This is a genomic window from Sphingobium sp. KCTC 72723 (genome assembly GCF_014280435.1).
Lineage (GTDB): Bacteria > Pseudomonadota > Alphaproteobacteria > Sphingomonadales > Sphingomonadaceae > Sphingobium.
The window spans coordinates 3,189,106-3,650,478 of sequence record NZ_CP060388.1; the positions used below are offsets into that span (position 1 = coordinate 3,189,106).

Below are 461,373 nucleotides of genomic sequence, written 5' to 3' on the forward strand. Positions count from 1 at the left end.
GGTGATGCTCTATATCCATGGCGGCGCCTATTCCAATGGCAGCGTGGTCGATCCGCTGAACGATGGACGGCATCTGGCGGCGGCGGGCGATGTGGTCGTCGTCACGGTCAACCATCGGCTCAATGCGCTGGGCTATCTCTATCTCGCCCGGCTCGACTCGCGCTTTGCCGATAGCGGCAATGCGGGGCAACTGGACCTGATATTGGCGCTCCGCTGGGTGCGGGACAATATCGCGGCGTTCGGGGGTGATCCGGGCAATATATTGGTGTTCGGCCAGTCGGGCGGCGGGGCGAAGATTGCCACGATGATGGCGATGCCCGCCGCGCGCGGCCTGTTCCATCGCGCCATCACCATGAGCGGGCAGCAAGTGACGGCCAGCGGCCCGATCAATGCGTCGCGCCGGACGGCGGCCTATCTCGACAGGCTGGGGGTGACGCCGGACGCGCTGCCGACCATGCCGGTCGAACGGCTGATCGAGGGGCTGGCCGCGACCGACCCGATATTGGGCGGCGGCGTCTATATGGGGCCAGTGCTGGACATGCGGTCGCTGGAACGGCATCCCTTCTGGCCCGACGCGCCAGGCCAGAGCAACGCGATCCCGATGGTGCTGGGCAATACATTGGACGAAACGCGCGCCTTCATCGACCCGGACGGGCCGCTGATCCGCGATCTGGACTGGGGCAATCTGGCGGCACGGATGGCGGGCGAGTTGCGCATCGACCTGTCGCCCGAATGGATCGTCGCGCAATATCGCGCGCGCTTTCCCGACTGGTCGGCGGAACGGATTTTCTATGCCGCGACCACGGCGGGGCGCAGCTGGCCGGGGCAGGTGATAGAGGCCGAAGCGCGGGCGCGGGCCGATGCGCCGACCTGGGCCTATCAGGTCGATTTCCAGTCGCCGACCCAGCCAAGGCGCGGCGCGCCCCACACGATGGACATTGCGCTGGCGTTCGGCACGCTGGATGCGGCGGGTTCCTATACCGGCACGGGCGCGGGCGCGCGGGCGGCGAGCGCGGCGATGATGGCGCGTTTCATTGCCTTTGCGCGCGCCGGAACCCCTGATCCGGCAGGAATGGAAGCCTGGCCGCAATATCGGATGGACCGGCGGGCGACGATGATTTTCGACGCGCGCAGCCATGTGCAGGACGACCCAAGAAGCTGGGAACGCACGCTTTTTGCGCGCGCGCCCTATATCCAGCCGGGCAGCTGAGGCAGGGTCGCCGGCAGCGGAACTTTACGAAGTTCGTCCATATCGCCCATGGAAAGTTTATGCGCCTGTTTTCGCCGACGCCAGCGCAGGGCTGGGTCGGGGGCAAGGAGGCTGACGATGGGAAGGGACCGGAGCCGAATGTCGCAGCGGTTGAGGGGGTAGGACAGGGCGCGCAGGCCGGAGCGCAGGTTGATCAATGCCGATCATTTATCCGATGGTTCGTCGCGCGCTCAATCGGATGTTGTTGGAGTGTAGCTGATTGTCGTAAATTGGCCGATTTCGGAATGTCGCCTTACCGTCGGGTAAGAGGGGATAGCCGCCGGTCCTCTTTAAGGCAGGCGACACGAGCGTGAGCGGAAATAGCTGCCTGTCGCCCACCGACCATTTTTGGACGGTGGCAATTCACTTTCACGCTCCCTAAACCTGCCGTTTGCGACGATCACTCTGGAGTAGCGACAGTGGACGATGGGCAGTGGGCTGAGTTGTGTGGCGGCTATCGAATACCTTATGATCCGCGAGGCGCAATCAGCAGATTAAACAGCGACGATACCGAGGCAGCATGGGCTGAACTTTGGCAAGAACTGTATCATCAAGGCGATGTGGGAGAGGCATCATATGCTGCTGTGCCGATGCTCGCGGAGATGCACGAAGTGCGGGGCGTTGCCGATTGGAATACATACGCCATAGCCGCGACTATCGAGGAAGCACGCCAGATGTCGCACAATCCTATCGTGCCTGACTGGCTGTTTGATGATTACAACGGCGCTTGGAAGAAGTTGCAAACGCTGGCTTCAACCGATTTACCAAGGGCGACCGATAGCGAGTTGGTAGACAGCATCCTTGCCGTGCTGGCCTTTGGGAAAGGCCGCATCACCCTCGGCCGCATGGCAATGTTGGCAGATGACGAACGCACGGAACTATTGGATGGAAGCGGTTTCGGCTAATGTCCGCTAAACGCGTATTCTCGCCATAACCTGCCGTTCCGCAAACCACCCGTCAGCGTCGTTCTCGCGTTCGATTTCATGCGGATAAAGACCGGACCGGCAGCAACGGCGCGAATCGCTACGTATTTGACCCGGCCAAATCGCCAGGAGGGTGGATTGGGGACTGTCTGCTTCGGAGGACGTGCGGTCCAATAGCTGTCATAATGAGGTGACGGAAACCCCTGTATTTGGGGTTTTCGCGCATTCGTCCAATCCGACAGTGTTTATCGGGCATCAAGTCGTCATGGAAGGAGCGGCTTTCAAGCGTGGAAAAACGTGTGCGACAATTATGTGATTGCCGTCTATTGCTAAATGTTGGACATCTGAATGAAATAATCCTTGTCAACATTTTCGAAAATTGGTTTCCCACGATAAAGATCAAGTGCTTTCGATTCTTCACCTTCGTACCTAAATTTTCTTATGTATGGCGGTTTTGGTAACCTCTTTTCGATCCCGGTCGTCACGGCGACATCGGTGATTTCGACTGATATCCGTTTCAATTTTACGCCTGGGCCGAAGGTCACGGCAAGGTTTACAGGATCGACGCGTTCCACAGATGTGGCGTCCTTAATGTCGCGAAATGCGACTAGCAGCGGGTAGAATTTGGGAGGCAGGTCCAACCGCACGCGCGCACGCTTGGCTTTCTCGCGCACTGTCATCAAGTCGCGGCCCTCAACGACTATATTTGCGTTCGCCACCGCTCCCGCACGTAACGCGTCCGGAATCAGGTGCACCTGGTAGGCTGCGGCATCGCCCGCTGCGCCATCCGCGCCTCGCAACAGTGCAAAGAGTGTCCTACCATCCGGCAAGTCCACCGCCACAGCCTCACCCCCTAGTTTGTATTGAATCCCTGACACATCGCCCCAACTCTTACCCTTATGCACTTCGGTTTCCACAACCGAACTGCCTGTGCCTAGGCCAGAGGGCGTTTCCACCTCCACCGTGATCTTCTGCCGGAGCCTATCAGACGGAAAGATCGAGCCGCATCCGGCAAGCAACGTTGCTGTTCCGTTCGCGAACAGGCCAAGCAATGTCCGCCGTGCCATCTTGTCGCTATCCCAATCGTTCATCCAATTCCGCCTACAAATTCAATGCCAGTCATGTAGCCGGATTTTCTTAAGAAACGGGCGATATGGCGACAAACAGGTGTTTTCCGTCATCGTCCGCTTTCGAGCGTCACGAATTTGCGCATGACTATCTGCTATTGGTCGGCGGCCGACCGTCTGCTTTTCTAACGCCTGAACCTGAACGAATGACCGCTTCCAAGAAGCAGAAATCGCCCTCTGAACGGCGACAAGTGGCGCAAAGTTGCCCTTTGGAAATCACATATTTGCCGTGCAGCGTTTGCAACGCTGAAAAATGCCGCTGCCATTCCCATGCCCATGTCCGAGAAACATCGTCGCATTGCTACAATGCGCGAAAACCGCATGGTCGGGGTTTTCCGTCACCATGATGACACCGCGCTGTCACAGGTTGCCAGTCATCTGCCCACGCCAACGCCGCATGGCTTTGCTGCGCGCGTAATGACGGGGATGAATGATGCTAAAGGTTTAGCCAGACCCTTTCCCATCCTGTCCTTCATCCCCAACCGCCGCCCAGCGCACGAAACAGATCGACCTGCGCGAAGCCCACGGCGCGGTCGGCGCTGGCCAGGTCGGCGTCGGCCGCCGCCTGCGTCCGCAGCGCGTCGAGCAGCGTGAGGAAGTCGATCCGCCCTTCGCGCTGACGGGCCATGCCGATGCGCGCGGCGCGGGCGGCAGAATCGCGGGCGGAACGCAGCGTCTGGCGGCGGTCGAGCGCATGGGCGTAGGTCGACAGCGCAGTTTCGGTTTCCTCCAGCGCGACCAGTACGGTGCCGTCGAAACTGGCGAGCGAGGCCGCACTGTCCGCCCGTGCCACGGCGATGCGCGCGCGGTTAGCTTCCTGGTTGGGGAAGGCCCAATTGATGAGCGGACCCAGCAGGAAGTTGAGCGGCCCGCCGCCCAATATGTCGCCGCCGCCGATCGCCGTGGTGCCGATCGACCCGCCCAGCGTGATGCGGGGATAAAGGTCCGCCGTGGCGACGCCGATGCGGGCCGTGTCCGCCGCCAGCCGCCGTTCGGCCGCGCGCACGTCTGGCCGCCGGGCGAGCAGCGCCTGCCCGTCGCCGACCGGGATGGGTTGGGTCAGGTCGGGGACTTTGCCCTGCGTCGTCACGGCATCGGGCAATTGTTGCGGCGTGCGTCCGGTCAGCGTGGCGATACGGAACAGGGCAGCATTGCGATCCGCCATCAGCGTGGGGATCAGCGCCTTTTGCTGGTCGCGCAATGTCGTGACGCGGATCACGTCCAGCCGGTCGGACCGGCCCGCGTCGAAACGGGCAGTGGTAATGCGAGTTGTCTTGTCGAGCAGATCGACAGTTTCCTGCGCCACGGCAATGCGCCGGGCCGAAGCGGTCGCATCCACATAGGCGCGCACCGTGTCGGCGACGACGGCGACGCTCACGGCGTCGGCATCCGCAGCGGCGGCATCCGCGTCGCCGCGCGCCGCTTCCACGCCGCGCTTCACCCGGCCGAACAGGTCGAGTTCATAGGCGACGTCAAGGCCCGCATCGACGCTCCAGTTTTCCCGGTCCATGCCGGGCAGCGTCTGGCTTTCCGACACGCGGCCATAGCCGGGCGACGCGGTCATGCTGGTGCGGGGCAGGCGGTCGGCGCGCGCGCCGCGCAGGGATGCCCGCGCCCGTTCCAGCCGGGCGACCGCGACGCGGATGTCGGTATTGGCGGCCAGTGCATCGCGCACCAGCCCGTCGAGCAGCGGATCGTCATAGAGCCGCCACCAGTGGTCGTCGGCAGGCGCAGTGCTGACGACCGGGGTCGCCGCGCCGATGAACGCGCCGGTGGCAGTCGTCGGCGTGGCGGGTGCGCGATAGTCCGGCCCGGCGGCGCAGGCGGTCAGCGCCGATCCGGCAAGGAGGAGAGCAAGGAAATTGCGTGTCATCTTATCTGTCCTATTGCGCCGGTTGCAGCGTGGCGGGCGCTTCGCCTGCCGGGCGACGGCGGGAGAAGCGGTCGCCCAATGCGCGGCACACGACGTAGAAAGTGGGAGTGAACAGCAGGCCGAAAGCGGTCACGCCAGCCATGCCGAAGAATACGGCGGTGCCGAGCGCCTGCCGCAATTCCGCGCCTGCCCCTTGCGCGATCACCAGAGGCACTGCGCCCAGAATGAAGGCGAGGCTGGTCATCAAGATGGGACGCAGGCGGGTTTGCGCGGCTTCCACGGCGGCTTCGATAGCCGAAAGTCCGCGTTCCTCCTCCGCCTGCTTGGCAAATTCCACCACCAGAATGGCATTCTTCGCCGCCAATGCGATCAGCACGACCAGCCCGATCTGCGTCAGGATATTATTATCCATGCCGCGCAGGTTGACGCCCAGCATGGCCGCGAACAGGCACATCGGCACGATCAGGATGATCGATAGCGGCAGCGTGAGGCTTTCATATTGCGCCGCCAAGACGAGGAACACGAAGAACACGGCCATGGCGAACACGATGCCAGCGGTGTTGCCCGCCATCACCTGCTGATAGGCGACGCCGGTCCATTCGCTGCCATAACCAGATGGCAAATTGTCGGTGGCGAGCTTTTCCATGGTCGCAAGCGACTGGCCCGACGAATAGCCCGGCGCGGTGTCGCCGTCGATTTCCACGGCAGGCAGCAGGTTGTAGCGCACGACGCGATACGGCCCGGTCTTGTCCTGAAAAGTCGATACTGCGCCCAGCGGCACCATCTGCCCGCTGTTGGAACGGGTTTTTAGGTTGGCGATGTCGGCCACCGACCCGCGATGGTTGGCGTCCGCCTGCGCCGTCACGCGATAGGTGCGGCCCAACAGGTTGAAGTCGTTGACGAAAGCGGAACCGAGATAGACCTGCATCGCTTCGAACACGCGCTCTGGCGGCACGCCGAGCAGGTCGGCCTTGCGCCGGTCCACATCGGCGAACACGCGCGGGGTGGCGACGTCGAACAATGTGTAGATCTGCGCCAGGCCGGGTGTCTGGTTGGCCTTGGCAATCAAATCCTGACCGACCGTGTTGAGCGCGGCGTAACCGCGATCTTCCCGGTCCTGCACCATCAGGCGATATCCGCCCGCCGAACCGATACCCTGAATGAGCGGCGGCGGCACCAGCAGGATGCGCGCCTTGTCATAGCCCGCGACCGCCTTGTTCGCCTGTTCCATGATCCCGGCATAGGTGACACCTTCCTTCTTGCGTTCGGCAAAGGTGTTGAAGGGAAAGTAGATCGCGGCACTGTTGGGCGCCTGCGTCTGCGACGGGCCATGGAAGCCGGCGAACATCACCGCGCCGCGCAAGCCCTTGATCGGCAGGATCTTCTCCGCCACTTCGCGCGTCACCTTGTCCGTGCGTTCGAGCGACGCACCCGACGGCAATTGCACCACGGCCAGGAAATAGCCCTGATCCTGCGACGGGATGAAACCGCCGGGCGTGACCCAGAACAGGGCGATGGTCGCCATGATCAGGCCCGCATAGGTCAGCAGCATCTTTTTGGGCCGGGCGACGAGGAAGCGGGTGAGGCGGCCATAGCCGTTGCTCAGCCGATCGAAGCCATGGTTGAAGCCATCGACCAGCACGCCCGCCTTCTGCCGCCAGAGCGGATCGCCGCTGCGGTCGCGCGGGCCATGCTTGGCCCGAAGCAACAGGGCGGCGGCGGCGGGCGACAGCGTGAGCGAGAGGATAAGCGAAATCACCGTCGCCGTAGAGATGGTAACTGCGAACTGCTGGTAGAAAGCGCCCGAAATGCCCGTGATGAACAGGGTCGGCACGAACACCGCGCACAGCACCAGCACGATGGCGACCAGCGCGGTCGACACTTCGTCCATTGACACGCGCGCCGCCTCCAGCGGGGTCATGCCATGCTCGATATTGCGCTCGACATTTTCGACCACGACGATGGCGTCATCGACCACGATGCCGATCGCCAGCACCAGCCCGAACAGCGACAGGTTGTTGAGGCTGTAACCCAGCCCCGCCAATATGGCCGCCGTGCCGATCAGGGACACGGGAATGGCAATGATCGGGATGACCGCCGCACGCCAGTTTTGCAAAAAGACGAGGATGACGAGGACGACCAGCAGCACCGCTTCGATCAAGGTCTGGTAAACCGCGTCGATCGACTGGCTGATAAATTCGGTCGGGTTGTAGATGACGCTATATTCCAGCCCCTTGGGGAAGCGGGCGGACATCTGGTCCATCTGCGCCTTCACCTTTTCCGCCGCGTCCAGCGCGTTGGAGCCGGGGCGCTGCATCACCGCGATGACTACGGTGGGGTTGCCCGACAGGTAGGTGTTGACGCCATAATCCTGCGCGCCCAGCTCGACACGGGCGACGTCGCTGACGCGGACCTGATGGCCGTCGGCGTCGGTGCGGATGACGATATTGGCGAACTGCGCGGGTTCGTTCAACCGACCCTGCATCTCGATGCCAAGCTGGAAGGCTTCACCGCGATCATAGGGGGGCTGGCCAATCGACCCGGCCGATACCTGGACGTTCTGCGCGCGCAGGGCAGCGACGATTTCACCCGCCGTCAGGTCACGCGCGGCGGCACGATCCGGGTCGATCCAGATGCGCATGGCATAGTCGCGCGCGCCAAACAGCTGCACATCGCCCACGCCGTCCAGCCGCGCCAGCCGGTCGCGCACCTGCGTCAACGCATAGTTGGACAGGTAATCGCGGTCGAACGTGCCGTCGGGCGACTGGAGGTTGACGACCATCAGAAATTCGGGCGTCGTCTTGCGCGTGATGACGCCCAGACGCTGCACTTCCTCCGGCAGTCGCGGGGTGGCCACGGCGACGCGGTTCTGCACCAGCACCTGCGCGGCGTCCAGATCAGTGCCGACCTTGAACGTGACGGTGATCGTCACGCGCCCGTCGCCAGTGGACTGGCTACTCTGATACAGCATGTCGTCCACGCCGTTGATTTCCTGCTCGATCGGCGCGGCGACGGTGGAGGCGACGGTTTCGGCGGACGCGCCGGGATATTGGGCAGACACCGTGACCGTGGGCGGCACGATGTCGGGATATTGCGACACGGGCAGCCCGAAAAAGGCAATCGCGCCGACGACGGTGATGATCACCGCGATGACGGCGGCAAAGATCGGCCGGTCGATGAAGAAGCGGGATAGGCGCATCGGACATGTCCTAGATGGCGTGAAAAGGGGCGCGCGATCCGGCAGGGATCACGAGAATTGACTTAGCCCCTCTCCTTCAGGGGAGGGGTTGGGGTGAGGGCTTGCGACAGACGCAATGCTATCTGGCCGGCCCCGACCCAATGAGGGGGTTACCGCGCGAAGGTGGCCTGTGCAGCCGCTGGCGCTGCGCCGTCCACCGGCGTTACCGGCGGGGGTGTCGGCGTGATGCGGGCAGGGCGGGTGGCAACCTTTGCGCCCGGCATCGCGGCCTGCGCATTGGTCACGACCACCCGGTCCTGCGGCGACAGGCCGGACCGAATGATGCGCAGGCCATCGACCAGCGGACCCAGTTCGACTGGCTTGGCCGACACGCTGTCATCCTTGCCCACCACCAGCACCGTCTTGCGCGCCTGATCGGACTGGATCGCGTCGTCGGGGACCAGCAGGGCATTGACCTTGCCGCCATTGGCCAGTCGCATATTGCCGAACAGGCCGGGGGCCAGGAATTTCGCGGGATTGGCGAAGACGGCGCGCACGCGAATGGTGCCGGATCGGGGGTCCAGACCATTGTCGGTAAAGTCCAGCTTACCCTTCCAGCGATAGTCGCTTTCATCCTGCAACCGCACTTCGACTGCGCCGTCCGTCCCGCCATCGCGCTGCGATTTCAGGTAAAGCGCTTCGGACGCATCGAAGTTGAAATAAATGGGGTCGAGCCGGTTCACGGTGGTCAGCAATGTCGCGCCAGCGCCTTCCGCAGCGGAAACGAGATTGCCCACATCCACGCGCCGGTCGGACACGCGGCCCGCAATCGGCGCGCGCACCTGCGTAAACTCCACATCCAGCGCGCGTTGCCTCTCGCGCGCCTGCGCCCCTGCCAGTGCGGCCTGCGCAGCTTGCAGGCGGGATCGCAGCGCATCGACTTCGCTGGCGGACACCGCTTCGTCGCCGGTCAGGCGCTGGACCCGGCCATAGTCGTTCTGCGCCAGCAGCATGGCACTGCGTGCGCTGGCGACATTGGCGTGCGCTTCGGCCAGCGCCGCGCGGAACGGGCGGCTGTCGATGGTGAATAGCAACTGGCCGCGCCCCACCGTGTCGCCATCGCGGAAATGAATGGCCGTCACCGCACCCGACACGCGCGGGCGGATTTCCACGCTCTGGCTGGGGGCGAAGCGGCCGACATAATCGTCCCACTGCGTGACGGCGCGTTGCAGCGGGGCGGACACACCGACCGATGCGATGGTGGCGGCGGCGGCCTGCGCGTGCGGGCGATCGACCAGTTTCCACACCACCCCGCCTGCAACGACAAGGGCAATGAGCGCCAGCGCGCCATGCCGCCTGCGCCGGCGCGTGATGGGGGTGGCGTTGCGGCTATCGGTATCGATGGGGGCGAGCATGTTCATGCAAAACTCCGGGTCTTGGGCGCGCCGCGCACGGCGCCGATGAAGGCAAGCAGCCGTTCGAGATGGGATTCGGTAAAGCCTGCGGCGTGGAAGGCGGCGATGCGCGCGGGGTGCAGCGCATGGCCACGATGCCACCCTTCGACTGCGATATGGCGCAACGCTTCGAGCCGCGCGCTGGCCAGCACCGGGCTGGGCCGGTCGCCGAAGATCAGCCGGTGCAGCCGCGTCCAGCGCCCCGGCGGGCGCAGCGATGCCATAGTGTCGCGCCGCGCAAGATGCACCACCTGCCATTCCAGCAGCGAGAAATCGGCCACGGTGGCGGCGGGGGCGGGGGCCAACACCGGCGCGAAACCGGCCGATCCGCCCTCTGCAATGGCATTGAATGAAAGATAGGCCATGACATAAGTCCCCTGTTGCATGGCGCAGCCGAACGCGGGCGGCGCGTGGGCACACGCCGCGCGGACGCTGTCCGGCTGCCAATGATGAAATCTGGACGAGACGGCGCGACCGCAGCGCGCATAGGCGTTACGGGGCATCGGCCCTGTCGGGTGATGATGAAGTCGATGCTGAAGCCAGAGCCGCGCCCGCTTATATGCGGGCTACTGCGCCTTGGTGGTCAGCCACGATCCCTGTTGATGTGACGCTGCATTCGACCTCCATGGGGGAAGCCCCCGCCGAATTAACTACTATGCGGTATATAAAGCGATGCTGCGCCGCGTCAACCGCTATTTCATACCGATCGGTATTTTAACGGAAGGAAAGCGAAAATCGCGTTCTAACGGCTCGGCCACATGGCCAATGTCGTGTCGATCAGCTGCTCCAGCCGCTCGACCGGAACCCCTGCGCCTGCCTGAACGGCCATGCCCTGGACCACGGTGGACAGGTAACAGGCCAGCGCCTGTGGCTCGACCCCTGCGGGCAGGTCGCCTTCCTTCTGCGCGCGCTCGAACCGTTCGACCATCGCCCGGTCCGACGATGCGCGGCGGGCCAGCACTTCGTCGCGGATACATTCAGCATGAGTCGTGCCGCCGACGGACGCAACGACGCCCATGCAGCCGCGCGGATCGTCGCCCCCGGTCTGGATCGCCAGCGCCCCGCGCAGCAGCCGGTCGGCCACGCCCTTGGCGGTAGGGGCGTCAAGCGCCGTCTGGACATAGCAAAGCTTGTCGCGCTCATACAGGTCGAGCGCTTTGCGGAAAAGGGCTTCCTTATTACCGAAACAGGCATAGAGGCTGGGTTTTGTGATGCCCATCGCATCGGTCAGTTCAGCGAGCGACGCACCCTCATAGCCGCGCCGCCAGAACACTTCCAGCGCAGCGGCCAGTGCCGTTTCCGGGTCGAACTCGCGCGGGCGACCTCTGGCAGGGGCGGAACAGATTTTCATACCGATCAGTATATAGGCACGTTGTCCCCCAAGTCCATAGCCTGTGCCGGGGGCTTGAGCGTCAGGGGCAAGCCGGCGGCTATGAACACGACGCGGTCGGCAAAGCGTGCCACGCCCTGATTGATGTCGCCCGCCATGTCGCGGAACCGGCGGGTCAGCGCATTGTCGGGGACGATGCCAAGGCCCACTTCGTTCGACACGAAGATCACCGGCCCCGCCGCATCCGCCACCGCCTGCGCCAGCGCGCCTAGCGCAGCGGTGGCATCGCGATCGGCAAACAGCAGGTTGGATGTCCAGAGCGTCAGGCAATCGACCAGCAGCACCGCGTCCGCCCGGCTTTCCGCCACGATGGCATCGGGCAGGTCCAGCGGCGCTTCGACCGTGCGCCAGCGCGGCCCCCGGTCGTCGCGATGCCGCGCGATACGCTGTGTCATTTCCGGGTCGAGCGCCTGCGCAGTGGCGATATAGACCAGATCGCCCGGCAACGCTTGCGCCCATGCCTGCGCAAAGCGGCTCTTGCCCGAACGCGCACCGCCCAGCACCAGCAGCGATTTTTCCCCGCGCATCACAAGCATCTCCCGTTTCCGTCATATTTCGATTGTCCTCTAGCAAGAAATTGGCAATCGGCATCCCCGGATCGACAAGCATGGGGCAATGATGTGACGGAATGGACCCTGCATGGCGGCAACCTGTCGCACGCGATGCGCGCCTTCCCCAACGCGCCCGGCCCGTGGCTGGACCTGTCCACGGGCATCAACGCCGATCCATGGCCGATTCCCGCCGATTTGGCGATCGACTGGCATCGCCTGCCTGACGCGGCGGCGCTGACGGAACTGGAACGGGCGGCGGCAACCTGTTTCGGGACGGACCCGGCGCGCGTGCTGGCGCTGCCCGGCACCGAAATGGGCCTGCGCGCGCTCGCCACACTCGGCCTGCCTGCGCCGCTGCGCCATGTCGCGCCGGGATACCGCACCCATGCGCACGCTCTTGGCGACAGCACGCCAATCGCCTTTGCCGATGTGGGGCGGACGGCCGCGCGGGGCGGCACGATCCTGCTGGCGAACCCGGCCAATCCCGACGGGCGGCTTACGACGCGCGCGGACCTGATGGCGCTGACGGAGATACTGGCCGCGCGCGCCGGGTGGCTAGTCGTGGACGAAGCCTTTGTCGACGCGCAGGATGACGCCAGCATCGTGCCGCTGCTTGGTCCCGACGCTCCAGTGATCGTCATGCGCTCCTTCGGCAAGTTTTTCGGACTGGCCGGCGTCAGGCTGGGCTTTGCGATCGGGCCAGTCGCGCTGATCGCGCGGTGGCGCGCGATGCTGGGCAGTTGGCCGCTGTCCGCCGCCGCAATCGCCATCGGCACGGCGGCCTATCGCGATACCGACTGGATCGCAGCAACCCGCCTGCGACTGGTCGATCGCGCCGCCGCGCTGGACACGATGCTGGCGCGCCACGGCCTTGCCGCGACAGGCGCCTCGCCCTTATTCAGGCTCATCGACGGTGAAGCTGCGGCGCTGTTCGCCCATCTCGCGCGGCAGGGCATATTGACTCGCCCGTTCGATTATGACCCGCGCTGGCTGCGATTGGGTGTGCCAGCCACGGCGCAGGATCTGAACCGGCTCGACCGGGCGCTGGCCAATGGCTGATCCGGTCGCGCTCGCCGCGCTGATGCTCGACGCGGCGGTCGGTTGGCCCGGCCCGCTCTATCGGCGGATCGGCCATCCGGTCGGGCTGTTTGCCGCGCTGATCGAACGGGGCGCGGCATGGGGCAACCGGGCAGACCAGTCCTTTGCATCGCGGCGCGCTGTGGGCATCGTCACGATCCTCGCGCTGCTGACTGTCACCGCCACCCTGTGCTGGCAGGCGCAGGCGGCGCTGGTCAACCTGCTCGGCGGTTGGGCGTGGATCGCGCTGGCCTTGCTGGCATGGCCCGCACTGGCGCAGCGCAGCCTGCACGATCATGTCCGCCCCGTCGCCGACGCGCTGGACCGGGGAGACCTGCCCGGCGCGCGGAAGGCGGTCGGCATGATCGTCGGGCGCGACACGGCGGCGCTGGACGAAGCGGGCGTGGCGCGCGCGGCGATAGAGAGCCTGGCCGAAAGCTTCTGCGACGGCGTGGCCGCGCCCTTGTTCTGGCTGCTGACCTTCGGCCTGCCGGGTGTCTGGTGTTACAAGGCGATCAACACCGCCGACAGCCTGATCGGCCACCGCGAACCGCAATGGCGCGCCTTTGGCTGGGCAGCGGCGCGCATCGACGACATTGCCAACCTGCTGCCTGCGCGTCTGGGTAGCGGGATTTTGTGCCTCGCCGGGATGGGCGGATGGCGGGTGATGGCGCGCGACCATGGCAGGCACGCCTCGCCCAATGCAGGCTGGACGGAAGCGGCAATGGCGGGCGCGCTGAACCTGCGGCTCGCCGGGCCGATCGCCTATGATGGCGTGGTGGCGGACAAGCCGTGGATCGGGTCCGGCCGGGTCGAGGCCAATGCTGCCGACATTCGCCGCGCCCTGCGCCTCTATCGCCGCGCCTGCCTGATCCTGTGGGGCGTGGCGGCGGCGGTCTGGCTTATCTGACCGCCGCAAGCGCCAGCAGCGCGACTTCGACCAGTTCGATCCCCGCGCCATGGCCATCGCCCGATATGCCGCCGATCCGTTGCCTGATCCAAAGCGCCCACAGCGCGATCAGGACCGGCGTGGCCAGCAACATGGGCATGGTCCAGCTACAGCCCAGCAGAACCGCACCCCAAAGCAGGATGTGCCGCACGCCAATCGCAGCGCTGAACCGCGCCCCCAGCCCCTCATGCAATGGCGGCAGCCAGCGCGCCCAAGCGAGCGGCCCGATCCGCGCGGCAAAGGGGATGAGCAGCAGCGGCAGGATCATGCCACGCTCCAGCAGCGCATGAAGCAACACCAGCTTGGCGATCAAAAGCAGCATGATCGCCACCACGCCAAAGCTGCCCACATGCGGATCAGCCAGCACCGCGCGCAATCGGGCGGGATCGCGATGCCCCGCGCCGACAGCATCGGCCAGGTCCGCCAGCCCGTCGATATGCAGCGCGCCGGTTATCCCGACCCATGCCACCAGCACCGCAAGCGCCGCCATCCACGGATCACCGATCAGCGCCGCCACTCCTGCCAGCAACGCGCCGATGATGAAGCCGACAGCGGGAAACCAGCGCATCGACCGGGCAAATGCGCCATCATCCACCCACACCGCTGGCAACGGCAGGCGCGTCAAAAACTGCGCGGCGATGATCAGCCCCTTCATGCCCGCAACCCGACAATCTGCGCCGTCAAATTCTCGCCGCGCCACAGCCGCAGCGACAGCAGCGCCGCATAGGGCAGGTCGAAAGCGAAGGCCTGCCTATGATCGAACCCGCACAAAGCCGCCAGCGCCGCGCGCATCGCTCCGCCATGGGTCACGACCAGCGTAGCGCCATGGGGCAGCGCGTCGCACGCCGCCCCGACCCGCGCGACCAGCTCCGACCAGCGTTCGCCGCCGGGCGGGGCGTGGCCATCGGGATCGGCCCAGAACCGCCCCAGTGCCTCTGCGTCAATCTCCACCGGGGCAAGGCCGTCCCACGCCCCGAAATCCAGCTCGCGCCAGCGCGGATCGACGGTCACGCCCTTGCCGCTGGCCTGCGCGATCGCTGCCCCCGCCGCCTGCGCCCGGCACAGGTCGGACGTGACGATCCGGTCCACCGGCAACCCCTGCGCCCGCGCCACGCAGGCGGCGATCCCCGCCGCGCTCGATGGCACATCGGTCCGCCCGATCATCCGCCCCGGCACGTCCGGCGCGCCATGACGCAACAGGTGCAGCACCGCGCCGGTCACGCCGTGCGCCCCGCCACTCCGGCCTGCGCAAAGGTCGCCATCCCCTCATGCGCGGCCAGCGCGGCGCGGATCACGCCGACCGCCACCGCCGCGCCGCTCCCTTCGCCCAGCCGCATGTCGAGCGAGAGGATGGGCGTCAGGCCCAGCCGGTCGAGCAACCGCCGATGCCCCGGTTCGGCGGACACATGCCCGGCCAGACAATGATCGGTAATGGCAGGCGCGAACGCCGCCAGCGGCGCAATGGCGGCGCAGGATATGAACCCATCCAGCACCACCGGGATGCCGAGGGCGCGCGCCTGCACCACAGCACCCGCAATCGCCGCAATCTCTCGCCCGCCCAGCCGCGCCAGCATCGCGAACGGCGTGGCTGAACCATGATGCAGCGCCAGCGCATGGCTGACGACATCAACCTTGCGCGCAATGCCTGCCGCATCCACGCCCGTCCCCGGCCCGACCCATGACGCTGCATCCCCGCCAAAGGCCTGCGCGCACAGCGCCGCCGCCGCCGTCGAATTGCCGATCCCCATTTCGCCCACCACCAGCAGGTCGAGCCCCGGATCGACCGCCGCCGCGCCGATCGCCAGCGCCGCCAGACATGCGCCCTCGTCCATCGCCGGACCGGCAGTGAAGTCGGCGGTGGGCGTATCGAGGGCGATGGGATGGATCACCACCTCCATGTCCGCCGCCCGCGCCAGCGCATTGATCGCGCCGCCCCCGGCCCGGAAATTATCGACCATCGCGGCAGTCACGCTGGCGGGATAGGCGCTCACGCCATGGATGACGACACCATGATTGCCCGCAAAGATCGCCGCCCGCGCACAGGCGATCTGGGGCAGGGGCGTCCCTTGCCACCCGGCGAAGAAAATCGCGATCTCCTCCAGCAGGCCCAGCGATCCGGCGGGCTTGGTCAGTTCCGCCTGACGCGCGCGCGCCGCCGCGATGCTGCCAGCTTCCGCCACGGACAGATCGCGCAGCGCCGCATGGAACGCAGCGGGGGAGGCAAAGCCGCTCATTCCGCGACGAAGCCCGGCGGCGGGGTGCGCGTGATGAAATGCCCCTTCACCCCCTGCGGCCATTGGCCAAACGGCACCCGGCCATGTTCGCTGGCGGCATAATGGACGGCATAGTCGAGGATCGCGGTCGCCGCCTCCGTTTCCGGCGCGAACCGGCCCAGCACATAGCCGACCCGACCGGGGCCACGCAGATGCACCGTGCAATGGTCGGCGCACGCGAACAGGCACGCCATTTCCTGCACGGCGATACCGGCATAGCGCGGGTCGCTCGCCTGCACGTCCCGCAATATCTCCACCATTGCCGCACCGCCGCGCCGCCCCTGCGCATCTTCCCGCGCGTCCTTGCTGTGGCGGCATGTGTTGCAGGCGACGATGGCCGGGCCATCCTCCACGGGTTTCAGCATGATTTTCGTCCTTGTTTGCGGGTCATCGCACGACTCTATTGTCGCGCCAGTTCTGGCGATCCTGCCATCCGCGCCGTTCCAGTTCGGGCGTGGCGCTGTCCTGCGCGGGATAGCCAATGCACAGCAAAGCGATCAGCGACCAGCCGGACGGCACGTCCAGCATGGCGGTGACGGCCACGGGGTCGAGGATCGACACCCACCCCACGCCAATGCCCCGCACCCGCGCCGCCAGCCACAAAGTATGCACCGCCATCACCACCGAATAATGCAGCATTTCCGGCATGGTCGCGACGCCCAGCCCATGGCCCGCAACGGGTGCTTCATCGCAAAATACCGCCACGATTTCCGGCGCATGATCGATGCCGTGCAATTTGAGCGCCAGATAATCGGCATGGCGCGCCGTGCCGTCATGCCGCGCGCCTGCCAGCAATATCTGCGCATCGACATGGGCGGCCAGCGCCTGCCGCAATGCCGCGTCCTCCACCTGCACGAACCGCCATGGCTGCGCATTGCCGACCGACGGCGCGCAGGCCGCCGCATCGAACAGCGCGTCCATCTCCGCCCGTGGCACCGGATCGCCCCGGAAATGGCGCACATCGCGCCGCCAGTGCAGCAGCGCGTCGAACTGCGCGGCGAACGCCGCGTCGAACAAAGGCGGGGCGTCGCTCAAAATTCGATGCCCTTCTGCGCCTTGACCCCCTGCGACCGGAAGGGGTGTTTGACTGCCACCATGTCCGTCACCAGATCCGCCGCTTCGATCAGCGCGTCGGGCGCATTGCGGCCCGTGACGATGACATGCTTCATCGCCGCCCGCCCGGTCAGCACCGGCAGCACTTCGTCCAGCGGCAGATAGTCGTAGCGCAGCACGATGTTCAGCTCGTCCGCCACCACCATGGCATAAGACGGATCGGCGATCATCCGGCACACTTCGTCCCAGGCCGTGCGCGCAACCGCAATGTCGCGGGCGCGGTCCTGCGTGTCCCAAGTGAAGCCCTCGCCCATCGGCTTGAACTCGACATGATCGGGAAAGGCATCGAACACCGCCTTTTCGCCGGTCGCCATAGCGCCTTTCACGAACTGGACGACGCCCACCTTCATGCCATGGCCGATCGCGCGGACCACCATGCCCAATGCCGCGCTGGTCTTGCCCTTGCCAGTGCCGGTATGGACGATCAGCAGCCCTTTTTCCTGCGTCTTGCCCGCGACGATTTTTGCCTGAGCGGCCTGACGCTTGCGCATTTTTTCGGCGTGCCGGGCTTCCTCATCCAACATGAATATCCTTTCGTATCAAATAGATGTCCATGATCCAGCTATGGCGCGCACGCAGATCCGCCCGCAAAGCGGCAATGCGCGGTCCGGCGACCGCCAATGATCCCTCGACCAGCGCTTCCTGCGCCATGCCCAGATAGGCGCCCCACCAGATATGCAGGCCAGCCGGGTCAAGTCGCTCGAACGCGCACCCGCTGTCCAGCATCGCGACGACAGTATCGACACCATCGGGCCAGCCGCCCTCCCGCAACCGCCGACCCGTGGTGATCAACACCGGATCGGCCAAATTATTCAATGGGATAGTGTGCGCCGCCGTCAGCGCCTGTATGGCAGTGATGCCCGGCACGACACGCAACTCTATGTCCATGTCGCTGTCGCGCAAACGGTCGACGATGCGCAGGCTGCTGTCATACAGCGACGGGTCGCCCCACACCAAAAGCGCGCACCGTCCGCCGCCGGGCAGATGCGCGGTGATGGCCGCCGCCCACGCCCCGGCAATCGCATCATGCCAATCGCGCACCGCGCCCAGATAATCCTCGCGCCCATCGCGCACCGGCAGGTCGAACTCGACCACTCTCGTCGCGCCGGTCAACACCGCCGCGCATATCCCCCGGCGCAGGTCGATCAGGTCCGCCTTGGCGTCCCCCTTGCGCGGCAACAGGATCAGGTCGGCTGCGTTCATCGCCCTGACCGCTGCCCCGGTCAGATGATCGGGATTGCCCGTGCCGATGCCGATCAGGTCGATGGCGATCATGCGGCCGGCGCGATCATGTGAAAGAAGCTGCCCGTCACATGCCCCCGATGCGACCCGGTTTCGGCCACATCCGCGCCATCGGCGTCCGTCACATGGGCCAGTGGCGCGTCGCCCTGTTCGACGATGGTGGCATAGTGAAATTCATGGCCCCGCAGGCACGTCCCCGCCGCGATGGCCCCCAGCGGCGCGATCAGCCGCGCATGGCGATAGCCCAGATGCATCCGCCGCTGCGCATGGCTGGTGACCAGGCCAAGCAGCCCGGCCATGCGATGATGAACGCCGTCCTTTGCGATCAGCGCATCCCCCAGCACCATATAGCCGCCACATTCGCCATGCACCGGGCGCGTCTGCGCATGGGCGCGCAGCCCCGCCAGAAAGTGCCCCGCCGCCGCGATCCGCCCGGCGTGCAGTTCGGGATAGCCACCGGGCAACCACACCAGATCAGCGTCCAGCGCAGGCGCTTCGTCGGCCAGCGGCGAAAATGGCATAATCTCCGCCCCCGCCTGCCGCCAGCCGTCCAGCAGATGTGGGTAGGTGAAGGAAAATGCCGCATCCTGCGCCAGCGCGATCCGCTGCGCCGGGGGCAGGGGCAGCGCGCCACCCCCCGTCCGCGCCGCCGCCGCCGCCGCCGCCACGATCGCCGCCAGATCGACATGCGCGCGCAGGAAAGCGGCATAATCGCCAATCGCCCGGTCCAGATCGGGATGCTCGATTGCCTGCACCAGCCCCAGATGCCGCTCCGGCAGCGTCAGGTCGCCGCGCCGGGGCAACGCGCCCAGCACCTTGATCCCCACCGCCTCCATCCCCGCCCGCGCCAGCCTTTCATGACGCGGACTGGCGACCCGGTTCAGGATCACCCCCGCGAACGGAAGGTCTGGCATGAACAGGGAAAAGCCAAGCGCGGTCGCGGCGGCGGACTGCGCCTGTCCGCTGACGTCCACGACCAATATGACCGGCCAGCCCATGCGTTGCGCCATGTCCGCGCTCGCGCCATTGCCGCTGGCCCCGGCCCGCGCCACCCCGTCGAACAGGCCCATCGACCCTTCGGCCAGCGCGATGTCCGCGCCCGCCGCCTTGGCCGCGATCCCTTCGATCAGCGCAGGCGTCATTGCCCAGCTATCCAGATTGAACGACGCCCGCCCGCTGGCCGCGCGATGGAAGGCCGGGTCGATATAGTCCGGCCCGCTCTTGAACGGCTGCACCACCAGCCCGTCCTGCACCAGCGCCCGCAACAGCCCCAGCATCACCGTGGTCTTGCCGGTGCCGGAAGCGGGCGCAGCAATCATCAGGCCGGGAACGCTCATGCGTCCGTCTCCGCAAAAGGTGAAGCCGCGCTTTGCGGCCGAAACCGCCGGTCATAATCGGGCGCGTACAAGCTGCTCTCGCCAAAATCCTCGGCGCTCAACACCCGCCCGACCAAAATCAGCGCCGTGCGCTCCATGCTGCCCGCCACGGCTTCCACGATGGTGGCGAGCGTCGCCCGGACCACTCGCTCGTCGGGCCAGCTTGCCCGCCACACCACCGCGACCGGGCATTCCGCGCCATAATCCGGCGTCAGGTCGGCCACCACCCGATCAAGCTGATGGATCGACAGATGGATCGCCAGCGTCGCCCCCGTCGCGGCAAAGGCGCGCAGGCTCTCGGCCGGCGGCATCGTGCTGGCCCGACCCGGCGTGCGCGTCAGCACCACCGATTGCGTCAGTCCGGGCAGGGTCAGTTCCGCTTCCAGCGCGGCGGCGCTGGCGGCAAAGGCCGGGACGCCGGGCGTGATCGTGAACGGGATGGCCAGCGCCCGCAACCGCCGCACCTGCTCCCCCATCGCCGACCAGATCGACAGGTCGCCCGAATGGAGCCGCGCGACATCCAGCCCCGCCGCATGGGCCGCTGCCATCTCCGCAATAATCGCATCCAGCGACAGCGACGCGGTATTCACGATGCGCGCACCCGGTGGGCAATGGTCCAGCAGTGCTTCCGGCACCAGCGACCCGGCATAGAGGCACACAGGCGATGCGGCGATCAGGTCGCGCCCGCGCAATGTCAGCAGGTCCGGTGCGCCGGGACCGGCGCCAATGAAATATACGGTCATGGGGCAAATCCTTGGGCAATGGCGCAGGTCGCCATGCGATCGGGCGAAACGCGGCGGGAGTGGAGCAGGAAGGCGCGCGGCCCGGCGGCGGCTAGCGCGGCGGCTTCGGCGACGCTCCCCACGCCATAGGCGCGCAGGCTGGCGGGGGAGTGGCTGTGCGTCGTGACCGATTGCAAAGCATCGCGCGCAATGGCCAGCAATGGCACGTCCATCGCCCGCGCCAACGGTGCCAGCAACGCGACCTTATCTTCCGGCGCGGCCAGCGCATCGACCGCGACGACGCCATGCTGCGCCAACGCCGCCTCCAGCGCGGCAAGGCCCGCGCCGCCGCGAAATCCAAATCCCGCGACGATCATAGCGTGACGCTCCACTGCACGACGGGGAAGGACGCCCGCCACCCCCGACGGCTGCCCAGCGGCGCAGCCCGCGCCAGCTCGATCCGCAGCAACGTGCCGCCCCTGATCCCATGAACCCGCGCCAGCAGCGCTTCGGACTCCAAACTCACGGCATGGGCGACGACTCGCGTGCCGGGCAGTAACCGCGCGAACAAGGCTTCCAGGAAAGCATCGGACAGCCCGCCACCAATAAACACGGCATCGGGCGCGCCATCGCGGGGCAGGGCGTCCGGCGCGCGCCCGATAACAACCGCCAGCCGATCCACCCCCAGCGCCATCGCATTACGCCCGATCCGCGCCGCCCGTGTCGCATCACCCTCAAACGCAGTGGCCCGATTGGCCGGATGCGCCAGCAGCCATTCGATCCCGACCGATCCCGATCCCGCGCCAATATCCCACAGCATTTCACCCGGACGCGGGGCCAGCGCCGCCAGCGCCAGCGCACGGACTGGCGCCTTGCTGATCTGCCCGTCATGGTCGAACCACTCGTCTGCTCGCCCCGGCACGCAGGGCAGGGCATCGCCACCCCCGGCACAGGCAATCGCCACCGCGACCGGATGGGCAATGTCGCCAAAATCGAGCGTGTCGGCGGCAACAGTGCGCACCCGTTCGCGCGACCCGCCCAGCGCCTCCAGCACATGCAGCGTTGATGGTCCGAACCCGGTCCCGGTCAGATAGGCCGCCAGTTCCGCCACCGCCGCACCATCGCGGACCAGCGCAAGGACACGTCCCCCCGCCACCAGATGCGGCCGCAATCGCGTCATCGGCGCAGCGTGCAGCCCCAGACAGACCGTCCGCTCCAGCGCCCAGCCCAGCCGCGCCGCCGCCAGCGAAAAACTGGACGGCGCAGGCATGGCCCGCCATTCGCCCGGTTCTAGCTGCGCCGTCACCACCGACCCCGCCCCGAACCAGAAGGGATCGCCCGACGCCAGCATCACTACCCGCCGCCCGCGCTGCGCCATCAGCATCGCCACGCCATCGGCAAAAGGCACCGGCCAAATCATCGTCTCGCACGCCAGCGCAGGCAACAACGCCAGATGCCGCGCCGCCCCCGTCACCAGTTCCGCTTGCGCCAGCGCCTGCCGCGCCGCTAGGGACAGGCCGTCGGCTCCATCCTCACCGATGCCGATGATCGTCAGCCAGGGAGCGTCAGCCATGCCCAACATCCTGCTGCTGGGCGGCACGAGCGAGGCCAGCGCGCTCGCCCGTCTGCTGGCCGACGCGGATATGCCCACGACGCTCAGCTATGCCGGGCGCACCGACCATCCCCGCGCGCAGCCGGTGCCGGTGCGGGTCGGCGGCTTTGGCGGGGTGGAGGGGCTGGCCCGCCATCTGCGCGACCATCGCATCACCCATCTGGTCGACGCCACGCACCCCTTCGCCGCGCAGATGAGCGCCAACGCGGTGGAGGCCGCGCGCATCGCCGCCGTGCCGCTGATCGCGCTGACTCGCCCGGCATGGCGCGCGCAGCCGGGCGACCGCTGGACCCATGTGCCGGACATTGCCGGGGCCGTCGCTGCCCTGGCTGGGCCGCCACGCCGCGTCATGCTCGCGCTGGGCCGGATGCATGTCGATGCCTTTGCCGCGCAGCCCCAGCATCATTATCTGCTGCGCTTCGTCGATCCGCCCGCCACGCCGCCCGTGCTGCCCGATCACAGCCTGATCGTCGATCGTGGCCCCTTCAACGTGGAAGGCGACAGCGCCCTGATGCAGGCGCATGGCATCGAGCTTGTCCTCTGCAAAAATGCCGGCGGCACCGGCGCGCAGGCCAAGCTGCTCGCCGCCCGCGCGCTCGACCTGCCGGTCATCCTGATCGACCGCCCCGTGCTGCCACCGCGCGATGAAGTCCACAGCCCCCATGCCGTCCTGCGCTGGCTGGGTCATGCCGCCGACCGTGGCGTATAGAGGATCGGCCCCGCCGCCCGTTCGATGATCCGCGTGGCGCTCGACCCGACGATCACCATCGTGCGCATATCGGCCATCTCCGGCGTCGCCTGCGACAGCGGCACGACCTGTAGATGCTCGTCCGACGTGGACACGGCGCGCGCGAACAGCATAGGTCGCTCGTCGCCACATATGCCCCGCAACAGCCGCAGGATCGCGGCAAAGCCCTCCGCCCGCGCCTTCGACCGGGGGTTGTAGAAGGCAATGGCGAAATCCGCCTCCACCGCCAGCCGCACCCGCCGCTCGATCAAGCCCCAGGGTTTCAGATTATCCGACAGGTTGATGGCGCAGAAATCATGGCCCAGCGGCGCGCCTGCCCGCGCGCTCGCCGCCAGCATCGCGGTAATGCCCGGCAGCACGTCGATGCGCAGGTCGCGCCATGCTGGCGGCCCGCTCTCCAGCGCCTCGAACACAGCCGCCGCCATGGCGAACACCCCCGGATCACCCGACGACACCACGACCACCCGCCGCCCCGCCGCCGCCAGCGTCAGCGCATGGACCGCCCGGTCGATCTCCACCCGGTTGTCGGATGGATGCAGCGTCAGTCCCTCGCGCGGCGCAACCCGCGCGACATAGGGAATATAGCCGATCACGTCGGTCGCTTGGCGCATCGCGTCGCGCACCTGCGGCGTCACCATCGCGTCGCTGCCCGGACCCAGCCCGGCGATGGCGATCCACCCGTCCCTCATGGCCGTCGTCCCTGTCCATGGATCAGCAGGATGGAGAAGTAAGGCGTCACCGCCTCCGCCTGCGCCAGCGGCGTGACCTGTTGCCCCGGCATGGCGGCATGTTCGACCAGCCAGGCCGCATCGGTCCGCCCCGCCGCCGCGACTGCGCGGCGCAGCTTGGGCAGGTTGCGGCCGATCTTCATCACCACCAGCGCGTCGGTATCCCGGATGCGGCGCGTCAGTTCCGCCTCCGCCATCGTCGCCATCAACACGGTCAGCACATCGTCGCCCCAGCTGATTGGCGCGCCCGACGCGGTCCATGCCCCGGCCATGCCTGTGATCCCCGGCACCACGGCGACCGGCACGATGCCCGTCAGCCGACTGTGCAGGTGCATGAACGACCCATAGAAAAACGGGTCGCCCTCACACAGCACCACCACGTCCGCGCCGCCTTGTGCGATGGCCGCCAGCTTGGCGGTGCAATCGGCGTAGAAGGCGGAAAGCAGCGCATTGTAACGCGGGTCAGTCAGCGGGATTTCGGTCGTGACCGGATATTCCATCGGGATTTCGATGACATCGTGCGCCAGCATGTCCTGCACGATCCGCCGTGCCTGCCCCGGACGCCCCGCCTTGCGGAAATAGGCGACATGGCGCGCCCCGCGCACCAGAGCGTCGGCGCGCACGCTCATCAAATCGGGCGAACCGGGACCAAGCCCGACGCCATGGATGGTGCCGACCCCGCTCATTCCGCCCGGCTCGCCAGCGCATTGACCGTCGCGACCGTGATCGCGCTGCCCCCCAGCCGCCCGGCCACGATGGCGCAGGGGACGGGCTGCTCCGCCCACAGCGCATCCTTGGATTCCGCCGCGCCGACGAACCCCACCGGGCAACCGATGATCGCGGCGGGGCGCGGGCAATCGGGATCGGCCAGCATGTCGAGCAAGTGGAACAGGGCGGTCGGCGCATTGCCGATCGCCACGACAGCACCCGCCAGATGCGGTCGCCACAGCTCCAGCGCGGCAGCGGACCGGGTATTGCCCATCGCCCGCGCCATTTCCACCACCGGCGCGTTGTTCAGCGTGCAGATCACCCGATTGTCGGCGGGCAGCCGCGCGCGCGTAATCCCCTCCGACACCATGCGCGCGTCGCACAATATCGGCGCACCCGCCGCCAGCGCCGCCCGTGCGCTTGCCACGAACCCATCGGAAAAACGAATATGCCCCGCCAGATCGACCATCCCCGCCGCATGAATCATCCGCACGGCAACCTGCTCCTCGTCGGCGTCAAAGCCGGTCAGGTCCGCCTCCGCCCGGATCATGGCGAATGACTGGCGATAGATCGCCGCGCCATCTGTTTCGTAGAGATGCGGCATCTAATCGGCTCCGAAATGGGAAAGCAGTTGGGCGGGCGTCAGCCCCTTAATGGTCGGGGGATCACCCGCGCGGGCATTGAAACTCAGGTCGAAGCGACCCTCCCACCCGGTCAGCACGACATCGGCAGGCCCGGCCCGCGCGCACCCTTTTGCGCAGCCCGACACATGCAGCCGACCCCGAACATAGGGCGCAATCCGCCGCGCCAGCGCGCGCGTCTCCACGCTGGCCTGCGGGCAGGAAGGCCGCCCCGGACAGGCATCGACGCGCAACAGCGGGTCGGCAGGATCGGCGATCAATCCCTCGATCGGCGGCACAGCCAAACCCTCGACCAGCAACGACCGCCATGGCGTGACCCGCACGGCATGACCGCCATCGGCCAGCGCCGCGAGTTGCGCCGCCGCGATCCGCCCGAACGGCACGCCGACAACGAAGCCGGTCGGATGCGGCCCCGGTATCAAAGGATCGGAAGGCGCAGGCACAGCATCCCCACTGGCAAAAGCGGGCAGGGGGGCGTCATGCCGCGCCATCCGTCCCGCCGCCGCGCCGCCGCTCGCCACGAACCAGTGCGCCAGCGCCACCAGCGCATCGACTTCCGCCCCATGCGCCACTGCCATGCCCGTCGCGCGCCCGTCCGCGCGCAATATCGGCCCGCCATCGCGCGCCCGCTCGATCCTAAAATCGCCGCTTTCCTCGCCCAGCACCCGCGCCGCTCCCGCGTCGATCACGAAACCGACCTTGCCCGGCAGCACCGGCAAATCGACCAGGCGCGCCATCAGATCGCCCGCAATCCGCCAGCTATCGTCCCCCGCCTGCCATCCCGGCGCGACGATCATGCCGCGCTTCGCCTCGATCAGCGGATCGGCATCGACCAGCCCATGGTCCACCAGCACCGGCAACAATTGCGCCAGTGCCTCCAACCGCACTCCGCGCAGTTGCAGGTTGGCGCGGCTCGTCAGGTCGATCAGGCCATTGCCCTGCGCGCGCGCCACATCGGCGATCACGCGCATCTGCGCGCAGGTCAGCCGCCCCAGCGGTGGCCGCACCCGCAACAGCAATCCGTCGCCCGCCGCCATCGGCCGCCACGCATCGGGGCACCATCCCCGCACCGCAAAGCCGCTCATACGCCCAGCCCCGCGACGATGGAGTTGCGCCGGGTCTGCCATAACCCTGCGGCATGAAGCGCCGCGAACCGGCTTTCCATCGCCGCCAGCGCACCGGGATTCTCCCGCGCCAGAAACGCCTGCACATCCCCGTCGCCCAGCGTCGCATCATGATAAAGGTCGAACAGTTGCGGCGGCACTTGCCCGGTCAGATGCGCGAACGCCCCCAGATGGTCGAGCGTCGCGGCAATTTCCGCGCCGCCGCGAAAGCCATGCCGCAACATCCCCGCAATCCAGCCGGGATGCGCCGCCCGCGCCCGCACCACCCGCGCGATTTCCTCGTTCAACGTCCGGGCGCTGACTCGCGCCGGGTCGCGATTGTCGAGATGATAGAGCGCCGCCTTGCCCCCCGTCACCGCCTGCGCTGCGGCAAAGCCGCCCTCATGCGCGGCATAATCGGCCGCCAGCAACAGGTCGGTTTCGGGCAGATCCTGCGCATGGACGAATCCGTCCGCCGCCGCCACCCGCGCACGCAGCCCCTCCGCGTCCGCCACCGCCGCGCCCCGGTCCAGCGCGTGATCGGACGCCGCCAGCCATGCCTTGCCCGCCGCCCGCCGCGCCGCGTCACCATAGGTTTCGAGCGTATCGCCCATGGCCAGCCCATAACGCCCCGGCTGCGGCCCATAGACGCGCGGGGTCTCCAGCCGCCCGACAAAGGGGTTCCAATCCGTCGCTTCGTCCAGCAACGCCAGACTTCGCACCGCTTGCCCGAACAATGGCCCAAGCAACGGAAAAGCATCGCGGAACAGGCCCGAAACCCGCAACGTCACGTCCACGCGCGGCCGGTCGAGCGGCACGACCTCCACCCCGGTCACGCGCCCCGACGCATCGTCCCACACCGGCTTCACCCCGATCAGGTGCAGCGCCATGGCATAATCCTCGCCCGCCGTGCGCATCGTCGCCGAACCCCACAGGTCCACCACCATCGCGCGCGGATAATCGCCCTGATCCTGCATGTGCCGCCGCACCAGTTCGTCGGCCATCCGCACCCCCTGCGCATAAGCAGCAGCCGTTGGCACCGCGCGCGGATCGACGCTGTAGAGGTTGCGCCCGGTCGGCAGCACGTCGCTGCGCCCGCGATGCGGCGACCCCGACGGGCCGGGGACCACACGCCGCCCTGCCAGCGCCGCCCGCAACCCCGCCCGTTCCGCCGCGCCCTGTTCGCCCCGGCCAAAGACATGCAGCCCGTCGCCAAACTGGCTTTCCTTGATATCGCACAGGAAACGGTCGATCCGCGTCAGCGTCTCTGCCGCGCTCATTCCGCCATCCAGCCCCAGTTCCGCCTCCAGCCCCAGCGCGCGCGCTTCGGCAATGATCGCCGCCTGCAACCGCCCACGCCGCGCCGGGTCCAGCCCGTCGGCACCGGAAAACTCGTCCAGCAACGCCTCGATCCGCTCCAGCCCCACGCCATGGCGTGATGGCACCAGCGGCGGCGGCGCATGGCCGATCGTCACCGCGCCGATCCGCCTTTTGGCCTGCGCCGCTTCGCCCGGATCATTGACGATGAAGGGATAGATGACCGGCATCGCCCCTGTCAGCGCTTGCGGCCAGCAATCGTCCGACAGGCCAACCGCTTTCCCCGGCAACCATTCCAGCGTGCCATGCGCGCCCATATGGACAATTGCGTCGGTCCCCTGCGCGCGCAACCACAGATAGAAAGCGACATAGGCGTGGCGCGGGCAACGCGACAGGTCGTGATACTCGCCATCGCGCGCCGCCGCCGCACCCCGTTCGGGCTGAAGCGCAACGATCGTCCGCCCCACGCGCAAAGCGGCAAAACGAAACGCTCCATCGTCCACCGCCGGGTCATCCTCCGGCGCCCCCCACGCAGCGCTCAGCGCCCCCCGCAACGCTTCGGGCAAAGCCGCAAGCGCCACGCGATAATCCGCCAGCGGCCACGCCATCCGCTCGACCGCCAGTGCGCCGGACAGGTCGGGACAGGCCGCCCCCATATCCGCCAGCACCGCCTGCGCCGACGCCAGCGCATCCAGCCCGACCGCATGGGCCATCTGATGCGCCTTGCCCGGATAGGTGGACAATATCAGCGCCAGCCCCCGTTCCTGCGCCGCCTCTCTCAGCTTCACCCAGCCCGCCACCCGATCCGCCATTGCCGCGATCCGCGCCGGGTCGGCCCGATGCACCGCGCGGGCATGTTGCACATCGGGGTCGCGCGCATCGGCATCCTTGAAACTCGCCACGCCCAGAAAGACCCGCCCGTCCACTTCGGGCAACACGACATGCATCGCCAGATCCGCAGGGGAAAGGCCACGCATCCCCGCCTGCCATCCCGCCCGGTCGCCGGTGGACAGCGCCACCTGAAACACCGGCACGTCCACGCCGTCGAACGGCGTGCAGCCATCCTCATCCCGCGCCGAAAAGGCCGTCGCGTTGATAATCGCCCCCGGACCCAGCGCCCGCGCCCAGCGCGCCATCCAGCCGCGCACCTCCACTGCCTTGAGCGAAGGCGCGAACAAGGCGATCACATCGAACCCCCGCGCCTCCAGCGCCGCTTGCAGCGCAACGAACGGGTCCAGATCATCCGCCATCAGGTAGGAACGATAGAATATCAGCAGGATAGGCGGCTTGTTTGAGAGCAAGGCGAAGGCAGCCGGACAGCTTACGCCATCCCCCGTCCGCCACGCCCCGACCGTGCCAACGGAAGGAGCCGCCGCATCGCCACCGCCCCCAGCCAGTTCAAGCAACACCGCCCGCGCCGCATCTGCTCCGCCATCGTCGCACAGCCGCGCCAGCCGCCGCAATTGCGCCACAGGCAGCGTCGATGCCGCATCCAGCCGCGCGTCCACGCGCCCGTCGCCCGGCAGCACCGCCAGCTTTATGCCGCGCGCCCGCGCCAGTGCCTCCACCTGTTGCAGGCCATAGGACCAGTAACTCGCCCCGCCGATCAGCCTGATCAGGATCGCCTTCGCCCCCGCCAACGTCTGCTCGACATAGGTGTCGACCGACAGCGGATGCGCCAGCGTCGCCAGATTGGCGATGCGCAGGCTCGGCAATCCCGCACTCGTCCGCCACCCCGCCGCAAAGGCGCTGAGGTCACTGTCGGAAAAGGACAGGATCACGATATCCGCAGGCGTCTGCCGCAGATCCCGTGGGCTGGCCATGTCCTCCATGCCCGGCGTTTCGCGAAAGATGACGTGCATCGCGGCTCAGCCCAGCAGCACCGCCCGGATCGCCTGCGGGTCGATATGATCATGTTCGGCAATCACCACCAGAGCGCCTACGTGCGCCTCGCCCGGTTGCCACAGCCGGTCATATTGACACCGCACCCGCGCGCCGACCGCCTGCACCAGCAACCGCATCGGCTTGCCCGTAACCGCGGCATAGCCTTTCACCCGCAGGATATTCTGCTCACGCGCCAGCTTTTCGATCCGCGCGGTCAGGTCGGCGGGGTCGGCAATCTCGTCCAGCGTTACGACGATGCTGTCGAAATCCTCATGCTCATGATCGTCCGCGCCATCATGATGCGACGGGCGGGCCGCAATGTCATCCTCTGCCGCAGCATTCAGGCCCAGGATCAGCCGGGGGTCGACCACGCCTTCGACCAGTTCGATCATCGGCATCGGGCGCTGCGCCTCCGCCGCGATCACCGCGCGCGCGGCCTTGACCCCTTCCGGTCCAGCCAGATCGCATTTGGTCAGCAACACCATGTCAGCGCAGGCCAATTGATCCTCGAACAATTCGCTCAACGGCGTTTCATGGTCGATGCCCGGATCGGCGGCGCGCTGCGCGTCGATTGCCGCGACATTGGGCGCAAACCGCCCCGCCGCCACCGCTTCGGCATCGGCCAGCGCCAGCACGCCATCGACCGTCACCTGACTGCGGATCGCGGGCCAATCAAACGCCTTGAGCAACGGCTTGGGCAGCGCCAATCCCGATGTTTCGATGACGATATGGTCGGGGCGCGGCTCCAGCGCCAGCAGCCGTTCGATCGTGGGGATGAAATCATCCGCCACGGTGCAGCAGATGCAGCCATTGGCCAGTTCGACGATATTTTCCGCCGGGCAATCGGGAATGGCGCAGCCCTGGAGGATGTCGCCATCGACGCCCAGCGTGCCGAATTCATTGACGACCACGGCCAGCCGCCGCCCGCTCGTATTGCGGATCAGATGGCTGATCAACGTGGTCTTGCCCGCGCCCAGAAAGCCTGTGACGATGGTGACGGGAACCTTGGAAAGATCCGACATAATTTTCTCCGCGCGCCGCGACGACGAACGGCCGGGCGTGCCGGCCCATAAGGCCGGTCGGCGCGCGACGACGGGCGGGCGCAAAAATACACCCGGCATCCCGCACCGATGCGGCCCCGGCCGCATGGTTTCGTCGCTCAGACGGAGAGTTACCGTGCCAAGACCATCCCCTGGACCTTAGCAAGAGCGACCAGTGCGCCGGCAGGTCTCCTGGCTCGCGGGTCACAGCTTGATGCACGCCTTCCCGGTTTGACCCAGTGGCTGCTCCCTTGTTTCAAAGGAGCGATGTGCATCGCGCTATCCGCTTACAGTTGCAGGGACAGCCGTGGATTTGGACGCCAAAACGCCCGCACCACATTCCCGATTAAGCCTCATGACAAGGCACCGGCGCGATCATGTCGGACCCCGGCCTGAACCGGCGTCCGTGCGCATCCCTAGATCAGATTTTACGCAAAGCCAATGGGCCAGCTTTCGCGCGCATAGGCCGAATCCCAGAACATCCATTCAAACCGGGTCGCCATGCGGAACGCCTGTGCCATGGCAGCGCGGGTCGCGGGCGTCGCGGCATCGGCGGCGGCGTCCACCAGCGCACGGACGCGATCCGTCGCCGCGCCAAATTCCGGCGCGGCATAGGTGTCGATCCACGGCGCATAGGGGTTGGGGCTGGCCGCCAGCGGCTTGATCGCGCAGCCCACTTCCCAATAAACCCAGAAACACGGCAGGATAGCCGCGATCAATTCCTCATAGCTGCGCGTGGCCGCCAGGCTAGCAAGATAGCTGGTATAGCCAAGGCAGGCGGGCGTCGGTTCGGCTGCTGCTGCCATCTCCGCGTTGACGCCGAACTGCGCGAAAAATGCCTGATGCAGCCCTTCTTCCACGATGACAGCAACCTTGGCCCCGTCGGAAAATTCCAGCCGCCCCGCCGCCGTGGGCGCCCGCGCCGCCGCAATCGCCAGCACCCGCGCATATTCGGCCAGATACAGGCTGTCCTGCACGATATAATGCTGGAAACTTGGCCTCGGCAATGTCCCGCGCGCCAATTCGTCCAGAAAAGGATGCCCCAAAATCGCCTGCCGCAACGGCGCGACCTCCGCCCAGATATCGTCGCAAAAGCCCATCGTCTGTTCCCTTGCTTTTAGAAGCGCACCCGCGCACTCGCGCCATATTGGCGGCCACTGTTGATGGTGAAACTGTCGAACGGCCCGTTGGGACCAAGGCCCAGCAACAGCGGCAATTGCTGCTGCCCGAACGCCGAAATCGCCCAGCGTTTGTCGAGCAGATTCTTCGCCCAGATGTCGAACGTCCACGCCCCGTGGCTCATGCCCGCGCGCCCGTCCACCGACGCATAGCCGGGCGAATGGAGGATATTGTCGATCTCGAAATCCACCCGCGACACATATGCGACGCTCAACCGCGCATCCACCATCGCCGGTCCCGCTGCGCCCTGCCAGCCGATGCCGCCATTGACGGTCCAGTCGGGCGCATTGGGCGTGCGCTGTCCGCTCATGTCCAGCACCGCCGGTTCGCCCGGCTCCGGCGTCGGATTGGGGGTCAGGTATCGCCCCGTCCGGCTATGCGTCCACGCCAGCCCGCCATCGACGCTGAACCCCGCGCCCAATGCCGCCTGCGCCGAAGCCTCGATGCCATGGACATCGACCTGCGGCACCGACAGCACTACCGAATTGCCCAGAAACACCGTGTTCTGGAAATTCTGATAATCGGTCACGAAACCCGCGATCGACAGCCGCACCCGGCCATCGGCGCTCTGTCCCTTCACGCCTGCTTCGACCGATCGGGTCGTTTCAGCCGGGAACACTGCCTGCCAAACGTCCGCCGCGCCGGGCAGGGGGTTGAACCCGCCCGCCTTGAACCCGATTGCGCCGGTGACATAGGCTGTGATCCTGTCGGAAGGACGCCATGCAAGCGACAGTTTCGGCTGCCATTTCTCGAACGTCCGCGCCCGCTGCGCTACGATCGTGCTGCTGGCGGCGCCGACCGTATCCTCGCGCCGCCGGTCGCTGTCATAGCGCAGCGCGCCGGTCACCTCGACCTGCGGCGCAATGTCATAGCTCGCCTGCGCAAACACGCCGATCTGGCTCGACCGGGTTTCCGCGCGCAACGCTTCGCCGCCGAACAGCAAAGGCCCGAAATCGTCGGTCCGGTCGCGTTCCAGCCGCTGGAAAAACAGCCCGACATGCCAGCGCAGCGGCCCTTCACCACGCGATGTCAGCCGCGCTTCGCTCGTCCACGCCTTTATATCAACGGGTTGGGCGATAGGCTGAATACCATTCGGGAACAACGCCACACCGAACAACGTCACGGGCGTGTCGTTGCGGAAATCCAGTTCCTCGACGAAATCCTTGTGATAATCGTCATAGCCGCCAGTCCATGTGAGCATCAGGGCATCGCCCATTTCCTGCTCCCATGTCGCCTGCGCGCCCCACCAGGTCCGCGACGCGCGCCCCTCGAAATCGCCGAACGGGTTGGTCAGTGCCTTGCCCGACAGCTTGCCGCCATAAAGGCCCGTGACATTGCCCGACGAGATATAGGCCGCGCCGCCTTCCTCATTGGCCCAGCCCAGCCGGAATTTCAGCGTCGATCCTTCGGCCAGCGCCACCTTCGCCTTCAACCGCAGGTTGCGGCTGATGCTGCCATCGACCTTCTTGTCCAGAAACGTGTTGCGAATGAAGCCGTCGCTGTTGCGATAGGAGCCTGCCAGCCGCAACTGGACCTGATCGGACACCGGCGCATTGACCACGCCATCGGCGGTCCATGTCAGCCCGTTGCCGATCCCCACCGCCGCTTCGCCGCCCCAGTCCGGCCCCGGATCATTGGTCGCCATGGCAATTGCCCCGCCCGACGCCGAACGGCCGAACAGCGCGCCCTGCGGTCCCTTCAAAATCTCCACCCGCGCCACATCATAGGGGCGCAGCGTGAACAGCTCGGAATCCGCCAGCGCCAGCCCGTCGACGATGTAAGCGATCGAAGGCGACTGGTTGCGATTGGTCGAAACGCCGCGCACCGAAATCAGGTTGGTGCCGGGATCCTGATCGTTGATGATGAAGATGCCCGGCGTCGCGGCAATGAAATCGTCGATCGTGGTCAGCCGTCGCGCGGCGATGGCGGCGGGACCATAGACGGCGATCGTGTCCGGCACGCGAATTTCCGCTTCCGCGCGCCCCCGTGCGGTCACGATGATGGGGTCCGCCTCTGCGGCGACGGCCACGGTGGAAAATGCAAACAAGCAGGCAGGCGCAATGATGGCGTAACGACGCATGGTCCCTATTCCTCCGCCGGTGTGAGCCGGATCAGGTTCGCGGGTTTGCGCAGTGAAGCGCCCCTTGCGCCCGCTCCGCCTCTCAGCCCCGGCAGCGCCGGGACACCCCGTGGGTGAAAACTGGCGCTGCGCCTATGGCGTCGGGGGCTTCACGTCAATGCTTGCGTCATTCAGCGCGGGGCCATGCCGCCGATCAATATCGCCACAAGCGCATCGGCCACCTGCGCCGGGGTCATCGGCCCGTCGGGATCATGCCAGCGCGCGGGCCAGTTCAGCGCCCCCGCCAGCGCAAATGACGCAAAGCGCACATCGACCGGGGCGATCGAGCCATCATCCACCCCATCCTGAATCATCGCCCGGACGGCGAGATCAATCTCCCGCTTGCGCGCGCGAAAGCGGATGGCGCTGTCCATCGACAGCACTTCTTCATTGGTGCGAATGACGCAGCGGCCAAAATCGTCCATGTTGATCTGCGCATAGCGGCACAGGAAATAGCGCAGCCGGTCCAGCCCATCCCCCGGCTGCGCCCGCGCGCCATCCGCCGCCTCGCCCAGCATTTCCAGCCCGCGATTGACACATTCGACGAGCACCTGCTCCTTGTTGCCCAGATAATGATAGATGGTCGGCTTGCTCACGCCCAGGCTGGCGGCAACATCGTCCAGCGACGACGCATGATAGCCGCGCGCATTGAACATCCGCACCGCCGCCCGCAACACGGCCTCGCGCTTCTCCTCCCGATCGCGCGCCCGGTCCTCGCGCGATCGGAAGGGGGAGGGGGTGTCGGTTGCGGGGTGGGCGGGCATAAAATCCTTACGTCTGGTCGGCGTCTTTCCCACATCCTCCCCTGCAAGGGGAGGGGGACCGCGCCTGAAAGGCGTGGTGGAGGGGTGTCGCCCTCTCGATAGCTTGACACCCCTCCGTCAGGGCTGCGCCCTGCCACCTCCCCCACCGGGGGAGGATGTGGAGTAGCAGTTAGTCTTGACAAGAAACCCGGCGATAATCAATATACCCGTGAGTAAACAAAAGACGGATGCGTTTCATGCTGACCGAAATCCAGACGGCCATCCGCGACACCGTGCGCGATTTCGCGCAGGACGCCATTCGCCCGCACAGCGTCCGCTTCGAATCCGAAGGCGGCTACCCGCCCGAATTATTCCAGCAGATGGCGGGCCTTGGCCTGTGGGGCATGACCGCGCCGGAACGCTTTGGCGGGGCGGAAGCCGACGCTGTGTCCTATGCGCTGGCGCTGATCGAACTGGCGGCGGCGGACGGCGCGCTCTCCACCATCGTGTCGATCCAGAACAGCATCCTCGTCTCCGGCCTGCTCAAGGATGGCAGCGACGCGCAACAGGCACGCTTCCTCCCCGACCTGATCGGTGGCCGCACCATCGGTGCCTTCGCCCTGACCGAAGCCGATGCGGGGTCGGACGCTTCGGCCGTCCGCACCCGCGCGGTCAAGGTCGATGGCGGATGGCGCATCACCGGGGCCAAGCAATTCATCACGTCGGGCAAGATCGCCGGCGTCGTCATGATCGTCGCCGTGACGGACCCGGAAGCGGGCAAGAAAGGCCTGTCGGTCTTCATCGTCCCCACCGACCGTCCGGGGTTCATCGTGGACAAGATCGAACATAAATTGGGGCAGGGCGCGTCGGATACCTGCGCGCTGCGCTTCGATGATATGTTCGTCGAGGACGACCTGCTGATCGGCCAGCCGGGGCAGGGCTACCGCATCGCGCTCGCCAATCTGGAAACCGGCCGCATCGGCATCGCCGCGCAATGCGTCGGCATGGCGCAGGCCGCGCTCGACATCGCCATTGCCTATGCCAGGGACCGCAAGAGCTTCGGCAAGCCGATCATCGAGCATCAGGCAGTGGGCTTCCGCCTCGCCGACCTCGCCACCCGTCTGGAAGCGGCGCGCCAGCTGGTGCTGAACGCCGCGCGGGTCAAGGATGCGGGCCAGCCCTGCCTGACCGAAGCGTCCATGGCCAAGCTGTTCGCGTCCGAAGCCGCCGAACAGATCGTGTCGGGCGCGCTCCAGACACTGGGCGGCTATGGCTATCTGGAAGAATATGGCGTCGCCAAAATCTACCGCGATGTGCGCGTGTGCCAGATTTACGAAGGCACGTCGGACATCCAGCGCATGGTCATCGCGCGCAGTCTTTGAAAGGAATCACTATGCAAGACGATCCGGTCATCATCGCCAGCTATGCCCGCACCCCCATGGGCGGTTTTCAGGGCGCACTCTCCGCGCTCAAGGCGACGGAGTTGGGCGCAGCAGCGGTCAAGGCCGCCGTCGAACGGGCAGGCGTCTCGCCTGACGCCATCGACCGCATCTATATGGGCTGCGTCCTGCCCGCTGGCCTGGGACAGGCACCTGCGCGCCAGGCGGCGCTGGGCGCGGGCCTCGGCCTCAACACCGAAGCCACCACCGTCAACAAAATGTGCGGATCGGGGATGCAGGCCGCGATCATGGCGCATGAAGCGCTGGCCTCCGGCGCAGTCGATATCGTCATTGCAGGCGGCATGGAAAGCATGACCAACGCCCCCTACGCCCTGCCCAAGCATCGTAGCGGCGCGCGCATCGGCCATGACCGTATCATCGACACGATGATGATGGACGGGCTGGAGGACGCCTATGAACCGGGCAAGGCGATGGGCGTGTTCGCCGAAGAAGCCGTGCGCGATTATCAGTTCACCCGGCAGGATCAGGATGATTACGCCATCCGCTCGCTCGACCGCGCCAATGCCGCGATCGCCAGCGGCGCTTTCGTCCGCGAAATCACCCCCGTCACGGTCAAGGGCCGGGGCGGCGACACGGTGATCGACACCGATGAACAACCGGGCAAGGCACGGCCGGACAAGATTCCCGGCCTTAAGCCCGCCTTCGTCAAGGACGGCACGATCACGGCGGCCAACGCCTCCTCCATTTCCGACGGTGCCGCCGCATTGGTGATGACGCGGCAAAGCGTCGCGGAACGTCAGGGCATGAAGATCGTCGCCCGCGTGGTCGCGACATCGGGCCACGCCCACGAACCTTCCAAATTCACCACCGCCCCGGTCCCGGCGATGCGAAAACTGCTGGAAAAGGCAGGCTGGTCGGTCGATGACGTTGATCTATTCGAAGTCAACGAAGCCTTTGCCGTCGTCGCGATGATCGCGGCAAAGGAGCTGGGCATCCCGGCGGACAGGCTCAACGTCAATGGCGGTGCCACGGCATTGGGTCACCCGATTGGTGCGTCCGGCGCACGAATTGTCGCGACACTTATCGGCGCGCTGGAAACGCGCGGGCTGAAACGCGGCGTGGCCAGCCTGTGCATCGGCGGCGGCGAAGCGACGGCGATGGCGATAGAACTGGTCTGAACGAATAGGAAATATAGTCCATGAATATCAATGGTTTATCAGCCATCGTTACCGGCGGTGCTTCGGGCCTTGGCAAGGCGACGGCCGCCATGTTGGCGGCGCAGGGCGCCAAAGTCACCATCTTCGATTTGAATGAAGAAGCGGGGCAGGCGGCTGCAAAAGCGCTCGGCATTGTCCATGTCGCTGTCAATGTTGCGGACGATGCCAGCGTAACCGCCGGTCTGGACGCTGCGGAATCCGCCCATGGCGTCGCCCGCATCCTCGTCAACTGCGCGGGCATCGCGCCAGCGGTCAAGACCGTGGGCAAGGAAAACGCCCCCCATCCGCTCGACACCTTCGCCAAGACGGTCACGGTCAACCTGATCGGCACTTTCAACGTCATTTCCAAATTCGCCGCCCGCCTCGCTGGCGCGGAAGAGATTGAGGGCGAACGCGGCGTCATCGTCAACACCGCCTCGGTCGCGGCCTATGATGGCCAGATCGGGCAGGCTGCCTATGCCGCGTCGAAGGGCGGCGTCGTCGGCATGACCCTGCCGATCGCGCGCGACCTGGCCCAACACAAGATCCGCGTCATGACGATCGCGCCGGGCATCTTCCTGACCCCCATGCTCGAAGCCTTCCCCCAGCATGTGCAGGATGCCCTGGGCGCGATGGTCCCGCACCCCAGCCGCCTCGGCAAGCCTGCCGAATATGCGCAACTGGTCGAATCCATCGTCCGCAATCCCATGCTGAATGGCAACGTCATCCGCCTCGACGGCGCGATCCGCATGGCCCCGCGCTGATGGACGGCATCGGCCTTGCCGTTGCGGACGGGATCGCCACGATCACGCTCGACCGGGCGGAGGCTGGCAATGCCATCACGCTGCCGCTCGCCCGGTCGCTGCTCGCCGCCGCGATCCGCTGCCAGACGGACGATGCCATTCGCTGCATCGTCCTGACCGGCAATGGCCGCCTGTTCTGCGCGGGCGGCGACGTGCAATTGCTCGCCGGGGCTGGCGACAATCGCGCGCAGGTTTTGAGCGAACTCATCGCCACCTTCCACGCCGCCGTTCAGCGCCTCGCCCGCGCGCCCAAGCCGTTGGTCACGCTGGTCAACGGTCCCGCCGCTGGCGCGGGGTTCAGCCTCGCCATATTGGGTGACGTAGTGATCGGCGCACGATCGGCCCATTTCACGGCAGCTTATGGCGCGATCGGCCTCACCCCGGACGGTGGCCTCAGCTGGCTGCTCCCGCGCCTCGTCGGCCTGCGCCGGGCGCAGGACATCATCCTGACCAACCGCCGGATCAAGGCGGACGAAGCGGAAGCGATCGGCCTCGTCACCCGCATCGTCGATGACGAAGCGCTGGCCGCAGAAGGCATGAAAGTCGCCACGGCCCTCGCCAACGCGCCCGTCGCCGCGCTGGCGGCATCGCGCGCGCTGCTGGCCGACAGTTTCGAAACCGGCTTCGAAGCGCAACTGGACCGTGAATTGCGGTCCATGGCGATCGCCGGTTCGGGCCGCGAAAGTGAAGAAGGGCTAAGCGCACTCATCGCCAGACGCCCGGCCAATTTCAGAGGAGCATGACCATGGCACAAGCCTATATCGTCGAAGCCGTCCGTACCGCCGGTGGCCGCGCCCGCAAGGGCGGCCTGATCGACGTGCATCCCGCCGACCTTGGCGCAAATATCCTCAACGCACTGGTCGACCGCACCGGCATCGACCCGGCAGCGATAGAGGATGTCATCGTCGGCTGCGTCAGCCAGGCGGGCGAACAGAGCTTCGCCTTTGGCCGCAACCTCGTCCTCGCCTCGCGCCTGCCCGACAACGTGCCTGCCGTCACGATCGACCGTCAGTGCGGCTCCTCGCAACAGGCGCTGCATTTCGCGGCGCAGGCGATCATGTCCGGGACGCAGGATCTGGTGATCGCGGCGGGCGCGGAAAGCATGACCCGGGTGCCGATGGGGTCCAATTATCAACTCCATGCCGCCGCTGGCCTGGGCGTCGGGCCATGGCCCAAAAGCATCCAGAACCGCTATGGTATCGCCGAATTCAGCCAGTTTCACGGCGCGCAGGCGATCGCCAACAAATATGGCTTCACCCGTGAGGATATGGACGCCTTCGCGCTGACCAGCCATGCCAAGGCCGCTGCCGCAATCGATTCCGGCGCTTTCGCCAAAGAGATTATCGGCGTCGCCACGCCCGATGGCCTGTTCGACACGGACGATGGCGTGCGGCGCGGCGGCACAATGGAAGCGATGGCCAGCGTCAAGACGCTGGAGGAGGGCGGCACCATCACCGCCGCCAATGCCAGCCAGATGACCGACGGCGCTTCGGGCGTGCTGGTGGCGAGCGAAGCCGCGATCAAGCGCTTCAACCTCACCCCCATCGCCCGCATCGTCAACCTGACCGTCACGGCGGGCGACCCGGTCATCATGCTGGAAGAACCCATCCCCGCCACGCAAAAGGCGTTTGCCCGCTCCGGCCTGTCGCTCGACGACATCGACCTGTTCGAAGTCAACGAAGCCTTCGCCGCCATCCCCATGGCCTGGCTCAAGGCCATCGGCGCGGACCCCGCAAAGCTCAACGTCAACGGCGGCGCCATCGCGCTGGGCCATCCGCTCGGCGCCAGCGGCACACGGCTGATGACCACGCTCATCCACGCGCTCAAGGCACGCGGCCAGCGCTACGGCCTGCAAACCATGTGCGAAGGCGGCGGCATTGCCAATGTGACCATCGTGGAGGCATTGTAAATGGCGCTCAAGACCCGCTTCACCGATCTGGTCGGGATCGAACATCCCATCGTGCAGGGCGGCATGATGTGGGTCGGCCGCGCGGAACTGGCCGCTGCCGTTTCCAATGCCGGTGGCCTTGGCATCCTGACCGCGCTGACCCAGCCGACGCCGGACGATCTGCGCCGCGAAATCGACCGTTGCCGCACGATGACCGACAAGCCGTTCGGCGTGAACCTGACCATCCTGCCATCGGTTAACCCGCCGCCCTATGCCGAATATCGCCGCGCGATCATCGACAGCGGCGTGACCATCGTGGAAACGGCGGGCCACAAGCCGCAGGAACATGTCGAAGATTTGAAGGCGCATGACGTCATCGTCATCCACAAATGCACCGCCGTCCGCCACGCTTTGTCGGCCGAGCGCATGGGCGTGGACGCCATCTCCATCGACGGCTTCGAATGTGCGGGCCATCCGGGCGAGGACGATATTCCCGGCCTGATCCTGATCCCGGCAGCCGCCGACCGGCTGAAAATCCCGATGATCGCCAGTGGCGGTTTTGGCGACGGGCGCGGCCTTGCCGCTGCGCTGGCGCTCGGCGCGGACGGCATCAACATGGGAACCCGCTTCTGCGCCACGGTCGAAGCGCCGATCCACCAGAATGTGAAGCAGTTTCTGGTCGACAATGACGAGCGCGGCACCAACCTCATCTTCCGCAAATTCCACAATACGGGCCGCGTCGCGAAGAACAGCGTGTCCGATCAGGTGGTCGCAATCTCTGCGCGGGATGGCGCGGTGTTTCAGGACATTCAGCCGCTCGTATCCGGTGCGAAGGGCCGGATCGCGCTGGAAACCGGAGATCTCGAAGCGGGCTTGGTCTGGGCCGGGCAGATACAGGGATTGATCCACGACATCCCGACCTGTGAAGCGCTGATCGCCCGCATCGTCGCTGACGCGCAAGCGATCATCAGCGGACGGCTGAACGCCATGCTGACCGCTGATCTGGTCGCGGCCTGACATAAAATCGCCGGGCTGGCGTGCAGTCCAGCCCGGCGACGGGAAAGACCGGCCTCAAAGGCCGGATTCCTATTTTCCTTTGATCGGGACCAGCCGCATCGCCGCCCCGCCACCCGGTGCCAGCCGCAACGCATAGCTGTCACCCCGGCGCACCGTGCGCGTTTCATAGGCGATATTGTGCCGCGCCGCCGTCAGATAGGTCGCCCCCGGACCATCCTTGTAAATGGTCGCGCTATAACTTTTGCCCGGCTCCAGATAGTCGAAGTCCAGCGTCACTGTCCGCTCCGTCGCATCATTGACCCCGCCGATATACCAGTCCGCGCTGTTGCGGTCCTTGCGCGCGAAAATCGCATAATCGCCTACTTCCCCCGCGATCAGATGGCTCTCCGCCCAATCGGCCGGCACCTGAGAAATGAACGCCAACTCCTTGGGATAGAGCGCCAAAGTCTCGATGAAATCCGCCGCCATCTGGATCGGCGAGCAGATCGCCAGATATAGCCCCAATTGCTTGGCCAGCGTCGACGCCATCGGCGCATGGTCCGCCCCCTCCAGGCTCAGGACGCCCGGCGTGAAGTCCATCGGCCCTGACAGCATCCGGGTATAGACAAGGGTCGGCTCATGGTCCGGCCCGTTGGTGAACGCTGCCGATCCATTATATTCCATCCCCCGCGCGCCTTCGCGCCCGACCCAGTTGGGATAGGTGCGGCGAAGCCCCGTGTCCTTCACTGGCTCATGCGCATTGACCGCGACATGATATTTCGCTGCCGATTCCACGACTTTAAGGTGATGCTGCACCATCCGCTGCCCATCATGATATTCCATCGCGATCGTTCCCGGTTGCGCGCCCGGAGCGGCAATCCCGCCTGCGTCGGCGACATAGCCAGTCTTGACCAGATCGACCCCCAGCCCGCCATAGAGCCGCATAGCATCATCCAGTTGCGCCTCATAATTGGCGATGTTGCCACCCGTCTCATGATGGCCGATCAGCCGGACGCCCTTCTTTTTTCCATAGGCCACGATCCCCGCCAGATCGAAATCCGGCGTCGCCTGCGTAAAACTGAACTGGTCGCCATGGCCCAGCCATTCGCCGTTCCAACCCTTGTCCCACCCCTCCACCAACACGCCGCGAAAGCCGTGCTTGGCCGCAAAGTCCATATATTGCTTGGTCCGCGCGGTCGTCGCGCCATGCTTTGGCCCCTCGGCCCAGGTCCAGTCGCCCCGGATCATCCCCCACCAGATACCGATATATTTGGCCGGTTGAAACCAGCTAACATCGCCGATTTTATTGGGTTCGTTCAGGTTCAACTCCAGATCATTCTCCACCAGCCTGGCGGCATCGTCGGCGATGCGGATCGCGCGCCAGGGCGTGTTGAACGGCAGGTCGCGCACCACGCGCGGTCCCTGCGACGATGGCGACAGGGTGGTGCGGAATGTCTGCCCGCTCGCCCGCTTGAACCAATAGGCGGAATAATCGACCAGCGCCGCTTCATGGAAGGACAAATGGGTGCCATCGTCCAGCCGCATGGTGATCGGCGTATGCGCCGTCGATACTGCGTCGATCGGGCTTTGCTGATAGACCTGCTCGTAACGGTTCCACTCGCCGCCCGGTATCCACCAAGCTGTTCCCTTGGGCGCAATGTCGAACTCGGTCGTCTCGTCGGCGATCTTCATCTGCTTCAGGCCGGGCTGCTCCGGCAATTCGTACCGAAACCCCACGCCATTATCGAACAGGCGAAAGCGGATATGCATCTGCCGCGCGCCCTGAATGTCCGACTGGCGGAACCGCACCAGCACTTCATTATGCTGGTCGGTGACATAGCGCCGCTCGCCCCACGGCTGCTCCCAGCGCTGATTGTCGCTGGCCTTTTCCGATCCCGTGATCGCAAAGCCGCGCACCATGTTCAGGCCGTCGGTCAGGATGAAGCCCAGCTTCGACGGCGCGATCAGCAATTTGCCCTTGCGCGACAGCGACCATGTCGGGCGGCTGTCGGCATCGGTCGACACGGTCAGGATGATGGTGCCATCCGGGGAGGTGGCCGTAACGGATGGACGGGGCTGCTGGGCGATGGCGGGGGAGGCCGCGACCATCGCCAGCGCGAACAATCCTTGCGTTACGATCCGGGCCATCTCCTGCTCTCCTCGATGATCACCGCTCCGAAAGGAGGCAGCGTGCCTATGGTGGCTTCATTTACGCAAACGTTTGCCATGCCCGTCAGGGGGATGTCAAGTGGCCATGGAACTGCCGCGTCGGAGAGGTTGAAAACGCACAATAGCGATTGCGCGCCATAGTCCCGCCGGAACGCCAGCCGCGCTTCGTCCGCGACCAATATCTCCAGCGATCCCAGCCGCAGCGCCGGATAGGCCTTGCGCAATGCCAGCATGGACCGCGTAAAATTCAGCAGCGACGCCGGGTCCGCTTCCTGGGCATCGACGGATCGCGCCAGATTGTCGTCGCCCACCGGCAACCATGGTTCGATCGAGCTGAACCCGGCCTGCGCCGCTGCCGCCGACCAGGGCAGCGGCGTGCGTGCGCCGTCGCGTGACAAAGTCAGTGGCCAGTTGGCGATGGCTTCGGGATCCTGCAATCGCTCGAACGGAATATCGACCTGAGTGATCCCCAATTCCTCACCCTGATACAGAATGGCATTGCCGCGCAGCGCCACCAGCAAAGCTGCCTTAACCCGCGCGAATGCCGCATGATCGCCTGCCTTGCACCATCGCGACAGCGCGCGGGGCGCATCATGATTTTCAAAGGCCCAGCTTGGCCAGCCCATGCCCGGTTCGTCGGGCCAGCGCGCAATGGTGTCCGCCACCAGCGTCGGGGTCAGCGCCGGGGCATAGAGGAAATTGAAGCCATAGGCGCTGTTCAGCCGCGTTTCCCCTTGGGTGTAGGCCTTCATCTCCTGTTCGGCCAGGTCGCCGCCCACCTCCGCCACGGTGAAGATCGCGCCATAGGCGTCGCACAGCGTGCGGATGCGCTCGACGAACGGGACGACATCGGGGTGCGACTGGCTATATCGCCGGATCTGGAAATCGAACGGACGGGTGCGCGGGCTGCCGTCGTCGGGGGCAGGGGGATTATCGCGCAACGCCGGATCATGCATCGAATGGTTGAGCGCATCCAGCCGGAACCCGTCTACCCCACGGTCCAGCCAGAATCGCATGACGTTCAGCAGCGCGTCCTGCACATCCGGGTTATGAACGTTCAACTGCGGCTGACTGGTCAGGAACTGGTGCATATAATATTGTCTGCGCCGCCCGTCCCATGTCCATGCCGGGCCGCCGAACACAGACTGCCAATTGCTGGGCGGGCTGCCGTCCGGCTTGGGATCGGCCCATACATACCAGTCCGCCTTGTCGCCTGTCCGCCCCGCGCGGCTTTGCGCGAACCAGCCGTGCAGGTCGGACGTATGCGCATAGACCTGATCGATCGTGACTTTCAGCCCCAACGCATGAGCGCGTGCCACCAGCGCATCGAAATCGGCCAGCGTCCCGAAAATCGGATCGACATCGCAATAATCGGCAATGTCATAGCCAAAATCGCGCATCGGCGACGTGAAAAAGGGCGAAATCCAGATGGCATCCACGCCCAGCCGCGCAATATGGTCCAGCCGCTGCGTAATGCCGTTCAGGTCGCCGATGCCGTCATGATTGCTGTCCTGAAAACTGCGCGGATAAATCTGGTAGATGACCGCGCCTTTCCACCAGGGCTGATCGGTCGTCTGGATGTGCGCGGTCATGGCGGGCCTCTTGGCTGGTTTGGCGATGGCCAGTCTACACAGCGGGGCGGGGAGGTGAAGCGGCGATCGGCGCGAATCGGCGCAAGGCCGAGTCGGCGCTGCAAATGGTGCGCTTATTGCCTTGGTCACAACGCCACCTTCCCCTACGGAAAGCGTTGCACAACGCTACGGATGCAGTTTTTGCAATCGCATATCGTTCGTTCGCACTTGCAGCATCGCGGCGTTCCGGTCAGAAAGGGCGTGCCTTTCAGGCATCCTCTCCTAAAACTTTCAAAGGCTGGTCTTAACGACCAGCCTCTTTTTTTTGCCTGCGCCAGATCGGTCAGTCCGACTGCGGCCCATCACCCCTGCCGCCACGCCATACGCAGCCATCCTCCAGATAGGCTTCCAGTTCGCGCCAGTGCCGGTCCCACCCCGGACCGCGCCGGGCAGGCGGCACTTCCTGCTCCACCATCAACCGCGCGCGCGTGACCGGATTGGCGGGCCGTTGCTCGATCCGCTCCACGATATCGCGCACCTCAAGGGGCGGATCGCCCATCGCGCGGGGCGGTTCTTCACTCATGCCGCTACTCCCGAGTTGCCGATTCCGCCCTTCGCGCGTGCGCGCGTGCGATGCAATGCCCTTTATTCACGCCCTTTATCCCCATAATGCCCGGTGCGGGCGATTGTCTAACTGTCATGTTTTCGTCATAAGGCGCCATGACATTGCCCTCTGGCCCTTCTTCGCCCCCGATCGACCGCATCCAGCAGAACCTGCTCGCCGCTTCGGAACGCCGCCTGCTCAACTGGCTGTGCGCTCATATGCCCCCCTGGGTCACGCCCGATCTGCTGACGGCACTTGGTATGGTCGGCGCTTTTGCCATCTTTGCCGGTTACGCCGCTAGCGGCCTGCACGTCGATTGGCTGTGGCTGGCGATCGCGGGCTATGGCCTGCAATGGTTCGGCGACTCGATGGACGGTAGCCTGGCGCGTTTCCGCCGGATCGAGCGGCCATCCTATGGCTATTTCATCGACCATAGCTGCGATGGCCTCGCGACCTTGCTCATTCTGGCGGGGATGGGGGCCAGCCCCTATATTCGCATGGATGTCGCGCTGGTCGCGCTGGCGGGCTATCTGCTGCTGTCGATCCACGCCTATCTCGCCGCGCGGGTGATCGGCGAATTCAAACTGTCCTACCTCTCAGCCGGGCCGACCGAATTGCGCCTGCTGCTGATCGGCATGACGCTGGCGATGATGGCGCTGGGCTACGCCCCCGGCCTGTTCGGCGCGGTGTCGGGTTTCGATGTGTTCGTGGGGGTGATCGCGGCGCTGTTGGTCGCGCTGTTCGTCATCCAGACGCTATCGACCGCCAAGCGTCTGGCCATCAGCGACAGCCAGAAAATATCGCGATAAAGGGACGCGCGCCTAAAGCCCACATAGCGTAAAGCAGCGCCGTTCAACGGCGCGGCGCGGCTTTCGCAACTGCGGTATTCACCGGATCGGAACGGCGCGTCGTGACCAGCATCAACTGGTTCAGGCGCACCTCGTCCTGCGCGCCCGACGCATAGGCCAGGCATAGCCAATCCAGACACCTGGTCAAAAAGACCATGGTTCCCTCTCCTCATTCTTATCCGCGCAGCATATCATATCTGCGGCCCGAATGAAGCGGATTGTTAAGCCTCTCTTTACTGATCCGCGCCGATCACGCGATAGAGCAGCACCCGGTTGCTCACCAGCGCCAGATCGGTCGCAATTGCCGACTGGCGCGCGCCATACAGCGTCCGTTGACTGGTCAGCGCCGTAAGGAACGTGTCGATCCCTGACCGATAGCGCTGCTCCGCCAGCGTATAGGCCCGCGCGCTTGCGTTCACCAACCGCGCCTGCGCCTGTTGCTGCGCGTCGATCGTGCCTTCCCGCGCCAGAGCGTCAGCGACTTCCCGAAATGCGGTCTGCACCGATTTCTCATATTGGGCTAGGAACAGGTCACGCTGCGCCTTGCTATAATCCACATTGCCGCGCACCGCCCCGCCGAATATCGGCAGGCTGGCCGATGGCGCGACCGACCATGCAAAACCATCCCCGCTGAACAGCGACGACAGCGCCGAACTGGCCACCCCGATGGCCGATGTCAGGCTGATCCGGGGAAACATCGCTGCCCGCGCCGCGCCAATGTCCGCATTGGCGGCCTTCAACTGATGCTCCGCCTGCAACACATCGGGCCGTTGCAGCAATATGTCGGACGACAGGCCCGCAGGCACCTTTGCCACCCCGCCGATCAGGCTGGCGATTGTGTCGGGCAACAGGGCGGCCTCCACCGGCGCACCCACCAGCAGGTCCAGCGCATTGCGATCCTGCGCGACCTGCGTCACATTGGCCGCCACATCGGACGCGGCCTGCTCCACGACTGTCTGCGCCTGATATACGTCCAGCTTGCCGGTCAGCCCCGCACCGTTCAGCGATTGGGTGATCGTCAACGTCCGTTGCGCGCTGGCCAGCGTCTGGCGCGACAATGCCAGCAAATCCTGATCCGCCGCCAGCGTGGCATAGGCGCTTGCTGTTTCCGCGATCAGCGAAATCCGCGTCGACCGCGCCCCTTCTTCCGTCGCGAGATAGGTTTCCAGCGCCGATTCACTCAGGTTGCGCAGCCGCCCGAACAGGTCGATCTCGAACGCGCTGAAACCGATGTCGGCGCTGTAATTGTTCTGCCGCGTGTCATTCTGCCGCACGAAACTGGCACCCGCATCGCCGGTGACGGTCGGCAATTGCGCTGCGCGCTGCACCCGATATTGCGCCCGCGCCGACTGCACATTGGCAATCGCCGCGCGCAGATCGCGATTATTCGCCAGCGCGCGCGCGATCACCTGCTTCAACCGCGCATCACCGATCAACTGGTCCCATGGCAATCCGGCCTTCGTCACCGCCTGCGCCGGGGCATAAGCCTCACCGCTCGGCAAGACAGCAGGCACCGGCGCGCCGGGCCGCACATAAGTCGGCGCCATGTTACAGGCCGACAGCAGCATCGCGGCGGTCAGCGGCACGATTACACGGGTCATGCCGTCGCTCCTTCACCGGGCAGGGCAGGCGCGGGCGGCGTCTTGCTCCCTTTCGCCCCGTCGCTGCCGAACAGACGCGCGATCGTCAGGAAGAATAGAGGCACATAGAATATCGCCAGCACCGTTGCGGTCACCATTCCGCCGACGACGGCGGTGCCGATCGCGACCCGGCTTTGCGCGCCAGCGCCCGTGGCGATCGCCAGCGGCATGACGCCCGCAATGAACGCCAGGCTGGTCATCAAAATCGGGCGAAAGCGCAATCGCGCCGCTTCCAATGCGGCGGCAAAAGCATCCTTGCCCTGCTTGTGCGCCAGTTCGGCAAATTCCACGATCAAAATCGCGTTCTTTGCGGCCAGCCCCATGGTGGTCAATAACCCGACCTGAAAGAAGATATTATTTTCAAGGCCACGCGCCCACACCGCAATCACCGCGCCGACCAGACCCAATGGAATGACCAGCAGCACCGCCAGCGGGATCGACCAGCTTTCGTACAGGGCCGCTAGGCACAGGAACACCACCAGCACCGACAGCCCGTAGAGCAAAGGCGCTTGCCCGCCCGACAATTGCTCCTGATAGGACAGGCCGCTCCACGCATAGCTGGTCCCGGCGGGCAATTGCTGCTGCAATTCCACGATCCGGTCCATGGCATCGCCCGAACTGGCGCCCGCGCCGGACTGCCCCTGAATTTCAAAGGACGACTGGCCATTGAACCGCGCCATCGTCGTCGGACCCATCGTCCAGTGCGTCGTGGCAAAGGCGGAAAATGGCACCATCGCGCCCGTGCTGCTCGACCGCACCATCCAGTTGTCCAGATCGGTCGGTAACGCCCGATACGCCCCATCGGCCTGCATATAGACGCGCTTGACGCGCCCGCGATCGACAAAGTCGTTGATGTAACGGCTGCCCCAGGCGGACGTCAGCACATTGTCGACATCGCTCTGGGTCAGGCCCAGCACCGCCAGCTTCTCGGCATCGACATCGACCTTCAACTGCGGCGTATCTTCCAGCGTCGCGGCGCGCACCCCGGCCAGCACCGGATCTTTCTGCGCGGCGGCGATCAACTGGTTGCGCAATTCCAGAAAGCGATCGCGGCTGAGGCCACCGGTATTGAGCAACTCGAACGTAAAGCCATTCGACTGGCCCAGCCCGCGAATGGCAGGTGGCGTCATTGCCAGCACCTTGGCATCGCGAATAGCACCCAACTGCCTGTTCGCCCGGCCAGCGATGGCGCTGGCGGTGTTTTCGCTACCCGCCCGGTCGTCCCACGGGGCCAGGTTGATGAAGCCCTGACCCGTATTTTCACCCTGACCCTGAAAACTGAACCCGGTCATGATGAAGGCATAACCGACATTATCCTTCTCATCGGTCATGAAATAATTCAGCACCCGGTCCGCCGCCGTCGCTGTTCGGGTCGATTTCGCGCCTGCCGGCAACGTCATCTGCACCATCACCTGCCCCTGATCCTCGACCGGCAGGAAGGACGAAGGCAATCGCACGAACAACAGGCCCAGCACGGCCAGGATCACGACATAGCCCGCCCAATAGAGCTTGCGCCGCGTCATCACAATTTGCGTGCGGCGAATATAACCGTTGGTCAGCCGCTCGAACCAGCGATTGAATTTACCCGACCACCCCTTGTCGCGCCGGTCGTCATGCACCGGCTTCAATATCGTCGCACACAAGGCAGGCGACAGGATCAGCGCGACGACCACCGACAACAGCATCGACGACACGATGGTAATCGAAAACTGGCGATAGATGACGCCGGTGGACCCGCCGAAAAACGCCATCGGCAACAGCACTGCCGACAAAACCAGCGCAATGCCGATCAGCGCATTACCGATTTCCGCCATAGACTTGATCGTGGCATCGCGCGGCGAAAGCCCTTCCTCCTCCATGATCCGCTCGACATTTTCGACGACGACGATGGCGTCATCGACCAGCAGGCCGATGGACAGCACCATGCCGAACAGGGTCAGCGTATTGATGGAATAGCCAAACAGCGCCAGCACCCCGAATGTGCCGAGCAACACCACCGGCACGGCAATCGCCGGGATCAATGTCGCGCGCCAGCTTTGCAGGAACACGAACATCACGACCACGACCAGCCCGACCGCCTCGATCAGCGTCTGTATGACTTCGTTGACCGACAATTTGATGAACGGGGTGGTGTCGCGCGGAAACACGACCTTATAGCCATTGGGCAGGTTGCTCGATAATTCGGCCACCTTCGCTTTCACCATCTCTGCGGTCTTGAGCGCGTCCGCACCCGGTGCAAGCTGCAACGCGATGCCCGACGCAGGATGCCCGTTCAACCGCGCGGCCGTGGTATAGCTTTCATTGCCCAGTTCCACCCGCGCCACGTCGGACAAGTGAACGATCGACCCGTCGCTCTGCGTCTTGACGACGATATTGCGGAACTGCTCCGGCGTCTGGAGCCGCGCGCGCGCCGTCACCGTGGCATTGATCTGCTGGCCCGCAGGGGCAGGATCGGCACCGATCTGTCCGGCGGAAACTTCGACATTCTGCGCCGCGATCGCTGCCTGCACGTCCGACGGCATCAGGCGGACGGTCGCCAGCTTATAGGGGTCCAGCCAAATGCGCATGGCATATTGCGACCCGAAAATCTGGGTCGCGCCGATGCCGTCGATCCGCGCGATCGGATCCTGAAAATTGGTCACCAGGAAATCGGCAATGTCGGCCTGCGTCGCGGTGTCCGTATCGTCATACAGGCCGACCAGCATCAGGAAATCGGTCTGCTGCTTGGTGACGCTCAAACCCTGCTGCTGCACGGCGCTGGGCAGGCGGCTCAAAGCCTGCTGCACCCGGTTCTGCACCTGCACCTGCGCGGTGTCGGGGTCGGTCCCTTTTTCGAACGTCACGCTGATCGACGACCGCCCCGTGGCGGAGGAGGAGGAGGAGAAATACATCAACCCGTCGATGCCGGTCAGTTGCTGCTCGATGATCTGCGTGACGCTGGTTTCCACCGTTTCGGCCGATGCTCCCGGATAGGTCGCGCTGACGCCTACGCCGGGCGGCGCAATGTCGGGATATTGCGCGATGGGCAGCGAAAACATCGCGCCCAGCCCTGCCAGCATGATGCCAATGGCAATGACCCAGGCAAAGATCGGCCGGTCGATGAAATAGCGGCTGAACATGGCGGCGCTCCTACTTGGCGGCCAGAATCGCGACGGGCTTTACCACGTCATCGGGCTTCACCTTGTCGGTGCCTTCGACGATCAGCCGGTCGCCCGGCTTCAATCCGGCGGTAATCAGCCATTTGTCGCCAATCGCCTGCCCCGCCGTCACGACACGCCGCTCGACCTTGTTCGCCTTGTTCACCACCAGCGCGGTGGCATTACCCTTGGGATCGCGGCTGATCCCCTGCTGCGGGGCCAATATGGCGTTCGGTACGACCGATTGCGGCGCGACCACGCGCACGAACATGCCGGGCAACAACATGCCGTCGGGATTGGGGAAGCGCGCGCGCAGCGTCACCGTGCCGCTGTTTACATCCACGATCGGCTCGGCAAATTCGATCCTGCCTTCCTGCGGATATTCGCTGCCATCGTCCAGTTTCAACCTGATCGTCGCGCTCGCCGCCAGCGTCTTGCCCGCCGCCAGCGACCGGCGCAGCGCCAGCAATTGCACGCTCGACTGCGTCACATCGACATAGATGGGGTCCAGTTGCTGGATCGTCGTTAGCGGATCGGTCTGGCTCGCCGTCACCAGCGCCCCCGGCGTGAACAGCGTCCGGCCGATCCGCCCGCTGATCGGCGCCCGCACCAGCGTGAATTGCAAATTGACGTTGGTGGTCGCAAGGCTGGCGCGGGCCTGCTGCACGGCGGCCGCGGCCTGCCGCGCGGTTGCGGTCACATCGTCCCGGTCCTGCGCACTCACCGCTTCATTGTCGATCAGCGTGCGATAACGCTGCGCCCGTGCTTGCGCCGCCGCTGCGGTCGCCTGCGCACTGGCCAGCGTGGCCTGCGCTTCATCCCGCGATGCCAGGTAAAGCCGCTGGTCGATCTGATAGAGCGGCTGCCCCGCGCGCACCATCGCACCTTCGGTAAACAGCCGCTTCTGGATCACGCCGGCCACCTGCGGCCGCACCTGCGACACCATGGTCGATACCGTTCGCCCCGGCAATTCGCTGGCCACCGTTACATTGCCCGTGGTCAGCGTCACCACCCCCACCTCGACCGGCCCCTTTTGCGGCGGCTTCTGCCCGCCACAGGCCGCAATCAGCAGGCACAGCGCAACCGGCGCGACGCGGCCGGGGCGAAATGCCAGAACAGTGCGAAGGGGCAGAGGCAATGGCATGAGCAATTATATTCCCGATAAACCCGAATCATGACCAGGCGGAGCCTTGCAACGCACTTGCGGCGCACAAACCGGAAAAGCACCGGGCGCACGCGGGGGAGTGGGGCGTGCGCGACCGGCGAACCCGGCGTCGCCCCTGACTGACCGAACGACAGACAGGGGCGTTGCAAGGGCTCCGCATGGCGTCGGCAGGGGGCCGCCGACACAGTCCTCATCGTCGCTACCGCCGTCACGGGAAAGAGCAATCGCGTCGCATCACCCTGCAATATCGTAACGCTTTGTATCACCCTGTATCATCGCGCCATGACGGGCAGACTTTCGGCCCGTCACCCGTTACGTCCATGATGATGCCCGACGCCACGCCCTCCCAACCGGCCACTCTGCTCGTCCTTGACGATGATGCGGACATTCGGGATTTAATCGTCGGGCAACTGGCCCAGGAAAATTATCGCCTGTTCGCAGCAGCCAACCTCGCCGAACTGCGCCGCATCATGCAGGAACAGAGCGTCGACCTCATCGTCCTCGACCTCAACCTGCCCGATGGCGACGGCCTCTCGCTCTGCCGCGAATTGCGGGGGGAGGGATCCGATGTCCAGATCATCATGGTCACGGCACGGGGCAGCGCGATCGACCGTGTGCTGGGGCTGGAACTGGGGGCGGACGATTATCTGACCAAACCGTTCGAACCGCGCGAACTGCTGGTGCGCATCCGCAACCTGCTGCGGCGGGCGCGCAGCGAACCGTCAGCCCGCACCGCAACGATGCGCTACGCCCATTTCGGCCCGTGGCGGCTTGATCTGGTGCAACGGCGTCTGGTCGCGCCCGACGACCGGCTGGTGATGCTGTCGTCCGCCGAATATCGCCTGCTCTGCCGCTTCATCGACGAACCCAATGTCGTGCTGGGTCGCGAAGCCTTGCTGCCTGAACGGCGCGCGACCGCCGCCTTCGACCGTTCGATCGATTTGCAGGTCAGCCGCCTGCGCCAGAAACTGGCCGACGCGCCGGGGGGCAGCGAACTTATCCTTACCGTGCGCGGCGAAGGCTATGTGCTGGCCAGCGCAGTGGACTATTCATGATCGCGCGCCTCACCAACCGGGTGCGTGCCTTCTCCCGCTCGATGGCGGGGCAGATTTTCGTCATCCTCACGCTCGGCATGTCGATCGCGGCAATCATCGCGCTGCTGGTCGCCGAACAGACCCGCCGCCATGATTTCGAACGGGTCCGCCGCCAGCGTGTCGTCGCCAGCGCCGTGGATATTGCCGACCGCTTCCATCGCGACCCGCGCCGCATCGCAACGATGATGGCCAACCATATGATCATGGGCGCCGGCCCCGCGCCCGAAGGCGTATCGCTCAGCGAGCCGGACACCGATCTTCAAGCCATCCTTGCCCAACGCTTCGGCCCCGGCGCTCAGCCAGAGGCAGGGCAGGTGCCGATCGGTCTTTGCTTCCCCGGCCGTTTCGGCAAGGAACAGGCCGCCGGGCTGGTCGATGCGCCGCGCCCGGATTGCTGGATCGTCCGCTTCACTGACCGCCACGGGTTACGCCGCGCCATGGCGCTCAGCTTCCCGCGCCTCGCCAAACCGCCCAGCACCGTGTTCAACCCGCTCTATCTGCTGGTCATCGTCGCGGCGTCGGCGGGCCTCGCCATCCTCGTCGCCCGTTTCGTGTCCAAACCGCTACGCCGCCTGGAACGCGCGGCGGAGGCTTTCTCCGTCTCCCTCGACCCGGAGGAAATTCCCGAACGCGGCCCCGAAGAAGTGCGCGCGGCGCTCTCCACCTTCAACCTGATGCAGCGGCGCGCCCGCGCGGGCTTTGCCGAACGCACGCAACTGCTCGCGGCGATCAGCCACGACCTGCAAACGCCGCTGACGCGCCTGCGCCTGCGGCTCGAACTGGTCGAAAATGAAGAATTGCGCAGCCGCCTGATCGCCGATCATGAAGCGATGCACCGCCTCGTGCGCGAAGGGCTGGATCTGGCCAGCAGCACCGAAGCGCGCGAAAAATGGTCCACGCTCGACATCGACTCGCTGCTCGCGAGCATGGCCGAAGATGCCGAGGAACTGGGCGCGCCGGTCCGCTTCACCACCGGCTGCGGCGGCACCGTGCGAGTCAAACCCAATGCGCTCACGCGCTGCATCGCCAATCTGGTCGACAATGCGGTGCGTTATGGCGGCAGCGCGGACATCGGCTGCACGCGGGCAGGGGGTCGCCTGCTCATCCATGTGCGTGACCATGGCACAGGCATCCCCGCCGATCAGCTCGACCAGATGTTCGAACCCTTCACGCGCGGTCCCAGCAGCCAGCCCGGCGGTCGCCCCGGCACTGGCATCGGCCTTACCATCGCCCGCTCGCTCGCCATGAGTTTCGAGGCATCGGTCCGCCTGCGCAACGCAGAAGAAGGCGGCCTGATCGCGACGATCGATATGAAGGGGTAGGGCAAATCCCCCCCCTCCGTTCGTGTCGAGGCGCGACGAAAAACCGCGCTGGGCGTTACTTGGCCTCCGCCTTCAGATAGGCAATCAGGTTCGCCCGGTCCGCTGCCACCGGCACCCCGGCAAAGGCCATGCGGTTACCCGGCACCAGCGCGGTCGGCTTGGTCAGAAACGCATCCAGGCTTTTGGCGTCCCACTTGATCTTGGCCTTCTGCATCGCGGGCGAATAGACAAAGCCCGCCATCGTGCCGGACGTGCGCCCGAACAGCCCTGCCAGGTTCGGTCCCATCTTCTTTGGCCCTGGCTTCACATCATGGCACAATGCGCAACGGGCAAAGACCGTCTTTCCCTTCGCCGCATCCTGCGCCAGCGCCGGGGTCGCCCCCAGAACCACAACCGCCAAACCCGCACGCATCGCTATATGCCTGATCGCCATGCCCCGTCTTATCCCTTCATCCCGGCGAAGATCCACATTCCGCCTGTGCCTACACTATCTGCATCGACACTATTATCCAGAATGGCTGAACGAACGCAAAATCGAAATCCGTCATCTGCCCCATGACCCAATCTTATAGCCCCTCTCGTTCAGGGGAGGCGTGGGGACGAAAAAAACATCCTTCCTGATCCGATGCCTTGAAACCAATACCGGCAAAATCGCTCACGCCTTAACCCGCATCCGCTCCAGCATCCCCACCTCATCGGCCCGCAACGTCAACACAGACACCCCCGAAGCGGTCACTGCAACGCTATGTTCGAACTGCGCGGATAGCGATCCGTCGCGCGTCACCACGGTCCAGCCATCATCGCGTGTCCGCACGCTGCGGCGACCCCGATTGAGCATCGGTTCGATCGTGAACACCATGCCCTCGCGGATCGGCAGGCCCGTGCCGGGCTTGCCGAAATGCAGGATTTGCGGTTCCTCATGCATTTCGCGGCCAATGCCATGCCCGCAATATTCGCGCACCACGCTGTAACGATTTTTCCTGGCATGGCGCTCGATCGCCCAGCCAATGTCGCCCAGCCGCGCGCCGGGGCGAACGGCGGCAATGCCCATCCACATCGCGTCGTAAGTGGTCTGCACCAGCCGTCTGGCCACCGGACTGACTGCACCGATCATATAGGTCTTGCTGGAATCGGCGATAAAGCCATTCTTCTCCAGCGTGATGTCCAGATTGACGATATCGCCATCGGCCAGAACCACGTCAGCCGACGGGACGCCATGGCACACCACATCGTTCACCGACGAATTCAGCACGAAACCATAATCATATTGGCCCTTGCTCGCGGGCCGTGCGCCAAGGTCGTCGACAATGAACCGCTCGACCAGCGTATCGATCTCCAATGTGGACAGGCCCACCAGCGGCATCGCATCCAGCATCGCGAATACCGACGCCAGCAACCGCCCGGATTCCGCCATCAGCGCCAGTTCTTCAGGCTGCTTCGTCATGCGTCACTATCGCCAAAGGGTCCGCGCACACGCCTGCGGCCCGCAACTCGCGCGCCATGATGGCCTGGAAACTCATCGTCGGATTGACCTCGCACAACATGCCGATCCTGATCCAGAAAGCGGCCTGCGCGTTGATCGACCGGCAGGAAACCTTGCTGGCCCGGCGGAGCTGATCGTGCAGATCCTCCTCGATATTGACGATACCCACATCAAGTCCATTCATCATTCATATACGAATCATATATGATCCATACGGGATGAAGCCAAGCGCAATGTTTTCAAGGCGCGCGATCCATATCTGCAACCACGGCGCAAAACGCACGATCAGCACGCTCATGCCGGTTCGCGGCGAACATGACGCGCCGGGAGGATTTTATAGGTTCCACCGCGCAAAAAACGGGGTGCAATTCCGCGTTTCATATCAGACCCGACCTAAGTCAGACTATCCAAACTGCGTAGAACCAATGAAAGGGACAGGATGCAAGCACTTGTAAAATATGGATTTCCCCAGAAATCCCGAAACCATGAATCCACTTTAGTGTTCCTGCTAAATAGAGAAGTCACAATCTGTGCCATATAGAAATGTCACAGGTTGGGGAACAGCAGGGGCTGCGTGGAGCCATCGATACAGCGCAGCGCAGACCCTGCTGATGCGCTGACCTTGGGGTAGCGGACCCATGGACCCGCTGCCCTGCAGTGGGCCCGGTCATGTCCTCTACACGAAGCCGAGCGTGCGGCGTTCGCGCAACTCTGCATCGCTCAGCCTTGGGCCGCGCTTGAGCTTTGACCCACCCAGTTTGCGGCGGTCGATCTTTGGTGGCGGGTCTGGCTCGGGGAACAGATGCATGGGTTGGTCACGGCGGGCAGGGGCGTCGTTGTTGCGCTTACGGTGATGCGGCATAATCGCCTGCATCTGCCGGGCCAGCAGCAACGCTGCGTCCAGATGCTTGTTCTCGACAATGGCAGGCTGGTTCACCTGCCGCATCTTGTCGAACTGACGATAGGGCAGGACATGGCCCTCATGCTCGATCTCCAGTCGACCGTCGGGATATTCGCAGACCGTCACCCGCTTGCGCGCCAGCTTTTCGCTGACATCGTTCGGCTCCAGGATGAACATCGCCTTGTTGTAGTGCAGCGTCAGCGCTGCCGTCACCGTTCGCTGCTCCCGCCAGACCATGATCGAGCGCAGATCGTCATGCGGGGCAAGCGGGCGGTGCAGATCGCGGACATCGAAGGCAGGGCGGGCAAACCGCTCGTTGTGCCTGCCCATATAACTGTCGAGGAAAGCGTTTGCGTCCGCGATCGACGAGATACCCTCCAGTCGCATCGCTTTCACCAGGCGATCCTGCAAGGTGGCGTTGGCCCGCTCGACGCGGCCCTTGGCCTGTGGCGAGTTGGCGCAGATGATCTCGATGTTCAGAGCATCCAGCGCACGGCCAAAATGCGTCATCCCGTCGCCACGCGCGGCGCTGGCCCGCGCGTTCCGGAAAACACTGTGCTTGTCGGAATAAAAGGCCACCGGCTTGCCGTGCCGTTCGATATACGCGCGGGTCGCCTCCATGTAAGCGAAGGTGCTCTCGCTCTCGACCATCCTGAGGTGCATCAGTTCGCTGGTCGCGTCGTCGATATAGACCAGCAATGTGCATTGCGGGCCGCGGTCTTCGAACCACCAATGTTTTGAGCCGTCGATCTGGATCAGTTCGCCCCGACAATCCCGGCGGTAGCGCGGCTGATAGGGGCGAGGACGGCGAGCCTGACGATCCTTCCAAATCCCGGCCTCGATCATCATCTGCCGCAGCTTCTCACGCGAGATCCGGAGATCATGCCGTTCGGCCAAATACTCCGCAGCCAATGTAGGCCCAAAATCATGATAATGGGTCCGAACCAGTGCGACAATCTGATCTCTGATGGCATCATCCAAGCGCCGGTTACTTGGTCGACCACGGCGGCGCGACAAAAGCCCGGATGATCCATCGTCAAGGTAACGGGTCAGCAGTCGATGGGCGTGGCGGCGGCTGACGCTCATCAGCCTTGCGGCCTGGGTGACGGTCATGCGACCTGAAACCACATGCATCAGCGTCTCGACCCGCGAAAGCTCCTCGGTACTCATACGCAACACCGCCATGCTCAATACCTCCGAACAGCCGGAGGGCACGGTAGCCCAAGTGAGACATCTCTACTTTGCGCAACTGTGACATTTGAACGTTGCTGCTACATTTAGAAAGTTTGATAACAAGGATTATGTTAAATAAAATCCTATCACATGGTCCGCATGGGCTATCTTAGTAAAGTTCGGGCCACTGTCCTACGCAACCCGTCACTGCTACCACGACCCTCGTTCCTTCTCATTGCGGTGCAATCTGGCACTTGCTCTTGCGCCGCGCGCTAACCTAATCCACCGCATTTTCCAGCATCCGCACATAATGCGCATCGCCATAGGTTTCGGGCCGATGCCCGATCGCCGCATAGGCCATGCGGCCCTTGCCGATGCACCGCGTCCACGCGATCGGATGGTCGCCCATCGTCAATGCCTGCCCGGCAAATCCTGCCTGCTTGTAACTTTTCTCGTCCAGCGTCGCGATGATCGTCGCACCCGTGCTGCGCGGGTTGGTCTTGAACGAATACCATTCGTCGTTCATCACCCATTCGCTTGGCAAACCCTGCGCCACGGCATGGTCTTTACCCTCGACCATGATCCGCGCATCCTGAAATTGCGGGTTCATCGGATGCCCGGCAAAGCGCGCCCCGATCAGCCCGTCGACATACCAGTCCCAAAATGTTGCCGGATCGCCCGCCGACCCATGCACGCCGATGAAGCCGCCACCCTGCTCCATATAGTCGCGAAACGCCCTGCGCTGCGCCAGCGTCAGCACGTCTCCGCTGACATTGTTCCAGATGACGGCATCGAACTGCCGCAACGTCGCCGGGTTCATTGCCCCGCCTCTGTCGGTAACGACGATCGCCCATCCCTTGCGCTTCGCCATCGCCTCGAACGCCTCGCGCGCCGCATCGACCGAAGGACCATCGCGAAATCCGGTCATCTTCTCGAACAGCAAGACCGCAGGCTTGCGTTTGGGCAAGCGAAAGCGCGGCACGTCATTGTCATAGCGCGCGCAACGCGCGACCTTGTCCGCCGGAGTAACTGCGATCGGCCGTAACGCCGCGTCGATCCGCGCGACGGTTGCCGGAGCGATCCCCTTCATCGCCGCCAGTTCGCGCACCGTCAGTATCGCGGCAAAGGTCGGCGCCTGCGTCGAAAAGAAGCGCGGCGGCAGAGCGCTGAAAATGTCCGGTGCCTGCGCTTCCAATATAGATTTCGCCTTGGCACTGAGCAACAGGTCCACGATCGGCGCATCCACCGAAAATGCGGCGTCGCGCAATGGACAGTCCTTTACCTCAGCCGCCTGCGCCACCCCCGTCGCCAGCCCAATCAGCATCAATCCAGCCAGCATCGCCTTCATCGCCGCATCCTCCGCCTGTCCTGTTATGGTGTCAGGGTTAGCGTGCCGCGACGCCCATGGGAAGGCGGCCCGGATGCCCCGCCGATCATTCTCCATCGCCCCGACGCTGGAATGGCCCGCCCGCTTGCCCGCCCCGTCCATCTCCCGCATTTCTGCGCTTCTTATCGACCTTCCAAAGGCAGGCAGCATCATGGCCGACACCCCAACCACGCGGCGCATGACCCCGACCGGCTGGTCCATCCGCTGGGACGACGCCTTCGCACGGGCGGCCTATGCCGATGGCTGGTGGCAGTCGCAAACGCTGGGCGACGCGCTGCGCGATGCAGCCCGCGATACGCCCGACCGCATCCTGCTGATCGACGGCGAACATTGCCTGACCGCCGCCGCGCTCCACGATCAGGCCAGTCGCCTGGCGCAGGCGATGCTGTCCCGCTTCGCACCGGGCAGCGCCATTTCCTTCATGCTGCCCAACTGGCATGAAGCGGCCATCATCTATCTGGGCGCAACGCTGGCCGGGATGGTCGCCAATCCCATATTGCCGTCGCTGCGCGACCATGACCTGCGCTTCATCCTGTCCGACCTCGACAGCCGCATGATCTACATCCCCGCCAGCTTTCGCGGTCATGATTATGCCGCGATGCTCGCCCGCCTCCTCCCGGCGCTTGCCGCCCCGCCGCAGGTTGTCGTCCTGCGCGGCGAAGCCGAACCCCACAGCGCTTATGCCGATCTGCTGGCGGAACATCACGACATCCCGCTGCCCACGCTCGACCCCGACGACGTCCGCATGGCCATGTACACCAGCGGCACGACCGGGCGGCCCAAGGGCGTGCTGCACAGCCATAATTCGATCAATGCCCTCATCCGTCAGATCGGCACATACTGGCTGGTCGAACCGGGCGACCGCTTCCTCGTGCCATCCCCCATCAGCCATATCGGCGGCGCGATCTACGCCTTTGAAACGCCGCTGCTGCTGGGTGCGACTGCGATCCTGATGGAACATTGGAACCCGGATGACGCGGTGCGGATCATGCTGGATCAGGGCTGCACCCATATGGCCGGGGCCACGCCCTTCCTGCAACATCTGCTGGCCTCCGCCCGTGCGGCAGGCACATGCCTGCCCGACCTCAAACTGTTCATCTGCGGCGGCGCATCGGTCCCGCCCGCCCTCATCCGTGAAGCGGCGGAATATTTCGATCGGGCCATCGTCACCCGCGTTTACGGATCGACCGAACTGCCCGTCACCACGATCGGCGTCATCGACAGCGACGATGGCGATCATGCCGCCGAAACCGACGGTCGCCCTGGCATCGCGACCGTCCGCATCGCGTCCGACGGTGAGATCCGCGCCCGTGGCCCGCAAATGATGGTCGGCTATCTCCATGCCGAAGATGAGGACAGCGCCTTCGACGCGGACGGCTTCTACCGCAGCGGCGATCAGGGAGCGTGGGCCGATGGCGACCATCTGGTGGTCACTGGCCGCATCAAGGATCTCATCATCCGCAACGGCGAAAACATAGCGCCCAAGGAAATAGAAGATATATTGATCGCTCATCCCGGCATTGCCGAAATCGCCATAGTCGGTATCCCAGACGCCCGGACGGGCGAACGCGCCGTCGCAGTCGTTGTCCCACGCGGCGACGCAGCGCTGGACGTGCCTGCCCTTGCCGATTTCCTCGCCGGGCATGGCGTCGCCCGCTTCAAATATCCCGAAAGCGTCATGCTGTGGGACGCCCTGCCCAAGAACGACGCGGGCAAGGTGCTGAAAGCCGCAATCCGCGCGACGCTGGCGTCTGGCTAAAGCGCGCGGAACCGGAAATCGCGGAACCGCGCCTCGCCCGGCCCAGCGGCATAGAGGCCGGGCCGCAGCATCAGGAAACCGCCACGCACATTATGATGATATCCAGACACTTCCATCCCCCGGTCGAACCTGTCCCAGGTCCGCCCGCCATCGCCGCTTAAATGATAGGAGACGATATGGTTGCGGTTCGTCACCTTCATTGTCAGACGACGGCCATGGGGATTGGCTGGCCGCCCTCGCTCCATCCCATATTGGTGCGTGACGAAGCGCGTCTCGTCAAAACCCAGCCCGCAATAAAGCTTGTCGTCATAGAATAAGAGCAGTCCCGCCGTGCCGCCGGCGGCAATCTCGATATCGCATTGAAATTCGTAAGCGGGGTCGCCCGCAATCAGCAGCAGCGGCGATGAATCGACAGGTGCCGTGCCACGACCTTTCAGCACCAGCGCGCCCTTTTCGACCCGCGCCCGACTGGCTTCATCGGCGGCAGGACGAAAGAAATTCCACTTCGCGCCAAGGTTCAGCCGGCTGAAATCATCCGACAACGCCATGCCATGCGGCCCGGCCTTGCCCCCGCGCGGCTTTGCGATCGGTTGCGACAGGTCGCCACCTGTCATGCGGAACCAGCAATCGTCCGTCCACTCGACCGGATCGAGCAACGTCTGCCGCCCCAGCGTCCACAGCCCGTTTTCGAAACCGTGATAGACCGCCCACCAGCTTTTGTCCGGTGCCTCGATCAGGCTGGCATGGCCCCGCGACCACCAGCGTTCCGACAGGCTCTCCGTCCGCACCAGCGGATTGCCCGGATGCTGCTCCCAGGGTCCGTGGATGGAACGGGATCGCGCTGCAATCACCATATGCCCCGTCGGCGGCCCTGCCGTCCCGCCCACCGCGGTCAACATGTAGAACCAGTCGCCATGGCGGTGGATCTTTGGCCCTTCCGGCGAAAATCCCTCGACATCCCAGCTGTCGGGATAGCGCCACGGGTCATAGACATGCTCGACAGCGCCGACGGTGGACAGGCCATCGTCGGACAGACGAATACGGTCCCCGCCAGACAGGAACAGCCAGCGGCTGCCATCCTCCCCCACTGCATGGCATGGGTCGATATGGGCGTGCAGTTTCAGGTCGATGGGGTCGCTCCATGGCCCGTCGATGCTGTCGGCATGGATGACGAAGATGCTGTTTGGACTGGCCTTGACCGGGATGTAAATGAAGTAGCGGCCCTCGTGCTTCTCCAGACTGACCGCCCAGACCGATCCGATATTCTTCTGCAACGCGGCTCCGCGCGGCTCCCAGTTGATGAGGTCGCGACTGTGCCAGATGGTGACGCCGGGATAGCTGTCGAAGGTCGAGAAGGTCATGTAATAATCCGCCCCATCCTTCAGGATGGCCGGGTCGGGCCGGTCGCCCGACAGCAGCGGATTGAGGAAGCGCCCATCGCCAAGGTCGGCGATACGCTGATTGTCGAAACCCCGCTTCCAGTCGGCGGGCGCAACCGGAATTGCCTGCGCCGGGCGCGTGCCGGCCAGCGCCAGTGCGCTCCCCGCCAGAGTGGCTGTCATCGCATCGCGGCGGCTGATCGTCATGACATCTCCCTCCCTCTGGAAACAGAAAAACCGGGCCGCCCGTGCAGAGGCGACCCGGTCATGAGCCTTACATCTTGAAGCGCGCGCCCACCTGGAACGTGCGGCCGAAATGCAGATACTCATAATTGCGATTGGCATCGAGGTCGGTGTAGCGATCGCGATATTCGTCGGTCAGGTTGATGCCCTCCAGCGACAATTCGATCCAGTCGGTCAGCTTGTAGCGCACCGAGGCATCGACATTGACCGTGCTGTTATAGCCTTCGAACACATTGCCGGTGCCGCTGTTTTGGTCGATATAGCCACTGCGATAACTGGCTGACGCACGGGCGCTGAACTTCTCATCCTCATAATAAATCGTGCCGTTGAACGCGCGCTTCGAAAGGCCGAACAGCGTAGCATTGCGCACTGCCGCGATGTTGCCACCGCCCGGCACAACTGCCGGACCAGACACGGTGTAATTGGCGCTGGAGTCCACGAACGTCGCGTTTACGATCCCACCGAAACGGGACAGGAAGCCGGGCAGGAACGTAAAGGGTGCTTGCACCGACAACTCAATACCCTTCAGGCTGGCGCCCGTTCCATTCACGATCGTGCTGATCGCCCAGCCTTCGCTGCGTTCGGGCAGGATGGCGGCAGGCGAACTGGGTGGAATCACCGACAGGGGAAGGCCAGTGGATGCAAAAGTGCCGGTGATGGTCTGGCCAATCGGGAAGCTTTGCACGTCCTTCTTGAACACTGCGACAGATGCGATCGACTGCGGCGCGAAATACCATTCCAGCGCCAGATCATAAGCGGTCGCGCGGAACGGGTTGAGGAAGGGATTTCCGAAATTGACCCGATAGTTGAACCCATCGACCGACCCGCCCGGTGTCAGGTTGCCTAGGCTTGGCCGCGTCAGCACATCGGCGACCGATGCCCGCACAACGATGTCACGATGGGGGAACAGCGCAATGTTCATAGCAGGCAACCAGTCCTCATAGGACCGCAATACGCCCACCAATGCGCCATTATTCAGACCCGTGGAGCTTTGATCGGTCCGGACATAGCGGATACCGGCATTGGCCGCATATTCCAGACCAAATACATCACCCTTGGCATCGAACTGGATATAGCCGCCGGTGGTTTTTTCAACGACGCCGCGCGTATTGCCTGCATCGACCGCCGCAGTGCGCTGATACAGTTTCGTGTAGTCGGTGCCGGTCTGGAGATTAGGGACCAGCCACTGCGTCGTCGTACCCGCTGGCGCACCCGCACCCTTGAGCGTGAACAGCTCCGAAAGCGCTGCCGTCACTGGCAGGCCGTAAATGGCATTCGGGCCAAAGGCGCTGCTCGGTGAGCAATTGACCGTGCCCAGCACCCGGTCAACTCCACCATTGCCGCACACCACTGTATCGCGGGTAAAGCCTTCGGTGTCGAAAGCGAAGCGGCGATAGACCGCGCCAGCCTTAATCGTAAAGCCTTCGGCCACGTCCCATTCGGTGCGCAACTGTGCCGTGCGGAATTTATTGACCGTCGCGGAAGGACGATCGCGGATTTCGGCCAGCTGAAAATTGGCCGGATCCGTAACGCTCGTGCCGAATTTCAGCACGGGGTTGCGCGAATTGCTATAGTCGTAGCTATAGCCCTGTGCATCACGATCATCGAATACCAGGGTCGTTTCAACTGGGATGGACGCATCCGATTTGGACATGCCGCCCAGCAGCGTGAAACGGAAGCTGTCGCTGACATCCTGGTCCCAGGTGCCGCCGATCTGATAGAATTTGGTCTGCGACTTGCGCAGATAATGTTCGGTACGGACCCAGGCGTCGTTCAGCGTCGCCGAAATCATGTTGTTGTTGCTGTCATAGACCGGATTGACGACGTCGATCGACCGTTCGTTGGATCGCAGCAACACTTCGCCCCACTTTTCCTCGCGGGTTTCGCGGAAGCGGGAAAAGAGGCCGTCGATCGACACTTTGGTGGCATCCGAAGGCGACCATTGTATCGAGCCGGTAATGCCCAGACGCTCGCGTTCCTGCGCGATTTCGCCATAGCGGGGGATGCGGGGGTGGAAAGCCAGAGCAGCCTTGTCGCAGGCTGCAACGCGACCATTGGTGTAGACACCGCCAGCATTGGCCAAGCCGGTGCTGCTCGTGGCGCTCTGGGTAAAGCAGGGCGTGCCGCCCACGCTGTCGAAGCGCGCCTGCGACCAGCGCACCGTATTATTACCCATCTGGAGCGTATCGAGCTTTGAATAGGCTGCCGACAATGCGACACCCCATTGTCCATCGGGCGACTTCCACGACAGCAACGCCGCTCCGCGCGGCCCCCATTTCTTGGACAGATCATTATAGGAACCAGTAGCTGAACCGACGAAGGTAAAGCCTTCCTTGCCCGCCAACGGGTTGCCAGTGTTGAGGTCCACAACCGCGCCGAGCGATCCTTCATCAAGCGAGGCTTCGGCGGTCTTGTGGACGACTAGCGAACTGAACAATTCGGACGCGAACACATTGAAATCGAACGCGCGGTCGCGGTTGGCGCTGGCGCCATCGGTCGATGTTGCAACTGTTTCCAGCCCGTTCACGCGAACGCGGGTGAATTGCGCGCCAAGGCCGCGCACCGTAATCGCCCGGCCTTCGCCGCCGTCACGCTGGATCGAGATGCCGGGAATACGCTGGAGCGATTCGGCCAGATTCTGGTCGGGGAATTTGGCAATATCCTCTGCCACGATCGCATCGACCGAACCGACCGATTGACGTTTCAGATTGATCGCGGCGCCCAACGACTGGCGGAAACCGGTCACGACGATGTCGGCAACGCCCTCGTCACTATTTGCCTGCGCCGCGCCCTGTGCCACATCCTGCGCCGACGCGGGCATGGCCAGCATCATGGCCGCAAAGGATGCCCCTGCCAGCCAGTGCCGATTGCCGATGCAGCCGCTTTTCCGAATATTGCCCTTTGAAACCGTCACTTTGCCGCTCCTTCCCTATATCCTTCGCCTGTCCACCCGATGGAGGCGGCAAGCAGTCATGTTATCGGCAGGATAAGGTGCGATGGCATCGCGTCCGCCCTCTCCCGCCACGACCGCTGCCAGCTGTTGCTGGTCCGTTAGCGTTTCGTGGAAACCGGTGTCATAAATGCGCCAGACCAGCCGGGCTGTCAACATGCCGCGCATAAAATTGCGGTCGGTAAGCGGACTTCTGCCCGCATATGTCCCGATGCCGGCAAGTATCGGCAGGCGCATTGCTTGGGCATCCTGGGAAATGGCCGGCCAACATGTGCAGATGTTGGCCGGCCCGGTGTCCACTCTCGCTACCATCGCAAAGCGTGGCTAATATTGGACACCGGTGTCAAAAGAAGTTGCGACCGATCGCCTGAGATGTCAACTATGGCAGCGAGAGGAGAATAGAAAATCATGCGTTGGCCCCCATCCCTCGCCGGGAAACCCCTCCTGCTTCTGTCCGCGCTGGCGTTGCTGGCGCCCGTCAGCGTACAGGCCGCACCCGCCCGCAAAACTGCGCCTACAGCAAGCCAGATAGCCTTCCCCGGTGCAGTCGGCTGGGCCGCGACGACGCCGGGTGGCAGGGGTGGCCGCATCATCCGCGTCACGACACTCGCCCCCGATGGTCCCGGCAGTTTCAAGGCCGCGCTGGAGGCCAAAGGCCCGCGCATCATCGTGTTCGAAGTCGGCGGCATCATCGACATGGGCCGCCAGACCTTGAAAATCACGGAGCCGTTCGTGACGATCGCGGGACAAACCGCGCCTTCGCCCGGCATCACGCTGATCAAGACCGGCATCGACATCGCTACGCATGATGTGGTGATGCGCCACATCCGCGTGCGCACCGGCGTGGATGGCCAGGCAGAGATGAGTGGCTGGGAGGCCGATTCCTTGTCTACCGTCGCGGCGCATCATGTAGTGATCGACCATTGCAGCTTCACTTGGGCGATCGACGAGAATATGTCGGCATCAGGCCCGCGCTTCACCGGCAACACCCCTGCGGAATGGCGCGCTGGCACGAGCCACGCCATCACCTTTTCCTATAATCTTGCCGCAGAAGGGCTGGCCGATGCCAGCCATCCCAAGGGCGAGCATAGCAAAGGGACTCTCATTCACGACAATGCCAGCGAGATCCTGATCTACCGCAACGTCTATGCGCATAACAAGGAACGCAATCCGCTGCTCAAAGGCGGGGCGCAGGTCGCACTCGTCAACAATATCCTCTATGATCCGGGCGAGCGGGCCGTGCATTATAATCTGATGGCGCTGGAATGGGGGGATCATCCCTATCAGACCGGCAAGCTGTCCGCCGTGGGCAATGTGTTGCGTGGCGGCGTGTCGACTGCGCCGGCCATGCCGTTCCTGACGCTGGGTGGCGATGGCGACCTTGATTATCATGGCAAGGACAATATCGCGGTCGACCAGTTCGGCGTCGCCCTGCCGATGTTCGGTCGCTATGGCGAAACCCGTGCCAAGGTGAATGATCTGCCGACGCCGCCCGTCTGGTGGCCCGGAACGCAGGTGTTGCCGGTGCGGGACGTGGAAACTCATGTTCTGGGCCATGCAGGCGCGCGCCCGTGGGACCGCGATGCCGATGATCTGCGCGTCTTGTTCTTTGTGGCGGAGGGACGCGGGGAAATCATCGACGATGAACGGCAGGTCGGCGGCTATCCGAAAATGGCGCAGACCCGCGCACCCTTTGTCGAGGCGGACTGGAATCTCGACATCATGGAGCCGAAATCCGGCCGCTATCCGGGGCAGAAGGCCCAGATTGCCGAACATCTTTCGGATCGCGACAAGATGATGCGGCAGCCAGGGTCGGCGGGCGAACCGGCGGGAGAAAAGAAATGACGCTTGCCGCGCTCCTTCTTGCAGCGACGGCGCCTGTGACGGCGCCGGTCGCCCCGCCAATGGCGGTCATCGACGAACAAAGCGTTCAGCGTGACGAACCCACGCCGCATGGCAAGATTGGCCTCAGCACCGCCTATCGCATCAGCGACGCCGTGCCGCAGCCGCGCACCATGGAATTTCGCAAGCGCATCCTGCATGTCGGGTCGGCGATCGGCCTGCACCCCATTGCCCATGACGAAGTCTATTATGTCCTGTCAGGCACTGGCGAAGTGACGTCGGACGGCAAGACGCAGGCGTTGACGCCCGGCATGGCTGCCTATCTTTATGACGGAGCAGTGGTCGGCATCCGGCAGACGGGCAAGGAACCGCTGGCGCTCATCATTTCCTACCCGATCAAGAAATAGACGCCGTTTTGGCATGGATGCTGTTTTTCCATCATCTTCCAATCCGGCATAAAGGCATGAATTTACGCCAGATTTAGCCCGTTTTTTACCGGCAAAGATAGACAGCGACATGGACATAGACTCGAGAAAAGCGAGGCCTGCATATCGTTACGACTCCGTAATGATATGCAGGCCTCGCTTTTCGGGGGATAAAAAAAGCCCCGCCGGACTAGAGTCACGACGGGGCCGAGGTTCAGGGAGGTGTCACTTCAAAGGGGGGAAGAAGTGACAAGCCGTTTATGGCGGTGGCAGGATGAACGGGAGATGACCGCAATCGTTAGCCTTCGTTCAGCCAGCCTGACAGGCCGCTTGGCGCCTGCTGCGTGAAAGAGGGTGCGTCGATCGTTCAGATGGGGAAAGGTCGATCGGGCGACCAGCACGCCATGCGGTAATCCGGCACGCGCGCGGGGCAAGGCGATGAAGTGGCTTGCCGGAAAGAGAAGCGGGCTTTCACCCGTAAAGGCCGACCGGCGCTGCATCGTTCGACACAGCGCCGGTGCGGGGCATCAGCCGTTCAGCTTGTCCTTGACCGCCTTGGCGGGCGCGAAGGACAGCTTCTTCGACGCTGCGATCTGAATCGTCGCGCCGGTGGCCGGGTTGCGACCTTCGCGCGCCGGAGTGTCCTTGACCTTGAACTTGCCAAAGCCGTTCAGGGACACTTCGTCACCCTTGGCGGCTGCTTCGGCGATGGCGGAAAATACGCCGTCGACAATCTTGCGGGCATCCGCCTTGGAAATGCCGTGCGCCGCTGCGACGCCATCGGCCAGATCGCTATTGTTCATGAAAAGCCTTTCTTCACGCTATTATTGTTTTGCACGCATAACCAACGAACGCGCGCTGGTCCATACGTCCCGTTCAGGAAAGGACAGCATTTGCGCGCTTTTGCGGCCAGTCCGTATCGGTCCCCTCTCCGCTACAGTCGGCCGCGCATCATACCCATCATCTCATCGAGAAAGTCAACCGTTGCGCGCACGCGCGGCAGGCGCTGAATATCTGCGTGCATCACGATCCAGTAGCTGCGCCATACTTCGACATCCTGTGGCAATAGCTGGACCAGTCGATCATCCTGCCCGGCGGCAAAGACATGCAGCATCCCGATGCCCATCCCCGCCGCCACGGCCGCCTGCTGCGCCGCGCCCGAACTGGAGCGAAAGGCAATCGCAGCGCCCGGCAATATCTGGTCCAGGGCGATCATTTCGGGGAAACCGGCCAGTTCCTCGATATAGGAAATGAAGCGATGGCGGTGCAGGTCGCCCCGATCCACCGGCGCACCATGCTGCGCGACATAATCGCGCGAGGCATAGAGGCCGAGGCGATAATCGGTCAGTTTGCGCGCGATCAGGCGGCCACGCGGCGGCATGGTGAGCATGACCGCAATATCGGCTTCGCGCTTCGACAGGCTGGTCGATCGGCTTTCGGTCGCCAGCTCCAGCGTCAGGGCCGGATGGCGCAGGTGTAGCCGTTCGACATGCGGCGCGACCAGATAGGTGCCGAACATTTCCGTCGTCGCCAGCCGCACGACCCCTTCCACCGCGCTGTCGCGCGCCGCGACGCTGGCGGAGGCGGCCAGCAATTCGCTTTCGATCCGTTCGGCATGGGGTTGCAGCGCGAACGCAGCCGGAGTCGGGGTCACGCCGCGCGGGCTGCGTTCGAACAGGCGCGCATCCAGTGCCTGTTCCAGCGCCGTCAGGCGGCGGGCGACCGTGCTATGGTCGATACCCGCCCGACGCCCGGCGGCGACCATATTGCCTTCACGCAGGATGGCGAGGAAAAGCTGAAGATCGGCGGAATTGAGCATGGGCAATACTGCAAAGCTGATGTGCAACACTGTGCCTATCGTTGCCAAGCTGTGCTGTCTATAAGCCAGATTACCCGATTACAGGGAGAGGAAGCAAAACATGCGTTCGATTACCCATTTCATCCATGGCAAGTCTGCCCCGCTGGCCGGTGCGCGCCTGTCCGACGTCCTTGATCCCTCGACCGGGGCGGTGCAGGCGCAGGTCGAACTGGCCAACCCCGCCCATTTCCAGACCGCGATGGATTCCGCGCTGGCCGCGCAGCCCGCCTGGGCCGCGACCAACCCGCAGCGGCGCGCGCGCGTGATGTTCCGGTTCAAGGAACTGATCGAACAGAATATGGACGAACTGGCCGTTTTGCTGAGCGCGGAACATGGCAAGGTGGTCGCCGATTCCAAGGGCGATATTCAGCGCGGGCTGGAAGTCGTGGAATTTGCCTGCGGCATTCCGCACCTGTTGAAAGGGGAATATACCGAAGGCGCCGGGCCGGGCATCGACGTCTATTCGATGCGCCAGCCGCTGGGCATCGTGGCGGGCATCACCCCGTTTAATTTCCCCGCCATGATCCCGTTGTGGATGTGTTCGGTGGCGATTGCGTGCGGCAATGCCTTCATCCTGAAACCTTCCGAACGTGATCCGTCGGTGCCGGTGCGTCTGGCCGAACTGGCGCTGGAAGCGGGTCTGCCCGCCGGTATCCTGAACGTCGTGCATGGCGACAAGGAAATCGTCGACGCAATCCTCGACCATCCCGATATCAAGGCCGTCAGCTTCGTCGGTTCGTCCGACATCGCCAATTATGTCTATGCCCGTGCGGCGCAGAACGGCAAGCGCGCGCAGTGCATGGGCGGGGCCAAGAATCATGGCATCATCCTGCCCGACGCCGATCTGGACCAGACGGTCGCGGACATTGTGGGCGCGGCCTATGGGTCGGCGGGCGAACGCTGCATGGCGTTGCCGGTCATCGTGCCAGTCGGCAAGGCGACGGCCGAAGCGATGCGCGAGAAGCTGATCGCGGCGATCGAGACGCTGCGGCCCGGCATCCCGACCGATCCTGACGCGCAATATGGCCCGGTCGTTACCGGCGTGCATAAGGCGCGGATCGAATCCTATATCCAGATGGCGGTCGATGAAGGCGCGGAACTGGTCGTGGACGGGCGTGGCTTCTCGCTTCAGGGCTATGAGGAGGGCTTCTACCTTGCCCCCACGCTGATCGACCATGTGACGCCGCAGATGCAAAGCTATCAGGACGAGATTTTCGGTCCTGTGCTGCAAATCCTGCGCGCCGAAACGCTGGAGGAAGCGATCAGCTATCCGACCAATCACCAATATGGCAATGGCGTGGCGATCTTCACGCGCAATGGCGATGCGGCGCGCAAATTCGCGGCGCAGGTGGAAGTGGGCATGGTCGGCATCAACGTGCCGATCCCGGTGCCGGTCGCCTATCACAGCTTTGGCGGGTGGAAGCGGTCGGGCTTTGGCGACACGGACCAATATGGCATGGACGGGGTGCGGTTCTACACAAGGACCAAGAAGGTCACGCAGCGCTGGCCGAGCGGCGGCGCGGTGGTGGACCAGAGTTTCGTCATTCCGACGATGAAATAAGCGGGGCTGGCCGCGCTACTCATCCCTATTGAGGATGTGCAGCGCGGCAGCCGCAGATAGCAGGGCCAGCGCTAACCTCTTGCCCGCCCTCATCACCAGACAGGCTACGCCTTTCGTGCGGACGGGGGCAGCCTGCTTCGTTGAGCTATATCAACTGGCGCGGGCGGGGTCGCGACGCGAATGTCCTTCGGCACGCCGCCTGAGCCTAACAGGATTTTAAGCCATTCCCGATAGGGCAAAGGGCAGGCTCCGATTGGGCCGCCATGTCAGGGACACGTCATTGATCGCATCGCATATCAGCATCCTACGCGAATTATGGGGCTTCACGCGCCAGCCTCCGCGGTTGATGGGCCTTATCGTGTTGGCCAGTTGCGTGCTGAACATCCTGCTGCTCGGCGGGTCGCTCTACATGATGCTGGTCTATGATTCGGTGCTGCCCAGCCGGTCGGTGTCCACTTTGTTCGGGTTGCTGGTGCTGATCCTGATCGTCTATGCGTTTCAGGGGTTTTTCGACCAGATGCGCGCGGGAATGCTGGCCGACGTTGCCAATGGCGTGGACCGGGCATTGTCGCGGCGGGTGCAGGGCGCGATAGCCGACATGGCGATGCGGGGCGAAAAGCTGCCCGGTGACGGGCTTGGCCCGATGCGCGACCTGGAACAGTTGCGCGGCTTCATCGCCACCGGCGTCGCCACGATGATCGACCTGCCATGGATGATCCTGTTTCTGGCCACCCTGTTCCTGCTGCATGTCTGGCTGGGCGTCACGACGCTGATCGGCGCGGCGATCCTGTTCGGGCTAGCGCTGTTCAACAACAGCATGACCCGCGCGCCCTCCCAGCGCATGTCGCAAGCCGCTGCCTATCGCAACAATATGGCCAGCGCCAATTTGCGCCATGTCGAATTGCTGTCGGCGCTGGGCATGCGGGAGAGGATGCAGGCGCGGTGGGAGAAGGTCGACCAGTATCATGGCGACATGCAGAGCCGGTTGACGCAGGTCGTCGCGGGTCTGGGCGGGCTAAGCAAGATTTTGCGGATCGCGTTGCAATCGATCATCCTGACGGTCGGCGCATTGCTGGTGATCGACGGGAAGGCGACGGGCGGGATCATCTTTGCGTCCTCGATTCTTTCGGGCCGTGCGCTGGCCCCGGTCGACCATATGATCGCCAACTGGCGTGGTTTTGCCGCAGCGCGTGATGGCATGCACCGGCTGGCGGACCTGTTGCGGCGCAATCCGGTTGCGCCCGCCATTGCGACCCAACTGCCCGCGCCCAAGGGCGAATTGCGGGTCGAGGCTTTGTTTGCCGGGCCACCTGCCAATCCGGTGATGCTGGTGCAGGGCGTGGATTTCACGCTGCGCGCCGGGGATGTCTGCGGCATGATCGGGCCGAGCGGCGCGGGCAAGACGTCGCTGGGCCGGGTGCTGATGGGGCTGTGGCCACCTGCACGCGGCACCGTGCGGCTGGACGGGGCGACGCTGGACCAGTGGGAAGAAAGTGAGCGCGGCGCATTTCTGGGCTATCTGCCGCAATCGGTCGAGTTGCTGGACGGGACGGTCGCGGAAAGTATCAGCCGGTTCGATGGGGCCAATGATTCCGCCGCCATCATAGCTGCGGCACAGGCCGCGGGGGTCCATGACCTGATCATGGGCCTGCCGCAGGGATATGACAGTAAGTTGGGCGAGGATGGCGGATTGTTGTCGGCGGGCCAGCGGCAGCGCGTAGGCTTGGCCCGCGCGCTGTATCGCGATCCGTTTCTGGTCGTGCTGGACGAACCCAACAGCAATCTGGATGGCGAGGGCGAGAAATGCCTGCATCAGGCGCTGATCGCCATACGCAAGCGGGGTGGCATCGCCATCGTCATTTCGCACCAGATGGGCGTGTTGATACAGGCCAGCCATGTACTGTGCCTGAACAATGGGCGGATGGATGCGTTCGGCCCGGCGGCGGAAGTGATGGCGCGTTATATGCCCCGCCCGCAGCCGATCGCCAGCGCGCCGCCCAGCCAACAGCCGCCCGTAACGGAGCGAGGGTAAGATCATGAACGACCATTCCCTTGCCCTCCCCGCGCCCTCGACCGAGCAACCGTCCAGCCCGGCATCGTTGCGGCGGCAGCGGTCGACCATCGTCGCTCTGGTGCTGCTGATCGCTTGTTTCGGCATTGGCGGATTCCTGATCCCGATTGGCGGTGCGGTGATCGGCTCCGGCCAGATCGGCCTGCAATCGCGGGTCAAGAAGATCGCCCATCCCAGTGGCGGCGTGGTCGCCGAAATATTGGTCGAAAACGGGCAAAAGGTCCGCAAGGGGCAAGTATTGCTGCGCTTCGACGACACGGTGTCGCGCGCCGACGCCAGTTTTTCCAGCCTGAGCGTTGACCAGTTGCTGGCGCGCCGCGCCCGGCTGGAGGCGGAGCAGGCAGGCGCGGGCAGTATCGCCTTTCCGCCCGAATTACGGCGCAACGATCCATCGACGTTGCGGGCGATAGCGGACGAGGAAAAGCTGTTCCGAATTCGGCGCAGCGAGCAGGCGGGCCTGGCAGCCCAGTTGCGCGCGCGGGTGGCGCAATATGACCAGCAGATCCAAGGCTATCAGGCGCAGATCAACGCGGTGCAGGCGCAACGCCGCCTGATCGAACCGGAGCGCAGGGGCGTCCGCGACTTGTGGAAGCAGGATCTGGTGACGATCAGCCGCATGAACGAGCTGGAGCGGTCCGCCGTCGATTTGCAGGGTAGCGTCGGCGCGTTGCAGGCCAGCATCGCGCAGGCGCAGGCGCGCATTACCGAAGCGCGCGAACAGATCATCCAACTGGGCCAGACCAGCCGGGTGGACGCAGGCACCGAATTGTCGCGCGTCAATGACAGTCTCAACCAGCAGCAGGTTCGCAGCGTGTCGGCCATCGATGCGCGCGAACGCAGCGTCGTGCGCGCGCCCTATGACGGGGTGGTGGACAAGCTGAGCGTCAGTACCATTGGCGGGGTCGTGCGCCCGGCGGACGTGATGATGGAAATCGTGCCGGACAGCGACCAGATGCTGGTGGACGGCGCGGTGCAACCCAGCGACATCGACCAGATCCGCGTCGGACAAGAGGCGCGCATCCGTTTTGCGTCGTTCAACAGTCCTGCAACCCCCGAAATCCGGGGACGGGTGACATTCGTCGCGGCGGACCAGACCAGCGATCCGCAAAGCCGGGTCAGCTATTATCCGGTGCGGGTCGCGATCGACGAAGGCGACCTGAGCAAATATCCAGAGCTGGTGCTGAAAGCCGGGATGCCCGCCGACCTGTTCATAGAAACCGGGCAGCGATCCATGATTTCCTACCTGACCAAGCCGTTGCGCGATCAGTTCGCGCGCGCATTTACGGACAATTGAGCCATGCGGTTGCAGATCATGCGGGCGGCCCTGCTGGGCGGAGTGGCAATGCTGGCGCAGATTGCCGGGGTGCATTCACAACAGGCGCAGGCTGCGCCGCGCCCGCCGCTCGAATATCGCCCTGCCCTGCCGCTGGAAGCCAATGGCGCGCTGGCCGGGCGCGATATGGCAGCGCCGGTGGCGACGCTGGAGGATGCGATCGCGCTGGCTTACTGGACCAATCCCAGCTTGCTGGCGCAACGATCCACATTGCGCGCGGCCGACACGCTCTATCCCGAAGCCCGGTCGGCCTATGGGCCGCAGCTCAACCTTCAGGCGAGCCATGCCTATGCCTATGACCGGACCGAAACGCAGGACGATGTGTGGCGGCGGGACAAGGGATTCAGTTCGACCGCCGACCTGATCTTCTCGCAAAACCTGTTCAGTTCGGGGCGCAAGGCCGCGGCAGAGGGCGCGGCGCTGGCGGAAATTGAAGTGGGCCGCAACCAGTTGCGCCTGCGCGAGGCCCAGGTGATGCTGGACGTGATCGCCGCTTATGTCGCGGTGATCCGCGACCGGGAGATTGTCGGCATCGCCAACGAAAATCTGGCATTGCTCGACCGGCAATATGACAGCAGCGCCAAGCGGTTCAAGGTAAGGGAAATCACCTCCACCGACCTGCAACAGGTGCGCACGCGCGTCGAATTTGGCCGCGCGCAATTGTTGAGCGCCAAGGGACAGCTGGGGGCAAGCGAATCCCGCTTCGTCCAGCATATCGGCGCTTTGCCGGGCAATCTGGCCGAACCCTCACTGCCGCTGAGCGGCGTTGCTTCGCTCGATCAGGCCTATGCGCTGGTCGATGGCAACAGCCCGCTGGTGCAGGCGGCGATGGCGCGGGAAAAGATTTCGCGGGCCAATGTGGCAAGCGCACGGGCCGAACGCGGGCCGGACCTGTCCTGGCAGGGTTCGGGTTCCTATGGCACCGTCACGCCCTATCAAAACCGGCTGCGCGCGACTGAGATACGCTCCGCACTGGTGCTGACCGTGCCGATTATCGATTCGGGCGCACGGCGCGCGCGGATCGAGCGGGCGCGGCAGGGCAATGACGCGGACTGGCGACTGGTGGACATGGCGTTGCGCGATGCGCGGCAATCGGCGGCCAGCGCGTGGGACGGATACCAGGCTGGGCGCCTCTCGCTCGCCCATTATCGGCAGGCGACCGAGGCAGCGGAACAGGCCTATGAGGGCGCTTTAGCGCAGGAAAAGGCCGGGATGCGGACCACGCTGGACGTGCTGGACCTAGCCCGCGACCTGCTGACGGTGCGGACCAGTTATGTGTCGGCGCGCGCCAACGAATATGTCGCCAAGAGCAACCTGATCTCCGCGATGGGCAATCTGGAGGGGCCGTTGCTGGTGCCTGCCATCCGGTCCTATGACCCGCAAGGCAATTTTCAGCGGCAGGATGGCCGGGGCGATGTGCCAGCGCTGACATATGTGTTGTCGGGTCTGGACGATATATTCGTTACGGACATGCAATATAATCGTCCGATCCGCGACTCGGCAGGATTAACCATGTCGCGCCAGCAATTGCTTGGACAAGATTGAGCCGCATCATAATTGACGAGAAAGATAATCGCGTTCTTCTGTTACGGACGGATATTATTTAGCAAAATTTGTCTGAATTTGTGACAATATTATAGTTGATCCCGCAATTTTACATAGTTAACGGGCTTTGAGACTGCCATGCCTTGATATAGAATCCTGGGCGTGGGTTTCTGCTCCACCATCATCACCGGGTTGATAGCGGCAGCGACAAGACGAGCGGGATTGACAGCATGATCATCGACGGCAACCTGAATGACTGGACGTCTGCGGACCGGATCGATCGTGGCATCAGCCCCGGCTATGAAATCTACGCCAAGTCGGACGGAACGGATTTCGTCTTTGCACTGAAATCGGGCGTCGCCATCGGGGCGAACACGACTTTTTGGCTGAATACGGATCGCAACGCCTCGACGGGTTATCAGATATTCGGCTTTGCCGGTGGCGCGGAATATAATGTCAATGTCGCTGCAGACGGCACGCTTTCGCTGTATTCGGGCGGCGCGGGTCAGACCCTGGTGCTGCCCACCAAATTGACATCTGCCTTTTCAGCGGACGGCACTTTGCTGGAATTTCGCGTGGCCAAAAGCGCGATCGGCACACCGGGCGCGATCGACGTGCTGGCGGACGTCAACGACAATGTTTTTCTGCCGGGAAGCTATTCTTCAGGCGGGTTTACCGTGTTCAACGACACCGGCGTCGTCGCGGACGCGGCACAGCGGATCGGCATAGTCTATTCGCAGACCACAGCGAACAATTATTTCAGCGCGACGGCCTATTCGCAACTGTTCATGGCCGCACAGTCGCAGGCGATGCAGGCAGGCGTGGCTTTCGACATATTGACCGAAGCGGACCTGACTAACCTGTCGACGCTGGCCAAATATGACTCGATCGTCTTCCCATCCTTCCGCAACGTCCAAGCCGATCAGGTCATAGCCATCACCCAGGCGCTGGAGCAGGCGACCAAGCAGTTCGGCATCGGCCTGATCGCGGCGGGCGAGTTCATGACCAATGACGCGGCGGGCAATGCGCTGGCTGGCGACAGCTATGCGCGCATGAAGTTGCTGTTCGACGCGACGCGCGTGACCGGCGGCACCGGCGACGTGACGTTGAAGGCCAGCGATGCAGGCAGCCTGGTGCTGGACGGCTACGCGTCGGGCGAAGTGATCCACCAATATAGCGGCGTCGGCTGGAACGGTTTTACCAGCGTCAGCGGCACCGGCACTACCATCGCCACGGCGACCGTCGCGGGGCAGGATTATGCCGCCGCCATTGCCACCCAGACCGGCGGGCGCAATGTGCTGTTTTCCAGCGACGCGGTGATGGCCGACAATAATATGCTGCAAAAGGCGATCGATTATTCGGTCAATGGCAATGAGAGCATTTCGGTGGGCCTCCAGATCACTCGCATGGCCGGTATCACCGCCGCGCGCGTGGACATGGACCAGAGCCAGGAAGTGTTCGAGGTCAACCCGGAGAATGGATCGGCAGGCATCTATGACAAGATGATCCCGATCCTGGCCGAATGGAAGTCCGCGTTCAATTTCGTCGGCAGCTATTATGTCAATGTCGGTGCGGATGCCACCAATGGCCAGACGACCGACTGGGCCGTGTCCCTGCCCTATTACAAGTCGCTGCTGGACATGGGCAATGAGCTGGGTTCGCACAGCTATACCCATCCTGAAAATACCAATGTGCTGACGGCCGAACAGATCGCCTATGAATTTGGCCAGTCGCGCGCGGTGCTGGAACAGCAATTGAGCGCGTTTTTGGGCAAGGCCGTGGTCATCGACGGTGCCGCTGTCCCCGGCGCGCCGGAGCAAATCGCAACATCCGAAGAAATCCTGAAATATTACAGCTATGTATCGGGCGGCTATTCGGGCATCGGTGCAGGCTATCCCAATGCGTTCGGCTATATGACGCCGACTGATGCCGCAGCCGACAAGGTCTATATCGCGCCCAACACCGCGTTCGACTTCACGCTGATGGAGTTTCAGAAAAAGACCGTCGCGCAGGCCGAAGCCCAATGGGCGGCGGAGTTCAAGGAAATCACGGCGCATGGCGAAACGCCGATCGTGGTGTGGCCATGGCATGATTATGGCCCGACGGCATGGAGTACGGACGGCACCAGCCCCTACGTCAAGCAGATGTTCACCAACTATATCGCCATGGCCGCCAATTACGGCATGGAATTCGTGACACTGGGCGAACTGGCCGACCGGATCAGCGCGTTTGAGAAAACGACCGTCACGTCCAGCATCGCGGGCAATGTCGTCACCGCAACCGTCGCCGCGCCGCAGAGCGTCGGCACATTCGCGCTCGATCTGGACAATCTGACCACGGGTCAGGTGATCAAGAGCGTGGCGGGATGGTATGCCTATGACGCCGACAGCCTGTTCCTGCCCGCCAATGGCGGCACCTATGCCATCACGGTGGGCGCGGCGGCGGACGATGTGACGCACATCACCAAGCTGCCCATGCGCGCCAGCCTGTTGTCGCTGACCGGCGACGGTCGCACGCTCAGCTTCTCGGTTCAGGGCGAAGGGCAGGTCGTGGTCGATGTGCAGGCGCCCGGCAACAACTGGGTCGTGGTCACGGGCGGCACCATCGTCAGCCAGGTCGGCGAACTGGTGACGATCGACATCGGTGCAATTGGTCAACATGCCGTGACGGTGGGCTATACCGCCAATCTGGCCCCCACCATCACCAGCGGCAGCGGCGCGGCCACCGCGACCTTCACGATCGCGGAAAATGCCTCCGCCGTCACAACCATCGCAGCCAGCGACGCCAACAGCGTGTCGGGCGATAAGGTCGCCTATGCGATCAAGGCGGGCGCAGACGATGGCGGCCTGTTCGCGATCAATGCGACGACGGGCGCATTGACGTTCAAGGCCGGACCGGACTTTGAAAATCCGGGCGATGCCAACAAGGATAATGTCTATGCCGTCACGGTCGTTGCCACCGATGCGCGCGGCCTGACCGATACACAGGCGCTCAGCGTGCGCGTGACCGATGTGGCAGGCGTGACGACGACCGGCACGATCGGTGCGAATACGATCAACGGCACATCGGAGCAGGACCGGCTGGATGGCGGCTGGGGCAACGACATCATCAATGGCCTGGGCGGCAACGACACGCTGATCGGCGGGTTGGGCAACGACACGCTATATGGTGGGGACGGTATCGACCTGCTGATCGGGGGGAATGGCCGCGACCTGATGACCGGCGGCAATGGGGTGGATACGTTCCGCTTTGAATCCACGCTCGACAGCCGGACCGGATCCGGCAACCGCGACATCATCAATGATTTCCAGTCCGGCGTGGACAAGATCGACCTGTCGGCCATCGACGCCAGAGCGTCGCTGTTCAGCTGGGGCGATCAGGCCTTTACTTTCCGCGCGGGCGCAGGCGCGTCCATCACCGCTGAGGGGCAATTGCGTTATCGCTACGAAACGGTGAGCGGGATCGATTATACCGTGGTGGAAGGCGCCAATTCGGGCAGCAGCGTCGATTTCGCCATCGCGCTGGCCGGGCGGCATGTCCTGACCGCGAACGACTTCATCCTCTAACCCGCAATCATGGCCGGCATCGGGTTCAAACTGGCCAAAATGGCCCGTGACGGCGGCGTGAGCGGTGTCGTGGGGGCGGCTGCTTACGGCGCGATGATCAGCGCCGGTCCCTGGCTGGTGACAGTCATTGCCACGCTGGCGCTGGCGCAATGGATGCCGGGCCGGATCGCGCCCGACGCCATCGCCATGGTGCAGACGGTGCTGATCTACGGGTTCAGCCTGTCGGCGCTGATGGCTGCGCCGATCAGCCTGCTGACCGTGCGCCTGGTGGCGGATCGCCTTTATGCCGGGGCGGACGATCATATTCCCGGCCTGCTGATGGCGGCACTGGCGGGGGGTGGATTGCTGGCCTTTGCCGCAGGGTCGGTGGTTTTCGGTTTCCTGGCTGGCCTGTCGCTGGGCCAGGCATCGCTGGCGACGCTGTTGCTGACCTGGTTGACGCAGATATGGATCGTGTCGCCCCTGCTGACCGCGATCCACCGCTATCGCATGGTGATGACGGCCTATGGCATGGGCGTTGCTGTCGCTGCACTGTTGATCGGGCAATCCCCGGACCGGATATTGGCCGCGCTGGCGGCGGGGGTTGCAGTGACGCTGATCGCGTTGCTGCTGACGCTGCGCCATCATTTCCGCGACGCCCCGGTTTTCGGCGTCGCCGACCTGCCCGACCCCAAGCGCGCCGTGCTGCTGGTGCTGACCGGCTGCGCTTCGGCCGGGGCGATGTGGATCGACAAGATGCTGTTGTGGAATGCGCCGGGCAGCGTGGCGACGCTGGGGGCGCTGCGGCTGAACCCCATCAATGATTATGGCAGTTTTTTAGGGATTTTGACGATCATTCCGGGCCTGACGCTGATCCTGATAGCGGCGGAAACCCGATTCGACAAGGCGTTTGGCGACATGATCGCGCGCTGCACCGGCACGTCGACGATGGAGCGGATCGAACAGGCGCGCGAACAGGTGATGCGGGTGATATTGGGCGATTTCCGGCTGTTGCTGCTGGTCCAGTCTATCATTGCCGCGCTGGCATGGGTATTTGCGGTGCCGTTGTTCGATGCGCTGGGCGGCAATGTCGCAGGGATATTCGCCTTTCGCCACACGGCGCTGGGCGTATTGTTCCACCTGATCGCCATCCAGATGACGGTGATCCTGTCCTATTACGACCTGTTCGGCCGCATCCTGCTGATCTGGGGCAGTTTCCTGATGGCGAGCGCGGCGGCGGTGCTGATCGATTGGGATCTGGGCTTTGCCGCGTTCGGGCGCGGCTATATGGTCGGCGCTGTGACGGCGGCGGCGGTGGGGCTGGCCGTGGTGCTGCAATCGACATCGCAGCTGACCTATTTGCTGTTCGTGGGGAATAATCCCGCGATCATCGGCGCGCGCGGACGGTGGTTCTGACCATGGGCGCTTCCCTTTTCCGCTGGAGCCGTCGCACGCTGATCGCGTCCGGGGCGGCGATGGTCGCTGCCGGGATGGGCGGGCGCGCGGCCAAGGCCGATGGCGGGGGGAAGCCTTGGCGCTGGGCGGTCGATTATGGCGCGCATAGCGACCCGGCGTTGGCGCGGGACTATCAATTGCTGGTGCTGGAACCCGACCATGATCGCCCGATCGCGCCGCTGCGTGGTCCCGATGCGATGCTGTTGGGCTATGTCAGTCTGGGCGAGGTGGAAAAAAACCGACCCTATTATGCCGACCTGCTGGCCGCAGGCGCGTTGTTGGCGGCGAACCCGCACTGGCCCGACGCGCGCATGGCCGACCTGCGCCATCCCGCATGGGGCAAAGTGCTGCTGGACCGAGTCATTCCGGGCATTTTGGCGCTAGGCTATAATGGAATCTTCATCGACACCGCCGATAATGCCGAAGCAATGGAACAGGCGGACCCGATTGGCAAGGCAGGCATGGTGGATGCAGCAGGCGCGCTGATCCTGGCTATCCGCGCGCGCTTTCCGGGCATCGCCATCATGCTGAACCGGGGATATGCGCTGTTGCCGCGCGTGGCGGGCGCGATCAACCATGTGCTGGGCGAGGCTATGGCGTCGCGCTGGAACTTCGCGCGGAAAGACTATGAGTTGCTGACCCAGAGCGATTGGGACTGGCAGGCGAGCCGATTGCGCGCGGCGCAGGCGATCAATCCGGCGCTGCGCGTCATGACGCTGGATTATTGGCATAGCGCCGACCGGCGACAGGTCGCGGCGCTCTACGCGCGGGAACGGGCGGCGGGGTTTCTGCCCTATGTCTCCACGCTGGCGCTCGACCATCTGGTCGACGAGCCGGGCGGATGAGCGTGGGCGCACAGACAGCGCGCTACCAATGGGCTGTTCCGCTGATCGGCGGCGCGGCCCTTGTGGCATTGAGCCTGTTACTGATCCCCAAAAGCGTGGAAGTGAGCGAGGCGCTGGACCATCACCCGGCGACGCCGGGTGCCGCGCCCGCCCGGCCCGCTCCGTTGGTCGCGTCCTTGCCCGCGCCGCCGGAACTCGCATCGCTGATTGCCGGTGCCGACGCAACGGATATTGCGCAGGCAGTCGCGCGGCTGACGGCGCAGGGCGCTGCCGTTACTACTGCGCAGGTGGTGCATGATCTGGAGCGTGCAGGGCGCGGGCCGGTGGCGCTGGCGTTCCTTGATCTGCGTGCCGACGGGGGTTCGCCCGCGCTGTGGCGTATCCACTATGAATTGGTCCGCAAGCTGGGCGATGCAGGCCGGGCGCAGGCGATGATCGACGCGGCTGTCCAGCGCGGCAGCGCGGTGCCGGCGCGCGACATTATAGAGGCGGCCTATGGCGCGAACCGGCCCGACATGCTGGTCTTGGCGGCGGAGAATGGGGCCATCCCTGCGCCCGACGCAAAGCTGGCGCTGGACCTTGCCCGGCGGTTCGAAAAGGCCGGGCAGATCGACCTGATCGGGCGGCTGGACCGCGTGACCAAGGCACCATGGCGGCAGAGCGACCCGTGGCTGGCCATGCGGCTGGCGCAGCGCGCGGCGGATCGTGATGGGGCGTTGCGCTATGCTTTGCTGCTGCCCGCCGGGCAGCGTGAGGCGGCGCGCGAAGCGATCTTGCGGGAACAAGGCGACCGGGGGGCGTTGCGCAGCCTGTTGATGGAGCGTGCAAGGCGACCCGGCGCGGACCATGGCGCGATTGCCGAACAGTTGCTGGCGGCGGGATTTCGCGAAGATGCAATGGGCGTGCTGGAACGAGGCGCGGCGAAGCTGCCAGTGCGGCACAAGCTGTCGCAACGATTGCTGTATCTGATGGGACCGCGTCCGGCTGCGCCCGAGGCTGGCTGGCTGGCGGCGCGGGCTACGGGCCAGCGGGAATGGATCGAACCCTATATGCAGCGCGTGCCGCCACGTGACGCATTGGCGTTTCTGGCCCGGCACCCGATGGCCGACCGCCCGGACATGCAGATGACGCGGCTGTCGCTGGCGCGATCCGCCGGGGATGATGAGGCCGCGCGGGGGTTGTTCCGCGCGCTGCTGGACCGGCCCGACCTGTCGGTGGAGCAACTGCGCGCGTTGTCCGCCGCTGCGCCCGACCGGCTGGACCCGGGGCTGGCGCGCAAGCTGACCGAGCGGCGGATGCAGGCGGGGATCGGTAACGGGCAGGATGCAATGGCGCTGGCATGGGCGGCGTGGAATGCAGGCGATGCGGCCACAGCGGGGACGCTGGTGGGCGGCTATCTGCGCCGCAATCCCGATGATCCGGCGGCGCTGCGGCTGATGGCCTATGTGGCGCGCAAGGAAAAGGGCGAGGGTGCGGCGCGGCCATGGCGGGAGCGGGCGCTGGCCAACACGCCGCCCGGCACGCGCGAACAGGCCGAATTGCTGGAAAGCCTGGGTCGCCTGCCCCAGGCGCTGGTCGTGGTCGACGGCCTGATCGACGCGCGACCCGCCGACCGATCGCTAACGGCGTATAAGGCGCGGCTGTTGCTGGCCAATGGGCAGCCGGGCCGCGCCCGCAAGATATTGCAGCCATGATCGCGCCGTTGCTCCTGCTGGCCGCCGCGCCCCCGCCGCTTGATTTCGATATGCGCGATTTCGGCGAGAATAGCGTTGTCTATGCTGCGCCCGCGCCATCTGCCTCCGTCATTGCATGGCCAAAGCGCACAAGGTTGCGGCTGGATGATCGCGGCGATGAACTGGTGGTGCGGTTCGACCGTCCGGTGTACGAAGCATCGATCGCCCGGTTCGAACGCGATGCAGAGCGCCATGTCCAGTCGCTGCGCTGGAACGACGACAGCCTGTTGCTGCGCCCCAATCCGGGCGTGCGCCTGTTGCCGCGCGTGGAGGGGAGCCGCCTGATCGTCGCTTTTGTCCGCGATGACGCGGACGCCCCTCCCCCGCCCGACGCCGACCCGCCAGCGGACGATGCGCGCGATCTGGCGATGGTCGCGATCCGCGCCGATCTGGCGTCCGGTTTCGTGGGCAAGGCGCGGCGGCAGGCGCAGAAGCTGGCGCAGCGTCATCCCGATGACAGGGAAGTCCGTCGGCTGCTGGCCGATGTAGTGGCCGTCGATGGCGATCATCACGCGGCGGCGGCGGATTATCGTGCTGCCGGTGCGACGGACAAAAGCGCGCGGCGGGCGATGGCGCTGGGTGCCGGGCAGGCGGCAGTCGGCGTGACGCTGCGCGACGGAACGGGCTTTACCCAGGTCGAAGGGACCGCGCGCGTCACCGTGACGGCGAGCGAGACTTTGGCGATCAGCGGCGCGGTGCGGCATGTCGCGACGCAGGCGGATGCGGCGATCGTCGACGACGTGCTGGCCTATGACATTGACGATCAGGCGACACTGGCCGACCTGACCGTCACCGCCGACCTGGCCCCGCGCCTGCGGGTGGATTTCGTTGGCGGTATCTGGCTGGACAATAGCGTGGCGGGCGGCGGCGTGCGGATGGTCTATGGGTCGAGCGATACGCAGTTGCGGATCGGTTATGTCCACCATATGCCCGACCTGTCCTTTGCCGAACAGGCAGTGGATCGCGGCACATTGTCGCAACTGACGCTGGGCGGATCGGTGCAATTTTTGCCCGAATTGCGCGGGCGGATCGACGGGAGCTGGCGGCGCTATGGGGTGGCCGGGGTCAGCGATGCGGCGGAAACGCTGACGCTGGCGGGGCAGGTCGATTATATCCTGCTGCGGCGGCCGTTGCTGGTGACGCTGGGTTATCGGCTGGACGCGGAATATGTGCAGAGCCTGCTTCATAACGCGATCGGCCTGCAACGATTGCCGCTGTCCGACCGGGAAAATCATACGGTGCAGGCCTTTGCCAGCAGCGCGATCGGCCCCGTGCTGATGACCGGCGGGGCGGGTTGGACGGTCGATCGGTATGGCGGGTCCGGTCCCAATGCCAGCCTGGCCGCGTCCGCGCCAGTCGGTTTGCGCTGGCAGGTGGATGCAGCGATGGGGCTGACGTCAATCACGCGGCCCGGCTTTCCGGGGCGGCAGATATTCGGCCGGGTCGAAATCCGCCGCGCGCTGGGGGACGGGATATGAGCGGCAGCGACGCTACGCCCCCGCCCAACATGGGCCGTCGCCGGATCAGGCGCATCGCCGCCGAACTGACGGTGATGTTCACGATATTGCTGGCGATCGACCAGTTTTGGGGTGCGCGGGACGGCTTTGCCAGTTTCCAGCCCAGCCCCTATTGGTTGCCGGTGCTGCTCATGGCGATCGGCTATGGTAGCTGGCCCGGCCTTGCAGCGGCGGGGATCGCGACGCTGATCTGGCTGGCGACCAATGGCGTGCGGCCGGGCGGCGACTATTTCGCGACCATGTTCGACCTCTCGCTGCCACCCCTGCTCTGGTATGCCGCCGCCGTCGTCATCGGCGAAGTCACCAATGTCCGTAACCGGCGGATCGCCCGGCTGACCGCGATCCAGCGGACGGGCAAGCGCAACATGGACCGGATGGCCGATGCCTTTGCCGGTCTGGCGCGCAATAACCGCACCCTGCAACAGCGGATCGCGACGGAGGACAGGACGGCCAGCGAAATGCTGACCCTTGCCGCGCGCCTGCCCCATGTCAGCGGGCTGGAGCGGCAGGCGCTGCTGCGCGCGATGATCGCCATGCTGTGCCGGACCGACGATTTCACCTGCTATCATATCCGGTCTGACCTGGCATGGCCGATCCTGTTCGGTGACGGGTGCAACCGGGAACGAGCGCCCCTGTCGCACGCGCTGGTGTCCGCGCTGTCGGCGGGGGGCAGGATATTGCACGCGGCCAATCCGTCGGACCGGGCGGTGCTGGCGGGCGCGGGGCTGGTGGCGGTGCCTTTATTGTCGCGGGACGAGGGCAGGCTGGACGGGGTATTGATCCTGCACCATTTGCCCTTTGCCAGCATGGGTCCGCATATGATCGCGGATTTGACGGCATTGGCGACATGGCTGGCCCATGCGACGAGCGACCATCAACGGCTGGCCGATTTCGTCGTCCTGCGTGAAAATAACAGCTGATGCTGATGCTGGGACTGCTGGCGGTCATCGACCTGGCTTTGCTGGCGGGCGCGGGCGTGGCGGGGGTGCATCCGGCCATCGTAATGATCGGGCATATGCTGTTGTCATCGATGGCGGTGGTGTTGGCGTTTCGCGCAAACACCACGCGCGGGGTGGCGGCGATGGTGGGCATGGCGCTTGGCCCGGCTGGCATGATTGGCGGCATATTGCTGGCGTCGGTCTGGTTCTGGCCGGGCGCGGCGCGAAAGTCCGGCGCAGTATCGGACGACCCTAAACCGGCTCCGGCCAGAGGCGCGGGCGCAATGGTGGCGCGCCTGCTGGACGGACGGGTGCGCCATCCCGACCCGGACGGGCTGGGATCGCTGATCACCATCTTGCGCCATGGCACGGTGGATGAGCGGCGCGGCGCGCTGGAAACGGCAGTGCGTAATTTCGATCCGCGCCTGTCGCCGGTGGTGACCCGAGCGCTGACCGACGACGATCAGACGATCCGTGCGCTCGCCGCTGCCGCCGCCACCCGGATCGCCCAGCGACTGGCGGAGGAACGCGCCGCCTATGCTCAGGCGCAGGCGACAGGCGACAGGGACAATGCGACGCGAACCGGCGCGCTGTTGTGGGATCATAGCCGTTTCGACATATTGCTGTCGCAAACCCAGCGCGAACAGATCGCCAGAGATGTGAGCGGGGAGGATGCGGACCGGCAACAGATCATGACGCTCAACGATCGATGGAAAGCGCATGACTATGCGGCGATCGACCGGATCTGCGCGGATATGGCCGCCGATGGCGGGATGGCCGACCCTGCCTTGCGCGCCGCCGCGCGATGGTGGACGCAGCAGCCATGCTGATGCAGCGCCTGCGGGCGCTGACCCGGCGGAGAAGCGGCCAGCGGGCGATCGAGGCACCCGAAGCGGACATCTGTCTGGTGGTGGAGGGCGCCTATCCCTATGTCGTGGGTGGCGTGTCTGGCTGGCTTCAGGATTTGATGATCAGCCTGCCCGACGTGCATTTCCATATCGTCGCGATCAAGCCGGACGACGCGGACACTGTGTGGAAGATCGTGCCGCCCGCCAACGTCACGGGTGTCACCGAAATCGCGCTATCGACCAAGCGCAAGCTGCCCCGGTCGCTGCCCGATGCGCCGGTAGAGGCGGTAATGCAGGCGGCGTCGGATTTTCTGCACAAGGGCGGCAGCGACCGGTTGCGCGCGCTGCTGGATGCGCTGGGCGGCATTGCCCCTGCCCCGCAGGTGCATGACCTGCTGTCGCATCAGGCGGCCTTTGCCCTGCTGAAACGCGAATATACCGACGATTTCGACCGTTCGTCCTTCCACCATTTCTTTTGGGCGTCGCATGTCCTGCTGGGGGGGCTGTTGTGCATGTGCCTGGCCCCGTTGCCCAAGGCGCGGGCCTATCATAGTATCTCGACCGGCTTTGCGGGACTGTTCGCGGCGCGTGCGACGATCGAGACGGGGCGGCCGCTATGCCTGACCGAACATGGGATTTATCAGCTGGAACGGCAGATAGAGGTGTTGATGGCCGACTGGATCGGCGATCAGGTCGACCATGGGCTGGCGCTGGAGCGGGAGAACAAGGATCTGCGCGACCTGTGGCGCAGCGCGTTCGGCCATTATTCCGCCGCCTGTTACGATTGCAGCGACCCGATCGTCGCGCTCTATGCCGCCAATAGCGATGTGCAGCGGCGTTTGGGCGCGGCACCCGACCGGCTGCGAGTCATTCCCAACGGCATCGATCTCGATCGCTTCGACGATGTGGTGGACGCGCGTGATCCCGACGCGCCGCTGGTGGCGTTGATCGGGCGCGTGGTGCCGATCAAGGATATCAAGACTTTCATCCGTGCCGCCGCGCTGGTGCATGAACGCGACCCCGCCATCCGCTTCGTGGTGATGGGACCGACCGACGAGGATGGTGACTATGCCGCAGAATGTGCGGCGATGGTGCGGGATTCCGGCCTGAGCGACTGTTTCGATTTTGCCGGACGGGTGCGGATAGAGGAATGGATGCCGCGCATCGACCTGATCGTGCTGACCAGCCTGTCCGAAGCGCAGCCACTGGTGATATTGGAAGCGGGCGCGTGCCGCATCCCGGTGGTCGCGCCGGACGTGGGCAGTTGCCGCGAAATGCTGGAAGGTGGCGTCGATGGCGCGGGGGGCATCATTACGCCCCTGGTCAATCCGACCGCGACCGCCGAAGCGATCATGGACATTGTGGGATCAACAACGGTGCGGACGCGGATGGCCGCGAACCTGCGCGCGCGGGTCGAGCGGGATTATAGCCACACGACGATCATCGACACCTATCGGCGGCTCTATCAAGACCTGGCGTCGCGCGCGGATGCTACGCTGGCTTAGGCCGGTTGCGCCCTGCCCCCGGTGCGCAAAACAAGGTAGCCGACGATTGCGGAAAGCAGCGAACCACCCAGCACGCCGATCTTCACTTCGTCCATCAAAATTGCATCGGTAAAGGCGAGGCCACCGATAAACAGGCTCATCGTAAAGCCGATGCCGCATAACAGGCATACGCCATAGATTTGTCGCCAGTTCGCGCCCGACGGTCGCGCGCAGATGCGCAGGCGCACGCATAGCCACAGCGCGCCCAGCACGCCGACCTGCTTGCCCAGGAACAGCCCCGCCGCAATGCCCAGCGGCAAGGGCGCAAGCAGATGTTCCAGCCCCAGTCCGGCAAAGGATACGCCCGCATTGGCAAAGCCGAACAGCGGGACGATGAAAAAAGCGCTCCAGGGATGCAGCCCATGTTCCAGCCGATGCAATGGCGAGACGGCGCTGTCCGGCGCGCCGGGCGTCACGCGGATCGGGATCAGCGTGGCGGCCAGCACGCCTGCGATCGTGGCATGAACCCCCGACAGCAGCACCGCCAGCCACAGCAGCGCGGCCAGCAGCAGATAGGGCGCAAGCCGGGTTACGCCCACGCGGTTGAGGACGAACATGGTTCCCATGATCGTAGCAGCGGCCAGCAGCGCAAGGCCGTTTATGCTGGTCGTATAGGCCAGCGCGATGATGGCGACTGCGCCCATATCGTCAACGATGGCGACAGTGGCAAGAAACAGTTTGAGCGAGGCAGGCACCCGGTTGCCGAGCAGCGCCATGACGCCGATGGCAAAGGCGATGTCGGTCGCGGCGGGGATCGCCCAGCCACGCGCCAGCCCCGGCATCGATCCGGCAAAGGCCAGATAGACGAGCGCAGGCACCGCCATGCCGCCTGCCGCGGCAATGGCGGGCAAGGCGCGATCGGTCCAGGTGGACAGGTGGCCGTCGACAAATTCCCGTTTGATTTCCAGTCCCACCAGCAGGAAGAACAGCGCCATCAGCCCGTCATTGATCCAGTGGAGCAGCGACATCGGCCCGACTTGCACATGCAGCGCGTGAAAATAGGCGGCCGATAGCGGGCTGTTGGCGACGATCATCGCCAGCGCCGCCGCACCCATCAACAGGATACCGCCCGCCGCCTCGCTGCGCAGAAAGGCACGAAGGGCGGACGGTGGCGAGGTTCGGTTGGTCATGATGGCGACGACATTGGCCAGTTACGCCGCCTGTATCAAGGTTTTACGGTCCGCTTTTGACATCTTCCCCCTGCCCCATGTGGACAATCGCCGCCGCCATCCTATGAAGGGGCGTAATCTATTGAGTATGCAGATGTTTTCCTTTCGAGACCGTAACAAGTCGGCGGCTGTCTATGCCCTTTTGACCCTGCTGCTGGTGCTGCCCTTTGCGGCGGACCTGTTGTTCCCGTTGGGGACGGCGGTTTGGATCGCCTATCTGCTGCCCGCCGTGCTGGCCTATCTCGCGCCGCGCGCGATCGTGCCGCCGGTCGTCGCGGCCATCGCCACGCTGTTGATGATCGCCGGTTTCACCATGGCCCCGCCGGGCATCGACCCGACCGTCGCCGCGCTCAACCGGACGCTGGGGAGTGTGGTCGCGTGGATATTGGCGATCGTCGGCTTTTTCTTCATCCGCAATCGCAATGCCATTGCGCAGGAAGAATGGCTTCAGGCGGGGCAAGTGGGACTGGCCAAGGCCGTGAGTGGTGAACAGCCGCTGGACGAACTGGCCCGCAGCGCGCTGACATTCCTGACCGATTATCTGGGCGCGCAGGCCGGCGCGCTGTTCATCCGCAATGGCGAGGGCTTTGCCCGTCAGGCCAGCTATGGCGTGCCAGCCGATGGCGGCGTGCCGGAACGGTTCGGGCCGTCCGACGGATTGCTGGCCGAAGCGGCGCGCGACGGGCGCACCATATTGCTGGACGATGTGCCGGACGGCTATCTATGTTACGGGTCCGGGCTGGGCCGGGGGAAACCCGCCGCGCTGCTGATCGCCACCACCAGCGCGGACGGCGTGGTCAATGCGGTGATCGAACTGGGGCTGGACCGCGCCAGCGCGACACTGGCGCAGCCATTGCTGGCGCGCACCAACATCCAGTTGGGCGTGGCGATCCGGTCGGGCAAATATCGCGCGCGATTGCGCGAATTGCTGGACGAAACCCAGCAGCAGGCCGAGGAATTGCAGGCGCAAAGCGCGGAACTGCGCGCCAATAATGACGAGCTGGAAACCCAGAGCCGACAGTTGCAGGATGCCGCCGCCCGGCTGGAGCAGCAGCAGCGCGATCTGGAGGAAAGCAACGCGCAGTTGGAGGAACAGGCCCGGCAACTGGAAATCCAGCGCGACGACCTGACCCGCAGCCAGAGCGCGTTGCAACATCAGGCAGGCGACCTGGAACAGGCCAGCCGCTATAAATCCGAATTTCTGGCCAATATGAGCCATGAATTGCGCACCCCGCTCAATTCGCTGCTCATCATGGCGCGGTTGCTGGCGGAAAATCGCGGTGGCAATCTGAGCGCCGATCAGGTGCGTCATGCCGAAACGATCGAAACGTCGGGCAACGATCTGCTGATGCTGATCAACGACATATTGGACATCAGCAAGATCGAGGCGGGCAAGCTGGAATTGCAGCCGCGCCGGGTGCGGATCGCCCCCGCGCTCGACAAGTTGCAGGCGATTTTCGCGCCGGCCGCGCAGGCCAAAGGACTGGCGCTGACTGTCAGCGGCAGCAATGACGCCAGCGAGATTGAGACGGACCTGCAACGGGTGGAGCAGGTGCTGAAGAATTTCCTGTCCAACGCGATCAAATTTACCGACCATGGCGAAGTGGCCCTGAGCGTCGCGCGCCGGGACGATGGCCGCATCGCCTTCATCGTGCGCGACACCGGGGTCGGCATCCCCGCCGAACAGCAGCAGTTGATTTTCGAGGCATTTCGTCAGGCGGACGGGACGGTCAGCCGCAAATATGGCGGCACCGGCCTTGGCCTTTCCATTTCGCGCGAACTGGCCCGATTGCTGGGCGGTGAAGTGATGGTGGAAAGCGTGGCGGGCGAAGGCAGCGCCTTCACCCTGATCCTGCCCGAACATTTCGATCCGTCGCGCGCGCATGTCCCCTCGCTATCCCCGAACGACCCCGCGCGTCCGCGCCCGTCCAACCCCACCCCGCCGCGCCTGCGCGCGGTGCCGGTGGCGGAGGATGACCGCGAAGCCCTGTCGGGCGACGCCCGCGTCATCCTGATCGTGGAGGATGATCCGGTATTCGCCCGCATCCTGTGCGACATCGCCCATGAACAGGGTTTCCAGTGCCTGATCGCCGGGACCGCCGATGAAGGCGCATTGATGGCGCGGCAATATTTGCCGCACGCCGTCATTCTCGACATGAACCTGCCCGATCATACCGGCCTGTCGGTGCTGGACCGGATCAAGCGCGACGTGCGCACGCGCCACATTCCCGTCCATGTCGTATCGGTCGACGATGACAGCCGGGCCGCCCTATCCAGCGGCGCGATCGGCTATTTGTTCAAGCCGGTGCGGCGCGAACAGTTGATCGACATGCTCGAAGGGCTGGAGGCGCGCATGGCGCAGCGGATGCGCCGTGTGCTGGTGGTGGAGGATGACGCGCAACAGGCGCACAGCATCAAGCTGCTGCTTGCGTCGCGTGAGGTGGAAACGCTGGAGGCCCATTCGGCGGCGCAATGTTTCGAAATGCTGGGGCGCGAGACGTTCGATTGCATGGTGCTGGACCTCAACCTGCCCGACGCCAGCGGCCTTGACCTGCTGGAACGGTTGAGCGTGGACGAAAGCGTCGGTTTTCCGCCGGTCATCGTCTATACCGGACGCGACCTGTCGGCGGACGAGGAATTTCGGCTGCGCAAATATTCCAAGTCGATCATCGTCAAGGGGGCCAAGTCGCCCGAACGGCTGCTGGATGAAGTGACGTTGTTCCTGCATCAGGTCGTGTCCGAATTGCCCGAACCCCAGCAATTGCTGATCGCCCGGTCGCTGGGCCGGGACGAGGCGCTGGCCGGGCGGCAAATTCTGGTGGTCGAGGATGACATACGGAACGTTTATGCGCTGACGAGCATTTTCGAGCCTCATGGGGTGCATGTCCGTATCGCGCGCAATGGTCTGGAAGCGCTGTCCGCGCTGGATGAATCGGCGCGCGGTGTCGCGCCGCCGGTGGATCTGGTGCTGATGGACGTGATGATGCCGCAAATGGACGGGCTGACCGCCACCCGCGAAATCCGCAGCAAGCCATGGGGCAAGACCCTGCCCGTCATTGCGCTGACGGCCAAGGCGATGGCGCGCGATCAGCAGGAATGTCTGAACGCAGGCGCGAACGATTATCTGGCCAAGCCGCTGGACGTCGACAAATTGCTCAGTCTGGTGCGCGTATGGATGCCGCGCTGACCCCAGATGCGGCCATCGCGCCGCACGAGGAAATTGAACTGGACCTGCTGCTGGAGGCGATCTGGCGGCATTATCATTATGATTTTCGCGGCTATTCGCGCGGATCGCTGCACCGGCGCATGGTCCGCGCGCGGCACTGTTTCGGATGTGACAGCCTGTCGCACCTGCAACATAGCATCCTGCGCGACGGGGCGGTCTTTGCCGAACTGATGGGGTTCCTGACCATTCAGGTCAGCGAGATGTTCCGCGACCCCGCCTATTTCCGCGCGCTGCGCGAAAAAGTGATCCCGCATCTGCGCACTTATCCTTCCATCAAGGTGTGGATCGCAGGCTGCGCCAATGGCGAGGAATTTTATTCGCTCGCCATCCTGTTTCGTGAGGAAGGGCTGGAAGATCGCACGATATTCTATTGCACCGACATCAGCCCGGCGGCGCTGGAGCGGGCAGAAGCAGGCATTTACAGTCTGGACCATATCGCCCATTTCACCGAAAATCACCGCCGGTCGGGGGGGCTGACCTCCCTTTCGGACTATTATACCGCCGCCTATGGCGCGGCGGTGTTCGACAAGAGTCTGCGGCGTCGCGCGGTGTTTGCCGACCATAACCTCGCCAGCGATGAAGTGTTTTCCGAAGTGCAGCTGGTGTCCAGCCGCAATGTGCTGATCTATTTCGACCGGGCGTTGCAGGACCGGGCGCTGGGCCTGTTCGGGGAATCGCTGGTGCGGGGCGGGTTTCTGGGTCTGGGGTCGAAGGAAACGCTGCGCTTTTCCCGCCATGCCGACGGCTTTGCCGATTTCGACGAAAGCGAAAAGATATTCCGCCGCAACAGTAAGAGCCTGATAGAGAACGGTGATGCAGCCTGACCGCGTAACGATATTGGCCGTGGACGACGTTCCGGCGAACCTGGCCGCGCTCGACGCGCTGCTGGCCCGTGACGATGTGCAATTGTTGCAGGCGCGGTCGGGGGTCGAGGCGCTGGAAATGCTGCTGGTGCATGACGTGGCGCTGGCGCTGCTGGACGTGCAGATGCCGGGCATGGACGGGTTCGAACTGGCCGAACTGATGCGCGGCACCGAACGGACCAGCCGGGTGCCGATCATCTTCCTGACCGCCGTGGCGACGGACGAGCGGCGCAAGTTTCGCGGTTATGAAACGGGCGCGGTCGATTATCTGCTCAAACCCGTCGATCCGCAGATCGTGCGCAGCAAGGTGGACATCTTCGTCGAGCTGTTCCGGCAACGGCAGGAACTGGCGCGGCAGCGCGACGATCATGCCGCTGCGTTGGCGCGACTGACTGCTCATGGCGATAATTCGCCCCTCGCGCTGGTCGAACTGGGCGCGGACCAGCGGATCATTGCCTGGTCCAAGGGAACCGAGCGCATGTTCGGGTGGCGCGCGGCCGAAGTCGCGGGGTTCAGCGCGGCCGAGGTCAAATGGCTGGACGCGGCGCAATCGGCCGATTTTGCGACGCTGATGGACGAGATGATCGCAGGCGCGCTGCCCCGCGCCACCCGCACCCTGCGCTTTCACAGTGCCGAGGGGCTGGCGCTGGATTGCGAATGCTATTGTTCGGCGCTGCGCGATGGCGCGGGCCGCCTGTTTTCGGTCAACCTCCAGATATTGGACATCACCGACCGCAAGCGCGGCGAGGATATGCAAAAGCTGTTGATCGGCGAACTCAACCACCGGGTAAAGAACACGCTGGCGTCGGTGCAGGCAATCGCGACCCAGACGCTGCGCCATTCCGCCGGCCCATCCGATTTCGCGCCGACCTTCATTGGCCGCATTCACGCGCTGGCGGGCGCCCATTCGCTGCTGAGCGGCGCGACATGGCAGGTCGCCAGCCTGCGCGATCTGGTCGAAGGGCAAATGTCCATCGGCACGATCGACGCCGACCGGTTCGAAGCGGTGGGACCGGAACTGGACCTGCCGCCCGAACCGGCGCTGCATCTGGCGCTGGTGCTGCACGAACTGGTCACCAACGCGCATAAATATGGCGCATTGTCGGTGCCGGGCGGGCGTGTGCGGTTGGCATGGGCCGTCAGCGACAATCAACTGGTGCTGGACTGGGCCGAACTGGGCGGACCCGCCGTCGCGCCGCCATCGCGCCGGGGCTTTGGCACCGCGCTGATCGAACGCAGCCTGCGCGCCGATGGCGGCAGCGCCGTGCCGCGTTACGGCGACGATGGCATGGGATGGACGCTGACCATGCCCTATCTGGCCGGTGCGCGGCATCGCGGCCCGCGCGCGAAGCCGCGCAAGGATGGCGCACAGGCGCACCTCTCCCCCATCACGCCCATGTTGCAGGGCAAGCGCGTGCTGCTGGTCGAGGATGAGACGCTGATCGCGTTCGAACTGGCCGCGATATTGGAGGATGCGGGCGTCACCCTGATCGGTCCGGCCGCTACGGTCGACAGCGCGCTGGAAATGATCGCCCGGCTGCCGATCGACGGCGCGCTGGTCGATGGCAATTTGCAGGGGGAGGCTGTCGATGCCGTCGCCCATGCGCTGGCCGCGCGCGGCATTCCGTTCCTGTTCGTCAGCGGTTATGGCAGCGACCATCTGCCCGCCGGGTTCGACCATGTCGGAATCGTCGGCAAACCGTTCAATCCGCCCCAGCTGCTGGAAGCGGTCGGCGCGCTGTGGGACGGCGTGAGCGTTTAGAGGATCGTCATCGCCCCGTCATCGCTGCGGATTAGTTGCCCCGTCAGGACCAACGCTTCGGGGACGGACAATGACCATCATGATGGACCGGCGCCTGCTGTTGCAGGCTGGCGTATTCGGCCTGGCCGCGCTCGCCACGCCGGGCGTTGCGCAATTGCTGGGCGCGCGCGGCTTCACCCATGGCGTTGCCAGCGGCGAGCCTTCGGCGCGGTCGGTGCTGCTATGGACGCGCCATGTCGGCAGCGGGGACAGCCGGTTGCGGTGCGAAATGGCAAGCGACGTAGCCTTCACCACAGTCGTTGCGGGCGGCGATGTCGTTGCCAGCGCGCAGCATGACCATTGCGCCAAGCTGACGGTCGACGGGCTGGTCCCCGACCGCTGGTACTATTATCGTTTCGTCACGCCCGATGGTGCGATCAGCGACATTGGCCGCACCCGCACCCTGCCCGATGGCGATACGCCGCGCTTTGGCATCGGGCTGTTTTCCTGTTCCAACATGCCGTTCGGCTGGTTCAACGCCTATGGCCATGCGGCGCAGCGCAGCGACCTGGACCTGATGGTCCATGTCGGCGACTATATCTACGAATATGGGCCGGGCATCTATCCGACGAAGGATGTCGCCGGGCGATCCGTCCTGCCCGCCAATGAAATGGTGACGCTGGCCGACTATCGCCTGCGCCATGCCTCCTATCGCGCCGACCCCGATTTGCGGCGCTTGCATCAGTCGTTCCCGATGCTGGGGCAATGGGATGACCATGAACTGACCAACGACGCCTGGAAGGACGGCGCGGAAAATCATCAGCCCGCGACCGAAGGCGACTGGGCGATGCGCAAGGCGGTGGCGGAGCGAGTCTATCGCGAATGGATGCCGGTGTCCGACAAGCGCTATGACAGCTATCAGATCGGTTCGCTCGCCACCCTGTTCCGTCCCGAAACCCGCATCACCGCGCGCGACAGGCAACTGGATCTGGACGAAGCGATCGCGGGCCGGGGCGACCTGGCCAAGGCGTTGGCCGATTTCCGCGATGGCCCATGGAGCGCGAAGGACCGCACGGTCATGGGCGCGCAGCAGGAGGCATGGCTGCACGCCGGGCTGCAACAGTCGGTCAGGTCCGGCACCCGCTGGCAGATATTGGCGCAGCAGATCGTCATAGGCACGATCCGCGCACCCGAAACGTTCGACTCATGGACCGCCGATGGCGCATCGCCGCAGGTGCGCAGGGCAATGATGGGCATGGTCGCGGCGGCGCGCGCGGGGCTGCCGTTCAACATGGATGCGTGGGATGGCTATCCTGCCGCGCGCGAACGGCTGCTCAACGCGGCGCAGGCGGCGGACAGCAATCTGGTGGTCCTGTCAGGGGACAGCCATAACGCATGGGGCAATAATCTGACGAACGACGGTCGCGCCGTGGGCGTGGAATATGCGGGCCATGCGGTGACTTCGCCGGGGTTCGAAACCTATTTGCCCGCCGTCGCCCCGAAAGATTTTGCCAAGGCGCTGTGGCAGGCCAATCCGGGCCTTGCTTATGCCGACACCAGCCGTCGCGGCTATGTCTCCTTGCAACTCACGCCCGACCGGGTGCGCGGGGAATGGCATTATGTCGATACCATCCTGACGCGCTCCACCGCCGGGGTCGTGTCCGACGGGCTTGACGTGCGCTGGGGCGATCGGTGTTTTTCGGCATGATAAACACATCCGGGTCATGCAGCGTGATGACGCTGCATGACCCGGACGCCCCGCTCAAAAAGGATCAGAATTTGAAGCGCACGCCCGCCGTGAAGGCGCGACCGATAAAGTCATAGACCGCGATGTTGGTGGGCAGGTTCACGCCCGGCACCGTACCAGGGATGAGCGGTGGCTTCTTGTTGAACAGGTTGTTGACGTTCCCGAACAGCTCGAAATTGCCATTGCCGTTGGGAATGGTGAAGCGGGCCGCCAGATCGGTATACCACACCGCCTTGACGTTGGGATTGACGAACTGGATCGCCGTCGGGCCGCCGGGAATGTCCAGCCGCATTTTGTGGATATATTGTTCGGACAGGGTGATGCCGAACGGCCCGTTGCTATAATCCAGCGTGAAGTTGCCGCGCCAGCGCGGGAAACCCGCCGGGTTGCTGCCGACCACACTGACGCCGGTATAGTCAGCGATCGGTGCGCCGACATATTGCTGGGATTCGAACTTGTCGAGATAGTTGAGGTAGAGGCGCACGCCCAGCGCCCCGTTGCCGAGCGCTGTGCGATAGCTGGCGTCGATGTCCACGCCTGCCGTTTTCAGGAAGGCGATGTTGGCCGGCACGATGCTGACCAGCGATGGCAGGCTGGTGGGGGTCGTGCGGCTGATCAACGCACATTCCGCCACGCCCGAACCGCCCGCATTATAGCAGTTGGTGACGATCTGCTGCGCCGACAGGCTGTCGATCAGGTTCGACACCTTGATCCGGTAATAATCGACCGATAGCGACACGCCGCGCAGGAAGGACGGGGTCAGCACGCCGCCGATGGTCAGCGTCCTGGCTTTTTCCGGCTTCAAATTGGTGTTGCCCGCCGTGATCGTGTTCACATTCTGGTTCAGGCCGCTGCCATAGCTGCCATTGGCGGTGCGCAGGTCGTTGACGATGCCGATGCCGCTTTGCGCGCCTGCATATAGCTCGAACAGGTTGGGCGCGCGAATGTCACGCGACAGCGCGCCGCGCAGCAACAGGTCGTCCACCGGTTTCCAGGTGCCGCCCACTTTCCACGTCTTGACTGTGCCGGACGTCGAATAATCGGTAATGCGCGCCGCACCGCTGACGCTGAGTTCACGGAAGAAAGGCGTATCCTTGAGCAGCGGCACCGCCAGTTCGGCATAGGCTTCCTTGACGTTCAAGCTGCCCTGCGCTGTGCCGACATTGGTCAGCCAGTAGAAGAGCGATGTGGCAGGCACGCCGCGCAGGCCCGCAAAATAGGCGCTGCGTTCCGCCGCCGTGTCGAGCAGTGCAGGCGCGGCATTGCTGGTCAGGTCCAACGTCTGCTTGCGATATTCCGCACCGACCGCGAAATCGACTGGTCCGGCGGGCAGATCGAACAGGCTGCCGGACAGGTTGGCGGTAAAGGAGTCCTGTTTGACCGTCGCCTTGTACCGCGACGTGCCGGTGGCATAGGCATAGCCCGCAGGCGTGGAGCGCGAAGGATCCCCGTTCAGCACGTTGATTGGCGTGCAACCGGCATATTGGCTGGCGACCGTGGGGTCGAGCAGCACGCGACAGGTGATCTGGCCATTGGCCGGATTGACCACGGCGTCGGCGGCGGCATAAAGCTTGCGGTTATCATAAAGGCCCGAATTGGCCATGCTGTGCGTGCTGTCGCCATGCGAATAGCCGACCGACCAGTCCAGCCCGCTGATCTTGCCGCTCAGGCCCGCCGTCGCCATCCAGTAGTCGGTACGTTCGTCAGCAACGGGTGAGGGCTGGCCCGCATCATATTGACCCACGCTGATGAAGTCCGTGGCGGTGGGCAGCGACACGGCCAGTGCCGACGACAGATAGGGATTGCCCTTGTAGATATTGACCTGCTGTCCTGTGGGGACCAGCGCATTGACCTGCGTGCGATAGCGCATGTCGGCACGCGACCAGCCGCCCTGAACATAGGCATTGATGTCGTCGGTCAGGTCATAGCTCAGCCGTCCGAACGCCTGGTAGGTTTTGAACGGCGCGATCGCATGGCCGGTCGCCGGGATATTATAGCCATCGCCTCCCGCCGAGAAGCCGCCGGTGCCGGTCGCTCCGCCCTGCACGAACGGACGGGTCGATCCGTCATTGTTGATGACGCGGCCGACAAAGGGATTACCCGCCACGCTGGATCCGACGATGCGGCCGTTTGAGCTGGGCGCGACCGCGCTGGCGATACGGATGTCGGTGCCGATCGTATAGGGATTGAGCGCGCCGCCAGGGGAGCAGGCCGATGCCGGCGTGCCGGTCGGCACGGTGCAACCCACCACGCTACCGACATAGGTATAACCCTTGGTCGCGAAATCACGGTCGCTGCGCAACATGCCTTCATTGTTGGAAAATTCGCCGCTGATCAGCACATGGCCACGGCCCCCGGCAAAATCCTGTCCATAGGCCAGGCCAAGCCGCTGGTTGCCATTGTCACCTTCCTGCGAAATACCGGCTTGGGCGACGCCCTTCAGCCCGGTGAAATCCTTGTCCAGAATGAAGTTGACGACACCTGCGACAGCATCCGAACCATAGCCCGCCGATGCGCCACCTGTCACCACGTCGACCCGCTCCACCAGTAACTGGGGCAGGACGTTGGTATCGATCGTGCCGACATAGGAAGTAGGCGACACCCGCATACCGTCAAACAGGATCAGCGTGCGCAACGGCCCCTTGGGGTTGTTGCTGGGCGTGCCAAGGCTGCGCAGGTTCAGCACGTTACCGTGGATCGGCGCGTTGGAAAAATTGCTGGCCGACTTGCCTGGGCTAAGCGAATTGGAGAATTGCGGCAGCTTGTTGAGCGCGTCAGCAATCCCCGATGGGGTCGTCCTGGCCAGGTCCTGCGTCGTTGCAACCGTGACCGGCGTGGGCGCTGTATAGCCGTCGCGCACGATGCGCGATCCGGTAACGATGATATCAGGTGCGCTGGCGGCAGCGGCCTCCTGCGGTGCGGCAGCCGTAGCGGCATCTTGCGCCATTGCCTGACCGGCGATGACGATCATGCTGGCGCTCAGCGCCAATGTTGACACGAAAATCTGTTGCTTGGACATCGGTTCTTCCTCTCCCTGGATACGGCCGTGCCGGGCTTTGCGCCCGGCGTTTTGATTATTATCCCGGTGTGCATATTTACTGATAAGCCCATGGCGCTGCATGTCAACCAAATTTGCACCATGGGTAAATGTTTGGCCCTCCATAGTGACCTTGCGGCAACGCCGGGGGGAAACGGGCAAGCCGCCTTGTCCTCCTGCCCGATAAAAGATAGGATATTGACCCATGGTGCAGAAATATGCGTTATACAGGCGTCGCGCCGCTACGCCGGGCGACCCATAGAAACCGTGCCGATATGCAGGCCGGGCATGGCCGATAGTATAGGAGAATGGCTTTGCCGCCCGCAACCGACGACATGTCCGCCCCTCCGCTCCCGGCCGATGCCCCCAACAGCGATTCGGTTGGCGATTACCCGACCCCGCCCATGGCGTGGCTGACGGTCGCCATCCTGTTCCTGCTTTACATATTGTCGCTGACGGACCGGAACATCATGGCGTTGATGGTCGGGCCGATCAAACGCGATCTTGGTCTGTCCGACCTTCAGATCAGCCTGTTGCAGGGACCAGCCTTTGCCGTCCTGTTCTGCCTGTGCGCCATTCCGCTGGGCATGGCGCTGGACCGCTACAGCCGCCGGGTCGTCCTCTATCTCTCGGTGACGTTATGGAGCATCGCGGCGGCATCCTGCGGTCTTGCGGGCAGTTTCGCTGCGCTGGCCATGGCGCGGGCAGGCGTGGGTGCGGGCGAATCCGGTTTCGGCACTGGCAGCTACTCGATCGTCGGGGACAGTTTTCCGCCACATCGCGTCTCGCTCGCCATGTCGGTGTTCATCATGGGCGGCGTCATGGGCGCGGGCATCGTGTTCCTGCTGGGCGGGCCGATCGTCGCCGCCGCGATGAAGGCCGGCCCGGCCATCTGGCCCATCTTCGGCCTGCTCCAGCCCTGGCAACAAGTGTTCATCATGACCGGCGCACCGGGCATATTGCTCGCGCTGCTCGTGTTCGTCTTTCGCGAACCGCCCCGGCGCAAGTCGGCATCGGCCAGCGCAGGCTATGGCGAGGCATGGGCGTTCCTGCGCCTGCACAAGCCGCTTTATGTCGCGACGTTCGTGGGTTTCGGCCTGGCCTATGCCGTCACCATCGGGTTTCAGCTTTGGACGCCCACTTATCTCGCCCGCATCCATGGCTGGCAGCCGGGGCAGATCGGCCCGGTGATCGGCATCGCCCAGATCGCGGCGGCGGCGATGATTCCCGTCCATGGCTGGATCGTCGATCGCCTCTATCGGCGCGGGCGGCGCGACGCGCATCTTTTCTGGTGCATGATGACAGTCGCGGCGGCGGCACCTTTCGGTATCGCTGCCTTCCTCGTCACCAGCCCCTGGGCGACTGTCGCCTGCTACTGGTGTTTCATGGCGCTGATTCTCTCGACGTCCAGCATGGGACCGGCCACGGTTCAGGTCGTCACGCCACAACATATGCGCGGGCGCGTGTCTGCGCTCTATGTGCTGGTGTCGGGCCTGATCGCCATGGCGGGTGGCCCCGCCTTCATTGGCATCGTCACTACGCTGGTGATGGGGGATGAAATGAAGGTCGGCTATTCGCTGATCGCCAGCGTCATCTGCGTCGCCCTGCCCGCCGTCATTCTCTTTGCCTTGGGTCGCGCATCCATGCGCCGCGCCCAGGCCGCTCTTGCCTGAAGGACTTGTCCATGATCGAAGCCCGCCGCCCCGCCTTCCTCGACGGGAAGCCCAAACGGTTGCTGATCGACGGCCAGATGGTCGACGCCCTGTCGGGCGAAACCTTCCAGAGCATCAGCGCCTCCACCGGCGAACGGGTCGCCGACCTGGCATTGGCCAGCGCGCAGGATGTGGACCGAGCCGTGCGCGCCGCCCGTGCCGCTTTCGACGGACCATGGAGCCGCTTCAAGCCCGCAGAGCGGCAGGCGGTACTGCTGCGACTCGCCGAACTGGTCGATGCGGAATTTGAGGATCTGGCCCTGCTCGACTGTATCGAGATGGGCCGCCCGATCACCGCCGCGCGCGGCCTGCGCGCTATGGTGGAGCGATCGCTCCGTCATTTCGCAGGGGCCGCCACGTCAATCCATGGCGAAACATTGTCCAACAGCGCGCCGGTCGATCTCCTTTCCTTCACCCTGCGCGAACCGATCGGCGTGGTCGGTGCGATCATCCCGTGGAACGGTCCGCTGTTCAGCGCCGCGTGGAAAGTCGGCCCGGTTCTGGCCACCGGCTGCACCATCGTCCTGAAACCCGCCGAGGACGCCTCGCTCAGCCCGCTGCGCTTTGGCGAACTATGCCTGAAGGCAGGTGTGCCGCCGGGCGTCGTCAATGTCGTTACGGGCGCTGGCGCAACCGGCGCGGCGCTGGCCGACCATCCCGATGTCGACAAGATCGCCTTCACCGGATCGTGCGAAACTGGCCAGCGGATCATCGCCGCGTCGGCCGGGTCAGTGAAGCGCGTGACGATGGAACTGGGCGGCAAATCCCCCAACATCATCTTTGCCGACGCGGACCTGGACCTTGCCACCCCCGCCGCCGCGATGGGCGTGTTCAACAATTCGGGACAGGTGTGCGCGGCCGGCACCCGCCTGTTCGTCCAGCGTCCGGTCTATGAGGAAATGATCGCGCGCATTGCGGCCTTTACCGCCACGCTAAAAATCGGCCCCAGCCTGGACCCCGAAACGGTCATCGGCCCGCTCGTGTCGGCCAAACAATATGCCCGCGTGGCGTCCTATCTCGATCTTGGTCCGCAGGAAGGCGCGCGCCTCGTCACCGGCGGGCATCGCGTCACCGGCGGCGATCTGGACAAGGGCCATTGGGTCGCCCCTACCCTGTTTGCCGACGTGCGCGACGATATGCGTATCGCGCGGGAAGAGATTTTCGGTCCCGTCTCCTGCGTGCTACCCTTCGACGATCTGGACGAAGTGATCACGCGCGCCAACGCCACTCGCTTCGGGCTGGCCGGGGGCGTGTGGACCAGGGACATCGGCAAGGCGATGACGGCGGTAAAGCGCATCCGCGCCGGATCGATCTGGGTGAACCATTATTTCGCGATGGACCCGTCCGTTCCCTTCGGCGGCTACAAGATGAGCGGTTATGGGCGCGAGGGCGGTAGCGAACATATCGACGCCTATCTGCAAACCAAGGGCGTCTGGATAAGGACGTGAGAGTCTGTTTGAGAATGTGCTGAGGCCCATTCTGCTGCACCGGCCCTCTCTCCCCACCCGGCCTCTCAATCAGGATATTCTATGGGCGGCCGGGTTGTGACAGAGGGCCGGTGCAGTTCTTGAAAATGCGATCGTTTGCGCATTTTTCAAATAGCCCCTTTCCCCTCATTCCACGATTTCAAGCGCCCGCTCCGGGCAGGATTTCGCCCCGCGCCAGGCCAGCTTTTCGTTTGCTTCCGCCACCTCAATATCCCCGGCCATGATATAGCCTTCGTCGTCCAGTTCGAAAATCGCCGGGGCCATCGCCCAACAGCGGGCATGGCCCTGACATTTGTCGCGATGCACGATAATTTTCATGATGCTTCCCCCGTTGCGGACCAGTCGAGGATCAGATTTTCGATCCCGAATACATGGCCGCCATAAGTGACCGGCGCGGTCCCTTCCCTGATGCGGAAATCGGGAATTCGCCGCAGCCATTCCTCCAATGCCACGACGATTTCCCGCCGCGCCAGATGCGATCCCAGGCAACGATGCGGGCCATAGGCAAAAGCGGTGTGGCGATTATCCTCGCGGGCCAGGTCGATCCGTTCGGGATGGTCGAACTCGGCCGGATCGCGATTGGCGATCATCGTCGCGCAAGACACATAATCGCCCTTGCGGATCGGTGCGCCCTCAAAATCCACGTCCTTCGTCGCCACCCGGATCATCTGCACCGTGGGATAGGCGCGCAGCAATTCTTCCGCCGCCAGAACGATACGCGATGAATCGCCGCGCAATAGCTGCTGGTCATCGCCATGCCGCGCCAGATAGTTGAGGTCGAAACCGATCGCGGCGGCCACCGTGTCCAGCCCCGCGACGAACAGCAGCACGCCGGTCCCGCGTATCTGCGCATCGGTCAGCGGCCGATCATCGATCTTCGACTGCACCAGAAAGGACATGAAATCCTCGACCGGCTCCGCGCGGCGCTGCGCCGCCAGATTATCGATAAAGGCGATGATGGTGCGCGCTGCTGCCGGGCGTTTCACATTGTCGCCATGGAACAGATCGGTCGCCCAGGCGACGAACTCGTCCAGCCGGTCGTCAGGCAACCCCAGAAAGCGCAGGAAAATATTGACTGCAAAGGGGAAAGCGAAGTCTTTCATCACGTCGCAACTAGTGCCTGCCCTCGCGATCCGGTCAATCAGCACCACCGCCCTTTCGCGCACGGCACTTTCCAGCGCCATCACGCGCTTGGGCGACAGCAGGGGGTTGAGCAGCGAACGGAATTTGCCATGTTCGGGCGGATCCAGTTCTAGCGGGATCATTGGCCAGCTTTCGCCCAAGGCTGAGGCAAAGATGCTGCGATGGCTGGAGAAAGTCTCCGGGTCTTGCAGCACGCGGCGCTGGTCCTGCGCGCGGGTGATGACCCATGTGCCGCGTCCGTCGCGGGTATTGACCGGCGAATAGAAAATCGGCGGCCCGTCATGCACCACCGCGCTCGCCGCCTGCGGATCGCCATTGGGCGTGGGGGCCATGCCGGGCGAGGTAAACAGGCTGAAATCGCCCACCATATGGGGCGGAACATGGGGCGGAACCGGATGGGCGGCGAAGGTTTCCATGGGGGGCGCGCTCTCCTGTCTGCACGCTGCCGCCGCGAATCGCGGGCGCAACGGCATCCTCTTTTTAATTTTGCATCATGGTATAGAATATAGCTGCTCTATCGACTGTCAACCAACAGGCTTGCAGATCACAAAAACTATCCTCCTGTGCAAATTATATCTAGCCACCTGTGCAGAATTGGCCTAAGCAACGGACAGGGGAACAACCCCCTCCTACAGTGACGCCGGGATATGTCCGGGGTCACAGGGGCAAGGGATGAGGGCAATGGTGGAGAGCGCAGCAATCGAGGATCAGGACTTCCGGCTGGAAGCCCGTGCCTGGCTGGCGGCGCACTTTCCCCCTGCCCTTGCCAATGTCCCCGGCCTGCTGTTTCAGGGCAGCCGCGCCGCCGCCGATGCCAACCCCGACTATCAACTATGGCGTGCAGCAATGACCGGCAAGGGATGGGGCGTCCCCAATTGGGCATCGCGCTATGGTGGCGCCGGGCTGACAATGGCGCAGGGCAAGATCATTGGCGAGGAGCTGACCGCCATCGGCGGCTTCAACCCGATCCGCAGCTACGGCACGATGATGCTTGGCCCCACTTTGCTTGAATATGGCAATGAAGCGCAGAAGCTGGAGCATCTGCCTTTCATCGCCAGCCATGAACGGCGCTGGTGTCAGGGTTTTTCGGAACCGGGCGCGGGGTCCGACCTCGCCTCGCTTACCACCCGCTGCACCGACATGGGCGACCATTGGCTGGTCAGCGGGCAGAAAATCTGGACGTCCGGCGCGGACGAAGCCGACTGGTGCTTTGCATTGGTCCGCACCGATACCAGCCGCAAGCACGGCGGCATAAGCTTCCTGCTGATCGACATGGCATCCGAGGGAATCGAAGCGCGCCCGATCGTCCTCATCAGCGGCTCTACCCATTTCTGCGAAGTCTTCTTCAACGATGTGAAGGTGCCGAAGGGCAATCTGGTCGGCGAAGTCAATCAGGGCTGGACCATCGCCAAGCGCCTGCTCCAGTTCGAACGCAACAGCCTTTCGGAAGTGAAGGCCGACATCACGCCGCTCGCCCCGCTGGCGCATGATTATGTCGGCACCGATGCGCTGGGCCGCATCGACAGCCCGGACCTGCGCGCGCGGATGGTCCGTAACGCCATGCGCCACGAAGCCTATCTGGCGACGGTCCGCCGCATCGCGCAGGAAGCCAAAAATGGCGGTCCCAGCAATGGCGTGTCGACGCTCAAAAATCTGTGGTCGGGCATCATTCAGGAACGGTCCGAACTGCTGGTCGAAATGATGGGGGCGAACGGGTTGGGCTGGGCGGGGGAACCCTATAGCGACGCCGAACGGGAAGCGACCCATGCCTGGCTGCATAGCAAGGCCTTCTCCATTTATGGCGGCAGTTACGAAGTGCAGAATAATATCACTGCCAAGCATACGCTCGGCCTGCCGGGCTGAATGGGCATGGGCGGGGACAAGAAAAACAGGATGCGGGAGGGCGCGCCGTGGCGGTGCTGAACGAAGAACAGCAGATGCTCAAAGACATGGCGGCGGACTGGGCGCGCGAACGGATGCCCGTTACGGCGCTGCGTGCGCTCTACGACCATGGCGGCGGTGGCCGGGCCGAGGCGCTGGGCTATGACCCGGATGCCTGGGCCGAGATGGCGCAGATGGGCTGGACCGGCATCGTCGCGCCGCTGGAGCATGGTGGGTCGGATTTCGGCTGCATGGGGCTAGGACTGGTGCTGGAGCAACTGGGCCGCACGCTGGCGGCCTCACCGCTGCTCAGTTCCGCGCTGATCGCGGTGTCCGCGCTGCGCCTTGGCGGTAATGCCGCGCAACAGGCGCGCTGGCTGCCCGGCCTTGCCGACGGATCGGTCATCGGCACGCTGGCGGTGGAGGAAGGCCCGCATCATGCGCCCGAACGCACCGCATTGGTCGCCACGCCAGCGGGCGATGGCTGGACGTTGAACGGCATCAAACGTCCGGTGCAGGACGGCATGATCGCGCATCTGGCTATCGTCGTCGCGCGGGTGGAAGGGGGCGGCGGCGACCGTGACGGGCTGCGCCTCTTCCTCGTGCCGACCGATGCGCCGGGCCTGACCCGCGAACCGCTCGACCAGATCGACGCACGCCGTCCTGCGACATTCACCTTAACCAACGTCGCGGTCGGTGCCGATGCCCTGTTGGGTGGCGCCGACCTGCTCGACCAGTTGCTGGACCGCGCGGCCATCGGCATGGCCGCCGAAATGTTGGGAATTGCCGATCAAGCCTTTGATACTACGTTGGATTATCTGAAAACCCGCGTCCAGTTCGGCGCGATCATCGGCTCCTTTCAGGCGCTCCAGCATCGCGCTGCCGACCTGTTCGGCGAATTGCAGCTGGCCCGTTCCGCCGTCGAAGCCGCGCTGGTCGCCATCGACAATGACGATCCCGCCCTGCCCCGCCTTGCCTCGCTGGCCAAGGCGATCGTTGGGGAAACCGTCCACGTCATTTCGCAACAGATGGTCCAGCTTCATGGCGGCATCGGCATGACCCATGAACATGATGCCGGCCTCTACCTCAAGCGCGCCTGTGTCGCGGCGCAATGCTATGGCTCGACTGCCTGGCATCGCGAACGCTGGGCGCGGCTCAACAGATATTGAAACATAATATGGCCCAATCCCGTGAGATACAGCTGGTCCGCCGGCCGGTCGGCACCCCGGTCGAAAAAGACTTCACTACTGTCCATGTCGCTGTCGCCAAACCGGGCGCTGGCGAGGTGCAGGTGCGCAATCTGTGGATGGCGATCGACCCCGCAATGCGCGGCCGGATGACCGACGCCAAAAGCTATGTTCCCCCGTTCGCGCTGGACGCAGCGATGGAGGGACCGGCGATCGGCGAAGTGATCGCGTCCAACGATCCGGGCTTTGCGCCGGGCGATCTCGTCTTTTCGCGCCTTGGCTGGCGGGAGATTTTCAACGCCCCCGCCAGCGCCCTGCAACAACGGGACAAGGCGTCGCTGCCCGCGCAGGCCTGGCTCTGTTTCGCAGGAATGCCGGGGCTGACCGCCTATGCCGGGCTTGTCCGCATCGCCGGGCTGAAAGCGGGCGATGTCGTGTTCGTGTCCGCCGCGTCAGGCGCGGTCGGCTCCATCGCCTGCCAGATCGCTCGTAACATGGGGTGCAAGGTCATCGGATCAGCCGGTGGGCCGGACAAGACCGCCTTCCTGCGCGATATGCTGAAAGTGGATGCCGCAATCGACTACAAGGCTGAACCCAGCCTGACCAAGGCATTGGCGCACGCAGCGAAATCAATCGGTGCAACCGGCATCGACGTCTATTTCGACAATGTCGGCGGCGATCATTTGCAGGCTGCGCTGGCGCTCGCCAATAATTTCGCCCGCTTCGCCATTTGCGGGATGATCTCCCAATATAATGTGACCGATGCCCCCACCGTTCCGCGCAACCTGACCCTGCTGATGACCAAGCGCATCCGCATGGAAGGCTATATCGCGCTCGACCATATGGACCTGGAAGGGGAGATGGTCGCGCAAATGACGGCATGGAACGCAGCGGGACAGATGGCATCGGCGGAAACCGTCTATCATAGCATCGACAAGGCGCTGGACGCTTTCCATGGCCTGTTCACCGGCGCGAATATCGGCCGCACCATGGTCAAGCTGGCCTGAAACCCGGAGCGCGCCCCGATGTATGATTTGCTCAAAGGCCTGCGCGTCGTGGAAGGCGCAGCGTTCATTGCCGGGCCGTCCTGTGGCCTGCATCTGGCGCAGATGGGGGCGGAAGTCATCCGTTTCGACGCGATCGGCGGCGGGCCGGACTATCGCCGCTGGCCGATTACGCCGGGCGGCGACAGCCTCTATTGGGAGGGGCTGAACAAGGGCAAGAAGTCGATCGCCATCGACCTTGGCCGTCCCGAAGGCCGCGCTCTGGCCGTCGCCATCGCTACCGCACCGGGCGATGATGCCGGGCTGTTCCTGACCAACTATCCGGTCAGGGGCTTTCTGAGCCATGAGGCGCTGGCGGCACAACGGGCCGACATCATCACCCTGCGCGTCATGGGCTGGGCCGATGGATCGCCCGCCGTCGATTATACCATCAACGCTGCCGTGGGCGTACCGCAAATGACGGGACCGGCCGAGGATGATCGCCCGGTCAATCACGTCCTGCCCGCCTGGGATTTGTTGGGCGGCGCTTATGCCGCCTTTGCGCTTACGTCCGCACTGTTGCGGCGGCGGCAGAGCGGCCAGGGCGCGGAAATTCGTGTGCCTTTGTCAGACCTTGCCGCATCCACCCTGTCCCATCTGGGTTCCGTGGCCGAAGTGCTGGCAGGCGGCGACCGGCCCCGCATGGGCAATGACCTCTTCGGTGCCTTCGGCCGGGATTTTGTGACGGCGGACGGCAAGCGGCTGATCGTCGTCGCCATCACCCCGCGCCAGTGGACCGGCCTGCTGCGGACGCTCGATCTGGGCGATGCCGTCGCCGCGATCGAAGCAGAAGTCGGCGCGAACTTCGCCCGCGATGAAGGCGCACGCTTCATCCACCGCGCCCGGCTCTTTCCTCTGTTCGACGCCGCTTTTGCCACACGCACGACCGATGCGCTCAAGCCCGCCTTCGACGCGGGCGGCGTGACCTGGGGCGAATATCAGACGCTGCATCAGGCGGTGACGACCGACGCCCGCCTGTTCACGGCCAATCCTTTGTTCGAAACGCTGACCCATCCCAGCGGCCAGATCTATCCCACGTCCGGTCCCGCCGCGACGCTGGCGGGCGAAGCGCGCGGATCGGTGGCAACGGCCCCCCGTCTTGGCAGCCACACCGACGAGGTTCTAGCCAGCGTACTGGGTCTGGACAGCGGCGCCATCGGACGGCTGCATGACGAAGGGCTGGTGGCATGAGCATGATGCAAAACGACATCGCCCATTGGCGGACATGGATCGGCAAGAGCGAGAGTCGTACCGAATTGCTGGATCGCAACGCCCTCATCCGCTTCGCCGCCGCGATCGGCGAGCCTCTGGATGTAGAGCAGGCGGAGCCCTCGCTTGCCCATTTGGCCTTCTTCCTGCCCGTCGCCGCCGCAGACCAGATCGGCCCGGACGGGCACCCCAGACGCGGTGGCTTCCTGCCCCCGGTCAGCCTGCCCCGGCGCATGTTTGCAGCGTCCGACATGACGTTCGGCGCGCCGTTGCTGATCGACCGGGAAGCGAAGCGGGTATCGACCATCCGCGATCTCGTCCATAAATCTGGGCGCAGCGGCGAACTGGTCCTGCTGACGGTGGAACATAGCATTGTGCAGGCAGGGGTCGAACGGACGCGCGAGATTCAGACGATAGTCTATCGCGATGCCGGTGCGTCAACGCCTGCCATCGTCCCGGCAGCGTTCGATGCAACGCCCGACGACCAATGCTGGCACCCCGGCCCGGTCGATCTGTTCCGCTTTTCCGCCGTGACATTCAACAGCCACCGCATCCATTACGACCTGCCCTATGCCCGTGACCAGGAAGGCTATCCCGACCTCGTCATCCATGGTCCCTTCACCGCTGCCCGCCTGTTCGGCCATGCCCGGCGTAACGGACTGACCCCGACCCGTTTCGCCTTCCGTGCCGTCGCGCCGCTCTTTTGCGGGCAGGACGTGACGCTGCGGCAGGATGAACCCGGCAGCGTGCGCGCTATCCGCTGCGACGGGACCGACGCGATGCTGGCGCAGGTCGCTTACTGACATTCCGATCTGACAGGAGAAATTCCATGGACGCCGAAACGTTCGACATGTTCCGCACCACCGTCCAGCGCTTCGTCGCGGAAAAACTGATCCCGGCCGAGGATGCCGTCGAAGAAGCCGATGCGGTGCCGGAAAACATTATCCAGCAGATGCGCGACATGGGCCTGTTCGGCCTTTCGGTGCCGGAAGAATATGGTGGCATCGGCTGCACCATGGCGGAAGAAGCGGCGATCATCCGCGAGATTACCCGCGCTTCAGTGGTGTTCCGGTCCGTCATCGGCACCACGGTCGGCATCGGCAGTCAGGGCATCGTCATGGATGGGACCGAGGAGCAGAAACGGGAGTGGCTGCCCAAATTCGCGACCGGGGAAGCCATTGCCAGCTTTGGCCTGACCGAGCCGGAAGCCGGATCCGACGCGGGATCGCTACGCACCGTGGCGATCCGCGATGGCGACACCTACCGCATCACCGGCACCAAACGCTACATCACCAATGCCCCGCGCTCGAGCGTGTTCACGCTGATGGCGCGGACAGAGCCGGACGTGAAGGGCGCGGCGGGCATTTCCGCCTTCATCCTGCCCGCCGATACACCGGGCATCTCATTGGGCAAGCCGGACAAGAAGATGGGGCAGAAGGGCGCGGTCACGACCGACGTTATCCTGGACGATGTGGTGGTGCCTGCCAGCGCCATCATCGGCGGGGTGCCGGGGCGTGGTTTCAAGACCGCGATGAAGGTGCTGGATCGCGGGCGCATCCACATCGCCGCCGTCGCGCTGGGCATGTGCCAGCGGCTGATCGACATGAGCCTGCAATATGCGATGGAGCGCAAGCAGTTCGGCCAGCGCATTGCTGATTTCCAACTGGTGCAGGCGATGCTGGCCGACATGAAGGTCGATATGCTGACGACCGAGGCATTGATGCAGTCAGTCGCCGCCAAGTTCGACGCAGGACTGCCGGTCAGTTTGGAATGCGCCGCGCTCAAATTTCATGCTTCCGAAGCGGTGGGCCGCGTCGCTGACCGCGCGGTGCAGATCTATGGCGGCGCGGGTTATATGGCCGAATATAAGGTCGAGCGCTTCTATCGCGATGTTCGCCTGCTGCGCATCTACGAAGGCACCAGCCAGATTCAGCAGACCATCATCGCCAAGCAGATGATCCGGCAGGCGCAAGCCGCCGCCTGATCCTCCTTCCCGCTAAACAAGGACTATCCCATGCGCAGAGCCGCCATCGTCGCCCCGATCCGCACCGCCGTCGGCAAATATGGCGGGTCGCTGAAATCCATGAGCGCAGGCGATCTGGGCGCGGTCATATTGAAGGCGCTGGTCGAGCGCACGAAGATAGACCCCGAACGGATCGACGACGTGGTGTTCGCGCAAGGCTATGGTAATGGCGAAGCGCCCTGCATCGGCCGCTGGTCGGCGCTGGCGGCCGGGTTTCCCGAATCCATTCCCGGCGTGCAACTGGATCGCCGCTGCGGGTCCGGGCTGCAAGCGGTGATCGACGCAGCGATGCGGATCCAGACCGGCGCAGCGGACATCGTGATCGCGGGCGGCGTGGAAAGCATGTCGAATGTCGAATATTATTCGATGGACCATCGCTGGGGCGCGCGATCCGGCTCGACCCAGTTCCACGACCGGCTGACGCGCGGGCGGGTGATGTCGCAGCCGATCAGCCGCTATGGCGTGATCAGCGGGATGATCGAGACGGCCAATAACCTGGCCAGCGATTATGGTATCAGCCGCGAAGCGTGCGACGACTATGCCGCGATGAGCCATCAGCGCGCGACGGCGGCATGGGCAGCGGGCAAATTCGACGACGAACTGGTCCCGGTGGCAGTGCCGCAGCGCAAGGGCGATCCGCTGATCTTCGCGAGGGACGAAGGCATCCGCGCCGATGCAACGGCCCAATCGCTGGGGTTGCTGAAACCCATCGAAAAAAATGGCGTGGTGACGGCGGGCAACGCCAGCCAGCAGAATGACGCTGCGGCGGCCTGTCTGGTCGTGGCGGAAGATAAGCTCGAAGAATTGGGGCTTGAACCGATGGGCTTTCTGCATAGCTGGACGGCGGCGGGATGCGACCCGTCGCGCATGGGCATCGGGCCGGTGCCTGCGGTCGAACGGCTGTTCGCGCGCACCGGGCTGGGGTGGAAGGATATCGACCTTGTCGAATTGAACGAAGCCTTTGCGCCGCAGGTTCTGGCCTGCCTGAAAGGATGGGGCTGGGACGACCGGGACAAGCTGAACGTCAATGGTTCGGGCATCTCGCTGGGCCATCCGATCGGCGCGACCGGCGGGCGCATCCTCGCTACGCTGCTGCGTGAATTGCAGCGGCGCGACGGGCGCTATGGGCTGGAAACCATGTGTATCGGCGGCGGTCAGGGATTGGCGGCAGTGTTCGAACGCGCCTGATCGGGCGACAGCGCGATGATCGCGACGCCCAGCAGTGCGAGCAGGCCGCCGCCGATCATCCCGCCCGTGATCGGCGTGGAAAAATACAGCGACGCAGACATAGTCGACAGTAGCGGCGAAGCGAGCATGAAGGGCATGACGGTAGAGATCGGATAGCGTTGCAGCAGCCATGCCAATGCGCCCTGCCCCAATAGTGTCGCGCCGATGCAAGTGAACGCGAACCAGCCGACTGCATCCCCCCTTACATGGGCCAAACCAGCAATGGCAGGGCGCTCCAGCAACAAGGCAAAGGGGATCAGCATGACTGCGCCCATCAGGCCGTTCCATGCCTGCCCGTTCATCACGCTGACCCCGGCCAGTTTGCGCTGGACCAATGTGGCGCCACCCCACACGAGCGCGGCGGCCGTCATGACCAGCAGCGCGGGCAGTTCCGACCCGATATGCGGATCGAACCCCAGTGTCGCGACCCCGGCAAAGGCCAGCAGCACGCCCGCCACCTTACGCCGGTTGAGCCGTTCGCCCAGCAGCAGCGCGCCGAGCAGCAGCGAGAAAGGCACGCTCAACTGACCCGCGATCGCCAGCACCCCGACATTGGTTGCCATCGACAGGGCCAGATTGAGCAGCAGCAGGAACAGCCCGCCATTGAGGAAGCCGTAGAGCATCAGCCACCCGGTGCGCCCCGGCAAAGTCCGCAGCGCAGGCGCGCACAGCAGGAATACGACGCCCATACGGAGCGCACCCGACAGGAAGGGCGCGCTGGCATCCACCACCACCTTCATCGCGATGACATTCAGCGCGAACAGGATATTGGCGAGCAACAGGAACGCCATGGCGCGGGGTCCGAAACGGACGGGTTCCAAGTCAATCCTCCCAAACAGTCTTCAAACGCCATTCACAATCGGGCCGCTATAGCCAGAACATTGCACATGCGTATAGAATCAGACGCAATATACAAGGACGAGGACAAGGATGACGATCGCTTATAAACTGACCAGTATCGCGCTGGCCGTCGCTGCCGTCGGGAGCATCTCCACACACGCGCAAGTCGGGGACGCGACAAAGGGCAAGGCCGTGTTCGCGCGCTGCGCGCTATGCCATGACGTAAAGCCCGGCCCCAAGAAAATGGGACCGAACCTGTCGGGCCTGTTCGGCCGCACATCGGGAACGACCGCAGGCTTTGCCTATTCCCCGGCGATGCAGAAGGCGAAGATTCGCTGGGACGTCAAAACACTCGACGCTTTCCTGACCAAACCGACAGGCGTGGTGCCGGGCAACCGCATGGCCTTTGCCGGACTGCCCAATGCCGCCGACCGTGCCAACCTGATCGCTTATCTGAAGACGGAAGCGAAATAGCGATCAAAAGTATCCACCAGTGCAATAATTCTTGTGCTGCTTGCCTGTACCCGCTATCTGTTCGATCACAAGATGCGACACAGCGCGGGGACGGGAGCGGATGCGAGTCTTTGAGGATATGATGGCAAGGACGGCGCAGCCATGAGCGGCCGGGCGCTGGACGGCATAAAGGTGCTGGATTTGTCGCGCGTGCTGGCTGGCCCATGGTCGACGCAGATATTGGCCGATTTCGGCGCGGACGTGATCAAGATCGAGCTGCCCGGCGCGGGCGACGACACGCGCGCATGGGGGCCACCCTATCTGACCGGCGCAGATGGCGCGCCGGAAATCGGCACCAGCGCTTATTATCTCGCCTGCAATCGCAACAAGCGATCCGCCGCAATCAACCTGGCGAAGCCGGAAGGTGCGGCGCTGATCCGCAAACTCGCCGCGCAGGCCGATATATTGGTCGAGAATTTCAAGGTCGGCGGCCTGAAGAAATATGGCCTTGATTATGACAGCCTGCACACGCTGAATCCGCGCCTCGTCTATTGCTCCATCACCGGCTTTGGCCAGACCGGTCCCTATGCCGACCGAGGCGGCTATGATTTCGTGGCGCAGGGCATGGGCGGTTTCATGAGCATCACCGGCGATGAGAATGGCGGGCCACTCCGCGCAGGGGTCGCCATGGCGGACCTGTCCACTGGCATGTTCGCTACCGTCAGCATCATGATGGCGCTGCGCCACGCCGAACGCACGGGTGAAGGGCAACAGATCGACGTGTCGCTGCTCGACACCCAGATTGCGATGCTGGCCAATCAGGGGATGAATTATCTGGTCGGGGGCATCGTGCCGGGGCGGCTGGGCAATCGCCATCCGACCGTGGTTCCGTACAAGACGTTCGAGGTTGCCGACGGCATCATGATCATCGCCATCGGCAATGACCGCCAGTTTCGAGCCTTCTGCACGGAAATGGGGCATCCCGACCTTGGCACCGATCCACGTTTTGCCACCAGCGCGGCCCGGCTGACCAACCGCGACGCCATCGAAGCGATCGTGCAGGACATCGTCCGCCCCTTCCGGCGCGACGATCTGATGCCCCGGTTCGTGGCCAAGGGCATCCCCGCCGGGCCGGTCAACACGATCGAGGATGTGTTCAACGACCCGTTCGTAGAGGCGCGACAGACCGTGCATCGCTTTGCGCGCGCGGAGGATGGCGTGGAGATCCCCACGGTTGCCTATCCGGGCAAACTGTCCGCCACACCCGCCGATTACCGATACTGCCCGCCGCGCGTGGGCGAACATAGCCGCGATATATTGGGCGAATGGCTCGGCATCGACGATCCCGCGCTCGACGCGCTGGCCGCCGATGGCGCGATTGCCCAACGCGCGCCCAAGCAAAGGACTGACACATGATCCTGAACGACACTATAGCCGCCATCGTCACTGGCGGGGCTTCGGGGCTGGGCGAAGCGACCGCGCGCGCGCTGGCGGCAAAGGGCGTGAAAGTCGCGCTGTTCGACTTTAACGAGGAGACAGGCAACGCAGTCGCGGCGGATATCGGCGGCAAATTCTGCAAGGTAGATGTCACTGACGAGGCATCGGTCGATGCCGGTTTCGTGACCGCGCGCGCCGCCCATGGGCAGGAACGCATCATCGTCAATTGCGCCGGCACCGGCAATGTCATCAAGACCGCGACCCGTGACCGGGAAACCGGCGCGATCAAGGCGTTTCCGACCGACCAGTTCGAACGGATCATCCAGATCAACCTGATCGGCACTTTCCGCTGCTGCGCCAAGGCGGCGGCGGGGATGCTGACGCTGGAACCGCTGGCGGACAATGCGCGCGGCGTCATCATCAACACGTCGAGCGCCGCTGCGCTGGACGGGCAGATCGGCCAGGCGGCCTATGCGGCGTCCAAGGGCGGTATCGTCAGCCTGACGCTGCCGATGGCGCGCGATCTGATGGGTGAGGGTATCCGCGTCAACGCCATCCTGCCCGGCATATTCGACACGCCGCTGATGGCGCGGGCGAGCGAGAAGGTGCGTGACGCGCTGTCCGCAACGGTCCCCTTCCCCAAGCGATTCGGCAAGCCGGAGGAATTTGCTGCGATGGCGCTGGCGCTGATCGAGAATGATTATTGCAACGGCGAATATGTGCGGCTCGACGGCGGCCTGCGTATGCCGCCGCGCTGAAGGAGAGACAAGATGACCGAGGAAGCGCAGCCCGAATATGTGACCTACCGGGTCGAAAGCAATGTGGCATGGGTGATGCTGAACCGCCCGCAATATAGCAATGCGCAAAATTATCGGCTGCTGGCGCAGTTGGACGATGCGTTCCGGCGCGCGGTGGAGGATGATGATGTGAAAGTCATCGTGCTGGGCGGCGAGGGCAAGCATTTCACTGCAGGTCATGACATAGGCACGCCGGAAAAGGACAGCCATATGGAGCGCGAGCGCGTCCATCTGTGGCCAAACCATCTGACGCGAGGCGGGGCGGAACGACAATATGTGCTGGAACAAGATGCCTATCTGGGCCTGTGCCGCCGCTGGCAGGACATCCCTAAACCGACCATCGCCATGGTGCAGGGCGCGTGCATCGCGGGCGGGCTGATGCTGGCATGGGTGTGCGACCTCATCATCGCGTCGGACGATGCCTTTTTTCAGGATCCCACCGTCCGCATGGCGCAGCCGGGCGTGGAATATTTCGCCCATGCCTTTGAATTGCCGCCGCGCGTCGCCAAGGAATTACTGTATCTGGGGCGACGGATGCCCGCTCAACGCGCCTATCAGTTCGGCATGGTCAACGAGATTTTCCCGCGCGAAACTTTGCGGGAGGAAGTGGCCAAGATTGCGGCGGAAATTGCCGAACGCAACAGCTTTGGCCTGACGCTGACCAAGCAGGCCGTCAATTTCGTCGAGGATCTGCGCGGCAAGCGGCAGGCGATGGATGGCGTGTTCCACATGCACCATCTGGCCCATGCCCATAACCAGTTGATGACGGGCAATCTGGTCGGTGGGCTGGATGCCAAGGCGATGGCCGCGGCGAACAAGAAGCAGGCAAGCGAGGGATGAGCGCGACGATGGAAATCGACCGCGATACGCTGGTGCTGGCCGATCTGCCTGCGCTGTTGGCGGGGACGGCGGATGCGGCGCAGGCGTTCGTCGCGGCGGCGCGATCGCCGGTCAGGGCGCGGATCATCGACGCCGATGGCAAAGTCGACCGCGTGCTGGCGGATGTCGAACAGCATATCGTCCATGGCTTTGGCTGGTTCGCTTCCTATGCGGAAATGATGCGGGAAGTGGCCAACTGGGCCGCCGCGCTCGATGCGGAGGGCAGTTTTGGAGAGATTGAGGCGCTGCTGTCGCAATTGCTGTTCGCCGAATATGGCGCGCAGATGCTGGGCGGCATCCCGATGAATCAGGGCGAAGTGATCCGCGCCACCGACCTGACCGATGATCTGTCGGCGCTGGACGCACCCGCGTTCCGCACGCTGGTGCGCCGGGGTGGCGGGCAGACGGTCAAGAGCGCGATCGCGCGCCATCTGGTCGAGCGGCGCGGCAATGCCACGCTGGAAAATTGCGGGTTGGACGACATGTTCGATATGGTGCGCGAACAATTCTTCGCCCTGTCGAACGAGAAGGTCGCGCCCTTTGCCCATGAGTGGCATCTTAAGGACGAGTTGATCCCGCTGCCGCTGGTCGAGGAGCTGGGTGCGATGGGCGTGTTCGGCATGACCATCCCCGAAACCTATGGCGGGCTGGGCATGGGCAAGACCGCGATGTGCGTGGTGTCGGAAGAATTGTCGCGCGGCTGGATCGGCGTCGGGTCGCTGGCCACCCGGTCGGAAATTGCCGCCGAACTGATCCTGACCGGCGGGACGGCGGAGCAGAAGGCCCATTGGCTGCCGCAGATCGCCAATGCCTCTATCCTGCCGACCGCCGTGTTTACCGAACCTGACACCGGATCGGACCTTGGCGCGCTGCGCACGCGCGCGACGCTGGCGGAGGGCCACTATCGGGTCAGCGGCAACAAGACATGGATCACCCATGCCGCCCGTGCCGATGTGATGACGCTGCTGGTGCGCACCGATCCGGCGACCAAGAATTACAGCGGCCTTTCGATGCTGATCGCGCCCAAGCAGCGCGGTAGCGTGGCCGACCCCTTCCCCACGCCCGGCATGAGCGGGGGTGAGATCGAAGTGATCGGCTATCGCGGGATGAAGGAATATGAGATCGGCTTCGACGATTTCGCCGTGCCTGCCGCCAATCTGCTGGGCGGGGTCGAGGGGCAGGGTTTCAAGCAATTGATGGCGACGTTCGAAAGCGCACGGATCCAGACGGCGGCGCGCGCGATCGGCGTGGCGCAGGCGGCGCTGGACATTGGCCTGTCCTATGCGCTGGACCGCAAGCAGTTCGGGCGGCCGATATTCGAATTTCCCCGCGTCGCCAACAAGCTGGCCATGATGGCGGCGGAAATCATGGGTGCGCGCCAGCTCACCTACTTTGCCGCGCGGCGCAAGGATGAGGACAAGCGCTGCGATCTGGAAGCGGGCATGGCCAAGCTGATCGGCGCGCGGGTCGCCTGGGCGGCGGCGGACAATGCGCTGCAAATCCATGGCGGCAACGGCTTTGCCACCGAATATGCGGTCAGCCGTTTGCTGGCGGATGCGCGCATCCTGAACATCTTCGAAGGAGCAGGCGAAATTCAGGCGCAGGTGATTGCCCGCCGCCTGCTCGACGGGGGCAACTGACGAGGGTTCAGCCCTGCCCCGCCGGGATGCGGATGGGGCAGGACTGGCTGATTTCCATCACTGCGTTCAGGCGGCCCAGCCCCAGCCATTTGGCGCAATGGGCCGCCAGTTCGACCAGTTGGTCGGGAGAAAAGGCTGTCGTCAATCTTCCCCAGAAATCATCGTCGAACGCGGGCTGTCCAACACAAAATCTCTTTGCAAAATCAATCGCCAATGCTTCAAGATGGCCATAATCGCCGCGCCGTTCCGCGACAGCGACATGGACATAGAAATCATTATTCAGCCCATGCCGCTCCATATCCTCGACCCGCGTGTCCTGACAGGGGATGCAGCCGTTGATGAGGGCGATGCGGATGCGGGCGGCTTCGCGGACGCGGACGGGCAAAAGCGCGCCTGCCTGCAATGTGTCGCCGAAGGCGCGGACGGCGTGGCCAAGGTCTGGGCGGAGCGACCATAGACGCGCGCCCTCCTCCCCATCACCGGGCGGGAGGGAGATGCGCGCCACGAGTCAGAGCCGTTCTATGATAGTGACGTTCGCCATGCCGCCCGCTTCGCACATCGTCTGAAGCCCGTAGCGGGCGCCGCGATCATGCAGGGCGCTGACCAGCGTCGCCATCAGCTTCGCCCCTGACCCGCCAAGCGGATGGCCCAGCGCAATCGCGCCGCCATGAACGTTCATCCGCGCCGGGTCGGCCTCCATCGCCTGCGCCCAGGCGAGTGGGACGGGTGCGAAGGCTTCATTGACTTCATACAGGTCGATGTCGCCCATCTGCATTCCGGCCTTCGCCAGCGCGCGCCGGGTCGCGGGGATCGGCGCTTCCAGCATGATGACCGGGTCGTGGCCCAGCACCGTCATCTGGTGGATGCGCGCCAGCGGGGTGAGTCCGTGGGCCTTCAGTCCCGCTTCATTGACGACCAACAGAGCCGCCGCGCCGTCGCAAATCTGGCTGGCATTGGCGGCAGTGATGACGCCGCCTTCGGTCAGCAGCTTGACGCTGGCAATGCGTTCCAACGTGGCGTCGAAACGGATGCCTTCATCGACGGCATGGACCATGGCTTCGCCTTCCGCCGAGACGACATCGAGCGGCACGATTTCCGCGTCGAACTTGCCGCCCTGAACAGCGGCAGCGGCCCGGCGATGGCTGTCGAGGGCATAGGCGTCCAGCATGTCGCGGGTCAGGCCATATTTGCGCGCCAGCATCTCCGCGCCGCCAAACTGGCTGAACGGAGTGTCGGGATAGCGCGCCTCGATACCGGGGCTGCGGTAGGTGCCGAAACCATGCTTGGCCGCCAGCGTCCAGGGCAGGCCCATCGGCACGCGAGTCATGCTTTCCACGCCCGCCGCGATCACCACGTCCTGTATGCCCGCCATGACCGTGGCGGCGGCAAAGTGGAGCGCCTGTTGCGAGGATCCGCATTGCCGATCGACATGGGTGCCGGGGACCGATTCGGGCAGGCCGCCCGCCAGCACGGCGTTGCGGGCGATGTTCGCGCCCTGCTCGCCACCTGGGCAGGCGCAGCCCATGACGACATCCTCGACCGCTGCCGGGTCGATCCCGCTGCGCGCCACCAGCGCCGCCAGCACCCGCCCGCCAAGGTCGGCGGGATGCACGCCTGCCAGTCGTCCGCCGCGTTTGCCACCGGCGCTGCGCGCCACGGCGGCGATATAGGCCTGCGCCATGCTCGATCCTCCCAATTATATCCTTTAATGCAGATTTTACCTATAGGCCGGATCACCGTCAGGACCAAGGCAATTATGCACGAAGGGGCAGGAATTTGAGATCGTCGGGTAGGTCGATATCCTGCGCCAGCCCGTGCCGGGCAATGACGGCCAGCGTCGCGCCGGCCAGTTGCGCCGCCCGTTCATGCGCCGCCCGGCTGCCCGGACCAAAAGCCATGGGGATGATGCCGGGGCGGACCAGCCACAGCGCATTGGTCCCCCGCCCCGCATGATCGGTGGCCAGCACGATGTCGGCGGTGCGGGCCTCTATGCCCATCGCCAATATGTCCTCGACGCTCAGCAGCGGCAGGTCGACATTGAGGACCAGCACGGGCCGGTCGGCGGGCAAACGCGCCAGCCTGTGGTCGAGCGCGGGGTTGTGGCCGTCCGCGCCGTCCCGATGGACGGTGGCACCCTGCTCACTGGCCAGGTCCAGAACATCGGCATCGGGGCTGATCACATGGACCTGCGCGCCGAGCGTCGGGTGCAGGGCCACGCCCAGCACATGGCGCAGGAAATCCCGGCCCAGCGCGGCCCGCTCCATCGGGGTCAGCACCGGCGAAAGGCGCGTTTTCCCATAGGCGAAGGACCGGACCGGGATCAGGATCGACAGGGTCATGGCCCGGCCTGTGCCAATGTCCGGGCAAAGGCCATGACTTCGCGCGCCAACCGTTGCTGGTCGGCAGGGTCGCGCATCAATATGTTGGTGCCGTGGAACGCGACGCCGACCGGCGCACCCGCGCCCAGATCGGCATCATCGACCACCAGCCCGTCGATCAGCCCGGCATAATGCGTCGCGACGGTGGCGGGCGTGGTCGGCAGGCCCAGTTCGCCCATGATCTTGGCCGCCGGCCCCTTCACCGCCTGACCCGCGATGAAGGGCGACAGCGCGACGCAGGGAACACGCCGCGCGGCGATCCGTTCGCGCATCCCCGGCACGGCCAGGATCGGCCCGATCGACAGGATGGGGTTGGAAGGGCAGAGGATGATCGCTTCGAGTGCCGGATCGTCCAGCGCGGCGAGAATTGCGGGCGCGGGCCGGGCCTGCGCCGCGCCCGCGAACCGGATGGCGTGGAAGCGGGGCGCGCATTGGTAGCGGACAAAATAATCCTGAAAATTCAGGTCGCCCCGGTCGCTTTCGATGATGGACGCAACGGGATCGTCGCTCATCGGCACGACGGCCTGCTTTATGCCGAGGCGCGCGGTGAGGTCCGCCGTAACGGCGGACAGCGGCGCATCACGCAGCAGGTGCGTGCGCAGGACATGGGTGGCAAGGTCGCGGTCGCCCAGATTGAACCAGTCCTCCCCGCCCAGATCGCGCAGGGCGGCCATGAACGCCCAGCTTTCATCGGCCATGCCCCAGCCGCGTACCGTATCGTTCAGGCCCGCCAGCGCATAAGTGACGCTGTCGATGTCGGGACAGATGGTCAGGCCCAGATGGGTGAAATCATCGCCGGTATTGACCGCAATGGTCAGCGTGCCGGGCGGCAGGATGGCCGCCAGCCCATTGGCGAGTTTCGCGCCGCCGACCCCGCCTGCCAGTGCCAATACGCTCATGGAAACAGGTCCAGCGCCGGTTCGCGGATCAGGTCCGCCGCGCACCCGCTTGCCGGGCCGCGCGCGATGCCGCGCGCCAGCACGACGGGGCGGCCTTCGCCCCCCTGCCCCATCACCAGCGACGCGGCGGCGGCAACTTCGTCGGCCAGCCCCAATTCGCTGGTCTGGAGCGGACGGCCATGCAGGTCCGGCACCCCGCGCAGGTCGAGCAGCCCGGCCATGCCCGCAACGCCAATGGCGATGCCGCACGTCCCCTTGCGCCAAGCCCGGCCCAGACTGTCGATGATGACGACAGCAATGTCCGCCCCGCTAAGAGCGGCCAGACGGTCGCGCAACGCCGCTGCGCTGGCGTCGGGATCGACGGGCAGCAGCAGGGCGACGCCATCGCCATCCTGCGCGATGTTGGACTGGTCGATCCCGGCATTGGCCAGCACCAGCCCCAGCCGGTGCCGCACCACCAGCACGCCGCGCCGCACCCGCATGACGCTGTCGGTTTCCGACAGGATCAGTTCGACCAGCCGGGCATCCTTGTCGCATTGTGCCGCCAGTTCGATCGCGCGGGGTGACGGCGTGACATCGGCCAGCCGCACCGCGCGCCCTTCCGCCTTCGACACGATTTTCTGCGCGATGACGATGATGTCGCCGTCGCGCAAAACCTGTCCCCCGCCATCCAGCGCGGCGATCAGGATCGCGCCCAGATCGTCCCCCGGTTGCACCATGGGGACATTGCCCAGGGCCAATAATGTCACGGCAGCCGGTTCGACGATCATGGCGTTATATTCAGACCCCCGTGATGCGGATGCCGGATCCTGGCACCTTGTACCGGCGATTGAGGGCGATCAGCACCGACGTCAAGCCTTCTGCAACGACCGAATTGCACAATGGCCCGGCATTCCAGGCGCGCAGGCCGATTTCCTGCGCCAGCGCGACGACGGTTTCGGCCGCTTCGCTGTCATCGGCGCAGACCAGCACGTCGCATTCGATTTCCTCGTCCAGTTTGGTCAGGTGATGGGCGCTGATATTCTGGAATGCGGACACGACGCGCACGCCATCGCCCAGCATCTTCTGCACCGCTTCGACGGCGGAGCCGCCTTCGGGCAGATGCACCCGGCTGACCTTTGGCGGGACGAGCGGGACCGTGACGTCGATCATTATCTTGCCCGCCAGCCCGGCGGCCACTTCGCGCGCGGTCGATTGCTGCGCCGCATAGGGGACCGCCAGCACGATGATGTCCGCCGCTGCCGCAGCATCCGGGTTGGCCGCGCCGCTGACCGCTTCGCTGCCAAGGGTAGCGTTCATGGCATCGGCCGCCTCCTGCGCCCGTTCGGCCGTGCGGCTGCCGATGATGACGCGGTGCCCCTTATGCGCCCAGCGCAGGGCCAGCCCGCCGCCTTCCTTGCCCGTTCCGCCAAGGACGGCGATCGTCGCCAATGTCTCATTCTGCATATGCCAACCTCTCCTGTTGTTCTTGTGTCGCGCGCCGCTTTTTGGGCGGAGTCAGGACCATGGGGGTAAGTTCCGCCGCAGCCATGCCGCGTGCGTGAATATCATCGGCGATTCCCGTGTAAGCCGTGCTGCGCTGGCGCGGGATCCTGTCGATCGACAGGATGAGCGCCTCCATGGCGGCGGGCGGCATTTCCTGCCCGTGCTGGGTGCCGGCCGCGCGGCTGATGCTTTCGTTCATCAACGTGCCGCCCAGATCATTCGCGCCCGATTGCAGGCAAGTCTTGACGCCTTCGGCACCCAGTTTCACCCAACTGGCCTGGATCGAGCGGATATGAGGGTGCAGCGCCAGCCGGGCGACGGCGTACATCAGCCGCACTTCACGAAAGGTCGGGCCATGGCGTGCCTGCCCGCGCAGGCCCATCGGCGCTTCCATATGAACGAAGGGCAGCGGCACAAATTCGGTGAAGCCCCCGGTGCGGCGTTGCAGGTCGCGGATATGGATCAGGTGGCGCGCCCAGTGGCCCGGCGTATCGACATGGCCGAACATGATCGTTGCAGTGGTGCGGAAACCGACGCGATGGGCGGTTTCGATCACTTCGATCCACTGGTCGGTGGTCAGCTTGTCCGGGCAAATGAGGGCGCGCACCTCATCGTCCAGTATCTCCGCCGCCGTGCCGGGCAGCGTGTCCAGCCCCGCCGCCTGCAATTGTCGCAAATAGGTATCGAGCGGCAGGCCTAGAGTTGCCGCGCCCTGCCACACTTCCAGCGGTGAGAAAGCGTGAATATGCATGTCCGGCACGGCAGCGCGCACGGCGCGGGTTAGGCCCAGATAGGTGTCGCCGGTATAGTGCGGGTGGATGCCGCCTTGCAGGCAGACTTCGGTGCCGCCCCTGTCCCAAGCCTCCCGCGTGCGGCGGACGACTTCTGCCAGGTCCAGGTCATAGGGTTTGCCGCGTAACTGCTGCGCCTTGTCGCCCTTGGAAAAGGCACAGAAGCTGCATTTATAGACGCAGATATTGGTGTAGTTGATGTTGCGGTTGACGACATAGGTGACGCAGTCGCCCATTTCCCGTGCGCGCAGCGCGTCGGCGCTTTCACACACATGGTCCATGTCCGCTTCGCGGGCGGTGAACAAGGTGGCGATGTCCGCTTCGTCCAGCAGATCGCCGTCCATGGCGCGGGTCACGATCCCCGCGATCGCCGGATCGACCGGCAAGGTGGAGGGGCGCAGCACGCGCGGTTCCAGCGGGATGCCCGGCGACCATGCGTCTTCCCGCGCGAAGCCAGCCGCATCGCTATGCGCCAGAACATGGCGGGTCATGGCCGCGTCCTGCCAGCGGTCATTATCTTGCGCATAGCCAGGATAGACCGGCAGGCGCGCGACCAGCATCCGACCCTGCGCCTCGGTCGCCATGCGCAGCCGTTCGACTTCGGGCCAGGGCGCTTCGGGGTTCACATGGTCCGGCGTGACCGGCGATACTCCGCCCCAATCGTTGATCCCGGCCGCGACCAGGCGCGGAAAGTCAGCCGCCGACAGGTTGGGCGGTGCCTGGATATTCATGTTCGGGCCAAGGATCAGCCGCGCGACCGCGATGGTCCAGAGCAGGTCGTCCATGTCCGGTTCGGGTGCGTCCGCCATCACCGTGCGCGGTTTTGCGCGGAAATTCTGGACGATGACTTCCTGAATATGGCCATAGCCATCATGCAGGTCGCGGATCGCCTCCAGCGCTTCGATCCGTTCGGTGCGGGTTTCGCCGATGCCGATCAATATGCCCGTGGTGAAAGGGACGCGCAGTTCGCCCGCCAGCCTTATCGTTTCCAACCGGGCGACCGGCTCCTTGTCGGGGGAGCGATAATGCGGGCCGCCCTTCTGGCACAAGCGTGACGACACTGATTCGAGCATCAGCCCCTGCGACACCGACACGCGGCGCAGCATCGCCATTTCCTCGCGCGTCATGACGCCTGCGTTGATGTGCGGCAATAGCCCGGTTTCGTCGCGCACCAGCGCGGCCATTTCGGCCAGATAGGACAGGGTGCTGCCATGGCCCAGCCGCGCCAGTTCATCGCGCGCGGCGGCAAAGCGCAGTTCGGGCTTGTCGCCCAACGTGAACAACGCTTCCGTGCAACCGGCCGCCTGCCCAGCGCGCGCGACAGCCAGGATTTCCTCGCGCGTCATATAGGCATTTTCGCCGGGCTTTGGCGGCTGGGTGAACGTGCAATAATGGCAAAGGTTGCGGCACAAATGGGTCAGCGGCAGGAAGACCTTGCGCGACCAGCTTTGCACCCGGCCATGACCCGCGTCGCGCAGCGCAGCGGCGGCGGCCAGCAGATCGCCCAGCGGTGCGTCGAGCAGCCATGCCGTCGCCTGTGCATCCTCGCCGATCCTGTTGCCTGCTTCCATCGTTCCTGCTCCATATATCTTTGTTCTGCTTGTTCTTTTCTGCGCGCTTAGCCGACCGGGCCAGGCGGATCATGGATCGGTTGCCCCATGTCCGCCAGCATCGCAGGCGGCAGATCGACCGGTGCCGACACCAGCGCCACCAGCGACTGGAGGAAATGTTCGAGGCTGACATCGCTGCCCCACATCGGATGATCCCGGCTATGATCGGCCAGCGCCCGCTGCCGCGCGGACAATATCGCACTGATATAGGCACCCATGAACACGAAGCGCTGATTCTGGAGCGCGGGGGTCAGATGCGGGGTCAGGCGGCGCAGATGATCGAGGCAGCGGCCATAGGCACGGTTCCACGCCGGGTCGATCGCGTCCAGCATCATGTCGCGGTGCGTCATCGCGAAAATGACGACGAACGGGACATAATGATCGTCCGGCAGCGCCAGCACGGGCCGCACCAATATGTCGATCACCACGCGAATCGTCGCCGGGCCACCCTGCGCCTCTATCGCGTCCAGCGTATCGTTGCGCGCCCGGTCCAGCGCCATCGCCCCGTCCATCACGAGGGCGCGGACAAGCGCTTCCTTCGACCCGAAATAATAGCCGACCGCGCCGTGATTCTTCTGCCCCGCCGCCGCCGCGATTTCGCGCACGGTAACGCCGTCCACGCCCCGTTGCGCAAACAGGCGCATGGCGACCTGCTTGATCTGATCGGCGGCGTTTCCCCGCATGGCATCATCGGCCTTGGCAAGTTGAAGTCTGACCATGTGTGCAATTTCTCATTGCAATCCACTTTCGTCAAGCGCATTATCCATTTGATCTAATCGACGGTCAACAGTCGGTAAAAGCGAGGGATGCCTAGGTGGAATCAGCGGTGGACATCGAGTCGCTGGCGCGGTGGATGGACGGACAGGGGCTTGGCTCTGGTCCCATCACTCATGTCACGCCGCTTGCGGGGGGGACGCAGAACATCCTGCTGCGCCTGACCCGTTCGGCGCGCGACTATGTGTTCCGCCGCCCGCCGCTGCACCCCCGCCCGACCAGCAATGAAACGATGCGCCGCGAAGCCCGCGTGTTGCGCGCGCTGGCCGATACCAATGTGCCGCATCCCGGCCTGATCGCCGATTGCGGCGACGAAAGTGTGCTGGGCGTCGCCTTCTATCTGATGGAGCCAGTCGATGGCTTCAATCCGGTGGGCCAATTGCCCCAGCCCCATGCCGGGTCACCGGACATCCGCCATGCCATGGGGCTGGCGCTGGTCGATGGCATAGCGGCGCTGGGCGCGGTGGATTATCGCGCGGTGGGGCTGGACGGCTTTGGCAAGCCCGACAATTTCCTGGGGCGGCAGGTCGATCGCTGGCGCACGCAACTGGCGGGCTATGGCGAATTTGCCGGCTGGACCGGGCCGGATGCGCTGCCTTCGGTCGCGATGGTCGGCGACTGGCTGGAACGGCACCGCCCGGCGGCCTTTACCCCCGGCATCATGCATGGCGACTATCACCTGGCCAATGTCATGTATCGCCATGACGCGCCGGGGCTGGCCGCGATCATCGACTGGGAACTGGCGACGATCGGCGATCCGCTGCTCGACCTGGGCTGGGTGCTGGCGACATGGCCGGATGGCAGCGGGGCCAGCACGGTGACGGTCACGCCATGGGACGGTTTCCCGGCGGCGGGCGATCTGGTGGCGCGCTATGCCGCCGCGTCGGCGCGCGACCTGTCGGCGGTCGATTGGTATCATGTCCTGGCTTGCTACAAATTGGGCATATTGCTGGAAGGCACTCATGCGCGGGCCTGCGCGGGCAAGGCGCCGCGCGAAACGGGCGACAAGCTGCACGGCCGCGCCATCCACCTCTTCGAACGCGCACAGGCGCTGATCCGCTGACATGCAGGAAGGACGCATCCCCTTGGGCAACGAACTCGACTTTACCGGAAAGACGGTGCTGGTGGTCGGCGGATCGAGCGGCATCGGCAATGCCATGGCGCAGGCATTCCGGGCGCGCGGCGCGGCGGTGCATGTGTGGGGGACGCGGCCAAGCGCGGCGGACTATGCAGGGGAGGAAGGGTCCGACCTTGAGGGGCTGGGCTATAGCCAGGTGGATGTCAGCGATGCCGCCGCCATTGCCGCTGCCCCGGTGCCGTTCGATGCGCTGGACGTGCTGATCCATTCGCAAGGGTCCGTCCTTTATCGCCGCAAGGAGTTTGCGGCGGAGGGATGGGACAAAGTGATGGCGATCAACCTGGATTCCATCCTCCATATCTCCAACCTGTGCCACGCAGCGCTGGCCGCCGCGAAGGGCAGCGTGATCGCGGTCAGTTCCATCGGCGCATTCAAGGCGACCTTCGCCAACCCCGCTTATGCCGCGTCGAAGGCCGGTGCGGTCAATCTGGTCCGCGCGCTGGCCATCGCCTGGGCCGGCGATGGCATCCGCGTCAACGGCATCGCCCCCAGCCTGGTCGATACCAAGATGACCAAGGTGACGATGGACAATGAAGAACGGCGCGACCGGGCATTGTCGCGGATTCCGATGGGCCGTTTCGGGTCGACGGACGAAATGGCGGGGGTGGCGCTGTTCCTCGCCTCGCCGCTGGCTGGCTATATTTGCGGGCAGACCCTGATCGTGGATGGCGGCCTGACGCTGACCTGACCGCTGCCCTTCCCCTTTTCCACAAGGACTATCCCCATGAATTTCGACTATTCCGACAAGGTGAAGGCGTTGCGCGCGCAGGTGACCGATTTCATGGACGCCCATGTCTATCCGATCGAAAAGGAACGGGACCATTTCCATCACGATCCGGCGAACCTTTGGAAGCGGTGGCCCGGAACCGAGACGATCAAGGCGAAGGCCCGCGCGGCGGGGCTGTGGAACCTGTTCCTGCCGCATGAATATGGCGCATGGAGTCCTGGCCTCACCAATCTGGAATATGCGCCGCTGGCCGAACTGATGGGCCGGGTGTTCGGCGCATCGGAATATTTCAACTGCGCCGCACCCGACACCGGCAATATGGAAGTGCTGGCGCGCTATGGTTCGCCCGATCAGCAGGAACAATGGCTGAAGCCGTTGCTGGCCGGAGAAATCCGGTCCTGCTATGTCATGACCGAACCGGACGTCGCATCGTCCGACGCCACCAATGTCGCCACCACCATCGTTGCCGACGGCGACGACTATGTCGTCAACGGGCGCAAATGGTGGATTTCCGGCGCGCTCGACCCGCTGACCAAAATCTATATCCTGCTGGGCCGCACGCCCAATGACGGCCCGCGCCACCAGCAACATTCGCAGATACTGATCCCCGCCGACACGCCGGGGATAGAGATTGTCCGCCCGCTCGACGTGATGAACGCGCTTCATTCGCCCAGCGGCCATGCGGAAATGATCTTCCGCAATGTCCGCGTGCCAAAGAGCAACCTGATACTGGGCGAAGGGCGCGGGTTTGAAATTGCGCAGGGGCGCTTGGGGCCGGGCCGCATCCACCATTGTATGCGGCTGGTCGGGCAGGCGCAGCGCGCACTGGAATATATGGCTCGCCGCGTCGACAGCCGCACGGCGTTCGGCCGCAAGCTGGCCGATCAGGGCAGCATACGGCAGGACATCGCCCTGTCCTTTTGCGAAATCGAACAGGCGCGGCTGCTGACGCTCAAGGCCGCCGACGCGATGGACCGACATGGCAACAAGGTCGCCAAGGATCTGATCGCCGCGATCAAGATCGTTGCTCCGCGCATGACCCAGCTGGTTGCCGACCGGGCGATGCAGGTGTTCGGCGGCATCGGCATGGGCAGCGATTTTCCACCGGCGCAGGCCTTCATGAGCGCGCGCTACCTGCGCCTGGCCGACGGCCCGGACGAGGTGCATATGGCGCAATTGGGCAAGCTCAAGATCGCCGAACTTTCCGCGCTGCCGCTGCGCTGAAGCACGGGCAAGGAGCCGGATGATGAAAACCCGCGACAGCGACATGGACGGACATGACGGCGAGCGCCTGACTACCGCATGGTGGATGGTGGCAGTGTTGTTTGGCCTTTATGTCCTGTCCTGGGTGGACCGTCTGATATTGTCCATGTTGGTGTCGCCGATCAAGGCGCACCTGATGCTGACCGATGTGCAGGTCAGCATGGTGACATCCACATCCTTCGCCATATTCTACGCCATATTCGGCCTGCCGATCGGCTGGGCAGCGGACCGTTTTTCGCGCCGCTGGATCATCTTTGGCGGGGTGCTGCTGTGGGCGGTGGCGACCACGGCGTGCGGTTTTGCGCAAAGCTATGAAGCGCTGCTGGTCGGGCGGATATTCGTAGGCGTGGGCGAAGCGGCTTTGCTGCCTGCTGCCTATTCGCTGATCGCCGACGCCTTTCCCACACGGCTGTTGACCCGCGCCACTTCTACCTTCCAGATGGCGGGCAAGGTCGGGTCGGCCACTGCCTTTGCACTGGGCGGGGTCGCCATCGCTTTTGCCACCGCGAATAGCGGCATCCAGATCCCCTTTCACGGCCCGGTCCAGCCCTGGCAACTGGTGATGATGATGGTCGGCCTGCCCGGCCTGCTGATCGCGCTGCTGGTGTTCACCTTTCCCGATCCGGGCCGCCGCCGCGCGCCGGGCGTCGCTGCCAATGCACCGCAAGAAAAGGGCGCGATCCAGACATTCGTGCGCGCCAACTGGCGCCTGCTCACGCTGATGCTGATCGGCACGTCTTGCCTGGCCATGTGCGGCTATTCCATGACCAACTGGGTGCCGGCCTATATCGAGCGGCATTTCGGGTGGAAGCCGGTGCAATATGGGCTGGCATTGAGCCTGATGAACATCGTGTCGGCCGCGTCTCTGGTCGCCAATGGCTTCATCGTAGACCGGCTGTTTTCGCGCGGGATGCAGGACGCGCATCTGCGCTTCTACAGCTGGCTGATCGTCGCGCTGTTGCCGGTGGTCGCCTATATGTTCTTTGCCACCAATGTCTATGTCTTCCTGGTCTGCTATTGCGTGGCGCAGTTCATCACCGTGCCGTTCATGGTCTATGTTTCCTCGATCATCGGCCTGATCGCGCCCGCGACGATCCGGGCGCGGATGCTCGCCTTCTTCCTGTTCGTGTTCACCATATTGGGGCTGGGCGCGGGACCGGCGATCGTCGCGGCGCTGACCCAATATGTGTTTCAGGATGAAGCCGCCCTCGGCCAGTCGCTCGCGGTGGTCGTCACCGCCTGCACGCTGATCGCCTTTCTCTCCTTCCGCATGGCGCTGCGCTATCTGGGCGCCGCCATCTCTGCCCGAAAGGAAATGCCATGTCCCTGACCATCGGCGGGATCGATCCCGCACGGCACAATGAAATGGCGCTGGCCGACGAGCGGGTGAGCCTGAACTGGCGGCAGCTCGACAGCCTGCTCAACCACGCGGCCAATGCGCTGGCCGGGCTGGCGTTCGTGGAACGGCGGGTGGCAGTGTTCGCGCCCAACAGCGCCGAAACCGTGATCGCCTATGTCGCTTGTCTGGAGGCGGGCATTTCCAGCGTGCCGGTCAGCTTCCACCTGACCCCGTCTGAGGCCGCCTATATCTTCCGCGATAGCGGCGCAGTCGCAATCCTCGTCGGGCAGGAAACGATGACGGCGGGGCTGGCCGCTGCGGCGGAGGCGGGCGTGACGACGGTGATCGGCTGGCGCTGCCCGGACGCGCCAGGCCTGATCCATTGGGAGGATTGGATCGCCGCCGCGTCGGACATGGAGCCGGACCCGACCGTGCCGCCGCTGCCGCACCTTCACTACACGTCCGGCACCACCGGACGGCCCAAGGCGACTGAGACGCCGCCGCAATATTTCCCCCGCCTGCCCACGGTGCAGGCGCTGGCGGAATCGGTGCGCGCGCGTATCACGCCGTCGCCCGGCATCGCGGTCGGGCCGCTCTATCATACCGGGCCGCTGGGGATGGCGCGCAACGTCTTTGGTGGCATGAGCCTGATTACCGTCGCGCATTTCGATGCGGAAAAGGCGCTGGCGCTGATCGAGACGCATAAGGTCAAGGGATCGGTCATGGTGCCGACTCATTTCCAACGGCTGCTCGCCCTGCCCGCCGAAGTGCGCGAACGCTATGACGTGTCGAGCATCCAGCGGCTTGCCCATACCGGCGCGGCCTGTCCGCGTGGCGTGAAGCAGGCCATGATCGACTGGTTCGGGCCAGTGCTGGTGGAGGCCTATGGCGGGACCGAGGCGGGATCGACCACTTTCATCACGTCTCAGGAGTGGCTGGAACGGCCCGGATCGGTGGGCAAGGCGCTCGCCCCGTTCGAGACGGTCATCTATGGCGATGACGGCCAGTTGCTGGGCGCGGGCGAGGTTGGCCTCGTCTACTTCCGCGACACCAGCGGCCATGGCATCGTCTATCGGGGCGACCCGGAAAAGACCGCCGCTGCCCATATCGCACCTGGCGTCTTTACGCTGGGCGAAATGGGCTATGTCGATGCCGACGGCTATCTTTTCATAACCGATCGGGTATCGGACATGATCGTGTCCGGCGGGGTCAATATCTATCCGGCGGAATCCGAGCAGGTGCTGTTGCGCCATCCCAAGGTCGCCGACATCGCCGTGGTCGCCGCACCCAACCCGGAAATGGGCGAGGAAGCCCGCGCGCTGGTGATCCCGGTCGATCCCTCCGATCCACCGAGCGCGGAGGAACTCAACGCCTTTTGCCGCGCATCGCTGGCCAGCTATAAATGTCCGCGCGGGTATGAAATGGTGGACGACATTGGCCGCACCATCATGGGGAAGGTCAACAAGAAGGCGCTGCGCCAGCGTTTCTGGCCATCAGACCGGACGATCGGCGGATGATGCGCCTGCTCGCCCTTTCCCTGCTGGTGCTGCTGGCGGCCTGTACATCGTCGGGCGAAGTGCAGCGCGATGGCAGCGATTGGCCCGGCTATGGCGGGATCGACGAAAATCATTACAGTCCGCTAACCGAAATCAACCAGCGTAACGTAGCGCGGCTGGGGCTGGCTTGGTCGCATGACATCACCGACGGCGGTAGCGCCCTGTCCGCGCCGATCGCGGTCGGCGGCATCCTCTATTTCGCCTCTGGTTATAGCCATGTCCGCGCGCTCGATGCGGCTACAGGGCATGAACTGTGGCATGTGGACCTGAAAGCTACGCAAAAGGCCGGGGCCAAGATGCGCGCGGCGTGGGGGATACGCGGCCTTGCCTATGATGGCGGCAAAGTCTTTGTCGGCACCATCGACGGGCGGCTGACCGCGATCAACGCGCAATCGGGCCATGTCGCGTGGAGCGTGATGACGGTCGGCAAGGACGACGAACGCTATATCAGCGGCGCGCCATGGGTGTTCAAGGGCAAGGTGCTGATCGGCCATGGCGGCGCGGATTTCGCGCCGATCCGGGGCTATGTCACCGCTTATGACCAAAACAGTGGCGCGCAGTTGTGGCGTTTTCACACTGTGCCGGGCGACCCGTCGCTGGGGTTCGAGAATAAGGCGATGGGGATGGCCGCCAAGACCTGGACCGGGGAGTGGTGGAAATATGGCGGTGGCGGCACGGCGTGGAACGCCATGGCCTATGACCCCAAATATAACCGCATCTACATCGGCGTCGGCAATGGCAGTCCCTGGAACCAGAAGATCCGCAGCCCGCAGGGAGGCGACAATCTGTTCCTTTGTTCCATCATCGCGCTGGACGCGGATACCGGCGAATATGTCTGGCATTATCAGACCAATCCGGGCGAGACATGGGATTTTAACAGCGCCATGGACATCGAACTGGCCCGGCTGAAGATTGGCGGTCGGGAGCGTGACGTGTTGATGCACGCGCCCAAGAACGGTTTTTTCTACGTGATCGACCGCGCCACCGGAAAGCTGATCTCCGCGCGCAACATCGTGCCGGTCAACTGGGCCAGCCGCATAGACGTGCAAAGCGGGCGTCCGGTCGAAAATCCCGCCGCGCGCTATCCCGATGGCAAAGCGGCGGTCGTCTACCCCTCCCCGTTCGGCGCGCATAATATCGAGGCGATGGCGTTTAATCCGGGGACGGGCCTCGTCTATATCCCGACGATGGATCAGGGCCGCGTCTATATCGACCCGGCCGAACCCTTGCAGGGCTGGAAGCATCTGGACGGGCAACGGATCAGCGTCGGCACCGGCGCGCCGCCGCCCGGCGTTGTGCCGGATCGCAAGGCGACCAGCTTTCTGCTCGCATGGAACCCGGTGACGCAGAAAGAGGCTTGGCGCATTGCGATGCCCGGCCTGCGCGGTGGCGGCGGCACGGCGACGACGGCGGGCGGCCTGCTGTTTCAGGGTAATGCCGGGGGCAGGTTCGTCGCCTATGCCGCAACCAGCGGCAAGCCGCTCTGGTCGTTCGACGCGCAGACGGCGGTGATGGCGCAGCCGATCAGCTACCGTGCGCGCGGGCGGCAATATGTCACCGTGATCGCCGGATCGCGCTTCCCCAGCGCCATTGGCCTGCCGCGCGAATGGAATTACCGTGCGCAACAATGGCGCGTCCTCACCTTTGCGCTGGATGGCAAGGCCAGCCTGCCCGTCGCAGCGCCGATGGACATGCCGGTGGTTGATCCGTCCGACTTCGTGGTCGATCCGGCCAAGGCCGCCATCGGCGCGACTGTCTATGGCCAGCGGTGCAGCATCTGCCACGGCGCCAATGCGGTGTCGGGCGGGGCTGCGCCGGACCTGCTCCAGTCTGGCGTGCCACTGGACAATGCGACTTTTACCAGCGTGCTGCATGACGGCGCGCTGCGCGAACGGGGGATGCCCCGGTTCGAGGATCTGACCGGCGACGAGATGGCCGGGCTGCAACATTATTTCCGCCAACGCGCCCGGCAAGTGCTGGCCGCGCAGACCGCGCGCCAGCCAGGCGCACAGACAGATAGAGGCTTGCATGAAGGTCAATGACGTCGTCAGCTATGTGGTGGAGGGCCAGATCGCGGTCATCACCGTCGATTCCCCCCCGGTCAACGCCCTGTCCAATGCCGTGCGGCAGGGGGTGGCAGGCGCGATCCAGACCGCGATCGGCGACACAGGCGTGGGCGCGATCGTCCTGATCTGCGAAGGGCGGACTTTCTTTGCCGGGGCCGATATCACCGAATTGGGCAAGCCGCCGGTCGAACCGACGCTGCGCAACCTGCAACTGGTGCTGGAAAATGCGAGCAAGCCGATCGTCGCCGCCATCCATGGCACGGCGCTGGGCGGCGGGCTGGAACTGGCGCTGGTGGCGCATTATCGCATCGCCGTGCCGTCGGCCAAATGTGGTCTGCCCGAAGTCAATCTGGGCCTGCTGCCCGGCGCTGGCGGGACGCAGCGTTTGCCGCGCGTCGTCGGCGTGGCCAAGGCGCTGGAAATGGTGACGAGCGGGACGCCGATTGCGGCGACCGCGGCAAAGGAGGCCGGGCTGCTGGACGAACTGGCGCGCGAGGGCGATCTGCGCGCCGACGCCATCGCCCTTGCGCAACGAGTGCTGGACGAAAGGCGACCGCTGCGCAAGGTGCGCGACCGCACCGACCGGCTGGACGAAGCGCGGGGCAAGCCGGAGATCTTCGCCGATTTCCGCAAGGCCAATGCACGTAAATTTCGCGGCTTCCTGGCGCCGGAATATAATATCCGCTGTATCGAAGCGACATTGGTGGACCAGCCTTTCGACGAGGCGATGGCCTATGAGCGATCTTTGTTCAACGAACTGATGGCCGACAGCCAATCCGCTGCGCAGCGCCATGTCTTTTTCGCGGAACGACAAGCGGCCAAGGTCGATGGCCTGCCCGCCGATACCGCGACGCTGCCGATCGCCAAGGTTGGAGTGATCGGTGCCGGGACGATGGGCGGCGGCATCGCAATGAACTTCGCCAATGCCGGCATTCCCGTGACGATCGTGGAGACGAGCGAGGAGGCGCTGTTCCGTGGATTGCGCATCATTCGCGGCAATTATGAAACGACCGCCGCCAAGGGCAAGATGAAGGCGTCGGACGTCGACACCCGCATGGGGCTGTTGACCGGATCGGTCGCGATGGAGGATCTGGCCGATTGCGACCTGATCATCGAAGCGGTGTTCGAGCAGATCGACGTCAAGCGAGCGGTGTTCGGCAAGCTGGACGCCATTGCCAAATCCGGCTCGATATTGGCGACCAATACCAGCTATCTGGACATTGATGACATCGCCGCTGCCACCAAACGCCCCGCCGATGTGGTGGGACTGCACTTCTTTTCGCCCGCCAATGTCATGAAATTGCTGGAAGTCGTGCGGACCAAGGATACGAAACCGGAGATCGTCCTGACCGCGATGAAGCTGGCCAGGACGATCGGCAAGATCGGCGTGCTGGTCGGCAATGGTTATGGCTTTGTCGGCAATCGCATCCTGGCCGCGCGCAACGCGCAGGCCGACGCGCTGGTGCTGGAAGGGGCGACGCCCTGGGCCGTCGACAAGGTGCTGTACGACTTTGGCTTCGCGATGGGGCATTTCCAGATGCGCGATCTGGTGGGCCTCGACGTCGGGTGGAATGCCAAGGCGACGGCGTCCGCCAATGTCCGCGAAATCCTCAACGAAATGGGACGGCACGGGCAGAAAACGCGCGGCGGCTATTATGATTATGACGACAAACGGGTGCAAACTCCCTCCCCCGTCGCGATGCAGGTGATCGAGGATTTTGCCGCGAAGCAGGGTATCGTCCGGCGCGAAGTGAGCGACGCGGAAATCCACGACCGCATCCTGTTCGCCATGGTCAATGAAGGCGCGCGGATATTGGACGAGGGGATCGCTGCGCGCGCGTCCGACGTCGATATCGTGTGGGTCACTGGCTATGGCTGGCCCAAATATCGCGGCGGGCCGATGTTCTGGGCCGACCTGCAAGGATTGCCGACCGTGCTGGAGACACTCAACGCCCTGAAAGCCGCGCATGGGGACGCTTTCACCCCTTCGCCGCTGATCGAACGGCTGGTGGCGCAAGGCAAAGGGTTGAAGGACGCATGATGCAGGGCAACAAGATCGCCGTCACCGGCATTGGCGAAACCGCTTTCCTGCGCAAGGGCGAGGAAACGGTGATGCAGATGATGACGCGCGCCAGCCTGACCGCGATCGCGGACGCGGGCCTGACCCCGGCCGACATAGACGGCTATATCAGCAACAAATATGCCGGCCACCCGTCGGAGGAAGTCGCCCATGCCATTGGTGCTGGCGAGCGGCGCTTTACCGCCGTGGCGGACACGGCGGGCGGCACCGCGACCACGGGTGACGCGCTGCGGCTGGCGCAACTGGCGATCGAGGCGGGATTGGCGCGGCACATCCTCGTCCCCTATGCGATCCGGTCGACCAAGCCGGGCGGCGTCTATGGCTTTCATGCGCGCGAACCGCAGAAGGCGGGACTGGAAATGCCAGTCGGCTTCTTTGGCCAGCCGACCTATTTCGCGACCATGGCCAATCGCTATGCCCATGATTTCGGCATGAGCGAGGAGGAACTGGCGGCAGTCGCGATCACCTACCGCGCCTGGGCCACGCTGACCCCGTCGGCGCAGCGGCGCGAGGTGATGGATCTGGAAGGCTATCGGCAAAGCCCGATGATCTCCACCCCGTTGCGGGTCGCCGATTGCTGCCTGACCACGGATGCGGGCTGCGCCTATGTGGTGAGTGCGGTGGCGGACGCGGGCGACATGCCGCATCCGGTGGTGGCGGTGCAGGGCGTGGGGATCGGCTATAACAACTATCCCCATGGCGTGCTGTTTTCGCAAAAGCCCTGCACCTATGACTATCCCGGTTGGGAATCCGCGCGGCAGGCCTATGCCATGGCGGGCGTCGATCCTAAGGATCTGGATCTGGCGCAGGTCTATGACGGCTTCTCCATTTCCGCCTTGGTCCAGACCGAAATGCTGGGCCTGTGCGAACGGGGCGAAGGCGCGCGCTTCTATGCCGCCGGGTATGGGATGCCGGGAGGCAAGATGCCCATCAACACCAGTGGCGGACATATGTCGGGCGGCTATGTGCCGGGCATCACGCTGCTGATCGAAGCGGTGCGCCAGTTGCGCGGACAGGAAGGCGCGCGGCAGGTGCCGGACGCGCGGCTGTGCGCGGTCGCAGGGCTGGGCGGCAACAATCATTCCACCACGATTTTGGCGAAGGGCTGATCCATGGGCATACCCATCTATCCCGTGCATCTGGAAGACCCGTTGTTTCAGGGCTTTTACGATGGCCTGGACGCAGGCGAACTGCGCATCACTGCCGACGCGGCAACCGGCGAATGGATCTGGTATCCGCCCGAAGTGGTGCCGGGCAAGCCCGACGCGAAGCTGGAATGGCGATCCGTATCGGGCGAGGGCAAGGCTTACACATTCACGACCGTCGTGCGCAGCCTGCTGCCCGGCGACCACAAAAGCGAAGTGCCGTTTACGGTGGTGCTGTTCGAGCCGGACGATGCGCCCGGCGTGCGGGTCGCGGGGATATTGGTCGATGACGAAGGCGTCGAACCGGCCTGCGACATGCGGCTGCGTTTTCGTGCCGTGGAAGCGGGCGACCATGGCATCCCCGGCTTCGCGCCGGTGCGCTGAGCGATGTTCGACCGACGATCGGTAGTGCTGGGCGGGATGGCGCTGGCCGGGTGCGCAGGGCAAAGGGTGCTGGCGTCGCCTGCGCCGCTGACGGTCGCGGATTTCACGATGGTCCTGTCGGGCATTGACCATGCGGAGGGGGCCGCGACCAGCCCGGACGGGCGACTGTTCCTGTCCAATGGCGGTGGCGCGATTGGTATATTGGAGCCGGATGGCCTGTTGCGACAGGTCGGCAGGCCGCTGATGCCCACCGGGGTTGCAGTGGACCGGGAAGGCCGGGTCATCATCGCCAATATGGGGCTGCTCAATGGCGGGCCGGGGTCGCTCCAGCGTGTCGATGTGAAGACGGGCGCGGTCGAAACGCTGGTCGACAATATCGAAGGGCGCGCCCTGGTCGCGTCGAACGGGCCGGTCGCAGCGCGCGACGGAACGCTTTATTGCACACACAGCACATGGGGTCCGGTTGCCAATATCGGCACGACGACGCCGGCGGGCTTCATCTACAAGGTAACGCCCGATGGCATGGCGTCCATCGTCGCGCGCGATTTGCGCGGGGCAAACGGCCTGTGCCTGTCGCCCGACGAGCGCTATCTTTATTGCGCACTGACGGCGGAGGGGCGCGTGCGGCGCTGGCGGCGGCAGGTGGACGGGACGCTGAGCGATCCGCAGGATTATGGCCCGCAACTGGGCGTGGTGACACCCGATCAGGGGTTCAGGGCGATCCTGGCCTTGCCTGCCAACGAGCGCGCCGCATTGGGCTATTGCGATGGTATTGCGTTCGACCGGGCGGGCAATTTGTGGGTGACTCTGCCTTTTGCAAACCGCATCGTTGCGATCACGCCGGACGGGCGCAAGGTGGATGTCGTCCATGATCCCGACGGCACGATGATCGACATGCCGACCAACCTCTGCTGGGGCGCGCCGGATCTGCGCACGCTCTATGTCGTGTCGCGGGCCAAGGGGATGATCGTGCGCGCGCGGACCGCTGTAGCGGGTGCGCCGCTGGCCAACTGGCCGGGCTGAACGGTCAGCCCATCTCCACCACCACCTTGCCCATCGCCTTGCCGTCCATGACCCACCGGATTGCGGTGGCCGCGTCCTCCAGCGGGAAGCGATGGCTGATTTCCGGTCGCAATGCGCCTTGTGCATACCAGTCGTACAACCGCGCGATATTGGCGGCGTTCATTTCCGGCTCCTTTGTCAGGAACGCGCCCCAGAACACGCCAATGATCGCCGCGCCCTTGACGAGAGGCAGGTTGAGCGGGATCGCGGGAATATCGCCCCCGGCAAAACCAATCACCAGATAGCGCCCGTCCCATGCCATCGCGCGGAACGCCGGGTCGGCCAGCGCACCGCCAACCGGATCGAACACCATATCGACGCCGCGCCCGCCAGTCAGCGCTTTCAACGCCGTTTTGAGGTCAGTCGCGGCATAGTCGATCAGATCGTCCGCACCATGCGCGCGCGCCAGCGCCAGCTTGTCCTGCGAGGATGCCGCCGCGATCACACGCGCGCCCATCGCCTTGGCCGTTTCCACCGCTGCCAGCCCCACGCCGCCCGCTGCGCCCAGCACCAGCAATGTCTCGCCCGGTTGAAGCCGTCCGCGCTGCGCAAGCGCATGGATCGCGGTGCCATAGACCATGGTGAAACCCGACGCGACGTCGAACGGCATGGCGTCGGGAAGGATGAAGCAACGGGACGCCTGCACCACCACGGCATCGGCAAAGGCACCCCATGTCGTCATCGCCGCGACCCGATCCCCCACGCGCAGGGCCACGCCCTCCCCCACCGCATCGACCACGCCTGCTGCTTCGCTACCCGGCGAAAAGGGCAGCGGCGGCTTGGTCTGGTAGAGATTCTGGATGATCAGGCTGTCGGGAAAATTGACGCTGGCCGTCTTCACCCGCACCCGCACTTCGCCCGGTCCCGGCTGCGGGATCGGCATGTCGCGTAGCATCAGCGTTTCAGGCAGGCCATGCGCCTCGCACATCAGCGCGCGCATGGATCACACACCCATATACTGCTGGCGCATCCGGTAATAATCGTCGCTGGGGAATTTCTCGCTATGCTGTCCGGCGGGCCAGTCCGCATAGGGGGTGGCGGCGGGCTGCGGCGGCGACGTATAGTCCGACAGGCCACGGCGGCGGATGATCCGCCACTCGCCGTTGCGCCGTTCCAGATCGTCGAGATAGCGGCCCTGAAAGAACACATCCTCCTCGCCGCCGCCTTCCTTGCGGTCGCGGCGGTGTTGCGCGAAATAATAGCATTCGGAAAAGGCGCGGTCGCCCTGCACCTCCACCGCCACATTGCTGATATGGTGGCAGGCATATTTGAGCGTCGCGACGATCTTGAACGCGAAGCCGACGAAATCGAGCGACTTCCCCTCAAACTTGCCATGTTTGTGGGTGGATTCGGGCCAGAAGCAGGATTTGAGCAGCGCTTCGTCGGCGCGGTCGTTGGCGCGGGCATAGGCGTAGAGTAATTCGGTAATGGCTTGCTTCGATTCGATGACGTCCAGCCGTTGCGCCATGTCCATCGGCTTCTTTCCCTTCGATGCGGCCGAGGCCTGCGACGCCATGGCCATGCCGACCGGCAGCACGAACATGGCGGCCAGCGCAGTGCGGCGATTGCGATCGTCCATGCTCATTGCCCCACCCCTTCCAGCAGACCAGGCTCGGCGCGCAGGCGCGGCAGCACCTCTTTCTCGAACAGGCGCAGGCTGCGCCAGGACACTTCCGGGTCCAGCCCGCCCAGTAAGGCGTGGAAGGTCACGGCGGTGCCATGGCCCAACCCTTTGAGATAATCGAAGCACTCGGCGGGGGTCAGCACCTTGATATTGGGCATCGCCTTCAATCCCTCGATCGTTTCGGCGGGCTGGTAGCGAGTCTGGCCGGTGCCGCGTTCCTTGGCCCATTCGGCATAGGCGTTGGTGGCATAGGCGACATGGGGGGCGACCAGCGGCCAGTCGCGGTCGGGATCGTCTGTCACATAGAGGAAGCTGGCGGCAGGCTGGCGCAATTCTTCGGGCGCGGGGAAACCGGCGGCGGCGCGCTCCGCCTTATACAGCGTGAACAGATCGGGATGGCCGGGGAAATATTGATAGCCGCCCTTTGCCGCGCGGATCGCCGACTTGTCGGTCGATCCGCCCATATAGATTTTGGGGCCACCCGGCGTCGCGGGCGCAGGCGTCACCCGCACGGTGCGGTCGCGAAATTCGAACGGCTCGCCGGTCCATGCGTTTTTCAGCGTCGCCATCGCTTCATTCTGGATGGCGAGGCGCTTGGTAATGTCTTTCCCGAACATCTCGAACTCATGCGGGCGATACCCCATCCCGGCGGTCAGCCAGATACGGCCCGGCGCGATATTGTCCAGCACGGCCAGATCCTCGGCCAGCCGCAGCGGATCGTGCATCGTCACGACGAGGGCGGACAGATGCGCAACGATATTCTCCGTCGCGCCAAGGATAGAGGCGGCCTGGATCATGGAAGACGGGCAATAGCCCCCCTCCGCGCCATGATGTTCGGCCAGGAACACCTGCGTAAAGCCTAAATTGTCCGCCCATACCGCCTGCTCGATTGCGGTGCGGTAAAGGACGGGGTGCGGCGCGCCGAAATCGGGCCGGTTCATGTCGTAGCGAAGGTTCAGTTGCACCGTAGGAGGCTCCTCTCGATCAGTTTTTATCTCTGGGTCAGGCGGCCGAAACCCGCGATGCGATACGACCAGTCACATCGGCGGCCTGCGCCGCCTTGCCGCTGGCGATCAGCGCGTCGATTGCATCCGGCGCGTAGCCGACTTCAGCCAATATCTGGCTTGTATGTTCGCCCAGGCGCGGCGCGGATTTCTGCGCATGGCCCGGCGTTGCGCTCAGATGGATGAAGCTGCCGAACTGGCGGACATGGCCATACATGGAATCGTGGTTTTCGATCACCCGGTTGCTGGCGAGCGCCCAGTCCTGCCACAAGGCTTCGCGCACCCAGCTGGTTTCACGCGCGATTTCGCAGGGAGCGCCTGCCGCATCGAGGGCGGCGAAGGCGTCGGCGCTGGTCCGTTCGGCAAAGAAGGGGGACAGTGCTTCGATCAAGGCAGCATCCTGCGCCGCCCGGTCACGCGGCGTGGCAAAGCGCGGGTCGGCGATCAGGCCGGGCTGTCCCACGGCGCGGGCAAGCGCCGCGAAGCGATCATCCTGTCGGCAGGCGATGCAAAGATGGCCGTCCTGCGTGCGATAAAGGCGGTCGAGCGCGTTATAACCCATTTGCTCCCGATCAAGGCGGAAGCCATAGACGACCTGCTTGTCGGCATCGAGGAAATGTTCGGACGTGGTCCACAGGCTGGAATGGAGTTGGGGACATTCCATATAGTCCCCCTCCCCCGTGATCGCGCGCCGCTCCAGCCCCATCAATATGCCAGCCGCGCCGAGGAAGCCGTTATTGTAATCCTCGTTACCGAACACCGACCGGGTCGGGGGATTGCCCACGCCACCGCCTTCATAAAGCAGGCCGGTCCAGCCAGATACCAAGGGCGCAAAGCTTTTGAGCAGCGACTTTGGCCCTTTCGAGCCATAGCCGGGCAAATAGACATAGAGCAGGCGCGGGTTGATTTTGGACAGGGCTTCATAGCCTATGCCCAGCTTGTCGGCCTTGCCGGGGCGCAAATTATGCGTGACGACATCGGCCTGTGCGACGAGCTTCAGCGCCGCTTCCAGCGCCTCCGGGTGCTTGAGGTTCAGCACGATGTCGCGCTTGCCGCGTTGCGCCGCGTCGAAACAGTCGGGCAACGGGCGCATCTGGTCGCCGTCGGGCGTCTCCACCTTGATGACGTCCGCGCCCAGATCCGACAATAGCCGCCCGCCAAAGCCGACCGCGAAGAAGGAGGAGAAATCCACCACCTTGATCCCCGCCAGCGGCCGGTCGAGCGGCTTGCCTTCCGCTGCCAGCGTTTCCCGGCGGCGCGCGATCAGGTCGGCCAGTGCGCCATTGTCCGCGCCGACCATCGGCGCAGGACGCGGCGGAGCGCAAGGCGTCTTGTCGAACCGCACGGCAGGCGCGGCCTGGTAGATGGTACCGAAATCCGGGTCGGGCAGCGCGACCCGCTGGCCCACAAATTCGACCTGTTCGTCCAGCAAGACTTGTGCGGGTTCCAGCACCGGCAGCGCGGCGACATCCGCCGCCTGGAACAGCGCGATCCATTCGGCGCGAGACTTGCCTTTGAACGCTTCGAACACTTCCACGCGGGCGATATGATATTCGTCGTCGCTCAGCGGCACGGACATTTCGGCCGCGCCCGTCACTCCCTGCACCCGGTCGCCAAAGCCTAGCACGTCCATCGCTGCCTTGAACCCGCCCTGCCCGCCGGTATGGATTTGCAGGAACAGGCCATCGCCACATTCGAACATGCCAGTGACCAACCGGGTGCGGCCGAAACGGTCGACCGCACCGGAATCACCCGCCTTGATGTAGGAAATCCCCTCTTCCTGCCACCAGTTGTTCATGGGCGATTGCGCCAGCATCGCGTCGAGCAATGAGGCTTCGACTCGCTGACCGCGCCCGATCTGCCGCCGCGCCCGCACGGCGGTCAGCGCGCCGATGACGCCCAAAAACGCCTGCCCATAATGGAGCGCAGGATGGCCCAGATAGACCGGGCCGGGTCGAAACGGGCTACCCTTGTCGACCATCGTGCCGAGCAGCGCGGCGGCCAGTCCTTCACCACGGGGCCGGTCGGCAAAGGGCGTGTCCGCGCCATAAGCGGTCAGCGCAACGACGATCAGGTTGGGGAAATCGCGCGCCAGACTGTCGGCGTCCAGTCCCAGCGCAGCGGCCTGCCCATCTTCCAGCGCGTGCAGGAAAATATCCGCGCCTGCCAGCAAGCCCCGCAGCGATGTGCCATCCGCTGCCACGTCAATTTCGACGCTGCGCTTGGACCTGTCCCAGCTTTTGCGGGTCAGTTCATGGGCGAAATAGCTGCCGCCTACCGGCTCGACCTTCACAACGTCCGCGCCATGATCGGCCAGCAACATGCCCGCAATCGCGACTGGCATTTCGGTGGCCAGTTCGATGACGATCAGATGGTCCAGAGGGCCAGGCATCGCTTACTCCTGTGGCGGTCTGCGCCGCACCTTTTGGGGAATGGGGGCTGTTCGCCCCTTCCCGGTCAAGAGACACCAAAATCATCCATGGCGCAAGTAATATTGCACCATGGGTTCAAATTCATTCAGGCTTGGCGATCCGTTCAGGATCGTAACGCGGGCGTTCCAGCTGGAAACTGTCGCTGTTGCGGACATACCAGCCGCTGCCATGGGTGCGGCCGATCAGCTTCATCGCCGGCGTGTCGAAATAGACCCGTTCGCGGTCGGTGATAAATTCGTCGCGAATATGCGCCATCAGGATTTCGCCGATCACCACAGTCTGGAAACTGCCAATATCCAGCGCGGCCACCTTGCGACATTCGAAGCTGACCGGGCTGGTCGCGATCAGCGGCGGCGCGACCAGCACCGACGGCGCCGTCTGCACCCCGGCATATTCGATTTCGCTGACATCGGCAGGCGCATCGACGCTGCACTGGTTCATCCGTTCGGCGTCATCCTCACACACCAGATTGACGACGAATTCGCTGGTGGCAATGATATTGGCGGCAGTGTTTTTCAGGCCGCGCGTGGCTGGATCTTTAAGCAGGCCCAGCGTGACCAACGGCGGTTCTGTGCCGACGCAGTTGAAGAAGCTGTAGGGCGCGGCATTGACCACACCGGCTTCCGACCGGGTAGTGATCCACGCGATCGGGCGCGGGGTGATGGTGGAATTGACGATCTTATATCGGATCGCCATCGGCAGGGCGCGCATGTCGAATTGCATCGGACTATCCTTTCGCCTTGGCAGCCGCCCGCGCCGCAGCGCGCGCCTTGAATTTCTCCCGCGCACGCGGCACTTCCGCGCCCGCCTGGCAGACATGGCAATAGACCAGTTCCAGCGCATGGGCCGCGCTCAGGTCGCTACTCTCCGCCTGCGCCAGCAACCGCTTGGTCAGTTCGACCGCATGGGCGTTACCGTCGCCGATCGACGCACCCAGCGCCAGCGCCGTGTCCACGGCGCTGCCCGCAGGCACGACCCGGCTGACCAGACCCAGCGCGAGCGCTTCGCCCGCGTCCAGCGTCCGCCCCGAAAAGATGATGTCCGCCGCGCGCGCCCGGCCCAGTTGCCGGGTGAGAAACCATGCCGCGCCGCCATCAGGCACCAGCCCAAATTCAAGAAAAGGCGCGCCGAATTTTGCGTTGTCGGCGGCAAAGATCATGTCGCACGCCATCGCCAGGCTCCAAGACACACCGAACGCGCCGCCTTCGACCGCTGCCACGCTGGGGATCGGCAGCGCCATGATGCGGCGGATGATCCGTTGCCCCATTTCCAGCCGTGCGGCGAGCGCCAGCGCGCCTTCGCCGCGCGCGGGGGGGAGCTTCACATCGCCGCCATTGCTGAAATAATCTTCCGCCCCGCACAGGATCAACATCCGCGCAGGCGTGTCATTTTCCAGCCGGTCGAGTGCGGCGGAAAATTGCGCCCACATGGTGAAGGAAACGGTATTCTTCGCGCGCGGACGGTTGAGGGTGATGATGGCGATACCATCGTCACGCATGTCCAGCAGCAATTCCGGCGCGCCTGCGGCCTCGTCCATGCTCACTCCCCTTACCTTGCTTACCCGGCCTCAGCTTTGGCTCGATGATTAGCCAGGCCTGTCGGGGGAAGGCAAGTAAATTTGCATATATGTGCAAATTTATGCAGCGATCACCCCTTGGTCCGCTTGCGCATGGGCAGCGCATCGATACCCTGCTGCGACAGCGCGACGATCAGCGATTCCACTTCCTTGCGCGCCGCGCCCTTCAATGCGCCCAGCACGCAGGTCAGGTAGCTGCCGACCAGTCGCACGATCACGGCGTCGTCGGGGATGCGCCCCTGCGCCCAATCGTTGATCGTGGCATATTCGAACCGCACCAGATCCTCGACCAGCCCGTCGACATCGACCCAGGGTTGCAACTGCTTCTTCTTTTCCAGCGCCGCGATCCAGGTGCGATTATGTTCGACGGCGGGGGAGTGCATCGCGGTCCAGATGTCATGGTCGACATCCGAACTGAAATAGAGCGCCATGATCGCGCGGATATAGTTGCGGATCTTGCGGTTGCGCTGGACGACCGAAATCATCCGTTCCAGATTATATCGCAGCGTGCCGGGCGCGCTCGCATAGTCGATGCGGCTGACATATTCGTCGAAATATTCCTGAATGGCCGACGCGATCATGCGTTCGCGGGTCTGGAACGCATTATAAAGCGTCCGCTTCGCGACTCCGGCGCGCTGGCCAATCTCGTTCATGCTCAGCGCGGCGATGCCCTGTTCGGCGATGACCTTGCGCGTTTCTTCCAATATGCGGCGACGCCGTTCCAATATGGCGGGACTGGAATAGGTTTGCGGCCGGTCCCCGCTGTCCTTCAGGTCGATACTATCCTTCGTCGCCAATGCCGTCGCCTTCCCATCATGCCCCGGTCACCGGTGCAGACCGACCATCATAGCGGTTCTGCATGAACGTGCAATTTTCATCTGTTCGCGGGCGCGATGGCGAACAAGAAGCCCCGCTCCTTTGGCTGGCAAGGGAGCGGGGCATGTGTCGCGCGCCCAAGGGGGAGACGATCGAGCGCGCAAGGGAGGTCAGTTGCCCTTGGGCGCGGTTTCACGCGCGCGCTGGCGAATATAGTGGCGCAATCCTTCCAGATCGGCGTCAGTGAGCTGGGTAAAGGATCCCATGCCCCGCGCCATCAATGCGCCGTCATGGACCACGGCCTTGAACGTATCGGCATCCATCGGCACGGCGGATTTGCGCAGGTCGGGTGCAGCCCCGCCCGCCATCATGCCCGACCCGTGGCAAATGATGCAGCTGCTGTTGTAGATGCCCCCGCCGATCTTGGCCTTGGCTGGATCGATGATGAAGGCGGGATCGTCCTGGTTCGGCTGATCCACCCGTTCGAAGGCGGGCAGCGCCTTGCGTCCGCCAATGGCGAAGGTCAGGACGCGGCGGCGCTGCTGGCCATAATCCCAGTTCGGCGTGTTGGGAAAGCTGCTGCGAAAACCCGTGATGATCGACACATATTGAATGCCGCCCACGCTATAGCTGATCGGCGCGCCCAGCATCCCGTTCTGCGCATCGAACGCCCACAGCTTGCGCCCGGTGCTGGCGGAAAAGGCGTTGAAGCTGCCATCATTGGTCCCCTGAAAGACCAGATTGCCTGCCGTGGCCATCGTCCCGCCGTTGAATACGCCCGGTTGCGGGACCGACCATGCCACCTTGTTGCCAGCCACGTCCCACGCGACCAGCTTGCTGGTGGCGGTCGGCGGCACCAGATTGGCGGGCGGCGTTCCCAGCCCGGTATTGACCATCATGCCCGGCTTATAGGTCCAGTCCTTCACATTCGGCGGATCAACGAACACCCGGCCACCTTCCATCACCGGAATGTAGGTCAGTCCGGTTTTCGGGCTGAACGCCATGGCCTGCACCCCATGCGCACCATTGGGGAAGGGATACATCATGAACGGCTTGCCGCCGGGATATTGCGCTTCGGGGTTGATTTCGGGGCGGCCGGTCACGGGGTCGATCCGCTTGGCCCAATTCTGTTTCGCAAATTCCCCGGCGGAAATCAGCTTCCCATTTTCCCGGTCGATGACATAGAAAAAGCCGTTCTTGGGCGCGTGGATCAGGACGGAGCGCGGCTTGCCGCCGATCGTCATCTCGGCCAGTTCGATGTCCATCGCATTGTTGAAATCATGGCTGTTTTCCGGGTTCACCTGATAATGCCAGACATATTCCCCCGTTTTGACATCCAGCGCGACGATGGACGAGAGATAGAGATTGTCACCGCCGCCGGGCGAGCGGATCTTCTGGTTCCAGGGCCAGCCATTGCCAGTGCCGATATAGATGCGGCCATATTTCGCGTCATAGGCCATGGCGTGATAGACGGTGCCACCGCCGCCAAATTTCCACCATTCCCCGGTCCAGGTCTTGGCGGCGACTTCCATCGCCTTATTCTCGAACCCCTTGGCCGGATCGCCGGGGACGACGAACCAGCGCCATGATTTCTTGCCGGTCTTGATGTCGTACGCCGTCACATAGCCGCGCGTCGGGCTGTAATCCGCCCCGCCAAAGCCCACGACGACCTTGTCGCCAGCCACCCATGGCGGGCCAGTGATATAGCCATGTTCGGCTTCGTCCAGCGTCTGGACCGACCAGCGCGGCTTGCCCGTCTTTGCGTCCACCGCGATCAGCCGCCCTTCGCGCGTGGCGGTGAACACCATCCCGTCCTTATACGCGATGCCGCGCGTACCCCATCCTGCGCGCATCCGCGTTTTGGCTTCGGGCTGGCTGGCGACGTCGGGATCATATTGCCACAACAGCTTGCCGGTACGCGCGTTCAGCGCATGGACGACGCTTAAACCGACAGCGAAGTAGACGATGCCATCAACTTCGAGCGGCTGGGTATAGCTGTCGAACGTGTCGATGTCATAGGACCAGGCGAGGCCGAGCTTGCCGACATTGGCGTCGCTGATCTGGGCCAACGGGCTGTAATGTTGTTCGCGGTCGTCGCCGCCATAGCTGGACCAGTTGGCCCCCGCCGGAGCCGCGCCCTGTACCGACCGGGCGACGACGCCGCCAGTCAGCGCCATCATCGCGACGCCAGCGATCGCCGTGGAAAAACGCAGCTTCATGCCATCCTCTCCTGCCCGGCGCGGCTTGCACGCCATTTCCTGCACATTGGTGCAATATTTGTTCGATGTCAACGCGGCAGGCGTTGACTTGGTCGCATCATCGCCGCATTATATTGCACCATAGGTCATAATTGAACGGGAAGGATGCGCATGACGCGGGCAAGCGGATGGTGGCTCGCGCTGGCGGGATTGTCCGTCGCCACGACCGCCATGGCCGGGCTGCCACGGGTGCGCCTGTGGGATGGCACGATCACGGGCGGGCAGCGCGATGGCGTGAGCTTTTTCGGCAATATTCCCTTCGCCGCCGCGCCGACCGGCGGCAATCGCTGGCGCGCGCCACAGTCGGTCGCGCCGTGGCCCGATGTGCGCGATGCGTCCCGCCCCGGACCCGACTGCCCCCAACCGCGCCGCGCTGGCGACGATGGCGCGGCGCAGAGCGAGGATTGCCTTACGCTCAACATCGCAACGCCCCAAGCGCGCAGCGGCGCAAAGCTGCCTGTGCTGGTCGTCATCCATGGCGGTGCCTATTTCGTCGGTTCGGGGCGCGAACCGTTTGAGAAAGGGGTGCCGTCGATGGTACAGCAGGGCGTCGTGCTGGTCGCGCCCAATTATCGACTGGGGCGGCTGGGCTTTTTCGCCCACCCGGCGCTGACCGCCGAAGCGCCCGGTGCGACCGCAAATTACTGGCTGATGGATCAGGTTGCGGCGCTCAAATGGGTCCATGCCAATATCGACCGTTTCGGCGGCGATCCTGCCAATGTCACCATCATCGGCTGTTCGGCGGGCGGGTCCAGCATCAATGCGCTGATGGCGACGCCGCCCGCGCGCGGCCTGTTCGCGCGGGCCAGCGCCCATTCGGCGGGCGGATTGTTCAACGCCAATCGCCCGCTGGATCAGGCGCAGGCGCAGGGTGCTGCCTTTGCCACGCGGGTCGGGGTGACGGGGGCGGATGCCTTGGCGCAGTTACGCGGGCTGTCCGTGGCGCAAGTGCTGGCGGGCGATAGCGGCGCGCCCGATTTCGGCGCGGTGGTCGATGGCCACTGGCTACCCCGGCCACTGTCCACCCTGTTCGCCAGCGGCGCCATCGCGCGCGTGCCGATCCTCAGCGGATCGACCGACAATGAAGCCAGCGTGTTCGGACTGATGGGGTTCGACCGCGCCGGAATGACCCGGCGCTTCGGCATAGATTTCGACGCGGTAGCCCCGATTTATGGCGCGCGCGACGAAGCCGAACTGCTGCGGCAGGTGCAGACCGATTTCCTGTTCACCACCGCCGCGCTGGGCATGACTCAGTTGGCGGCGAAGGCGGGCAACCCGGCATGGTCCTATCATTTCACCCATGTCCCGCCCGACCAGCGCACAGCGAAGGTTGGCGCGGACCATTGCGCCGACCGCCCCTACTGGCTGGGCCAGCCGCCCGCCGCCGATACGCAATCGGTCGCACTCGCCCGCACGATGCAGGGCTGGCTGCTCAACTATGTCCGCCGGGGCGACCCCAATGGGCCGGGCCTGCCGCTGTGGCGCATGACCCAGCCAGGCCGGGCGAACCCGCTGCTGATCGGTGAGACGATTCGCCCCGCCCCCGATTTCCGCGCGGCGCAACTCGCACCCTGGTATGCGCGATGGGAGGGCGACAGCGGGCAGCGTTTCGGCTGGACGCCATGAGCATCACCCTGCAACGCGACGGTTCGGTAGCGGTGGTGACGATCGACAGGGCGGCGCAGCGCAATGCCTTCACCATGGCGATGCGGGGGGAAATGGCGGACGCCTTCACCATGCTGGCCGATGATGAGGCGGTCCATGCCGTTGTGTTAACGGGCGCGGGCGGGCATTTTTGTTCGGGCGCGGATACCGGCGAAATGGGGCGCAGCGACAGCGCTGCCTTTCTGCACCGGATGCGTATGCTCCACCGCATGGTCCGGGCCATCGCCGCCTGCCCCAAGCCAGTGATCGCGGCGGTATCAGGCAGTTGCGTGGGTGCGGGATGGAGTCTGGCGCTGGCCTGCGACATGGTGGTCGCGGCACCGGACGCGCGCTTTTCGCAGGTCTTTGGCCGGATTGGCTATGCGCCGGATGCTGGCGCAATCTGGCACCTGACCCGGCTGGTCGGGCCGATGCGGGCGAAGGAAATCGTCTATTCGGGCCGGATGATCGGCGCGGCGGAAGCGCTGGCATTGGGGCTGGTGCTGGATGTCGTGACGGACCACCCGGTGCTGGACCATGCGATCGCGCTGACCCGGTCGATGGCGCAGGGTGCGCCACTCGCCAATGCCATGGCCAAGCAATTGTTCGACACGGCATCTGCCCAATCGCTCGACCAGTTTCTGGCGCAGGAGAAATTGGTCCAGCCGTTGCTGGCCACCACCGCCGACCATCGTGAAGGCGTGGCTGCGCTGCGCGACAAGCGCCCGCCAGCCTTCACGGGCCGATAGATTTCAGGGACCAGAATCATATGACGACATTGCCCCGCAGCTGGCTGTTCACCCCCGGATCGCGCCCGGATCGCTTTGCCAAGGCGGCAGCGACCAGCGCCGACGCACTGATCCTGGACCTGGAGGACGCGGTGGCGGAGGATGGCAAGGAGGCGGCGCGGGCGCATGTCGTCGCGTTCCTCGACAGCCGCCCCGCTATCGGCCAGCAGATCGCCGTGCGGATCAATCCGCTGCGGCGTGCGGTCGGGCTGGCGGACCTGGCCACCCTCGCCCGGCTGGCGCACGGGCCGGACATCATCCTGATCCCCAAGGCGGAGGAGCCGGGGGATATGGCGCTGGTGGCGGACATGCTGGCAGATGCCGGGTCCGGCGCGGGGCTGGTGGCGCTGGTGGAATCGGCACGCGGGGTTGCCCATGCGGCGGCGATCGCAGGAGTAACGCCCCGGTTGCGCGCGCTGATGTTCGGGGCGGCGGATTATGCCGCCGACATGGGGCAGCAGGTGGATCGCTTCCGCCCCGATTTCGCACGGGCGAGCGTCGCCAATGCGGCGGCGGCGGGTGGGATCGGCGCGATCGATTCCCCTTGTTTCGTCATCGACCGGGCGGATCTGCTCGACGCGGAGTGCGTGGCAGCGCGCGGGTTCGGTTTCCATGCCAAGGCAGCGATCCATCCCGCGCAACTGGCCGCGATCGGCCAGCATTTCGCGCCCACGACGGCGGAGCAGGAACAGGCGCGGCGGATATTGGCGGCGGCACCCGATGGCGTAGGCGTTTTGGACGGGCGGATGATCGACATCGCCATGCTGCGCTGGGCGCGGCGGATGGTTTGAGGGCTTTAAGGCGACAGCGACATGGACATAGAGTCAGCGATCAATCGACGCGCGAGTCTATGTCCATGTCGCTGTCTATTTCACCGCCGCGCAGGACCATGGTTTCGCGAATGCAATCGGGTGCCAGCCGGTTGTCCAGCACTGCCAGCGCGGCGGCGGGATCATGCCGTTCCCCGCACAGGAAAATGTCGATCGCGGCATAGCCATGTTCGGGCCAGGTGTGGATCGACATATGCGATTCGGCGAGCAGAGCGATGCCCGTCACCCCGTGGCCCGGCCCGAAATGATGAAGGTGGACGCCAATGACGCTGGCCCCCGCCGCGACCGCCGCCGCGCGCAGGGCGTCCTCCACCAGCGCCAGATCATCCAGCACCGGGCAGCCATAAAGGTCGGCGAGCAGATGGCGGCCATCATAGGTGAAGGGCGGGGTCATAACAGCGTCTCGAACGGGTGGTTGAGCAAGGCCAGCGCGCTTTCGGCGGCGGCCATGCCCTGATAATGGGCTTCCTCGAAAAGGGACAGGCCGCTCATGTCGCTATGCGCGCGGAAGATGGGCGGTGTCGTCGCCGCGCGCATTGCCGGGGCCGTGGTCCAGATATAGCCGGGCGTCGGGCGGATCATCGCATGGCCCCATTTCCACAGGTCGATGGAACGGATCGCGCCATCAAGGTCGGGGTTGGTCGCCAGCAGATCGTCGCGCACGATTCCCCGCCATGCCGCATCGCTCCGCTCCACCAGCAGGCGGCGGGCGGTGACGGGCGGCAGGTCGGACAGGGGCAGATACCATGTCAGGACGGTCGGTCCCTGCCGCGATGCGCTTTGATGGGTGGCAACGACATAGCCCAGCGACGCGCTGCTGGCCGAAACATTGTCCCATGCCAGCGCTGCGCCCTTCCCGCCCGGCGCGCGATCGACGGTCACGTTGGCGACCAGCCATGGGGCATAGCTATGATCCGCGCCGACCGCCTCACCCAGCAGGCGTCCGGCGATGAAGTGCGGCATGGCGAGGATCAGTGCCTTGGCATGAATGCGAACGCTGCGGTCGCGCGCCGTGTCGAACAGGTCGAGCGTCGCGCCGGATGGAGTGGCGGCGGCACGGAACGCGACCTGCCCCGTCGCGATCCGGTCGGGGAAGCGGGCGCGCATCTGGTCGGTCAGGCGGGCGTTTCCTTCGGGCCAGGTCAGTTCATTGTCGCCCCCTGCTGCGGCGAAGCCCCGGCGGCTGGCAAAATAATGGATGCCCGCCCAGGCAGACACGGCATCCGGTTCCGTCCCATAATCGTCGCGGCAGGCATAGCGGACATGGGCGCGCAGCACGGGCGAGGTCCAGCCCTTGCCGTCCAGCCAGCGGGCGAAGCTGATCCTATCGAGCGCCAGCAGGTCGGCGTCGCGGGCGCTATAGGCGATGGGGATGGCGAAGGCGGGGCGGCCTGCTGCGTCGCGCCGCTTTGCATAGCCCGCCATTGCGGTGTCGAAGGCGGCAAGATCGGCCTTGTCCCTGGCCGACAGGCCCGTGCGCGGGACCAGTCCTTCCTGCCACCGCCCCTGCCACAGCAGCCGTTCGGGCATGTCGGCGCACAGTTGCAGCGGGTCGTAGACGGGCCGTCCTTCACGGTCGCCAGTAACGATGCCGAACTGGCGCAGCATATGGCGCAGGCCGCGCGCCTCCATATTGGGGACGGGCAGATAATGTGCGCCCAGCGGAAAGGCGGAGACGGCGTTGCGCCCGCTGCGCGCATTGCCGCCGACGCTGGATTCCATTTCGATCAGGCGGAAGTCCCTGAACCCCGCTTCGGCCAGCCGCCAGCCAGCGGCAAGGCCCGCGACCCCGCCGCCCGCGATCAGCAGGGTGGTGTGCGCCTCCTCGCTCGGTTCGGGGAAGCCCCCGTCGCGCAACCGGTGGCCCAGCGCCATGTCCGCGCCGCCGCTGGTGCCGGGAGCGGCACGCGGGGCGCAGCCGCTGAGCGCCAGCGCTGCGCCTGCCTGCATCACCGTGCGCCGGTCAGCCTTCATAGCGCGCCCATTCCTGCGCGAAGCTGCGGACCAGCGCCTGATTGTCCAGCCGGTTCACCGGCACCGGACGGCGGGCCATGTCCGGCGGGAATATCATCGCCTGCGCCGCCACGGCGGCCGACAGGAAGCGGTTGGTGGGCAGCAGCGCGACCTGCATCCCCGGATCGGTCTGCCCCGCCAATATGAAACCCCATTCGCCGAAACTCGGCACATAGGCATGATAGGGGCGGGTCTGGAACCCGGCAGCCTCCAGCGTCGTCGCCACGGTCCAGAAGGCAGCGGGGGCGACCAGCGGCGACGTGCTTTGCACCACCGCCACGCCGCCGGGGGCCAGGCGCGGGCGCAGCATCCGGTAGAAGCTTTCGGTATAGAGTTTGCCGACAGAAAAATCGACCGGATCGGGGAAATCCACGATGATGACGTCGAAGCGCGCCTGCGCCGTGCGTATCCAGCGGAAAGCATCGGCATTGACGATGTGCATCCGGCGATCCGTCAGTGCATTGCGGTTGAGCGTGGTCAGCAGCGCGGTGTGGCTGAACAGGCGCGTCATCGCGGGATCGAGATCGACGAGCGTGACGCTGCGCACGCCGGGGTGGCGGAACACTTCGCGCGCCGCCAGCCCATCGCCGCCGCCCAGGATCAGGACGTTGCGGGGGTGGGCGACGCGGCCCATCGCCGGATGCACCAGCGCTTCATGATAGCGATATTCGTCGCGGGCGGAAAATTGCAGATTGCCGTTCAGGTAGAGGCGGACATCGTCATCCTTGCGTGTGAGGACGAGCCGCTGATAGGGGCTGGAAGTGGCGTAGATCACCCGTTCGCCATAGGCGGCGATTTCCGACCAGCGCTGGATGCGTTCGGCCATGACGAAGCCTGCGATCAGGCTGGCCGCGACCAGCAGCGCCGACACCTGTTCCCGCAGCAACCGCGCTCGTCCCGGCAGCAGCATGAGCAACAACAGCGCGACACCGACATTGAGCAGGCCGAACATCAGTCCGGTGCGGATGAGGCCAAGATGCGGCACCAGCAGCAGCGGAAAAAGCAGGGATGCCGCCAGCGCGCCGACATAGTCGAAGGTCAGTACGTTCGACACCGTCTCGTTAAAATCGAACCGATCGCGCAGGATGCGCATCAGCAGCGGGATTTCGAGGCCGACGAGGAAGCCGATGACGAAGACGAGGCAGTAGAGGATCAGGCGGAATTGCTCCACCAGCGGGAACAGCAGAAACAGCCCCGCCGCCGACCAGCCCCCCAGCAGCGCGACGAGGATTTCCACCCGAATGAACAGGCGCAGTTCGTCCCGCTTCACATAGCGCGAACACCAGCTGCCCACCCCCATGGCGAACAGATAGGTGCCGATGACGGTCGAAAATTGGGTGACGCTGTCGCCCAGCAGATAGCTGGCGATGGTGCCGGCCAGCAGTTCGTAGATCAGCCCGCAGGTCGCAACTGCAAAGACGCTGGCAAGCAGCAGCGCGACCAGCGTGGAGCGTCCGGGCGCGCGGGGTTGTTCAGCCATGAATGGCGGCGGCAACGACGATGGCCAGGCCAATGGCGATGGCGCCTGCAAATTGCGCGACGGCCAGGTTCTGCTTGTCGCGAATTTCCTCCCACAGCTTGCCGGGTGTCAGCAGGTCGAGGATGACGAAGCCCAGAACGAAAACGACAATGCCGACCCCGGCATAGAGCAGGCTGTTGAGCAGCACGGACAGATTGACGAGCATCTTGCGTCTCCTATTTATGAGTGGGGCCGTAGGCCCGGCCAATGAGCGTGGACCGGCCGCCATCGGCGAAAGGGGAATAGCCCTGCGACGTGCTGGCCAGGAACAGGCCGACAACGATCAGGCACCAGAGGGCGTAGAGGAAGCTACTGCGGCTCATGGCGTGGCAAAGCCCCTGATCCAGTCCCCGGCATCCGGGTCCGCGCCGTCCTTTTGCGCCAGGCGGGCATTTTCGAACAGGCTGTGCAGGATCAGCATCAATATGGGCGGCACCAGCACCAGCAGCACGGCAAGCCACAGGTTGGAGGCAAAGCGTGCGCCGCGTGCGACCCGGATCATAACGTCCACGGGCGGCTGGCCGGTGGACTGATACTGGCCGGTCTGGGCGTTCCAGTCGAAATTGCCCGCACTGCCCCAATGATGCGCCTGCGCGTCGACCACCAGATCATAGCTGCCCGCTGGCAGACTGGCGATCTTGAGCGTCTGGCCGCGCGATCCTTCGGTCCAGTTGCCGTCGCCATCATTGCCGGAATAGCGTTCGTTGAGCGCATAGGCTTCATAGCTGTCCTGCGTCGCCCGGTTGACCAATGCGACGTCGATATCGACCCAGCCCTGTTCGATATTGGACGTGCGGGTTTCGATCGTCACCCCCTGACGCGGGGCGGGCAGGATGATGGGACCGAAAGTCTGCGAAACTTCGGGGCCATCGGGCGTGACAGGGAAGCCGAACGTCTGCGGCTGAAACGTCCGCCCGAACAGGAGGAACAGGGCGATCAGCACGGCGAAGGTGACGAGGCCGACCGGCAGCCAGCCCCTGACCCGGTGGGCGAAGGGCGATGGCTGATGCGCGAGCGGAGTGATGCCGGGCAGCCAGCGTGGCGGGGGCGGCAGGTCGAAGGCGGCGCGGATTTCGCGCGCGGTCAGAAATTCGCTCACCGTCCAGCTTTTTTCGCGGTCGTCCTGCTCCAGGCTGAGCATGAAGCCGGGGCGGACATAGTCGCTGGTCCGCACCGTTTCGCCGACCTTGACCCGCCAGTAAAATTCGCCCGCAACCCGCTGCACACGGGCTTCATTATGGTGGTAGAAGGCCGTGAAGCGGCGCCCGTCCACCACATAGTCGCCGCCGTCATAGCCGGGTGCCGCAGTCAGCATGGTGCCAAGGCTCCACTGGCCGTTTTGTGCGATCAGCCAGCAATAACCCTCGAACGGGTTGAACAGCAGATATTCGTCCCACTCCGCCCAGCCGTCCGACCGCTGCATCCATCCGATCACGTCCCATTCCACCCCGCGCAGCGTGCCGCGCGTGCCGAGCGGGATGGCGAGCGATGCCTGTGTTTCATTGTAGCGGGTGATGATCTGAACATCGGGATGGGCGACGTCGATCAGCGATGCGCAATATTCGCAGGCGATGGTGACGCTCAGCCCCGCCGCGCGAAGGCCAAGCGTCCCGCCACAGGCCGGGCAGGCCAGCGTCCGGGTGGTCGCGGCGTCAGCGGGCATAGGAGGGCATGGTCCAGCCGGGGAGCGGGCGCAGATTGCGGGGGTGCAGGTCGGCCAGCGTTACATATTCGCCGACATAAAGGGCGTGGTCGCGGCTGTCCTTCTGAAAGGAGGCGCAGCGGCCATCGGCCTTGCGGAAATCGACGCTGAGCGCCTGCCACCCGGTCGGTGCGGAAAAGGGCAATTCCCCCTCCCCCGCCACGCAGGTGACGGTGCGGATGTCGGCGACCTGATAATCATGGGCGGCGATGGTGGCTGTTTCACCCGGTAGCACGGTTTCCCCGTCGATCAGGCGGCGCAGGACTTTGGCCATCGGCGCCTTGATGGCCATTTCGCGCATCGCCATATATTGCCCCATGGCTTCGCCGAGCCAGCCATGGCTGCCATCCGCCATCAGCATCAACCATTCATTCCATGCGCCATCGTCCCGGCTCCAGCGGACGCGGCCGATAATGTCGAAGCCCTGCCCCTGCCATTGCCCCTGCGTGCCGATCTGCACCGGGCTGACGTCGAAAGGCAGGTCGGCGATCATGCCCATCGCCTGCGCGCTGGCGTTGTAGCGCACGACGAGCGTGCGGCATTGGTCGCACACCCTGACCGGCAAGGCAGGCGAGCGGAACGCGACATCCGCGCCGCAACTGGGGCAGGCAAAATTATGCATGGGATTTAGCGGATGCGACCCAGCAATTCGGCTTTCTTGGTGTCGAACTCGGCCTGGGTCAGCGCGCCCATTTCCAGCAGCTTGTGCAGTTTTTCGATGAGAGCGAAGGGGTCTTCCGCTGGCGCGGCGGGCGTGCTGCCAAGCGCGCCGGTCATCGCCTGACCGATCGCCAGTCCCGCCGCTGCGCCCGCGCCGATCGCGGCGGTGCCGCCCGACTGGCCTGCGGCGATCTCGATCGCTTCGGCGGCCTGGAATTTGGCATAGCGGTCGAGGTCACCCAGCACGCGCATGGAACTGGCCTTGTCGAGATGCTTCTGCACCTCTTCGGGCAGCGACAGGCTTTCGACGAAGAAGGTTTCGAGCGACAGACCCCACAGGGCAAAGGCGGGCGCGAGGGCGGCCCTGAGCGCTTCGGACAGCGCCGTCTGGCTGGCGGCAAGGTCGAGGAAGGGCGTGCCGCCACCTGCAACGCCCGTGGCAAGGCCGGTCTGGATCGCGGCGCGCAGTTGCGGCTCGATGTCGGCGACGCGCACTTCCCCCAGCGTCCCCATGATGCGCGCGGCGAAGGGCGCGACGTCGCGGATGCGGAAGGAATAGCTGCCGAAGGCGCGGACACGCAGTGGCCCAAGTTCGGGGTCGCGCAGCGTGATCGGCTGGGCTGTCCCCCATTTCAAGCCGATCTGTTCCTTTTCGGAAAAGAAGCAGACATCGGATTTGAAGGGCGATTTGAACCCCTTGTCCCAATGTTCCAGTGCCGTGAGCAGCGGCAGGGTGGACGTGTCGAGCCTGTGCAGGCCCGGCCCGAACATGTCGGCGATGCGCCCTTCGTTGAAGAAGGCGGCGATTTGCCCTTCGCGCACGGTCAGTTGCGCGCCGTTCTGAATTTCCCGATCCGCCATCGGCACCCGCCATCCCAGTTGGCCCGGTTCCTCGACCCAATCGATAATGTCGACAAATTGTTTCGACAGAAAATCCAATATGCCCATGCGCGTTCCCCTGACCGTGCGCCATTTTAGAAGAGCGGAACGGGGCGACAAGCGAAAATGCGCCCCCGTGAAAATCACATTAAACACCGGTACTATTGGCAACGCATGGGCGATATGCCCGCGCATATCTATCCATGCCAAATAATATATGCATTATTTATCCCATGATGCAGGCGGCATACAGCGCCAGCGCACCCGGAGAGAGAGATGGCCTTCACTTCGCCCCCTATCGACATATTGCCGCGCCACGGGGTGCTGATCGGCGGACGCCGTGGCGAGGGCGGCGGGCAGGTTCATGCCCATATCTATCCCGCGACGGGCGCAGTGACGCGCGAACTGCGGCTGGCCGACGCAAATGATGTGGATGAGGCGGTTCGGGCGGCGCGCGCAGCGCACCCGGCATGGCGGGCGTTACCGGGCGACAAAAGGCGCGACATGATGTTCCGGGCGGCGGCGTTGCTGGAACAGGCGATGGGCGACCTGGCACAACTGAGCGTGATCGAAAATGGATCGATCATGCGGGCCGCGCCGTTCGTGGCGATGGATGCGGCACAGAAATTCCGCTATTTCGGTGGCTGGGCGGACAAGATTCAGGGTCTGACCGTGCCGACATGGGGCGCGGCGGCGCATGACTATGTCAGTTACGAACCCTGTGGCGTGGTCGGCGCGATCCTGCCGTGGAACGGGCCGCTGTTCGCTGCGACGATGGTGCTGGCCCCGGCGCTGGCGGCGGGCAATTGCGTGGTCGTCAAAGCGCCCGAACTGGCCCCCTGGTCGGTGCTGCGGCTGGGCGAATTACTGGCCGAAGCGGGCTTTCCCGCTGGCGTCGTGACGGTCGTTGCGGGCGGGGGCGATGTCGGCGCGGCGATGGTCGCGCATCCGGGCATCGACAAGATCCAGTTCGTGGGCAGCGGCGCGACCGCAAAGGCCGTGCTAAAGAACGCGGCCGATACCCTCAAACCCTGCGGGCTGGAACTGGGCGGCAAGTCAGCGGTGATCGTCTTTGCCGACGCGGATATGAAGGAAGCGGCGCGGCGTGGCCTGTCGGGCGGGGTCAGCGCCAATGGGCAGGGCTGCGTCAACGGCACGCGGTTGCTGGTCGAACGGGCAATCTACGAACCCTATGTCGCGATGCTGGGCGCGATGGCGGGGCATGTCGTCGCGGGCGATCCGTTCGACCAGACCACCATGCTGGGTCCGGTGATTTCGGACGGGTCGCTGCAACGGATCATGGCCGTGGTCGATGCGGCGAAGGCCAGCGGCGCGCGGGTCGTGAGCGGTGGCGAGCGGATCGGCGGGGATTGCGCCGGGGGCTATTTCCTGCCGCTCACCATATTGGCCGATGTCGGTCCCGACGATGCAGCGGCGCGCGAGGAGATATTCGGGCCAGTGCTGACCGTAACGCCCTTCGACAGCGAGGAGGAGGCAATCGCGCTGGCCAATGGCAATGATTATGGGCTGGGCGGCTATATCCACACCAGCGACCTGCGCCGCGCGCATCATGTCGCGGCGCGGATCGACGCGGGCCAGATACAGGTCAATGCGTCGGGTGAGGCGATGACGCCCTGCGTGCCGTTCGGGGGCATGAAGCAGAGCGGCTATGGGCGGCTGGGCGGCGAGGCGGGCCTGCATGAATTTTTGCGGATCAAGAATGTCTATGTCAACCTGACCCAGCCGATGGTGGCGGCATGACGATGCTGGACCCGGTGGAGCGCAGCGCGCGCGGCGTGGCGATGGCGGAAGCGATATTGGGCAGGGTGCCGCGCGACGCCGCGACGCTGTATGAAGCGTCGTGGCGCGATTTCGTCTTTGCTGAAATCTGGTCGCGCGAGGGGCTGGACCGGCGGGCGCGCTATCTGATCGCGATGACCAGCGCGGCCAATAATGGCGATGCGGCAATGGCGGGTGCCTATGCGCGCGGGGCGCTGATGTGTGGGGCGCTGACGCTGGCGGAGTTGCGGGAGGCGGCGGCCCATGCGGCGATCTATTGCGGATGGGGGACCGGCGCGATCATCGACACGGGGACGTCGGCGGCGGCGGACGAACTGGGGCTGGCGGCGGCGGACAGTCCGCCGATCCGTGGCGCGGGCTGGACCCATGACGCGCGGATGCAGGACGGGATGGCGGCATTTCTGGACGTCATGACCTTTGCCGGGCCGCCCGCACGGACAGCCTATTTCGAGGCGGGGATCAACGGCTATGTCTTTGGCGAGATATGGCAGCGGCCGGGGCTGGACCAGCGGGCGCGGCGCTGGATCACGCTGGTGGGGGTGTGCGATTCCGCTGCCTATACGCCGATCCACACCCATATCTATGCCGCGATGCAGAGCGGTAACACCGATCAGTCCGAGATGTTCGAATTCGTGCTGCATTATGCGGTCCATTCCGGCTGGCCGAGGGCGTCGGTGGCGCAGGGCGCAGTGATCGAACAGGGCGCGCAGGTGGCCAAGGGGCTGGCGTTCGGCGTGAAGGCGGACGGGCAATGACCCCCGCGTCTATGGCGGGCAAGGTCGCGCTGGTGACCGGCGCGGCGTCCGGGCTGGGGCAGGCGAGCGCGATCCTGCTGGCCGGGCTGGGCGCGCGGGTGTGGATGGTCGACATCAATGCCGACGGGCTGGCCGATACTGCCGCGCGGATCGCGTCAGATGGCGGCGATGCGCAGGTTCATGCGACCGACCTGACCGAGCCGGAGAATTGCGCGGCGGCGGTGGCGGCGGTCATTGCCACGGACGGGCGGCTGGACGCGCTGTGCAATGTCGCGGGGCGCATGAGTTTCGTGCATACGCCGCAAATGTCGGCGCGCGATTACGGGCTGACCATGGCGATCAATCTGCACGCGCCCTTTCATCTGTGCCAGGCTGCGATCCCCCACTTGCTGAAAGCTGACGGCACGATCGTCAATGTGACCTCCACCGCTGCCTTTGTGGGCCAGGCCTATCTGGCAGCCTATTGCGCCAGCAAGGCAGGACTGACGCATATGACCAAGGCGCTGGCGATGGAATATATGCATCAGCCGATCCGCATCAACGCGGTCGCGCCGGGCGGGATGATGACCGGCATCGTCACCGGCATGACCATGCCGCCGGACATCGACCGAACGCTGATCGACCGTTTTTCGGGGCTGCGCGGATTGGTGGAGGTGGAGGAAGTGGCGCAGGTGATCGCCTATCTCGCCTCCCCCGCTGCTAGGGGATTTCATGGCGCGTGCATCAACATGGATCGCGGCATCACCGCAGGCTGATGGCAGGAGAGCGGACAATGAAGATCGGCTTTATCGGGCTGGGCAGTCAGGGCGGGCCGATGGCGCAGCGATTGTGCGAGGCCGGGCATGACATGACGCTGTGGGCGCGGCGGGCAGAGAGCCTGGAGCCGTTTCGCGATGGCCCTGCCCATGTCGCAGACAGTGTCGCGGCGCTGGGTGCGCGATGCGGGATCGTGGCGGTGTGCGTGGTGGACGATGCGGGGGTGGAGGCCATGTGCGCCGACCTGATCCCGGCGATGGCGGCCGGTGGCATCATCATCATCCATGCGACGGTGCATCCGCAAACATGCGTTCGGCTGGCGGAACAGGCCGCAGCGCGCGGCATCGCACTGGTCGATGCGCCGGTCAGTGGCGGCGGTGGCGGCGCGACGGCGGGAACGCTGACGGTGATGCTGGGCGGCTGCGCCGACGCAGTGGCGACCGTGACGCCAGTGCTGCGCGCCTTTGCCGGGCTGATCGTCCATCTGGGCGATGTCGGTGCGGGGCAGACCGCAAAGCTGATCAACAATGCGCTGATGGCCGCGCATATGGGGCTGGCGCACCATGCTTTGACCGCCGCCGCCGCCATGGGCGTGGACCGGCAGGCGCTGGCCGCGTTGGTGAAGGTGAGCAGCGGGCGCAGTTTCGGGTTCGACGTCTATGCCCGCCAGCCCGATCTGGCCGCCTTTGCCCATGGTGCGCGCCTGCTGGCCAAGGATGTGCGCCTGCTGGGCGAAGTGACCGGCGATACCGCCGACTATGCCGCGTTGCAGGGCGCGGCCCAACCCTATCTCGACCATGTCGCCGACAGCCACAACCTTCAACCGGAGTAACCCCATGTCCTTTTCCATCGACCAGTTTCGCCTGGACGGCAAAGTCGCCATCGTCACCGGCGCTGGCGGGCGCGGCAACAGCATCGGGCGGGCCTATGCCACGGGCCTTGCGGCGGCAGGCGCGGCGGTCGTCGTCGCCGACCTGAACGAAGCGGGCGCGCAGGCCGTGGCGGACGAAATCATCGCGGCGGGGGGCAAGGCGATCGCGGTCGGGGTCGACATCACGCAGGCCGATCAGGTTGCGGCCATGGCGCAGGCGGCTGAGGCAGCGTTCGGCGGCATCGACATTCTGGTCAACAATGCCGCGCTGATGCTGGAACTGGGGCAATTGCATGTGGCCGACGTGCCGGTCGAACAATGGAACAGGATCATGACCGTCAATGTGACCGGCGCGCTCCTATGCGCGCAGGCAGTCATCCCGGCGATGCGGGCGCGGGGTGGCGGGCGGATCATCAATCAGGTGTCGGGTGGGGCGTTCCCCGCGATTTCCATCTATGGCGTCAGCAAGCTGGCGCTGACCGGCCTGACCACCACCATGGCGCGGCAATTGGGCAAGGACGGCATCACCGCCAACGCCATCGCGCCGGGCAATGTGACGAGCGAGGCAGGCGCGGCGCTGGTGCCGGACGGGTCGCCCTTTGCGCAGTTTCTGGCGATGTCGGTCTGCACCCGCGCCAGCGGCGCGCCGGACGAACTGGTCGGCGCGCTGCTGCTGCTCTGTTCGCCCGCAGGCGCGTGGATCACCGGACAGACGATCCATGTCGATGGCGGATGGGTGCTGCGCCCCTGATACAGCGATGGCGGCATTGTCTGGCGGCCGGGCGCGACACCGCCTAAAGGAGGCATGAACGGACGATTTAACGGGGACCGCCATGTCTGCGCCATTTGCCATGGCAATCCTCTATATGGCGCTGATGTTCGGCGGGACGGCGCTGGCGCATCGCTATCGCCACCGGCTGCACGGGTCGTCCTGGCGGATCTATGCCTATACGCTGGCCTTTGCGGTCTATTGCACCAGTTGGACCTATTTCGGCGCGGTCGGCAGCGCCGCGACCGGGGGATGGGCGTTTCTGCCCATCTATCTTGGCCCGATATTGCTGATGGCGTTCGGCGGGCGCTTCCTGCGCCGGTTGAACGTGGAAGTGCATAAGGAAGGCGCGACGTCCATTTCGGATTTCATCGCGTCGCGCTTTGAAAAGAGCCGGTCGGTCGCCGCACTGGTGACGATGATCGCGCTGTTCGGGACGATCCCCTATATCGCGCTGCAATTGCGGTCGGTGGCGCTGAGTTTTGCGCTGGTGTCGGGAACGCCCGAAAGCACCGGGCCACTGTTCGGCGCGGCGGCGATGCTGGCGCTGTTCGCCATCCTGTTCGGCGCGCGCCGTTATCAGGTGGCGGGGCAGAATGAGGCGATCCTGTTTGCCGTCGCGTTTGAATCCATCCTGAAACTGGGCGCGATATTCCTGGTGTCAGGCCTGTCGCTATGGCTGTTGTGGCAGGTGCCGTCGGAACGGATCATGGCGGAACTCACGCCGTTTCGCGCGCATTTTGCGCTGGGCAATCTGGACGCCGACTTTTTCGTGACGACATTGGTGTCGATGCTGGCGATAATGTGCCTGCCGCGCCATTTCTTCATCAGCGTGATGGAAGCGCGCGACCCCGACGACATCATGAAAGCGCGCTGGGGCTTTATCGCCTATCTGGTGCTGACCATGCTGGCGGTGCTGCCGATTGCGGCGGCAGGCGTTGCGATGCTGGAACCCGGCGCGATGCCGGACCTGTTCGTCATCAGCCTGCCCCGGCAACTGGGTTTCGGCACGGTGACGATGATCGTGTTTCTGGGTGGATTGTCGGCGGCAGTCGCCATGGTCGTGACCGAAACGGTGGCGATTTCCAGCATGATTTCCAACGATCTGTTCGCGCCGCTGTTGCTGCGCCGGTCGGGTGGCGACGTGCATGTGGGCGAACGGTTGTTGTGGATAAGGCGCAGCGCGATCATCGCGTTGATGGCGGCCGCTGCGGTCTATGCGATGGTGACGCCGTCCACCACGCAACTGGCGGCGGTCGGCATAATCGCGTTCGTGGCGATCGCCCAATGCGCGCCTGCGCTGATCCTGGCGGTATGGCGCACGAATAATGACGCGATGGCGGGGCGGGCCAGCCTGATCACCGGATTCCTGCTGTGGTTCGTGCTGCTGTTCGTCCCCGCGATCAGCGGCGTGGATATGATCGCCCTGCCCACATTCGCCCATGCCAGTCCGGTCGCGTCGGGCGCGATCATCAGCCTGGGCGGCAATCTGATCGCCTATCTGCTGGTGTCGGCGCGCAAGGTCGGGGGGAGCGGGATCGGCGGCGGGCTGATCGGCCAGCGGGGTATTGCCGCGATTTCGACCGTCGAGGCGCTGGAGGCGCTGGTGGTGCGGTTCGTGGGGGCGGATGCGGCGGCGCAGGCATTCGGCGCGGACAGCGACCCGGTGCGACCGATCGACCGGGCGAGCGCGCGCACGGCGGAACGGCTGATCGGCAGCGTGGTGGGCGCGTCATCGGCACGGGCGATCATGGCATCGGCGATTTCGGGTCAGGGCATGGGGCTGACCGAAGTGACCCAGATGCTGGATGCGTCCGGGCAATCACTGCATTTTTCGCAAGGGTTGCTGGCCGCGACGCTGGAAAATATCGACATCGGCGTCAGCGTGGTGGACCGCGACCTGCGGCTGGTGGCGTGGAACAGCCGCTATCTGGAACTGTTCAAATATCCGCCCGGCATGGTCCGCATCGGCGTGCCGATCGCCGACCTGATCGGGTTCAATGCGCAGCGCGGCGATTGTGGGCCGGGCGCGGTGGAGGATCATGTGTCGCGCCGGATGGAACATCTGCGCAGTCGCAGCCTGCACAGTTTCGAGCGGCACCGGGCCGATGGCCGCGTGATCAAGACAGTCGGCGGGCCGATGCCCGATGGCGGCTATGTCATGTCCTTTACCGACATCACGATCGAGGCGCAGGCGCGGGCGGCGACCGAAACGGCGCGGCGCGACCTGGAACAGGCGGTGGTCGCGCGGACCGCAGAACTGTCCGACGTTAACGCACAACTGGCGCGCGCGATGATGGACAAGACGCGCTTTCTGGCGGCAGCGAGCCATGACCTGTTGCAGCCGCTGCACGCCGCGATGCTGTTTTCCGCTGCGCTGCGCCGCAGGTTGGCGGAGCCGGAGCAGGCGATGCTGTCGCGGCTGGACCGATCGATCGAGGGGGCCAACGACCTGTTGCGCGCGCTGCTCGACATATCGAAGCTGGATGCGGGCGGGGTGATGCCGCAGCCGGTGCGCTTTGCGGTGCGGCCCTTGCTGGTCGATCTGGTCGAGAATTTCCAGCCATTGGCGGCGGAGAAGGGACTGCGGCTGGCGATCGGGCCGGGCGACGGGTGGGTCGAGTGCGACCGGACGCTGTTGCGGTCGATCATGCAGAATTTCCTGGCCAATGCGGTGCGTTATACCGAAGCCGGCGGCGTGGTGGTGGCGGCGCGCAGGCGGGGCGATTGCCTGCGGCTGGAAGTGCATGACAGCGGCATCGGCATTCCGCCCGACAAGCTGAGCGCGATCTTTCGCGAGTTCGAGCGGCTGGGGCAAGGGAGCGAGACGGGGATCGGGCTGGGGCTGGCGATCGTGGAGCGATCCGCGCCGCTGGTGGGCGGGACGGTCATGGTGCAGTCGGTCGTCGGACGCGGGAGTTGCTTTGCGATTACGCTGCCGATGGTGATGGAAGGCGGGGGCCGCGCCCCTGCCCTTGCGCCACCCGCCAGCGCCATCGCGCCGCGCCGGTTGCTGGTGGTCGATGACGACCCGGCCAATCGGGACGCGATGCGCGCCGTGCTGGAAGGGTTGGGCCATGATTGCGTCACGGCAGCGGGCGAGGCGGACGCGATGGCGGATGGGGGGCCGTTTGACGGGGCGCTGGTGGATTTCCACCTCGGCAGCGGCGGCGATGGCATCGACCTGATCGACAGGTTGCGGGTGCGTAAGCCTGACCTGCCGGTGGCGCTGGTGACGGCGGAACGGGGGCAAGCGGTGCTGGACCGGGCGCAGGCGCGGGATGTGGCGGTGTTGTCCAAGCCGCTGGGCGTAGTGGCGCTGAACCAGTGGATCGCGGCGCGGACGCAGCCGATGGGGTGAGGCGGTTAGCGATCTGCGCCCAGACCCAACGCGCGGGCGGCCAGCGCGGCCTGGGTGCGGTTCTGGACGCCGAGTTTCGCCAGCACCGTCGTCATATGCGATTTGATGGTGGATTCCGCCACGCCCAGTTCCCACGCAATCTGCTTGTTAAGCTGCCCATCCAGCACGCCCAGCAACACGCGCAACTGGGTGGGAGTGAGCGAGGCGACCTTGCCCGCCATGGCGTCTATCTCGTCATGGATGAGGATGGCGGGGGCGGGATGATCGCCCGCCAGTGCGGCGGCGATGGCATCCTCTATGACCGACAGATCCTGATCCTTGCCGATGAAACCGACTGCCCCGTAGCGCCGGGCTTCGGGGGCGGCGACCTGCGCTTCTGCGCTGGAGACGACGAGGATGGGGACCGAGGGGCGTTCGGCGTGGAGCAGGGCGACGCCGGAAAAGCCCGCCGATCCGGGCATTTTGAGGTCGAGCAGGATGAGCAGCAGATCGCTGGCCGCCGACGCCGCCACCGCCCGGTCGAGCGTGGCGGCCTCCACGATATGCGCGTCGGGCGCGACATTGCCCGCCGCCATGACCAATGCCTGACGGAACAGCGGATGATCGTCCGCAATCAGGATCGTGCCATGCGCGCTCAGTTGCCGTTCCTTTCCGCCGCTATTCCCGTCATCGAAATTGGGGATAGTCCTTGCGCGCTGCAAGGGGGGCTTATGCCCCGGCCATCTGGCTGTCGGCGATCAGGGTTTCGACGACGGACGGGTCGGCCAGCGTGGAAATGTCGCCCAGCGCGCCCGTCTCGCCCTCTGCGATCTTGCGCAGGATGCGGCGCATGATCTTGCCGGAGCGAGTCTTGGGCAGGCCGGGCGCGAACTGGATGATGTCGGGCGTAGCGATGGGGCCAATTTCGTTGCGGACCCAGGCGACCAGTTGACGGCGCAAATCGTCCGACGGTTCCTCGTTCGCGTTCAGGGTGACATAGGCGTAGATGCCCTGCCCCTTGATCGGGTGCGGCATACCCACGACGGCGGCTTCGGCGACCTTGGCATGGGCGACGAGCGCGCTTTCGACTTCGGCGGTTCCCATGCGGTGGCCCGACACGTTGATGACGTCATCGACCCGGCCGGTGATCCAGTAATAGCCATCGGCATCGCGACGTGCGCCGTCGCCGGTGAAATAGCGACCGGGATAGGTGGTGAAATAGGTCTGGAAGAAGCGCGAATGATCGCCATAGACTGTGCGCATCTGGCCGGGCCAGCTTTTGGCGATGCAGAGGTTGCCTTCGACTGCGCCGTCCAGTTCCTTGCCATCGGTATCGACCAGCAAAGGATGAACGCCGAACAGGGGCTTGGTCGCCGATCCGGGTTTCAGGTCGGTCGCGCCGGGCAAGGGGGCGATGAGGATGCCGCCGGTTTCGGTTTGCCACCATGTGTCCACGATCGGGCAGCGGCTGTCGCCGACGATGCGGTGATACCATTCCCATGCTTCGGGATTGATCGGTTCGCCTACGCTGCCCAGGATGCGCAGCGACGCGCGGCTGGCCGCCTGCACAAAGCCGTCGCCTTCGCGCATCAGCGCGCGGAGCGCTGTGGGGGCGGTGTAGAAGATCGCCACGTTCCATTTATCGCAGACCTGCCAGAAGCGGCTGTGATCGGGATAGTTGGGGACGCCTTCGAACATCAGGGTCGTCGCGCCATTGGCGAGCGGGCCGTAGACGACGTAGCTGTGGCCAGTGACCCAGCCGATGTCGGCGGTACACCAATAGACTTCGCCGGGGCGGTAATCGAACACCTGTTCATGGGTCATGGCGGCCCAGAGCAGATAGCCGCCCGTGCTGTGCAGGACGCCCTTGGGCGTGCCGGTGGAACCCGACGTGTAGAGGATGAACAGCGGGTCTTCCGCGCCCATGGCTTGCGGTGCGTAATCGGGCGCGGCGGCATCGCGGGCGGGGCCGTAGAACAGGTCGCGGCCCTCCACCATCGCCACGTCCGCGCCGGTGCGCTGGACGACGAGGACGGTTTGCACCGACGGGCAATGGGCGAGAGCCGCATCGACATTGGCCTTGAGCGGCACGCGCTTGCCGCCGCGTAGCCCTTCGTCGGCAGTGATGACGAGACGGGAGTCGCAGTCGCGGATGCGGCTCGCCAGACTGTCGGGGGAGAAGCCGGCGAATACGATCGAATGGACCGCGCCGATGCGGGTGCAGGCGAGCATGGCGAAGGCAGCTTCGGGGATCATCGGCAGATAGAGCGTCACCCGGTCGCCGCGCTGCACGCCATGGCTGCTCAGCACATTGGCGAAGCGGCACACTTCCTCATGCAATTGGGCATAGGTGATGACGCGGCTGTCGGCGGGGTCATCCCCCTCCCAGATGATCGCAGGCTGATCGGCGCGGGTCGCCAGATGGCGGTCGATGCAGTTGGCAGATACATTGAGCTGACCATCGGCGAACCAGCGGATCGCAAAGTCGGCTTCGTCGAAACTGCTTTCATCGACTGTGGTGAAGGGCGTGATCCAGTCTAGCCGCTGGGCCTGTTCGCGCCAGAATGCGTCCGGGTCCGCCTGTGCCAGATCGTGCATCCGGGCCGCAGCCTGTGCCGTGACATGGGCGTCGGCGGCCAGGGCGGCAGGCACGGGGTAAAGGGATTCGCTCATGTAATTCAGGCCTCTCCAAGCTCTTTGTGCGCAGCGTAACGCGCGAAGGCCGCCCTGCCATCCTCGACCAAAGTCGGAGGGGATTGCCACCATGGTCCGCCTTCTCCCCACCCCCTCCCCGCCCGCAGGATGCAAGCATAGCCGGATCGTCAAAGCCCATCAAAGAAGGGGCGACGACCAAGGAGAGGATAGAGGATGCAACGGATAGCCGTTCATGAACCGGGCCGCAGAGACTGGCGGCGCAGCGTGGCAATGGGCGCGATGGCCGTGGCGATGACGACTGCGCCCGGCGCGATGGCGCGGACCCAGCGCGAGGCCGAACTGGAAGCGCGGTTGAACCAGCTGGAAGCCGCCGTATCGGCGCTCAAGGGCGAATTGACGCAGGCGCGCAGCGATCAGCAGGCGTCCACTCAGATAGCCCAAAAGGCCGACAGCCGGGTCGCCGCACTGGAAACCCGGCCAGTGGCCGATGGCTTCAAGATCGGTGCGACGACGTTCACGCTGGGCGGATTCGTCAAGACCGTGGGCAGCGCCACCCGTTATGACGATGGCGAAGTGCCGGGCGGGTCGCTGGGCAAGGAATTCTACCTGCCGCAGCAGATTCCGGTGGGCGGGCGCAGCAGCCGCGACATCATTGGCCATGCGCGCCAGACGCGCCTGTCGTTCAGCACATCCACCCCGCTGGGCGGGCAGGAGGTCAAAAGCGTGGTCGAGTTCGACTTTGCGCTGGCCGCAGCGCCGCTGGGCGCGCAGCGGGCGACCAATCCCTATACGCCGACATTTCGCCGGGGCTTCATCAGCTATGGCAACTGGCTGATCGGGCAGGAATGGACCACGTTCCAGAACCCGGCGCATTTGCCCGAAACCACCGATTTCGTGGGGCCGATGGACGGCGCGATCTTCGTGCGGCAGATGATGGTGCAATATAGGCAGCCGCTGGGCGGCGGGCTGGACCTCTATGTCGCGGCGGAAAATCCGCAGACCGAAACGATCACCACGACATCGCCCGCGCTGGGGGATAATGATCAGGACAGGATGCCCGACCTGGTCGCCAAGCTGGCCTATAAAGGCGCGATCGGCGAACTGCATCTTGCGGGACTGGTGCGCCAACTGTCGGCGCGGGACAATGGCGTGGGCGACACCGCAATGGGATGGGGCGTCACGGCAGGCGGCAAGGTGCCGTTCGGGCCGCAGGGGCGGCATGACCTGCGTTTCCTGGCGACCTATGGCCATGGCATGGGGCGTTACTTCACCGTGGGCTATGCGCCCGACGCGATTTACGACCCGGCGGTGGGCAACCGGCTGCATGTCGTGGACAATGTCGCCGGGTTTGCGGCGCTGAAGCTGGGCTGGACGCCGACCATCCGGTCGACCTTCATGGCCGGATATCAACATGCCGATTATCCCGACGGCATCCTGCTGCCGGGGCTGGCCAATCGGGCGGCCTACAGCTTTGCGGGCAATCTGTTCTGGTCGCCGGTAAAGCAACTGGATTTGGGGATCGAGTATCGCCATGCTCAACGCGAAGTCGTCTCTGGCCTGAAAGGGCAGATGGACCGCGTGGAAATGGCCGCGAAATTCACGTTTTAAGGGAGAGGGCAGATGGCGACAACATATGACGACGGCCAGCCAAAACATAGCGTGACGGGGCAGAACGAGAAACTCGTGATTGCCGCATCGTCGCTGGGGACGGTGTTCGAATGGTATGATTTCTATCTTTACGGTTTGCTGGCGACCTATATCAGCGCGCAATTCTTTTCCGGCGTGAACGAGACGACCGGATTTATCTTTGCGCTGGCGGCGTTCGCGGCGGGCTTTGCGGTGCGGCCGTTCGGGGCGATCGTGTTCGGGCGGATCGGCGACATGGTCGGGCGCAAGAATACGTTTCTGGTGACGATGGGGATCATGGGGCTTTCGACCTTCGCGGTCGGCCTGCTGCCGAGCTATGCCAGCATCGGCGTGGCGGCCCCTATCATCCTGCTGATCATGCGGCTGGCCCAGGGGCTGGCGCTGGGCGGCGAATATGGCGGGGCAGCGACTTATGTGGCCGAACATGCGCCGGAGGGGAAGCGTGGCCTCTATACCAGCTGGATCCAGACCACGGCGACATTCGGCCTGTTCGCCGCGTTGCTGGTGGTCATCGGTTTCCGCTTTGCGTTGGGCGAGGAGGCCTTTGCGGCATGGGGATGGCGTCTGCCATTCCTGATTTCGATCCTGCTGCTGGGCGTGTCGATGTGGATCCGGTTGCAGTTGAATGAAAGCCCCGTGTTCCAGAAGATGAAGGATGAAGGCACGGTGTCCAAGGCGCCGCTGACCGAAGCGTTCGGCCAGTGGGGCAATCTGCGCTGGGTCATCATCGCGCTGCTGGGTGCGGTGATGGGGCAGGCAGTCGTATGGTATGCCGGGCAGTTCTACGCGCTGTTCTTTCTGGAAAAGACGCTGCGGGTGGATGGCGCGACGGCCAATATCCTGATCGCCATTGCGCTGGCGCTGGCGACGCCCTTCTTCGTGTTCTTCGGCTGGCTGAGCGACAAGATCGGGCGCAAGCCGATCATCCTGGGCGGGTGCGCATTGGCGGCGATCACTTACTTCCCCTTGTTCGGGGCGTTAACGAGCGCGGCCAATCCGGCGCTGGCAGCAGCGCAGGCATCAGCACCGGTGACGATCGTGGCGCACCAAGATGAGTGTTCGTTCCAGTTCGATCCGGTCGGCAAGAACAAGTTCGACACATCAAGCTGCGACATCGCCAAAGCCTACATGGCCAAGACCGGGGTGAGTTACAGCAATGTAGAGGCAGCGGCAGGCACGCCTGCTCTCGTCAGGGTCGGCAGCGCCAGCTTTGCAGCGCCCGATGGTGCGACGCTGGCGGGCGGCGGCAAGGCAGCGGCGATCACCGGCTTTCAGGACGAGTTGAAGGCGGGGCTGGCGCAAGCGGGATACCCGCCCAAGGCTGACACGGCCAAGATCAACAAGGTCGCGGTCGTGGCGATCCTGTGGGCGTTGGCGATGCTGGTGACGATGGTTTACGGACCGATCGCCGCGATGCTGGTGGAACTGTTCCCCAGCCGGATCCGCTACACGTCGATGTCGCTGCCCTATCATATCGGCAATGGCTGGTTCGGCGGGTTCCTGCCCACGACCGCTTTTGCGATGGTCGCGGCGACCGGGAATATCTATTACGGCCTGTGGTATCCGGTCGTGGTGGCGGCGGCGACCGTGGTGATCGGGCTGTTGTTCCTGCCGGAAACTTTCCGCCGGAATATCGAACAATAGACAGCAAGATGGACAATATGCGGCATGTGGCAGCATCCGAAAGGGTACTGCCATTTTTTATGGCTGTTTACGTAAACTTTATTATGTGATAATTTCTCAAATATATCATGATAGGTAATATTATGTCTTTTCTGTGCATGACTGTAACACCTGTTACAGTCCTATGCCGCATCGGGAGAAGGGATTGGAAACGCCTGTAAAATTCAGGCCATTTTTTGATTGCAAACGTTTGCCGTTTTGCTATTCCTCTTTCAGGGAGTGATTGCGTGTGCGCCGACCATGGCCGTTCGCGATCGCACATCCCGCCATGTGAAGTGGAAGGTGTCGTCAGGACTGCACGCCTGAAGGTGCCTTCCCCTTCTCATAGAAAAGAGAGAGGATGCGTGACGAGATGACCCCTTGCTGGACCGCTGCGCATGTGCGCGCGATTGGCGCTGACAGGGCCGTTGCGCCATCGATCGGCGCGCAGCATGTCGTCGCGGTCGCGCCCGACATCGACATTTGGGACGCATGGCCGGTGCAGGATCGCGATGGCGTGCCTGTCGTCACGGAGGCGGGCGTGGAAATATGGATGGCGCTGGCTGCGCCGCGTTTCGACGATCCCGATGAACGGCATGGTCATGCGCGGATCCACCTGATCCACTTGTCCGATGGTATATGGTCGGACGCTGGCCCGGCGATGCCGGACGGTTTTTCGCCCGGCAGCCGGGAATGGTCGGGGTCGGCGGTGTTGGACGATGCGACCGGGGACGTGATCCTCTATTTCACCGCAGCGGGCCGCCGGGGCGAGACAGCGCCAAGTTTCGAACAGCGCATGTTCAGCGCGCGGGCGCGGTTGACCGACAAGACGACGCTGGACCAGTGGCATGATCTGCGCGAAGTCATCCTGCCCGATCCGGCGCATTATATGTCCACGACCGTTGGCGGGGGCATCGGCACGATCAAGGCCTGGCGCGATCCGGCCTATTTCCGCGATCCGGCCGATGGCAGCCATTATCTGTTATTTGCCGGGTCGTTGGCCGGGTCTGCTTCGGCCTATAATGGCGTGGTGGGCTTTGCCCGTGCGCCTGCCGACCAGCCGGACGCATGGACGCTCCAGCCGCCTTTGCTGTCGGCGGACGGGGTGAATAATGAGCTGGAACGGCCGCATATGCTGGTCCATGATGGGCTATATTATCTGTTCTGGTCGACGCAGGCCCATGTATTCGACCCGCAAGGTCCGGTCGGTCCCACCGGCCTATATGGCATGGTCGCCGATGCGGTGGATGGCGCGTGGCGGCCAATCAACGGCAGCGGGCTGCTATTCGCCAATCCGGCGGATGCGCCCGCGCAAAGCTATAGCTGGATGGTGATGCCCGATTTGCGCGTGACGAGTTTCATCGACAATTGGGGCGGCGGCACCGCGCGGCGCTTTGGCGGGACGTTCGCGCCCTTCGTGCAATTGTGGCTGGATGGCGATGCGGCGGGAGTAGTGGCGTGAGCGCGCCGCTATTCGCGGGCGTCGAACTGGGCGGGACCAAGATGATCCTGCTGCGCGCACGCGGGCGGGACATTATCGAGCGGGTTTCGATCCCCACGACAACGCCGGGCGAGACTTTGGCTGCGGCGGCGAACCGCCTGCGCGCATGGCAGGCGGAAGAAGCGTTCGCGGCGCTGGGCATCGCGTCGTTCGGGCCGTTGCGGCTGGACCGGGCGGCGGATGATTTCGGCCATATGCTGCCGACGCCCAAGCCGGGCTGGACCGGGGCGGATATTTACGGGGCGCTGGGTGGTCCGCTGGCCTGCCCCGCCGCGATCGACACCGATGTGAATGGCGCGGCGCTGGCGGAGGCGCGATGGGGCGCGGGGGCGGAAGGGGAAACGCCGTCCGACGCGCTATGCTATCTGACGATCGGCACGGGCCTTGGCGGCGGGTTCGCGCTGCATGGCCGGGCGCTGCATGGGGCGATGCACCCGGAATTGGGGCATATCGCGATCCGCCGCGCGCCGGGGGATGATTTTTCCGGTGCCTGCCCCTTCCATGGCGACTGTATCGAGGGGCTGGTGTGCGGCCCGGCGCTGGCGCAGCGGTTCGGGGTGGCAGGCGACCAGATACAAGCCGACAACCCGCGATGGGACCATGTGGCGCATGACATTGCCCGGCTGGTCGGCACGATATTGCTGACCACGGCGGCGCGGCAGGTGCTGATCGGTGGCGGGGTCGGCATCGGGCGGGCGGCATTGCTGGACGTAGTGCGGGCCAAGGTGGTGGCGCAACTGGGCGGCTATCTGCCCTTCGTCACGGCCGACAGCATAGCAAGCATCGTGCGGTTGCCAGCGCTGGGCGATCAGGCCGGGCCGCTGGGTGCAGTGGCGCTGGCGATGGATGCGCTGGAGGCGCAGAAGAACAGCTGATCGGGGAATGGGCATTGAGCGTCACCGAGACATTTCTGCTGGCGCTGTGCATCGTGCTGGGTGGTCCGTGGCTGCTGTGGCGGCTGGCGCGGACGGACACATGGATGCCGCTGGTGGTGGTGCAGATCATGGCGGGCGTGCTGCTGGGTCCCGGCGTTTTGGGCGTGGCGATGCCGCAGGTGCATGGATTTCTGTTTACGCCGGGCGTGATCGCGGCGCTGAACGGTATCGCCTGGTGGGCAGTGATGATCTTCGTGTGGCTGGCGGGGATCGAACTGGACCTGAAGGACGCATGGGTCGCGCGGCGCGAGACGTGGATTACCGCGTCGCTGGCGCTGGCCGTGCCACTGGCGCTGGGCGCGGGGGCAGCGGCGGTGATCCTGACGCAGCCGGGCTGGATCGGGGCGAAGGCGCAGCATTGGCAGGCGGTGCTGGGCATGGGCATGGCGTGCGCGGTGACGGCGTTGCCGATTCTGGTGCTGTTGATGGACAAGTTGGCGATATTGCGCGCGCCGCTGGGGCAGCGGGTGCTGCGCTATGCCAGTCTGGACGATATTGCGATCTGGGGCGTGCTGGCGCTGATCCTGCTCGATTGGGCGCGAGTGGAGCGGCAGGTCGGGTTCCTGCTGCTGTTCCCGGTCGTCGCGGTCGGCATTCGCGCGGTGATGGCGCGGATCGGCGGGCGCGACCGGCTGCATCTGGGGATGCTGACGCTGGCGGCGACCGGCTTTGCCGCCGACTGGGCGGGGCTGCATTTCATGGTCGGCGCGTTTCTGGCCGGGGCGATACTGGACAGGGGATGGTTCGACGAGGCGCAGATGGATTTCCTGCGCGATCATATGTTGCTGACGGTGATGCCGGTCTTTTTCCTCAGCACGGGGCTGCGCACCCGATGGGCGATGGGGGGCGTGGAAGTGATTGGCGCGGCGGCGCTGCTGCTGGTCGCGGCGGTGGCGGGCAAGCTGATCGGCGTGGGGATTGCGGGGCGGATATTGGGCTGGGCGAAGGGTGAGGCGCGGATCATCGGCTGGCTGCTCCAGACCAAGGCGATGATCATGATCATATTCGCCAACATATTGCTGGACCGGCAGATCATCAGCGGGACCAGCTTCACGGCCTTGCTGTTGATGGCGATCGGCAGCACGATGATGACGATACCGATGGTGCGCGGAAAAATCGTAAAAGCGACACCGATAGAAACATAGGGTCAAGGAGAGAGTGATGCGGATGGGACGCTTGTTGGCCGTTGGGACGGCAATCCTTTGCTTTGCGCCTTCGGGTGCGGCGCTCGCCAAGGTGAGCGCGAGCGCCGATGGCAAGCTGTTGCGGCTGGATGGCGGCGGCGTGACCTATGCGATGGGGGTGGACGACAAGGGCTATCTCCAGCCGCTTTACTGGGGCGCGGCGCTGGACGCGGGTGCGCCACTGGCAGCGAAGGTGCCGGGCGAATTGTCCGGCTTCGATCCGGCAGGCTCCATCACGGCGCAGGAATATGCCGGGCAAGGCGAAGGACTGGTCAGCGAGCCGGGGGTGAAGGCTATGTTCGCCGATGGCAATCGCGACCTGGTGCTGAAATATCGCGGGCATAAGGTGTCGGGCGAGACGCTGACGGTGGAACTGGCCGATATTCGCCGTCCGCTGAGCGTCACGCTGCGGTATACGATGGACCCGACGACGGGCGTGATCGCCCGGTCGGCCAGCGTGCGCAATGGCGACGCGCAGCCGGTGCGGATCGACCAGATGGCGGCAGCGACCTTTACCCTGCCGACCGGGGACGATTATCGGCTCCATTATCTGACCGGGCGGCATGGGGCGGAATGGTCGCAGGCGAGCGTGGCGGTGACCCCTGCCCTGACCGTGCTGGAAAGCCGGCGCGGATCGACCGGGCATGGCAATCAGCCATGGTTCGCGGTGGGGCGCAGCGGCACAAGCGAGACGGACGGGCCGGTGTGGTATGGGGCGCTGGCATGGTCGGGATCGTTCCAGTTGAGCGTGGGGGCCGATAATCTGAGCCGGGTGCGGATAAGCGGGGGATATAACCCCTATGATTTCAGCTGGACGTTGAAGCCGGGCGAGACGCTGGATACGCCGGTATTTTATGCGGGTTATTCGGCGCAGGGCATGGGCGATGCGTCGCGGCGGTTCCATGCGTTTCAGCGGGCCAGCATCATTCCGGGCGGGGCCAAGGCGAAGATCCGGCCGGTGCTGTATAATAGTTGGGAAGCGACGACGTTCAACGTGACCGAGGCCGGGCAGATGGCGCTGGCGGAGAAGGCCGCGAAGATCGGCGTCGAACGGTTCGTGGTCGATGATGGCTGGTTCGGCGCGAGGGACGATGACAAGGCGGGGCTGGGCGACTGGAGCGTCAATCCGAAAAAATTCCCCAATGGCCTCAAACCCCTGATCGACAAGGTCAAATCGCTGGGGATGGATTTTGGCCTGTGGGTCGAACCGGAAATGGTGAACGCCAACAGCGACCTGTATCGGGCGCATCCCGACTGGGTGCTGCACTTCCCCGACCGGCCACGGACGGAAGGGCGCAACCAGTTGGTGCTGAATTTGGCGCGGGCGGACGTGCGCGACCATATTCTGGGCTGGCTCGACAGGCTGGTGCGCGACAATGACATTGCGTTTCTGAAATGGGATTATAATCGCAACTGGACCGAAGGCGGCTGGCCGGGGGTTCCGCCGCAGGACCAGCAGCGGGTGCAGGTCGAGTATGTCCGCAACCTCTATCATATCCTGACCGAGTTGCGGCGGCGGCATCCGGGGCTGGAGATTGAGGGCTGTTCGGGTGGTGGCGGGCGCATCGACCTTGGCATCATGGGGGTGACGGACCAGAGCTGGACGTCGGACAATACTGACCCGTTCGACCGGCTGACGATACAGGATGGCTTCACCCAGGCCTATGCCCCGTCGATCATGATGGCGTGGGTGACGGACAGCCCCAATTGGGCGAACGGGCGGGAGACGAGCCTGGACTATCGTTTCCTGTCGGCGATGCAGGGGAGCCTTGGCATCGGATCGAACCTGGACCATTGGCAGCAGGGCGATTTCGATACCGTGCGCACATGGATCGCGGCCTATAAGGAGATTCGCGCGACTGTGCAGCGGGGCGACCTGTATCGGATTGCGCCGCCACGACCGGACAGCGCCACGTCCGCGACCCTCTATGTCGCGCCGGACAAGAGGCAGGCCGTGCTGTTCCAAATGCTGCACAGTTCGATGTTCCGCGACAATGTGGGGGCGGTTGCGCTGGATGGGCTGGACCCGGCGCGGACTTACAAGGTGCGGATGCTGGACGGGGCGGCGCTGCCCGATGGGGTGCCGGGCTTGGCGAGCGGTGCTTATTGGATGCGCGCGGGTGTGCGGGTGAAGATGAAGGGGGATTATAAGGGATTGGGGCTGGTGTTCGAGGCGGTCAAGTGAGCGCCGATCGCGCGATCCGGTCGATCCAGATCGTGGGGGGCGGCACGGCGGGGTGGATGACCGCTGCGGCGCTGGCCCACGCCCTGCCGCGCGGTTGCACCATCACGCTGGTCGAGTCCGAGGAGATCGGCACGGTGGGCGTGGGCGAGGCGACGATCCCGCCCATTCGCCTGTTCAACGACACGCTGGGCATCGACGAGGGCGAGTTCCTGCGCGCGACGAAGGGCAGTTTCAAGCTCGGCATCGAATTTGTCGATTGGGGCCGATTGGGGCAGCGTTATTTCCATCCCTTCGGCACTTATGGCAAGCCGTTCGACATGCTGAGCGTGCATCAGCACTGGCTGGCGGCGCGGGCGGCGGGATGCACGGTGCCGCTGGACGACCTGGCGATGGCATGGGGTGCGGCCAGGCGCGGGGGCTTTGCGCCGCCGCACGCCGACCCGCGCAGCATCGGGTCGACGTTCGATTATGCCTATCATTTCGACGCGGGCCTCTATGCCGCGTTTCTGCGCCGCTATGCGCAGGCGCGCGGCGTGGTGCGGGTGGAGGGCAAGGTCGCCGATGTGACACTGGATGGCGCGCGCGGCGATGTGGCGTCCGTGACGCTGGGCGACGGGCGGGTGCTGGCGGCGGACCTGTTCATCGATTGTTCGGGCTTTCGCGGGCTGCTGATCGAAGGGGCGCTGGCGACGGGATATCAGGATTGGACCCACTGGTTACCGTGCGACCGGGCCGTGGCGGTGCCGTGCGAACGGGTGGAGAAAACCACGCCCTACACGCGATCGACGGCGCGCAGCGCGGGGTGGCAATGGCGCATCCCGTTGCAACACCGGACCGGCAATGGCTATGTCTATTGTTCGGCGCATATTTCCGATGATGAGGCGGCGGCGACGTTGCTGGGCAATCTGGACGGGGCGGCGCTGGGCGATCCGCGTGCGTTGCGGTTCACCACCGGGCGGCGGCGATTATTCTGGAACCGCAACGTCATTGCCATCGGCCTGTCGTCGGGGTTCATGGAGCCGCTGGAATCGACCAGCATCCACCTCATCCAGGCGGGGATCGCCAAATTGCTGGCGCTGTTCCCGACGCGCGATGGTGCGGCGGCGGTGCGGGACGAATATAATCGCATCGCCATTACCGAATTCGAGCGGATCCGCGACTTCATCATCCTGCATTACAAGCTGATGGAGCGGGACGATTCAGCCTTGTGGCGTTATTGCGCGGCGATGGATGTGCCGGACAGTTTGCAGGCGCGGATCGACCATTTCGCGCGGGACGGGCGGCTAATCACCCGCGACATGGACCTGTTTGGCGCGACAAGCTGGACCGCCGTGCATGTGGGGCAGGGCAATAGGCCGCAGGGGTGCGACCCGATGCTGGCCTATATGGCCGATCCGGCGGCGAGCCGGGTCTATGTCGAGAAGCTGGCCGGGGCGATCGCGCAGGCGGCAGCGACGATGCCGGGGCATGATGAACATCTGGCGCGGCTGGTGGGGGGGGTAGAGTTTCATCCCGTTGTAGGCAGAGCTATCGCATATGAAAATATGCCATGTTTAATCGTCATGCTGAACTCGTTTAGCTGCGCTGGCCTGCGGCTCAGCATCCATTCCTCGTCACGAACGGCGGCATTTGGGGCGCGATGGATCCTGAAATAAATTCAGGATGACGAAGTAAAATCAGATGTGATTCATAGACGATTCCCCTGCCTTCAAGGGGAGGATGAGAGAAGTCTAGAAGCGTGGCGGGCGGATGTCGAAGGCTAGGGAGAGGCGCTCGCCATCGGTGACGGGGATGGTGTCGTGCCACAGGGTCGAGGGGAACAGGACGAGGCGGGCGACTTTGGGGGCGATCTGGCGGTAGGGTGTGAGGGTCAGGCCAAGGTCGGGCGGAGGTGCGCCGAAGCGGAGCCATCCGGCGGGGGCCGCGCCCATGGCGTCGGGCAGCGCGATGTGGAGAGCGGAGCTGATCCAGCCGGCGGGATGGGTGTGGACGGCGTGGTGGCCCTTGCGCGTCAGCCGGACGGACCAGCTTCCCGCGAATTTCAGGTCGTTACGCGGGGTGTTTAAGAGAGGATGGCCGGTTTCGGGTGGGGGAAGCGCGGCGACATAGTCGCGCACGGCCGCTTCGATCGCCGCGCGGGCATGGGCAATTTCGGGTTCGTGGCGGAACAGCAGGGGCCGGTCGGTCTGGGTGCCGCCGCGCACCGACTGGTCGGGATAGGGCGCCGCAGCTATGTGAAGGCTGCGCAACAGATTGGCGAGCGCGGCACAATCCAGATCGAGGTCGGTCGTGCGGATGAAGGCGTCGGGCCGGTCGAGCCAGCGGGCGCGATCATCACCCAGCAAGCGCCAGCACAGAGAGAGATAGGGCCAGAAAAGGGATGCGGCGGGGGTGGCGAGTTGCGCCTGCGCGATGGCGGCGGCATCATCGGGCGCGTGGCAGCGCAGGGCGTGACGGACGCGGGCGAGGGAAAGGCCGGGGTCGGGATTGTCGGCGACTGGAGCGAACAGGTCGGGCTGATCATCCCCCTCCCCCGATTCCGCGATCAGGTAGAGCCGGGCGATGATGAGGGCTTGGGTGTCGCCAAAGGCGCGCGTGGCGTCGGCCAGCACGGCGCGGGCGGCGGGCCAGTCGCGCAATCTGGCGAGCCAGTGGAACCAGTTCAGGCGGAGGGCGATGCTATGCGGTTGCGCCTGCACCGCCTGCGCGAAGATGGCGCTGGCGTCCGCGCCGAGCAGGCGGGCGAGCGTGGCGTGATAGGCATAACCCTCCACCCAGTCGGGCCGGGCGGCAGTTTCGCGGGCGATCAGGGCAAGGGCATCATCCCCCTGCCCTTCGGCCGCCAGCGCACCGGCATGGCCCCGGATCAGCGCGGTATCGCCGGGGGCTGCCATGCGGGCGGCGGCAAAATGGGCGGCGGCGGGGCGGCCGGTTTCGTAGCGGAGTTGGGCGGTGAGTGCCGGGTCGGCGGCGCGGGTTGCCGGGTCGGCGGCGCGGGTTGCCGCGTCGAGTGCCGCTTCATGCGCCTGATCTTCCCGCAGCAAGAGCGCGTGGAGCCAGTGCAGGCGCGTGGCGTCGGGCCAGCGGCGACAGGCCTGATCGAGATGTGCGGTGGCATGGGCTGCGGTGCCTGCGCGCAAAGTTGCGAAGGTCGCCGACTCGATGGCCTGCATCCATGCCGCCGCGTCCGACGCGGCGGCGCTGGCGGGCTGGCGCGCGAGCAGGTCGGCAAAGGGATTGCTGGCGGTCATGTGGTCCCCTCCTGCCCTTGGCGTTGGATATTGGCGCATTTCCGCCCTGTTCTTCCTCTACCGCAAGGGGCATCATAGCAAGGATGCAACGGTCGGAAAGGGAAAACAGCAAACGTTTGCAGAAAACAGTTGCAAAGGTTTGCGGCGAGGCATAATCCAGACTGGTAACCGACCGTAGAGAGATATGCGGCGGCCTTTGCAGGAGAGGGTGATGAAGATTTCCGTTCAGTACAGCTGTATTTCGACGATCGCGCTGGCCATGGCAGGCATTGCCATGCCGTCGTTCGCGCAGGATGCCGCACCCGCAGCGCAGGCGGCCCCCGCCGCTGCCGACGATCGCGCGCCGGTTGCAGGTGAGGACATCGTCGTCACCGCCGCCGCTGGCGACAAGTCGCGGTTCCGTTCGTCCATTTCCGTGTCGCAGGTCAGCCAGGAAGCGATCCAGAATTTCACGCCCCGTTCCGAAGCCGAAGTGCTGCGTTCCATCCCCGGCCTTCAGCCGTCGGATACGGCGGGTCCGGGCGGTAACGCCAATATCGGCGTGCGCGGCATCCCGGTGTCCACCGGCGGTTCGGAATATGTCGCGTTGCAGGAGGACGGCCTACCCGTCACTTTGTTTGGCGACATTCAGTTCGGCAATAACGACTATTGGCTGCGTTTCGACCAGAATGTCGAGCGGGTCGAAGCGGTGCGCGGCGGTTCCGCCTCTACCTTCGCCAGCCAGGCGCCGGGCGCGGTGGTCAATTATCTGAGCAAGACCGGCGACAAGGAAGGCGGCGCGATCGGCATTTCCAAGGGCGTCGATTTCCGCGAAACGCGCGTCGATTTCGACTATGGCGGCCCGATCAGCGACACGTTGCGGTTCCACATCGGCGGCTATGCCCGCGAAGGCGGCGGCCCGACGAATGAGGATTTCAACGTCCTGCGCGGCTATCAGGTCAAGGCCAACGTCACCAAGGATTTCGATGATGGCAAAGGCTATATCCGCCTGAATTTCAAGCGGCTGGACGAACATGCCCCCACCAACACGACGATGCCGTCGCTGGTGTCGATCAAGGGCAACAAGATTACCGATTTCAAGCCGCTGCCGACGTTCGATGCGCGCGACGGGTCGACCTATTCGATCTACAACCGCAATTTCCGCTATGTCGACACCAATGGCGCACTGCAAAGCGCGGAAATGAACGGCATTCATCCCAAGGTGACGTCGGTCGGCGCGCAGTTTCATTACGAGCTGAGCGACATGCTGACCGTGGACAACAACTTCCGCTATACCGATATGAGCGGCAGCTTCACGACCCAGTTTCTGAACGTCGCGCCGACCGCCGGCGTGCTGGGTTCCACGGTCAATGGCAGCACGGTCGGGTCGATCCGCTATGCCGCCGGGCCGCAAAAGGGGCAGGCCTATACCGGCACCTATCTGAACAATAATCCCAACATCAACACCATCATGAAGGACATGGGCAGCATCGCCAACAATCTGGCGTTGACCGGCAAGTTCGAGATGGGCGAAGCGAAGGTGACGGTGCAGGCGGGCTGGTTCCACATGAGCCAGAACATCGTGCAGGATTGGCACGTCAACCGGCAATATAGCGCGCTGGAAGGCGAAAATGCGTCGCCGCTGAACCTGTTTTCGACCACCGGCACGCAGTTGACATCGGCGGGTCAGGCCGGGTTCAACGACAATTGGGGCAATTGCTGCGCCCGCACGATGGACCTGAAATATACCGACGATGCGCCGTTCGTGTCGGCCAATTATTCGGGCGGCGGGCTGGACCTGGACGCCAGCGTCCGGTTCGACCGTATTCGCGGCGAAGGCACGGCGCAGGCCGGGGTCGCCGGGCCGAACTATGTCGTGACCGATGAAGTCGGCACCGCGACATTGCCGTCGATGTTGCCGGGCGGGGTGATCGAACGGATCAATTACAAGCGCAGCTATACCAGCTGGTCGATCGGTGCGCTCTATGCGTTCACCAACAGCACCAGCGTCTTTGCCCGCGTCAGCCGGGGTGGTCGTTTCAACGCCGACCGGCGCGTGCTGGGTGGCAATTTCAATGCCGACGGGTCGCTGAACGCGCAGGGGGCCAGCACGGCGGTCAATTTCCTGAACCAGCAGGAAGTGGGCGTCAAGCATCGCGGATTCGTGGGCGAGAGCGGCAATTATTCGGTGGAAGTCACCGGCTTCCGTTCATCCCTGACCGAGAATAATTACGATTTTACCCGGATCAACAATCCTGCGCCCAACAATGACCCGAACATTTCCAACGCCTATCGTTCATGGGGCGTGGAGTTTACCGGGCGGCTGAACATGGGGAATTTCCACCTGGCGGCCGACCTGACCTGGGTAAACCCCAAGATCAAGGACAGCGCGACGGCCGTGCTGGCAGGCAACCGGCCGGGCGGTATTCCCAAGCTGACCTACCTGATTTCGCCATCCTACGACATGGGGCTGTTTGCCGTGGGCGTGTCGGCCAGTGGTCAGTCGGACGCGCCGATCGACGATTTCAACACGTACACATTGCGCGGCACGACTTTCTTCAACGCCTTCCTGAAGGTGCGGCCAGTCGAGAATCTGGAGCTGGGGCTGAACGCGAACAATCTGTTCGATACGCTGGGCTATCGCGCGGGCGGTTCGTTGCTGCCGATCAATGCGACCAGCGGCATTTTCCAGAACAGCGCAGTTTATGGGCGCACGGTGACGGCGGCGATCCGATATAAGTTCTGATACGCAACAGTTGCGACGATGTCAGGCCCGGCCCCGCAAGGGACCGGGCCTGATGCGTTTGGGGTCAGGCGGAATCGCGGACGATGAGCGTGGGGGCGATCTGGATCGAGGTGCCATCATCCCCGCCCAGGCGGCGGACGAGCAGGTCGGCCAGCAGATGCGCGCCCTGCGCAATATCCTGACGAATGGTGGTGAGTTGCGGGTTGGTCAACCGGGCCATCGGCACATCGTCGAAACCGACGACGGACAGGTCGGCAGGCACGCGCAGGCCATGGTCGGCGGCCGCCGCAATGACGCTCATGGCGGTCACGTCGGACGCGGCGAAGATGCCGTCGGGGCGGTTGCCAGCAGCGAAATAGGCCGTTGCGACGCTCTGGCTGGCTTCGGGGGTGACATGGGCATGGACCAGATCGACCTGGCCGCGCACATCATCGGGCAGCGCGGCAAGGAAGCCCTGATAACGGGCGGCAAATTCCGGCACGGCGACATTGCCGAAGAAGGCGAGTTTGCGCCGTCCCCGGTCGATCAGGTGGTGGGCTGCCAGTTGACCCCCGGCGATATTGTCCGTCCCGACCGTGAGATAGCGGTTGCGCGGGCCATGCGAGCCCCAGATGACCAGGGGGCGGTAGCGATCAGCCACTGCGTCGAGGACCGCGCCCTGATCCGACTGGCCGATGATGATGATGCCATCGGCCCGCCCGGCGCGAATGAAGGCGTCGAGCCAGTCGTCGCCCTGCGGCAGCACGCGCGAGAGCAGCAGGTCATAGCCGCGCTCGGTCAGTTCGTCGGCCAGAAAGCCGAGCATCGCCATGAAGAAGGGGTCGGAGAGATGCTGGCCGCGTTCATGCCCCAATGGCAATAGCACCGCGATCGACCCGGTGCGGCCGAGGCGCAGATTCTGCGCGGCAACGTTGAGGCGGAAGCCATGATGGTCGGCCAGCGCCTGTATGCGGCGGCGGGTTTCGGTGTTGAGCGCGCCCTTGGCCGTCAGCGCGCGCGACACGGTGGAAACGGAGACGCCCGCGATCCGCGCGAGATCGGTAATGCTGCGGACCGGGCCTGCCTTTTCGTCTGTCATACCGCCTTGTCTAGGCAATCGTGCAAGCGACGGCAATCCATTGCGGCGTGGATCAGGTCCGCACCGGACGATCGCGCACGATGAGCGTTGCCGCCCCCGCCGCGATCATCATCACGCCGCTCATCTCCAATATGTTGCGCGGGTCGCCGCCCAGCAGCGGGCGGTAGATCAGCGGGACGATGAGCGTTTCGAGCAGCATCGGGATGACGATGAACATGTTGAAAATGCCCATATAGACGCCGGTGCGTTCGGGCGGGATCGCGTTGGCGAGCAGGACGTAGGGGTTGCCCATCATGCTGGCCCAGCCGATGCCGATGCCGATCATCAGCGGAAACAGCGCCGCGCGGTCCGTAGCGCCCGGTATGGCGAGCATCGCCGCGCCGGAGAGCGTGACGGCGGCGGCGTGAATGGTTTTGGTGCCGATATGGCGGCTGAGCCAGACCATGGCGAAGGCCGCGACGCAGGCAATGGCGTTATAGAGCGCGCCTGCTTCGCCGGTGAGCAGCACCGCCTGACGAAAGCCGCTGCTGGTCGCATCCGCCGTGTCGAAGATGGAGCGGGCGAGTGCGAGGGCAATGAATTGCCAGTAAGCGAACATGGCGAACCATTGCAGCAGCATGGAGAGGGCAAGCTGACGCATGGCGGGCGGCATGTCGCGGACCGCCGCGACAAAATCGCGCAGGGCCGTGCGGGGGGAGAGTTTTTCGGCCTGCATCCGGGCGATTTCAGCGGGCGGCAAGGGCAGTTCGGGGACGCGCAGGACCGACCAGAGGATGGTCGAGATGGAAATGACCGCGCCTGCGACGAAGGCGATGCGAGTCACGTCGGGGATGCCGTTGGCGTCGACCAGATCGGCGTCCATGCCCCACCAGACGAGCAGCGAGGGCGCGAGATAGGAGAGGGTCTGGGCAAGGCCGGTAAAGGCGCTTTGGGTCAGGAAGCCAAGGGCGCGCTGGCTTTCGTCGAGCCGGTCGCTGACATAGGCGCGGTATGGCTCCATCGTGATATTATTGGCCGCGTCCAGAATCCACAACAGGCTGGCGGCGAACCAGAGCGTCGGGCTGTATGGCATCATCAGCAGGCCGATGCTGCACAGGATCGCACCGATCAGGAAATAGGGGGTGCGGCGGCCCCAGCGGCTGACGGTGCGGTCGCTCAATGCGCCGACGATCGGCTGGACCAGCAGGCCGGTGACGGGTCCGGCGAGCCAGAGCAGCGGCAGGCTGGCCTCATCCGCGCCGAGATAGCGGTAGATCGGTCCCATATTGGCCTGTTGCAGGCCGAAGGAAAACTGGATGCCCAGAAAACCCAGATTCATTTCCACGATGCGCGACAGGCGCATCCGGGGGCGTTGCAACGGGTTGTGCATGGGCAGCCTCTCCTGACAGGTCCACAGCCTTAGCGGCTTTTTGGATTCCCGTCAGGATAGAGGGGTTGCGCGTAAAAGGCAATCGTTTGCTTTATCCTCTTACCAGCCGAACACATAGCGTTCGCGCCGCACATCCGCGCCGCCGCGCAGGGTGCCGGTTTCTGGGACGACGCCCGCCGCGACGATGCCGGTGGACACGGCGAAGGGACCAAGCACGTCCAGCTTATGCCCGCGCGCGGTCAGCGCGGCGCGGACATCGGCGGACACGCGATCCTCGATTTCCAGTACGCCCGGTTCGTCCTTCTTGATGCCGAAAGAGCCGTGGAAATGATTGGAGTTGATGCGCGGCGCTTCGATCGCGGCCTGTAGCGGCTGGTTGAAGGCCAGCACGCGCAGCAGGACGTTCATAATCTGCTGATCCTGATTGTCGCCGCCCGGCGTGCCGATGGCCAGATAAGGCTTGCCATCCTTCATCACCATGGAGGGTGAAAGCGTGGTGCGCGGGCGTTTATAGGGGACCAGCAGATTGGGGCTGGTGGGGTCAAGGTCGAACACGGTCAGGCGATTGCTCATCGGCACGCCGGTATCGCCCGCAATATAGGCGCCGCCCAGCAGCCAGCCGGAACTGGGGGTGCAACTGAACAGGTTGCCTTGCCTGTCCACCACTTCGATGGCCGTCGTGTCTGCCGTGGGGGCGGCCTTGCGTTCGATCATATGGGGGGTGAAGGCGGGGGTGGTGCGTTTGCGGCCCTCAAAAGCCCATGGGTTGCCGAAACGATGGTCGAGCGAGGCGCGCGGGCCGATCATCTTTGCGCGGGCGGCGGCATAGTCTTTCGACAGCAGCCCCTTCATCGGCACGGTGGCGAAATCGGGGTCGCCGAAGAAGGCGTTGCGATCATCAAAGGCCAGCTTGATCGATTCTGCGACGGTGTGGAGATAGGGGTCGGACCCCGGCTCCATCGTGGCGATACCGGCGGCTTCGGCGATGCTGAGCGCCATCAGCATGGCCGGACCCTGGCTCCAGAAACCCGCCTTGCACACGGTATAGCCGAACACGTCCGTCGTGGCGGGCGCTTCCACCCTGCCCTTGTAACGGGCGAGGTCGTCATAGCGCATCAGGCCACCGTCCGCCTCCATCGCGGCGCCGATGCGGCGGGCGATGTCGCCATTATAGAAGGCGTCGCGCCCGGCCTGAATCGCGGCCTTGCGATCCTTGCTGCGGGCAAATTCGGCGCGGTCGGCTTCGGCGATGATCCGCATGGTGCGGGCAAGGTTGGGCTGGCGGAAGATCGCGCCGGTTTTGGGCAGCGCGCCGCCGGGATAATAGGTGTCGTAGGCGGACTTATATTTCGACGTGGCTTTTTGCTGGCTGGCGAACACTTCGGCCAGGAAATTATACATGACGAAGCCGTCGGCCAGTTCGATGCCCGGCTGCATCACCTGATCCAGCGTCATCGTGCCGTTGAGTTGCAAGGCGAGCGCCATCGCGTCCACCATGGCGGGGATGGTGCCGCCATTGGGACCATTGCCGGGGATGACGCCGGTGGCAGCGAACTTGTCGGGCGTGGCGAGGCCGGGGGCGACTCCCTGCCCGCTGATGACAGACACTTTGCCGGTTTTGGCATCATGAATGATCGTGGGCGCTTCGCCGCCGAAGCCGAAATGCGATATTTCGGTGACGGCCGCAGCAAAGACGGCGGCGACGCCCGCATCGGTCGCATTGCCGCCCGCCAGCAGGATGCGCGTACCCGCCGCCACGGCATAATGCCGCCCGGCCGCGACGATGCCGAAATCGCCGACGATTTCGGGGCGCAGCGTTTCGCCCGCGCTGACGAGGCGGGTCGGTTCGATCGCCGGTTTGGCGGCAGCCGCTGTGGTCTGGGCGATGGCAGGCGCGCCGCCCGCCACCAGCGCCGCGCCGCCAGCGGCCAGCCCCGCCAGTTGCCGGCGGCTGAAAGTCATCCTGTCGCTCTCGTTCCGGTCGGCCATCTGTGTGCGTTTCCCCAAAAGATACAGGACGACAGGGCCGCCGTCCGACACAGGGTAGAGACGAGGCGCGATGCCCGATCCGCAATCCGAATGTTACCGTGACTGCTACAAATATGAAATAAAGTGAAATCCCTATAGCGGATTTGCCGCTCCCGACAGTTTCTATGGGGGAGAACGCGCAATAGCGGGATGCCCTTTGCCGGTGCATCGCCCGCTGGCCGTCGATGCAGCATGGACGCTGCAAAATGGGGGAGGATGTCGGGGCGGCCATATCGGCGGAACCCGTCACGCTACCATCCATTCGTCCATCAACCGGACGTCAAAAAAATGGACAGGCAGATCGCGGGATCGCCCAAAAAGACAAGAGCGCCGTGCGCCGACAGGCGTGCGCAATTTTATCATGGTTTCGCGTTGCGCGCTGTTGGGGAAATGCAGCGGGCCTTTGTGGGGGATACGGACATGAACGCTCTAAGGATTATTCGAACCAGCCTGGCCGGGGCGAGCATCGCCGCGCTGACCATCGGCACCGCCGCATTCGCGCAAGCGCCGGTCGATGCCGCGCCGCAGGAAGCCGCCGAAAATGGCGGCGCGGAAATCGTCGTCATCGGATCGCAAATTCGCGGGGCCAAGACGGCAGGCGCGCTGCCGGTCAGCATCGTGGGCGAAGCGCAGATCGAGGCAGTCGCCGCCGTGTCGGGCGCGGACCTGTTCCGGTCCATCCCGCAACTGGGCGGCGTAACGTTCAACGAGCAGGTATTGGGCGGCGGCAATGCCAATGCGGCGCGCGGCGACGTGTCCACCGTGTCGCTGCGTGGGCTGGGTCAGGGCAATACGCTGCTGCTGATCAACGGTCGGCGCACCGTGTTGCACCCCACCAGCCAGGCGATTACCGGGGTGGTCGATTCCGGCGTCCCGACATTCGGCTATAACGCTAATACGATCCCGATCGGCAATATATCGCGCGTGGAAGTGCTGCGCGATGGCGCGGCGGCGCTTTATGGGTCGGACGCCGTGGCGGGCGTGGTCAACAACGTCCTGAACAGCGATTTCAAGGGCGCGAAGTTCGACATGCAATATGGCGGTGCGGAAGGCACCAATTTGCGCGAATTTGCGATCAACGGGCTGGTCGGCACCGATTTTTCCGAAGGGCGCGGCAACATATCGCTCTTTGCCGGTTATGCGCAGAAGTCGAAGCTGTATCTGAGCGATCAGGACTATACCGCCAGCGTCGACCGGCGCGCTTCGGTGGCTGGCACATCCTTTGCCAATGTCGCAGCATTCAACGGCACCAGCACCAGCGGCCCGTGGGGGACGTTCCGCGCGCTGGCCGCGACGCCCAGCGCCAATGGCGTCGTGCGCTTCCTCAATCGCGCGATCGCCAGCGGCGCGACCAACTTCACCAATGCGTCGAGCCAGTTCCACATCCAGCCGACCACCAATGCCGGTTGCCTGGTCGGGGCCGGTACGGCGGGCATGTGTTATGATGACGGACTGGGCGCGACGGACATGACCGTGGGCGCGGCGCCCGACGCCAATCTGCGCTTCGATTCGCCCAGGACATTTACCGACATCACGACCCAGCCGTCGGTCAAGCGCATCAACCTGTTCGCCAACGCCCATTTCGACATTACCGACAATCTGACCATTTTCGGCGAGGCGGGTTTCTATCGCGGCAAGACCAGCGCGACCATCGGCGCACCCGGTTCGCTGGCCAATATCCCGATCACCGTGGCGGCCAATGCCTATTGGAACCCGCTGGGTCCGGTCGGTTCGCCCAACCGGATCGCGGGGCTGAACCCGGCGGTCGTGCCAGTCACGGGCCTGCCGGTGCAGATCGCGGCATTAAGCTATGTCGATGTCGGGTCGCGATCCGTCGATGTCACCAACTATCAATATCGCTTCCTGGGCGGGTTGCGCGGGAGCCTTGGCAATTGGGATTATGATACGGCGGCGCTCTACACCTGGGCGACGGCAGCGGATACGCAGGAGAATTTTTCCAACACATTGTTGCAGCGGGCGATCAACAAGACCACGTCCGACGCCTATAACCCGTTCAATGGCGGCTGTATCAATTCGCCTGCCGTTGGCGATTGCACCACCAATCCCCGGTCGGTCATCGACACGTTCATGATCGAGGCGACCCGCAAGACCCGCACCAGCCTGGCGCTGGCGGATTTCAAGATTTCCAACAATGAACTTCTTAGCCTGTGGGGTGGCAACAGCATCGGCGTGGCAGCGGGCATCGAATATCGCCGCGAAACCTATCATGACAATCGGTCCACCTATCAGGGCGGTATCGCAGGCGTCGACACCACCTATACCGATGCTGTCACCGGCATTTTCTACGGGTCGGATCTGGGCGGGGCCAGCCCGTCGCCCGACGTGCGCGGCAAGCGCAACGTGAAGTCGGCCTATGCCGAACTCGCCATCCCGCTGATCAGCCCGGAAATGGAAATCCCCTTCGCCCGCAGCCTGGAATTCCAGATTGCCGGGCGGTATGAGGATTATAGCGACGTCGGGTCGGTGGCCAAGCCCAAGGTCGCGGCATCGCTGGAATTGCTGGAAGGCTTCCGCCTGCGTGGTTCCTGGTCGCAGGGTTTCCGCGCACCGAACCTGGAAGTCATCAACACGTCCACGCTGGACCGTGTTAATGGCGGGTTCGATTATGTATTGTGCGATGCGGACGTGCGCAGCCGGCGTGCCGCCAACTTCTCCAGCGCGGTGTGCAGCGTGTCGGTGCTGCGGCGCAGCGGCGGCAACCCCAATCTCAAGCCCGAAGAATCGACCAGCTGGTCCTTTGGTTCGGTCATATCGCCGACTTTGGGTGATGGCTGGGGCAAGTTGACGCTGACGGTCGATCGCTGGAAAATTCAGCAGAAGAATGTCGTGGGCCTGCTCGATTATCAAAATGCGCTCAACCTCGACTATTTGCAGCGGACGCAGGGCAGCAGCAACCCCAACGTCATCCGCCGCGATCCGACCGCCGATGATATTGCCCGCGTCGCGGGAACCGGGCTGGCTCCGGCAGGCGAGCTGCTCTATGTCATCGCCAACTTCCAGAACCTGTTGCCGGTCACGGTGCAGGGGATCGATTTCGGCGTGGACTATTATCTGCCCACCGAAACGCTCGGCAATTTTTCCGTCAACGTCAATGCGTCGCGCCTGATCAGCTATTTCGTCGATGCGCCGCAGGGCGTGGCCGACGTGATCGCGGGCAAGGCGGCAGGCCAGATCAACGCTGGCGTGCCGATCCAGGGTGGCGGCGACGTGGTCGGGCGCGATGGCCAGCCGCGCTGGCGCATTTCGGCGACGATGGACTGGACGCTTGGCCCGGTGAAGATCGGCGCGTTCACGCAGTTCACCGACGATGTCTATGAAAATGCCGTGCGCGATGCGACGACCAATCCCTTCGTCGTGAAGGGGCAGACGACCGTCAATCTCTACCTGCAATATAGCTTCAAGGAGCCGGGCATCATGAACGGCACGACGCTTCAGGTCGGCGCGCGCAACATTTTCGACAAGGATCCGCCGCTGGCATCGGGCGGCTACCTGTCGAGCGTCTATCAGCCGCAGGCGCGTTACTGGTATACGTCGATCAAGAAGACGTTCTGACCTGCAAGAGGCGCGGCGCTCCTGCCGGAGCGCCGCGCCTCTTCTTTTTCTGGCACAAGAGGATGACGTCATGACTGCCCCTGCCCCCCTGCTCGACCGCCGCGCCATGTTGGGGAGCGGCCTGGGGCTGGCGGCGGTGGCGGCGCTGCCCGCAACGGCACTGGCACAGTCGGGCAGCCGCGCGCCCGACGCGCCGCGCACCGGCATGGCATCCGTGGCGCAGCACCGGGTCGAGGTGCCGATGCCGACCGGGGGCGTGTCGGCGGGTCATCCGCTGGCCGCGATGGCCGGCACGCGGATGTTGATGATGGGGGGCAGCGCGGCCGATGCCGTGGTCGCGGCGATGGCCGTGATGAATGTGGTCGAACCCTGGGCATCGAGCGCGGCGGGCAATGGCTTTGCCACCTGCCTGGACGCAAAGAGCGGCAAGGTGTCCTCGCTCGCTTTTACCGGGGGAGCGCCCAAGGCGCTGGACCCCAATGTCGATCCCAAATTGCTGGACCATGGGCATAAGGCCGTGGCGGTGCCGGGAGCGTTTGGCGGCTGGATCGCGCTGGCGCGCAAATATGGACGGTTGCCGCTGGCGACGCTGCTGGAATCGGCGATCGGCTATGCGCGCGACGGGCATCCGCTCGATCCCTCGATCGCGATGTTCATCACGCGCGCGCAAAAGACGCTGGCGCTTTATCCCACCAGCGCGGCGATATTCCTGCCCGGTGGCCAGCCGCCTGCGCCGCGCGCGCTGTTCCGCAATATGCCATTGGCGCGGACGTTGCAGGCGATGAGCGATGCGGAGAGCGCGGCCATCAAGGGTGGGGCTGACCGCGATACCGCGTTGCAGGCGGCCTATGACTATTTCTACGCAGGTCCGGTCGCGCAGGAAATGACCCGCTTTTCGCAGGCGCAGGGCGGCTGGCTGCGGATGGAGGATATGCGGGGCTATGCGCCCAAATGGGCCGATCCGGTGACGACCAGCTATCGCGGGCTCGACGTCTATTGCAGCCCGCTGACGTCGCGGACGGGGCTGGAACTGTGCGCGCAGCTCAATCTGGTCGAGGGGTTCGACCTGTCGGCGCTGCCCGGTGGCGGGACGGCGATGACGCATCTGCTGATCGAGGCGATCAAGATCGCGAAGGCCGATGTCTATCGTTATGCGGGCGATCCGGCGTTTGTTAAGGTGCCGGTCGATATATTATTGTCCAAGGGCTTTGCCGCGCAGCGTCGCAAGCTGATCGATCCCGGCCATGCCATCGCCTATCCGCAAGGGGCGGATTTGCCGGGTGCCGGGCGGCGCGGCCCAAGCAAACAGCGGTCGCGCGGGGGCGACACGACCAGCATGTCGGCGGTGGATAGCGATGGCAATGCAATTGCGGTGACGACCACGGTGGGTGGCGGCTTTGGCACCTTCGTGGTGATGGGCGACACGGGGCTGCTGTGCAATAACGGCCTGCGGATCGGTTCGAGTGCGCCCGATGCGGGCCACCCCAACAAGGTTGCGCCGGGCAAGATCGCTCTGTTGGGCAATGGGCCGACGATCCTGCTGGACAAGGGACGGTTCAAGCTGGTGTGCGGATCGCCCGGTGGTGAGACGATCGGCCAGACGCAGTTCCAGTTTCTGGTCAACATGATCGACCGGGGCATGGGGATACAGGCCGCGATCGAAGCGCCCCGCTTTGCACTGGATGCCGAACCCAGCTTCTACCAGCCGGGCGCGGCGATCAGCGTGCAGATGGAGGGGCGCTTTGCGGCTGATACGGTCGCGGGGTTGCAGGCGATGGGGCATAGCGTGGAGAGCGTCGGGCCTTATGCGATCGGCAGCGTGCAGGGTATCGTCGCCGATGTGTCAGGCACGCGGATGGGTGGCGCGGACCCGCGCCGGATGGGCTATGCGGTGGGCTATTGAGGGGGGAATTGCTGCCCTTCCAGTGAAGGGTATTGCACATGACTTTCCCCTGGCATGCAACGTCATGCTGAACTTGGTTCAGCATCCATTTCTCGCCACGAACGGCGGCTTGATCGGGCAAAATGGATCCTGAACCAAGTTCAGGATGACGATGAAGGAGGGGACGGCTTCATACGCGATGGCCGTCCCCTTATCGGGAAGGATTTCAGTCCCGCGCGGGTTTCAGCAGGTCCGCCTCATTATAGACCGTGCCGTTGGCGATCACCGTTTCGACGTTGAATGTGTTGGCGATATTGTCCCGCGGGTCGCCTTTGACCAGAACGATGTCGGCCAGCTTGCCCGGTTCGATCGTGCCTGCGTCCAGATTGAGCGAGCGGGCGGAATTGACCGTTGCGGTCTGCAATGCCTGAAACGGGGTCAGGCCCGCATCGACATAGGATGACATTTCGGCATGCAGGTTGGTCGCGATCAGCGTGTCGGTGCCTGCGGTAATGTTTGCGCCTGCCTTGTACATCGCCAGGATCGCCTTGCGCTGGCCATCCAGCATGGGGGAGAGCATGGCGGCCATCGTGTCGGTGCCGCGCACCGAATCCTGCGCCCATTGGGGGTAGAGATTGACGCGCGGGTCGGTGCGATATGCCGGATTTTTTTGCAGATAGCCGGTCAGCGCGCCGAACATGGTCGGGGTCAGCGTGCGGCGGCTCTGGCCGAACAGCTGGATCACATCGTCATAGCTGCGGCCCATTGGCGCCTGTTTGGGGGAATAGCCCCGGCGGCTGGTCGCGCCCATATGTTCGGTGGCGTCCACGCCGGTATAGGCGGCGGGGAAGATTTCATGACCCGTCACCGGCACGCCCATCGCGTGCGCCGCCTCCACGATGCGGCGCTGCTGGATATCGGGCATCCGCACATAGCTTTTGAGGATGTCATATTTGAGGATGCGGGCGCGTTCCAGTTCGCGTTCCAGATGGGCCGGGCCAGCGACCGCGACGCCCATCTTATAATAGACGCGCTGCCATTCGAGCAGCGGACCGTTAGTGTAGATGCGCGGGCCGATGCGCACGCCCGCTTCGGCGGCTTCGCGATCTTCAAGGCCGCTATAGACTTGATTGCCCGGATCGCGGACGGTGGTGATGCCATAGGCCAGCCAGGCGCGATGGCCGTTCGCGCCGAAATCCTTTTGCGCGTGGGAATGATGTTCGATCAGGCCGGGGATGGCGGTCAGGCCAGTGCCGTCCACGATTTTTGCGCCCGATGCGTGCAGTGCGGGATCATGCGCGACGACCGATGTGATGCGGTTGCCGTCGATGACGATGTCGCGGTCATGCTGGGTTTCGTCGCGGATGGAATCTATGAGGTTGCTGACATGGACCACGGTGCGCCCCGCAGGCTTGGCGAGCGTATAGGTGAGGTCGAGCGGCACGTCGCGGATGACGCCGGTTTCGACATCGACTGTCTTTAGTTTGTCGTTGGACTGATAAAGGACGGTGCGGCTGTCCCCACTCCAGGTCGGGTGATGCGCCATGTCGGGCGTATAGGCGCGCGGCGCACCGACCGGGGTGCCGTCCGCGCCGACCGGCCAGATTTTCAGCAATCCTTCGTAGATCGCCGCCATTTTCGTGCCGTCGGGCGACCATGCCGGGCCGCCGCCGCCGCGCGTGTCGATGCCGATCGTGGCGTCCGGCACCTGCCAGAAGGGCGCGCTCTTACCATCGGTGGGGACGATATAGATCTGGTTGGTGCCTTCGCGGAAGCTCTTGGAATAAAGTTTGGAGAGCGAAATGGAGACATATTTGCCGTCCGCCGACCAGCTGGGTTCGCCCGGCTGGGGCAGCGATGCCTGAAGCCGGGTGATCTTGCCACTGGCCACGTCGATCGTGAACAGGCCCGCAACGCCCCAGCGCCCGTCTACGTCGATCGCGGCGATGCTCTTGCCATCGGGCGACCATGCCGCGCCGAGCGGCTGGGTGGTCATGTCGGTAAGCTGCCGGTCCTTGCCGGTCTGAAGATCGCGGATCCACAATCGGGGCAGACCGCCGCCCTGATCGGAGGTGTAGGCCAGCTTGCTGCCGTCAGGCGACCAGCTTGGGTCGGCCTCCATCGCGTGGTTTTTCGTGAGGTTTACCGGCACGCCTCCTGTCGTGGAGCCGACATAAAGGTCGCCCAGCGCAATGAAGGCGATGGCCTTGCCATCAGGCGAGATGGCGGGTTTCAATATGCCGAGCGCCTTGCGCGGAGCCATGCTGTCCCAGTCGCGCTTGGCACGGGCATATGTGGGGCGCGTCACTTCCAGATGGGCAGTGAAGGGGATGGATTTGGACTTCGCGCCAATCTTCGCACCGCTGCGCTGGCGGATCAGGCCATCCGACGTGTAGGTATAGCTGCCGCCCTTCCCCCAGGACAGGCGGAAGGGAAAGACATTTTCGTCGCCTGTCACCGCCACGCCGTCGATCTCCAGATGGCTGCCTTTGGCGTCGGCGACGACATAGGCGAGTTGGCCGGTGGGGCTGTAGGAGGGGGCGTCGGCACGGCCCGCCACTTCTTTCAGCAGCGCTTCGGTGCCGTCGGCAAGGCTGGTCGCCCAGATGGCGTTTTTATTGTCGCGCGGGGAGGCATAGGCAATGGACTTGCCGTCCGGCGCCCATGTGGGCAGGCGATCCTCATAGCCGTTGGACGTGATCTGGCTGAGCGCGCCGGTGGCCAGGTCGATGGTCCAGATATTATAGCTGGGTGCGCCCTTGGCCGCGCGGTCGGACGAGAAGGCGAGCGACTTGCCATCGGGCGACCAGGCCGGTTCGCGGTCGTCATAGGTGCCGGACGTGACGGCGCGCGGATCGGTGCCGTCCGCCTTCACTGTCCACAGGTCATAATTGCCGTCGCGATAGGCGAAATAGGCGAGTTGCTTGCCATCGGGCGACCAGACCGGCTGGCGCGCGTCGTTGAAATAATCGGTGATGCGTTTGGCCGCGCCGCCCTTTGCCGGGATCAGCCAGAGGCTGCCCTGCATGTCGACCGCGAGCGTGCGGCCATCGGGCGAAAGCGACACCGACATGGACGTACCTTCATGCACGTCGATGCCGATGACGGGCGCGCCGCCCGGCGGGGTGAACGCGGCGGGGTTCAGCGTGGGAAGCTGGGCCTGCGCGTTGCCGGCCGCAACCAGTACAGCCACGAGCGCCGCGCCATTAAGCAATGCTTTCATTCGATTTCCCCAGCCAGACCAACTCTCATGATCTAACGGTCTGGGACGGCAATTCCGCTACTTACACAGATGCGCTGCGGCTTTTCATCAACGGCTGGATATGGGTGCCGAACGCTTCGACGCCCTCAATAAAATCGTCGAAGGTCAGCAGGACACCGCCGGTGTTGGGGACCAGCGCCATTTCGTCCAGCATCCGCGCGATGCTTTCATAGCTGCCGACCAATGTCCCCATATTGATGTTCACTGCGCCTTCGGGGGCGGCAAGCTGGCGGACGTTGGTGTCGGTGTTGACTGTGTCCTTTGCGCCTTGTTCCGCGAGCCAGGCGATGGCGTCGATGTCGACCCCCGCATTATAGTGCCGCCATTTTTCCATCGCCTGTGCGTCGGTTTCCGCCGCGATGATCATGACGAGGACGAAAATCTGGACGGCGCGGCCTGTCTTTGCCGTGGCGATGGCCAGACGGGCGTTATTGTCGGCAAAGGCGGTCGGTGTATTCACGCCCTTCCCCAGGCAAAAGGCATAGTCGGCCCATTTGGCGGAGAAGGCGAGGCCCGCGTCGGATGATCCGGCGCAGATGATCTTCATGTCGCCGGTCGGTTGCGGCCAGACGCGGCAATCCTCCATCTGATAATAGTCGCCCTTGAAATCGGACGTGCCGGTCTCCCATAATTCGCGCAGGATATGGGCATATTCGTCCAGCACATCATAGCGGTTGCGGAAATGTTCGTCGCCCGGCCACAGCCCCATTTGCGTATATTCGGGTGGTTGCCAGCCAGTGATGAGGTTGAGGCCGAAGCGGCCATGGCTGATCGAATCGATCGTATTGCACATGCGCGCGGCGAAGGCGGGTGGTATGATGAGCGTAGGGCAGGTGGCAAAAATCTTGATCCGTTCGGTAACGGCGGCGATGCCCGCCATCAGCGTGAAACTTTCCAGCCCATAGTCCCAGAATTGCGTCTTTCCCCCGAAACCGCGCAACTTGATCATCGACAGCAGGAAATCCAGTCCATGCTTTTCGGCGCGCAGGGCGATCTCCTTGTTCAGGTCGAAGCTAGGTTTGTACTGCGGCGCATTTTCGCTGATCAGCCAGCCATTATTGTTGATGGGAATGAAAACGCCGACCTGCATGGGGTTTAGCTCCTGAGAAAGTCGAGGACGAGGCGGTTGAAGGTGGCGGGGTCAGTGACGTTGCAGGCGTGGCCGCCCCACGGCATCACACGATGCTGCGCGCCACGAATATGCGTAGCGAGGTGCCGCGAGCATTTCGGCGGGACAAGCATATCATCCGCTGCGGCAAGCACCAGCGTCGGGACCGAAACATCACTCAACCTTGCATCGACATCGAAGGCTGCCAGCGCTGCGATCCGTTTTTCATACGCTTCTACTCCCGCAAAATGCGCCAGATGGTCGTCATCTTCAGATGCCAGTCGCGCGGCGTTATCGGAAATCCAGTCGGGCGGATAAAGGAACAACGGTTGCGCCCGCACATAGGCACGCGGTCCACTGTCGCGCAAAAGGGCAAGTCGGGCATCGAAGCACCGCAAAAAATGCGGATCGGCAAACGACCAGCCATTGACCAAAGTGAGCGTTTGCACCCGTTCGGGCCTGTGGATCGCGATGGAAAGCGCGGCAGCAGCGCCAGCAGCATGGCCGACCAGATTGGCCTTTTGCACACCCGTCGCGTCCATCACGGCCAGCATATCGTCAGCCATCTCCTCGACCGATACGACGGGCGGCAGGATGCGGTCGCTTCTGCCCGTGCCACGGTGGTCATAAAGGATGACACGATGTTCTTCCTGAAAATCAACATATTGGGCAGATTGCTCGATATTCGGCCGCCAATAATTGCCGGAGCCACCCAGCCCCGAAGAAAAGATCAGAGGCGCGCCATTCCGTGGCCCCCGTTCCTCATAATAAATTCCGCGCACATCAGCCAATGTGAGCCACGCTGGCGATTTCGACCAGACAGTCGGGTTTTACCAGATCAGCGCGGATGCAGTAGCGGGCGGGCTTTGCGCCGGGGAAATAGTCGGCATAGACGGCGTTGAAGGCGGCATAGTCGGCCAGATCCTTGAGGAAGATATGGTTCATGGCGATGTCGGCCATCGTCGCGCCCGCCGCTTCCAGTGTGGTCTTGATGACTTCCAGCACATGGCGGGTCTGGGCGGCGGCGTCACCGATGTGGAGGACCACCCCACCCTCCCCCAGCGCCAAGACGCCGGAGACATAGACGGTGTTGCCCGCCAGCGCGGCGGCGGAATAGGGTGCGATCGGAGTGGGAAATTGCGGCGGGTTGATGGGCTGGAAAGCCATTCATGCGTCTCCTGAAGGAAGCTGGCCGACCGCGCCGCAGAAATCCGCGACATTGCTGACCCAGCCGAAGAATTTTTCGACATTGTAGAGGCACGCCTTTGCCACGAAATCCGGCCCCAGATGGTGCGTGGCATCGTCCAGCATGACCGAGAAATATTCCAGGTGAAAAGCGTCGCGCAACGTGGATTCGACGCAGACATTGCTGGCGATGCCGACGAAGATCAGGGTGCGGATGCCGCGTGCGCGCAGGACGCTGTCGAGTTGCGAGTTGAAGAAGGCGCTGTAGCGCGTCTTGTGCAGGCGAATGTCGCCCGGTTGCGGGGCGAGCGCGTCGACCAGTTCATAATCCCATCCGCCGCGCGCCAGCAATTGCCCCGCAAGGTCCGGGCGCGCGCGCATCGTCTTGAGCGCGTTGGATTTATGCCAGTTGGGGGAGCCGGGACCGCCCGCCTCGACATAATCGCCGTCCCAGCCATTTTGCAGGAAGATGATGGGGATCGCAGCGGCGCGCGCCGTGTCCAGCACCTGTCCGATGCGGCCAATGACACTCGCCGCGCCGGTTATGTCGAACCCGGCCAGATCGACATAGCCGCCGGGCGAGGCATAGGCGTTCTGCATGTCGATGACGATGACCGCGCTGCTGGCCGGGTCGATGCGGACCGGCTCCGGGCGCGCGGGCAACAGGGCCGATGTCGGTCCGGTCGAGGGGGGATGGACGGCGGCGGTCATCACGCGAACTCCTTGGATAAGTGGCAGCTTCCCGCAATGGCGGCATGGATGCAAGGGCAGTTAAATATCGGGAATAGCCGATGCGTATTGACGCGACACATCCCATCGGTTATTTCCGATATATGCAGACCGATATAGCCCTGACCATGCTGGCCGCGCTGGCCCACCCGACCCGCCTGGATGCGTTCCGCCTGCTGGTGCGGCACGAACCCGACGGGTTGGCCACCGGCGATCTGGTGGCGGCGTCGGGGCTGAGCCAAAGCACGCTGTCCACCCATCTGGCGGTGCTGGGCAAGGCGGGGCTGGTCCGGTCGGAAAAGCGCGGGCGGCAACAGATACAGCGCGCCGACATCGACGCGCTGCGCGGGTTGATGCTGTTTCTGGCGAAGGATTGCTGTGGCGGGCGGGCGGAACTGTGCGCGCCGCTGATCGCGGATCTGGCCTGCTGCTGAACCGATTTTCCACGGGGGAACATCATGACCGACATCATCATCTATCATAACCCCGCCTGCGGCACGTCGCGCAACACGCTGGCGATGATCCGCCATGCCGGGGTGGAGCCGCATGTCGTGGAATATCTCAGGACGCCGCCGAGCCGGGCGTTGCTGGTCGACCTGATTGCGCGGGCCGGGATCACGCCGCGCGCATTGCTGCGCGAAAAGGGGACGCCTTTTGCGGAATTGGGGCTGGATGATGCGGGGTTGAGCGATGCTGCGCTGATCGACGCGATGATGGCGCACCCTGTCCTGATCAACCGTCCGCTGGTGGTGTCGCCTCGCGGGGTGAAGCTGTGCCGCCCGTCCGAAGCGGTGCTGGACTTGCTGCCGCCGGGTAGCTTCACGACTTTCGTCAAGGAAGATGGCGAGGTCGTCGCGCCATGACGCTGTTCGAACGCTATCTCTCGCTCTGGGTCGCCTTGTGCATCATCGTCAGCATTGCGCTGGGCCATGCGATGCCGGGGGCATTTGCCGCGATCGCCGCGCTGGAAGTGGCGAAGGTAAACCTGCCGGTCGCGGCGCTGATCTGGCTGATGATCGTGCCGATGCTGTTGCGGGTGGATTTCCATGCGCTCCATGGTTTGAAGCAGCATATGCGCGGGATCGGCGTGACATTGTTCATCAACTGGGCGGTGAAACCTTTTTCGATGGCGCTGCTGGGGACATTCTTCCTGGGCTATGTCTTTGCGCCATGGCTGCCCGCCGGGGCGTCATCCTCCTATATTGCCGGACTGATCCTGCTGGCGGCGGCCCCCTGCACCGCGATGGTGTTCGTGTGGTCCAATCTGGTCGATGGCGAGCCGACCTATACGCTGAGCCAGGTGGCGTTGAACGATATCATCATGCTGTTCGCCTTTGCGCCGCTGGTCGGCCTGCTGCTGGGCGTCGCGTCGATCAGCGTGCCGTGGGATACGCTGGCGCTGTCGGTCGGGCTGTATATCGTCGTGCCGGTGCTGGTCGCGCAGATCATGCGCCACTACCTGCTGGCGCGCAGCGAGGCGCATCTGGGGCGGGCATTGGCGGCGCTGGGTCCGGTCAGCCTGGTCAGCCTGCTGGCGACACTGGTGCTGCTGTTCGGGTTTCAGGGCGAGCAGATCATCCGCCAGCCGCTGGTCATCGCGCTGATTGCGGTGCCGATCCTGTTTCAGGTCTATTTCAATGCCGGGCTTGCCTATTGGCTGAGCCGCCGTCTGGGCGTGGCATGGTGCGTGGCGGGACCATCCGCACTGATCGGCGCGTCCAATTTCTTCGAACTGGCGGTAGCGGCGGCGATCAGCCTGTTCGGGTTGCAATCGGGCGCGGCGCTGGCGACGGTGGTGGGCGTGCTGGTGGAGGTGCCGGTGATGCTGTCGATCGTCGCTTTGGTGAAGCGCAGCCGGGGGTGGTATGAGCGCGCGTGATGCGCCGGATCTTGCGCCTGCGGCGAAGCGACATGCGCGTCATGGCGAATCGGGCGGGTGCGTGTCGCAAGCATGGGCCTTCGCGCGCCTCACTGGCGCCGCGCCGTTGCTGTGAAATGTTCGCAAAGCCATGATTTCGCGGGAGAAATGATCCGGTAAAAACAGCCGCTAAATTCTCTTGTGCGCCGCCGCAAAAGCTGTAAGTTTTATGAGGCTTGCACAGCAGAGTGCGAGCATATCTTGCGCATGGCCCCAATGACGGGGACCGTCGCAAGCGACCAGTTCAAAACTTGGCCGCATGGCATTGAAGCCGCCCGAACCGATCCCAAGGATCGTCGTTCGAGGCGGTTTTTTCTTGTTCGTAATCCGGGGGGAATAATGACCGACGACACCGTCCATTTCGATGCTGCACCGCAGCGCAGGCGCTTTCTGAAGCTGGGGGCAGTTGCTGCTTCTCTGGCCATGGTCGGCGCCATGCTGCCCGGCGGCGCAATGGCCGCCGGGGGCGCGCCGGAAGTGAAGGGCGCAAAGCTGGGCTTCATCGCGCTGACCGATGCCGCGCCGCTGATCGTCGCCAAGGAATTGGGGCTGTTCGCCAAATATGGTATGCCCGACGTGCAGGTGATGAAGCAGGCCAGTTGGGCCGCGACCCGCGACAATCTGGTACTGGGGTCCGGCGGCGGCGGGATCGACGGCGCGCATATCCTGACGCCCATGCCCTATTTCCTGTCGCTGGGCGTCAATGGCAAGATGACGCCGATGAGCATATTGGCGCGGCTGAACGTCAATGGTCAGGGTATTTCGGTCGAAAAGGAATATCTGTCGGCCAAGGCGGACATCAATGCCGCCAAGATGAAAGGCATCATCGCCAAGCGCAAGGCGGCGGGCAACAAGATCACCATGGCCATGACCTTTCCGGGTGGCACCCATGACCTGTGGCTGCGTTACTGGCTGGCGGCGGCGGGGATCGACCCGGACAAGGATCTGGAAGTCATCACAGTGCCGCCGCCACAGATGGTCGCCAATATGAAGGCGAACACGATGGAAGCCTTTTGCGTGGGCGAACCCTGGAACGACCAGCTGATTTCGCAGGGGCTGGGCTATACTGCCGTGTCGACCGGGCAGATGTGGATGAACCACCCGGAAAAAAGCTTTGCGATGCGCAGCGACTGGGTAGCGAAATATCCCAACGCCGCCGTGGCGATCACCGCCGCGATCATCGATGCGCAGCGTTGGGCCGACAATCCCGCCAATGTGGGCAAGCTGGCCGCGATGATCGGCGGGCGCGACTGGTTGAAAGTTGCCCCGGCGGACATTCAGGACCGGCTGGCCGGCACGTTCAACATGGGTGACGGGCGCCTCATCAAGAACGCCCCGTTCAAGATGAAATTCTGGGCCGCCAACGCATCCTACCCGTTCAAGAGCCATGACCTGTGGTTCCTGGTCGAAAACAAGCGCTGGGGCAAATTGCCCGCCAACCTGAATGCCAGTGCGGCGATCGGCAAGGTCAACCGTTCCGACATCTGGCGCAAGGCGGCCGCGCTGGCCAAGGTGCCTGCCAACCAGATCCCCAAGGGGGACAGCCGGGGCGTCGAGAAATTCTTCGACGGCAAGGTTTTCGATCCGGCCAAGCCCGCTGCCTATCTGGCCAGCCTGTCCATCAAACGCTGAACGCTTTTCAGGGAAAGCCTATTCATGACCGCCACATCCGTCCTTGCAACCCCGTTCGCGGATGGCACGCCATCCCCGCACGCCGAGCCTGAAAGCGATCCTGCCATGGCGCTTGTCCCTGAAATGCCTACCCCATCGGCAACGGTGGCTCCTGAGACGGACGGGAGCCACCGGCTGCCGCCCGCGTCCGCTCTGACACCCTTGCTGGAGCGGGCGCGGGACATTGCCGCATCGATATGGCCTACTTTGCTGATGCTGGTCCTGCTGCTGGGCATATGGGAAGCGGCGTGCGGCAACCCGGAATCAAGCCTGCCCAGCCCGTCGCGGGTATGGAGCGAAAGCCATGACGTCATCATGCACCCGTTCAAGGGCGTGACGTTCGACGCCACCGGCCTGCACATTGCCGAGGGCGGCGATGTGGGCATTGCGGGCCATATCCTGACCAGTCTGGAACGGGTGGCGATCGGCTATGGCCTGTCGGCGGTCATGGGCGTGGCGCTGGGCATATTGATCGGGCAGAGCCTGTTCGCGTTCCGTGCGCTCGATCCGCTGTTTCAGGTGTTGCGCACGGTGCCGCCGCTGGCCTGGTTGCCGATCAGCCTGGCGATATTCCAGCAGGCCGGGCCGTCGGCTGTGTTCCTGATCTTCATCACTGCGATCTGGCCGATCATTCTGAATACGGCGGCTGGGGTGCAGAATATTCCACCGACCTATCGCAATGTCGGGCGGGTGCTGGCGCTCAATCCGTTCACCTATCTGGTTCGCATCATGCTGCCCGCCACGGTCCCATACATGTTCACCGGCCTGCGCATCGGTGTGGGGATGAGCTGGCTGGCCATCGTCGCTGCCGAAATGGTGCAGGGCGGCACCGGCATCGGCTTCTTCATCTGGGACAGCTATAATAGTTCGCTGCTGACCGACACCATCGTCGCGCTGATCTGGATCGGCATGGTCGGGTTCAGCCTGGACCGCATCGTCGGCTGGATCGGCCGCCGCGTCGCCCGCCAGGGTTGAAAGGACATATCATGAAGCATCAGGCTTATCTCTCGCTCGAAGGCATCGGCGTCACCTTTCCAACCCGCAAGGGGCCGTTCACCGCGCTGCAAAATGTCGACCTCGCCATTGAAAAGGGTCAGTTCGTTGCGCTGATCGGTCATTCGGGCTGCGGCAAATCGACGCTGCTCAACATCATCGCCGGGCTGACGAAGCCGACACGCGGCGTCGTGCTGCTGGACGGGGAAGTGATCGACAAGCCCGGTCCCGACCGCGCCGTCATTTTTCAGGATCACAGCCTGCTGCCCTGGCTGACGGTCGAGGAAAATGTCCGGCTGGCCGTGGACCAGACGATGAAGGCGGCCAGCAAGGCGGAAAAGCGCGACTGGGTGCGGCACAATCTGGAACTGGTCCATATGGGCCATGCCGCGACCAAGCGGCCGGGCGAATTGTCGGGCGGGATGAAGCAGCGCGTCGGCATTGCGCGAGCGATCGCGATGCAGCCCCGCGTGCTGTTGATGGACGAACCATTTGGCGCATTGGACGCACTGACCCGCGCCAGCTTGCAGGATGCGGTGATGGACATTCAGGCCAAGTTGAACAACACCGTGGTCATGATCACCCATGATGTCGATGAAGCCGTGCTGCTGGCCGACCGGGTGGTGATGATGACCAACGGTCCCGCAGCGACCATCGGCGAAGATCTGGCCGTCACGCTGCCGCGCCCGCGCAACCGCATCGAGGCGGCGGAGACGCCGGATTATAATCATGCGCGGCAGGCCGTGCTGCACTTCCTGCACCAGCGTTATACCAACCCGGCCGACAAGGCGGCATGAAGGGCAGGCATGTCCCAACGGGCAGCTTAAACCCGCTATTGCGATAGCTTAGGAGCGGGGGATGACGCACCAGGAGTTGCGATGTCGTCCCCCGATACCCTGCCTGCGATCCGTAATCTGATATTGGTGCCGGGCGATCAGTTGACGCCCGATATCAGCAGCCTGGCGGCGGGTGACCCGACGCGCGACCGGGTGTTGATGGCGGAATTGCAGGACGAGGCCAGCTATGTCCGGCATCACAAGAAGAAGATCGCTTTCCTGTTTTCGGCCATGCGGCATTTTGCCGATGAACTGCGCGGACTGGGGTGGAGCGTCGATTATGTCCGGCTGGGCGATCCTGCGCATCAAGGCAGTTTTACCGAGCAAGTCGCGCAGAACGTTGCGGCGCTGAAGCCGCAACGGATCGTCCTGACCGAGCCGGGCGAGTGGCGCGTGCTGGAGATGGTGCGGGGATGGGCGGAGCGCTTTGGCGTGCCGGTCGACATAATGCCCGACACGCGCTTCCTCTGTTCGATCCCCGATTTTCAGCATTGGGCGAGCGGTCGCAAGCAGTTGAGGATGGAATATTTCTATCGGGAGATGCGGCGCAAGACCGGGCTGCTGATGGATGGCGACGCGCCGGTCGGTGGCCAGTGGAATTATGATGCGGACAATCGCAAGCCTGCCGCTCCGGACCTGTTCATGCCGCGCCCGCCCACTTTCGCGCCGGACAAGGTGACGCGGGACGTGCTGGCGCTGGTGGAGCAGCGGTTCGGCAATCATTTCGGCGATCTTGAACCCTTTTGGTTTGCCACCACCCGCGCGGATGCGCAGGCCGCCTTTGCCGCTTTCGTCGAACAATCGCTGCCCCGCTTTGGCGATTTTCAGGATGCGATGCTGCGCGGCTCGGCATTCCTCTATCATGGCGTGGTGTCGCATTATCTCAATTGCGGCCTGCTCGACCCGCTAACCATATGCCGTCAGGTGGAAGCGGCGTTTCGGGCGGGCAAGGTGCCATTGAACAGCGCGGAGGGCTTCATTCGCCAGATCATCGGCTGGCGCGAATATGTGCGCGGCATCTATTGGCTGAAAATGCCGGATTATGAGCGCTCCAACGCGCTGGACCATCACCGCCCCCTGCCCGATTTCTACTGGACGGCGGAAACCGACATGGCCTGCGTCCGGGCGGCAGTGACGCAGACGAAGGAGCAGGCCTATGCCCATCATATCCAGCGGTTGATGGTAACCGGCAATTTCGCGATGCTGGCCGGGGTCGATCCGCATGAACTGCATTTATGGTATTTGAGCGTCTATGCCGATGCGTATGAGTGGGTGGAATTGCCAAATACGGTGGGGATGAGCCAGTTTGCCGATGGCGGCCTGCTGGCGTCCAAACCCTATGCGGCGAGCGGTGCTTACATCAACCGCATGTCCGATTATTGCGGCAGTTGCGCCTATGACGTGAAGCAGCGCACCGGGCCGGACGCCTGCCCGTTCAATTCGCTTTACTGGGCATTTATCGCGCGGCATCGCGAGCGGATCGGCCGCAATCCCCGCATGGCGCAGATGGTGGCGACATGGGACAGGTTCGGCGCGGATGAGCAGGCGCGTATCAGCGCGTCCGCCACGCAATTTCTGGCCACGCTATGACGGAAAAGCGCTATACCAAATCCACCCTGCCGGAGAAAATCTGCGCAGCGTGCGGGCGTCCCTTTGCCTGGCGCAAGAAATGGGCGCGCGATTGGGATCAGGTCAAGACCTGTTCGGAACGATGCAAGGGCGATTTGCGGCGCAAGGGAGCGAAGGCATGAGTGTGGGGTGCGTTTTCGGCGCGAGCGGGGGTATCGGCGCGCAGCTGGTGGCGCAACTGGCGGCCAGCGATGCCATTTCGGTCGTTCATGCGGGCGCGCGGATTGCGCCGCAGGGGGGCGAGAAGATCGCGTCTTTTGCGTTCGACCTGACCGATGAAGTGTCGATCGCGGCAGCCGCGCGCGCGATGGACGACGCCCCGCCGCGCCTGATCATCGTGGCGACCGGGTTGCTCCATGGCGATGCCCTGCGCCCGGAAAAGTCGCTGCGCGACCAGAGCGCGGACGCCTATGCCCGGTTGTTCGCGGTCAATGCGATGGGTCCGGCGCTGATCGCCAAGCATATGCTGATGCGCCCGCCGCGTCAGGGCCGGATGGTCTTTGCCGCATTATCGGCGCGGGTCGGGTCGATCGGCGACAATCGCATGGGCGGATGGCACGCCTATCGCGCGTCGAAGGCCGCGCTCAACATGATTATGCGCAACGTGGCGATCGAACTGGGGCGGATCAATCCCGACGCGGTGGCGGTGACGCTGCATCCGGGGACCGTGGACACAGGCCTGTCGGCACCGTTTCAGCGCAATGTCGCGGCCGACACGCTGTTTCCTGCCGATCGCGCCGCGCGGCAATTACTGGGCGTGATAGAGCGGCTTGGCCCCGCCGATACGGGCCATTGCTATGACTGGGATGGCAAGGTCGTGCCGTTTTGACGGACTGGTGGGCTGCCTCAGGCGCGCTGCGCTATGGCTTGAACGGCGGCATGGGGCTGTCCGCTGGGTAATATCTGGCCGCTGGATAATATCCGCCCGGCCAATGCCTTGCCCGACTGCCATGCCTGTTCGACATAGCCATGGGCCAGCCAGTCGCCGCATACGCCCAGTTGCAGCGTCGGATTCCATAAGCTGTCGGTGAAGCTGCCCGATGGCGTGGAATAGCGCCAGCGATGCGCCGTGCTTATGGCGGGTGCCGCAACCCTGCCCCCCGCCCGTGCCATCAATGCAGCCAGAAGCAGGTCGGCAATCGTCGCAGGATCCTCCTCCAGATGCGCTTGCGACCAGTCGGCGTTCGCTTGCACGACCCAGGCTTCGGGACCGTCACGGCCGGGCTTCGCATTGTTGCGGATGGCCCAGCCGATCGGGCCGGTATGGCGGATGATGTCGGGCAAACTGTCGATCGGCGCGGGAAATGCGAACATCGCGGTCCAGCAGGGCGTCGAGCGCACGGTCATGGCCAGCCGGGCCATCTGAAAATCATGCAGCGACAGGATGGGCAGCGCCTGTTCGACCGGAATGGCGATGACGGCGGCGTCGAAAGGGCCGACGGACTGGACATCGTTCAGGCACCACCAGCCATGGCCGTCATTGGTAAGGCCCGACACCACGCAATTCCATGTTACGTGATGACGCGACGCCATGGCCCTGACCGGGCCATTCATGCCGGGCGTGCCGACCCAGGCATCGCGCCCGGCGGCGGGCCAGCGGGCGACGATGCCGTCGGCTTCCCATGCGGACATTTTCTGTTGAAAGTCGGGGCTGCGGGCGGTGAAATGGGTTGCACCATGATCGAACGCGACTGGTCCGAGCGGCGTTTCGAGGCGACGGGTGGACATGCGACCGCCTGGCCCGCGCCCCTTGTCGAACAGGGCGATTTCATGCCCTTCGTCGCGCAGCGCGTCGGCGCAGGAGAGGCCGGCGATGCCAGCGCCGATGATGGCTACCCGCATGGCGATCAGCGCGCCAAAGCAAAGATGAGCGAGGGCCACTGATATGGATTGATGGTCATTGGCACCCTTCGATCTGCGACGCATCCCCCTTGATCGGGGTGTTATGTGCGATCATGCGTCGGCGCAGGTGCAGTCACAACATGTCCAACAGGGCATGTCGGGCCGGGGAAGCGAGGCGTTCGCCCCGCCCCCGACGAAGGATAATCAACGCTGGGCCAGTTGAACGGCCGATTTGTGCGTGATCGTCAGGCCAGTCTGCGCCCATTCCGACCGCGAGCGGCACTGCGTGACGGGGATCAGCGAGCCGGTGACCGTTTCGCGGAAGCAATAGCGGTCGGTCTTGCTGTCATAGGTCACTTTGGCTGCGCCGAAGCTGCCCTTGGCTTTCGCTAAAGCGGGGGTGCTTGCGGCCGAAACAGCGACGGTGGCGGCGGCGATGGCAGCGACAAATGCGATGGTCTTCATGATATTGGCCTTCCCTGAATGTTTGGTTGCGATCCGTTGTGGATCATGACCAAGGCATTGCAGGGACCGTGCCAATTCGCGAAAAGACCGGAAAATCAGGGCATTTCCCGATGATTACCGGAATATACCCTGAATAATTTACGATTAATCGGTGCTGAACATCATATTTCGGGAAAAATTGCGCACGTCAGGTCAATGACAGGTCGACTGGAGCCACGCCATAATAGTTGGACACGCGGTCGGCATAAGCCTGATTAAAGTCTGGCGCATTGTTGGACCAGCTGGGTCCGCCCTCCAGCAGCCGACGGTCGATGGTCACGATATAGCCGTCGGCCACATGATCGTAGGACAGAAGTTCGAACGGCAGCGGATAATAGCTTTTGCCCATGCCCAGAAAGCCACCGAGGCTCAACACCGCATAGGTTGCCTGACCATTGCGCTTGTTGACCATGAAGCTGTGGACGGACCCCAGGGAATCGCCATCCCGGCTGGCGACTTTGGTTCCGTCCACCTTGTTGGAGGCAAGGAGCAGGTTGGTCGGCGCAACTTCGGCAGCGGGGACGTGGGGGTCAGACATAGCGATCTCCTGATGGTTTGATCAGCCAACCGCCCTGCCGGATAATCGTTCCCCCGCCTGCCCCAAACGTCAGGGTGCCTTGGCACCCTCCGGCGCGGCGATTGGCCCGCCCTTCACTACGGGACCACCTTTCAGATAATGGCCAAGCCACCCCTGCACTTCGCGATAGAATTGGCGGCTATCTTCCGGCTTGGTGATCCAGTGCCATGCATCGGGGAAGATCAGCATACGGCTTGGCACCTGCATCCGTTGCAGCGTGGACCAGGTTTCCAGCGTGTTGGACATCGGCACGCGGAAATCGCGCTCCCCCGCCGTCAACAGCATCGGCGTCTTCCAGTCGGCGGCATAGGTGATCGGGCTTTGGTCGCGCCACACCTTGCTATCGCCCCAGGGCGGGCCGCCGCTGGCGACTTCGCGGCCATAGTTGAAATCGCTGGTTCCCCATTGGGTCAGCAGATCGACTTCGCCCGCATGGCTGACGATACATTTGTAGCGGGTAGTGGTCGCTTCCATCCAGTTGGCCAGATGTCCGCCATAGCTGGCCCCGCCTGCGCAGGCATTGGCCGTGTCGATGAAGGTGTAGCGTTTGGCCGCTTCATCGACGGCCTGATTGATTTCCTCGGCCGGGCCGAGCAGCGGATCGAGCTTGATCGCGCGGGAGAAAGCCTCGCCATAGCCGGTCGAGCCAGTATAGTCGGTCAGCAGAACGACATAGCCCGCGCTGGCGAGCAGATGATAGTTCCAGCGCAGCCCGATCTGGTCCGGGTTGGACGAAGCCGGGCCGCCGTGCATCAGCACCATCAGCGGATATTTCTTCGCCGGGTCGAAGGCTGGTGGCGTCACGACCATATTATGGATGCGGCGACCCTTGGATGATGTGAACCAGAAATGTTCCGGGCTGGCCCAGTCGATCATCGCGGCCTGCGCCACGTTGACGCTGGTCAGGTTGCTGTGGCGCTTGGCCACCCGGTCGATAAGGACGATTTCGGTCGGGTTCACCGCGCTGCCATAGCTGGCGATGATCCGGGTGGATTTGGCGTCCGACGCAATGTCGATGGCGGTATAGCCGCCGACTTTCGGCGCGATCACAAGTTGGGGCGTGCCGCCGGCAAGGGCCAAGCGATAGAGATTTTCCATGCCCGCGTCGGGCACGGTCAGATAGAGGGTGCGGCTGTCGGGGGTGATGGCATAGCCATCCACTTCGCGGTCGAAGTCGCCCGACAAGAGAGTGGCGGTGCCACCGGCTGGCCAGTCGATGCGGTGCAGCCGGGCAAGATCATAGACTTCCTGCCCCTGCGTGCTGAATTTGAAGATCAGGCTCTTGCCATCCGGCGTGAATTTCAGGTCGCCATATTCGCCCGGCACCGTGGTCGCCAGCGTGGGTTCGCCACCATCGGCAGGCATCCGGTAGAGGCCATAATCGACCCGCGCATGGGCCGCGTTCCAGCGCTGCGTCGTGGCGGTAAAGAGGATTTCGCGCCCGTCTGGACTCCATGTGGGAGCCAGCGTGGTGCCGCCGTCGCCCTGCGCATTGCCGCCGAATCCTTCGGCCTGCGCCAGTTTGGTGGGGGACAATATGTCCCGTGCCGCCGCGCCCTCGGCCAGTGGTTGGACCCACAGGCTGGGGCGGCGATCGTTGATCCAGTCGTTCCAGTAGCGCACCGGAAAATGATCATAGACGCGCATGTTGAACTTGCGATTCTTGCGTTCTTCGGCCGCTTTCTTGTTGGCGGGGGCGTCCATCGCGCCGGGGTAGACCTGACTTTCGAACAGGATCGCCTGCCCGTCGGGCCGCCATTGCGGGTTGGCCGCGCCGGTCGGGACGGTAGTGACACGGCGCGCTTCGCCGCCTGCCAGATCGAGGACGTAGATTTGCGCGTCATCGTCGCCTTCGCGCTTGGCGGAAAAGGCGATCCGGCGGCTGTCGGGCGCCCAGGCGGGGCTGCTTTCGGCGGCCTTGTTCGCGGTCAGGCGGCGGGGCGCGACAGAACCGTCCGCAGGGACGATCCACAGGTCGATGACGGACCCGTCCTTATCATAGGATGGTTCGTTGAGGGCATAAATCACCCACTGGCCGTCCGGGCTGACCACCGGCGCGCCGACCCGCTTCATCATCCAGAGCGTTTCGTGGGTGAGTATCTGCTTCGTTTCGGCAAGAGCGGGCGTGCCGCCCAAACCCGCCACCATCGCTGCGGACAGCAGCAGACGCGCAATCATCTTCATCGCTTCACCCCGATCATATGCATGGCGCGATGCTAGTGGTCGGATGCGATATTGTCAGCCCGGATCGCGCGAAATATTTTACAGTCGGACAACAATAGCAATGACTAAATCGTATCACTTATAGGGACATAGCTTTACATAACGGAACATTCTTATAATTTGTTGCCCAACAATATAGGGAGACAAAGGATGCGGGCGATCAGGATCATGGCCAGCGCAATGGCGCTGATGGCGGCCTTCCCCGTCTGTGCGCAGCCCGCAGGCACGCAGAATTTCGATGCGGGCTGGCGCTTTACCACCGGCGACATTGCCGGTGCTGAGCAGACAGCCTTTGCCGACGCGGGCTGGCAGGCGGTGTCGTTGCCCCATGACTGGGCAATTGCCGGGCCGTTCGACGAATATTCGCCTGCAACGGGGTCTGGCGGGTTCCTGCCCACTGGAGTCGCCTGGTATCGCAAAGCCTTCACTCTGCCCCCCGCCAGCACGGGCAAGCGCATCTTCGTGGAATTTGACGGCGTGATGGAACGGTCGGGCGTGTGGATCAACGGTCATCATGTCGGCCACCGGCCCAATGGCTATGCCAGCTTCCGCTATGACATCACCCCGCACCTGAACCCTGGGGGCCAAGCGAACATCCTGTCGGTGCGGGCCGACACATCGGCGCAGCCTGCGTCGCGATGGTATGCGGGCGGCGGCATCTATCGCCATGTCCGGCTGCTCACCCTGGGCGACACCTATGCAGAGGCGTGGAGCAGCACGGTGCGAGTCGACCGGCTGGACGCGCAGTCCGCGACTCTCTCGATCGCCAGCAGCATCCGCAATGACGGCAAGATGCCGATCGACGCGATGCTGGAAGCCGCGATCGAAGGACCAGATGGCAAGGTGCTGGCGACCTTTGCCGGGAAAGCCATCACCCTGCCCACGGGCCGGGCCACCCCGCTGTCGGTTGGCGGCACGATCGCCAACCCACGCCGCTGGGATACGGGCGATCCGGCGCTGCACAAGGCGGTGCTGCACGTGCGGGGCAAGGACGGCGCGATCCTGTATGAGGAAAGCGTCCCGTTCGGCATCCGCGACGCGCGGTTCGAAGCGGATAGCGGCTTCTGGCTCAATGGTCGCAATATCAAGCTGAAGGGCGTGGCGATCCATGCCGATGGCGGGCCGTTCGGCATGGCTGTGCCGCTGGCTGTCTATGAACGCCGCCTGCGCGGATTGATGGCGCTGGGCGTCAATGCGGTGCGCACCGCCCATCATCCCTTTTCGCCCGAATTTCTGGACCTGTGCGACCGGCTTGGCCTGATCGTCATGAACGAAGCGTTCGATATGTGGACGGTGGCCAAGAATCCGCAGGACTATCATCTCTACTTTACCGACTGGTCGTCCATCGACGCGCGCGATTTCGTGCGGCGCGACCGCAATCATCCCAGCGTCGTCATCTGGTCGATCGGCAATGAAATCCACGACACGCCCTATCCGCTGGTGGCGCAATCGGTGATCCAACGGCTAAAAGCCATCTTCCATGCCGAAGACCCGACCCGGCCCGTCACCATGGCGCTGTTTCGGCCCAACACGACCGGCGACTATGTGAACGGCACCGCCGACCTGCTGGATGTCGTGGGGCAGAATTACCGCGAAACCGAACTGGCCAAGGCCAAGGCGGACAAACCCAGCCGCAAGATTATCGGCACGGAAAACAGCAAGAACCGGAGCAGTTGGATCGTGGTGCGCGACAACCCGGCCTATGCGGGCATGTTCCTGTGGACGGGCGTCGATTATCTGGGGGAGGCCGATCGCGCCGGTTGGCCCGCGATCAGCAATCCGTCCGGCCTGGTCGACCGGATCGACGGGGTGAAGCCGATCGGTTGGGAACGGGCGGGATGGTGGGCGGACAGGCCGATGGTGAAACTGGCCCGCCGGGTCACGCCCGTCATCGACACCAGCGAGATGCCCACGATGGTCGGCATCGCCCTGCCGCAGCCCAAGGGTCCGGGCGCGCTGGCCGACTGGTCGCCGCAGGATCGCACGCCCCACCGGGAAAAGGTGGAAGCCTATAGCAATGCCGACCGGGTCGAACTGTTCCTCAATGGCAAGTCGCTGGGCGCAAAGCCGCGTAATGCCGACGACAGCGCCATCATATGGGACGTGGATTTTGCCACCGGAACCTTGCGCGCGGTCGCGTGGAAGGATGGCAAGCGCGTTACGGAGGAGATCATGCGCACCGCTGGCGATCCGGCCGCGATCCGGCTGGTGGCCGAAAGTCCGCGTATCGGATCCGGCTTTGACGATGTCGTTGCGGTGCGGGCGCAAGTGGTGGACAGCAAGGGGGTTGCGGTCCCCGGCGTCACCCCGCTGCTGACTGCGCGCGTCGATGGCCCCGCTACTCTGGCCGCGTTCGACAATGGCAGCGTGACCGACCATACGCCCTTTGCGTTCCCTTCGCGTCCCGCAGCCGATGGCAAGGCCGTTGCTTTCCTGCGCGGCAAAGGCAAGGGCCGCGTGACGATCACTATCTCCAGCCCCGGCCTGACGCCCGGAAAGGCCGTAATGGAGGCGCGGCCCTGACACCGTGCGGACAAGCAAAATCGTCGGCGCATCATATGAACCGTGACAGCGCGCCGCATCGCGCGTAGCGCCAGCGGACGGAGACATAATGGTCGATCGCGTTTTTTGGCATATGCCCGGCGGACATAGATGGACATGATGAAACAGACCTTGGCTGAACTGGGCTGGCGGCCATTTTTCAGCGCCCAGATTTCGGACGATGATGATGAGGGCTGTCATCCCGCGCGTGTCATGGCGGTGCAACGCCGCAAGATATTGGTTGCGGGCGATGACTGGTCAGCGCATATCCCGCCCGATTTCCCTGATACAGGCGCGGCGGAGGATCATCCCGCCGTTGGCGACTGGATATTGGTCGAGCGGGAAAAGCTCAAGCCACGGCGTATCCTTGAACGGGCCAGCCTGTTTAAACGGCGCGCGTCGGGTGGAGAGCAAAAGACGCAGCTGATCGCCGCCAATGTCGACACGCTTTTCATCGTGGCGTCATGCAATCAGGATTTCAGTGTGGCACGGCTGGAACGCTATCTGGTGCTGGCGCGTGAAGTGGGTGTTCACCCGATTATTGTCCTGACCAAGACGGACCTGACCGATGCCCCCGCCACTTTTGTAGAGGCAGCGCAGGCGTTGCAGCCGGGGCTGCTGGTCGAAACCGTAAATGGGCGCGATCCCCAAAGCGCCGTGCGCCTGGCCGCCTGGTGCGGGAAAGGCGAAACGGTCGCTCTGCTCGGATCGTCCGGGGTCGGCAAATCGACGCTGATCAACACATTGCGCGGTTCCGACAGTCTGGCGACGCAGGCCGTGCGTCAGGGCGACGATACCGGGCGACACACCACGACGATGCGCGAAATGCATAGACTGGATCAGGGGGGGTGGCTGCTCGACACGCCGGGGATGCGCGAATTGCAACTGACCGATGCGGCAGCGGGCCTTGCGCTGGTGTTCGACGATATCGTCACCACAGCGGCGCAATGCCGGTTTACCAATTGCAGCCATCAGGTCGAACCCGGCTGCGCTGTTCGGCTGGCGGTTCAGAATGGAAAGATTGCGCCCGATCGCGTGGATCGCTGGCGCAAGCTGGTCGCGGAAGAAGCCTATAATAGTGCCAGTCCGGCCGAGCGGCGTGCACTCGACCGCCTCGGCGGGCCGGCCGGCGGCAAGCGAAAATAAGGATTCGGGACCGTAATGTCGGACTTGCGGTCCAGCCTTACGATCCCAAGATACGGTTTCCTCAGTCCGAACCGAAAAGGTCGCGGCTGAAAACCTTTTCCCTTACGGATTCGATTTCCGACGTCATGCGGTTTGCCACAATGATATCCGACATCTCCCGGAACTGATCGAGATCACGAACCACAGGCGATCCGAAAAAATGATCGTCCGGCATGGACGGTTCATAGATGACGACGGAAATACCCTTGGCCTTGATCCGCTTCATAATGCCCTGAATGGACGATTGCCGAAAATTGTCGGACCCTGCCTTCATCACCAGGCGAAATACGCCAACGGTTTTGGGGTTACGAGCTATGATCTGGTCTGCAAGAAAATCCTTGCGCGTCCGATTCGCCTCGACGATCGCGTGGATCAGGTTCTGCGGCACCTGCGCATAGTTGGCGAGCAGCTGCTTGGTATCCTTGGGCAGGCAATAACCGCCATAGCCGAAACTGGGATTATTATAATGCGTGCCGATGCGTGGGTCCAGACTGACCCCGTCAATGATCTGGCGCGTATCCATGTCCCCTGAGATAGCATAGCTGTCCAGTTCGTTGAAAAAGGCCACCCGCATGGCGAGATAGGTGTTAGCGAACAATTTTATCGCTTCGGCCTCCTGCGCCTCGGTGAACAAGACTGCTACATCCTTGTCACGCGCGCCCTGAACCAGCAGGTCCGCAAATATGCGCGCCCGGTCGGATCGTTCACCCACGATGATGCGCGAGGGGTAGAGATTGTCGTGCAGCGCGCGGCCTTCGCGCAGGAATTCGGGGCTGAAGATCACCTGCTGGGTGTTCAGGCGCGCCCGCACGTCATTGACGAAACCAACCGGGACAGTGGATTTAACCACGATCGTCGCGTTCGGAGCAAAGGTCGCGCATGTCCTGATGACGGCTTCAACCGACGAAGTATCGAACTTGTTGGATTCTACATCATAGTTGGTAGGGGTCGCCGCGATAACATAATCGGCCCCGCGCACAGCTTCCGGGTCAGTCGTAGCCGTCAGGTTGAGAACTTCATTGTCCAGGAAATCCTGAATTTCCTTGTCGACGATGGGCGACTGGCGGGCATTGAGCATGTCGACGCGATCTTGCGTGATGTCGATCCCGATCACCTCATTATGCTGTGCTAGCAGCACGGCGTTGGCAAGACCCACATAACCAAGCCCGAAAACTACGATTTTCATGCGCCACTGACCTCTTAGAAAATATCGCGCAGACACTTGCCTCCGCGTGGATAGAAATCAATGGCTAATATGTTGCGCCGCACCAGAAAAGCGCAAGCCTGCTCCAAGGTGGGATAGTCACAGCATCTTTAACCCGTGCCATGAGACCGCCGCTCCGAGGTTTTGTGGGCTGGGTTCGTTGTTGGCCGCTAAGTCTGGACGAGCGCGTCCGCTGGTCTTTTTCACCATGACGGGAGCAAGGGGCTTTTCAAGGTTGGGGGACGAGGGTTCGGGCTTTTAGCGGCACTGCCGCGCTTTCTATGTCGGCGCTGACCGGAGGTTGGCGGCGATGGCTTTGAACACACCGACATCCGGGCAGCCTGATGCGAAGGCAACGCGGATGCGCGAGGCGCTCTCAATGCCGCGGGCGGCGACCTTGAGCAGCCTCAGACGCAGCGTTGCAAACTCGGCGAGTGCGAGCGCGGCTGCCTTGGGGATTTCCTGTTGGATGCGCCACATCAGCCAGTAGGCTGCGGTGTGCAGAATGAGGCGCATCTGATTGGCGTTGGCAGAGCGTAATTGCTTCTGTGGTTGCCGCCCGTGATGCAAGAGGGTTTTGACGTTCTTGTGCAGTGATCGAGTGCGGTCTTCTGTAAGGCCTTTGATTGCGGCATTTCAGAAGCCGCTGGCCGGTATGGTGATCCGCGGACCAGGTCCAAAACTCACGGGAGAGCTCGAGGCTCGGAGCAATTAGCTGGTTTTCCTGATCCAGATCTGTTCGATCATTTTGCCCATTCGGGTCGTCGCCTTCTTACACTCCCATTTATCCGCGTGGCGTGAGCTGCCGTGGTATTATGCAACCCCTGCCAGCGTCGGATTCCGATAATTTTCGTTTCTGGTCAGCATGGCCCAGATTTGCCGGGCCATTTTGTTGGCCAGGGCGATCGCCACGAGCATTCTGGGCTTGCGCCCCAACATGCCTGCGAGCCACGAGCCGTCCGGGATTGATTTACGCCCCATCCAGTTCAGGCGCGACATCGCTCCAATAATCAGCATTTGACGAATGTCTGCCTGGCCTGCCTTCGTAATACGCCCAAGCCGCTCCTTGCCACCCGAGGAGAACTGACGTGGAACGAGGCCGAGCCAGGCTGCGAAATCACGTCCGTTGCGGAAGCTGTCCATCGTTGGTGCGAAGGCTTGGACTGCCATGGCAGTCAACGGCCCAACTCCAGGCACCGTCTGCAGACGACGAGAGGTCTCCTGCGTGGCGGCCAGTTCCTTGATTTTTGTTGTCCGGGCTGCAATGCGCGTTGTCTGGTCGGCGATCTGTTCAAGCATCTCAAGACATTCCTCACGCATCAGGAGAGGCAAGTCGCTGTTTTTCTCTTCAAGGATCTCGCGGATCCGACCAATATTTTGAATCCCCAGTGGCACGATGTGGCCATATTCATATAGGCAGGCTCGAAGAGCGTTGACTATCTCTGTGCGCTGCCGAACCAGTCTTTGCCGTGATCGATACAAAATTGCGGTGCTCTGCTGAGATGCCGACTTAGGTTCGACAAAGCGCATTTCAGGCCGCTGCGCCGCGATCACGATAGCTTCCGCATCGGCCTCATCGTTCTTCTGACGTTTGACGAACGGTTTCACATAGTGCGGCGCGATCAGCCTTACCTCGTGACCAAGCCGGATCATTTCTCGGGCCCAGTGATGCGCGCTACCACACGCCTCCATCACGACCACTGCCGGGGGCTGATCAGCCATGAACTTCGGGAAGTTCTGTCGCGACAGCTTTTTGCGAAACTTTGGCTGACCCGTCATCGAAGCGCCGTGCACCTGGAAAACAGTCTTTGCCAGGTCTACCCCAATCATTGTATCTATCGTCACGGTTGCCGTCCTTTCCGCTCAGTGGCCTCAACACCACTATTTTGGCACATCGCGATGCCGTCTGGGAGGGCGGCAACCACCCCATCTCACGGGGTTGGCAGAAAAGTGTTGCGCGGAGGTCGATTGGCTGATTCACCCTACGGATGTCACCGCCGCCGCTTCATGTGCTGACCGAAGCCGAGAAGAACGAGTTGCTGCTCGCGCAGCACGAGATGATCGAGCGACTGGTAGCGCGGATTTCTGAGTTGGAATCCCTGGTCGGCACGCCGCGCAAGACATCCAGGAATTCGCATATTCCGCCATCGAAGGACGACTTTGGCAAGCGCGGTGGCAAAGGCGGTAAGCCCAAGGCTGGCAAGCGCCCGCCGCGCGAAGGCAAGCACCGCCCATTGACCGAGACGCCGGACAAAACCGAACGCATCATGGCGGCAAGCTGCTGCCATTGCGGGACCGATATATCCTCGCAGGCCCAGCATTGCCGCCACCGCTACGATCATATCGACCTGCCGCCGATCCGTCCGATTGTGACCCGCATCGAATTGTTTGGTGCGCGCTGCGGGGGATGTGGCCGTCGCTACCGTGCCGCAGCACCGGCGGGCATGGAGCCGGGCACGCCGTTTGGCCCCGGCATCCGCTCGCTGCTGGCCTATCTGCATCACAGCCACCATGTCAGCTTCGAGCGACTTTCGCGCATTGCTGCGGAGCTGTTTGGCCTCACGATCTCCCAAGGGGCGATCGCCAACGCGTTCAGGCGTATGGAGGCCGGAATGACAGCAGCCACGAAGGCGATCACCGACAAGTTGCTCACGGCAAAGATTATCGCGTCCGATGAGACGTCCACGCGCACCAACGGCATTGCCCATTGGCAATGGGTCTTCCTCTCGAAAGACGCGGTTCTGCACAAGATCGCCCCGCGCCGGGCGCGCAGTGTTGCTGAGGAGGTGTTGGGCGGCCACCAACCTGATGTGTGGGTCTCCGATCGCTACGCTGGACAGCAGGAACTGGGCAAGGAGCATCAGGTCTGCCTCGCGCATGTCCTGCGCGATGTTCAGTATGCCATCGACTGCGGGGATACCGCCTTCGCTCCCAAAGTCCGCGACCACCTGCGCTGGGCGATCCGGATCGGCAAGCGACGAAGCAGCCTGAAGGACACGACGCTGGCCGCCTACGCCGCGAAGGCCGACAATCTGCTGACCCGCCTGGTACAGATGCCTGTCGCGCACCCGGCGGGACGCGTTCTGCTCAAACAAATCAAGGCCTGGCGGGGCAAGTTCTTCGTCTTCCTCACCAACCGCGACGTCCCTGCGACCAACAACATATCAGAGCGCGAGATCCGCCCCTCGGTCGTGTTCCGCAAGGTCACCAACGGCTTCCGCTCCGACTGGGGCGCCCAGATCCACGCTGGATATCGATCCGTCACCGGAACCGCTCGTCTCAGCGGAAAATCGGCCCTCGTAGCCATCCGCGAACTCGTCGACGGCAGATTCGTGGTCGCCTGATCAGCCCACCAATTGCCGACCCCGTGAGCAATTACGGCAGAGCGGCATGAGGTGCGATCACTGGCGAGTTGGCTGTTGTGGCGCTTGATCAGGTTTTCGGCCTGGCCCCGATCGCAGTAGAGCGTATCGTAGATGCGCTCGGCCGAACCTTGGGTCACCGAAGTGACGACATAGCGGATGTCCAAGCCCAGCGTGCTGGCCTCGATCCGGGCGACGACGCGACGCTGGCACTTCCAGCTCTTCGCGCCGTAACGGGTCTCGGCATAGTTGCGGAGGACGGGGTATTGGAGCTGAGCCCGCTTGACCGCACAGGCATCGGCAGAAGCGACGATGACTGGATCGGCAAGCAGCGCGGTGTTGGTTGGCAGGCCGAACACGTAATCGACGCGGGCCGCCTCGCAGAAGGACATGACCTCGGGCCACCCATAGTGCCCATCGCCACGGATGGTAATGTGGGTTTCGGGCCAATGGCGGCGCAAATGACGAACCAAGCGCCGGATGTGGCCGGCAGCTGCGCCAATGCGCATCTTGTTCCAGGGTATGCACGCGGCCTGGCCGGAATCGCCCGCTCGATGCCGACAAGTCAGGCAGCCGATAAAGTGGCGCACGCATTGGGCGTCAGGATGTTCGAAACGCCCACTGGGTGGAAATTTTTCGGAAACCTGCTCGACGCGGGATATGTTACCATATATATGCGGAGAAAGTGCCGGAACCGGATCCGATCACGTTCCAGAGAAAGATGGGCTGTGGGCCGTCCTGATGTGGTTGAACATTCTGGCTGTTCGCAAGTAGAGCGTTCAGGATATCGTGACCGGACATTGGAAGCAGTTCGGCCGCAATTACTATGCGCGTTACGATTATGAGAATGTTGCTGCCGAGCCCGCCGCCACACTTATGGCATTGTTGGAGGCAAAGCTGCCGATGGTTGGCGGCACCGTCTTTGGCCCGCATCGAATAACGACGGCCGATAACTTCCAGTATCTCGACCCGACCGACAATACTGTGACAGCCAACCAAGGATTACGTCTTATCTTTTATGACGGTTCGAGAGTTGTCGTGCGTTTGTCGGGGACGGGTACCCAAGGCGCTAACATAAGAATATATGTCGAGCGCTTCGAGCCGCCTGAATGGACGTTGGACTTTGAACGTGACGAAGCATTGCAGCATCATTTTGAAGGCATACTACATCTATCCCAGATCAAACATCTCACCGGCAGACAGCATCCTGATGTGATAACATGAAGCGAGAAGCCCCAAGTACCCCTGTGTCGGGTAGATAGTAGAGCTTGTCGATCAGCAGGCTAGCTGAGCCTTGGGTCCGCAGGCAATCTTATAGATGGTCAAGGATCGAACAATGATGAAAGACGTGGACACAGACCTTTCTAAAATCTTCCGCTCCATGCACGAGAGTTGCGATCCACCTCCGGGGGACCGTCCTCCTGGACCAAAGATCAAGCCGGTAATGCTTAAAGGCGACCCGCCGAAAAGATCGATACTTCAGATGGTTGCGATGCTGTCTCTAGCGGCAAGTGCCCTGCTCTACCTGATGCTGCTGTATCGCTAGGCGATTGACCGTTCAAGGCGCAGACATCTCGCCTTTCGGAGCCTGCGAAATCGCGAGTCATGTTTGGCAACAAGGGAGACGGCGTGCTGCCTCAAACCGAGACCTGCAAGGAGGCACCGCGATTGCACGGTCCTTCAGAAGATCCCGCGCCACTGGAGATCCAGGGTGTGCTGGGCTGAAGTCCCAGGCGCAACGCGATTCCTATATCCGGACGATATCAATGCCCCATACCCCCTGGGCACCTCCATCAACCCGATAATCTGAGCGCGCTTATGCGTGCGGCGTCGAATTTGGCGTGATTACGAGCCGCGCAGGGATCCATTCCGCCAGTTTTCAGTCCTTCTCCTGGATTCTGGGCGCAGCTATCCCATCGCTGCCCGTCGTTCGTGGAAGACTAGGCGGTGCATGTTGTAGGCGCGGTTGGCGAGGGTGATCTTGGCCTCGGCGCGCTTGATGCCGATGGTGCGGATCAACAACCCCATCTGCTCTTTCTGCTTGGCGAAGACGTGCTCGACGCGGGCGCGAACTTTCGATTTGGCGGCGTTGGCCCTGGCGGTGCGCTCAGGCATCGGCTTCCTGATCGGGAGGACCGATCAGCTGGGCACCTCCAATAACCCTCGACAATATCGGCCTGGTTTGATTCACTCGGTATGACAGGAGGCGGCGATGCGTCAGACGGGATTGTTTGGATTGTCGGAACATCTGAAGCGGTTGTCTTCGCACGGCGATCCGCTGGAGGAACTGAGCCGGATCATCGACTTCGAGGCATTCCGCCCGGTTTTGGTTGCAGCGCTGGTTTATGGTGACGGGGCCAAGGGTGGCCGCCCGCCCTATGATCGGGTTGCGATGCTCAAGGTGCTGGTGCTGGCGGCGCAGAACAATGTTGCCGATGCGCGTATGGAATATCTAATCCGTGACCGGCTGAGTTGGTTGCGCTTCCTCGGCTTCGATCTTGGCGCACCGACGCCCGATGCCAACACGATCCGGCTGTTTCGCGAGAAGCTGACCGAGGCCGGTGCGCTGGACGCGGTGTTCGCCGATTTTGACCGCCAGCTAAAGGAACGCGGCTATCTCGCCATCGGTGGCCAAATCGTCGATGCCACGCTGGTGGCCGCGCCCAAACAGCGCAACACTGTGCCTGAGAAGGACGCGATCAAAGCAGGCAAAACGGCCAGCGAGATATGGCCCGACGAGCCCGCCAGGGCAGCGCAGAAGGACATAGACGCGCGCTGGACGCTCAAGTTCGCAAAGGCCAAGCCCTTGGCGAACGGCAAGCCCGGCATCGACATTGCCATCCCCAGCTTCGGATATAAAAGCAGCATTTCGATCTGTCGGGCCTTCGGCTTCATCCGCAAATGCAAGGTGACCGATGGCGCGCGCTTCGACGGTCGGATGCTTCGGGATGTCGTTACCAACGACAACACCGCGTCGGATGTGTGGGCCGACACGGCCTATCGCAGCCAGGCCAACGAGGCATGGCTCAAGCGGCAGAGCCGGGTCAGCCGCATCCATCGCAAGAAACCCCGTGGCAACCGTTGTTCCGATCGTCATCCATCGACGCGATTGCAACATCTGTACTATCGGGTTTCTTTGCCAGTCCCGTTCTGATGGCCATGTCCTTGCGCTCTTGTTTGTAGCTGGACACCCGCAAAAACTCTGGCGGATTTGGGGCATTCGTGATTCATTGATTGGGTAGCCATTGGAGGCGATCTGCCATGGACCCCAAGTCTCTGTTCCAGCCTGAATGACCATCTTGAGATGCTGAGTCGGCATGGCGATCCGCTTGAGGTTCTGGAACGGGCAGTGGATTTTGAGTATTTTCGGGTCTGGCTAGTCGAGGGACTGGGTTATGGCGATGGCAGCAAGGGCGGCCGTCCGCCGTTTGACCCTGTCGCGATGTTCAAGATTCTGATTTTGCAGGCCCAGCATAATCTGTCTGATGCCCGAATGGAGTATATGATCCGGGACCGGCTGAGTTGGACGCGGTTTCTATGGGCCTGCGATCTGTTGGCCACTAAAAGCACCCCTTATTCCGCCGCCTGGTATCGAAAAACCAGCCTGACATTCAGTGACGCCATCGGAGCCGTCCGGCCGTGTCCCGTTACGTGGTGTAACAGCGTCACCGTTGGGGCGTGAAGCGGAGGGAGCGTAGCGACCGGAGCTTCATGCCCCAACGGTGGCATGGCTTCTGTCTAGGCGGCCATCGCCAATCTTCGGTAGAGTTCGGGTTGCGAAACCAATGAACCTATCGGAGACGACGATGACCACAGACAGAATGGCCCTTATCGAGCTGGTTGAAAAGGGCGCTGATGCAGATCTCGTTCGCGAGATGTTGGCATTTGCCGCTGAGCGAATGATGGAAGCTGAAGTGCAGGTGCTGACTGGTGCCGCGCATGGCGCTCGCGACCCTGCCGGGCGACAGGTCCAGCGCAACGGCTATCGAGAGCGTTCCTGGGAGACCAGGGCCGGCCACATCGAACTGGAGATCCCGCGGCTACGCAAGGGATCGTATTTCCCATCCTTCCTTGAACCCCGCCGGACTGCCGAGAAGGCCCTGACGGCGGTGATACAGGAAGCCTATGTCCAGGGCATTTCGACGCGATCGGTCGATAATCTCGTGAAGGCCATGGGCGCTACGGGCATCTCCAAGAGCGCCGTCAGCCGACTGATCCAAGAGATCGACGAACGGGTTAACGCTTTCCTCAACAGGCCAATCGAGGGCGAATTCCCTTATCTGTGGCTCGATGCGACCTACATCAAATCGCGCCAGGGTGGCCGGATTGTGTCGACCGCGACGATAATAGCTGTCGGTGTCAGCAACGATGGCCGCCGCGAGATACTGGGCGTCGACACCGGGCCAACCGAGGCCGAAACCTTCTGGAAGGGCTTCTTGCGCTCTCTTGCCGATCGCGGGCTCAGGGGCGTCAAACTTGTCATTGCAGACGATCACAAGGGCCTACGCGCCGCTGCCAGCAAGGTCTTCCACGCAACCCAGCAACGCTGTCGGATTCATTGGATGCGCAATGCGCTCGCCCATGTTTCCACTAAGCAGCGTGCCGCCGTCACCGCCATGATCAAGACAATTTTCGCGCAGGAAACTGCTCAGGAGGCTCATAAGCAATGGCAAACAGTCGCCGATGCCCTGCGTGATCGCGCTCCCAAACTTGCTGAGATGATGGATGGCTCCCGCGAAGACGTCCTCGCCTACACAGCCTTCCCGAAAGAACATTGGCCGCAGATTTCCAGCACAAATCCCCTGGAACGTCTCAACGGAGAGATCAAACGAAGATCCGACGTTGTCGGCATCTTTCCCAATGACGCGGCCATTGTACGCCTCGTCGGAGCCCTCATGCTCGAACAGCAGGACGAATGGGCCGTGGCTCGCCGATATATGACACTTGAAAGTCTCGCCACCGTCAGCGACAATCCCCTCATCAGTTTGCCCGGCGTGGCAGCCTGATCCAGTCCGATCCTCTACCGAGGATACCCGCTGTTACACCATCCCGCGGGACACGATCAGCCGTCCGCCTCCAACTCTGGGTCGGCGATATTAATCAACACTCCCCGCCGCAACCAGAACCGCACTATATTCCCACGACCCGCCTAAAGCGCATGGCTCAGGCACTATACTTTGCTACCTGATTATACAAAGTCGAGATCAGAGGCTGACTCATAAAGAAGCGGTTTGATTACAGTCGCGTGCGATTCTGCGGGTAATTTGGTTGACGGATGCGATGAAAAGCCAGGTGGTGGCGCTTTCGATGGTTCGCTCGAAGTCCTTGGCGAGGCGGCGGTTGCGGTTCAGCCATGCGATTGTCCGCTCGACTACCCAGCGGCGTGGCAGAAGCTTGAAGCCCTTGGCGGCGTCGGAGCGCTTAATTATGTCCAAGGTCCATGTGCCGATTTTGGTGAGCGCGGTGCGCAGTTTGTCCCCGGCATATCCCCCATCGGCGAAGACGTGACGCAACCACGGGAAGGTTTGGCGGATGCTGGCAAGGACGTCAGGCGCACCGTCGCGATCCTGGATATCGGCGGTGTGAACGATGGCACCGACCAGCAGGCCCTGCGTGTCTGTGACGATGTGCCGTTTGCGACCCTTGATCTTCTTGCCCGCGTCAAAGCCCCGTGGGTCGCCACTTTCTGTCGTTTTCACACTTTGGCTATCGATGACACCCGCGCTGGGAGAAGCTTCCCGAGACTCGGCCGCATCATACCCCTGCCCATCGCTAATCATCTCTTGCGATTGGTCGCGGAATGCTGTTCATTACCGCATATAAGCTATCGACGAAGGCAGCGTGATTACAACATCTTAACGTAACGTGATTATAGTGGAGGGGATAATCAGCAACAAGGAAGGCGTTCCTTAATTGGAATGCCAGAGCGAAAGGCGATAGTTTTCCCGTGCGGCCTCTTCACAGCATCCAGGCAACCGTAGACGGCGCGCTCATATACTGTATCGGAGATATTCACGGCCGCTACGATCTGCTTTTGGAACTCCTTCGTCAGATTGTCGACGATGCTCATGCATGCCGTTCAGGCAGGCGTCCCATTCTGGTCTTTTGCGGCGATTACGTCGATCGCGGCCCGGATGCCTCGAAGGTGCTGGCCGCTCTTCTGTGGCTGCAACGGGATATTTGCTTCGAAACGCATTTCCTGATGGGAAATCATGAAGCGGCCCTGCTGGACTTTCTGGACGACCCGGATAACGCGCCATCCTGGCTGCGCTATGGGGGGATCGAAACGCTAACGTCCTACGGCGTTCGTCCACCTGCGCCGGGCGGCGGCCGCGTTGAGATAGTACGATCCCGAAACGAATTTCTCGATTGTCTCCCCGCCTCGCATTTGCACCTGCTTCGCACCCTGGAGCTGATCGTGACCATAGGGGGCGTTGCTATTATGCATGCGGGCGTCAAGCCACGCATTCCGCTTGACGCGCAGAAGCGTGACGACCTGCTTTGGATACGGGAGGAATTTCTCGATTGGAAAGGCGGGTTTGATAAGCTCATCGTGCATGGGCATACATGGGCCAGCGACAAGGTCGAGATTTTGGCAAATAGAATAGGGGTGGACACCGGCGCCTATGAAACGTCCGTATTGAGTGCGGTAAGGCTGGAAGACCGCGAAGCTGCCATTTTTCAGGCTACCCTAAACGTCCCTACCGGTCCGGACGGTCCCAGCGCCCATTAACGCTGGGTGAAACGCCGACTGGCCGGCGATCATAAGGTATTTTTCTGTTGCCGGCACCACACCGCATGGGTCCGTGCGGATTCCGGGCTCATCGCGCGCAGTATTCCGACGTGATGCCGCGCAGTGTTCCGATTAAAGTCCGCGCAGCGTTCCGATTAATATCCGCGCAGCATTCCGAGCTGATGCCGCGCAGGTAGGGATTGTCAGAGCCTTGTCGATGAGTGGTGTTTTCTTCTGCGGAAGGAGACGCCGATGCCGACGAGGAGAATGGATATGCGCCAGGTGCGCGAACTGATGAGGCTCCACCGCGAGGCGGGGCTTGGAATGCGGGCGACGGCCCGGCTCGCGGGCATCGCGGAATCTACGATGCGGGACATGGTGAAGCGGTTCGAGAGTGCTGGCCTGACATGGCCGGTGGCCGCGGAGCTGAGCAACGCCGAGCTGGAGCACAAGTTATACGGCCTGGCGGGGCGCAAGCCAGGTCAGCGCAAGCTGCCCGAACCGGACTGGGCAATGGTGCACCGCGAACTGAAGCGCAAATACGTGACGCTTCAGACTTTGTGGGAAGAATATATCGAAGCTCATCCCAAGGGCTATCGATACAGCCGCTTTTGCGATTTATATCGTGGGTGGGAGGGGCGGCTGCCGGTCACGATGCGCCAGACGCATCAGGCTGGGGACAAGGTGTTCGTTGATTATGCCGGCGACAAGCAGCCGGTGGTCGTCGATCGTCTAACGGGCGAGACCCGTGAGGCGCATATCTTCGTCGCGGTGATGGGGGCGTCCAGCCTGTCGTTTGCGTGTGCTACGTGGAGCGAGACGCTGGCGGACTGGACCGATGCGCATGTCCGAGCCTTTGCAGCGTTTGGCGGTGCGCCGCGTTTGCTGGTGCCCGATAACGCCAAGGTCGCGGTAATCAAGGCATGCCTTTATGATCCGCAGGTCAACCGCAGCTATGCGGATCTGGCGCGTCATTACGGTGCCGCCTGCCTCCCAACGCGACCGCGTCGGCCGCGTGATAAAGCGAAGGTGGAAGCGTGCGTAGGCATCGTCGAACGATGGCTGTTTGGCCGGTTGCGCAATGTGATCTTCTATAGCCTTGCCGAGTTAAATGCGGCGATTGCGTTGCTGATTGCACGGCTCAATGACGAGCGGGTTCTGCGCCATTTTGGCCAGACGCGGCGGCAACTGTTCGAAGCGCTCGATGCGCCGCTTCTCACACCGTTGCCCGCCGAGCCGTATGTCTTTGCTGAATGGCGCGCGCGGCGTGTCGGCATCGACTATCATGTTGAAGTTGAGCATCATTTTTACTCGGTGCCGCACCGGTTCGCGCGTAAACCCGTTGAAGCGCGCCTGACGGCACGCACGGTTGAGATCTTCCTCAACGGCGAGCGTATCGCGGCCCACATGCGTGGCAGCGGCAATGGCCGGCATACGACGGTGCCTGATCATATGGCTTCCGCGCACCGCCGTTATGCTGACTGGACGCTGGAGAAAATCCTCGCCGAGAGTGCCCGCATCGGACCTTGTGCACAGCTGCTGTGCGAAAAGATCCTGGAGGATCGCCCCCACCCCGAACAGGGCTTCCGCTCGTGCAAGGGCATCCTTGGGCTTGAGAAGCGCTTTGGCGCCGCACGGCTTGAGGCAGCAGCGCAGCGCGCCCTCGAGATCGGGTCGCGCAACTTCCCCTCGCTCAAGTCCATCCTTGAAAAAGGTCTTGAGGGGCAACCGCTGTCGCCGGCGCCCGGCGACCATCAGCCAATCGAGCACGGCAATATCCGGGGCTCGAGCTACTATCATTGAAGGACATATCGATGCTGACACATCCCACACTCGATCAACTCAACCACCTCGGGCTCCATGGCATGGCCAAGGCGTTCGGTACGATGGCGGAAAATCCCGACGCGGCAACGCTCAGCCACGCAGAGTGGCTTGGGGTGATCCTCGACCATGAACTCAGCTGGCGGCAGGACAAACGCATGGCCATGCGACTACGCCATGCAAAACTGCGTCATCGCGCCGTTCCCGAAGATATTGATTACCGCACATCGCGCGGACTCGATCGCCGGTTCATGGAGACGCTTCTCAAGGGCGACTGGATCAATGGCCACGACAATCTGGTCATTACAGGCCCGACGGGCACCGGAAAAAGCTGGTTGTCCTGCGCCATTGGCCACAAGGCGTGCCGAGACAACATGTCTGTCCTGTATGTTCGGCTCGGCAAGCTGCTTGACGAGCTGAGCGTCGCGCGCGGCGATGGACGGATCGCGGCACGCTTGAAAAGTCTTGCGCGCGTTGACCTGCTCATCCTGGATGACTGGGGACTTGAACCGCTCAACGCCAATGCCCGCCACCATCTGCTCGAAATCCTCGAGGATCGTTATGGCAACCGATCAACTCTGGTAACCAGCCAACTTCCTATAGCCAGTTGGCATGCCCTGATCGGGGACAACACCTACGCGGACGCGATCCTGGACCGCCTTGTTCACAACGCGCACCGCATCACTCTCGAAGGCGAATCCCAGAGGCGCCCACAACCAAAGCTGGCTTGACCAAACCCCGATACCGTGAAAATAAAATACGTCGTTTACGGCTCTGACAAAGTGCGCGAGATCAGGTCGGAATGCTGCGCGGCTTCGCCTCGGAATCCCTGCGCGGGATCATCGGAATCCGCAGGTCCGGGTCATTAGCAGATTTGCAACACAATGCTGTCAGTATGGCATGTGAAATGCAGTGTTGCGATGCTCGTCAGCATTTGGCGAGAAAACTGATTGCCCACATCCTTGCGCACGCCAGGCACTTAGGTCATGAGTTCATGCATGCAGACACGTCTTGTTCAGAATGGTTCTCCCACAACGCCACTTATCAAGAACGGCGATGGGCAGGGAAACAGACGCAGATTTGCGATACTATCGTCGCTTATGAAACACAGTGGCATATGATAGCTAAGATTGGCCGCGTTAAGCACGCAATAGGTTTTCTCGCAGTCGACGGACAGGCAAAATTATGGGATTTTTAGGTTGGAAAACCGTTTCCAAAACCAGCTCCAAGCGGACGAAGATATTCTACTTATTCTTCATTCCTGTCAAAAAAAAGCAATATTACCATAGGTACACTTACCCCGATTACATCCCTTGACGCCATGTCTACAGGACGTACCTAGTGATTGTCCCGCAGGATCGAGCCTCAATGGATGAAATGCTTCGAGAAAGCGGCCATACCGGTTTAGTGTCGCAAGCCTCACAAAAGCTGGTGCCATGTACGCAATCCACCTCCTTAGGGCGCATGGGCTGATGGACCTTCCAAATCTCTATGTCTGGTTCATCAAATGGGTGGGCGACGGAACCGGACTGCCGGATACAATCTTGCATATACATGCCGGTATGATCATCTTCATCCTCGCGCGCGCCGTAAGTGCACGCTCTCTTGGGTCGTTATTTCCCATTTCCTGCGTGATTGCGGCAGAACTCCTCAACGAAATCATGGACCGGCTGCATTATGGCTCGTGGCGCTGGCCTGATACGATCGGAGACGTAGTGAACACGCTTTTTTGGCCGGTAATCATCTGTATTGCCGTACGCGTGAGACCGCTTCTCGAACGGAAGCGCGCGACGGTGCAACAGGACCTGGAGGTTGTGTCCCGGGAGGTGGTGTAGCTTCCGCCGGTAGCGAAGCTGACCGGACGCGTGCTCACCGATAACGCGCGTCAATCGAGGGTTCTTCCGCATCTTTGGTGCAAGTTGAGGGATTCACACGCGAATCGGGTGAGTGCATAGAGTCGGGATTACGGTCAGCGATGGTATTTGCTCGTGGTCCAGATGTCTTCGGTTTCTCCCGTTCCTGCAGGTTTGACGATTGTCAGTCGCGACGAAACAGCGGACGGGAGGCTCCATTTGGATGTGAGGCCAGTTCAGCGTTCCTCCTCGTGCCCCGGTTGCGGACGGCACTCGAGCAGCGTGCATAGCCATTACCAGCGCCATCTCTCGGATTTGCCCTGGCATGGACGGATTGTGGCGATGCGCCTCACGGCGCGGCGCTTTCGCTGCAGGACGCCTGATTGCAGGGTGCAGATATTCACGGAGCGATTGCCCGGGGTCGCCGCTTCGAGGGCGCAACGCTCCAATCGGCTTGCAGAGAGCCAGCGCGCTATAGCTCTTGTAGCGGGCGGTGAGCCGGGCTCCCGCCTCGCCCATAGGTTGGCGATGCCGGTGAGCGGCGATACATTGCTGCGGATGATCCGGTCGGCGCCTGTGCCGGGTTTCGTTGCCCCTACGATCGTGGGCATCGACGATTGGGTGCGCGGCGACAACTACGATGGCCGGTTGAGCGGCGACTATGATGGCCGGTAGGATCGGTTGTCTGGTCTGATCGTAGGGAGGGGCGCAGCCCCGACCGGAGAGCGGACCAGACAACCGGTGGCGATCTTTTTCCCCTTCTTTCGGGGGGCAGATCGGGGCTGTGGCGGGCGGTGGTATCGGAACACTCATCGAACAACGAGCGATGGGTTTGCGATGCCGGGCCACCACATTTCCGATCAGCAGGTATTTCTCTTCATGACCCATCGTCGCCAACACACCCAGGCCGTCGCGGCTGCCAAGGCCGGTATCAGCGAACGCAGCGCACGCCGGATCGAGAACGATCCGCAGCTTCCGTCCCAGAAGAAGAAGGAGCGCCACTGGCGCACCCGCGCCGATCCGCTCGAGCCATTCTGGCCACGTATAGAGGAGTTGCTCCAGATCGACGGTATCATTGCCGTCACGGTCTTCGAGACGCTCCAGGACGAGTTCGGCGAGGATGCTGTTCCCGATGCGATACGACGAACACTGGAACGCCGGATCGCCCGCTGGCGGGCACTGCACGGCGGCGAGAAGGAGATCTTCTTCCCGCAGCATCATGAGCCCGGTCGGCAGGGCCTGTCGGATTTCACGGTATGCGACAGTCTCAAGGTCACTGTTGCCGGCGAGACCCTGGCCTATCGCCTCTACCACTTCCGCTTGGCGGCGAGTGGCTGGGAGCATGCGGCTGTCGTGCTGGGCGGGGAGAGCTTTGCCGCCCTTTCGGAGCACCTGCAGGATGCGTTGTGGAAGCTGGGCGGTGCGCCGGCCGAACACCGCAGCGATTCCCTGTCAGCCGCCTACAAAAACCTCGACGCCGATGCGCAGCGGGATTTCACCCGAAGCTATGACGAGCTGTGTCGTCATTACCGCATGCTTGCTACCCGCAACAACCGCGGCGAGGCGCACGAGAACGGATCGATCGAAGGTCCCCATGCCCATCTCAAGCGACGGCTCGATCAGGCCTTACGCCGGCGGGGCAGCCGCGATTTCGTCAGCATCGAGGCCTGGCGCGAGTTCGTTGAGGCGCAGGTCGCCAGACAGAACCGGCGGCATGCTGCGCGCATCGATGCAGAACGCAGGGTACTCAAGGCGCTGCCCGCAAGGCGAACCACCGATTTCGCCATGGTCACCGTCGATGTCACCCGCAACGGCACCGTCGCCATCGATCGGGTTACCTATTCGGTGCCTTCCCGCCTCGTCGGACGGCGCCTCAACGCGCATCTCTTTGACGATCGCATCGAGCTCTTCCTCGGCCCGGACAGGGTAATGTCCACGCCGCGTGTGCGGATCAGTCATCCCCACCGGGGGCATAGCATCGATTTCCGGCACATGATCGGTAACCTGCGCCGCAAGCCCGGTGCACTGCGCAACCTCGTCTACCGCGAAGCCCTCTTCCCCGATCACGCCTACCGGCGGGCCTGGCAAGCCTTCGATGCCCAACTCGATGGACGGCAGGCCTGCCGCGATGCCGTCGCGCTGCTCGATATCGCCGCCAGGGGCGACTGTGTCGACGTGCTGGCCCGGCGGATCGATGAGGCTCTCGACAGCGGGCGCTTGCCCGATGTCGATGCGCTCAGGGACGAGTTCCTGCCAACCGCAAGATCGCAGCGCGATGTCGCTATCCCGCCACCCGATCTGCACAGCTACAACAGCCTGATCGCCAGCGGGGAGGTGCACTGATGACCCGCACCAAGGATCAGGCCGCCGCCGTACTGCCTACCCTGCTGAAGGCCTTGCGCCTGCCGAGCATCAACCGCAACTGGAAGCGCCTCACCGACACCGCCGATCGCGATGGCTGGCCGGCCGCCAACCTGCTGGCCTCGCTTCTCGAGATCGAGATGGCTGATCGCTCCTCCCGGCGCATCCAGCGCCATCGCGACCAGTCCGGCTTGCCCGCAGGCAAGACCTTCGCCACCTTCGATTTCGACGCCGCCCCCGGCATCCGCAAACCGCACCTCTTGTCCCTCGCCGCCGGTGACGACTGGATCGAGAACGGCGGCAACCTGCTGCTGTTCGGCCAGAGCGGGACCGGCAAGACGCACGCAGTTGCCGCCATTGGCCATGCCCTCATCGACACGGGGCGGCGCGTCCTGTTCTGCTCCACCACCGACATGGTCCAGAAGCTCCAGTCCGCGCGCCGCGACCTCAGCCTGCCCGCCATGCTCGACAAGCTCGACAAGTTCGATCTCATCGTGCTCGACGATCTGTCCTACGTCCGCAAGGACCAGGTCGAGACCAGCGCCTTGTTCGAGCTCATCGCCCACCGCTACGAACGCCACTCGCTCGCCATTACCGCCAACCAGCCATTTTCGGCATGGGACAACGTCTTCCCTGATCCCGCCATGACTGTCGCCGCGATCGACCGCCTCGTGCACCACTCGACCATCATCGAGATGAACGGCGAAAGCTACCGCAAGCGTTCCGCCGTCGCCCGCATCAACGCCGGCGATTACGACCCGCCCAATGGCGCCCCGGACCGGCCATCATAATTGTCGCTGGCTTCGCGCTCGGGAGCACCCTTGCTGAGGCAACGGGTAATTGTCGCCAGCGGCAATTACATGCCAACCATCCCATGCGCTTCAAACCCTCGCTTCCGGCCAGCGCCAGCGACAATTACCCAGCGTCGTAATTGTCGCTCGACGGTTGCTCCTCGCAACAGCAAATGGTAGCCAGAATTCACCAACCGGCGCGGCCACCTATCGGCCATCAAAATTGACGCCGACCGGACTCCGTAATCGTCGCGCTACACAAAACGTCCTTTTTCCAGACGTTTTGCGTATAAGGACATCCCGAGGCCGTCATGCCACAGAATTTTGCAAAGCGACCCGCTCCGGCCCCGGAAGACATAAAGGTCACCAGCATGGACGTCCTTGTTCAGCGACTGCTGAACCTGCAAGGCCAGCGACCTCATTCCCCGGCGCATGTCTGTATGCCCTAGCGCGAGCCAGACCTTACCGCCGCTCGGGACCGGGATCATCGGATCAGCGCCTTCAGAACAGCAGCGGCCACATCCGGCGGCGCCGAGGCGAAGATGTTCACGCGTCGCCCGCCAGGCAAATCCACCACAACAGCTGGCGCAGATGACAACTGGTTGCCGCCTGCCTCGTCAAGCACGACAGCTTCGACGAAGCCGACCTCCGCCGGCGACGCAGCGGCCTGCACTTCAGCTTTGCGGCGCCAAGTGTAAACCAACGCCGTCGATACATCATACTGCCGGGCTATCCGTGCTACGCAGGCACCCGGTGAGAATGCCTCGGACAGAATCTTCGCCCGCTCGTCCTCACGCCAGCGTCGCCGACGCTCAGGCCCGCCGAAAACCGTAATCTGACCCACAAAACCGCTCCTACGACCGCTCTCAAGAGCGAACTTAAGAGCGGTCCATCACGCCCGGGGGAAGGCGACTCTCAACGGAGGCGTACGCTGATTCCATCGCAGCAATACCGCTGCGATCAGTGGAATCTGGCGTCAGACCACTTGTGGGTAATTGAAAGGTTCTGTCGGCGCTTACGCCTCACCGGATGCATACGCTTCGACAATCTGCCGATAATCCCAAACCGGCGGGCGACCGTGCTTCCCTCGTGCCGGTAGCAACGGCTCCAGGATTTCCCACTCAGCGTCTGTCAAATCACTGGGCAAAAGCAGGTCGGCTCTGGCATATCGCCGCCGGGTGATATCGGTCCGCATGTGTCGTTCCGTCGTTGTCTCGCAAACGCGGCTGAATCACATGTCGCTGATATTGCCCACCTTCTTTTTCGGTCAGCCTCTTACGAGGCAGGCTTTGGCCCGTAATAATCGAAATACCATCTGGCAAAGAGGCCAAGACCCTCAGCCAACATCACCTTGGGTTTATATCCCGTCAACGCAGCCAGCTTTGAGACATCGGCATAGGTTGCAGTGACGTCGCCGGGTTGCATCGGACGCATGACTTTTTCGGCCGTATGACCTATCGCTTTTTCCAGAGTTTCGATCATCTCCATCAGGCCGACCGGATGGCTGTCCCCGATGTTCAGGACGCGATGCCCGCCGGTTTCCGGCGGATGATCGAGCGCGCCGATGATACCATCCACAATATCGTCAATATAGGTAAAGTCGCGGGCCATCTTGCCATCACCATAAACCTCGATCGCTTCACCATTCATGATTTTATTTGTGAAGCCGAAATAGGCCATGTCCGGGCGACCCCACGGGCCGTAAACGGTGAAAAAGCGCAACCCGGTCTGTGGAAAGCCGTATAGCTTTGCATAGGCTTGGCTCATCAGTTCGCAGGATCTTTTGGTCGCTGCATAGAGCGACACCGGAGACGTGGCGGGTTCTTCTTCGGTAAAACCTGCCCCACCCATCGGTTTTTCGCCATAGACCGAACTAGACGAAGCATAAACGAGATGCACGAACTCATCGGCATGGCGGCACGCCTCCATGACCGCAAGGTGGCCGGCAAGGTTCGATTTTTCATAAGCGAAAGGGTTTTCGATACTGTAGCGTACGCCAGCCTGCGCTGCGAGATGGACGACACGCTGGACTTTATTGTCTCGCACCAGTGCCGCCATGCCGGGCGCATCGGACACGTCCATGCGGTGGAAGGAGAATCTCTCCCGTCCTTCGAACGTGGCGAGTCGCGCTTCTTTCAGAGATGGATCATAATAGTCGTTAACAATGTCAACGCCGATGACAGTTTCACCTCGTTCGAGCAAGCGATGCGCGGTAGCATGTCCAATGAAACCAGCGGCACCAGTTACTATAACGGGATCGGTCATGGTGATTTCCATTTATGTATTCTTCCCAAGAAAAGATATTACACCGCAGCATAGAGACACTTTCACGAATGGCAAGAGTCGTAACCATGCTGTGTCAACGATCTGGACAATGAATTGCTGACGACCTAACTTTGTACGCTTTCAGCACCTAAAATTGTAGGCCGGGATAAAAACACTCCCAGCTATCGCATCAAAAAAACACAGCTTATCAATAAGCGTTCTTGTGTACGAGCACCAGAACAGTACGGAGCATAATCTCTATTTCAGCAACTAGCGACCAGTCTTTCAGATATTCAAGATCGGCTGACAGGCGATTCTCAAGATCTGCCTCACATTCTGTGGCCCCACGAAATCCTCGAATTTGTGCAAGTCCCGTAATACCGGGCTTGAGGGCATGACGACACCAATAATGCTGGTTCACTTCCCAGAATAGTTTGGAATCGGCGGTCGAGCCAAGCGCATGGGGACGCGGACCAACGATGCTCATGTCGCCCAGCAGCACGTTGAATAATTGCGGTAATTCGTCGATGCTGGTTCGGCGAATGAAACGTCCGACCCGCGTTTGTCTGTCGTCGGTTCGACTGGCCGAAACATTGCCGGCATTGTCAGTCGTTTCCGCGCGCATACTGCGGAATTTCATGATCCGGAACAGTCTGTTTCCAAGGCCTACACGCGGTTGCATGAACAGGACGGTGCCTGGACTGTCGAGCTTGATCGCAATAGCAACCAGCAGAAGCAGTGGCGAGAGCAGAATGATTGCCGGTACGGTCAGAGCGATGTCGAGAGCACGTTTCTGGATGCTGTTCGCTACGCTGAGTGCGCTACGCGAAACCACGTGGGTTCCAAACCCCTGCAATTCACCGATACCGATAGCCCGCACACCGCTTTTTTCAGGGATCAGTATCTCGCCTTGGATGCCGGCACCCTGCAGGATAATTGTCCATGCCTGTCGCCGCGAGGGTGGGCAGGCGATCACGACGCGGTCGAACGTCCGCAGCCATTTACCCAAGTGATTGAGCATATAGGGATCATTAAGATCGGGTTTGAGATGATATTCATGTGCATTGATCGTCTGCACATGCGCAGGGAGATCGACGTCGATGCCGTCGATAATCACGATTTCGTCGAGCAGCCCCCCCCTAATTTTACTGCTGCTGTAGGTGCTGAACGGCCGACGGATCGCTGCCATAACGAGAGCACTTAACAGACCGCCAAGGCCGAAGGAGAGGCGTGAGAAGCTTTCGCTGCTATGCGCGAAGTAAAGGACGCACTGCACTGCGCACATGGAGAAGATCATCGACAATATTGCGTGACCTGCCGCTTGTGCGGGACGAGTGATTGAACCCAGAGTATAGGCGTTGCCATTGATGGCGACGCCAACATAGATCGGTATGATCATGGCAGCCAAATTCAGGCTTTGCGCATTGAACCAGCGCCATCCCACCAAGGTGCCGACGACCCAGAAGCACAGCGCAATGCACAGGCAATCTAGCACTAATAAGGTGCCATAGAGTTGAAAGCGAGCAGACCGCTTCGTCGCCTGCGCGCGCGCCGGTGCTACGACTTCATTGGTCGAAAATTTATCCAATAGATACAAAGGACAGCTTCCCCACACATGACGCCGGACGCAGACCCACGCCGTCCATTGAATTATCTATCTATCTGTCTATCTATGCAGAGTTACCAAAGTGTTTACTCAAGATATGCGCTGCAATGCAACTAAAATCAGATAGATCCGTCTTATTTCGGGACAACATGAAAAATTAAATTTTATTATATATATATTGGGATCTTAGCCACAATCAACGCCAAAATCCAATGGCAGCGTTAACCTAAAAATTTTACCATTTTTCTGCGCTTGCGTTAGCTGTCTGGTTGTGACACATCATTGGCATAATATAACACGTCGTCAACTTTAGCCATAAGGTCGTCCTGCGCGGCGGGCTTGTAAAGGGGGTTGGTGAGAGCTGGCTTGAGTTGGATGCGTTCGTCGACTTTTTGGCTAGGCGAACCACTCTGGAGGACACGCTGTCGTCGTCGATTGTAGGCACCATTAAAACCAGTCAGCAGGATTTCGAGATCGGCGTGGCCAGCAACATTGATGCCGAGCACCTCGCTGGCGATGCGGCCATTGAAGCGCTCGACCATGCCGTTGGTTTGGGGCGTATAAGGCCGGGTCGTGCGATGGCTGACCTTGATTTTCGCGCAGGCGCGTTCAAAATCGTCAGCGGTGAAGGAAGCAAGAGCCCCGATCCGTCAACACATGGGTGATGCGGAATGGGAAGGCCTTCCTGGCGGCCTTGAGGAAGGCAACCGCATTGGCGGCGTTCTCGGCGTCGTAGACGTCGAGGTGGACAAAGCGTGAGCAGAGATCGATTGCGACATAGAGGAAGCGCTTACGGATCTCACCGTCCGCGGTACGCAACTTGGGCAGATGTTTAACGTCGATGTGGACAAAACCGAGATCAAAGTCGTGGAAGTGTCCCTGCCCCTTGCGGGACTGCAGCGTCGGCTTGGGTGGTCGTCGATTGAGTCCCTCGGCCTTCAGGACACGGTAAATGCTATCGCGGTTGAGATGTGGCAGAAAGTGCCGGAGTACGAAGGCGAGATCATCCAGCGGGAAGCCTGTTGCTCTGCGCACGGCGCAGATGATGGCGCGCTCCTCCTCGTTCATCCGCCAGGCAAGGCGCTTGGGTCGGCTTGATCGATCCTGGACCGCCTGTTCTCCGCGTCTCCGCCACTTGCGGACGGTCTCGTCGCTGATGCCATAGCGTTTCGCCACGACACTGGCGGGTTCAGTGGAGCGGGCAATGTCTGCCCGCACAGCGGGCGTGGTTCGGGCCTGAGGATGTATCTGCACCATCACGAAACCTCATCAACAAGAGCAGAAAAGCGCCATGCGTGATCCGCAATAGCGCTGCTTACCATGTCCCAATGATGTGTCGCAACCAGACAGCTAGTGTCGCCGCACAGCTGAAATTGTCCACAAAAAATAGGGACGCCGGCAGCACCCCCGTTATGTTTGGTTACAACTTTGGTTCAGCGCGATACCCGCATATCGTCATGATGCTAACGGACACAGAGGATTGGCTGAAACGACAGGTGGTTCCGGCCACCTTCTTTCGAACGCCACCTGAATGGAATATGGTCGGTCGGGCTACGCCACCGGTCAGTATATGAGCAGACCGATTGAAAACAGAGCAGCGACAAGCGCGACAGGCCCACTCATTCTCGACACGAATTCGATCAGCTTTTCAGTCGGAGAGCGCGCTTCAGCCCACATCTCCGCGAAATCAAAAGGCCTCTCGACAGTGAAGCGACGCTCAATATCCCGATGCATCCCGGCCACAATGTTTTCGGATGCAGCGGCATCTTTGCCCGCCAGCCCCAGACGCTGGGCCATATCATGGCCAGCGGGAATATATTCAGCAGGAATCTTGGTTTTGAGACGTTTCATAGCGATCCTCTTGGCACTGACTGTTTATCTTTTATGTATTAACATTGGAATAATTGTCGGTCGGGTAAGCCATTCCCCAGCCATCAGGCGAAGAGTTGATTGCGCTCTTTCACATGGCTGATGGCGTGGAAATTTTCCCCGAGGCATATTTGTTTCATAATCACGTCAGGCGGGCAACCCCTTCCCGCCTGACGTCATATATTTAGCCCGTGTTATCCATGAGACCGCCGCTCCGAGGTTTTGTGGGCTGGGTTCGTTGTTGGCCGATAATACCAAGACTCTCTGATCAGACCCTGTGCGCCCATTGGCGAAGTCCGATTGTCATGATACGCCAGAGCTCGCATTGCCTCGCCTGAATTGCTCCCGAGTGTTGTCCAGTTGCCTCATCTAAAATGCTGCCGACGGTGGCAGGGAGTAAATGATGAGGAAGGTGAGCATGGCGACGCGGAGAGAATTGGTTGAAGCGGTTGGCGAGCGGTATCGCGCGGCTGATCGAATATGCTGCCTCCCATATTCAGCACATGCCGAAGGCGCTGATGGAAATGAATGTGCAACGTCTCTGCCTGGTATGGCCATGTGAACGGCAAGACGCTCGAGATCACATCCGACATCGCCTTATGGTACAGGCCGGGCACCCCGGTCTTGCCGGTCCGCTGGGTCTTGGTTCGCGACCCCGACGGAAAGCGCGAGCCGCAAGCCTTCTTCAGTACCGACATCACCCTCGAGCCCGCCGACATCATCGCCCTCTACGTCCGGCGGTGGCAGATCGAGGTCACATTTGCCGAAACCCGCGCTCACCTGGGTGTCGAGACACAGCGCCAGTGGACCGACAAAGCCATAGCGCGAACCACTCCGGCGCTGTTGGGTCTCTACTCTCTTATATCGCATCGCCTGTCCTGAGCGCCTGCCGCAGGCGGGCAGTCGAAGGGGGCCGGCGATCTGCTAACCAATAAAAGCAACCCTTATTCCGCCGCCTGGTATCGAAAAACCAGCCTGACCTTCAGTGACGCCATCGGCGCCGTCCGCCTCCAGCTCTGGGTCGGCGACATTAATCAACAATCCCCGCCGCCCCGAGAACCGCACTATATTCCGACAACCCGCCTCGTACGTATGGCTCAAGCACTATGCTTCGCTACCTAATCGTACAAAGTCGAGCTCAGAGGCTGACTCATAAAGAAGCGGTTTGATTACAGTCTCGTGCGATTCTGCGGGTGATTTGGTTGACGGATGCGATGAAAAGCCAGGTGGTGGCGCTTTCGATGGTTCGCTCGAAGTCCTTGGCGAGGCGGCGGTTGCGGTTCAGCCATGCGATTGTCCGCTCGACTACCCAGCGGCGTGGCAGAAGCTTGAAGCCCTTGGCGGCGTCGGAGCGCTTAATTATGTCCAAGGTCCATGTGCCGATTTTGGTGAGCGCGGTGCGCAGTTTGTCCCCGGCATATCCCCCATCGGCGAAGACGTGACGCAACCACGGGAAGGTTTGGCGGATGCTGGCAAGGACGTCAGGCGCACCGTCGCGATCCTGGATATCGGCGGTGTGAACGATGGCACCGACCAGCAGGCCCTGCGTGTCTGTGACGATGTGCCGTTTGCGACCCTTGATCTTCTTGCCCGCGTCAAAGCCCCGTGGGCCGCCACTTTCTGTCGTTTTCACACTTTGGCTATCGATGACACCCGCGCTGGGAGAAGCTTCCCGACCCATCGCTTCACGTGCCATTAGCAGCAGGGCGTGGTTGATCGATTTCCACACACCCATTGCGCTCCATCGGTAGAAATAATGCTGTACAGTGGTCATGGGCGGAAATAGCCCTGGCGGCAGCATCCGCCACGGCAGGCCGCCCCGAAGCAGATAAAGGATCGCCTCGACAATCTGCCGGTAATCCCAAACTGGCGGACGACCGAGCTTCGAACGCGGTGGGAGCAGCGGTTCCAAAATCGCCCATTCCGCGTCAGTCAGATCACTTGGCAAAAGCAGTTCGGCTCTGGCATACTGCCGCCGGGTGGTGTCGGTCCACATGTGTCACTCCGTCGTCGTTTCGCAACTCCGACTGAATCACATCTCGCTGATATCACCCAACTTCTTTTTCGGTCAGCCTCTTAGCAACGCGCAATGCCGAGGCCACGATTCCCCAATGGAATGCCCTTTAGAAAAGGAAATCGCTTGTTGTAAACTGACCGACGGTCATGTTGGCAACGAGGATGGTCCCGGTGCCGCCAGCCTCGCCGATGAGCACATTGGAACCTGACTGCAGGAAGCTGAGGTCAGCAAAGCTGATACCACTGCCGCGGAAGTCGATAAGATCGACATTGTCTTCAAAGTCCTGGATGACATCGTTGCCCAGATTGTGCTGGGCGTAGATGAACCAGTCACGACCGCCGGCGCCGCCATTCAGCGTGTCGTTGCCAAGCCCGCCTTCGAGCTTGTCGTTGCCCCCCTGCCCCGTCAGGAAGTCGTTTCCAGCACCGCCTATGAGCGTATCGCTGTCGCCCAGACCATTGAGGCTGTCATCGCCGTCGCCGCCACTAAGAACGTTCGAGGAATGATTGCCGCTGAGACTGTCGTTGAAGGCCGATCCGGTGATGTTCTCGATCGAGTTATAGGAGTCTCCGGCCGCATCTCCGCTATTCTTGTTGGGATAGAGAAAGTCTGCGCGCAGGCCCGAAAGCGCCGTTTCATAGGATGCGGTATCGGTGCCTGCGCCACCGCGCAGCGTATCGCCACCTATGCCGCCAATCAGAACGTCGTTGCCCGCACCGCCATCGAGAATGTCATTGCCCTCAAAGCCATAAAGCTCGTCATTGCCGCCAAGACCGAACAATGTCTCGGACGCAGACGTACCCCGAATGGCGGTCGCGCCCTGATCGTCACCTTCTGTAGGACCCGACGCGATCGACTCGTTGCCGTCGGTGATGGTGAGCGCAAAGTTCTGATAGACGTCGCCAGACCCGCTTATGCTGGCATCGCGCGCGCCGACAGCAACGGCGTATAGCGCCTTGGTTTCAAAATCTGGCGAAGCGCCGGCGTAGAAGAGCGACGTCGTGCCGCCTGCGGTGCGTAGTTCAAAGGTCGCAGCGTCCGATCCGGTGAGGAAGTAAGCGTTCGATCCCAGGGCATCGTCGACGATCGCGACATCGGCGACCTTGATCCCGCCCCCGACGGCACTGTTTTCTGCAAGCGTAGAGACGACATTTCTGAGCGTCACAGCGGTCGGCGCTTCATTCACATCAACCAGATTGAGCGAAAACACTGTCTGGATATCTGGCTCACCCGCCTTGGTACCAAGGATCGTGAAGGCGCGAACAGAACCCTGCTCATAATCGAGCGCAGTAGTCGTCGCGACCACCTGATTGCCAACCAGCGCGAAAAGGCCGTTGTCGTTGTTGACAAGGCTGAAGCTGTACCCGGCAGCGGCCGCCAGGCTGCCGATCACCGTTCCCTGTGCGATATTCTCGGCTACAGACGTGGTGGAAAAGGACATTGTCAGCGGTGCTTCGGCAACATCGGTCACAGCAACTGCGAGCGGCCGGGTGACCACCACATTGCTGGCCGGGGTTGCGGTGATCACTAGACTGACTGTCGGGCTCGTCTCGAAATCGAGCGAGGCACCTGCCTTGAGATACAAGGCCCCATTCTCGATCACAAAGCGCGGGTCGTTTACAGAAAGCGTGTTGCCAAGAAATGCCGGATCGGTGTCCGCGTCGCTGACTGTCACATTTGCGACGAAGGTCAGCGCCGAAGTGTTTTCCGGGACTGCATGTAGATTGGAAACGACAATGTCGGTTGGCGCATCGTCACCATCGACCACGGCCATAGAGACATTTTGCAGAACCTGTGTTGTGCCGCCAACCAGAACCCCAATTGCGAGGTCGATCACTGGTTCCGCTTCAAAATCGAGCGAAACGCCTGCCTTGAGGTACAGCGCTCCATTCTCGACAACGAATCGGGCATCGTCAACGACCAATATATTATCGCGAAACGCCGGACTGCTGTCCGGATCGATTACGGAGAGATTTGCGACGAATGTCTGGCTTGTGCTGTTTTCATCCAGCGCGCGCAGATCGGCAACCATGACGCTTGTAGGCGCATCATCAGCATCTGCTACTGCCACATTTACCGTTTGAGAAACAATCGAACCTGCCTGTGTCGTGACACCAAGGTTCAGACTGACATGAGGCTCGGCTTCGAAATCGAATTGCACGCCATCCTTGAGATAGAGGCCGCCATCTATGATTTGGAAACGATCGTCATCGACTGTAAAGTCATGCGCGCCAGATGCAGGCTGCCCATTTTGTTCCACGACCGCAATGTTAGCAACGAACGTCGGTCCACTTATGTTTTCGATGACCGCGCGAAGATCGGACACCGTGATTGTCGGCGGTACCGGCTCGGAATTCGTAACATCGATCGCAATCGTCTGAGCCAATACGGCGCCCGTGCCCGAAGTCACTGTGACGGTCAAATTGATGACGGGTTCACTCTCGAAGCTGAGCGATGCATCAGATTTAAGATAGATATCGCGATTCTGGATCATGAAACGCGTGTCGCTCAGCGTAACGACATTATCGCGAAACGCCTGATCGAGGTCGGGATCGACAACGACGAAGTTCCCCACCAGAATCGCGCTGTCTGGATTTTCCGGCACAGAGACAACATTATAGATGTTGAGAGACGTCGGAGCCTCGTTCACATCGGTGAGCGTGAGCGTAAAAGTCTGTTCGATGATGCCGCCACCAGCCTCAACAGCCCGAATCGTCACGTCCCTGACGATATTCTGCTCAAAGTTCAGCGGGGTCGTTCCTGCGGTCAGCACATTGCCCGTAATGGAAAAGAAGCCATTGGAGTCGTTGACTACACTGTAAACATAGGTGCCTTGGCCAGTGGTGCTAAGCACGGCAAGCGTTTCGCCATTGCCAAGGGCTTCAAGGACATTGAGCGTCGAAAGGCTGACGACAGGAAGCGGCGAGCTCAAGAGCTGCTGCAGTGAAAAGGTACCGTCTGTAAATTTGAAGAATTCGACGGCCGAAACAAGGTCGCTCCCGTCTGAGCCAACCGTCCGGTTATCCTTGATGGAAACGCTGGTCGATGACAGTTGCCTTACGGTATAGAGCGATCGCGAACCGAAATACTGGACGGTGTCACTACCTGCGCCGCCTTCCAGTCCATCGTCGCCGGCCCCGCCAATCAGCAGATCGTTGCCGGCCGCGCCGACAAGGCGATCGTCACCGCCCCCGCCGCGCAACGTATCATTCCCGTCGCCGCCTACCAACGTGTCAGCGAACAACCCTCCGGTCGCTATGTCATCGCCGCTGCCACCGTGGAAGAACAAGCGCTCGGCGCCAACCATGTGGGTGCCATCGGCCAGTGTCTGATCCTGGACATTGAGATTCACCGAAAGCGCCTGCGAGATCGAACGACGGTCGAGTACATAGGCTTCAGGGCTGATGTCGAATGTCAACACGCGATTCATCACAGGGTCGCCCCGATGAAAATAAGCATCGTTGGCAACGAACATGGTCTGGCCGTCGATAAAGATGCCTTCGATCGCATCGGCTTCAGGCAAGGTGTAGGTGCCCACGACCGCGCCCGTTGCGACATCGATCTTGGCCACATAGCCAATCCGACCTGCGCCTGCATCACCATAGCTGTAGTAAAGCGATCCTTCCGGTCCTGAGTTGGGATCGAAGAACAGTTGGTCCGGCTCAAAGGCTACGTTGATCGATTTGATAAATGCGCCCGTGGTGGCAGAGTGCCACTCAATCGTCCGCACGAGCGCATTGCCATTTTCATGGCCGATGATGATGGCATCGAGCGTGGGATCGTAGGCAAGGCCGTTAACAGACGTTCCTTCCCGCGGCGCGATCGCGCGCAGATAGGTTCCATCTTCGCTGTAGACCCGGATCAGGCGCTCACTCAGAGACGCTGCAAACACTTCGCCGGTCGACGCCTTGTACGCTAGCCCCTGCAGCGCACGAATGGGGGCTTTGAGGACAACTTCGTTGATCAAGGTCGAAAAATCAGCAGTGAGATGCATCAGCGACGGCGTGTAAGAGGAGTCTCCTGGTTCTCCCTGGCCTTCGTTCGCTGCCCACCATGTTCCATCGGCAGCACGGGTCAAACCAGTGATTGTAAACCCGGTCCCGGGAGTCGCTCCAACGCCATCAGGCAAATTCGCGGCGTTCAAAAGATTGGCACTGCCGTCAGCGCTGCCCCAGTAAGAGGCGGCCGATGTATAGCCTACCATCGGAACGTCGCCATCGGAAAAGCGCAGATTTTCAATGCTGCTCAGCACATCGGTGCCTTCAGCCGCGCTAACGATCCTGTAGGTGCCGTTTGCCTGCAACGTGATGCTGTAGCTGCTTGCTGCCCCGGCAAACACGGCCGTGTCATAGCCATTACCACCATTGAGAGTGTCGCTGCCGCCCGCGCCCATCAACACGTCGTCGCCATCATATCCGCTCAAGGTATCAGCCTGCCCGGCGCCCGTGAACCGGTCCGCTGCGGTGCCGCCGGTGACCGATAACGCTTCCACGTTCACGATCGTGCTGCCGTCTCCGACATACTGCATCACGGTGGGATCGGTTATATCAATCGTAAGCGACACGGCCGCCTTGGCGAAATCGGAATTAACCCGGTCGATGCCGGCGCCGCCGTCGAAATAGTCCGGGCCTGTGCCGCGCTTGCTGATCAGCGTGTCGTTGCCGTCTTCACCATAAAGATAATCCGTGCCGGGGCCGCTGGTTATCGTGTCGTTGCCCGCGCCGCCATACAGCTTGTCGCTACCGCCAAGGCCATCGATCTTGTCACTGCCATCTGTCCCGATGAGCGTGTCGTTGCCTGAGGTACCGGTTATATCCATATTCGTGCAGCTCCAACTTGCGCACCGCAGCTACGGGCGATTGGGCAGTTTAGATGCTGCCGGCCATCATTAACCAAAACTGGGTTCAGCGCCTGCACGCTTCAATCAGTCAGAACACGGGCTAAGGCGGGCCGCTTTGAACGTATCTCCACCTGATCCTGCATAAGGCGACCCGTATCTGATAAGAGGCGCATGCAGGAACCCTCTCCTTGGAAACAGTCTTACTGTAGAATCCCAGTTGAATAAAGCATTAATGATTTCCTTTAAGGACGTTTTTGCAATTTTTCGCTTGCAGCGGGATAGCTTAGCCCAAAGGCTATACAAATGGACGCGTCGATGTCTCAAAAGGAAACAGTCATTTGCCTAGCCCGTCTTATTCACCGGTCTTAGTTAGAAGGGTTGGCGGGAGTGGCCTAAGAGGCTGACCGAAAAAAAAGTTGGGTGATATCAGCGAGATGTGATTCAGTCGGAGTTGCGAAACGACGACGGAGTGACACATGTGGACCGACACCACCCGGCGGCAGTATGCCAGAGCCGAACTGCTTTTGCCAAGTGATCTGACTGACGCGGAATGGGCGATTTTGGAACCGCTGCTCCCACCGCGTTCGAAGCTCGGTCGTCCGCCAGTTTGGGATTACCGGCAGATTGTCGAGGCGATCCTTTATCTGCTTCGGGGCGGCCTGCCGTGGCGGATGCTGCCGCCAGGGCTATTTCCGCCCATGACCACTGTACAGCATTATTTCTACCGATGGAGCGCAATGGGTGTGTGGAAATCGATCAACCACGCCCTGCTGCTAATGGCACGTGAAGCGATGGGTCGGGAAGCTTCTCCCAGCGCGGGTGTCATCGATAGCCAAAGTGTGAAAACGACAGAAAGTGGCGGCCCACGGGGCTTTGACGCGGGCAAGAAGATCAAGGGTCGCAAACGGCACATCGTCACAGACACGCAGGGCCTGCTGGTCGGTGCCATCGTTCACACCGCCGATATCCAGGATCGCGACGGTGCGCCTGACGTCCTTGCCAGCATCCGCCAAACCTTCCCGTGGTTGCGTCACGTCTTCGCCGATGGGGGATATGCCGGGGACAAACTGCGCACCGCGCTCACCAAAATCGGCACATGGACCTTGGACATAATTAAGCGCTCCGACGCCGCCAAGGGCTTCAAGCTTCTGCCACGCCGCTGGGTAGTCGAGCGGACAATCGCATGGCTGAACCGCAACCGCCGCCTCGCCAAGGACTTTGAGCGAACCATCGAAAGCGCCACCACCTGGCTTTTCATCGCATCCGTCAACCAAATCACCCGCAGAATCGCACGCGACTGTAATCAAAACGCTTCTTTATGAGTCAGCCTCTGATCCGAAATTAAGGTGATTGGTATCAGCAGGTTAGCTTGACGGCTATTCCTGTCATTGATTCAGGAGTTTTGCGAAACTAACCAAGGATCAACGATGTGGACCGATACCACTCGCGAGCTTCATGCGCGACGCGGGCTGATTTTGCCAAGCAATTTGACGGATGCCGAGTGGTCGGTGCTCGCACCGCTGTTGCCACCTGCATCGCATGTGGGACGCCCCCCCGCAAGTGGCCGATGCGGCGAATTGTCGAAGCGATGTTATACCTGCTGCGCGGCGGCCTGCCATGGCGGATGTTGCCCCCATGCTTTCCGCCGGTCTCGACGGTGCGGCGCTGGTTTTACCTCTGGCGCGACACCGGCCTGTGGCTGACGATGAACCATGTTTTGCTTATGGCATGCCGCGAGATGACGGGCCGGGAAGCATCGCCATCGACGGGTGTGATCGACAGCCAGAGCGTCAAAACCACGGAAAGCGGCGGTCCTTGTGGCTATGACGCTGGCAAGAAGGTCAAGGGCCGTAAACGCCATATCTTGACCGACACCGAGACGTTGGCGCGCGTCGCGCGGCGCTACGATGTGTCGCGAAGCCAGATCTATCAATGGCGCCATTTGTTCAGCAAGCGAGGGTTGCTGCCTGCGGCGGACGGACCGACCTTTTTGCCGGTTGATATCGTGGCGTCCATGCTGAGCGCGGAACCCGTGCTCGATGACCGGGTGGTGGTCTCGCCCTTGATCGTCGAGCTGTGTCTGGCGCAAGGACGGCGGCTTCGCTTCGATGCCGGCATCGAGGCTACTGTCTTGACCCGGCTTATCCGGTCGGTGGAAGCTGCATGATCGGACCGGGCACCGGCGTAAGGGTCTATCTCGCCTGCGGCGTCACTGACATGCGCAAAGGGATTTCGGGTCTTGCGATGCTGGCCCAGACCGTGCTGCGACAGAAGCCGGCCAGCGGTGCCGTATTCGCCTTTCGGGGACGGCGCGGCGACAGGCTGAAGCTGCTTTACTGGGATGGTCGCCCATCTCCATGTCGGCGCACAACGCCCTGTCCAGCATCCACTCTGCGACCTGGATGATCTCACCCGGCCTGATCTCTACCCGGATGATCGCGCCATTGGTAAGCGCCGACGGAAGGCGTCGTTGACACGGGCTGTCAGGCTTTTCGGCGTGTCCGTGGCGCCCATTTTTTCGCGAGCGCTTCCAGCCTTGCCTCTATCAGGGGGATATCGGGCTTGGCGTTAGGATCATGGTCTTCACCGAGGGTCTCGAGCGCCTCTTCGTGATATTCATGTTGGGGGTCGGCGAGCGCTTCGAGCTTTTCGGCGTAACCCCATGGGCCGCCACAGTCCTCTGGCGGCCGCATGCCTACTGCATCGAGGATGAGCGGATATGTCAGGTGCGGGCTGGCCGTGCTGATGCGCTCGATCTTGACGCTATGCTCCCAGGCATCGCCAAAGTCATAGAGATATCGGAAGGTCTTGCGCCTCGTATCCGCCAGGACCTGGGCGAGAGTGGCCTTACGGGCGTCGAGCGGCCCGTCGAAGCCATATTCAGGATCAGGGATGCCAAAGCCGGTCTGCCCGAAGCTCATTTCCCACAGGTGAGAGTCCGTCCAGGAGAAGGCGGTCTGGATGACGGTGTGCAGACGGTCGAGCCGGATATTGAGCGGCACCTCCAGCGTTCGGCTGACGGCCGGCGTGACATCGTCCAGCGTAATCTTCATCCGCACGACAGTGCCGTTGCTCACGCAGCCTTCTCCAGATCGTTGGTCAGCCTTGATGCCTGCCATTTCCACGGCAAAAAGTCATCGATCCGATTGATCGGGTGATCACCGATGCGCTCAATGACGTCAGTGAACCAAGCCTCGGGCTCGACGCCGTTGAGCCGGCATGTACCAGCCAGGGCGTAGAAGAGCGCGGCGGCCTCTCCCCCCTTCATGGAACCGACGAACATCCAGTTTCGGCGCCCGAGCGCGACACCGCGCAGGGCGTTTTCCACCAGATTGTTGCTGATCTCGAGCCGACCATCATCACAGTAGCGGACCATGGCCTGCCAGCGATTGAGCGGATAGCGACACGCACGCGCCAGATTGCTGTCAGAAGACAGGCCACGGTTCTGAGTTTCAAGCCAGACGCGCAAGGCTTCCAGCTTAGGCACGGCCTTGACCTGGCGGATGCGTCGTCGCTCATCGGGTGGCGCACCCTTGATATCTCGCTCGATGGCGAAGAGCTCGTCGATCCGCACAACCGCCTCCGCCGCGATCGGTGACGGGCTCTTGTCCAAGATGTCGGTAAATTTCCGGCGCGCGTGGCTCCAGCATCCCACTTCGACGATATCCTTGAGCGCTTTGGTCTTGGGGTCACGGTAAAGTGCGTTGTACCCGGCAAAGCCGTCTGCCTGTAGATACCCCCGATAGTCGGCGAGATGTTCTGCCGGATGCGCTCCGCCACGATCTGCGCTGAAGCGGAAGGCCACGGCAGGCGGGCTCATGTCGCCGCTGGAGCGGTCATCACGCAGATATACCCAGAAGTGCCCGGTCCGGCTGCCATCGCCATTGCCCAGCAGCGTGACCGGCGTGTCGTCACCGTGGATCTTGGCGGCTTCCCGGATATAGGCGAACAGCCGCTCACCCAGCGGCGCCAGCAGCCATGCCAGTTTTCGGGCCCAGCGGCTCATCACGTCCCGATCGATGTGGAGTCCCACGCGGCGGAAGATCACCGACTGCCGATGCCAGGGCTGATGATCGACAAAGCGATTGACGACGAGATGGGCCAGCAAGGTGCTGCTCGCCATCACCTTGGGCAGCGGCAGATCGACAGCGGGCACCTGGCGGATCTGTTCGCAGGACCGGCACACCAGTCTTGGTCGCACGTGGCGAATGACCCGGAAGCGCGCCGGGACATAGTCGAGGATCTCAGTGACAGCCTCGTCGATCTGTACTGACGGCCCGTTACAACCGGCACTGCACGGGCTGGGCTGATGATCGACTGTATGACGCGGGAAGTGCGAAGGAAGCGGAACACGGCCGCCGGATTTGCGGGCCGATTTCGCCACAGGCGGTGCCGCCACCTCATCGTTGGCGGGTTCCGGTGCCTCGACCTCCTCGAACATCAGCCGCAGCTGGGCGATATCCATTTTCTCTGAGCTACGACCGAACTGGACGCGCAGCAGCCGCGCGACGCGATGCTCGAGCTTTTCGATCCGCAAGGTCTGGGCTTTGACCGTGGCTTGCGCCGCCGTCAGTTCGGCCCGTTCCTGCGCCATGACATCGGCCATCTCCAGCAGCATTTTCTGCAGGAGGACCGGGTCAGTGGGAAGGCGATCAAGGGCGAACCGCATGCCGCCGATAATAACGGAAGCCGACGGCAAAGCCTACATAAAATGGCGGTTTTCCTGTTCTTTTTCACTATGCGAGGCTCGGCGTGATGACCTCGTCGTGGACGATCGCCTGCTTCCAGTTCAGGCCTTCGAGCAACATCGCAAGCTGGGCTGCCGACAGCCGCAGCGCACCCTCATGGGCACGTGGCCAAACAAACTTTCCGCGCTCAAGACGCTTCGCATACAGACATAGCCCTGAGCCGTCCCAGACCAAGGCCTTCAGCCTGTCGCCCCTCTTCCCGCGGAACAGGAACACCGCCCCCGAGAAGGGATCGAGCTGAAGAATATTGCGCACCTGCGCTGACAGCCCGTCAAACCCCTTGCGCATGTCGCACGGTGGCAGGGACAGGTAGATCTTCGTCGAAGGCGGGAGCGCCAGGCTCAATGATCCAGCTCCCGCAAGACATCGAGCACCTGTTTCAGAGCAGCCCGATCAACCTCGCCATCAACCGACACCGTCAAGCCACACTGCCCTCGAACCTCGATCCGCCCAGCTTCTCGGGCTTTGGCCGACGGCGATGATGCTGCCAGTTCGACAGGTACGAAGCCTGCCATCGCTCCCCGGAGCAGTTGCTTGCGCCAGGTGTAGAGCTGACCCGTGCCTATCCCATGCCGCCGCGCTACGGCCGATATGACAACGCCCGGCACCGTCGTTTCCTTCAGGATCGCCAGCTTCTCCTCGTCGCTCCAGTTCCGACGCCGCTCCACCTGTACAAGCGCTCCGCCATCCCCGCGACCGCTCATACGCGGCTCGTTTGACTGCTCACTGTCCATGCTCCCGCCTCCTTAAAGGCTGCGAGCTTTCCTATTTCGGTGATGCCGACAAGGCCACGTTCCGTCGGCGCTTACCGCCATTGGCCCGGTCCTCGCGGCCTTCATGCCGAAAACGACCGCCGTAATATGGATGCCAGCGATAATGAAACTCTACCATCTGCCCGACATGGGCAGAATGACCCTGCGATGGCCCGGGGAAGAAAAGCCTGGTTGTTTGTGGGCTCAGACCGCGGCGGCCAGCGCGCCGCCTTCATGCTGAGCCTCATTGGCACGGCGAAGCTCAACGATATAGATCCCCAGGCTTGGCTAGCCGATGTTCTCACGCAGATCGCAGGCATCCCACAGAACCGTCTCCACGAACTGCTGCCCTGGAACTGGCGCGCAAAAGACGATCAACGCAAAGCCGCCTGATCCGCGGTTCTCACCGGATGCTTACGACTATGTCGCCACAATACTCGACGAGAACGTGGAGTTGCTGGAAGCCATCGTTTCAAACGACGACAACCTCACCTACGGTGCCATCGTCAGCGTCCAGACCGGTCCGGACGAGGCCATCACCGCGCTGACTGATCACGGCGTGGAAAAACTGACGGACATGCTCAGCGAGGCGCGTCTCACGACCAAGGCCTGGCACCAATTCCTCGATGACTTTATCGACGATCCCGAACTCGCCGCGCGCTTCAAGGCCCATAAGCCGCGGTAATAATCGGACGGTTACGGTGCATCCATAGCTGCCGTCGGGTCACAGCATATTCGAGTCACCTCGCCGCATGGCAACAGTCCTGAGAGCTGGAAGACACTTGAGCGATCCGCCTGAAGCCTTGGATCGGCACGCGTTCCAGCCGGCGCGCTTCTCATAAGGTCATGAAAATAAGCGATAAAACACCACTCTTACGGCACTCGCCTGGTCCCCGATTACCGAACCGAGGACCGGTAGATCTTCTCGATGCGTTCAGCATGCTTCGCCGCGGTCAGCTCGGCAGTGACAGCCTGACCTGTCGCCACGAACCTGTCCGCCAATGCCGGCGCACTCAGTAATCGGCGGACCCGATCGACCCATAGGTCGGTGTCATGCGGGTCGAGCAGGAAACCATTCTGGCCGTCCTCGACGATTTCCTTCAAACCCCCATCATCCGAAACGATTACGGGAACGCCAACGGCCATGGCTTCAAGAACGTTTCGGGCTAGCGGCTCTCGTTCAGCAGGCGCCAGGATGATGTCGCAGGCAGCCATCCACTCATCGACCGGACGGACAAAGCCAGGCGCTGCCAACCGCTCGGTCAGCCCGAAAGCCGCACGCTTGGCTTCGAACTGTTCGTCGCGCGGCTCGACAATGCCGCCGCACGCGACGCCGCGAACGGGACGTCCGTCAATATCCTCGCCCAGCCGCTGCATTATGTCGGCTAGCGCATAGGCGCGCTTTCTTTTGGTCAGGTTGCCAAAAACCCCTATTAAAATGGCATTGTCCGGGAAGCCTAGACGTGCGCGCACAACGGAACGGGCCTGCTTGCGCTGTGCTTCGTCATAGAAGGTTTCCATCGCGTTGAACTCGACAGTCGTTTTCTTTTGTGCCCACGCTGGCAAGATAGCCTTGGAATATCCAGAGACGGAAATAACCGCTTTTGCACAGGCAAGGGCGGCGGATACCGAGACGCTTGCGCGCGATGACGTGCGCCAGTGCGCAATAAGAGCCGTCCTTGACATCATGCTTGGCAGGGCCCAGGTGCGCAGCATTGTGAGATCGTTCGTATGAACGATGTCGAGCCCGTGTCGGCGCGCAAACGCCGCGCAGGAGGGTGCTGCAAGAAGATGCTCGGCACGGACCCTGTCCGGGCGCGAGTAGCCCGGCGCTGACGACAGCGCTGGCAATGCGATCACATTTAGTCCCCGGGCCTTGGCTTCGTCATAGGCTCGTCCTGGACCATGGGTCATGACGATCACTTCATGTCCGCGATCCTGCAGGCCGCCAGCCATGACCATGGAGGACATGTTGCTGCCGCCGAACCGATCGCCCACATAGGGAAAGCCAATCTTGAATGTCGTCATGGTGCTGGACATTCCAGTTTCCTCTTGTGATTGCACGGACTTCCTTTCCCGACCATGGCCTTGCGCCTGCCGACATTCCAAAATTTCAACATCTTGCCGATCGTTCCGTGGCCGCTGGCCAAGGGTTAGACGCTGGCTCAGTGCCAATACGACACCTAGATCGCCAAAAGCTCCAGATATCGTCTGGCGGCATTCTTCACGCTAAATATCTTTGCCCGCTCTGCAGCGATGGCCCCTGCTTGGGGGTTGTCGAGGGCCTCGCCCATCGCTTGACTTAGAGCCGCAGTATCTCCGACCGGGACGAGCGGCCCATAGCGTCCGCCGTCGAGAATCTCCTTCGGGCCGCTGGGGCAGTCGGTTGCGACGACCGGAGCCCCACAGCTCATGCCTTCAACAAGAACATTGGGGAAACCCTCCCAGCGCGAGCTTAGGACCTGAAGATCCGCACGCCCCATCGCCGCGAACGGATTCTTACAAAAACCGGGCAGCGACACATCGGCGCCAAAGGCACTGGCAGAGATCAGCGCTTCGAGCGCGCCACGTTCAGAGCCTTCGCCAAATATGATCAATCGCGCAGGTCGCGCGGCACGCAGGAGAAAAAATGCCTGAATGAGACTCGCAAAGTCCTTCTGGTGATGCAGGCGACCTACGGCAATGATCGCTGGCCGGTCGCGATCGGGAGACTCAAGCCAAGGATGCGGGGCCGCTTCTTGTGCGCGCGCGAGAATTTTTTCGTCATACACGGGGTTGTGAACATAATGCACTTTGGTGGGGTCAAGATGCGCAAAGCCGATCAGATCCTGCGCCACCCCGTTGGACACCGCAATGATGCCGTTGCAGCGGCGGTAGGCCGCCGGCGTGAGCCTGTAGGTTATCTTTTCCCGCAGCGATCGTGCCGCTCCCGCCTTTTGCGATATCTGATTGCGTTCTGACACAAAGATCGCCCCCCGGAAACGGGCGAGCCTGGCCGCGGCGATCACCGCAATGTTGACGTGCGTGAGCGCGGACAGAATGCGGTAGGGTTTGTGGACCCTGATCCAATTGGCCAGTGCTGGAATGGCGCCAAATACGGAGGTTTGGTTCAAGTTCACAAGGGGCAGATCCTCAGGGACGTCCTGAAGATATTCGCCTACTGCCTGGACGAGCACGAGGACGACGCTACGCCCCTCATCCTTCATACCGATTGCAAGCCGCAACATTGCACGCTCCGCTCCGCCGCCGCGCAAATCGTGGAGGAAGACTGCAATTTGAGGCTGGGAGGAAATGGACACAGCCCTTTGCTGTATCGGCGTCATGCGCGCCCCGCTATCAGTCGTCATCAGGCGTCGCGCGACCGCTCGGAATATTTGTGCATGAGATAAGCGGCGTGAACATTCGTGGTGAGATAGCGCCAGAACAGGCGACGCGGCTCGAGGGCCACCCGCCAGGCCCATTCAAAGCCGATATTCTGTATGAACTTCGGCGCCCGGCTGTGAACGCCGGCCAGATGATCGAACAGCCCGCCGCAAGTACGCACCCAAGTCACATTATTAAGCAATGCGCGCAGCTTGTGCGCCACGATCAGCTGCCGGGGATTGCCGATGCCAAGCCATAGCACGTCTGCGCCTGCAGCATCGACGTCCTGCGCAATCTGGGCGATGTCATCATCGCTGAAATAACCGTCGCGATGACCCACGATCCGCAGCGTGGGATAAAGGCGGCGGACCTCGGCGATGGCGCGGTCGTTGACGTCCTTGGTCGCGCCGACGATATAAAACCGCATGCCCACGGCCGCGGCCGCACGCGCTGCATCGTGGTACCAGTCGGTTGTCGCGACACGTTCCACAAGCGGATAGCGGGCATAGCGCTTCGACGCCTTCACCACCGACATGCCGTCGGCCGCTATATCGTCCGCCTGCTCGAGGGCGGCCTTGAACTCCATATCGCTACCGGAAAGCGAAAGCACCTGACCGTTGATTGTCGTGACCACCTTGGCTTTGTCACCGGGCTTTCTGCTCTTCCAGTCATCGAGGAGCAATGCACACCACTGCGCAGACGAAAGATTATTGACAGCGATCCCGCCAATAACGACCCGTTCGCCGCGCCCGGGCGTTGAAACGGCCCGGGTACGACGGGTACGCGAGACACGTCCATGTGTAGCCATCGCTTTGGCCATTATTTGCATTCCTCCAGTAGAATATTTTCAAAGCCGTCGATCATCGCTTTCAGGCCGAAGCGCGCTTCGACATATGCCTTGGCGTCCCTCCCCAAAGACTGACGCTCCTCCGGCGAGGAAATCAGCTGCTGTATCGCGCTGTTCCAGCCTGTCGGATCGTCAAGCGAGACAAGCTTTGCAACGCATTCGCCGTCCACCGGGCAAAGCGTCTCCCGTTGCATGCTTATATCGCTGGTAATGATGGGCAGTCCGGCATGCATGGCTTCCAGTGTCGCATTGCTTTGTCCTTCATACCGGCTCGTCTGTATAAATACGTCGGCCGCCGCATAAAGATGCACGACATCGGCGTGGCTGACCCCTCCAAGAAGATGGACGCGGGGCGCCAGGCCGTGGCTTTCTATGAACGCTTCTAGTGCAGGTCGATCGTCACCGTCACCGGCAATGACCAGATGCATGTCGGGCACATCACGCAGCCGTTCCAGAAGGAACGCGTAATATTTTTGGTAGGACATGCGACCGGCCGCAAAAAACAGCAATGTCTCTGCGGGAAGATTAAACCGCGCACGCGCCTGCGCCTTGCTCAACGGGGAGGGTTTCCAGTCAATACCATTGTGGATGACGCACATTTTCTTGCGATAGGCGTGAGCATAGGAGTCAAACGAGTCCGAAACCGCTTGCGAAACACAGGTTATGCGGGTGTAGAGCGACGTGCTGCCCCAAATGCGATCCAGTATGCGCATCGCTGTACCAAAGGTCGGTCCAGGCGCGCGCTGTGACGCAATTCGTACCGGAATCCCTGCGAGAGCGGCGGCAAAACAGCCCATCACAGTCCCAAGCGGCATGAAGCATAGAACCGCGTCTGGTCGCTCCTTGCGCAGCTGCGCAAGAAGGCCCAGAAAAGCGAGCAGATAGCCAAGAGCGCTCAGATCACGAGTTTGACGTATGACCTGTACCTTCGGATCGTCGACAAAAGCAGGCTTGTCTCTGTAAATAAAACGCACAGGTGCGTCATGGCCACGCGCGCGCAATTGCTTCGACACGCGCACCAGAGCTTCCTGCGCGCCCGCTGTGTTCATGAACGAAGCGATGCAGAAGATCTTCAGCCGAGCGGGATCAGTGCGCATTCAATATCTTTCCATTCGACGCATCAAATCCATCCCGCCTTCTTGATGATATCGATCGGACGCAAATCCGATGACCCAAATTTATCAAGCCCCAATATCGATGCCGCTTCATGCTGGGTCGCTAGCGCTCCGGGCAATTTGTGAAGAGCATATTGTTCATCGAGGCTGGTACTGAAGAATAGATCGATATCGTCAATAAAGCGTTTAGCACGGTCCAGAATTTGGGGATCTGTCAAGCGATCGGGTGCGCTGGTTCGCAGGATCTGCACGATATCGAAATCGAGACAATAGGGTGTCTTTTCGAGGAAGGGCGCCTTCCAGTAAAGCTTGCGCGCGCGATCAAACAGCGGCGGCGCCGCCTTGAACGGTGTGCGGCCCGTAGCGTAGTTGACCCAGTGAAGATGGACAATGCCCCCGACTTCGCCGGCTTCTGGATCATGCCGAATTCGGTAAAGCGCCTTGAAAACCCTTTGCGCAAACTCGCTGGAATAGCACTTCAAAAGGCCGTTGCGCGGGTTCACCAATCTGTCGGCTGCGGTCAGGACGTCGGCAGGTGCCGGCACATTTTGACGCGCAGCCTCTTTGGGTGCCAGCCGCCACAGATTGTACACGATAGAGGCGGCGCCGCCTACCCAGTGGCTCACACGCCAGCTGTGGTGGCTGAACTTTCTGGGCCAGCGCGGCACATTGTCGCTGTCAATAATGTCAACCATAGCCCAACCCGTCTTTGCGAATAATGGCTCCGCACACGGCATGCCACTATCGCGCAGAAGGGCTAGCGCGCCGAGAACATAGGCCGTCAGATGCACATTGGCTTGAGGGGCACCGGGCGCGGGCGCAGTAATGCCGCCCGCCAGGGACCAACTGGACGCATATTGCCAGAATGCCCGCGCGCCATCGGGCGTCAAGCGATGCGCCTGGCCGGTCAGACAAAGTGTGTATATCATGTCGCAAGCCCGCTCGACCGAAAGCGACGGCGCAGGAACACCGCGCGTCACAAGTAAAAGTGCATCGTTATGATGCGCCTCGAGATAGCTGTTGATGAGATGAACTGATTCCACCGTCACGTAATATCCTTACTCAATAGGTCTAACCGGTGGCCCCGGGCGCATGCACCCTGGCTATGGGCTGCAGCCCTCCGGCCTGCGCCAGTGATGCCCCCCTCCGGCAATCACCCTCAGCACTGCACTGTCTGCCCGCAAAAGGGCGACTCGTACGATCGGCATCAAACAAGCAAACAGACGCTCAAGGTCGTTACGCAAGCGCTCCCTATATTGTGCACCTTCGGTTTGACAGCGCATTTACCACTCAAGCTCATCGGTTCTAACATCTTTCCGCGTGACCATCCTCCATGCACAAGCTGGACGCGGCAAGCGGGAGAGCTTCCGCTGTACGCATTAAATCGGGTTCGATCCGTCACTCCGCTAATTTGACAAACCTTATCCCGACCCGACCTGCATCGTTATACGCACAAACGGTTACATTATTGCATTGCAATATTTTCGGTTCGTCTTATTCCTGCCTGTATTTGACGATGTGCCGGTTTGCACCGCAGCATAACGCTGCAGCCTGGCGCCCGGTGCGCAACCGCGACCTCCCTGAAAGGCACTACTTCCCGTTGCCATTAATATCCCTTGAATAATAAGTAACAATTTTGCGTTAGCTGCGTTAGAGGCAGCTGCCCTTGGGAGATATTACTTGCGCCTTGCACAACTTGATGCGGTCCGTGCCGCTGCGATCGGCCTTGTGATCGTCGAACATTATGGGGGAGAGGGCATCAATGCACATCTTCCTCTGGGCATGGGTTCCCTTGGGGTGGGACTGTTCTTTTGCCTGAGCGGCTATCTGATAACGTCGATCCTGCTCAAGGAATTTCGTGCAAACGCGACCGAACGTGGCAAGGTCTGGCGCGATTTTTACATGCGTCGATTTTTGCGTCTGGTACCTGCCTATTTCGCCTGGATCGCCATCCTCGTCGCATTCCGGATTGAGCCGGTAGCTTCGTCCTGGCCCTGGCATGTCTCTTATCTTAGCAATATCTGGATTGCTATGGGAAATCCCATACTCGATTTCTGGAGCCTGGCCGTCGAGGAGCAGTTCTACCTGATCTGGCCCTTTGTCATCGCCTTTACTCCTCGTCGTCACCTTGTACCGGTCATCCTCCTGTCCACGCTGTTTCTCTCTCTTGCCTTCAAGGCCTGGATGAGTGCAATAGGCGTCTCTGCCGATGTCATTCAGACCTTGCTTCCGAGCAACCTGTCCGAACTGGGTGCAGGATCGCTTCTGGCAGCCCTTTCCTTCCGTCGCGGCAAGCCGTTCGATCTAAGCTGGTATACGCCAGCGGTGGCCAGATATTTCGGGAGTTTATGCCTTGTCGCGCTAAGCGTTGCGGTCGCATCCTGGTACGGGTCTGGTACCAAAGGGCCGTTTCGCTATTATCTCAACGATCTGTTCTGTGCTTTGCCCATGGCCTGGGTTGTCATTCACGCGACGCTGGGTTTCAAGGGTCTTGCAGGAAAGATATTCGATAACCCCGTGCTTCAGTATATCGGTCGGATATCCTATGGCATTTATCTGACCCACAATTTCATACCCAGGATCCTGGAATCGCAGTTTGGAACGATGCCGCGCGTTGTTCTGGGCGTCGCGTCCATTAGCCTTACCCTGGCTGTCGCTGCAGCGTCCTGGCACTTTTTCGAAAAACCGATCCTCAAATATAAGCGCTTCTTTAAGCCAAAGGAAAGCCCAGAGGCTCCAGCAACCGTGCCGAGCGCCTTCGGACCCGATGCACCTACAAACGCTGCGACGTCGCGCCCCCCCGGCGCCTGATACGCCTGTGCTAAGCGTAAGGGTGAACGGATCCCGCTTACATTCTCGATGGACATGCAATGGCAATATGGGGGCAAATATTTGTCCGCTTACGCCATCCCTTGCCAATTTTCTCGATTGGATCGAAAAGTCTGCCTCCCCCTTGAGCAGACACTGGAGTACGGCGCCACATACTGTAGAAGGCGCCCGCATATTGCTGTAGATTGCCGCGCTGGAAACCGATCAGGACAAAGTTTTTTGGGTAGGCCGATACAACAAGGGCAAGCGCGCATGAAGGGGGTCGAATAAAGAATGTTCTTTGCGCGTTTTGCAAAGCAGCGAGAAAAGCAGACGTCCGTCCATCATGTTCCTGATGGCATGCGGCTTTACGCGATCGGCGACCTCCACGGTCAACGCGATTTGCTCACCCGCCTCATGGCCGTGATCGAAGCGGACAACGCAGCGCGCAGTTCGGCCAGTGTGCAGATGATATTCCTGGGTGATTTCATCGACCGGGGTGCCCATTCAGCGGATCTTGTCAAGATTTTTTCCAAGGCCGCCCCTCTCGATAATCTCGTGTTTCTGCGCGGCAACCACGAACAGATTTTAATCGATGTTCTCGAGGGCGATATCGATGCCGCCATGCTGTGGCCCAAGATCGGCGGCATTGCTACGCTTGAAAGCTTTGGGGTCGATGTAAACGCCCAGGACCTTACAGATCCGCACGAGATGATCGCATGCGCACGCAGCGCCATACCGGAACGGGTCCAGACATGGCTCAAGGAGCTGCCATTCTCTCATGCGGTCGGCAATTATTATTTCGTTCATGCCGGAATTCGGCCCGGTAAGAAGCTGAGCTCCCAAGACCCTTATGATCAGCTCTGGATTCGGAAAGAGTTTACCCAAAGCAAGCGGCGTCATGGGGCTATTGTGGTCCATGGACATACGGTGAATGCACAAGGGGCCATCGTCTCCCCCAATCGCGTTGCGATAGATACCGGTGCCTACAAGACCGGGCGCCTGTCAGCTGTCATGCTTGAAGGGAACGCGCAGGTCATTTTGGAAGTTCATGCCCCTGAGTTGATCTCCCGAAGGGCGCAAGAGGGTGTCGCGAACAAGACATCGGCTTCGACAGGATCGGCATCGAACCCAGACGGTCCAGTATCGGACAGTAAAACGGTGAGCCCACCTGACCCTTCCTTGCCCACCAAAACCGATAAGACAGACGCCACGGCCGCCGTAAAATCCCGGCTCGCTGGCGCATCGATCTGGTCGATCATTTCTGCGGCCGCGACGCAACTGTCGACTTTCGCGATTTTCGTCATCCTTGCCCGTTTGCTTCAGCCGTCGGATTTCGGGATGGTCGCCTTTGCTGCGATTTTCATCGACCTGAGCCGAAGCGTGGTCCTGGGGGGCATCCCCGAAGCATTGATTCAGCGCACACGGTGGGAGGACGATGTGGCGCTTACTGCCTTTTGGATCAATGTATTTTCCGCCCTTGGCTTCGTCGTCCTGATCTCTGGGATGTGCCTGGCCGCCTTGGCTTGGGGACTGGGGCAATTGACCGCTCTTGTGGTCATTGCGCTTTCAGGATCTTTGGTCGTCGACGCCCTTCGTGCGGTCCAGGAAGCACGATTGCGAAGGGATTTTGCCTATCGCGCTCTTGCAGCAAGAACGGTTGGTGCAACTGTTCTAGGTGGTGCCATCGGTGTCGCGTGCGCACTTGCTGGACTGGGCGTCTGGGCGCTCGTCATCAATCGCCTGGCTGTATCGGTGTTCCAGACCGCCATTATCTGGAATGCCGTACCCTTTGTTCCCCGGCTCAGGATGGTGCGCGCCGAGGTGCGCCCTTTGATGGCTTATGGTACGCATGTCCTGACCAGCCGACTGGTAGGACAGATGAACGGCCGCCTCCCTGAATTCATAATCGGTTTAACCGCCGGAGCGGCAGCGCTCGGCATGTATCGCGTCGGCTCGCGAAGCCTCAATTTCCTCGTGCAAACGCTTATCAACCCGATACAGAGTACCGCTTTGTCCGCCTTTTCCCGCCTGGAGAGCAAAGACGCGGCCGGACGCGCTTATTCCCGGTTCACGCAGCTTTGCGGCGCATTCACCTTCCCGGCCTTTTTGGGTGCGGCGGTGATATCGGAAGACTTCATTGACGTTTTTTTCGGCGAGAAGTGGCACGCAAGCGCTCTCATCATGACTATACTGGCTTTTGCCGTCGTCTCGTCTACGCTGTTGCAGTTTTTTCAGCCGGCCATGCAAGGCATTGGCCGACCAAAGGCGGGGATTTCTACCGAGCTCGTGAAATTAGCCAGCGGCGCTGTCATCGTAGGCGGCCTTTCGTTTTTCGGTGCCGCCGCTGCAGCCGCAGGAGATACCATACGCCGCTATGTGACACTCCCGGAATCGTTTCGCATGTTGAAACGCGAGCTTGGGCTGACATCCGACCGGCTTATAAAAGGCATCTCGCCGCCCTTGCTATGCGCGATAGCGATGGCGGGGGTTCTGCTTATCGGCAAGCTGACGGTCCTGGCAGATTTTTCGCCCCCGCTGCGCCTCGCAGTACTGCTCGCAACAGGCGCCATTTTGTATCCCGTTACTATGCTTGTGTTTGCCCGTGGCTTTTTACGCGACATATTGCAGAGCGTTGAAAGCGCATTTCCACCCTTTCTCACTAAGCGCATTCGCTGGCTGGTAGGCCCCGGAAAAACGCGCTAAGCACATATGGGAATACAGTAGCAGCGGTCGGGCGCTGCGCCTGGCACGCGCCACTTTTGGGGTTTTACATATGCGATTGACGAGGAGCGGCGTCCTGGGCGCTGCAGAATATATATTCTTCATCGTCGCCATGTTGCTCATTTCCGATGCGTTGACGCCTCTTTTGTATCCGCCCAGCGGGGAAGAACTTGGCCTTGGCGACAGCAACACCAATCGCCTCTTTCTAGCGATCGTCATTTATCTTCTGGCAACGGTTCTGCTTTTCCCCCGCATCAGGGCGGCGCTCACTCTACTAACCCGGCGACCCGAAGTGCTGCTTCTGGTGCTGCTTCCCCTTTGCTCCGTCCTGTGGAGCGCCGATCCCGGTCCGGTAATGCGCAGGGCTACCGCGCATATGCTTACAGTCGTGTTCTGCCTGTATATTGTGACCCGCTACACCCCCGAAGAGTTTTTCGAACGCCTGTTGATATCTTTCTGGATCGGCATGGTTGCCAGCATCCTGGTAGGCCTTTTTCTTCCCCAGATCGGCGTCACGCAAGGTTCGGTAAACAGCGGCGCCTGGATGGGAGTCTATGGCCACAAGGCCATCGCCGGGCGCATGTGCGCTGTCTCGCTGTTCGTCGCGCTACTCTATAGCCCGCACGCAAAGTGGCTGCATGTGGTCAGGATCAGCACCATCCTGTGTACGCTTGCGCTCTGCGCGTTGACCCAATCGCGCGCGAGCTGGTTGCTGGTCCTATTGGGCGGCGGCGGCGCTCTTCTGGTTCAGTTCCTGCGCATCGAGCGCTTATCGACAGGCATGCGCATTGCCATAACAACTGCAATTCTGGTGGCAATGGCGGTCATCGGAACGGCGACCTTCGATGATCTGCTACTGTCAATGGGTCGCGATGCGACGATGTCGGGGCGGACCAAATTGTGGGAATCCGCGATTTTGGTAGCGTCCGACAGCCATCCCTGGTTTGGCGCGGGGTATCGCGATTTCTGGCTTGGCCCAGCTGTTCAGGATGTCGCACGGTATCTTTCGAGTTGGGCGCGGATGCCGGCACATGGTCACAATGGCTATCTGGATACCTGGCTCGAGCTGGGCTGGTTTGGCCTTGCCATACTGGCGTTCTTTCTGGTGCGTACCATATTGGCGGTCTTATCCGCGTCGATACAGCAACCAAAATCGAATATATGGCCGGTTTTTGCTGTCTGCTGTTTTATCTTCATTGTGAACAATGTCTCGGCGACGGTAGCGCTTCGGCATACCGATGCGGCCTGGGTTCTTATCCTTCTGGCATCCTTCTATACAGCACGCACGCGTCTGGAACTGGACCATGATCGGTCGGACGCGACAAGGCAGGCAAGCCTTGCGCAGACGAAGAAGACCTCTCCTCCTCCTCCTCCTCCGACGCCGCTCAGACCGGCGCGACCGGAGCACGCGCTTGGCGGAGCGCCAGCCAGCGCGTGAGGCGCCTTGGGCAGCGCCTTACAGGACATTTTCGCTGGCGTCCGCAAATCGCTGTTCAAGATCGGGTCGTGCTGTACGAATGGTAACCGTCCGATTGTTCTTGCTCTTACCCACAACCGCCTCGTTGCCGACACCCTTGAGCGAGAATGGAATGATAAGCTGGGCACCTCCATCAACCCGATAATCTGAGCGCGCTTATGCGTGCGGCGTCGAATTTGGCGTGATTACGAGCCGCGCAGGGATCCATTCCGCCAGTTTTCAGTCCTTCTCCTGGATTCTGGGCGCAGCTATCCCATCGCTGCCCGTCGTTCGTGGAAGACTAGGCGGTGCACGGCCAGGCGTCCAGCACGTGCGCAGCGTGATGACGAGATCAGGGAGCAGATAAAGCGGGTCCATGAGGCCAGCTTCGGTCTCTATGGCGCACGCAAGGTCTGGCACCAGATGCGGCGTGAAGGCATCATGGTGGCGAAATGCACGGTGGAACGATTAATGCGCGCCATGGGGCTGGCAGGCGTCCATCGTGGGAAGAAGACGATCACCACCATCAGCAACCCGAAGGCGCCGTGTCCGCTGGACAAGGTCAATCGGGCATTTCGCGTCAGCCGGCCAAACGCCCTGTGGGTCGTCGATTTCACCTACGTGCATACTTGGGCAGGCTTCGTCTATGTCGCCTTCGTGATTGATGCTTTTGCCCGGCGGATTGTCGGATGGAAGGTCGGCGTCGATCACCACGGCCAGGATCATCTGGGCAAGCTCGGGCCGGTGGTCCTTGCCCGCGCGCGACTCGTTCGACGACATACATGGGCAGGTTGTTACTGCCTGCACCCGTAAAAATAAACCAAGCCGCCAGCCACAGGCAAAATGTTGTTAGCACACCCGATTTTGTCACCAAATCCACGCCCAGCAATATCAGATACTTACCAGCTCACGTTCTCTGCGTGTTCCGCTGGCACTGTTCAACTTGGGCCATGCGGCAAGTTGAGCCGGATACGCTGTGACCTGAAGGCAGCTATGGATGCTCCATGAAAGACGACGAAATCATTCTACGCATCGAAACGTTTGACGCAGCCAACGGCGGTGGCGTGGGCTGGTACGAGGACAAAGGCGCTTACCATCTCTATCTGCTGGAAACCGACGCGCCGATCGCCCGCCTCAAGCCTGTCGGCACGCGCGACGAAGTCAGGCTCGGCTACTGGTCACACCGGCGAAAATGGGAAGATATTGACGATATGGGCGGATGCGTCTTGCCACTCGATCAGGCCCTCGACCACATCGCTGAAAACAGCATCTTCTGGACTTGGACCTGACCAAAAACGTACAAAGTCGAGCTGAGGCCGAAGACAATTACTATGCAGCCCTCGAGAACCTCGATATGGCTGCATAGCCAAATGAAAACTGCCTCCTGAAAACCCGGGGCGCTTCAGGTCGACCGATAAGGCCCGCACGCCTTCATCAGAAGGGCGTTACAGAGATATTCGGCGCCGTGCGCTGGCCTCTGGCGTTCGCCAGTGCCACCTGCTATCGAGTACGCTAGGGAATGAACAGAGGGAGTATCGGGGCGTGATCAAACGGAATACGGCATGGATGCATAGTTTAGCGAGCCTTGCAGTAACTGCATCGTTACTAAGCGCTTGTGCCACATCTTCAACACCGCCTCTCTCTGCCGATGCTATGGCATCCCGTCCTTCCGGGGAATATAAGCTGGGCTTGGGGGACAAGCTTCGCGTCAACGTCTATGGTGAGCGTGACCTGTCGGGTGAGTATCAGGTCTCCGGTGGCGGCGTCCTAACGATGCCGCTGATTGGCGACGTACCGGCAGTAGGTCTGACAGCCCGCGAAATCGAACAAGCGCTTGTGAACCGCTACAAAAGCGGCATTCTGGTGAATCCCAGCATTTCTGTCGAAGTCTATTCCTTCAGACCTTTTTTCGTGCTTGGCGAAGTTGAGCGGCCTGGTAGCTACCCGACGCTGGAAGGCATAACCCTGCTGGGCGCAATTGCGACGTCAGGCGGGTATACCTATCGCGCAAACACCAAAAAGGTGTTTCTGCGCAGGGCCGACGACAAGACAGAGTATGAAGTCGACCCGACCCAACCGATCAAGGTAGCCCCTGGCGACGTGATACGCGTCGGCGAACGTCATTTTTGATCGGCGCCGATACATGACGCGCCTTGCTCACCTCCATGGCCTTCGCGCGAGCGTTGCTGCCATGGCTTTCGCTGCCTGCACGGCTGTGCCGGCCCATGCCCAGGACACCGCAGTTGTAACGGACCAGTCCCAAGCGCAGAATACGCTGCCCGGGAGCAATGTCCCGGAGATCCGTGACGATCCCTATTTGCGACTGCGCGGCGACACGACGCGCGAAGACCCCGTTTTGAACCGTGTCCGCCGCACCAGTCGCATGGTTGAAAATACCGACAAGGGTGTGCCGGTTCTCGATCGTCAACGGCGGTTTTACGATCCGGTCGGAGTAGCTCTAGGCTCCTTCATCCTGTTTCCAGCGATCACGGCCACCTCAAATTACACCAACAACGTTTTCAGGCAGTCCAACGAGCGATCGGACGGCTATCTGTCCACACGAGCCGAAAGCGTTCTGCGCTCCAATTGGTCGAGGCATGCCTTGACTGTCGATGGGTTTGTACAGAAGGATCTGCACGCCGAATATACGACCGAGAATAATTTTACCTATCGTGCGCGAGCAACCGGCAGGACTGATATTCTGGGCAGCGATTCGATCAACATGCAGTTGCTGCATGAACGTGTCGTGCAGGATCGTGGTGGCACCGGCGATATCATTGTAACGCGCAAGCCTATTCGGCATGATCACACGCTTGCGGAACTGGGCGCAAAGATCGGCGGCCGTGGGCGTTTTATCGGCAAGGCTGTCGTCCGCTACAGCAATAATTCCTATAGCAACAGCGTATCTCCCGAAGGCCTGCCTCTCGTTCAACGTTTCCGGGACAATGAAGAATATGGAATTACCGGTCAGTTGGGCTATCAGCTCGCGGCCTCACGGTCTCTTTTCATATCGCTCGGTCAGAATATGCGGCGGTTCTCTGTTGATCTTGGTGCTAGCCGTGATGTCGATACGCTCGAAATACTCGGAGGAATAGAAGGCGATGTGACCCCCGTCATTCAGGGCCGATTTGGTGTCGGCTATTTGCGTGCAAAGTTTGTTAGCGCCAACTTCAACAGCCAGGGTGGCTATGGCATCGATGCGCAATTGGATTTTCTGGTGACCGAACTCACAACGGTGAACTTTACGGCCCGTCGCTCGCTCAGAAATGTCGCAGGCGTCAATTCCTCGGCAGCGTTCACGACGATCTTTAAAATAGGTATTGACCATGAACTTTTACGCAATGTGATTATCTCGCCGTCCATCGCCTATGAGACGGCCAACTACACCGACAGCGATCGGTCAGCAAAACTGTTCAATGGCAACCTTGGAGCGCGCTGGTTTATAAGCCCGCGGTTCCGGGCCAATGCTTCTGCCGAGTTTCGCAAGCGGAATGCTGACGGGTTCGCAGCCAATCGGGACTTTTCTTCCATAGATCTCGCTGCCGGTCTCACATGGCAGCTTTAAATAGCCGATAGACGCAAGATCATTTTGATACAGCAGCGCAATATCCTCAAGCGGCCATCGGCCAATCGGGGTGGTGCGTTTCTGTTCGCATGGCCGGGCGTTGAAGCATGCCTGCATTTATGAAATAGTCGTACCCATGTGCACATGATCACGGCTGTGTACGAAAATAAACGGATAAGGCTGCATAAATGGTGGATAAATCAGGCACCTTTCGTGCCCTTATAACCTTGTCGCGCTTCTTGCCTACAAAGCGCCTGCGCCAACTGCAGCTGGTCATGGCGCTGATGTTCGTTGGCGCTTTTGCAGAAACAATGACCATAGGCGCGATCGCACCATTTCTTGGGCTGATTACAAGGCCGGACCTCGTGGCCCAGACGCCAATCGTCGCCAAGGTCATGGTTCTGATGGGTTGGACAGATCCCACCGATCTCATCGTGCCTCTTGCGATCGGTTTTTGCATCGTTGTCTTCGTGTGCGGGGTGGTGCGCGTTGTCCTTGCATATGTGAACAATAAATTCTCGCACCGAATCGGTTATGATCTTGGTGTCCAAGTATATTCCGGCGCGCTCCACAAGCCATATAGCGATCATGTTCTGGACAATAGCAGCAACGCTATCTCGGGCATGAACAAGGTAACGCAGGTGGTAAACAACGTCATCAAGCCCTTGATGATAGGGACTTCCTCGCTCATTATTGCCCTGTTCATCATCGCGGCGATGATGCTCGTAAATTTTAAGGTCGCATTGACCGCTGCCGGGCTATTTGGTGGCATTTATTTCATCGTGACCCTGTTTACTAGGCAGCCCTTGCGGCGCAATAGCGTCAAAATAGCGCAGAGCCAGACGCGCCGTTTCCAGGTTTTGCAGGAAGGCATTGGCGGGATCCGCGATGTGATCCTTGACCATGCGCAGGCTGTTTACATTCGCAAGTTCAAGATTGTCGACACCACATTCAAAAACGCCCAGGCCATGAATGCCTTCATGGGTGCAGCGCCGCGCTATGTCATCGAATCGACAGGCATGATTGGCATGGTGCTTTTTGCGACCTATGTCAGCGGCACACCGGGCGGACTGATCGCCGCAATCCCGGTGCTTGGCGCATTAGCCTTGGGCGCACAGCGGCTGATGCCGCTTTTGCAGCAGATTTTCCTGACATGGTCGCAGGTGCTGGGAACCCACCAGGAGCTCCATGACGTCATCGACCTTCTGCAGAAGAGCCCGGTGCCCCCACGCAAGACCGAACCCACGCGACGCATGTCGTTTGAGCAGGCTATCACGTTTAACGGCCTGTCCTTTCGCTATACTGCCGATGGTCCCATGGTCCTCGACGCCGTCGATCTTAAGATCCCCAAAGGCGCCCGAATAGGCTTCATCGGCAAGACAGGAAGCGGCAAGAGCACGCTCATCGATCTTGTGATGGGTCTGCTGGAGCCTACCAAAGGCACGATTGCCATTGATGGTGTTGCGCTTGATTCTTCCAACCGTGCAGCCTGGCAGCGCAATATTGCACACGTCCCGCAGACCATTTTTCTGGTGGACGACAGCATCGCTGCAAACATTGCATTCGGGAAGGAATACCCCGACATCGACATGACCGCTGTTGCGCGGGCATCGCTACAGGCGGAATTGGCCGAGCATATTGAAAGCCAGCCGCTGGGATATGACGCCAAGGTCGGTGAACGTGGCATACGTCTCTCGGGGGGGCAACGTCAGCGGATCGGTATAGCACGCGCATTGTACAAGCAGGCCGACGTTCTTGTCCTCGACGAAGCGACAAGTGCGCTCGACAGCGCTACGGAAGCCGCAGTGATGACCGCAATCAACGCGCTTAGCCGCGATCTTACGATTCTTGTGATCGCCCACAGGCTGACGACTCTGGCCTTTTGCGATACAATCATCGAGCTCGATGGCGGAAGGATTGCGCGTATCGGCTCATATGCCGACATCGTGCTGTCGCGTGCGAACGCAGACCAAGTGGAGACCTGATCGACCCTGTTCACGTCAGACCTATAAATCGTCCAGGAAGCGGTCCAGATCGTCTGCAACCCTGTCCCAGGCAAAGCCACGCAGGTCCGGCGCCTTTGGACGCGGTGTCGTGCGAAACCAATGAAGGGAGTCATCGAGTATCTCAGGCGAGAGCTTGCCGGGATACAGATAGACCCACTGGCTGCCTACCATATCGCGCAGTTCGCCAAGCCCCCCAATATCGGGCGCAAGTATCGGTCTGTTACGAGACAGCGCGAGCAGCGCAGCGCCGCTGTTGAGGATGTTCTCATAGGGAATGATGAAAAGATCGCAGGCATCGACAGCAGCGAGGATGTCTTCTTCCTCAAGCAGCGTGGACGGTGCCTCGAGCGTTACTGCAGGAAGAGCACGCACCTTGTTGTGCAGCATGTCTACATATTGGCGGTCACAGTCTTTTCCCAGGATACGTAACCGGGCTTGCTCAGGCAACTGGCGCTGCATGGCGTCGATTGCCAGTTCAAAATTCTTATACGGTTTGAGGAGGCCGCAGCCAAGCAGTCTGACAGGACTTGAATCTGCAATTGCCACACAGGGGAGCGGCGGTTTCGCATTGTCGTAGCGTCCGTGCACCGTGATGAGCTGCCTTGTTTGAGGCTTCACGTCATAGGTCGTATTGATGATATCCCATCCCGCCTGACACAGGTGGACGATGCCATCAAGCTGGTTAACAAACGCTGCGCTCCCGGGATCGCGCCGCGTAGCGCCATGCGGCGTGGCATTATGCGCGATCCAGACGAACTTTGTGCCAAACACCCTTTTGACAACGCGCATTTTAAGCAGCTTGCGGCGCGATTCATCGTTGCGGCGCGGATCGAAAAAACAATCGGGCCAATGAAACATCACGACGTCAGCCAGCGCCATCTGCAGAAAATTCCAGCGCCCATCGCTCACGCGGCGCCCCTTGCTCGCTATTGCATCAGAAAAGGATTGGACAAACGCATTAGAGGGAAGGACCGCTGGCGTTATCGACATCCTGCAATTGCGCTGTTTGCCGCTCATCGCACAGGCGGCACCATTGCGCGCGCAGGCGCAGGGGATCGTCTTGAACCTACAGACGGCACAGCGTCACCAAATATGGGTGCGATAAAGGCATGACGTTACAACAAGCGTGACCCGTTCGCGTTCCGCTTGGGCGTTCAAGGGCAGATCCAGTGCATGGATACCTACAGTAGCATTCCGCTGGTGTAAGTCAAATTTGCGCCGCACGATAGCGTCGGTGCGGCGAACTGAAGCGCCCCGGGTTTTCAGGAGGCAGTTTTCATTGGGCTATGCAGCCATATCGAGGTTCTCGAGGGCTGCATAGTAATTGTCTTCGGCCTCAGCGGGCGGGATGTGCCCGATAGGGCCGAAGAGCCGGTGATTGTTGTACCAATCGACCCAGCGCAGCGTTGCCATTTCCACGGCCGAAACGCTTGGCCATGATCGCTGCCGCCAGATGACCTCGGCCTTGTAAAGGCCGTTGATCGTCTCGGCTAAGGCGTTGTCGTAGGAATCACCGACGCTGCCGACCGAGGGGACGAGTTTGGCCTCGGCCAAGCGCTGGGTATAGTTCATCGCAAGATATTGAACTCCCCTATCGCTATGGTGGATCAGTCCATCATCGGGATCTGGCCTGCGGGCATGAATCGCCTGCTCCAGGGCATCCAGAACGAAGCTGGCAGTGGCTGACGTGCTGACCTTCCATCCGACAATCCGCCGGGCAAAAGCATCAATCACGAAGGCGACATAGACGAAGCCTGCCCAAGTATGCACGTAGGTGAAATCGACGACCCACAGGGCGTTTGGCCGGCTGACGCGAAATGCCCGATTGACCTTGTCCAGCGGACACGGCGCCTTCGGGTTGCTGATGGTGGTGATCGTCTTCTTCCCACGATGGACGCCTGCCAGCCCCATGGCGCGCATTAATCGTTCCACCGTGCATTTCGCCACCATGATGCCTTCACGCCGCATCTGGTGCCAGACCTTGCGTGCGCCATAGAGACCGAAGCTGGCCTCATGGACCCGCTTTATCTGCTCCCTGATCTCGTCATTGGACTTGTAACGGATTTGCGCCGGTCACCTGAGCGATTAGAGCTCGCAACAGGAGACCGACGAGATGATCAAGCATACAGAAGAGTTCAAGCAGGAGGCGGTGCGGATTGCGCTGAACAGCGGATTACCCCGCGACCGGGTTGCATCGGATTTGGGGATTGGGAAGTCGACGCTGGGCAAATGGGTGTCACATTATCGGCCATCTGACCTGGTGGTAGCGCCGCAGGCAGATCTGGCGCGTGAGAATGAACGCCTTCGCCTTGAGAACCGTGTGCTGCGGGAGGAGAGGGAAGTGCTAAAAAACCGTCGCCGGCTGAGCCCGCCTGTGCGCGGTAGAAACGGGTCGTGCTATGGTGCGGTCGGGAGGGTCGCGGCCGATGGCTTATTGGAGGCATGATACCCCGTTAAAAAACGTGGCCCGTGGGTGTTTGCGTACTTGAGAGTGGTGACGCCGTCTTGCGGCGATCCCGGTTAGGAAGATGACGTTTAGCATCGCCCATACCCTCCTGTTTTGAAGGAGGACTTGGAATGGAACGATCAAAATCCGGCGCGTTGTCTATGGTCAATCCACGCGCCGCTGCCATCGACATCGGGTCGACTATGCATATGGCGGCCATAAATCCGAACGCCGACGATAATCCGGTACGAGCGTTTGGCACATTCACCGGCGATCTCCATGATATGGCCCGCTGGTTCAAGACATATGGCGTCACTACTGTCGCGATGGAATCGACCGGTGTTTACTGGATTCCGGCCTATGAAGTGCTTGAAGGACACGGCTTTGAGGTGATCCTGGTCAATGCGCGATATGCCAAGAATGTACCGGGTCGCAAAACCGACGTCAGTGACGCTGCATGGTTGCAACGCCTGCACAGCTACGGGCTGCTGCGGGGGAGTTTCCGTCCCGAGGCGGGCGTGGCGACTATGCGTGCCTATCTGCGGCAGCGCGAGCGGCTGATCGAATATGCTGCCTCACATATTCAGCACATGCAGAAGGCGCTGATGGAAATGAATGTGCAACTCCATCACGTCGTCTCCGACATTACCGGCGTGACAGGAATGCGGATAATCAGGGCCATTGTGAGCGGGGAACGTACGCCCAGCATGCTGGCACAAATGCGCGACGTCCGCTGCCACGCGACTATTGAGACCATCTGTGCGGCATTATCGGGGAACTGGCGCGACGAACATATCTTCGCGCTTGGCCAGTCTCTGGCCCTGTTCGACTTCTACCAAACCAAAGTTCTCGAATGTGATCGAAAGCTTGAGATCGCACTCAAGGCGCTCGAAATCAACGAGGGACATGATGTTCGCCAACTCCCAAAAGTCCGGACCAAAAGGCGACAGGTGAACACGCCCGACTTCGAGGTCCGGTCAGCGCTCTATCGCGTGCTGGGCGTCGACCTGACACAGATCCACGGAATCGGCCCTTCGCTCGCGCTCAAACTGGTTGGCGAGTGCGGCACCGATCTTGCCGCATGGCCCAGTTCGAAGCATTTTACGTCCTGGTTGTGCCTGGCACCAGGCAACAAGATATCGGGGGGTAAGTTGCTGTCGTCCAAAACCCGACGATCTTCGAGCCGCGCTGCAGCACTCCTGCGTCTGGCCGCAACCACCATCGGTCGAAGTGACACCGCGCTGGGCGCTTTTTACCGAAGGCTGTCGGCGCGCGCTGGAAAAGCAAAAGCGGTCACCGCAACCGCACGCAAAATCGCCGTGCTGTTCTATAACAGCCTGCGCCACGGCATGGCGTATCATGATCCCGGCGCCTCACAATATGAGGAGCGCTATCGCAGTCGGGTGATCGGAAATCTGCAGCGCCGCGCCAAGGCCTTCGGCTTCATCCTGCACGAAATGCCTGGGGAGCCTGATATGGCTGTTTCTTAGGAAGGCCACGCAGTTCTTCGCGAGCCAAAGGCCGTGAAGTTCGCGTTTGTGCATAGCTGGCGACACCGTTGGCCCGTTGAACTGCTCTGCCGTGTCATGGATGTCAGTGAACGCGGCTATCGTTCCTGGCGCTCGCGCCCGATCAGTCGGCGGGAGCGGACAGATATGAAAGTGCTGGCCCATATCAGGGAACAGTACAGCCTCAGCCTCGGTAGCTATGGTCGTCCGAGGATGACCATGGAACTCAAAGAGGTTGGGCTCGACGTTGGCGAGCGCCGGGTCGGGCGGCTGATGAAGATCAACGGGATCAAGCCAGTCCGCACGCGCAAGCACAAGGTTACGACGGATAGCCACCATCGACTGGGGGTCGCAGCGAACTGGCTGGACGGCGATTTTGCCGCCGATGCGCCCAACCGTAAATGGGCCGGCGACATCACCTATATCCGGACGTCAGAAGGCTGGCTCTACCTTGCCGTCATTCTCGACCTGCATAGCCGTCGCGTCGTGGGCTGGGCAGTCAGCGACAGGATGAAGAAAGACTTGGCGATCAGGGCGCTGGATATGGCGGTGCGCCTGCGCCAGCCTCCCAAGGGCTGCCTTTTCCATTCGGATCGCGGCAGCCAATATTGCTCTTACGACTATCAAAAAAAGCTGCAGGCCTATGGCCTGCGTCCATCGATGAGCGGCAAGGGAAATTGCTACGACAATGCGTCCGTCGAGACCTTCTTCAAATCCCTGAAGGCCGAACTCATCTGGCGGCAGAGCTGGCCAACGCGGCGTCAGGCAGAAGCCGCCATCTTTCAGTACATCAACGGGTTCTACAACACCCGTCGCCGACATTCATATCTGGGCGGCATCAGCCCGCTCGCCTTCGAAGCCAAGGTGGCTTAATGAGATAGGTGACCGGCACAAAACCGTTACAAGTCCAGTCTGCACCAGCCCCTCAATAGCCAGCGTGATCGGCTCGAGGCCGAAGGCATCCCCTTGAGCCTCTCGACGCTCGCGGATCAGATCGGCGCGATCTGCGTGGCGGTGAAACCCCTGTTCCTGCTGCTGGAGGCTCATGGGCTCGCCGCTGACCGCCTGCATGCCGACGACACCACCGTTCCACTTCTGGCCAAACTGAAAACCAGCGTGGCGCGGATATGGGACTATGTGCGCGACGATCGCCCGTTCGGCGGCCCGGCGCCGCCAGTGGCGCTGTGCTACTACTCCAGCGATCGCAGGGGCGAGCATCCGCGCGCCCACCTGGCCGGCTATACCGGTATTCTCCAGGTCGACAGATATGCCGGCTTCAATGCCCTGTTCGCGGAAGGCTGGGCGGATAAGCCCATGACGCGCGCAAATTGCTGGGTTCATGCACGCCGGGAATTCTTCAAGCTCGTCGACATCCGGCAGCAGCTCAAGCGCAACAAGAAAAAGGGCACCGCGCCGCTCATCTCGCCGCTGGCGACCGAGGCGCTCGAGATCATCGACCGGCTCTTTGCCATCGAGCGCGACATCAACGGCAAGCCTGCCGCCGAGCGCCTGGCCGTTCGCCAGGAACTGTCGGCTCCGATCGTTACCGAACTGGAGGCCTGGATGCGCGAGACGCGCAGCAAGCTCTCTCGTCACGATGCCGTGGCCAAGGCCATCGCCTACCTTCAGAACGACTGGGCGGGCTTCACCACATTCCTCGCCGATGGCCGGATATGCCTCTCGAACAACGCCGCGGAACGCCAGCTGCGCAGCGTTGCCCGGGGAAGAAAAGCCTGGTTGTTTGTGGGCTCAGACCGCGGCGGCCAGCGCGCCGCGATGATGTTCAGCCTGTTCGGCACGGCTCGGCTCAACGACGTTGATCCGCTCGCCTGGTTCACCGACGTCCTCGCCCGGATCGCCGACATCCCACAGAACCGCCTTCACGAACTCCTCCCTTGGCATTGGAAAGCTGCTCAGCAGCAGGCCGCCGAAGAAATCGCCGCCTAAACCCCCGCACCGCGACAACTCGCGGCGGCTATCGGATGCGTACCGTAATATGGATGCCAGCGATAATGAAACTCTACCATCTGCCCGACATGGGCAGAATGACCCTGCGATGGCAAGAGGAAGAAAAGCTTGGTTGTTCGTCGGTTCTGACCGTGGCGGTGAGCGCGCCGCAATGATGTACACCCTCATCGCCACTTGCAAACTCAACGATGTCGATCCCCTCGTCTGGCTAACCGACGTGCTCACGCGGATCGCCGACATATCCCAGAACCGCCTCCATGAGTTGCTGCCATGGACCTGGAAACACCTGCGCGAAAAGATCGATACCGCTCAGGCGGCCTGATTTGCCAGCAGCGTAAACCCGATCTCACAGGAATATCGGTAGCGATACTCCTATGAGGTCTTACCTCAAAAATGCTGCGCGCCTGCGGTCCACACCGGATGCGTACCTCCGGACTGCCCGAAAATGATCGCTTTGAGCCGCTCGAAGTTGCACGCCGCACGCCGTTTCATGTCATCCGCGGTGTCTGGCGTAGGTCCGTTTGCGACAGCCAGAGCCAGCGCCTGCGCCATACTGTCTGCAGACAGATGCGACACATCCAAAGTAAGGTCGGCACCCAGCTTGGGCCCATAATAGTCCTTCATGATGCCCCAGGCTTTGCGCGAATAGGCTATGGATACCGTCGGCAAACCCTGTGACATGGAAGCAATTGTGGCGTGAGTGCGGGCACCGATCAGCGCCTCGCACTTTCCTATCACGCCCTTGTAGTCTGACGCCGTCAGTGTGGGTAGAGCGAGCAACAGATTGTCTCGCGGACGCTTGACGCGTTTCAACACTTCACGACATGCATAGATATCGTTGTTCTTGGCGGCCCGCTCCCTGACATGCGGGATCAGGATGACGGAGGCGCCGCCGCGATTCGCTGCGTCGATGAACGCGGCCAGTTCCTTCGTGTACCGGTCCGAGGAAAGATCGGCGCGATAGGACAGAATGCCCGTACTCACTGACAGTCCGATCAGGCGTCGCCCCTCGGTGTCGAAATGATGCTCGTCGGACAGTATCGATCGAACGGTTTCACTATCCGATGGCGGAAGCAGAAAGGCGACATCTGCAGTCTGTTCGACAGCAAGCTGCGGAAAAGTCGATGCAAGATAATCGAAGCTCTCGGACTCCCGGACAGTACACAGCGCGACATTTTGCAAGGATGCTGCAAAACGCTCGCGGTCGGCACTGGTAAAGGGCCCTATTGTCTGCCCGAGTAATGCGACCGGGGTGCCCACATTTAGCACCCGGGCGTGCCGCGCGAAGCCACCATAATCGGAGGTAAAGACATCGCCGCCAGTAGCGATGAGCAGGTCGGCGTGCAGCATAGCGCGTGTCGCAGGCCATCGGCGACTGTCCCTTAAGGCCAAAAACCGTGCAAACGTGCGATAGAAGCTACTCTGACGGGCAGCTGTCCATTTCGGCTTGGGCAGCGCGTCCGACTCGATATATCCATCAAAAGCATCGCCAAATGTACGAAGATCGTAATCTCGATCGCCGGTTTCCAGCTGTAAAGAGAGTTGCGAAGGGGACATTTCCCTGCGCAAACCTAAAATGATGGAAGCAACCAGCGCTTCGCAGCCGCCGTTTCGAGCACCTGTCATATTGGTGATGATCGCGTGTTTCAAAAAGCTGCTCCGGTCTTCGCATAGGGAAGGCATGGGTCGTGCCGCGCTCTGCTCAACCCATTAAAGTGATTTTGGATGCTTGAGAGAATGTTAAATTTGCCTCGCCCTGAACGATCAGAGGGTGCAGCCACGCAACGCGAGTTAAGTCTTGGCGAGGATGCTGCTTGTCCCTAAAGTGTCGAAGACGTCATTAATGGCCATGACGGTATGAAGCATATGTCATGTGCTGCAGCGGCACCTACGTACGCGGGCCATTGCACCTGCATTTTTCGGCAGCAAAAAGGACAGATATAAGGATGAGCGACAATGTGAGCGTCTTTCGCCCTCAAAAGGATAAGCTGGTACCGTCACCTCAGGTAACCGTCGTCATCCCCTCATACAAGGCAAGCGACACAATCGAACGCGCGGTGTTTTCGGTCCTTGGGCAGCCAGGCGTTCAAGTGGGCGTGATCGTTGTCATCGATGACAACTGCGCGACAACTGAGAACAAGGTTCGTAAAATTGCCGATCCCCGCGTCCATGTATTCGTCAATGACCATAATCGAGGAGCGCCTTTCAGTCGCAATAGGGGCTTGGAGGCGGCTGGATCGCCTTATGTCATGTTCCTGGATAGCGACGACTATCTCACAGGCGACGTGCTGGAAGGGTTGGTCAAGGCGATGCTTGCGGAACAGGCCGATCTGGGCTTCGCGCCCTGGATCCGCCTCAACGAAGCAACCAACGATATCAGCCGCCGACGACCGGAATTTCAGTCTGCCGCTCATGCCTTCAGTGCCTGGCTCATTGATCAAAAGTCGATTCCGCCGTGCTCGGTTCTCTGGCGTACAGACTTCGTACGTTTCATCGGCGGCTGGGACGAGGATCTAAAGCGGATTCAAGATGGCGAGATCGTTCTTCGCGGCCTGCTCAAGGACAGCAAAATCTGTCTGTCGCAGCAATCCGCGGGTGTGTATTTTCAACATGCCTCTGAACATAGAATCACCGCAAGTTCAGACCATTCGCCCATTATCACGTTTGCCAGAAAGCTGCTGGACCAGGACAGTAGCGTCGTCGATTTGGCCGCCCGTCAACACATCATTGCCCGCTATCTCTATCGAAACGCCAAGAAAGCATTCCGCAACGGCGATGTCATTTTCGGTCGGTCTGCGCTGTCTTTGAGCCGGGAGCTGGGACTAGCCAAGAATGATGGCTCTGTTCCCGGTAGGCTGGGCGCCTGGCTCCTGGGCGTCGAAAATTATCAACGCTTGCTAGGCGCGATTAGAAAAGGCAGGCGCGTTACACCCGATCTTTGATACGTTTTCGCCTGGGCGCCGATTGATCAAACAGCCGACAGGGTCAAGCTGGTGCCTCTGGAGTATGACGGGCACCACCGCCAAAGCGCGGCACGAAGACCGGCAACCCCTTTTCCATAGATCGTGTCCCACGAGGTGGTGTACCTGGGGTCGATCCCCGCTCTTTCCGGCGTCAGTCTGTGCCGATCATGTGCCCGGCACTGCCGACAGCATGATGATGGGATTGTCGCTGAGCGGTGCCATTGTTTCAAGTGTCATGTAGCGTGCGCGCTGGACGGCCCATTTGTCGGACTGTTCCATGAGGATGGCGCCAACGAGTTACGCATCCGATAGCCGCCGCGAGTTGTCGCGGTGCGGGGGTTTAGGCGGCGATTTCTTCGGCGGCCTGCTGCTGAGCAGCTTACAGTCGCGTGCGATTCTGCGGGTGATTTGGTTGACGGATGCGATGAAAAGCCAGGTGGTGGCGCTTTCGATGGTTCGCTCGAAGTCCTTGGCGAGGCGGCGGTTGCGGTTCAGCCATGCGATTGTCCGCTCGACTACCCAGCGGCGTGGCAGAAGCTTGAAGCCCTTGGCGGCGTCGGAGCGCTTAATTATGTCCAAGGTCCATGTGCCGATTTTGGTGAGCGCGGTGCGCAGTTTGTCCCCGGCATATCCCCCATCGGCGAAGACGTGACGCAACCACGGGAAGGTTTGGCGGATGCTGGCAAGGACGTCAGGCGCACCGTCGCGATCCTGGATATCGGCGGTGTGAACGATGGCACCGACCAGCAGGCCCTGCGTGTCTGTGACGATGTGCCGTTTGCGACCCTTGATCTTCTTGCCCGCGTCAAAGCCCCGTGGGCCGCCACTTTCTGTCGTTTTCACACTTTGGCTATCGATGACACCCGCGCTGGGAGAAGCTTCCCGACCCATCGCTTCACGTGCCATTAGCAGCAGGGCGTGGTTGATCGATTTCCACACACCCATTGCGCTCCATCGGTAGAAATAATGCTGTACAGTGGTCATGGGCGGAAATAGCCCTGGCGGCAGCATCCACCACGGCAGGCCGCCCCGAAGCAGATAAAGGATCGCCTCGACAATCTGCCGGTAATCCCAAACTGGCGGACGACCGAGCTTCGAACGCGGTGGGAGCAGCGGTTCCAAAATCGCCCATTCCGCGTCAGTCAGATCACTTGGCAAAAGCAGTTCGGCTCTGGCATACTGCCGCCGGGTGGTGTCGGTCCACATGTGTCCCCCGTCGTCGTTTCGCAACTCCGACTGAATCACATCTCGCTGATATCACCCAACTTCTTTTTCGGTCAGCCTCTTACTCGACCTATTGAACGGTAAGAAGTTGTTAGCTATTGCGCTGCTAGTGTTCAAACATGAGTATTCATGATCCTAATTGGCATGTATCTCCGATCCAGTTTCTTAAGACGGAGCTCCAACGCGCCATCAAAGCGGACGAATTGCGCGAGCGTCTTGGCAAAAGCGATAAGGGCTGTGGTGGATCGCATCAGCCTCAGACCCTTGCGCAGGAGGCCCCCACTGATGGGGATGCAGCATCATGCGAAACTTCTCCGCGTGGCTTTACGTGCGAATAGGCCGTTAGTCAGCTTTCATGCCTGCCGCTATATCTCGATAGCCTCTCTTATTCACCGGTCTGCTGCGTGATGGCTTAATCCGGGACGGAGTGGCATGGTCCGCAATAAAGCGATCCATATCGCCCTTGGCGTCCGCGCCGATGGCGCCAAGGAAGTGCTCGGGCTGTGGCTTGAGCAAAACGAGGGTGCCAAGTTCTGGCTGCGGGTCATGAACGAGCTGCGCAACCGTGGCACAGAGGATATCCTGCTCGCTGTCGTCGATGGCCTCAAAGGCTTTCCAGATGCGATCACAGCCGTGTTTCCCGAGGCCGTCGTTCAAACATGTTGGTGTGGACGGCCTCCAAACGGCATCACAATGTGCCAGATTGAGGTTGTTGCAAATCTCAAGGAGGAGACCGTCCGTGGAACACCTTATCCGAGTTGGCGTCGACACGTCAAAGCACGTTTACCAGTTGCATGGCGTCAACGCCGCCGAGAAGCCAATTTTACGCAAAAAGCTGCGTCGTACCGAGATGATGGCGTTTTTCGAGAAGCTGCCGCCAACGGTGATTGCAATTGAGGCGTGTGGGGCGTCTCACCATCTGGCGCGGCTCCTTACGTCGTACGGCCATGAAGTGAAGCTGATCGCGCCGCAGTTGGTGAAGCCCTATGTAAAGCGCGGGAAGAACGACGCGGCTGATGCTGAGGCTCTGTGTGAAGCAATGAGCCGATGCTCGACGTGGGATGTCCTAGCTTGTCGAGCTGGCAAATTTCCTCCCAGCGTTCGCGTCGACCGGCCTTCCGATCGGTCCGTAATTTGGCGAGACCGGGGGATGTCGGTGCAGGGTTGGCTTGCGCCCCCTGCGCGGATGCCATGATTTTCGCCGCCGCGGACACCGCGCTGCGGTGGCGACCAACTGCCTGGCGCAGTGCCTCACCCAGGCCACTGAGCAGATGCCAGCGATCGGCCACTTGGATGGCTCCTGGCGCCCCGCGCCTTGCTCCTTGGGCGTAAACTCCAGCGCGATCACGCGCGACAACCTTGATCCCTGGCCAGCGCTTCAGCCAGTCGGCCACGCTATCCGCGTTGCGATCGGGCAGCAGATCAAGAACGCGATTTCGCTCCAGGTGGCAGATGATCGTTCCGTAGCGCTGTCCGCGCCGCCACGCCCAATCGTCGATGCCCACGATCGTAGGGGCAACGAAACCCGGCACAGGCGCCGACCGGATCATCCGCAGCAATGTATCGCCGCTCACCGGCATCGCCAACCTATGGGCGAGGCGGGAGCCCGGCTCACCGCCCGCTACAAGAGCTATAGCGCGCTGGCTCTCTGCAAGCCGATTGGAGCGTTGCGCCCTCGAAGCGGCGACCCCGGGCAATCGCTCCGTGAATATCTGCACCCTGCAATCAGGCGTCCTGCAGCGAAAGCGCCGCGCCGTGAGGCGCATCGCCACAATCCGTCCATGCCAGGGCAAATCCGAGAGATGGCGCTGGTAATGGCTATTGAACTACCCTGTCGCTGTGATGGATCAACTGATCCTCTGGACCCGGCCTACGGGCATGGATTGCTGCTCGCGCAGCACGAGATGATCGAGCGACTGGTAGCGCGGATTGATTTCCGAGTTGGAATCCCTGGTCGGCACGCCGCGCAAGACATCTAGGAATTCACATATTCCGCCATCGAAGGACGCCTTTGGCAAGCGCGGTGGCAAAGGCGGTAAGCCCAGGACTGGCAAGCGCCCGCCGCGCGAAGGTAAGCACCGCCCATTGACCGAGACGCCGGACAAAACCGAACGCATCATGGCGGCAAACTGCTGCCATTGCGGGACCGATATATCCTCGCAGGCCCAGCATTGCCGCCACCGCTATGATCATATCGACCTGCCGCCGATCCGCCCGATTGTGACCCGCATCGAATTGTTTGGTGCGCGCTGCGGGGGATGTGGCCGTCGCTACCGTGCCGCAGCACCGGCGAGCATGGAGCCGGGCAAACCTGTCGGCACGCGCGACGAAGTCAGGCTCGGCTACTGGTCACACCGGCGAAAATGGGAAGACATCGACGATATGGGCGGATGCGTCTTGCTCCTCGATCAAGCCCTCGACCACATTGCTAAAAACAGCATCTTCTGGACCTGGACCTAACCAAAAACGTACAAAGTCGAGCTAAGCGCATGGTAAAACCAAACCGACAAGGGTCCGGTCTCGAATACCACGCGCTTTGCATGTGGCGCGCGCTTGCGGATCACTTCTGCGAGCAGCTTTGGGTCAGACGGACATTTACCACGCCAAACGCGCTTGACATCCTGACGAACCGATATCGAAGTGTCTTTCAGGGAGACGTCGAGTCCTATATGCTGATCCATGGTTGTCCTCCATTTGATGCTGGGCCCGGTCCAAAATCGTGAGCCCGTTCTTCATCTTATCGGGGGGCAACCAACCTTCCAGTAATCCCGCGCATCTGGCCAGAGGCCGCCGCTCCCGCGATTACGTCATGTTCGTTCAATCCCCCGTGTGAGTCAGCCTCATTGGGACTTGGTATTACAGGGTGAAGCGCACGATCTTTACGACAGGCGGCTGCATTATCGATTGTGTTGTTGCAGTGCGGCATCTAACAAATCATCGTTAACGATTTAGTTATTTTGGCCGCCGGGGGGGGCGATCGATAATGTCGGACATATACGGCCTGAAAGGGCATGAGGCACCCAGCGTTGCAATTGTGACTGTTACTGCAACTCTGTCCAAGTCAATGTTTTGATTGGCGTTTTTTCCTTACCCAATACTTTCCTAAGGTCGAGGATCGCTAATGTGCGGTTAACGATAGTCGTTGTGCCTGTGCAAACGAACATTTTCGTATAAATCGGTGGTAATTCCAGAGGAACACAAGATGGCTGCCGCACTGTTTTCTGACAAAACCCCGTCAAAGGTCCTTCATGTCGCTATTGGCAGCGGTCAAGGTGATGGAAGCGCCAGTCGTCCTTTTCATTCGATACAAGATGCCGTCAATGCCGCAACGCCCGGCACGGCCATCATGGTGCATGCAGGCACCTATGTTGAAAATGTAAAAGTCCCCTGGAACAAGAGCGGAACGAGCGACGCCCCGATCTGGCTTGTATCGGCAGATGGTCCGCAAAATGCCTCGATCGTGGCTGAAGATGCATCAAAACCCGTCATTCAGGCGCTCGGGGTCGACAACTATGTCATTCGCGACTTTGCTCTTAGCGGTGGATATGATGGCATACAGTTTTCCCAAAGCGGCCGCGACTTTTCCAATATGGTCGACAATGTCGTCATTCAGAACAACGTGATCACCGATGTTTCCCATGACGGTATAAAAATCGGGCAAGCCAATAATGTGCAGATACTGGACAACCGCATTTCTGATGTCGCTTCGGAAGAGGGGATAGATTTCGTCGCGGTCACAAACGCTGTTATCGCTCGTAACGAGATTTTCGATATCGGAGGGTCAAGCGCTGCAGTCTTTGCAAAGGGGGGCTCAACCAATATCCGCATCGAAGACAACTATATCCATGATGTTGCGGCAGATGGCATTTCGGCAGGCGGCAATACCTCAGCGTCATCCTTCAAGCCTGGATATAAAGGCTATGAAGCCAAGAATGTGGATATCGTTGGCAATAAGGTCGAAGACGTCGGAAAGCGGCCCGTTAGCGTGCGGGGTGCTACCGATGTCGATGTTACCCGTAACTTTCTGGAATCGTCGGCCAAATACGGCAATGCTGTCTATGTAACCACAGGCAGCGCTTCTTCGTCCAAACCCAGTTATACTAACGAGCTTGTCGTTACCGGTAATGTGCTTGCCAATACCAAGTCGATCCTCAAGATCGACAGCGGCAACAATAATGTTATTTCGCAGTCGAACAATGCTACGGGGGTCTGGACCGACGCCGTCGGACCAACCGTTGGCAAAATCCCGCTGTGGCAGACATCAGCCTCGACGCCGACACCTGCCGCCAGTCCGAAGCCTACGCCGACACCTACCCCCACCCCGAAGCCCACGCCAACTCCGACACCCACGCCGACCCCATCCCAGGAGCCGGTCACACCAGCTTCGTCCCAATCACCGGTCAACAACAGTTCAGGGCCGGAGACGACCGCACGCGACAGCGCCGCAAGCGTCAATGTGGTCATGGGTACCGCCGGCAAGGATGTGCTGACAGGAACGAGCCGGGCCGACCGTATCGACGGTTCCAGTCGGGAGGACGTGATGAAAGGCGGCAAGGGCGATGACACCTATGTCGTGTCGGGCTATAAGGATGTCGTTGCCGAGAACAAGAACGAAGGTGTGGATACCGTCGAGCTGTTCGACAACCGTTATGCCTTGAGTGAAAACGTCGAGAACCTGACAGTAAAATCATCTTCCGGTGCCACGGTCGTCGGCAACCTTGCCGACAATAAACTGACCGGTGGCGCTGGTCGGGACATCCTCATCGGCAAGGCCGGTCAGGACGTTCTTGCCGGTAATGCCGGAGCCGATATTTTCGTGATCGGCAAGGATGATGGGTCCGACAGGATTGTCGATTTGAAATCCGACGACAGGGTGAGTTTGTCCGGAGGTCAATTCAGCACTTTTGCAGAGCTTAAGGCGAGTTTTACGCAGGTTGGCAAGGATGCCGTTCTTGATTTGGGCGATGGTCAGGTTCTCACGCTGGAGAATGTCGCTGTCAAAAGTCTGACGCCCGAACAGTTTATGTTCGACAATCTCCAGCAGGTAGCAAAGCTGTCATCCAACTGGACTGCGTCCGTTCCCGGCGGTACCAAGCAGACCGACTGGTTAACTGGGACCGCAGCCAATGAGCGGCTCGAAGGCAATGGCGGCGCGGACATCATGGCCGGCGGCGCAGGCGACGATACGTATCTGGTCGATAATTTTGGCGATGTGATCATCGAGCATGAGAACGGCGGAATCGATACGGTTTGGGTGACTGCCGACAGCTTTGCGCTTTGGGCAGGTGTGGAAAATGCTGTCATCAAAACGGCAAGCGGTTCCGATATTGAAGGCAATGCCCACGCTAATATGATTTCAGGGGGCGAAGGGGCCGACTGGATACTGGGCGGCGGTGGGAATGACATTCTGACTGGCGGGGGCGGCAAGGATGTGTTCGCGTTTAGAGGCATCGATGACGGCGTGGACATCATCAGAGACTTCACGCGCGGCCAGGATAAGCTCGATTTTCAAGAACTCTTCGATACAATGTCCGGAGGGTCAGTTGGTTTTGCCAGGAGCGGATCCGACCTTAATGTGTATGTTGCTCACGACGGTCAGCAGGATCTCATAGCTACGCTCCTTGGCGTCAGCGCACTATCAAGTGCCGACTATATTATTTGATACCTTGCTTGCCGAAACGCGTGTGTGAAACGGCTCACAATGCGGGGGAAATAAAGGCGGCAGGGATATCCATGCCGCTTCGCTCGGGCTATTGTGTTGCACTGCGCAATTGGCCGCTTGCCCGCATGCGAGCGGCGGGATATGAGCATGCAATATTGCGAGAATAAAAGGGGCTATTTTTGGCAAATCTTCCAACTCCCGAACCGACTTCAGATCTCATTGACCTGCGGTCTGTTTTGGCCGTGTTCAAGAGACGGCTCGTGCCGATGCTCGTCACGGGCGCCATAATCTTGGGATTGGTTCTGCTGTTCTACAGCCTCCAAAAGCCGAAATACGCTGCAACCGCTAGGGTGGCCGTCGAGCGACAGCAGACGGGTGAACTTGTATCTATCGATCGCAATACACCGAATCTGACGGCCGATTCCGGCACCGTAGACACCGAAGTGCAGGTCATTCAGTCGCCTGATATTGCCACCGCCGTCGTCGACAAGCTTAATCTGGCACAACGCCCCGGCTTTGGTTACCCTCAGGGCGATACCCCGGGCACTCCCCAGCAAGCCAAAGCGCGTGCGACCGAAGTCGTACGCAGGGGACTTGAAGTCCAGCGCGAGGGCGTCTCCTACGCCATCGGCGTGACCTATACGGCACTGGATCCGACGATTGCGGCTGACGTTGTGAACGCTACGATCGACGCCTATGTGAACGGCGGACGCAATGTGCGGTCGCAGCGCCGTGAGCAGGAAATCAAGCAGCTGGGCGATCGTCTGGGTCAACTGCGTAACGACGTGATGCAGGCGGAATCGGCCGTCGCGCGCTATCGTGCTGCGACCAATTTGACCGATTTGCAGAATAACAGTTCTGCCGCGCAGGCCGGCTTGTCGAGTTTGAGTTCTCAATTGGCGACCGCCAAGGCACAACAGGCGTCTGCACAAGCCCGCGCTGCCGCGGCGCAGGGCGGTGCTGCGGCACTTGAATCTCCCGTGTTACGCGAACTGCGCACCGAACAGGCAAAGCTGAGCACCCAATTGACCGATCTGACGGGTCGATATGGTGCAAACCATCCGGCCCGGACCGCCGTAGAGCGGCAGCTTGCGGAGATTAATGGCCTGGTTGCCAAGGAACTTGCACGGGTACGCGAAAGCAGCGCCGCTGAAGTCAACGCAGCATCGCAAGCCGCTTCCTCCATTCAGGGCTCTATCAACCAGACGCAAGGCAAGCTGATCGCCGGTAACAATGCGTCGGTGCGCCTGAATGAGCTTGAACGGAACGCGGAAAGTACGCGCGCGCTGTATCAGGCCTTCCTCGATCGCTATCGTCAGAATCTCGCTGCGCAGGGCACCGAGCGCAGCAATGCGTCGATCATGTCTCTGGCAACGGTTCCTGGCGCACCGATTTCTCCGAATTTTCAGGCGTTTCTGATCGGTGGCCTCATTGCAGCTGTGCTGCTTGCTCTGGGTGTAGCGCTGGTACTGGAATTTCTTGAGCAGGGTTTCCGGAGCCGCAAGGAACTTGAAGATACCTTGTATCTGCCAGCGCTTGGCGCCATTCCTGACCTCAAGTCCGTGAAGGAAGCACGGGGATCACGCGGGAGTCCGATCGAGATTTCCGATTATATCCTCGAAAATGAAGGGTCTCTGGTCGCAGAAGCCTATCGCAGCGTACGTGCGGCGCTGCGCATCGGACGCGAAGGGCAAATGGGCCGGTCCATAGCCGTAACATCGTCGCTCCCTGGCGAAGGTAAAACGACCGCGGCCTTGTGTCTTGCAAGATCGGTTGCGCGCTCTGGTCTCAAGGTTGTGATAATCGATTGCGACGTTCGCCGTCGCTCTGCAAGCCGCAATCTGGCCGACAAGGTAGATCTCGGAGCTATTGACGTCATCCAGAAGACGACCACTCTTGATCGTGCGCTCATGCTCGATCAAGCTTCCGGCGCATATATGCTTCTACAGCGCGCTGTCGCGCCGCAGGATTACGATTTGATCTCGTCGCGCGAAATGAAGTTGATCATCGATACGCTCACGCAGAAATTCGATCTTGTTGTCCTCGACACCGCCCCTGTTCTCCCCGTGGCTGACGCGCGGGCGATAGCGGCCATGGCCGATACGACGGTTCTGGTGGTGCACTGGCGCAAGACTGCAACGCAGGTCGTTGGAAGGACGCTGCGCGAGTTGGATCAGGCCGGCGCTAAGGTTGCAGGTACGGTTCTCTCTCAGGTGGATATCCGAAAGACCGCCATGGTTGGAAACGACGTCCATTATTATCGCCCGTATGAGCCCGCGGCAGGCTAAAGGGCATTTGGACATCTCCAACGTCGGTCGGCACGGTTTTACCGCTGCCGAGCGAGTTGGACCCCGGTTTCTCTACATCCACAGGAATCTGCGTGGTGAATTACGCAATGGCCGCAGCGGAGGCCGGGTTTCTTTCGTGACAAAGTCGGACGAGGTGTGAAGGTGCGTACGGCTCGAGGCAAGCAACGGCCGCTTGCGATCCTTTGCCTGAGCATGGCCGGTGGTGGCGCCGAACTTGCCGTCGCCCGGCTGGCGAACGGACTGTCTGCGCGGGGCCATAGCATCGATCTTGTTCTCTGGCGCAAGACAGGTCCGATATTGGACAAGGTCAACAGCGACGTTCGCGTCATTGCACTGGGCGGACGGCGTCCGTTTCTTCTGTTCAGGATTGCACGATACTTTCTGACGGAGAGGCCGCGTCTGGTTTTGAGCCACCAGACATTTCTCAATAGCCTGGCTGCTCTGGCGTTGCAGATGACCTTCAACAAGGCGCCGTTGCTTGCGACCGAGCATAATGCCTATACGCGGGCGATTGCGACGAAACGCAGCTGGATTCTGGGCGTATACAGACTAGCACCCTTGCTTTATCGCCGATGCGACATTGTTGCTGCAGTATCTTCGGGTGTCGCCCAGGACGCTCACAAGGCTTTGAAAGTGCCGTCGGCCAAGTTGCGGGTGGTGTATAATCCTGCTGTCTCGCCCATGGTCCATGAGCAGGCAGCCACAGCCTCTGCGCCCCATCCGTGGCTAGCCGATGCACAGGTTCCGGTGTTCATTTCGGTCAATCGGCTCGTGCCTCAAAAGAATCCGCAGCTTCTGCTAAGGGCCTTCGCGCAGGTTCGCAGGCATATGCCCTGTCGCCTCATTTTTCTTGGTGCAGGGCAGCTGGAAACGGAACTTGAAGGCCAGACACAAGCGCTAGGCATTGCCAAGGATGTTTATTTTGCGGGTTTTATGCCCAATCCCTATGCTTGGATTGTCAGAGCACATACGCTTGTTCTGGCATCGGACTTTGAGGGTTTTGCCATAGTGGTTGCCGAAGCGCTTGCGTTGGGCACCCGCGTCGTCAGCACAGATTGTGAATTCGGTCCGGCAGAAATTCTCAATGACGGTGAATATGGGAGGTTGGTTGCAGTCGGTGACGAGGATGCTCTGGCTGCAGCCATGAAGGCGGCGTTGGAAACACACGAAACGGGTTCGCAAGCCGATCTGCGAAAATCCCGCGGTGGCGTCTATAACGAGATAGCCTATCTCGACCGGTACGAGGCGATCATGAAGATGCTATTGGAAGGGGCTGCAACGTCCAGGTCATGAAAAATCCACAAAATGCCCTTGGCCCAAGTTGAACAGTGCCAGCGGAACACGCAGAGAACGTGATGTAACCGGGGCAGATTGCCGGGCAGTCAGGCTTTCGCGAGCCTGAGGAGGTCCGGGAGCGCCGGGACAACGGGGGCGCCGGCGACGGCGAAGCGATGGCCGAGGAACTGGTAGAACGACACCCCCAGCTTGCTGCATGTCTTGAGCAGCCCGAGCATGGTGTCCCGAGCGACTCTGCCATTTTCGCTGACGGTTCCACCGGAGATCTTGCGCTTGGTGACGACGGATCGTAAGCATCCGGTGAGAACCGCGGATCAGGCCGCTTGGCGTTGATCTTCGACCCAACTTGAACAGTGCTTTTGGAAAAGGCATTTTTGTTCAATGACATGCACGCACCGGCGCGAGTGTTACCACTACATTTTTGGGTTTTGTTGAGCTTGCAGAGGCTCAGGTTCGCGGCGGCAGTTCGCTGATATTGGCCGGCAGCGCGATGCCGGTTGCCTCGAAGACATTCCCCACCTGGCCCGAAACGTGGGTGCGGGTGGTAATGACCTTGCCGTCCTTTTCGATGGTGGCTTCCTGAAGGCGATCGAGATCGTTGAGGAGCGGCTGCCATTCGGGCTGCAAGCCCTTTTCCTGACACAAGCGGGTCAGTTCCTTGGCCAGCGTCAGAGCGAGGAACGAGACAAACACATGGCCGCGGATAGCGGCATCGGACTGATGGAAGATGGGACGGGTATCGAAGCTCGCCTTGGCAACCCGGAACAGGGCCTCGACCTGATGCGGATTGAACTAACCCGCTGACGCGGGAGCGAGGTGGGTATTGGCCGGAATGGCCTCCTGATGAGAAGGTTTGGTTGCTGGACCAACCCTCAACCAGGAGACCATCCCATGACAGATGCCACGACAGCGGTAAGTCCGCTGCGTCGTCGTATGATCGACGATATGAGCCTACGCAACCTATCGCCCGCCACGCAGCGATCGTACATCCATGCGGTCAAGCGGTTCAGTCGGTTTCACAAGCGATCACCCGATCAGCTTGGCCTCGAGGACGTTCGTGCTTTCCAAGTCTACCTCGTATCGCAGGGCGTTTCCTGGGGCGCTCTCAACCAGACGGTGTGTGCGCTTCGCTTCTTCTACGGCGTCACGCTCGATCGTGAGGAGATTCCGGAACGTATCGCCTACGCCCGTACGCCGCGCAAGCTGCCGGACATTCTGAGCGCTGACGAGGTCGTCCGGTTTCTCGAGGCGGTCCCCTCGCTTAAAGCCCGTGCCGCGTTAACGACAGCCTACGCCGCCGGGCTTCGAGCGTCCGAGACGATCGGCTTGAAGATCGCTGATATCGATAGCGACCGGATGCTGATCCAGGTCCGTCACGGCAAGGGTGGCAAGGATCGCGCAGTCATGCTTTCGCCTCAGCTTCTCGGGATACTGCGGACGTACTGGCGGCTTGCACGTCCAGAGATATGGCTGTTCCCTGGACGGGGCGACAAGCCGATCGACGTCCAGGTGCTCCATGCTGCCTGCCGATCCGCGACAAAGGCAGCAGGCCTCGTCAAGCGCGTCAGCGTCCATACTCTCAGGCACAGCTTCGCGACGCATCTGCTGGAAAGCGGCGTCGATATCCGGATTATCCAGGTGCTTTTGGGCCATAGCCACCTCTCGACGACGGCTCGCTATACCCATGTCGCGGCAACGACGATCTCGAAGACGCAAAGTCCGTTCGACCGACTGACGCTTGAGGTGGTGCCGCCCGCCTGATTAGTGGCAGTGCGTGCCGAACTGGAGGTGGCGGATATATTCCGGCGCCATGGTCAAGCTTATCGTCTCGCCCACGATGGCCATATTGGCCGCGTGGAACGCCGGGTCATGTCGGCTATCGAGCTCTGCCGAACGGCGGCACTTGGGGGACATCTTGAGGCGTGCGAAGACTGCAGTCATAGCCGCGCCGCGTATAATAGCTGTCGCAACCGACATTGCCCCAAGTGCCAGACCGCAACCCGCGAGCGGTGGCTAGCAGATCGCCAGGCCGATCTGTTGCCGGTGCCGTACTTCCACGTCGTGTTCACGGTGCCGTCGGAGGTGGCAGAGATCGCGTTCCACAACAAAGCTGTTGTCTATGCGATCCTGTTCGATGCGGTCGCGGCGACGCTGAAGACCATTGCTGCAGATTCACGGCACCTTGGTGGCGAGATCGGCTTCCTTGCCATTCTTCATACCTGGGGTCAGGCGCTCACCCATCATCCCCATATCCACTGTCTCGTTCCCGGCGGCGCACTGGTCGATGGCGAGCGCTGGCTCGCCTGTCGGCCTCGCTTCTTCCTGCCCGTCCACGTACTCTCTCGCCTGTTTCGGCGGCTATTTCTCGAACGGCTTCGGACCGCTCACGTTGCAGGCAGGCTCCGCTTCTCGGGCACGCTCACCGGGCTCGAAGATGCCGACACGTTCGCAATGTTAGTCCGTCAGCTTGGTCGCAAGGACTGGATCGTCTTCTCCAAGCCCCCATTTGGGTCGCCCGAGCATGTCCTCGCCTATCTCGGCCGCTACACGCACCGCGTCGCCATCGCCAACAGTCGTTTGGTCCGCGCCGACAATACCGGCGTCTCTTTCCGCTGGCGTGATTATCGGCACGGCAACGCGTCAAAGGTGATGTCGCTTACTCCAGACGAGTTTATTCGGCGCTTTCTGATCCACAGCCTGCCCGACGGCTTTCACCGTATCCGACATTATGGGTTTCTCGCTAACGGTTGCCGCAAGGCCCGGCTCGCGATGATCCGTCGGCTCCTGCCACCGCCGCAAGCCACCAACGCCGAGCCGGCAGTTATCGCCGCGATCAAGAGTCGAGCACGTTTCGACCCGACCATCTGTCCCTGCTGCGGTGGTGCGCTACGCATTGTCGCTGCCCTGCCACGGGTCAGCTACCGGTACGCTCAACCCTGTCCGGATACATCATGAACCCTCAGCGCATCCTCAGGCAGGCATATCTTGCGCTGGTGTCGATACCGACCGGCGCGACAGACTACCTATGTCCCCGAGCCATGATGCCGCTGGAACCGGGACCATCTGCGTCGTTCAACGGCGCCAACACATATCTAACGGCATCCAATGTCGTCATGTTCACCACGATCGCCGTCCACAGCAGCACGGCCGCATCCGTCGCCAAGCCGCCCGCACGCTACTAATCCCATAGCTGTGGCCCGCGTCAGCGGGTTAGCTCAATCCGGCTTCAATGAGGTCGCGCACGGTGCCATGACGCCCGCGTTCCGCCGCGCGACCTCACAGAAACCTCCAGATTCCGATGATCCCGCGCAGGGATTCCGAGGCGAAGCCGCGCAGCATTCCGACCTGATCTCGCGCACTTTGTCAGAGCCGTAAACGACGTATTTTATTTTCACGGTATCGGGGTTTGGTCAAGCCAGCTTTGGTTGTGGGCGCCTCTGGGATTCGCCTTCGAGAGTGATGCGGTGCGCGTTGTGAACAAGGCGGTCCAGGATCGCGTCCGCGTAGGTGTTGTCCCCGATCAGGGCATGCCAACTGGCTATAGGAAGTTGGCTGGTTACCAGAGTTGATCGGTTGCCATAACGATCCTCGAGGATTTCGAGCAGATGGTGGCGGGCATTGGCGTTGAGCGGTTCAAGTCCCCAGTCATCCAGGATGAGCAGGTCAACGCGCGCAAGACTTTTCAAGCGTGCCGCGATCCGTCCATCGCCGCGCGCGACGCTCAGCTCGTCAAGCAGCTTGCCGAGCCGAACATACAGGACAGACATGTTGTCTCGGCACGCCTTGTGGCCAATGGCGCAGGACAACCAGCTTTTTCCGGTGCCCGTCGGGCCTGTAATGACCAGATTGTCGTGGCCATTGATCCAGTCGCCCTTGAGAAGCGTCTCCATGAACCGGCGATCGAGTCCGCGCGATGTGCGGTAATCAATATCTTCGGGAACGGCGCGATGACGCAGTTTTGCATGGCGTAGTCGCATGGCCATGCGTTTGTCCTGCCGCCAGCTGAGTTCATGGTCGAGGATCACCCCAAGCCACTCTGCGTGGCTGAGCGTTGCCGCGTCGGGATTTTCCGCCATCGTACCGAACGCCTTGGCCATGCCATGGAGCCCGAGGTGGTTGAGTTGATCGAGTGTGGGATGTGTCAGCATCGATATGTCCTTCAATGATAGTAGCTCGAGCCCCGGATATTGCCGTGCTCGATTGGCTGATGGTCGCCGGGCGCCGGCGACAGCGGTTGCCCCTCAAGACCTTTTTCAAGGATGGACTTGAGCGAGGGGAAGTTGCGCGACCCGATCTCGAGGGCGCGCTGCGCTGCTGCCTCAAGCCGTGCGGCGCCAAAGCGCTTCTCAAGCCCAAGGATGCCCTTGCACGAGCGGAAGCCCTGTTCGGGGTGGGGGCGATCCTCCAGGATCTTTTCGCACAGCAGCTGTGCACAAGGTCCGATGCGGGCACTCTCGGCGAGGATTTTCTCCAGCGTCCAGTCAGCATAACGGCGGTGCGCGGAAGCCATATGATCAGGCACCGTCGTATGCCGGCCATTGCCGCTGCCACGCATGTGGGCCGCGATACGCTCGCCGTTGAGGAAGATCTCAACCGTGCGTGCCGTCAGGCGCGCTTCAACGGGTTTACGCGCGAACCGGTGCGGCACCGAGTAAAAATGATGCTCAACTTCAACATGATAGTCGATGCCGACACGCCGCGCGCGCCATTCAGCAAAGACATACGGCTCGGCGGGCAACGGTGTGAGAAGCGGCGCATCGAGCGCTTCGAACAGTTGCCGCCGCGTCTGGCCAAAATGGCGCAGAACCCGCTCGTCATTGAGCCGTGCAATCAGCAACGCAATCGCCGCATTTAACTCGGCAAGGCTATAGAAGATCACATTGCGCAACCGGCCAAACAGCCATCGTTCGACGATGCCTACGCACGCTTCCACCTTCGCTTTATCACGCGGCCGACGCGGTCGCGTTGGGAGGCAGGCGGCACCGTAATGACGCGCCAGATCCGCATAGCTGCGGTTGACCTGCGGATCATAAAGGCATGCCTTGATTACCGCGACCTTGGCGTTATCGGGCACCAGCAAACGCGGCGCACCGCCAAACGCTGCAAAGGCTCGGACATGCGCATCGGTCCAGTCCGCCAGCGTCTCGCTCCACGTAGCACACGCAAACGACAGGCTGGACGCCCCCATCACCGCGACGAAGATATGCGCCTCACGGGTCTCGCCCGTTAGACGATCGACGACCACCGGCTGCTTGTCGCCGGCATAATCAACGAACACCTTGTCCCCAGCCTGATGCGTCTGGCGCATCGTGACCGGCAGCCGCCCCTCCCACCCACGATATAAATCGCAAAAGCGGCTGTATCGATAGCCCTTGGGATGAGCTTCGATATATTCTTCCCACAAAGTCTGAAGCGTCACGTATTTGCGCTTCAGTTCGCGGTGCACCATTGCCCAGTCCGGTTCGGGCAGCTTGCGCTGACCTGGCTTGCGCCCCGCCAGGCCGTATAACTTGTGCTCCAGCTCGGCGTTGCTCAGCTCCGCGGCCACCGGCCATGTCAGGCCAGCACTCTCGAACCGCTTCACCATGTCCCGCATCGTAGATTCCGCGATGCCCGCGAGCCGGGCCGTCGCCCGCATTCCAAGCCCCGCCTCGCGGTGGAGCCTCATCAGTTCGCGCACCTGGCGCATATCCATTCTCCTCGTCGGCATCGGCGTCTCCTTCCGCAGAAGAAAACACCACTCATCGACAAGGCTCTGACAATCCCTACCTGCGCGGCATCAGCTCGGAATGCTGCGCGGATATTAATCGGAACGCTGCGCGGACTTTAATCGGAACACTGCGCGGCATCACGTCGGAATACTGCGCGCGATGAGCCCGGAATCCGCAACCTGAAGCGTACGCATCCGATAGCCGCCGCGAGTTGTCGCGGTGCGGGGGTTTAGGCGGCGATTTCTTCGGCGGCCTGCTGCTGAGCAGCTTTCCAATGCCAAGGGAGGAGTTCGTGAAGGCGCTTCTGTGGGATGTCGGCGATCCGGGCGAGGACGTCGGTGAACCAGGCGAGCGGATCAACGTCGTTGAGCCGAGCCGTGCCGAACAGGCTGAACATCATCGCGGCGCGCTGGCCGCCGCGGTCTGAGCCCACAAACAACCAGGCTTTTCTTCCCCGGGCAACGCTGCGCAGCTGGCGTTCCGCGGCGTTGTTCGAGAGGCAGATCCGGCCATCGGCGAGGAATGTGGTGAAGCCCGCCCAGTCGTTCTGAAGGTAGGCGATGGCCTTGGCCACGGCATCGTGACGAGAGAGCTTGCTGCGCGTCTCGCGCATCCAGGCCTCCAGTTCGGTAACGATCGGAGCCGACAGTTCCTGGCGAACGGCCAGGCGCTCGGCGGCAGGCTTGCCGTTGATGTCGCGCTCGATGGCAAAGAGCCGGTCGATGATCTCGAGCGCCTCGGTCGCCAGCGGCGAGATGAGCGGCGCGGTGCCCTTTTTCTTGTTGCGCTTGAGCTGCTGCCGGATGTCGACGAGCTTGAAGAATTCCCGGCGTGCATGAACCCAGCAATTTGCGCGCGTCATGGGCTTATCCGCCCAGCCTTCCGCGAACAGGGCATTGAAGCCGGCATATCTGTCGACCTGGAGAATACCGGTATAGCCGGCCAGGTGGGCGCGCGGATGCTCGCCCCTGCGATCGCTGGAGTAGTAGCACAGCGCCACTGGCGGCGCCGGGCCGCCGAACGGGCGATCGTCGCGCACATAGTCCCATATCCGCGCCACGCTGGTTTTCAGTTTGGCCAGAAGTGGAACGGTGGTGTCGTCGGCATGCAGGCGGTCAGCGGCGAGCCCATGAGCCTCCAGCAGCAGGAACAGGGGTTTCACCGCCACGCAGATCGCGCCGATCTGATCCGCGAGCGTCGAGAGGCTCAAGGGGATGCCTTCGGCCTCGAGCCGATCACGCTGGCTATTGAGGGGCTGGTGCAGACCGTACTTCTGGAAGGCCAGGTTTGCCAGGAAGTGCGGCCCGAACATCCCGCGCGGCGTCACGTGGAAGGGTGCCGGTGGCTGGCTGATCTTCTCGCACTTACGGCACGAGACCTTTTCCCGGACCGTCTGGATCACCTTGTGGCGAGCGGGAACTCTCTCGAGCGTTTCGGTGATCGCCGGGGGCAGATGGCTCAGATCGTCCGAGCCGCAGCACGGGCAGAGTTCTGGCGCCGGGATAACGACCTTCTCGCGCGGCACGTCGGCCGGGAAGTCGCGGCGGGTGGAACGCTTGCGGGTGAACGCTGCAACCGTGCTGGTCTTGTCGGCTGCAATTTGGCCAAGCAGTTCGGCCTCGCTGGCATTGGCCTCGAGTTCCTCGAAGGTGAGTTCGAGCTGACCCAGCAGACGCCGGCTGCGCTCGGAACTCGCGCCGTATTTGTCGCGGCGCATCGTCTCGTTCATCAGTTCGAGGTGGGCGTTGCGGGCCAGCAGATCAGCGTTGATCGCCCAAACTTTCGCGACCTCGGCCTCGGCTACGAACAGCTTTACCTGGGCCTGCTCGGCCCGCTCCCGAACGACGGCAACCTCAGCGCGAAGCTGGACGAGCTCGTCGGATGGGTCGCTTGCGGCCATGCTCTTTTATAGCACGAACTTGCCGAAAACCCCAGGATTTAAGCCAGTTTTCCCGCATATTTTTCCCGCCAAGGTGCCTGGACAGGCGGGATTTCTCTCACCTTGATTGACGCTGGGGATCAGCCGACCTGCGTCGGGCGCCAGGTCTCCTGGGGGTTACGCCAGTCTATGCCCTCGAGCAGGCAGGCCATCGCTGAAGCCGAGATCGCGACCGTTCCGTCCTTTGCGGCGGGCCACACAAAATGCGCGGCGACAACTACGATGGCCGGTTGAGCGGCGACTATGATGGCCGGTAGGATCGGTTGTCTGGTCTGATCGTAGGGAGGGGCGCAGCCCCGACCGGAGAGCGGACCAGACAACCGGTGGCGATCTTTTTCCCCTTCTTTCGGGGGGCAGATCGGGGCTGTGGCGGGCGGTGGTATCGGAACACTCATCGAACAACGAGCGATGGGTTTGCGATGCCGGGCCACCACATTTCCGATCAGCAGGTATTTCTCTTCATGACCCATCGTCGCCAACACACCCAGGCCGTCGCGGCTGCCAAGGCCGGTATCAGCGAACGCAGCGCACGCCGGATCGAGAACGATCCGCAGCTTCCGTCCCAGAAGAAGAAGGAGCGCCACTGGCGCACCCGCGCCGATCCGCTCGAGCCATTCTGGCCACGTATAGAGGAGTTGCTCCAGATCGACGGTATCATTGCCGTCACGGTCTTCGAGACGCTCCAGGACGAGTTCGGCGAGGATGCTGTTCCCGATGCGATACGACGAACACTGGAACGCCGGATCGCCCGCTGGCGGGCACTGCACGGCGGCGAGAAGGAGATCTTCTTCCCGCAGCATCATGAGCCCGGTCGGCAGGGCCTGTCGGATTTCACGGTATGCGACAGTCTCAAGGTCACTGTTGCCGGCGAGACCCTGGCCTATCGCCTCTACCACTTCCGCTTGGCGGCGAGTGGCTGGGAGCATGCGGCTGTCGTGCTGGGCGGGGAGAGCTTTGCCGCCCTTTCGGAGCACCTGCAGGATGCGTTGTGGAAGCTGGGCGGTGCGCCGGCCGAACACCGCAGCGATTCCCTGTCAGCCGCCTACAAAAACCTCGACGCCGATGCGCAGCGGGATTTCACCCGAAGCTATGACGAGCTGTGTCGTCATTACCGCATGCTTGCTACCCGCAACAACCGCGGCGAGGCGCACGAGAACGGATCGATCGAAGGTCCCCATGCCCATCTCAAGCGACGGCTCGATCAGGCCTTACGCCGGCGGGGCAGCCGCGATTTCGTCAGCATCGAGGCCTGGCGCGAGTTCGTTGAGGCGCAGGTCGCCAGACAGAACCGGCGGCATGCTGCGCGCATCGATGCAGAACGCAGGGTACTCAAGGCGCTGCCCGCAAGGCGAACCACCGATTTCGCCATGGTCACCGTCGATGTCACCCGCAACGGCACCGTCGCCATCGATCGGGTTACCTATTCGGTGCCTTCCCGCCTCGTCGGACGGCGCCTCAACGCGCATCTCTTTGACGATCGCATCGAGCTCTTCCTCGGCCCGGACAGGGTAATGTCCACGCCGCGTGTGCGGATCAGTCATCCCCACCGGGGGCATAGCATCGATTTCCGGCACATGATCGGTAACCTGCGCCGCAAGCCCGGTGCACTGCGCAACCTCGTCTACCGCGAAGCCCTCTTCCCCGATCACGCCTACCGGCGGGCCTGGCAAGCCTTCGATGCCCAACTCGATGGACGGCAGGCCTGCCGCGATGCCGTCGCGCTGCTCGATATCGCCGCCAGGGGCGACTGTGTCGACGTGCTGGCCCGGCGGATCGATGAGGCTCTCGACAGCGGGCGCTTGCCCGATGTCGATGCGCTCAGGGACGAGTTCCTGCCAACCGCAAGATCGCAGCGCGATGTCGCTATCCCGCCACCCGATCTGCACAGCTACAACAGCCTGATCGCCAGCGGGGAGGTGCACTGATGACCCGCACCAAGGATCAGGCCGCCGCCGTACTGCCTACCCTGCTGAAGGCCTTGCGCCTGCCGAGCATCAACCGCAACTGGAAGCGCCTCACCGACACCGCCGATCGCGATGGCTGGCCGGCCGCCAACCTGCTGGCCTCGCTTCTCGAGATCGAGATGGCTGATCGCTCCTCCCGGCGCATCCAGCGCCATCGCGACCAGTCCGGCTTGCCCGCAGGCAAGACCTTCGCCACCTTCGATTTCGACGCCGCCCCCGGCATCCGCAAACCGCACCTCTTGTCCCTCGCCGCCGGTGACGACTGGATCGAGAACGGCGGCAACCTGCTGCTGTTCGGCCAGAGCGGGACCGGCAAGACGCACGCAGTTGCCGCCATTGGCCATGCCCTCATCGACACGGGGCGGCGCGTCCTGTTCTGCTCCACCACCGACATGGTCCAGAAGCTCCAGTCCGCGCGCCGCGACCTCAGCCTGCCCGCCATGCTCGACAAGCTCGACAAGTTCGATCTCATCGTGCTCGACGATCTGTCCTACGTCCGCAAGGACCAGGTCGAGACCAGCGCCTTGTTCGAGCTCATCGCCCACCGCTACGAACGCCACTCGCTCGCCATTACCGCCAACCAGCCATTTTCGGCATGGGACAACGTCTTCCCTGATCCCGCCATGACTGTCGCCGCGATCGACCGCCTCGTGCACCACTCGACCATCATCGAGATGAACGGCGAAAGCTACCGCAAGCGTTCCGCCGTCGCCCGCATCAACGCCGGCGATTACGACCCGCCCAATGGCGCCCCGGACCGGCCATCATAATTGTCGCTGGCTTCGCGCTCGGGAGCACCCTTGCTGAGGCAACGGGTAATTGTCGCCAGCGGCAATTACATGCCAACCATCCCATGCGCTTCAAACCCTCGCTTCCGGCCAGCGCCAGCGACAATTACCCAGCGTCGTAATTGTCGCTCGACGGTTGCTCCTCGCAACAGCAAATGGTAGCCAGAATTCACCAACCGGCGCGGCCACCTATCGGCCATCAAAATTGACGCCGACCGGACTCCGTAATCGTCGCGCTACACAAAACGTCCTTTTTCCAGACGTTTTGCGTATAAGGACATCCCGAGGCCGTCATGCCACAGAATTTTGCAAAGCGACCCGCTCCGGCCCCGGAAGACATAAAGGTCACCAGCATGGACGTCCTTGTTCAGCGACTGCTGAACCTGCAAGGCCAGCGACCTCATTCCCCGGCGCATGTCTGTATGCCCTAGCGCGAGCCAGACCTTACCGCCGCTCGGGACCGGGATCATCGGATCAGCGCCTTCAGAACAGCAGCGGCCACATCCGGCGGCGCCGAGGCGAAGATGTTCACGCGTCGCCCGCCAGGCAAATCCACCACAACAGCTGGCGCAGATGACAACTGGTTGCCGCCTGCCTCGTCAAGCACGACAGCTTCGACGAAGCCGACCTCCGCCGGCGACGCAGCGGCCTGCACTTCAGCTTTGCGGCGCCAAGTGTAAACCAACGCCGTCGATACATCATACTGCCGGGCTATCCGTGCTACGCAGGCACCCGGTGAGAATGCCTCGGACAGAATCTTCGCCCGCTCGTCCTCACGCCAGCGTCGCCGACGCTCAGGCCCGCCGAAAACCGTAATCTGACCCACAAAACCGCTCCTACGACCGCTCTCAAGAGCGAACTTAAGAGCGGTCCATCACGCCCGGGGGAAGGCGACTCTCAACGGAGGCGTACCCTGAAGCAGGTCACGGTAGCGGATGACGGCCTGCAGCGGGGTGATCCGGGCATTGGTGCGCAGCACGCTGATGCCGTCGTAGCGCGCCTCGTCGGCAAGCTTTCCCATGTCGATCTCGAAGGTCTTGCCGCTGGCCTTGAGATAGCGGCGATAGGCTGAGTTACCGACCATTGAAAGGTTCTGTCGGCGCTTACCATCGATCAGCCATGGCGCATCATGTCCATCGGCTTGCGCCACTGGGCACATGGGTTCTGATTAATGGGACTTGGTATTAGCAGCAGGTTAACCTTAGATATAAACCATGTTGCCAGATTTACGCAATAATCTGGGCGCTATGGAATCATTACATGCCTATCAAGCCGCTGCCCATGCAATGACTGAACTTGCAGGATCTGACACATTCGCTCATGTCCATGCGGGATTGGCGATTTATGTGATCGTGCAGTTTATTCTGCGCACCAGGCGGGCGTCCCTGCTTGCCCTCCAACTTGTGTGCGCAGCCGAGTTGGCAAATGAATGCATAAACAGGTTGCAATACGGATCCTGGCGCCTTGACGATACTATCGTTGACATTGTCGCGACGATATTCTGGCCGTTTGTTCTGTATACAATGAGTAGATATCGCCGCCATCGCTGGGCGTCCGATCAACGGCGTGCAGCCCGTTTTCATGCTTGGATCGAGCGAGGACGTCGTTATCGAAAAGCGTACGGCGCAGCACTCACGGTGCGTCCGCCAGCATGTCAGCGCGCACTACCATAAAAGCGTAAATAATCGGCAGGAGCGAGCCTGGCCTCAGACGCATGTTGCGTGCCTTGATACACAGCTTTTCCGTTGTCATGGAACATCTGCAACACGTTGCTTGAAGGCCTGCCTGGCTTGGATAATATCACGTTATGTCCGGTAGCAATTTGGGCGAAAGCATTTCTGGGATCTTGCGGATTTCCCGAATTGAACTGAAAATTCAATACAGCGACAGACGTCTGCGGCACGGGATACTGGTCCGTGCCGTCGTTCAAAAGGGTGTTGCCTGAAAACTCAAAACGACGAAAATCGAAGGATCGAGCAAAAGGCGACAGGTTCCAAAAGTTGATCAGAAAGAACCTTGGATACTGGTCGACGGCAATGTTCTCAAAACTGTTGCCTTGAATACGAACGCCTTGTTGGTGGTTAGTAAAACGCAACAGGCCTGCTTTTGGTCCCGCCGTAACCGCCAGTCCGCCTTTCTTGTTTTTCCAGTTTCGAAATAAATTATCTGCAACCGTAAGATCGGACGCAAGTTCGTCCACCTTTACCCACGGTGTGCCAACAGGGCCGTCGATAAAGATGTTACCGCTTATGATTGCGGGCTCGGCCGGACGGCCATCGATAGGCATATTATAGGGCCCAGGATTCTTGAAAAGCAGACAGGCGGCCTCTGACCCTTCGCTGTTCGTCCCAGCATTGACATAGCCGGCACCAAAGTTCTCGAAGTAATTTGCAATGACACTAAAGCCGCGCAGTTTGCCGTAGATAATGTTACAATCCTGTGCACCGGCAAGGCCGATCAAGTGGCTCACATGATTGTAAGCAAAGCGGATGATCTTCGAAGCGCTCGTGACCTGCCAGCCATTTCGAACATCGGCCAAGACCGCACAGTTTACAGTGTCGTTTGCATTAAGGCTCTCTACGTTGTCGACCTTGTTGTTCTCAATCAAAGCCGTATTACCCGTACGATGATACCGCATCATGACCGGGCTGTTCGTGCCGATGAGACACGCCGTATTATATGCCGAGAGACTTGATCCGGCAGGCAGCTGGCTACTGGCACGCCCCCTAGCCGGCGGACGTTTCGATGAGCAATCATGCCAGTGGTTATTGGCGAAATATATGTCGCTCCAGCGAGTCACTAGCGCGCCAACCCCTCCCCATGTGCCTGCGAGATCGTTTCTGCAGAAAACAACTGGGCCCAGCTGCGACACATCCAGAATAGCACCATAGCCAAGATCTGTGTCGGTAAACGTGCAATGACTGATATCTACCGCCGGCGTCTGCACGTCGCTTTCAAAAGTGCCGTTTCCTTCGAGTTCAATTTCGACAAAAGCCTGGCTGCGATGATCGACCGCCAAGATGAACACCTTGTCTTTACGAAATTGTGCCTTATAGCCTGTGCGGTCGGACTGTGCGTTGATGGCTGCGACAACCGCCTGTACTGTGGAACAGCGAACGCCGGAAAACAAAGATACCGTTTCGAGGACTGACTGCCATACGAGATCTTCAAAATAACTGGCATTCTGCCGATTGGCCTTGGCCGTCGTTCTGGCTATCTGGCGCCGCACGCTTATCGCGTCGATAGAAAATTGCCCCAATGGCATAATCCGACCCAACCGGCGCGTATGAAAGCCAAACGCCGCGCCATCCTCGCTCGCGTTGAGACTTTTGTACACCGATTCAGTAGATGTATGATAAGGTTCAGGATCGATTTTCCCTTCGGCACTCTCGCGCAAGGGTAGCGCAGGAAATGTTGTACCTACTGCGCAGTTGAAACCATCGAAGTTTATGCCGCGGATGACTACATCATCGATATAGGTGTGAAGCCAACAGTGGCGCGTTCCTTCCTCACGCCCGGTCCAGCGTAACCGAACATTTTCCTTACCCGCTCCATACAGGCCGCGGTAAATGTAGCACCGACGGAGCGTCTTGGCCGTCACGGGGGTTTCGATCGCTCCAGCGACGTCGAGGCGATTGCACGCATCGATCCAGTCTTCAAGCGAGGCGAAGGGCTGACCGTCATTTCCTGCCTCAAAGGCAAGAGCATTCGACGGGATCGCGCCCGATGCCTTTCCTGCATGGACAGTGTCAGGCCGGATCCAGCGCGGCACATAAGGGGGGGTCCGTTTCAGGCCGTAATCCCAGCGGGTCACTGACACCATGGCCTCTTGGTCGCTGACACGACGAAATGCGGCAACCCCACCGGCCATTAACAGTCCCAGAGGCAACAGTATACGCGCTTCACGGCCAGAATAGCGCCGCGTCCGCTCCGTCCCGACTGATGGAAGCGACGAGCCAGCGCTGATATCCCAATGGGGTGGTCGCTTATCCAATCCTACCTCCAAAAGCATCGCCCTTTGTGTCCGGCAAGCAAACAGTCAGGCATGGAACTGACATCCCCTCATGGCGAATGGCGCTCGCCACTTTGTGACCGTATGTGTTCTGCAAGCCATTCCCTTGTTTGCGACTAATTGACGATTCTGTGTATCCGCCAGCAAATCTCCCTGCAACTTGCAATGCCACTGGCAGCGATTTATAGCCAGATTAATTGGTCAACCGGGGGATTTGATGCAGCATCACCGTTTTCGCGCTGCCATGTGCGCATTGGCGACGCTCGCACTTCCCGGCATCGCGGGTGCCGAGACACTCGCAGATGCTCTTGCAGATGCTTATGCAAAAAACCCGCGCCTTGGGTCGGCCCGGGCGCAGCTTCGCGCGATCGACGAGACTCTGGCTCAAGCCGGCGCTCCCTATCGCCTCAGCGCCAGCATCGATGCATCCACCCAATGGGCGCGCCAGCGGTTTGAAAACGCCTCTGGCGTATATATGCCCAATCGGTCCGATGGCACGACGATCACGTTAAGCGCTTCACAGCTTCTGTACAACGGAGGACGAACTGCGGCGCAGGTTTCGGCAGCGGAAGCCGAAGTGCTTGGCGGTCGGGAAGAGTTGCGCCAAATCGAAAATGATATCCTGTTTGAAGTGATCGACGCATATGCATCAGTGCTGCGTGACCAGCATATCGTCGCCATACGGCAGCGTTCAGTCGATGCCTTCGGCCGCCAAGTGGAGCAATCAAAAGCGAGACGACGGGGAGGCGATCTTACCTTGACGGATATTGGCCAGGCCGAAGCACAATTTGCATTGTCCCAGGTGTCGCTCGATCAAGCCAGGTTCGACCTTCAAAGTAGTCGGGTGCGATACGCCGTCGTGGTGGGGCGCAATCCCGGGCCGCTTGAGCCCACCCCTCCCCTGCCCTTGATCCCGCAGAATGCCGAGGACGCTTTCAGACAGGCCCAAGTGCTTAGCCCTGCCCTGCAGCAAGCCCTCCTGGCAGAACGATCCGCGTCCGCACGCGTGGCGGCCGAACGCGCGGAAAGTCTTCCCGTGGTCAGCCTGAACGGCGGAATAGGTTATAGCGGTCCGCCCGAGCTGGGAGGCCGCGATGTCGGCAAGGTGTGGAATGCCGGTGTCAATGTGCGGGTACCGATCATGCAGGGCGGGATAGTCAAATCCCGCGTGAGACAGGCGAAGGCGGTTCGGGAGCAAGTGAGTTTTGACGCTGAAACGACACTACGCACCGTCAACCAACAGGTGCAGAACGCCTGGAATCAGACTGTGACAGCCGCTATACAACTTCGCTCTGGCGAAGAGGCGGTCAGGGCCGCGTCTATTTCATCCGAAGGCAGCCGGAAGGAATATCGTGAAGGGTTTCGATCGACCTTTGAAGTTCTCAACGAAGAGCAGCGACTGTTGGATGCCAGCATCATCGTAGAGCAGGCGCGGTACAGGCAGATATCCGGCCAGGCGCAGTTATTGGCTGCCATCGGCAACCTCGAGGCCGGTAAAATGATGACGGCGATGCCGATCTACCGTCCAGGTGACGCTACAAAAAAGCGGAGCAAAATTGATGGGTCACGTCTGTTCGAACCCGTTGCAAAGATTTTCGATGCGACCTTGAAGCCCTCGGGTACAATCAAGCCTGGCAAGCCTGTTCAACGCGCGCGCGCTCCGGCGTTGCAACCGCATGACCTGCTCAATGTGGAGACTTTGAAGGAATTAAAGGCAGCAACGTTGCAGGAGAGCTTGCCGACGTCGCAGCCAAGCTGCATGCAACCCCGTTGCTGACATTTGCCTGATGGCGGTCGGTCAGCAATGCGCACATTTACGGACCGACCGCCCTCTGGCCAAGCATTAAAACATGAAATCCTGAGAAGTCACTTGCGATGCCAGTATCTGCTCGAGCAGGATGCTGTGGCCGCCGTCGACGGCAATCATCGTTCCCGCCGACACCTGACTGATATCAAGGTCGTCAAAATCCAGGCCCGTGCCGCGCATGTCGAACTTGTCGAGCCCCTGCTCGAATGCGACAACCTTGTCGTTCCCCCAAGCAGCAGTCTGATAGACAAAGACATCCCGGCCGCCTTGGCCACCATTAAGGATGTCATTGCCCAAGCCGCCTTCAAGACGGTCATTGCCGCCCTCGCCGGCAAGATAGTCGTCACCTGCGCCCCCAACCAAGACATCGCTGTCACCACGGCCGAAGATCTGATCGTTTCCGTCACCACCTTGGATCGTATTGGCGCCGTGCGTGCCGGACAGGCGGTCGTCGAACTGACTTCCAGCTATGTCTTCGATCGATGAATAGCTATCGCCTTTGGCATCGCCCTGGTTTGCGGTTGTTTTCATGAGGTCAACAGTTACGCCCGCATTTGCGGACTGATAGCTAGCAGTGTCCTTTCCTGCGCCACCGATGAGCTGGTCGGCGCCTTCGCCGCCATCAAGAACATCATCTCCGGCGCCCCCATTGAGCGTATCCTGGCCACCATGACCGAAAATGGCATCGGCGTCCGATGTCCCTCTCAGAACATCCTTAGCTTCGGTGCCCTGCACTCCATTGGACTCGGGTTGCGACTGCGGAAGCTCGGGCGCGGCGGTTCCCTCAAGCTTGACCGAAGCCGCTATCTGAAAGGTACCGTCATCGGCCGTAATCTTGACGCTGACGGCTGCATCCTTGGCAGGGTCGAACGTAGCGCCTGCTTTTAGATACAGCCCGCCATCGCGAACGATGAACCTGCTGTCGCTTGTCTCGAAGTGATAGGTCTTGAACTGCGCGTTGGAGTCAGGATCTTCCACAATTACATCCGCCACGCGCGTGTCCGCAGGCACTGCTTTTGCAGCAACAAGGCTAGCCGTCCCGTTCGGTGAACCAGGCAGTGCTTGTACGTTGCGCAAAGTCAGAGATGTCGGTGCCTCATTGACATCAATGACATCGATCTCAACGGCACGAACAAGAGCGACGTCCCCGATATGGGCCGTAATCTGAAGATCCACCTGAGCGGCCTGTTCATAGTCGAGCGACGATCCCTGCTTAAGATAGACGCCGCCATCGCGCACCGTAAAGCGACTGTCGCTTACATCAAAACGGGCATTTGCATCGATGTCAGTCATATCGATCGTCGCGACACGAATTTCCGTCGTGCTGTTTTCGCGCACGTCTGCAATGTTCTTCAATCCATATTCGAACTTGCTCTGCGAGGTACCTTTGGCACCCACGTTAAGAACGACGGCGCTCCAGCCTGCGCCTTCCCGCGCAACGAGCACGAGTTCAATTGCACTTCCATTTTTCAAGTCGTCGACATAGGCTTCCTGGAGATAAAGCTTGCCATTTTCGATGCTGAACCGGTCATCGCTTAACTCCAGCGTTGCCTTGGTGCTCACTGTCACATTCCCAATGAGGACAGGTGCCGAAGCTTGTTCGAGGGGCTGCGCTGCGCTGCCCGGGCGATCCGACAGCATCACATGATCGTCGCCCAGCGTATTATACCCGACCACATATTTACCGGGCACCTTTGAGGTAAACCCGATCCACGAGGCGTTCGCGCTGTAGTCGCCATCGGTAAGCGTGGCCGAGTTATTAGACACCTCCAATTCAACAGTGCCATATTTTGTGAGCTGGTTGAAAACGATGGCCTGCGCATCTTTCGCCATCTCGACATCGACAAACTTGTTTCCGACGACCTCAAGCTTTTCGAGCGTACCATAATAGCGGATAATCCCTGCACTATCGCTTGAACTGAGATTGCCGCCGCCAATGAAGGTATTTCCACTAATCGAGGAGTTGCCTACCGCTTCTGACAATTTGATAACCGGAAGATCCTTGACCATGCCTGCCTTCACAACAGGCATGTCTTCAAAGACGTTATTGATGATTTCAATGTCCTTGGCGACGCCATCACGCAAAGGCTTGACCAAAATGCCCGTCGCCTCTGATCCATTCTTCGCTGCAGAGACATAATCTGCCCCGCTGTCGACAATATGGTTGCCCTCGATGACAAGACCCCAGGCCTTGGCATAAATCGCATTGGAGTCTTCCTGCCCCAGCACGCCCTTGAGCTTCACGATTTCATTGAACGATATGCTGTTGTCGCCCCGCTCGCCGGAAATTGCACCGCGCACATCGGCAAAAACAGCCGCATTGTAATCCGATGATGCAGAATAGGAATCGATATCATGCGCGTAGTTGTCGCTGATATCGAGCTTTGTGGTGTGTCCATCGACGACGATATTTTTCTCGGTCCCGATCTTGAAACCGGTCTGATAGCCATTGTTCTTAGCGCTGGGCTGCGCGCGCGCGCCCGTGGCGTCAGACCATTCATTGCCCGTCGCATTGACCTCGGTCCACAATGGCGAGTTGATATCCATCAGGCCCCATGTGCCGACAGCTTTGTTGTCGTGGAACTCGACCTTGCCCGCCTGCGTGGTATCCGAAACATAGGTGTAGACGTTGTTGACGTTGACAAAAGTTGAATTGGTGATTGTTACATCGGGGGACACCTCGAGGATGCTGCCTTCGACGTCCATTGCAAGCGCGCCTTTGTCGGTATCCATCCGATTGAAGCCTGCATCTGTGGTATTGTGAAAGGGCTTGCCATCGGTCAGCTCGACCGCGCCGACAAGCACATTTCCAAAACCTTCAAATGCAATGTTGTTGATGGTAACATCGCTATCCTTGACATAGAGCCAGGCGTCCACCTTCTGGGCGACGAACTTGGGCTGCGTATCGCCATAGCCGTAGATGCCCATGGGAGCATAACGCGGATCGCCGTCGACCACATAGGTGCCCGAGCCAATCTTTCCAGGCGCGCCTTGTTCAATGCAGGCATCAAGCCAGGCATCAATCGACGGGAAATCTTTGGCATCAAGTGCGTTCTTTGGAATAGCGCTGTTTGAACTGTTCAAAATGTCGCTGCTTTCAGATATGCCCGAGGTATGAACACCTCCCGTTGCCAAATCTACCCGTAGTGTATCGGTTTCCGTCGATGCAACTAGATTTGCAAGCTGTGCCATAAAAAACCCCCGAAGCGCCCCGTTAAATTTATCCGAGACGACGCCAGCATCCCGTTCGGCTTGCCGTCGTCCGATGTAGTTAATGCTACTGTAGGGGCGCTAAGCGCAGGCTAAGGACTATGCTTAACTCGTATTAACAGCCGAATTTTCTTCCATGCCAGAAACTTAGCTGGACTTTGTAGTAACCGGGGCAGATTGCCGGGCAGTCAGGCTTTCGCGAGCCTGAGGAGGTCCGGGAGCGCCGGGACAACGGGGGCGCCGGCGACGGCGAAGCGATGGCCGAGGAACTGGTAGAACGACACCCCCAGCTTGCTGCATGTCTTGAGCAGCCCGAGCATGGTGTCCCGAGCGACTCTGCCATTTTCGCTGACGGTTCCACCGGAGATCTTGCGCTTGGTGACGACGGATCGGATGTCGTTTTCCGACCCGTTGGTGTGCAGCGGGATTTCGCGTCGATCGAGGACGCGCAGCAGATCGCTTTTGTGTTTGTGCAGTCTGGCGAGCTGGCGATCGAGCATGATGTAGCCCGTTTTCGCCGTGAAGATCCTGTCGAAGCGGGCCCGCAGCATGCGGGCTCGCTTCGGGTCTGGCGATTGCTGATACGCCTTGAGATCTGCATAGAACCACCAGATCAGCCCGCGCCGGATCTCGACCGCGCGACGATCCGCGGCGTAGGTCGGCTGGAGCTTGTAGACCAACCGCTCCGCGTGCACCCAGCATTGTGCGTGGCACCCGAGCTTGAACTGCCCGGCGCCGTCCGAGACTATCACGGTGTCGCGCAACAAATCCTGTTCGCACAGGCCGCCCCATAGAGCCGCCTCGGTGGCGACCTTGACCGGATTTGGGAGGATGGTGAGCTTGTCGAAGCCCAGCGCCTCTAGATGCGCGCGCCACGAGGCCTCGTCGGCAAAACTTCGGGTTGGATGATTGGCCAGCTGGGTGATTTGCGCCGCCGCCATATCCATCGCGTGCATTTTGGTCAGCGCCGCGTCGTTGACAACGTGATCGGCACGTCCTGCCTGAAGTGTCCGCAGGAAAGCGCGGCGGGACTTCGACTGCGTTGTCCTGAAGATCGTGAACCGATTGTCGCCGGCTTGCGTCACGAACGCGCTCTTGCCCGCGTGGCGCGCAGATGTGTCGTCGACGCTGATCCAGCGCGCGGTATCGAGACCGGTGCGGAACACGGCCTCGTCTTCGGCCACCAGCGCCTCCAGTCCCTTGCTAAGCAGGCGCACCACCCGCCGCTTCGAGATCCGCAGGCCCATGCCGTTCAGCAGCGCGGTCAGCCGCTCGCTGGTCACCTGGCCCTGGAAGTGTCCCGCCGCGATGAACCGGCGCAACTCAGGACCAAAGCCGCCGAGGATACCCGACGGCAGCGGCGCCACGATCCGTTCTCCAGACGTCGTTTCCCAACGCTCTCGGCGGTACCGGACCACCTCGACCGCGATCCGCAGGTCCTGCACCAGCACATCTTCATAGCCTTTGAAGCGTGCGCCAGGCGGCACCGCTGCCGCCTTCAATGTGACCTCGGACGTCACCACGACTTTGTCACGGACCAAGCCGCGCGGGCGCTTGCGCGCTTTCTTGCCCGACGACTTCGTGGTGGCGCCTTCCATGCCCGATGGCTTGAGACCGAATTTGGGGCGAGGCGGCAGACCCTTCAGACGAGCGATCTCATCTTTCAGGATTACGATCTCGGCGTCTTTCAACGCCAGCTTCGCCCTGGTCTCTTCCTGCAGTTCGACCAGCGTGTCCTGAAGACGCTTCACTTCACCGACCAGCGTATCCACCACCCGTCGAAGATCCGACAGCGAGGGGTCATTATCAAGAGCGGGTCCGTTTCGATTCACGGGTATCTTGAATCAGAACTCGGTGCTCTTGTGAACCCCCCGCCCGGCAATCTGCCCCGGCTACGACTTTGTAGTAACCGGGGCAGATTGCCGGGCAGTCAGGCTTTCGCGAGCCTGAGGAGGTCCGGGAGCGCCGGGACAACGGGCGCGCCGGCGACGGCGAAGCGATGGCCGAGGAACTGGTAGAACGACACCCCCAGCTTGCTGCATGTCTTGACGAGAATGCTGGTCCAGCGTGTCGCCGGGTTGGCGAGCAGCGTCTTGAGTTTTGGCCCAAGTTGAACAGTTCCAGCGGAACACGCAGAGAACGTGAGCTGGTAAATATCTGATATTGCTGGGCGTGGATTTGGTGGCAAAACCGGGTGTGCTAATAACATTTTGCCTGTGACTGGCGGTTTGGTTTATTTTTACGGGTGCAGGCATTAACAACCTGACCATGTATGTCGTCGAACGAGTCGCGCGCGGGCACCGCTATCTGTACCTGGTCGAGAGCGTGCGCGAGGGCAAAACCGTCCGCCAGCGCACGATCAAGGCTCTGGGCCGCAAGGATGTGTTGGCCGCCAGCGGCGAACTCGACAGGCTGGCTTCCTCGATCCGCCGCCCCCATCGCCGCTCAATGGTGTCGTCCATACCGATGACCACAAGACCATCGGGCACGAGCCGTTCGACCACAATGCCCAGTAAACGCCTGGCAACGGCACGCGAACTCCAGCGGGCGCGGTTGAGGATCTGGTGATAGGTTGCAAAGTTGGCAGCATCGGCTCGGCCGGTCACACGCAGGCAAGACGTAACGGTCCGTTTGCCCGTGGCCAGCAGGCCGCCCATCACAAGAACAAGTACATGCTCCCTGCTGGGAGCCGTAAAGCAGGGACTCCATGCCTGCAGCCATTGGCGCAGGATCTGGGGGACGGGATCGCCGATAACGGCCTTGTTCTGGTCCAGCATCCCATGCTTGATAATCCCGACTGAAGCACGTTGCAACGCTTGGACTGTTGCCATGCGGCGAGGTGACTCTAATATGCTGTGACCCGACGGCAGCTATGGATGCACCATGAAAGACGAGGAAATCATTCTGCGCATCAAGACGTTCGACGCGGCCAACGGCGGCGGCGTCGGTTGGTATGAGGACAAGGGCGCTTACCATCTCTATCTGCTGGAAACCGAGGCACCGATCGCCCGCCTCAGGCCCATCGCTTCACGTGCCATTAGCAGCAGGGCGTGGTTGATCGATTTCCACACACCCATTGCGCTCCATCGGTAGAAATAATGCTGTACAGTGGTCATGGGCGGAAATAGCCCTGGTGGCAGCATCCGCCACGGCAGTCCGCCCCGAAGCAGATAAAGGATCGCCTCGACAATCTGCCGGTAATCCCAAACTGGCGGACGACCGAGCTTCGAACGCGGCGGGAGCAGCGGTTCCAAAATCGCCCATTCCGCGTCAGTCAGATCACTTGGCAAAAGCAGTTCGGCTCTGGCATACTGCCGCCGGGTGGTGTCGGTCCACATGTGTCACTCCGTCGTCGTTTCGCAACTCCGACTGAATCACATCTCGCTGATATCACCCAACTTCTTTTTCGGTCAGCCTCTTACAGAAACCGTTCTTTGAAACGAGCTTGCTAGTTTGATTGTCGTTGCGCTTTTGCTGGCATTCTATCCGTACCCTGCCTATGGAGATCGTACCGACAGTAATCCGGCATAACTGCAAGAACGGCCGTATGTTTGCTTGTTTTCCATATGAAAGGTTTCGGCCGAGCATTTCCGTCTGTCTCGCTTCATTACCTATTATTTAAGGAAACTATATGCGCATAACGATGATTGGTTCGGGGTATGTCGGACTTGTTTCGGGGGCATGCTTTGCCGACTTTGGCCATGATGTGGTGTGCGTGGACAAGGACCGTTCGAAGATCGATTCGCTCCTTGCTGGCAGGATGCCTATTTTCGAACCCGGGCTCGATCATCTTGTAAGCGCGAATGTTGCGGCTGGGAGGCTCCGTTTCACAACGGATCTCAAGGAAGCTGTCGCCGGGGCGGATGCGGTTTTCATCGCCGTCGGCACGCCATCCCGCCGCGGCGACGGGCACGCCGATTTGAGCTACGTGTACGCTGCCGCAGAAGAAGTTGGTCAGGCAGTGACCGGCTTTACGGTGATCGTCAACAAGTCGACCGTCCCGGTTGGCACCGGCGATGAAGTTGAACGGATCGTTGCCAACGCAAATCCCGATGCTGAATTTGCGGTTGTTTCGAACCCGGAATTTTTGCGAGAAGGCGCGGCGATCGATGATTTTAAGCGCCCTGATCGCATCGTCATCGGGGCCCACCTATGCAGCCGGGCGATGTCACGGCGACATATGCGGATGTCTCAAAACTTCACGCGTTCACGGGGTATCAGCCGCAGGTCATGTTGGCAGAGGGGCTGGAGCGGTTCGTTGCATGGTACAAGGACTATTACCGGGTCTAGGTCGCCAGCCCGATCACATCAAGGTCGGAATATCCATAATGCCATTGCGAGTATTTAGGTTTCATGACGCTTTTGATACGTAGCTCCTGTGGAAGAGCCTTAGGGGTGCACGCCTGTCGCAATGCTTGCGCAGACGGGCATTGCCATTGACTGTCTGGGCACCACGATCGGAGAAATGGCTTAAATTAGTCCTGCCAGTAGCCGTGACAGCACTGCTTGCCTGTTTGGGTGGAGTATTGGTCAGGCAGGCCATGGGGCCAGCGACTGGCCGCCAAGGCAAGGTGTCGGCTTTCAAGGTGCCGCCCGCTACGGCTGACCAGCTGATTGTTGCTCCCTACACGATCAAGGCTCTGGCACCGGACACGGCGCGCGCGATCAATGCGCGTGTCCCCTTCTCCAGCGAGCCAAACCCGGCGGCTAAGCCATTTCTGATTGAAGGCTTGCCCGACGATATTGAGCGGGCCTTAAGCTGCCTGTCAGCGGCACAGGTGTACGAGGCTGGAGGGGATCAGAAGGGGCAGCGGGCTGTGGCGCAGGTCGTGTTGAACCGCCTTCGACATCCAGCTTTCCCCAAATCGGTTTGTGCCGTGGTATTTCAAGGTGCCGAACGCAGTACGGGTTGTCAGTTTACCTTCACATGCGATGGCGCCATGGCACGACGTACCTCTAAGGCCGCCTGGGACGCCGCCCGGGTCATTGCCAAGGACATGTTGACCGGAGCGGTGTTCAAGCCTGTCGGCTACGCAACGCACTATCATACAGACTGGGTCGTACCCTACTGGAGCGAAACGCTCGATAAGATCGTAGCGGTGGACACACATCTGTTTTTTCGCTGGACCGGCAGCTGGGGACGCCCTGCGGCCTTCTCTTGGCGCGGAAAACTCGTCGAGCCGCGCATCAAGTCGCTCGCTCAGCTTTCTCCAGCGCATGATGGAATGATCGGGCTATTAGCTCCGACAGCATTATTGCCATCTGCCGATACGGTATCCGGCCAACCGCCCGTCGCCAAGGCACTGGTGCTAACCGACGGTAGCCAGCTTCCCGATGGCGTTAAACTTGTGTCGCGGTTGCCCGATGCCAATGTATTTATCATTCAGTTTCCCGACAGTCTTGATACCGGTGCATATGGTGAGGTCGCGCGGACATTGTGCAAAGCCTATCGGGAATGCAATCTGATGATCTGGAAGTCCAGCGCCAACGCACCGACGGGGTTCCCACTCAAAAGCGGTGTTTTTTCCTCGATGGCGTTTAACTATGTGCAGGACGAAGCACAAGGATCACACCGAATGTTCTGGAATTGTCGGCATGCTCGGCCACCTGCGGGAGGAAAGTGTATGGGAGATCGGGCTGATCCCTAAGCTCGACTTTGTACGATCAGGTAGCGAAGCATAGTGCCTGTGCCATGCGTTTTAGGCGGGTTGTGGGAATATAGTGCGGTTCTGGGTGCGGCGGGGAGTGTTGATTAATGTCTCCGACCCAGAGTTGGAGGCGGACGGCTCCGATGGCGTCACTGAATGTCAGGCTGGTTTTTCGATACCACGCGGCGGAATAAGGGGTGCTTTTAGTGGTCAACAGATCGCAGGCCCATAGCGATATAAGGCTGTAGAGACCCAGCAGCGCCGGCGTGGTTCGCGCTATGGCTTTGTCGGTCCACTGGCGCTGTGTCTCGACACCCAAGTGCGCGCGGGTTTCGGCAAAGGTGACCTCGATCTGCCATCGGCGGACGTAGAGGGCGATTATCTCGGCGGGCTCGAGGGTGATGTCGGTACTGAAGAAGGCCTGCGGGCCGCGCTTTCCTTCAGGATCGCGAACCAGGACCCATCGGACCGGCAAGACCGGAGTGCCGGGCCTGTACCATAAGGCGATGTCAGATGTGATCTCGAGCATCTTGCCGTTGAGATGGCCATACCAGGCAGAGACGAGAATGCTGGTCCAGCGTGTCGCCGGGTTGGCGAGCAGGGTCTTGAGTTTTGGTAATGCTCGCCCTTTCTGCGCCGGTCGCCCCATCGTGCGTGCCGTTCGCCCCGCAGGCTGCGCAAACAAGTTGGCGTCGAGCCGCAGTCGGCTGATGAGTGTGGCCCGGCGGACGATCGCATGTGCCAGTTCGTGGACAGCAAAGCTGCTGTCGCCAATGAAGATGATCCGCCGACCCGGCAGCCAGCGAGACAGCTGCAGCGCGCCCTGCCGGGCCCAGTCCGTCAGCAATTTATGACGACAGCCGCGTTGACGGTTCGATCGTTCCGAAGGAGCGAGCAACGTCAAGACTGGCAGTGCCTTGATCAGGCGGGTCCATGACACCGGGGTGAGCACCATGAAGCTGAGCCAGCGCAGTCCGCTGGCTTTGACGAAATGGCCGTGACTGGAGCGGACCGGGTCGCGGTAGATACCCCGTGCGGTGATCCGGCGCCCCCATCGCCGTTCAATGGTGTCGTCCATACCGATGACCACAGGACCATCGGGCACGAGCCGTTCGACCACAATGCCCAGTAAACGCCTGGCAACGGCACGCGAACTCCAGCGGGCGCGGTTGAGGATCTGGTGATAGGTTGCAAAGTTGGCAGCATCGGCTCGGCCGGTCACACGCAGGCAAGACGTAACGGTCCGTTTGCCCGTGGCCAGCAGGCCGCCCATCACAAGAACAAGTACATGCTCCCAACTGGGAGCCGTAAAGCAGGGACGCCATGCCTGCAGCCATTGGCGCAGAATCTGGGGGACGGGATCGCCGATAACGGCCTTGTTCTGGTCCAGCATTCCATGCTTCGAATCCTGACTGAAGCACGTTGCAACGCTTAGGCTGTTGCCATGCGGCGAGGTGACTCGAATATGCTGTGACCCGACGGCAGCTATGGATGCACCATGAAAGACGAGGAAATCATTCTGCGCATCGAGACGTTCGACGCGGCCAACGGCGGCGGCGTCGGATGGTATGAGGACAAGGGCGCTTACCATCTCTATCTGCTGGAAACCGAGGCACCGATCGCCCGCCTCAAGCCTGTCGGCACGCGCGACGAAATCAGGCTCGGCTACTGGTCACACCGGCGAAAATGGGAAGATATCGACGATATGGGCGGATGCGTCTTGCCCCTCGATCAAGCCCTCGACCACATCGCTGAAAACAGCATCTTCTGGACCTGGACCTGACCAAAAACGTACAAAGCCGAGCTTAGAGGCTGACCGAAAAAGAAGTTGGGTGATATCAGCGAGATGTGATTCAGTCGGAGTTGCGAAACGACGACGGAGTGACACATGTGGACCGACACCACCCGGCGGCAGTATGCCAGAGCCGAACTGCTTTTGCCAAGTGATCTGACTGACGCGGAATGGGCGATTTTGGAACCGCTGCTCCCACCGCGTTCGAAGCTCGGTCGTCCGCCAGTTTGGGATTACCGGCAGATTGTCGAGGCGATCCTTTATCTGCTTCGGGGCGGCCTGCCGTGGCGGATGCTGCCGCCAGGGCTATTTCCGCCCATGACCACTGTACAGCATTATTTCTACCGATGGAGCGCAATGGGTGTGTGGAAATCGATCAACCACGCCCTGCTGCTAATGGCACGTGAAGCGATGGGTCGGGAAGCTTCTCCCAGCGCGGGTGTCATCGATAGCCAAAGTGTGAAAACGACAGAAAGTGGCGGCCCACGGGGCTTTGACGCGGGCAAGAAGATCAAGGGTCGCAAACGGCACATCGTCACAGACACGCAGGGCCTGCTGGTCGGTGCCATCGTTCAGGCGGTCGAAATTATAGGCCAGATTGGCCAGGGTGAGTTTCGCCTCTGCCCGCTTGATGCCGATGGTGCGGATGAACAGCCCGAACCGGTTTTTCTGATGCGCGAACACATGCTCGATCCTAGCCCGGATAGCGGACTTTGCGGCGTTGGCGCGGGCGGTGGCCCTGGGCATCGGCTTTCCCTTGGGCTTGCGACGGTGGATGCGACTGGTCAACATGCGATCGGCCAGCCATGTTTCGTTCGTTCTGGAGCGGTATGCAGTGTCGGCCCACGGGCTACAGCTTATTGATCCTCAACGTTGGCACGGATCGAGGGCATCGCTTTGCACTTCGATTGGGATGGAGGAGAAACGGCTTTCCGGGATGCGCAATATTGACAGAATGCTATGGCAAGCCCGGTGCAGACGCTTGACAATATCGATGCCGACACGGTGTATGTGGTGCAGCGGGTCGACAGCTGGTGGGTGGGAAATCTATGACGGGCGTGTCTGAAAGATTGAAGCGTATAAGAGAGCAAGCAACGGTTACTGTTACAGGGGATATAAGCATGGCTGCCGTAAATGAAGATACGAAAATGGAACCGCAGTCCTTGCTTACCGGGTCGAGTGAAGCGGCTGCTCGCCAGGCAATGATGAAGCTTAGCTTGGCTCTCTCCAAGCCTCAGGCGCACCCCGATAGCCTCGCCGGTCTAGTATCGGAAATGCTAAAACCGATGCTGCAGGAATGGTTTAACGCAAATGTTCCTGACATAGTGGACAAGCTGGTTGCACAGGAAATTGCAAAGCTGTCGTCAGTGGCTGACTCATAAAGAAGCGTTTTGATTACAGTCGCGTGCGATTCTGCGGGTGATTTGGTTGACGGATGCGATGAAAAGCCAGGTGGTGGCGCTTTCGATGGTTCGCTCGAAGTCCTTGGCGAGGCGGCGGTTGCGGTTCAGCCATGCGATTGTCCGCTCGACTACCCAGCGGCGTGGCAGAAGCTTGAAGCCCTTGGCGGCGTCGGAGCGCTTAATTATGTCCAAGGTCCATGTGCCGATTTTGGTGAGCGCGGTGCGCAGTTTGTCCCCGGCATATCCCCCATCGGCGAAGACGTGACGCAACCACGGGAAGGTTTGGCGGATGCTGGCAAGGACGTCAGGCGCACCGTCGCGATCCTGGATATCGGCGGTGTGAACGATGGCACCGACCAGCAGGCCCTGCGTGTCTGTGACGGTGTGCCGTTTGCGACCCTTGATCTTCTTGCCCGCGTCAAAGCCCCGTGGGCCGCCACTTTCTGTGGGACTGTCAGGTGCGGATTCCGATGATCCCGCGCAGGGATTCCGAGGCGAAGCCGCGCAGCGTTCCGACCTGATCTCGCGCACTTTGTCAGAGCCGTAAACGACGTATTTTATTTTCACGGTATCGGGGTTTGGTCAGTATGCATCCGGTGAGAACCGCGGATCAGGCGGCTTCGCGTTGGTCCTCGGTAGCGCACCAGTTCCAGGGCAGCAGTTGGTGGAGACGGTTCTGTGGGATATCGGCGATGCGCGCGAGAACGTCGGCGAGCCAGGCCTGCGGATCGATGTCGTTGAGCTTCGCGGTACCAATGAGACTGAGCATGAAGGCGGTGCGTTGGCCACCTCGGTCTGAACCGGCAAAGAGCCAGGATTTTCTGCCCAGGGCCATCGCAGGGTCATTCTGCCCATGTCGGGCAGATGGTAGAGTTTCATTATCGCTGGCATCCATATTACGGCGGTCGTTTTCGGCATGAAGGCCGCGAGGACCGGGCCAATGGCGCGATCATCCGGGTAGAGATCAGGCCGGGTGAGATCATCCAGGTCGCAGAGTGGATGCTGGACAGGGCGTTGTGCGCCGACATGGAGATGGGCGAACCGCGCGTTGCGGTGATTGGGCTTGTAGAGCTTCATGGACTGCTTACCGATCGCGGTTTCAGGCAGACTTCGACGGATGGACTCACGGCCATCCAGGAGGCGCGCCATGAAGGCACTACCACGACCCTCGTCGCTATCGATGCTGACCCAGCAGCTGAGCATGCCGCTCGATACGCCGCAGATGCGAGGCCTGAGCGAGGCGCAGCGAAGCGCCGTTGTTGCCAGGCTGGCGACCCTCTTGATGGCCGCAGCCGGCGTCGCGGCGAAGGAGGCCAGCGATGACGGGCAATGATCTCCTTCCAGTCACGGTGCTCAAGCGCAAAGCTGTGGTGTATGTCCGACAGTCGACCCCGGGTCACCAGATCGACCGTGTTGAAGTAGCGGCCCCGGGCGCCGGAGCGCACAACATTGGCGGTGATGGCGATGGCCAGATGGGTCTTTCCTGTGCCTGTGCCGCCGACCAGGACGATATTGCGCCGTGCGGGCAGGAACGCGCCGCTGTGCAATGAACGCACCAGCCCCTCGTTGATCGGCGTGCCCTCGAACCGGAAGGCGTCGATGTCCTTCACGACTGGCAGCCTGGCAGCGGCCATCCGGTATCGGATCGACGCGGCATGACGATGCGTCGCCTCCGCTCGCAGACCTGCACCGTGCGTCGTGCCACCGTCGAGAGCACCGAGTAGCGGTTGCGGTCGAAGCTGATCAGGCAGGTGCCGGTCACGGCATGCTCACTCTCATTGAAGCCGTCGAACGGTCCCAGCATCGGCTGCAGCGCAGATCGTTCTATCTCCAGCACCTGCGCCACGGTCAGCTCGCCCTGTTCAGGATGGGGCTGCCGTTCCGCCCAGCGCCGACACTCGGCCTCCAGCCAGCCATTGAGCTCTTCGAGACTGGCGAACCGCAACCGGGGCTGGAAGAAGCGACCCCGGATCGTCTGCACCTGGTTCTCGACCTGACCCTTCTCCCATCCCGCCGCAGGCGAGCAGGCCGTGGGCTCGACCATATAATGGTCGGTCATAATCAGGAACCGCCGGTTGAAGACGCGTTCCTTGCCGGTGAACACGCTCGTCACAGCCGTCTTCATATTATCGTAGATGCCGCGCCCTGGCACGCCGCCGAAGAAGGTAAAGCCGCGCGCATGCGCGTCGAACAGCATCTCCTGGCTCTCGCGAGGATAGGCCCGAACATAGACCCCGCGTGACGCACACAGTCGCATATGTGCGACCTTTGACCGATCATCTTTTGGCCGTATATGACAACGTCGTCGCCGAAGAAGCAAAGCTTGATCGGAAGCTCCGAGAGCTCGCGCGTAGCGACGAGACAGTGAGACGTTTCATGACGGTTCCAGGCATCGGAACGGTGACAGCCCTGGCTTACCGGCACGCGATTGACGATCCATCTCGATTTAAATCTGCCCAAACAGTGGGTGCCTATCTGGGCATGACGCCCAGACGATTTCAGTCGGGAAACATCGACATACAAGGGAAAGTGTCGAAGTGGGGAGACCGGGCGCTCCGCAGCTATCTCTATGAGGCGGCTACGGTCCTACTTTACAGGACGAAGCGGCGATCGCAGCTCAAGGATTGGGGCGAGCAGCTTGCCCGTCGCGTCGGATCGAAAAAGGCGCACGTCGCAGTGGCACGCAAGCTGGCCATCATTTTGCATTGCATCTGGACTGACGGTACCGAATTTGAATGGGATAAGGGGAGTGCAATGATGCCTGCTTAACCCGCCCAAAAATCACCGGCGTGTAGTCAAAACGCCAGTGGTGCCGTCGTCAGGACGGTGGTGATGGTGACCTCGCTGGATCGGCTGTTGTGGCCTTGGCCAACATCGTTGCACACATAGAGGCCCTCGCCCCGAAAACCATCATGAGGCTCTGACCTCGAAAAGGACCATGACCCTGACGGTCCAGCACTACTGAGGTTGACAGCTACCCGCAATTAAAGGGCCGATCCACAAGCCACCTTGTTCAAATGCGGCACTGGCAGCGCCTCCGGCCAAAAGCTGGTCGAGAAGCGCATGGGGAATAACGGGTTCTTTACGTCGTGACATAGTGGGACTCCTTGTTGCCCATTATGCCCGGTCACACACGGAAATCCTGACAGTCCCCTTTCTGTCGTTTTCACACTTTGGCTATCGATGACACCCGCGCTGGGAGAAGCTTCCCGACCCATCGCTTCACGTGCCATTAGCAGCAGGGCGTGGTTGATCGATTTCCACACACCCATTGCGCTCCATCGGTAGAAATAATGCTGTACCGTGGTCATGGGCGGAAATAGCCCTGGCGGCAGCATCCGCCACGGCAGGCCGCCCCGAAGCAGATAAAGGATCGCCTCGACAATCTGCCGGTAATCCCAAACTGGCGGACGACCGAGCTTCGAACGCGGTGGGAGCAGCGGTTCCAAAATCGCCCATTCCGCGTCAGTCAGATCACTTGGCAAAAGCAGTTCGGCTCTGGCATACTGCCGCCGGGTGGTGTCGGTCCACATGTGTCACTCCGTCGTCGTTTCGCAACTCCGACTGAATCACATCTCGCTGATATCACCCAACTTCTTTTTCGGTCAGCCTCTAAATAGCGGCGGGCACAATGTGCTAGTCGCTAGCAGTGATCCCATTCCCGTCGGTCAGGAGGACAGGTCGAACGCTGATCTCCATTGCGGTCGCGCGCGGCGATGGGCTAGCATTGGTCATTCTTTTATAATGATCTAAAATTGTTATTCCGTTAAGCATTGGTCGCATAAGGCTTCGCTATTGAAGGAACACCGGCTAAAAAGCATTTGCTGCTTTGTTATCCCCATGTGTCAGGAACGGTAATCTCACGATGCGCCATGTCGAGCTCGACAACCCCTTGTTGACAGCGTTGCGCGCATGCAAAACCCATTTTGTTTATGCCGCCATATTCAGCGGCCTCATCAATCTGCTCTACATCGTTCCCTCAATCTTCATGCTTCAGGTATATGATCGCGTAGTTCCGACACGCGGCGGCGCGACGCTTCTCTTGCTTACAGTCGTCCTGACGGTGTCCCTTGTCGTTTTTGCCATTCTCGATGCAGTGCGCCTGCGGCTTTTGCTTCGCGCCAGCATACGCCTGGAAAAACGCGCAGCGCCTGCGATCCTGGACCGAATTCTCGCTGCAGGGGATACGTCGCCTGCTCAACGGTCTCAGGCCATGCGGGATTTCGACACATTGCGCGCAACACTCACTGGCCCGGCTATCGTCGCTTTGTTCGATGCACCCTGGGCACCCATTTACATCATCATATCCTATCTGCTTCATCCCTTGATTGGCCTTCTCGCTTTGCTCAGCTGCGTCTTGCTAGCGGGCGTCGCGATTGCGAGCAATTACGCCACCAAGCAGGGGCTGGCGCTGGCAGTGCAGAAAACAGGACTGGCCAGTCGATATCAGGAATTCTCGATCCAGTCCGCCGAAGTGGTACGCACGCTTGGAATGCGAAAAGCCATAGTCAACAAACATCTTACCGAGCGGATCGAGATTACCAACAGTCAGACATCGGTCGCGGCGATGTCTGGAAACTTTCTGGCAATTACCAAGTTTCTGCGCCTGTTGCTGCAGTCGATGGCATTGGCCTTAGGTGCATGGCTCGCCATCAACCAGAGCATTTCAGCGGGGGCAATATTCGCAGCGTCATTTATTCTGGGGAGGGCATTGCAACCTGTCGAGCAGATTCTCAATGCGTTCAAAAACGTCATGGACGCTCGTACCGCCTATCGCAATTTAGACGGATTTTGCCGGCAACCCCAATTGGCGCGCCAGTACACCAGTCTGCCAGCTCCCGAAGGAATGGTGGAGCTGGAAGGCGTTACAGTCCGGGCGCCCGGATCCGACCAGCTCATTTTGTCCGATATCAGTTTCACCATCACGCCCGGTGAAATAATCGCGCTTCTAGGTCCGAGCGGAGCCGGGAAATCTACCCTGCTGCGCGTACTGGCCGGTGCACTGGCACCCGATGAAGGAGAGGTGCGCATCGACGGAGCGCGTCTGGAAGATTGGGACCGCGAAGCGCTTGCTCGGCATGTCGGTTTCATGCCGCAGACTCCCACATTGTTCCCGGCTACCGTACATGCAAACATATCGCGATTTCGCGCCTATGAGTCAGGCACGCAGGAGCGCCTCGACGAACGTGTGGTCGCAGCAGCCACGAAGGCTGGTGCACATGAGCTTATCCTGCGCTTTCCCAAAAGCTATGATACCATGCTGAATATCGGCGAAGGCAGCGGACTGTCTGCTGGACAACGGCAGATGGTCGCCTTGTCCCGGGCACTATTTGATGATCCCAAAATTTTATTTCTTGATGAACCGAACGCGCATCTGGACATGAACGGCGAGAACAAAATGCTCGAACTGCTCACCGATCTTAAGAAGCGAGGCGCTACAGTCGTGGTGTCCACACACCGCACGGGACTGCTGCAATGTGTCGATAAAATCATGCTCATCAATAATGGCATTCTGCAGGCATTTGGAACGCGCGACGAGTTTGTGCGTCCAACCGCAGCTGTGGGCAATCGCGCAGCCCCGAGCAAAGCGCAAAAGAGTGGCGCGAAGCCACCGCCGCCCGGAAGCAAAGCACAGACCGCTTCGATCGCGCCGCAGTCAGCGTCTCCTGCTGAAAATTCGGGTGACGCATGATGAATTTGAAACTCTTCAAAACGCAGGATATTGGCCCCGTCGTTGACACGGGTTTCGCAGAGCAGGCCCAACTTGATGATTCGCCCGATCATTCGCTCAAGATCGGTATAAGCGTAGCGGTTTTCTTCTTCGTCATCCTGCTGGGTTGGGCTGCCTTCGCCAGGCTTGACGCAGCTGCCTATGGCGAAGGCCAGATATCGGTGAGCGGCAATCGCCAGACCCTTCAGCATCGTGAGGGTGGCATAATACAGGGGCTTTCCGTTCGCGAAGGTCAGCATGTTGGAGCCGGGCAAGTGCTTATCCGGCTGCAGGGCGCCGAGGTCGAAGCAGCCGAACGCGCCCTTGCCGGGAGCATGATCGACTTACTGGCGCAACGCGCGCGACTGGAAGCAGAGGTGCGGGGTTTACCCATTGCATCGCCTAAGGAGTTTGCTTCTTACACAGGCGACGACAAGGACCTCGCGAAACGCGCCATGGCGCTTCAGAGCGATCTGCTTAAAGCCCGCTCACAGGCGCTTCTGGCAAGTCGATCCGTACTTCGGCAACAGGCCACGGGCTATGCGCAGACCACGGGAGGATTTTCCGCTCAGGCGCGCGCCAGCGCGAGCCAGCTTGCTTCTTTACAAGCACAGCTGGAAAGCACAAAAAGGCTCGAGCAGGAAGGCTATGCGTCCGTCAACTCCGTGCGTGCGATCGAGCGTCAGATTCAAGCTCTGCAGGGTCAATCGGCGGACTATGCGTCGCGCGCCGCTGCGGGACGTTCGCAAGTGGGTCAAACCCAGCAGGAGGCCGTCAGTACGACTAGAAAATATGTCGAGGACAGTGCTCAGACACTGGGTAACACGCAATTCCAAATCAACGAGACCATGCCGAAGTGGATTTCTGCAAAACAGCAACTTGAACGCACGATCATTCGCGCGCCTATGGCGGGACGGGTGGTGGGCTTGCGGTATTTTTCCGTCGGCGGTGTCGTCAATGCCGGTGTTCCCATTCTCGACATCGTTCCCGATGCCGCGCCTCTGATCGTCAAGGCCAATTTCGCGCCAGGCGACATAGACGGCGTTCGCGAAGGCGAAAGCGCAGAAGTGAAGTTTCTATCGATGCATGAACGCGACTTGCCGATACTCCTCGGCACGATCAAAAATGTCTCGGCAGACAGTCTACGTGATGAACAGAGCGGGAAAAGTTATTTCGCAGCCGAAGTTGTCGTTCCAACGAGCCAATTGGCGATTCTTAAGACTGTGCGTGGCCCTGATCTTGGAATCCGACCCGGTGTCCCGGTCTCCGTAGTTGTCAAATTGCGCAAGCGTACGGCACTGCAATATCTGCTTTCCCCTCTGACTGAGGCTTTTTCGCGGTCGTTCCACGAACAATAGCACCTGGCAGCCTTTGCAATCGCGAGGGGTGATGGTCAGCTAGCCCGTCTTATTCACCGGTCTTAGAGGCTGACTCATAAAGAAGCGGTTTGATTACAGTCGCGTGCGATTCTGCGGGTGATTTGGTTGACGGATGCCTCCAGCGACGTAATGGGAAGGTCAGTGATAAGCTTCGTACGCATCCGATAGCCGCCGCGAGTTGTCGCGGTGCGGGGGTTTAGGCGGCGATTTCTTCGGCGGCCTGCTGCTGAGCAGCTTTCCAATGCCAAGGGAGGAGTTCGTGAAGGCGGTTCTGTGGGATGTCGGCGATCCGGGCGAGGACGTCGGTGAACCAGGCGAGCGGATCAACGTCGTTGAGCCGAGCCGTGCCGAACAGGCTGAACATCATCGCGGCGCGCTGGCCGCCGCGGTCTGAGCCCACAAACAACCAGGCTTTTCTTCCCCGGGCAACGCTGCGCAGCTGGCGTTCCGCGGCGTTGTTCGAGAGGCATATCCGGCCATCGGCGAGGAATGTGGTGAAGCCCGCCCAGTCGTTCTGAAGGTAGGCGATGGCCTTGGCCACGGCATCGTGACGAGAGAGCTTGCTGCGCGTCTCGCGCATCCAGGCCTCCAGTTCGGCAACGATCGGAGCGGACAGCTCCTGGCGAACGGCCAGGCGCTCGGCGGAAGGCTTGCCGTTGATGTCGCGCTCGATGGCAAAGAGCCGATCGATGATCTCGAGCGCCTCGGTCGCCAGCGGCGAGATGAGCGGCGCGGTGCCCTTTTTCTTGTTGCGCTTGAGCTGCTGCCGGATGTCGACGAGCTTGAAGAATTCCCGGCGTGCATGAACCCAGCAATTTGCGCGCGTCATGGGCTTATCCGCCCAGCCTTCCGCGAACAGGGCATTGAAGCCGGCATATCTGTCGACCTGGAGAATACCGGTATAGCCGGCCAGGTGGGCGCGCGGATGCTCGCCCCTGCGATCGCTGGAGTAGTAGCACAGCGCCACTGGCGGCGCCGGGCCGCCGAACGGGCGATCGTCGCGCACATAGTCCCATATCCGCGCCACGCTGGTTTTCAGTTTGGCCAGAAGTGGAACGGTGGTGTCGTCGGCATGCAGGCGGTCAGCGGCGAGCCCATGAGCCTCCAGCAGCAGGAACAGGGGTTTCACCGCCACGCAGATCGCGCCGATCTGATCCGCGAGCGTCGAGAGGCTCAAGGGGATGCCTTCGGCCTCGAGTCGATCACGCTGGCTATTGAGGGGCTGGTGCAGACCGTACTTCTGGAAGGCCAGGTTTGCCAGGAAGTGCGGCCCGAACATCCCGCGCGGCGTCACGTGGAAGGGTGCCGGTGGCTGGCTGATCTTCTCGCACTTACGGCACGAGACCTTTTCCCGGACCGTCTGGATCACCTTGTGGCGAGCGGGAACTCTCTCGAGCGTTTCGGTGATCGCCGGGGGCAGATGGCTCAGATCGTCCGAGCCGCAGCACGGGCAGAGTTCTGGCGCCGGGATAACGACCTTCTCGCGCGGCACGTCGGCCGGGAAGTCGCGGCGGGTGGAACGCTTGCGGGTGAACGCTGCAACCGTGCTGGTCTTGTCGGCTGCAATTTGGCCAAGCAGTTCGGCCTCGCTGGCATTGGCCTCGAGTTCCTCGAAGGTGAGTTCGAGCTGACCCAGCAGACGCCGGCTGCGCTCGGAACTCGCGCCGTATTTGTCGCGGCGCATCGTCTCGTTCATCAGTTCGAGGTGGGCGTTGCGGGCCAGCAGATCAGCGTTGATCGCCCAAACTTTCGCGACCTCGGCCTCGGCTACGAACAGCTTTACCTGGGCCTGCTCGGCCCGCTCCCGAACGACGGCAACCTCAGCGCGAAGCTGGACGAGCTCGTCGGATGGGTCGCTTGCGGCCATGCTCTTTTATAGCACGAACTTGCCGAAAACCCCAGGATTTAAGCCAGTTTTCCCGCATATTTTTCCCGCCAAGGTGCCTGGACAGGCGGGATTTCTCTCACCTTGATTGACGCTGGGGATCAGCCGACCTGCGTCGGGCGCCAGGTCTCCTGGGGGTTACGCCAGTCTATGCCCTCGAGCAGGCAGGCCATCGCTGAAGCCGAGATCGCGACCGTTCCGTCCTTTGCGGCGGGCCACACAAAACGTCCTTTTTCCAGACGTTTTGCGTATAAGGACATCCCGAGGCCGTCATGCCACAGAATTTTGCAAAGCGACCCGCTCCGGCCCCGGAAGACATAAAGGTCACCAGCATGGACGTCCTTGTTCAGCGACTGCTGAACCTGCAAGGCCAGCGACCTCATTCCCCGGCGCATGTCTGTATGCCCTAGCGCGAGCCAGACCTTACCGCCGCTCGGGACCGGGATCATCGGATCAGCGCCTTCAGAACAGCAGCGGCCACATCCGGCGGCGCCGAGGCGAAGATGTTCACGCGTCGCCCGCCAGGCAAATCCACCACAACAGCTGGCGCAGATGACAACTGGTTGCCGCCTGCCTCGTCAAGCACGACAGCTTCGACGAAGCCGACCTCCGCCGGCGACGCAGCGGCCTGCATTTCAGCTTTGCGGCGCCAAGTGTAAACCAACGCCGTCGACACATCATACTGCCGGGCTAACCAGATCAGCATATAGCTGCTTGGCTGTCCGCTTCTGCTTGCGCGACTTGCCGGATTCCACCCGCAGCCACGTCGTCAATTTTTCTGCAAACTGATCAAGCTTGCTCGGCCGTTTGGGAACCTTGAACGTCGGCTCCACCGCGTCATCGCGCAGATATTTGCGGATCGTGTTGCGCGATAATCCAGTCCGCCGCCTGATCTCGCGAATGGGGATGCCTTGCCGAAAATGCCAGCGGCGGATCACACTGAGTAAGTCCATGTCGATCACTCCGATGCCTCCTGACTGTCAGCCAGGGGCTAGGAAAACATGGGTCAATTCTCAGTGAAAACTTATAACCCTCCCGGGTCACTTCTCAGTGCAACTCAACAGTGCAGGCCATGGCTTTGGACCAGCGCGGCGACGAACAGCGCCACCGATCCCGCCGCGCCGGAAATCATCGCGGGACGCCTCCCCGAAAAAGGCAATGACGATGCCGATGATGAAGGAAGCAAACAGGCCAACCTGCGGATTTATCACCGCGACAAAGGAGAAGGCAATGACTTCGGGTATAAGCGCGAAGGTGCCGACCATTCCGGCCAATATGTCGCGCCGGGCATTGCCCGCGCCATCGAACCATTCAGCGCGGTAGCGCGAAAAAATGTTGCTGTTTGTGAATATACCAACGTCAGCCGCAGAGACGGGTCGTCCAGATGGGCGAAACGCCCCGCGACATGCGTTGTCCAGCGGATCGGCGGCCGGAATAGCCACCCGGAATTGCACCGGGCCCATGCGGATGGCGGTTCCATATCGTGGCCGCGCGCGAACGGCAAGAGTAGCCGGGCCGTTACGCAACGGCACTGTAGGGGCGATTCAGGCAACCTACGCCTCCTCACAAGAGAGATGGTCACTACTTTCCTGAGCAATGGCGTGGTCGATCATCATCCGCGAACGCACGCCGCCTGCGTCGATATTGAGCTTGAGCAGGCGGCGGTCGGGATAGAGCGACAGATTCTGCTGCTGCCGTTCGAGCATCTCGAGATCCTCGCTAAATATTGTGTTCTGCCCCTCACGGACCGTGTCGGTCAGCCTGGCGTCATCGATCGCGAATTGCCGCGCCATGCCCCAGAAATACCAGTGCGAGGTTTCGGTTTCGGGCGTGATGAAATCGACGACGATGCTCGATGCCTTGTTGGCGATCTCCGCATCATAACCGCCCGTCCCGGCCAGAGCGACGCCGACTTCGATCATGACATGGCTGGGCAGCGAGAAACGACATATCTGCCAGCGATCGACATCGGCGTCGCCCGGCAATCCCGCGCCGCGCAGCGCCATCTGCCAGAAGGGCGGTGCCTTGATCCCCTCCATGGTGCGGCTGGTATGGACTTCGTTTCCCTCCACGCGCGTCTTGACCGGCGCTTCGTCGATTTCTTTCTGTCCGATGCTGGAGGAATGGACATAGGTTTCGTGCGTCAGGTCCATCAAATTGTCGATCATCAGGCGATAATCGCATTGGATGTGGAACATGCCGCCGCCATAGGCCCAGCCTGCATCCTCCGCCCAATGGAGATGGTGCAGTTTCGCGGGATCGGCTTCGTCAGCCCGCCCAGGCCATATCCAGATGAAGCCATAGCGTTCTATGACGGCGAAATGGCGGATCGGCGGAAAGCCCTTGACCCGCTGGCCGGGCATGTCGACCGCCTGCCCCTTGCACCCCATCGCAAGGCCATGATAGCCGCAGACCAGATTGCCGTCGCGCACGAAACCCAGCGACAGTGGCGCGCCGCGATGCGGGCAAAAATCCTCCACGGCAGAGGCTTCGCCATCCTGATTACGGAAGAAGGCGATGCGTTCGCCACAGATCATCCGTCCCAGCGGCTTGCCGTCAATTTCATCGGGCGTGCAGGCCACATACCAGGCATTTTTCGGCCAGATGGCCGGTGCGGCTTGCGGTTCGGAAACGGAATGATGCGCGGCGCCCATGACAATCTCCTGCAATCGCAGCCTATGGTTGCTGCGCTTATTGGATCCAATAATGGATATTTGGGCAGACTGTCAAGCGGATCGCGATCGCAGGATGCTTGTCAGGACGATGCGGCGCGTTAGGGAACGAATATGGAGAAACGCATCAAGCCCGGCCAAAAAGTGATCGTCGCGCTGCGCGGCATGATCGCGTCGGGCGAACTGCGCGATGGCGAGAGAATCGGCGAAATCGCGACCGCCGAAAGGCTGGGCGTTTCGCGGATGCCGGTGCGCACGGCGCTGCGCGCGCTGGAGCAGGAAGGGCTGGTCGTGAAGCTGGGCGCGCGCGGCTATGCGGCGCGCGGTATAACCGCCGTGCAGGTCGAAGGGGCAATCGAAGTGCGCGGCGCTCTGGAAGGGCTAGCGGCGCACAGGCTGGCGCTGCGCGGGCTGGACCGGGCAACGGACAAGGCGTTGGCGCTGTGCCTGACGGAGGGCGACGCGCTGTTTGCCAAGGGGCATCTGGCCGAAGGCGATCTGGAGCGATTTTATACCTATAATCTACGGTTCCACGATTTGTTGACGCAGGCATGTGGCAATCCGGCGATCGGCATCGCCCTGTCGCGCAACAATCACCTGCCCTTCGCGTCGGCTGCGGCGCTGGCGCTGGACTGGGATGATCTGATCGCGGAATATGATCATCTGATCGGCGCCCATCGCGAACATCATGCCGTCGTTGATGCCATTCGCGACCGACGCGCCAAGGACGCCGAAGGTTTGATGCGCGCCCATGCCCATGCCGCCACCGGAAGCAGTCGCATATTCGAACGGCTGGGCACGGAAATGACGCCGTCCTGAACGCTGCGCAATTGCGCCATCTATGTCCATCTCGCTGTCGCGATTGCGATCGCCTTTCGCGCCATCAACTCCCTCTAAACGCTTCACTTTCCCGCTGGTGACGCTCGGCCCAGTCGATCGCCAGATCGGCAACATCCTCCCATCCGCTGTCAAGCAATGTCCAGTGCGAACGACCCGGAAATTCCTGATATTCGGTCAATGCAGGCGCTCGCTTCTGCCGGGTAAAAATGGCGCGGGTCATCGCGGCATCCGCAATCAGATCCTTCCCGCCGCCGATCAGCAGCATCGGCGCCCTGGCCGGATTGCTCCAGTCGATCGTCATCGGCTTGATGACGCCATCCCAATAGACTCGTCCCGGCGTAGGCACGATGAAACGGTCATACAGGGCGTCGGCTTCGTCCGCCGCAACAGTCTGGGCAAATCGCCGCGCGAAAAAGCGGCGCGACATGTGCTTCACTCTGTTCCGGCTGAACGGGTCGAGGAAAACGGGAAGGGCAGACACAATGGCATGGGGATAGAGCGCTATGCCGGGCGTCGGTGCCGGATGGATGACCACGCCCGCCACGCCAAGTCCCCGGTCCATCAGATGCTGGACGAAAACAGCGCCAACCGAATGACCAATCAATATCGGTTCCTCCGGCAGGGCGCGAATGATCGCCTCATAATGGGCGACGATCTCCCGCTGGCCAATCTTGCGCAGGCCCCGATGCGGGCTTGCGCGCAGGGCGGCGGGGTCGCGATCATCAAGCGGCCAGTCGGGCGCGATGACCGTATATCCGCGCGCCTCGTACCGGGCCTTCACGGCGTCCCAACTGCTGGCATTGAGCCAGGCGCCGTGGACGAGCAGAATGGTTTTCGATCGGGTCATGACATGTCTCCCTGGTTGGATGCGCTGCGTCAGGCGGTGTAGCGCGCAGCAGCATGATTGCGGGACAGGTTGGGGCGCAGGGCCGCGCGCGCCGCCAGATAGGCGTCGAGATCGGCAATATCGGGCAGCGCGGGAATGGTGATCGTCTCACCCAGATCAAGGCCCGCCATGGCAGCATCGACCATATCATCCACCTCCATCACCATGTCGGCCGGAATATGGGCAAGTTGCGCATCGTCCCAGATGGCGGTGCGTGTGATGCCGGGCAGCACGGCCTGCACCCGCACGCCCTTTGCCCCCAATTCTCCCTGCAACGCTTCGGTAAAGGCAAGGACAAAGGCTTTGCTGGCGGGATAGACGGTGGTGAAGCCATCGGGCATCAACGCGGTCACCGACGTCATGTTGATGATCGTGCCAGCGCCCAGCGCCGTCAGGCGCGGCGCGATGGCAGCAGTCAGGCGCGTTACCGCCAGGATATTGAGGCTGATCATCCCCGTCAGATAGGCCGAGTCCGCATCGACCAGCGTCGTTTCGCCCGCGATGCCGGCATTGTTGACCAGCCCGGTAATCGTCGCGTCACCGCGCAACCGCGCCTCCACTGCGGCAAGACCGTCCGGCGCAGACAGGTCGGCGCTCATCGTCTCAACGCAAACGCCCGTTTCAACGGTCAACTTTTGCGCCAGCGCCGCCAATTTGTCGGCACGGCGCGCGACAAGGATCAGATCATGGCCGCGCCGGGCCAGACGGTCGGCATAGACAGCGCCGATGCCGTCGGACGCGCCAGTGATGAGGAAAGTGCCTTTGGTCATGTCACATGCTCCTGTTCATAAAAAATAACGGGTGGGCCAGAACGCTGGCGCGTCAGTTGCGAATGAAGTCGAGCAGATCGGCGTTGAAACGGTCCTGATGGGTCTGGGTCAGGCCATGATCGGCGCCTTCGTAGATTTTCAGCACCGCCTGCTTCACGATCCTGACCGTTTCATGCGCGGATGCACCGATCGGAACGATCTGGTCGTCATCGCCGTGCAGAACCAATGTCGGCACGTCGAACCGCGCAAGGTCGTCATGGAAATCGCTCTCGGAAAAGGCGCGGATGCTGTCGATCTGCCCTTTCAGACCGCCCATCATGCCCTGCCGCCAGAAATCCGCGCGAATGCCTTCGGAAACGACGGCCCCTTCGCGATTATAGCCGTAAAAGGGGATGGTCAGGTCGCGGAAGAATTGGCTGCGATTATCATATGTGCTTTGCGGATAGCGTCGAATATGGCGATGGGCAGGCCGCCGGGATTGGCTTCGGTCCTGAGCATCAGCGGCGGCACCGCGCCGATCAGCGCTACCTTGGCGACACGCGCCGTGCCGTGAAGACCGATATAGCGCGTGACTTCCCCGCCGCCGGTCGAATGACCCACCAGAATGACGTCATGCAGGTCGAGTGTGTCGATCAGATCGGCCAGGTCGTCGGCATATTGGTCCATATGATTATTGTCCCACACCTGATCCGACCGGCCATGGCTGCGACGGTCATGGGCAATGGTGCGAAAGCCCTGATCGGCAAAGAACAGCATCTGCGCGTCCCATGCGTCGGCACTCAACGGCCAGCCGTGGGAAAAGACGATCGGTTGCGCGTCCTTCGATCCCCAGTCCTTGTAGAAGATGCCGGTGCCGTCGTTGCTGGTCATGATTGTCATGGTGTGATCCTTTCGTTCGACGGGCAGTTGCGCCCTGTGATCGAAGGAATATTATCGTTCAGGGAATAGCGGGATCGGCGGTTCCGACAATAAGCAGGCCAAATCCGACAAAGGGGAGTTCAGCATGACGAATGCGGCGCAGGCGGCTGCTGGTGTGAGTGCCGAAATAGGGCTGATCCTCTACAGCGGTTGCCAGATGGCAATGGTGCATGGGATCACAGATCTCTTCGCCATCGCCTCGCAATTTTCGATGGACCGGGGCGGACAGGCTCTGCGCGTCAGCCATTGGGCGATGGATGGCGAAGGCTGTTTCAGCCGCGCTTTCGACACGCATCCGCAGGAAACGACCGTGCCTGGAATCCTGATCAGTCCCGGCCGCCTGACCGGCCCGCCTGACGCGCAGGAAGCGGCCCCCTATGCCCGCTGGATGCTGGATCGCCATGCACGGGGTGTCGTGCTGGCATCGACCTGCGGCGGTGCCTTTCTTCTGGCGGCAACCGGCCTGCTGGCTGGGCGACCGGCAACAACCCACTGGCTGTTCGCGGACCAGTTTCGCGACCGCTTCCCCGATGTTCGGCTCGACATCGCCAAGATGGTGATCGAGGATGGCGACATCATCACCGCTGGCGGGCTGATGGCATGGACCGACCTTGGTATGCGCATCGTAGATCGCCTGCTTGGTCCCACGATCATGATCGAGACGGGCAAATTCCTGCTGATCGACGCTTCGGGCCGGGAACAACGCCATTACAGCAGCTTCGCGCCGCGCCTGACTCATGGCGACGAAGCGATATTGAAAGTCCAGCACTGGATACAGGGCCGGGCCGAACGGCCGGTAACGGTAGTCGACATGGCAAGGACGGCAGGACTGGAGGAGCGCACTTTCCTGCGTCGGTTCAAGGCGGCAACCGGGCTGAAACCGATCGAATATGTCCAGAATCTACGGGTTGGGAAGGCGCGCGAACTGCTGGAATTCACGAAGAGATGCATTGATCAGGTAGCCTGGGCCGTCGGGTATGAAGATGCAACGGCCTTCCGCCGGGTATTCCATCGCCTGTTGGGTCTCCCGGCGAATATCGCAACCGCTTCTCCAGCAGGTCGCCGCTTCCCGTCGCGGCTTGATCGGCCGCAGTTTGAAAAAGCCCCGGAACCCCGCACGTCGGCGACCCGCTATGATAGGATCGTCGACAGTCCCCCGAATTATGCCAAGCATGTCAGGGTGAAAGCGGCATTTTGGCAGGTGCCAGCGATTCACGTTCCAGAAAACTACATTCCAGAAACTGGTCTACAAGCGGCATGTCGATACAGGCGTCGTGCCACATCCGGCCAGCGATACCAGAAGCCACTATCCATACCATGCCGGAATGGACGGCCCGGCCTGCGCCAGAGCAATCAGCGCCAGTGGCGTGGCGATATAGCTGGCAATGGCGATGGTTCGCGCGCCGATCCGGTCGGCCAGCCTGCCGATGATCGGCGCGGACAGGAAAATGCCGAATTGCTGAAAGGTTGCTGCGCCCGAAACCGCGGCCCGGCTCCAGCCAAATTCGGCCTGCAAGGGCTTTACGAAGAGGCCGAGGGAATAGAAGCCGATGCCAGTCATGCCCACGCTGATCGCCAGCGCCGCGATGAGGACGGACGGCCAGCCAAGCGCAAATTCCCGGCTGACGGCGTGAGGAGTATCTGGGATCATCCCGTCACGTTAAGGACCGCGACAGGCGGTTGGCAATCCGGCACCGATATGGTTTTCGCCAGGTGAACAGCCAGCCGGATGATTTCCAGCCCGGCGCTCAGCTGCCATCGGTGATGCGTGTTCCACCATCCACGACCAGATTATGGCCGGTGACAAATCCCCCGGCGCGCGCGGCCAGGAAGATGGCGGCACCGGCAACCTCCTCCATCTCACCGGGGCGGCGCAGCGGCGTCATCTGCATCCGCCGCGCCATGAAGGCTTCATTGGCGAGCAGGGGCGCGGACAGTTCGGTGCGGATGAGGCCCGGCGACAGGGCATTGACCCGGATATTGCGCGGTCCCCATTCGACTGCCATATTGCGTGCGAGTTGCGCCACGGCGGCCTTGGCCAGTGCATAGGCGTTGATCATGCCATTGCCGCGCAGCCCCGACAGGCTGGAAACCAGAATGGCCGCCCCCCCGCCCCGTTGCGCCATATGCGGCAAGGCGAGATTGCATAGCAGCACCTGACTGCGCAGGTTGATCGCCATCACACGGGCATAGTCGGCCATGTCGATCGCGGCGAATGGCCCTGCCCGCCCGGTGATGCCTGCGTTGCAGACGAGGATGTCAAGATGCCCGAATTGGGTGATCGTGCCATCGACCAAGGCGGCAAGTTGCGCGTCGTCGGCAACGTCCGCCGCAATCCCCATTGTGCCATGGTCATTGGCGACGCGGGCGCAATCGGCGGCATCCTCGCTGGAGATCACCACCTGCGCGCCGTGCGACTGGAGCGCACGCGCGATGGCCAGCCCAATGCCGCGCGTCGATCCGGTGACCAGCGCGACCTGGCCGGTCAGGTCGAACAGGTTCAATGCTTATCCTCCGGCTTATCCTCCGGCAACGGCTGGCCATCATGCAGATAGGCGGGTGCCTCGATCAGGATGAACGCGATGCGGCACGGCGTGTCGGTGACATTGCGCCATAGATGGTTGGTGCCGCGCTGGACGATGATGCCGCCTTCGCGCACCGTCGTCACCTGACCATCGTCCAGTTCCAGTTCGATTTCGCCCGACATGACGATGCCATAGTCGATGCTGTTGGTGCGGTGCATCGGCGATTGCTTGCCGGGCAGCATGTCCACGATGCGGATCACCGATCCCCGGTTGAGAGTCAGGCCAGCGTCGCGCAGCCGGCCGTCGGTTTCGTCATTATTGTCCGCAGGGACGGTCGGCGTCGTCCAGAGCAGCAGGAAGGACGCATCGCCCGACGGGATCATCCGGGTCGGCGTTATATCTTCCGATTTGAAGATGGCGCGGCCATCGACATCATGGCCGGTGACGACGCGCTGGACCGGGGGCAGGCCTGAATCGCTTAGTTCGGTCATGATGATGCTCCTGCATAAGCGACGACCTGCTGGTCGATGATACCGAAGAGCGCGCGACCGTCCGGCAGCCGTCCTTCCATGCGGACACGGTCGCCAAAGCGCATGAAGGGCGTGCGGGCCGCGCCTTCGTCCACAATCTCGATCCCGCGCCGCTCGGCAATGCAGGAGGAGCCGACCCGCCGGAAATCGGGGTTCGATACCGTACCGGACCCGATCACGGTTCCAGCGACCAGCGGGCGGGTGCGCGCGGCGTGGGCAACCAGATCATGAAAGCCAAAACCCATCGGTTCGCCATTGGCGGCGCCGAAGCGGGTGCCGTTCCAGTCGACCAGCAGGTCCATGCAAACGCGCCCGTCGCGCCACTGGTCGCCCAGTTCGTCGGGGGTTACCGCGAACGGAGCCATGGTGCAGGGCGGCTTGGCCTGCACCCAACCAAAGCCGCTTTTCATTTCCGGCCCGGCAAGTGCGCGTAGCGACCAGTCGTTGATCTGGACGATCAGGCGGATATACGCCATTGCCTGGTCCGGCGTGACGCCCATTGGCACCGCGTCTACGATGACGCCGAACTCGCCCTCGAAATCTATGCCCAGCGCCTCGTCAGGCATGGGAACATCGTCCAGCGGGCCATAGAAATGGTCAGACACCCCCTGATACATCAGCGGGCGGCCGGTCTTTTCCGGCACGACGCCCAGCACCTTGTCCATCAGCGCGCCATGGCTTTCGAATGCGGATCCGTCGAGCCATTGCCAGGCACGCGGCAGGGGCGCGGCGAGCGTGGCGGGGTCGAGCGGATGCGGGAAGTCGGCAATTGCGGACAGGGCGGGATGAACATCAGCCCACGCCTCCATCGCCGCCTGAAGCGTGGCGACCGGGGCGTCGGCAAAATGGCTGCCATCGGACGATAGCAGGATCAGCCGCCCATCCCTGCTGCCATCCCTGCGCGTTGCGAGCCGCATCGTCTCTCCTCTTCCATGGCTTGTGTTCGACCGGCGATGGGACAGGGCGGAGACAGGGTCAAAGTCAAAGCGTGGATAGTCGAGTTCCAGCGTTTCAATTTGATCCCCGCCGCGCGAGGCCGTCTGTGGCGGGATGAATGAAGCCGCGCCGCGCGGAGGGCGCGACATTTGAGAGGATTTGCATGTTCGAGCCATTCCCCGGAAATTATGTCTGGAACCTGGCCACCAATCTGGCGCTGGTATGTGGCGGCAATCATGGCGAGATTGACGAAGCGAACCGGCCGATCATTGAGGCGGCCAAGGCCGGGGCGGACGCGGGCAGCGCGCGGATGTTCGATAGCTGGATCGCGGTCGCCGATCAGGTCGCGGCCAATGCGGCGGCGGACGAGGCGGCGGGCTATGCCCTGTCGGCGGGGACCAAATATCTGCGCGCATCGGGCTATTACCTGGCCGCAGAACGGATGCAGAGCCGCGATTATGCGCCACGCTGGGCAGCCTATGACCGGGGGCTGGACCTCTATGCCAAAGGCGCAGCGCTGCGCGGATTGCATGTCGATCGTGTCGAGATAGCCTATGAGGGCAGCGCCTACCCTGCCCTGTTCGTTCATGACGGATCGGGAACGGCGCGCCCCGCTCTGGTGTCGGTCAATGGCCTGGATTCGATGAAGGAGCAGGTCAATATGGCCGGTCATGGCGCGGCCAATCTGGAGCGGGGGATCAACACCCTGTTCGTCGATCAGCCCGGCACCGGCGAGGCGTTGCGCAAGCGCGGGCTGACAGCGGTGTTCGACGCGGAACGGTGGGGATCGCCCGCGTTCGACTATCTTCTCACCCGGTCCGACGTGATCCATGACAGGATCGGCATATTCGGCCTGTCCTTCGGCGGCTATCATGCGCCGCGCATCGCCGCCAATGATCCGCGCTATGCGCTGTGCGCGGTGATGGGCGCGAACCATGTCTGGGGCCAGCGCCAGCGCGAGCGCGTCGCCAATGAAGGCGAAAATCCGGTGCCTCATTATTGGGACCATGTGATGTGGGTGTTCGGCATCGACAATCAGGCGGATTTCCTGACCTATGCCGACCAGATCACATTGGACGGGCAGGTGGAAAAGATCCGTATGCCGTTCCTGATCACCCATGGCGAAAATGACCGGCAGATCCCGGCGTTTAATGCGCATCTGAGTTATGATCAGGCGGTCAACAGTACCAAGCGGACGTTGCGGATGTTCACCAAAGCGGATTTCGAGGTCGAGCATTGTGGCGCGGACAATGGCACCGGGATGCGCGACTATATCGCCGACTGGTGCGCGGCGACCTTTGCGGAAATGGGCTGATGGCCGATTTCACCTTTCATCATGGCGGGGTGAGCGTTCCCAGCCTGGACGCGGCGATCGACTGGTATGGCCAGGTGCTGGGATTCGAGGTCGAGAGGCGTTTCTATATCGCGGCGGCACGATGCCATGCGGCGATGGTGCGCAAGGGCGTGCTGCGCTTCGAGCTGTTCGAGGTGGAGGGTGCCGCGCCGCTGCCCGACGACCGGCGGCATCCGCCGTCCGACCTCCAGACCCATGGCAACAAGCATGTCGCCTTTCGCGTCGATGATCTGGAGGCATTTCTGGTCGAGATGAAGGGCAAGGGCGCGGCAATCGCCTTTGTCGTGCGGGAGGCGTTTGGCAAAGGATGCTTCCTGCGCGATTGCGCGGGCAATCTGATCGAATTTGTCGAGGAGGCGGATCTTTAGGAAGTTCGCCCAGTTCGGGCATGTAGAAAACAGCCACTTATATCGCACAAGTGGCTGTTTTTGCTATCATATTGCATGTTCGTCCGCTTGCGTAATATCCGCCAGTCTGCCCGTCACGGGCAGCTTGCCGGGGCCGGTCTTGCGGAACGGTTCGAAGCTGGCGCGGTCGGCGTCGAAAGCCATGTCCCAGGGGATATTGTCGCCCCGGAAAATGGGGGGGGCGTTGTTGGACCAGAGCAGCGAACCAAAGCGGAAGTCCCAGGCGCGCGGCACCCAATTGTCGTCCAGATAATCGGTGTCGGCATGATATTCCGCCTCGCCCGCTTTGCCGGGCATATCGCAATAATAATAGATGGCCGATGAGATGCGATGGCGCGAGATGCCGCCGGAGCTGTTCATCGTCTGGTTCTTCCAGCCCTTTGCCTCCATGATATTCGCGCCGAGCATGACTTCGTCGATATCGTCCATGCCAAAGGCGATGTGCATGAATTTGAAATGGTCCGGCGCGATCGGCAGGTCGCAATTGACCCAGAAGATCGCATGATGTTCGAACGTGCCGTCGGCGCGGGAAAAGATGCCCGTCCCCTTGCTATGATCGACATAGCGAAAGCCCATATGTCGTTCGTAAAATTCGAAGCTGCCGACATAGTCGGGCGAGAAGAAGACGACATGGTTGATCGTCTTGGGGATCGCCCTGCGCCGCCAGATGCGGTGCTGGTTGAAGCGGGGATAGTGGCCCGGCGTGTTGACCGGGCTGGCTTGACTGACCACCGGGCGTTTGGCCCAGACGCGCAGGGCGATGGGCTGGCCATCGGGGCAAAGGCAGTGGACAGTGCCGTCATCGTCGCGGCGGACGGGGACTTGGGTAGCGAGGCTGGTGGCAATCTGGTCTAGCGCGTCGGCGCTGTCCACGCCCCATACGGTTTCCTTCAGCCCATCGCCGGGGAAAGGATCGGGCGAGGGCAGGCGCGCGTCGCCATGGCGGTAGAGAGTGACGCGCGAACCGGAGGCAAGGCGAAAGATGGTTTCATGCTCGTCCGCTTGCTCCAGCGGCAGGCCGAAATCGGTCCAGAACCGCGTATGTTCCGCCAGATCGGCAACCCCGAAAATCGCGCTCTCAACGCCCAAAATGCTCATGCATAACTCCTCATCCTGGGCATCATCATGGCGGCGCGGGGGACGGCGTGGAAACGCATTTCATGGGACGCTGCTATCGGTGGGGCGGATAGGTGGGGGCTATCGACAAAAAAGCAGCGCGCGAGGCCCGCCCCTACCCCCGGCCCCTACCTTGAAGGGGAGGGGTGATTTTAAGTTGCGCTACCCACGGCGGAACAGGATCGTCAGCAGGAACAGGATCGTGCGCCAGTCCAGCAGTTTGAGCGCCGCGCGCGCCTCTGCCGGGGTGAGTTTGGCGACCATCGGCATCGCGCCGAATATCTTGCACCGGATGATGAGCGCATTGCCTTCCCGCGCGATCTTGCGAACGGTCATCAGTTCCTTGTCCTGCGCATCGAGGATTTTCATGACCGGCGGTTTGCTGTTCGTCATTGCACGGCTCCTGCGCAGACCTTGTCATAATCAATGCCCATATCGTCCATCATCTGGATCGCGGTGGCGCGGCCTGCGCCGAAGACGCCGCCGCCCGGATGCATGAAGGGGCCGACGAGATAGAGGCTGTCGATCCCCGGCACACGGAAATGGCCCAGATCAGGCGTCGGGCGGTGGCCGACAGTCTGATACATGAAGGGCGCGCAGCCATGAATGTCGCCCTTGACGAAACTGGCCGGGCTGTCGCGTTCATGATCGAGGGGCGAGCGGACCAGCGATCCAATGATATTATCCTCGTCCAGATTGGAGTAGAAAAGGCGATATTGGCGCAGGCTTTCTTCCGCGATTTCTTCCTTCATCCGGTCCCATGCCGCCGGGCCGCCTTCGTGCAGATCATAGGGGGCGAAGGTGACGCCGTAGAATATGCCACCACCGGCTGGCGCGCGGCTGGGGTCGTTTGACGTGTTATCGCCGCCCGCGATCAGGCGACGGGGTGGCACCACGCCCCGGCGCAAATGGTCGTAGTCCAGCAGCATGTCGCGCATCGTATGGGTCTGGAGCAATTCGGTCATCACCCCGCCCTCGGCTTCGGCCCAGCGCAATTTCGCCTTTTCTTTCAAGGCCATGTGCAACAGGTTGATCGAGAAGGTGGAGGGCGTGACCCGTTCCGCGCGTTGCAGTACGGGTTCGGGGGTTTCGCTGACGAATTTGCGCAGCACATGGGGATGGATCGCGCCGATGACGCCATCCTTCGCCATGATGGTTTCGCCGTCGGTCAGTTCCAAGCCCGTCGCCTTGCCCGACGAGACGATGACTCGCTTCACCTCCGCATTGCAGCGCACTTCGCCGCCCATATGTTCGATCGCGCGGACCAGCGCCTTGCTCAGTTCGCCCGATCCGCCTTTGGGCATCGACACGCCATAGGTATGAATGATGCCAGGCATCAGCAGAGCGCCCATGCCCGTCCCCAGTTCGTCGGGCATCTGGAGATTTTCGGTGACGAGGCGGACGATATGGATTTTCAGCCGGTCGCTTTCGAAATATTGGTTCACCACATCGAGCGCGGACCGCTGCATCACGTCGAGCAGGAAGCGCCCCTCCTCCGACTGGTCCATCATCGCGACGAAAGCACCCATCGGGAAGGGCGGCGCGTAAAGGCCGCCCATGAACATCGGCAGCACGCTCTGGCTGATGCGAACGAAGCGGCGATAGGCGTCGGCATCGCGCGGGCTATATTGGGAGATTTCCTGACAGGTGCGGTCGAGATCCTTCCAAGACCGCATGACGGTGCCATCGTCCCAGATGCTGACATGGGGCAATTCGGGATAGATATAGTCGAGGCCGAATTTGCCGATCAGGCCCAACTCGTCCTCGCGGATCATCGGGTTGCCCTGGATCATAATATGGACGTTGCTATGTTCGTCATGCCAGTAACCCGGCGCGATGAGTTCGCGGGTCGACACGCCGCCGCCGAAATGGGGTTTGCGTTCGAGGACCAGCACCTTCTTGCCCGCCTTGGCCATATAGGCGGCGGCGGTCAGGCCATTATGGCCCGCACCCATGACGACGATGTCGTAATTGCTCATTAATGCTCTCCAAAGAAGGCGCGGAATTGGGCGATGCCGGGGACGTGCGACGCGCAGCCGCCATCGGCGACGATCAGTTGCCCGGTGATGTTGCGGGCGGCGTCGGACGCGAGGAAGGCAGCGACCTGCGCGATGTCGTCCGGGTCGCCAAGCTGGTCGCGCAGGGTTTCGGCCTCCACCGCTGCGCGCAGGGGTGGCGGAAAGGCAGCGCGCAGCGCGGGCGTCATCGTCATGCCGGGCGCGACCGCGTTGCAGCGTATGCCATCGGGACCATGGCTGGCGGCGATGGACCGGGTCATCTGGATGATCGCCGCCTTGGACGAGCTATAGGCCGCCTGGATCATATGGCCTTGCAGCGCCAGATTGCTGACGGTGTTGACGATATTACCGCGCGTGGCGCGCAGATGGGGCAGAGCGGCGCGGCAGGCGACCATGGTGCCGCGCACGTTGACGGCATAGGTGCGGTCCCACAGCGCCATGCCCATATGTTCGATATCGCCATCCTGCTGCGCAATGTCGGGACCGAGCAGGGCGGCATTATTGTGGAGAATATCGAGCCGACCGAAATGGGCGATGGTGGCGGCGATCATCGCCTGCGTGGAGACTTCGCTTTCCAGATCGAGCGCGACGGCCAGCGCATCGGGCAGGGTCGCGGCCAGCGCCTGTGCCACGTCGAAGGCAATGTCGGCGATCGCCACGCGCGCGCCACGCGCCGCCATCAGTTGCGCGGTCGCCGCGCCGATACCCCCCGCGCCGCCCGTGATGATCGCTACCTTGCCGTCCAGTCGGATCGCATCGGCCTGCATCGCCCTCTCCTCTCTTGCTCTTGTCGCAGGGCATCATAAGGTGGGCGGCAGAGGGGAGAAGACGGCACTTTTTTGTGCCTTCGATTTTGTGGAAAGCATGACGGATTTTGCCGATTTCGACGCCGGTCGCCGGGCCGGGCTGAACGCGCTGGCAGGCGAGATGGCGGTGCATGGCGCGGCGCGCGATGCGCCCATTCGCACGCTGTTCGGGCTGCTGGGCGATCGCTGGTCGATGCTGATCCTGCTGTTACTGGGGATCGGGCCATTCCGTCACGCCGAATTGCGGCGATTGCTCGACCGGCTGAGCGCGGAGGGCAGTATTTCGCAGCGGGTGCTGACGCTCAAGCTGCGTCTGCTGGAGCGCAACGGGCTGGTCGCGCGCTCGGTGAGCGGGGATGTGCCGCCCAGGGTGGGTTATGCGCTGACCGATCTGGGGGGCGAACTGGTCGGCGAAGCGCGGGGGCTGTTGGGCTGGGTGCAGGCCAGCGGCGCCCGGATCGAGGCGGCGCGCGCCGCGTTCGATGCGATGGAGGATTAACCGGCGCTTCGCCCCGCTGCGGCGGTGTCGCTCTGGAACTGGGCGGACAGGGCTTCGTGGGTTTCGTCCTTCGGGCGGAGCAGGTCGAGCGAAACGACCCGGCCGTCGGCGGTGGCATCGACCGGCGCCTGTGCGCTGGCGACGATGCGTTCGACCAGCCAGCGGATCGCGGGATCATTATTGCTGCTGATATGCCACTGGATCGCTTCGCGGATCGGCGGCATGTCCAGCGGCACTTCGCGCAGGGTTAGCGGCAGATAGGCGGCCAGCTTGTTCGCCAGCCGCCGGTGCATGGTGGCGATGCGGTTGGAGCCGATGACGAGGCCGGGCAGCGACAGGAAGCTGGGGGCGACGATCTCGATCCGGCGCTGGCGCTTTTGCCGCCGCACGAACCAGTCCTCGAACGCCGAAACACGCCCGCGACCGAAGCGGGCGGTGACATGGCCGAGTTCGAAATAGAGTTCCTTCGTCATCGGCCCGGCCATGGCGGGATTGCCGTTCCAGCCGACGACGACATAGTCATCCTCGAACAATATCTGGCTCGGATGATCGGCGGAAATCGCATAATCGATGGTGATGAGCAGGTCGACAAAGCCACGTTCCAGCGATTCCAGCAGCACTTCGGTCAGCGGCTGAACCTCGAACCGCATGTTGGGGGCCATCTGGTTGACGTCGGTCAGCGCCGTCGTCAGCAGCACTTCGGTGATATAATCCGACGCCATCAGCCGAATGGAGCGGTCGCAGGTCGCCGGATCGAAGGGCGGCGGCACGGCGATGGTGGTGCGTATCTGGTCCAGCACGGCGCGGACCGGCTCCACTAGTCCTTCGGCGCGGGCGGTCAGCACCATCTGCCGCCCCTTTTGCACCAGCAGGTCGTCGGCGAAATAATCGCGCAGCCGCCCCAGCGCGGAGGATGTGGCCGATTGCGACAGGCAGATGCGATCCGCCGCCAGGCTGACGCTGCGTTCGCTGAGCAGCGCGTCGAGTGCCACCAGCAGATTGAGGTCGAGCCTGTCGAAGCGCATAATATCTCTCCCGTTTCACCCCGCCGCTATCACCGACAATGCGTTGGCGACCAGCGTAGCAGCATCGCCATCATGGGCAAAGCCCGCACGGGCGGCGGCAGGCGTGGCGAGCGGGGGATGCGCGCCGAATGCCGCCTCCAGCCCGGCGTCGGGACGATAGCTGACAAGATCGGCCGATGTGCCGCACTGGCGCGCAATCTCAGCGGCCAGGTCGCCCATGGCGATGCGCTGCGCCGGTAGAGTGACGACACGTGTGGCGGGCATCAGCGCCGCATCCACCGTCAGCGCGTGGACCAGATTATCGGCACAGCGCGCGACCGATTGCGCCCAGATGGTCGCGCCCTGCGATACCGGGCAGACGAAAGGTTGCCCCGCACGCAGGGCGTGGAACAGGTCGCTCATGAAGGCCGATTTCATCCCCGACGGTCCCTTGGGCCGGGCGAGGATGCCGGGCAGGCGGACGCTGATCCCGTCGATTTCGCCGCGATGGTGCATCATAGCGACAGCGATTTCCATCATCGCCTTATGCCCGCCATAGACCATGCGGGGGGCAAGCGGGGTGGCGTCATCCACGCCCGCAGCCGGAAGCGGATCGCCGAACACCGCGATCGAACTGGCATAGACGATGCGGGGGCAATTGCCCGCTGCCTTCGCCGCGTCCAGCAGGTCGTACATCGCGTCGATATTGATCCGGCGCGATGCGGCGGGGTCCGTTTCGGCTGCACCGCCCGGCACGGTGGCCAGGTGGACGAGGGCATCGCAGCCGTCGGCTAAAGCGTCGGCCCGGACAGCCGCGGACGCGATGTCGCCGATCACCGCCCGCGCGCCAGCCGGGATACCGCCCGCCATCGCATCCATGCCGACGACATTTTCGCCTGCATCGAGCAGGCGCTGCACCAGTTGCCGCCCGACGAAACCGCCCGCGCCCGTTACGATGATCGTCATGGGTTCAATACCTGTCTGAATAATGGTCGCGCACATCTTCGCTATAGCTGCCGAGCGGATAGGCCAGCATCTGCGCATTCCAGCTGTCCCATTGCAGCCGCATCGCTTTCAACCGGGCGGGATCGTCAGGCGCGCGATCGGCGCGTTCGCGTTCGTCCTGCGCCAGGTTGAACAGATGCTCCTTGCCGCCCAGCATCAGATATTTCCAGTCACCCTGCCGCAACGCCGCCTGTCCGTTCGCCCTGAACCGCCAATAGAGGGTGCGATCAAACGGGGCGACCTTGCCAGTGAGTTGCGCCGACAAGTCGATGCCGTCGAACGTCCCGGCCTTCTTTACGTCGCCGCCCGCCATCGCCAGCAAAGTCGGCAGGAAATCCATTGAGATCATGACCTGATCGGAAGTGGAGCCGGGCGCGATATGTCCCGGCCAGCGTACCAGCAACGGCACCCGGATGCCGCCTTCCAGCAATTCCCCCTTCACCCCGGTAAAGGGCCAGGTTTCGGAAAAGCGCTCGCCGCCATTGTCGCTGGTGAAGATGACGATCGTATTGGCGGCCTTGCCGCTGCGTTCCAGCGCGGCGAGCAATTTGGCGACATTCTGGTCCATCGCCTCGACCATTTCCTTATATTTGGCCAGGCTGCCGCCATTATAATGGAAGGACGCGCCCAGCGTGGGGGCGATAGCGGCGTCCTCGCGCCCTTCCCATGGCCAGTGCGGCGCGTTGAAATGGAGGCTGAGGAAGAAGGGCGTGTCGTCGGGCGCTTCGATGGTTTTGACCGCTTCGTCGCCGAACAGGTCGGTGAGATAGCCGTTGCGTTCGATCGGCGTATCACCTTCGGCCAGGCCAACTCCGACATCCTTGTTCCCCATCACCATATGATGACGAAAATAGTCGGCGGCCCCTTCGATGATGCCGAAAAATTCGTCATAGCCATGGCGCAGCGGGCTATGTCTGGGCGGCTCACCCAGATGCCATTTGCCGACCAGCTTGGTGCGATAACCCTGCGCCCGCAGGACCGACGCGATGGTCGGGCGGTCCGCCGGCACGCCGATCCCGGCGGGTGCGCCCGGACCCAGCGGTTCCTCCATGCCGATCGGGAAGCGATATTGGTAACAGCCGGTCAGCAGCGCGGTGCGGGTGGGCGAACAGATGGCGCTGTTGGCATAGCCCTGGCGCAACTGGACACCCTGCGCGCCGATGCTGTCGATCGCAGGCGTGCGGATATGGTGCGACCCGGTGCAGGACAGGTCGGCATAGCCCAGATCGTCGGCCATGATGAAGAGGATGTTGGGGCGGCCTTTGCCCGCCGGGGCAGCGGCCCCTTCCCCGCTGGCGGCCAACGCGCCGAGCGCGCCGACACCGCCGATGAAAGATCGTCTGTCCACCTGCATGTGCCTCTTTCCCTCCACATGGTTGAGAGCAGGACCAGCGGCCCTGCCCTCTTTAGCGTCTATGTCAGTCCCGGTCAGAAATTGGCCGAAAAGCGCACGCCATAGGTTTGCGGCGCAGTGTAGCGGGCGATCGCCATACCGATCGGCGAGCGTTGCGGCGTGGCGATGCGACGCTTGTTTTCCAGATTGTAGAGGAACGCGCCCAGCGACCAGCCGCCGTCGGCTGCGCGCAGGGTCAGGTTAAGGTCGGTCTGCCAATAGCCACGGATATTTTCGAAATCGAGATATTCGAACGCGCCCCACTGGCTGGCGCGCCAGGCGGTGGCGACATTGCCGACCAGTTCGAGCGAGCGGCCGAGCGGCACCACCTGTTCCGCGCCCAGATTGACGGTCCATTTGGGCGAATAGAGCAAGGGCTTGCCCGAACAGTTGAAATCCTTGACCGGCGCGCCGCCTGCGGCCGCCCCGGTCAGGGTGAAGGGGCAGGCGATATTGTCGCGCGGCGATGCGGTGTAGAGGTGCAGATCGTCATAGCGGGCCTTGAGATATTGCACTTTCGCGTTCAGCGTGGTCGTGGACGTCGCCTTGACGATGGCGTCGACGTCGAAGCCCTTTATTGTCGATTTTCCCGCATTTTCGTTCGAATTGATGAGCGTGCCGCTGGTGTCGACGGTGAAATAGGTGATCTGCTGGTCCTTATATTTCCAGTAGAAACCCTCGACGTTCAATTGCACCTTGTTGTTGAAGAAGCGGTTCTTCGAGCCGACCGTATAGGCAGTGATAAATTCGGGGTCGTAGCTCGACTTGCCCTCAGCCACCTGGAAGCCGCCCGCGCGATAGCCGGTTTCGACCGTCGCATAGAGCAGGTTCGCCGGGCTGACGTCAAATTCCGCCGACGCCTTCCACGTGACGCGCGAATAGGTGCCGCTGTCGACCACGGGATTGTAGGTTTTCAGGATCGTCCCCTTGCCGTTGAGCAGGGAAAAGACCTGGGGATTGGCCTGATCAGTGCTGCCCGCCGCGATCCAGCCGTTCGTCGCCAGCCAGTTGACCGTATCGCCCGTCGTCAGGAAATTGGGATAGCGCGGCAGCGCGCCGGGCGCGGCGCAACCGGCCGCGAAGGAGGCGGGCGGCGTGATATTGGCTGGCGGCAGGCCACCGCAGAAGGTGATGAAATTGTTGATGATGCCATCCATCGCCTTCTTGTCGCGGGTATAGCGGGCGCCACCGACCAGACGGAAGCGATCGCTGAGATTGGCAGTCAGCTGGCCGAACGCTGCCCAGCTTTTCGTCTTGTGGGTATAGGATTGGATCGGCAGGACAAATTCCTGATTATATTCATTCTGCGCATCGATCTTTTCATTGAAGTAGAAGCCGCCGACGACATAATCGACCATGCCGGCCGCCCCGGCCAGGCGCGCTTCCAGACTATATTGCGTGTCCTTTTCCGCACTATAGGCCGTGTTGAAAGCGGGGCCGTAAAAGAAGCTGTCGCCGTTCGATTTGCGATAGGCAGGCACCAGCGTGAAGGTGCCGATGTCGGTTTTCCAGTTCAGTTCCGCGTTCACGCCCCAATAGGTGTAATCGACCGACTGCTGCTGGTTCATCGCGTTGAGGAAGCCAAAGCCCGGCGCGCCGATCAGCGTCCGGCGATAGGCGTTGGCCGCCGCCGTATTGAACCCTTCGGACGAATCCAAGGTGGTGGGCGTAAAGCTGTAGCCGGTCGGTCCCGGCGTATAGGCGCCGATATAGCTGCCGCCCGGCCCGACGCCGCCGACCTTGGTCCAGTCCGCGCCGATGCGCAGCGAGATGTCATCGCTCGGTTCGATCAGAAATTGCCCGCGCAGTCCGCTGCGCTTCAGGTCGTCGCTGCCGTCGCGATTATAGCCATCATGCACCTGCCGCGTGGCGGCGATGCGCAGGGCGCTGTTGTCGCTGGTTGCCAGGTTCAGATAGCCATCGACTTTGACTGCGTCATAATTGCCGAACGATCCGTTGAAGCCGCCGCCGGTCTTGCCCAGTTCCGGGCGGGCCGGAATGATGTTGACTGCGCCGCCAGTGGCGTTGCGACCGTAAAGGATGCCCTGTGGCCCTTTCAGCACCTCGACACGGGCCAGATCGTAGAAGGCGGAACCGAAGGCACCCGCCGCCCGGCCCAGCACGACGCCGTCATAGCTGGGGGTGACGGCAGGGTCGTTATAGCTGCTCGACGTGATGTTGCCGACGCCACGAATGAAGATCGACGTGTTGGACCCGCCGCCATTGGTGATGGTTATCGCGGGGACCCTCTTGGTGATATCCTCCGCCTTGTTGATACCCTGTTGCAGCAGGTCGCCGCCGGTCACGGCGTCAATCGCGATCGCGGCCTTCTGGGCGCTTTCCGCCTTGCGCTGCGCCGTGACGACGATTTCGTCGATCCCGGCCGATCCCTGAGCGGCCTGATCTGCTGCCTGTTGGGGTATCTGGGCCATAGCCGCCCCCGGCACCATGGCGACAAATCCGGTAATGGCCGTAGTGGCCAGCAATATCTTACGCATTTCCCTCTCCCTGATTGGTTTTGATTTTGTCGGGTTCTGATCGCTGGAGGGGGTGGATGTCGCATTGATTTTCTGGATGGCACCTATCTGCGCCCATGGATGACAGCGCAACGACAGGCGTTGAGAAAGGCTATGCCGCGCCTGCCCCATCTATCCAAGCATCCGATAGGAGATATTGAGCCAAAGCATTGTCGCCACCGCCGCCCCGCCGATAGCACAAGCGCCAAGAACAGGTCGGGAGAGGCAGGGCATCATGATTTCGGGCAAGCGCATATTGATCGTCGGCGGGGGCATCGGCGGAATGGCCGCCGCGATCCGAATGGCCGAACGGGGCGGCACGGTGACGCTGATCGACATCGACCCGGAATGGCGCGTCTATGGCGCGGGCATAACCATCACCGGGCCGACGCTGCGCGCCTATCGCCACCTTGGCCTGCTCGACGCGATCAAGGAACAGGGCGCGATCGCCAAGGGATCGACGATTTTCCGCTATGACGGGCTGCGCCTGCAACAGCTGGACGAACCGGCGCTGGAAGAAGGGCTGCCTGCGACCGGCGGGATCATGCGGCCCAAGCTGCACCGGATCATGCAGGCGCGGGTCAACGCGCTGGATGTCGACATTCGGCTGGGCCTATCGGTCAGCGCGCTGGCCAATCGGGACGATGGCGTCGACGTGACCTTCACGGACGGCACGACCGGCGATTTCGACCTGGTCGTGGGCGCCGACAGCATCTATTCCACCGTCCGGCGCATGGCCTTCCCCCATATGGGCGAAGCGCAGCCGACGGGTCAGGGATGCTGGCGCGTGTCGATGAAGCGGCCGCCGACGCTGGAAAGCGGCGAAATCTATCTGGGGCATCGCTATCCCGCAGGGATTAACCGCTGCGCGGCGGACATGGTCTATCTGTGGATGCTGACCCCGCACGAACATCGCGAAGTCCATTTCACCGATGCGGAACTGTTCGCGCGGTTGCAGGAGAATATGGCCGATTTCGGCGGCAATATCGCCTGGGTACGGGACAATATGACGCGGGACGACTGGATCAACTATCGGCCACTCGCCGCCGCGTTACAGCCCGGTCCATGGCATAGCGGGCATATCGTGCTGCTGGGCGATGCCGTCCACGCGACCACGCCGCACATGGCGTCGGGCGCGGGCATGGCAGTCGAAAGCGCGCTGGTGCTGGCGGAGGAGCTGGATCGGGCAGACAGTATCGCCACGGGCCTCGCCGCCTATCAGGCGCGGCGTTTCGACCGGTGCCGCCATGTGGTGGAAACCAGCATTGCCGTGGGCCGGATGCAGTTGGCGGGCGAACCGCCCGAAGTCGTCGGCGGCGCGCTGGGCGCGGGGTTGCATCGGCTGGCGGATGCTTATTGAGGACGGGAAAAACGGCCCGGCGGGATGACCGCCGGGCCGTTTTTATTCCGCCGTCCAGCCGCCATCGACGATCAGGCTGGTGCCGGTCATCAGCGCGCTGGCGTCCGACGCCAGGAACACGACCACCCCCATCAGATCCTCGACCGTGCCAAGCCGCCCCAGCTTGATCTTGTCCAGCACGCTGGCGAGGAACGCCTTATCCTCGAAAAAGGGGCGGGTCAGGGGCGTTTCGATGAAGGTCGGCGCGATGGTGTTGGATCGGATGCCGTGGGCGGCCAGATCCAGCGCCATCGCTTTGCTCAGCCCCTCCAGCCCCCATTTTGACGCGCAATAGAGCGTGCGGCGCGGACCGCCGACATGGCCCATCTGCGACCCCATATGGATGATCGAACCGCGCACGCCCGCGTCGATCATACGCCGCGCGACCGATTGGCCCACGAAGAAGGCAGCGCGCAGGTTGAGGCCCAGCACCGCGTCATAATCCTCCTCCGACACATCGGTAAAGGGTTTGGGCCGATTGGTCCCGGCATTGTTGAGCAGGATGTCGAACGGGGCGACGCCATCCAGCGCGGTGGCGGTGGCCGCCACATCATTGACGTCCATGCGCAGCGTATCCGCCTGCCCCCCTGCCGCGCGGATCGCCACCGCGCCCGCCTCGATTTCCGGGTCGCTGCGCGCAGCCAGCGTGACATGCGCGCCCGCCTGACCCAGCGCGGCGGCGCAGGCGAGGCCGATGCCCCGCCCCGCCCCCGTCACCAGCGCGCGCCTGCCATCCAGCCGGAAGCTGGGCGTTGTCGGCAGCGCGTCCATCAGGCGGCCGTCGCAGGCGTCGGCTGCGCCATGCCCGCATAAGGGACGTCGCGCCCGCCATAGCGACGCACGCGGATATTGGCCTGCTCGCCATGACCTGCAAAGCCTTCCAGCGCACATAGTCGGCTGCAATATTCGCCGACCAGCGCCGACGCTTCGTCGGTCATCACCTTCTGATAGGTGCAGGTCTTGATGAATTTACCGACCCAAAGCCCGCCGGTATAGCGCGCCGACTTTTTGGTCGGCAGGGTGTGATTGGTGCCGATCACCTTGTCACCGAACGACACGTTGGTGCGCGCGCCCAGGAACAGTGCGCCATAATTGGTCATGTTTTGCAGGAAATAATCGGGGTTGGCGGTCATTACCTGAACATGTTCGGACGCCAGATCATCGGCGATCCGCACCATTTCGGCCTCATCTTCCGCCACGATCACTTCGCCGAACGTCTCCCACGCCTGCCGCGCATAATCGGCGGTGGGCAGGATCAACAGCAACCGCTCGATTTCGCGCATCGTTTCGCGCGCGAGCTTTTCCGACGTGGTGAGCAGCACCGCGGGGCTGTCCGGCCCATGTTCGGCCTGCCCCAACAGATCGGTTGCCGCCAGTTCCGCGTCGCAGCCAATTTCGTCGGCGATGACCAGCGTTTCGGTCGGCCCGGCGAACAGGTCGATGCCGACCCGGCCATAAAGCTGCCGCTTGGCTTCCGCAACGAAGGCGTTGCCGGGGCCGACCAGCATGTCGACCGGATCGATGCTCTGGGTGCCGAGCGCCATCGCGCCGACCGCCTGAATACCGCCCAGCGCATAGATGGCATCCGCCCCCGCCATCGCCTGCGCCGCGACGATCGCGCGGGCGGGCTGACCCTGAAACGGCGGCGCGCAGGTGATGACGCGCGGCACGCCCGCAACCTTGGCGGTGATGACCGACATATGGGCGGAGGCGAGCAGCGGATATTTGCCGCCCGGCACGTAGCAACCCGCCGCATTCATCGGCAGGTTTTTGTGTCCCAAAATCACGCCGGGCATGGTTTCGACCTCGACATCGGTCATGCTGGCCCGCTGGATCTGCGCGAAGTTGCGCACCTGTGTCTGCGCAAATTCAATGTCCTTGCGCTCCTGCGGCGACAGGCTGTCGACGCAGGCGTCGATTTCGCTCTGGCTCAGGCGATAATCGTCACGGTCCCAGCCATCGAACTTGATCGACAGGTCGCGTACGGCGGCGTCGCCCCGCGCGTCGATATCGGCCAGCGTCGCTTCGACGATATCGCGCACCTTGCGATCGGCATCCGCCTTTGCCTGCGCGGTCGCGCCGCGCTTGAGATAATGGGCCATTATGTCATCCTTTGCCAAAGGGGCCGGTTCCGACCCACATCATTTTTAGAAACCCTGAACCGCCGGTTCGACATGATCGACATCCGGTGCGCTTTTGAAAAAGGGACCGACCAGCGCGCGCCACGCCTGAAAACCGTCGGAACCGCGAAAATCGACCATATGCGCGTCCACACTGTCCCATCCGACTACCAGCATATAATGGCCCGGCCGATCGACGGATCGTTCCAGCGCAAAGCTGCGGCATCCCGGCGCACTGTGAAAATGCGGCACGGCTTGCGCCACCGCTGCCTCGAACGCCGCAGCATCGGCTGGATCAATGCTAAGCCGCGCAATTTCCTGAATCATCGTGTCTTTTCCTTTTTGATCACCAGGCGGTCGCCCCGGCATCCACCGGGATATCCGCCCCGGTGACATAGCGCGCTTCATCCGATGCCAGCCAGACCGCGCACCAGCCGATATCGTCCGGCTCGCCCAGCCGTTGCAGCATATTCTTGCGCAACACTTGTGCCGCAAAGGCCGGGTCGGCAGCCAGATGACGCGCTGTGGCCTGCGTTTTGATAAAGCCCGGCGCGATGCTGTTGGCGCGGATATTATGCGGGGCGCCCTCCATCGCGAGCTGGCGCGTCATCGCCATCACTCCGCCCTTGCCCGCACAATGGGCCAGCGCGGGCGAACCTTCCAGTGCGTGGCGGGCGTTGGCGGACGCGAAGTTGATGATAGATGCGCTGCCGCTTGCCTTCAGCCAGGGCCAGGCGGCGCGGGTAGCGAGGAAGACGATGTCCAGTTCGCCGCTGAGCGTAGCCTTCCAGTCGGCATAGGACAGGGTTTCGATCCAGTCGAAAACCGCAAAGGCGGCCGCGTTGACGAGAATGTCGATGTGGCCATGGCGATCGCCGATCCGCTGGAACAGCGCGCCGGTCGCCCCTTCGTCCAGCAGATCGCAGCATTCGTCCGCGCCCGCCCGGTCGATGCCGATGACCTGCGCACCCTCCGCTGCGAACAGCCGGGCGCAGCCCTCACCAATGCCATTGCCCGCACCAGTGACCACCGCAACCTTGCCCTGCAACCGATCAGCCATGAGCAATCGCGCCTTCGGTCGGCTGGACGCCACGGCGGAACGGCGCGATCAGCGCCACGCCCGCGCCCAGCAGCGCGCCGACCGACAACAACGCAAAGGCGCCCATCAGCCCGCCCGCCTGCCGCGCCAGCAGAGTGACAATCACAGGGCTGAGGAACTGGCCAAAGGCAAAGGCGCTTTGCCAAAGGCCCGCGCCGCGCCCGCGTATGTCGAACGACAACAGGCTCATCGACCAGACCAGCAGCGTCGGCAACAGTAGCCCCGCGCCAAGCTGATTGATGAAACAGCCGGTCAGGAACGCGGTCGGCCCATGCGCCATGCCCATAGTGGCGAAACCCGCCGCCAGCATGGTAAATTCGACCAGCAGAAGACGCCGCACCGGCCAGCGCCCGATGCGCGAATAGACAAAAGTGCCGAGCGGCACGCCGATGCTGGCGATCGAGGTGAGCAGACCGATACGGGCCGGATCGGTCAGGCCAAGCTGGACCAGTCCCGACGACGCCTGAATCTGTACGGTGTAGAAGAAGATGGAGCCATAGACGGTTATCGCCAGAATGATCAGCATAGGTCGCCAGGGAAAGCCCGACCAGCCGAGCGTGGGCGTCGCCTCCCCCGTAACAGGGCGACCCGCCTTCGGTTCCCAGGTATGGCGCAGGACAAGCGCGAACATCAGCAGCGCGGAAGCATAGACCCAAAAAGGCGTCCGCCAGCCAAAGGCACCCAACTGACCGCCCAGATTGAAGAAGAGAAGCGCCGACATGGAGGCAAAGGCGGTCTGTCCCGCCAGCCATTTGTCGCGCGCCGCGCCCGTGAAATAATCGCCGATCAGCGTGGTCGACAGCACCATGATCAGCGCTTCGGCGATGCCGACACCCACGCGCGAGGCCAGGATGGCGGGCAGGCTGGTCAGGAAAACCGGCGCGACGCCGACCAGCGCATAAAGCAGGAAGGCGGCAAGCAGCAGCCGACGGCGGCCGAAATAATCCCCCAACATGCCCGCAATGGGCGACAGGAAAGCCACGCACAGCGCCGGGATCGTCAGGATCATCGGCACCCAGAATTCATAGCCCGGCACCGCGCGATAGGTGTGCAGCAGCTGCGGCAGAATGGGCGCGAGCAGAACGATCGCCATCGTCGAGAGTGTGATCGGCAACAGCAATGCGACCCCGGTCAGGGTGCCGGGCATCGGAGCGGAGGTGGATTGGCGTAACATGCCGCTAATGGCCCTCCCGCAATCTGGTGCATGCGCGCATAGTCTCTCCCATTCGCCATCTTTTCTGGGCCACAGGATCAGGCGGCGGGGTGCCAAGGTCAAACCGAAAGGATCAAATCAATCTATCCATGGAACTGCGCCGGTCACGCGCGCGCTTGCAACGCACCGGGTTCGCGGCAAAGGTCGGGCCATGGCCGCCGACGATCCGACCCACCCCCAGCCGACCAATGGCAAGCACCGCGCCGCCGATGCGCGCAAGGCGGCGCTGATCCATCATGCCCGCGAACAGGTGGCCATGCACGGTATCCAAAATGCCAGCCTGAACGACATCATCCGGCTGGCCGGCGGGTCGAAAGCGACGGTCGTCAAATATTTCGGCAACAAGGCCGGGCTGTTTGCAGCGGCCATGGCGCTGACGGCGCGTGAGGCGATGGCGGGACTGACCCTGGACACGAGGGCCGATAGCGCGTTGGAACCTGCCCTTACGGCGCTCTTGTCCGGCTTGCTCGCTTTCTACCTGCGGCCGGATTCGCTGGCGGTCTATCGCAGCGTGATCGCTTCGGCGGACACTGCCGAAGGACTGGCGGACAGCTTCTATCATGAAGCGCATCTGGTCGTGGTCGATGAAGTCGCCACTTTCCTGTCACAATGGGTCGGGCGAGGCATCCGTGCCGACATCGACCTGGCAGACAGTGCCGGACGGCTGACTCATATGATCCGCAGCGACCTGTATGAACGACGACTGCTGGGCTTGATCCCGCAACCCGATGAAGCCGCGATCGCGCGTCAGGCCAATGCAACCGCACGCCTGTTTCTGACCGGAGTCATGGGGCGATAACATCCCACCTGATCCGTCGATTGACTCACCGTTCTCATTAAGTGTACCGTTGGTACATAACATGAGGAGAGTGACATGGCCTATTTAGAAAATGCCTGGTATGTCGCGGGGTGGGATGATGAAGTGCCACAGGGCGGCCTGTTATCGCGCCGGTTGCTGGACAAGCCGATCCTGTTTTTCCGCGACGAAGCGGGCGCCGTAAAGGCGCTGCATGGCGTCTGTCCGCATCGCTATGCTCCCCTGGCGCGCGGCACGCTCGTCGATGGCATGATCCAGTGTGGCTATCATGGGCTGGGCTTTGGCGCGGATGGCGCTTGCGTCCACAATCCTTTCGGCGCGCCGCTCAAGAATATGGCTTTGCGCGCTTACCCGATAGTGGAGCGCCACAGCGCGATCTGGATCTGGATGGGAGAGGCGGAGCGCGCCGATGCGGCCCTGATCCCCGATTTCGGCTTTAACGACCCGGCAACCGCGTGGGTCGGCAAAGGCTATCTGACCGTCAAGGCAGGCTATGAGCTGGAAATAGAGAATATCCTCGACCTGAGCCACGTCCAGTTCCTGCACCCCACCACGCTGGGCAGCGACAAGGTTTCCGATGGTCATTATGCCTGGAAGCAGGAGGGCGAAACGATATGGTCGAACCGCGACATCAAAGACGAAATGATGACGCCGCAACTGGCATCGGCCATGGGACTGGTGCCGGGAACGCTGGCGGATCGCTGGGTCTACGTGCGGTGGAATGCGCCGGCCAACATGGCGATCTTTGCCGGTGCGGTGGCCACCGGCCGGCCCAGGGATGAAGGGCGCGAAACGCCGACCGCGCACCTGTTTACCCCGGAAACGAGCCGCAGCTCGCACTACTGGTATGCAATCGCCTTTCCCAAAAGCATGGGCGCGGTCGGGGAGCAGATGGCACAGGAACAGGTCGACTTCCTGCGCGCACCGTTCGAACTGGAAGACCTGCCCATGCTGGAGGATCAGCAGGCCAATATCGGAAATCGCGATTTTCGGCAGATGAAACTGGGCTGGCTGCCGGGGGATGCAGCGGGCGCCAGGGCGCGAAACCTGCTCTACGCCCGCATAGATGCGGAGGTCGGCGCCAAAAGCGCATGATGGTTCCGTGCGCCCGCCGGGCGAAAGCTGCAACAAGGAGCAACAGCTTTCGCCCGGCGGGCCGTCCTTTGCTGGCGCACCGATTCACGCGGTGGGCAGCATAGCCGGGAGTCAATTACCGTTGATGACTTTTGCCCGTTCGGCAGGGGTCAGCGCAGCCGCATTCACGTCGGCATCGTCGATCGCTTCCTCGCGCGCATCGCCCGCTTCCCGCGTGGCGTCCGCCTTGGCCTGCATCAAATCTTCGGCGGTGCCGCTCATATTGTCGGCCATCGCGTCCATCTTGTCCGCTTTGTTCTCGGCGGCTTCCTGCGCCTGTTCGCCCAGCTTGTCGTCACCCTTGCCACCACATGCGGCCAGTGCCAGACTTAAACCGATGACCGCTGCCAAAGTGGATGCACGCTTCATAATTTCTCTCCTGATAGGGAGCGAGTATAACGGCTTGCTGCCAACTTGGGTCCATGCCCATATTAACGGTGCGGCACGCGGCCGGATCACCAGCGACGACAGGGTCCATCAGATTTCAACCTGCGATCCCAGTTCGACCACGCGGTTGGTGGGAAGGTTGAAAAATTCCATCGGCGTTTCCGCATTGCGCATCATCCAGGCGAAGAGTTTCTCCCGCCAAATGGCCATGCCCGGCCTTGCCGACGCGATCAGGGTCTGACGGCTGAGAAAATAGCTTGTGTCGCTGACATTGATGGCACCCCCGCACCCGTCCACGGCCTTCATGGCAGCAGGAATGTCGACTTCTTCCATGTAACCGTGACGCAGCAGAACGCGGTAGAAGTCATGCCCGAAATCCGTCACTTGCGCCCTGCCGCTATGTGGCAGGTGGGGAATACGTTCGGTTTGCACGGTCAACACGATGTTCCGTTCGTGCAGAACCTTGTTGTGCTTCACATTGTGCAACATCGCTGGCGGTACGCCTTCAACCCGCGACGACAGGAAAATGGCGGTTCCGGGGACACGTTTCAACGATTGGGTGACCGATGTGATGAACAGTTCCAACTCCATCGCACCTTCCATCAGATAATGGTGCATGATCTTGCGCCCGGTGGACCATGTCGTCAGCGCAATGAAAGCGACGGCCGCAACCAATAGCGGAAACCAGCCACCATCGGGTATCTTGGTCGCGTTGGACGCGAAATATGCGCCGTCGATCAACAGGAAGGTGCCGGTCGCCAGCCCGGCGAGCCAGGGGTTCCAGCGCCACACGCTGAACGTCAGGACGCCCATCATGCAGGCCGTGATCACCATCGTCCCGGTAACCGCTATGCCATAAGCGGCGGCCAGATTGCTGGACGAACGGAACCCCAGGACCAGCAGCAGCACAAGGACGAGCAGCGACCAGTTGACCAGCGGGACGTAAATCTGGCCCGCCGCCGATGCGCTGGTATGCGTGATGCGCAGGCGCGGCAGGAAACCCAGTTGCACGGCCTGCTGCGTCACGGAAAAGGCACCCGATATGACAGCCTGACTGGCAATGATCGTTGCCATCGTCGCCAGAATGACCAGCGGCAGCCGCGCCCATTCCGGCGCGAGCAGAAAGAAGGGATTTTCGGCGGCAGCCGGATTGTCGAGGAGCAGCGCGCCCTGCCCCATATAGTTGAGCAACAGGCAGGGGAAGGCGGCATAGAGCCAGGAAATGCTGATCGCCTTCCGGCCGAAATGGCCCATATCAGCATAGAGCGCTTCGGCCCCCGTCACCGCCAGCACGACCGAACCCAGAGCGAGGAAGGCCAGCTTGGGGTCGATCAGGAAGAAATTGAGCGCCCACAATGGATTGATGATTCCGACGATATCGGGATGCCGCAGGAGATTGGCGATACCCAGCGCCGCCAGCACCAGAAAATAGACCACCATCACAGGTCCGAACAAAGCGCCAACCCGCGCCGTTCCATGTTTCTGGATCAGGAAAAGGCCGATCAGGATGGCAATGGCGATCGGCAGGACAAAGGGCGCAAAGGCAGCATTGACCACCGTCAGACCCTCTACCGCCGACAGAACCGATATGGCAGGCGTAATGATGGCATCGCCGTAGAAAAGCGCAGTCGCAAGAACGCCCAGCATCGCGACCGCCGGTGTCCACCGTGTTTCGCCCAGCTTTTGCGAGATCAGCGCGAGCAACGCCATGCTGCCGCCTTCGCCCTGATTGTCCGCACGCATGACGATGAAGACATATTTGAGCGTGACGATCAAAGTCATCGTCCAGAAAATCAGCGAAAGCACGCCAAAGATATGGTCGCCGTCCACGGCCAGCGGATGGTGCCCGACGAAACTTTCCTTCAGCGCATAGAGGGGCGACGTTCCGATATCGCCAAAGACGACGCCCAGTGCGCCCAGCGCCAGAACCGGCAGTTTCCCGTGCGCGCCAAATCCCTCGCCTGAAGCATCGCTCACATCATCTGTCATCGGTGCATATACTCTTCAATCCTGTCCCGGCCATCGCACGGGTCGGCATTTGATTACCATAGGGGCTTTTCGGCCCGCGCATATGATCGGCATATGATTGGGGGCTATAATCTTCACAATCCTATGCAATTCCAACGGATAGGAGTATTTTCCGCTCTCGAAACCCTATGCCGTGGTGCGTAGATAAAGCGCCTCCCTGAGAGGTGCTGTCATGACCCATTGGCATGAAAAAACTTTTGCAAAGATCGGGCTGCGCCTTGCCGGGCTGGCCCTGCTGCTATCGGCCGGCGCGGAAGCCACGCTGCTCAATAGCCTTGTCCACCAAAATGCAGGGCAGGACGCAGACCCGACCGCCTTTTTGCTGGCGGCGCTGTTATGCGCCAGCGCCAGCGCGGGTGCCGCGCTCGCATGTCTGGGCGCGGGCCTCTGGGAGCCAGTTGCACTTTCCGCGCGCTGGACCAGCAACCCGCCAAAGGCCGATCCGGCAACGCGGCGCCCGGAGCAATGAAAGCGCTTGCATAATATCGCTGCAATTTGCTAGGCCGTGCAAATCGCAATCCCCCGGCAGAAGGTCGATATATGAAGCGCGCCTCCCTTGAGCAGCTTACGCTGATCTACGCCCTGACATATATTCCCAACATCGCGCTGACGAAATGGCTGGCGACCAGGGCCAATGCCGACCTGGGCCGCCCGCTGACCGGGCTGGAACTGCTGCCATCCACGATCATCCTGTCGGCGCTGATGACCTATGCCTTCATCTGGCTGAGCGGCTGGTGGCGCGACGCGCATCAGGTGAAGGTGGGCAGGTTCAGCCTGCCTTGCCCCACCCGCTGGACGATATTGTCGGGCATCGGCACGTCGCTGGTCCTGTTCACAGTGCCGCTGTCCTTCACCTTCGTGGGGGTCAGCATACCGTTCATTCAATTGCTGATGCGTGGCGACCTGCTCATCATCGCGCCGCTGGTCGACCTGATCAACGGGCGCAAGGTGCGCTGGTATAGCTGGGCCGCGCTGCTCCTGTGCGGCGTCGGCCTGACCCTGACGATCAGCCAGCGTGGCGGGTTGAACCTGCCGCCGATCGCGATCGCTACCATCCTGCTCTATACGCTGGGCTATTTCATTCGGCTGGCGGTCATGACCCGCACCGCCAAGGACGAAATCGAAGGATCGGCGCGGCGTTATTTCGTCGAGGAAAAGATCGTCGCGCTGCCGCTGGCCGTGCTGGCGCTGGCCGCCATGTCATGGCTGGGCCTTGGCGCGCAGGGCGATCAACTGCGCTGGGGCTTCGTCACCGTCTGGGGCAGCGACCAGCTGGGCTATATCGCGATGATCGGCTTCACTGCCTTCCTCGTGTCGATCTTTTCCGCGATGATCCTGCTGTCCAAGCATGAGAACAGCTATTGCGTCCCGCTCGAACGGTCGGCGAGCATATTGGCCGGGCTGGTTGCCGCTGCCATTTTGGGCGCGACGATCGGCACGCCGATGCCGACCGGCGCGGAACTGGCGGGGGCAGGGCTGCTGATCGTTGCGATCATCCTGTTGTCGGTCGGTCCGCGTCTGAAACAGCGCGATGCGGGCGCGGCGCACATTCTGGCTGTCGATCCGGACGCTGGCGTTCCGCCGGTCCGCTAAATATCGGCGCGGGTCGTGCCGCGCGTCACAAGTTCGAACCCGACATCGACCACGGCGTCCACATCCTCCCCCGCCGCACGGCGCACCAGCGCTTCGACGGCCCGGTTGCCGATACTGTCGCCGGGAATACGCACCGTGGTGATGGGCGGCTCCATTTCTGCTGCGAAGGCCAGGTCGCCAAAGCCGATAATGCCCATATCCTGCGGAATATGAATGCCCCTGCTCAATGCTTCGACGATCACGCCCTGCGCCAGCCAGTCGGAACTGCAAATGATCAGATCCGGCTGCATCCCGCTATCCATCGCATGGGCAAAACGGCGCCGCCCTTCGCCAAAGCGGGTGGTGCCGCCCAGATAATCGACCGGCGGCGCGGCCACGCCATGCCCCGCCAGCGCTTCGACGATACCGTCATAGCGACTGCGCGCGCGCTGGCCATCGGCCGAGATGACCAGCGGATTGCGATAGCCATGGGCGCAGGCAAATTCGCCGATCGCGCGTCCCACGGCGCGATGGGAAAAGCCGACCGCGATGTCGAGCGGAACGTCGGGCAAATCCCATGTCTCGATGATGGTGATGCCCGATTGTTCCAGCCGGTGCCGGATCGGCGCTGTCCCCGACGCGGTAATGATGATGCCGTCGGGCCGCCGCGCAATCGCCGCGTCGACCACGGTCGCCAGCCGCGAGTCATTTTCCCCCGACAGGCCCAGCATCGCGGTATAGCCTGCCACCGACAGCGCCTCGACAATCGCGTCGATCGTATCGTTGAAGATCGACAGCGACACGCTCGGCACGATCACGGCCACCAACCGGCTGCGGTTGGAAGCCAGCCCACCGGCCAGCAGATTGGGAACATAGCCCGTTTCATCCACCGCCTGGCGTATGCGCCGCGCAGTATCTTCCGCGACGATGGCGGGATTGTTCAGATAGCGCGACACCGTAGCCGACGACACGCCCGCCTTGCGCGCGACATTTTCCAACGTCGGACGACCACTACCGGCATTCCGCGCCTTGTTTGGCCGGGGCGGCGCATCGGCACGGGTCATGGATGAAACACTTTCACGGCTGTAGGCCTAGCAGAAGCATGGCGCATGAAAAAGAACATGCAAGCGCTTTCTGAAAGCGCTTGCATAACACCCCGAACGCCTTTATCAGCATCCCCACAACAGATGGCATAAGGGGGGAAGGCATGTCGGGTTGCCCGCGACATTCACAATTCGATCCGCTGGCACCGGAAAGCTTCGACAGCCCCTATGCGCTCTATGCCGATCTTCAGGCACAATGCCCGGTCGCATGGTCGGATGGCTGGGGCGGCTTCTGGGCCTTGACCCGGTATGAAGATGTCGCGACCGTCGCGGCGCAGCATGACACCTATATAACGTCGGTCCAGAATGTGATTCCCAAGGTCGCCTTCACCGGCCGCCGCCCCCCGCTCCACCTCGACCCGCCCAACCACACGCCCTATCGCCGCGCGCTCAACCCGCTCCTGTCGGAAAAGCGCGTATCGAAACTGGAGCCGGTCGTCCGCCGCCATTGCGCCGCGTTGATCGCACCGCTGGTCGACGCTGGCGCCAGTGAAATCTGTAGCGATTTTTCCAGCCGCCTGCCCATCCTCGTCTTTGCCGAATGGATGAACCTGCCCCCTGCCGAAGTGCTGACGCTCGCCGAAACCGGGCGCGTCTATAATCTGGCGGTGCAGGCCAATCAGGACGATGTCGTCAAGGAAAGCAGCCTGGCCCTATACCAGATGGCGCGCGATCTGGTCGCAAAGCGCAAGGCGCAGCCGATGGACCCGCTGGACGATGCGACCAGCGCCCTGCTGGCCGCGCGCGTGGATGGCCAGCCATTGCCCGAAGAAATGATCGTCGGCACCATCCGGCAGGTGCTGGTCGTGGGCATTATCGCGCCGACCGTGCTGTTTGGCAGCATCATGGTCCATCTGGCCCGCGATCAGACGCTGCAATCGGCTTTACGCGCCGACCTGTCGCGCATCCCCGCAGCGGTCGAGGAGTTTCTGCGGCTCTATACGCCCTATCGCGGCTTTGCCCGGACGGCCAATCGCGATGTCGAGATTGGCGGGCAGTCGATAGCCAAGGACGAGCCGATCGCGCTGGTCTATGCGGCAGCCAATCGCGATCCATCGATATTTGCAAACCCCGATCAGTTCGACGCCGACCGTCCCAATATCGGCGATCATATCGCTTTCGGACGCGGCGCCCACCATTGCCCAGGCGCGCATCTCGCGCGGCTCCAGATGCGTGTCGCGCTGGAGGAAATGCTGGTCAGGACCAGCCGTTTCACGCTCGCTGGCAAACCCAAACAGACTCGTTTTCCAGAGATCGGGGCGATGGCCGTCCCCGTCGCCCTGTTCCCCGCATAACTTAAAAAAAACAGCTAAAATACTCTTCAGGAGAGGAAGATCATGCATTCCATTCACCCCCGTCAGGCCTATCGCTTCACGCTGCTGGCCGGCATCGCCATGTGCGGGATGGTCGCGCCCGCCCATGCCCATATTGCCGATCAGGCTGAAGCGGCTCCAGCGCCGCAAAATGACGTGGCCGACATCGTCGTGACCGGCACCAGCATTCGCGGCGTCGCGCCGGTCGGTGCGCCGGTGACCAGCCTGGACCAGGAATCCATCCAGTTGCAGCCAGGGTCGACCACCACCGAATTATTGCGCAACGTCCCCTCCATCGCCAATCTGGGCGCAAGCGACCAATATTTCGGCGCGGCCAACAACAGCAACGCCAACATCACCGGCGGCAACGGCATCAACCTGCGCGGGCTGGGCACCGAAGCGACGCTGACGCTGGTCAATGGCCACCGCGTCCCGCCCGCCGGCACGCAGGGACAGTTTTTCGATCCGTCGATCATCCCCACCTTTGCCATCGGCAAGATGGAAGTGATGGCCGACGGCGGTTCGGCCATCTATGGATCCGACGCGGTAGGCGGGGTGGTCAACATCCTGCTGCGCAAGAATTTCAATGGCGTGGAAATTTCCGCCAGGCAGGGTTTCAACGGCGACGTCCACAGCTATCAGGTCGGGGGCATTGCCGGACACCGGTGGGATAGCGGCAGCATCATGATCGCCTATGAACATAGCGAGCGAACGCCGCTCGCCGCCTCGGCCCGTTCGCTCTACACCGACGACCTGCGTCCCTATGGCGGCACCGATCAGCGCTCCTTCAATTCCAACCCCGGCAACATATTGGTGGGGGCGACCCGCTATGGCATCCCGTCGGGCCAGAATGGCGTCGGCCTGACCGCTGCCCAGATCCGTGCGACTCCCGCCAACCGCCAGAGCGCCTATGAAGGGGTGGACGCCATCCCCGGTCAGAAGCGCGATTCCGTCATCGGCATGATCGAGCAGGAATTGACGTCGAACCTGAAAATCTGGGGTCAGGGATTTTACGCCCATCGCGTGCTGGACCGGATCGTCGGTGCGTCTTCCGCCAACCTGACGGTGCCGCGCGCCAACCCTTTCTTCGTGCATCCGACCAATCCCGCCGCCGCCAGCGTGACGGTCAATTACAGCTTCATCGACGATTATGGCGTGCGCGATACCAATGCGTACCAGACCAGCTGGCAGGGTTCGGCCGGTTTCGATCTGGACATCGCCAATAACTGGAAACTTTCAGGCTATGGCAGCTACGGCCGCAATTCCGAAGAACGCGCGCTTCAGGACATCAATAGCGCGCAGTTGACCGCCGCGCTGCGCGACACCAATCCGTTGACAGCGTTCAATCCCTTTGGCGACGGCAGCTTCACCAATCCCGCGACACTGGCCAAGATCCGCGCCTATTCAGCGATCGGGGCCGTCTACACGCTCAAGGATTTCGGCGCGACGCTGGACGGCGACCTGTTCACCCTGCCCGGCGGCGCGGTCAAGCTGGCACTGGGCGCGGAATATCAGGATCACAGCCTGCGATCCTATTTCCGCAACACCACCGCAGGTGCCGACAACAGCATCGTCGTCTACACGCCATCGCGCACGTCGCGGACCGTGAAATCAGGCTATGCCGAACTGTTCGTGCCGGTCGTGGGCCGCGACAATGCAATGGCGGGCATGGAGGAACTGTCGCTGTCGGCTGCGTTGCGGCATGATGATTACAGCGACTTTGGCGGCACGACCAATCCCAAATTCGCCGTCCGCTACAAGCCGTTCGACGGCCTCAGTTTCCGTGGCACCTTCGGCAAATCCTTCCGTGCGCCGACCTTGTCGGACATCGACCCCAAAACGCTGACAATCAGCCTTCAGGACTTTACCGACCCCGCCTCCGCGTCCGGCGTTACCCGCACATTGTGGGTGCGCGGCGGTTCCGACACGCTTGGCCCGGAAAAGGCGACCATCTGGTCGCTGGGTTTCGATTATCAGCCTGGCTTCGCCAGCGGCCTCAACCTGTCGGTCACCTATTTCAACGTCGATTATCGCAACCGGATCGAAACGCCCGGTAACAACACGCTGGCGCTGACCCCTGCCATTCAGGCGCAGTTGGGATCGCTGGTCACGCGCAATCCTTCGGCGGCGCTGGTCCAATCCTTCCTCAACAATCCGCTCTATACCGGGGTGAAGGAAGACCCCGCCAATATTCTGGCATTTGTGGACGGGCGGAAAGTCAATATCGGGCGCCTCAAGACGCAGGGTGTGGAAGGATCCTTCACCTATGTCGGCGACGTCAGCTTCGGTCAGGTCAGCGCGGGCGTCAGTGGCACCTACAACCTCAATTTCAAACGCAGCACCATCCCCAATGTCGCGCCGATCGACGTGCTGGACACCATCAACAATCCGCTGGAATTTCGCGCCCGTGGCAATGTCGGCCTGAACAGCGGCGGGTTTGACGGCAATGTCTTCGTCAACTATTCGGCGGGCTATCTCAACAATTCCGTCACCCCGGTGCAGCATGTCAAATCCTACACCACCGTCGATCTCTCGCTCCGGCAGAAGATCGCCGATAATGTCGGGTTCGGGTTGAAGAATGTGACCTTCTCGGCCGATGTGCAAAATCTGTTCAATCGCGCGCCGCCGCCCGTGTTGAACGGCACGCTGGCCTTCGATCCGCAGGTGGCGAGCATATTGGGCCGCTATTTCACCGTCGGCGTGCGGGCCAGCTGGTGATCCGCGCCCTTGCGACCATGCTGGCCCTGCTCGCGGCCGGCAACGGTAGCGTCGCTGCGGTGGCGCAGACGATCAGCCATGTGGACGGCACGTTGCCGGCGGGCGGACGATGGGTGGTGGAAAAACCCGCCGACTGGAACGGCACGCTGCTGGTCTGGAGCCGGGGCTATGGCGGCGGCAGGCAGGAGATCCAGATCGCGGCGAATGGCACCCGCGACTGGTTGCTGGCGCATGGCTATGCGCTGGCAGCGGCGGACTATTCCCGGCCCGGCTGGGCGATAGAGGAGGGCGTGCCAGACCAGATCGCCACGATCGATGCGTTCGTAAAGCGGTTCGGCCAGCCAAAGCGCACCATCGCCTGGGGCAATTCCATGGGCGGGCTGATCACCATGGCGCTGGCCGAACGCTACCCGGAACGGCTGAGCGCCGCCATGCCATCCTGCGGGTCCATCGGCGGGTCGGTCGGCATGATGAACATGGCGCTGGATGGTGCCTTTGCCTTCAAGACGCTGATCGCGCCGGACAGTGCGATCAAGCTGGTCAACATCGATGACGACCGGGCCAATGGTGCGCTGGTGCAGGCTGTGGTGGACAAGGCCCAGACGAGCGCCGCAGGCCGCGCTCGGATCGCGCTGGCGGCCGCGCTTGGCGGCCTGCCGGGCTGGAGCGATCCTGCCGCGCCGCAACCGGCCCCGGACGATCACGCCGAACAGCAGCGGCAGGAGGCCAAATCCTTCAATCGCGGCGTCTTTTTCCCACGCGCCGATCAGGAAAGGCGGGCGGGCGGCAATTTTTCGTGGAATATCGGCATCGACTATGAAGCACGCCTGAAATCAAGTGGACGGATGGAGCATGTACAGGCGTTGTACAAGGCGGCTGGCCTACAGTTGAAGCAAGACCTGACGACACTCAACAAAACACCGCGCATCGCCGCTTTGCCATCAGCGATATCATATATGCGCGCCAATTATGTACCGACCGGCAAACTCACCATACCAATGTTGAGCTATCATGAAATCGGCGATGGCATGACTTCGGTCAGTCTCCAGCACGCCTATGTCGACGCTGTAAAGGCTGCGGACAACAGTGCGATGCTGCGCACCGGCTGGGTGAAGGCCGCCGGGCATTGCGCCTTTACCGCTGCCGAACATATCGCCGCGCTTCAGACGCTCGAACAGCGGCTCGATACCGGACGTTGGTCGGCGGACCCCGCCAAGCTCAATATGCGCGCGATGTCGTCGGGTCAGGGCAGCGGGCGTTTCATCGCCTATGCCGCCACCCCCTTCCCCCGCCCCTGCACTGCTCGCATGAGGACTTGCCGATGACTACCCTTCTCGCCCTGCTCGCCGCTGTTGCGGCCCCTGCGCCCACGCCACTTGCCGTGGCATCCCTGACCAGCGGATCGGGCAAAGCCCCTGCCATGATGGAAAGCGACCCGTCGCTGCCGACCCACACACTCTATCGCCCCATCGACCTGAAAAAGGCGGGCAAATTGCCTATTCTGGTCTGGGGCAATGGCGGGTGCAGCAACCTTGGCAATTCCGCGCGCAATTTCCTGACCGAAATCGCATCGCACGGCATATTGGTGATCGCGACCGGCACGATCGGCGAATTGCCCAGGCCCAAACCGTCCCGCACCACCAGCGATCCCGCGCCCGGCGACGCCAATGGCGTCTGGAGTCCCAAAGTCGCGACGCCCGCGATGATACAGGCGATCGACTGGGCAATTGCACAAAACAGCAGCGCCACCAGCAAATATAGAAAACGCATCGACACTGTCCATGTCGCTGTCGCGGGACATAGCTGCGGCGGCCTGCTCGCGCTCGACGCCAGCGCCGATCCGCGTGTGACGACAACGATCGTCATGAACAGCGGCGCGCTGAACGATGGCAGGAAACCCGAAGGCATAGACGCGACCAAGGATGGCCTGCGGCGCGTCCATGGCCCGATATTATATGTCACTGGCGGCAAAGCCGATGTCGCCTTCCCCAACGCGACCGACGACGTCGCCCGCATCCACCATGTTCCGGTTTTCCACCTCGATCGCAATGTCGGACATAGCGGCACCTATGCCCGGACCAACGGCGGCGCCTATGGGCAGGTCGCGTCGGCATGGCTGGCCTGGCGATTGAAGGGAGATCGCGCGGCGGCGGCGGAATTTCTGGATGACGGCTTGGTACGGCGTGACCCGGAATGGCATCTGGACGCGCATTATTGAACCAGCCCGGCATCGAAATAAGGGGAGGCTGACCGCAAGAGCTGTCGTCCCGGCGGGTAACCGCTTTTTTGCAACGATCCGTGCAAGTCATTCTATTGGATCGGTAGGGTCAAGATCGGCATAGAGGGGACTATGGTGCGTGTCCCAAAGCCTTCCTACTTGCCCGACCCCTTTCTGCTCTGCCTGATCGCCACGGTAGCGGGCGCGTCTTTCGTGCCCGTGCGCGGCGCAGCCATTCCCTGGGTTGAAGCAGCGACGGACACTGCGATTGCGTTGCTTTTTTTCCTGCATGGGGCGAAATTGTCGCGCGCGGCGGTTCTTCAGGGTGCAGGCAACTGGCGACTGCATCTATATGTTCTGGCTTCGACCTATATTCTCTTTCCCGTAATCGGCCTGGGCCTGGTTGCCTTGCTGCGCGACTTTGGGGATGGCCTGCTGCTCTCTGGCCTGCTCTATCTTACTTTGCTGCCGTCGACGGTCCAATCATCGATCGCATTTACGGCAATGGCTGGCGGCAATGTCGCAGCGGCAGTGTGCAGCGCTTCCCTTTCCAACATCATCGGCATCATTCTCACCCCGGTTCTGGTCGGCCTGTTCATGGCGGTGGACGGCGCAAGCAGCGGCTTTTCCTGGCAGTCGGTTCAGGCGATCGCGCTGCAACTGCTCGTCCCCTTCGTGGCGGGGCATTTGCTGCGGCCGTGGATCGGCGCGTTCATTGATCGCCACAAGGGCGTGCTGATGCCGGTCGATCGCGGGTCTATCCTGCTGGTCGTCTATTGCGCATTCAGCGCTGCCGTGGTGGGCGGTATCTGGTCGCAAGTGGGCATTGCCGACCTTTTGCTCCTGCTGCTGCTCAGCCTGGTGATGCTGGTCATCGTGATGGGCGCGAATATGGGGCTTGCGCGGCTGGTCGGCCTGCCCCGCGCGGATAGGATCGTCCTGCTTTTCTGCGGGTCCAAAAAGAGCCTGGTATCGGGCGTGCCGATGGCAGGCGCGCTGTTCCCGGCGGCACAGGTCGGCATGATCATCCTGCCGCTCATGATCTTCCATCAGATTCAGCTGTTCCTCTGCGCCGCGCTGGCGGGCCGGTTTGCGCGACAAGGCGCAACCGCGCCAATGCCAGAACGTCCGCTCATCCCACGCACCCTAGCCGAAATTGAAAGCACAGCAGACAGGCTGGGCCTGACCATAGCTGACCCATGTTTGGCGGGCGTCGTCGCCAATCTTGCCCTGCTGGACCGTCATGCCGACACGCTGTTCGCGACGGACAAGTCATGAGGCAGGCGGTTGACATCGCCGCCGCTGTCCGGTCGGGACAGATCAGCGCCATGACCGTGGTAGAGGACTGCCTCACCCGATTGACTCACGAAAGCGGGCCACTAGTCGCGATAACCCGCATCCTGGCCGATCGCGCCCGGACAGAGGCAGCAGCCGTCGATGCCGCCATCGCTGCGGGGCAGGATCCGGGGCCGTTGGCGGGCGTCCCCTATGGCGTCAAGGATCTGTTCGACATAGGTGGCCTGCCGACCACGGCGGGGTCGGGCCTCTATGCCGATGCGCCGCCCGCCCAAGCAGATGCGCAGGCCATCGGCCGTCTGCAATCGGCTGGCGCCATCCTCGTCGCGACGCTGAACATGGATGAGTTCGCCTATGGCTTTGCCACCATCAATGCCCGGCACGGCACGACGCGCAATCCCCATGACCTTGAACGGCTGGCCGGTGGTTCATCGGGCGGATCGGCGGCAGTGGTCGCCGCCGGACTGCTGCCTTTCTCGCTCGGCTCCGACACCAATGGATCAATCCGCGTCCCCGCCAGCCTGACCGGCATTTACGGCCTCAAACCCACGCATGGCGCGCTGCCGATGGACGGGGTTTTTCCCTTTGCCCACAGCTTCGACGACATCGGCCCCTTCGCCCTGTCGGTGGCGGACATGGCGTGCCTCTGGCAGGTGCTGGGCGGGACCGACACAGCGGCAGGCGATCCGATCCGCGTCGCGCGGCTGGGCGGGCGTTTTCGTGAAAATGTCGATCCCGACCAGATCGCAGCGATGGATGCCATTGTCCCTGATGCGCCCATCCTGGACCTGCCGGACATCGCCCGCGCGCGATCGGCCGCTTTCCTGATCACCGCAGCGGAGGGTGGCGCGCTGCATAGCGAAGCCCTTGGTCGCGATGCGATGGCGTTCGACCCGGCCACCCGCGATCGCCTGCTGGCCGGTGCGCTGCTGCCCGACAGCCTGTATCAGGCGGCACAGGCGTTTCGCGCGCAGTATAAGCAGCGCATCGTAGAAATCATGGCAACCCACGACGTGCTGCTTGCGCCCGCGACCCCCTGCGTCGCGCCGCTGATAGCGGACCCGCGCATCCTGATCGACGGCGCGCTCTCGCCCGCCCGCGCGGACTTGGGCATTCACAGCCAGCCGATCAGCTTTACCGGGCTGCCGTCCTTGTCCGTGCCATTGCGCCGTCCGGGCCGCTTGCCGCTGGGGCTGCAACTGATAGGCAGGCCGGGGGGCGAGGCGACATTGTTCCGTTTCGCCAGGATGCTGGAAGACAAGGGGCTGACCGGCGTAACATCGCCGACGGGCGCATATCAGGGGGACGCATCATGACGGACGTGAAAACGGACGGGGCGATACAGCCAGGGACGGGGCGGCTCGAACGCTATTTCAGCCTGTCGGAACGGGGCACTTCGGCGCGGACCGAGATTTTGGCGGGGTTCACGACCTTTCTGACCATGGCCTATATCGTGCTGGTCAATCCCGCGATCCTGGGTCAGGCGGGGATGCCGATCGCGGCTGTGGCAGCCGCGACCTGTTTCGCTGCTGCCTTTGGCTCCATACTGATGGGGCTGGTCGCCAATACGCCGCTGGCGCTGGCACCGGGGATGGGCCTGAACGCCTATTTCAGCTTCACCGTCGTGCAGCAAATGGGCGTCCCCTGGCCGATCGCGCTGGGATGCGTCTTCATTTCCGGCATCGCCTTCCTGATCCTGACGCTGACCGGCGTGCGCCAGATGATCGTGGCGGCCATCCCGATGCATTTGTTCGCGGCGGTGGCGGGCGGCATCGGCCTGTTCATCGGCTTCATCGGCCTGAAGAATGCAGGGATCGTCGTCGCCAATCCTGCCACCTTCGTGGCGCTGGGCGACTTGAAGGCACCCGGCGCTGCGCTTGCCCTGTTCGGGCTGCTGGTCATCGGCGTGCTGAGCGTCTGGAACGTGCGCGGCGCGATGCTGATCGGCATCGTCGCGACGACGCTGGTGGGATGGCTGTTCGGCCAGGTGGTCGTCAGCCCCGAACCCTACAGCCTCGCCGCCTTGACCGGGACAGCGTTCAAGCTGGACCTTTCGGGGGTGTTCGGCCTCACCGGCAGCCATGGCCTCGGCCTGCTCGAAATCCTGTTCGTCTTTCTGTTCGTCGACCTGTTCGACAATATCGGCACGCTGGTCGCCGTCACCAAACGCGCAGGGCTGATGGACAAGGCGGGGCGCATCCCCGGCCTCAACCGCATCCTGATGGCAGATGCCGCCGCTACGGTCGTCGGGTCGGTGGCAGGCACCAGCACCGTCACATCCTATGTCGAAAGCGCTGCGGGCGTACAGGCGGGCGGGCGCACCGGGCTGACGGCGGTCGTCACCGGCATCCTGTTCCTGATCACCATGTTCGTCGCCCCCTATGCGCAGATCGTCCCGCTGGCGGCGACCGCACCTGCACTCATCATCGTGGGCGGCCTGATGCTGTTGCCCCTGACAGAGGTGGAGTGGGAAGATCCGCTCTCGGCCATCCCAGCCTTCCTGACCGTGGCGATGATCCCGCTGACCTTCTCGATCGCCAATGGTCTGGCGTTCGGCATTACCGCCCACGCCATCTTGAAATTGCTGCGCGGCACCGCGACCAAGGCCGACTGGTTCCTGTTCCTGCTCGCCGCCATGTTCGTAGTCCGCTTCATCTGGATGGGTGCGGCCTGATGCGCGCGCTCTGCCTAGCCTTGTTTGCGCTGCTGCTGCCCGTTTCGGCGCAGGCCAAGCCGCTCGACCGGACGCCGCGCACCGTGGTCATGACCGCCTTTGCGCCCGAATGGGATGCGCTGGCCCATTCCATTGCCCGGCCCAAAACGCACCATGTCAACGGCCTGACCATGCTGACCGGCACCATGGCGGGGAAGCCGGTGCTGCTGATGCAGAGCGGCGTCAGCATGGTCAACGCGGCGATGAACACGCAGTTGGTGCTGGATCGGTTCACCGTGAAGCGGATCGTCTTTTCCGGCATCGCTGGCGGGGTCGATCCCGCGCTGTCGATCGGCGATGTCATCGTGCCGGAGGATTGGGCGCAATATCTGGAGGTGTCCTTTGCGCGCCAGACGCCGGCAGGCTGGGTCGTGCCCGAACCCGTGGACGCGGACGCGCCGCCCCATTTCGGCATGATGTTCCCGCGCGGCGTCCGGCTGGGCAATGCGGCGCAAGCCCCGCGCCGCCATTACCGGCAGGCGGTCGATCCCATGTTGCTGGCGCTCGCCCGCAAAGTCGCCGTCGGCGTGAAGCTGCGCCGCTGCGTCGATGGACAGGCGACCGCCGCAAACTGCCTGGTCCATGACCCCAAATTCGTCGTCGGCGGCACGGGGGTCAGCGCCGGTGTCTATGCCGACAACGCCGAATTTCGCGATTATCTGGCCACCGCCTGGAAAGCGCGCGTGCTGGACATGGAAAGCGCGGCGGTGGTGCAGGTGGCCTATGCCAACAACGTGCCCGTCATCGTGTTCCGCAGCCTGTCGGACCTGGCCGGGGGTGACGCTGGCGCGAACCAGATGAACACATTCATGGCGCTGGCATCGGTCAACAGCGCCGACGTCGTGCGCGCCTTCGTCGCCGCGCTGCCGGATTAGGATGATGACGCTTTCCACCATCAGCGGCACGAACGGCATGGTCACCGCCCCCCATTGGCTGGCCGCGCAGGCGGGGTGCGACGTGCTGAAAGACGGCGGCAATGCGGTCGAAGCCGCCGTCGCCGTCGCTGCCACGCTGGCCGTCGTCTATCCGCACATGACCGGGATCGGCGGCGACAGTTTCTGGCTGGTGGCGCAACCGGACGGGACGATCGACAGTGTGCATGGCTGTGGTGGCGCGGCAGCGAAGGCCGATCTTGCGCTCTATGCGGGCCTTGCCACGGTGCCGACGCGCGGACCGCTCGCCGCCAATACCGTGGCCGGGACATTGTCGGGCTGGGCCGCAATGCTGGAAAGCGGCGGCGGCGCGCTACCCTTGTCCCGCCTGTTGCGCGACTCGATCCACCATGCAGAAAATGGCGTGGCGGTGACTCGTGGCGGCGCGGCAATTGCGGCGGCGAAGGGTGGCGAATTGCGCGGCCAGCCCGGCGCCTATGCCGCCACTTTCGAGCCGGAGGGTCGCCCGCTACGCGAAGGCGACATGCTGCACCAACCTGCACTGGCCGCCACGTTGCAGGCCATCGCAACAGACGGGATCGCCGATTTCTACAGCGGCGCGCTAGCTGATCTGGTGGCGGCAGACCTTGCCGCGCTGGGCAGTCCGGTCGGCCGCGACGATCTGATCGCGCATCGGGCGACCCGGCCCCAGCCGCTGACCACGCGGATCGCGGGCATCGACCTTTACAACAGCGCCCCACCGACGCAAGGCTTCGCCTCGCTCATGATCCTCGCTGTGTTCGACCGGCTGCGCGCGACGCAGGCAGACGGTTTCGACCATGTCCATGGTCTGGTCGAAGCGACCAAGCAAGCGTTTCTGTTGCGCGATACGCATGTCGGCGACCCGGCTTTCCACGATTTCGATTATCAGGGGCTGCTGGACGATCCGGCGGCGCTGGACGCAATCGCCGCCACAATCGACCCCACGCGCGCCCTGCCCTGGCCCCGCCCCTCGGCACAGGGCGACACTTGCTGGTTCGCAACCGCCGACAAGGATGGACGCATGGTCAGCGCCATCCAATCCACCTATTTCGAATTCGGGTCGGGCCTGGTCCTGCCGCAGACCGGCATCACCTGGCAAAATAGAGGCAGCAGTTTCCGTCTGGCAGCGGACGGCTGGAACGCGCTGAAGCCCGGTCGCAAGCCCTTCCACACGCTCAACCCTGCGCTGGCCCGCTTCGACGATGGGCGCATCATGGCCTATGGCACGATGGGCGGCGAGGGCCAGCCGCAGACCCAAGCCGCTCTGTTCAGCCGTTACGCGCGCTTCGGCGTCGACCTCCAGCAGGCGATCAGCGCGCCCCGATGGCTGCTGGGGCGAACCTGGGGCGAAGATAGCACGACGCTCAAGCTGGAGGACGGTTTCGACGAAGCGCTCTATGGCGAACTTGCAGCGGCGGGGCATGATGTCGAGCGTGTCGGGCCGCTGACCGCAACGATGGGCCATGCCGGTGCCATCGTCCGCCACGCCGATGGCCGTCTGGACGGCGCGACCGACTCGCGCAGCGACGGGCAGGTGGCGACATGGTGAGCGCGCTCCCACCCGGTGGCGCAAGAGCGGTCGCGCGCTGCGACGCGCTGGGCGTCGCGCCCTATAGCGACATGGAAGGCGGGCTGTATCGCGGCTATCTGACACCGGCCTATGATGCCGCGCAGGACGCGCTGGCCACTTGGATGGCGGACGCGGGCATGACGGTAAAGCAGGATGCCGCCGCCAATCTGGTCGGGCGCTACGACGGCACCGTCTCCGGCGCGCCCGTGCTGATGATCGGCAGTCACCTCGACAGCGTGCGCGATGGTGGCCGCTATGACGGTCCGTTGGGGATCATGCTGGGAGTCGAACTGGTCGATGCGTTCCACCGCGCGGGGGAACGCCTGCCTTTCCCGATCGAGGTGATTGCCTTTGGCGACGAGGAAGGATCGCGCTTCCCCGCCGCCATGTTCACCAGCCGCGCCGTGGCCGGAACGCTTAATCCTGCCATGCTCGACGTAGCGGATGCGCAGGGCGTGACGCTGGCACACGCCTACAGCCCACGCCATGGTGACATCGCCCGCTATGGCGAGGCGGCACGGCCGCGTGGTTCGGTGCTGGCCTATCTCGAAGCGCATATCGAACAAGGCCCGGCGCTGGAAGCGGACGGACTGGCGCTGGCCACCGTGACGGGCATCGCCGCGCAACTGCGCCTGTCCGTGACCGTCATCGGCATGGCGGGTCATGCCGGAACGACGTCAATGCCCTTGCGGCGCGACGCTCTGGCAGGCGCGGCGGAAATGATGCTGGCGATCGAGACGATCGCACGCGACGATGCGTCCGACCTTGTGGCGACCGTTGGCAAGATCATGGCAGCGCCCGGTGCCGCCAATGTCATACCGGGCCATGTGACTTTCACCATTGATATACGGTCCAGCGATGGCGGGCGGCGCGACCGGGCAGCGGAAATCATTATCGACCGGATTGCGGACATTGCCGATGCGCGCGCGCTCGATTTCAGCATAGAGCGCATCCACGACTTGCCCGCCAGCCCGTGCGATCCGCGCCTCATGAAACTGATGGATGCGGCGATCGCGGCGGAAGGGCTGCCCCCCCGTCGGCTCGTATCGGGCGCGGGTCATGATGCCATGGTGATGGCCGCTTTATGCCCGACGGCCATGTTGTTCATCCGCTGCCGCGGTGGGATAAGCCATAATCCGGCCGAGCATGTGGAGCCGGACGATGCCGACGCCGCGCTGCGGGTGATGGTGCAATTTGTAAGGATGCTGGCCAATGACCTTGTCCCCTGATCTGTTCGGCGAGATCGACCCGCCGCAACGGCTGCTGATGGGTCCGGGGCCAGTCAACGCCCATCCCCGCGTGCTGCGCGCCATGTCGGCCGATCTGCTGGGCCAGTTCGATCCCGAAATGACCACCTATATGAATCAGGTCATGGCCCTCTACCGCCCGATCTTCGGGACGCAGAACCAGCAGACGATGCTGGTCGATGGTACGGCGCGGGCGGGAATAGAAGCCGCTTTGGTATCGCTGGTGGCACCGGGCGACACTGTGCTGGTCATCAATTTCGGCCGCTTCGGCCTGTTGCTGGGCGAAATCCTGACCCGTATCGGCGCGGTGATCGCAACGGTGGATGCGCCATGGGGCGAAATCGTGCCGATGGACGCCATCGCCGCTGCCATCGAACGCACCGCTCCCAAAGTCGTCGCCTGCGTTCATGGCGACACGTCCACTACCATGGCCCAGCCGCTCGATGGCCTGGGCGACCTGTGCCATGCAGCCGGCGCGCTATGCTATGTGGATGCGACCGCAACCATTGGCGGCATGGAAATCGCCGCCGATCGTTGGGGCATAGATGTCGTCACCGGCGGCTTGCAGAAATGTCTGGGCGGTCCCTCCGGCTCCGCGCCGATCACCATCTCCGACTGCGCAGCCGAAGCCATCTTCGTCCGCCGCCATACCGAAGCAGGCATCCGCAGCGCCGAAAGCATCGACGGCGCGGGGCCACGGATCGGTTCCAACTATTTCGACCTCGCCATGATCATGGATTACTGGTCGGACAAGCGCTTGAACCACCATACCGAAGCCACGTCGATGCTTTATGCCGCGCGGGAATGTGCGCGCGTGATGCTGGGGGAAGGCCTGGCGGCGCGCTATGCCCGGCACGCCGCAGCGGGTCGGGCGATGAGTGCGGGCCTGCGCGCCATGGGCCTCACGCTCTTTGGCGACGACGCGCATCGCATGACCAATGTGACCGGCGTTTTCATCCCCCAGGGAGTAGACAATGACCGGGTCCGCGCCGCCATGCGCGACCATTTCGAGATTGAGATCGGCACTGCCTTTGGGCCTTTGCAGGGGCGTATCTGGCGCATCGGCGCAATGGGCTATAATGCAATGAAGCATAAGGTGCTGATCACGTTGGGCGCGTTGGAAGCCTGCCTGATGCGTGAGGGGTTTTCCCTACCGCCGGGCGCGGCAGTCGGCGCGGCGCTGGAAGCATGGGACGCATGACGCTGCCCCGCGACCTCATCGGCTACGGCTCTACCCCGCCCGACCCGCGCTGGCCCGGCGGCGCGCGCATAGCCGTCCAGTTCGTCGTCAATTATGAGGAAGGCGCGGAAAACAACCTCCTCAACGGCGACAAGGGGTCCGAGGCCTTTCTGTCGGAAATGGTCGGTGCTGCCAGCCACCCGGCGCGCGCCATGGCAATGGAAAGCCTCTATGAATATGGCAGCCGCGCAGGCTTCTGGCGGCTGCACCGCATTTTCACCGAACGCAACCTGCCCGTGACGGTATTTGGCGTCGCCAATGCGATGGCGATGAACCCGGCGGCGGTGGGAGCGATGCTGGCGTCGGACTGGGAAATCGCCAGCCACGGCCTGAAATGGATCGACTATCAACATGTGTCCGAATATCTCGAGCGCGCGCACATATTGGAGGCGATTGCCCTCCACACCCGACTGACCGGCACCCGGCCGCTGGGCTGGTATCAGGGCCGCACCTCGCCCAACACGGCGCGGCTGGTGCGCGAAGAAGGGGGCTTTGTTTATGATGCCGACAGCTATGCCGACGACCTGCCCTATTATGCAGAAGGACAGTTGATCGTCCCCTACACGCTCGACGCCAACGACATGAAGTTCGTCGCGCTCAACGGCTTTACCGAAGGCGATCAGTTCTTCCGCTATCTGCGCGATACGTTCGATCAGTTGCGCAGCGAGGGCGGCCGCATGATGTCGGTCGGCCTGCATGGCCGCATCGCCGGGCGACCCGCACGCGCCGCCGCGCTCGCCCGTTTCCTCGACCATGTCATCGCTTGTCGAGACGCCTGGGTCGCACGCCGCATCGACATTGCCCACCACTGGATGGAGGTTCACCCCGCATGACAATCGACGATCCGATCCTGCTCGCCGAAATCACCGCCGCCTTTGCCGAATATGAGCGCGCACTGATGACGGACGATGTGCCGGCAATGGATATGCTGTTCCACGATGCGCCGACCACCAACCGATACGGTGTGGGCGAAGTATTGTACGGCATCGAGGAGATCCGGGATTTCCGCAAAGGCCGTGGCGGATCGCCCCAGCGCAAGCTGGGTAAGGTTGCGATCACCGTCTATGGCGACAGCTTCGCCACCGCCGACGCAGAATTTTTCCGCGAAAACAGCGACCGGCGCGGTCGCCAGACGCAAAGCTGGGTCAAGTTTGCCGATGGCTGGAAGGTCGTGTCCGCCCATGTCAGCCTGGAGGGGAACACGCATTGAGTGCGCTGTTCGAACATAGCCCCTGGGTGGAGGCGCGCGCCGATGCACGACCTTCGTCGGGCGATCGTCATGTGGACCTGATGGCGGTCGTCCATGACGCGACGCCGGACGAGCAATTGGCGCTTATCCGCGCCCATCCCGAACTGGCGGGCAAGGCCGCGATCGACCGGACCCTGACCGACGCATCCGCCGCCGAACAGGCGTCAGCGGGCCTCGATCGTCTGACGCCGCAGGAGTATGAACGCTTCCATGCACTCAACGCCACCTATCGGGCACGGTTCGACTTCCCCTTCATCATCTGCGTGCGGCTGACCGACAAGGCGGGTATATTGGCGGCCATGGAACAGCGTCTGGACCATGATCGGGACGAAGAGGTCGCAACCGCAATCGCCCAGATCGGCGAGATCGTCCGGCTGCGTCTGAAGGATGCCGCATGAGCGCGCCCATCGGCCTGCCCGCGCTGGAGGCGGAACTTGCGCGGCAACTCGTCCTGATCGGTCATGGCGGCACAGACTGGACGCGACCCCGCGCCCACGATCAGGGCCATGTCCATGACGTCGTGATCGTCGGCGGCGGGCAGAGCGGCCTTGCCGCAGCGTTCGGCCTGCTGCGCGAACGGGTGTCCAACATCCTGGTCATCGACGAAAATCCCGCTGGACAAGAGGGACCATGGGACACCTATGCGCGGATGATAACCCTGCGCACGCCCAAGGAACTCAATCCCATCGACTTCGGCATCCCTGCCCTCACCTACCGCGCCTGGTGGGAAGCACAGCATGGCGCGGCAGGTTGGGAGGCGGTCGGCAAAATCGCGCGCGGCGACTGGATGGCCTATTTGCGCTGGTATCGGCGCGTATTGGCGCTACCAGTGCGCAACGACACCAGCCTTACCCTCATCGAGCCGTTGGGGGACGGCCTTCACCGCCTGCATCTCGACGGCCAGCCGTCCTTGCTGGCGCGCAAGGTCGTGCTGGCGACCGGCATACAGGGTGGCGGCGAATGGCACACGCCCGCGATGATCCGCGATGCGTTGCCGCGCAGCCTGTATGCCCACACCAGCGAGCCGATCGACTATGCGGCGCTCAAGGGCAAGCGGATCGGCATATTGGGCGGCGGCGCATCGGCGTTCGACAATGCCAATGCAGCGCTGACCATCGGGGTCGCGGCCGCCCACGTCTTCATTCGCCGCCCCGTCCTGCCCCGCATCAACCCGATCCGCTTCATGGAACAGGTCGGCTTTACCGGCCGCTATCCCGCGCTGGACGATGCGGAAAAATATGCGGTGATGGCGTCTTTTCTGGGCCATAACCAGCCGCCGACCAATGACACGTTCGATCGGGCGGCGGCCTGGCCGGGATTCTTGTTGCATCTGGGCGCGCCATGGCTGGCGGTCGAACAAACGGACGGCGCGGTGCGCGTCACGACGCCGCAGGGATGCCATGATTTCGATTTTCTGGTCCTGTCCACCGGCCTTGTCAGCGACCCCGGCCTCCGCCCGGAACTGCTCCTTGTCGCAGGCAGCATCGCGCGCTGGGCCGATCGCTTCACGCCGCCGTCCGGCAGCGCCAATGCGCTGATCGACGCGCATCCTTATCTGGGCGACGGCTTCGAACTGCTGCCCCGGACCGACGATGGCGTGGCGGCGTTGCATGGCCTGTTCGCGTTCAACTATTCCGCGCTCATCAGCCTGGGCCTCTCCGCCTCCGCTTTGTCGGGGCTACGAACCGCGCTGCCGCGACTGGTGAAAGGCGTGACCGACCAGCTTTTTCTGGACGATCGCAACGCCCTGATCGCCGACCTTCTGGCCTATGATGACGTGGAATTTATCGGGCAATGGCCAAAACCCTCAGAGGAAGCCGCATGATGGCCAGCCTGTCTACTCATGTCCTCGATACCAGCCATGGCTGCCCCGCCGCCGGAGTCACACTGCGCCTGCTCGATGGCAACGGAACCATCCTGTTCGCCGCTATCACCGATTCAGATGGCCGCTGCCCCGGCCTGCCCGCCGTGACGCCGGGCCGCTACCGGCTGGAATTTGCGGTCGCTGCCTATTTTGCCGGGCGCGGCGTCGATTTACCGGATCCGCCATTTCTCGACACCGTCCTGCTCGACTTCGGCATCGCCGATGCGGGTCATTATCACGTCCCCCTGCTCGTCTCGCCCTATGGCTATTCGACCTATCGGGGCAGTTGAGATGAGCGTGCGCTTCCTGCTGGACGGCGAAGTGGTCGAAATCGCCGATGTCGATCCCACCGCCACGCTCCTCGATCATCTGCGCTATACGATGCGGCGCACCGGCACCAAGGAAGGCTGCGCCGAGGGCGATTGCGGCGCCTGCACTGTGCTGGTCGGCGATCTGGATGGCGACGCCATAGCCTGGCGCGCGGTCAATGCCTGCATCCTGTTCCTCCCCATGCTGCATGGCCGCGCGCTACTGACGGTCGAAAGCCTTGCGCCCGTCGGCGGCCTCAACCCGCTTCAGGCTTGCATGGCGGCCAATGGCAGTTCGCAATGCGGCTTTTGCACGCCCGGTTTCGTCATGTCGCTTTATGGTCGATGCGTCGGCGCAAGCGGCCATGACCTGCCAGTCGCCGACATAGTGGCGGGCAATCTGTGCCGCTGTACCGGCTATGGCCCGATATTGGCGGCGGCGGATGCTACCGGCCCGCTGGAACGCGACGACAGCGCGACCATCGCGGCGCTCAAAGCGCTGAAGGAAACGCCCGCTGCCTTCGGCCAGCATGGCGACCGCCGCTGGTTCGCGCCGCGCAGTTGCGCCGCGCTCGCCGACCTGCTCGCGCAATATCCAGACGCGCGCATGGTTGCGGGCGCTACCGATGTCGGCCTGTGGGTGACCAAGGGGCTGCGCAGCATCGACACGCTGATCTTCCTGGGCGACATCGCGCAATTACAGGGGATCGAGGAAAGTCCCGCTGGCGTCCGACTGGGCGCGGGGGTGCGTTATGCCGATGCCCATGCAGCCTTTGTGCGCCTCCATCCCGATCTTGGCGAACTGACCCGGCGGATCGGCGGATTGCAGGTCCGCAACGCAGCGACGGTCGGCGGCAATATCGCCAATGGATCGCCAATCGGGGACGGCCCACCCGCCTTCATCGCCCTGGGCGCAGAATTGACCTTGCGCAGCCGGGATGGTCGGCGAACGATGCCGTTGGAGGATTATTTCCTCGACTATGGCAAGCAGGACCGCCGTCCGTGGGAATTTGTCGAAAGCCTGTGGATTCCCCGGCCCGGCCCCGATTCCGTCATTCATATCGCCAAATTGTCGCGCCGTTTCGACAGCGACATTTCGGCGGTTTGCGGCGCTTTCCATCTGACCGTGCGGGATCGGCATATCGCCACCGCGCGCATCGCCTTTGGCGGCATGGCCGCCACGCCGCGCCGCGCGCCGCTATGCGAAGCCGCGCTGATCGGCCAGCCATTCACGCTGGCCACAATGGAGCAGGCCGCCCAAGCCCTGCGCGCCGACTATGCCCCGCTGTCCGATGTGCGCGGGTCCGCTGCTTACCGGCTCGACGTTGCCGCCAACCTGCTGCCGCGCCTGTGGCACCGGGCGCAGGGCCAGGCCGTGTCGGTGCTGGATCTGGACGCTGCCCATGGCTGATCGCGATTCCGCCTGGAGCGTGCTGCCAAAGCCATCGCACCCGCACGACAGCGCGCATCTGCATGTCACCGGCGCGGCCCGCTATGCCGATGATGGGCCGGAACCAGCCGACATGCTCCACCTCGCCTTTGGCCAGAGCGCCCATGCCCATGCCCGCATCCTGTCCATGGACCTGTCCGCCGTCTGCGCTGCCGAAGGCGTCGTGCATGTATTCACCGCCGCCGACATAAGCGGCGCGAACGACGTCAGTCCGGTGGCGGGCGATGACCGGCTACTTGCCGATGGCGAAGTGATCTGCGTCGGGCAGGCCATTTTTCTGGTCGCCGCCACCAGCCAGCGCGCCGCGCGAAAGGCCGCACGGCTTGGCAAGATCGACTATGAACCGCTGCCCGCTTGCGTAACGATCGAGGCGGCACAGGCGGCCAACTCGCTCATCGAACCAACCCAGCGCATGGCACGCGGCGACGCCGACGCCGCGCTGACGACTGCGCCGCATCGCCTGACCGGCAGTTTCGACATGGGCGGACAAGATCATTTCTATCTGGAGGGGCAGGTCGCTGTCGCGACCCCTGGCGAGGATGGCCAGATCCATCTGCTCAGTTCCACCCAGCATCCCAGCGAAATCCAGCATCTGGTCGCCCATATGCTCCATCGCAGTTCCGCCGACGTGACGGTGGAAGTACGGCGCATGGGCGGTGCCTTTGGCGGCAAGGAAACGCAGGCCGCCCTGTTCGCCGCCGCCGCCGCACTGGTGGCCGACAAGACCGGCCGCCTGGCCAAATTCCGCTGCGACCGTGACGATGACATGGTGATGACCGGCAAGCGCCACGCTTTCCGCATTGGCTATGACGTCGGCTTCGACGTTTCGGGCCATGTGCTGGCGCTGCGCCTGCGCCTTGCATCCCGCTGTGGTGCTACGGTCGATCTGTCCCCGGCGATCAACGACCGGGCGATGTTCCACGCCGACAATTGCTACTGGCTGCCTGACGTCGAAATCCTGTCGGAGCGGTTGAAAACCAATACCGTGTCCGACACTGCCTTTCGAGGCTTTGGCGGGCCGCAGGGGATGCTGGCGATAGAGCGGGTGATGGACGATGTCGCCGCGCATCTGGGTCATGATCCGCTGGATGTGCGGTGCGCCAATCTCTACGGCCCCGGTCGCGATGTCGCCCCCTATGGCATGACCATCGCCGACAATATCGCGCCGCAACTCATCGCCCGGCTGCGCGCCGACGCTCGGTACGACGCCCGCAAGGCCGCGATCGCCGCCTTCAACGCTGCCAGCCCGATCATCAAGAAGGGGATAGCGCTTACCCCGGTCAAGTTCGGGATCAGCTTCACCACCACCCACCTCAATCAGGCTGGCGCACTGGTGTTGGTCTATGCCGACGGCTCGATTCAGATCAACCATGGCGGCACGGAAATGGGCCAGGGTCTGTATATCAAGGTGGCGCAGGTCGTCGCAGACGTGTTCGCCGTGCCGATCGACCGGGTGCGGATCACCGCCACCCGCACCGATAAAGTGCCTAATACGTCCGCCACTGCCGCTTCGTCGGGCGCGGATCTGAACGGCATGGCCGCCTATAATGCCGCGATCACGATCCGCGACCGGCTCACCGGCTTCCTCGCTCGCACCTTTGGTTGCGCCGACAGCGACGTCCATTTCACACCCGACGGCATCCGCGCGGGGTCCGAATGCCTGACCTTCGCCCAGCTTTGCCGCAAGGCGCATATCGGCCGCATATCGCTCGCCGCCACCGGCTATTACGCCACCCCCGGCATTGCCTATGATCGCGCCGCGCATCAGGGTCGCCCCTTCTATTATTTCGCTTATGGCGCGGCGGTGGCGGAAGTCGCGATCGACACGCTGACCGGCGAACATAAGGTGCTGGCCGTCGACATCCTTCATGATGTGGGGCGCTCGCTCAATCCAGTGATCGACATCGGCCAGATCGAAGGCGGCTTCATTCAGGGGCAGGGTTGGCTGACGACCGAGGAACTGATCTTCGACGGTCAGGGCCGATTGCTTACCCATTCGCCCGCGACCTACAAGATTCCGACCGCATCGGACCGCCCCGCCCATATGACGATCAACCTGTGGGACGGCGAGAATGTGGAACCGACGATCAACCGATCGAAGGCCGTCGGCGAACCCCCCTTCATGCTCGCTATCTCGGTATTTTCAGCCCTGACCCGCGCCGTCGCCGCCGCCGCTCCCGATCGCCGCGCGTTGCCGCGCCTCGACGCGCCCGCCACGCCCGAACGCATCCTGCGCGCGGTGACGGAGCATCGCGCCCGATGACCGACTGGCTGGACTGGTTGCGCGCCGTCGCAGGCAAGGAAGCGTGCGCGCTGATCAGCATCGTGGCGAGCGAAGGCTCCGCGCCGCGCGGCGCAGGTACGCGGATGCTCGTTACCGCCGACACGCTCCATGGCACAATTGGCGGCGGACAGCTTGAATATCGCGCGGTGGAGCAGGCCCGCGCCATTCTGGACCATCCACCGGGACATTGGCGGGTGCAGGATTATCCGCTGGGACCGTTGCTGGGACAATGTTGTGGCGGGCGGGTGCGGCTGCTGATCGAGCATATCGCCCCGACTGCGATGGACTGGCTGGCGGACGCAGCCGACGAGCGCATCCTCGTTTCGACCTTCATGCCCGACCGGGTGGAACGCCACGTCAACGACCATGCCATCCCATCCAGCCTGTCGGCGCGCGGCGACCGCCCCCGCACGGGTGACAGCGTGGTGGAGAGCATCGGCCAGCATCGCAGACCGATCTATCTGTTCGGGGCCGGCCATGTGGGGCAGGCGATTGCCCGCCACGCCGCCAACCTGCCCTTCCGCCTCGCCTGGTTCGACACGCGCCCGGTGTTTGAAACGATCGAAGGCGTCGCCGTGGTGCCGGAGGCCGCAATCGAGCAATGCGTTGCGGACGCACCCGATGACGCCGCCATTCTCATCCTGACCCACGACCATGCACTGGATTATCGTCTGACCCTTGCCGCCGTCCGTCGCCCGCCCTGCGCCTTTACCGGCCTCATAGGTTCCGCCACCAAGGGCGCGCGCTTTCATGCCCGGCTGACGCGCGACGGCATCGACGCACAGGCGCGCGCACACCTGACTTCGCCGATCGGCGTGCCGGGCGTCTCGGGCAAGGAACCCGATGTCATCGCCATCGCCGTGCTGGCCCAATTGCTCCAATTGAGGGCGGTATGACGCAAAGCTCTAAGGGGATTTGGGGCTTTCGCGGCGAACTCCTGTCAGTATCACGCGACCCGCATCATCATCCCGATGCAGTGCGCCACGAACCGGACGGTCTGTTGGTGGTGGAAGATGGCATCGTCGTCGCGCGCGGCGATCATGCGACGCTGGCGCCCCGCTATCCGGGCCTGGCGATCACGCATCTCCCCGGCCTGATCGTCCCCGGCTTCATCGACGCCCATGTCCATTATGCGCAGATGGACCATATCGCCTCGCACGGCGAACAACTGCTCGACTGGCTCGATCGCCATATCTTCCCGGCTGAGAAAGCCTTTGCCGAGCGCGCTCATTCAGATCGCACCGCGACGCTGTTTCTGGACGAATTGCTGCGCAACGGCACGACCAGCGCACTGGTCTTTCCCACCGTCCATGCCCATTCGGTCGACGCCCTGTTCGACGCGGCGCTGCGCCGGAACATGCGCATCCTGTCGGGCAAGATCTTGATGGACCTTGGCCCCGATGGACTGGCCGACACAGTCGATAGCGGGCGCGAGGAGAGCGACTCCCTGATCCGCCGCTGGCGGGGACGCGGGCGCCTTGGCTATGCCGTGACGCCGCGCTTTGCTCTTACATCCTCGGACGCGCAGTTGCAGGTTGCGGGTGCCTTGCTCGCCGACCATCCCGATGTGCTGCTACACACGCATCTGGCCGAAAATGTCCGCGAATGTGCTGCTGTGGCGGATCGCTTTCCGCAGGCGCAGGATTATCTGGACGTTTATGACCGCTTCGGTCTGGTCGGCGACCGGTCGGTCTTTGCCCATGGCGTCCATCTGTCCGACAGCGCCTGCACCCGACTGGCGCAGAGCGGCGCGGGAATTGCCGTCTGCCCCAGCTCCAACCTGTTTCTGGGATCGGGTTTCTTCGACTTCACGCAAGCGGATGCCCATAGGGTACGCATCGGCCTTGGCACCGATGTCGGCGCAGGCACGTCTTTCTCCCTGCTCCATACATCGGGCCTTGCCTATCAGGCCGCACTTGCCCGTGGTACCCCGCTCGATCCCTTCCGCGCCCTTTATCTGGCGACGGCGGGCAGCGCCGCCCTGCTCCACATTGACGACCGGGTCGGCGGTCTGGAGCCGGGGCAAGAGGCCGATTTCGTCCTGCTCGATAGCAACGCCACCCCGCTGCTGGCACGCCGCACGGCAAACGCCACGCTTGCAGAACGCCTCTTTGCGCTGCAAATCCTCGGCGACGACCGCGTCATCGCGCGGACCTATATTATGGGCCAATGCGCCTGGGACCGACAAGGCATAGCATCATGACCGATCTCGACAGCTTCATCCGCGCCTTGCCCAAGGCCGAACTCCATCTGCATATCGAAGGAAGTCTGGAGCCGGAACTGATGTTCGCTCTTGCCAAGCGCAACGGCATCGCCATCCCCTATGCCAGCGTGGAGGATATCCGTGCTGCCTATGCCTTTGGCAATCTTCAGGATTTTCTCGACATCTATTATGCCGGGGCGGACGTGCTGCGAACACAGCAGGACTTTCATGATCTCGCCACCGCCTATTTCGATCGCGCGGCGGCGGACGGCGTGGTCCACGCCGAACTCATGTTCGATCCGCAGACCCATACCGATCGCGGCATACCCTTCGCCACCGTGATCGAGGGGCTGCTCTCGGCCATGGCCGACGCACAAACGCGGCACGGCATCAGCAGCGCACTCATCCTCTCCTTCCTGCGTCACCTGAGCGAGGAGGCGGCGTTCGATACACTCGCCGCCGCAGACCCCTGGCTCGACCGCATCGCCGCCGTCGGCCTCGATTCCTCCGAAAATGGCCATCCGCCCGAAAAATTCGCCCGCGTGTTCGCCACCGCCGCCGCCAAGGGTCTGCGCCTGACCGCCCATGCCGGGGAGGAAGGCCCACCCGCCTATGTCTATCAGGCGCTCGACCTCCTGCATGTCGATCGGATCGACCATGGCAACCGCGCGCTGGAAGATGACGCCCTTGTCGACCGGCTGGTGCGCGAAGCCATGACGCTGACCGTCTGCCCGCTCTCCAACCTCAAGCTATGCGTCGTCCACGATCTGGCCGATCATCCGATCGACCGGATGCTGGCGCTCGGCCTGCGCGCGACGATCAATTCGGACGATCCCGCCTATTTCGGCGGCTATATCGCCGATAATTATCGCGCGGCAGCGGTAGCGCGCGGCCTCACAAAGGCACAGCTTGGCGAACTCGCCCGCAACAGCTTCACCGGATCGTTCTTGCCAGCGGACGCCATCGCCGCCCATCTCGAACGACTGGACGCCTATCTATGAGGCTGCTCGCGACTCTCCTCGTCCTACTCATGACCATCGGCCTCGCCCATGCCGATACGCCCAAACGCAAGGTGATCATAGATGATGAGGGCTTTGCGCTCATGCACCTCATGCTGCTGGAATCGCCCGATGTCGATGTGCTGGGCATCACTACGGTAACGGGCAATGCCTGGGCCAATCGCGCAACCGCCATGGCCCTGCGCGGGCTGGAAATCGCCCACCGCACCGACGTGCCGGTCGTGCAGGGTGCGACCTATCCCCTGCTCAACACGGAAGTCCTGACCGATCGCTGGGAAGCGCTCTATGGCAAGCTGACATGGAAAGGCGCGTGGATGAAGCAGTGGGTCGAACCGACCCAGCAAAGCACCCCGCCCTATTTCGGTCCCAACGATCCGGTAGTCCTGCCCGAAGGCAATCCGACGACCAAAGCGCGCGACGAAATCGCCGCCAATTTCCTGATTCGCATGGTCCGCCAATATCCCGGCGAAGTGACGATCATCGCCGCCGGGCCGCTCACCAACCTGGCGCTCGCCCAGCGGCTCGACCCCGCCTTCGCCAGCCTCGCGAAGGAGCTGGTCTATATGGGCGGCTCGCTCAATCCCCGGCAAGCGCTCGACAATCGCGCCGCTGCCGATTTTGCCCGCGAATTCGTCAACACGCCGCGCCGCGAATTCAACATCCGCTTCGACCCCGAAGCCGCCAGCATCGTCGCGCGCAGCCCTTGGAAGGCGATCACTATCGTCCCCGTCGACCCCTCGACCGGCACCCAGCGCAGCCGGTCGCTGCTCGACCGCATGGCAAAATCCGCCAGCCCCGACCTTGCTCGCTTCATCGCCGCGATGGAACCCGGCTTCCCGCTGTGGGACGAGATCGCAGCGGGCGTCTGGCTCGACCCGACCCTCGTCACTGACCAGCAGACGCTCTATGTCGATTATAACAGCCAGTTCGGCCCCGGCTATGGCGACATGCTATCCTGGTTCGCGCCCTATCGCCCCGGCCTTGGCGAGCAACCCGCCACTGTCATTCGCACGATCGACGCAGCCCGGCTGGAAGCCTTGATGGTCCGCCTGATGGCCAGCAGCCAGGCAAAAATGACCGTCGCCAGCCCGACCGCCAGACGCTAGGATAGGGCCATGACGATCAAGCTCATCTGTCTCGATGCCGACGACACGCTGTGGCACAATATGCGGCATTTCAATGCGACCGAAGAAGCGCTGGTGGCCATGCTCCAGCCTTTTGCCGACGCCCATATCGCCCGCGACATGCTCAACGCCTGCGAAGGGCGCAATCTCAAACTCTATGGCTATGGCGCGAAGGGTTTCACGCTTTCGATGATCGAAACGGCAGCGGAACTGGCCGGCGACCATCTGTCCAAAGGGATGATCGAGGATATTCTTGCCGCCGGGCGTGCGCTGCTGGCGCATCCGGTCGATCTGTTTGACGATGTGGCTGACACGCTGGCGGCGCTGGCTCACCGGGGCCAGTTGGTCCTGGTGACCAAAGGCGACTTGCTGCACCAGGAATCGAAACTGGCTGCCTCAGGCCTGGGCGATCTGTTCAGCGGTATCGAAATCGTCAGCGACAAGACGGAAAATACGTTCCGCCGCGTGTTCGGCCAATATAGCGTGGCCGCACATGAAGCGATCATGGCGGGCGATTCCCTGCGGTCGGACATTCGCCCCGCGCTGGAGGCCGGTGCGTGGGCCGCCTATATTCCGCAGGAAGGTGCCTGGGTCCATGAAATTGCGGACACGCCGTCCGACCATCCCTGTTTCCGTCAGCTAGACCGCCTCGCCCAGCTACCCGACGTCATCGACGCGATCGGTTAAAGATCGTCGGCACCCAGCCAATGTTCGGTCTGCGGCGGCAGATATTGGGCCATGCGGTCCAGCAGGACTTGCGGATCATTGTCGATCAGCAGCATCGCGCGGTGGCGGGGCTGTAGAAAGCCTTCCTCCACCACGGAGTCAATGAAGGTGGACATCGGCGTATAGAAGCCGTTGACGTTGAGCAGCCCGCACGGCTTTTCATGATAGCCAAGCTGCGACCAGCACCAAGCCTCGAATATCTCCTCAAGCGTGCCGATGCCGCCGGGCAGGCACAGGAATCCGTCGGCAAATTGCGCCATCATCGCCTTGCGCTCGTGCATCGTCTTGACGACGTGCAACTGGGTCAGCCCCGGATGATCATGCTCCCGCGCGCGCAGCGCTTCGGGAATGACGCCAATCACTTCGCCGCCAGCCGCGCAGACCGTGTCCGCTATCACGCCCATGAGCCCGACGGTGCCACCACCGTAGACAAGGCCGATGCCTCGCTGCGCCAGCAACCCGCCGACCCGCTCGGCGGCTTCCCGATAGACCGGGGAATTGCCGGGCGACGACCCAAGATAGACGCAGATCCGCATATTGTCCCCTTCGCTCTCAGCCCAGCCGTTCAGGCACGGACAGCGCTTCCTCGACGATCGCGCCCTTGGTGGCGACCGCTTCCCAGGGGAATACGAACCAGCGCTTATCCTCGTCCCGGTCGATGATCTGCGACCAATAATCTACCGTCACGCGCGACCGGCTGTTGGTGATGATGACGGCAAAGCGCAGATTGTCCGCCCGACATCCATTGTCCGCCAGCAATTGCCGCACATAATCGATCGTGCCGCCGCTATCGTTTATATCGTCGATAAACAGCAGGCGCAGCCCCGCGGCACTTTTTGCCGCCACCTTGGCCAGCAGTTCGTCGGCAAAGCCAGGCACCTTGGAACTATGGTCGATCGACAGCATCGGCAGCGCGGTCTGGTGCGAGATATAGACCGCCGGGACCAGCCCGCCCCGCCCGATGCCGATGACGAAATCCGGCTTCCAGTCGCCTTGTTCGATCGACTGCGCCAGGCTCTGCACATCGGCCAGAAAAGCGTCGTTGGTAATATAATGAAGTTGTGGCTCAGCCGATTCGTGCATGACGATATAGTCCGTTGGCGATCAGGAAATTAGCCCGTTATCGGGTCTGCACGCATTGGGCAATTGGCAGGGTGCGCTATGCTCAGTCTTTGGCAGCCCCATCTATGGATATTGGATAGCTGAGTTGCGGGAATCCCGTCTCAATTTCCTGCAACACGATTCCCGCCGCATAAGAGGGCGTGCGTGCCGACGCAGTGCATAGCGCCAGCGTCATCGGCCGCAGGACCGGGTCTGAAATTTTGGTAAAGCACAGGATCCCGCGCCGCACTTCGGTAATGACGTCAAGCGAGGTCAATATGCCGATGCCGACCCCTTGCGTGACGAGCGAAGTGATCATCTGGATATTGTCCGACGCAACGGCCCGGTCGATTTCCACCCCCGTTGCCCCTTCCAGCACGCTGATCTGTTCATATACGGCCAGCGGCTCGGCCGGGACGATCAGCTTGGATCCGACGCAACTGGAAAAGCGCGCTTCCCGCTTCATGCCCAGCGCATGGCCCGTCGGCGTGACGAAGCCCAGCACGACCTCGACAAAGGCGCGCACCGCCAGATCGCGGACCGTCTGCGGCTCAAAGAAAATGCCGAAATCCACCTCGCCCCGCGCCGTTGCCCGGCGCACGGCGTCATTTTCCAGCACGCGCACGCCAATCGTGATGCCGGGATATTTGGTCTGGAGCGCCTGAATCGCTGCCGGGATATAGCCTTTGGCCAAAGCGTCGATGACCGCGATGTCGACATGCCCACGCTTTAGGCCGCGCAGATCTTCTATCTGCGCGCGGACATCGACCATATTCTTTTGCCACTTGCTGCCCGCCGCCATCATGATTTCGCCCGCCGCGGTCAGGCGCAGCCCGGTCGGCAACCGCTCGAATAATGGCATCCCCAGATTGGCTTCGACGTTCAAAATCTGTCGATCGATCGCGGACGCCGATACATTCAGCTCATCCGCGGCCCGCCGGATCGATCCTAAACGGCCTACTGCTATGAAATAGCGCAGAAATCTTGAAAGCGCCGGCATACCCACCCTATTTTTTGCAACACTGCGTCGAATTCATTGCATTTGATCGCATCAGGTCAAGCCCCTAGTTGCAATACACGTCACAGCGCCTTGTGACGTGTCCGACAGGTCACGGCTGTGCAGATCGTGCGGACAGGGGCTGCGGCATGGCACCGCATGGGGAGAAGCATAGTGACGCAGTTGCACGAGCATAGCCTGCGTCTTTGCCGCTGTTCGACTGCGGCTGCTCACACGGCGCCCGGCTCTGGTCCTGTCGCGGCATTTACGCACCCGCATCGCCAGAAACCATAAGCCACGATGCAGACTGCCTGGCCGATGACGAACCACAAGACATGCCCGTAAAAATATAAAATCACACAAGAAAATGGAGAGGAAAAGGAGAATTAACCAGCAGGGCGATCCTATTTTGCCGCTCCTGCTCAAAGGGGGGTTTTATATAAATGGCGAAATTTCACCGATTGCACGCACCGAATAACGGCCGGTCGCACCGCACATTGGCTCTGATGGCCACCGGGCTGCTGTCCTGCACCGCGCTGACATCGCCGGTTCTGGCCCAGGCACCGGCCCCGGCCGACGCAGCGGAACAAAGTGCCGAAATCGTCGTCACAGGCGCACTCGAAGCGCTGCCGCTCAAGGATGTCGGCTCCATCTTCGGCTTTAACAAGACACTGCTGGAAACCCCGCGCTCCGCCTCTACCATCAGCAGCGAACAGATCGAACGCTTTGGTATCACCAACATCTATGATCTGGTCGCGCAATCGCCCGGCACCTTCACCAACAGCTTCTTTGGCGTCGGCGGCGCGCTCGACATTCGCGGCACGCCCGGCGAAGTCTTTTTCCGTGGCGTTCGCCGTCTCGACAATCCGGGCAACTATCCAACGCCGATCGGCGCGTCCGAACGGATCGACATCGTGCGCGGCCCCTCCTCGCCCATTTACGGCCCGTCCAAGACCGGAGGCTACATGAATTTCGTGCCAAAATCGGCGCGCGTCGCCGGTGGCGCACTGATGAGCGCACCGGAAGGCGAAGTCAGCTATACCCGTGGCAGCTGGGACTATAACGTCCTCAAAGCGCAGGTGCGCGGCCCCGCCAAAATCGGCGCGACGGAACTGGGCTACAGCCTCTATGCCGAAATCGAGGATTCCGGCAGCTATTACGACAATATGTCGACCAAGCAGACGATCCTGCAAGCTGCCTTCGACAGCCAGATCACTGATAGCATCCGCATCGAATTCGGCGGCATGTACCATAATTTCAAGGGTCAGCAGAATGGCGGCTGGAACCGCCTGACGCAGGATCTGGTGGATAACGGCACCTATATCACCGGCAGCGCCAAGCCGCTCGATACCAATGGCGACGGCCAGCTTTCACAATCGGAATTTCGCGCCGGCGGCAATTTCAACCCGTTCGGCACATTTGGCTGCGCCGCTGGCACGGCGACGCCGGGAATATCTGCTGCCAATTTCACCGACGCCTGCCTGAACGCCAGCTTCTCCAATCTGGCGTTGCAGAATGTCGGCACCACCACGCTTAGTCGCCGCAAAACCCTGACCGGCAAGGACGATCGCCTCGATAACATCGCGAAAACCGGCTATTTCGACATCATCTACAATGCCGAGAGCGGGCTTGAAATCAAGAATCAGCTCTTTTACGACGGTATCGAGAATATCAACGAGAACAGCTATGGATTCTCACAATTCCACAAATCCTGGGTGATCGAAGACAAGATCGTCGCGTCCAAGACCTTCGACAGTTCGGCCGGCAAATTCTCGTTCCAGCTTTCACCGTCGATCCGCTACACGAAATTCCTGCACGGCGACGATTTCAACTTTGAATATTTCCACCGTGTCGACCTGACACAGGGCTATACGCCCTTGTCGGACCGGCTGCTTTCGACCGAGTGCGACTGCAACTATACCAATTATCTCAAGGGCCATTATACCGACCTGGGCTTCGCCGCCCTCACCGATCTCGATTTCAATTTCGGCCTGGATGTCGTCCTTGGCGCCCGTTACGACAAGGTGAAGGTCAATTCGACCAACATCGTCGAAAAGCTGCAAACCGCGCCCGGCGTCGTGACCGGGAAAGGATCGAAGGGCGGCTGGTCTTGGAATGCCAGTGCATCCTACAAGCTGCCGTTCGGCGTCATCCCTTATGTAACGGCGTCACGCCAAACCACCGTGATTGCAGGTCAGGGTTCGGAAATCGACCCCGGCACGGCCGTCGGCGACACATTCCTGACCGCGTCCAAACTGATCGAAGGCGGCATCAAGGGCAGCTTTCTCGACAACATGCTCTACACCGCCGTGTCGGTGTATAAGCAGGAGCGGACCGACCATAATATCCAGTCCTCGACCGTCAACCAGTCGGTCGAAACAAAGGGTGTAGAGGCGGAATTCCGCTGGTCGGTCGACAAGCATTTCCTCATCACTGGTGCCTATACCCACACGGTCGTCACCAATTTGAGCTTCCTCGACGCCGGGACGACTTTCAGCTTCTTTGGTATCGAAGATCTGATCAACGTGTCCAACCCTGCGGCAACGCTGGGTGGGCAGGTCGGCGGCCTTGTCCCCATTCCCAACAAGGCGGCGGCCGCGCGGGCGGGCATTCCCAAAAATCTCTACTCGCTGACCGGCACCTATTCGTTCGACAATGGCCTCGCTTTCTCTGCCAGCGTGGTCAAGGTGGACTCGGTCTTTTCGGGCCAGTCGCGGGTCGTGAAACTGCCTGCCTACACGCTGGTCGATGTGGGGGTTTCCTACGAGATGGACAGTTGGCTGTTCCGTCTGAACGTCAAAAACCTGACCAACGAAACCTATTATCGCGCCAACTTCACCGAACTGTTCGGCAGCACGATTGTCCTGCCCGAACGGCCACGCAGCTATCAAGCGACGATTTCGTATAAATTCTGATCGGAAGGGGGGACGTCGGGCTGCGCTCGCGTCCCCCTCTCATCGCAAGGACAGACTATCATCATCCGCTTACCCACATCTGCCGTCTGGCTTGCCAGCGCCTGCCTTGCCTTACTGCCGCTGACCCCGGCACAGGCCGCGCCTGCCGCCATCGCGCAATGCGCGCCCGGCGCAGCCTGCGCCACGCCAATGCCAGTCCGTGTCGTCATCGTCTCCATGTTCGAAATCGGCGAGGATAGCGGCGACAAGCCGGGCGAATTCCAGCTCTGGAAGGAACGGCGGCATCTCGACATGCGCATTCCCTTCCCCCAGTCCCATCATGACCTCTATTATGATCCCAAGACGCAGGTGCTGGGCATGGTGACTGGCATGGGCAACATCAAATCGGCAACGGCCACCATGGCGCTGGGTCTGGACCAACGGTTCGACCTGTCCCACGCCTATTGGCTGGTCGCGGGCATTGCGGGCATCGACCCGCAGGATGCCTCGATCGGTTCGGCGGCCTGGGCGCGCTATCTGGTCGATGGTGACCTCGCCCATGAAATCGACGCGCGGGAAATTCCTGCCGATTGGAAAAGCGGCTATTTCCCGCTGCATAGCAAAGGTCCAAACGACCCCAGCCCGCCGGTCGGCCAGGGCGAAATCTTCGAAATCAACCCCGCCTTGCGCGACTGGGCCTATGACCTGACCAAGGACATGGTGCTGCCCGACGATCCTTCGATCCGCAAGGAGCGGGCGCGCTTCACCAACCATCCCATGGCCCAACGCCCGCCTTTCGTGCTGAAGGGCGATCAACTGGCCGCCATAACCTTCTGGCACGGCGCGCGGATGACTGACTGGGCCAATGACTGGGTGCAATATTGGACACAGGGGAAGGGCGAATTTGTCACCTCCGCGATGGAGGAAACCGGCACCTATCAATCGATCGTCTATCTCGACCAGATCGGCCGGGTGGACAAGGACCGCTTCATGGTACTGCGCGCGGGCAGCAACTTCACCATGCCGCCGCCCGGCGACACTGCCGCCCATTATCTGCTGACCGAAAATGAGGGCTATGCCGGCATGACCGCCGCGCTGGAAAGCCTCTATCTGGTCGGGTCCAAAGTGGTGGACGAACTGGTCGGCCATTGGGATCGTTACGAAAAGACCGTGCCGCAATAGCATGACCCTTACCGTCATCCGCAACGCCGACGTCCTCGTCTGCATGGACGATCCCCGGCGGGAGATAGCCGACGGAGCCGTCGCGTTTCGGGATGGGGTTATATTGGCGGTCGGGACCACGGTGGACCTGGCATCCTGGCTGGCCGAAGCGGATGCGGTGGTCGACGCGCGCGGCTGCGTCCTCACCCCCGGCCTCGTCAACACCCACCATCATCTTTACCAGTCGCTGACCCGCGCTCTGCCCGGCGCGATCAACGCCTCGCTGTTCGACTGGCTCAAGCGGCTCTACCCCATCTGGGCGCAATATCGACCCGAAGACGTGTTCGCCGCGACTCAGCTTGGCCTTGCGGAACTTGCTTTGTCGGGCTGCACCCTGACCTCCGATCATCTTTACCTCTTCCCCAATGGCGTGACGCTGGACGACACCATCGCCGCCGCGCAGGGCATTGGCATCCGCTTCCACCCCACGCGCGGCGCGATGAGCGTGGGGGAAAGCGACGGCGGCCTGCCGCCCGACAGCCTGGTCGAGGATGAGCGCGCGATCCTGAACGACACGATCCGCGTGATAGACCGTTTCCACGACGCCAGCGAAGGGGCCATGGTCCGCGTCGGTGTCGCCCCCTGCTCACCCTTTTCGGTCAGTCAGGGGCTGATGCGCGATGCCGCTTTGCTCGCCCGTGACAAGGGCGTGATGCTGCACACGCATCTGGCCGAGGATGCCGACGATGTCGCCTTCTCGCTCGAACGGTTCGGCTGCCGCCCCGGTGACTATGCCGAAAGCCTGGGCTGGGTCGGCCCGGACGTATGGCACGCCCATTGCGTCCAGCTCGACGCGCGCGAAATCGCCCTGTTCGCACGGACCGGCACCGGCATCGCCCATTGCCCCTGCTCCAATTGCCGCCTCGGCTCCGGCATCGCTCCGCTCAAGGCGATGTTCGATCAGGGCGTGTCCCTTGGCCTTGGCGTCGATGGATCGGCCTCCAGCGACAGCGGTAACCTGCTGTTGGAAGCACGGCAGGCGATGCTGCTCCAGCGCGCGATCGGTGGACCCGCCGCCTTCGATCCGCGTGACGCCCTCTACATCGCCACTCGTGGTGGCGCACAGATGCTCGGTCGCCATGACTGCGGCGCGATAGAGGCGGGAAAACGCGCCGATATCGTCCTTTGGGACGGTGTGAACTTCGCCTCCATGGGTGTCTGGGACAAGGTTGCAGGCCTTATCCTCAGTCCGCCCACAGGCGCGCGCGATGTGTTTGTCGAAGGCCGAGCGGTCGTGCGCGACGGGCAATTGGTGCAGGCCGACCGCGCCACCATCCTGCGTGCGGCAAACCGCTCGCTCACTCGCCTGATGAGCCTGGCCTGATGGCCCAGCCGCCTGCCAGCCTTTGGAGCGCCCCATGACAGCAACCGCTTTCCCAGTCTCCGAAGGCAGCACTGCCCACGCCACCGGGATCATGACGGCGGACCAAGCCCGCGATCCCGATCATTTCCCCGGCCTATCCGTCGCAATTCCCTTGGGTATCCAGCATGTGCTGGCGATGTTCGTCAGCAACCTGACCCCGGCGATCATCGTGGCGGGCGCAGCCGGTTTCGGCTTCGGATCTGCCGATCCTGCCCCCATGATCTACATGATCCAGATGGCGATGCTATTTGCGGGCATCGCGACCCTGATGCAGACGATCGGCATCGGCCCGGTCGGCGCGCGCCTGCCGATCGTTCAGGGTACCAGCTTCGCCTTCCTACCGGTCATGATCCCGATCGTCGCGGGACAGGGGGTGGCGGCGATGGCGCAACTTACCACCGCTGCCATCGTCGGCGGCCTGTTCCACGCCTGTGTCAGCGCGTGCATCGGTCGTATCCGCTTTGCCCTGCCGCCCATGATCACGGGTCTGGTCGTCCTGATGATCGGCCTGTCGTTGATGCGGGTGGGTGTGCAATATGCCGCCGGGGGCGTCGCGGCGCAGGGAACGCCAGCCTATGGCGCAGGCATCAGCTGGCTGCTGGCGGGCATCGTTGTGGTCGTGACGCTGGGCCTCAGCTTTTACGGGCGGGGGCTATGGTCGACTGCCTCGGTGCTGCTCGGCCTCGTGACAGGCTATGCCGTCGCCGCGCTGATGGGTCGCGTATCACTTGCGCCCGTGGAGGCAGCCGGATGGGTCATGCTCCCCCAACCCTTCCATTTTGGCTTTGCCATATCGCTACCGGCGATCCTGGGCTTTTGCCTGATGGGTTTTATTTCCGCGATCGAATCCATCGGCGCAGTCTCCGCCATTTGCGAGGGCAGCGCCGGACGCCCTGCAACTGACCGGGAACTGATCGGCGCGACGAGCGCAGATGGCCTGGGCACGGCACTGGCCGGTATTTTCGGCGCGATGCCCAACACCTCCTTCAGCCAGAATGTCGGACTGATCGCGATCACCGGGATCATGAGCCGTCATATCGTCACCATCGGCGCACTGTTCCTGATCCTGTGCGGCCTGGCCCCCAAGATCGGCGCATTCATCACCACGATCCCGATCGAAGTGCTGGGCGGCGGGGTGATCGTGATGTTCGGCATGGTCGCTTCTGCTGCGCTATCGATCCTGTCGGGCGTGGACTGGTCGCAGCGTAACATGTTGATCTTCGGCGTCGCCCTGTCGATCGGTATCGGGCTGGAACTGGAACCGGGCGCGGTGTCGCATCTGCCCGACACCGCGCGCATGATCCTGACGTCGGGCGTTCTGCCCGCCGCGGTGGTCGCGGTCATCCTCAACCTTGTCGTGCCCAACCGGATCAGCGCGGGATAGCCTCGAATATCTCCAGCTCACGCTCCAGCTTCGCCTGGCTCGCAGCCTTCGGATTGGCCGCCAGCCAGGCCTTGCACCCCGGTGCAGCCATGATGGCGCACGCTGCGACGCGGCCGCCGCCTGCCCGGTCCTGCCACAGGCTGGCACCCGGCAAGAAATTATAGTGCAAACCGTCCCGCACGATTTGCTTGAGATCGGCATAGCGCAGCCCCTGCTCCGTCACGGCGCGCAGATATTCGTTGGTCATGTCGCTGCGCGATACGCCTTCGTCGTCGGTGGACAAAACCACCGGCACGCCCGCCGCACGGTAAAGCGAAAGCGGGTGATCCTGTCCTTTCACACCCAGGATGACGGCATTGCTGGTCAGGTTGATTTCCACCGCCACTTGCTCTTTCGCCATCCGGGCGAGCAGCGAAGCGGCGTCCGTTTCATAGGCAATGTCGATACCATGGCCGATCCGCCGCGCACCGGCGACCTCCACCGCATCGCGAATATGAAACGCCAGATCGCGCGACGGCACCAGCCCCAATGTCAACTCCCCCGCATGAAGCGACAGATTGACCTTGGGATGCCGCGCCTTGAGGAATGCGATCATCCGCATGTGCAGCGCATAGTCCCGCACAGCCACGGGATGATGCTCCGGTGCCGCGATATTGATGCCGACGAAACGCGAATCGGCCTCTGCCAGCGCAAAGCCGAAGGCCAGCTGCGCAAACACCTGCGCGGGCGGACTGGTACGGATCGCAGTGTAGAGATAGCGCATCTCCACTCCACAGGCCGATTTGGCATTTGCTGTGCCGCACCCGTCTATCGCCGCACCCTGCGCATCATAGCCGTCATAATCGGCTCGCGCGCTGGCTATCGCGTCGGGCAACAGCGGCGCTATCTTGGCATGAAGAGCGGCAAAATCGCTTGCGTCCGCATCGGCCATCTTCAGGCCCAGCATCCAGCCCGCCCGCGCACCGCTGCCCAGTTCGACATAGGATACATGATCGGCCGCCGCCTGCTGGCGCGTCAAAGCCATGGCTTCCCCCACATGCCGACTATAGGCAGCGCCGAACGCATCGAAAGTCGCAAAGAAGCGATCATAGCCCGACACCGTTGGATCACCCACGCCTGCCTCGAACCCGCGCGTCGAGAAAGCGTCGATCGCGTGCGAGTAACGGGGATAGTCGCGCTCCAGCCCGGTGGCCGCGATCCGGCCCGGACTATCGCAGGGCGGTTCGACGATATGATAATTATCGGTCGCAATGCACAGGCCGTCCGTCGCCGCCCAACGCAGATAATCCTCGGCAAAATTCGCGCCGCCCGCATGATTATGCAGGTCGCCTCCCTTGGGCATGGCCTGTAGGAAGATGCGCAGGCGCGGCGGGCTATCGGCGATCCGATCCAGATAGGCGGCTGTCCGCGCTTCGTCGGACACAGCGCCCGCCGGTGCCCGCGCCATGACTGGCCCCGCGCCCATCAGCAGCGCGATCAACAGTGCAGCCATCCGCATCATGATACCCCCATGTGGCGGCCCTTCTGACGAGGACGGCTATGATGTTCAATGACGATATTACGGACATCGCGTTGCCGAAATCAGAGCGCTTGGCACCATTGCCGTGCCTGAGACGGAATCGACATGGCCTTTGCCCAAGCGTCCTAATTTTGCGTCTCCGCCGTCCCGTTAACGGCAATGGACGCCATGGGGATTCCTCCATAGGCCAGCGCTGATCTCCATTTGAGGGAAGAAGGTGGACTGCGGGTCGCCATCCGTTGTGGGGAAATGAGGGAGGTGGCGCACCGCTGCCTGTGGGACGATAGGATTGCAATTGATGGACCTGCGCTGGCGTCCGACTTTGCATGCTTGCGTGCTGGCGCTCAGTGCGCTCGTCGCAACGGCGTCGGTCCTTGCGCGGCCCGATGATGCGCATCCCTTGCCCACCGCTGCCGCCGCAATAGCACCGCAAGCTGCGCCTGCCATATTGGGCGATTATTGTTCGCGCTGCCATAATGACAGCGACAGAATCGCCAGCCTCTCGCTGGACGATCTGCAACATGCCGACCTGTTGCATGGTGCCAATCTCGACATCTGGGAAAAGGTGCTGCGCCGGACGCGGCAGGGCGAAATGCCGCCGCTCAACAAGCCACAGCCCATGTCCGCTGCCAGAGCCGCGTTCGTCCAATGGCTGGAAAATGGGCTGGATAGTTATGCCGCCGCCCACCCCGATCCCGGCCGCTCGACCATCCGCCGCCTGAATCGCGTGGAATATGCCAATGCCGTGCGCGACCTGCTGGCGCTCAAGGTCGACGTCAGCCGGGAATTGCCACAGGATAATTCGGGCTATGGCTTCGACAATATCGCCGATGTGCTAAGTGTCTCGCCGACCCTGATGGACCGCTATATCGCGGTTGCCGGCAAAGTGGGACGGATGGCGACCGGCCTCACCTCCCGCCGCGAATTTGTGACATCCTATGAAATCCCCAAGGACGGGTCGGTGATGAACTCCGGCCGCCCGGCTTATAATGAGCGGGCCAGCGACGACCTGCCGCTCGGCTCGCGCGGTGGCGGGGCGTTCACTTATTATGCCCGCTACGATGCGACCTATGAAATAAGCGGCTGGCTGAATGCCAATACCAACAATGAAACCGATCGGCAGAAGGAGGACAAGGTCAGCGTCCGCGTGCCGCTCAAAGCGGGCGCGCATGTCATCGGCCTGTCCTTCCGCCGCCAGATCGCCCCCGACGAAAGCGTCCAGACTCTGCGCAATGATCTCGACAAGGTGCCGGTCCCAACCGACGCCCCGGTAATGCTGCCGATGGACGTGCTGGTCGACGGGGTGCGGGTCAAATCGGTCAAGGTGCCATCCTACCGCATGTCGCCACGCTATTCGCAGCAGAATTTCCCGCGCGATGCGCTTCAGATCGACGTCGCCGGACCGATTGCGCCACACGGCATCGGCAAGACGCCCAGCCGCGAACGCATCTTCCTGTGCAATCCCTCCCGCGCCACGGCACAAGCCGCGTGCGCCCGGCGCATCGTTGCCACGCTCGCCCGCCGCGCCTATCGTCGCCCGGTCACGGACAGCGATATACGGCCCCTGATGCGCGTCTACGACACCGAACGGGCGCAGTCCGATTTCGAACATGGCGTCGAAGCGGCAGTGGAGGCGATCCTTGTCTCCCCCAACTTCCTGTTCCTGGTCGAGCAGGATCCGGTCGGCAGCGCCCCAGGCAGCGTGCGTCGCCTGACCGACCTGGAACTGGCGTCGCGCCTCTCTCTCTTCCTGTGGAGCAGTATCCCCGACGAAACGCTGCTGCGTCTGGCCGAAACCGGGCAGTTGCAACAATCCGCTGTGCTAGATGCGCAGGTCACACGGATGCTGGCCGATCCGCGTGCTGATGCCCTGACGAAGAATTTCGCGGGCCAGTGGCTATATCTGCGCAATCTCGATCAGCAACGGCCAGACATCGCGATATTCCCCAAATTCGACACTCGCCTGCGCAGCGCCATGGCCCGCGAGACGGAGATGTTCTTCAGCTATGTGCTGCGCACCAACCGCAGCCTGCTGGATTTCATTGCAGCAGACTACAGCTTCCTCAACCAGCGACTAGCCGACCATTATGGCATAAACGGCGTCAATGGTCCGGCTATGCGGCGGGTCAATCTGGATCCTGCGTCGCATCGCGGCGGGCTGCTGGGTCAGGCCAGCATCCTGACCGTCACTTCCTATGGCAACCACACTTCGGTCGTTAAGCGGGGCAAGTGGATTCTCGACAACCTCCTCGCTGCGTCGCCCCCGCCCCCGCCGCCCGATGTGCCCGCCCTTCAGGACAAGCATGACGGCCGCAGCTTGACCGCACGCGAGCAATTGGAATTGCACCGCAAAAGTCCGGCCTGCGCGGCCTGCCACGTCAAGATGGACCCGCTGGGCTTCAGTCTTGAAAATTTCGACGCGATCGGTGCTTTTCGACAAAATGATGCAGGTCAGGTAATTGATGTGTCGGCAAGGATGCCGGACGGGACGCAATTTTCGGGCCTTGCCGGGCTTCAAAAGATTTTGCTGGCGAGCAAGGATGAATTCGCCAACGCCTTTACCGAACGGCTGCTGACCTACGCGCTGGCTCGCGGCGTCGATGCCCGCGACATGCCCGCCATCCGCACGATTGGCCGGGGCGCTGCGCAGGACGGCTACCGCATCCAGACGATCGTCAAGGGCATCGTACATAGCGATCCCTTCACCCTGCGAAGGACGAATGGGAAATGAGGGTGGCACGATGATAATCCTGCGCAAACCGCTCAACCGCCGCACCATGTTGCGCGGTGCAGGCACGATGATGGCACTGCCGTTGCTGGAGGCTATGCTGCCTTCTGCCAAGGCGGCCGACATAGCCGCCCGTCCCAAGCGGCTCCAGATATTCTATTCCCCCAACGGCATGATGATGAACCAGTTCCTGCCGACAACGCAGGGGCCAGGCTTCGCCCTGCCGCCAACGTTGGAGCCGCTGGCGGCCCACCGCGCGCAGATCAGCGTTATCACCGGCCTTGGCCATCCCAGCGCTGCGGCCATGGGCGATCGTCCCGCCGGACATGGTCGGTCCTGCCCCGCCTTCATTACCGGCGTCCATGTCAAACAGACCGAAGGCACGGATATACGCTGCGGCATTTCAGTCGACCAGGCCTATGCCGATCATCTGGGCGACGCGACCCAGCTTAGTTCGCTGGAACTGGGGATAGATCAGGCCAGCCTGCTGGGCAGCTGCGACATCGGCTATAGCTGTGCCTATACCAATGGCATAAGTTGGCGGAACCCGACCGTGCCTCTGCCCGTCACTGCCAATCCGCGCGATGTGTTCGAACGCCTGTTCGGAGATGGCGATGCGCTGGACGCAAACAGCCGCCTCGCGCAGTTGCGGCGGCAATCGAGTATCCTCGACTTCGTGATGGACGACAGCGCCCGCCTGTCCAGATCGCTCGGCATGGAGGATCGTCACAAGCTTGGCGAATATCTGGAAGCGACCCGCGATATCGAACGGCGCATCCAGCGCGCGATCGCATCGGGGGGCGGCGTGCAAACCGCCGATCTTGAGCGCCCGGCTGGCATTCCCGACAGTTTCGACGCGCATGTGCGCATGATGATCGACCTGCAAGTGCTGGCGATGCAGGCTGACATCACGCGCATCGGCAGCTTCATGATCGGCCGCGAACTGTCGAACCGCACCTATCCCGAAATCGGCGTGCCGGATTCACACCATATGCTCAGCCACCATGGCAACAACCCGGAGAAAATGGCGAAGCTGGCGCGCATCAACCGACATCATATGGAATATTTTGCCTATTATCTGGACCGGATGAAGGCGGTCAAGGATGGCGAAGGGTCGCTGCTGGACCGCACATTAGTGCTGCGTGGATCGGCCTTTGGCGACCCTAACGAGCATGATCATATGGACCTGCCCGTCATCGTCGCCGGGGGACTGGTGCCGGGCGACCGTCATGTCGTCGCGCAGAAGGGGACGACGATGTCGAACCTGTTGCTGAGCGCGCTGCAACTTCTGGACGTGCCTGCAACGCGCTTCGGCGACAGTACGGAACCGTTCAAGGTGCTGACCGATGCATGATGGCGTCCGCCCGGCACTCGCTTTTGCGCTATGCCTCTGGGCGGCCAGCGCGCAGGCGTACCCTGTCGATGATGACAGGCTGCGGTCCGCCATCCGCGCCAATGACGTTGCTGCAGTCCAGACAGCACTGGAACAACAGGCCGATCCCAACCAGCCGCTCGCTTTTGGTGCAACACCGCTCGCCTGGGCAGTCAATACCCAGAATCCTGCACTGGTCGATACACTCCTCGCACATGGCGCGACGCCCAACAGGGCCGATCAGGACGGCGTCACGCCGCTGTCGCTCGCCTGCGAACTCGGCGACGCCACCATCATTGCTCGGCTGCTCGATGCCCGTGCCAATGTTCATGCTTTGCGTTCCGACGGCGCGTCCCCGCTGGCAGTCTGCGCCCGCTATGGCCCGGCCGATGCCGTCGCGCGGATGCTGGCGTTGGGCGCGGCGCCGGACAAAGCCGACAGCCGCCGCCAGACCCCGCTGATGTGGGCCGCGTCCTCCGGGCGGACCGATGCGATCACCCTGTTGCTAAAGGCCGGGGCGGATGCCAACCGCGTGTCGAAGGGTGGCTTCACCCCACTATTCTTCGCGATCAAGAGCGGCGTCGTATCGGCAACCCAGGCACTGCTAGATGCAGGCGCGGACAGCCGCTATCGCGGACCGGAAAATAGCAGTGCGGCGCAACTTGCCCTCTACCAGAAAAATTATGGTGCTGCTGCCCTTCTGGTATCGGGCGACGCCGATCTCACCGAACGGGACCGGACCGGCGAGCAATTGCTGCATGGCGCAGCGGGTGGTGGTGATACCGACCTGATCCGCCTGCTGCTGGCAAAGGGGGCCGATCCCAACGCCCTGACCGGCCCATCGCGCATTACATGGGTGACGGAGGCGAATTTTGGCGTCGCCCCGCCGCCCGTCCCGCCGACGCCGCCGCTGCTGATCGCCGCTGCCAATGGCCATGAAGCAGCGATGAAGCTGTTAGTCGCGGCCAGGGCCGATGCGCGCTTCGTCGCAGCGGATGGAACCAATATCGTTTTGGCAGCGGTGCGGGGCGGCGACGCTGCCACGCTCGACTATGCCCTTCGCCTCGCCCCCGACGTCAATGTCGCCAATGCGCGCGGCATGACTCCGCTGCATCTGCTGTTGGGGAGCGGCGTTCAGCCCGCTTTGGAAGCCATGCTGCGTGTCCTTGCCGCCCATGGTGCCCGCACCGACATCCCCAGCAAGTCTGGAGCTACCGCTGCCCAGATTGCCGATGGCGGCCTGACCGAAGTGAAGCAGATTTTCCGCAGCGTCTTCCCAAACAGCGCGCCGATCATAGTGGCGGACACCGCGCCACGAACCGTTCCCCACAACTGACAGCATCAAGCAGGATAGATTATCGCATGACCATTGCATCCGCCATTCGCCTCCCGATGCTCGCCCTGCTGGGGCTTCCTTTCGCGGCATTACCGATGTTAACGGGGCAGCTGACAGCCGCCGCCACACCCGGTCCCGCGCCCAAAGCCGCCATCGTCGCGCGCCAGATTGGATACAAGAAAATGGGCGCGGCCATGAAGGCGTTGAACGACCAGCTAAAGACCGATGCCCCGGCAAAGAGCATAATGGCTGGCGCGGCGCAGACTTTGGCCACGACCGCGCGTGAACAGCCCAGACTTTTCCCGGCGGGCAGCGGCCCGACGGCGGGCATTGCCACCGACGCGCTACCCAACATCTGGACGGAGCGCGCCACTTTTGACGCACAGATGGCCAAGTTGATTACGGAATCCGGCAAATTGATAGCTATCGTTAATCAGGGCAATCCCGACGCGATCCGCGTTCAGGCTAAGGCGACTGGTGCGACCTGCGCCGCCTGCCATCGCCAGTTCCGTGCCGACACATGACCGATCATCCTGAGCAGGTCGTTGCTCAATCCCGGCATATTTTGGTCTGGGATATTTATATTCGGCTGTTTCACTGGCTGCTTGTCGCGTTGCTCGCCTTTTCCTGGTGGAGCGGCGAACAGCATGAAATGGAATGGCATCGCCGCTCAGGCTATGCCATTCTCTTCCTGCTGGTTTTTCGCCTGTATTGGGGATTTTTTGGCGCGGGAACAGCATGTTTTGCGCAATTCCTGCGGGGGCCACGCGCGGTTATCGCTTATATTCCCAGCGTCACCAAACGCCCTTATCACGCGACTACGGGTCATAACCCCATCGGCGGCTGGAGCGTGCTGCTGATGCTCGCCACGCTGATCGCGATGGTCGCGGCGGGCCTGTTCGCGGTGGATGTAGACGGCCTGGAATCCGGTCCGCTGGCAGACTATGTCAGCTTTGATCAGGGCCGCATCGCCTCTGACCTGCATGGATGGCTGTTTAATATACTGCTCGCACTCGTGGCGCTGCATGTCGTTGCAATCCTCTATTATTTACTACGCCTGCGACATAATCTGATCGGCCCAATGATCCATGGCCGCCGCACCGCGGAAAGCGGCGATGCAGTCGACCTTCGCCCTGGATCGCCTTGGAAAGTCCTGCTCGGCCTTCTCATCGCTGCTGCCTGCGTCTGCGCAATTGCCTTTCGATAATCTGAAATATCGTCTGATGAGACGTAAGCACCGAAGAACGACGTTGGTGCCAACTTCTCGGCGCTGGAGCCTGCGATAAACCCGGTGTGGTTCATCCAGCCGCAAACGCTGGTGAGCCAAAGACTGACCCAACGGCCAATTGCACGAACTGTAGCCTGTGCCATCCTTTGAACCAAATCGAACAGTTTGGGAGTAGGACAGATGCTGCAACAGGCGATGGAGCGGTTCACCGGCAAGATGATGCTCGACCATTATCAGCAAACCAAAAACCGCCTCGTCAGCTACAGCCCGAAGGCATTCGGTTTCTTCTGAAGGCTTCCTTTCCCTTCGAAGCGCTGCCTTCCCTCTCCTTTCCTGGCGCTTCGTACCTTCGGCGGGCATCCTGCAAGATGCCCGCCATTTTGGCCCGAAGGACATGATCCATGGTCGATCTGACGCATTGCCGGACATGATGCGCTTCATCGAACATCCTGAGCGACGCCAGGTGGTTGGCGAGATGCATCTGCGTCGCTTCCCGCGCCTTGCCCTGCCGACCCAGGCGATCCAGCTGGCGCGGCTGCTCGACGCGGACGACCGTGAGGCAGAAGCGGCCGCGCTGGCGGTTTGTCCTGTGCCGACACAGGCGGATGGCGCTCGTCATCTGGAGGGCCATTGGTCCGACGATATTCGCATGGCATGGGAACGTCACAGCGAAGCCAGCACGATCACGCTGACCTTCACCGGCGATGCAGCGCAGCCGCTGGTGTGGACGCATCCCGATGACGACCCGCGCGCCGCCGCGATCCGATGGGTCGAGTCTTTGCCGGGCCGGGTCATTCGCGCAACCCATGTCATGATGGTCGCCGATGACATTGCCGCCGCGCCGCTTGTCGATAGCGCAGGCTTCCGCGCCTCTCATCTGGTGTCATGCCATGTCGCGGGCGGTGCGCGGGTGTGGGGCGATTTTCGTATTCATGACGATGGCTATGGCCGGTTGGTGGTCGCGGCCAACGGCCTGGCTGCCGGAGATGTCGCGCGTTGCGTGCAGCGCCTTCAGGAACTGGGCAATTATCGCAATATGGCCTTGCTCGGCCTGCCCGTCGCACAGGCAGGCTGGGCCGCTCTGAGCCGGATGGAAGGGCAACTGGAACAGACTGCGCAGTTTTTGCAGGGCGGGGCGGAACGCGACGATGCGTTGCTGGCCCAACTGTCCGCACAGACGGCGACCCTGCTTGCACTGGCGGGGGACTGCGATTTTCGCCTGAGCGCCACGGCTGCCTATGCGCGGATCGTGACCGACCGGCTGGACGAGCTGGATGCACGCCCGATCGCCGGGTTCCAGTCGCTTCCCGATTTTGTCGGGCGGCGCTTTCATCCAGCGATGCGCACCTGCATGGCCTTTTCGGGGCGGCTGCACCTGCTGGGGGAGCGGACCGCCCAGTTTACCGCCTTGTTGCGCACGCGCATCGAGACGCATATCGAAAATCAGAATGCGCACCTGCTGGCATCCATGGATCGCAGCGCACGGATGCAGTTGCGCTTGCAGCATCTGGTCGAGGGATTGTCGGCCGTTGCCATCAGCTATTATGCGCTTGGCCTGCTATCCTATACGCTCAAGGCGGTCGAGAAACTGACGCCCGGATTTTCCGCAACGCTGGTTTTGGGCGTGGCTGCGCCGATGCTGATGGCCACCGTTTACGTCATGATGGGCCGGGTGCGGCGGCGGCTCGTTTCCGGGGATGATGCGCATGGCGACGAGGGCGCATAAGCGTCGCGTCACACTCCACAGGTCAGCGGCATGAGAAAAAGCCAGGCCGTTCCGATAGCATCGACGATATTATGTAGGACAGCCCGTCAGCGGCCAATGGATGGTCGGCGGCGGCCATTACTCGTTTCATCATTCCAACGATGAAGGGGGTGGCAAGTTGCGACTTGCCACCCCCTTCGCAATCATCGTCCATGCTGCCTTATTTGGGCAGTTTGAACACCCAGAGCGATCCGCCCTGGTTGATGTCCTTGAAGGATTTGGCGACTTCGCCACCCCACAAAGGCACCGCGCCGCCCCAGCCGGACATGACGGCGACAAATTGTTCGCCATCCTGTTCCCAGGTGATGGGCGATCCGACTACGCCCGAGCCGGTCTGGAATTTCCACAATTCCTTGCCGGTCTTGGCATCGAACGCCTTGAGATAGCCTTCGGGCGTGCCAGTGAACACCAGATTGCCCGCCGTGGTCAGGACGCCGCCCCAGAGCGGTGCCTTGTTCTTATATTCCCACACGATCTTGCCGGTCTTGGGATCCATCGCCCGCAATGCGCCGATATGATCTTCGGCGATCGGTTTGATGGTGAAGCCCGCGCCCAGATAGGCCGCGCCCTTTTTATAGGCGATCGGTTCGTTCCAGATGTCCATGCCCCAGTCGTTGGACGGGATGTAGAACAGGCCGGTGTCCTTGCTATAGGCCATCGGCATCCAGTTCTTGCCACCCAGGAAGGATGGCGAGGAAAAGACGACGCTGCCCTTTTCAGTGCCGTTAGGCGCGCCGGGGCGGCCGGCTGGGATCACCTTGGGCTTGCCCGCCTTGTCGAAACCATCGGCCCAGGTCGTCTGCATCACGAATTTGTTGGCGCTGATGAATTTGCCGTTGGTGCGGTCGAGGACGAAGAAATAGCCGTTGCGGTCGGCCTTTGCGCCCAGTTTCATGGCCTTGCCGTTGATGGTGGCGTCGAACGGGATGAATTCGTTCACCCCGTCGAAATCCCAGCCGTCATGCGGGGTCGTTTGATAATGCCATTTGATGACGCCGGTCGCCGGGTCGATCGCCAGCGTCGAGGCGGAATAGAGATTGTCGCCGGGGCGCAGATGGCTGTTCCAGGGGGCCGGGTTGCCGGTGCCAAAGAAGAGCAGATTGGTGTCCGGGTCATAGGTGCCGCCCAGCCAGGTCGCGCCGCCGCCGGTTTTCCACTGGTCGCCCTGCCATGTGGCGTTGAGCTTGCCGGTGATGCCATTATCCTTGCCGCGCAACGTACCCATATTGCCTTCGATGACCGGGCGGTGCCAGATCAGTTCGCCGGTATCGACGTCACGCGCATCGACCGCGCCGACGACACCGAATTCGCCGCCCGAATTGCCGGTGATGACCATGTTGTTGACGATCAGCGGCGCAGCAGTCGCGCTGTAGCCTGCCTTATAATCGGCGATCTGCTTGTTCCAGACGACCTTGCCGGTCATGCGGTTGAGCGCGACCAGACGCGCGTCGAGGGTCGCGAAGATGATCTTGTCGCCATGGATGGCCGCACCGCGATTGACGACATCGCAGCAGGGCATGATGTCGTCGGGCAGGCGGGCATTATATTCCCACTTTTCCTCACCCGTGCGCGCGTCGAACGCATAAAGGCGCGAGTAGGAGCCAGTGACGTAGATCGTGCCGTCATAGACCAGCGGCTGCGATTCCTGGCCGCGCTGCTTTTCGCCACCCAGCGAGGAGGAGAAAGCAGGCACCAGCTTTGCCACATTGCTGGCATTGAGCGTGGTCAGCGGGCTGAAGCGATGACCCTGCGGACTCATGCCATAGGTCAGCACGTCGCCGGTGGAGGCTGCGTCGCCCATCAGATCGGCGTCGGTCGGCCCGGTGGCCAGCGACGGCGCACCTGCGGCGAGCAGCGCCATGGCGAGCGCGCCTGCCAGCGAACGTGTGAAACGTCCCTTCATAATCATCCTCCCTTGTTGCGGGCGCGGTCGGCGCCTTCGGTCTTGCAGACTATGGGGTGAGGCGGACGGGACAATTGGACCTTGGGTCGGGCAGTGCGCAATTGCCCGTTCAGGCCGCGATATGCCGGGTGGCCGAAGTTCACACCGTTGTCGGGCTTTTGGGGCCAGTTGCAACATAAACGCATCGCCAAAGCTACGCTAAAGTAACGGCGAAGCGACGGCGGCGTCACAGCGACGCGGCGAGTGGCTGATGCAGGCGTAGCGGCGCATATGCGGGCGAAATGATCTTTCACCTGACAGGATAAATCAGATGAAATCCTATTATGGAAGGGGGATTTTTCGGGCGCCTTGGTGCAGTTGGGCGACGGGATGTAGATTTGCTTGCCCCGGCATCCTCCCCTTTGCAGGGGAGGTGGATGGCCGAAGGCCAGACGGTGGGGCGTCATCCCCTCGACAGGGCGACACCCCTCCACCACCAGCTTCGCTGGCGGTCCCCCTCCCCTTGCAGGGGAGGATTTTTATATGCTTACCCGGCGCGGGGCTTTTGGTAGGTTACGCCATGGACCTTGAAGATGGCTTCCATTTCGCCCGACCCAGTCATCGTCGCCAATATGGCTTCGACCGCGTCGCCAAGATTGCGGCTGTTTTCCTTGACCGCCATGCCGATGTCCCATCCCGTCGATGTGAAGGCGGGCAAGGGCATGGTGCGGCGGGCGATGTTGGTGGCGGCCGTGTCGTGCAGGATCGCATCGATCTGGGCGCGGCTGGCCAGCACGCCATCGGCCTGCCCCTGCGTCACGGCCAGAACCGCTTCCGCCCCGCCGGGATAGTGGACGACGTCCTTTGCCAGCGCGCCGCCCGCCGTGCCGATCAGATAGAAGTCGGGGATGGAGTCTATTTCGACCGCCAGTCGCTTGCCACGATACTGGTCGGGCGCGGCGTTGACGTCCATTTCGCCCTTCACGGCGGCGAACTGGAAATTTTCGCGATAATAGGGCGCGATGATCGCCACCTGATCGTTACGGGCGGCAAAGACGCGGTCGAAGGGGACGTGGAGCATGATGTCGGCAGGCTGGAACCCCAGCAATCCGCCCTTCCACACGCCATTGCGCAAATCATCGTCGGCGCTTTCGTCCGCGACCAGCTCGGCAATGTCGGCGCGCACGCCAAGCCCCCTGGCCAGCGCCTGGGCCAGGTCGACGTCGATGCCGACGAGTTTGCCATCCTTGCGCCAGGACCAGGGGCGATTATCCTTATAGACGGCGACCCGAAGGACACCCAGATCCTTGACCTTGCCAAGCGGCGCGGCCTTTGCGGCCTGCGATACTAATCCCAGCAGGGCGGCCACCGCCGCGCTGCTCAAAAAGGCGCGACGGTGCATGACAGCCTACTCCTGATGCTTGGTTTCGAGCCAGGCGCGGATCGCCCAGCCGGCTTTCTGGCCCAGCACGTCGCCCATCGGCGGCATATAGACTTTGCCGTCATGGCTGGAGCCGTGCTGGAAGCGTTGAATATACCATTCGTCGCCCGTGTCGCCCACTTCCAGATAGCGCAGGTCAGGGGCAATACCGCCGCTTTCGGCGTCCAGCCCGTGGCAGCGCGCGCAATTCTGGCCATAAGCGGATTCGCCGATTTTGGCCGCTACTGCGTTGCCGCGATAGGGATTATGGGGCAGCCAGTCGGTGCCGATTTCCGGCAATCCTGCGGTATCGACGGCCTGTGGCGTAACATTGCCATGCGCCAGCAGCGCGGGCGTGACCGACGCGCCCAGTACGCAGGCTGCGCCCAATAATGCGATATGACCGAAATTCCTCATCCCAAACCCTCAATCCGTGCGCCGACCCTGTCGGCCGCGCGTCACCCCTGTCGTCCATCAGTGTAGGGGACGGAGAAGAAGCGCCCCATTGGCCATTGGTACTATCTCGCGGGATGGGCGCGGGCAGTAGAAGCGGTGCATAATATAGCTGCGCCACGGGAGAGAATGTCATGAACAGGGCCATATTCGCCGGGCTGACGCTGATTGCGGCGATGCCCGTGGCACAGGCGCAAACACTGTATGTTTCCAACGAGCGCGGAAACAGCATCAGCGTGATCGACGCAGCGACGATGAAGCCGATCGCGACATGGCCGGTGGGCGGGCGCCCGCGCGGCATCACGATGACGCTGGACGGCAAATATATCCTGCTGTGCGCCAGCAACGACCATGCGGTGCAGATGATCGACCGCGCGACGGGCAAGGTCGTCGCCGACCTGCCATCGGGCGAAGACCCCGAACAGTTTTTCCTGTCGCGCGACGGCAGGATGCTGTTCGTGGCCAATGAGGATAATGCCGCGCTGACCGCGATCGACCTGGCCAGCCGCAAGGTCGCGTTTCAGGTCGATGTGGGCAAGGAACCCGAAGGCGTGGCGCAAAGCCCGGACGGCAAATGGGTGGTGGTGACTTCGGAGGATGAGGGCGTCGTCAACTGGATCGACCTTTCGACCAAGATGATGGTGGACGCGACGGAAACGGACCAGCGGCCCCGCCATGTCGAATTTACCGCCGATGGCAAGGAATTGTGGATCGCAGCGGAAATCGGCGGGACGGTGCAGATTGCCGATCCGGCGACTCGCAAGATCATCGACACGATCCGCTTTGCCATTCCCGGCGTGCAGGAGCATCTGATCCTGCCGTGCGGCATCCGCTTTACGCCCGATGGCAAGACGGCGGTGGTGGCGCTGGGCCGGGGCAACCATATCGCGCTGGTCGATGTCGCGACGCGAACGGTGCGGGCCTATGTGCCGGTCGGCAAGCGGGTGTGGCATGTCGCGATTAGCGCCGATGGCGCGCGGGCCTATGCCGCCAATGGGTTGTCGGACAGCGTTTCGGTCGTGGATCTGGCCAGCGCCGCTGTGGTCGGAACCGTAGCGACGGGTGCTGGCCCGTGGGGGGTCGTAGTCGGGCCGTAAATGTAACCTGCGACCCAAGGCCTGACCCAAGGGACGAGAACCAAAGTCCAATTTCGGATCGCCCCGCCCCAACGCACTCTCCGCCCGGCTGGCTCGACCAGTGATAAATGGGAAGGATGATATGGCAAGGGGAAAATTCCTCGGGGGCGCCGCCATGGCGCTGATGTTCGCGGCAAGCGCGACCCCGGCGATGGCGGGAACGACCGCCGATCTGCTCAAGCGGCTGCATGAAAAGGGCATCCTGACCGACGAGGAATATCAACAGCTGGTCAGCCAGGACGAAGCGCAGATCGCCACCGCGCCTGCCGCAGCGCCCGCGCAAGCCGCAGCCGCGTCGCTGGACGACAAGCGGATCGTGCGGATGGCCAATAGCGGCGTCGGCATGGAAGTGGGCGGCGTGACGGTCAAGATTTCCGGGTCGGTCAACGGTTTCTATACCCATGAAAATGGCCAGAAAGCCGGGCCGAACACAGCGGTCACGGGCGGCGTGGTGCCAGTGGGCGGCAACAGTTCGTCGATCCGCAACGGACTGCTGCCCGGTTACCTGAAATTCGATGTGACGACCAACCAGGGCGGCTGGGACGTTGGCGCGCATTTCGGCATGTATCCCGGTATCAACAGTGCGACCTATGCGGCGGGCGGCGGCGCGAACAGCGGCGGGCAGAACACCGCGCTCCAGACCGCAGGCATTGATTTCCGCCAGACTTACCTGACGATCGGGCGGGCGGGCTTTGGCGAGGTCAAGATGGGCCGCGACATCGGCCTGTTCGGATCGGAAGGCATTTTGAACGACATCACCTTGTTGTCGGTAGGGTCCACCGGCGGCAATGTCGCGCCGTCCAATACTTCGCTCGGTCGCATCGGTGTCGGCTATATCTACACCGATTTCCAGCCGCAGATCACCTATACATCGCCCAACCTGTCGGGCTTCCAGGTCACGGTGGGTATATTCGAACCGTTGCAGTCGCTGACGGGTCCCGGTGAGACGAGCAAGTCGCCCGCCTTCCAGGGCAAGATCGTCTATGACGGCAAGTTCGGCGATGTTTCGACCCGTGCCTGGCTGTCGGGCATTACCCAGAAGCATGACCGGGTGGACGGCGTATCCTATACCGGCAGCGGTTTCGATACCGGGGCCAAGATCGGCTATGGTCCGATCATGCTGACCGGCTATTATTATAGCGGGTCGGGCCTTGGCACCACGGCGCTGAACCTGTTCGATACCGATGCGAACGGTGCCAAGCGCGACAGCGACGGTTTCTACCTTCAGGGGCTGGCCACGTTCGGCAAATTTTCCGTCGGTGGCAGCTATGGCGAAAGCAATCTGGACTATGCCAACGCTGCCGACGCGCTGGCCAATCCGACGCTGGTCGCCAAGAATAGCAGCTATGTCGGGCAGGTCCGTTATGGCCTGACCAGTTGGGTTACGTTGCTGGGCGAATATATCCGCACGAAGTCGCAAGCGCATAACGGCAACGAGGCGAAGGCCGATACCGTTGCGGCGGGCGCCATCCTGTTCTTCTGATCGCAAGGCATCCGCGTGACGGAGGGGGGCCGCATCCTGAAAAGGGTGCGGCCCTTTTGCGTTGGCAGGAAAAAGCGGGATGACCCAAGGTATAATGGAGGGTGCCATCGCCGCCGCATAATCATGGCTTCAACAAAAATATGGGAGAGCGATGTGCGAGGGATGAAGGCGTTGCTGGCGGGGGCGGCCATGCTGTGGGCCGGGCAGGCATGGGCGCAGCCGATGATGGACGACGACCAGCGCCAGCCGATCACCGTGACTGCGCCGGGCGGGGCCATCGACGCCGACGATGCGCTGTCCTTGTCCGCCGCCGACATCAGCCGTGCAGGCACGCCTGACCTGCTGGGCGCCCTGACCCGCACGATAGCAGGTGTCACGTTACAGGATGCACAGGGCAATCCGTGGCAACCCAATCTGATCTATCGCGGTTTTGCCGCGTCCCCCCTGCAAGGGCAGGCACAGGGAATCGCCGTCTATCTGGACGGGGCGCGGTTCAATCAGCCGTTCGGCGATATCGTCGCCTTCGACCTGCTGCCCGAAGCGGCGATCCGCAAGCTGAGCATATTGGACGCCAGCCCGATTTATGGCCTTAATGCCCTGGGCGGCGCGATGCTGGTGGAAACGCGCAACGGGGCGGCCGATCCGGGGCTGGAAGCGAGCATGACCGGAGGGCGTTTCGACTATCGTGAGGCCAGTATAGCGGGCGGGTTCGCGAAGGGCGATTTCAGCGCTTTTGGTGCGTTTCAATATAGCCATGAGGATGGCTGGCGCGATTTTTCGCCATCCCGCCTGTATAATGGCTATCTCGACCTGGGCTTCGACACCGCGACCGGCGGTTTGCACATGAAGCTGATCGGTGCCGACACCGACCTGACCGGCAATGGCGTCGCCCCGGTCGAATTGCTGGCAGCCGACCGGCGGGCCGTGTTCACCTGGCCCGACAACAGCCGGTCGCGCTATGGCCGGGTCAGCCTGCACCCCTGGGTCGCACTGTCGGACCAGACGCGGATCGAAGGCACGCTCTATGCGCAGCGGCTGACGCTGCGCACGGTCAACGGCGATGCCGCCGATATCGAAGGGTGCGAGGATGACGATGCCGCCGGTCTGGTCTGTTTGGAGACGGTCGGCGGGGACGATGAAGAAGAAGCGCAGACGATCCTGACCGATGCGGCCGGCAACGCCATTGCCGATACGATCGGCGGGGAAGGCTATGGCGTCCTGAACCGTGGCCGCACCCGCACCGATGCCATGGGCGCGCTGTTCCAGATCATCGACACGCGCCCCATGCTGGCAGGCGACAATCATTTCGCGCTGGGCATGAGTTACGACAGCAGCCGCACGCGGTTCGACACGTCGGTCGAGCTGGGCGCGCTGACCGACGAACGCAGCGTCGACGGGCTGGGCCGCTTCATCGTGCAGGCGGACGGGGCCATCGCGCCGGTCGGGCTGGTCGCGCACGCCGACTATTGGGGCATATTCGCGCAGGACCGGCTGCCGATCGCGCCGGGCCTCTCCGCCGAAATCGGGCTGCGTTATAATCATGCGCGGGTCGTTTTGCAGGACCAGATCGGCACCGCGCTAAACGGGCGGCACAGTTTCAACCGGATCAATCCGGGGGTGGAATTGGACTATAGGGTCAGCAATGCGCTGTCGCTGCGTGCGGGCTATGCCGAAACCAACCGTGCGCCGACCCCGGCGGAATTGTCCTGCGCGGACGAAAATGCGCCGTGCAGCCTGACCAATTTCTTCGTCGCCGACCCGCCGCTCAAGCAGGTCGTGGCGAAAAGCTGGGAATTGGGGGCGAGCGGGATGGCGCGGGCGGGCGGAGTTCATATCGCATGGCTGTTGTCAGCCTATGGCACGCGCAACAGCAACGACATTCAGTTTGCCGCGTCCGACATTCGGGGGCGCGCCTATTTCCGCAATATCGGCAGCACGCGGCGACAGGGGGTGGAAGCCAGCGTCAAAGCGTCGCGTGGCGGCCTGACCGCCAATCTGAGCTATGCCTTTAGCGATGCGACCTATCGTGCGCCGCTGACGCTGAGCAGCCCGGCCAATCCGCAGGCCGACGACGACGGCACCATCGCGGTGGCGCGGGGCGACCGCCTGCCCGGCATCGCGCGCCACAGCGCGACGTTGAGCGTCGATTATGCCGCAACCGGCTGGTCGATCGGTGGCGATGTCATCGCGCGGTCGGGCCAATATCTCGTCGGGGATGAAGGCAATGACAATGCGAAACTGGGCGGCTATGCGATCGTCAACCTGCGCGGCAGCGTGACCATCATCAAGGGCGTCAGCCTGTTTGGCGAACTGCGCAACGCATTCGACCGGCAATATGCGACTTTCGGCGCATTCAGCGAAGTGGACGAGATCGCGCTGGAGGAAGCCCCCGGCGCATCCAATCCGCGCGCCTATGGGCCGGGTGCGCCGCGCCGCTGGTATGTTGGCGTGAAAGCGCTATTTTGAACAGGACAAGACAGGAGAGAAGCCATGACCGCCTATTTCATCGCCGTGCGCAACGCCGTTACGGACCCCGCCGCCATGGACATATATGGCGCGCTGGCCGGCAAATCGACCGCCGGTCACGCCGTCACGCCGCTGGCCTTTTACGGCAAGACGCGCAGCACGGACGGCCCGGCGACCGACAGCGCGGTCATTCTGGCGTTCCCGACATTTGCGGAAGCCGAGGCATGGTATGACAGTCCAGCCTATCAGGACGCGCTGCCCCATCGGTTGAAGGGTGGGGATTATCAGACATTCATCGTTCAGGGCGTCGATTGATTCAGCCGTCAGGCAGGTCGATGCGCGGCAGCAACTGCGCCTCGATCGCCGGATAAAGGTGGGACACGCTGCGTTGCAGTTCGTAGCGGGCAGCGGCCATGGTGGCGAAGCGGGCGGGGATCGCCAGTTCGCCCGCTTCCACCATGTCGAGGCCGTCGCCGACCGCCTGTGTCAGGGCGCCATCCAGCCAGTCGATCCAGTCGCGGGTCTGGGCGATGGCCGCCACGCCGCCGGGATCGAACGGGCCATGGCCGGGAATGAGGCCGCCATGCGCCAGCGCCTTCAGCCGGTCGAGGCTGGCGCGCCAGAGCGGCAGGTTGGCCGTGGGCGTGCTGGGCGCGCGGTCGTGAAAGACCAGATCGCCCGCGATCAGCAGGCCCGTTTTTTCGTCAAGCAAAGCCAGGTCCGCGCCGCTATGCCCCGACAAGGCCAGCAGGCGCAGCGCGCGACCGCCGAAATCGTCGCGATCGATAGTGATCGCCCTGCCCGGCAGCGCCACGTCCGTGCCGCGCATCCAGTCGTTGAGGATGCGATACATGGCATCGGCAAACCCCTGCCCCTGCCCCCGCAGCGCGTCGATGGTGCCGGGCAGCGCGGCGACGATCGCGGGATCGAAAGCGGCCGTGCCGAGGCCATGGTCTGGATGGAGATGGGTTACATAGACGCGCGCCACCCGCTTGCCCGTCAACGCTTCCGCCACGCTTTTCAATGCGCGCGCATAGCGGAAAGACGGGCCGCAATCGCACAGCACGACGCCCGATGGCGTGTCGATGATCGTGATGTTGGCGATGGCACCGCCATTGGCCGGTTCGATCGGCCCATCGACGCCATGGACCATCCAGATGCCGTCGCCTACCGCGACCGGACGGATGCTATAGTCGGTCGCGGCATGGGTAATGGCGGGCGTGGCCGCCAGCCCCGCCAGCAGGGCTCGGCGCGACAGGATCATCGGGCTGGCGCGGGCGACTGTTTCGCCACATCCACCTGCGCGCGATAGGCGCGTCCGTTTGTGTCGCGCGCGTCGATCGTCAGCCGGTCCCCTGCCTTGGCCATCGGCATCAGGGTAATGGCGGGATCCTCCGCTACGCTGGCCCATATCTCCATGTCTCCCAGCGCCCGTCCGCCAGCATCCTGCACACGCAGGGTTTCGAGATGATAGGTCGCGATGTTGGCGACGAAGCCTGTATCCATCGGGTGGCGGAAGGACAGGCGCAAACGCGCGTCGCCCCCGGCCAGCGGCCATGCCTCGCCCCGTATTTCGCCCAGATGCTGCGCCCAGTCGCCCTTGACCCGGCTGACCGGCGGGGCCGAACAGCCGCCGCCTGCCGCGTCGATCCAGCCGCCCGACACCAGCCATTGCCCGTCCGCCAGTTGCACCGCGCCGCGAACGGGCGTGCGCTGGTCCAGCTTTATGCGAGTAGCGATATAGGCCTGGGCATGATCGGGCCGATAGTCGATCGCCAGCGGAATGGGATTGAGATCGGCGAACAGGACCATGCGCCGGACGCCGGGGATGGCGCGGGCGTCAATCGCGACCGGAAAGGCGCGCTGATTTTCCGCGATCGGAGGAAAGAGGACTTTGACGCGCGGATCAAAACGCACCGGATCGTCGCCGAAGATCGTGCGCGCATGGGCCGTCCACATCGGTGACCCCAGCGGATCGGCGGGATAGGCCGCCCCGGCGGGCAGCGCAGGCGCGGCAAGCAGCGCCAGAACAAGCGCCACAAGCATGGTGACCCAGGGTTTCACATCCTTCTCCTTAAGTGTGGGTCTATAGCGGTAGCGTGCGTGCTACCATTGCACCTTTGGTCCCAGGGACGAGGGAGAGGATATGCGGTCAGGATTGCAGCTTGCCGCCATGCTGATGATCGCCGCTTCACCGGCAGCGGCGCAGAGCGGGCCGTCTTTCGGCGCAGACGGATATCGCATCGCGCATTACCGCGCGCCGACGCGCCGCCCGCCCGATGGAGTGACGCGGATCGCGCCCGCCGCCGCCGCGCAGTTGCGCCCGGATCGCGACGCGCTGTTCATCGACGTGATGCCGGCGGAGGGCGGCCAGAGGGAAGCCGATGGCCGATGGCGGCTGGCGTCGGTGCGACACAGCATCCCCGGCGCGCACTGGTTCCCCGAAAGCGGGCGCGGGGTGCCTGATCCCGCCATCGAAACCTGGTTCGTGCGGGGCGTGCAGCGATTGGTCGGGGGGCGCAAGGACCGGCCGATCATCGTATTTTGCCTGGCCGATTGCTGGATGAGCTGGAACGCAGCGCGACGGTTGAAGGCGCTTGGCTATACGCAGGTCTGGTGGCTGGCGGAGGGGACGGACGGCTGGCGCGACCTTGGCCTGCCGCTGCGCCCGGTCCTGCCCGAAAGTGGGGCCAGAGGTTGATGCGGGATTGACCCGACTTTCCTGTCGAAATGCGGGCGCTGATCGCCAGCCTGACGGAACGTCAGAGCCGCGCCAGCACCGCTTCGTCCGAACCCCCTGCCCAACTTTTGCGATAGAGCGCCAGCGTCCGGTCGCTCGCCACCCGGTCGCCCAGCCTGGCTTCGGCCTCTGCGCGGCCACGCAACGCCCAGCCATTGCCGGGCCGCCGGGCCAGAGCGCGATCGAACGCCAGCTTTGCGCCGCGCGCGTCGCCATTGCGCAACAACAGCGCGCCCAGCGCCGCATCGACCGGCTGATGCCAGAGCGGCGGTTCGTTATAGGCGAATTTGCTTTCGATCCCGGCGGCCGCCTGCAATAGTCGCGCAGCTTTGCGGCGCTGTCCCTCGCCCTCCGCGATCCGCGCCAGCGCAATGGTTTCGGCCAGCTTGACCAGCGGCAGATAGTTTTTCCGTAGCGCCCCCTTGCCCCGCGCCGCCCGCATCGCCACGATTTCGCGCATCGCATCGGCCTTGCGCCCTGCCCGGCCCAACCCTTCGGCCCGCAACGCCCACCAGATTTGCCGCATATGGGGCAAGCGTGCATCGGGCTGCGGAATGGCCAGCAAGGCTTGAAGATCGTGCGCGAATTGCGCGCGGGCCTGAAGCGCTGAAATAAGGCGGCCTTCGAAACGGGGTTCCACCGCCACCTTCGCCGGGGTGATTGCCGCTTCAAGCCCGTCGGCCGCCTTCAACGCGGTATCGCGATCGCCGATCTGCTCCGCCGCCGACAGCATGAAGTGGCTATGGTGCGTGAAATAGCCATAATATTGGGGATCTTCATTCAACCGCCGCGCCATATCCTCATCGACCACGATAGCCTGCCGGTTGACGGTCACTGAATCCGCGAAACGGCCGATCCGGTAATAGGTGTGGCTAGGCATATGGACGAGATGGGCGGAGGCAGGCGCGGATATTTCCAGCATGTCGGCCGCACGTTCGGCGCGTTCGGGCGTGGTGGATGCTTCGGTCAGGTGGATATAGAGATGCTGCGCCTGAGTCTGGTCGGGGTTGCGGGCCAGTATCTTTTCGACCAGCCCCAGCGCCCTGCGGCCCCACGGGCGCGGCGTGGCATTGTCGGCCTCCCAATAATCCCAGGGACGCACGTTCATTGCCGCTTCGGCCGCCAGCACCATCACCATATCATCGTCAGGAAAGCGACCGGACACAGCCTGCATCGCGTTGGCAAAATCGACGGCATGGACGCCCTTCTGATCGCGCGCGCCACCGGGCGCATAGCGCAACCTGAGTGCCTCGATCAGCGCCCGTTCCTTGTCGCTGATCCCTGGCTGTGCCAAAGCCTGATCGGTCAGCCCGCGCGCATGGGCGATCCGCGCTTCGCCCGATGGTCCGCTGTTAATATAGGGACCGAACGCCAGCGCTTCGCCCCATTTGCACATGGCACAGCCCGGATCGCGCACGCGGCCAGCCGCGAAGCTGCGTTCGGCCTTGGGAAATTCGAAACCGTAGAGAAAGGCCATCCCCTGATTGAAATAGGCCTGCGCCTGACGATCGCGCGTAGTGACGGGGTAACGGATCGGGGCCAGCCCGTCGATCAGCGGCATGGGCGCGACCGCTTTGCCCGGCGTGCCAGCGCCTTCCCCCTGTGGCAGGAAACCGCAACCCGACGCCATCAGTGCTTCGGGCGTAAACCGGGCCATGACCGACGGGCGCGGCAGCGGCGCAGCGGAAGTCAATAATGGCGTCCCGACGATCAGTGCCAGGACGGAAACGGCGCGCATCTGCATTGCAATCCCCCGATTTACAACCGATTATGCGCGCACCGTCCCGTCAAGTCCAGTTCAGCCAAGCGCAAGATCGACGGGGTCAGACGGCCCGGAATAAGCGGCAGGTTGTCGGGACGACGCCAATCGAAGCGGCATACACATGCTGCCGACGATTTGCTCCATCGTGTCTTCCAGCGCATCTGGGAAAGATTCGCCGAACGCGGCTTCATCGGTTCCGTGATGGCGCATCAGGATGTTGAGGAACATGAGGCTGACGCTGATGAGCCGCCGCTGCGCCACATAGGGGGGGAGGTAATCGACACGCTGACGCATCAGTTGCAGCGCCTGGGTCAGATGGGGCGGTTCCGACCCGCTAAAGTCGCCAAACTCCGGCGATCGGCTTTGAAGCAGATATTGGCTCAGGAAACTGGCATAAGAATGGTTGCCGTCCGCATCGTGCAGGCCAAGCTGTGGCAGCAGGATGATTTCGAGGATGGTCCGGGCATCCTTGAGGCTGCCGGTCGCCCTGGCGCGTTCGAGCATGGCGCCGCGCTCTGCCTCCATCTGCTCCATGCGATAATCGAAAATGCCGCGGACCAGACCTTCGCGCGAACCGAAATGATATTGCACGGCAGCATGATTGCCCTGGCCAGCCTTCGTCGCGATCTCCCGCATCGAAGAGCCATTGATGCCATTTTGCGCAAAAAGCTGTTCTCCCGCCAGGATGAGCCGCGTTTTTCCGTCAATGGCTTCGGTCGTTGGCGGGACTTCCAGTTCAATTTCCGCGTTCGCCACCGCAATATCCTAAAACAGGTGTAATATTTCTATCGCCGCCTGGAGCGTGATAAATGCGACCGAAGCGCCATCCAGTTTGCACGATATCCCGGAAAAAACAAGTTTTCGGCATTTTTTCAGACAAAGCCCGTCGGAAAAACCATATTTGCCTCGACCGAAAAGCCATCGGCGATGGCCGGCGCATTTACACTTGACTTAAAGTGGCCAGAAAGATTATTCCCTAATCGTCATTAGACAACGACATGCCGGCACCGCGCCAAGACGGTCAAAAACGGCACGACGCGACAGACGCTCAAGGAGAGACTTTCATGGCGATGGAAACCGGCCTTATCTTTCACCCCTATATGCGCCCCGGACGCACGGCGAGGCAGACGTTTGAATGGGGTGTCCAAAATAGCATAGCCTGCGACAAGGCAGGCTTTACCTCGATGATGATCTCCGAACATGCGTCGCAGATCTGGGAAAATATTCCCAACCCCGAACTGATCATGGCCGCAGCCGCGTTGCAGACGAGCAATATCCGGTTCGCGCCGATGGCCCATATCCTGCCGCATCAGCATCCCGCAAAGCTCGCCGTCATGATCGGCTGGCTGTCGCAAATATTGGAGGGACGCTATTTCCTGGGGATCGGCGCGGGCGCCTATCCGCAGGCATCCTATATGCACGGCATCAAGGATGCCGAACCGCAGATGCTCAACGATATGGTCCGCGAATCGCTGGGCATCATGGAGAAGATCTGGAAGCGCGAGCCATTCTTCTATGAAGGCAAATATTGGGACGCAGGATTCCCTGAGGAAGCCCCTGCCGAAACCGAAGATGACGAGCAGCATATGCTGGCGAATTTCGCGCCCTATAATGGCGCTTTGCCCGAAATCGCCGTCACGGGCTTCAGCGCCAATTCGCCGTCGATGAAGCTTGCAGGGGAACGCAATTTCAAGCCAGTCTCGATCTTTTCGGGCCTGGACGCGCTCAAGCGTCACTGGGAAATCTATTCCGAAGCCAATATCAAGGCGGGGTTCACGCCCGACCGGCAGCGCCATGCGGTATCGCAGACGGTATTTTGCGCCGACACCGACGCGGAAGCCAAGCGTCTGGTGATGGAAGGTCCGATCGGTTATTGTTTCAACAAATATCTGATCCCGATCTGGCATCGTTTCGGCATGATGGACGGCTTTGCCAAGGACGCGGGTATCGACCCGGCCAATGCCGACCTGGAATTCCTGGTCGACAATGTGTTCGTCGTGGGTTCGCCCGATACGGTGGTCGACAAGCTGAACACGCTGTTCGAAGGCTGTGGCGGCTGGGGCACCCTTCAGGTCGAATCGCACGACTATTATGACGATCCCACGCCATGGTGGAACTCGCTGGAACTGATCGCCAAGGAAGTGGCACCGCGGGTCAAATTGCCTGGGGCCAAAGCGGTTGCGGCGGAATCCGTCGCTGCCTGAACATGATAGGTGAGGAGGGGGGAATTTTCCCCCCTTCCCATATCCCCTTAAACAGTGCGCGGGTTACCGCTGGCAAATCCGTGCAACAACAGATCCGCTGCTTGCTCTGCGATCTGGCCAGGTGCCAATTTCCCCGGCCGATACCAGGATGAGCAGGAATCCAGCATGGCGATCAGGAACTTCCTGACCACGGTAGGGTCGAGCGCCGCGCTGGCGCTGCCATCAGCCTGCGCGGCGACGATGAGGTCGCGCCAATAATTGTCGAAGCTGGAATAGGCGGCCAGAACGCGCCGCCGCATTTCGTCCGGCAGATCGTCGAACACGCGCGCCACGGCGGAGGAGTAATCGTCGCCTGACAGCAAAAAGTCGATATGCGCGACGATCGCCGCCCTTAGCCTGACCAGTGGGGCCGCCTGTGGTCCCAATACTTCGACGCGGGCCACGATATGGCGACTGTTGTGGTAAATCCCTTCCATCATCACTTCCTCGACCAGATGATCCTTGGACGGGAAATGATGATAGATGCTGGGTGCCAGCATCCCGGCACCTTTGGCGATTTCGCTCAGTTTGGCGCCAGCCAGCCCCTTTTGCCGGAGGACTGTTGCCGCGGAATCAAGAATGCGCGTTCGGCCGTTATCTGCGTGTGCCATGGCATCCCTTAGCAATAATCTCAGGGAAAGACAGTAGTGCAGTCAGATGTCGCGTCCTACCCGGCATAAGGGGAATTAGGCACGCCGGATGCAGGTGGGTCCAATATTTCGAACAACCCGCCCGCCAGTGGCTGTTTTGCAAAAGTATCGGCGGAAAAGCCCTGCGATCCGGTGATCAGGAACAACCGTTTATAATCACTGCCACCAAAAGCCGGGCGAAGGCCACGGCGCACCGGCAAGCGTCGTTCCTCCAGCAAGGTCGCATCCGGCGCAAAGCGGCGCAGCACCCAGCTTTCGTAGAAGGCCATCCAGATGCAGCCATCGACATCCACGGCCATGCCGTCGGGATAGCCATCGTCCGGCTTGAAGGTCAGGAAGTCGCGACGGTTTGAGAGCGTGCCATCGTCGGCTACGTCATAGGCCCAACTGACCAGCGGCATGGAATCATTCACATAGGCGGTGCGGCCGTCGGGGCTGAACGCCGGACCATTGGCGGTCACGATATTGCGTTCCTGCGTACTGACGCTGCCATCGGCGTCCAGCCGATAGAGTTCGCCAGTGTTGCGCACATCGAGGTTGCCGAGCGTGCTTTCCTTGTCGTCGGTGGTCGTGCTTTCGTCCCACTGGCTGGAATCGCACGAGCCGGACCAGTAGCGTCCCTGGCGATCCGTCACACCATCATTGAGCCGCGCGATCCGGGGATTGGGTATCGGATGGATGAACGGCGCGTAGATCTGCTTGTGGGGATCGACATGGGCAAAGCCGTCGGCGCAGGAGGCGATGAAGCCGCCGCCGGCGCGGGGCGCGATCGCGCTGATCCAGGCTGGCGCGTCCCAGCGTCCCGTCCGGCCGCTGTCCAGATGGAACCAGTTGATGCTGGGTGCTTCGATATCGACCCAATAGATGCAGCCGTCCCGATCGTCCCAGACCGTGCTTTCGCCCAATATCGCCTTGGCATCCCACAGGCACCGCCAGCCTTCGCCTTCCATCATCGCCTCATCCTGTCTGCTGTTATAATTTGATTACCGGATCGCCGAACGGCTCGTCGCGCTGGCGTACCGCCTCCTTCAACCCCTCGGTCCGCACCGTGTCGTTGAACCGGGAGCGGCTGGCGGCAAGGTGGCCGCGCGCGTCCATTTCGGCGGACATGCGCTGCAACGTGCGCGCGCCCATCAGTTCAAGACCGATATTCACGATCCGTTTATTGGCGCTGAGCAGGTCGGCGTCGATCAGGGACAGGCGCGCGGCGAGCGTCGCCACCTCTGCGCCGAGCTGGTCGGCCGGGACGGATTTGAGCGCCAGCCCGATGGTCGCGGCGTCCTGGCCACGGATCGAATCGCCGGTCAGCAGCAGCCGCTTGGCCCATTGCGGACCCACGAGATAGAGCCACATATGGCTGGGCAGAGAACCCTGCGAGCGCGCCGGGGGGAAACCGAACAGCGCATCGTCAGCGCAGATCACCATGTCGCAGAGCAGCGCAAGGTCGGTGCCGCCCGCCAGGCAGCGGCCATGGACCTGGGCGATGACAGGCTTGTGCATGTCGAACAGCGCCATGCGCAACCGCTGCGCCCGTTCCTGGTGCCAACTGTCGTCGTCGAATTTGGCACGACCCCGTTTGTGATCGACCTGCCCCGGTATCGGCTGGTCATATTTCTGAAGATCATAGCCGGAACAGAAATCCGGACCGGCGGCCTTTAGGACCACCGCATGAACCCGGTTATCCTCGTCGGCATCCCATAGCAGGGCGCAGAGTTGCTCCTGCAACGGCTCGCTCAGCGCATTGCGCTTTTCGGGACGATTGAGGGTGATCCAGGCCGTACCGTCACGGATTTCATACAGCAGCAACTGTGCAGCGCCTTCCATCGTCATCCTCTCTCTCTGGTCCGCCACGGCGTCTTGCGCGCCGTGACGGATGGTAACAGGTCAGGCCACCGATTGCAGCGGCGGGGGCGACGCGGCCGGGACCGACACGTCGATGTCCTTGAGATGCGGGAGAACCTTGCTTGCAAACAGCTCGGTATTGTCCCGACCGACATCGAAGGGCATGTCGCCGAACTGGGTGTAGATGATGAAGCTGCCCACGTCGAAGCGATCGACCATTGCCTTGAGCTTCTCCACCACCTCTTCAGGGCGTCCCCATATCTGGAGATCGGCCAGGAAATTATTGAACTTCTCGATACCATGTTTCTCGACGCTGCTGGCCAGAGCGCCATAATATTCATAGCCCTCGATCTTCTCAAATTCCTTGTTGCCGAACTGGTAGAAGGAGGATGTGGATCGGGCATATTCGACCAGATATTTGTCGCGCATTTCCTGCGCCTTGGCGGCATCTTCGTTCACCGCGACGAAGGCGACGACGACCGGCTTGGGGGCGGGGCGCCCCTGCATGGCGAAGAAGCGGTCGCGATAGCTTTTCACATCTTCGGCCACCCGGTCCCAGGGCTTCTGGGCGATGATCATCAGGCCAACGTCGAGATTTGCCATCAGCTTGACCGACTCCGGCGATACCGCCGATGCGAACACCCGGCCACGATAGCTGGCATAGGGCCGCGGGCGCAATTCGACGCGCGGCTGTTGCAGATATTTGCCGTCATATTCCATGACCCCGGTCTCCAGGGCAGCGAGCAGCGCTTCGGCATATTCGCGGAACCGGTGGCGTGCTTCGCCCATCGGCACCTGGAACCCGTCAAACTCGCCCTTGCCCAGACCCCGGCCAATGCCCAAAATCGCGCGCCCTTCCGACAATTGGTCGAGCAGCAGGAAGCTTTCGGCGATGCGGACCGGGTTTTGCCATGGCAGGACCGTAACCGTGGTGCCCAGCTTGATGCGTTTGGTCTTGGCCGCGACCCAGGACAGGAACTGGGGGACGTTGGGGGTCATCATATAGCCGGTGAAATGATGCTCCGGGGTCCAGACGGAATCGAAGCCGCGATCCTCCGCCCCTGCCGCCAGGGCCAGTTCGTGCCGGTAAACCTCGTTATCGCTGACCTGATCCTTCAGATTCTGGAACGTCAGCCCCAAACCCACATCCATAAACGCCTCCAAGACACTCTGCTGAAATTAAACTAATCAAAATTAGGCCACTTTGGCAAGACCCTGATGCAAACTTTGCCGCTGGACCAATCGGCAGCCGTTCTATCCGTCCAGCGAAGCCAGATTGTGAACCACAGTAAAATTCATTATTATCAGTGATATAAATGGATTTTGGAAATGGATATGAGCGCGGGTAAGTCGCAAAGCTTTCGCCTGGAAAAAGGACAGCGCTTGACGCAAAAGGGCAAAGGCGGCATATTAATTTCTATTAGGTAGAGGAGGAGCGCCCCGGTGATCGAGGTCATAGCAGAACGACGGCGGGCCATTTCCGATCGGCATCCCATCTGGGAAGGCATGACGGTGGATGCCTATCTCGCACGGGTGCAGTGCCATTTCGCGACGAAGCCTCTCGTCATCACGGATGCAGAAACGCTAGATTATGCGTCGGTCCATGCGCAGTCCGCGCGATTTGCTGCGGCCCTGTGCGGAATGGGCATTGCCCGCGGTGATCGCGTGGGGCTGTTGCTGGCCAATTATCCGATCACGGTATCGCTGATGTTCGCCATCTGGCGCGCGGGCGGCGTCGCCGTGGCGATCAACACGCTCTATGCGCCCAAGGATCTGGAATATGCGGTTCGGGAAGCGGGCTGCAATGTCCTGATCAGCATGGCGCGCTTCGGGTCGCGCCGTTATGATCTGGAACTGGACGCCCAGGTTCCCGGCTGGCGCACCGGCGATTGCGCCGCCCTGCCGGAATTACGCGCGGGCCTGGTCTATGATGCGGAAGCGCCCCAGGCCTTTTTCGACTCTCTGCCGGTGGGCGCGTTGCCGTCGCAAGGGGCGGAGCCGCATGATCCCGCCGTCATCATGTTCACGTCCGGCACGACCGGATCGCCCAAGGGGGTCGTGCAGACCCATGACAATCTGCTGCGCGCGGCCTATGCGGGAGCCTATCATCAGGCATTCGATGAAGGGCGACGCGCGGTGTTCTCGCTGCCGCTCTATCATGGCTTCGGACTGGTCGTGGGCCTGCTGTCCGGCATGATCGTTGGCGGGTCGATCGTCCCGCTGCTCCGCTTCGATGCCGACGCGCTGCTGGCCGCGACACAGCGCCACCGCGCGACCTATTTGATGGGCGTACCCACGATGACGATCGCGATGATGGAGCGGGCGAAGGTCAAATCCTATGATCTTGGTTCGCTCACCGCCGTCCACAGCGCGGCTGCGCCGACCCCCAGTTGGGTGTGGCGGGACATTCAGGAGACGTTCGGTTGCGAAGAAATTTTCACCAGCTATGGCCAGACCGAAGCGACGGCGACGATCGTCTGCACCCAGCCGGGTGATCCGATCGACATTGTAGCAGAGACGCAAGGGTGCATCGTGCAGGCAGGCGTAGCCGGGATCGCCGAGCAGGACGGCCGGATTTGCGAATTCAAGACCATCGATCCCGTCACTGGCGCTGATCTGCCGCCGGGCGTCGCGGGCGAACTCTGCACGCGGGGGCCAATGAATAGTCTTGGCTATTTCCGCCGACCGGAGGAAACGGAAAAGCTGTTTCTGCCGGGCGGATGGCTGCGCACCGGCGATCTGGGGCAGTTTCGGCCTGACGGGAACCTGTTCCTGACCGGACGGTCGAAGGAATTGTACAAGAGCCGGGGCGAGTTGGTGTCGCCCAAGGAACTGGAGCAGCTCGTCACCACTCATCCCGCGATCGGCCAGGCGTTCTTCATCGGTATGCCCGACGATCGCTGGGGCGAGTGCGGCTGCGCATGGATGGTGCGCGCGGAGGGCCATGCCGTTTCGGACGAAGACATCCTCGTCTGGCTGAGGCCGCAGGTGGCCGGGTATAAATTGCCGCGCGACATCTGGTTCATCGCGGAAGAGGATTTGCCGAAAACCGGCACGGGCAAGGTCCAGAAGAACATCCTGAAAGACATGGCGCTGGCCCACCTCGCCACGCAACGCGGCGCAGCCTGAAAACATAGCAGACATATGGAAAGACGGATCGATGAGTAGCGAAGGCATTTCGTCCATAGAGGACATCATTCACGACGCGATAAACGGGCTGCCCTATATATTGGTCGATGCCGACGATCGCGAGAATGAAGGCGACGTCATCATACCGGCGCAGTTCGCGACCCCGCGCCAGATCAATTTCATGGCCAAACATGCGCGCGGCCTGATCTGCCTGGCGATGACGAAATCGCGGGCGGAGCAGCTGAAACTGCCGCCCATGGCCGCCAACAATCAGTCCGGCCATGGCACCGCCTTCACCATATCCATCGAAGCGCGCGAAGGCGTCACCACCGGCATATCCGCGCAGGATCGCGCGCACACCATTGCCGTGGCGGTCGATCCGACCAAGACATCGGCGGACATCGTGTCGCCGGGGCATGTGTTCCCGCTGACGGCGCGTGACGGCGGCGTTCTCGTGCGGGCAGGCCACACCGAAGCGGCCGTGGATATATCTCGCCTGGCAGGGCTGACCCCGGCCGGCGTCATCTGCGAAGTGATGAACGACGATGGCAGCATGGCGCGGCTGCCCGAACTGCTCGTCTTTGCCAAGGAACATGGATTGAAGGTCGGCACGATCGCCGACCTTATCGCCTATCGGCGGCGGTTCGAAAAGCTGATCGAGCGAGTCGCGAGTGCGCCTTTTCACAGTTTCTACGGCGGCGACCTGACCATCCATGTCTATCGCAATCTGGTCGATGGCGGCGAGCATGTCGCACTGGTCAAGGGCGACATCCGCCCCGATCGCGACACGCTGGTCCGCGTGCATCAGGTCGACATGGCGACCGACATGCTCGGCTGGTCCCAGGCGCATCCCGATTATGTGCCGCAGGCGCTGAAAGCCATTGCCGCGCATGAGGGGCAGGCCGTCGCGGTCTTCGTGCGCGATCCCGGCCCGGACTCCATCTCGAAACGGATCATGGGTGGGCGCAAGACCTATCATGATGCCAATGCCACCCGCGACTATGGCATAGGGGCGCAGATATTGCTGGATCTGGGCGTGCGGCACATGACCTTGCTGACGTCGAGCAAGGCGAAGCTGGCGGCACTGGAAGGATTTGGCCTGACGGTGGTTGATCGCATTCCCCTGCGCGACGCCAACATCGCGCCCGCGCACATGCTGGCCGGGTGAAGCGGGGGGAGGGTTGATTGCCCTCCCCCTGTTATATGCGGTCAGAGCAAAGGCGAGACTTTGCCGTAGCGTCCCTTGTGAAACAGCAGGGGCGCGCCGGGATGGTGGATGTCCAGAGCGTGGACTTCACCGATCGCGATATAATGGTCGCCCGCCTCATGAATTGCATGGAAGGAACAATCGATCCACGCGAGCGCGCCGTCCAGTATCGGCGCGCCGCGTGCCGACAGATGATGCGGCACCCCATCGAACTTGGCAGGATCCTTCGACGCCAGCGTCCGGCATAGACCTTCCTGATCGTCCGCCAGTACGTTGACGCAAAATCCGCCACAGGCCTCGATCTTGGGCCAGCTGGACGAAGCCTTGTCGGGGAAGAAGGCAACCAGAGGCGGGTCGAGCGACACGGATGTGAACGACCCGACGATCATCGCGGCAGGCGTGCCGTCCGGCTGCATGGCGGTGATGGCGCATACGCCGGTCGGATAATGGCCCAATATCTGCCGAAAGGTGGCGGCGTCGGAGACTATGGACATGTTTTCCCTCACACTTTCCAGACCAGCGGAATATCTTCGACCGCCGATACGATACCGGCATGATAGACGGGTGCCGCGCCTTCTTTAAGCGCGAAATGGGGGATGCGGGCCAGCCATTCCTGCAACATCACCAGCACTTCCATGCGCGCCAGGTGCATACCCGCGCAACGGTGCGGCCCCTGCGCAAAGGTCGAATGGGCGACATTGCGGCGGGATAGGTCGACCGTCATGGGGTCTTCATGCTGGCTATCGTCCAGGCCATGCAGCGCCGTGGGCAGCAAAATGAGGTCGCCAGCCTTCAGCTGCGTGCCATAATATTCCATGTCCGCCACCACATAACGCGCGTCGGACACGACGGCGAAGCGACGGAACATCTCCTCCACGCCGCGTTGCAGCTTCATCGGGTCCGCCACCATCTCCTCGACCGTTTCGGGATGGCGCGCGAGGTAGATCATCATGAAGCTGAGGAAATTGACGACGGTATCCAGACCGCCCAGCAGCAAAAGCGACACCAGCCCAAGCATCTTGTCTTCGGGCATCGGTGCGCCGTTGATTTCACTATTCACCATCTGCGTGATCAGGTCGGTGCCGGTGCCGCCACGCCGCTGCGCGATGATCGGCGCGACATAGGCGAAGAAGCCCGCATTCGCCTCCCTCAGCGATTGGCCCTGCTCCTCGGGCGTGTTGCCCGACGGCCGGGTCATTTCCTTGGCCAGCGCATTGAGGCCCGCCGCATCCTCCATTGGCAAGCCCGCGAGCGCAAGAAAGACTTTGACCGGAAAAATGTTGGCGAAATCCCTGGCGAAGTCGCAATGGCCCTGCGCCGCAAAACCTTCGATCAGGTCGATAGCCACCGCCCGCACATCGCTTTCGACCTTGCGAATCTGGGCAAGATTCAGCCCCTTGTCGATTGCCTTGCGATAGGGCGTATGTTCGGGCGGGTCCATCTTGGTCGGGACCATGTCATAGGCCTCACCCGCCTCACGCGGCACCCAGATGACCCGGCTGGAAAAGCGGTCGGGGCTGCGATAGATTTCGTCGATCAGCGCGCCGCGCGTGGCGATCCAGTGGCCGCCGGTAAAGGGGGTCCAGACCAGCGGCGGCGTATCGGGCTGCTGCACCTTCTTCCAGGCTTCATGCACCCCTTCCTCAATGCCATCGAGATCGTAGATGTCGATGTCGCGCACCAATGGCGCGGGCACATGATCGGGAATGGCCATGCGGTGCTTGGCGGATGGCGGGGCGATCGTATCGACGTTCATGCCAGCGTCCTTCTTAACTGATGGTGGGGTCGATGACGGCCTTGGTGGCGACGCCATTCTTGGTGACGGTCAGCGCCTCTGCCGCCTGACTGATGCTGAAACGATGGCTGACCAGCGCTGCCAGCGGCACCTGATTTTGCACCCGCGCCGCGAACTGCATCCCCTGATAGTAATTTTTGGGCGCCGGGAAGGATGCGCCGCCGATCGTCAGGTTTTTCAGCGTCAGGTCGCGCGGGGAAATTGGCTGCGTACCAATCGCGCCCCACAGGCCCAATATGATATAGCGGCTGTGGATGCCGCTAATGTCCACGCCCTCCGGGAATGCGGGCAGCGCGCCCGCCGCCTCGATGACGATGTCCGGTCCCTGCCTGCCGATCCGGTCGTAGATCATGCGCTTGCGCTCGTCAGGGGACAGGCTGAGCGACACGGTGGATGTCGCGCCCAGCGTCATGGCGGCGTCCAGCCGGGCCTGCGCACCGTCGATGACGATGATTTCCCGCGCCCCGGCTTGCGCCGCGACGAGGATGGCGGACAGGCCCACTGGCCCTGCGCCCTGGACGACGACGGAGTCGCCGAAACGCACCGGGCCGCAGCGATCAAAGCCGCGCAACACCGTCGGCAGCGCACAGCCCAGCGCGGCGATCGCTTCAGGCTGCGCGCCGTCGGGCAGGCGATAGAAGGGCATGTTGTTGGGCAGCCAGGCATAGTCGGAATAGCTGCCCCAATTGGGCTTGGCGGCGTCTTCGAAATATTGGCTGTTTTCGCACGGCGTCTGTTCCAGCACGGTGCAGGAATAGCAGCGATGGCACAGCGCGATCGGCGACCAGATGACCAGATCGCCAGCCTTGACCGGCGTTCCGGCATAGTCGGTGGAAACCCCGGCGCCCAATTGGGTAATTTCGCCGACGCCTTCATGCCCCAAGATGATCGGGAAGGGCATTTCGCCTGCTTCGCCGGTGAGGATATGGACGTCGCTGCCGCAGACGCCGCCCAATATCGTGCGGACGAGCGCGCCGCCCGGCTCTGGCGCATGGACCTCGACATCCCATGTTTCCAGACGGTTCTTTTCAACGAGTACTGCGGCTTTACCGTACATGACTATCCTCCCGATAACGACACGATCCGGCTGTGCCATCTCGTCACCATAATGTCGCGCCGGGTTGATCCCGCGTCCAATCGCCACAAAGCTAATCTTAATTAGACAAATTATGCAATAGCTAATCTCAGATCACACCACCACCGACAGGCTTGTGCATCGAAACTGCAAACGCAAAAATTGGTTATAATATTGTAATATATATGTTATTTTTCACTTTGATGGAGCAATAATGGTATGGCCCGCCGCCATGATCAACACCGTTCTTGACTTTCAAACCAAGAGACGCTTTGTATAACCGAAATTAGGCTGAAAGAGCCAGACAGCCAAGCATAGGAGAGAATATGGGCCGCCTTACAGGAAAAACCGCCGTCATCACCGGCGCTGCGCGGGGCATGGGCGCGTCGCACGCCCGCCTTTTCATCCAGGAAGGCGCCAACGTCGTCCTGACCGACCGCAATGTCGAGGGCGGCAAGGCGCTGGCGGCCGAACTTGGTGAAAAAGCGATGTTCGTGGCCCATGACGTGACCCTGCCGGAATCCTGGGCGGACGTCATCACCGCGACGGTGGACGCCTTTGGCACCATCGACATTCTGGTCAACAATGCCGGCATATTGGGTCCGATGGCGACGACCGCCGACCTGACCGAGGAAGGCTATGCGCAGGTATGCGCCATCAACCAGCATAGCGTATTCTATGGCATGAAGGCGGTCCTGCCGGTCATGGTCAAGGCCGGGCGCGGGTCCATCGTCAACATTTCGTCGATCGCGGGCATGGCCGCGAATTACGGCTTTCCGAGCCTGGCCTATGTCGCGAGCAAATTTGCCGTGCGCGGCATGACGAAGGCCACGGCGGTCGAATATGGCAAGCATAATATCCGGGTCAATTCCGTCCATCCCGGCTTCATCCAGACGCCGATGATGGTCGAGGCGACCGATGAGGTGGGCGGCGATGCACTGGCCCAGATTCCGCTGGGCCGGATCGCCGAACCAATCGAGGTTTCGAACCTCGTCCTGTTCCTGGCGTCCGATGAATCCTCCTACATCACCGGGTCCGAACATCTCGTCGATGCCGGCATGTTGGCGCATTAGGCGCTAGACGGAGCCAACGCCCATGGCATTGATCGAGTTCGACGTTCGGGGAAAGGTGGCGGAGGTCCGTCTCAACCGGCCCGCAGTCCTCAACGCCATCAATGCGGAGATGGACCGGGCGCTGGCGCAGGCGTGGGCGCGGATCGACGGCGATCCCGATATTCGCGTCGCGATCCTGACCGGCGCCGGGGATCGCGCCTTTTGCGCAGGGGCGGATATGTCGGACCCGCCCACCGGGCAGGACGGGCTTTCGTTCGGCGGCGGGCTGACTGGCATTGGCGGCCGCCTCGTGCCTCTGCAAAAGCCGCTGATCGCGGTGGTCCATGGGCATGTCCTTGGCCTTGGCTTCGAACTGGCGATGTGCGCCGACATACTGATCGCGGCGGACGACACGCAATTCCGACTGCCGGAGGCGCGGGCGGGATTTATCGACCATTGCGGTGTCGTGCATCGTGCGATCCGTCAACTGCCCCATCATGTGGCGATGGCAATGATCGTCGCGAGCGAACCGCTCGATGCGGCCCGTGCCTTGCAATTCGGCCTGGTCAACGAGATCGCTGCGAGGGCGGAAATGGCCGCCACGACCGAACTGTGGACCCAGAAGATTCTCGCCTGCGCGCCCCTGGCAGCGCAGGCCAGCAAGCAGGCCGCGCTGCTGGGTCTGGAACATGGACTGCGCGAGGCGCTCGATCGACGCTATCCGCTGATCGACGCCTATGTGGCGACGGCAGACTGTATCGAAGCCGCCGCGGCATGGAAGGAAAAGCGCGTGCCGACCTGGCAAGGCCGGTGAAGGCCACAAGCCATGCGCGATCTTTAGGGTGCAGCCTGGCTGCTTGAAGAAAGGGGCTACTTTCATGGAATTGCACGGCAAGAAGATCATCGTGACCGGGGCGGCGCAAGGCATCGGGGCATCCGCCCTTCGCGCCTATGTGGCGGCTGGCGCGCATGTCGCCGCGATGGACATCGACGCGGCGCAGGGCGAAGCGATCGCCGCCAGCGCGACCGCCAAGGGGCCGGGATCGGCATTTTTCATTGCGTGCGACGTGGGCGATCGCGCCATGGTGGACGCCGCCTTCGATGCGGCCGTGGCCCGTCTGGGCGGGCTTGACGTGCTGGCCCATATTGCCGGCGTCCATCGCCATGCCGCCACGCACGATGTCCCTGACGAGACACTGGCCTGGCTTTTCAACGTCAATGTGAACGGCACCATCTATACCAATGGCGCTGCCTATCGACATATGCCGGACGGCGGCTCGATCATTAACTTCGGGTCGGAATCCGGGCTGACCGCCGAAATCAACAACGCCGTCTATGGTGCGTCGAAGGCGGCGGTCCACGCCTGGACCCGCAGCGTCGCGCGCGAGTGGGGCAAACGCAACATTCGCATGAATGCCGTGCTGCCCTACATAGTCACCCCCATGTATGCGCGGTTCCGCGAGGCCTTGTCCCCGGAGGATCTGGCCGCCCATGACAAGGCGACGGCCGAGCAGATCCCGCTGGGCGGGAAGTTCGGCGATGCGGATGTGGACCTCGCGCCTGTGCTGCTATTCCTGGCAAGCGATGGTTCGCGCTTTATCACCGGGCAACTGATCCCCGTCGATGGCGGGCTGATCTCCGTTCGGTGATTTTGAGGGCATCTGGACGGTTATCCGCTCTCAATCGAGCGGATAACCGTCCGGCTTCATGCCAATTCAAATCCCTCATAGCCGCCATAGGCGACCTCTTCGCAACGCTTGCGATATTCCGGGCCACCGCCGACATAGACGAGGGTGCGGCGCACGATCGTGCCATCCGGCTTGTTGGTGACCCTGACCCACCAGGCATTAGTATCAGCCATTAGCGTCCTGGCAAAATCGGCATATACTGCGTCGGTCCACTGCTTTTCGGCTGCGTGCGACGGCTGCGCATAGGTGAGGCCGCCCGCCTTCATATAGCATAGCATCTGCGTCACCCACTCCGCCTGAAGCGCGCCGCACACCCCGACATTGCAAAATGCCGAGCCATTATGGGGTCCGACCAGAGTGTAGAAATTGGGAAAGCCGCGCGCCTGAAGGCCCAGATAGGTTGACGGTCCATCAACCCAGGCGTCGATCAACCGCAAGCCGTCATGGCCACGGATATCGATCCGGTCGAGCGATCCGGTAATGCCGTCAAACCCAGTCGCAAAGATGATGACATCCAGATCATATATCTTGTCGCCAATCTTCGCGCCTTGCGCGACGAACTCGTCGATTGGCGTCGTCTTTATATCGACCAGATGGACGTTGGGCTGGTTGTAGGTTTCATAATAGTTGGTTTCCATTGGCACACGCTTCGCGCCGAATGGATGATCCACCGGGATGAGTTTTTCGGCAACCTGCGGATCGTCAACCCGCTGCCTGATTTTCCCTGCGACGAAATCGGCCAAAATCTTGTTGGATTCTTTGCTCAATAACAGATCGCGAAAGCTGCTGAGCCAGATGCCATATCCGGGGCGATCATAAAGCTCCTCGAAAAATTCGGTTCGTTCCTTTTCCGGGACTTCAGATGCCTTGCGCGTATCGCGATGATAGGGGAAGGCGGTAGGCGTCGTTTTCACATATTCCAATACGGTGGGGAAACGTGCCTTGATCAGGTCCATTTCCTCATCGCTCAGAGCCGAATTGCCAAGCGGCGTACACCAGTTGGGCGTGCGCTGAAACACGAACAGATCCTGCGCGGTTTCCGCGACGATGGGAATGATCTGCACACCTGTCGCTCCGGTGCCGATCACCCCGACCCGCTTTCCGGTGAAGTCGATATTTCTGGGCTTTCCGTCCGCGTCCCTGGGCCAGCGCGACGAATGGAACGCTTCGCCCTGGAACAGATCCAGCCCCTTATAATCGGGCATCGCAGACGCCGACAGCGGGCCGGTGGCCGAAATCAGATAGCGGCAGGTCAGATCGGTGCCATCGTCCAGCCTGATGTCCCAGACATTACCCGCGTCATTATAATGGGCCGATACGACCTTGGTCTTGAACTTGTAGAAGCGGCGAATATCCATCTTGTCGGCCGCCGCGTTGACGTAACGCAGCATTTCAGGCTGGCCTGCGAAATTCTCGCTCCACCGCCACTCGGGGATGATGCCTTTCAGCGCGAAATAGCCGTAGGCATAGCTTTCGGTATCCAGCCGGCAACCGGGATAGCGGTTCCAATACCATGTCCCTCCGACATCTTCGGCCGCGTCGACACCCAGCACGCTCATTCCGTTCTGGTCGAGCAGGTAGGTTTGATAGATGCCGGTTACGCCCGCACCGATCACCACTGCGTCATAGTCGGGGTTCATAATAGTCGGCATGGTCTGTGACTTTCTTGGCGCGATGGTCCGGCCCATCGCCCGAAGATGCGCAACTACGGGCATATGGATCTGATCGGCAGGATTTTGGGCAATATGGGCAGGGGCAATGCGCCCCTGCCCTCGATCATTCGACCTTAAAAACGATAGGTCACTTCCGCGCCAAAGGTCTGGGGCTCGCCCCAGATTGCCGTATTGAAGCCGCCGCTGCCGCCTTCGACATAGCCCGAATTATAGTAAAATTCGTCGAGCAGATTCTTGGCATAGGCCGCGACCGAGAATTTGCTGCCCATCACCTCGTTCCAGCTCAAGCGAACGTCGACGGTCGCGTAGCCAGGCAATTTGGTGCGCGGCGTTATCGACCCTTCATTGTTCGAAAAATGGGTCGAAGTCTGGCCGAACACGTCGGTACGCAGCTTCACCTTCCCGACATCTTCCGACAGGGGCATGGTGATTTCGGCAAAGACCGAACCGGCCCATTTGGGGGCATCGGAATAGGTGTCGAACGGGATTATCGGTCCACCCAGCGGCGCAAGATCTACGATATTCTTGGTGAATTTCGCGTCGGTATAGGCACCCGATATGCCAAGTTCCAGCCAATCGCTGGGTTTGACGTTGGCGTCGAACTCCACGCCCTGAATGCGCTTTTCAGGCACGTTCACGGTGAACGCCGACGGGCCTGCCCCCAGGTCGACGAACAGCGAATGCTGCGCGTCCTTCACAATCTGGCGATAGATGGCCAGATTGATCCGTGTCGGCATGGCCCCGATATAGTCGTTGAACTTGTAACCCAGTTCGAAATCATAGGTGTTTTCATTGTCGAAGAAATTGGCGTTGTTGAATGGCCCGACCGCGCCATTGAAACCACCCGCGCGGAAACTGCCGCGTTGCGCGAAATAGACCATGTTGCCGGAATTGATCTGATATTGGATATTGAAGGTCCAGCTTGGATCCTTCAGCTTGGCCTCCTGCTTGAGCGGCGTGGCGCCACTCAGGTTGAACAGGCTTCCCGCCTTCTGGCGAAGGCTCACCGTTTCCCAGCTATAGCGTCCGCCGGCCGTCACGCTCAGCTTGTCGGTCACGGCATAAGTCAACTGGCCGAACACAGCCTTAGATTCGTTTCCGACTTCATAATTATAGGCAATGTCGGCCAGCGGCGTCGGCAATTCCGCACCGACGATCACCGGAATATATTCCTGCTTTGTCGTGTCCGAATAAAAGACGCCCAATATATATTCCAGGCCGCCGGTTTTCCCCTGAAGCTGAAGCTCGTTGGAAATCCGCTCGGTGCTGAACTCCTCGCCACCGGGAGGACCATTGCCCAGACCGGAACGATTGTAGAGGCTCAATGAACCAAAGGGTGAGCCAGTCAGAATGCCCGGCGTGCGCGCGAAGGCATCGGCATAGTTGAAGATATTCTTGAGAACCACATCATCACCGATTTCCGCTTCGACGGTATTGGTGATGAACGCCGTATGTGCCTTGTGGGGGAGGTCATAGCTCAGCCAGACCTTGTAGGGGTTTGCCTGTTGCCATGCCAGATAACCCGGCACGGCGCCTGGCCATGTCCCGTCGCCACGCGGTCCATTGCCAAGCAATGGCGCAAAAGGACTGTTCAAGCCGTAAAGTGCATCGAGCGTGCTGTTGAGCACATAGCCATTGTTGGTTTCGCCCACCGAATGATAGGAATAGAGGCCGCCCGCGCCTTCCGATCCGCCGAAATCGCTATACTGCGCGACGGTCGTCATTTTGAAACCGTCCCGTGGCTCGATCACGACCGTGATACGACCGGAAAGCGAGTCCGTGTCGCCTAGCGTGTTGCCCGTGTTGATGTTGCGGATGTAGCCATCCTGCTTGTTATAATCACCCGCGACGCGGACCTTGATGATGTCGGAAACCGGAATATCCAGAGCGCCCTGAACCTGGATATAGTTCCGCTGGCCACCCTTTACCGTCAGGAACCCGCCAAAGTCGTCACCCGGCTTGGTCGTTTCGTACAGGATCGCGCCGCCGGTTGCGTTGCGACCGAACAAGGTGCCCTGCGGTCCTTTGAGAACCTGAACCGAATTAAAGTCGAAAAAGGCCGTCGATGTATTGCCTTCGGTGGCCGGCGCTTCGTTGATATAGGTCAAAACGGCGGGACTGGAGCCGGAAAACGGATCGAGCGTCTGGCCACGCAGCGTAAAGTTGAGCTGGTTGGAGTTCTGGCCGCTTTTGACGATCAAGCCGGGAACCAGCGCCGCCAGATCCTGTTCACTGGCCACATTGCGCGACTGAAGCGTATCGGCGTTGAAAGCCGCGACGGCCACCGGCACTTTGGACAGGGACTGTTCCCGACGCTGAGCGGTGACGACAATGTCGGCTGGTGACGCAATTTTTTCGTTGCCCTGACCCTGGGCCTCAGCCCCTGGCGCATCCTGGCCCAATGCAGGCATGGCAGCCAGAATCCCTATGCTGGCAATGCCGCAAGCCAATTGTTGCTTAACATTCATATCACTCTCCCATTTTTGGCGTGCCCTATGAGCATCTTTGAGAGCGCCAGACTAACTATGATTAGGCAAATGTCAACCGGCAAGGCGCGACAGGGTGGCTTTCGCCAGAAGAGCTGTGCGCGAGGGGATGCAAGTCGTAACCCATAGTCCGATTTTCCATTACTTATCTGATATATAGATAATTCTCTGCGCTCGTTTATCGCGGCGGGAATTTCAGACGATCCTCCCCGGACGCAACATCCGCGCGTTAGGAAAAACAAATGAAAATTAGGCGAATGATCGATTCTCGCGCCTGGAACGGAGGCTGTTGGAAAGCGAGTATTTGGGGCGATCTAGACTCGGCTATAGGCCAGCGCTGGCGATGTACGATCACAGACAGCGATTCCCCCCTCTTTGTTAAACCGACAAAGACGTTTTTAACTGCGCCGAGATTATCTGTGGCGATAAGCGCGACGCGATCCAATGCGCGACATGACACACATCCTGTAGATCGGCGTGCAAAAGGGGGCGGCTACAGCGCCATCTGTTGCGCGCTCCCCGCAGCGATAGGGAGATGGTCGAAATCTTGCCCTGGCCCTGAAAGCTGAAACCGCCGAACGGCAGATGCTATCGGTATCCTATCAACTCAAGATCGCTCGGTTCCCGGCCTATCGCTATCTAGCCAGCATTGACCTTTTTCAGCAGCGGGATCAACGAGGCGCCGGTCGCCAGCTCCACCGTTGCCAATTTCGAGATCCCGCTGCCAATCCTCTTCTATCGCCAGCCTCCATCAAAGCTGGCTCCCTATGAATCACGCATTTCCCCCGCAGGGAATCTGGAGGGTTCTGTGAGGTCGCACGGCGCAACGCTGGCGTCGTGGTGCGGCGCGACCTCATTGAAGCCGGATTGAACGAGCCCGCTGACGCGCTCGCGAGCTATGGGATTAGTGCCGCGCCTCTGGTTGCGGGCGACCGGTCTGGGATGATCCGATATCACTGTGCTGGTGAGTACGATGCCGTATTGGCGGCATAGGTCGAGGTAATCGACGCGCCAAACGGATATTTGCGCGGACTTCGGGACGGCGCTGCTGTCCGGCGAGCGGAATTGCAAGATGGCAGACATGGGGGATCGTCAGCGCAGATGTCACGCCGCTGCCAAGTCGAATGTTCGATCGAGGTCCTGCGGTCATGACGTATCGGGCCACGGTCGCGACAGCCCGTTGCGCCATCGCGGCAGCGTGGCGGTGACGCGCAGAATGCCGCCACAGCATGGGCACTGGGTTGGATCAAAGTGCGGGAGCAGCCTGGTGGGCTCGCTGACCTCGGCCGCGGCGGTCGCAATCGGCTCCGTCGGGATCAGGATCTGCCGTATTGTGGCGAGCCGTGCCCGGCGGCAGCCGTTAGCGAGGAACCCATAGTGGCGAATGCGATGAAAGCCGTCTGGCAGGCTGTGGATGAGGAAGCGACGAATGAACTCGTGCGGATGAAGCGACATCTGCCTGGGCGCGTTGCCACGCCGGTAATCACGCCAGCGGAAGGTTACCTTGGTCTCGTCAGCGCTGACGAGGCGACTGTTGGCGATGGCGACCCGGTGTGTGTAGCGACCGAGATAGGCGAGGACATGTTCGGGCGATCCGAACGGCGGCTTGGCATAGACGATCCAGTTTTTGCGCCGCAGCTTGGCGATCGCTCCGGCAAAGACATCGGCGTCATCTAACTCATCCAGCTTGCCGGAGAAGCGTAGCCGCCCGGCTGCATGTGCCGCCTGGAGCCTTTCGAGGAATAGTCGCCGGAACAGGCGTGAGAGGACATGGACGGGCAAGAAGAAGTTCGGTCGGCAGCCGCGCCACTGTCCATCCGAACAAAGCGCGCCGCCCGGAACGAGACAGTGAATGTGCGGATGATGCGTGAGCGCCTGCCCCCACGTGTGAAGAATGGCCAGGAATCCGATCTCGCCACCAAGGTGCCTGGCATCGGCTGCGATGGTCTTGAGCGTCGCTGCGACCGCGTCAAACAAGATCGCATAAACAACCGCCTTATTGTGGAACGCGATCTCGGCGACTTCGCTCGGCACCGTGAACACGACGTGGAAATAGGGCACTGGCAACAGATCGGCTTGCGGGTCAGCGAGCCACCGTTCGCGCGTCGTGCTCTGGCACTTCGGGCAGTGCCGGTTGCGACAAGAGTTGTAAGCGACGCGGGCATGCGCGCAGTCCTCGCAGGCCTCGACGTGACCTCCAAGCGCAGCAGTTCGGCAGAGCTCGATCGCAGACATGACGCGCCGCTCGACGCGACCAAGATGGCTGTCGTTGGCGTGGCGATAGGCATGACCATGGCGGCGGAAAATATCCGCCACCTCCAGATCGGAACGCACGGTCCCGGCTCAGGCGGGCGGCACCACCTCGAGCGTCAAACGGTCGAGCGGCTCTGCGCCGCAGCGATCGTGGTCGTGGCAACCTGGGTATAGCGCGCTGTCGTCGAGAGACTATTATGCCCCAACAACACCTGGATAATGCGGATATCGACGCCGCTCTCGAGCAAATGAGTGGCAAAGCTGTGGCGCAGCGTGTGCACGCTGACCTTCTTGGTCAACCCCGCCGCCTTGGTGGCTGACCGGCACGCCGAATGGAGCACAGTCACGTCGATCGGCCTCTCGCCCCGACCAGGGAATAACCAGTCGGTCGGACGGGTCAGCCGCCAATACGTCCTCAGGATATCGAGCAACTGAGCCGAAAGCATCACTGTGCGATCCTTGGCACCCTTGCCGTGGCGAACCTGCAGCAGCATCCGGTCGCTGTCGATATCGCCAATCTTCAGGCTCACCGCTTCCGATACGCGTAGTCCCGCAGCATAGGCAGTGGTCAGCGCGGCACGGGACTTCAACGACGGCACCGCCTCAAGAAAGCGTACCACCTCGTCGGGACTTAAGATCGCGGGCAGCTTGCGAGGCGTGCGCGCATAGGCGATCCGCTCGGGTATCTCGCCCCGGTTCAGCGTCACCCCATAGAAAAAGCGCAATGCGCACACGGTCTGGTTCAGCGATGGCCAGGAAATCCCCTGCGACACGAGATAGACCTGAAATGCCCGGACATCCTCCAGCCCAAGCCGATCCGGTGAACGTCCAAAGTGACGACTGAACTTCGTGACGGCGTGAAGGTAGGAACGCTGGGTAGCCGGCGACAAGTTGCGCAACATCATGTCGTCGATCATACGACGGCGCAGCGGGCTAACCGCTGTTGTGGTATCAGCCATGGGGTGGTCTCCTGATCAGGGGTTGGTCTCAGCAACCAAACCTTCTCATCAGGAGGCCATTCCAGCCAATACCTACACATCTCCCGCGTCAGCGGGTTTGTTCAATCCCAAAAATTACACTTCTGCCAAAGTAGTGATAGATGTTTTTAATATAGGAAACGCAGTAGCAAGTCACAAGCTTCTGTTCTGGTGATCATAATAAGCCGACGGACGGTAGTTGGAGAAGAGCAATTTGCCGCTGGATGGTCGGCACGGCTCGCCTGTGTTGTCCATGGCGGAGGCTACCGGCAGAAATTCCAAGGCTTACGCCCAGCAATGCCGCTCGACCTGTACGCCTTGAAGTTCTACCTGTCAGGCGATGCTGCATGTCGTCCATCATCCCGGCTATGTGATTGAAACCGAGCGCACGGGTACTTTCCCGCATGACAAATATGCGCTGGTCATGCGTGCGCTGCGCGAAAGTGGCATAGCAATGACAGTCCATGCGCCCGAAGCGATGCCGCGAGAATGGCTCGAAGCGGTCCACGAATCTGCCTATGTTGACGAAGTCATCGGCTGCTCGGTGCCAGCGGCCAAGCAGCGCCGGATCGGCTTTACGATCGACGAGCCGATTTCCCGGCGATCGCAACTCTCCCCCGGTGGAACATGGCTCGCGGCGAAGCTGGCGCTTCAGCACGGATTTGCTGCAAATTCCGCTGGCGGCAGCCATCACGCCCAGGCCGATTCGGGCGCGGGCTATTGCGTATTCAATGATCTGGCGCTCGCCGCCAACAGGCTGATCGAGGAGGGCAACGTGTCGCGCATCTTAATCCTCGATCTCGACGTGCATCAGGGTGATGGCACTGCGGCCCTGACCGCAGGGCGCAGCGACATCTTCACGCTTTCCATTCATGCCGAAAAGAATTTCCCCGCACGCAAGGCACGCTCGTCACTGGATGTCGGACTACCCGATGCAACGGGCGATGCCGGCTATCTGAAAGCTCTGGCCGGATCGCTGCCCATGGTCCTCGATCATTTCGTGCCGGAACTGATCCTTTTGCAGGCAGGTGTCGATGCCCATGCGGACGACAAACTGGGCCGGTTGTCCTTGACCGACCATGGCCTTGCGGACCGCGACCGCTTTGTGGCGACAGAAGCGAAGCGGCGCGGCATTCCGTTGGCCAGTACGCTGGGTGGTGGCTATGGCGCGGACCGCAAAGCCGTGGCCGTGCGGCACGCGCGTACGATCCTCGCCCTTTCCGCCACGATCAACCCGTGGGATGCCGTTTGATCGAGCGGGCTTACTGGGCTGCATTCCTATTTCCATTAAAGCCGATCGACATGTTTTTCGATCTCGTCGGGAACGGCCAGAACCGGACGGTCCGCAACTTAGGACGGAAAACTGGAAGCTGACAGTTGAACCGCTCCGGGTTTGCCGGAGGCTCTAACTCCTGAGAAGGTGGAGCCTGTATGAGCAAGACAACGAACAAGTTTGCGCCGGAAGTTCGCGAACGCGCGGTACGGATGATTTTCGACCACGAGCGGGATCATCCCTCGCGATGAGCAGCGGTGGTGTCGATCGCGGAGATCCGACACGCCTGTCAGCGCGGGCACGGCAGGATGCGGCCCTCAAGCCCGAGGTCGCGCGCGTGTTTTCCGAGAACTTCGCGGCCTACGGTGCGCGCAAAGTCTGGCGGCAGATGATGCGGGAGGGCGTGTCCGTCGCCCGCTGTACAGTCGCGCGACTGATGCGCGAAATGGGCTTGGCAGTGGTGATCCGAGGCAAGCCGGTGCGCACCACGATCAGCGACAAGGCGGCGGCGTGCCCGCTCGATCACGTCAACCGCCAGTTCTACGCGCCAGCGCCGAACATGCTGTGGGTGTCGGACTTCACTTACGTTGCGACCTGGGCGGGGTTCGTCTACGTCGCCGTAGTCATCGATACCTATGCGCGGCGGATCGTCGGCTGGCAGGCCAGCCGGACGGCGCACGCCAGCTTCGTGCTGGATGCCTTGGAGCAGGCGCTTCACGATCGCCGGCCGACCGATCGGGGCGGCCTCATCCACCATAGCGATCGTGGCGCGCAATACGTGTCCATCAAGTACACCGAGCGCCTCGCCGAAGCCGAAGATCAATATTATGCTGCCGCAAACAATATCGATATGGCAGCGTGACTCACAACCCAACGCCTCCGGCAGACCCAGCGCGGTTCAAACAGCCGCAAGAAAGCGTACCACTTCATCGGGACTTAAGATCGCAGGCAGCTTGCGACGCGTGCGCGCATAGGCGATCCGCTCGGGTATCTCGCCCCGGTTCAGCGTCACCCCATAGAAAAAGTGCAATGCGCACACGGTCTGGTTCAGCGATGGTTAGAAAATCCCCTGCGACACGAGATAGACCTGAAATGCCCGGACATCCTCGAGCCCAAGCCGATCCGGTGAACGTCCAAAGTGACGACTGAACTTCGTGACGGCGTGAAGGTAGGAACGCTGGGGAGCCGACGACAAGTTGCGCAACATCATGTCGTCGATCATACGACGGCGCAGCGGGCTAACCGCTATTGAGAGGCTGACCGAAAAAGAAGTTGGGTGATATCAGCGAGAGGTGATTCAGTCGGAGTTGCGAAACGACGACGGAGTGACACATGTGGACCGACACCACCCGGCGGCAGTATGCCAGAGCCGAACTGCTTTTGCCAAGTGATCTGACTGACGCGGAATGGGCGATTTTGGAACCGCTGCTCCCACCGCGTTCGAAGCTCGGTCGTCCGCCAGTTTGGGATTACCGGCAGATTGTCGAGGCGATCCTTTATCTGCTTCGGGGCGGCCTGCCGTGGCGGATGCTGCCGCCAGGGCTATTTCCGCCCATGACCACGGTACAGCATTATTTCTACCGATGGAGCGCAATGGGTGTGTGGAAATCGATCAACCACGCCCTGCTGCTAATGGCACGTGAAGCGATGGGTCGGGAAGCTTCTCCCAGCGCGGGTGTCATCGATAGCCAAAGTGTGAAAACGACAGAAAGTGGCGGCCCACGGGGCTTTGACGCGGGCAAGAAGATCAAGGGTCGCAAACGGCACATCGTCACAGACACGCAGGGCCTGCTGGTCGGTGCCATCGTTCACACCGCCGATATCCAGGATCGCGACGGTGCGCCTGACGTCCTTGCCAGCATCCGCCAAACCTTCCCGTGGTTGCGTCACGTCTTCGCCGATGGGGGATATGCCGGGGACAAGCTGCGCACCGCGCTCACCAAAATCGGCACATGGACCTTGGACATAATTAAGCGCTCCGACGCCGCCAAGGGCTTCAAGCTTCTGCCACGCCGCTGGGTAGTCGAGCGGACAATCGCATGGCTGAACCGCAACCGCCGCCTCGCCAAGGACTTCGAGCGAACCATCGAAAGCGCCACCACCTGGCTTTTCATCGCATCCGTCAACCAAATTACCCGCAGAATCGCACGCGACTGTAATCAAACCGCTTCTTTATGAGTCAGCCTCTGAGCTCGACTTTGTACGATTAGGTAGCGAAGCATAGTGCTTGAGCCATACGTACGAGGCGGGTTGTCGGAATATAGTGCGGTTCTCGGGGCGGCGGGGATTGTTGATTAATGTCGCCGACCCAGAGCTGGAGGCGGACGGCGCCGATGGCGTCACTGAAGGTCAGGCTGGTTTTTCGATACCAGGCGGCGGAATAAGGGTTGCTTTTATTGGTTAGCAGATCGCCGGCCCCCTTCGACTGCCCGCCTGCGGCAGGCGCTCAGGACAGGCGATGCGATATAAGAGAGTAGAGACCCAACAGCGCCGGAGTGGTTCGCGCTATGGCTTTGTTGGTCCACTGGCGCTGTGTCTCGACACCCAGGTGAGCGCGGGTTTCGGCAAATGTGACCTCGATCTGCCACCGCCGGACGTAGAGGGCGATGATGTCGGCGGGCTCGAGGGTGATGTCGGTACTGAAGAAGGCTTGCGGCTCGCGCTTTCCGTCAGGGTCGCGAACCAGGACCCAGCGAACCGGCAAGACCGGGGTGCCCGGCCTGTACCATAAGGCGATGTCGGATGTGATCTCGAGCGTCTTGCCGTTGACATGGCCATACCAGGCAGAGACGAGGACGCTTGTCCAGCGCGTCGCCGGATTGGCGAGCAGGGTCTTGAGCTTGGGCAGTGCTGGCCCTTTCTGTGCCGGCCGTCCCATCGTGCGTGATGTTCGCCTCGCAGGCGGCGCAAACAGGCTGGCATCCAACCGCAGCCGGCTGATGAGCGTTGCCCGAGGCGTAATGGCATGGGCCAGTTCGTGGACGGCAAAGCTGCTGTCGCCGATGAAGACGATCCGACGACCTGGCAGCCAGCGAGACAGCTGCAGCGCGCCCTGGCGGGCCCAGTCCGTCAGCAGTTTGTGACGACAGCCGCGTTGACGGTTGGATCGTTCTGAAGGGGCAAGCAACGTCAGGATCGGCAGCGCCTTGATCAAGTTGGTCCACGACACCGGGGTGAGCACCATAAAGCTGAGCCAGCGCAGTCCGCTGGCTTTGACGAAATGGCCGTGACTGGAGCGGACCGGGTCTCGGTATATACCCCGGGCAGTGATCCTGCGCCCCCATCGCCGCTCAATGGTGTCGTCCATGCCAATGACAACGGGACCATCTGGCACGAGCCGTTCGACCACAATGCCGAGCAGTCGCCTGGCAACCGTACGGGAGCTCCAACGGGCGCGGTTGAGGACCTGGTGATAGGTGGCAAAGTTGGCAGCATGGGATCGGCCGGTCACACGCAGGCAGGACGTAACGGTCCGTTTGCCCGTGGCCAGCAGGCCGCCCATCACAAGAACAAGTACATGCTCCCAACTGGGGGCAGTGAAGCAGGGGCGCCATACCTGCATCCATTGGCGCAGGATCTGGGGGACGGCATCGCCGATAACGGCCTTGTTCTGGTCCAACATCCCATGCTTCGAATCCTAACTGAAGCACGTTGCAACGCTTGGGCTGTTGCCATGCGGCAAGTTGAATCGGATACGCTGTGACCTGAAGGCAGCTATGGATGCTCCATGAAAGACGACGAAATCATTCTACGCATCGAAACGTTTGACGCAGCCAACGGCGGTGGCGTGGGCTGGTACGAGGACAAAGGCGCTTACCATCTCTATCTGCTGGAAACCGACGCGCCGATCGCCCGCCTCAAGCCTGTCGGCACGCGCGACGAAGTCAGGCTCGGCTACTGGTCACACCGGCGAAAATGGGAAGATATTGACGATATGGGCGGATGCGTCTTGCCACTCGATCAGGCCCTCGACCACATCGCTGAAAACAGCATCTTCTGGACTTGGACCTGACCAAAAACGTACAAAGTCGAGCTAAGATGCCCGGCGCTTGCGTGTGCTGCGGACGGTTACCGCGGACGTGTGGCGCAAAAAGCCATGTCTGATTGTCGGTAACGATAATTGAGGGACCCAAGGCGATGGCATATGTTAACGATGATCGACCCGGAAAGCTCGCGGTGAACAACCAAAATGGGCTCTGAATTGTCGATTGAAATGACTGATGTTTCCAAAGCCATGCGAGTAGGCGATGTCGCTGATAGCCCGCGTCCTACCCTCCGTGCTTTCAAGATCTATGCGACAACGTTCAAGGCGCCGCATCCTGATCCAACGCGCTATAGAAATGCCCTCCCGCTCAAATAATTTGTTGAGATAGCGGACGCTGAGATGGTGCTCGCGCGCAATTGTGGGAAGATCGAGATCTTCATCGTCCAACCGGGATTCTATAAACTCTTGAACCCGCCGTAGCGCAGATGCTCGGTTCTGGGACGATACAGGCTGCAATTTGCTCGTATCTTTAGCCAAGGCGAGTCCGATCAGGTCAAGAAGGCTATTTGCGATTCTGTTGGCTTCCTGAGGAAGAAGACGGGATGCCTCTGCCAGCGCCGATCGCAAAAGACTCGATGCGACAAATCCTACTCCTGAATGACCATCGATCGTTTGTGCCATTATCTCGGCGACTGACGATAGTCGGCCCTCGAGACGGTAACGGGGAGCCTGAATCCAAAGCGCGTCGAAATTATCCGGCACTTCAATGCTATACGCGCGCGTACTATCGAGAATTGCAATATCCCCTGGAGTCAGATCGGCAGATTTCCCGCCCTGCGACAATCGGGCTGCACCCGAAATGAGATAGCCGATAAAGAAGTTATTGTGCCGCGAGGTTTTGATCAGTTCCTCTGAACGGAAGACCCGATGTGCGCCACCTTTTGTCACGGCGCGGATGAACGTCAGATCACCAAACGGATAGCGATACATACGTCCAACAAGCCGCTGGGCAGGATCTGTTTGCTCCACCTCCAATTCGACAAAGATGGATGATAGACCCTCCGCCCACGATGCCGCGTCTCCCCTGACAACAAAGGGCTTGGGTCGTCGCTTTAATGTGGCGTCGCTCACTATTCGTCCCCAGATACCTCTTTATGGTCAGATCAAGCGCAAAAAATGTCAACTCTAACCGGACAAACCGTGCCACAGTTGGCTGCTATCCAAAAGGCAAAAACAAATATTGTAATTTTTTAATCGTTATTTATCAATATATTATAATAATTTTCATACTAAAATACTCTGGCGTTTGTCAGTACCCTGACCAAGACCAATCCATCACGCTAATCCCTAGTAGTTCCTAATTTGCAAATTAATTGGGCCAGCCGCGCAAAGACTCGCCTGTCTCGTTGCGGCATAAGCTGCCTTAACGATGTGAGTGCTGAACGCTCGATCGCACATACGATCAGTCGAGATGACTGGCGATAGATCTTCGGATCGAAGGGGAGAGGTAAATGAACCAGTTTTTTGGAATCCGCCACGCACGCGCCGTTGCGCTGGCATCGGTAGCAACGATCTTCGTACCGGCACCTACGGTCTTTGCCCAGGAACCGGCTCAGACGACTGCGGCATCGCCCGCGTCTGGTGAACAAGCAGACAAGGGCGGTCTGGCTGACATCGTTGTAACGGCGCAAAAGCGCTCGGAAAGAGTCCAGGACGTTCCGATCGCGATTTCGGCTTTTTCGTCGCAGGCGCTGGCCTCCAAAGGTGTGACCGAGATCGCGGCCGTCGGCAACCTTGCTCCCAACGTAACGCTTGATGCCGGAACACCGTTTTCCGGGTCGTCGTCGGTGCTTTCCGCATATATCCGGGGCATTGGCCAGAATGATTTTGCATTCAATCTCGATCCAGGTGTCGGCATTTATCTGGACGGCGTTTATCTCGCGCGTTCGGTAGGTGCGAACCAGGATCTGCTGGATATCGAACGGATCGAGATCCTGAAAGGCCCGCAGGGCGACTTGTTCGGACGCAATTCGATCGGTGGCGCGATCTCGATCGTCACCCGCCGTCCTAGCGATACTTTCGCGGCCAAGGCCGAGGTAACGACGGGTCGGTTCAATCGCATTGACGTCAAGGGCGCAATTGACGTTCCTTTGACCTCCGACCTACGCTCGACGTTAAGCTTCTCCACCAAAAATCGAGACGGCTACCAGAAGCTCCTCCCATATCCGGGCGCCACGGCATCGGTAAGTGAGAGCGACAGCTTTCCCAGCTTCGGGCGCGGACACCCCAACGATTTTGGCGGATTTGGCGAATATACCGTTCGCGGGAAGCTTGAATGGCAGGCGACGCTAAACATCAGAGCGACGCTTACAGGTGACTATCTTCATCAGAACACCAATGGCGTAGCCAGTTCCATACTCAAGACGCACACGGACATTGCGACCGGCGGCGTGTTTGGATTTTTCTACAACACCTGCATCAACACGCCAGCCGCTATCCTGGCGACACTGCCTTTCGGCAAAATCTGCGGGCTACGGGCCAATGTTGGAACACCGCTGGCGGGCGTCAACGTCGACGGCGTCCCAGGCAATGATCATCTGACTTATGGCGACCAGTTCATTGCGCCATCCAAAGACACCACCTACGCGACCGGCAACAGCTTTTCGCGTCTCAACAATTATGGCGGTGCCTTGACTGTCGATTGGGACCTCGGTGGGCCCGTGCTCAAGTCCATCACCTCGTATCGCGAGCTTCGATGGAAGTCGGCACAGGACGAAGATGGTTCACCGCTCGCCTTCCTCGAGACATCGTTCGAGATGAACCAGCATCAGTTCAGCCAGGAATTTCAGCTGACCGGCAAGGCCGTTGACGATCGACTGAGCTATGTGGCCGGACTTTATTATTTCAACGAGGGCGGCAACTTGCACGATCTCGTGACATTCCCGGGCGGGCTGTTGCAGATAGACGGACAAAACCTTCTCTCTACAAAAGCGTATGCCGCTTATGCGCACCTGAACTACAAAATCACTGAACAGGTCAGTATAACGCTTGGCGGACGCTACACGGAGGAGAAGAAGCAGTTCGAGGGTCTACAGGCTGACCCGAACGGGACATTTTATAAGCTCAACGGCCTCGATCCCACGCCGGCGAACCGTGTAGCACTCTGCACCGCGACCGGTGGCGTGCTGTGCTACCCCGATCTGACCGATGTGCTCAGAATATATCCGCTTGGAAAAAATCGTCTGAATTTCAGCAATTTCTCTCCTAAAATCGGCCTCGAATATAAGCCCAGCCGCGATGTCATGCTCTACGCCTCCTATTCGCGGGGCTACAAAACGGGCGGCTGGACAACCAGGCTTACTCAACCGCCAGCGCTAGGCCAAACGGCTCCCAGCTTTGGCCCCGAAAAGGCGAACACTTTCGACGGCGGTATCAAATCGCAGTTCCTGGATCGCAAGGTCGTTCTGAACGTCTCCGGGTTCCATACTGACTATAAGAACATTCAGCTCACTGCGCAGGTTGGAACCTCGCCAACTATCGTCAACGCGGGCAACGCCGAAATCTATGGCTTCGAAGTCGAGCTTCAGGCCAGACCGGTCGAAGCGCTGACACTGTCAGCGAGCGTTGGCTATACCCACGCGCGTTATACCAATGTGCTGTTCGGTGCATCCGGTGTGACGACTGCGTCCAGCCTGCCAAAGACGCCGGAATGGAAATTCAATTTTAGTCCACAATATGTCGTGAGCCTTGGGAGTGGCGGAAGTGTTTTGTTCACCGCAGACTACACGCACACCAGTTCACTATTCAATGACACTGAAAATACTGTGCTTATAGCGCGTGGCGCGACGGATATGCTCAATGCTTCTGTCACCTACCGCGAGCCGAGCGAGCATTGGGAACTCTCCATTGGCGGCACGAACCTGCTCAATGAGCGCTATCTGACGACAGGCCAGAACCAGGTCGCCGGGGGCGTCACCTACGGCACCTATAGTCGACCGGTCGAATGGTACGCCACCGCTCGGGTCAAGTTCTAAATCAACCATTGCTCGCAGGCCTCCAGGAGAGAGTAGTTATGGCATCCGCCCCCACAGTTGAACCAACCGAAGCGTTGATCGGCCCATTGAGTTGGCCGGTGAAGCCGAAAGTGAAACTCGGCATGACGGGGGCGGAAGCCGATCTCACAGATACCGAACAGGCGTTCCAAGATATGGCGCACGGTTTTGCCGCTACCGTCATGCGGCCGATCGGTGAAAAGCTGGATCGCTTAACACCAGAACAGGTGATTGCACCAGATTCCCCTTATTGGGAATTTCGTGAGAAGTACCTGGCGCTTGATATCAATCCGGTAACACTGAGCGAACTACCCCCTGCCGACCTTGGGAAGATTCTTCCGATCATCATGGAGGAGTTTGGATGGGGAGATGGCGGCCTGTCCGTGACGATCGGTGCCTGCCAACTCCCTCCCCTGCTCACCCTCATGTTCGGCAAGCAATATCTGCTGGAGCGTTATCCCGTGGACCTGATCGGGTGCTGGGCCATCACCGAACCCGATCATGGGTCGGATGCGCTCGACCCTTCCAAGCAGATATTCCACGCCCAGGGAAATTACGGCCGTCCCAATTGCGTCGCGAAGCTGGTCGGCGACAAGGTCATCCTGAACGGTCAGAAATCGGCCTGGGTTTCGAACGGACCGATTGCGGAGGTCTGCGTGCTCTATTCGGCCGCCGACCGTGGCAACGGCCCTGATCCGGAGAACGGCGTCGTCATGATCGTCCCAATGAACACCAACGGTGTCAGTCGGGGGAAGTCTATCGACAAGCTGGGGCAGCGCCCGCTTCCCCAGGGCGAGATATTCTTCGACAATGTCGAGCTTTCCGCGGACCATATCATCGCCGGACCTGAAGAGTTCCAGCGCGCCGTTTATGCGGTCCATTGTGAGGCCAATGGGCAGATGGGCGCCATCTGGACTGGCTCCGCGCGCGCTGCATTCGAGATTGCCTGGAAATACGCCCATGATCGCAAGCAGGGTGGCGTCCCGATCTATCGACATCAGGCGGTCGCACAAAAGCTGTTCCATATGTATCGCAAAGTGGAGGCATCGCGCGCGCTGACCCGGCGCGTCGCATTGTTCAATTTCACTCAGCCCGTGCCCGCACTCCAGTCAGCGATGGCCGCGAAGGTTACTGCAACGCAGACGGCATTCGAGGTAGCGTCGGACGCCCTGCAAATGCTTGGCGGCAATGGCAATACGCGGGAATATCCCATCGAAAAAATCCTTCGCGATGCTCGCGCTTCCATGATCGAGGATGGCTGCAATGACATTCTCGCAATCAAGGGCGGGTTTCAGATGATGGACCCCGACCTTCTCTAAGCCCGCAGACGACAGGGTCCAATCACCATGAAAATGAATGCGATTGTTGCAGGCGTCGGCATGACGACCTTTGGAAAGCACACCGCCCGTTCCCTCAAGAGCCTCGCTGGAGAAGCCATTGCGGCTGCCCTTGCGGACGCCGGCCTCTCCAGCGCAGACATTCAGGCCGCCTATATGGGCAATGCTGCGGCTGGCACCATCACCGGGCAGGTGTGCATCCCCGGCGAAGTCGTGCTGCGCGAAATGGGGATTGGCGGCATCCCGGTCATAAACGTCGAAAACGCCTGTGCGACCGCATCGACGGCGCTCAACCAGGCGGCCACCATGGTGACCTTCGGCGCGTATGACATCGTCCTTGCCTGTGGCTATGAGAAGCTGACCCATCCGGACAAGGCAAAGACCTTTTGTGTTTTTTCCGGTGCTGTCGATGTACTCGCGATGGACGAGCTTCGCCAACAGATTGACGCGAAGATGGCGGCTGTTGGTATGGAAGTGGATCCGGAAACCGCCGCCAGCCGATCACTTTTCATGGACATATATGCGACCGAGGCAATCGGTCACATGCAGAAATATGGCACGACGCGAGAGCAATTGGCTGCGGTGCCGGCGAAAAATTCAAAGTTTGGCGCGCTCAATCCCAGGGCACAGTTTTGTGATGTCGTGAGTGTCGAAGACGTTCTGGCGTCCCGCGAGATCATCTGGCCACTAACCTTGCCGATGTGTTCGCCCATTGGCGATGGTGCCGCCGCAGTCATCCTGATCAGTGAGCGCAAGGCACGCGAACTGGGGCTTGTCGATCCGGTAAGGATTATGGCCTCCACACTACAGAGTAGTTGGGATTATCCGGCGGGCGAAGAGTCGCTCGTCTTCTATAAAGCCGTTGCCCAGACCTATGAGGACGCAGGCGTCGGTCCTGAGGATCTGGATGTGGTCGAACTTCACGATGCGTCGGCCTCGTCCGAAATTCTCCACACCGAATATCTAGGGCTTTGCGCACCCGGCGAGGGCGGCAGGCTCGTGGAATCCGGCGCTACCGGTCCGGGAGGGCGGATCATCGTCAACCCGTCTGGCGGCTTACTTCGGAAGGGACACCCGATCGGCGCAACCGGCATCGCACAGATCGTCGAGCTGACCGAACAATTGCAGGGCCGCTCCGGAGCACGCCAGACGGCAGGCGCGCGCATCGGCCTGGCGGAAAATGGCGGCGGTTACATCAACGGTGACGTCGCGGCCCTGTGCGTCACAATCTTGAAACGGTGAAGCTATGACGACAATCCCTCCTATCAGTATCGCGCATCTCATCGCCGATCGCGCGGCATGCCAGCCCGATCTGGATGTGCTGACTTTTGAACATGAAGGTAATTTCGAGAGCCGGACCTATGCCCAGCTGTGGGAAAATGCCCAGCGCATAGCTGGCGTTTTGGCCGATCGTGGTTTGAGCCAAGGGGATCGCTTTGCCCTTCTGATCCTGAACCATCCTGAATTCGTCGAGACGATGATCGCATCAGCGATATTGGGAACGGTATTCGTACCTATCGACCCACGCACGCGCGGCGACAAACTCGCCTACATGTTACGCGATTCTGGATGCCTTGGCGTATTGGCTGCGAGCTACTCGCTGCCGGGCCTGATCGAGGCGCTGGCGAAGGCACCTGAAATTCGCTGGGCGATAGCCGTGGACGAAGCCGGGCCTCAGGGCAGCGCACTGCCAGTGTTTAGCCTGCGAACCGCGATGAACGATGCCCCTCCCGCCGAACATCGCGCGATCATGGTGCGGCAGGACGTAGAGCCGATGCAGGTTATGTATACATCCGGGACGACCGGGGACCCCAAAGGGATTGTCATTCCCCATGCTCGTTTCAATGCAGTGTCCGGCCATGGCGAGGCGGTATTCGGATATAGACTGGATGATCGCCCCTACAGCGGATTATCGCTGACCCACGGCAATGCCCAATTCGTAACATTGGCGCCATCGCTCAGGATGGGCCTGCGCGCAGTGTTCAGTCGCAAGTTCACCAAGTCGCGCCTGTGGGACATCACCCGGACGCTCGGATGCACAACCTTCTCCTTACTGGGTGGAATGGTAACGGCCATATTCGCGGAGGCACCCAAGCCGGACGATGCTGACAATCCGGTTCGGCTAGTCATCTCCGCAGGCATGCCCGCCGCGATCTGGGAAGATTTCGAACGCCGGTTCGGCGTCGATGTCTTCGAGTTCTTCGGTGCGATGGAAGGCGGAATGACGATAAAGCGGGTCGGTGAAGGCCCGGTGGGCAGTTGCGGTCGGATTGCCCCCGGCCTTATCGGCAAGATTGTCGATGAAGACGGGATTGAAGTGTCCCTCGGCCAGTCGGGGGAATTGTGCTTTCGGCTGGAGGCCGGGCCGTTTCCACCCGTCACCTATATCAACAATCCCGCCGCGTCCGCGCTGAAGGTCGTGGACGGCTGGTTGCATTCCGGCGACATCGTGCACGCCGATGCTGATGGCTGGATATTCTACGAATTTCGCAAGGGCGGCGGCATTCGGCGGAATGGCGAATTCATAAACCCGGCCTTCGTGGAAAAGGCGCTCGCGCTGCATCCCGACGTCGATGACGTCTTCGTCTATGGCGTTCGCGCCGAACGGGGCGCGCCGGGCGAGAAACATGTCGTCGCGGCCATTGTTCCGCGCGACCATGCGACTTTCGAGCCGGAAAGCCTGTTCGCCTGGGCGCGCGAACGGCTGGAATCAAACATGCAACTGGATTTCGTCCATGTGGTCCATGAAATCCCGAAAACAGCCTCTGAAAAGCCCCAGGAACGTTTTTTGATTGAGGCCTTCACCCGTGATTCCGGGGCCATTCACGGACCGCAGAACAAGAGCAAGGAGTTGAGTGCATGAGTGACATCAAGGTCGTCCTATACGGCGCCAGCGGCTACACTGGCGAGCATGTCATGTGGAAGCTTGCGGAACGCGGCGTGCCCTTCATCGCAGCGGGCCGCAACAAGGCGCGGCTTGAAGCGCGCCTGAAAGCCCAACCCGAACTGGTGGGCGCACGGTATGAAGTCGTGGAAATCGCGCACGATGAGGTAGCGCTGACAGAACTGCTACGCGGCAAGACCGTCGTTCACAATCTTGTCGGTCCTTATATGCAGTTGGGCGAGCCGGTCGTGAAAGCGGCGCTTGCGGCCGGTTGCCACTATCTGGACGCGACCGGCGAGCAGGACTGGAAAGTCTTCATTCGTGACACTTATGGTGCGGCTTTTGCGGCAAAGGGGCTGGTTCTTGCTCCGGCAACGTCCTCGATGTGGACTTCGGGCTTGTTGGCGGCAGAATCCGTGCTGGAAAAGCCGGGGATCGACAGCGTAGACATTCTCTATACGCTCCACGGAATTCCATCCGCTGCTTCAACGCTTAGTTTTATGCGGATGTGTTGCCAGACCCAGTTGAGACTGGTCGATAATAAACTTACGCCCTGGCCGGCGTCGGCACATTTCCAGGTGTCTGTCCCCGGAATCCATCAGGTCCTGACGGCCCTGCCCTGGAGCGGCGGCGGTGAATCGCTGTATTTCGAACATGATCCTCGCGTCATCAATTGCTCCACGCTGGTCACTTTCCGCAACCAGGGGCTGATGACGATGCTGGTACCCAAGATGCAGGAATTCGCCGAGAAATATGCCCATTTGCCCGCTGCTGAGCAGGAGGAAGCAACCAATGCCTGGGCTAATGAAATCGCGCCGCAGGGTGATATGCCGCGAGAGGATTATACGCAGCACCGCGTACTCTTCACATGTCATGGCCGCGGAACCCTGGTCGCACGGTCCGTCGCCATATGGGGCGTTACCGGTTATGTGATGACAGCGGTCATCGGCGCCACCATCATCGATACCCTGCTCCAAGGCCGGCCGAAAGAGGTCGGTTTCCAGTCTCCCGTCAAGGTTGTGGGCGTTCACAGGATGCGATCCGAACTCGAAGCCGAAGGGGTATTCGGCCAGACATCGGTGCTGTTCTGATGGGGCGCGTCAACGGCAAACGCATCTTGGTGACGGGTGGCGGTTCGGGATTGGGCGCTGCGTTCGTAACGCGCCTTGCCGAAGAGGGTGCCCGCCTCTTCATCGCCGATATCGACATGTCGTCGGGCGAAGCCCTGGCGCGCGCGACCGGTGGAACCTTCTTGCCGCTCGATGTGTCCGATGAGGACGCTTGGGTCAGTGCGATCGCGACAGTGGAGCGGGATGCTGGTGGCCTTGACGGTCTGGTCAACAATGCCGGGCTTGCCAGCAGCAAGGGGGGCGAGGACATCGAGACGATCGACCTGACCGATCTGCACCGGATATTCGCCGTGAATGTAGATGGCACGATATTGGGTTGCAAACACGCCATTCCCCTGATGTCGCGATCGGGCGGCGGCTCGATCGTCAATCTTTCCTCGATCGCAGCACTCATACCGGCGGCCTTCGTAGTGAGTTACGGTGCGAGCAAGGCCACCGTGGCGCATTTGACGCGATCGATCGCGATGCATTGCGCCGGCAAGGGCCAGGCCATACGCTGCAATTCAGTTCATCCCGGCCAAGTTCGTACCGCGATGATGGAATCCATCATCGCGCGCATGGGCCAGGACACGAATATGGGCCAGGCCAAGGCCGAGCAGACCTTTCTCGATCAGATCCCCTTGCGCAAATTTCAGGAAGCGATCGATATCGCCAATGCCGTGTTGTTCCTTCTCTCCGATGAGGCACGCTTCATCACCGGCACCCAATTGATTGTCGATGGCGGCATGACACTCTCAAACTGAGGTACATCATATGAATTGCCTGGGGCGCTTTGCAGACAAGGTCGTCGCCGTCACTGGCGGCGGATCCGGAATTGGCGAAGCAATATGCCATCGCATCGCATCGGAAGGCGGACGCATTGCCCTCCTCGACCTGAATATCGAAGCCGCCGAGCGCGTCGCCGCCGTGATCCGCGGCAATGGCGGGAAGGCAGATGCCTATCGCGCGGATGTAACGGACGCTGCTGGGCTGGCCACCCTTTTTGATAGGGTCGTCTCTCATACCGGAGGATTGGACGCGGCCGTAAACAGCGCCGGGATCGGGGGGCCTTTTGTACCCTCGCTCGAATATCCGCTCGACTGGTGGCAACGCACGCTCGACATCAATCTGTCCGGCGTTTTCTACAGTATCCGCGCCGAGCTTCCGCACATGATAAAGGCCGGCAAGGGCAATATTGTCAACATCTCGTCGGTCTGCGGCATTATCGGCCAGGCGGGAACTGCCGCTTATGTCGCGACCAAGCACGCCCTTATCGGACTGACCAAAACCTTGGCGCTCGAATACGGTCGGCAGGGCATCC

The 461,373-nt window shown here is 62.3% G+C and carries 365 protein-coding genes, 37 pseudogenes, 2 riboswitches and 1 other annotated feature (2 of these 405 cut by a window edge); of the genes and pseudogenes, 210 read left to right on the forward strand and 192 right to left on the reverse strand.

The annotated features are described in order from the left end of the window. A protein-coding gene (locus tag SPBM01_RS15610; RefSeq protein ID WP_188062532.1) for a carboxylesterase/lipase family protein crosses the window boundary here: on the forward strand, positions 1-1,210 show its 3' portion. Its footprint begins 347 nt before the window's first position; 1,210 of the gene's 1,557 nt are visible here — the last part of the coding sequence; its start codon lies off the left edge, out of view; it ends in the stop codon at positions 1,208-1,210. 458 nt (positions 1,211-1,668) lie between these two features. Further along, positions 1,669-2,154, forward strand: coding sequence for a hypothetical protein (locus tag SPBM01_RS15615; RefSeq protein ID WP_188062533.1), 486 nt, complete (start codon positions 1,669-1,671; stop codon positions 2,152-2,154). 347 nt (positions 2,155-2,501) lie between these two features. Here SPBM01_RS15615 and SPBM01_RS15620 read toward each other — a convergent pair whose 3' ends face one another. The 7 genes from SPBM01_RS15620 to cobU all read right to left on the reverse strand — a co-directional run bounded on the left by SPBM01_RS15620 (position 2,502) and on the right by cobU (position 11,730). Beyond that, entirely contained in the window at positions 2,502-3,263 is a 762-nt protein-coding gene (locus tag SPBM01_RS15620) for a hypothetical protein (protein WP_188062534.1), read from the reverse strand. A gap of 508 nt (positions 3,264-3,771) precedes the next feature. Further along, a complete protein-coding gene (locus SPBM01_RS15625; protein ID WP_188062535.1) occupies positions 3,772-5,172 on the reverse strand; it encodes an efflux transporter outer membrane subunit in 1,401 nt (466 codons plus the stop codon). A gap of 10 nt (positions 5,173-5,182) precedes the next feature. Beyond that, positions 5,183-8,371, reverse strand: a complete 3,189-nt coding sequence (locus SPBM01_RS15630; protein WP_188062536.1) for an efflux RND transporter permease subunit — start codon at positions 8,369-8,371, stop codon at positions 5,183-5,185. 149 nt (positions 8,372-8,520) lie between these two features. After that, positions 8,521-9,771, reverse strand: coding sequence for an efflux RND transporter periplasmic adaptor subunit (locus SPBM01_RS15635; protein ID WP_188062537.1), 1,251 nt, complete (start codon positions 9,769-9,771; stop codon positions 8,521-8,523). After that, positions 9,768-10,169, reverse strand: a complete 402-nt coding sequence (locus tag SPBM01_RS15640) for a hypothetical protein (protein WP_188062538.1) — start codon at positions 10,167-10,169, stop codon at positions 9,768-9,770. The genes SPBM01_RS15635 and SPBM01_RS15640 overlap by 4 nt, the downstream gene beginning before the upstream one ends. A 377-nt stretch (positions 10,170-10,546) precedes the next feature. Then, the gene (locus SPBM01_RS15645) at positions 10,547-11,155 is read right to left on the reverse strand and encodes a TetR/AcrR family transcriptional regulator (protein ID WP_188062539.1); all 609 of its coding nucleotides are present in this window, start codon (positions 11,153-11,155) and stop codon (positions 10,547-10,549) included. Positions 11,156-11,160: 5 nt separating this feature from the next. Then, positions 11,161-11,730, reverse strand: a complete 570-nt coding sequence (gene cobU, locus SPBM01_RS15650; RefSeq protein WP_262504210.1) for a bifunctional adenosylcobinamide kinase/adenosylcobinamide-phosphate guanylyltransferase — start codon at positions 11,728-11,730, stop codon at positions 11,161-11,163. 84 nt (positions 11,731-11,814) lie between these two features. Between cobU and SPBM01_RS15655 the strand changes: the two genes are divergently transcribed. Both SPBM01_RS15655 and cbiB read left to right on the forward strand, forming a co-directional pair. Beyond that, positions 11,815-12,804, forward strand: a complete 990-nt coding sequence (locus SPBM01_RS15655; RefSeq protein WP_262504211.1) for a threonine-phosphate decarboxylase — start codon at positions 11,815-11,817, stop codon at positions 12,802-12,804. Beyond that, positions 12,797-13,732, forward strand: a complete 936-nt coding sequence (gene cbiB / locus SPBM01_RS15660; RefSeq protein ID WP_188062541.1) for an adenosylcobinamide-phosphate synthase CbiB — start codon at positions 12,797-12,799, stop codon at positions 13,730-13,732. The genes SPBM01_RS15655 and cbiB overlap by 8 nt, the downstream gene beginning before the upstream one ends. Here the strand turns inward: cbiB and cobS are convergent. From cobS to cbiE, 11 genes are read right to left on the reverse strand one after another with little or no spacing between them, the layout of a single operon-like run. Then, positions 13,725-14,426 (reverse strand): adenosylcobinamide-GDP ribazoletransferase, encoded by a 702-nt coding sequence (gene cobS, locus SPBM01_RS15665; RefSeq protein WP_188062542.1) that lies wholly within the window; start codon positions 14,424-14,426, stop codon positions 13,725-13,727. The two genes, cbiB and cobS, sit on opposite strands and share 8 nt — an antisense overlap. After that, positions 14,423-14,992: a histidine phosphatase family protein gene (locus SPBM01_RS15670; protein ID WP_188062543.1), complete on the reverse strand. Its 570-nt coding sequence runs from the start codon at positions 14,990-14,992 to the stop codon at positions 14,423-14,425. Before SPBM01_RS15670 ends, cobS begins: the two co-directional genes overlap by 4 nt. Next, positions 14,989-16,005: a nicotinate-nucleotide--dimethylbenzimidazole phosphoribosyltransferase gene (cobT, locus tag SPBM01_RS15675; RefSeq protein ID WP_188062544.1), complete on the reverse strand. Its 1,017-nt coding sequence runs from the start codon at positions 16,003-16,005 to the stop codon at positions 14,989-14,991. Before cobT ends, SPBM01_RS15670 begins: the two co-directional genes overlap by 4 nt. After that, the gene (locus SPBM01_RS15680; RefSeq protein ID WP_188062545.1) at positions 16,002-16,409 is read right to left on the reverse strand and encodes a DUF1636 domain-containing protein; all 408 of its coding nucleotides are present in this window, start codon (positions 16,407-16,409) and stop codon (positions 16,002-16,004) included. Before SPBM01_RS15680 ends, cobT begins: the two co-directional genes overlap by 4 nt. 22 nt (positions 16,410-16,431) lie before the next feature. Further along, positions 16,432-17,079: a 5,6-dimethylbenzimidazole synthase gene (gene bluB, locus SPBM01_RS15685; RefSeq protein WP_188062546.1), complete on the reverse strand. Its 648-nt coding sequence runs from the start codon at positions 17,077-17,079 to the stop codon at positions 16,432-16,434. Then, positions 17,076-17,681 (reverse strand): cob(I)yrinic acid a,c-diamide adenosyltransferase, encoded by a 606-nt coding sequence (cobO, locus tag SPBM01_RS15690; protein WP_188062547.1) that lies wholly within the window; start codon positions 17,679-17,681, stop codon positions 17,076-17,078. The genes bluB and cobO overlap by 4 nt, the downstream gene beginning before the upstream one ends. Next, positions 17,671-18,432: a precorrin-6A synthase (deacetylating) gene (cobF, locus tag SPBM01_RS15695; RefSeq protein WP_188062548.1), complete on the reverse strand. Its 762-nt coding sequence runs from the start codon at positions 18,430-18,432 to the stop codon at positions 17,671-17,673. Before cobF ends, cobO begins: the two co-directional genes overlap by 11 nt. Next, complete coding sequence (locus SPBM01_RS15700; protein ID WP_188062549.1) at positions 18,429-19,736, reverse strand: cobyrinate a,c-diamide synthase; 1,308 nt, start codon at positions 19,734-19,736, stop codon at positions 18,429-18,431. Before SPBM01_RS15700 ends, cobF begins: the two co-directional genes overlap by 4 nt. Further along, on the reverse strand, positions 19,733-20,518 hold the full coding sequence (cobM, locus tag SPBM01_RS15705) for a precorrin-4 C(11)-methyltransferase (RefSeq protein ID WP_188062550.1): 786 nt from the start codon (positions 20,516-20,518) through the stop codon (positions 19,733-19,735). The genes SPBM01_RS15700 and cobM overlap by 4 nt, the downstream gene beginning before the upstream one ends. Further along, positions 20,515-20,874 carry a cobalamin biosynthesis protein gene (locus SPBM01_RS15710; protein WP_188062551.1) on the reverse strand — a complete coding sequence of 120 codons (360 nt, stop codon included), beginning with the start codon at positions 20,872-20,874 and terminating at the stop codon, positions 20,515-20,517. The genes cobM and SPBM01_RS15710 overlap by 4 nt, the downstream gene beginning before the upstream one ends. Then, on the reverse strand, positions 20,871-22,079 hold the full coding sequence (cbiE, locus tag SPBM01_RS15715; protein ID WP_410483004.1) for a precorrin-6y C5,15-methyltransferase (decarboxylating) subunit CbiE: 1,209 nt from the start codon (positions 22,077-22,079) through the stop codon (positions 20,871-20,873). The genes SPBM01_RS15710 and cbiE overlap by 4 nt, the downstream gene beginning before the upstream one ends. On the opposite strand from cbiE, the gene SPBM01_RS15720 reads away from it, so the two are divergent. Then, positions 22,069-22,818 (forward strand): cobalt-precorrin-6A reductase, encoded by a 750-nt coding sequence (locus SPBM01_RS15720; protein ID WP_188062553.1) that lies wholly within the window; start codon positions 22,069-22,071, stop codon positions 22,816-22,818. The genes cbiE and SPBM01_RS15720 overlap by 11 nt on opposite strands. Here the strand turns inward: SPBM01_RS15720 and cobJ are convergent. The 9 genes from cobJ to SPBM01_RS15765 form a co-directional block, all read right to left on the reverse strand. Beyond that, positions 22,794-23,546 (reverse strand): precorrin-3B C(17)-methyltransferase, encoded by a 753-nt coding sequence (gene cobJ / locus SPBM01_RS15725; RefSeq protein WP_188062554.1) that lies wholly within the window; start codon positions 23,544-23,546, stop codon positions 22,794-22,796. The two genes, SPBM01_RS15720 and cobJ, sit on opposite strands and share 25 nt — an antisense overlap. Continuing rightward, entirely contained in the window at positions 23,543-24,271 is a 729-nt protein-coding gene (gene cobI / locus SPBM01_RS15730) for a precorrin-2 C(20)-methyltransferase (protein WP_188062555.1), read from the reverse strand. Before cobI ends, cobJ begins: the two co-directional genes overlap by 4 nt. After that, complete coding sequence (locus SPBM01_RS15735) at positions 24,268-24,897, reverse strand: precorrin-8X methylmutase (protein WP_188062556.1); 630 nt, start codon at positions 24,895-24,897, stop codon at positions 24,268-24,270. Before SPBM01_RS15735 ends, cobI begins: the two co-directional genes overlap by 4 nt. Next, positions 24,898-26,019 (reverse strand): cobalamin biosynthesis protein CobG, encoded by a 1,122-nt coding sequence (locus tag SPBM01_RS15740; protein WP_188062557.1) that lies wholly within the window; start codon positions 26,017-26,019, stop codon positions 24,898-24,900. It abuts the gene before it with no gap. Then, positions 26,016-29,216, reverse strand: a complete 3,201-nt coding sequence (gene cobN, locus SPBM01_RS15745; protein WP_188062558.1) for a cobaltochelatase subunit CobN — start codon at positions 29,214-29,216, stop codon at positions 26,016-26,018. Before cobN ends, SPBM01_RS15740 begins: the two co-directional genes overlap by 4 nt. Before the next feature lie 6 nt (positions 29,217-29,222). After that, positions 29,223-30,260, reverse strand: a complete 1,038-nt coding sequence (gene cobW / locus SPBM01_RS15750; RefSeq protein ID WP_188062559.1) for a cobalamin biosynthesis protein CobW — start codon at positions 30,258-30,260, stop codon at positions 29,223-29,225. A 182-nt stretch (positions 30,261-30,442) separates the two neighbouring features. Continuing rightward, positions 30,443-30,664, reverse strand: a riboswitch (cobalamin riboswitch). 42 nt (positions 30,665-30,706) lie between these two features. Continuing rightward, entirely contained in the window at positions 30,707-31,378 is a 672-nt protein-coding gene (tenA, locus tag SPBM01_RS15755) for a thiaminase II (RefSeq protein ID WP_188062560.1), read from the reverse strand. A 17-nt stretch (positions 31,379-31,395) separates the two neighbouring features. Continuing rightward, positions 31,396-33,537: a TonB-dependent receptor gene (locus SPBM01_RS15760; protein ID WP_188062561.1), complete on the reverse strand. Its 2,142-nt coding sequence runs from the start codon at positions 33,535-33,537 to the stop codon at positions 31,396-31,398. Beyond that, positions 33,529-33,657: riboswitch (TPP riboswitch) on the reverse strand. Its footprint overlaps the gene before it by 9 nt. Before the next feature lie 50 nt (positions 33,658-33,707). Further along, the gene (locus SPBM01_RS15765; protein ID WP_188062562.1) at positions 33,708-34,340 is read right to left on the reverse strand and encodes a TetR/AcrR family transcriptional regulator; all 633 of its coding nucleotides are present in this window, start codon (positions 34,338-34,340) and stop codon (positions 33,708-33,710) included. 236 nt (positions 34,341-34,576) lie between these two features. Here SPBM01_RS15765 and SPBM01_RS15770 point away from each other — a divergent pair, with 236 nt between their 5' ends. Genes SPBM01_RS15770 through SPBM01_RS15795 form a run of 6 tightly spaced genes read left to right on the forward strand, consistent with a single transcriptional unit; the run spans position 34,577 to position 40,623 of the window. Further along, positions 34,577-35,701, forward strand: coding sequence for an acyl-CoA dehydrogenase family protein (locus SPBM01_RS15770; RefSeq protein ID WP_188062563.1), 1,125 nt, complete (start codon positions 34,577-34,579; stop codon positions 35,699-35,701). A gap of 11 nt (positions 35,702-35,712) precedes the next feature. Further along, entirely contained in the window at positions 35,713-36,897 is a 1,185-nt protein-coding gene (locus SPBM01_RS15775) for an acetyl-CoA C-acyltransferase (protein ID WP_188062564.1), read from the forward strand. 20 nt (positions 36,898-36,917) lie between these two features. Beyond that, complete coding sequence (locus tag SPBM01_RS15780) at positions 36,918-37,679, forward strand: SDR family NAD(P)-dependent oxidoreductase (protein WP_188062565.1); 762 nt, start codon at positions 36,918-36,920, stop codon at positions 37,677-37,679. After that, on the forward strand, positions 37,679-38,461 hold the full coding sequence (locus SPBM01_RS15785) for an enoyl-CoA hydratase/isomerase family protein (protein WP_188062566.1): 783 nt from the start codon (positions 37,679-37,681) through the stop codon (positions 38,459-38,461). The genes SPBM01_RS15780 and SPBM01_RS15785 overlap by 1 nt, the downstream gene beginning before the upstream one ends. Before the next feature lie 2 nt (positions 38,462-38,463). Beyond that, complete coding sequence (locus tag SPBM01_RS15790; protein WP_188062567.1) at positions 38,464-39,627, forward strand: acetyl-CoA C-acetyltransferase; 1,164 nt, start codon at positions 38,464-38,466, stop codon at positions 39,625-39,627. Next, positions 39,628-40,623 carry an NAD(P)H-dependent flavin oxidoreductase gene (locus SPBM01_RS15795; RefSeq protein ID WP_188062568.1) on the forward strand — a complete coding sequence of 332 codons (996 nt, stop codon included), beginning with the start codon at positions 39,628-39,630 and terminating at the stop codon, positions 40,621-40,623. 69 nt (positions 40,624-40,692) lie between these two features. Here SPBM01_RS15795 and SPBM01_RS15800 read toward each other — a convergent pair whose 3' ends face one another. The 3 genes from SPBM01_RS15800 to SPBM01_RS15810 all read right to left on the reverse strand — a co-directional run bounded on the left by SPBM01_RS15800 (position 40,693) and on the right by SPBM01_RS15810 (position 44,925). After that, positions 40,693-42,750: a glycoside hydrolase family 97 protein gene (locus tag SPBM01_RS15800; protein WP_188062569.1), complete on the reverse strand. Its 2,058-nt coding sequence runs from the start codon at positions 42,748-42,750 to the stop codon at positions 40,693-40,695. Further along, positions 42,735-44,363 (reverse strand): alpha-glucosidase, encoded by a 1,629-nt coding sequence (locus SPBM01_RS15805; protein ID WP_188062570.1) that lies wholly within the window; start codon positions 44,361-44,363, stop codon positions 42,735-42,737. The genes SPBM01_RS15800 and SPBM01_RS15805 overlap by 16 nt, the downstream gene beginning before the upstream one ends. 322 nt (positions 44,364-44,685) lie before the next feature. Further along, on the reverse strand, positions 44,686-44,925 hold the full coding sequence (locus SPBM01_RS15810) for a hypothetical protein (protein ID WP_262504212.1): 240 nt from the start codon (positions 44,923-44,925) through the stop codon (positions 44,686-44,688). Positions 44,926-45,062: 137 nt separating this feature from the next. On the opposite strand from SPBM01_RS15810, the gene SPBM01_RS15815 reads away from it, so the two are divergent. Continuing rightward, entirely contained in the window at positions 45,063-45,755 is a 693-nt protein-coding gene (locus SPBM01_RS15815) for a CDP-alcohol phosphatidyltransferase family protein (RefSeq protein WP_188062571.1), read from the forward strand. A 43-nt stretch (positions 45,756-45,798) separates the two neighbouring features. On the opposite strand, the gene SPBM01_RS15820 is transcribed toward SPBM01_RS15815, so the two are convergent. The 4 genes from SPBM01_RS15820 to SPBM01_RS15835 form a co-directional block, all read right to left on the reverse strand. Then, positions 45,799-45,951: a hypothetical protein gene (locus tag SPBM01_RS15820; protein WP_188065885.1), complete on the reverse strand. Its 153-nt coding sequence runs from the start codon at positions 45,949-45,951 to the stop codon at positions 45,799-45,801. A gap of 76 nt (positions 45,952-46,027) precedes the next feature. Then, on the reverse strand, positions 46,028-47,395 hold the full coding sequence (locus SPBM01_RS15825) for an efflux transporter outer membrane subunit (protein ID WP_188062572.1): 1,368 nt from the start codon (positions 47,393-47,395) through the stop codon (positions 46,028-46,030). Beyond that, positions 47,392-50,553: an efflux RND transporter permease subunit gene (locus SPBM01_RS15830; protein WP_188062573.1), complete on the reverse strand. Its 3,162-nt coding sequence runs from the start codon at positions 50,551-50,553 to the stop codon at positions 47,392-47,394. Before SPBM01_RS15830 ends, SPBM01_RS15825 begins: the two co-directional genes overlap by 4 nt. Positions 50,554-50,563: 10 nt before the next feature. Beyond that, positions 50,564-51,715 (reverse strand): efflux RND transporter periplasmic adaptor subunit, encoded by a 1,152-nt coding sequence (locus SPBM01_RS15835; protein ID WP_188062574.1) that lies wholly within the window; start codon positions 51,713-51,715, stop codon positions 50,564-50,566. A 347-nt stretch (positions 51,716-52,062) separates the two neighbouring features. Between SPBM01_RS15835 and SPBM01_RS15840 the strand changes: the two genes are divergently transcribed. Both SPBM01_RS15840 and SPBM01_RS15845 read left to right on the forward strand, forming a co-directional pair. Further along, positions 52,063-52,791 carry a response regulator gene (locus SPBM01_RS15840; protein WP_188065760.1) on the forward strand — a complete coding sequence of 243 codons (729 nt, stop codon included), beginning with the start codon at positions 52,063-52,065 and terminating at the stop codon, positions 52,789-52,791. Further along, a complete protein-coding gene (locus SPBM01_RS15845; protein ID WP_188062575.1) occupies positions 52,788-54,152 on the forward strand; it encodes an ATP-binding protein in 1,365 nt (454 codons plus the stop codon). The genes SPBM01_RS15840 and SPBM01_RS15845 overlap by 4 nt, the downstream gene beginning before the upstream one ends. A gap of 55 nt (positions 54,153-54,207) precedes the next feature. Here SPBM01_RS15845 and SPBM01_RS15850 read toward each other — a convergent pair whose 3' ends face one another. The 5 genes from SPBM01_RS15850 to SPBM01_RS15870 all read right to left on the reverse strand — a co-directional run bounded on the left by SPBM01_RS15850 (position 54,208) and on the right by SPBM01_RS15870 (position 59,207). After that, on the reverse strand, positions 54,208-54,585 hold the full coding sequence (locus SPBM01_RS15850) for a c-type cytochrome (RefSeq protein WP_188062576.1): 378 nt from the start codon (positions 54,583-54,585) through the stop codon (positions 54,208-54,210). 222 nt (positions 54,586-54,807) lie between these two features. Continuing rightward, positions 54,808-55,596, reverse strand: a complete 789-nt coding sequence (gene map, locus SPBM01_RS15855) for a type I methionyl aminopeptidase (protein ID WP_188062577.1) — start codon at positions 55,594-55,596, stop codon at positions 54,808-54,810. Continuing rightward, positions 55,580-55,804, reverse strand: coding sequence for a ParD-like family protein (locus SPBM01_RS15860; RefSeq protein ID WP_188065761.1), 225 nt, complete (start codon positions 55,802-55,804; stop codon positions 55,580-55,582). Before SPBM01_RS15860 ends, map begins: the two co-directional genes overlap by 17 nt. Positions 55,805-56,311: 507 nt before the next feature. Beyond that, positions 56,312-57,721: an ISNCY family transposase gene (locus SPBM01_RS15865; RefSeq protein ID WP_188062578.1), complete on the reverse strand. Its 1,410-nt coding sequence runs from the start codon at positions 57,719-57,721 to the stop codon at positions 56,312-56,314. 265 nt (positions 57,722-57,986) lie between these two features. Beyond that, positions 57,987-59,207 carry a ThuA domain-containing protein gene (locus SPBM01_RS15870; protein ID WP_262504213.1) on the reverse strand — a complete coding sequence of 407 codons (1,221 nt, stop codon included), beginning with the start codon at positions 59,205-59,207 and terminating at the stop codon, positions 57,987-57,989. A gap of 40 nt (positions 59,208-59,247) precedes the next feature. On the opposite strand from SPBM01_RS15870, the gene SPBM01_RS15875 reads away from it, so the two are divergent. Then, the gene (locus tag SPBM01_RS15875) at positions 59,248-60,855 is read left to right on the forward strand and encodes an AMP-binding protein (protein WP_188062579.1); all 1,608 of its coding nucleotides are present in this window, start codon (positions 59,248-59,250) and stop codon (positions 60,853-60,855) included. Here the strand turns inward: SPBM01_RS15875 and SPBM01_RS15880 are convergent. Then, positions 60,852-62,441 carry a family 43 glycosylhydrolase gene (locus tag SPBM01_RS15880; protein ID WP_188062580.1) on the reverse strand — a complete coding sequence of 530 codons (1,590 nt, stop codon included), beginning with the start codon at positions 62,439-62,441 and terminating at the stop codon, positions 60,852-60,854. The two genes, SPBM01_RS15875 and SPBM01_RS15880, sit on opposite strands and share 4 nt — an antisense overlap. 67 nt (positions 62,442-62,508) lie before the next feature. Continuing rightward, positions 62,509-65,310, reverse strand: coding sequence for a TonB-dependent receptor (locus SPBM01_RS15885; RefSeq protein ID WP_188065763.1), 2,802 nt, complete (start codon positions 65,308-65,310; stop codon positions 62,509-62,511). Between the two features lie 525 nt (positions 65,311-65,835). Between SPBM01_RS15885 and SPBM01_RS15890 the strand changes: the two genes are divergently transcribed. Both SPBM01_RS15890 and SPBM01_RS15895 read left to right on the forward strand, forming a co-directional pair. After that, complete coding sequence (locus SPBM01_RS15890; RefSeq protein WP_188062581.1) at positions 65,836-67,272, forward strand: polysaccharide lyase family 1 protein; 1,437 nt, start codon at positions 65,836-65,838, stop codon at positions 67,270-67,272. Continuing rightward, positions 67,269-67,676, forward strand: a complete 408-nt coding sequence (locus tag SPBM01_RS15895; protein WP_188062582.1) for a cupin domain-containing protein — start codon at positions 67,269-67,271, stop codon at positions 67,674-67,676. The genes SPBM01_RS15890 and SPBM01_RS15895 overlap by 4 nt, the downstream gene beginning before the upstream one ends. A 545-nt stretch (positions 67,677-68,221) precedes the next feature. Here the strand turns inward: SPBM01_RS15895 and SPBM01_RS15900 are convergent. Further along, a complete protein-coding gene (locus SPBM01_RS15900; protein WP_188062583.1) occupies positions 68,222-68,497 on the reverse strand; it encodes an HU family DNA-binding protein in 276 nt (91 codons plus the stop codon). A gap of 131 nt (positions 68,498-68,628) precedes the next feature. Further along, positions 68,629-69,513 (reverse strand): LysR family transcriptional regulator, encoded by an 885-nt coding sequence (locus tag SPBM01_RS15905; protein WP_188065764.1) that lies wholly within the window; start codon positions 69,511-69,513, stop codon positions 68,629-68,631. A 100-nt stretch (positions 69,514-69,613) separates the two neighbouring features. Here SPBM01_RS15905 and SPBM01_RS15910 point away from each other — a divergent pair, with 100 nt between their 5' ends. The 12 genes from SPBM01_RS15910 to pelF all read left to right on the forward strand — a co-directional run bounded on the left by SPBM01_RS15910 (position 69,614) and on the right by pelF (position 88,448). Beyond that, the gene (locus tag SPBM01_RS15910) at positions 69,614-71,113 is read left to right on the forward strand and encodes a CoA-acylating methylmalonate-semialdehyde dehydrogenase (RefSeq protein ID WP_188062584.1); all 1,500 of its coding nucleotides are present in this window, start codon (positions 69,614-69,616) and stop codon (positions 71,111-71,113) included. A gap of 280 nt (positions 71,114-71,393) precedes the next feature. Next, a complete protein-coding gene (locus SPBM01_RS15915; RefSeq protein ID WP_188062585.1) occupies positions 71,394-73,145 on the forward strand; it encodes a type I secretion system permease/ATPase in 1,752 nt (583 codons plus the stop codon). Positions 73,146-73,149: 4 nt separating this feature from the next. Next, the gene (locus tag SPBM01_RS15920) at positions 73,150-74,478 is read left to right on the forward strand and encodes an HlyD family type I secretion periplasmic adaptor subunit (protein WP_188062586.1); all 1,329 of its coding nucleotides are present in this window, start codon (positions 73,150-73,152) and stop codon (positions 74,476-74,478) included. Between the two features lie 3 nt (positions 74,479-74,481). Next, positions 74,482-76,062, forward strand: coding sequence for a TolC family protein (locus tag SPBM01_RS15925; RefSeq protein ID WP_188062587.1), 1,581 nt, complete (start codon positions 74,482-74,484; stop codon positions 76,060-76,062). 230 nt (positions 76,063-76,292) lie between these two features. Beyond that, positions 76,293-79,628 carry a M10 family metallopeptidase C-terminal domain-containing protein gene (locus tag SPBM01_RS15930; RefSeq protein WP_188062588.1) on the forward strand — a complete coding sequence of 1,112 codons (3,336 nt, stop codon included), beginning with the start codon at positions 76,293-76,295 and terminating at the stop codon, positions 79,626-79,628. A 9-nt stretch (positions 79,629-79,637) separates the two neighbouring features. Further along, a complete protein-coding gene (gene pelG, locus SPBM01_RS15935; protein WP_188062589.1) occupies positions 79,638-81,023 on the forward strand; it encodes an exopolysaccharide Pel transporter PelG in 1,386 nt (461 codons plus the stop codon). A 2-nt stretch (positions 81,024-81,025) separates the two neighbouring features. Next, on the forward strand, positions 81,026-81,907 hold the full coding sequence (locus tag SPBM01_RS15940) for an endo alpha-1,4 polygalactosaminidase (RefSeq protein ID WP_188062590.1): 882 nt from the start codon (positions 81,026-81,028) through the stop codon (positions 81,905-81,907). After that, the gene (locus tag SPBM01_RS15945) at positions 81,904-83,601 is read left to right on the forward strand and encodes a hypothetical protein (protein ID WP_188062591.1); all 1,698 of its coding nucleotides are present in this window, start codon (positions 81,904-81,906) and stop codon (positions 83,599-83,601) included. The genes SPBM01_RS15940 and SPBM01_RS15945 overlap by 4 nt, the downstream gene beginning before the upstream one ends. Beyond that, positions 83,598-85,118, forward strand: a complete 1,521-nt coding sequence (locus tag SPBM01_RS15950; protein WP_188062592.1) for a hypothetical protein — start codon at positions 83,598-83,600, stop codon at positions 85,116-85,118. Before SPBM01_RS15945 ends, SPBM01_RS15950 begins: the two co-directional genes overlap by 4 nt. Next, positions 85,115-86,077: a hypothetical protein gene (locus SPBM01_RS15955; protein WP_188062593.1), complete on the forward strand. Its 963-nt coding sequence runs from the start codon at positions 85,115-85,117 to the stop codon at positions 86,075-86,077. The genes SPBM01_RS15950 and SPBM01_RS15955 overlap by 4 nt, the downstream gene beginning before the upstream one ends. Further along, complete coding sequence (locus tag SPBM01_RS15960) at positions 86,077-86,925, forward strand: hypothetical protein (RefSeq protein ID WP_188062594.1); 849 nt, start codon at positions 86,077-86,079, stop codon at positions 86,923-86,925. The genes SPBM01_RS15955 and SPBM01_RS15960 overlap by 1 nt, the downstream gene beginning before the upstream one ends. Next, positions 86,919-88,448, forward strand: coding sequence for a GT4 family glycosyltransferase PelF (gene pelF, locus SPBM01_RS15965; protein WP_262504214.1), 1,530 nt, complete (start codon positions 86,919-86,921; stop codon positions 88,446-88,448). Before SPBM01_RS15960 ends, pelF begins: the two co-directional genes overlap by 7 nt. Here the strand turns inward: pelF and nhaA are convergent. Continuing rightward, positions 88,445-89,617 carry a Na+/H+ antiporter NhaA gene (gene nhaA, locus SPBM01_RS15970; protein WP_188062595.1) on the reverse strand — a complete coding sequence of 391 codons (1,173 nt, stop codon included), beginning with the start codon at positions 89,615-89,617 and terminating at the stop codon, positions 88,445-88,447. The genes pelF and nhaA overlap by 4 nt on opposite strands. Before the next feature lie 133 nt (positions 89,618-89,750). Between nhaA and SPBM01_RS15975 the strand changes: the two genes are divergently transcribed. The 4 genes from SPBM01_RS15975 (at position 89,751) to SPBM01_RS15990 (ending at position 97,194) form a co-directional block, all read left to right on the forward strand. Continuing rightward, a complete protein-coding gene (locus SPBM01_RS15975; protein ID WP_188065766.1) occupies positions 89,751-92,843 on the forward strand; it encodes a response regulator in 3,093 nt (1,030 codons plus the stop codon). Further along, positions 92,828-93,706, forward strand: a complete 879-nt coding sequence (locus SPBM01_RS15980; RefSeq protein ID WP_188062596.1) for a CheR family methyltransferase — start codon at positions 92,828-92,830, stop codon at positions 93,704-93,706. Before SPBM01_RS15975 ends, SPBM01_RS15980 begins: the two co-directional genes overlap by 16 nt. Next, positions 93,696-95,507 (forward strand): response regulator, encoded by a 1,812-nt coding sequence (locus SPBM01_RS15985; RefSeq protein ID WP_188062597.1) that lies wholly within the window; start codon positions 93,696-93,698, stop codon positions 95,505-95,507. The genes SPBM01_RS15980 and SPBM01_RS15985 overlap by 11 nt, the downstream gene beginning before the upstream one ends. A gap of 70 nt (positions 95,508-95,577) precedes the next feature. Continuing rightward, on the forward strand, positions 95,578-97,194 hold the full coding sequence (locus SPBM01_RS15990; RefSeq protein WP_188062598.1) for an alkaline phosphatase D family protein: 1,617 nt from the start codon (positions 95,578-95,580) through the stop codon (positions 97,192-97,194). A 64-nt stretch (positions 97,195-97,258) separates the two neighbouring features. Here the strand turns inward: SPBM01_RS15990 and SPBM01_RS15995 are convergent, their stop codons facing one another. Beyond that, positions 97,259-100,252, reverse strand: coding sequence for a TonB-dependent receptor domain-containing protein (locus tag SPBM01_RS15995; protein ID WP_188062599.1), 2,994 nt, complete (start codon positions 100,250-100,252; stop codon positions 97,259-97,261). A 326-nt stretch (positions 100,253-100,578) separates the two neighbouring features. On the opposite strand from SPBM01_RS15995, the gene SPBM01_RS16000 reads away from it, so the two are divergent. Both SPBM01_RS16000 and SPBM01_RS16005 read left to right on the forward strand, forming a co-directional pair. Further along, a complete protein-coding gene (locus SPBM01_RS16000) occupies positions 100,579-101,943 on the forward strand; it encodes an MFS transporter (RefSeq protein WP_262504215.1) in 1,365 nt (454 codons plus the stop codon). Between the two features lie 11 nt (positions 101,944-101,954). After that, positions 101,955-103,430 carry an aldehyde dehydrogenase family protein gene (locus SPBM01_RS16005; protein ID WP_188062600.1) on the forward strand — a complete coding sequence of 492 codons (1,476 nt, stop codon included), beginning with the start codon at positions 101,955-101,957 and terminating at the stop codon, positions 103,428-103,430. 165 nt (positions 103,431-103,595) lie between these two features. On the opposite strand, the gene SPBM01_RS16010 is transcribed toward SPBM01_RS16005, so the two are convergent. Both SPBM01_RS16010 and SPBM01_RS16015 read right to left on the reverse strand, forming a co-directional pair. After that, entirely contained in the window at positions 103,596-103,787 is a 192-nt protein-coding gene (locus SPBM01_RS16010) for a ferredoxin (protein WP_188062601.1), read from the reverse strand. Beyond that, a complete protein-coding gene (locus tag SPBM01_RS16015) occupies positions 103,784-105,028 on the reverse strand; it encodes a cytochrome P450 (protein WP_188062602.1) in 1,245 nt (414 codons plus the stop codon). Before SPBM01_RS16015 ends, SPBM01_RS16010 begins: the two co-directional genes overlap by 4 nt. Before the next feature lie 256 nt (positions 105,029-105,284). On the opposite strand from SPBM01_RS16015, the gene SPBM01_RS16020 reads away from it, so the two are divergent. From SPBM01_RS16020 to SPBM01_RS16050, 7 genes are read left to right on the forward strand one after another with little or no spacing between them, the layout of a single operon-like run. Then, complete coding sequence (locus SPBM01_RS16020) at positions 105,285-106,475, forward strand: acyl-CoA dehydrogenase family protein (RefSeq protein ID WP_410483005.1); 1,191 nt, start codon at positions 105,285-105,287, stop codon at positions 106,473-106,475. A 47-nt stretch (positions 106,476-106,522) separates the two neighbouring features. Beyond that, positions 106,523-107,662: an acyl-CoA dehydrogenase family protein gene (locus SPBM01_RS16025; protein ID WP_188062603.1), complete on the forward strand. Its 1,140-nt coding sequence runs from the start codon at positions 106,523-106,525 to the stop codon at positions 107,660-107,662. Between the two features lie 8 nt (positions 107,663-107,670). Then, entirely contained in the window at positions 107,671-108,687 is a 1,017-nt protein-coding gene (locus tag SPBM01_RS16030; RefSeq protein WP_188062604.1) for an NADP-dependent oxidoreductase, read from the forward strand. Between the two features lie 18 nt (positions 108,688-108,705). Continuing rightward, the gene (locus tag SPBM01_RS16035) at positions 108,706-109,914 is read left to right on the forward strand and encodes a CoA transferase (RefSeq protein WP_188062605.1); all 1,209 of its coding nucleotides are present in this window, start codon (positions 108,706-108,708) and stop codon (positions 109,912-109,914) included. After that, entirely contained in the window at positions 109,911-110,735 is an 825-nt protein-coding gene (locus SPBM01_RS16040; RefSeq protein WP_188062606.1) for a MaoC family dehydratase N-terminal domain-containing protein, read from the forward strand. The genes SPBM01_RS16035 and SPBM01_RS16040 overlap by 4 nt, the downstream gene beginning before the upstream one ends. 26 nt (positions 110,736-110,761) lie before the next feature. After that, entirely contained in the window at positions 110,762-111,916 is a 1,155-nt protein-coding gene (locus SPBM01_RS16045; RefSeq protein ID WP_188062607.1) for an acyl-CoA dehydrogenase family protein, read from the forward strand. A gap of 30 nt (positions 111,917-111,946) precedes the next feature. Continuing rightward, entirely contained in the window at positions 111,947-113,143 is a 1,197-nt protein-coding gene (locus tag SPBM01_RS16050) for an acetyl-CoA C-acetyltransferase (protein ID WP_188062608.1), read from the forward strand. On the opposite strand, the gene SPBM01_RS16055 is transcribed toward SPBM01_RS16050, so the two are convergent. Continuing rightward, positions 113,110-114,003: a DMT family transporter gene (locus tag SPBM01_RS16055; RefSeq protein ID WP_262504216.1), complete on the reverse strand. Its 894-nt coding sequence runs from the start codon at positions 114,001-114,003 to the stop codon at positions 113,110-113,112. The two genes, SPBM01_RS16050 and SPBM01_RS16055, sit on opposite strands and share 34 nt — an antisense overlap. Before the next feature lie 109 nt (positions 114,004-114,112). On the opposite strand from SPBM01_RS16055, the gene SPBM01_RS16060 reads away from it, so the two are divergent. From SPBM01_RS16060 to SPBM01_RS16080, 5 genes are all read left to right on the forward strand, one after another. Continuing rightward, positions 114,113-114,496, forward strand: coding sequence for a c-type cytochrome (locus SPBM01_RS16060; protein WP_188062609.1), 384 nt, complete (start codon positions 114,113-114,115; stop codon positions 114,494-114,496). A gap of 141 nt (positions 114,497-114,637) precedes the next feature. Continuing rightward, positions 114,638-115,891, forward strand: coding sequence for a CaiB/BaiF CoA transferase family protein (locus SPBM01_RS16065; protein WP_188062610.1), 1,254 nt, complete (start codon positions 114,638-114,640; stop codon positions 115,889-115,891). After that, positions 115,888-116,670 carry an SDR family oxidoreductase gene (locus SPBM01_RS16070; protein WP_188062611.1) on the forward strand — a complete coding sequence of 261 codons (783 nt, stop codon included), beginning with the start codon at positions 115,888-115,890 and terminating at the stop codon, positions 116,668-116,670. Before SPBM01_RS16065 ends, SPBM01_RS16070 begins: the two co-directional genes overlap by 4 nt. Positions 116,671-116,682: 12 nt before the next feature. After that, positions 116,683-117,549, forward strand: a complete 867-nt coding sequence (locus tag SPBM01_RS16075; protein WP_188062612.1) for an enoyl-CoA hydratase — start codon at positions 116,683-116,685, stop codon at positions 117,547-117,549. After that, the gene (locus tag SPBM01_RS16080; RefSeq protein ID WP_188062613.1) at positions 117,546-119,228 is read left to right on the forward strand and encodes an acyl-CoA dehydrogenase family protein; all 1,683 of its coding nucleotides are present in this window, start codon (positions 117,546-117,548) and stop codon (positions 119,226-119,228) included. Before SPBM01_RS16075 ends, SPBM01_RS16080 begins: the two co-directional genes overlap by 4 nt. A 7-nt stretch (positions 119,229-119,235) precedes the next feature. On the opposite strand, the gene SPBM01_RS16085 is transcribed toward SPBM01_RS16080, so the two are convergent. The 8 genes from SPBM01_RS16085 to SPBM01_RS16120 all read right to left on the reverse strand — a co-directional run bounded on the left by SPBM01_RS16085 (position 119,236) and on the right by SPBM01_RS16120 (position 127,110). Continuing rightward, positions 119,236-119,733, reverse strand: a complete 498-nt coding sequence (locus tag SPBM01_RS16085; RefSeq protein ID WP_188062614.1) for a carboxymuconolactone decarboxylase family protein — start codon at positions 119,731-119,733, stop codon at positions 119,236-119,238. Between the two features lie 3 nt (positions 119,734-119,736). Further along, positions 119,737-120,909 carry an acetyl-CoA C-acetyltransferase gene (locus SPBM01_RS16090; RefSeq protein ID WP_188062615.1) on the reverse strand — a complete coding sequence of 391 codons (1,173 nt, stop codon included), beginning with the start codon at positions 120,907-120,909 and terminating at the stop codon, positions 119,737-119,739. 73 nt (positions 120,910-120,982) lie between these two features. Then, complete coding sequence (gene cofC / locus SPBM01_RS16095) at positions 120,983-121,567, reverse strand: 2-phospho-L-lactate guanylyltransferase (protein ID WP_188062616.1); 585 nt, start codon at positions 121,565-121,567, stop codon at positions 120,983-120,985. After that, complete coding sequence (cofD, locus tag SPBM01_RS16100) at positions 121,564-122,505, reverse strand: 2-phospho-L-lactate transferase (protein ID WP_188062617.1); 942 nt, start codon at positions 122,503-122,505, stop codon at positions 121,564-121,566. The genes cofC and cofD overlap by 4 nt, the downstream gene beginning before the upstream one ends. Further along, positions 122,502-123,275 (reverse strand): coenzyme F420-0:L-glutamate ligase, encoded by a 774-nt coding sequence (gene cofE / locus SPBM01_RS16105; protein WP_188062618.1) that lies wholly within the window; start codon positions 123,273-123,275, stop codon positions 122,502-122,504. Before cofE ends, cofD begins: the two co-directional genes overlap by 4 nt. A 10-nt stretch (positions 123,276-123,285) precedes the next feature. Continuing rightward, entirely contained in the window at positions 123,286-123,951 is a 666-nt protein-coding gene (gene npdG, locus SPBM01_RS16110; protein ID WP_188062619.1) for an NADPH-dependent F420 reductase, read from the reverse strand. Further along, the gene (gene cofH / locus SPBM01_RS16115; protein WP_188062620.1) at positions 123,941-126,352 is read right to left on the reverse strand and encodes a 5-amino-6-(D-ribitylamino)uracil--L-tyrosine 4-hydroxyphenyl transferase CofH; all 2,412 of its coding nucleotides are present in this window, start codon (positions 126,350-126,352) and stop codon (positions 123,941-123,943) included. Before cofH ends, npdG begins: the two co-directional genes overlap by 11 nt. Before the next feature lie 47 nt (positions 126,353-126,399). Further along, positions 126,400-127,110, reverse strand: a complete 711-nt coding sequence (locus SPBM01_RS16120) for a TetR/AcrR family transcriptional regulator (protein ID WP_188062621.1) — start codon at positions 127,108-127,110, stop codon at positions 126,400-126,402. A 107-nt stretch (positions 127,111-127,217) separates the two neighbouring features. Here SPBM01_RS16120 and SPBM01_RS16125 point away from each other — a divergent pair, with 107 nt between their 5' ends. From SPBM01_RS16125 to SPBM01_RS16170, 10 genes are read left to right on the forward strand one after another with little or no spacing between them, the layout of a single operon-like run. Then, positions 127,218-128,228, forward strand: coding sequence for a phosphotransferase family protein (locus tag SPBM01_RS16125; protein ID WP_262504217.1), 1,011 nt, complete (start codon positions 127,218-127,220; stop codon positions 128,226-128,228). A gap of 22 nt (positions 128,229-128,250) precedes the next feature. After that, positions 128,251-128,991, forward strand: coding sequence for an SDR family NAD(P)-dependent oxidoreductase (locus tag SPBM01_RS16130; RefSeq protein ID WP_188062623.1), 741 nt, complete (start codon positions 128,251-128,253; stop codon positions 128,989-128,991). Between the two features lie 36 nt (positions 128,992-129,027). Continuing rightward, positions 129,028-130,254 carry an acyl-CoA dehydrogenase family protein gene (locus tag SPBM01_RS16135; RefSeq protein WP_188062624.1) on the forward strand — a complete coding sequence of 409 codons (1,227 nt, stop codon included), beginning with the start codon at positions 129,028-129,030 and terminating at the stop codon, positions 130,252-130,254. A gap of 19 nt (positions 130,255-130,273) precedes the next feature. Continuing rightward, entirely contained in the window at positions 130,274-131,623 is a 1,350-nt protein-coding gene (locus tag SPBM01_RS16140; RefSeq protein WP_262504218.1) for an MFS transporter, read from the forward strand. Beyond that, the gene (locus SPBM01_RS16145) at positions 131,614-133,149 is read left to right on the forward strand and encodes an AMP-binding protein (protein ID WP_188062625.1); all 1,536 of its coding nucleotides are present in this window, start codon (positions 131,614-131,616) and stop codon (positions 133,147-133,149) included. The genes SPBM01_RS16140 and SPBM01_RS16145 overlap by 10 nt, the downstream gene beginning before the upstream one ends. Next, positions 133,149-135,230: a PQQ-dependent dehydrogenase, methanol/ethanol family gene (locus tag SPBM01_RS16150; RefSeq protein WP_188065771.1), complete on the forward strand. Its 2,082-nt coding sequence runs from the start codon at positions 133,149-133,151 to the stop codon at positions 135,228-135,230. The genes SPBM01_RS16145 and SPBM01_RS16150 overlap by 1 nt, the downstream gene beginning before the upstream one ends. Then, positions 135,217-137,295: a 3-hydroxyacyl-CoA dehydrogenase NAD-binding domain-containing protein gene (locus SPBM01_RS16155; protein ID WP_188062626.1), complete on the forward strand. Its 2,079-nt coding sequence runs from the start codon at positions 135,217-135,219 to the stop codon at positions 137,293-137,295. Before SPBM01_RS16150 ends, SPBM01_RS16155 begins: the two co-directional genes overlap by 14 nt. Further along, positions 137,292-138,443, forward strand: coding sequence for a thiolase family protein (locus SPBM01_RS16160; protein ID WP_262504220.1), 1,152 nt, complete (start codon positions 137,292-137,294; stop codon positions 138,441-138,443). The genes SPBM01_RS16155 and SPBM01_RS16160 overlap by 4 nt, the downstream gene beginning before the upstream one ends. Before the next feature lie 3 nt (positions 138,444-138,446). Beyond that, positions 138,447-138,863, forward strand: a complete 417-nt coding sequence (locus SPBM01_RS16165; RefSeq protein WP_188062627.1) for a Zn-ribbon domain-containing OB-fold protein — start codon at positions 138,447-138,449, stop codon at positions 138,861-138,863. A gap of 3 nt (positions 138,864-138,866) precedes the next feature. After that, entirely contained in the window at positions 138,867-139,886 is a 1,020-nt protein-coding gene (locus tag SPBM01_RS16170; RefSeq protein WP_188062628.1) for an SMP-30/gluconolactonase/LRE family protein, read from the forward strand. A 4-nt stretch (positions 139,887-139,890) separates the two neighbouring features. On the opposite strand, the gene SPBM01_RS16175 is transcribed toward SPBM01_RS16170, so the two are convergent. The 8 genes from SPBM01_RS16175 to SPBM01_RS16210 all read right to left on the reverse strand — a co-directional run bounded on the left by SPBM01_RS16175 (position 139,891) and on the right by SPBM01_RS16210 (position 149,596). Further along, complete coding sequence (locus tag SPBM01_RS16175) at positions 139,891-140,865, reverse strand: NADPH:quinone oxidoreductase family protein (protein WP_188062629.1); 975 nt, start codon at positions 140,863-140,865, stop codon at positions 139,891-139,893. A gap of 3 nt (positions 140,866-140,868) precedes the next feature. Next, the gene (locus SPBM01_RS16180) at positions 140,869-141,510 is read right to left on the reverse strand and encodes a nuclear transport factor 2 family protein (protein ID WP_262504221.1); all 642 of its coding nucleotides are present in this window, start codon (positions 141,508-141,510) and stop codon (positions 140,869-140,871) included. Continuing rightward, the gene (locus SPBM01_RS16185; RefSeq protein WP_262504222.1) at positions 141,507-142,514 is read right to left on the reverse strand and encodes an LLM class flavin-dependent oxidoreductase; all 1,008 of its coding nucleotides are present in this window, start codon (positions 142,512-142,514) and stop codon (positions 141,507-141,509) included. The genes SPBM01_RS16180 and SPBM01_RS16185 overlap by 4 nt, the downstream gene beginning before the upstream one ends. A gap of 37 nt (positions 142,515-142,551) precedes the next feature. After that, the gene (locus tag SPBM01_RS16190) at positions 142,552-144,945 is read right to left on the reverse strand and encodes a CaiB/BaiF CoA-transferase family protein (RefSeq protein ID WP_188062630.1); all 2,394 of its coding nucleotides are present in this window, start codon (positions 144,943-144,945) and stop codon (positions 142,552-142,554) included. A gap of 121 nt (positions 144,946-145,066) precedes the next feature. After that, positions 145,067-145,708, reverse strand: coding sequence for a flavin reductase family protein (locus tag SPBM01_RS16195; RefSeq protein ID WP_188062631.1), 642 nt, complete (start codon positions 145,706-145,708; stop codon positions 145,067-145,069). A gap of 4 nt (positions 145,709-145,712) precedes the next feature. Continuing rightward, positions 145,713-146,522 (reverse strand): enoyl-CoA hydratase/isomerase family protein, encoded by an 810-nt coding sequence (locus SPBM01_RS16200; RefSeq protein WP_188062632.1) that lies wholly within the window; start codon positions 146,520-146,522, stop codon positions 145,713-145,715. A 110-nt stretch (positions 146,523-146,632) separates the two neighbouring features. Next, entirely contained in the window at positions 146,633-147,358 is a 726-nt protein-coding gene (locus SPBM01_RS16205; protein ID WP_188062633.1) for a TetR/AcrR family transcriptional regulator, read from the reverse strand. Between the two features lie 189 nt (positions 147,359-147,547). After that, positions 147,548-149,596, reverse strand: a complete 2,049-nt coding sequence (locus SPBM01_RS16210) for a PQQ-dependent dehydrogenase, methanol/ethanol family (protein WP_188065775.1) — start codon at positions 149,594-149,596, stop codon at positions 147,548-147,550. A gap of 150 nt (positions 149,597-149,746) precedes the next feature. On the opposite strand from SPBM01_RS16210, the gene SPBM01_RS16215 reads away from it, so the two are divergent. Genes SPBM01_RS16215 through SPBM01_RS16225 form a run of 3 tightly spaced genes read left to right on the forward strand, consistent with a single transcriptional unit; the run spans position 149,747 to position 152,858 of the window. Then, positions 149,747-151,261: a carboxylesterase/lipase family protein gene (locus tag SPBM01_RS16215; protein ID WP_262504223.1), complete on the forward strand. Its 1,515-nt coding sequence runs from the start codon at positions 149,747-149,749 to the stop codon at positions 151,259-151,261. Further along, entirely contained in the window at positions 151,258-152,028 is a 771-nt protein-coding gene (locus tag SPBM01_RS16220) for an enoyl-CoA hydratase/isomerase family protein (RefSeq protein ID WP_188062634.1), read from the forward strand. The genes SPBM01_RS16215 and SPBM01_RS16220 overlap by 4 nt, the downstream gene beginning before the upstream one ends. A gap of 20 nt (positions 152,029-152,048) precedes the next feature. Beyond that, positions 152,049-152,858, forward strand: a complete 810-nt coding sequence (locus SPBM01_RS16225) for an HpcH/HpaI aldolase/citrate lyase family protein (protein ID WP_188062635.1) — start codon at positions 152,049-152,051, stop codon at positions 152,856-152,858. A 40-nt stretch (positions 152,859-152,898) separates the two neighbouring features. Here SPBM01_RS16225 and speD read toward each other — a convergent pair whose 3' ends face one another. The 8 genes from speD to SPBM01_RS16265 are packed head-to-tail and all read right to left on the reverse strand — an operon-like array spanning position 152,899 to position 159,739. Further along, positions 152,899-153,291 carry an adenosylmethionine decarboxylase gene (gene speD / locus SPBM01_RS16230; RefSeq protein ID WP_188062636.1) on the reverse strand — a complete coding sequence of 131 codons (393 nt, stop codon included), beginning with the start codon at positions 153,289-153,291 and terminating at the stop codon, positions 152,899-152,901. Then, positions 153,288-154,871 (reverse strand): NAD(P)-binding protein, encoded by a 1,584-nt coding sequence (locus SPBM01_RS16235; protein WP_188062637.1) that lies wholly within the window; start codon positions 154,869-154,871, stop codon positions 153,288-153,290. Before SPBM01_RS16235 ends, speD begins: the two co-directional genes overlap by 4 nt. After that, the gene (locus SPBM01_RS16240; RefSeq protein WP_188062638.1) at positions 154,861-156,390 is read right to left on the reverse strand and encodes a polyamine aminopropyltransferase; all 1,530 of its coding nucleotides are present in this window, start codon (positions 156,388-156,390) and stop codon (positions 154,861-154,863) included. The genes SPBM01_RS16235 and SPBM01_RS16240 overlap by 11 nt, the downstream gene beginning before the upstream one ends. Continuing rightward, a complete protein-coding gene (locus SPBM01_RS16245) occupies positions 156,383-156,595 on the reverse strand; it encodes a DUF350 domain-containing protein (protein WP_188062639.1) in 213 nt (70 codons plus the stop codon). The genes SPBM01_RS16240 and SPBM01_RS16245 overlap by 8 nt, the downstream gene beginning before the upstream one ends. 10 nt (positions 156,596-156,605) lie before the next feature. Beyond that, the gene (locus tag SPBM01_RS16250; RefSeq protein WP_188062640.1) at positions 156,606-156,752 is read right to left on the reverse strand and encodes a hypothetical protein; all 147 of its coding nucleotides are present in this window, start codon (positions 156,750-156,752) and stop codon (positions 156,606-156,608) included. Then, on the reverse strand, positions 156,749-158,092 hold the full coding sequence (locus SPBM01_RS16255; RefSeq protein WP_188062641.1) for a DUF4178 domain-containing protein: 1,344 nt from the start codon (positions 158,090-158,092) through the stop codon (positions 156,749-156,751). Before SPBM01_RS16255 ends, SPBM01_RS16250 begins: the two co-directional genes overlap by 4 nt. Then, a complete protein-coding gene (locus SPBM01_RS16260; protein WP_188062642.1) occupies positions 158,082-158,753 on the reverse strand; it encodes a DUF4178 domain-containing protein in 672 nt (223 codons plus the stop codon). The genes SPBM01_RS16255 and SPBM01_RS16260 overlap by 11 nt, the downstream gene beginning before the upstream one ends. Positions 158,754-158,758: 5 nt before the next feature. Beyond that, positions 158,759-159,739, reverse strand: a complete 981-nt coding sequence (locus SPBM01_RS16265) for an SPFH domain-containing protein (RefSeq protein WP_188062643.1) — start codon at positions 159,737-159,739, stop codon at positions 158,759-158,761. A 207-nt stretch (positions 159,740-159,946) separates the two neighbouring features. On the opposite strand from SPBM01_RS16265, the gene SPBM01_RS16270 reads away from it, so the two are divergent. The 6 genes from SPBM01_RS16270 to SPBM01_RS16295 all read left to right on the forward strand — a co-directional run bounded on the left by SPBM01_RS16270 (position 159,947) and on the right by SPBM01_RS16295 (position 167,982). Then, positions 159,947-161,431, forward strand: coding sequence for an aldehyde dehydrogenase family protein (locus SPBM01_RS16270; RefSeq protein WP_188062644.1), 1,485 nt, complete (start codon positions 159,947-159,949; stop codon positions 161,429-161,431). Continuing rightward, the gene (locus tag SPBM01_RS16275; protein WP_188062645.1) at positions 161,428-162,225 is read left to right on the forward strand and encodes a carboxymuconolactone decarboxylase family protein; all 798 of its coding nucleotides are present in this window, start codon (positions 161,428-161,430) and stop codon (positions 162,223-162,225) included. Before SPBM01_RS16270 ends, SPBM01_RS16275 begins: the two co-directional genes overlap by 4 nt. Beyond that, a complete protein-coding gene (locus SPBM01_RS16280) occupies positions 162,222-162,980 on the forward strand; it encodes an SDR family NAD(P)-dependent oxidoreductase (protein ID WP_188062646.1) in 759 nt (252 codons plus the stop codon). The genes SPBM01_RS16275 and SPBM01_RS16280 overlap by 4 nt, the downstream gene beginning before the upstream one ends. Before the next feature lie 17 nt (positions 162,981-162,997). Next, entirely contained in the window at positions 162,998-163,813 is an 816-nt protein-coding gene (locus SPBM01_RS16285; RefSeq protein ID WP_262504224.1) for an NAD(P)-dependent oxidoreductase, read from the forward strand. Between the two features lie 4 nt (positions 163,814-163,817). Further along, the gene (locus SPBM01_RS16290; protein ID WP_188062648.1) at positions 163,818-164,603 is read left to right on the forward strand and encodes an SDR family oxidoreductase; all 786 of its coding nucleotides are present in this window, start codon (positions 163,818-163,820) and stop codon (positions 164,601-164,603) included. 82 nt (positions 164,604-164,685) lie between these two features. Further along, complete coding sequence (locus SPBM01_RS16295; RefSeq protein WP_188062649.1) at positions 164,686-167,982, forward strand: PAS domain-containing hybrid sensor histidine kinase/response regulator; 3,297 nt, start codon at positions 164,686-164,688, stop codon at positions 167,980-167,982. 5 nt (positions 167,983-167,987) lie between these two features. On the opposite strand, the gene SPBM01_RS16300 is transcribed toward SPBM01_RS16295, so the two are convergent. Both SPBM01_RS16300 and acs read right to left on the reverse strand, forming a co-directional pair. Next, positions 167,988-168,557, reverse strand: a complete 570-nt coding sequence (locus SPBM01_RS16300; RefSeq protein ID WP_262504450.1) for a LuxR C-terminal-related transcriptional regulator — start codon at positions 168,555-168,557, stop codon at positions 167,988-167,990. A 133-nt stretch (positions 168,558-168,690) separates the two neighbouring features. Then, entirely contained in the window at positions 168,691-170,634 is a 1,944-nt protein-coding gene (gene acs / locus SPBM01_RS16305) for an acetate--CoA ligase (RefSeq protein ID WP_188062650.1), read from the reverse strand. A 195-nt stretch (positions 170,635-170,829) separates the two neighbouring features. On the opposite strand from acs, the gene SPBM01_RS16310 reads away from it, so the two are divergent. The 7 genes from SPBM01_RS16310 (at position 170,830) to SPBM01_RS16340 (ending at position 181,385) form a co-directional block, all read left to right on the forward strand. Next, positions 170,830-172,224, forward strand: coding sequence for a DcaP family trimeric outer membrane transporter (locus tag SPBM01_RS16310; RefSeq protein WP_188062651.1), 1,395 nt, complete (start codon positions 170,830-170,832; stop codon positions 172,222-172,224). 12 nt (positions 172,225-172,236) lie between these two features. Then, on the forward strand, positions 172,237-173,907 hold the full coding sequence (locus SPBM01_RS16315; protein WP_188062652.1) for an MFS transporter: 1,671 nt from the start codon (positions 172,237-172,239) through the stop codon (positions 173,905-173,907). A gap of 391 nt (positions 173,908-174,298) precedes the next feature. Beyond that, positions 174,299-175,387: a glycoside hydrolase family 68 protein gene (locus SPBM01_RS16320; RefSeq protein ID WP_188065778.1), complete on the forward strand. Its 1,089-nt coding sequence runs from the start codon at positions 174,299-174,301 to the stop codon at positions 175,385-175,387. After that, positions 175,384-176,301: an ROK family protein gene (locus SPBM01_RS16325; protein WP_188062653.1), complete on the forward strand. Its 918-nt coding sequence runs from the start codon at positions 175,384-175,386 to the stop codon at positions 176,299-176,301. The genes SPBM01_RS16320 and SPBM01_RS16325 overlap by 4 nt, the downstream gene beginning before the upstream one ends. A gap of 14 nt (positions 176,302-176,315) precedes the next feature. Continuing rightward, entirely contained in the window at positions 176,316-177,506 is a 1,191-nt protein-coding gene (locus SPBM01_RS16330; RefSeq protein WP_188062654.1) for a cation:proton antiporter, read from the forward strand. 16 nt (positions 177,507-177,522) lie between these two features. Beyond that, positions 177,523-179,730: an alpha-galactosidase gene (locus tag SPBM01_RS16335; RefSeq protein ID WP_262504225.1), complete on the forward strand. Its 2,208-nt coding sequence runs from the start codon at positions 177,523-177,525 to the stop codon at positions 179,728-179,730. Positions 179,731-179,786: 56 nt separating this feature from the next. After that, a complete protein-coding gene (locus SPBM01_RS16340) occupies positions 179,787-181,385 on the forward strand; it encodes a tryptophan halogenase family protein (protein WP_262504451.1) in 1,599 nt (532 codons plus the stop codon). A 75-nt stretch (positions 181,386-181,460) separates the two neighbouring features. On the opposite strand, the gene SPBM01_RS16345 is transcribed toward SPBM01_RS16340, so the two are convergent. Further along, entirely contained in the window at positions 181,461-182,981 is a 1,521-nt protein-coding gene (locus SPBM01_RS16345) for a putative 2OG-Fe(II) oxygenase (RefSeq protein WP_188062656.1), read from the reverse strand. 211 nt (positions 182,982-183,192) lie between these two features. Between SPBM01_RS16345 and SPBM01_RS16350 the strand changes: the two genes are divergently transcribed. Continuing rightward, a complete protein-coding gene (locus tag SPBM01_RS16350; RefSeq protein WP_188062657.1) occupies positions 183,193-185,706 on the forward strand; it encodes a TonB-dependent receptor domain-containing protein in 2,514 nt (837 codons plus the stop codon). A gap of 64 nt (positions 185,707-185,770) precedes the next feature. Here the strand turns inward: SPBM01_RS16350 and SPBM01_RS16355 are convergent, their stop codons facing one another. The 3 genes from SPBM01_RS16355 to SPBM01_RS16365 form a co-directional block, all read right to left on the reverse strand. Next, the gene (locus SPBM01_RS16355; RefSeq protein ID WP_188062658.1) at positions 185,771-186,784 is read right to left on the reverse strand and encodes a LacI family DNA-binding transcriptional regulator; all 1,014 of its coding nucleotides are present in this window, start codon (positions 186,782-186,784) and stop codon (positions 185,771-185,773) included. A gap of 52 nt (positions 186,785-186,836) precedes the next feature. Then, entirely contained in the window at positions 186,837-188,153 is a 1,317-nt protein-coding gene (locus SPBM01_RS16360; protein ID WP_188062659.1) for an MFS transporter, read from the reverse strand. Positions 188,154-188,252: 99 nt separating this feature from the next. After that, on the reverse strand, positions 188,253-190,115 hold the full coding sequence (locus tag SPBM01_RS16365) for a gamma-glutamyltransferase family protein (protein WP_262504226.1): 1,863 nt from the start codon (positions 190,113-190,115) through the stop codon (positions 188,253-188,255). Between the two features lie 486 nt (positions 190,116-190,601). Here SPBM01_RS16365 and SPBM01_RS16370 point away from each other — a divergent pair, with 486 nt between their 5' ends. Together SPBM01_RS16370 and SPBM01_RS16375 are read left to right on the forward strand one after the other, a co-directional pair. Further along, complete coding sequence (locus SPBM01_RS16370; RefSeq protein ID WP_188062661.1) at positions 190,602-193,754, forward strand: TonB-dependent receptor domain-containing protein; 3,153 nt, start codon at positions 190,602-190,604, stop codon at positions 193,752-193,754. 70 nt (positions 193,755-193,824) lie between these two features. Further along, entirely contained in the window at positions 193,825-195,657 is a 1,833-nt protein-coding gene (locus SPBM01_RS16375; protein ID WP_188062662.1) for a gamma-glutamyltransferase family protein, read from the forward strand. Positions 195,658-195,862: 205 nt separating this feature from the next. Here the strand turns inward: SPBM01_RS16375 and SPBM01_RS16380 are convergent, their stop codons facing one another. From SPBM01_RS16380 to rutB, 5 genes are all read right to left on the reverse strand, one after another. Then, a complete protein-coding gene (locus SPBM01_RS16380; protein ID WP_262504227.1) occupies positions 195,863-198,859 on the reverse strand; it encodes an amidohydrolase family protein in 2,997 nt (998 codons plus the stop codon). Positions 198,860-198,920: 61 nt separating this feature from the next. After that, entirely contained in the window at positions 198,921-199,988 is a 1,068-nt protein-coding gene (rutA, locus tag SPBM01_RS16385) for a pyrimidine utilization protein A (RefSeq protein WP_188062663.1), read from the reverse strand. A gap of 5 nt (positions 199,989-199,993) precedes the next feature. Then, a complete protein-coding gene (rutD, locus tag SPBM01_RS16390; protein ID WP_316724389.1) occupies positions 199,994-200,788 on the reverse strand; it encodes a pyrimidine utilization protein D in 795 nt (264 codons plus the stop codon). A gap of 1 nt (position 200,789) precedes the next feature. Further along, positions 200,790-201,173 (reverse strand): pyrimidine utilization protein C, encoded by a 384-nt coding sequence (gene rutC / locus SPBM01_RS16395; protein ID WP_188062665.1) that lies wholly within the window; start codon positions 201,171-201,173, stop codon positions 200,790-200,792. Then, positions 201,174-201,902 (reverse strand): pyrimidine utilization protein B, encoded by a 729-nt coding sequence (rutB, locus tag SPBM01_RS16400; RefSeq protein WP_188062666.1) that lies wholly within the window; start codon positions 201,900-201,902, stop codon positions 201,174-201,176. A 122-nt stretch (positions 201,903-202,024) separates the two neighbouring features. Between rutB and SPBM01_RS16405 the strand changes: the two genes are divergently transcribed. The 9 genes from SPBM01_RS16405 (at position 202,025) to SPBM01_RS16445 (ending at position 209,796) form a co-directional block, all read left to right on the forward strand. Continuing rightward, positions 202,025-202,354 (forward strand): ArsR/SmtB family transcription factor, encoded by a 330-nt coding sequence (locus SPBM01_RS16405; RefSeq protein WP_188062667.1) that lies wholly within the window; start codon positions 202,025-202,027, stop codon positions 202,352-202,354. Between the two features lie 24 nt (positions 202,355-202,378). After that, positions 202,379-202,783 (forward strand): arsenate reductase (glutaredoxin), encoded by a 405-nt coding sequence (arsC, locus tag SPBM01_RS16410; RefSeq protein WP_188062668.1) that lies wholly within the window; start codon positions 202,379-202,381, stop codon positions 202,781-202,783. After that, the gene (gene arsB / locus SPBM01_RS16415) at positions 202,780-203,799 is read left to right on the forward strand and encodes an ACR3 family arsenite efflux transporter (RefSeq protein ID WP_188062669.1); all 1,020 of its coding nucleotides are present in this window, start codon (positions 202,780-202,782) and stop codon (positions 203,797-203,799) included. Before arsC ends, arsB begins: the two co-directional genes overlap by 4 nt. 378 nt (positions 203,800-204,177) lie before the next feature. After that, the gene (locus SPBM01_RS16420; RefSeq protein ID WP_188062670.1) at positions 204,178-205,470 is read left to right on the forward strand and encodes a CmpA/NrtA family ABC transporter substrate-binding protein; all 1,293 of its coding nucleotides are present in this window, start codon (positions 204,178-204,180) and stop codon (positions 205,468-205,470) included. A 24-nt stretch (positions 205,471-205,494) separates the two neighbouring features. Continuing rightward, positions 205,495-206,484, forward strand: coding sequence for a nitrate ABC transporter permease (gene ntrB, locus SPBM01_RS16425; RefSeq protein ID WP_262504228.1), 990 nt, complete (start codon positions 205,495-205,497; stop codon positions 206,482-206,484). Positions 206,485-206,495: 11 nt separating this feature from the next. Beyond that, positions 206,496-207,299, forward strand: a complete 804-nt coding sequence (locus SPBM01_RS16430) for an ABC transporter ATP-binding protein (RefSeq protein WP_188062671.1) — start codon at positions 206,496-206,498, stop codon at positions 207,297-207,299. Between the two features lie 81 nt (positions 207,300-207,380). Next, complete coding sequence (locus SPBM01_RS16435) at positions 207,381-208,928, forward strand: cryptochrome/photolyase family protein (RefSeq protein ID WP_188062672.1); 1,548 nt, start codon at positions 207,381-207,383, stop codon at positions 208,926-208,928. After that, positions 208,925-209,089 carry a DUF2256 domain-containing protein gene (locus SPBM01_RS16440; protein ID WP_188062673.1) on the forward strand — a complete coding sequence of 55 codons (165 nt, stop codon included), beginning with the start codon at positions 208,925-208,927 and terminating at the stop codon, positions 209,087-209,089. Before SPBM01_RS16435 ends, SPBM01_RS16440 begins: the two co-directional genes overlap by 4 nt. Further along, positions 209,086-209,796, forward strand: coding sequence for an SDR family NAD(P)-dependent oxidoreductase (locus SPBM01_RS16445; protein ID WP_188062674.1), 711 nt, complete (start codon positions 209,086-209,088; stop codon positions 209,794-209,796). Before SPBM01_RS16440 ends, SPBM01_RS16445 begins: the two co-directional genes overlap by 4 nt. 17 nt (positions 209,797-209,813) lie before the next feature. On the opposite strand, the gene SPBM01_RS16450 is transcribed toward SPBM01_RS16445, so the two are convergent. The 4 genes from SPBM01_RS16450 to SPBM01_RS16465 form a co-directional block, all read right to left on the reverse strand. Then, a complete protein-coding gene (locus tag SPBM01_RS16450) occupies positions 209,814-210,893 on the reverse strand; it encodes an NAD(P)/FAD-dependent oxidoreductase (protein WP_316724392.1) in 1,080 nt (359 codons plus the stop codon). Positions 210,894-211,013: 120 nt separating this feature from the next. Then, positions 211,014-211,274, reverse strand: coding sequence for a hypothetical protein (locus SPBM01_RS16455; protein ID WP_188062675.1), 261 nt, complete (start codon positions 211,272-211,274; stop codon positions 211,014-211,016). 187 nt (positions 211,275-211,461) lie between these two features. After that, positions 211,462-211,851, reverse strand: a complete 390-nt coding sequence (locus tag SPBM01_RS16460; protein ID WP_188062676.1) for a PRC-barrel domain-containing protein — start codon at positions 211,849-211,851, stop codon at positions 211,462-211,464. Positions 211,852-211,920: 69 nt separating this feature from the next. Further along, the gene (locus tag SPBM01_RS16465; RefSeq protein ID WP_188062677.1) at positions 211,921-214,074 is read right to left on the reverse strand and encodes an alpha/beta hydrolase family protein; all 2,154 of its coding nucleotides are present in this window, start codon (positions 214,072-214,074) and stop codon (positions 211,921-211,923) included. Positions 214,075-214,263: 189 nt separating this feature from the next. On the opposite strand from SPBM01_RS16465, the gene SPBM01_RS16470 reads away from it, so the two are divergent. Further along, positions 214,264-216,636, forward strand: a complete 2,373-nt coding sequence (locus tag SPBM01_RS16470) for a glycoside hydrolase family 2 TIM barrel-domain containing protein (RefSeq protein WP_188062678.1) — start codon at positions 214,264-214,266, stop codon at positions 216,634-216,636. A gap of 135 nt (positions 216,637-216,771) precedes the next feature. After that, entirely contained in the window at positions 216,772-217,800 is a 1,029-nt protein-coding gene (gene rsgA / locus SPBM01_RS16475; RefSeq protein ID WP_262504229.1) for a ribosome small subunit-dependent GTPase A, read from the forward strand. A gap of 61 nt (positions 217,801-217,861) precedes the next feature. Here the strand turns inward: rsgA and SPBM01_RS16480 are convergent, their stop codons facing one another. The 3 genes and pseudogenes from SPBM01_RS16480 to SPBM01_RS16490 form a co-directional block, all read right to left on the reverse strand. Next, the gene (locus SPBM01_RS16480; RefSeq protein WP_188062680.1) at positions 217,862-219,025 is read right to left on the reverse strand and encodes a nucleotide sugar dehydrogenase; all 1,164 of its coding nucleotides are present in this window, start codon (positions 219,023-219,025) and stop codon (positions 217,862-217,864) included. Between the two features lie 297 nt (positions 219,026-219,322). Next, a pseudogene (locus tag SPBM01_RS16485) lies at positions 219,323-219,580 on the reverse strand (transposase); the annotation flags it as partial. A gap of 276 nt (positions 219,581-219,856) precedes the next feature. Next, positions 219,857-220,873, reverse strand: coding sequence for an IS110 family transposase (locus tag SPBM01_RS16490; RefSeq protein ID WP_188065783.1), 1,017 nt, complete (start codon positions 220,871-220,873; stop codon positions 219,857-219,859). Positions 220,874-221,031: 158 nt separating this feature from the next. Between SPBM01_RS16490 and tnpC (SPBM01_RS16495) the strand changes: the two genes are divergently transcribed. Next, a complete protein-coding gene (tnpC, locus tag SPBM01_RS16495; protein WP_188062681.1) occupies positions 221,032-222,387 on the forward strand; it encodes an IS66 family transposase in 1,356 nt (451 codons plus the stop codon). 35 nt (positions 222,388-222,422) lie between these two features. On the opposite strand, the pseudogene SPBM01_RS16500 reads toward tnpC (SPBM01_RS16495), so the two are convergent. Beyond that, positions 222,423-222,899, reverse strand: a pseudogene (locus SPBM01_RS16500) (transposase); the annotation flags it as partial. A gap of 60 nt (positions 222,900-222,959) precedes the next feature. Here SPBM01_RS16500 and SPBM01_RS22200 point away from each other — a divergent pair. The 3 genes from SPBM01_RS22200 to SPBM01_RS16510 all read left to right on the forward strand — a co-directional run bounded on the left by SPBM01_RS22200 (position 222,960) and on the right by SPBM01_RS16510 (position 223,951). Then, positions 222,960-223,250, forward strand: coding sequence for a hypothetical protein (locus tag SPBM01_RS22200; RefSeq protein ID WP_410483061.1), 291 nt, complete (start codon positions 222,960-222,962; stop codon positions 223,248-223,250). After that, the gene (locus tag SPBM01_RS22205; protein ID WP_410483006.1) at positions 223,195-223,629 is read left to right on the forward strand and encodes a hypothetical protein; all 435 of its coding nucleotides are present in this window, start codon (positions 223,195-223,197) and stop codon (positions 223,627-223,629) included. The genes SPBM01_RS22200 and SPBM01_RS22205 overlap by 56 nt, the downstream gene beginning before the upstream one ends. 112 nt (positions 223,630-223,741) lie before the next feature. Beyond that, positions 223,742-223,951, forward strand: a complete 210-nt coding sequence (locus SPBM01_RS16510) for a hypothetical protein (protein ID WP_188062682.1) — start codon at positions 223,742-223,744, stop codon at positions 223,949-223,951. Positions 223,952-224,313: 362 nt separating this feature from the next. Here SPBM01_RS16510 and SPBM01_RS16515 read toward each other — a convergent pair. Further along, a pseudogene (locus SPBM01_RS16515) lies at positions 224,314-224,535 on the reverse strand (IS5/IS1182 family transposase); the annotation flags it as partial. Positions 224,536-224,617: 82 nt separating this feature from the next. Between SPBM01_RS16515 and SPBM01_RS16520 the strand changes: the two are divergent. The 3 genes and pseudogenes from SPBM01_RS16520 (at position 224,618) to SPBM01_RS16530 (ending at position 227,411) form a co-directional block, all read left to right on the forward strand. Next, positions 224,618-225,559, forward strand: a complete 942-nt coding sequence (locus tag SPBM01_RS16520; RefSeq protein ID WP_262504230.1) for a transposase — start codon at positions 224,618-224,620, stop codon at positions 225,557-225,559. Positions 225,560-225,709: 150 nt separating this feature from the next. Continuing rightward, positions 225,710-225,943, forward strand: a pseudogene (locus tag SPBM01_RS22210) (transposase); the annotation flags it as partial. A gap of 268 nt (positions 225,944-226,211) precedes the next feature. Next, the gene (locus tag SPBM01_RS16530; RefSeq protein ID WP_037542386.1) at positions 226,212-227,411 is read left to right on the forward strand and encodes an IS256 family transposase; all 1,200 of its coding nucleotides are present in this window, start codon (positions 226,212-226,214) and stop codon (positions 227,409-227,411) included. 210 nt (positions 227,412-227,621) lie between these two features. On the opposite strand, the pseudogene SPBM01_RS16535 reads toward SPBM01_RS16530, so the two are convergent. Then, positions 227,622-228,152, reverse strand: a pseudogene (locus SPBM01_RS16535) (IS5 family transposase); the annotation flags it as partial. A gap of 200 nt (positions 228,153-228,352) precedes the next feature. Between SPBM01_RS16535 and SPBM01_RS16540 the strand changes: the two are divergent. The 8 genes and pseudogenes from SPBM01_RS16540 (at position 228,353) to istB (SPBM01_RS16575) (ending at position 235,964) form a co-directional block, all read left to right on the forward strand. Next, positions 228,353-229,138 carry a metallophosphoesterase family protein gene (locus tag SPBM01_RS16540; protein WP_188062683.1) on the forward strand — a complete coding sequence of 262 codons (786 nt, stop codon included), beginning with the start codon at positions 228,353-228,355 and terminating at the stop codon, positions 229,136-229,138. A 273-nt stretch (positions 229,139-229,411) separates the two neighbouring features. Then, a complete protein-coding gene (istA, locus tag SPBM01_RS16545; protein ID WP_188062684.1) occupies positions 229,412-230,941 on the forward strand; it encodes an IS21 family transposase in 1,530 nt (509 codons plus the stop codon). Positions 230,942-230,952: 11 nt separating this feature from the next. Further along, entirely contained in the window at positions 230,953-231,690 is a 738-nt protein-coding gene (gene istB, locus SPBM01_RS16550; RefSeq protein ID WP_188062685.1) for an IS21-like element helper ATPase IstB, read from the forward strand. A 705-nt stretch (positions 231,691-232,395) separates the two neighbouring features. Further along, complete coding sequence (locus SPBM01_RS16560; RefSeq protein WP_262504231.1) at positions 232,396-232,794, forward strand: hypothetical protein; 399 nt, start codon at positions 232,396-232,398, stop codon at positions 232,792-232,794. Positions 232,795-232,956: 162 nt separating this feature from the next. Beyond that, a pseudogene (locus SPBM01_RS22215) lies at positions 232,957-233,178 on the forward strand (transposase family protein); the annotation flags it as partial. Positions 233,179-233,346: 168 nt separating this feature from the next. Continuing rightward, entirely contained in the window at positions 233,347-233,487 is a 141-nt protein-coding gene (locus SPBM01_RS22220; protein ID WP_410483068.1) for a hypothetical protein, read from the forward strand. A 204-nt stretch (positions 233,488-233,691) separates the two neighbouring features. Next, positions 233,692-235,155: an IS21 family transposase gene (gene istA / locus SPBM01_RS16570; RefSeq protein ID WP_188062689.1), complete on the forward strand. Its 1,464-nt coding sequence runs from the start codon at positions 233,692-233,694 to the stop codon at positions 235,153-235,155. Then, a complete protein-coding gene (istB, locus tag SPBM01_RS16575; RefSeq protein WP_007686496.1) occupies positions 235,155-235,964 on the forward strand; it encodes an IS21-like element helper ATPase IstB in 810 nt (269 codons plus the stop codon). The genes istA (SPBM01_RS16570) and istB (SPBM01_RS16575) overlap by 1 nt, the downstream gene beginning before the upstream one ends. Before the next feature lie 254 nt (positions 235,965-236,218). Here istB (SPBM01_RS16575) and tnpB (SPBM01_RS22225) read toward each other — a convergent pair whose 3' ends face one another. The 7 genes and pseudogenes from tnpB (SPBM01_RS22225) to SPBM01_RS16605 form a co-directional block, all read right to left on the reverse strand. Next, positions 236,219-236,452 (reverse strand): IS66 family insertion sequence element accessory protein TnpB, encoded by a 234-nt coding sequence (gene tnpB, locus SPBM01_RS22225; protein WP_188062690.1) that lies wholly within the window; start codon positions 236,450-236,452, stop codon positions 236,219-236,221. Further along, complete coding sequence (gene tnpA / locus SPBM01_RS16585; RefSeq protein WP_188062691.1) at positions 236,449-236,808, reverse strand: IS66-like element accessory protein TnpA; 360 nt, start codon at positions 236,806-236,808, stop codon at positions 236,449-236,451. Before tnpA (SPBM01_RS16585) ends, tnpB (SPBM01_RS22225) begins: the two co-directional genes overlap by 4 nt. Positions 236,809-237,000: 192 nt before the next feature. Beyond that, a pseudogene (locus SPBM01_RS21970) lies at positions 237,001-237,159 on the reverse strand (transposase); the annotation flags it as partial. Positions 237,160-237,239: 80 nt separating this feature from the next. Then, positions 237,240-238,229: an SDR family NAD(P)-dependent oxidoreductase gene (locus SPBM01_RS16590; RefSeq protein ID WP_188062692.1), complete on the reverse strand. Its 990-nt coding sequence runs from the start codon at positions 238,227-238,229 to the stop codon at positions 237,240-237,242. Positions 238,230-238,437: 208 nt separating this feature from the next. Beyond that, entirely contained in the window at positions 238,438-239,826 is a 1,389-nt protein-coding gene (locus tag SPBM01_RS21975; protein ID WP_262504232.1) for a sugar transferase, read from the reverse strand. 266 nt (positions 239,827-240,092) lie between these two features. Continuing rightward, positions 240,093-241,092: pseudogene (locus SPBM01_RS16600) on the reverse strand (IS481 family transposase). Positions 241,093-241,398: 306 nt separating this feature from the next. Then, a complete protein-coding gene (locus SPBM01_RS16605; protein ID WP_188062693.1) occupies positions 241,399-241,686 on the reverse strand; it encodes a hypothetical protein in 288 nt (95 codons plus the stop codon). Positions 241,687-242,232: 546 nt separating this feature from the next. On the opposite strand from SPBM01_RS16605, the gene SPBM01_RS21785 reads away from it, so the two are divergent. Further along, complete coding sequence (locus SPBM01_RS21785) at positions 242,233-242,586, forward strand: hypothetical protein (protein ID WP_223177716.1); 354 nt, start codon at positions 242,233-242,235, stop codon at positions 242,584-242,586. 268 nt (positions 242,587-242,854) lie between these two features. Here SPBM01_RS21785 and SPBM01_RS16615 read toward each other — a convergent pair whose 3' ends face one another. Next, a complete protein-coding gene (locus SPBM01_RS16615; RefSeq protein ID WP_188062694.1) occupies positions 242,855-243,700 on the reverse strand; it encodes an IS5 family transposase in 846 nt (281 codons plus the stop codon). Between the two features lie 127 nt (positions 243,701-243,827). Continuing rightward, positions 243,828-248,540 (reverse strand): hypothetical protein, encoded by a 4,713-nt coding sequence (locus tag SPBM01_RS22120; protein ID WP_188062695.1) that lies wholly within the window; start codon positions 248,538-248,540, stop codon positions 243,828-243,830. Positions 248,541-249,037: 497 nt separating this feature from the next. On the opposite strand from SPBM01_RS22120, the gene SPBM01_RS16625 reads away from it, so the two are divergent. From SPBM01_RS16625 to tnpB (SPBM01_RS16635), 4 genes and pseudogenes are all read left to right on the forward strand, one after another. Then, positions 249,038-249,883, forward strand: a complete 846-nt coding sequence (locus tag SPBM01_RS16625) for an IS5 family transposase (protein WP_188062258.1) — start codon at positions 249,038-249,040, stop codon at positions 249,881-249,883. Between the two features lie 105 nt (positions 249,884-249,988). Then, positions 249,989-250,440 (forward strand): annotated as a pseudogene (locus SPBM01_RS16630) (IS5 family transposase); the annotation flags it as partial. Positions 250,441-250,470: 30 nt separating this feature from the next. Continuing rightward, positions 250,471-250,728 carry a hypothetical protein gene (locus SPBM01_RS22230; protein ID WP_410483062.1) on the forward strand — a complete coding sequence of 86 codons (258 nt, stop codon included), beginning with the start codon at positions 250,471-250,473 and terminating at the stop codon, positions 250,726-250,728. 77 nt (positions 250,729-250,805) lie between these two features. Then, complete coding sequence (gene tnpB, locus SPBM01_RS16635; RefSeq protein ID WP_262504453.1) at positions 250,806-250,967, forward strand: IS66 family insertion sequence element accessory protein TnpB; 162 nt, start codon at positions 250,806-250,808, stop codon at positions 250,965-250,967. A 77-nt stretch (positions 250,968-251,044) separates the two neighbouring features. Here tnpB (SPBM01_RS16635) and SPBM01_RS16640 read toward each other — a convergent pair whose 3' ends face one another. The 4 genes from SPBM01_RS16640 to tnpA (SPBM01_RS16655) form a co-directional block, all read right to left on the reverse strand. Continuing rightward, the gene (locus tag SPBM01_RS16640; RefSeq protein ID WP_262504233.1) at positions 251,045-251,638 is read right to left on the reverse strand and encodes a plasmid pRiA4b ORF-3 family protein; all 594 of its coding nucleotides are present in this window, start codon (positions 251,636-251,638) and stop codon (positions 251,045-251,047) included. Then, positions 251,635-253,230, reverse strand: coding sequence for an IS66 family transposase (gene tnpC / locus SPBM01_RS16645; protein WP_188062697.1), 1,596 nt, complete (start codon positions 253,228-253,230; stop codon positions 251,635-251,637). The genes SPBM01_RS16640 and tnpC (SPBM01_RS16645) overlap by 4 nt, the downstream gene beginning before the upstream one ends. A gap of 67 nt (positions 253,231-253,297) precedes the next feature. Next, entirely contained in the window at positions 253,298-253,654 is a 357-nt protein-coding gene (gene tnpB / locus SPBM01_RS16650; RefSeq protein WP_006949016.1) for an IS66 family insertion sequence element accessory protein TnpB, read from the reverse strand. Further along, on the reverse strand, positions 253,651-254,043 hold the full coding sequence (gene tnpA, locus SPBM01_RS16655; protein WP_188062698.1) for an IS66-like element accessory protein TnpA: 393 nt from the start codon (positions 254,041-254,043) through the stop codon (positions 253,651-253,653). Before tnpA (SPBM01_RS16655) ends, tnpB (SPBM01_RS16650) begins: the two co-directional genes overlap by 4 nt. Positions 254,044-254,229: 186 nt before the next feature. Between tnpA (SPBM01_RS16655) and SPBM01_RS16660 the strand changes: the two are divergent. Next, positions 254,230-254,454, forward strand: a pseudogene (locus SPBM01_RS16660) (transposase domain-containing protein); the annotation flags it as partial. A 55-nt stretch (positions 254,455-254,509) separates the two neighbouring features. Further along, the gene (locus SPBM01_RS16665) at positions 254,510-254,746 is read left to right on the forward strand and encodes a hypothetical protein (RefSeq protein ID WP_262504234.1); all 237 of its coding nucleotides are present in this window, start codon (positions 254,510-254,512) and stop codon (positions 254,744-254,746) included. A gap of 212 nt (positions 254,747-254,958) precedes the next feature. Here SPBM01_RS16665 and SPBM01_RS16670 read toward each other — a convergent pair whose 3' ends face one another. The 5 genes from SPBM01_RS16670 to SPBM01_RS16690 all read right to left on the reverse strand — a co-directional run bounded on the left by SPBM01_RS16670 (position 254,959) and on the right by SPBM01_RS16690 (position 260,435). Then, positions 254,959-256,101 (reverse strand): glycosyltransferase family 4 protein, encoded by a 1,143-nt coding sequence (locus tag SPBM01_RS16670; protein ID WP_188062699.1) that lies wholly within the window; start codon positions 256,099-256,101, stop codon positions 254,959-254,961. Between the two features lie 143 nt (positions 256,102-256,244). After that, positions 256,245-257,384 (reverse strand): glycosyltransferase, encoded by a 1,140-nt coding sequence (locus SPBM01_RS16675; protein WP_188062700.1) that lies wholly within the window; start codon positions 257,382-257,384, stop codon positions 256,245-256,247. Between the two features lie 23 nt (positions 257,385-257,407). Continuing rightward, positions 257,408-258,244 (reverse strand): WecB/TagA/CpsF family glycosyltransferase, encoded by an 837-nt coding sequence (locus SPBM01_RS16680; RefSeq protein ID WP_188062701.1) that lies wholly within the window; start codon positions 258,242-258,244, stop codon positions 257,408-257,410. Beyond that, a complete protein-coding gene (locus SPBM01_RS16685; RefSeq protein ID WP_188062702.1) occupies positions 258,244-259,368 on the reverse strand; it encodes a glycosyltransferase family 4 protein in 1,125 nt (374 codons plus the stop codon). Before SPBM01_RS16685 ends, SPBM01_RS16680 begins: the two co-directional genes overlap by 1 nt. A gap of 23 nt (positions 259,369-259,391) precedes the next feature. Next, positions 259,392-260,435, reverse strand: a complete 1,044-nt coding sequence (locus SPBM01_RS16690; RefSeq protein WP_188062703.1) for a hypothetical protein — start codon at positions 260,433-260,435, stop codon at positions 259,392-259,394. Positions 260,436-261,066: 631 nt separating this feature from the next. Here SPBM01_RS16690 and SPBM01_RS16695 point away from each other — a divergent pair. From SPBM01_RS16695 to SPBM01_RS16730, 8 genes and pseudogenes are all read left to right on the forward strand, one after another. Next, positions 261,067-262,197 carry an acyltransferase family protein gene (locus tag SPBM01_RS16695; protein WP_188062704.1) on the forward strand — a complete coding sequence of 377 codons (1,131 nt, stop codon included), beginning with the start codon at positions 261,067-261,069 and terminating at the stop codon, positions 262,195-262,197. Between the two features lie 291 nt (positions 262,198-262,488). Then, positions 262,489-264,900 carry an oligosaccharide flippase family protein gene (locus tag SPBM01_RS16700; protein ID WP_188062705.1) on the forward strand — a complete coding sequence of 804 codons (2,412 nt, stop codon included), beginning with the start codon at positions 262,489-262,491 and terminating at the stop codon, positions 264,898-264,900. A 70-nt stretch (positions 264,901-264,970) separates the two neighbouring features. After that, entirely contained in the window at positions 264,971-266,356 is a 1,386-nt protein-coding gene (locus SPBM01_RS16705) for an O-antigen ligase family protein (RefSeq protein WP_223177717.1), read from the forward strand. A gap of 333 nt (positions 266,357-266,689) precedes the next feature. Next, positions 266,690-267,073: pseudogene (locus tag SPBM01_RS16710) on the forward strand (IS3 family transposase); the annotation flags it as partial. Between the two features lie 305 nt (positions 267,074-267,378). Continuing rightward, positions 267,379-267,663 carry a hypothetical protein gene (locus SPBM01_RS16715; protein WP_119750773.1) on the forward strand — a complete coding sequence of 95 codons (285 nt, stop codon included), beginning with the start codon at positions 267,379-267,381 and terminating at the stop codon, positions 267,661-267,663. Between the two features lie 253 nt (positions 267,664-267,916). Continuing rightward, positions 267,917-268,504 (forward strand): polysaccharide biosynthesis/export family protein, encoded by a 588-nt coding sequence (locus SPBM01_RS16720; RefSeq protein WP_262504235.1) that lies wholly within the window; start codon positions 267,917-267,919, stop codon positions 268,502-268,504. A 13-nt stretch (positions 268,505-268,517) separates the two neighbouring features. After that, complete coding sequence (locus SPBM01_RS16725) at positions 268,518-269,939, forward strand: outer membrane beta-barrel protein (protein ID WP_188062707.1); 1,422 nt, start codon at positions 268,518-268,520, stop codon at positions 269,937-269,939. 188 nt (positions 269,940-270,127) lie between these two features. After that, the gene (locus SPBM01_RS16730; protein ID WP_188062708.1) at positions 270,128-271,924 is read left to right on the forward strand and encodes an ABC transporter ATP-binding protein; all 1,797 of its coding nucleotides are present in this window, start codon (positions 270,128-270,130) and stop codon (positions 271,922-271,924) included. Positions 271,925-271,945: 21 nt separating this feature from the next. Here SPBM01_RS16730 and SPBM01_RS16735 read toward each other — a convergent pair whose 3' ends face one another. After that, on the reverse strand, positions 271,946-272,854 hold the full coding sequence (locus SPBM01_RS16735; protein WP_188062709.1) for a glycosyltransferase: 909 nt from the start codon (positions 272,852-272,854) through the stop codon (positions 271,946-271,948). A gap of 375 nt (positions 272,855-273,229) precedes the next feature. Then, a pseudogene (locus tag SPBM01_RS16740) lies at positions 273,230-274,006 on the reverse strand (IS3 family transposase); the annotation flags it as partial. Between the two features lie 52 nt (positions 274,007-274,058). Between SPBM01_RS16740 and SPBM01_RS16745 the strand changes: the two are divergent. The 5 genes and pseudogenes from SPBM01_RS16745 to SPBM01_RS16765 all read left to right on the forward strand — a co-directional run. Further along, a pseudogene (locus SPBM01_RS16745) lies at positions 274,059-274,295 on the forward strand (transposase); the annotation flags it as partial. 227 nt (positions 274,296-274,522) lie between these two features. Next, positions 274,523-275,881 (forward strand): IS110 family transposase, encoded by a 1,359-nt coding sequence (locus SPBM01_RS16750; RefSeq protein ID WP_188062710.1) that lies wholly within the window; start codon positions 274,523-274,525, stop codon positions 275,879-275,881. Continuing rightward, positions 275,882-276,772: pseudogene (locus SPBM01_RS16755) on the forward strand (IS3 family transposase); the annotation flags it as partial. It lies immediately after the preceding gene. Positions 276,773-276,802: 30 nt separating this feature from the next. Next, a pseudogene (tnpC, locus tag SPBM01_RS16760) lies at positions 276,803-277,846 on the forward strand (IS66 family transposase); the annotation flags it as partial. 118 nt (positions 277,847-277,964) lie between these two features. After that, positions 277,965-278,189: pseudogene (locus SPBM01_RS16765) on the forward strand (transposase domain-containing protein); the annotation flags it as partial. A 65-nt stretch (positions 278,190-278,254) separates the two neighbouring features. On the opposite strand, the gene SPBM01_RS16770 reads toward SPBM01_RS16765, so the two are convergent. Further along, positions 278,255-279,517, reverse strand: coding sequence for a polysaccharide pyruvyl transferase family protein (locus SPBM01_RS16770; RefSeq protein WP_188062711.1), 1,263 nt, complete (start codon positions 279,515-279,517; stop codon positions 278,255-278,257). Positions 279,518-279,813: 296 nt separating this feature from the next. Between SPBM01_RS16770 and SPBM01_RS16775 the strand changes: the two genes are divergently transcribed. Beyond that, a complete protein-coding gene (locus SPBM01_RS16775) occupies positions 279,814-280,809 on the forward strand; it encodes a glycosyltransferase family 2 protein (protein ID WP_188062712.1) in 996 nt (331 codons plus the stop codon). A gap of 186 nt (positions 280,810-280,995) precedes the next feature. Here the strand turns inward: SPBM01_RS16775 and SPBM01_RS16780 are convergent. Together SPBM01_RS16780 and SPBM01_RS16785 are read right to left on the reverse strand one after the other, a co-directional pair. After that, positions 280,996-281,127 (reverse strand): annotated as a pseudogene (locus SPBM01_RS16780) (IS256 family transposase); the annotation flags it as partial. Between the two features lie 90 nt (positions 281,128-281,217). Next, positions 281,218-282,036 (reverse strand): annotated as a pseudogene (locus tag SPBM01_RS16785) (IS5 family transposase); the annotation flags it as partial. Positions 282,037-282,483: 447 nt separating this feature from the next. Between SPBM01_RS16785 and SPBM01_RS16790 the strand changes: the two are divergent. Further along, positions 282,484-282,717 (forward strand): annotated as a pseudogene (locus SPBM01_RS16790) (transposase); the annotation flags it as partial. 76 nt (positions 282,718-282,793) lie between these two features. Next, a pseudogene (locus SPBM01_RS16795) lies at positions 282,794-283,102 on the forward strand (IS110 family transposase); the annotation flags it as partial. 189 nt (positions 283,103-283,291) lie between these two features. On the opposite strand, the pseudogene SPBM01_RS16800 reads toward SPBM01_RS16795, so the two are convergent. Continuing rightward, positions 283,292-283,877, reverse strand: a pseudogene (locus SPBM01_RS16800) (ISL3 family transposase); the annotation flags it as partial. A 60-nt stretch (positions 283,878-283,937) separates the two neighbouring features. On the opposite strand from SPBM01_RS16800, the pseudogene SPBM01_RS16805 reads away from it, so the two are divergent. Continuing rightward, positions 283,938-284,409: pseudogene (locus tag SPBM01_RS16805) on the forward strand (IS66 family transposase); the annotation flags it as partial. Between the two features lie 128 nt (positions 284,410-284,537). On the opposite strand, the pseudogene SPBM01_RS21995 reads toward SPBM01_RS16805, so the two are convergent. Beyond that, positions 284,538-284,735 (reverse strand): annotated as a pseudogene (locus SPBM01_RS21995) (IS110 family transposase); the annotation flags it as partial. A gap of 521 nt (positions 284,736-285,256) precedes the next feature. On the opposite strand from SPBM01_RS21995, the gene SPBM01_RS16810 reads away from it, so the two are divergent. The 3 genes from SPBM01_RS16810 to SPBM01_RS16820 all read left to right on the forward strand — a co-directional run bounded on the left by SPBM01_RS16810 (position 285,257) and on the right by SPBM01_RS16820 (position 291,318). Continuing rightward, positions 285,257-287,716 carry a right-handed parallel beta-helix repeat-containing protein gene (locus SPBM01_RS16810; RefSeq protein ID WP_188062713.1) on the forward strand — a complete coding sequence of 820 codons (2,460 nt, stop codon included), beginning with the start codon at positions 285,257-285,259 and terminating at the stop codon, positions 287,714-287,716. A 179-nt stretch (positions 287,717-287,895) separates the two neighbouring features. Then, the gene (locus SPBM01_RS16815) at positions 287,896-290,004 is read left to right on the forward strand and encodes a GumC family protein (protein ID WP_188062714.1); all 2,109 of its coding nucleotides are present in this window, start codon (positions 287,896-287,898) and stop codon (positions 290,002-290,004) included. 156 nt (positions 290,005-290,160) lie between these two features. After that, on the forward strand, positions 290,161-291,318 hold the full coding sequence (locus tag SPBM01_RS16820) for a glycosyltransferase (RefSeq protein WP_223177719.1): 1,158 nt from the start codon (positions 290,161-290,163) through the stop codon (positions 291,316-291,318). Positions 291,319-291,407: 89 nt separating this feature from the next. Here the strand turns inward: SPBM01_RS16820 and SPBM01_RS22000 are convergent, their stop codons facing one another. Both SPBM01_RS22000 and SPBM01_RS16825 read right to left on the reverse strand, forming a co-directional pair. Continuing rightward, positions 291,408-291,539 carry a hypothetical protein gene (locus SPBM01_RS22000; protein WP_262504236.1) on the reverse strand — a complete coding sequence of 44 codons (132 nt, stop codon included), beginning with the start codon at positions 291,537-291,539 and terminating at the stop codon, positions 291,408-291,410. 229 nt (positions 291,540-291,768) lie between these two features. Continuing rightward, positions 291,769-292,014 (reverse strand): hypothetical protein, encoded by a 246-nt coding sequence (locus tag SPBM01_RS16825; RefSeq protein ID WP_262504237.1) that lies wholly within the window; start codon positions 292,012-292,014, stop codon positions 291,769-291,771. A 198-nt stretch (positions 292,015-292,212) separates the two neighbouring features. Between SPBM01_RS16825 and SPBM01_RS16830 the strand changes: the two genes are divergently transcribed. Genes SPBM01_RS16830 through SPBM01_RS21790 form a run of 3 tightly spaced genes read left to right on the forward strand, consistent with a single transcriptional unit; the run spans position 292,213 to position 294,503 of the window. Further along, positions 292,213-293,082 carry a tyrosine-type recombinase/integrase gene (locus SPBM01_RS16830; RefSeq protein ID WP_217674977.1) on the forward strand — a complete coding sequence of 290 codons (870 nt, stop codon included), beginning with the start codon at positions 292,213-292,215 and terminating at the stop codon, positions 293,080-293,082. A gap of 9 nt (positions 293,083-293,091) precedes the next feature. Further along, on the forward strand, positions 293,092-294,276 hold the full coding sequence (locus tag SPBM01_RS16835) for an IS91 family transposase (RefSeq protein ID WP_188062716.1): 1,185 nt from the start codon (positions 293,092-293,094) through the stop codon (positions 294,274-294,276). Continuing rightward, positions 294,273-294,503: a hypothetical protein gene (locus SPBM01_RS21790; RefSeq protein ID WP_223177720.1), complete on the forward strand. Its 231-nt coding sequence runs from the start codon at positions 294,273-294,275 to the stop codon at positions 294,501-294,503. The genes SPBM01_RS16835 and SPBM01_RS21790 overlap by 4 nt, the downstream gene beginning before the upstream one ends. 228 nt (positions 294,504-294,731) lie before the next feature. Here the strand turns inward: SPBM01_RS21790 and istB (SPBM01_RS16845) are convergent, their stop codons facing one another. The 3 genes from istB (SPBM01_RS16845) to tnpC (SPBM01_RS16855) all read right to left on the reverse strand — a co-directional run bounded on the left by istB (SPBM01_RS16845) (position 294,732) and on the right by tnpC (SPBM01_RS16855) (position 298,932). Then, positions 294,732-295,469: an IS21-like element helper ATPase IstB gene (gene istB, locus SPBM01_RS16845; RefSeq protein WP_188062685.1), complete on the reverse strand. Its 738-nt coding sequence runs from the start codon at positions 295,467-295,469 to the stop codon at positions 294,732-294,734. An 11-nt stretch (positions 295,470-295,480) separates the two neighbouring features. Beyond that, positions 295,481-297,010 carry an IS21 family transposase gene (gene istA, locus SPBM01_RS16850; protein WP_188062684.1) on the reverse strand — a complete coding sequence of 510 codons (1,530 nt, stop codon included), beginning with the start codon at positions 297,008-297,010 and terminating at the stop codon, positions 295,481-295,483. A 251-nt stretch (positions 297,011-297,261) separates the two neighbouring features. Continuing rightward, positions 297,262-298,932, reverse strand: a complete 1,671-nt coding sequence (gene tnpC, locus SPBM01_RS16855) for an IS66 family transposase (protein WP_188062718.1) — start codon at positions 298,930-298,932, stop codon at positions 297,262-297,264. A 500-nt stretch (positions 298,933-299,432) separates the two neighbouring features. Between tnpC (SPBM01_RS16855) and istA (SPBM01_RS16865) the strand changes: the two genes are divergently transcribed. Both istA (SPBM01_RS16865) and istB (SPBM01_RS16870) read left to right on the forward strand, forming a co-directional pair. Beyond that, positions 299,433-300,896, forward strand: coding sequence for an IS21 family transposase (gene istA / locus SPBM01_RS16865; RefSeq protein ID WP_188062689.1), 1,464 nt, complete (start codon positions 299,433-299,435; stop codon positions 300,894-300,896). Continuing rightward, positions 300,896-301,705: an IS21-like element helper ATPase IstB gene (gene istB, locus SPBM01_RS16870; protein ID WP_007686496.1), complete on the forward strand. Its 810-nt coding sequence runs from the start codon at positions 300,896-300,898 to the stop codon at positions 301,703-301,705. The genes istA (SPBM01_RS16865) and istB (SPBM01_RS16870) overlap by 1 nt, the downstream gene beginning before the upstream one ends. A gap of 254 nt (positions 301,706-301,959) precedes the next feature. On the opposite strand, the gene tnpB (SPBM01_RS22235) is transcribed toward istB (SPBM01_RS16870), so the two are convergent. The 4 genes from tnpB (SPBM01_RS22235) to SPBM01_RS16890 form a co-directional block, all read right to left on the reverse strand. Further along, positions 301,960-302,193 carry an IS66 family insertion sequence element accessory protein TnpB gene (gene tnpB / locus SPBM01_RS22235; protein WP_188062690.1) on the reverse strand — a complete coding sequence of 78 codons (234 nt, stop codon included), beginning with the start codon at positions 302,191-302,193 and terminating at the stop codon, positions 301,960-301,962. Beyond that, complete coding sequence (gene tnpA, locus SPBM01_RS16880; protein ID WP_188062691.1) at positions 302,190-302,549, reverse strand: IS66-like element accessory protein TnpA; 360 nt, start codon at positions 302,547-302,549, stop codon at positions 302,190-302,192. The genes tnpB (SPBM01_RS22235) and tnpA (SPBM01_RS16880) overlap by 4 nt, the downstream gene beginning before the upstream one ends. Positions 302,550-302,597: 48 nt before the next feature. Beyond that, positions 302,598-302,873, reverse strand: a complete 276-nt coding sequence (locus SPBM01_RS16885) for a hypothetical protein (RefSeq protein ID WP_262504238.1) — start codon at positions 302,871-302,873, stop codon at positions 302,598-302,600. Between the two features lie 504 nt (positions 302,874-303,377). Then, positions 303,378-305,594, reverse strand: a complete 2,217-nt coding sequence (locus SPBM01_RS16890) for a hypothetical protein (RefSeq protein WP_188062720.1) — start codon at positions 305,592-305,594, stop codon at positions 303,378-303,380. A gap of 358 nt (positions 305,595-305,952) precedes the next feature. Between SPBM01_RS16890 and SPBM01_RS16895 the strand changes: the two genes are divergently transcribed. Then, positions 305,953-307,512 carry a TolC family outer membrane protein gene (locus SPBM01_RS16895; protein WP_188062721.1) on the forward strand — a complete coding sequence of 520 codons (1,560 nt, stop codon included), beginning with the start codon at positions 305,953-305,955 and terminating at the stop codon, positions 307,510-307,512. 66 nt (positions 307,513-307,578) lie between these two features. Here SPBM01_RS16895 and SPBM01_RS16900 read toward each other — a convergent pair whose 3' ends face one another. The 3 genes from SPBM01_RS16900 to SPBM01_RS16910 form a co-directional block, all read right to left on the reverse strand. Next, on the reverse strand, positions 307,579-310,734 hold the full coding sequence (locus SPBM01_RS16900) for a hypothetical protein (protein ID WP_188062722.1): 3,156 nt from the start codon (positions 310,732-310,734) through the stop codon (positions 307,579-307,581). A 206-nt stretch (positions 310,735-310,940) separates the two neighbouring features. Further along, positions 310,941-312,527 (reverse strand): IS66 family transposase, encoded by a 1,587-nt coding sequence (locus SPBM01_RS16905; protein ID WP_223177721.1) that lies wholly within the window; start codon positions 312,525-312,527, stop codon positions 310,941-310,943. 528 nt (positions 312,528-313,055) lie between these two features. Beyond that, entirely contained in the window at positions 313,056-313,583 is a 528-nt protein-coding gene (locus SPBM01_RS16910; RefSeq protein ID WP_262504239.1) for a transposase, read from the reverse strand. A 52-nt stretch (positions 313,584-313,635) separates the two neighbouring features. Here SPBM01_RS16910 and SPBM01_RS16915 point away from each other — a divergent pair, with 52 nt between their 5' ends. Continuing rightward, positions 313,636-313,845 carry a hypothetical protein gene (locus SPBM01_RS16915; protein ID WP_188065886.1) on the forward strand — a complete coding sequence of 70 codons (210 nt, stop codon included), beginning with the start codon at positions 313,636-313,638 and terminating at the stop codon, positions 313,843-313,845. Here SPBM01_RS16915 and SPBM01_RS16920 read toward each other — a convergent pair. Next, positions 313,743-314,090 (reverse strand): annotated as a pseudogene (locus SPBM01_RS16920) (transposase); the annotation flags it as partial. The gene SPBM01_RS16915 and the pseudogene SPBM01_RS16920 overlap by 103 nt on opposite strands. 293 nt (positions 314,091-314,383) lie before the next feature. Here SPBM01_RS16920 and SPBM01_RS16925 point away from each other — a divergent pair. Next, a pseudogene (locus SPBM01_RS16925) lies at positions 314,384-314,920 on the forward strand (nucleotide sugar dehydrogenase); the annotation flags it as partial. A gap of 325 nt (positions 314,921-315,245) precedes the next feature. Next, on the forward strand, positions 315,246-316,400 hold the full coding sequence (locus tag SPBM01_RS16930; protein WP_188062724.1) for a cell wall hydrolase: 1,155 nt from the start codon (positions 315,246-315,248) through the stop codon (positions 316,398-316,400). Between the two features lie 16 nt (positions 316,401-316,416). On the opposite strand, the gene SPBM01_RS16935 is transcribed toward SPBM01_RS16930, so the two are convergent. Further along, complete coding sequence (locus SPBM01_RS16935; protein ID WP_188062259.1) at positions 316,417-317,793, reverse strand: transposase; 1,377 nt, start codon at positions 317,791-317,793, stop codon at positions 316,417-316,419. 105 nt (positions 317,794-317,898) lie between these two features. Here SPBM01_RS16935 and SPBM01_RS16940 point away from each other — a divergent pair, with 105 nt between their 5' ends. Continuing rightward, on the forward strand, positions 317,899-318,183 hold the full coding sequence (locus tag SPBM01_RS16940) for a hypothetical protein (protein ID WP_188062313.1): 285 nt from the start codon (positions 317,899-317,901) through the stop codon (positions 318,181-318,183). Between the two features lie 105 nt (positions 318,184-318,288). Beyond that, positions 318,289-318,780: pseudogene (locus SPBM01_RS16945) on the forward strand (IS5 family transposase); the annotation flags it as partial. Here the strand turns inward: SPBM01_RS16945 and SPBM01_RS16950 are convergent. After that, a pseudogene (locus SPBM01_RS16950) lies at positions 318,769-319,038 on the reverse strand (transposase); the annotation flags it as partial. The pseudogenes SPBM01_RS16945 and SPBM01_RS16950 sit on opposite strands and share 12 nt — an antisense overlap. Positions 319,039-319,313: 275 nt before the next feature. Here SPBM01_RS16950 and SPBM01_RS16955 point away from each other — a divergent pair. Next, positions 319,314-319,574 (forward strand): PopZ family protein, encoded by a 261-nt coding sequence (locus SPBM01_RS16955; protein ID WP_188062725.1) that lies wholly within the window; start codon positions 319,314-319,316, stop codon positions 319,572-319,574. Here the strand turns inward: SPBM01_RS16955 and SPBM01_RS16960 are convergent. Continuing rightward, positions 319,569-320,084 (reverse strand): annotated as a pseudogene (locus SPBM01_RS16960) (IS5 family transposase); the annotation flags it as partial. The gene SPBM01_RS16955 and the pseudogene SPBM01_RS16960 overlap by 6 nt on opposite strands. A gap of 121 nt (positions 320,085-320,205) precedes the next feature. Continuing rightward, positions 320,206-320,430: pseudogene (locus SPBM01_RS16965) on the reverse strand (transposase domain-containing protein); the annotation flags it as partial. A 312-nt stretch (positions 320,431-320,742) separates the two neighbouring features. Here SPBM01_RS16965 and SPBM01_RS16970 point away from each other — a divergent pair. Beyond that, entirely contained in the window at positions 320,743-320,928 is a 186-nt protein-coding gene (locus tag SPBM01_RS16970) for a hypothetical protein (protein ID WP_130753559.1), read from the forward strand. A 58-nt stretch (positions 320,929-320,986) separates the two neighbouring features. On the opposite strand, the pseudogene SPBM01_RS16975 reads toward SPBM01_RS16970, so the two are convergent. Beyond that, positions 320,987-321,277: pseudogene (locus SPBM01_RS16975) on the reverse strand (ATP-binding protein); the annotation flags it as partial. Further along, positions 321,250-321,888, reverse strand: a pseudogene (gene istA, locus SPBM01_RS16980) (IS21 family transposase); the annotation flags it as partial. The pseudogenes istA (SPBM01_RS16980) and SPBM01_RS16975, both read right to left, overlap by 28 nt. An 83-nt stretch (positions 321,889-321,971) precedes the next feature. Between istA (SPBM01_RS16980) and SPBM01_RS16985 the strand changes: the two are divergent. Beyond that, the gene (locus tag SPBM01_RS16985) at positions 321,972-322,364 is read left to right on the forward strand and encodes a transposase (protein WP_188062726.1); all 393 of its coding nucleotides are present in this window, start codon (positions 321,972-321,974) and stop codon (positions 322,362-322,364) included. A gap of 380 nt (positions 322,365-322,744) precedes the next feature. Here SPBM01_RS16985 and SPBM01_RS16990 read toward each other — a convergent pair. Beyond that, positions 322,745-323,128: pseudogene (locus SPBM01_RS16990) on the reverse strand (transposase); the annotation flags it as partial. A gap of 332 nt (positions 323,129-323,460) precedes the next feature. On the opposite strand from SPBM01_RS16990, the gene SPBM01_RS16995 reads away from it, so the two are divergent. Together SPBM01_RS16995 and SPBM01_RS17000 are read left to right on the forward strand one after the other, a co-directional pair. After that, complete coding sequence (locus tag SPBM01_RS16995) at positions 323,461-325,287, forward strand: type I secretion system permease/ATPase (protein ID WP_188062727.1); 1,827 nt, start codon at positions 323,461-323,463, stop codon at positions 325,285-325,287. Next, complete coding sequence (locus SPBM01_RS17000) at positions 325,284-326,663, forward strand: HlyD family type I secretion periplasmic adaptor subunit (protein ID WP_188062728.1); 1,380 nt, start codon at positions 325,284-325,286, stop codon at positions 326,661-326,663. The genes SPBM01_RS16995 and SPBM01_RS17000 overlap by 4 nt, the downstream gene beginning before the upstream one ends. Positions 326,664-326,880: 217 nt before the next feature. Here the strand turns inward: SPBM01_RS17000 and tnpC (SPBM01_RS17005) are convergent, their stop codons facing one another. The 6 genes and pseudogenes from tnpC (SPBM01_RS17005) to SPBM01_RS17030 form a co-directional block, all read right to left on the reverse strand. Then, on the reverse strand, positions 326,881-328,551 hold the full coding sequence (gene tnpC / locus SPBM01_RS17005; RefSeq protein WP_188062729.1) for an IS66 family transposase: 1,671 nt from the start codon (positions 328,549-328,551) through the stop codon (positions 326,881-326,883). Between the two features lie 119 nt (positions 328,552-328,670). After that, positions 328,671-329,018, reverse strand: coding sequence for an IS66 family insertion sequence element accessory protein TnpB (gene tnpB / locus SPBM01_RS17010; RefSeq protein ID WP_043149800.1), 348 nt, complete (start codon positions 329,016-329,018; stop codon positions 328,671-328,673). Beyond that, entirely contained in the window at positions 329,015-329,275 is a 261-nt protein-coding gene (locus SPBM01_RS17015) for a transposase (RefSeq protein WP_188062730.1), read from the reverse strand. Before SPBM01_RS17015 ends, tnpB (SPBM01_RS17010) begins: the two co-directional genes overlap by 4 nt. Further along, positions 329,262-329,522, reverse strand: a pseudogene (locus tag SPBM01_RS17020) (IS21 family transposase); the annotation flags it as partial. The gene SPBM01_RS17015 and the pseudogene SPBM01_RS17020, both read right to left, overlap by 14 nt. Positions 329,523-329,635: 113 nt before the next feature. After that, positions 329,636-329,903: pseudogene (locus SPBM01_RS22125) on the reverse strand (SulP family inorganic anion transporter); the annotation flags it as partial. A gap of 74 nt (positions 329,904-329,977) precedes the next feature. Then, positions 329,978-330,033: a sequence feature (sul1 is cis-regulatory element that is thought to sense ions involved in sulfur or methionine metabolism; They are found in Alphaproteobacteria), on the reverse strand. An 89-nt stretch (positions 330,034-330,122) separates the two neighbouring features. Continuing rightward, positions 330,123-331,223, reverse strand: coding sequence for an aromatic ring-hydroxylating oxygenase subunit alpha (locus tag SPBM01_RS17030; protein ID WP_188062731.1), 1,101 nt, complete (start codon positions 331,221-331,223; stop codon positions 330,123-330,125). A 132-nt stretch (positions 331,224-331,355) separates the two neighbouring features. Here SPBM01_RS17030 and SPBM01_RS17035 point away from each other — a divergent pair, with 132 nt between their 5' ends. Continuing rightward, on the forward strand, positions 331,356-332,060 hold the full coding sequence (locus SPBM01_RS17035; RefSeq protein WP_188062732.1) for a GntR family transcriptional regulator: 705 nt from the start codon (positions 331,356-331,358) through the stop codon (positions 332,058-332,060). A 64-nt stretch (positions 332,061-332,124) separates the two neighbouring features. Here the strand turns inward: SPBM01_RS17035 and SPBM01_RS17040 are convergent, their stop codons facing one another. From SPBM01_RS17040 to SPBM01_RS17050, 3 genes and pseudogenes are all read right to left on the reverse strand, one after another. Next, on the reverse strand, positions 332,125-332,928 hold the full coding sequence (locus tag SPBM01_RS17040) for an alpha/beta hydrolase (protein ID WP_188062733.1): 804 nt from the start codon (positions 332,926-332,928) through the stop codon (positions 332,125-332,127). 29 nt (positions 332,929-332,957) lie between these two features. Further along, positions 332,958-333,737, reverse strand: a complete 780-nt coding sequence (locus SPBM01_RS17045) for an SDR family NAD(P)-dependent oxidoreductase (RefSeq protein WP_188062734.1) — start codon at positions 333,735-333,737, stop codon at positions 332,958-332,960. 52 nt (positions 333,738-333,789) lie between these two features. Further along, positions 333,790-334,616 (reverse strand): annotated as a pseudogene (locus SPBM01_RS17050) (alpha/beta fold hydrolase). A 292-nt stretch (positions 334,617-334,908) separates the two neighbouring features. Between SPBM01_RS17050 and SPBM01_RS22240 the strand changes: the two are divergent. Continuing rightward, positions 334,909-335,625, forward strand: a pseudogene (locus SPBM01_RS22240) (GlxA family transcriptional regulator); the annotation flags it as partial. Positions 335,626-335,961: 336 nt separating this feature from the next. Here SPBM01_RS22240 and SPBM01_RS22245 read toward each other — a convergent pair. The 4 genes from SPBM01_RS22245 to SPBM01_RS17075 form a co-directional block, all read right to left on the reverse strand. Further along, on the reverse strand, positions 335,962-336,306 hold the full coding sequence (locus SPBM01_RS22245) for an MFS transporter (RefSeq protein ID WP_188062735.1): 345 nt from the start codon (positions 336,304-336,306) through the stop codon (positions 335,962-335,964). A gap of 97 nt (positions 336,307-336,403) precedes the next feature. Continuing rightward, positions 336,404-337,159, reverse strand: coding sequence for an SDR family NAD(P)-dependent oxidoreductase (locus SPBM01_RS17065; protein ID WP_188062736.1), 756 nt, complete (start codon positions 337,157-337,159; stop codon positions 336,404-336,406). Then, a complete protein-coding gene (locus SPBM01_RS17070; RefSeq protein ID WP_188062737.1) occupies positions 337,156-337,671 on the reverse strand; it encodes a cupin domain-containing protein in 516 nt (171 codons plus the stop codon). The genes SPBM01_RS17065 and SPBM01_RS17070 overlap by 4 nt, the downstream gene beginning before the upstream one ends. Continuing rightward, positions 337,668-338,627: a fumarylacetoacetate hydrolase family protein gene (locus SPBM01_RS17075; RefSeq protein ID WP_188062738.1), complete on the reverse strand. Its 960-nt coding sequence runs from the start codon at positions 338,625-338,627 to the stop codon at positions 337,668-337,670. Before SPBM01_RS17075 ends, SPBM01_RS17070 begins: the two co-directional genes overlap by 4 nt. A 182-nt stretch (positions 338,628-338,809) precedes the next feature. On the opposite strand from SPBM01_RS17075, the gene SPBM01_RS17080 reads away from it, so the two are divergent. Then, complete coding sequence (locus SPBM01_RS17080; RefSeq protein WP_188062739.1) at positions 338,810-339,961, forward strand: alpha/beta hydrolase; 1,152 nt, start codon at positions 338,810-338,812, stop codon at positions 339,959-339,961. After that, complete coding sequence (locus SPBM01_RS17085) at positions 339,961-340,368, forward strand: VOC family protein (protein ID WP_188062740.1); 408 nt, start codon at positions 339,961-339,963, stop codon at positions 340,366-340,368. The genes SPBM01_RS17080 and SPBM01_RS17085 overlap by 1 nt, the downstream gene beginning before the upstream one ends. A 66-nt stretch (positions 340,369-340,434) precedes the next feature. Here the strand turns inward: SPBM01_RS17085 and SPBM01_RS17090 are convergent, their stop codons facing one another. From SPBM01_RS17090 to SPBM01_RS17105, 4 genes are all read right to left on the reverse strand, one after another. After that, positions 340,435-341,505 carry a VOC family protein gene (locus SPBM01_RS17090; RefSeq protein ID WP_188062741.1) on the reverse strand — a complete coding sequence of 357 codons (1,071 nt, stop codon included), beginning with the start codon at positions 341,503-341,505 and terminating at the stop codon, positions 340,435-340,437. Between the two features lie 180 nt (positions 341,506-341,685). Further along, positions 341,686-341,916: a hypothetical protein gene (locus SPBM01_RS17095; RefSeq protein WP_188062742.1), complete on the reverse strand. Its 231-nt coding sequence runs from the start codon at positions 341,914-341,916 to the stop codon at positions 341,686-341,688. Next, positions 341,913-343,502, reverse strand: a complete 1,590-nt coding sequence (locus SPBM01_RS17100) for a phytoene desaturase family protein (RefSeq protein WP_188062743.1) — start codon at positions 343,500-343,502, stop codon at positions 341,913-341,915. Before SPBM01_RS17100 ends, SPBM01_RS17095 begins: the two co-directional genes overlap by 4 nt. Beyond that, positions 343,502-344,308, reverse strand: coding sequence for an SDR family NAD(P)-dependent oxidoreductase (locus SPBM01_RS17105; protein WP_188062744.1), 807 nt, complete (start codon positions 344,306-344,308; stop codon positions 343,502-343,504). Before SPBM01_RS17105 ends, SPBM01_RS17100 begins: the two co-directional genes overlap by 1 nt. 97 nt (positions 344,309-344,405) lie before the next feature. Between SPBM01_RS17105 and SPBM01_RS17110 the strand changes: the two genes are divergently transcribed. Beyond that, positions 344,406-344,846: a winged helix-turn-helix transcriptional regulator gene (locus tag SPBM01_RS17110; RefSeq protein ID WP_223177725.1), complete on the forward strand. Its 441-nt coding sequence runs from the start codon at positions 344,406-344,408 to the stop codon at positions 344,844-344,846. Here the strand turns inward: SPBM01_RS17110 and SPBM01_RS17115 are convergent. The 4 genes from SPBM01_RS17115 to SPBM01_RS17130 all read right to left on the reverse strand — a co-directional run bounded on the left by SPBM01_RS17115 (position 344,843) and on the right by SPBM01_RS17130 (position 350,746). Continuing rightward, the gene (locus SPBM01_RS17115) at positions 344,843-345,871 is read right to left on the reverse strand and encodes a LysR family transcriptional regulator (RefSeq protein ID WP_188062745.1); all 1,029 of its coding nucleotides are present in this window, start codon (positions 345,869-345,871) and stop codon (positions 344,843-344,845) included. The genes SPBM01_RS17110 and SPBM01_RS17115 overlap by 4 nt on opposite strands. A 15-nt stretch (positions 345,872-345,886) precedes the next feature. Then, positions 345,887-346,816, reverse strand: coding sequence for an NAD-dependent epimerase/dehydratase family protein (locus SPBM01_RS17120; protein WP_188062746.1), 930 nt, complete (start codon positions 346,814-346,816; stop codon positions 345,887-345,889). A 4-nt stretch (positions 346,817-346,820) separates the two neighbouring features. After that, complete coding sequence (locus SPBM01_RS17125; RefSeq protein WP_188062747.1) at positions 346,821-348,209, reverse strand: sulfatase; 1,389 nt, start codon at positions 348,207-348,209, stop codon at positions 346,821-346,823. A gap of 74 nt (positions 348,210-348,283) precedes the next feature. Further along, the gene (locus SPBM01_RS17130) at positions 348,284-350,746 is read right to left on the reverse strand and encodes a TonB-dependent receptor (protein WP_188062748.1); all 2,463 of its coding nucleotides are present in this window, start codon (positions 350,744-350,746) and stop codon (positions 348,284-348,286) included. A 175-nt stretch (positions 350,747-350,921) separates the two neighbouring features. Here SPBM01_RS17130 and SPBM01_RS17135 point away from each other — a divergent pair, with 175 nt between their 5' ends. Next, positions 350,922-352,124, forward strand: a complete 1,203-nt coding sequence (locus SPBM01_RS17135; RefSeq protein WP_262504242.1) for an FAD-dependent monooxygenase — start codon at positions 350,922-350,924, stop codon at positions 352,122-352,124. A gap of 42 nt (positions 352,125-352,166) precedes the next feature. Here the strand turns inward: SPBM01_RS17135 and SPBM01_RS17140 are convergent, their stop codons facing one another. The 5 genes from SPBM01_RS17140 to SPBM01_RS17160 are packed head-to-tail and all read right to left on the reverse strand — an operon-like array spanning position 352,167 to position 356,556. Further along, positions 352,167-352,934: an SDR family NAD(P)-dependent oxidoreductase gene (locus tag SPBM01_RS17140; protein ID WP_188062749.1), complete on the reverse strand. Its 768-nt coding sequence runs from the start codon at positions 352,932-352,934 to the stop codon at positions 352,167-352,169. Then, positions 352,934-354,265, reverse strand: coding sequence for a histidinol dehydrogenase (gene hisD, locus SPBM01_RS17145; RefSeq protein ID WP_188062750.1), 1,332 nt, complete (start codon positions 354,263-354,265; stop codon positions 352,934-352,936). Before hisD ends, SPBM01_RS17140 begins: the two co-directional genes overlap by 1 nt. A gap of 45 nt (positions 354,266-354,310) precedes the next feature. After that, positions 354,311-354,610 carry a putative quinol monooxygenase gene (locus SPBM01_RS17150; RefSeq protein ID WP_188062751.1) on the reverse strand — a complete coding sequence of 100 codons (300 nt, stop codon included), beginning with the start codon at positions 354,608-354,610 and terminating at the stop codon, positions 354,311-354,313. Between the two features lie 19 nt (positions 354,611-354,629). Beyond that, positions 354,630-355,343, reverse strand: coding sequence for an SDR family NAD(P)-dependent oxidoreductase (locus SPBM01_RS17155; protein ID WP_188062752.1), 714 nt, complete (start codon positions 355,341-355,343; stop codon positions 354,630-354,632). Further along, entirely contained in the window at positions 355,336-356,556 is a 1,221-nt protein-coding gene (locus SPBM01_RS17160; RefSeq protein WP_262504243.1) for an MFS transporter, read from the reverse strand. Before SPBM01_RS17160 ends, SPBM01_RS17155 begins: the two co-directional genes overlap by 8 nt. Before the next feature lie 190 nt (positions 356,557-356,746). Here SPBM01_RS17160 and SPBM01_RS17165 point away from each other — a divergent pair, with 190 nt between their 5' ends. Both SPBM01_RS17165 and SPBM01_RS17170 read left to right on the forward strand, forming a co-directional pair. Beyond that, the gene (locus SPBM01_RS17165) at positions 356,747-357,394 is read left to right on the forward strand and encodes a TetR/AcrR family transcriptional regulator C-terminal domain-containing protein (RefSeq protein ID WP_188062753.1); all 648 of its coding nucleotides are present in this window, start codon (positions 356,747-356,749) and stop codon (positions 357,392-357,394) included. Between the two features lie 75 nt (positions 357,395-357,469). Next, positions 357,470-358,507: an aromatic ring-hydroxylating dioxygenase subunit alpha gene (locus tag SPBM01_RS17170; RefSeq protein ID WP_188062754.1), complete on the forward strand. Its 1,038-nt coding sequence runs from the start codon at positions 357,470-357,472 to the stop codon at positions 358,505-358,507. A gap of 111 nt (positions 358,508-358,618) precedes the next feature. Here SPBM01_RS17170 and SPBM01_RS17175 read toward each other — a convergent pair whose 3' ends face one another. Both SPBM01_RS17175 and SPBM01_RS17180 read right to left on the reverse strand, forming a co-directional pair. Then, positions 358,619-358,915: a hypothetical protein gene (locus SPBM01_RS17175; protein ID WP_188062755.1), complete on the reverse strand. Its 297-nt coding sequence runs from the start codon at positions 358,913-358,915 to the stop codon at positions 358,619-358,621. Between the two features lie 108 nt (positions 358,916-359,023). After that, positions 359,024-360,922 (reverse strand): potassium transporter Kup, encoded by a 1,899-nt coding sequence (locus tag SPBM01_RS17180; protein WP_188062756.1) that lies wholly within the window; start codon positions 360,920-360,922, stop codon positions 359,024-359,026. A 211-nt stretch (positions 360,923-361,133) separates the two neighbouring features. Here SPBM01_RS17180 and SPBM01_RS17185 point away from each other — a divergent pair, with 211 nt between their 5' ends. Together SPBM01_RS17185 and SPBM01_RS17190 are read left to right on the forward strand one after the other, a co-directional pair. Further along, positions 361,134-361,430, forward strand: a complete 297-nt coding sequence (locus SPBM01_RS17185) for a hypothetical protein (RefSeq protein WP_188062757.1) — start codon at positions 361,134-361,136, stop codon at positions 361,428-361,430. Positions 361,431-361,501: 71 nt separating this feature from the next. Further along, on the forward strand, positions 361,502-362,554 hold the full coding sequence (locus tag SPBM01_RS17190) for a hypothetical protein (RefSeq protein ID WP_188062758.1): 1,053 nt from the start codon (positions 361,502-361,504) through the stop codon (positions 362,552-362,554). Here SPBM01_RS17190 and SPBM01_RS17195 read toward each other — a convergent pair. Further along, the gene (locus SPBM01_RS17195; protein WP_188062759.1) at positions 362,551-363,597 is read right to left on the reverse strand and encodes a LacI family DNA-binding transcriptional regulator; all 1,047 of its coding nucleotides are present in this window, start codon (positions 363,595-363,597) and stop codon (positions 362,551-362,553) included. The two genes, SPBM01_RS17190 and SPBM01_RS17195, sit on opposite strands and share 4 nt — an antisense overlap. 143 nt (positions 363,598-363,740) lie before the next feature. On the opposite strand from SPBM01_RS17195, the gene SPBM01_RS17200 reads away from it, so the two are divergent. The 23 genes from SPBM01_RS17200 to SPBM01_RS17310 all read left to right on the forward strand — a co-directional run bounded on the left by SPBM01_RS17200 (position 363,741) and on the right by SPBM01_RS17310 (position 391,053). After that, the gene (locus SPBM01_RS17200) at positions 363,741-364,931 is read left to right on the forward strand and encodes a cytochrome P450 (protein WP_188062760.1); all 1,191 of its coding nucleotides are present in this window, start codon (positions 363,741-363,743) and stop codon (positions 364,929-364,931) included. A gap of 42 nt (positions 364,932-364,973) precedes the next feature. Next, entirely contained in the window at positions 364,974-367,667 is a 2,694-nt protein-coding gene (locus tag SPBM01_RS17205; RefSeq protein ID WP_188062761.1) for a TonB-dependent receptor domain-containing protein, read from the forward strand. Further along, entirely contained in the window at positions 367,664-368,992 is a 1,329-nt protein-coding gene (locus SPBM01_RS17210) for an alpha/beta hydrolase family protein (protein ID WP_188062762.1), read from the forward strand. The genes SPBM01_RS17205 and SPBM01_RS17210 overlap by 4 nt, the downstream gene beginning before the upstream one ends. Then, positions 368,989-369,885, forward strand: a complete 897-nt coding sequence (locus tag SPBM01_RS17215; RefSeq protein ID WP_188062763.1) for an alpha/beta hydrolase — start codon at positions 368,989-368,991, stop codon at positions 369,883-369,885. Before SPBM01_RS17210 ends, SPBM01_RS17215 begins: the two co-directional genes overlap by 4 nt. Positions 369,886-370,017: 132 nt before the next feature. Then, on the forward strand, positions 370,018-371,163 hold the full coding sequence (locus tag SPBM01_RS17220) for a bile acid:sodium symporter family protein (RefSeq protein WP_188062764.1): 1,146 nt from the start codon (positions 370,018-370,020) through the stop codon (positions 371,161-371,163). Beyond that, complete coding sequence (locus tag SPBM01_RS17225; protein ID WP_188062765.1) at positions 371,160-372,497, forward strand: AtzE family amidohydrolase; 1,338 nt, start codon at positions 371,160-371,162, stop codon at positions 372,495-372,497. The genes SPBM01_RS17220 and SPBM01_RS17225 overlap by 4 nt, the downstream gene beginning before the upstream one ends. After that, positions 372,494-373,855 (forward strand): NCS2 family permease, encoded by a 1,362-nt coding sequence (locus tag SPBM01_RS17230; RefSeq protein WP_188062766.1) that lies wholly within the window; start codon positions 372,494-372,496, stop codon positions 373,853-373,855. The genes SPBM01_RS17225 and SPBM01_RS17230 overlap by 4 nt, the downstream gene beginning before the upstream one ends. Beyond that, complete coding sequence (locus SPBM01_RS17235) at positions 373,852-374,769, forward strand: 5'-methylthioadenosine/S-adenosylhomocysteine nucleosidase (RefSeq protein WP_223177829.1); 918 nt, start codon at positions 373,852-373,854, stop codon at positions 374,767-374,769. Before SPBM01_RS17230 ends, SPBM01_RS17235 begins: the two co-directional genes overlap by 4 nt. 4 nt (positions 374,770-374,773) lie before the next feature. Further along, positions 374,774-376,357 (forward strand): gamma-glutamyltransferase family protein, encoded by a 1,584-nt coding sequence (locus tag SPBM01_RS17240; RefSeq protein ID WP_188065792.1) that lies wholly within the window; start codon positions 374,774-374,776, stop codon positions 376,355-376,357. Then, entirely contained in the window at positions 376,351-377,607 is a 1,257-nt protein-coding gene (locus SPBM01_RS17245) for an allantoate amidohydrolase (RefSeq protein WP_188062768.1), read from the forward strand. The genes SPBM01_RS17240 and SPBM01_RS17245 overlap by 7 nt, the downstream gene beginning before the upstream one ends. Beyond that, complete coding sequence (locus tag SPBM01_RS17250; RefSeq protein WP_188062769.1) at positions 377,591-378,826, forward strand: pyridoxal-phosphate-dependent aminotransferase family protein; 1,236 nt, start codon at positions 377,591-377,593, stop codon at positions 378,824-378,826. Before SPBM01_RS17245 ends, SPBM01_RS17250 begins: the two co-directional genes overlap by 17 nt. Continuing rightward, positions 378,823-379,698, forward strand: coding sequence for an allantoinase PuuE (gene puuE, locus SPBM01_RS17255; RefSeq protein ID WP_188062770.1), 876 nt, complete (start codon positions 378,823-378,825; stop codon positions 379,696-379,698). The genes SPBM01_RS17250 and puuE overlap by 4 nt, the downstream gene beginning before the upstream one ends. Continuing rightward, on the forward strand, positions 379,695-380,075 hold the full coding sequence (gene hpxZ, locus SPBM01_RS17260; protein WP_188062771.1) for an oxalurate catabolism protein HpxZ: 381 nt from the start codon (positions 379,695-379,697) through the stop codon (positions 380,073-380,075). Before puuE ends, hpxZ begins: the two co-directional genes overlap by 4 nt. Further along, entirely contained in the window at positions 380,072-380,512 is a 441-nt protein-coding gene (gene uraD, locus SPBM01_RS17265; protein WP_188062772.1) for a 2-oxo-4-hydroxy-4-carboxy-5-ureidoimidazoline decarboxylase, read from the forward strand. Before hpxZ ends, uraD begins: the two co-directional genes overlap by 4 nt. Next, positions 380,509-381,939: an FAD/NAD(P)-binding protein gene (locus SPBM01_RS17270; RefSeq protein ID WP_188062773.1), complete on the forward strand. Its 1,431-nt coding sequence runs from the start codon at positions 380,509-380,511 to the stop codon at positions 381,937-381,939. Before uraD ends, SPBM01_RS17270 begins: the two co-directional genes overlap by 4 nt. Continuing rightward, positions 381,939-382,268: a hydroxyisourate hydrolase gene (gene uraH, locus SPBM01_RS17275; RefSeq protein ID WP_410483063.1), complete on the forward strand. Its 330-nt coding sequence runs from the start codon at positions 381,939-381,941 to the stop codon at positions 382,266-382,268. Before SPBM01_RS17270 ends, uraH begins: the two co-directional genes overlap by 1 nt. A 1-nt stretch (position 382,269) precedes the next feature. Beyond that, positions 382,270-383,697 (forward strand): xanthine dehydrogenase small subunit, encoded by a 1,428-nt coding sequence (xdhA, locus tag SPBM01_RS17280; protein WP_188062775.1) that lies wholly within the window; start codon positions 382,270-382,272, stop codon positions 383,695-383,697. Next, entirely contained in the window at positions 383,690-385,999 is a 2,310-nt protein-coding gene (gene xdhB / locus SPBM01_RS17285) for a xanthine dehydrogenase molybdopterin binding subunit (protein ID WP_188062776.1), read from the forward strand. Before xdhA ends, xdhB begins: the two co-directional genes overlap by 8 nt. Further along, positions 385,996-386,916 carry a xanthine dehydrogenase accessory protein XdhC gene (xdhC, locus tag SPBM01_RS17290; protein WP_188062777.1) on the forward strand — a complete coding sequence of 307 codons (921 nt, stop codon included), beginning with the start codon at positions 385,996-385,998 and terminating at the stop codon, positions 386,914-386,916. Before xdhB ends, xdhC begins: the two co-directional genes overlap by 4 nt. Next, positions 386,913-388,223: a guanine deaminase gene (gene guaD, locus SPBM01_RS17295; protein ID WP_188062778.1), complete on the forward strand. Its 1,311-nt coding sequence runs from the start codon at positions 386,913-386,915 to the stop codon at positions 388,221-388,223. The genes xdhC and guaD overlap by 4 nt, the downstream gene beginning before the upstream one ends. Continuing rightward, the gene (locus tag SPBM01_RS17300; RefSeq protein WP_188062779.1) at positions 388,220-389,224 is read left to right on the forward strand and encodes an adenosine deaminase; all 1,005 of its coding nucleotides are present in this window, start codon (positions 388,220-388,222) and stop codon (positions 389,222-389,224) included. The genes guaD and SPBM01_RS17300 overlap by 4 nt, the downstream gene beginning before the upstream one ends. Further along, positions 389,221-390,348: a nucleoside hydrolase gene (locus tag SPBM01_RS17305; protein WP_188062780.1), complete on the forward strand. Its 1,128-nt coding sequence runs from the start codon at positions 389,221-389,223 to the stop codon at positions 390,346-390,348. Before SPBM01_RS17300 ends, SPBM01_RS17305 begins: the two co-directional genes overlap by 4 nt. 9 nt (positions 390,349-390,357) lie before the next feature. Beyond that, complete coding sequence (locus tag SPBM01_RS17310) at positions 390,358-391,053, forward strand: HAD family hydrolase (protein WP_188062781.1); 696 nt, start codon at positions 390,358-390,360, stop codon at positions 391,051-391,053. Here SPBM01_RS17310 and SPBM01_RS17315 read toward each other — a convergent pair. From SPBM01_RS17315 to SPBM01_RS17325, 3 genes are all read right to left on the reverse strand, one after another. Next, the gene (locus tag SPBM01_RS17315) at positions 391,050-391,628 is read right to left on the reverse strand and encodes a TIGR00730 family Rossman fold protein (RefSeq protein ID WP_188062782.1); all 579 of its coding nucleotides are present in this window, start codon (positions 391,626-391,628) and stop codon (positions 391,050-391,052) included. The genes SPBM01_RS17310 and SPBM01_RS17315 overlap by 4 nt on opposite strands. Before the next feature lie 16 nt (positions 391,629-391,644). Next, positions 391,645-392,175 (reverse strand): phosphoribosyltransferase, encoded by a 531-nt coding sequence (locus tag SPBM01_RS17320; RefSeq protein WP_188062783.1) that lies wholly within the window; start codon positions 392,173-392,175, stop codon positions 391,645-391,647. 82 nt (positions 392,176-392,257) lie between these two features. Beyond that, on the reverse strand, positions 392,258-393,193 hold the full coding sequence (locus SPBM01_RS17325) for a LysR family transcriptional regulator (protein WP_188062784.1): 936 nt from the start codon (positions 393,191-393,193) through the stop codon (positions 392,258-392,260). A gap of 440 nt (positions 393,194-393,633) precedes the next feature. On the opposite strand from SPBM01_RS17325, the gene SPBM01_RS17330 reads away from it, so the two are divergent. The 4 genes from SPBM01_RS17330 to SPBM01_RS17345 all read left to right on the forward strand — a co-directional run bounded on the left by SPBM01_RS17330 (position 393,634) and on the right by SPBM01_RS17345 (position 400,052). Then, positions 393,634-396,105, forward strand: a complete 2,472-nt coding sequence (locus tag SPBM01_RS17330) for a TonB-dependent siderophore receptor (RefSeq protein ID WP_188062785.1) — start codon at positions 393,634-393,636, stop codon at positions 396,103-396,105. Positions 396,106-396,294: 189 nt separating this feature from the next. Beyond that, positions 396,295-397,266, forward strand: a complete 972-nt coding sequence (locus tag SPBM01_RS17335; RefSeq protein WP_262504244.1) for a purine nucleoside permease — start codon at positions 396,295-396,297, stop codon at positions 397,264-397,266. A 1-nt stretch (position 397,267) separates the two neighbouring features. Continuing rightward, positions 397,268-398,629: an 8-oxoguanine deaminase gene (locus SPBM01_RS17340; protein WP_188062786.1), complete on the forward strand. Its 1,362-nt coding sequence runs from the start codon at positions 397,268-397,270 to the stop codon at positions 398,627-398,629. Between the two features lie 34 nt (positions 398,630-398,663). After that, the gene (locus tag SPBM01_RS17345; protein WP_188062787.1) at positions 398,664-400,052 is read left to right on the forward strand and encodes a nucleobase:cation symporter-2 family protein; all 1,389 of its coding nucleotides are present in this window, start codon (positions 398,664-398,666) and stop codon (positions 400,050-400,052) included. Here the strand turns inward: SPBM01_RS17345 and SPBM01_RS17350 are convergent. After that, positions 400,039-401,553, reverse strand: coding sequence for an adenosine deaminase family protein (locus tag SPBM01_RS17350; RefSeq protein ID WP_188062788.1), 1,515 nt, complete (start codon positions 401,551-401,553; stop codon positions 400,039-400,041). The genes SPBM01_RS17345 and SPBM01_RS17350 overlap by 14 nt on opposite strands. Positions 401,554-401,869: 316 nt before the next feature. On the opposite strand from SPBM01_RS17350, the gene SPBM01_RS17355 reads away from it, so the two are divergent. The 6 genes from SPBM01_RS17355 to SPBM01_RS17380 all read left to right on the forward strand — a co-directional run bounded on the left by SPBM01_RS17355 (position 401,870) and on the right by SPBM01_RS17380 (position 409,961). Beyond that, positions 401,870-404,302, forward strand: a complete 2,433-nt coding sequence (locus tag SPBM01_RS17355) for a DUF1592 domain-containing protein (RefSeq protein ID WP_188062789.1) — start codon at positions 401,870-401,872, stop codon at positions 404,300-404,302. Between the two features lie 10 nt (positions 404,303-404,312). Next, positions 404,313-405,653 (forward strand): DUF1552 domain-containing protein, encoded by a 1,341-nt coding sequence (locus tag SPBM01_RS17360; RefSeq protein ID WP_188062790.1) that lies wholly within the window; start codon positions 404,313-404,315, stop codon positions 405,651-405,653. After that, positions 405,646-407,007 carry an ankyrin repeat domain-containing protein gene (locus SPBM01_RS17365; RefSeq protein ID WP_188062791.1) on the forward strand — a complete coding sequence of 454 codons (1,362 nt, stop codon included), beginning with the start codon at positions 405,646-405,648 and terminating at the stop codon, positions 407,005-407,007. The genes SPBM01_RS17360 and SPBM01_RS17365 overlap by 8 nt, the downstream gene beginning before the upstream one ends. Before the next feature lie 26 nt (positions 407,008-407,033). After that, positions 407,034-407,531 carry a c-type cytochrome gene (locus SPBM01_RS17370; protein ID WP_188062792.1) on the forward strand — a complete coding sequence of 166 codons (498 nt, stop codon included), beginning with the start codon at positions 407,034-407,036 and terminating at the stop codon, positions 407,529-407,531. Beyond that, on the forward strand, positions 407,528-408,214 hold the full coding sequence (locus SPBM01_RS17375; RefSeq protein WP_188062793.1) for a cytochrome b/b6 domain-containing protein: 687 nt from the start codon (positions 407,528-407,530) through the stop codon (positions 408,212-408,214). Before SPBM01_RS17370 ends, SPBM01_RS17375 begins: the two co-directional genes overlap by 4 nt. A gap of 415 nt (positions 408,215-408,629) precedes the next feature. Beyond that, the gene (locus SPBM01_RS17380) at positions 408,630-409,961 is read left to right on the forward strand and encodes a DUF3422 domain-containing protein (RefSeq protein WP_262504245.1); all 1,332 of its coding nucleotides are present in this window, start codon (positions 408,630-408,632) and stop codon (positions 409,959-409,961) included. A 199-nt stretch (positions 409,962-410,160) separates the two neighbouring features. Here the strand turns inward: SPBM01_RS17380 and SPBM01_RS17385 are convergent, their stop codons facing one another. From SPBM01_RS17385 to pedF, 3 genes are all read right to left on the reverse strand, one after another. Continuing rightward, entirely contained in the window at positions 410,161-411,903 is a 1,743-nt protein-coding gene (locus tag SPBM01_RS17385) for a methanol/ethanol family PQQ-dependent dehydrogenase (protein ID WP_188062795.1), read from the reverse strand. 526 nt (positions 411,904-412,429) lie between these two features. Further along, a complete protein-coding gene (locus tag SPBM01_RS17390; RefSeq protein ID WP_188062796.1) occupies positions 412,430-413,284 on the reverse strand; it encodes a substrate-binding periplasmic protein in 855 nt (284 codons plus the stop codon). Between the two features lie 6 nt (positions 413,285-413,290). Next, the gene (gene pedF / locus SPBM01_RS17395; protein ID WP_188062797.1) at positions 413,291-413,719 is read right to left on the reverse strand and encodes a cytochrome c-550 PedF; all 429 of its coding nucleotides are present in this window, start codon (positions 413,717-413,719) and stop codon (positions 413,291-413,293) included. Positions 413,720-413,889: 170 nt separating this feature from the next. On the opposite strand from pedF, the gene SPBM01_RS17400 reads away from it, so the two are divergent. The 4 genes from SPBM01_RS17400 to SPBM01_RS17415 all read left to right on the forward strand — a co-directional run bounded on the left by SPBM01_RS17400 (position 413,890) and on the right by SPBM01_RS17415 (position 419,155). Further along, positions 413,890-414,852 carry a PQQ-dependent catabolism-associated beta-propeller protein gene (locus SPBM01_RS17400; protein ID WP_188062798.1) on the forward strand — a complete coding sequence of 321 codons (963 nt, stop codon included), beginning with the start codon at positions 413,890-413,892 and terminating at the stop codon, positions 414,850-414,852. A 121-nt stretch (positions 414,853-414,973) separates the two neighbouring features. Continuing rightward, entirely contained in the window at positions 414,974-416,374 is a 1,401-nt protein-coding gene (locus SPBM01_RS17405; protein ID WP_188062799.1) for a porin, read from the forward strand. 162 nt (positions 416,375-416,536) lie between these two features. Then, positions 416,537-418,840, forward strand: coding sequence for a TonB-dependent receptor domain-containing protein (locus SPBM01_RS17410; protein WP_188065794.1), 2,304 nt, complete (start codon positions 416,537-416,539; stop codon positions 418,838-418,840). 24 nt (positions 418,841-418,864) lie between these two features. Further along, positions 418,865-419,155 (forward strand): DUF1330 domain-containing protein, encoded by a 291-nt coding sequence (locus SPBM01_RS17415; protein WP_188062800.1) that lies wholly within the window; start codon positions 418,865-418,867, stop codon positions 419,153-419,155. 1 nt (position 419,156) lies between these two features. On the opposite strand, the gene SPBM01_RS17420 is transcribed toward SPBM01_RS17415, so the two are convergent. Together SPBM01_RS17420 and SPBM01_RS17425 are read right to left on the reverse strand one after the other, a co-directional pair. Then, complete coding sequence (locus SPBM01_RS17420) at positions 419,157-420,104, reverse strand: quinoprotein relay system zinc metallohydrolase 1 (protein ID WP_188062801.1); 948 nt, start codon at positions 420,102-420,104, stop codon at positions 419,157-419,159. Next, entirely contained in the window at positions 420,101-420,886 is a 786-nt protein-coding gene (locus SPBM01_RS17425; protein WP_188065795.1) for a quinoprotein dehydrogenase-associated SoxYZ-like carrier, read from the reverse strand. Before SPBM01_RS17425 ends, SPBM01_RS17420 begins: the two co-directional genes overlap by 4 nt. Positions 420,887-420,986: 100 nt before the next feature. Between SPBM01_RS17425 and SPBM01_RS17430 the strand changes: the two genes are divergently transcribed. Continuing rightward, entirely contained in the window at positions 420,987-421,541 is a 555-nt protein-coding gene (locus SPBM01_RS17430; protein WP_188062802.1) for a rhodanese-like domain-containing protein, read from the forward strand. A gap of 61 nt (positions 421,542-421,602) precedes the next feature. On the opposite strand, the gene SPBM01_RS17435 is transcribed toward SPBM01_RS17430, so the two are convergent. Together SPBM01_RS17435 and SPBM01_RS17440 are read right to left on the reverse strand one after the other, a co-directional pair. Beyond that, positions 421,603-423,324, reverse strand: a complete 1,722-nt coding sequence (locus tag SPBM01_RS17435; protein ID WP_223177727.1) for a hypothetical protein — start codon at positions 423,322-423,324, stop codon at positions 421,603-421,605. Positions 423,325-423,378: 54 nt separating this feature from the next. Continuing rightward, positions 423,379-424,098, reverse strand: coding sequence for a TetR/AcrR family transcriptional regulator (locus tag SPBM01_RS17440; protein ID WP_262504246.1), 720 nt, complete (start codon positions 424,096-424,098; stop codon positions 423,379-423,381). Between the two features lie 308 nt (positions 424,099-424,406). Between SPBM01_RS17440 and SPBM01_RS17445 the strand changes: the two genes are divergently transcribed. Next, positions 424,407-425,546, forward strand: coding sequence for an LLM class flavin-dependent oxidoreductase (locus SPBM01_RS17445; RefSeq protein WP_188062804.1), 1,140 nt, complete (start codon positions 424,407-424,409; stop codon positions 425,544-425,546). Between the two features lie 47 nt (positions 425,547-425,593). Here SPBM01_RS17445 and SPBM01_RS17450 read toward each other — a convergent pair whose 3' ends face one another. The 4 genes from SPBM01_RS17450 to SPBM01_RS17465 are packed head-to-tail and all read right to left on the reverse strand — an operon-like array spanning position 425,594 to position 429,229. After that, entirely contained in the window at positions 425,594-426,196 is a 603-nt protein-coding gene (locus tag SPBM01_RS17450) for a TetR/AcrR family transcriptional regulator (protein ID WP_188062805.1), read from the reverse strand. Positions 426,197-426,252: 56 nt separating this feature from the next. After that, complete coding sequence (locus SPBM01_RS17455; RefSeq protein ID WP_188062806.1) at positions 426,253-427,188, reverse strand: SMP-30/gluconolactonase/LRE family protein; 936 nt, start codon at positions 427,186-427,188, stop codon at positions 426,253-426,255. A gap of 19 nt (positions 427,189-427,207) precedes the next feature. After that, entirely contained in the window at positions 427,208-428,065 is an 858-nt protein-coding gene (locus SPBM01_RS17460; RefSeq protein ID WP_188062807.1) for a crotonase/enoyl-CoA hydratase family protein, read from the reverse strand. Positions 428,066-428,119: 54 nt separating this feature from the next. Further along, on the reverse strand, positions 428,120-429,229 hold the full coding sequence (locus SPBM01_RS17465; RefSeq protein ID WP_188062808.1) for an LLM class flavin-dependent oxidoreductase: 1,110 nt from the start codon (positions 429,227-429,229) through the stop codon (positions 428,120-428,122). A 291-nt stretch (positions 429,230-429,520) separates the two neighbouring features. Here SPBM01_RS17465 and SPBM01_RS17470 point away from each other — a divergent pair, with 291 nt between their 5' ends. Then, positions 429,521-431,206, forward strand: coding sequence for a class I adenylate-forming enzyme family protein (locus SPBM01_RS17470; RefSeq protein WP_262504247.1), 1,686 nt, complete (start codon positions 429,521-429,523; stop codon positions 431,204-431,206). A gap of 31 nt (positions 431,207-431,237) precedes the next feature. Next, positions 431,238-432,374: a 3,4-dihydroxy-2-butanone-4-phosphate synthase gene (gene ribB, locus SPBM01_RS17475; protein WP_188062809.1), complete on the forward strand. Its 1,137-nt coding sequence runs from the start codon at positions 431,238-431,240 to the stop codon at positions 432,372-432,374. A gap of 41 nt (positions 432,375-432,415) precedes the next feature. Here the strand turns inward: ribB and SPBM01_RS17480 are convergent, their stop codons facing one another. Genes SPBM01_RS17480 through SPBM01_RS17490 form a run of 3 tightly spaced genes read right to left on the reverse strand, consistent with a single transcriptional unit; the run spans position 432,416 to position 435,265 of the window. Beyond that, positions 432,416-432,907 (reverse strand): flavin reductase family protein, encoded by a 492-nt coding sequence (locus tag SPBM01_RS17480; RefSeq protein ID WP_188062810.1) that lies wholly within the window; start codon positions 432,905-432,907, stop codon positions 432,416-432,418. Between the two features lie 8 nt (positions 432,908-432,915). Beyond that, complete coding sequence (locus tag SPBM01_RS17485) at positions 432,916-434,169, reverse strand: cytochrome P450 (protein WP_188062811.1); 1,254 nt, start codon at positions 434,167-434,169, stop codon at positions 432,916-432,918. Positions 434,170-434,182: 13 nt separating this feature from the next. Then, positions 434,183-435,265, reverse strand: a complete 1,083-nt coding sequence (locus SPBM01_RS17490) for a zinc-binding dehydrogenase (RefSeq protein ID WP_188062812.1) — start codon at positions 435,263-435,265, stop codon at positions 434,183-434,185. Between the two features lie 344 nt (positions 435,266-435,609). Here SPBM01_RS17490 and SPBM01_RS17495 point away from each other — a divergent pair, with 344 nt between their 5' ends. The 3 genes from SPBM01_RS17495 (at position 435,610) to SPBM01_RS17505 (ending at position 437,984) form a co-directional block, all read left to right on the forward strand. After that, positions 435,610-436,356, forward strand: coding sequence for an SDR family NAD(P)-dependent oxidoreductase (locus SPBM01_RS17495; protein ID WP_188062813.1), 747 nt, complete (start codon positions 435,610-435,612; stop codon positions 436,354-436,356). 22 nt (positions 436,357-436,378) lie between these two features. Continuing rightward, on the forward strand, positions 436,379-437,149 hold the full coding sequence (locus SPBM01_RS17500; RefSeq protein WP_188062814.1) for an enoyl-CoA hydratase-related protein: 771 nt from the start codon (positions 436,379-436,381) through the stop codon (positions 437,147-437,149). A 64-nt stretch (positions 437,150-437,213) separates the two neighbouring features. Next, complete coding sequence (locus SPBM01_RS17505; protein WP_188062815.1) at positions 437,214-437,984, forward strand: SDR family NAD(P)-dependent oxidoreductase; 771 nt, start codon at positions 437,214-437,216, stop codon at positions 437,982-437,984. 56 nt (positions 437,985-438,040) lie between these two features. On the opposite strand, the gene SPBM01_RS17510 is transcribed toward SPBM01_RS17505, so the two are convergent. The 4 genes from SPBM01_RS17510 to SPBM01_RS17530 all read right to left on the reverse strand — a co-directional run bounded on the left by SPBM01_RS17510 (position 438,041) and on the right by SPBM01_RS17530 (position 445,394). Next, positions 438,041-439,675, reverse strand: a complete 1,635-nt coding sequence (locus tag SPBM01_RS17510) for a flavin-containing monooxygenase (RefSeq protein ID WP_188062816.1) — start codon at positions 439,673-439,675, stop codon at positions 438,041-438,043. A gap of 134 nt (positions 439,676-439,809) precedes the next feature. Next, positions 439,810-442,107: a TonB-dependent receptor gene (locus tag SPBM01_RS17515; protein WP_262504248.1), complete on the reverse strand. Its 2,298-nt coding sequence runs from the start codon at positions 442,105-442,107 to the stop codon at positions 439,810-439,812. A 1,221-nt stretch (positions 442,108-443,328) separates the two neighbouring features. Further along, a complete protein-coding gene (locus tag SPBM01_RS17525; RefSeq protein WP_188062819.1) occupies positions 443,329-444,516 on the reverse strand; it encodes an IS91 family transposase in 1,188 nt (395 codons plus the stop codon). Positions 444,517-444,551: 35 nt separating this feature from the next. Beyond that, on the reverse strand, positions 444,552-445,394 hold the full coding sequence (locus SPBM01_RS17530) for a tyrosine-type recombinase/integrase (protein ID WP_262504249.1): 843 nt from the start codon (positions 445,392-445,394) through the stop codon (positions 444,552-444,554). A 358-nt stretch (positions 445,395-445,752) separates the two neighbouring features. On the opposite strand from SPBM01_RS17530, the gene SPBM01_RS17535 reads away from it, so the two are divergent. Both SPBM01_RS17535 and SPBM01_RS17540 read left to right on the forward strand, forming a co-directional pair. After that, complete coding sequence (locus SPBM01_RS17535) at positions 445,753-446,664, forward strand: histone deacetylase (protein WP_188062820.1); 912 nt, start codon at positions 445,753-445,755, stop codon at positions 446,662-446,664. 295 nt (positions 446,665-446,959) lie between these two features. Continuing rightward, positions 446,960-447,499, forward strand: a pseudogene (locus tag SPBM01_RS17540) (IS3 family transposase); the annotation flags it as partial. A 243-nt stretch (positions 447,500-447,742) separates the two neighbouring features. Here SPBM01_RS17540 and SPBM01_RS22250 read toward each other — a convergent pair. Further along, positions 447,743-447,907 carry a phage integrase N-terminal SAM-like domain-containing protein gene (locus SPBM01_RS22250; RefSeq protein WP_223177729.1) on the reverse strand — a complete coding sequence of 55 codons (165 nt, stop codon included), beginning with the start codon at positions 447,905-447,907 and terminating at the stop codon, positions 447,743-447,745. Between the two features lie 110 nt (positions 447,908-448,017). Between SPBM01_RS22250 and SPBM01_RS17550 the strand changes: the two genes are divergently transcribed. Then, the gene (locus SPBM01_RS17550) at positions 448,018-448,863 is read left to right on the forward strand and encodes an IS5 family transposase (RefSeq protein WP_188062694.1); all 846 of its coding nucleotides are present in this window, start codon (positions 448,018-448,020) and stop codon (positions 448,861-448,863) included. 268 nt (positions 448,864-449,131) lie between these two features. Here the strand turns inward: SPBM01_RS17550 and SPBM01_RS17555 are convergent, their stop codons facing one another. Next, a complete protein-coding gene (locus SPBM01_RS17555; protein ID WP_223177730.1) occupies positions 449,132-450,307 on the reverse strand; it encodes a transposase in 1,176 nt (391 codons plus the stop codon). A 105-nt stretch (positions 450,308-450,412) separates the two neighbouring features. On the opposite strand from SPBM01_RS17555, the gene SPBM01_RS17560 reads away from it, so the two are divergent. Beyond that, positions 450,413-450,697, forward strand: a complete 285-nt coding sequence (locus SPBM01_RS17560) for a hypothetical protein (RefSeq protein ID WP_119750773.1) — start codon at positions 450,413-450,415, stop codon at positions 450,695-450,697. 135 nt (positions 450,698-450,832) lie between these two features. Here the strand turns inward: SPBM01_RS17560 and SPBM01_RS17565 are convergent, their stop codons facing one another. Then, complete coding sequence (locus SPBM01_RS17565; RefSeq protein ID WP_188062821.1) at positions 450,833-451,801, reverse strand: helix-turn-helix domain-containing protein; 969 nt, start codon at positions 451,799-451,801, stop codon at positions 450,833-450,835. Positions 451,802-452,181: 380 nt separating this feature from the next. On the opposite strand from SPBM01_RS17565, the gene SPBM01_RS17570 reads away from it, so the two are divergent. The 7 genes in view from SPBM01_RS17570 to SPBM01_RS17600 are tightly spaced (at most 38 nt apart) and all read left to right on the forward strand, a layout consistent with a single transcriptional unit that may run on beyond the window. Continuing rightward, positions 452,182-454,704, forward strand: a complete 2,523-nt coding sequence (locus SPBM01_RS17570; RefSeq protein ID WP_188062822.1) for a TonB-dependent receptor — start codon at positions 452,182-452,184, stop codon at positions 454,702-454,704. 38 nt (positions 454,705-454,742) lie between these two features. Then, positions 454,743-456,041: an acyl-CoA dehydrogenase family protein gene (locus SPBM01_RS17575; RefSeq protein ID WP_188062823.1), complete on the forward strand. Its 1,299-nt coding sequence runs from the start codon at positions 454,743-454,745 to the stop codon at positions 456,039-456,041. 27 nt (positions 456,042-456,068) lie between these two features. Further along, on the forward strand, positions 456,069-457,301 hold the full coding sequence (locus SPBM01_RS17580; protein WP_188062824.1) for a thiolase family protein: 1,233 nt from the start codon (positions 456,069-456,071) through the stop codon (positions 457,299-457,301). A gap of 4 nt (positions 457,302-457,305) precedes the next feature. Continuing rightward, positions 457,306-458,922: an AMP-binding protein gene (locus SPBM01_RS17585; protein WP_188062825.1), complete on the forward strand. Its 1,617-nt coding sequence runs from the start codon at positions 457,306-457,308 to the stop codon at positions 458,920-458,922. Next, positions 458,919-460,034, forward strand: coding sequence for a saccharopine dehydrogenase family protein (locus tag SPBM01_RS17590; RefSeq protein WP_188062826.1), 1,116 nt, complete (start codon positions 458,919-458,921; stop codon positions 460,032-460,034). The genes SPBM01_RS17585 and SPBM01_RS17590 overlap by 4 nt, the downstream gene beginning before the upstream one ends. Next, on the forward strand, positions 460,034-460,816 hold the full coding sequence (locus SPBM01_RS17595; protein ID WP_188062827.1) for an SDR family NAD(P)-dependent oxidoreductase: 783 nt from the start codon (positions 460,034-460,036) through the stop codon (positions 460,814-460,816). Before SPBM01_RS17590 ends, SPBM01_RS17595 begins: the two co-directional genes overlap by 1 nt. Before the next feature lie 10 nt (positions 460,817-460,826). Continuing rightward, positions 460,827-461,373, forward strand: the 5' portion of a protein-coding gene (locus SPBM01_RS17600; RefSeq protein ID WP_223177732.1) for an SDR family NAD(P)-dependent oxidoreductase. 215 nt of this gene lie beyond the right edge of the window; the window shows 547 of its 762 coding nt (coding positions 1-547); the start codon lies at positions 460,827-460,829; its stop codon lies off the right edge, out of view.

Coding starts and splice junctions, on each gene's coding strand:
- SPBM01_RS15640 (WP_188062538.1), bottom strand. CDS start 10,169: ATGGCCTATCTTTCATTCAATGCCATTGCAGAGGGCGGATCGGCCGGT.
- tnpB (WP_188062690.1), bottom strand. CDS start 236,452: ATGATCCCGGTCCCGAGCGGCGGTAAGGTCTGGCTCGCGCTAGGGCAT.
- SPBM01_RS17580 (WP_188062824.1), top strand. CDS start 456,069: ATGAAAATGAATGCGATTGTTGCAGGCGTCGGCATGACGACCTTTGGA.
- SPBM01_RS16810 (WP_188062713.1), top strand. CDS start 285,257: ATGGCTGCCGCACTGTTTTCTGACAAAACCCCGTCAAAGGTCCTTCAT.
- SPBM01_RS17190 (WP_188062758.1), top strand. CDS start 361,502: ATGAAGCGCGCCTCCCTTGAGCAGCTTACGCTGATCTACGCCCTGACA.
- SPBM01_RS16365 (WP_262504226.1), bottom strand. CDS start 190,115: ATGACTTTCAGCCGCCGGCAACTGGCGGGGCTGGCCGCTGGCGGCGCG.
- SPBM01_RS15795 (WP_188062568.1), top strand. CDS start 39,628: ATGGCGCTCAAGACCCGCTTCACCGATCTGGTCGGGATCGAACATCCC.
- cobI (WP_188062555.1), bottom strand. CDS start 24,271: ATGAGCGGGGTCGGCACCATCCATGGCGTCGGGCTTGGTCCCGGTTCG.
- SPBM01_RS17370 (WP_188062792.1), top strand. CDS start 407,034: ATGACCATTGCATCCGCCATTCGCCTCCCGATGCTCGCCCTGCTGGGG.
- SPBM01_RS16890 (WP_188062720.1), bottom strand. CDS start 305,594: ATGGCCGGTGGGGTTGCCGCATTTCGTCGTGTCAGCGACCAAGAGGCC.
- SPBM01_RS17195 (WP_188062759.1), bottom strand. CDS start 363,597: ATGACCCGTGCCGATGCGCCGCCCCGGCCAAACAAGGCGCGGAATGCC.
- SPBM01_RS17110 (WP_223177725.1), top strand. CDS start 344,406: ATGACGGATTTTGCCGATTTCGACGCCGGTCGCCGGGCCGGGCTGAAC.
- SPBM01_RS15950 (WP_188062592.1), top strand. CDS start 83,598: ATGATCGCGCCGTTGCTCCTGCTGGCCGCCGCGCCCCCGCCGCTTGAT.
- SPBM01_RS17200 (WP_188062760.1), top strand. CDS start 363,741: ATGTCGGGTTGCCCGCGACATTCACAATTCGATCCGCTGGCACCGGAA.
- SPBM01_RS16000 (WP_262504215.1), top strand. CDS start 100,579: ATGGCTTTGCCGCCCGCAACCGACGACATGTCCGCCCCTCCGCTCCCG.
- istB (WP_188062685.1), top strand. CDS start 230,953: ATGCTGACACATCCCACACTCGATCAACTCAACCACCTCGGGCTCCAT.
- SPBM01_RS16420 (WP_188062670.1), top strand. CDS start 204,178: ATGACCGACGACACCGTCCATTTCGATGCTGCACCGCAGCGCAGGCGC.
- SPBM01_RS17310 (WP_188062781.1), top strand. CDS start 390,358: ATGACGATCAAGCTCATCTGTCTCGATGCCGACGACACGCTGTGGCAC.
- SPBM01_RS17365 (WP_188062791.1), top strand. CDS start 405,646: ATGCATGATGGCGTCCGCCCGGCACTCGCTTTTGCGCTATGCCTCTGG.
- SPBM01_RS15875 (WP_188062579.1), top strand. CDS start 59,248: ATGGCCGACACCCCAACCACGCGGCGCATGACCCCGACCGGCTGGTCC.
- SPBM01_RS16135 (WP_188062624.1), top strand. CDS start 129,028: ATGAATTTCGACTATTCCGACAAGGTGAAGGCGTTGCGCGCGCAGGTG.
- SPBM01_RS15900 (WP_188062583.1), bottom strand. CDS start 68,497: ATGAACAATAGCGATCTGGCCGATGGCGTCGCAGCGGCGCACGGCATT.
- SPBM01_RS16470 (WP_188062678.1), top strand. CDS start 214,264: ATGCGGGCGATCAGGATCATGGCCAGCGCAATGGCGCTGATGGCGGCC.
- SPBM01_RS17405 (WP_188062799.1), top strand. CDS start 414,974: ATGGCAAGGGGAAAATTCCTCGGGGGCGCCGCCATGGCGCTGATGTTC.
- uraH (WP_410483063.1), top strand. CDS start 381,939: ATGGCCAGCCTGTCTACTCATGTCCTCGATACCAGCCATGGCTGCCCC.
- SPBM01_RS16030 (WP_188062604.1), top strand. CDS start 107,671: ATGGCCCAATCCCGTGAGATACAGCTGGTCCGCCGGCCGGTCGGCACC.
- SPBM01_RS15960 (WP_188062594.1), top strand. CDS start 86,077: ATGCTGATGCTGGGACTGCTGGCGGTCATCGACCTGGCTTTGCTGGCG.
- SPBM01_RS17095 (WP_188062742.1), bottom strand. CDS start 341,916: ATGACGAACAGCAAACCGCCGGTCATGAAAATCCTCGATGCGCAGGAC.
- cofD (WP_188062617.1), bottom strand. CDS start 122,505: ATGAGCGTATTGGCACTGGCAGGCGGGGTCGGCGGCGCGAAACTCGCC.
- SPBM01_RS15945 (WP_188062591.1), top strand. CDS start 81,904: ATGAGCGTGGGCGCACAGACAGCGCGCTACCAATGGGCTGTTCCGCTG.
- SPBM01_RS16235 (WP_188062637.1), bottom strand. CDS start 154,871: ATGAAGGCTGACCGGCGCACGGTGATGCAGGCAGGCGCAGCGCTGGCG.
- SPBM01_RS15920 (WP_188062586.1), top strand. CDS start 73,150: ATGAACGACCATTCCCTTGCCCTCCCCGCGCCCTCGACCGAGCAACCG.
- SPBM01_RS16670 (WP_188062699.1), bottom strand. CDS start 256,101: ATGTCCAGCACCATGACGACATTCAAGATTGGCTTTCCCTATGTGGGC.
- SPBM01_RS16725 (WP_188062707.1), top strand. CDS start 268,518: ATGACGCGCCTTGCTCACCTCCATGGCCTTCGCGCGAGCGTTGCTGCC.
- SPBM01_RS15890 (WP_188062581.1), top strand. CDS start 65,836: ATGCGTTGGCCCCCATCCCTCGCCGGGAAACCCCTCCTGCTTCTGTCC.
- SPBM01_RS16280 (WP_188062646.1), top strand. CDS start 162,222: ATGACCCCCGCGTCTATGGCGGGCAAGGTCGCGCTGGTGACCGGCGCG.
- SPBM01_RS16450 (WP_316724392.1), bottom strand. CDS start 210,893: ATGCGTCGCAGATCGAAGGGTGCCAATGACCATCAATCCATATCAGTG.
- SPBM01_RS15940 (WP_188062590.1), top strand. CDS start 81,026: ATGGGCGCTTCCCTTTTCCGCTGGAGCCGTCGCACGCTGATCGCGTCC.
- SPBM01_RS16955 (WP_188062725.1), top strand. CDS start 319,314: ATGGCTGCCGTAAATGAAGATACGAAAATGGAACCGCAGTCCTTGCTT.
- SPBM01_RS15925 (WP_188062587.1), top strand. CDS start 74,482: ATGCGGTTGCAGATCATGCGGGCGGCCCTGCTGGGCGGAGTGGCAATG.
- SPBM01_RS15765 (WP_188062562.1), bottom strand. CDS start 34,340: ATGCCCGCCCACCCCGCAACCGACACCCCCTCCCCCTTCCGATCGCGC.
- SPBM01_RS16040 (WP_188062606.1), top strand. CDS start 109,911: ATGAGCATGATGCAAAACGACATCGCCCATTGGCGGACATGGATCGGC.
- SPBM01_RS17205 (WP_188062761.1), top strand. CDS start 364,974: ATGCATTCCATTCACCCCCGTCAGGCCTATCGCTTCACGCTGCTGGCC.
- SPBM01_RS16625 (WP_188062258.1), top strand. CDS start 249,038: ATGTGGACCGACACCACCCGGCGGCAGTATGCCAGAGCCGAACTGCTT.
- tnpC (WP_188062718.1), bottom strand. CDS start 298,932: ATGGCCGCAAGCGACCCATCCGACGAGCTCGTCCAGCTTCGCGCTGAG.
- SPBM01_RS16120 (WP_188062621.1), bottom strand. CDS start 127,110: ATGGTCAGACTTCAACTTGCCAAGGCCGATGATGCCATGCGGGGAAAC.
- istA (WP_188062684.1), top strand. CDS start 229,412: ATGCGCCAGGTGCGCGAACTGATGAGGCTCCACCGCGAGGCGGGGCTT.
- SPBM01_RS15850 (WP_188062576.1), bottom strand. CDS start 54,585: ATGGCGATCAGGCATATAGCGATGCGTGCGGGTTTGGCGGTTGTGGTT.
- SPBM01_RS17325 (WP_188062784.1), bottom strand. CDS start 393,193: ATGCCGGCGCTTTCAAGATTTCTGCGCTATTTCATAGCAGTAGGCCGT.
- SPBM01_RS17185 (WP_188062757.1), top strand. CDS start 361,134: ATGACCCATTGGCATGAAAAAACTTTTGCAAAGATCGGGCTGCGCCTT.
- SPBM01_RS16605 (WP_188062693.1), bottom strand. CDS start 241,686: ATGAAACGTCTCAAAACCAAGATTCCTGCTGAATATATTCCCGCTGGC.
- SPBM01_RS16075 (WP_188062612.1), top strand. CDS start 116,683: ATGACCGAGGAAGCGCAGCCCGAATATGTGACCTACCGGGTCGAAAGC.
- SPBM01_RS15770 (WP_188062563.1), top strand. CDS start 34,577: ATGCTGACCGAAATCCAGACGGCCATCCGCGACACCGTGCGCGATTTC.
- cobW (WP_188062559.1), bottom strand. CDS start 30,260: ATGTCGGATCTTTCCAAGGTTCCCGTCACCATCGTCACAGGCTTTCTG.
- SPBM01_RS17230 (WP_188062766.1), top strand. CDS start 372,494: ATGACGGACGTGAAAACGGACGGGGCGATACAGCCAGGGACGGGGCGG.
- SPBM01_RS16910 (WP_262504239.1), bottom strand. CDS start 313,583: ATGGCAACAGTCCAAGCGTTGCAACGTGCTTCAGTCGGGATTATCAAG.
- SPBM01_RS16285 (WP_262504224.1), top strand. CDS start 162,998: ATGAAGATCGGCTTTATCGGGCTGGGCAGTCAGGGCGGGCCGATGGCG.
- SPBM01_RS15825 (WP_188062572.1), bottom strand. CDS start 47,395: ATGACCCGTGTAATCGTGCCGCTGACCGCCGCGATGCTGCTGTCGGCC.
- SPBM01_RS16440 (WP_188062673.1), top strand. CDS start 208,925: ATGACGGAAAAGCGCTATACCAAATCCACCCTGCCGGAGAAAATCTGC.
- SPBM01_RS17435 (WP_223177727.1), bottom strand. CDS start 423,324: ATGCAGATGCGCGCCGTTTCCGTCCTGGCACTGATCGTCGGGACGCCA.
- SPBM01_RS16520 (WP_262504230.1), top strand. CDS start 224,618: ATGCGTCAGACGGGATTGTTTGGATTGTCGGAACATCTGAAGCGGTTG.
- SPBM01_RS17100 (WP_188062743.1), bottom strand. CDS start 343,502: ATGAGCAATTACGACATCGTCGTCATGGGTGCGGGCCATAATGGCCTG.
- guaD (WP_188062778.1), top strand. CDS start 386,913: ATGACGCAAAGCTCTAAGGGGATTTGGGGCTTTCGCGGCGAACTCCTG.
- SPBM01_RS16530 (WP_037542386.1), top strand. CDS start 226,212: ATGACCACAGACAGAATGGCCCTTATCGAGCTGGTTGAAAAGGGCGCT.
- SPBM01_RS16080 (WP_188062613.1), top strand. CDS start 117,546: ATGAGCGCGACGATGGAAATCGACCGCGATACGCTGGTGCTGGCCGAT.
- SPBM01_RS15895 (WP_188062582.1), top strand. CDS start 67,269: ATGACGCTTGCCGCGCTCCTTCTTGCAGCGACGGCGCCTGTGACGGCG.
- istB (WP_188062685.1), bottom strand. CDS start 295,469: ATGCTGACACATCCCACACTCGATCAACTCAACCACCTCGGGCTCCAT.
- istB (WP_007686496.1), top strand. CDS start 300,896: ATGACCCGCACCAAGGATCAGGCCGCCGCCGTACTGCCTACCCTGCTG.
- SPBM01_RS17495 (WP_188062813.1), top strand. CDS start 435,610: ATGGGCCGCCTTACAGGAAAAACCGCCGTCATCACCGGCGCTGCGCGG.
- rsgA (WP_262504229.1), top strand. CDS start 216,772: ATGATGAAACAGACCTTGGCTGAACTGGGCTGGCGGCCATTTTTCAGC.
- SPBM01_RS15905 (WP_188065764.1), bottom strand. CDS start 69,513: ATGCTCAATTCCGCCGATCTTCAGCTTTTCCTCGCCATCCTGCGTGAA.
- SPBM01_RS17080 (WP_188062739.1), top strand. CDS start 338,810: ATGTTCGAGCCATTCCCCGGAAATTATGTCTGGAACCTGGCCACCAAT.
- tnpC (WP_188062729.1), bottom strand. CDS start 328,551: ATGGCCGCAAGCGACCCATCCGACGAGCTCGTCCAGCTTCGCGCTGAG.
- SPBM01_RS16345 (WP_188062656.1), bottom strand. CDS start 182,981: ATGACCGCCAGCAATCCCTTTGCCGACCTGCTCGCGCGCCAGCCCGCC.
- SPBM01_RS16015 (WP_188062602.1), bottom strand. CDS start 105,028: ATGGAAACCTTCGCCGCCCATCCGGTTCCGCCCCATGTTCCGCCCCAT.
- cobO (WP_188062547.1), bottom strand. CDS start 17,681: ATGTTGGATGAGGAAGCCCGGCACGCCGAAAAAATGCGCAAGCGTCAG.
- SPBM01_RS17165 (WP_188062753.1), top strand. CDS start 356,747: ATGGCCGCCGACGATCCGACCCACCCCCAGCCGACCAATGGCAAGCAC.
- SPBM01_RS15880 (WP_188062580.1), bottom strand. CDS start 62,441: ATGACGATCAGCCGCCGCGATGCGATGACAGCCACTCTGGCGGGGAGC.
- SPBM01_RS17345 (WP_188062787.1), top strand. CDS start 398,664: ATGACAGCAACCGCTTTCCCAGTCTCCGAAGGCAGCACTGCCCACGCC.
- SPBM01_RS16915 (WP_188065886.1), top strand. CDS start 313,636: ATGAAAGACGAGGAAATCATTCTGCGCATCAAGACGTTCGACGCGGCC.
- SPBM01_RS16560 (WP_262504231.1), top strand. CDS start 232,396: ATGTACGCAATCCACCTCCTTAGGGCGCATGGGCTGATGGACCTTCCA.
- SPBM01_RS17585 (WP_188062825.1), top strand. CDS start 457,306: ATGACGACAATCCCTCCTATCAGTATCGCGCATCTCATCGCCGATCGC.
- SPBM01_RS16360 (WP_188062659.1), bottom strand. CDS start 188,153: ATGCACAACCCGTTGCAACGCCCCCGGATGCGCCTGTCGCGCATCGTG.
- SPBM01_RS17300 (WP_188062779.1), top strand. CDS start 388,220: ATGACCGATCTCGACAGCTTCATCCGCGCCTTGCCCAAGGCCGAACTC.
- pelF (WP_262504214.1), top strand. CDS start 86,919: ATGCTGATGCAGCGCCTGCGGGCGCTGACCCGGCGGAGAAGCGGCCAG.
- SPBM01_RS17550 (WP_188062694.1), top strand. CDS start 448,018: ATGTGGACCGACACCACCCGGCGGCAGTATGCCAGAGCCGAACTGCTT.
- SPBM01_RS17375 (WP_188062793.1), top strand. CDS start 407,528: ATGACCGATCATCCTGAGCAGGTCGTTGCTCAATCCCGGCATATTTTG.
- SPBM01_RS16490 (WP_188065783.1), bottom strand. CDS start 220,873: ATGATTGGGGTAGACCTGGCAAAGACTGTTTTCCAGGTGCACGGCGCT.
- SPBM01_RS16705 (WP_223177717.1), top strand. CDS start 264,971: ATGCGATTGACGAGGAGCGGCGTCCTGGGCGCTGCAGAATATATATTC.
- SPBM01_RS16210 (WP_188065775.1), bottom strand. CDS start 149,596: ATGAAGCTGCGTTTTTCCACGGCGATCGCTGGCGTCGCGATGATGGCG.
- tenA (WP_188062560.1), bottom strand. CDS start 31,378: ATGGGCTTTTGCGACGATATCTGGGCGGAGGTCGCGCCGTTGCGGCAG.
- SPBM01_RS17225 (WP_188062765.1), top strand. CDS start 371,160: ATGAGGCAGGCGGTTGACATCGCCGCCGCTGTCCGGTCGGGACAGATC.
- SPBM01_RS16830 (WP_217674977.1), top strand. CDS start 292,213: ATGACAGATGCCACGACAGCGGTAAGTCCGCTGCGTCGTCGTATGATC.
- SPBM01_RS17590 (WP_188062826.1), top strand. CDS start 458,919: ATGAGTGACATCAAGGTCGTCCTATACGGCGCCAGCGGCTACACTGGC.
- cobM (WP_188062550.1), bottom strand. CDS start 20,518: ATGACCGTATATTTCATTGGCGCCGGTCCCGGCGCACCGGACCTGCTG.
- cobN (WP_188062558.1), bottom strand. CDS start 29,216: ATGCACGTCATCTTTCGCGAAACGCCGGGCATGGAGGACATGGCCAGC.
- SPBM01_RS15865 (WP_188062578.1), bottom strand. CDS start 57,721: ATGGCGGTGTTGCGTATGAGTACCGAGGAGCTTTCGCGGGTCGAGACG.
- SPBM01_RS16250 (WP_188062640.1), bottom strand. CDS start 156,752: ATGAGCCGCAGTAGCTTCCTCTACGCCCTCTGGTGCCTGATCGTTGTC.
- SPBM01_RS15910 (WP_188062584.1), top strand. CDS start 69,614: ATGCGTTCGATTACCCATTTCATCCATGGCAAGTCTGCCCCGCTGGCC.
- SPBM01_RS16465 (WP_188062677.1), bottom strand. CDS start 214,074: ATGAAGATGATTGCGCGTCTGCTGCTGTCCGCAGCGATGGTGGCGGGT.
- SPBM01_RS22250 (WP_223177729.1), bottom strand. CDS start 447,907: ATGATCGACGACATGATGTTGCGCAACTTGTCGTCGGCTCCCCAGCGT.
- SPBM01_RS17410 (WP_188065794.1), top strand. CDS start 416,537: ATGAAGGCGTTGCTGGCGGGGGCGGCCATGCTGTGGGCCGGGCAGGCA.
- SPBM01_RS15780 (WP_188062565.1), top strand. CDS start 36,918: ATGAATATCAATGGTTTATCAGCCATCGTTACCGGCGGTGCTTCGGGC.
- map (WP_188062577.1), bottom strand. CDS start 55,596: ATGACGAAGCAGCCTGAAGAACTGGCGCTGATGGCGGAATCCGGGCGG.
- SPBM01_RS16315 (WP_188062652.1), top strand. CDS start 172,237: ATGGCGACAACATATGACGACGGCCAGCCAAAACATAGCGTGACGGGG.
- SPBM01_RS17160 (WP_262504243.1), bottom strand. CDS start 356,556: ATGTTACGCCAATCCACCTCCGCTCCGATGCCCGGCACCCTGACCGGG.
- SPBM01_RS15635 (WP_188062537.1), bottom strand. CDS start 9,771: ATGAACATGCTCGCCCCCATCGATACCGATAGCCGCAACGCCACCCCC.
- SPBM01_RS17490 (WP_188062812.1), bottom strand. CDS start 435,265: ATGTACGGTAAAGCCGCAGTACTCGTTGAAAAGAACCGTCTGGAAACA.
- SPBM01_RS16750 (WP_188062710.1), top strand. CDS start 274,523: ATGGAACGATCAAAATCCGGCGCGTTGTCTATGGTCAATCCACGCGCC.
- istA (WP_188062689.1), top strand. CDS start 299,433: ATGACCCATCGTCGCCAACACACCCAGGCCGTCGCGGCTGCCAAGGCC.
- SPBM01_RS17380 (WP_262504245.1), top strand. CDS start 408,630: ATGATCCATGGTCGATCTGACGCATTGCCGGACATGATGCGCTTCATC.
- SPBM01_RS15625 (WP_188062535.1), bottom strand. CDS start 5,172: ATGACACGCAATTTCCTTGCTCTCCTCCTTGCCGGATCGGCGCTGACC.
- cobS (WP_188062542.1), bottom strand. CDS start 14,426: ATGAAGGGGCTGATCATCGCCGCGCAGTTTTTGACGCGCCTGCCGTTG.
- SPBM01_RS16270 (WP_188062644.1), top strand. CDS start 159,947: ATGGCCTTCACTTCGCCCCCTATCGACATATTGCCGCGCCACGGGGTG.
- SPBM01_RS17090 (WP_188062741.1), bottom strand. CDS start 341,505: ATGAGCATTTTGGGCGTTGAGAGCGCGATTTTCGGGGTTGCCGATCTG.
- SPBM01_RS17335 (WP_262504244.1), top strand. CDS start 396,295: ATGCCAGTCCGTGTCGTCATCGTCTCCATGTTCGAAATCGGCGAGGAT.
- SPBM01_RS16320 (WP_188065778.1), top strand. CDS start 174,299: ATGACCCCTTGCTGGACCGCTGCGCATGTGCGCGCGATTGGCGCTGAC.
- SPBM01_RS16335 (WP_262504225.1), top strand. CDS start 177,523: ATGCGGATGGGACGCTTGTTGGCCGTTGGGACGGCAATCCTTTGCTTT.
- rutA (WP_188062663.1), bottom strand. CDS start 199,988: ATGCAGGTCGGCGTTTTCATTCCCATCAACAATAATGGCTGGCTGATC.
- SPBM01_RS16355 (WP_188062658.1), bottom strand. CDS start 186,784: ATGACAGACGAAAAGGCAGGCCCGGTCCGCAGCATTACCGATCTCGCG.
- SPBM01_RS16060 (WP_188062609.1), top strand. CDS start 114,113: ATGACGATCGCTTATAAACTGACCAGTATCGCGCTGGCCGTCGCTGCC.
- SPBM01_RS16215 (WP_262504223.1), top strand. CDS start 149,747: ATGACGCGGGCAAGCGGATGGTGGCTCGCGCTGGCGGGATTGTCCGTC.
- SPBM01_RS15740 (WP_188062557.1), bottom strand. CDS start 26,019: ATGAGCGGCTTTGCGGTGCGGGGATGGTGCCCCGATGCGTGGCGGCCG.
- SPBM01_RS17510 (WP_188062816.1), bottom strand. CDS start 439,675: ATGCCGACTATTATGAACCCCGACTATGACGCAGTGGTGATCGGTGCG.
- ribB (WP_188062809.1), top strand. CDS start 431,238: ATGAGTAGCGAAGGCATTTCGTCCATAGAGGACATCATTCACGACGCG.
- SPBM01_RS16435 (WP_188062672.1), top strand. CDS start 207,381: ATGTCGTCCCCCGATACCCTGCCTGCGATCCGTAATCTGATATTGGTG.
- tnpB (WP_043149800.1), bottom strand. CDS start 329,018: ATGATCCCGGTCCCGAGCGGCGGTAAGGTCTGGCTCGCGCTAGGGCAT.
- SPBM01_RS16455 (WP_188062675.1), bottom strand. CDS start 211,274: ATGAAGACCATCGCATTTGTCGCTGCCATCGCCGCCGCCACCGTCGCT.
- xdhC (WP_188062777.1), top strand. CDS start 385,996: ATGACCGACTGGCTGGACTGGTTGCGCGCCGTCGCAGGCAAGGAAGCG.
- SPBM01_RS16700 (WP_188062705.1), top strand. CDS start 262,489: ATGTTCTTTGCGCGTTTTGCAAAGCAGCGAGAAAAGCAGACGTCCGTC.
- SPBM01_RS16590 (WP_188062692.1), bottom strand. CDS start 238,229: ATGACCGATCCCGTTATAGTAACTGGTGCCGCTGGTTTCATTGGACAT.
- cobU (WP_262504210.1), bottom strand. CDS start 11,730: ATGCTTGTGATGCGCGGGGAAAAATCGCTGCTGGTGCTGGGCGGTGCG.
- SPBM01_RS16675 (WP_188062700.1), bottom strand. CDS start 257,384: ATGACGCCGATACAGCAAAGGGCTGTGTCCATTTCCTCCCAGCCTCAA.
- SPBM01_RS17445 (WP_188062804.1), top strand. CDS start 424,407: ATGGCGATGGAAACCGGCCTTATCTTTCACCCCTATATGCGCCCCGGA.
- SPBM01_RS16045 (WP_188062607.1), top strand. CDS start 110,762: ATGGACGCCGAAACGTTCGACATGTTCCGCACCACCGTCCAGCGCTTC.
- SPBM01_RS15790 (WP_188062567.1), top strand. CDS start 38,464: ATGGCACAAGCCTATATCGTCGAAGCCGTCCGTACCGCCGGTGGCCGC.
- SPBM01_RS16170 (WP_188062628.1), top strand. CDS start 138,867: ATGTTCGACCGACGATCGGTAGTGCTGGGCGGGATGGCGCTGGCCGGG.
- SPBM01_RS17415 (WP_188062800.1), top strand. CDS start 418,865: ATGACCGCCTATTTCATCGCCGTGCGCAACGCCGTTACGGACCCCGCC.
- SPBM01_RS17130 (WP_188062748.1), bottom strand. CDS start 350,746: ATGCGTAAGATATTGCTGGCCACTACGGCCATTACCGGATTTGTCGCC.
- SPBM01_RS16340 (WP_262504451.1), top strand. CDS start 179,787: ATGACCGCTGCGGCGCTGGCCCACGCCCTGCCGCGCGGTTGCACCATC.
- tnpA (WP_188062698.1), bottom strand. CDS start 254,043: ATGGACAGTGAGCAGTCAAACGAGCCGCGTATGAGCGGTCGCGGGGAT.
- SPBM01_RS16190 (WP_188062630.1), bottom strand. CDS start 144,945: ATGCCTGGCCCTCTGGACCATCTGATCGTCATCGAACTGGCCACCGAA.
- SPBM01_RS15840 (WP_188065760.1), top strand. CDS start 52,063: ATGCCCGACGCCACGCCCTCCCAACCGGCCACTCTGCTCGTCCTTGAC.
- SPBM01_RS17430 (WP_188062802.1), top strand. CDS start 420,987: ATGCGGTCAGGATTGCAGCTTGCCGCCATGCTGATGATCGCCGCTTCA.
- speD (WP_188062636.1), bottom strand. CDS start 153,291: ATGACCCCGCCCTTCACCTATGATGGCCGCCATCTGCTCGCCGACCTT.
- SPBM01_RS15815 (WP_188062571.1), top strand. CDS start 45,063: ATGACATTGCCCTCTGGCCCTTCTTCGCCCCCGATCGACCGCATCCAG.
- SPBM01_RS17570 (WP_188062822.1), top strand. CDS start 452,182: ATGAACCAGTTTTTTGGAATCCGCCACGCACGCGCCGTTGCGCTGGCA.
- SPBM01_RS17390 (WP_188062796.1), bottom strand. CDS start 413,284: ATGCACCGTCGCGCCTTTTTGAGCAGCGCGGCGGTGGCCGCCCTGCTG.
- SPBM01_RS16685 (WP_188062702.1), bottom strand. CDS start 259,368: ATGCGCACTGATCCCGCTCGGCTGAAGATCTTCTGCATCGCTTCGTTC.
- SPBM01_RS16970 (WP_130753559.1), top strand. CDS start 320,743: ATGAAGGCACTACCACGACCCTCGTCGCTATCGATGCTGACCCAGCAG.
- SPBM01_RS17000 (WP_188062728.1), top strand. CDS start 325,284: ATGATGAATTTGAAACTCTTCAAAACGCAGGATATTGGCCCCGTCGTT.
- SPBM01_RS17140 (WP_188062749.1), bottom strand. CDS start 352,934: ATGGACGCGCTGCCGACAACGCCCAGCTTCCGGCTGGATGGCAGGCGC.
- SPBM01_RS16350 (WP_188062657.1), top strand. CDS start 183,193: ATGAAGATTTCCGTTCAGTACAGCTGTATTTCGACGATCGCGCTGGCC.
- SPBM01_RS17505 (WP_188062815.1), top strand. CDS start 437,214: ATGGAATTGCACGGCAAGAAGATCATCGTGACCGGGGCGGCGCAAGGC.
- SPBM01_RS17535 (WP_188062820.1), top strand. CDS start 445,753: ATGCTGCATGTCGTCCATCATCCCGGCTATGTGATTGAAACCGAGCGC.
- SPBM01_RS16460 (WP_188062676.1), bottom strand. CDS start 211,851: ATGTCTGACCCCCACGTCCCCGCTGCCGAAGTTGCGCCGACCAACCTG.
- SPBM01_RS22000 (WP_262504236.1), bottom strand. CDS start 291,539: ATGCTCGGGCTGCTCAAGACATGCAGCAAGCTGGGGGTGTCGTTCTAC.
- SPBM01_RS15810 (WP_262504212.1), bottom strand. CDS start 44,925: ATGAGTGAAGAACCGCCCCGCGCGATGGGCGATCCGCCCCTTGAGGTG.
- SPBM01_RS17385 (WP_188062795.1), bottom strand. CDS start 411,903: ATGAAGGGACGTTTCACACGTTCGCTGGCAGGCGCGCTCGCCATGGCG.
- SPBM01_RS16200 (WP_188062632.1), bottom strand. CDS start 146,522: ATGGACGAGGCCGCAGGCGCGCCGGAATTGCTGCTGGACATGCGTGAC.
- rutC (WP_188062665.1), bottom strand. CDS start 201,173: ATGGCTTTCCAGCCCATCAACCCGCCGCAATTTCCCACTCCGATCGCA.
- SPBM01_RS16445 (WP_188062674.1), top strand. CDS start 209,086: ATGAGTGTGGGGTGCGTTTTCGGCGCGAGCGGGGGTATCGGCGCGCAG.
- SPBM01_RS17155 (WP_188062752.1), bottom strand. CDS start 355,343: ATGGCTGATCGGTTGCAGGGCAAGGTTGCGGTGGTCACTGGTGCGGGC.
- cofE (WP_188062618.1), bottom strand. CDS start 123,275: ATGATCGTCGAACCGGCTGCCGTGACATTATTGGCCCTGGGCAATGTC.
- SPBM01_RS15985 (WP_188062597.1), top strand. CDS start 93,696: ATGCAGCCTGACCGCGTAACGATATTGGCCGTGGACGACGTTCCGGCG.
- puuE (WP_188062770.1), top strand. CDS start 378,823: ATGACGCTGCCCCGCGACCTCATCGGCTACGGCTCTACCCCGCCCGAC.
- SPBM01_RS17460 (WP_188062807.1), bottom strand. CDS start 428,065: ATGACGATGGAAGGCGCTGCACAGTTGCTGCTGTATGAAATCCGTGAC.
- SPBM01_RS17315 (WP_188062782.1), bottom strand. CDS start 391,628: ATGCGGATCTGCGTCTATCTTGGGTCGTCGCCCGGCAATTCCCCGGTC.
- istA (WP_188062689.1), top strand. CDS start 233,692: ATGACCCATCGTCGCCAACACACCCAGGCCGTCGCGGCTGCCAAGGCC.
- SPBM01_RS15805 (WP_188062570.1), bottom strand. CDS start 44,363: ATGACCGCGCACATCCAGACGACCGATCAGCCCTGGTGGAAAGGCGCG.
- cobJ (WP_188062554.1), bottom strand. CDS start 23,546: ATGAGGGACGGGTGGATCGCCATCGCCGGGCTGGGTCCGGGCAGCGAC.
- arsB (WP_188062669.1), top strand. CDS start 202,780: ATGACGCTGTTCGAACGCTATCTCTCGCTCTGGGTCGCCTTGTGCATC.
- SPBM01_RS17305 (WP_188062780.1), top strand. CDS start 389,221: ATGAGGCTGCTCGCGACTCTCCTCGTCCTACTCATGACCATCGGCCTC.
- SPBM01_RS16180 (WP_262504221.1), bottom strand. CDS start 141,510: ATGAGCATGGACGATCGCAATCGCCGCACTGCGCTGGCCGCCATGTTC.
- SPBM01_RS16240 (WP_188062638.1), bottom strand. CDS start 156,390: ATGGCTGAACAACCCCGCGCGCCCGGACGCTCCACGCTGGTCGCGCTG.
- SPBM01_RS21790 (WP_223177720.1), top strand. CDS start 294,273: ATGAACCCTCAGCGCATCCTCAGGCAGGCATATCTTGCGCTGGTGTCG.
- SPBM01_RS17105 (WP_188062744.1), bottom strand. CDS start 344,308: ATGCAGGCCGATGCGATCCGACTGGACGGCAAGGTAGCGATCATCACG.
- hpxZ (WP_188062771.1), top strand. CDS start 379,695: ATGACAATCGACGATCCGATCCTGCTCGCCGAAATCACCGCCGCCTTT.
- SPBM01_RS16985 (WP_188062726.1), top strand. CDS start 321,972: ATGACGGTTCCAGGCATCGGAACGGTGACAGCCCTGGCTTACCGGCAC.
- SPBM01_RS17030 (WP_188062731.1), bottom strand. CDS start 331,223: ATGGGCGCCGCGCATCATTCCGTTTCCGAACCGCAAGCCGCACCGGCC.
- SPBM01_RS16430 (WP_188062671.1), top strand. CDS start 206,496: ATGAAGCATCAGGCTTATCTCTCGCTCGAAGGCATCGGCGTCACCTTT.
- SPBM01_RS15720 (WP_188062553.1), top strand. CDS start 22,069: ATGCCCAACATCCTGCTGCTGGGCGGCACGAGCGAGGCCAGCGCGCTC.
- SPBM01_RS17245 (WP_188062768.1), top strand. CDS start 376,351: ATGGTGAGCGCGCTCCCACCCGGTGGCGCAAGAGCGGTCGCGCGCTGC.
- SPBM01_RS17220 (WP_188062764.1), top strand. CDS start 370,018: ATGGTGCGTGTCCCAAAGCCTTCCTACTTGCCCGACCCCTTTCTGCTC.
- SPBM01_RS17175 (WP_188062755.1), bottom strand. CDS start 358,915: ATGAAGCGTGCATCCACTTTGGCAGCGGTCATCGGTTTAAGTCTGGCA.
- tnpB (WP_188062690.1), bottom strand. CDS start 302,193: ATGATCCCGGTCCCGAGCGGCGGTAAGGTCTGGCTCGCGCTAGGGCAT.
- SPBM01_RS16370 (WP_188062661.1), top strand. CDS start 190,602: ATGAACGCTCTAAGGATTATTCGAACCAGCCTGGCCGGGGCGAGCATC.
- SPBM01_RS17595 (WP_188062827.1), top strand. CDS start 460,034: ATGGGGCGCGTCAACGGCAAACGCATCTTGGTGACGGGTGGCGGTTCG.
- SPBM01_RS15775 (WP_188062564.1), top strand. CDS start 35,713: ATGCAAGACGATCCGGTCATCATCGCCAGCTATGCCCGCACCCCCATG.
- SPBM01_RS17015 (WP_188062730.1), bottom strand. CDS start 329,275: ATGCTGATCTGGTTAGCCCGGCAGTATGATGTGTCGACGGCGTTGGTT.
- SPBM01_RS16480 (WP_188062680.1), bottom strand. CDS start 219,025: ATGAAAATCGTAGTTTTCGGGCTTGGTTATGTGGGTCTTGCCAACGCC.
- cofC (WP_188062616.1), bottom strand. CDS start 121,567: ATGACCCTGTCGATCCTGATCCCGGTCCGGTCCTTCGCCTATGGGAAA.
- SPBM01_RS16260 (WP_188062642.1), bottom strand. CDS start 158,753: ATGCATAATTTTGCCTGCCCCAGTTGCGGCGCGGATGTCGCGTTCCGC.
- tnpC (WP_188062697.1), bottom strand. CDS start 253,230: ATGCGGTTCGCCCTTGATCGCCTTCCCACTGACCCGGTCCTCCTGCAG.
- SPBM01_RS17250 (WP_188062769.1), top strand. CDS start 377,591: ATGACCTTGTCCCCTGATCTGTTCGGCGAGATCGACCCGCCGCAACGG.
- SPBM01_RS16005 (WP_188062600.1), top strand. CDS start 101,955: ATGATCGAAGCCCGCCGCCCCGCCTTCCTCGACGGGAAGCCCAAACGG.
- SPBM01_RS16010 (WP_188062601.1), bottom strand. CDS start 103,787: ATGAAAATTATCGTGCATCGCGACAAATGTCAGGGCCATGCCCGCTGT.
- npdG (WP_188062619.1), bottom strand. CDS start 123,951: ATGCAGAATGAGACATTGGCGACGATCGCCGTCCTTGGCGGAACGGGC.
- SPBM01_RS17075 (WP_188062738.1), bottom strand. CDS start 338,627: ATGCGGCTCGCAACGCGCAGGGATGGCAGCAGGGATGGGCGGCTGATC.
- SPBM01_RS22120 (WP_188062695.1), bottom strand. CDS start 248,540: ATGGATATAACCGGTACCTCAGGCAACGACACGCTCATCGGGACAGAT.
- SPBM01_RS16900 (WP_188062722.1), bottom strand. CDS start 310,734: ATGGCACAGCTTGCAAATCTAGTTGCATCGACGGAAACCGATACACTA.
- SPBM01_RS16255 (WP_188062641.1), bottom strand. CDS start 158,092: ATGCCCGCTGACGCCGCGACCACCCGGACGCTGGCCTGCCCGGCCTGT.
- SPBM01_RS17120 (WP_188062746.1), bottom strand. CDS start 346,816: ATGACGATCATCGTAACGGGCGCGGGCGGTTTCGTCGGGCGGCAACTG.
- istA (WP_188062684.1), bottom strand. CDS start 297,010: ATGCGCCAGGTGCGCGAACTGATGAGGCTCCACCGCGAGGCGGGGCTT.
- SPBM01_RS16245 (WP_188062639.1), bottom strand. CDS start 156,595: ATGCTCGTCAATCTGTCCGTGCTGCTCAACAGCCTGCTCTATGCCGGG.
- SPBM01_RS15620 (WP_188062534.1), bottom strand. CDS start 3,263: ATGAACGATTGGGATAGCGACAAGATGGCACGGCGGACATTGCTTGGC.
- SPBM01_RS15830 (WP_188062573.1), bottom strand. CDS start 50,553: ATGTTCAGCCGCTATTTCATCGACCGGCCGATCTTTGCCTGGGTCATT.
- SPBM01_RS15835 (WP_188062574.1), bottom strand. CDS start 51,715: ATGCCATTGCCTCTGCCCCTTCGCACTGTTCTGGCATTTCGCCCCGGC.
- SPBM01_RS16995 (WP_188062727.1), top strand. CDS start 323,461: ATGCGCCATGTCGAGCTCGACAACCCCTTGTTGACAGCGTTGCGCGCA.
- SPBM01_RS17115 (WP_188062745.1), bottom strand. CDS start 345,871: ATGCGCTTCGACAGGCTCGACCTCAATCTGCTGGTGGCACTCGACGCG.
- SPBM01_RS15930 (WP_188062588.1), top strand. CDS start 76,293: ATGATCATCGACGGCAACCTGAATGACTGGACGTCTGCGGACCGGATC.
- SPBM01_RS16165 (WP_188062627.1), top strand. CDS start 138,447: ATGGGCATACCCATCTATCCCGTGCATCTGGAAGACCCGTTGTTTCAG.
- SPBM01_RS16150 (WP_188065771.1), top strand. CDS start 133,149: ATGCGCCTGCTCGCCCTTTCCCTGCTGGTGCTGCTGGCGGCCTGTACA.
- SPBM01_RS15975 (WP_188065766.1), top strand. CDS start 89,751: ATGTTTTCCTTTCGAGACCGTAACAAGTCGGCGGCTGTCTATGCCCTT.
- SPBM01_RS15820 (WP_188065885.1), bottom strand. CDS start 45,951: ATGGTCTTTTTGACCAGGTGTCTGGATTGGCTATGCCTGGCCTATGCG.
- SPBM01_RS17330 (WP_188062785.1), top strand. CDS start 393,634: ATGGCGAAATTTCACCGATTGCACGCACCGAATAACGGCCGGTCGCAC.
- SPBM01_RS16680 (WP_188062701.1), bottom strand. CDS start 258,244: ATGGCCAAAGCGATGGCTACACATGGACGTGTCTCGCGTACCCGTCGT.
- SPBM01_RS16510 (WP_188062682.1), top strand. CDS start 223,742: ATGATGAAAGACGTGGACACAGACCTTTCTAAAATCTTCCGCTCCATG.
- SPBM01_RS17150 (WP_188062751.1), bottom strand. CDS start 354,610: ATGATTCAGGAAATTGCGCGGCTTAGCATTGATCCAGCCGATGCTGCG.
- ntrB (WP_262504228.1), top strand. CDS start 205,495: ATGACCGCCACATCCGTCCTTGCAACCCCGTTCGCGGATGGCACGCCA.
- cobT (WP_188062544.1), bottom strand. CDS start 16,005: ATGAGCGGCTTTGCCTCCCCCGCTGCGTTCCATGCGGCGCTGCGCGAT.
- arsC (WP_188062668.1), top strand. CDS start 202,379: ATGACCGACATCATCATCTATCATAACCCCGCCTGCGGCACGTCGCGC.
- SPBM01_RS17455 (WP_188062806.1), bottom strand. CDS start 427,188: ATGATGGAAGGCGAAGGCTGGCGGTGCCTGTGGGATGCCAAGGCGATA.
- SPBM01_RS17480 (WP_188062810.1), bottom strand. CDS start 432,907: ATGTCCATAGTCTCCGACGCCGCCACCTTTCGGCAGATATTGGGCCAT.
- SPBM01_RS17500 (WP_188062814.1), top strand. CDS start 436,379: ATGGCATTGATCGAGTTCGACGTTCGGGGAAAGGTGGCGGAGGTCCGT.
- xdhA (WP_188062775.1), top strand. CDS start 382,270: ATGAGCGTGCGCTTCCTGCTGGACGGCGAAGTGGTCGAAATCGCCGAT.
- SPBM01_RS22245 (WP_188062735.1), bottom strand. CDS start 336,306: ATGATCCCAGATACTCCTCACGCCGTCAGCCGGGAATTTGCGCTTGGC.
- SPBM01_RS15700 (WP_188062549.1), bottom strand. CDS start 19,736: ATGAGCGTTCCCGGCCTGATGATTGCTGCGCCCGCTTCCGGCACCGGC.
- SPBM01_RS17450 (WP_188062805.1), bottom strand. CDS start 426,196: ATGGCACACGCAGATAACGGCCGAACGCGCATTCTTGATTCCGCGGCA.
- SPBM01_RS17420 (WP_188062801.1), bottom strand. CDS start 420,104: ATGATCCTGTCGCGCCGAGCCCTGCTGGCGGGGCTGGCGGCCACGCCC.
- SPBM01_RS17180 (WP_188062756.1), bottom strand. CDS start 360,922: ATGACAGATGATGTGAGCGATGCTTCAGGCGAGGGATTTGGCGCGCAC.
- SPBM01_RS17215 (WP_188062763.1), top strand. CDS start 368,989: ATGACTACCCTTCTCGCCCTGCTCGCCGCTGTTGCGGCCCCTGCGCCC.
- SPBM01_RS17355 (WP_188062789.1), top strand. CDS start 401,870: ATGGACCTGCGCTGGCGTCCGACTTTGCATGCTTGCGTGCTGGCGCTC.
- SPBM01_RS17040 (WP_188062733.1), bottom strand. CDS start 332,928: ATGACCCGATCGAAAACCATTCTGCTCGTCCACGGCGCCTGGCTCAAT.
- tnpB (WP_262504453.1), top strand. CDS start 250,806: ATGCTGGCCCAGACCGTGCTGCGACAGAAGCCGGCCAGCGGTGCCGTA.
- SPBM01_RS15870 (WP_262504213.1), bottom strand. CDS start 59,207: ATGCGGGAGATGGACGGGGCGGGCAAGCGGGCGGGCCATTCCAGCGTC.
- SPBM01_RS17530 (WP_262504249.1), bottom strand. CDS start 445,394: ATGGCTGATACCACAACAGCGGTTAGCCCGCTGCGCCGTCGTATGATC.
- cbiB (WP_188062541.1), top strand. CDS start 12,797: ATGGCTGATCCGGTCGCGCTCGCCGCGCTGATGCTCGACGCGGCGGTC.
- SPBM01_RS16300 (WP_262504450.1), bottom strand. CDS start 168,557: ATGGCGGCGGGCAATGTCGCGCCCGACGCGCATATCGTGGAGGCCGCC.
- SPBM01_RS16070 (WP_188062611.1), top strand. CDS start 115,888: ATGATCCTGAACGACACTATAGCCGCCATCGTCACTGGCGGGGCTTCG.
- SPBM01_RS16290 (WP_188062648.1), top strand. CDS start 163,818: ATGTCCTTTTCCATCGACCAGTTTCGCCTGGACGGCAAAGTCGCCATC.
- SPBM01_RS16775 (WP_188062712.1), top strand. CDS start 279,814: ATGAGCGACAATGTGAGCGTCTTTCGCCCTCAAAAGGATAAGCTGGTA.
- SPBM01_RS17485 (WP_188062811.1), bottom strand. CDS start 434,169: ATGAACGTCGATACGATCGCCCCGCCATCCGCCAAGCACCGCATGGCC.
- SPBM01_RS15995 (WP_188062599.1), bottom strand. CDS start 100,252: ATGTCCAAGCAACAGATTTTCGTGTCAACATTGGCGCTGAGCGCCAGC.
- SPBM01_RS16020 (WP_410483005.1), top strand. CDS start 105,285: ATGAGGGCAATGGTGGAGAGCGCAGCAATCGAGGATCAGGACTTCCGG.
- SPBM01_RS17085 (WP_188062740.1), top strand. CDS start 339,961: ATGGCCGATTTCACCTTTCATCATGGCGGGGTGAGCGTTCCCAGCCTG.
- SPBM01_RS16265 (WP_188062643.1), bottom strand. CDS start 159,739: ATGGGCATATTGGATTTTCTGTCGAAACAATTTGTCGACATTATCGAT.
- SPBM01_RS16175 (WP_188062629.1), bottom strand. CDS start 140,865: ATGCGCGCGCTGATGTGCGAGGCGCATGGCCTGCCTGAAACGCTGATG.
- SPBM01_RS16380 (WP_262504227.1), bottom strand. CDS start 198,859: ATGAAAGCATTGCTTAATGGCGCGGCGCTCGTGGCTGTACTGGTTGCG.
- SPBM01_RS17320 (WP_188062783.1), bottom strand. CDS start 392,175: ATGCACGAATCGGCTGAGCCACAACTTCATTATATTACCAACGACGCT.
- hisD (WP_188062750.1), bottom strand. CDS start 354,265: ATGGCCCATTATCTCAAGCGCGGCGCGACCGCGCAGGCAAAGGCGGAT.
- SPBM01_RS17240 (WP_188065792.1), top strand. CDS start 374,774: ATGACGCTTTCCACCATCAGCGGCACGAACGGCATGGTCACCGCCCCC.
- SPBM01_RS16220 (WP_188062634.1), top strand. CDS start 151,258: ATGAGCATCACCCTGCAACGCGACGGTTCGGTAGCGGTGGTGACGATC.
- SPBM01_RS17555 (WP_223177730.1), bottom strand. CDS start 450,307: ATGTTGGACCAGAACAAGGCCGTTATCGGCGATGCCGTCCCCCAGATC.
- SPBM01_RS16940 (WP_188062313.1), top strand. CDS start 317,899: ATGAAAGACGAGGAAATCATTCTGCGCATCGAGACGTTCGACGCGGCC.
- SPBM01_RS16895 (WP_188062721.1), top strand. CDS start 305,953: ATGCAGCATCACCGTTTTCGCGCTGCCATGTGCGCATTGGCGACGCTC.
- SPBM01_RS17170 (WP_188062754.1), top strand. CDS start 357,470: ATGGCCTATTTAGAAAATGCCTGGTATGTCGCGGGGTGGGATGATGAA.
- SPBM01_RS17400 (WP_188062798.1), top strand. CDS start 413,890: ATGAACAGGGCCATATTCGCCGGGCTGACGCTGATTGCGGCGATGCCC.
- SPBM01_RS17070 (WP_188062737.1), bottom strand. CDS start 337,671: ATGACCGAACTAAGCGATTCAGGCCTGCCCCCGGTCCAGCGCGTCGTC.
- istB (WP_007686496.1), top strand. CDS start 235,155: ATGACCCGCACCAAGGATCAGGCCGCCGCCGTACTGCCTACCCTGCTG.
- xdhB (WP_188062776.1), top strand. CDS start 383,690: ATGGCTGATCGCGATTCCGCCTGGAGCGTGCTGCCAAAGCCATCGCAC.
- SPBM01_RS17045 (WP_188062734.1), bottom strand. CDS start 333,737: ATGACCAAAGGCACTTTCCTCATCACTGGCGCGTCCGACGGCATCGGC.
- SPBM01_RS15990 (WP_188062598.1), top strand. CDS start 95,578: ATGACCATCATGATGGACCGGCGCCTGCTGTTGCAGGCTGGCGTATTC.
- SPBM01_RS17425 (WP_188065795.1), bottom strand. CDS start 420,886: ATGCTTGTGGCGCTTGTTCTGGCGCTGCTTGCCGCGCCTGCGCTGCCC.
- SPBM01_RS16730 (WP_188062708.1), top strand. CDS start 270,128: ATGGTGGATAAATCAGGCACCTTTCGTGCCCTTATAACCTTGTCGCGC.
- tnpC (WP_188062681.1), top strand. CDS start 221,032: ATGTCACCGCCGCCGCTTCATGTGCTGACCGAAGCCGAGAAGAACGAG.
- SPBM01_RS16035 (WP_188062605.1), top strand. CDS start 108,706: ATGTATGATTTGCTCAAAGGCCTGCGCGTCGTGGAAGGCGCAGCGTTC.
- SPBM01_RS17560 (WP_119750773.1), top strand. CDS start 450,413: ATGAAAGACGACGAAATCATTCTACGCATCGAAACGTTTGACGCAGCC.
- SPBM01_RS21785 (WP_223177716.1), top strand. CDS start 242,233: ATGTGCAACGTCTCTGCCTGGTATGGCCATGTGAACGGCAAGACGCTC.
- SPBM01_RS16160 (WP_262504220.1), top strand. CDS start 137,292: ATGATGCAGGGCAACAAGATCGCCGTCACCGGCATTGGCGAAACCGCT.
- SPBM01_RS17360 (WP_188062790.1), top strand. CDS start 404,313: ATGATAATCCTGCGCAAACCGCTCAACCGCCGCACCATGTTGCGCGGT.
- SPBM01_RS15980 (WP_188062596.1), top strand. CDS start 92,828: ATGGATGCCGCGCTGACCCCAGATGCGGCCATCGCGCCGCACGAGGAA.
- SPBM01_RS17270 (WP_188062773.1), top strand. CDS start 380,509: ATGAGCGCGCCCATCGGCCTGCCCGCGCTGGAGGCGGAACTTGCGCGG.
- pelG (WP_188062589.1), top strand. CDS start 79,638: ATGGCCGGCATCGGGTTCAAACTGGCCAAAATGGCCCGTGACGGCGGC.
- SPBM01_RS16155 (WP_188062626.1), top strand. CDS start 135,217: ATGAAGGTCAATGACGTCGTCAGCTATGTGGTGGAGGGCCAGATCGCG.
- SPBM01_RS17125 (WP_188062747.1), bottom strand. CDS start 348,209: ATGCAGGTGGACAGACGATCTTTCATCGGCGGTGTCGGCGCGCTCGGC.
- SPBM01_RS17350 (WP_188062788.1), bottom strand. CDS start 401,553: ATGATGCGGATGGCTGCACTGTTGATCGCGCTGCTGATGGGCGCGGGG.
- SPBM01_RS15680 (WP_188062545.1), bottom strand. CDS start 16,409: ATGCTGAAACCCGTGGAGGATGGCCCGGCCATCGTCGCCTGCAACACA.
- SPBM01_RS16145 (WP_188062625.1), top strand. CDS start 131,614: ATGTCCCTGACCATCGGCGGGATCGATCCCGCACGGCACAATGAAATG.
- SPBM01_RS15885 (WP_188065763.1), bottom strand. CDS start 65,310: ATGATGCTGGCCATGCCCGCGTCGGCGCAGGATGTGGCACAGGGCGCG.
- SPBM01_RS15735 (WP_188062556.1), bottom strand. CDS start 24,897: ATGCCGCATCTCTACGAAACAGATGGCGCGGCGATCTATCGCCAGTCA.
- SPBM01_RS15785 (WP_188062566.1), top strand. CDS start 37,679: ATGGACGGCATCGGCCTTGCCGTTGCGGACGGGATCGCCACGATCACG.
- rutB (WP_188062666.1), bottom strand. CDS start 201,902: ATGACCGCCGCCGTCCATCCCCCCTCGACCGGACCGACATCGGCCCTG.
- SPBM01_RS16295 (WP_188062649.1), top strand. CDS start 164,686: ATGTCTGCGCCATTTGCCATGGCAATCCTCTATATGGCGCTGATGTTC.
- pedF (WP_188062797.1), bottom strand. CDS start 413,719: ATGAGGAATTTCGGTCATATCGCATTATTGGGCGCAGCCTGCGTACTG.
- SPBM01_RS17340 (WP_188062786.1), top strand. CDS start 397,268: ATGACCCTTACCGTCATCCGCAACGCCGACGTCCTCGTCTGCATGGAC.
- SPBM01_RS15645 (WP_188062539.1), bottom strand. CDS start 11,155: ATGAAAATCTGTTCCGCCCCTGCCAGAGGTCGCCCGCGCGAGTTCGAC.
- SPBM01_RS15710 (WP_188062551.1), bottom strand. CDS start 20,874: ATGATCGTCGCGGGATTTGGATTTCGCGGCGGCGCGGGCCTTGCCGCG.
- SPBM01_RS16140 (WP_262504218.1), top strand. CDS start 130,274: ATGATGAAAACCCGCGACAGCGACATGGACGGACATGACGGCGAGCGC.
- SPBM01_RS17465 (WP_188062808.1), bottom strand. CDS start 429,229: ATGGATGTGGGTTTGGGGCTGACGTTCCAGAATCTGAAGGATCAGGTC.
- SPBM01_RS16195 (WP_188062631.1), bottom strand. CDS start 145,708: ATGCAATTCGACATGCGCGCCCTGCCGATGGCGATCCGATATAAGATC.
- SPBM01_RS16935 (WP_188062259.1), bottom strand. CDS start 317,793: ATGCTGGACCAGAACAAGGCCGTTATCGGCGATCCCGTCCCCCAGATT.
- SPBM01_RS22200 (WP_410483061.1), top strand. CDS start 222,960: ATGCCGACAAGTCAGGCAGCCGATAAAGTGGCGCACGCATTGGGCGTC.
- SPBM01_RS16050 (WP_188062608.1), top strand. CDS start 111,947: ATGCGCAGAGCCGCCATCGTCGCCCCGATCCGCACCGCCGTCGGCAAA.
- SPBM01_RS15760 (WP_188062561.1), bottom strand. CDS start 33,537: ATGCGTCGTTACGCCATCATTGCGCCTGCCTGCTTGTTTGCATTTTCC.
- nhaA (WP_188062595.1), bottom strand. CDS start 89,617: ATGACCAACCGAACCTCGCCACCGTCCGCCCTTCGTGCCTTTCTGCGC.
- SPBM01_RS15845 (WP_188062575.1), top strand. CDS start 52,788: ATGATCGCGCGCCTCACCAACCGGGTGCGTGCCTTCTCCCGCTCGATG.
- SPBM01_RS17515 (WP_262504248.1), bottom strand. CDS start 442,107: ATGCCTGCATTGGGCCAGGATGCGCCAGGGGCTGAGGCCCAGGGTCAG.
- cobF (WP_188062548.1), bottom strand. CDS start 18,432: ATGATCGCCATCGACCTGATCGGCATCGGCACGGGCAATCCCGATCAT.
- SPBM01_RS15955 (WP_188062593.1), top strand. CDS start 85,115: ATGAGCGGCAGCGACGCTACGCCCCCGCCCAACATGGGCCGTCGCCGG.
- acs (WP_188062650.1), bottom strand. CDS start 170,634: ATGAGCGAATCCCTTTACCCCGTGCCTGCCGCCCTGGCCGCCGACGCC.
- SPBM01_RS16275 (WP_188062645.1), top strand. CDS start 161,428: ATGACGATGCTGGACCCGGTGGAGCGCAGCGCGCGCGGCGTGGCGATG.
- SPBM01_RS15630 (WP_188062536.1), bottom strand. CDS start 8,371: ATGCGCCTATCCCGCTTCTTCATCGACCGGCCGATCTTTGCCGCCGTC.
- SPBM01_RS16615 (WP_188062694.1), bottom strand. CDS start 243,700: ATGTGGACCGACACCACCCGGCGGCAGTATGCCAGAGCCGAACTGCTT.
- SPBM01_RS17575 (WP_188062823.1), top strand. CDS start 454,743: ATGGCATCCGCCCCCACAGTTGAACCAACCGAAGCGTTGATCGGCCCA.
- SPBM01_RS17035 (WP_188062732.1), top strand. CDS start 331,356: ATGGAGAAACGCATCAAGCCCGGCCAAAAAGTGATCGTCGCGCTGCGC.
- SPBM01_RS16310 (WP_188062651.1), top strand. CDS start 170,830: ATGCAACGGATAGCCGTTCATGAACCGGGCCGCAGAGACTGGCGGCGC.
- SPBM01_RS16405 (WP_188062667.1), top strand. CDS start 202,025: ATGCAGACCGATATAGCCCTGACCATGCTGGCCGCGCTGGCCCACCCG.
- SPBM01_RS16715 (WP_119750773.1), top strand. CDS start 267,379: ATGAAAGACGACGAAATCATTCTACGCATCGAAACGTTTGACGCAGCC.
- SPBM01_RS16225 (WP_188062635.1), top strand. CDS start 152,049: ATGACGACATTGCCCCGCAGCTGGCTGTTCACCCCCGGATCGCGCCCG.
- SPBM01_RS15800 (WP_188062569.1), bottom strand. CDS start 42,750: ATGGCCCGGATCGTAACGCAAGGATTGTTCGCGCTGGCGATGGTCGCG.
- SPBM01_RS16090 (WP_188062615.1), bottom strand. CDS start 120,909: ATGGCGCAGGCCTATATCGCCGCCGTGGCGCGCAGCGCCGGTGGCAAA.
- cbiE (WP_410483004.1), bottom strand. CDS start 22,079: ATGTTGGGCATGGCTGACGCTCCCTGGCTGACGATCATCGGCATCGGT.
- SPBM01_RS16065 (WP_188062610.1), top strand. CDS start 114,638: ATGAGCGGCCGGGCGCTGGACGGCATAAAGGTGCTGGATTTGTCGCGC.
- cofH (WP_188062620.1), bottom strand. CDS start 126,352: ATGGAAGCAGGCAACAGGATCGGCGAGGATGCACAGGCGACGGCATGG.
- SPBM01_RS16375 (WP_188062662.1), top strand. CDS start 193,825: ATGACTGCCCCTGCCCCCCTGCTCGACCGCCGCGCCATGTTGGGGAGC.